A 461373-nucleotide genomic window follows, 5' to 3' on the forward strand; every position below is an offset into this window, starting at 1 on the left:
TAAGCTCTACGTATTGAGGTAGCTCAACACTCAAAATAGTTTCTGTTTCTGCATGAACTAAAACCGATACATTTTGACCATCTTTTAATAAATCGGCTTGAGGAACTAATTTTTCATCTAAATTAAACTGCTCAAAAGTTTCTGTTTCCATGAAGTTGAACCCATCTTCATCTTTATAAAGAAATTGGAATTCTCTTTTTTCAATACGAGCGGTTGTAATAGTCACACCGGAGGTAAAAGTATTATCAATTACTCTTCCACTTTTGATATTTCTCAACTTTGTTCTCACGAAAGCAGGGCCTTTGCCGGGCTTTACGTGTTGAAATTCTACAATTGTATAAAGGTCATTGTTAAATTCTAAACAAAGACCATTTCTAAAATCTGCGGTTGTTGCCATTACTAAATATATCTTTTTTTATTGATAATGTATTATTGATAAAAAATAATGTATAATTGAGAATGCTTTATTAAAAATACTTCTATCTTGAAGTCACATTAATTATTCATTTTCCATTATTAATTATCCATTAATTAATACGCCCATTTTACATAAGCAGCTCCCCAAGTAAATCCACCTCCAAAGGCTGCTAAAATTAAATTATCGCCCTTTTTGATTTGTTTTTCATAGTCAAATAAACAAAGTGGAATTGTTGCGGCAGTAGTATTGCCATAATTTTGAATATTAAGCATAACCTTTTCATCACCAATACCCATACGACGAGCAGTTGCATCAATGATTCGTTTATTGGCTTGATGGGGAACTAACCATGCGACATCATCACCAACTAAGTTATTTTTTTCCATTATTTCGGCCGAAACGTCTGCCATGTTGGTCACCGCAAATTTGAATACCGATGGACCTTCTTGGTGAATATTGTGCCATTTCTTATCAACAGTTTCATGACTGGCTGGAAAACGGCTTCCGCCACCTTTCATAATCAAATGATTCTCACCTGTTCCGTCAGAACGAAGAATGAAATCCATCAAGCCACAATCTTCTGTAGTTGGTTCGAGTAAAACGGCAGCTGCACCATCGCCAAAAAGTACACAGGTCGTACGGTCAGTATAGTCAACAATTGCCGACATTTTATCTGCACCAATTACAATTACTTTTTTGTATCTGCCCGACTCAATGAATTGAGAACCAACAGATAAGGCATATAAAAAACCAGAACAAGCTGCTAAAATATCAAAACTTCCGATGGTAGGAATGCCACATTGGGTACAAACTAAGTTGGCAGTAGAAGGAAACATGTAGTCAGGAGTCACTGTTGCACAAATGACTAATTCGATGTCTTTTGGGTCAGTACCTGTTTTTTCGAGCAAACCCTTCACAGCCTCAGATGCCATGTGAGAAGTAGCTAAACCATCGCCTCTCTGAATGTGGCGTTCTTTGATACCTGTTCGAGTAACAATCCACTCGTCGTTGGTTTCTACCAATTTTGCTAAATCTTCATTGGTCAAAATATCTTCAGGCACATAGCCATGAACGCCTGTGATGGCAGCTTTTAGTTTCATTTATTATGTATGGTCTATCCCGAAGGCAACGCACCTTTGGATTTGACCGTTTAGTTTAGGATAATGGTAAAATTCTAAAATAAACAGCAACAAGAATAAGTACCTGTGAAAATCAAATAAGTGATTAATAATCAATGATTTACACAGATGAAGGTAAAAAATCAATCTTCGTAAGCCGCAATTATTTGCTCAGTTACTCTTGATTCTACTTGTCTTTTTGCCAAGTAAATCATGTTTTTAATAGCTTCAGGAGAAGAAATTCCGTGAGCTACAATTACATTTCCCTTAATACCAATAATTGGACTACCACCACTAACTTCATAATTCATGCGGTCAATCAAAGGGTCTTTGATACCTTTAGAAGCAGCATAGTCATAAAAAGATTCACCCATTTTAAAAATCACATTTCCAGTAAATCCTTCGGTGATGATTACGTCGGCTTTGCCATCAAACAAATCACGACCTTCAACATTTCCGATAAAGTTTAACTTTTTATTGATTTTTAATAATTGGTGAGCAGCTTGTACTACAGTAGAACCTTTTTGTTCTTCTTCTCCAATATTTAGTAATGCAACGGTAGGGCGTTCGAGACCAAATGAGAATTTGGAATAAAGCGAACCCAGTTCAGCAAATTCAGCTAAAACTTCTGGTTTACAGTCGGCATTAGCACCAATGTCAAGCATAAGGCTATAACCACCGTTTTTCAAGGGAAGAAAACCAGCAATGGGTGGGCGTTGAATATTGCCAACGGTTTTGACTGTGAAAAGTGAGCCGACCATCATCGCACCAGTATTTCCAGCACTACAGAAAGCATCGACTTGCTTTTCTTTTAAAAGTTTAAACCCAACTCCAATGCTGGAATTGGGTTTTTGAGAAAATGCTCGTGTAGGATGTTCACCCATCTCGATGACATCATCAGCATTAACCATTTCAATAGCATGAGCAGGATACTTCAGCGTACGCAGAATATCTAGCATTATACTTTGTTTACCAATTAGTACCAGTTTAACTCCTTCGGGTAACTGATTGGCGGCTATGACAGCACCTTCGACGATGGCTTTGGGAGCAAAATCACCCCCCATAACATCAACGGCAATTTTCATAAAGCAATCTCTTTGGTGAGTAAATATTTGTTTTTGGGTATTAGCTACTGGTGTCTATTAATTGGTTTTAAACCAAAAGTACATAAAATTAAAGTAACCAGTATCCAATCGCAAGCATTAAACTTTAAACCTTTTGGTAGCCTTCTGCAACTAATTTGCCTTTGTAGAACAAATTGCCTTCAAATACGTGAGCACGGTGACGAACGTGAATTTCACCTGTTGTTGCATCTACCGATAATGCTTTGGTTGATAAAGAATCGTGCGTTCTACGCTTATCTCTTCGTGTTGTCGAATGTCTTCTTTTAGGATGTGCCATTTTACTATTTTAAAATAACTATGTAACAAATTTTATATATCTAAATTAATAAAAAACGAAGAAACTAAAAAGCCGTTTTGGCTGCTTTTGATTCTCTATTCTTAATTATTCATTCTTAATTTATTTAGAGCTGCCCAACGGGGGTCAATCTCTTGCTCTTTTTCTTCGACTGTTTCTTTATCTGTTGAATAAAGTAATAAGCCTTCTTCATCAATTTCTTCATCCCTAAATCTTGGATGAAGTCTTTTCATTGGTATCGAAACAGCAATAAAATCATAAATATGTTGAGCAATATTTATTGTTGGCGTTCCATAAGGAATCATTTCGATTTCGTCAGTGATTTCTTCATGACGATCGCCATATTTATAAATAAACCTCTCAAAAATATGAATTGGTTCATCAAATAACTCAAGACTACGGTCGCAAGTTAGCTCAACGCTACCCGTGATTTCAAAATCCAACTGAACAAGCGATGAATTTTTATTGAGTTTAACAATAGCATTGAAACTTCCCTTCGTAATAAGGGTCTGTTCAAAGGCCTCGAAAAAGGTATTCCCGCCCTCGAATTCAAAGGTATAACGCTTATCTTCGAGTCCGTGAATGTGAATGTCATATTTTGATAGTATCTTGCCCACGTTTTCACAGAAAGGTTGCAAATTTACGGCTAATTTTGGAATTACGAAAGTTTCTTAGAGAAAATGCTTAAAATACTTATAAATAACCGCTCATTTTTTTTTGTTTTTTTGCTTTGGCTCATTGTTGGGGCATTATTACAGCTTATTTATACCCCAACGGAGTTGATGTTTTGGGTCAATGCTCACAATAATGAGCTACTTGATATTTTTTTTAAATACCTAACAATTTTAGGAGAGGATTTAGTTTGGTTAGGACTTTTGATAGGCCTTTTGTTTTCAAAGTATGCTTTAAAAACAGAACAGACAGATAAAATAAAGTTTCTTTTGATCGCATGGTTGGCTAAGGTTTTTGTTTCTGTTTCATTGAAAAATATATTTAGTTTGCCTCGCCCGATGGAGGTTTACCAGAATATGGGACGAGAGATACATGTAGTCAAAGGAGTAGAGATACATTATTTTCAAAGTTTTCCATCAGGACATACAATGACTGCTTTTGCCTTTGCGTGTTTCGTTACACTTTTTTTAAAGCAACCAAAATGGGGCGTTTTTAGTCTTTTGATAGCAATCTTGGTCGGATATTCTCGAATGTATCTCTTTCAACATTTCCCAAGAGATGTTTTTGCAGGGGGCATTTTGGGCGTAGCGGTTGTGACCATTACTTGGATTGTGAATAAAAACTTAAAGACCTAAACAAATTTTCTTCTTTTTCAAAACAAGCATTTGTTTTCATCAAAATAATCATTCTTTCAAAGTGCAAGTCTAATGAAAGTCGGCAATGGCGTACAAGTTTGGTGATGTTTTATTGGCGAAAGACCTTCAACAAAATAAAAATTCAACCTATAAGATTATGTTTTATTCAAAAAGAGATTTAAGTTTTCAATTGTTTGAAATGCTTGATAGTGAATCACTGACACAGTATTCTTATTTTCAAGACCATAACCGTGAATCATTCGAGATGGTACTTGACGCTGCCGAGCAGATTGCCGAAAAAATGCTTCGTCCACTCTTAACCGAAATGGATAGAAATGAACCCCAACTGGTTGACGGTAGAATTAAAGTTCATGCTGGAATGAAGCCAATTGTTAAGAAATTTGGTGAAGATGGTTGGGTAAATGCTTCATTTAGCTACGAAGAAGGGGGACAACAAATTCCTGCTACGGTACTCAATGCTGCTGCATTTATTTTTCAGACCGCTAATTATTCGGCAAGTGTTTATCCTTTTCTTACTACGGGAGCGGCCAATTTAATTCGTACATTCGGTTCGCCTGCTTTGATTGAAACATTCACGCCAAAAATGTATTCAGGTGAATGGCAAGGAACTATGGCATTGACCGAACCTGATGCAGGAAGTTCTCTTTCAGACATCACAACTTCGGCCGAACCGACTGAAAAAGAAGGCGTTTTTAAGATAAGAGGTCAAAAAATTTATATTTCTTGTGGAGACCACGATGTATGCGACAATGTAGTGCATTTGATGTTGGCAAAAATCAAAGGTGGACCCATTGGCGTAAAAGGAATTTCGTTGTTTGTTGTTCCTCAAAAACGCATTGAAAATTCAAAATTGATTGATAATGATGTGCTTACAGCAGGTGTTTACCATAAAATGGGTTATAAAGGGGCTCCAATTGCTCATTTGATGGTTGGTTCAAATGATGATTGTTTGGGATATTTGGTGGGAGAGCCACATAAAGGGTTAAGCTATATGTTTCAAATGATGAACGAGGCTCGTATAGGTGTAGGAATGAATGCCGCAGCTATTGGGACAGCCGCTTATTATGCTTCATTGGCTTATGCAAAAGAGCGTCCACAAGGCAGAAAAATTTCAGAAAAAGACCCAACAAAACCGCAAACGAGTATCATTAATCATGCTGATGTAAAACGAATGTTATTGTTTCAGAAATCAGTTGTAGAGGGCTCGCTGGCTTTGCTTTTATATTGCAGTAAATTGTCAGATTTGATTCATGTGGAGGAAGGCGAAGCCAAAGAAAGAGCCAGTTTGCTTTTAGATTTGCTTACACCAATTGCAAAGTCGTATCCTTCCGAAATGTGTTGTCTTTCAACAAGTGCAGCCGTTCAAATTTTAGGAGGAGCGGGCTATACAACTGATTTTCCTGTTGAACAGTATTACCGTGAAGCAAGAATTCACCCGATTCATGAAGGAACAACGGGCATTCATGGGCTTGATTTATTGGGTCGAAAAATCACCATTCATAATGGAAAAGCAACTCGAATTTTCTTTGAAGAAGTTTCAAAAACACTTTCTAATGCCTCAAAAACAGTTGATTTACAACCGTTTGGTGAAAAGTTGCAAAAGTATTTAGGTAAAGCCCAGCAAGCAACTGGCTTTCTATTAGGCTTAGCAGGCAAGGGCGAGACAGAGAAGTTTTTGGCTGATGCAACACTTTATTTAGAAATGTTTGGCATCGTTACAATTGCGTGGCAATGGCTGAGTCAAGGAATTGTTTCCCATGAAAAATTAGGCAATGCACACGAAACCGACCAAAACTTTTATCATGGAAAACTCGCTACGATGCGGTATTTCTATGAGTACGAATTAGTGAAAGTAGATTCTTTGGTAAAACGTCTGCAAAGCGAAGATAGTGTAACGATAGAGATGCGAAGTGAGTGGTTTTGATAATTTTCGGTGGTTGAGCGAAGCCAAAACCACCGAAACAATAACCTACTTGGTTGCCTGAGCGAATCGGACTGTCGAAGGCAACGAAGTTGCATATCATTACGCCAAGCCAAGCCGCTTCAATAGTTGCTCGGTGCGTGGGTCTTTGGCCAAACCCATCTGAGGAAAAGTTAAGTAATACTTGCAAAATAAAACCTCTGCCTCTTTTTTATCTATGGCTTGCTCAAAATAACGATAGGCAGTATCATATTCACCCAACCCTAAATAAATTTGGGCAAAATTAGTATCACTTGCCCATTGGGTTTTTCTCAGATTTTCCATGTTTTCCGACATTTCCATTGCTTTGTTTTTTTCGCCCATCAAGCCATGTATTAGACCCAGAGAACCCAAAATCGTTGCAATATTTAGTAGTTTAGCGGCTAATTCCATCTGAACAAGGGCTTCTTCCAATCTATTTATGCTCACATACACCAACCCAAGAATATGGTAACCGCCATAAAAATTAGGTTCAAGTTCAATCAATTTTTTACCTTGTTCTATCGCTTTTTCATGAAACCCTGCCATCCAATAAATTGAACCAACCTGTAAATTGATAATTAATGAGAATGGTTCGAGCCTTTGTGCTATCATAGCATGAGCAAAGGAATCCGTAATTTTATCCATAATAACAAGGCATTGAGCGTAATATATATGTCCGTCGGCATAATTAGGATTCAATTCAATGGCTGTTTCGAATTCTAAGATTGCCGCCTTGACATCCTTCTCATAATAAATTTTTGCATTTGCTACTACTGTATGACTTTCTGCACTGCCTTTGTCCAAATGAAGAGAATGTTTACCCGCTTCAATCATTTGAGGTAAGCACTGTTCGGGGGGTAAAATATTAAAGTGCCATAACCACCCATAACACTTCGCAATTCCAGCATAAGCAATAGCATAGTCAGGCTCTATGGCAATGGCTGCCTGATAAGATTCAATGGCTTTGTCCAACGCCATTTTATTAACATGAAAAAGCCCTTGCAGGTATAATTGATAGGCTTCGATGTTGTCGGTGTATTTTTTCAACACGGCTTTCTTTGCTTCGCTCAATAGTTTTATTTTGATAACCTCCAAAATAGCTAAAGCGATTTCGTCTTGAATATCAAAAATGTCTTCCAGTTCTCGGTCATATTTCTCCGACCACAGATGATAACCGTCAGAAACCTTAATCAACTGTGCCGTAATGCGTAGTTTATTACCCGATTTCCTGACACTTCCTTCCAAAATATGATTGACATTGAGTTGTGTACCAACGCTGCGAAGGTCTTGGTTTTTGCCTTTAAAGCTAAATGCAGAAGTACGCCCAGCCACTTTCAAATTCGGCACTTGTGCCAACATATTGATAATTTCCTCCGAAATCCCATCGCTGAAAAACTCCTGTTCAGGGTCGCTGCTCATATTGGCAAATGGCAAGACTGCAATGCTATTTTCTTCTTGAATAATGGTTTGTTCTTTTATTTCGGTAAAAGTTTCGGCATCCGTCGCTGTATTTACTTCATAAATTCTGACAGGTTCTTTTACATTTTTGAGAGTTTCTTCTTTTACAAAACTGCTCTGGATGTCTTTTTTGTTAGTAATATTATGATGCACCGACTCCGAAACATAAATACAACCTGGCTTTGCGGCAGCCTGAATTCGAGCAGCAATATTGACGGCATCGCCAAAAATATCTTCATTTTCAAACACCACTTCGCCCTGATGAATACCGATGCGTAATTGATAATCTTTGGCAGCATTGCAACCTTCCTGAATCTTGATAGCAGCATTGACAGCATCAGAAACCGTATTGAAACTCGCCATGACACCGTCGCCTAATTCTTTTATCCAACGCCCGTTGAACTCTTCGATAATAGGTTTGTGTAATGCCCTATTTTTTACCAAAAATTCAAAGGCTTTTTGTTCGTCTTTACCCATTAAGGCAGTATAACTAACAATATCCGTAAACATAATTGCAGCTAATTGGCGAGTTTGAAGCATATTTTTTTAATTTAAATAGGATTATAAACCTTCATTAAATATAAATAGAGTAAAGAATAACTATCAGAAGAGTTTTACCCCACCAAAGCAAACACATAAAGCCCAAAAGCCAGCAACAAAAAGTAGCCAACCAACGAAGCCGCTCCAGCATAATCTTTGGCGATGCGTTGGCCTGTAAAAAGGCAAAGAATAGAAATAAGAGAAAGCTCTAAGCCTAAAATAGCAAAGTCAGCTTGTCCTTCAAAAAAGTAGAAAATTCCACCAAAAAAGGCAAAAATACCTGCCAAAACTTCCAAAATGGTAATAATGATGAATAAAACTCCTGAAAAAGAATGGAAGATAGTTTTGGCAAAAACACTTTGAATGTAGCCTTTATTGCCTTTAAAATCTATCACTTTATCAAAGCCAGATTGTAAGAAAAGTACGCCAGCAAAAAGCGAAATAATTACCTGAAGGATTTTGAGTAGGGTATGGTCGAAAATGTGCATAGTTTTTAAGGTTTAGTTTTCGACAAAGATAAGAAATCAGTTAATAATTATCAGTTATCAATTAATAAAACAAGAGCCTTGCATAATAGACAGAATAATGTTTTGAAATTTTCGATACTTTTACTTTTTTTGCCTAAACAACAGAATATAATTTGTTTTATGGACTATTTCATTGCATCTACTCAACCGGAGTTTGACCATATTATTAATGGCTTTCGAGCAAAAACATTACCAGTAAAAGAATGGACGCATGAAGCCCATTTGATTACTGGACTATGGCATGTTGCTAATTATAGTTTTGAAGAAGCTCTTGATAGAATGAGAGAAAATATAAAAACCTATAATGTAGCTACAGGTGGACAAAATACAGACTCAAGTGGATATCACGAAAGTATTACTGTTTTTTGGGTATGGCTTTTAGATGAGTTTTGGAAAGCTAATTCGATTGATAATCAAGACTTTGAACGTATTTGTAATGTGTATTTGAAAAGTAAATATTGCGATAGAAACCTTGCTTTTAATTTCTATTCTCGTGAGAAACTGTTTTCTACTGAAGCAAGACTTGCATTTGTAGCACCTGATATTCAAGCTTTTGAATTTAATATTTTGTAGAGAATATGAAATTAAATGTGCCACACCTGTTTAAAGGTGTGGCACATTTTGGTTTAGCAATTTTACAAACGGATTCCAAAAGAAATGCTATTACCGTTGATAGGATTGTTATCTTGGAACATCGGTGTTTTTTCGTAGCGAGCAAAGAAGGCAAAGTTGTTTCGACCTAATTCTGCTGCAAGTCCATAGTGGAATTTATTCAAATTATAAGCACCGTGCGTGCGTTTTTTACCATTTTCACCCACAGTTTTCATGTAGCTATCAATTCTTGCACCACCATAAGCTCCCAAGCCTAATTTCCAGCGACTTTCTTTAAATCCAAATTGTAGCATCAGCGGGATATTAAAGTTTGTTACAACTAATTTCGATTTACTTAAACTTTCTTTTGCATCTATAAAGGTTGCTCCATTGGGTTGGTTTTTCAAAACAATATTATCTTTTAGCATAAAATTATTCCATGCAAATTCAAAGCCTGTCCCAAGGGCAACATCCACATTATTACCTGTGATTAAACGATGATTTTTTCTCCAGTTCAAAGCCACGTATCTTGAATTGATATTGTCTAATTCGGGTAGTGTTTTTGACTCATAGTTGTTTAAGCCTAAGTACAAACCAAAATCTTTTCGAGAAAACATGTTATGTCTTTTTGACGAAACGTGTGTATAGTCATTGTTTTCATGGTCTTCATCTTGTGCAGCAGCACCAAAATTTACAGTAATTGCCAAAGCTAAAGCAGCGATTGTTTTTACAAGCGTTTTCATAATTTATAAAATTTTAATGTGAGTGATTGATTTTTTCTTGATAGAAATCTGGTTTCTATCGAGCTATATTTGAAAAACTGCTGCAGCGTTTTTGAAAATTTGCTTTACGTAATGAAGATGCAAAAAGTAGTAAAAAAGGTTGCTTTATTATAGAATAAATATTTTATAAAACTTGCAAAATGGTCGTAAGTTTCTTATAGTAAGTATTTTATGAATTTAAAATAGTTTGATTTTTGTACGAAGTATTTCCTAATCCGTCCTTGCGTCGAACATAAAAAAGGCGGAACGGTTTGCTGTAGCTTTAGGAAATCAGTCGTGAGGCATCAAACAAAATTTACTTCTGCTGAAAGTTGAATACCAAATTTTTCTTGAACTGAAGCTTGAATTTTTTGAGATAGAGCTTTAATATCTTCTCCTCTTCCTCCTCCGTAATTAACCAATACCAAGGCTTGTTTGGCATGTACACCCACGTTCCCAAAACGTTGCCCTTTCCAACCAGCTTGTTCGATAAGCCATCCTGCTGGAACTTTCGTTGTTGTTTCACTTACTGGATAGGAAGGAATCGTTGGAAATTGAGCTTTTAGAGCTTCAAATTGTGTTTTTGGAATTTCAGGGTTTTTGAAAAAACTTCCAGCATTACCAATTTCGGCAGGATTTGGAAGTTTACTTTGGCGAATATGAATCACAGCATCACTGATGGCTTTGATATTCAATTCGGAAATACCCATTTCGGTAAGGGTATCTTTTATTGCTCCGTACTCTACATGGAATGTTGGTTTTTTGTTCAGTTTAAAAGTTACATTCAAAATAATGAACTTTCCTTTGGCTTCATGTTTGAAAATACTTTCTCGATAACCAAAATTACATGTTTGTTTATCAAATATTTTAATTTGGCCTGTTGCTATCTCAATTGCTTCCAATTCTTCAAAAACTTCTTTTATTTCGATGCCATACGCACCAATGTTTTGCATGGGAGCGGCTCCGACAGTACCTGGAATGAGCGAAAGGTTTTCCATTCCTGCATAATTTTGATTGACGCAGTGCATCACCAAATCATGCCATACAACCCCAGCCCCAGATTTTATCCAAATATTTTCATCATCTTCCCTGACTACTTCAAAGCCTTTGAGATTGATTTTTATTACCAAACCATCAAAATCTTTCGTCAGAAGCAGATTACTGCCTCCACCCAAAATTAAACGTTCGATATTTTGATAGTCAGGGTTTTGTAAGATGCTTTTTATTTCTTCGATAGTGAAAACTTCTACAAAATATTTAGCCTTTGCTTCGATGCTAAAAGTATTAAATGGTTTTAACTGCACATTCGTTTGAACTGTCATTGGAGAATGGTTTTGTTAGAAATAACGCCCAAAGTTAATGATTTTTATAAAACATGTTAAGTGATTTCAGTATTACAAATAACGATTTAGTGATTTGTATGAATTTATTTAATTTTATAAAAGCCTGATATTAAGCAGTGTTAATAATTTTTTTTAAAATTACTTCATAGTATTATATTTTTTCCAAGAAATGTACTATATTTGCAGTACCATATTCAACCTATACCATTTTTTCGCTTCGGCGTATATTCAACCCTTCCTATTTACATGGTTGCAAACTAAAAGCAAACATTAAAGAATTTTATATAGTTAAGTAGCAGCCTTTACACTGCTACTTTTTTATTACCCCTCTTTGAAAAATCGGTCTTAAAATTAGCTTCTAGAGTAATCTTTTTTTTTCTAAATCTGGAATATAAAAAAAGACTTTTAACGTACTCGTACACTTTTTTTTGATTTTTTGTTTCTTAACTTAAAGAGAAAATTGAATGATATTTTCTTGTTCGTAAATGGCTGATTATAAGGTTTTTATGCATTTGTTTTGTTTGTTTTTTTATTTATTTGCATAAAATATTTGGCATTTAGTAAAAAAATATTTTCCTTTATTTATTGAAACACATTCAATTGGCACGAAAAATGTGGAGGGGGTTGATAAAAGTCCCTAATAATGAATGGAAAAACGCTACTTATACGATGCAAAAATTAAGTCTTAACCAATCACTACAGCAGCGGCTGTCCCCTCAGCAGATTCAGTTTATAAAACTGTTACAAATTCCATCTGCCGAGCTTGACCAGAGAATCGAGGAAGAACTCGAAGTAAATCCTGCTTTGGAAGAAGGCATGGATATGGATGAGCGTGTGAAGGATGAGTATGACGATGATTATGACGGAGATAGCGACCATGATGAATATGGCGAGTATGGCGAATACGAAACCTACGAAGGGCTTGATGTGAAACAATACCTCAACCAAGACGACTATGCAGGGTATAAAATGCAAGGCGATGGCTGGGGTGATGACGACCGAGATGTAATGCCAGTGATTGCTACCAGCACTTTAGCAGAGTCCTTGGTACAACAATTAGGTTTTTTACGTCTGGATGCTCGCCAAGAAGCAATAGGTATGCAACTCATAGGGAGCATAGAAGAAGATGGTTATATTCGCCGTCCGCTTCGCTCTATTTGCAATGATTTAGCTTTTACACAAAATATTTATACCAATGAAGACGAATTGATTGGTCTTCTCAAAAAAGTACAAACATTTGAACCAGCGGGTATTGGAGCAAGAGATTTGAGAGAATGTCTATTGTTACAACTCGAAAGAAAAGACCAAGAGGATGTGGCTGTGGAAATGGCTGTTAAGATTCTTGAAAACTTCTTTGATGAGTTTACTAAAAAACATTATGACAAAATTCAACGTCGTTTAGATATTGATGATGAAGGCATAAAACAAGCTATCAAAGCAATTACCCGACTAAATCCAAAACCAGGTAATATTGGCAACGGCGATAGCACGGCGGCCTATTTAATGGCGGATTTTATCGTAACCAACAATAATGGCAAGTTGGATGTTATTCTAAATTCCAAAAACGCTCCTGAACTTCGAGTAAGTCGCTCTTTTGCTGAAATGCTTGATACGTATGACAAAACAGATAAAAATGGTTCAGCTCAACATAAAAGTATCAAAGAAACGGTAACGTTTGTAAAACAAAAGTTGGATGCAGCTAAATGGTTTATTGATGCCATTAAACAACGCCAGCAGACGCTTTTGAAAACAATGAAGTCGATTGTTGAGTATCAACATGAATTCTTCTTGGATGGAGATGAGTCGAGGTTACGTCCAATGATTTTGAAAGATATTGCCAATCGCATCGAAATGGATATTTCTACGGTTTCTCGTGTGGCCAATAGCAAGTCTGTTCAAGCTGATTTTGGTATTTATCCATTAAAATACTTCTTCTCAGAGGGAATTGCGACTGATTCGGGAGAAGATGCATCGAGTCGTGAAGTGAAAAATATTTTGAAAGAATTGATAGAAAATGAGCCTAAAAACTCACCCCTATCTGATGATAAATTAGAAAAAATGTTGAATAAACGTGGGTATAATATTGCTCGCCGCACTGTTGCTAAATACCGTGAGCAACTCAATATTCCTGTGGCTCGTTTAAGAAAGCAGTTGTAAGATCTTTCTTAATAGGAAATATAAAACCTGTAAGGTCTTTTTCAGACCTTGCAGGTTTTTTTATGGATGAATTATTCCAATTTTAAATCATCAGGAAAAATCCAGTCTTTTTTATGAAAATCAACGAATGCTTCAACTTCACCGAACAGATTTAAAACAGCATTTCTTTCAATCTTTGTATCGTTTTGGCTTAATATTGTAGCATAAGAAGAAAAATTCCAATCATTTATATTTTTACAAAACCTATGATGAATTGGGTTTTTATGAATATATGCAATCAAAGTGCTAAGATATTGCTCATCATACACCAACTTTCGTCGAACTTTATCTACAAATAGAGACCCTTTTCTATCAAAAACAGTATTGTACGCCTTAGCATAAGCATTAAAGAAATTGCTGAATTGTTGCATATTCAAATCAGCTACATTAAAACCAACCTTTTCATTCTCTTTCTTACCTTTTAAGGTTTTATAATGTTCAATAATTTCATCTATCGACCTAATTTTTATGAGAAAATGAAAATGATTTGGCATCAAACAATAAGCAAAGGTTTGAGCAATAGGATGAATATATTGAGTATATTTTTGAAGAAAATAAGTGTAGTTATCTTTCTTACGAAAAAGATTTTCATTACCTACTGCGTGATTATAGATGTGGTAATAATGATTTGGTAAAAGTGGGGCGTAGAAATCCATATAAAAGATGTGTTTTTCAAATGTAATAAAAAACAAATTTTTTACAAAAATCTTCTACAAAAAAACCTGCAAGGTCTGAAAAAGACCTTACAGGTTTTAGCGACCCCGTCTGAAAAAGACCTTGCAGGTTTATACTCTCGGCGGAAGTAATTTATACATCACAGGAGTAACAATCCTTGTTAAAATTAATGACGAAATCAAGCCACCTACAATGACCAAAGCCAATGGTGAGTAAAGAGGCGAATGCTCCATAATTAAAGGAATCATACCACCGATAGCTGTCATCGTTGTCAAAACGATTGGAATAAATCTTGTTTCGCCTGCCTCTTCGATGGCCTCATCAATACTCAGTCCATTCTCTTTGCGTAAGAAATTGGTATAATCGACTAATAATATGGAGTTTTTGACTTCAATTCCTGCCAAAGCAATGATTCCAACGATAGCAGTAAATGAAAGAGAATTTCCTGTGAAAAGTAAAATCAAAATTGCACCAATCATTCCTAAAGGTATAACCGAAAGTACAATAAACATACTTTTGAAAGTCTTGAATTCAAGAATCAAAATGGCAACAATTCCAAATATGGTAATGATAATGATTGTGCCAAGTCCACCAAAAGTTTCAGCCGAACGTTCTACTTCTCCTGCCATTTTAAATTCGTAGCCTTTCGGTAATTTGATTTTGGCTAATTTTTGGGTAGCTTCTTTTGTTACATTTGGCGTAAGGAATCCGCTTTGAATAAAAGCTGAAACAGTTGAATAGCGGTCTCTGTCATAATGATTGATTCGATTAGGTGAAGTTTCAAATCCAACAGTTGCTAATTGGCTCAGTGGAACAAGGTTTCCCATTTGATTGGCTATAAATATTTTTGAAAAAACATCCATAGTTGGGCGTTGATTGCGAGGCAAATTCACGTTAAGATTCATCTCCTCACCATCTTTTTCTTTATAAATACCCATATTTACACCAGAAATTCCCATCCTAATTGTTCGGTCAACATCAACTGTAGGAATACCCAACATTCCTGCTTTATCTTTATTGATATTTACACGTAAGTCCACATTTTGAGCAGCGAGGGCATTGTTTACATAAATTGTACCTTTGGTTTCTTTGAATGCCTGCTCGACACGTGCCGAAATGGAACGTAGTGAATCAAGATTTTCTCCCATAATTCGGACCGCCAAAGGTGCTTCAAATGGAGCTCCTTGCTCGAACTGAATCACACGGATTTTTGCTCCAGGATAGGAATCAAAAATTGAACGCAATTCGTCAATAAATTTTTCTCTCTCAGGAACTTCAACTTTGTCTTGCAATTGCACAAAAAGCTGTGAATAATTAGATATTGTTCCACCTATTGGCAAAGTATTGTAATAAATACGAGGATTTGTTTTCCCTACGTTTGTGGCATAATTCTTTACAATTTCATGCTTTGAAAGTTCTTTTTCAACAAATCGTGCAGCTTTATCAGTTTCATTTAAACTTGTTCCTAAAGGGGTTTCGATATTGATTAAAAATTGCGGTTTTTCAGAACGTGGAAATACACTTGTACCAACTACTGGTATCAAAGCCAAACTTCCACCAAAAATCAAAATAGCAATTAAAAGAGACGTTTTTGGATATGACAAAGCTTTGTGAAGCACTTTTCTGTATGAACCTTCGATTCCTTTTTTCATCAAGCGTAGTACAATGTTTTCTCCATGTTCGGTACGAGGCATGAGTTGGCTTGCCAGAAAAGGAACGATAGTCAACGATACAAAAAGTGAGGCAATAATGGTCATAATAACCGCCATTGGTAAACTTCTGATAAAATCTCCTGCCGATTCGGGAAGAAAGCATAAAGGTAAAAACGCAAAAATCAACGTTGCTGTACAGCCCACCACAGCCAAACTGATTTGCTTAGTTGCTTCGATGGCGGCTTCTCGACGAGGCATTCCTGTACGCAAGAATCGGGCGATGTTTTCAACCACTACAATCGAATCATCAACCAAAAGACCGAGTGCAATGACTAAACCCACCACACTTAACTGATTAATCCCAAATCCTGCTAAGTCGAGCATTGTCAAACCCATTGCTAAAGATAAAGGAATGGAAATCATAACAATTATAGCTGGACGAATACCCAAAGGAATCAACGTAATCAAAACTAATAAAATAGCAATGCCAAAATCACGAGCCAAACCAAACAAACGAGTAGAAACACTTTTTACTTGGTCGAAACTTTGTTCAAATTTGATATCTGGTGGTAAATTTTTAGCAAAATCATCAATTATTGGGCGAATTTGTTCACCAGTTTTGAAAATATTGCTACCGTCTTTCATTGTGGCAGTTATGAAAACAGCTCTTCTTCCGTTCAATCTTCCTAAATAATTTTCTTCTTCATAGTCAAATTTAACATCTGCTATATCTCGTAAATAGGTAACTGTTGTTCCAGAAGAACTTACAATTGTATTTTTGATTTCTTCTAAATTTTCGTAACTACCAGAAGTTTTTACACTGAATTTTCGACTACCAATTTCGATGTTTCCAGCAGGAATATTGGCATTTTCAGATTGGACTGCTCCTAAAACTCGATTCAAAGGAATACGAAATTGAGCCATTTTATCTAAATTAATAGAAATCGTCACTTGTTGCTTTGGAAATGCCCAAATCTCAGCAGTTTTTATTGATTTTACTTTCAATAATTTATCTTTCAAGTTATCTGCCTCTTTCTGCAAATCTTTGTAAGGTGTCGTTTCCGACATCAAAGCACACTGAATGATATTTACACCTTCGGGTGTGAAACGAAGAATATCTAAACTATAAATATCCGAAGGTAATTTGCTACGAATAGAGTTTAACTCTCGTACAACTTCGTTGTATTTATCATCGGGATTGATTGAATGTTGAAACTCAATACGAATATTGGCTACTCCCTCATCAGCAGTAGAAATAACTTTTTTGATATCGCTGATTTCAGCCATTTTGTCCTCGATAGGATCAACGATAAGTTTTTCCATATCGGCTGGCGATGTACCTGGATATACAACAACAATACTATTGAATGTTGCTTTCAAAGCTGGGTCTTCAGCTTTGGGCATATTGAGCAATGAATTGACACCAATGGCCATAATCATCACAAAAATGATGATGGTAAACTGGTAGTTTTTGACGGAAAATTCGACAAGACGCATAGCTTTTTTAATGTATAATGAAGAATGTAAAATGGATAATGTGGTATCTGATTTTACTCTCCTCTTGATGATTTTAAGATTGCTGTGATTATTTTTTGTAGTTCTTCAACATCATTTTTGAGTGAAATGAACATGTTTTCATCTAAATATTCAGAAGCATAAAGCAAGCGAATCCAATATTTAGTTTCCTTTGCTTCTTTCAAACATATTCCAAATTTTGCAGAAAAATCTTTTTTCGAGTATGCTCCATCTGCTTCTTCGGCATTAGCACCGATAGAAGTCCCACTTCTTAATAATTGCTTTGCAATTGGCAACACTTCCGAATGATTTTTGTAAAATCATTTGTACAGTTTAACAATACGGACAGAAAAAGTAAAAGATTTTTCTAAGATTATATTAGGCTTATTTTCTTGAATCATTTTACATTATCCATTTTGCATTATTCATTAGAAATTACTTTCACTTTTGCTTTATCACTCAAAAAGTTAGCCCCTTTTGTAACAATCTGTGTTCCTTCATCTATACCTGAAATGATGGCAACACTACTTCCAAAAATTTGCCCAATATTTACATTTTTTTTACTAACTGTCTGATTATCAGTATTTAAAACATAAACAAATGCAGTGTTTTTGTCAGCTTCAATTAGTGACTCAATTGGTATTGAGAGTGTAGAAGCTCCTTTACCCGTTGAAATCTCAGCTTTGGCCACAAAACCAGAAATCAGTTTTCTACCATTAGGATGAATTTGCAATTCAGCTTCAAATGTACCGGTTGCTGGATTTACGGTTTGAGCAATTTGTGTAATTCTTGCTTGAAATGGTTCGTTAGGATAAGCATCTAAATAGACAGTTGCAATATCTCCTATTTTTACTTTTACAACATCTCGGTCAGCTAAACCAACATTGACGATATATGCACTTTCCCCAGTTCCGAGAATAAATGCAGGAGCAAATGGCGTAATTAACTCGCCTTGTTCGGAAATTTTTCTTAGAATTCGTCCGCTAACTGGAGCATAAATTCTTGATAGTTTTTGGTTGAATTCGGCAACTTGTACGCTTTGTTTGGCTACATCGAAGCCCGTTGTTGCATCTTGTACATTGGTAAGCGTCGTGGCTTCGTCGGCATAAAGTTTTTTGACTCTTTCTAAATCTCTTTCTGATTTTTCTAAGCCTAATTTTGCCTGACGAACTTGTGCATCAATTTCGGATAAATCTAATTCGGCTAATAATTGTCCTTCTTTTACAGATTGTCCTTCTTGCACATAAATTCTACGAATCATGCCCCCAGTTTTGAATGCCAATTTCATTTCTGATTTTGAGGAAAGTACACCGCTCGCAACAATTGGTTCGCTCAAAGATTTACGTGTAACAGGTTGCACTTCTACAGCTAAAACTTCTTCTGTTTCTGTTTTTTTGTCTGCTTGTTTTTTGCCACAACTGGCTACTATTAAAGCTGTTATGAGAATGATGTAAGTATGACTTTTCATATATTGTTATTTATTTTTGTTCAAAACCTAATTTTTCAATTTTTTTGAGCCAATTGGCTCGAAATGATTCTTTTGATAATCTAATCGGTCCGATTGTGGTTGTGCGGACTGGTTTAATTCCTACAAAATTAAGTGTCATTCGTTTCATTGCATGATAACTTGGACGTCCATAATTCAGCCAATAATACCAAGCTGGTTGGTCGAGTGTGCTGATGATATGTCCTGTTCGGCCAGTTAATAATTTATCCCACCAAACTGAATTTTCACGCTTTTGAAAAACAATTCCTGGCAAAAAAACTCTATCAATAAACCCTTTAAAAATAGCGGGAATAGAACCCCACCATACTGGATAAAATAAGACTAAATGTTCTGCCCATTTGATTTTTTCGATAGAATCAAGCAAGTCAGGCTCTAATTCAGTACGTTTTCTATATCCATATTGTAAGTTTGGATTAAATACCAAATCTCTTACAATAATTTCTTTGATGTCAGCACCTGAGGCAATTGCTCCTTTTTTATATGCTTCATACAGAGCAAAATTGAAACTTTCATCATCTGGATGCCCTTGAATAAGTAATATTTTTTTCATAAATAAAAGGCTGTCATAAAAGCATTAAAACTTAATACTATACACAATGGGGAATAATATTTTGTGTCTAAAATGGCGAAAGTTGTACCTTTAATTTTCTTGAAAAAACCAACATATCGAAACTCGCCGATAGCACGAATCAAAAAGATTCCAGCAATCATTTTTAATCCAAGATTGGCAACCCAATTTGGCAAAGACAGTTGTATTATTTGTACTTTTTCAAGATGAAGCAATGCCATAGTAAGCAATCCAAAAGCTACAACAAGCGTAGCAAAAACACTCGGAAAATTGCCTGCCGAATTAAGCATCATTTTTCCTTCTTGATTGGTAGGAATGGCTGCACTCGCACCCCAACGTCCACCAAAAGCCCAAAAGAAATGCAAACCAGAAATAGCGAGCAAAATAAGTGAGTTTATGATTGGAAATGTGTTCATGATATATTAATTATCAGTGATTCAAGTTTTTGCTGTTGGCAGTTTGTAACTGCCAACTCAGAAAAATTTCAAGTTTATAACTTGAATACTTAGATGAATTCGATGTTTATCAAGCCCTTTCCTCCAGCATAATCAATAGCACTACTCCAATAATAATGTTGTGATTCTGCAACAATTCTTGCTTTTACTGGATTTTGATGAATATAGTCTAATTTTTGCTGAATAACATCTACTGACCAAAGTTCAATCGGATGTAATGTTTGTTGCCATAATTGAATAATTTCATTATTTCTGTTCTCTTCTCCTGCCTTTTTGAAAATCCATTTCATCCAACTTTTTCTACTTTCTTGAGGATTTTCTTCAATAGCTTTAAAGATTTTCTTAGCTGTAAACTTTTTAAAATCTCTCATTGTACCAGATAAATCTCCAGTTTCTGACCTTACTAATAAATGTAAATGATTACTCATCAAGCACCACCCATAAATTATTAATCCTTTTTCTTTTACGCAATGATTTAGACTATCAACAACAATATCGCAGTAATCAGCACGAGTAAAGACATCAACCCATTGTACTGTTGCGAAAGTCAAAAAATGCAGACAAGTTTGGTCTTTTATAGTATATGTGGACATTTTATGCTTTTTTTTAAGTTAAAAACTTAACTTCATTCTGCGTGTCGAGTTGCAAACTCGACACGGCTACTTACAAACTCAACAGGGCTATTTCACCGCTCCAACTTTATCTAAAGCTGCTTGCTTCACCAAAATATCATATTTAGCTACCGATTCTTGCAAACGTGCTGTGATAATGTCGTCTGAAGCTCGAAGATATTCAATCATAATTGCTTGACCATTTCGATAGCGACTTTCTACAATTTTGAAATATTTTTCTGCTTTTTTTGTGCCATCTTGTGCCGTAACCAATGATTTTTTTGCCGCTTCCAATTCAAAATATGCTTGTGAAACTTGCAATTGAATCTGTTGTTTTACTTCTTCAAGTTTGGTGTCAAGGATGTTTTTTTGAATTTTTGCTTGCTGAATCTTCGATTTTTTCTCGTAACCATGATACAAATCCCAACTTAGTCCAAGTTGACCAATGACATAAGCTTGATTCTTGAAAGTATAACCATAACCTTGAAAACCCATATTTCCACCGACAAAAACTTGTGGACGAATAGCATTCATTTGTTGTAATTTGATGGCTGTTTCTGATACTTTAATATTGGTATTAATCTGCGAAATTTCTTGTCGGTTTTTCAAAGCATCTTCTTTTGCTTGACTCAAACTTGTAGGAAAACCGATATAGCCATTGACCAAATTTGTATCAGCAATGATTTCTGTTGAAAAATCACGATTCATTAAATAGTTAAGGAAAACTTGAACCGATTGTCGATTTTTGTCTAAAGTCGCTACTTGTTGGTCGAGTTTACTGACCTCATATTCAGCAGAATAAATGACATCTTTGGTTGCTACATTATTGCTGACCAATTTTTCATTCAATTTGACAAAATCAGTCAGTAAGTTCCTTGAAACTTGATAGATTTTTTTAGCTTCTAAAGTTTGTAAATATTGTAGATAAGCTGTGGTGATACTATAGCGAATTTCATTTTCTAAAACCCTCTTTTTGGCTTCTTGAGCAGAGAGTAAATCTCTTTGTATCAGTAAGTTATAGCGAATATCAGTGTTGAAAATCGGATACTGAAAACTTAATTTTGTGTCATGAAAATTATTGGGAGCCAGCAATTGATTGACATTTTCAACTTGTGGAAAATTGTTGGTTTTTGTCAATTGATTCAAAGTAGAATAAACAGGATTTAATAAATCTCCAATAGGAAATGCTAATTTTCGTCCACCTGCTGCAAGAGAGTATGTTGGACTAAAGGTAACTTTAGGCATAAAGTTCGCCTTTGCTTGATTGATATTCTCAACTGATTTTTCAGTTTCAAGGCGTTCTTGTTTCAAACCTAAATTTTGCTTCAATCCTTCTTGAATATAACTTTCAAGTATAGTTGAGGACGGAACGCCACCCGCTTGAGAAAAAACCAAAAAAGGAGCAAAAAGTAGCAATAAAGTAATAATCTTTTTCATAAATATAGTTTATGGAATAATATGATATTTTGGTAAATACCTAAGTTTATCAATTGTAAGCTATTGACTAAAAGTTGGGTTGTCAATTCGTAAAATATATAATATCATTGGTTTTTAAATAACCATTTATTAGTTTCTGAACAGTGTTAAGTATTGGTTTAAAATAAAACTCGTTCCTTAAAAACGAGTTTTATTTTTGAGTTAATCAAAATTACATTTTCACACCAGTGGTGACTAAATTTGATGTACATTTAGCAATAATCTTATGTTCTGCATTTCGAGCTTCACATTCCATATTAATGACTGTTTTCCCAGCACGAATAACTTTTGATTTGACAAAAATAATATCACCAGCTTTAGCAGAAAGCAAATAATCGATGCTCAAATTAATAGTTGAATAAAAACTTTCTCGTCCCAATGAAAAAACAGTCATTCCCATTACATCATCAAGCATTGAGGCTGTTGTACCACCGTGAAGAATTTTGCCTGGGTTTGTCATGTCTTCTCTAACCACAAACTCAACCGTGAGTGAACCCTCATCAACGGCAATGAGCTTTCCATTGAGCCAACGACCCAAAGGCGAAGGACTCATTTCAGATGCATATTTGCCTATGTTTGCCGTAAAATATTCTAAAACTTGATTGGTCATATTTTTACTTTTTGTAGTGTTTGATAATATCTGTAAACTTTGCATACGCATCTTCCAAAAGTTGCACTCTGCGTTCTTCTGGAAAAATCATGGTTCTACGTCTTAAATGAAGCGTTGCTAAGCCATGTACCAAACTCCATACCATCACCGAGATCGTTTCGTTGTCATCTCCAGCAAAATATCCTGCTTTCATACAATCATCTACCACATATTTGAGTGTTTCAAAAGCTCGCTCACCATCACACCAGATTTCTTCTCGGCATTCTAATGTTTCCATTGGTGCTGTCATCACAAACATCAAATCGTATAATTCAGGATTTTCAAAAGCATATTTCAAGTAGTGTTTTCCTAAAGAAACGAGCCTTTCAAAGGGGTCAGCTTCACTCATTATGCCAGCCTGCATTGCCTGCATCAATGTTTCAAAAGCCTCAACGTGTAGAGCAAATAAAATTTCGTTTTTATCTTTAAAATATAGATAAATCGTTCCTGCACTATATTCGATAACTTCGGCAATATTACGAATGCTTGTTTTCTCAAATCCCTGCTCTAAAAAAAGCGAACGAGCGGCATCTAAAATCTGTCGCTTCATTTCTACTTTTTCTCTTTCTTTTCTATCAATAACACCCATTGAGTCTTAATTATTTAATTAACGATGCAAATAAAATGAACAGTGTTCATAAAAACAAATATTTTTAGATTTTTTATAAAAAAGTGTGGCACATTTCTAAAATGTGCCACACTTAAGTTAAATATAAATGTTAAATTTCAACAACGTTGAAACGATAGTCTAAAGGGTCAAATTCTGCTAATAGCTTAGAAATGAACGTATGATCATTCAAATAAAAATTCAAGAAGTTTTCTTTACGTTCTTGCAAGCCACCATCAGGGAAGAGTTTTTGCTTTAGAGCTAACAGTTGAGTAACAGCTGTTTCTTGGTTTCGCTCTTCCGCTTTTTTGATGCGTTTTTCGAGATTTTCGAGAGAGGCTATAATTTTTACTTTTTCGGCCTCTACTGGGCCTTTCATGGTTTGGTCAATTGCCAATGATTTTCGTAAAATTCTTTCAAAAACTTCATTCACATCATCAATTTCAAAAGCTAAACTTAGTGAATTATCAGAATTTCGTTCTACAAAACTTCTTCTTAAAGTTACATCATCAGCAAAAAGCTCTTCTGCCGTAATACACAATTTATCCATACGTTTTTTACTTGCTTGATTAATCGCCAAAGCAAAATTACGAGGCATTAAAAGTGGAAATTGTTCGCCATAGTGATCGAAAATTCCTTTGAGTTGCAACCAATAAGGAACTTCAGAAGGGCCACCAATATAGGCTAAATTTGGCAAAATTGTTTCTTGGTAAAGTGGTCGTAAAACCACATTTGGACTGAAGCTATCTGCTTGATTTTCAAGTAATTGCAAAATTTCTGTTTCAGAAAAAGTTAAATCAGAATTCAGAACTTTATAAATATTATTCTCTTTAACTATACGCTCTCGTAGGCCATTTTGCAAATAAAAGAAGTTAATTTCACGAGGTGTGATTTGGGTATGATAACCCATTGCATTCAGCTCATCAGAAGTTTGATGGACAATTTTATTGGCAGTATTGTTCAATAAATCATCTTTAATTACTTCAATGAAAATGCCCTTTAGAGCAGATTCATCGGCATCCAAACAAACCAAACCTTCGTTTCCAAAAAGTTGGTGCATATATTGTCGGACTGCCTCTGAAAGTGTGTTATTTTTTAAATAAGCCTCTTCAAATAAAGCTGGTTTTTCGGGCAATTCATCAAAAATTGCTTGTAATTCAGCAGGATTCATTCGACCAACCGCTCCTTTTTGTTCGGTTTGCCATTGATAAGTTTTTCCGAAAAGATTAAATGAAGCAATTTCTGCAAAATCGTGGTCTTCACTTGCCATCCAATAGACAGGTACAAAATTATGGGCAGGAAATTCAGCTTTTAATTTTTTAGCTAAATTGATAATCGTAACAATTTTGTAAATCACATAAAGCGGCCCAGTAAAAATATTGAGCTGATGCCCAGTCGTAACGGTAAAAGTATTTGACTCCAACAAAATATCGAAATCGGGCTTGTTTTCTAAACTTTGATATTGCTTTTTTAGCACATCAACCAAAGTTTTTCGTTTGGTATCTGAAAAAACTCGTGCATCAATAGCTTTCTTAAAGCCTTGAATATCAGGATATTGATTGTAAAATTTTTTAAGATTTTCGTCTTTGGAAATATAATCTAAAAACAATTTCGGGAATGCACCGACCGAATTTAACGCTATTTTTTGAGAGGGCATATAGTGATTTTTTTCTTTGCTCTAAACAGAACACCAAAAAAAGCTGACAGGTTTCAATAAAATGGTGAATGATGAATGAAGAATGATGAATGGTGAGTGTAATTTGCTTATAGCCAATAAGTTATGTTAAAAACAATAACATTCATAATTCATAATTCTTCATTCTTAATTAATTTTACTCATACATTCTATCAATAATTTCTTTAAATTTTGCATTAATCGCTTTGCGTTTAGGTTTTAGTGTAGGAGTAATCTCCCCACCTTCAACAGACCATGGTGTCGCCAAAAGGGTAAATTTCTTGACTTGTTCATAAGGAGCAAATTCTTTATTAAATCGAGCAATTTCGCCAAAAATCAGTTTTAAAACTTGTTGGTTTTTTATCATTTCAGCATCAGAAGTATATTGGATACCTTGCGATTTACACCAATCACGGATTGATACAAACTCAGGGATAATCAAGGCTGCAGGAAACTTCTGACTTTCGCCCACCACCATCATTTGTTCGATATAAACCGATTCTTTCATTTTGTTTTCAAGCACTTGTGGTGCAACATATTTTCCACCAGAAGTCTTGAAAATTTCTTTTTTACGGTCAGTAATTTTCAAATATTTGCCTTCTTCTAGTTTGCCAATGTCGCCAGTATGTAGCCAGCCTTCATGGTCAATTACTTCTTTGGTAAGTTCTGGCTTATTATAATAGCCCATCATTACATTAGGACCTTTGACTAAAATCTCGCCATCATCTGCAATTTTTACAGTTGTGCCGTCAATAATAGGCCCGACTGTACCAATTCTCAAATCTAATGGCATGATTCGATTGGTTGCAATCACAGGCGAGGTTTCGGTCATGCCATAACCCTCCGAAACGGGAATACCTGCCGCCCAGAAAACTCTTGCTAAACGAGGTTGCAAAGCCGCCGCTCCCGAACAAATCATGCGAATATTACCACCTAATGCCTCTTGCCATTTGCTGAAAACTAACTTTTTTGCCCATTTAAGTTGTGTATTATACCACCAACCAAAGGTCTGGTTTGGGTCATATTTTAGTCCTAAATTCAAAGCCCACAAGAAGATGCGTCGTTTTGTTCCACTCAATTCATAGCCTTTTGCAACGATTTTATCATATACTTTTTCGAGTAAACGAGGGACTGTTGTAAAGATATGTGGTTGAACATCCCTTAAATCTTCGGCAATAGTTGCCATATTTTGAGCATAATAGATGGATAAACCTTTACTCATATACAAATACAAAACCATGCGTTCATAAACATGGTTGAGAGGAAGAAAACTCAAGGCACGACAAGTCTCATCAATCGGAAAATTGTTTTTGCAAGACTCGAAGTTACTAATAAGGTTTTGATGTGAAAGCATCACCCCCTTTGGATTTCCAGTTGTACCTGAGGTATAAATGAGCGTTAATAAATCATCTGGTTTGATAGAAGCTTTAATAGACTCCAATTTGTTAATATCTTCATTATCAGCTCTTTCTGAGATTTCTTTCCAGTGCTTTCCGCCTAAAACTTTATCAAAACAATAAATTTCTTGTACGCTTGGAGCATCTTTTGCTGCTTCTTGTGCTTTGTGCAAAAGCGATTCATCACCTACAAAAATTAATTTTATGTTGGCATCATTGAAAATATAACGATAATCGTCAACTGTAATATTGGGATAAAGAGGTACGCCAATTGCCCCAGATTGTTGTACAGCAAAGTCAACAATATTCCATTCTGGACGGCTTTCAGAAATGATCGCAATTTTATCCCCCTTTTCAATACCAATTTTGAGTAAACCTAAACTCAATTGATTGATTGAATGGATGAAATCATTTGCAGAAATTCGTTTCCATTCGCCTTTGATTTTAGAAGCAAAAACATCAGACTTGTTGTATTTGGCGATGGATTCGCTCAATAAGTCAAAAACTCGTGTGATAGATTGAGACATTTTTATAGTGCGTTGAATAATTATTTTGTTGTATATCTGCTGATTATCAGGCATTTATATATTAACTAACAGCAGATTCTTTTAACTTAATTGTTCCTGCAGTGGCATCAATATCTGCTACGATGCCAATGGGAACCGTAAATTTATCTTTGATATGCCCAATCATTGCCCCTGAAAAAGCAGGAATTTTGAGTGGTTTGATGTGGTCTTCAAAAATATCTTCGAGTGTCAGCGAACCATAGCTTTTTGAAGGTGGACAATCGGTACATTTTCCGAAAATAAAGCCTGAAATTTGATTTAAAATTCCAGCTAATTTTAGTTGTGTAATCATTCGGTCGATGCGATAAGTATCTTCTTGCACATCTTCAATAAACAAAATGGCACCCTTAAAATCTGGCACATACTTCGAGCCTAGAATATGCGAAAGTACAGTTAAATTTCCACCAATGAGTTTACCACTTGCTTTGCCCGCCGTGATGGTATAGATACGGTCATCTACTTGCACCAAACTATCACTTTTTCTAACAGGATTGCTCATAACGGTCGCATTTCCGTCGATTAAAGTATTTTTGAAATAATCAACCGAGAAACTATTCCATGTAGAAGAGCCCACAGGGCCATGGAAAGTAACCAAACCTGTTTGGCTGTAAATGCCTAATAATAAGGCAGTTATATCGCTATATCCAATAAATATTTTAGGGTTTTTCTTGATAAGTTTATAATCTAAGAGAGGTAAAATTCTGGCACAGCCCCAACCTCCGTGCATTGCCATGATGGCATCAATCTTTTTATCAGCAAACATTTCATTGATGTCGGCAGCACGGTCTTCATCTTTTCCTGCCAAATAGCCATAACGGTCGAAAATATGTTTTCCCAGTACGACTTTGAAACCCATTGCTTGTAAGCTTTCGACCGTAATTTGGACTTCTTCTTTGATAAAAGCAGAATAAGCGGGGCAAACCAAACCAATGGTATTTCCACTTTTTAGAGCTGCGGGCTTAATAACTTTTAGTGTATCATCCAAAACATTAAAATTCATGTTTACAAATCCATAAGTGATTAATAGTGAAGTACTTATGAAATTTCTGCGAGAAATGAGCGATTCTGCTGATGACTTATTTGGAAACATTTTTGGAATGGTTAGGATAAAATCATAAAAAACGAATTTACGAGATAATAATCAGAAACAAAATATTTCATTCAATTTTTGGAATAGATTTGCCAGTTTCGATAATTTCCATCATTCGATATTTATCATTCTGTAATATTCTTTATTTTTGTAAAAATCGCCTATTAGATATGAATTCTTTCCGAAAACAAGTCCATCAAACACTCGAAATTTCGTTACGACAGAAAAGTGGTTTTGGTTTTTTTATCAATATCTTTCTGACAGTTATTATTTTTCTGAATACCATCGCCATTATTCTTCATACGGTTCCAATGATTCGGAAAAATTATGACCAATTTTTCCTTGATTTTGAAGTGTTTTCGGTCATTGTTTTTACAATCGAATATATACTGAGGCTTTGGTCTTGTGTTGAAAATGAAACTTTCAAGCATCCTATTTATGGAAGATTACGTTTTATTTTTTCTGCATGGGGCTTGATAGATTTATTAGCAATTTTACCTTTTTTTGTGTCTATTTTTGTTACAGACTGGGGATTCGTTCGTATTCTTCGATTATTACGAATGCTGCGTTTGTTTCGTGTAAGCAAGTATTTTCATGCTTTACGAGTAATTCAACGTGTGATACGAAGCAAGCAAGAAGAATTAGTTCTGTGCATGGTATTTATCATTTTTATCCTTATTATTTCGTCGAGTTTGGTTTATTATGTAGAGCATGAAGCACAGCCTTACGCATTTACAAGCATTCCAGAGTCAATGTGGTGGGGGGTAAATACTATGACAAATGTTGGCTACGGAGATTTACACCCAATAACTGTTACAGGGAAGTTTTTAGGAGGAATCATCGCAATTTTAGGGGTTTCGATTTTCGCATTGCCAACAAGTATTTTGGCATCAGCTTTTGCCGAGCAGATACGTATCCAAAGAGAAAAAAAAGCGATAAAATGTCCTCACTGTGGCAAGGAATTTCAGGAACACTAAGATTAAAAAAATCAAATCTTCTAACAAGAACCAAACCTTTTTGGTATTTTAACGTTTTATTATCTGTATATACATTTAATTTTATTAACTAATGAAAAAAATACTCTCAACCCTTTTATTGGCAAGTATCACAACCTTTAGTTTCTCGCAAAGCTGTTGTGATGTTGCTTTTGCCAGCAATGATGGAAACATGGCAGCTTTTGCCTCTGATAAAGCATTTATTGCTTCTCATTTAGCCCCGATTGTTTATAAACACATCAGCGAAGTGGGTGGTACGATGATTCAGTTTGATACCCCCGATGGAAAAAAGGCGAATGGATATGTAGTAAAAGCCAAAAAGAAATCTGATAAATGGCTATTTGTTTATCAAGAATGGTGGGGACTAAACGACCACATCAAACGTCAAGCCGATGTTTTTTATAATGATTTAGGAGGAAACGTAAATGTTTTGGCTTTAGATATGTACGATGGAAAAGTGGCAGCCGATGCAAGTGAAGCAGGGAAAATGATGCAAGGAGTAGTAGAAGCACGCTTAGAAAACATTGTAAAAGGGGGTTTAGATTATGCTGGTAAAAAAGCGAAGGTTGCTAATGTTGGTTGGTGCTTTGGTGGTGGTTGGTCGCTAAAATCTGCTATTATTGGTGGAAAACAGACTGTTGGCTCGGTAATGTATTATGGAATGCCAGTGAAAGATGTAGAAAAATTGAAAACACTTAATTGTGATGTGTTGGGTCTTTTTGCAACAGAGCAATGGATTTCTAAAGAAGTAATTGAAGAATTTGCGGCAAATATGAAAACAGCGGGCAAAGGAATCAACTATAAAATATTTGATGCAGCTCATGCCTTTGCCAATCCAAGTAATCCAAAATATGATGAAGCAAAAGCCAAAGAAGCCTATGGAATGGCAATTGAGTATTTGAAGAAAAAATTATTGTAAGGTAAAGATTCGTACAGAACTATTTTATAAGAAAAATTAAGCATTAGAAAATAACTAAATAATGGAAAGAAATTTTCATACATTTGGTTAGTTTTTCTAATGCTTTTTTATTTTTCCACCTCTAAAATCAAAAATGAAAACAATTTCTATTTGGGCAAGCAAAAACCAGAAGCTGGCAATTGCTTTTATAATCATTATTGAATTGTTGAAAGGATTGATGGGAGCTGTCATTGGTAATGATCTTTTACCAATACTCTCCAATGCTACTATTGAATTATCGGTTTTGTTCATCGTTTTTTTTATAAGTTTTATTCAAATCAATTATCGACACCACGCAATTAATTTGAGTAAAGAGAGGTTTCGTCAACTACGCCTTAAAAACACAACAATAATTTTTTTAAGTAGTTTTTTATTAGCCATATTATTGGGAAATCACTTTAAAGGCATAGGGTATTCTATTGATAATCAATTCATTAGCTATGCTGGTGTTACTATTAAATCCGATAGTTTACAACAAAAAGAAACAACAACAGTTTTTGAAAAAATTCTTAAACAAAATCAGATAAAAGACCAACTTCTTTCTAATAATAAAGCCGAAAAAAGTTCGAGTGATACAGGCAAACGCATTGGCTATGTTCTTCTTTTTGTGTTGAGCCTTGTCTTAACTTATGTTGGAGTTGCCTTATCTTGTTCGATAGCTTGTAGTGGATATGGCGTACTTGCTATTTTGGCTCTCTTGCTATCACTTGGTATTTTTTCGGGGGGTATTTACTTTTTGATCAAATCTTTTAGAAAAACAATCAATTCCTCAACAGAAATGACACACGAGGAAAAGAGAAAAGAACGAAGAAGATTCTTCGCCATTTGGGGAATAGTAACGGCTCTTCTTGCTCTCTTGATAGTATTTACTAATGTTTAAATAATTATTTCTGTAAAGCATATTTGTAATAGCAAAAGCGAGTTTTCGTTTTTACTGTTAAAACGAATGGATTAACAATGCAACATATAAGTAAGTTTATCACAATTTTATTATTTTCCACTACACTTTTTGCTCAAGAAAAAACCTACCGAAACTTAGTAATGGAAGGTGGAGGAATCAAAGGAATCGCTTATGGAGGAGCTTTGATAGAATTAGAAAATCGAGGTATTTTGCCACAAATACAACGAGTGGGAGGGACTTCGGCAGGGTCTATACAAGCGTGCTTATTGGCGGTGGGATATTCGGCAGAAGAAATTTCCGAAATCATTGCTAATACACCTATTGAGACATTCAACGATGGTGGAACTGTATTTCGTGCGGGAAAACGGTTTTTAAAGAAATTTGGCTGGTATGAAGGTAAAAGTTTCTTGGAAACAATAAAAAAACTCGTGGCTGAGCGAACAAATAAACCTGATTTGACTTTTGCTGAATTGCATGAATTGGCTCAAACAGTCCCTTTTAGAGATTTATATGTTACAGGTGTAAATCTGACTAAGCAAAAATTGGAGATTTTTTCCTATGAAACATATCCCGACATGAAAATTTGCGACGCTGTTCGCATTTCAATGTCAATCCCTTTGTATTATAAGGCAGTTTCAGTAAACCCCAAAGGTATGATTATTGATAATCCTTTAGCAAGTGATAATTGTTGTGTTTTTGTTGATGGAGGTTTATTACTCAATTATCCAATTGATATTTTTGACCAAACAAAATACTTGAGTACTGCCAATGATAGTACTCAAAATAAACCAATTTTTAATATTGAAACAATAGGTTTAAGACTTGAACGGTGCGAACAAATTGACCATGAAACCCGTATGCAAGAAGGCTTTGCTCCATTTGATATTCAAGATTTTAAAACTTTTGTTTCAGCTTTATATAATATTATGACCGAAAGTGTAAGTCGCCCCAAGGCCGAAGATATAAGTCGTACCATTTATATCAACGACCATGAAATAAATCCACGGGTACGCAAAGTTTCAGAAGAAGAAAAACAAATGATGATGCTCAGTGGGCAGCAAGGCGTCATAGAGTTTTTTAATCGTTAGCTAATTATTTACGATTTCGGAGCTTTTTATCATCAACGGTTTTATTTAAAAATTGATTGATTTTTTCAACATCATAGCTCATTTGAATTTCACCAAAAGAATTGATTTTGATGTCAAAGCCACTTAAATCTTTATGTACACGAGGTTTCTCAGTAGATGCTTTATCCTCAATTTTCTTTTTTGACATGATTATTAGTATATTTATACCGTAAATTTATATTATTCCTTTATATTCAGCTCTAAGATATCAATAAAAGTCTAAACTACTATGCTAAAAATTGGATTAGTTATACTCCTATTTGCTATTGAGTTGTATGTTTACTACTCGTTTGGTGGTTTTGCTTCATATCCATTTAGAATATTAGGGTATGGTTTTCTTCTTTTTGGGTATTATTCTAAAAAAAAATACACATTAAACTTTACTGATAGACTTTTTATTGCTGCTTCATTCTTTCCTATTTTTTCGCCATTGCCAGTATATGTTTTAGGTTTTGCTTTAGGGAAAACCTTAGAATTGGCTTTAATAATGATTGGTTATTTATTCATTATACGAATTTTTCAAGTCGAAGGGTCAAAAATTATTTTAGCCGATAAACAAAATACTTTTTTAAATATATTCATTCCATACGTTGTAATGCCTTGTGCATTTTTCATTGCAGTGATACTACCATTGACGAGTGCCACCACCATCATCCTTACAGGTGTTTATCTGCTGTTAATGTTATATATGGTAGTCTTATCTGCTTTTGTTCCTTTTACGGAAAAAAGTAAACTTTATATTTCGCTTGCTATGTTTTTTGTTGTATTAGCAAGTGGGGCAAATGCTTATCGAATGTATATTTCTCATTTCCCATTTGACTATGGAGTTGTGAGGATTGTTACCAATTTATTTCGTATCTTTTTTATGTTAGGAATATTATACCGTGTTGACCAACGAGTAAGTTATTCTGTTTTATCCCAAAAACGCTAAGGCTTTTTCAATTCGTTTGATCACTTCTTCTTTACCCAAAATTTCTAAAGTTAACATCAAATCTGGTCCTTTTCCTACGCCTGTAATCACTAAGCGAAAGGCTTGCATTACTTTTCCCGCCTTGATTCCTGCTGCTTCAAGTGCTGGGAAAATTGTATCGTGAATATTTTGAGAGTTAAAGTTTTCATTATCAATGCTTTGAATACTTTCTTTGATTACACCCATTGCTTTACGGGCATCATCATTCCATTTTGATTTGACTATTTCTTCGTCATAAGCTGTTGGTGCTTCAAAAATGAAAGGTACTTCCGTAATAATTTCTTGTGGGAAAGTTACTCGGTCTTTCATTAGATGAACTAATTTTAGAGCAAAATCATGTCCTTTTTCTTTTATCTCTTGTTTTTTGTCTAATATCACACTTACCAATTCTTCTTCTGATTTTCCTTTCAAGTAATGTTGGTTAAACCATTTGGCTTTATCCACCATGAATCTCGCTCCTGCTTTATGTATTTTATCTAAAGTAAAAGAGTCAATCAAATCTTCCATCGAGAAAATCTCTTGTTCTGTACCAGGATTCCAACCCAAAAATGCCAAAAAGTTAACAACAGCCTCGGGGAAATAGCCATCTTCTCTAAAACCACGAGCAATTTCGTCAGTAAATGGGTCTTTCCATTCTAATGGAAAAATAGGGAAATTGCCTAATAATCCATCACGTTTGCTTAGTTTTCCATTGCCTTCGGGTTTTAATAAAAGTGGTAAGTGAGCAAATTCTGGTGCTTTCCAACCAAATGCTTTGTATAATAAAATATGCAAAGGAGCTGATGGCAACCATTCTTCGCCACGAATGACATGCGTAACTTCCATCAAATGGTCATCAACGATATTGGCCAAATGATAAGTTGGCATTCCATCAGATTTCAACAAAACTTTGTCATCAATCGTTGAAGAATGTACCACAACCCAATCACGAATAATATCTTTGAAGCGAATTTCTTCTTTCAAAGGCACTTTTAAACGAATTACATAAGCATCGCCGTTGGCAATTCGGGCATCGACTTCTTCTTTTGAAAGTGTCAATGAATTTTTCATTTGCAATCTCGTAACCGCATTGTAAGATGTATTATCAACCTTAGCTTCTTCCAATTGCTTACGCATAGCGTCCAACTCTTCGGCTGTATCAAACGCATAATAAGCTTTTCCTTCCGAAACCAATTGCTCGGCGTATTGTCGATACATTGGTTTTCTCTCTGACTGGCGATAAGGTGCGTGAGGGCCACCAACGCCTTGACCTTCGTCGATTTCGATACCAACCCATTTCAAGGCCTCTAAGATATAATCTTCTGCTCCAGGTACGTATCGAGTTTGGTCTGTATCTTCGATACGAAGTAGCATTTTTCCACCCATTTTGCGGGCAAAAAGGTAATTATATAAAGCTGTACGAACACCGCCAATGTGTAGCGGACCTGTTGGACTGGGAGCAAATCTTACACGAACCATATTTTGTAGAACAACTTTCTAAGTTGTTAGAAATCGTAGAATAATGATTAAAAAATGCACAATTTGGAAAATTGTGTTACAATTGAAAGGCAAAATTACCTGTAAATTTTAAAGAAAAGTAGAAAAAGATGAAAATCAAGATAATCAAGGCCTCTTTTTGTAGAGTGGAACCGTGCTACAAGGCTCTCCAAACATGATACTTTGAGCATAAGGTCGTAATCGGCGAGTGACTTCTACATAAGCTGTTGTTGGAACTGCTACTTTGCTGCAACCTTTCACTACGACTTTTGCACCAGCATATTCTTCAAAATTGATTTTTGCAAGTGCTTCATCATAGAGTTTTTGCTCTAAATCTTGTAAATTTCCAAAAACAATTGTTTTGGCAAAAGGTTCGAGTTGAATGGCAAGTAACATATATGCCCATGTAGGAATTACAGCATCTTCGGTGCAAGTAATGGCTATGTTTTTGCCTGAATATTGCGACCAGTCGTGGTTTTTTAAAAAATCTCTGAAATCTTTTTCTTTCAAAATCAAACCCATAAAAAGATTATCTTTCAAATCGTATAAAACCCGTTCGCCTGAATCGTAGAAATCTTCTAAATCTAATGAAATTAAGCCACTTTTGGCTACTCTGTTTACTATTACGTCTTCCATGTTTGTGCTTTTGTCAATTGATTTTTAACAATCGACTTTTTGAAAAAATTAGTCATCCACCTGTGGACTATCGACCATTGACTAACTAACATTTTCTTTACTCAGAAAGTTTATTTTCTTGTTTGCCTTCTTCTGTATTTAATTCATCATTTAATCTTTCTTCAATTGTATCAACAATTTCAGCAATAATTGGAAGTTTTATAGTAAGTGGAATCGGTCTGAGAGAAAGGTAATCGAAAGCATTGCTTAAGTTCCAAATTCTAATGAAAACTCTACTAAAGATAAACATTTGCTGAATCAGAAACATCAGCACAATTGTAAAACCAGAAGTCATTCCTATGCTCGATTCTAACCAAAAATAAAGTAGTAATAATACAAAAGAGAGAAAAATGACAGACCAATAAATTTGCATGGTTTTGAAATTTCGGAAGACATAGTTTGCGGATTTCCAGAATGCTTGCCATGGATTCAGCAACTTGTCACGGTACAACAAAACTTTAGCGTATTCGCTCGTATTTAGTAAATAAGTAATACAAAAAGTCGCAAAAATAATTGGAGGAACCATCCATGCAAAGAATTTTGTCTCTGTATCACCAAAACCAATTGCCCCAAAAACACCAAATACAATGATGATTATTCCAAATGTAATGAGATAGATAGACAATTGAACCAATGAAAGTAAAAAGAATTTTCCAAAATAATGGGTGGAGTTTTTAAAAAAATCGCCTAATCGGAAAGTTCCTCTTATTGTAAATTGGCTTAGGATTCCACCAGAAAAAAAGATATTTGAGAAGATATAAACAAAAGCTAAAATTAAGCTTATTGACAACAAAGGCCTAAGCGATTTGCCACTGTTTCTGAGAAAATCAGCAAAAACAGTAAAATCAAAGTCGGTGAGTAAATTATTGAAAGCTAATGAATTGAGTGATTCCGTTTTTAAAATACTGAATGAAGGAAATACCATAAAAAGTCCCAAACAGAAATTTACTAAGAATAGCAGCAAAACGATTTGCCAGTTTTGAGCAGTTCTACGAAATGCTTGGGTTAAGATGGTAAACATTATAGGGAAGAGGTTAGTTTTTCATTATTTTTATGACGCAATATATCTCTTTTTGTTTTCTTTTCAAGGTTTTTCCGAAGTGATTCGGTTAGGTCAATACCAGTTTGGTTGGCAAGGCAAATCAGTACGAAAAGGACATCCGCCATTTCATCACCCAAATCTTTGTCTTTATCTGATTCTTTTTCTGATTGTTCTCCATAACGGCGTGCCATGATTCTTGCTACCTCGCCCACTTCTTCCATTAGCATTGCCGTGTTTGTCAATTCATTAAAATATCGAACACCGATGGTTTTTATCCAATCATCTACTGTTTTTTGTGCTTCTTCTATGGTCATTTTCTTAGATTTTAGATTCGGGATATGAGATAGGAGATTCGAGATACAGGATTTGAGATTCTAATTTCACATCTTGAATCTTACATCTAAAATCTCCTATCTCGTATCTTCTATGCAAAGCTAATCAAAAAAACGCTTGTTGAAATACTTATATTCAATTCAACGTTAGTAGAAAAGATTCAAAAGTCATAAATTGCCAAAAAATAATTTTTACTCGATATTTAGCATGAATTTTTTAAAAACTACTTCCTATTTGTTTCTTTTGGCTTACTTGACAAACTTTATTTCGTGTAAAGAAAAGCCAAGCTCGGAACAAACAGAAACTTCTGAACAAGTAAAATTGGCTGCTACTCCAACTTTTAATGCTGATTCAGCCTATTTTTTTGTAGAAAAACAAGTAAAATTTGGCCCAAGAATTCCAAATACGGCCGCTCATATTAAATGCGGTGATTATTTGGTAGCTACTTTAAAAAAATATGGTTGTGAAGTAATTGAACAAAAATTTAAACCTGTTACTTACGATGGGAAGGTACTAAATGCCCGAAATATTATCGGAAGCATCAATCCTCAGGCAACTAAGCGAATTTTATTGGCTTCTCATTGGGATACTCGTCCTTTTTCAGATGAAGATTCAACAGCACGCACCAAAACTTTTGATTCTGCCAACGACGGCCCAAGTGGGGTTGGTGTAATTTTTGAAATTTTACGAACAATTCAAGCATCTGGACAAAAACCAACGGTTGGCATTGATGTCGTATTTTTTGATGTAGAAGATTGGGGGCCACCAGATAGCTATAAAGGAGCTGTAAATGATGCCAATGGTGGTTGGCTGATGGGTTCAGAATATTGGTCAAGAAATCTGCATAAGCCTAATTATTCGGCATACTTTGGCATACTATTAGATATGGTTGGTGGAAAAGGAGCAACTTTTACAAAAGATGAAATTTCTCGACAATATGCACCAGCAGTTGTAAATAATGTTTGGGCTATTGCCAGTCAATTGGGCTATAGTCAATATTTCTTGAATCAAGATTTTGGAAATATCACTGACGACCACGTACCTGTCAATGTCAATGCAAAAATTAATATGATTGATATTTGCGATTTAAGACCAAATTCAGGTAGTACATTTGGTGATTATCACCACACTCAAAAAGACAATATGAGCATCATTGATAAAGGCACTTTAAAGGCTGTTGGACAGACACTTTTGCAGGTTTTATACCAAGAATCAACCGTTCAGCAATAAAAAGGTTGTCTTAACAACTATTTTTGCATTTTTCCTTGACAGTATAGTATATTATTTGTTATTTCGCATAGAAAATAGTTATAAGTAATTAGGTTTGAGAAAAGAGCATAAAGCTTTTTAAGCTAAACACTAATTGCAAAAAGCAAAAAACGCCATTCATTTTAATTCAGTTTGTTATGACAGAAACACTTAACTTCGATGTTACGCTGGTTGCTGAGAGTAGAATCCATCAACTTGACCAAAACAATATTGCTTTCGGCACAGTATTTACTGACCACATGTTGGTGGCCGATTATATCAATGGTGAATGGCAAACACCAAAGATTTTGCCTTATGGCGATATTAGCTATAATCCAGCACTGGCAACACTTCATTATGGCCAATCAATTTTTGAAGGAATGAAAGCCTTTAAAAATGATGCGGATGAAGTTTTGATGTTTAGACCATTAGAAAATTTCAAAAGATTTAATATTTCAGCCGAACGTATGTGTATGGCACAAGTTCCAGAAGAAATATTTATTGGAGGTTTAGAAGAATTGCTTAGAATTGATGCTGCATGGGTACCTAAAGGCGAAGATAATTCTCTTTATTTACGTCCATTCATGTTTGCAAGTGATGTGTATCTGGGTGTTCGTCCCTCACAAAACTACCGCTTCATGATTATCATGAGCCCAGCAGGAAAATATTATACAACACCACCAAAGGTAAAAGTAGAAACCGAATTTATTCGTGCTGCTCCTGGTGGCGTTGGTTATGCCAAATGTGCTGGTAACTACGCTGCTTCTTTGTATCCAGCTAAATTAGCTCAAGAGCAAGGCTATACGCAATTATTGTGGACAGATGCCATTGAGCATAAATATTTTGAAGAATCAGGCACAATGAACGTAATGTTTGTAAAAGATGGTAAACTTATAACGCCAAATACAAGCACTACAATCTTGAAAGGAATCACTCGTGATACTTTGCTTCAATTGGCAAAATCAATGGGCATTGAAGTGGAAGAAAGACGAGTGTCGGTTGAAGAAATTATGACAGGTATTGAAAACGGAAGTGTAAGTGAAGTTTTTGGTGCAGGAACAGCCGTAGTAGTTTCGCCATTTGCAGCTATTGGCTATAACGGAAAAGATTATGTTTTGCCTACTATTTCTGAAAATTCATATTCAACTCGTTTGAAAAATGCTTTGAACGATATTCGTACAGGTAAGGTAGAAGATACATTTGGTTGGGTTTGGAATATTCATGCTTAGCCCCTCACCCCTAAAGGGGAGTTTTAACAAAAACGCCATTAAGATTTTTCTTAGTGGCGTTTTTGTTTCCTGACAAAAAATAAAAATATAGATGATTGAAAAAATTAAGGTTAATAAAATCAAACCAAAAGGGTCAATAATAGGTTGATATTCAAAGCTTAGTCGCTTAGTAATCAATACCAAATATAGATTTACTTGGTAGTTTTGCTAAGTTTGGCTTACTTTGGGGTTCAATCTTTATCTATGGTTTTAGCAATTTAAAAAATTGCTCTACAAAATATGTCTTTAGAAGTTTTCTTAAAAGCAATTCAACAAGAAATTGCAAGCACAAAATATGGCGATAGCCCAGCCGAGCTTTACGACCCTATTGAATATTTGATGTCGCTTGGTGGGAAAAAAATGCGTCCATTGTTGACGGTCATGGCAACCAATATTTTTTCTGACAATTGGCAAAAAGCAGTAAAACCTGCCATTGGTGTTGAAGTTTTTCATAATTTCACTCTCATGCACGATGACATTATGGATGCCGCCCCACTACGTAGAGGCAAGCCAACAGTGCATGAAAAATGGAATGAAAATATTGCCATTCTTTCGGGTGATGTAATGCTTGTGTGTGCTTATGAACTAATGACAGCCGTAGATGATAAGATTTTCAAACATGTTATTAGAAGATTTAATCGTACAGCAGCCGAGGTTTGCGAAGGCCAACAATGGGATATGAATTTTGCAACCCGCAATGATGTTACAGAAGAGGAATATATCAATATGATTCGTCTGAAAACTTCGGTTTTACTTGGTTTTTCATTAGAATTAGGTGGCTTGATTGCCGAAGCTGATGAAGAATCGACACAATTATTGTACGAAATTGGAACAAATATAGGTATTGGTTTTCAGTTGAAAGATGATATTTTGGATGTTTACGGCGATCCAGAAAAATTTGGTAAACAAGTCGGGGGCGATATTATTGAAAACAAAAAAACTTGGCTTTTGCTCAAAGCCTTAGAAATTGGCGAAGCAAACGAAGAATTGCAATTTTGGATTGATGCCAAAGAGTTTGATAAAGAAGAAAAAGTAAAAGCAGTAACTGAAATTTATAATTCGTTGAATATAAGAGAGTTAGCTGAACAGAAAATGAATGCTTATTTTGATAAAGGTTTAGTAGGTTTAGCACAACTTAATGCGTCGGCAGAAAGAAAACAACCTTTGATTGAAATTACAAAACAGTTAATAGAAAGAGAATCTTAAATAGTGAGCGGCGTTTCGCTCAATAGTCCACAGACGATAGTCGACAGAAAAAAAGCACAAGAAATGGAAGAAGTAACAGCAAATTTATTAATAATCATCGTAACAATTGGAATGAGTCTGTATGCTTGGAGCAACCAATCGGTATTTTATGGTTGGATGATGAACCCCAAAGCAATTGACCGAAATAGAGAATACCACCGTTTTATTACATCTGGTTTTATTCATGCTGATTATATGCACTTATTTTTCAATATGTACACCCTGTATAATTTTGGTGGTTTTATTGAACAAGTATTTATTCAGAAGTTTGATAATGACCCACGCATTGGTTCAGTAGCTTATGTTATTTTTTATGTTGTTGCCATCGTCGCTTCTGATTTATCAACATTTATCAAGCACCGAAAAGATAGTAACTATAATTCTCTGGGAGCTTCAGGAGCCGTTTCGGCAGTAATTTTTGGTGCGATTTTATTTGTTCCAACAAGTACATTGACCGTATTGGTTTTCCCAATGCCTGCTTTCATTTTTGCTGGACTTTATTTGGCATTTACCTATTATGAAATGCAGCGAGGCAATGGCTATGTCAATCATTCTGCCCACTGGTGGGGAGCGGTTTTTGGTGTGGTGGTAATGATAGTGATGTATCCACAAGTAGTACCAAGCTTTATTGAACAAATATCTAACTGGCGACCTTTTTAGGGACTTGTGGTCAATATATATATGTAGTTTTAGGAAAAAGAAATGTAATCAAATGTATTGAATCTTACAATCTTGTAAATTTTTCTAATCGTGCTAAAAATACTTCGTCAACCCTATCCTTTTCACGAAAAATCACTCTCTCGAATTTTGCTCCAGTGTGTAGGAGAGGGTACTTTTATTGCCTTATTCCTCATTCTGTTTCAACCTTTTGGTATTTTAGGATGGCATGACCCCAATAAAAATTGGTATTTGGTTGGCTATGGTTTGGTTACAATGTTTGGAGGAATGTTACTGCGTTATGGTATTTTCAAATCTTTTACCAAATACCATAACGAGGCCTTATGGAATATCGGTAAAGAGATTTTGTCAATCATGTTACTGATGTTGATAATTACCATTGGGAATTGTATTTATAGCCTATTTATCTTTAACCTTGAGGGAAATTGGAGAAATTTCCTCGGAATGCTATTGGCTGTGATGATAATTGGACTTTTTCCAGCTACTTTTGGTGTAATGCTCAACTACATTTATCAACTAAAAAAATATAATCAAACCATTGTTGTTCATCATTCACAAGTGACTGAAAAACAAGTTATGATTGAACATAAAACATTAAAATTAGTTGCTGAAAATGAAAAAGATTCAATAACATTATCGCCAGAGGCTCTTTTTTATATTGAATCTTCTGATAATTATTCCACAATTTTCTTTGAAAAAGAAGGAAAACTTCAAAAAGAACTAATCCGAAGTAGTCTAACTCGTCTGGAAAGTCAAATCACGAATAAAAATATCGTTCGTTGTCATCGTTCTTTTATCGTTAATCTTGATAAAGTAGAAAAAGTAACAGGCAATGCACAAGGCTATAAATTGCATCTCGAAACACCGGAGTTGTTTGTGCCGGTTGCTCGAAAATACACAGAAATAGTTGAGCGATTGAAATAATACGCTTGCCATTTATCCCAACCGCTTGTCATTCTTCCCTTTGGTTTGTCAAACTCCCCAACTACTTGATAATCAACCCTTTCATTTGCCCATATTTTTCTTACCTGCTACATTTGTGTCATTCAAAAACGCAAAAATTAAAAAGAAATATTATGGAAACGCTCATTTACAAATCATCAATCGCAGTTCATGTATTATGTGGCATCTTGTCTTTGGCTTCGGGCTTGGTCGCTATGATTGCCAATAAAGGTGGTAAGGTTCATAACCGAGCAGGCTTGGTTTTTTACTGGTCAATGTTTATGATTTTTGTTACAACTACAATTTTCTTTACTCTTTATCCAACTAATTTAAAGTATCAGTTTTTCTTAGGAATCGGTATTATAAGTTTTTACCCAAACTGGTCAGGAAAACGAATGTTAAGTATGAAAAAAGGGTTAATTCCAACAATGATTGATAAAATTGCAGCTTATTTGGTTGGAATCTCAGGTATCTGTATGCTGGCTTACGGCATTTATTTAACTCAAAACCCACCTAAAGCATTTGCTGGATTAAATATTTTATTCTTTGTTTTTGGTACTGTGAGTTTGGCAAATGCTTATGGCGATTTGAAAGTATATTTAGGTTTTGTGAAAGCTGAAAAAATGCACTGGTTTTTTGCTCATGCTGGCAAAATGATGGGAGCTTATTCGGCAGCAATTACTGCCTTTTGTGTAAATATTGTACCAAGATTTTTTCCCGAAAACACACCTTTCTTTGTCTTTATCATCATGTGGACTGTCCCAGGTGTGATCATTGGAATCTTATCGGCAAGAATTATCAAAAAATACCAAGCGAAGTTTAAAATTGAAGCAAAACCAAGTGTTTTCTCGAAAATTAAACTAAGTTTTAGTAAAAAAGAGTTGGCTTGATTTTAAGTATTTCAACATCGGCATAGTTCAAAACCATGCCGATGTGAGTGTTGTTAATAGACCAACTCCGCAAAAATCAGATTGTTCACCAGCATAATCTATCGTAATTTTGAGCTGTATTCAAAAATAACGATATGGAAACTATTGACAATCAAGAGATTATAGATTATCGTCGCATTGAAAAAGCGATTCAGTTTATTGAAGAAAATTTTCAGACTCAGCCAAGTTTAAAAGAAATTGCCGACCACGTAGCTCTTTCAGAGTTTCATTTCAATCGCCTTTTTAGTAAATGGGCAGGTACAAGTCCACAACGATTTATGCGATTTCTGACTAAAGAATTTGCCAAAGAAAAATTGTCTGAAAGTAGTAATTTATTAGAAGCAACTTTCGAGTCAGGCTTGTCAAGTTCAAGCCGCTTGCATGATTTATTTGTTACTTATGAAGCCATGACTCCCGCCGAATTTAAGTCGAAAGGAGCAGGTTTGACCATTCATTATGGTATTCATGAATCACCTTTTGGTGATTGTCTAATTGCCATTACTGAAAGAGGAATTACAGACTTTCGTTTCTTTGAAAATGAAGATAAAGATTTGATAATCAAAGAATTACAACAAGATTTTGAAAAAGCTAAACTCATTTTTGATAATAATTTTACAAAGCCATTTATCGAACAAATTTTTTATGAAACACAAAATGCAAATCAGCCCATTACACTTTTGATGCGAGGAACAAATTTCCAGATTAAAGTTTGGGAAGCATTACTAAAAATTCCTTTTGGACAAATGGTCAGTTACGAAACAATTGCCAATGCAATAGGAAAACCAACGGCACAGCGGGCAGTTGGTACGGCCATTGGGAGTAATCGTTTGGGGTTCATTATACCGTGTCACCGAGTTTTGCAAAAAGTTGGAGGCATTGGCGGTTATCGCTGGGGAATTACTCGTAAAAAAGCAATTCTTGGCTGGGAAATGGCACATCTGTAACACAATTTTCCAAATTGTGAGTGATACAATTTGGAAAATTGTGTTACTCTAACAAACTCAAAATATCATCTTTAGAAAGTGATTTTACGAAGTTTTCTTCGGTAGTAATAAGGTTGTCGAATAGTTTTCGTTTGTTTCTTTGCAGTGCCAAAATCTTTTCTTCAACCGAATTACGGGTAATAAATTTATAGGTGAAAACTGTATTTTGCTGACCTATTCGGTGGGCTCGGTCGATAGCCTGTGCCTCAATCGCAGGATTCCACCATGGGTCGAGCAAAAATACATATTCGGCAGCGGTGAGATTTAAACCTAAACCACCAGCTTTTAGTGAAATTAAAAATATTTTTACAGACGCATCATTTTGAAAGCGGTCAACTTGCTCTTGGCGATCACTCGTTGAGCCATCCAAATAGCAATAATTGATTTTGTTGTCATCAAGATATTTTCTAAAGATGCTCAAATGTTTTACGAATTGACTGAAAATCAACACTTTATGCCCTTCTTCTACAATTGTTTCGAGTTTTTGTAAAACTTCTTCATTTTTGCCCGAATCGCCCTCATAAGTTTCATCAATCATCAATGGATGATTGGCCAATTGCCTAAGTTTGGTTAATCCTTGCAAAACAACCATTTGAGATTTGCCAAAACCCTTCTCTTCGATTTGCTCTAAAATGATATTTCGGTAATAAGATTTAGCTTCTTCGTAGCATTTTTCTTGCTCTTCGGTCATGTCGCAATAATGAATACTTTCTACTTTTGGAGGCAATTCGGTTGCTACCTGTGATTTATGCCGACGCATCATAAATGGCTTAATCAAACTGTACAAACGCTTGGTTTTCTGCTCATCTTGGTGTTTTTCGATAGGGATTTGGTACTCATTTTTAAAAAAACCTTGTGTACCAAGCAAACCAGGATTGATAAAAGTAAGCTGTGTCCATAAGTCCATCGTACTATTTTCGAGTGGCGTACCAGTCAAAATCAAACGATTGGCAGCATTTAACTGCATGACAGCTTTTGAAATATTCGATGTTGGATTTTTGATGGATTGCGACTCATCCAAAATCACATAATTGAAACGATAATCTTTGATAAAATCAATGTCAATGCGTAGAATTCCATAGGAAGTTAAAATCAAATCATACCCATCAAACTGTTCCGTATTTTTTTCACGATTTGAACCAGTATAAACTAAGGCTTTTAAGTTTGGCGTAAATTTTTCAATTTCTTTCAGCCAATTATAAATCAATGAAGTTGGCATTACCAAAAGACTTGGGTTTTCGGTCAATTTCAGTTCTTTTTGTGATTGCAAAAAAGCTAAAGTTTGAATAGTTTTTCCTAAACCCATATCGTCGGCAAGGCAGCCTCCTAATTTGTATTCTGCCAAGAACCTGAGCCAATCATAGCCAGCTTTTTGGTAAGGACGAAGATTGGCTAAAAGTCCCTTAGGTGTTTCATATTGTTCAATTTTATCAAAATTTCGTAACCTTTCGAGCTTCCGAGTCATGACTGAATGAGCTAAGCCTTCGTCAGTTAAATCTTGCACTAAAACAAGGTGATGTTTTTTTAGAACAAGCTCATCATTGTCTAATTTATCGACATAGCTAAATAACTCGGAATATCTTGTAAACCATTCTTCGGGAATAACAGCGATCTGTCCATTTGGCAAGGTAAATTCTCGTTTATTTGCCATAATTAGACTACGGAGCTTCAAAAAAGGAATTTCAAACTCACCAAAACGAACTTTTGCCTGAATATCAAACCAATCATTTTTTTCTTCGATTCGGACTTCAATTTCTGAATATCCTAAGAAATATTGCTTTTGCTTACTTTCAAGCTGTTTTACTTCAAAATTATTTTGTTCTAAAGTTTGTGCATTGCGTTGCAACCACGAAAATGCTTGTCGTTTTAATACAGCACTTCGTCCTTGACGAACATCCAAACCTAAGTCTTTTAATAAATTAACTTGGGCTTTTTCATAGCGTAAATCACGCTTTACTTTATGAAAAATCCATTGACCATTTTGCTTTTCAACATTCACATAGGCCTCGGCAGAAAAGCTATCAAATCGAAAATTATAGTTGCCATATTGAAAAGATAAATCAAAAACTATTTTGTTTTCTTCGTCATTTTCATCTTCTTCCTCTTGGTTATTTTGTTCAAAAATCGAAGTGGCAATTTTCTTATGATTGATTGTTTCTGAAATTGTCAAGACTGGTTTTGAATCATGCCGTTCAAATTTTATCTCGAAACCTTGGGCAAAAACATCAAATTGAGCTACCAACGGAGCGATGAATTTTTGGTAATAAGTGTCTTCAATGTTTCGTGGAATAATGATATTTTTTTTGTTCAAAAATGGCTTTAGTTTTTTGCCATCAACCTGTTTTTCAAAATGATAAAGTTTATCGTCAATGAGTAACCAAGCAGGCGATTCGCAGAGAATTTGGGCATTTTTAAATTGAAATTGTACACGCTCGCCTCCACATTTAATGGTTGGAAAATATTGTGTGTTTTCATCATTTCTGACGAAATTAAAGTATGCTTTTGCTCCTTCCTGAATATTATTAACAGCTTTCCAAGTTGGGTCGCCGTCATTGCTCATAATATATAATTTCTTTGTGAGAAGCTTTTCCAGAATATCAGAGCGATGTTTTTCCATGTAACCATGAATGGCTTCTTGGAGTAATTTATCGCCTTTTTCTGGGTCGAAAACTTTCAAGAAAAACTCAAGGGGCTGTTGTTTCTTTGTACTGAATTTCTTGACAATAATCTCTTGTTGAATAGCCTCAGTGAGTTTAACCAATTCATAATCGCTTGCATCAATTCGCTCTGAAAACTCATGAATATTTTTTGAAGAAACACTTTGATTTTGGAGTGTAAGTTCACCTTTGCTATTCAATTGCACCACAAATGCTTCGAACAAAAATCCCAAATATTCATGCTCGAAAAGCGAATAAACAATCTGAAATGGTTGCAACGTTGATACCTTCATATTTACAAAATAAGATGCCCTTCCACTTGGGATTTTAGGTGAAACTTTTCTAATCTGTGTCATTAAAATAGTTGATAGTTCACAGACAAAAGTCGATGGAAATAGTCTGCTTTGTATATAAGTTGTTGATAGTCAATGGTATGATTAATTTATAAAAAAATGAAAAAGACGTGTTGAATTATTTTTCATGATTTTTTTAGCAACCAAACAACGAATGTATAAAAATCAAGGAAAGAGACCAAAGAAGGGAGCATATTTTTATTAAAAGGTGTGTTGTTCTACTATATTTTCCATAAAAAAAGCCTCAAATTTTGAGGCTTTTGAGAAAAAATAATTGAGGTATTTTAAAACTCGATTCCAAATCTTACAACCATTCGGCGGTAGTTTCTGATTTCGTTTGATTCTGACCAATAAATAGGGTCAGTTGTTCGCTCTTGCTTATATTCGGCACGTTGGTAACGATAACCAAAATTGATGAGCCATGCCGAACCATTTCTCATAGGTAGTTTATAACCAATGGTTGGACTGACAACTAATCCTCCCGAAGTTTTGTAGCCAGTATTGTCTTCATTGAGCCAAGTGGTGGCATAGCCGACATCAAGGCTACCCAGTAAAATACTTCCACTTTGTTTCTTCTGAACTAAGTTACGACGAATTCCTGCTGAAATTGGCATCAAAACCGTTGGGCCATAGCCATCCACACCAAGCGTTACGCCTGCAGAAGTCTTTTTATTGAGATATATGCCATTGAAGGTTTGTAGAGCAAAATTTACTCGATTTTGTACTTGATATTGAATATTGGGTTGTTGATAATAAATACCATAATAGCCATTTGTTGCAAATTTATTGCGTCCCAGTAAAACACCAAATTCGGTCATATTGACAAATGGGTGTTTATGAAAAAAGCCTTCTTTTTTGTCTTGGGCGAGTGATGGGAGAATACTTAAAACTCCTAAAGCGAATAGTATTTGTATCTTTTTCATGATAATTTCTTGATTGATAGTTATTGGTCGTTGGAAAATATCCATTCAGTTAAGTCTTTTTCATCTGTATCCAAAAGCTTAATCTGAAGCTTTTCCTCCTTTATTAAACCATTTTACGATTATATCAACATCGTTTTGAGATAATTGTCCACCTTGTGGCATACGTTTGTTTCTTGGAGAAACTGGGTCGGCTACTGATGCTTTTATAGATGAGCTTACTTGTGCAATTTCAGTATCAGTGTCCAATGCTGTTGGTCGCCCTTGCCAAGTGCCAGTTTTACTGTGACATGATAAGCAATTTTGTGAAATTATTGCCTTTACTTTTGGAAAATAAACTTCATTTTGGCTGGTAATATCATCTTTTTTGCATGAAATTATTAAAAAGAATAAAATCAATAGCATCGAAAGAACTCGTTTATCAAATTTCATATTGTATTAAATATTTACCAACAATTTATTAGTAATTAGAAACTGTGGATTTGCTCTAATTAATTCTCTCTTTTGACAGGAATAATACTCAACAACTTCAAATTCTTAGGGTTTGATGTATCGTATTGATAAAGCCCATCTTTCCCTACCATTATCAAATGTTTTCCTTCGAGTGGAATTACATCATAAGCATCAATCTTTTCGATTTGTTGTTGTAATTTAATATCACTTGCACTTGTGGCGTCAAAAGATTTTAAGCCATATTGGCCTTCACAGATAAAAAGATTTGGAAAGTCAATACCCAAACCTGCAGGATTTTGCATGTCATAACTTTTGATTAAACTTGGCGATGAAAGATTAGCTACATTTACTACATCAAGACGATTAGGAGCTACTCCACACCAACCCGAGCGAAGTGTAACATAGGCTATATCATTATGTACAACTACTGGGTCGCATGCACGAGCGTGTTGGAAAATTGAAAGTCGCTCTGGTTTTTCAGGATTTTTATTGTCATAGATATACATGCCTGTATTTGAACCTATAAACAATTTATCTTTGTATGGAAATATCGTTTCGATTCCCCAACCGAGATTAATTTTTGCTTGTTGTGTGGGTTTATTGAGCGTTTTTATATTGAAAAGTAGCAAATCTGACTGAGAAACTGTATAGAGATAATCATCATACAATGTAAATCTTGCCATCGAACCGCCCGTGCCAGTGGTGGTGGCAGTACCTCCATTTGCACCCGACGACGCTTGTGGACCAGAGCTATTTTTAAGAGCGTCGGTTGCATAGTAAATCGGATTTATGATATTGCCATTTTGCCCACAATTGGTGCGAACTGTTTCGGTAATTGTTTTTATTTCATAATCTGTAACGGTCTGATTTTGCTCATTATAATACCAATAAATGCCGTCTGTTAGTCCATTCGTAAAAACATTTTTTACTCGACCACTTTCTTTAATAGCCTTTGGATTTGAAATATCGAAAGCCACAATATCAATGTAGTTATCGACATAAAGCGTATTCTCTTTGACGGCCATATCAACTACGCCCAGCACTTTTAAAAATGCTATACTCTGAGGTTTTTCGGGGTTACTATTATCAAAAATATGAATGCCCTTTTTTACTTCATTGATAAACAAATAATTATCTTTTACATAGATTTTCCCTGGATTGACCAAATCTTTTGGTGCTTCGGTAGAGATACCTATACGAATTTGTTCAACACTAAGCGTAACAGGTACTGTCGTACGATAGGTGCGAGTTGTTTCGCAGTTGTCTGTGCAGGCAAAGTTTCCCATTGCCAAACAAGCACAAATGAGTAGTAGTAATTTGTTTTTCATAATTTTGGGTGATTGAGGTCAAAAACGCTTATTTTACTCGTATTTTGGTTAGTTTTAGTGGGATGCCGAGAAGAGATGCCGATATGGATGGTTCTTTTACTTCGCCACTAAATACAATTTTTAGATCGGTTTTGTTTTTCAACTCAGCAGGAAGATTTCCAACGATGTACCTTTCTGAAGGATTAGCAACGCACGACAAGGGGTCGAAGTTATCAGTATCTCCTTCTACAACAATTACAGTCAGATTATTGCCAGCATCCATCAAAAAACCATTTTTATTTTTAATCGTACTGATAGTTTTTAAATCATCAAAGTCGCTAACGGCAGCCACTTCGATCGTTTCTTTTTGGCAAGCCAAGAATACAGAAATACCAATGAGAAGGAATAGCTTTTTCATAGTTTTTTTTGAGATTCGAGATTTTGGATATGGGATTTGAGATTTTGTATTCCTGATTTCTCAAATCCCATATATTGTATCTATAAATTCACAATTTTTCCTGCAAAAAGTATCGTATTTGATTGTTTTTCGCTAATAAAGAAGGCAAATGGGCGGTTACAGATAAATTCAGGCATGATTGGTACTGAAGTTACCTCAATACCTATGGTTGTAACAGCGGCCGCTTCTGTGCCTTTTTCGTCAACAGCAACAAATGTGTTTTGCTTAACAAAACCCACTTTTATTTTGCCCGCTGGTGGCGAAATTTTTGATAAATCTGCTGCATCGCTAAACATCGTTGGCATTCCCATATTACTCAAAACCTTGTTCAGATTTGTTTCATATTCTAAAGTAAATTTTGGTAAACCAACTATTACTTTTTGCTCTTGCAAAGCAGAATTTAAACTTTTCCACTCCGTTGTCGACATGCTATTGATCATATTTGTTACAGGTGTTTTTTCGTCGGGTAGTAAAATTGTCATTACGTAGTTTCCATCACCATAAGCCAATTCAAGTGCTTGATAATCATTGCGTTTGGCATATTTTACCTTTTCTATCATGCTCATCATTTTCACCGACTTCGTGCCAGTTGTACCTGCAAAATTTTCATCACGGGTATTTTCAACTTTAAACGGAATCTTCCAATCTCCTTTGAAATAGAGTGCATTCATCAAAAACATCACTTGGGCTGGCTCGATTTGCTCAAGCACTTTTTTGATTTTGCCATTGGTATTATCACTTGCCCAGCTATTTATCTTGCCAACGGTCGCCACATTATTAAAATCTTCTGCCGAAGCGGTTGCATTGAAGGAAGTTTTCAAAACATCTAAAAATGATTTTTCGACCGTAAAATTATTACGATACCAAACCGAGTTTGCGATGGTATTCGTCACTTTGGGGTCAGCACTTGGTAAGCCACCTATCAAGTTTTTATAAACGCCATTATTAGCTGCTAAATCTGAAGAAATACGCAAGCCTGTCTGAATCTCCTCTTTGGTTTTGCCATCTGCTCCGTTAAGCAACATTCCCAAAGCGATATGCAGGCTTAGTGGCGATACAAAATAATTCTTATCTGCTTTTTCTTCGGCGTTGTGTTTTTTCAAGAAATCGAAAGCAAACTCTCTTGTTTGGTCTGAAAATGTAGCAGGAACGGCCTGCAATTGTTTGTTGGGTGTCACCGAATTACTGTCGTTACAGCTTGCTACCATCAAAAAACAGGCAGCCGCCAATGATAAATTTTTGATTGTTTTCATTTGTGGAATTTTATTGATTGTTGTTTTATTGACTAATATCGACAAGCGATAATGAGGTTGGTTTATTTTGCCAAGAGATATTTAGAACAAGTCAAGCTGTCGACTGTGGACTATTGACCATAGACTAATTATTTTCTTTCAAAATACATTACTTCTTTTGCTGGATTAGATAAATAGAGCAATAAAGTATTGTTGGTCTTTAGTTCATAATGTGCAACATTTCTCAAACGTTCGTAATAAACCATCTCAAATTGATTGGCTTCGGGAGTGCCTGCAATTTTGGTACTACCAATTGTCGATATTGTCATGGTTTTTGTTGCGTCGTTTGTTTCAAATGTTGCAAAATAGAAATTTACTGACGAACGCCCATTGAGCGTATTTTTGCCTTCTTCATCTTTAAACTCAAGCGTTACATCATAAGCGGGTACTTTTCCGTCGGCGTATCCCTTGAATTTCCATTGTCCCAACAAGCCAGAAGTGCTTAATGCACTCAAATTTGGATTAGCGGCTTCTACGCTTTCTTTTCCACATGCCATCATTAATAATGAACTGATTATCAGTGTTATAGTGAGATTTTTCATTGGCTTTACTTTTTAATTCTTTTGTAAGTTTCGCCAAAACCATCGTTAAAATTATCGGCCAACGATAATTCATCCGTTGTAACATTTTGAATAACCGACATCACACCGTCATCGTATTTAATAAAATCAACAAGTTCAGTTTTATAGATAGATTTGGCTTTAACGATTTCAAATGTTCCTGATTTTTCTAATGTGCTATTTTTATAACGAGCATATTTAAAATCAGAAGTCAGCACCAATTTACGTTCATAACCAGCCGAAGTAGGCGTGATAGTTGTACCTGCCAATCCGCCTGTTGACATTGTCCATTGCCATTCACCAGCGAGCGAATTTTGAGTAGAAATCTCTTCTTTGGTACAAGAAAAGACACCAAGAGAGAAAATGATTAACAAAATACTTAGCTTTTTCATTTTTGTTTAAGAATGTGGTTTTTTAATAATTATAAAAATGCATCCCACTGATAGTGGAGAATTGAAAAACTCAGTCAGTCGGGGAGAAGAAAAAAGGTGTGGCCACAACATTAGACTAATTTCTTCTCCCACGACGAAACAAAATGTTTCTGTCTGAGCTAATTACCCTTTTCATCAATAAAGATGCTCGTTTTTTGGAATTGGTTGGAAAGAGTAACAAAAAAGTCTATATTTATGGAAAAATTAACAAACTATATGAAGATAAAATATCTACTAATTGCTTTACTATCAGTATCTTATATTTCAAATGCCCAAGACCGTATGTACGGCAAACCTTGGGCTGGTCGCTCCGAAGTCATTGCTCAAAATGGCATGGTTTGTACTTCGCATCCACTTTCTACGCAAGCTGCTATCGAAATTTTGCGAGCAGGTGGAAGTGCCGTTGATGCTGCCATTGCCGCCAATGCGATGGAAGGAATGGTCGAACCACACGTAAATGGCATAGGTGGAGATATTTTTGCTATCGTTTGGGATGCAAAAACTCAGAAACTCTATGGGTTGAATGGTTCGGGACGCTCTCCGTATACTTTGACTTTGGAAGAGTTTAAAAAGCGTGGATTGACGCATATTCCTGCTACTGGCCCTTTGCCTATCAGCGTGCCAGGTTGTGTAGATGGCTGGTTTGAGTTACATAAGAAATTTGGTAAGTTACCAATGGAAAAAATACTGTCGCATGCTATCAATTATGGGCGAAATGGTTTTCCTGTGCATGACGAATTGGCAATGAGCTTACAAAATGTTCCACGTTTGTATGGCAAGTATCCAAATATTAAAGAACATTATTATCCCAATGGTGAAGTGCCAAAAAAAGGTGATATTTTCAAGAATCCTAATTTAGCAAATACTTTAGAAAAAATAGCCAAAGGTGGCCGTGATGCTTTTTATAAAGGAGAAGTTGCTCAAACAATTGATGCTTTTATGAAGAAAAATGGCGGTTTTTTAAGTGCAAAAGACCTTGCCGATCATACTTCAACTTGGATTGAACCAGTTTCGACCAATTATCGTGGCTATGATGTTTGGGAATTGCCACCCAATGGACAAGGAATTTCTGCTCTGCAGATGTTGAATATTTTGGAAGGCTATGATTTTTCAAAAATCCCTTATGGTAGTACCGAACATGTGCATTTATTTACAGAAGCTAAAAAATTAGCTTTTGAAGATCGTGCAAAATTTTATGCTGACCCTGATTTTGTAAAAATTCCTGTAAAATCATTAATCTCGAAAGAATATGCTGCCGAAAGACGTAAATTAATTGACCCAAATAAAGCCGCCGCTCATTATGATGCAGGAAATCCGTCGTTGCGAGAAGGTGATACTATTTATTTGACTGTTGCTGACAAAGATGGAAACATGGTTTCGTTGATTCAGAGTAATTATCGAGGTTTTGGCTCGGGAATGATGCCCGATGGCTTAGGTTTTATTTTTCAAGATAGAGGCGAATTATATAATTTGAAAGAAGGCGAAAACAATACGTATGCTCCGCATAAACGCCCTTTTCAAACAATTATCCCTGCATTTGTAACCAAAGATGGTAAGCCATTCATGAGTTTTGGCGTAATGGGCGGAGCTTTCCAACCAATGGGACACGTACAGATAATTATGGATGTAGTAGATTTTGGCATGAATCTACAAGAAGCAGGCGATGCCCCAAGACTCAACCACGATGGTTCGTCAGAGCCAACGGGCGAGCCAATGGAGGGCGTTGGCATGATAACGATGGAGTCGGGGATACCTTATGAGACTATCAGGGGTTTGATGCAAAAAGGACATAAAGTTGGCTATACGCTCGGGCAATATGGAGGTTATCAAGCGATTCGCTACGACCCAATCAGAAAAGTATATTTCGGAGCATCAGAATCTCGAAAAGATGGCCATGCGGCTGGATTTTGAAAACTCAGAGAGTACTTTGCATTGAAAATAGAGCGAATGAATTCGCCAACTGAGGGAACAATGGATTCTTAACATTATATTTTTCGACTTAAGTCGAAAAAGCGTGCTTTTTATCACTTGTTCCCAAAGGCACCCATTTCAGTGAGTTTAAAAAATAAGATTTAAAAGTATGGTCAAACACTTCAAACATAAAAAATGAAAAAACAACTAACCCTAATCACCTTACTATCAATCACTTGCTTTGCTGGGTTTTCCCAGAAAAAGAAGAAAGTTACAGCCGAAACAGCCCCAGTAATCGCAGTCGATGCCATTTCTCCAACATCAGCTACTGAGCGAATGGCGGGCTACGAACAACGCAAAAAACTGCAAGAAGCATCGCTTGTCAAAAATTTGAAGTTCAGAAATGTTGGACCAACAATTATGAGTGGACGAATTGTAGATATTGATGCAAATCCTGAAAACCCAACAGAGTTTTATGCAGCTTATGCCTCTGGCGGACTTTGGCATACGGTCAATAATGGGCAATCCTTCTCTCCAATTTTTGATAATGAAGCCGCTATGACAATCGGTGATATTGCCGTTGATTGGAAAACTCGCACGATTTGGATTGGTACGGGCGAAAATAATTCAAGTCGCTCATCATATTCCGGCGTGGGAATGTATAAATCTACCAATAACGGCAAAACATGGGAGTATCTTGGCTTGCCAGAATCTCACCACGTTGGTAGAATCGCTTTGCACCCAACCGACCCAAATATTGCTTGGGTTGCAGTTTTGGGACATTTATATTCGCCAAACAAAGAGCGTGGCATGTACAAAACCACCGATGGCGGTAAAACTTGGAAACAAACACTTTACATCAATGAAAATACTGGTGCGATTGACGTAAGAATTGACCCAAATAATGCGAATACTCTTTACGCTACGATGTGGTACAAAGAGCGTACAGCATGGAATTTTGTAGAAGGTGGCAAAGAATCGGGCATTTATAAAAGTACCGATGCGGGCGAAACTTGGAAATTGATTTCGGGCGAAGGTAGTGGCTTCCCGACGGGTGCGGGCAATGGTCGTATTGGTTTGGCGGTTTACCCAAAAAATCCGAATATCGTTTACGCAATCATTGATAATCAGGCAAATAGACCAAAGAAAGAAGAAAAAGAAGATGCCAGCCGACTGACCACAAAAAGAATGAAAACTATCACCAAAGATGAGTTTTTGGCTTTGAGCGATGCCACTATCAATGAATATTTAGATGGGCAAGGTTTTCCTGAAAAATTTACTGCAAAGGTTTTCAAAGAAGACCTAAAGGCTGACAAAATCAAAATACAAGATATTTATGAATACACCTATAATGGCAATAACGATTTATTCGATACGCAAGTAACAGGTGCTGAGGTGTACCGCAGTGAAGATGCGGGAGCAACGTGGAAACGCACTCATGCTGACTATTTAGACAATATTTACTTTACTTATGGTTATTATTTTGGGCAAATTTGGGTTGATCCAACCGATGACAAGAAAATTGTAATTGTGGGTGTGCCAATCGTACGTTCGGAAGATGGTGGTAAAAGTTTTAAAAGTATCGAACGAGAAAACGTACACTCTGACCATCATGCTTTGTGGTTCGACCCGAAAAATCCGAAACATTATATCAACGGAAACGATGGTGGAATCAACATTACTTATGATGATGGTAAAACTTGGTTCAAGGCAAATTCAATTCCTGTGGGGCAGTTATACCACGTTTCGGTCGATATGGCCAAGCCTTATAATGTGTATGGTGGCTTGCAAGATAATGGCGTTTGGTTTGGTTCATCAACCAATTCATTCGATTATAACTATGGTATCTTCGATAATGGCGATGGCTATAAATTCCTACTCGGTGGTGATGGAATGCAAGTACAAGTCGATTGGCGAGACAATAACATTGTTTATGCAGGTTTTCAATTTGGCAATTATTTCCGAATCAATAAAGCTACTGGTGAAAGAAAAAGATTGGAAGTGCCACGTGAATTAGGTGAAGCACCTTTCCGTTTCAACTGGGAATCTCCACTTACGATTTCTCGCCACAATCAAGATATTATCTATTTTGGTTCAAATAAATTCCACAGAAGTTTCGATAAAGGCGATAATTTCAAAACCCTTTCGGGAGATTTGACTCGTGGTCGTAAAGAAGGTGATGTACCTTTCGGAACACTCACAACCATCGAAGAATCACCAAGCAGATTTGGCTTGATTTACACAGGCTCGGATGATGGTTTGATTTATGTAACGAAAGATGGTGGTTATACTTTCACCAAAATTATGGACAAACCAAATCTTTGGATAAGTGGCATTGCTGTTTCGGCTCATGCAGAGGGAACGGTTTATGCTTCATTAAACGCTTATCGTGGCGACCATTTCAAACCTTATTTGTTTGTTTCGACAGATTACGGTCAAAATTGGCAAGTAATCGGCACTGATTTACCAGCCGAGCCAATCAACGTAGTAAAAGAGGATCCGAAAAATGCTAATATTATTTATGTCGGAACCGACAACGGCTTATACATTTCGATGGATAAAGGTAAAACTTTTATGCGTGGCAATGGCGACGGAATGCCATGTGTATCAATCCACGATTTGGTGATTCACCCAAGAGAAAACGAATTGGTAGTTGGCACGCACGGACGCTCGATTTATATTGCTGATGTGAAGCCTCTACAAGCATTGAGTAGCGAGGTTTTGGCCAAAAATATTCACGTATATGATTTGCCAGTAATCAATTACAATGCTTCGTGGGGAAGAATGTTTGATAAATATGCCGAGCCAGAAGAGCGAAAGTATAATATTACTTACTATGCAAAAACGGCAGGAAAAGCAACGATCAAGATTCAGACTGACAAAGGATTAGTTGTAAAAAATATTATGGATGAAACCGAAGTGGGTATAAATAACGTAAACTTCGACCAAGCAATTGATGTAGCTACTAAAGGTGAATACGAAAAGTATTTGAACGATGTAAAGAAAAAAGACGATAAGGAAATTAAGTTAGAACCTGCCGACGATAAGAAAATTTATTTCCGCCCAGGCAAATATAAACTTATCATCGAACTTAACGGCGATAAAGTAGAAAAAGACCTTGAAATCAAAGCATCGGAGCGTCGTTCTCGTCGAGCCATGAGTCCGAAACCAACAGCTTCACCTGAAGAATTTGAAGAATGGTACGAAGAAATGGGTTTTGAAGAAACGAAGAAGTAACTTTGTAGCACAATTTAGAAAATTGTGCTACAAAGTTAATTTTAAACATATTTTATATTCAACCAATAAACAATCATGAACAAACGTATTGTAAATTTTTTTGGAGCAATCCTCATCAGCAACTCTCTCATGGCACAACTTGCCCCAATCAAAAGCATAGAAGGCCGTTGGGACATTACTATCACCAAAGGCGATAAGAAAGTGCCTTCTTGGTTGGAAGTAAATCATTCAGGTGTGAAATACCTAAATGGTCATTTTGTGGGAGACGGCGGAAGTGCCAGACCGATTTCCCGCATTAATTTCGCTGATGATAAAATGTCATTCTCAATTCCGCCACAATGGGATAGAGCCGAAAAAGACTTGTCAGTAGAAGCTATTTTGAAAGATGACAAACTAACGGGTACAATGAACACGCCAAGTGGCGAAACTTTGAGCTGGGTCGGTGTAAGAGCTCCGAAACTAAATAGTACGATAAACCCTGTTTGGGGAACGCCAATCAAACTTTTCAATGGTAAAAACCTTGATGGCTGGCAAGTTGTAAGTGGTGAAAACCAATGGGTTGTAGAAAACGGTATTCTAAAAAGTCCAAAATCGGGTGCAAATCTTCGCACGGTTAAAACCTTCAAAGATTTTAAGCTACACGTTGAGTTTAAGTATCCAGAAGAAAGTAATAGCGGCGTTTATTTAAGAGGACGCTATGAAGTGCAAGTAACTGATAGTAAAGGTCGTGAGCCACTAAAAGACCAATTAGGTGCAGTTTATGGCTTTATTGCTCCGCTCGAAATGCCAGCAAAAGCTGCAGGCGAATGGCAAAGTTTTGATATCACTTTGGTAGGTAGAGTTGTGACTGTTGTTCTGAATGGTAAAACAATCATCTACAAAAATGAAATTCCAGGAATCACTGGCGGTGCGTTAGATAGCAACGAAGGCGAGCCTGGTCCAATTTTCTTCCAAGGCGACCACGGCCCAATCGAATACAGAAACATTGTTATTACACCAGCGAAGTAAACTTTTTTACATAAAAGGTGTTATTTTTAAGGAAGGCTTCACTTTATGCGAGGCCTTCCTTTTGATTTTATATCACCAAAGAATCCTCTCTTTATGAAAATACCAGTAAATATCATCACGGGTTTTTTGGGTGTGGGTAAAACTACCGCCATCAAACATATTCTTTCTAATAAACCCGCCAATGAGTGTTGGGCAATCATTATCAATGAATTTGGAGCAGTTTCGATTGACCATACAGCCATTGACGAACAAGATGGGCTAACTATCAAAGAAATAGCAGGTGGCTGTATTTGCTGCACTGCTAATGTGCCAATGCAAGTAACCCTTACTTCAATTTTACGTAATCAAAAGCCCGACCGAATCTTAATTGAGCCAACAGGTATGGGGCACCCTGCCAGTATTTTAGATTTATTGCAAAGCAAATATTTGAAAGATATTCTCGAAATTAGAGCAACGATTTGCTTAGTTGACCCACGTCGTTGGGCTGATGCAAATGTGCGTTCGCACGAAACTTTCCAAGACCAAATCAATTTAGCAGATGTGCTGGTGGCTAACAAAGCTGATTTGGTAGAAGAGGAATTGGCCGAAAAATTTAAACTTTGGGCAAATAGCTTATTTCCACCAAAGTTATTGATTGAGTCAGTTGCTACTGGCGAAATAAATGTAGAGTGGCTTGATATTAAGCCATTTGCAGATCGAAAGGCAGAATTCCCGCAAGCTCATTCGCACGAACATCATCACCACCACGCAGAAGAAACGCTCGAAATTCCTGAAGTCGGTAAACCCATAAAAAAACTAAGCAAAGGCTTAGGAATGTATAGTTGTGGCTGGATTTTTTCGCCAGAAGAAGTCTTTAGTTTGCCAAAATTGCGTCAGTTTTTTAGTACACTTCAAGGCATTGATAGGGCCAAAGGTGTTTTCCGAACGGGTAAAGATTGGGTACTAATCAATGCCGTTGACCGAGAGTTTTCGGTACAATATATCGCTTATCGCCGAGATAGTCGCATCGAACTGATTGCCAATTATGATTTAGATTGGTTGGTGTTTGAAGTGAAATTGAAAGAATGTTTGGTCGAGAAGTGATGTATTTTTGATACAAAAATCTTATCTTTCAATTCAAAAACATTAAATTATGAAAAAAGCACTTCTATTACTTTTACTTCCGTTGCATTCGATTTATGCTCAAGTTAAATCAGATACTATTGCTTTTACCTTAAATAAACAAAGCAATATTTGTATCAAAGCACGCATTGATAATTCTGATACGCTGACGTTGATGTTTCATACTTCAGCATCTGATATTACTTTAACCCGTGAGGCTATCAAAAATAAGATTACCATTAAATTAGATAAAACCGACGAAGTACAAACATGGGGTGGAATAGCAAAGTCTGAAAATAGCAAGCATCATACGCTCTTTATCAATCATTTAGTTTGGAATGATATGACCGTTTTTGCTGACGATAATTCAGGAGCCGACACTGATGGGAAGTTTGGCTGCGATATTTTCAAAAACAAAATTGTAATTGTTGATTATGATAAAAAACGCATGATAGTTTCGGGAAATTTGCCCCAAAAACTACATAGATACGCTAAAATGTCGATGAACTTTGATAGAGGGAGTATGTATATCGAAGGAACACTTAATACTGGAAAAATAGCTTATAAAGATAAGTTTATGTTTCATACTGGCTATGGGCGTTCTATTTTACTTGACCCTAAAATTGCTGCGAAATACAAAATGAATGCTCTCAAAACCATCGAAAATTCAGAATTAAGAGATTCGTTCAACAACGTTATTAAGATTGAAACAAAAGAAATACCTGAAGTGGAAATTGGTGGAAAAAAGATAAAAAATGTGCCATTAAGTATTGCAGCACAATCGTCATCAATACCAATGAAAGTTTTTGGCAACGATTTATTGAAACGTTTCAATGTTATTTTCGATTTTCAGAAAAATGAAATCTATTTCAAGCCTAATCGACTTTGGGATATGGCATATTTTCGAAAATCGTAGCCACCAAAAAAACGGAGACTTCCCAAAGCCTCCGTTTTTTATATGCTCATTGTTTATTGAATGATCAATCTTCTCTTTCCAAAATAATATCATCAATTGGACGAAGCAGAAGTGGCACTTTTTCTACTTTAACATTGCTTGTATCTAAACCAAACCATTTATCTTCCGAATTTGTAAAACCTTTAATAAAGAAATAAGCCTCCATCGTCAGGCGTTCCCAGAAAGGAAGTTTGTTTTCGTTAGATAAGTAGCGTTCTAATACAACAAACCTAAAATCGCCAATTACGTTTTGTTTTTGTAATGATTCGTATCTACTTCTAATATCAACCTCTTTTCTTTTTACCATTTCTTCAATAACTTTTTTGAAATAAAGGTTGATTTTTTGTTCAACTCTAAAACCCAGTTTGAAAGTTACCTTTATAACATCATCTGGTTCAATGATGTTGACTTTATATTTCATTGTATAAGGTTCATCGGTAATATCAACATGAATAAACCAATAAATATCAGCACGTTTTGGACGTTTTTCAAAAATAGAATACATCACTTTTGACTCAATTTCTGTTACTCGATGAGCATTGCTCATATAAACCAAGTGCGTAGCATATTTCTGTACTGAATCATCTATGCTCAATCCCTTCAACCCAACCAAATACTTGTCCAGTTTTACAAATTCAGTCAAACGGTTTTTAATGATATTTGACCTGTACCAAATCACCATTACCAATGCAATAATTGAAGCAATAAGCACTGATACCCAGCCGCCATGTGTAAATTTAAGCATATTTGCTGCCAAAAATGCTCCTTCAATAAGTATATAAACCGACAAAAACGCCACAATCCAAAGTTTATTGAAACGGTGTGTATAAAGGTAGTAAGCAGCTAAAATCGTTGTCATTAGCATTGTAAGCGTAATGGCCAAACCATAAGCCGCTTCCATATTAGCTGATTCTTTGAAATACAATACAACACCAATACACCCAGCCCACAAAAGCCAGTTAATACTTCTGATATACAATTGACCTTTATGATCGGAAGGGTATTTCAAGCGAACTTTTGGCCAAAAAGTAAGGCGAATTGCTTCAGAAATGAGTGTATAAGAACCAGTAATCAAGGCTTGGCTGGCAATAATTGTTGCCATTGTTGCAATACCAATACCAATCAATAAAAACCAATCAGGCATTAGTTGGTAAAATGGTTTACGAGTACCCAAATATTGCCCGTGCATCGAAATTGCCCAAACCCCTTGCCCAAAATAATTGAGAAGTAGGCATATTTTTACAAAAACCCAGCTAATTCTGATATTCCCACGCCCACAGTGGCCTAAATCGGAGTATAAAGCCTCAGCTCCAGTTGTACAAAGAAATACTGCTCCTAATAACCAAAAACCGTCATGATGGAAGAATAATAAGCGATAAGCATGGTAAGGATTAATGGCACTAAAAATAGCTGGTTCTTTGATAATTTGACGAATACCCAAAATAGCAAGCATCGAAAACCAAATAAACATGATTGGTCCAAATGCTTTTCCAACCACATTTGTCCCAAAAGCTTGTACCAAAAATAGCGTAGTGATGATTCCAATAATAATAGGAATGGTTTTTATTTCTGGGTAAACCAATTGTAAACCTTCAATGGCAGATGAAACTGAAATTGGTGGTGTAATAATTCCATCGGCAAGTAAGGCACTTCCTCCGATGATGGCTGGAATTACCAACCATTTTGCGTGCCTTCTGACAAGTGCATAGAGAGCGAAAATCCCTCCTTCACCATTATTATCAGCTCTTAAAATTAAGAATACGTATTTTAAAGTTGTTTGAAGCGTAAGAGTCCAGAAAATAAGTGATAGCGAACCAAAAACTATTTCATCATCAATTTTTTCTTTGCCAATGATGGCTTGCATTACATAAAGTGGTGAAGTTCCGATATCTCCGAAAATAATACCGAGTGTAATAAGTAATCCAGCAGCAGTTACTTTGTCAAGATTTTTATGATTTTGACTCATTATTGAACGACATTTAGTAAAAAAGTGTGCAAATGTACTTTTTCGTATCAATCGACAATGCGTTTTTTTAAGAAAAAATAAGTTTTAATATAAAAAATGTGTAAATTATTAAAATAGTAAAAAAATATAACAAAAAAATACTATTCTAACTCATGGCTCAATATTTGCACTTTATCTTTTAAAGTTCTTCTATTAGTACCAAATGATAATCTGACACGTCTCAAATCATCTTCTGCAACGCTCCTTTTTTTATTTTGTTTCAACTTTGTCGCATCAAATCGCACCGAAGCGTTTTGCAAAAACAATACAAAATGAAAAAGCTATTATTAACATCTCTTGCTTTTACTTTATTTTTCACTTCTTGTAAAAGCCTAACTTCAACCACTTACATTAAATCAAAGGAAAGTTTTGTTTTGGGAAACAACACACACGGAGAATTTTCGGTAAGACTTAAAAATGCCTCTACCAGCAATTTGGAAATTTGGAGAACTCCGATAGATGGTGGAAAACATTCACCATTGACAGTAAAACCCAATGAAACTGTAAAAGTAAATGTAGAAAAAAATACAGCTTTAAGAATTGAAAATAAAGCAAATGAGCAAGCAGTGGTTGAGCTTCTTGTGAAAGGTGATACAGGACTTTCGATGGGGTATAAAAACTAATTTTCACATACAAAAAATCATGAAAAAGCAAAAAACAATCATCGCAATTATAATCATTTCATTGACTTCTTTTTCAGTAATCTTTGCTCAAGATAAGCCTAAAAAGCAAGTAACTATCACATTTAAAAATAATAGCATTTTACCACGGAAATACACTTTTGTAACCTATTGGACAAAAGACCGCAGCAATAATGCAACTGAAGGAGTCGTATTAGCTCCATACGCTACAAAAACAATTACTGACGTGGTAGGTACAGAGCTGTTTTTGGCTAATTCAGCTCAAATAAATACTGTAATGAGTGGAAAAAAAATAGAAGATAAAGCGTTTTGGGTTTTTAAAAATGAAGATAATGGTAAAACCATCAATCTAAGAAATGATTAATCATAAGTCTCTCCTGTAATTGACTACAAAATCGAACTAAAATTATCAAAAATATTAAAAAATGACAAAGCTATTACAATCAATTCCAATGCCTCATTGGATACAGGACTTTTTATTAATGATTCCACGTGGAGTCTGTGGATATTTACTAACATCAAATTTCGGTGCAGCTAAATTCGGGCTTCCATGGTCGCCACCCGACAATAATCTTGGATTATTTGAAGTAGCTTTTTGGTTCCCAAATGATGTATCTACTTATGGTGGCATTTTTGCACTATTTCCTGCTTTTTTTGCTTGGATGGGTGCATTTAGTGAGGCTGTTGGAGGATTATTTTTATTATTTGGTTTTCAAACTCGTATCGCCTCTTTCTTGATTCTATGTACAATGCTCGTGGCAGTTTTTATGCAACAATTTAGCAATGGTATGTGGAATATGCTTCCTGCAACGGGTTTTCTTTGGGTAAGCCTTTATACGATGATTTTAGGCTCTGGTCGATTTGGGATTGATTTTATAATTACTAAAAGTTTAAGCAAATGAAAAATAAAGTTTTAATCGGGATATTGCTGTTTTTTACATGGAGTTGTGTACAAAAATCGTATAAAAGAACAGTAGTTTTTACGCTTGATGTGAGCAATTTGAAAAATATAAAGACCGTAGGCTTACGTGGCGAAGGAAAACCACTTACTTGGGATAATGATTTAGCAATGAAACCTATCAAAAAAGATAGTCTTTACGCCATAAGCATTACAGCAATGACGGGCTATAAATTTATTGATGTAAAGTTTGTAGTAAACGGAGAATTTGAACTTCAAAATAAACCAAATAGAAGAGTTATTTTTAATGAAAACGGTGTTACTAACTACGATGCTATTTTCAATATTGAAAAAAAATAAAAATATGAAAAAGTTAATATTAATCATCTCACTTTTGAACGTATTTTGCATAGCAACTTACGCCCAAAAAGGCCCATTAAGAGGCACAGGAAAAATAATATCGAGAAATTTCGACATCAAAGGTTTTGATAAAGTTTCGTTTGAAGATTTTGATGGGAGAATTGAGGTAGAAATCGGTAAGCCGTTTTCTATCAAAGTTGATATTGACGAAAATTTAGAGCCAAGATTAGAAATAAAAAAGCAAGATAACGAAGGACAATTAGTCATTCGTTTGGCGGGAAACTATAATGGAAAATTGTATTTAGAAGATACCCATATCAAAATTAGAGTAACAATGCCCGAAGTATCAGTAATTCAGCACCGAGGCAATACGAATGTAAACATTACTGGAGTTTTGGGACGATATTTTAGGTTAGAAAACGATGGTAATGGTGATGTCTCGTTACAAGGAGTAGTGGATGAACTTGATATAAAAAAAAGTGGAAATGGCGAAGTAAGGGCTAAAAACCTTGTATCAAAAATAGCAAAAGTAAAAAGTTATGGCAATGGTAATGTAGCTGTCAATGTACAAATTTCCCTTTCAGCCAATGGAGCTGGAAATTGTAGTGTCATGCAATTTGGTACAGGAAAAATTGAAGCAATGTCAGGAATAATCGGCAACGGAGAAGTGAGAAAAATGTAAATAACAAAACAAAAGAGATGACAAGTAGTTTAAAAAAAGAACAAGTTCTAAAATATGTCTTTATACACCACTCCGTTACAATTTGGTTATTTTTTAGCATTACTTTTTGCAGTGTTGCTTTGGTATAGAGGTTGGCATGAAGAACGCCTTTCCGATAAATTCTTAGGTTTTGTCATGTTTTTTTTGGCGATGGAAATCCAAGATTATACGTTTGGCTTTTCTGGAATAAATATTTTATGGGAAAAATTTGAAGGCTTTCCTCGCTACTTTACTTTGGCTTTTGCACCAACCATTTACTTTTATTTGAAAGCTCAAATCAATCGAGACTTTCGTTTCAGAGGAATTTATTTTCTGCATTATTTACCATATTTTACCTATTTTCTAATCAATTTTTGTGTTTTCGTTCAAGGAAAAGTAGCTGTAAATCATTTTAGAAGTTCAGAGATTTCTAATTGGTTGGGTTGGCTGGAAACCATAACGATTTGGACATCATATATCTATTATTTTTACCAATCACTTCGTATTTACAAAGAATATCGTAGTTGGACAGAAACACAATTTTCTGATATTGAGACAATTAGCTTCGTTTGGTTGCGAAACTTTATTTATTTAATTATTGCTGGAGAGGTTTTCAAATGGTGCTGGTTTGCTGCTGATTATATCATTGATTTGCCCTTTGAAAAAGATTGGTGGTGGCATTTATTTACGGTTGTCATTATTTGTTATGTGGGTATAAAAGGCTATGCACAGCACCAGCCTTTGCGTTTAACATATAATTCAAAAAGTGTTTTGCAAGAAGAAATAAAAATGCAAAATATGATTGAAACACCAACTGACTTGAAGGAAGAACAACTGGCAATGAAACTCAAAATTGAAAAGATTATGCTGCAAGATAAACTTTATCTTGAGCCAGAACTTTCCTTGAGCGATTTAGCATTAAAACTAAAAACCAATACATCAGTCTTGTCGTCAGCAATTAACTCAAATTTTGGTAAAAATTTCAATGATTTTGTGAATGAATACCGTGTAGAAGAATTCAAAAAGCAAATCAAACTGTCTGAAAATCAGCATTATACACTTTTGGCAATTGCTTTCGATTGTGGATTTAATTCAAAAGCAACATTCAATCGGGCATTTAAAAAATTTACAGGACAAGCACCAAGTAGGTTTGAAAAATAACAAAAAGCAGTTTCTCAATTGAGAAACTGCTTTTTTTGCCCCCTTAAGATAGCTTGGAAGAGGTTAATATTTTCCGTTCAACTCCCAATTATAATCTAAATGCGAAATCTTAGCATCCTTACTGGCTTTTACTTTCGCATATTTATTAACCCATTCGATGATTGGCATTTTGTCTTTAAAATCGCCACCATACCAATTGAAAATATTTGAAAGTTTAGCTTCTTTGGTAGAAACTTGATTTTTATACGAATCATTTATGAAATCTACCCCTTGGTCATCTAATTGTTGGTTTAATTTTGATGCCACATAAGCCTCATTGCGTAATGGTGGACAAGATTTTGCCGCACAAACTAAGGCAAAGTGAATGCGTGGTTCGTTGAAATCTTTGCGAATTATGCCATGTTCGATATTATTCAAATCCATTTTTTTGCCACCAATATTGATGAATTTTACATCCCAAGGAGTATTGACAAATGGAATTTTGATTTTATCTCCAATATCTTTGATACTTTTAATTTTGTATTGTGTATTATCCAAAATCAACTGAATAGTGAAGGCATTATAAGCATTTATCCAATAGGCTAATTTTTCCTCTTTGCTCCATTTGTCGCCAGGAGCATTGTTCTCAATCAAAGTGAGGTATTTTCTCAATTCTGCTTGTTCTTTCTTGAAACCCGCATAGTCAACAGAGCCCTTGGCATCGACATATTTTTTCAATAAACCATTCCATATTTCATGGCTTATTGGTTCGGCCGTTGAAGTGGGAGCATTTACGGCAAAACAACTACTCACCGTAAAAAGAATGATACTTAGCAAACTTGTAATTTTCATGTTTTCGAATTTTTATGATTGGCATAACATTTTATATAAATACGTTTTATATGCCTAAAAAGTTTGTAATCATTCAATAACAAATTTACTAAACTCTTAAAAAGAGTTTATGACGGTACATAAATCTTAAAAACAACCATTTAACCAAAATAACACAGGCGACAATCACAACTTCGTAGTAGTTTTCACCGAAAAGTTGCCCAAGCCAACGGAAAAGCCCCTCTGCTGTATAGTACCAATCTATAAATTTAACAGATAGATAGATTAAGATAGAATTCATACCGATGACGGTAAAGAAAAAAGCCCAACGTTTGTATTCCATCACATCAATAATGAAATAGAAAATAGCTAAAAGTATAAGGCTACATCCACCAGCGTAAAGCATAAATGAACTTGTCCAAAGGTTTTTGTTGATAGGGAAAAACATGTCCCATGTTCCACCAACAATCAAACAAATAATGCCACCAATAGCAATAAAAGCAGCTTTTTGTGTAGGAGTTTTATCTGTATTGTTTTTCAAGAAATTTCCCGCAAAAATGCCTAAAAGTCCTGTACATATTGCAGGAATGGTAGAGCATAGGCCTTCTGGGTCATGAATAACTAAATGTAAACGTCCAGGAAGAACACTACGATCGAACCAAGAAGCAAAATTACCAGCCATCGTCAAATCACCTGCTGGAAAACCAGGGGCAGCATTGAATTTCAAGAGTAACCAATAGCCAATCAAAATTCCAGCAAACCATACATATTGAAAGCGTTGACTCGCATATAGATAGATAATACAAGCAAACATATATGCCAAGCCGATTCTCCCTAATACACTTGGAAAGCGAATATGAGAAAGTTCTTTTAATTGCAGACCATTATTATAAATGATACCTAAAAGCACTAAAATAAGTCCTCTTTTGATGATTCGGAGTAAAATTTTCTTGTTTTCTATGCCTTTATCTACTTCTCTACCAACGGAATAAGGTGTAGAAACACCAGAAATAAATAAGAAAAGAGGGAAAATTAGGTCGTAAAATCGGAATCCATTCCAAGCAACATGAGAGAGTTGAGCTGCCATCCAAATGGCTGCTGGATGCTGGCTCGCTTTCATGAGTTCATGAATGAAATCTTCACCGCCCATAATCCAAAACATATCAAAGCCACGAAGGGCATCAAGCGAATAAAGCCTTTGCGAAGGGGTTGAGTTACTCATTTTTAATGTAAGATTAGATTTTAATGTAAGATTAGTTTGTGTTAGGGTAATATTTCAAAGATAGAGAAAATTACAGCATGATTAAAAAGATTTGTGAGATTTATAAGATTGGACTTTAGCGAACTTTCAATTTCTTGTTTTATTTCTAATAAGTTTTCATTTGTTTTACAACTTGTAAAGAAAATATTTTTTTAACACATGAATTTTCAATTTAGATTAGCCAAATTTGAAGATGCGGCTGCGATAAGACAACTTTCCGAAAAAACATTTCGTGATACATATACAATTTATAATACTCCTGAAAACATGGAGCAACATGTTGCTAAAAATTTTGCATTGCAACAAATTGAAAAAGAATTACAAGATGCTGATAGCCAATATTTTATAATTGAATCCGAACAAGAAATAGTGGCTTTTGCAAAGCTTGTAAAAAATCACACGACCAAAGGTTTAGAAGGTGAAAATGTGGTTGAAATAGAAAGATTTTATGTTGATAAAACATTGCAAGGGCAGCAACTTGGCAGAAAGTTAATGCACTTTTGTATAGATTGGTCAATCAAAAATAATTTTGAAATCATTTGGCTGGGTGTTTGGGAAAACAATGCCAATGCCATTAAATTTTACCAAAAAATGGGTTTTGAGTTTTTGGACAAACATACGTTTGTATTGGGAACAGAAGTACAGACAGATTTTACGATGAAAAAGAACTTGAAATGACCTTAGAAATTCAATCAATCACACTTGCCGACCTCGAAACTTTAGTCGAAGTAGCTACCCAAGCATATTTTGACCATTACAAGCATCTTTGGTATGATGAAGGGGCTTGGTATGCTCATAAATGTTTTAATATTCAACAACTATCAGAAGAAATTATTGATAAAAGAAATCTCTTTTTCATGGCAATCTTTCATGAAAAACCAGTAGGTTTTTTGAAACTTCGCCCCGAAAATCAATTAGCCGAACAAGAAGGAAATGGTTTTGAAATTGAACGAATTTATCTTACCAAAGAAGTGACAGGCAAGGGTATTGGAAGAAAATTAATGGAATTTGCTATTGAAATGGCTGTTCAGCAAAGTAAAGATTATGCGTGGCTCAAAGCAATGGATAGTAGTCACGATGCAATCAAATTTTATCAAAGTCTCGGTTTTCAAATCTGTGGAACTGCTCGCTTAGATTTTGAACAAATGAAATCTGAGTTTTTAGGGATGGTAGCGATGAGGAAAAATTTATGAATGACGAGTTAGGAATATTTTAAATACCAATTGCTTAATTATCAGTCAATTACATTCGTTATTCGTAACTCGTCATTCTCAATTCGTCATTTGCTCTTATGCCAACAATGCCTTCACCATAGCAGAAATTGCTTTTCCGTCGGCAAGACCTGCTAATTCTTTTGAAGCTACACCCATTACTTTTCCCATATCAGAAGGGGCAGAAGCACCTACACGAGCGATTATTTCTTGTAATTTTGCTTTTAAATCGTCTTCTGATAATTGTTTTGGCAAAAACTCCTCAATAACAGCCAACTCAGCCAGCTCTTTTTCTAAAAGGTCAGGACGATTTTGTTGACGATAAATATCTGCCGAATCTTTTCTTTGTTTAGCTGCTTTTGTAAGCAATTTCATCTCTTCATCCGAAGTCAATTCACCTGCTTTTCCTTCTTTGGTTTCTTCCAACAAAATGAATTTTTTGATGTCTCGCAAAGCCATTAATCTTACTTGTTCACGGGCAAGCATGGCTGCTTTAATTTGAGCATCAATCTCTGTTTTTAATGACATAATTTTAATTATTTATTGTACTATTTTTATAATATTTGCGATTTCAACTTTTTTATATCCGCTTGATAATTTTTGGAACAGCATTTGATAAGCCTATGATAAAACATAACCAACCCATACGAACATGCGTGTCTTTAGTCAAACAGCTATCAGTATTTTACTGCTATTTTCAACTGCTTTTGCCACACCTCAAAAAAGTGGCTCATTTCACTTGATTCAAAAGCGTTATGCCGAAATTCAACAAAAGCTTAAAAATCAACAGTACACCATCCGACAAATTTCAGACAAACGTTTTGATGATGTTGTAATCGCCTACTTTCAGAACAACCGAATCGAGTTAATCGTTTCGGAAACTTTCGGAGAAGTGGGCAAAATTAGGCACGAATATTATTTTGGTAAAAACGGGGAACTCATTTTAGCTTCAAATCAGTTATTTCAGTACCAAAGCGATGCTAATGCAAATGCCGACAAAAATTTGGTAAAAGTAAGCGAAAATAGCTATTATTACCAACAAAAGAGACTTGTAAAGTGTGTAAACCATAATTTAAAGGTTGTGCAGGCCGATGCAGTTTCTCGAAGTCGTTATTTACTTGGTAAAAGTTTGATACTTACCAAACAGATTAAAGAGCAAAATGATGACAAAATTATCGGTCAATATCAACAAAATAGCGACCTTACGCAATTCACGAGGAGGAAATCAGCCGAATGTAGTTCAGGTTGCGATTGATTGTGAAAAATTCGGGGCAGAGGGCATTACTGTTCATCCTCGCCCCGATGAACGCCATATACGTTACCGTGATGTATATGATTTGAAAGAAATAGTTACGACCGAATTTAATATTGAAGGCAATCCGACCGAAAAAAAATTCGTTGAGTTGGTTCTTGCCAACAAACCTACACAAGTTACCCTTGTCCCCGACGCACTTAATGCTATTACTTCCAATGCTGGCTGGGATACTATCAAGCACCGAGAACAACTCAAAGATTTAGTAGCAACTTTCAAAAGCGTAGGTTGTCGAGTGTCGATTTTCGTTGACCCTATCGAAGAAATGGTCGAAGGTGCTGTCGAAACAGGTACTGATAGAATCGAACTTTATACTGAAAGTTATGCCCATGATTACCTTACAAATAAAGCAGAAGCCATCAAAAATTACGCCCATGCTGCCAAAATTGCCCAGAAGGTTGGACTTGGTGTAAATGCAGGACATGATTTGAGTTTAGATAATTTGCGTTATTTCAAAGAAAATATTCCTAATCTTCTCGAAGTCTCTATCGGACACGCACTTATTTGCGATGCACTTTATTTAGGTTTAGAAAATACAATTCAGCTATATTTGCGAGAGTTAGAGTGAAAAAGCTTATTAGCTGTTAGCGTTTAGCTCTTGGCTATAAGAGCTTTTTATACCTCTCGAAGTTGAATAATTTATTTAACAAAAATGCTAATTGCTAACAGCTAATCGCCAAAAGCTAAAAAGATGATAAAACCACTTCCTGTTGAGCAGTTTCTTGAAAAGGCTAAAACGCAGCCTATTATTGACGTTCGTTCGCCAGGTGAATATGAGCGTGGGCATATCGTTGGTGCGGTTAATATTCCTTTATTTGAAAACCATGAACGAGCCGAAGTTGGCACTCGCTACAAAAAAGTAGGAAAAGAATCAGCTTTTTTGATGGGATTAGATATTGTAGGACCAAAGCTTTCAGGATTTGTTAAAAAAGCTAATAAAGTTGCTCCTAATAAAGAAGTTTTGGTGCATTGCTGGCGTGGGGGCATGAGAAGTGGAAGCTTTGCAACCTTGCTCAATTCGGCAGGAATGAAAGTATCCACCATGATAGGAGGGTACAAAGCATATCGAAATTATATTTTAGATGAATTTCGCAAGCCGTTGAATATCATTGTTTTAGGTGGAAAAACAGGTAGCGGAAAAACGGAGGTTTTGTACGAATTAGAAAAGCAAGGTGAACAAATTTTAGATTTAGAGGGCTTGGCAAATCACAAAGGCTCTTCATTTGGAATGTTGGGACAAGCTCCACAACCTATGACCGAACATTTTGAGAATATGCTTTATGAAAAATTTTCAAAGCTTGATACAAATCGTCGTATTTGGGTCGAAGATGAAAGCCGAAATATTGGTTGCTGCAATATTCCAGATGGACTTTGGCAGCAAATGCGAGTAGCAAATGTTGCTTTTATTGATGTGCAGAAAGAAATCCGAATCAAGCGTTTGGTGAATGAATATGCACAATTTTCGTTTGAAGAATTAAAAACAGCTACTGATAGAATCTTAAAACGCCTCGGTGGCCAACACCACAAAGCTGCTCTTGAAGCTCTCGCTCAAGGCGATTTTTCAATAGGAACAGACATCGCCCTCACTTACTACGACAAGGCCTATCTACACGGACTTTCTAAAAGAGAACCTTCTAAAGTAAAGACTTTTGAAATAAATGAAAATAATCCTATCGCAACTGCAAAGAGGATTCTCGAAGCGACTAATTGAGGAATTTTAACATATTTTAAGACTTTTTAACGCTCTATATGCTACCACTTCGCTAAGTTTGTGCAACGTTTTGTTTGTGCAACCGTCATTTTAGTAAATTTTCAATAAAAACAACAAAAATTATGAGAGCTACTTTAAGTAAATGCTTGAAAGTCAGTGTTTTGGGGCTTTTGGCAATGGTGCCTTTTATGTCTTTTTCTCAGGGTAAAAAAGATAAGGTTCGTATCAGAATAGAGCAAGAAATTAATGGAAAAACTAAAGTTGATGAAAAAATTATTGATACTTCTGGCATGTCTGATGGACAAAAAGAAGATGCGATTCAGAAATTCCAAGATTCGGTTTTAGCAGAAAATAAAGGTAAAGTGCAAGGCATGAAAATCGAAGTGGAAGATGAATCGGACAATAAAAAAGGTGAAAAAAGAATTGAACGTAACTATAATTACAATAATGATAATGGTGATGAAGAAATTGTCATTAGAGACAAACCACGCGTGAAAGTTTATCGCAGAAATGGCAGAGACGGAGGTGAGTTTTTTGATAGTGAAGATTTTTCACGTGAATTGAATGGAAACATGGAAAGTCTAAAAGATAACCTCAAAAATATTGGTAAAGATTTAAAGTTTGAATACCGAACAATTCCTGATGGATTTTTCTTTAATGATAATGGAGGCTCGTCTGCTAAAACTGTTCGTGGAGTAGAGGTTTTCCCAAATAATCCTAAAACCGAAATTTTGAATGTGAGATTCAATGCTCCACAAAAGGGCGATGTAAGCATAAAAGTATTAGATGTAAAAGGAAGTGTAGTAGCTAAAGAAGAAATCAAAGACTTTTCGGGCGAATACGTAGGACAAATCAATATTGGCAAACAAAAAGGTACAATCTTCGTAATGATTACGCAAGGCGAAGACGGAACAGTGAAAAGAGTAGTTTTGCCTACGAATTGATAATATTAGTCGATGGTCAATAGACGATATACCATAGTTTTTTTAGAAGTAATAAGTTGATAATCAAACAGTTAATCTAAAAAATTAAAATAACTATCGACTACGGACTATTGACCATCGACTAATATTAATTCTCAAAATTGGCATCTCTCTTTTGCATCTTAGCTGTAAATGCTTCTTGCAAATCATTGGAAAGCAACATGGCTGCATTCCAAGTTGCCATATAATTGAGTCCGTCGGCTACCGAATGGTCACGAGTATGAAGTAAAATATGTTTTGTTCCACGAATTGATAAGGGCGATTTTGAAGCAATCATTGTTGCTATTTTCATTATCTCTTCCATCATATTTGCTTTATTTTCAAAAGAACGATTCACGATTCCTATCTTTTCTGCTTCTTTTCCTTCTACATTTCGGCCTGTATAAGCCATTTCTCGCACCAATCCATCCCCGATAAGTTTTGGTAAACGTTGCAACGTTCCTAAATCGGCCACCATTCCCATATCAATTTCTTTAATGGTAAAATAGGCATCATCGGTGCAGTAACGTATATCGCAAGCACAAACTAAGTCGATTCCACCACCAATGCAACCGCCATGAATAGCAGCTAAAACTGGTTTTGAGCAATTTTCAATGGCATTAATTGGAGCTTGTAGGCGAAAAACATCTTTTCGCACTCGCTCACGGCGACGTGCGTCGCAAGTAATATTTGTTTGAGAAACCGACATCAGCAAGCTCAAATCAATTCCTGCACAGAAGTGTTTGCTTTCACCACCTTCTAAAACTACCACTCGCACTTCTGGGTTTTCATCAAGGTATTCAAAAACTTCAGTTATTTCGTCCCAAGCAGTTTGGTTCAAAGCATTGGCTTTTTCTGGGCGATTGATAGTTACATGAGAAATATGGTTTTCGATAGATAGTTTTAGGGTTTGCATGATGGTTTTTGATTTGTTGTACAAAAAACGGTGAAGTCGTTTGAATGACTTCACCGTTAAAATTAAGAATTTTTACTGAATTTTTCTTATTTCTTATCTCCACTCGTCTGCGTACCAGCTGGTTTGTTTTTCAATGCTTCTTGCATTGGGTTTAAACCACCACCGCCACGACCAAAGCCCGTTTGCTTAAATGCTTGGAAACGAGTTGGTTGCTCTGGTTCTTTCGGAAACGCATTATCAGAAGTATCAATATCAGGAATTTCGTGATAAGGGTCGAGTTTGAATTTGACTACTTTTTTAGTAGTAATCAATGTTTTCTTCACATCTTTGTCATTCAAACGCCATATTTCGGCTGGAATTCTTACATCTTCGCTTGTGCCATCTTCAAATACCATTTTAATAATGATAGGCATTATCAGACCGCCTTTGTTTTTCAAACTTACTACATAAAAGTTTTTGCCTTCTTCCAACATTTTTCTATCACTTTCTTCTAAACTCGCCAAATATTGCTCATATTTTTTCTTATCAGCATCAGTTACGGCATATTTATCATAAGTATTGTAAAAATCCTTCATCGTTGGGTCAGCTTCTACAACTGTTTCCTTGATGTCGGTTTTGTTTCTGATATTGCTTAAAGTTTGAGCTTTTGCTTCGGCATCAGCTTTGGCTGTGGCTTTTTGTTTGGTTGGGTCTTGGCTATCAATTCCGTACCATTCTACATTAGCAATCGCTTGGTCGGCAGGTTCAACACCATAAAACCAACCTTTCCAAAACCAATCTAAATCAACACCCGAAGCGTCTTCCATTGTACGGAAAAAGTCGGCAGGTGTTGGTGATTTGAAAGCCCAACGGCGTGAATATTCTTTGAAAGCATAATCGAAAAGCTCACGCCCCATGACACTTTCACGCAAAATATTTAATCCAGTAGCTGGTTTTGAGTAAGCATTTGGACCAAATGTTCCAGGTAAAATATTATCTGAGCTACTCATGATAGGGTTTTGCTTTGCCGCATCGATTTTCATATAGCCAGTAATTGATTGTGGTTCGATGCCACCCACAGGGAAGTTTCTGTCCCATTCTTGCGAAGCCAAACATTCTAAGAAAGTATTCAAACCTTCATCCATCCACGACCATTGACGTTCGTCAGAATTGACAATCATCGGGAAGAAATTGTGTCCAACTTCATGAATTACTACCGAAATCAAGAAGTTTTTTGTACCTTCTGAATAAGTACCATCTGGCTCAGGTCTTGCACCGTTGAAACTCATCATTGGGTATTCCATGCCACCTACCGAACCATGCACCGAATAAGCAACAGGATAAGGATAAGCTACGCTACGTTTTGAATAACTTGTCAAAGTATGTGCCACCAAGCGAGTTGAATATTGTCCCCAAAGTGGATTTGCTTCTTTTGGATACAACGACATTGCCCATACTTTTTTGCCTTCTACGTCAACTTGCATAGCATCCCAAATAAATTTGCGAGAAGCTGCGAATGCAAAATCACGGACATTTTTTGCTGCATAAATCCAAGTTTTTTTGCCAGTTGGTTTGCCTTTTTCAGCAGCTTCAGCTTCTTCTTGTGTTACAATCGCAATTGGATTTTTGGTATTTTTTGCTTGTTCCCAACGCTTGATTTGTGTTGCTGTCAATACTTCTTTGGCATTTTGTAGTTCGCCTGTTGCTCCAACAACCATGTCGTTTGGTACGGTTAGAGCTAATTTATAATCACCAAAAACCAAAGTAAATTCACCTTGACCTAAAAATTGCTTGTGTTGCCAGCCATTTACATCATCATAAACAGCCATACGTGGAAACCACTGAGCAATTTCATACAATATATTTCCGTCTTTCGGGAAAAGTTCGTACCCACTTCTTCCACCTGTTGTTTTGAGGTCGATAATATTAAATTTCCAATCAACTTGAAGTGTGAAAGACATACCTTTTGCCAAAGGAGTTGGCAAATCGACACGCATCATTGTTTCGTTTATCGTATATTTCAAATCTTTGCCTAAAGCATCTTTTACTGCTGAAATTTTGTAGCCGTAATCTTTGTCGTTAGCACCAGCCATTGTGCCAAGAGCATTGAAACTTGCTCCAGAGTTTGGATTAAGTGCTGATTGACGAGAGTTATTACTCAACGAATTTTTAGCAAAAAGATTTTGGTCGAGTTGCAGCCACAAATAGCGTAATTCTTCGGGAGCATTATTGGTATAAGTGATTTTTTCTGATGCAGTAATTGATTGTTTTGCATCATCCAACTCAGCTTTGATGTCATAATCGGCTTTTTGCTGCCAATAATCTTTTCCAGGGCTACCTGCCGCTGTACGATAGGTGTTTGGTGTTGGCAAAGCTGCTCCCATTTGCTCAAAACGAGTATTGGCATTATACTCAGTCGTTGCAGCAGGACGCTGTGCAATCGCAAATAAGGTAAAATGTAGAATAATTACTGTAATAATAGACTTTTTTCTCATGTTTTGATGAAGGTTTGTTTTTGCGAAGTTAGGAAAAAAATATTTGATGCTTATCACGCTATTTGGGTGATTGTAAAACAATTTTAAAAATACCATTTTTCGGTCATTAATTTAAACGCTACGCCCGCTACAAATGCCGAAAGGACAAGGTTCCAAGTATGTTTTTTTACTTTAAAACCGTCTAAAAGTAAGAAAGATAGACCAATTGACATACTTACGATTACTAATTGCCCAAATTCCAGTCCAATATTAAAAGCCAATAATTGTGGAATAATATTTTCGTCTTTACCCAATAAACTGCGTAAATAATTTGAAAAACCCAAACCGTGAATTAAACCGAAACTCAAGGCTAAAAAATAACGAGAAGGAGAGAATTGCTCTGGGTCGAGTACACTTTCGGTACTTCTATGAAAAAAATTAGAGATGCACGTAACAACAATAGTGATAGGGATCAAAAATTCGACAAAATCGGTGCTATAATTAATCATTTTTAAAGCAGCCAAAGCGAGTGTAACCGAATGCCCAATCGTAAATGCAGTAACAAGGTACAAGATTCTTTGCCAGTCGGTTATTCGATAAATGGCACATAATGCCACTACAAAAAGAATATGGTCGTAGCCGTTAAAATCAGTAATGTGTTTATAACCAAGTTGAAGATAAATAAAAAATTCATTCATAGTTTTTGATAATTCAACAGAGAGATATGCTGTTATAAGTAACTGATTATCAGTATAATAATTTAGAGTTTTTTGGATATTTAAAACAAATTTACAAGATTTGTGTTGGATAATTTACAAGTATTTTGAATAAATTACGAAACAATGAACATTAGAAAAAAAATAGGCTTTGCGTGGGGCTATTCATTTATTGCCTTCTTTCTCTTGGGATATTATTATATCAGCCATAATTGGACTTTTTTTGTGTTTCTGTATGCCTATTTATTCATACCAATACTTGATGAATTAGTTAGTAGAGACTCACAAAACGCAAGTGCCGAAGAATACGAAAAACTTATCAAAGATCGCTATTTTGATTTTTTAGTTTATTCGCATGTTTATATACAATATTTTATGTTGGCGTGGTCTTGTTATATTCTTACGCAAGATAATCTTAGGTGGTGGCAAGTTGTTGGGCTAATGCTCAGTCAGGGTGTTTATGCTTCGACTATTATTAATGTTGCACATGAATTGGGGCATCGAGCAAGTCCAATAGCACAGTTTCATGCTCGTATGGCTTTAATATCAGTATGTTATATGCACTTTTTTATAGAGCATAATCGTGGACATCATGTGCATGTAGCAACGCCACTCGACCCTGCAACTGCCAAAAAGAACCAAACTATCTTTTCTTTTTGGAAACAATCTTTAGTTGGGGGGTTCAAGAGTGCTTGGATTATAGAGAAAAAATTAATCGAAAAGAAAGGGAGAGAAATTTGGAGTTGGCAAAATGAGATGATTTGGGTGGTGGTTTTACCAATTATCCTTTGTGGTGTTTTAACGGTGATTTATAGTGAAGTTTCTGGAAAAATAGAATGGATTGTGCCAATTTTCTTTATTATTCAGAGCATCATAGCCATTCTTTCTTTAGAATGTGTCAATTATGTTGAGCATTATGGGATTGTACGCCGAGAAATTGCTGAAGGAAAATACGAAAGAGTGAATCCACTTCATTCTTGGAATGCCAATCATTTTTATAGTAATCTGATGCTTTTTCAATTGCAACGCCATTCTGACCATCATGCTTATGCTTCTCGACCGTATCAGGTTTTGCGTCATTTTGATGAAAGTCCACAATTACCTTATGGTTATACAATGATGATATTGATGTCGCTCGTGCCACCGATTTGGTTTAAAGTAATGAACAAACGGCTGGAAAAATGGCAAGAAAATAGTGTTGATACCGAGCAAATAATGAAGATTGTGAAGCAATTTGCTTAAACCAAAAAGCCTTCTTGATTTATCAAGAAGGCTTTTTAAATATCTTTTTTGCAAAATTATGCTTTCAAAGCATTTTGCAATTCTTCCATTGGAACCATTTCCTCTTTGAAAGAATAAGCACCAGTCTTAGGAGATTTCACGGCTTTAATAACCTTTGCGAAACTCTTACCTGCTGTTTTATCACGAAGCGTAGCGACTACTTTCTTTGCCATTGTATTGTTAGATTTTAGATATGAGACAAGAGATAAGAGACGATTCTCTCATCCATTTCTTCAAAATTATTTAATTTCTTTGTGAATAGTATGAGCTTTCAAAAATGGGTTATATTTTTTCAACTCCATACGACCTGTTGTATTTTTACGGTTTTTTGTAGTTACGTAACGAGACATTCCTGCTACACCGCTTGTTTTTTGTACAGTACACTCTAATATAACTTGTACACGATTGCCTTTCTTAGCCATTGTTTTGTATATTTATTATCTTCTTATTTCTTTTTCGGGTTGCAAAGGTACAAAATTGAAATTTGTTTTTCAAAAATCTTTGACTATTTTTTTGCTAATTCCCCGATTTATCTTCATGTAATACTAAACAGGCCGTTTCAGTAGTTTTTGGGTCTAATTTGAAACCCATTTTTTGAATGCTTTCTTGCACTTTTGATACTTCTTTTGGAAAATCAGTTATCCAAACAATACTCGTATCAGCAGTATTACTTTCATTAATGATAGGCAAATCAACCACTTTTGTACTCCAAAGGAGCTTTAAAAAATCTTTTAGAGGCATATCCATGCCAGTTCGGCTTAACGAAGTTTGTGATAAAGTATCTTGACTTGTTGTCAAAGCATACACTTTTCGAGTGCGAACTTCATTTTTTGCCTTTACTGCAAAAATTTCTTCTAAATGCTTCATGCCAATTTCACCCAAACGATGTTTCATTTGCTCAGGTACTTTTATTGTCATGCTATATTGCTGTTTTTCGTCCAATAGATATTTTGTTTGTTCCGAAACTTCCAAACAAGCTCGGTCGTTTGGATTTGGGCGAGTCGTTTGATAAAGTACTTGATACATCAACGGCACAGTACAGTTGATAAATTCATATTCAAAATCTGATTTTTTGTTGATTTGAGATTGAATGCCTTCTTTATAAGCAGAAACAGCAACTTTATAAAAACTTTTATCTTCAACCTGAATTGGAGTCATGGCTGTGGCAGTTTCGCTCTTTACTGCAAATTCGGCTTTCGTTTTTACCGCTAAAATTGCTCCGCTTTTGGCTAAATAAATTATTTCTTCGCTTACTTCTTCTGGGGAGGTGATCGCTTTAATATAGCCCTGAGGGTCGATAATAATTGTATGTGGCATCAACTGATGATAAAACAATTGATTAATCGATTTGTCGGTATCAATTCCAATGGCTAAAGAAGTAGGACGTTTTTTAAGAAAACCAACTACTTTCCAACGCTCTTCATCAGTAATATTGATAACTTCTAAATCTTTAGGAAATTTGGATTGTAATTTGGCCAAATGATCCATTGCAGGCAGGCAAGGACCACAGTAAGTTGCCCAAAACTCTAAAATGACGACTTTCCCTCTATAATCGCTAATGCTTTTTTTTGCGATTCCTTCTTTTGTTAGAATATTGATATTAAAATCAGGTACTAAAGCACCAATTTGAATTGACTCAGAAACTGCTCCTTCTTGGGCATAAATTTTACCACAAAAAAGGTAAGTAATGCTTAATATGGTTAGAATATTTTTCATTTCTTTTCTTTGCAATTTGAGAATCATGCAAATTTAATCTTTTATTTGACGTAGTTGCAAGAATTTGTGCTTGGTTTGATGAATAAATCTATCTTTTTTAATAGATTTCGTCTAATGCTTTGTTATCAAACTTTCTTGAAATTATATTTTACAAAGTTGACTATAAACCCAAATCTTGTAAATCATTTTATCAAGACATATTTTTATGCACGCATACTATTTTTCAAGAAATTTGACTTAATTTCGCCTTAATGTAAAAACAAATGCTATTTGTTAAAACTATCAACAAAACCAAACATGAAAAATACACAAGTAAATTTGATTGCTCGCCCTGTGGGAATTCCAACGGCAGAATGTTGGCAATTTGTAGAATCAGAAACACCAGAGTTAGGAGAAAATCAGGTGCTTATACAAACACAATATTTATCAATTGACCCTGCCATGAGGGGTTGGATGAATGAGGGCAAATCATATATTCGTCCTGTGAGAATTGGTGAAGTGATGCGTGCCTTGGGTGCAGGGGTAATTGTTGAATCGAAACACCCTGATTTTAAGCCAGGTGATTTTGTGACCGCCAGCACAGGTGTACAAGAATATGTAGTTTTAGATGGAAAAGAGGCCGTTAAAGTAGATACTAATTTTATTCCATTGCCAGCTTATTTAGGCACTTTAGGAATGTCGGGCTTGACAGCTTATTTTGGTATTTTAGATACTGGGCAACCAAAAGAAGGTGAAACAGTCGTAGTTTCGGGAGCGGCAGGGGCTGTGGGAAGTGTGGTTGGACAAATAGCTAAAATCAAAGGGTGTCGAGTGGTTGGCATTGCTGGTGGAGCAGATAAATGTAAGTATGTAGTAGAAGAATTAGGCTTTGATGCTTGTGTAGATTATAAAGAAGGAGATTTGAGAAAACAACTCAAAGAAGCTTGCCCTGACGGTGTAGATGTTTATTTTGATAATGTGGGTGGTGAAATTTTAGATACAGTTTTAGGACTAATCAATCTTCGTGCAAGAATTGTGATTTGTGGAGCGATTTCTCAATATAATGCTACTACAAAACCCGTAGGGCCAAGTAATTATTTAGCTCTTTTGGTGAATCGTGCAAGAATGGAAGGGATTGTGGTTTTTGATAATGCTGCCAATTATGGAAAAGCCGTGAAAGAAATGGCTGGTTGGATTGCACAAGGGAAACTCAATGCTAAAGTTTATATTACCGAAGGTGGCGTAAAAGCATTTCCTGATACTTTGATGAAACTTTTTAAAGGAGAAAATACAGGAAAATTAGTTTTGAAAGTTTCTTAGTCGATGAATTATTCTTCATTTACATCAATAATTAACAGCGAATAAATTCGCCGTCTAAGGGAACAAAGGATAGGTTTTTCAAATACATTTTGCGATTTCAATAGCAAAATCATATAAAGAATTCATTCTGTTGTTTCATTAGCCACCTATTTTAATGGGTGTTAAAGTCATATATTTGAATGTCCAACCATATTGATATTTTAATCGAACGCATCGCCTCGTGTCAGTCACGAGGCGATAAATTCTTTCCAGAAGGAATTTTTCCATCATATCGACAAAATAAATTTTTGTTCTACAAACGTCCAGATACTAATATTTTCTACACAGCAACGATTGTTTTTATTTTAAATCAAATCAAGCATAAAGTTTCTGAAAAATCACAAGTGATTATTGAGGAAATTACAAAAAGAGCCGTTAAAAACTACCCTGATTTTCAAAATAAAGATGGCTTGAAAACGTATAATTTTTGGCAAACAAAGCCTTCAAATCATTTTCCTAATGGCTTTATTTTCAGATATTTAGACCATTTCAGAATTCCCGACGATATTGATGATACTGCTTTGGTTTACTTGACCTTGCCTCATGCGAAAGAAGATGTGATTTGGCTGAAAGAAAAGTTGAAGTATCATAGTCCAATAAGCCCCGACGGGGAAATAAAAATGGTTAGAAATACATTTAAACATTATAAAAACTTAAAGGTGTACTCTACTTGGTTTGGTAAAAATATGCCGATTGAGTTTGATGTATGTGCTTTGTGTAATTTGATGTATTTGTTTGAAAAACACCAATTGCCTTATAATGAATATGATGAAGCTGTTTTTATTTTTTTGAGAGAAGTGATTTTGCAGGAAGAATATATCTCTGATGCTTTTAAGGTAGCTCATAATTATGCCACTACGCCTCTAATCATTTATCATTATGCCCGACTTTTGGGAGATTTTGATATAAAACAATTAGAAATTTGTAGAGAAAAATTGATTCAAAAAACGAGAGAACTACTTGATAATGAGAAAGTTGTAATGAACAAGGTGATTTTAGAAATTGCTTTATTGAAACTTGTTACAACTCAAAATCACATGACGAAAAATTCAGAACTCATAACTCATAACTCAGAACTCAATACTTACTTCATCGCAGGGCTTTTGAGTTCGTATGAAAATCCAATTTTACACTTTTTCGCACCCATGAAAATTACTCAGATGGAATGGAAATGTGAAGCACATGATTTAGCTTTGCTTCTGGAAAATTATGTAGAGCAAATCTCCAGATTTGCTCATAACTAAATTCGCATCGGAATACCTTTATTTTTCAAATAAGTTTTTAATTCAGGAATACCAATTTCTTTGAAGTGGAAAATACTTGCTGCTAAACCTGCATCGGCTTTTCCAGTAGTAAAAACATCGAAAAAATGCTCCATTGTACCAGCACCGCCCGAAGCAATGATGGGGATATTTGAATTATCAGAAATTTCTGCTGTCAGTTCAATGGCAAAGCCTGCTTTTGTTCCATCGGTATCCATCGAAGTGAGTAATATTTCACCTGCTCCACGATCTTCTACTTCTTTTGCCCATTCGATTGTTTTTAACTCGGTTGGTTTACGTCCACCATGCGTATGAACAATGTGCTGAAAGCCATTTCCATATTCAATATATCTTGTATCGATGGCAACAACAATACATTGCGAACCAAATTCGAGAGCTAATTCATTGATTAACTGAGGGTTACGGACAGCAGATGAATTGATAGAAACTTTATCAGCACCTGCATTGAGTAGTTTTGACACATCAGCAACTGAGCCGATTCCACCACCTACACAAAAGGGAATATTGATTGTATGAGCTACTCGTCTGACTAAATCAAGCAAAGTTTTACGTTCTTCAACAGTAGCTGTTATATCCAGAAATACCAACTCATCGGCACCTTGGCGAGCGTATTCTGCTCCCAATTCTACGGGGTCGCCTGCATCACGGAGATTGACAAAATTGGTGCCTTTGACGGTGCGTCCGTCTTTAATATCTAAACAAGGAATGATTCTTTTTGTAAGCATTTTTTCAGTTATCAATTATCAGTAAACAGTTATCAAATAAACAGATAATTACATTTCGTTCGGTTGGCGTTCCGTATAAATATTGGGTCGAGCAATCTGCATCATTACTGCTGGATTGTCTAAAGGTGTAAAACCAAATTGTGCATATAAACCATGAGCGTCACGAGTAGCAAGCATCCAACGTCTAAGTCCTTGTAAATCAGGTACTTGTATGATACATTCCATTAACCATTTTGATAAACCTTTGCCTCTTTCGCTTTCCAAAACAAACACATCGGCCAAATAAGCAAAGGTGGCATAGTCAGAAATAATGCGTGCATAGCCTACTTGAATTTTATCTTTATAAATACCAAAAGCAAGACTATTTTGGGCAGCACTTTTTACAATTTCCATCGGAATATTGGGCGACCAATAACTGGTTGATAAAAAGCCATGAATTACATCAAATTGCAATTTAGCTTTATCTGTGCTAATAGTATATTCGTTTTTTTGAAATTCGTAAATCATAAAAATCTTTTTTCAATTTCTTTCAAAGTAACTCGACCTTCATAAATGGCTTTGCCAACAATTACACCAAAAATATTGAGTTCAGCTAAATCTTCAAGGTCTTGCATTGAACTTACTCCACCACTTGCAATCACCTGTAAATCAGGGAATTGTGCGTGCATATTTTTGTATAAATCTACCGAAGCACCTTGCAAAAGTCCGTCTTTGGCAACATCTGTGCTAATTGTATATTTTACACCTTTCTGAATCCAATCGCCTACAAAATCATACACCCAAATACCCGAATCTTCCTCCCAACCACTTACAGCGATTTTTTCATTGCGGGCATCCGCTCCCAAAATTATAGCTTCACACCCAAATCTTTTCAACCAATCTTCAAATAACTCAGGATTTTTGATAGCAATACTTCCGCCTGTAATTTGCTTTGCTCCGCAATCAAAAGCTAATCGAATATCATCATCAGATTGTACGCCACCGCCAAAATCAATGTGCAAATTAGTTTTCGAGGCAATGGTTTCTAAAACTTTTGCATTTGTGATTTTCTTGTTTTTTGCCCCATCTAAATCAACTAAATGAAGTCGCTTGATACCTGCGTCTTCAAACATCTTGGCTACTTCGAGCGGATTTTCGTTGTAAGTTTTTTTCTGAGAATAATCACCTTGCGTGAGTCTTACGCATTTTCCTTCGATGATGTCAATAGCTGGAATGATTTGAAACATAATTTTACGAAACGATTTTTGTAATCGTGGATTATGAAAAATAGAACTGCAACAAAGATAAGGGTTTTCTGATAAACGCTATCTTGCATAAGTAAATAAAAAACGTAACTACTTGCTAATGAAATAGTTACGTTTGTGTTTTTAATTATTATGCTTACCTCAAGGTTTCAAAATCAAAGTTTTTTCAGCAACATCTACTATTTTAGCCTTTGTAAAATAGACAGGGAAATAGCCACCAGTTCCCCAAAGATTAAATAAATCGCCATAATGTTCGGAGCGTGGGTCGCCCGATTGTCCAGGATTATTGATGCCCAAAGTTCTGTCCCAATTTTCAGTATCTACAATTATTTTGAAAGAAGCTCCGTGTGTTTGATTCAAATTATTACTGGTACTGTTGACTGTTTCTCCATAACCGCCACGAGGAATTGGACCAAGATTAATTTTTGCTTTTAAAGCGGGGTCATTTACCCAATCAGAAAGTGCATGAGTAAGCTTGATATGCTTATTATTAGCCTGTCCATATTGCCATTTGCTATCGTCTTTGCCCAATCGAAAGTTTAAACTATCAATAGCTAGTTTGAAACAACTCACAAGCATAGAATCACGAGCAACCAAAGGATTGGCTCCAAAAAAAGGTGGAGGAGTAATGAGCCAATCGGTCAAACGCTTTGTTGGAATTATCTTCATATATTTTCTGGCTTTTTCAGGAACAGCCAATAGATGCACATTTTTTTGTAGTTGCTTTTCCCATTCAACATAAATGCTCGCAAGAGTTGATGTTGGACTCAGTTCAAATGAATCCCAATTTTCGAGTTTGTTTTTGTAAGTAGCATATTTACTTTCAATTTGTACACGTTGCAGCAGTGGAACCAAATTACGAGCTGTAAGCGAGACATAATCGCTTTGTAGCAAAGCAAATTCTTCCAAAGTATGTTTTTTGCCCGAGCTCAATACTTCTTCAATACGATTGGCCCGCACAGGATTTGCCCATTTCCAGCCGATGGCATTTCTATTGGGGAAATCTGCGGGAGTCAAATTATTATTTGCTGTAACTACAAAACCTTCATTTGGGTCAATTTTATGAGGTAATAATTCTATTGGTAAGTAACCTCCCCATTCATAACGCCCATCGCCCGGCACAGGAACTAAACCTGACCAATTTTTACGAATCGGTGAAAGACCAACAGCCTGCCAACCAATATGTCCTTTTTTATCTGCCCAAATCATGTTTTCACCGGGAATGCGACTGAATGTGCAAGCTCTGCGAAATTCGTCCCAGTTTTGAGCTTGATTCATGCGTAAACTTGCTAAATAAGGAGCAGAACCTACTTCTTGCCAACCTGCTCGAACAGCATATAAATGATTGTTTTTTTCATCTTCAAAAACCACAGGCCCATGCCGAGTATATTTGAGTTGAACAATTTTTGGTGTTTGACCTTTTATTTGAATCGTGTCGGCGATGGTTTTTATATTTTCCCAAACCCCTTTGTATTTATATTGATTAGGGTTTTTAGGATTGGTTTCATAAACATATAAATCTTCATTATCAGTGTCAAAAATTGTCAATCCCCAAGCTCCATATTCGTTATGACCAATCGAAACGCCTGGTAAAGTTGGTTCGCCGCCACCCACCACATTCCAACCGGGAGCATTGAGATGTACCCAATAACGCAACGAAGGAGTAGATTGAGCTCGATGAGGGTCATTGGCCAACATTGGATAACCGCTTTCGGTCAATTTTCCTGAAACAATCCAATTATTTGAACCAACATTGTCTTTTTCATCTTTGTACCAATCATCAAAACCATCTAATAAACCAACTTTATTATCAGGTTTAGGGAATTTCAACGGAGCTCTAAAAGCCTGATAATATTCAAGGATATTACTAAACAAAACATCATTATCAAGGATTTTATCCAGCTCTAAATTAGGTTCATTGTCTGAATTTTTTGGGTGAAACCAAGATAATTCTCGCACTTTATCTGCCCCTAAAAGTTTGACTAAACGAGCATTATTAATTTCTTCTTCGATATTTCCCAAAAGCCCTTGGTGGCGACTAATGACAACTTCGGGAGTCCAAAATTCGGGGAGCGTATGAAGTAGTTTAAATTCAAAAGGCAGTTCATCTGGTTTTTGTCGTGCTTCGGCAATATAGGCATTGATTCCTTCTACAAAAGCTTCAATGATTTGTTTGCTACGTGGGTGATAATGTTGTAATTCGGCTGTTAGATTTCCTCGAAATTTGAATAACCTTGTGCCAATATCACGTTTCAATTCTCGCTCACCGAGCAGTTCGGACATAGTTCCTGTGGCTTGTCTTCGCCACATTTCAAGTTGAAACAATCGGTCGGAAGCAGCCACATAACCTTGTGTTACAAATAAATCATGTTCATTTTGTGCATAAATATGCGAAATACCCCATTTATCTTTAAAAACCTCGACAGGTTGTTTCAGAGTTTTGAGATGAATCGTTTGTGCAGAGCAAGCAGAAGTGAATAAGAAAAGAACTAAAATTTTGATGAAGTTTGTCATTTTTAGGGTTTAGTTTGAGTAAGTCAAATATATTGATGAATTGATGAAATTCAAAATGTTTTAAATGTATCGTAGTCATTTTAAAAAGCTTTTCGGTAATACATTAAATTTGATTTAAACATTACTTAATATCAACATAAGAAAGAGATGACTTTGATTGTTTATTTTTGAAAAACATTTATTATATACGTTAGTCATGAGAAAAAATAATATTTACTTATTCATACTTTTATCTTTTGCTTTGCTCAATTTTTGGAGTTGCAAATCTTTCAAGAAAGATAATACTTATGCCTCGGTCAATCAATCGTCATTGAGGTATGATGATACTACACTTTTTGCTGAAAAATCTCCCTATTTGATGCCTTATAATAGAATTATTGATGGTGCAGGAGAATCAGTAAATTTTGGAAATCCAGATATGGAAAACCATAGTTTAGATTTAACAATGATTCCAAATTCACCATTTGTAGTGGTAGAAGATAGATACGGAGTGGCAGTTTTTAATACAGAAACACATATTTTGGTAAGTAGGTGGAGTTATGACCAAGTGCCAGCTTACAGAAGATACATGAGTTCGTTTTCAGGAATAAAAGTGGTGACATTTAAAGAATCAACTTATATTTTTTGGGGAGCGGCTGGACGAGAAACACCGAATTCGTATGTAATGCAGGCTTCTTGGGACGGAAAAGAAATCAAGTTGATGAAGGCCTTTACTTTCAAAGCCGAAGCTCCTGCAACGGTTGCTTTGCCCAATGAAGTAGCGGTTCATGGAGAAAATGGCGAACTTTTTCTTTATACGGTTTTAAATGGGAATAATCAATTGGTAAAAGTAAGGGTAAGTAATGAAGAACAGATTTGGTCGAAACCAACAGGTGTTGCACCGTATGGTTTGAAACTTGTTGATAATCAGGCGTATGTAACAAACTGGGCTGGGCCAATTACCAATGCTGCTGATGGACTCGAAACAGCAGGCGTGCCGTGGGGAAGTGCCTATATAAATCCACAAACTGGAGCAATTTCACGAGGTACAGTTTCGGTTTTTGATATAAAAACAGGTCAGTTTCAAAAAGAAATCAATGTTGGTTTGCATCCAAACGCAATTGTGGCAAGTGCCGATAAAAAGTTTGTTTATGTGGCCAATGGAAACAGCGACCATATTTCTGTGATTGATGCTCAAAAATTGACAGTTATTGACTCAATTTTTGTTGGACTTTTCAAAGAAAATGAAACGCTCATTGGAAGTACACCCAATGCCTTAGCTTTAGATAATACTGGCACAATTTTGTATGTAGCCAACGGCATGGATAATGCCATAGCGGTTGTTTCACTTGGAAAAAATGCCAGTAGCACGGGTACTGGACAAAGTTATGTGAAAGGCTATATTCCTACACAAGCCTATCCTTCAGGAATTGTGTTGAATAAGGAAGAATTGTACATAACTAATTTGGAAGCTATCGGAGCGAGGGTGGCACATAAAGTGAATGAAGCAGCCAAAGCCGAAAAAGCGTATAATTCTCATAAGCAATTGGCATCAATATCGTTTATTCCACTGCCAAATGAAGCACAATTGAAGGTTTTTACTGAAAAAGTTAGAAACCAAAGTTTATACAAAAGAGCTAAATTGGCAGATTTACTACCTCGAAAAAACATTGCTCCCAAGCCTGTTCCCGAGCGAATCGGTGAACCATCGGTTTTTAAACATGTATTGTATATCATCAAAGAAAATCGCACGTATGACCAAGTTTTAGGCGATATGAAAGAAGGAGATGGTATGCCATCACTTTGTATTTTTGGTGATAGTATTACGCCTAATCAGCACAGCATTGCCAGAGAATATTTATTAATGGATAATTATTATGTGTCAGGAAAAGCTTCGGCCGAAGGACATCATTGGGCAAGTGCTGGAATGGTAACGGATTATACCGAAAAAAGTGTGCGTGCGTGGTTTCGTAGTTATCCACATGTATTGTATGATGCTTTGGTTTATAATAAAAAAGGCTTGATTTGGAACAATGCCCTTGATCATGGAAAAACAGTAAAAATCTACGGAGAAGCGTGTAGCTGTGAATTTGATCAAGAAAAATATAATTGGAGTACTTTATATGAATTACAACAAAAAGGAGAAACTTTTCCATTCAAAAATACCAGTACGATTTCAAGGGTAAGACCAATATTAGCCATGGATTTTCCTGGATGCGATGATGAAATCATTTCTGACCAAATGCGAGCCGATGCTTTTTTGAAAGAATTGAAAGCGACCGAAGCCGACCCCAATGGTGTTTTGCCAAACCTCATGATTATGTCATTGCCCAATGATCATACAACAGGCATGAATCCAAAATTTCCAACGCCAAGAGCAATGGTTGCTGATAACGACTTAGCAGTTGGACGTATCGTTGAGGCCGTCATGCACAGCCGTTTTGCCGATTCGACAGTTATTTTGATAAGTGAAGATGACTCGCAAGCTGGTTGGGACCATGTAAGTGCTTATCGCACAACGGGTTATGTGATAAGTAATTATTCTCGCCTTCAAAAAACAGTACATACCAATTACAATCAAACATCCTTGCTGCGTACTATCGAACAAATCTTGGGAATTCCGCCAATGAATATTATTGATGCAACCGCTTCGCCTATGTTTGATTGTTTTACTGATAAAATAGCTACAAACTATCAATTTACACACAAGAGAAACTTAATTCCACTCAATGAAATGAATAAACCAGCCAATGCTCAAAGAGGTGCAGCATTGAAATTCACGAATCAATCAATTAAATATGCGTTTAATAAAATTGACCGAGGCAATGATAATATGTTGAATCGAATTTTGTGGTTTTCAAGAAAAGGCTCAAAGCCTTATCCAGCAAAAATGGCGGGTAGCGAAGAAGATGAGGACGAAGAATAAAATGTAACACAATTCTCCGAATTGTGCTGTGTTGGAACAATTCGGAGAATTGTGTTACAAAATCAATTTAAATGCAACCCTAAAACCAAGACCCACATGAGTATAAAACTAATGAGCAATGAAATATTAATAAGCGTTCCTGCGATGCGAGTGTCGTAGTTTAATTCGTCACAAAAAGGCAAAATGGTTAAGCCAGAAGGTAAAATCACGCAAATAATCAAGACAGCGTAAAGCAGTGAATCATGCGATAAACCAAAATATAAAGCAACCACAAGCAGTAAGCCAACACTATAGCGAATAACCAATACTTTTGAGATAGCCATCATTTGTTTTTTGTTTAGTTCAAAACTCAAATAAATGCCCATCAAGAGCAGCACTAAAGATTTATTGGCTTTGGCTAAAGTATCTAAAAAATCAAAAAACAAAGTTGGCATTTCGACCGCTGAAACATTAATTAATAATCCTATAACCATTCCCATAACGGGAGGTAAACTAAAGATTTTTTTAATCAATTGCTTGAACTCGGGTAAACCTTTGTGGTTGGCAGAAAAATAACTTCCAATTGGATAAACAAGTCCGAAAATGACAATGGTATTGCCAATATCAAACATGACAGCATAAACCAATGCTTCTTTCCCAAATAAACCTTCAATAATAGGAAAACCGAAAAGACCAACGTTCAATCCGCCAGCTCCCATGGTCAATACTCCACGCAAATCATTGGGATATTTTGCAAACCAAAACCACGCAATGCCTATCATGATGATACAAAAACCGATACAAAAGAGCGGAATCAACAATAAAGAAGCATCTAATTTTACTCGTGCCGTAGAAATAATCATCAAGGCAGGAAAGGTGGTGTGCATCAAAAACTTTGAAATGATTTTGCCTTCTTTCTCAGTAATATAATTGTATTTTTTTAATAAAAACCCTAAAAGAATAATGGCAAGGGTAAGTATAAAAACGTTATTGGTTTGAGTCATTATTTTGAAATATTTACTACAATTTTACTTTCGTTTCCTGTTGCAGCGAGTGCTAAAGCTGCTTGAAGTGTGTTTAAAGTGGCGTAATTGGATATAATAAAATGCGGTTGAATGACCTTTGAACGAATCAATTGCAGGGTTCGGGCAAAATCAAAAGGATGGTCATAAATGATGGAAGGAACAATATGAATGCCTTCCCGTGCAATTTTCAAAGGCGTGAAAGTTGCCAAATTTCCCGAAAGTCCAACCAAAATAATTTCAGAACCACGAGGAGCTGCCGCCGTTGCCAAAGAAGCCGTTTGTGCCGAACCTGCACATTCAAAAACTGCCGAAACCCTATTTTCTGTCCAAATTTTTGATAATTCATCGGCTTGGTTTTCCAAATCACCTTTTGGAAAAATGGCAAATGCTCCCATATCAGTTGCCATTTTTACTTTTGATGGGTTAAGCTCGCTCACAAAAACCTGATAACCTAAAGAAAGTGCTAAATGACTAACCAACAAGCCAATCGCTCCTAATCCAATGACAGCAATGGCATCGCCAGGTTTGGCTTTTGATGAAAAAAGAGCGTGAACAGCAACGGCAGTTGGTTCAACTACAACGGCATCTTCGTCTGAGATTTCATCAGGAATTTTCCATGCAAATTCGGCAGGAATAGTAATATATTCAGCAAAACAACCTGCTTCGGTTAAACCAATTACTCGTTTATTGGTGCAAATATTTCCTCGTCCGCTCATACAATAGTGACATTTCCGACAAGGAATATTAGGTTCGATGATTACTCTTTCTCCAAGATGTCGTCCAACAACTCCTTCACCAATTTTATCAATAAAGCCCAAGCCTTCATGACCAATAATGGTCGGGTTTTCTAATAAGCGATGCCCTAAAAATAAATGTACATCCGACCCACAAATACCCACTTTCGATAAATGTACTCGTACTTCTCCAAAATTAGGTTCAGGAGTTGCGATGTCTTTTATCAAAATTTCATTGGGTTTATTTAAAAAAGCTCCAAGCATACAAAGGTTTTTGATTTTCAGGATGTAAAGAAAATATATTTTGCTCAGAAAATAGCTTATTTATTTTAAATGAAGCAATTTGCAACTTTTTAGTAATTCAAGCTTATGACCTATTCAAACCTACAAAACCACTTTAAAAATCTCATCGATAATAGTCCGATGAGTACCTTTCAAATCATCATTGTGGCAATCTGTTTTATCCTTAACATGAACGATGGCATTGATGTGCTGGTCGTATCATTTTCAGGTTCCGACATTACCAAAGAATGGAGCTTATCAAAAACCGAATTGGGCTATGTATTTAGTGCAGGTTTGGCTGGCATGATGGCAGGGGCTTTCTTAATAGCTCCATTAGGCGATAAAATTGGTCGCAGAAAAGTATTTCTCATTTCTTTGTTTTTGATAACAAGCGGAATGTTATTGGTTTTTGTTTGTACAAGCTATACACAATTATTGCTCTTACGTTTGCTCACAGGCTTGGGTATCGGTGGTATTTTGCCAACAATGGCTGCTACTGCTTCGGAGTTTTCTAATAATAAAAACCGAGATTTCAATGTGGGTTTGGTGCAAGCGGGCTGGCCAGTTGGGGCAATTTTTACGGGTTTTTTCTGTGCTTATGCCATTCCAGAGTTTGGTTGGCGATTTGCTTTTCTTTTTGCAGGATGTATTTCTTTGTTGATGCTCATTGGTGTATTTATTTATATGACTGATTCTTTGGAGTTTTTGGCAAAACAACAACCCGAAAATGCTCATCAAAGGATGAATGTTTTGCTCGAAAAAATGGGACATAAAGGCATTGAATCATTGCCGCAAAAACCCAATGAACAAGCAAGTACGCCCATCAAAGCTTTGTTTGAACCAGCCTATCAAAACTCTACCTTCAAAGTTTGGACTGCGATATTCTTTGGTTTTTTGACACTTTATACGTTGATGAGTTGGGTACCAAACATTGCCAAAGAAGCAGGTTTGCCCTTCGAAATGGCGACTTATGTAGGCATTGCACTCAATGCAGGGGCAGCCATCGGCACGACCTCTATGGGTTTTATTGCAGGAAAATTAGGCTTGAAAAAAACAGTTTTGAGCTTTATGCTTTTGGCGTTTGCTGTGATGCTGATTTACGGCAACTTTGGCTTAAATACCTTGATGATTTTTGTGATGATATTTTTCATTGGCATATTTGTGCAAGGTGGTTTTAATGGCATGTACCCAACTATTTCGAGGGTTTACCCTACCGAAATGCGTACAACGGGTGTGGGCTTTGCCATAGGAGTAGGGCGATTAGGTGCGATTATAGGGCCAACCTTATTTGGAGCTTTATCAGATGCAGGTCTGAGTATTCAGATGCTTTTTAGCCTTTTTTCTTTGCCACTATTGGTGACGGGGCTTTGTGTATATAGTTTGAAATCGGAGCATTTGAGTTGAGGGATTGGGCTTAATGTGATGGAATAGTCTCTTATAGTGGTGGAATGCTCTCTTTCAGTTGTAGAATAGTCTCTGTCACTCGTGGAATAGCCTCTGTCACTCGTGGAATGCTCTCTTTCAGTTGTGGAATAGTCTCTGTCACTCGTGGAATAGCCTCTGTCACTCGTGGAATCGCTTCTGTCATTCGTGGAATAGCCTCTGTCACTCGTGGAATTGCGTCTGTCACTCGTGGAATTGCGTCTGTCACTCGTGGAATAGCCTCTGTCACTCGTGGAATAGTCTCTGTCACTCGTGGAATAGCTTCTGTCACTCGTGGAATTGCTTCAGTCACTCGTGGAATGAATAATTCAGATGCTTTTTTGCTTTTTGTAACAGAGGTTTGTTTGTATAGTTTGAGAATTGAGACTTTGATTTGAAGAGATTAGAATATAATTCAAAAATACTTATTCTTTTTAAGAGCCATAGGCTCGGTTTATTTTGTAGCGTTGGATTTCAATCCAACGGTGAATGTCATAAAAAAGTGATTTTAAGAGCTGTAGGCTCGGTGCATTTTATATGTTTCATTCCTACTTGAATTCAAAAATGGAATATCTATAAATTGACGGATTAAAATCCGTCGCTACAAAATTGGTCAAGCCTACGGCTTTTAAAGTTCAAATTATTTGATTAGCTTAGTATTATAGATGCGAACTAACGAGATGATTTACTTTCAACAATTTCTTTATTATTTAAAAAAGGAGTTAACATTTCTGTTGAGAAATTTTGAAGTTTTTGAATTATTTTAAAGAACTCAATACACATTTTTGCAACCCCTGTTCGGCTAAATGTTTTACATTTAGTCGTTGTGAAATGCGTTCTTAGAACGCAATTATAAAAATAAGTTTGTAAGATGCCGTTCTAAGAACGGCTAACACATCGACTGAATGAAAATTCAGCCGAACGGGGGAAGTCGTACATTAAACGTACTACTTTTATGCAAAATTATTTAGTAATGATTTTATCTCTGTAATGCTCTGGTAATCAAATTTTTGTAAATAATAATCCTTCTCAAATGTTAGCAGGCTACTTTTGAATCTATAAATATTGTTTTTCTCTATTTCCGAAATATCTATTTGATTTAATAAATTTAAAACTAATTTAAAAGATTCATCAGAACTGAGAGAAATAGGTTTTAAAAGCCCCATTAACATACCAATCGGGTCTGTGAACATCTCATTACTTTTTGGAGTAGCGAGTGAAAATTTAAGTAAGTCGAATATAATTGAAATAGTATTATCTGATGGCAAATGGCTAACATTATTTATTTGATTATTTATATCTGGAATAGTTGGCCTTGATTTATACCATTTAGAATACCATTCCAAACCCTCAATAAAACCAGCATCAATTAATGTAAAAGATGCTTTGAATAGATTGTTATCAATATTATCATGGTTTATTTTACTTATAAGTAGTCTTCCTATCCTTTTTTTAATAGTATTGATTTTGACCATTTTATCTATCAAATACCAATGAAATTCATTATCAATATCGAATGAATTGAAAATAAAACCAAATTCTGTAATATTGCCTTCTAACGCAATGAAAGAATCTAATATTGAATTTAAACGATACCCTTTTTTATGTTGGTTTTCTTCAATGATTCCTTTTATAAAAGGAAGTGCCTCAATAATATTTAACTTTTCGCACCAAGAAATTTGTTTTTCAAGTGCCAGTAAAGGGAGGGTGTTAATTTCCAAATTTTGTAAAAACCTAACCTTAGCTTTTTCTATGCCCACTAATAAGATTATTTTATCAATTAATGAAATCCTTTTTCCGTCAGTATCTTTAGTGTCTAACAAAAAAGTATCAAAGCATATCATATCTAACAATATATTTTCTGGAACATGGGTATCTAATCTTAGAAAGAAATTAGCGTAATAAATTTCTAACCATCGAGTTGTCCAGCTATTATTATTATTTTCTGTGATTGCAGTTGAGAATTTTAGTTTTTCCACATTTTCATCACACCATTTTTGAATATAGTCAATACAATCGTTGGGGAAATCTGCTTTATCGTTTAGTAGCCTATAAAATTCACTCAAAATATACTTTTGCCAAGGTTTTTCTTTAGTAAACCACTTTTCTAAATCGCTTTTTTTTATTTTTTGCTCATTTTTATCGGAAGCACTTCCATTAAAACAGTTATTTAAAAACCATATAGTAACATTATTATCACTTTCGTCTTCATGTATTTTATAGCTTACAACTTCATCTTGATTAAGTTCGTCTTTTCCGTAATACTCGAAAATATGCAGTGTCTTTTCGATGAATAGTTTTTTATTAACTAATAATTCAAAGTCTTTTTGTTTCTTATCTTTTCGAATTTTGTCCCAATCAATGATTTCTTCAAAAACAAAATGGTTATCTGAAATAACATTTAATTTATGTCTAAGATTCTCTGTTAAATTCATTTCATTTACCCAGCCAATATTTTTAATTATAAACCACATCTGGTTATTATCAAATTCTCTATTTTGATATTTAATAAAACATTCATCTAATATTTTTTCATTAACGAACTCTCCTAATCGAATACGCCATAGGCTATCATCAACCATTTTATGTTGCAGAATATCCCAAAATGCTCGTTCATTAGTTTCGGTCTTTATGAAAAAAGAAGTCAAGTGCTTTGTTAAATTATCATCGTGATAATGTTTACAGTTTAAGAACAGTTTTAATGTTTTTTCATAAATCAATGAATCCTCTTGATAGGCATGAATAAGATTGTTTGACAAAGAAGTGAAAAAATTGTCCTTGATGTAAAAATGCTTACGGAAGATAGACTTGTGTTCATCAATTAGTGTTGCATTTTGAATAAGATAATCTAAGAGTGAGTGAAGGTTTTGTAAACTTTTAATCTGTTTTAAACCTTGGTTTATAGAAAACCCTAAATCTATATAATTTGATTTTTCATTTTTCTGGAAGCTATTATACTTTTCAATGGAGTCAAGATATAACTGAAAATAATCTTCCGCCTTACCACACATATTTAGATAACCTAAAATATCATCTATCAACTTATAATTTTGTGTTTTTTGAGCCAAATCAACTAAAAAGTTAATCATTCTTTGGTCTACTATTTCAAGTATAGTCAAAGTTGTTACCAAAAACTCAGTGGTATTATCATCTAATTTACTAAAGACCCCGAAACAAGTATCAATGATTTCTATTGCTTCATAATCCAAAAAAGGCTTTTCTTTAAGTCTCAAATTATAAATAGCTTCGTCTCGTACAAATCCATCTTTGGTTTTTATTAATTCTAACAAAAAATCAATTACATCAGGGTTTTCATTTATCCCAGCAAATTGGGTAAGTTTACTATTGTACATTTCATCTCTTTTATAAGCTCTATTTGGGTCTAATATTATTCTTTTGAATGCCTCAAACCTAAGTTCAATAGGTAGGAATTTGAATTCAATATTTCCTAAAATTGAAGGTTCTTTTTCACTTATGAAAAAAATAAGTTGATTGATTAAAGTACCACTTATGGGTAAGATCTCAAGTAAAATTCCAATTGTATTAAACCATTTAGGCTTTATTTTCTGCAAATCAGGTAGAAATGCGATGAAATCTAAAACTCCTTTGAAGTTTAGAGAGGATAGTATTTGTGCAGATAAAAATTCTTGAATGATGTTGTGTTCAAAGTAAATAGATTTATCAATGATTGAAACCACAGACATTTTTCTAATTTTCTCAAATTCTTCTTGAGTAAATATTTCGTTTAATTCCGTAAGTTCTAAAGAATTTCTTCCTAATAAGTTCATTGCAAAAGCTAATTTCTGCAATAATTTTCGATACAAATCTTTTTCTATTTCTTGAATAATATATCGTTCAAAATCTTTGTTAAGTTTTAAATCTAAAATTCTTTCAATTAATTGTACTCTTGTTTGGGGAATTTTATTGACATCAATTTTATAAAACTCAATAAAGTGATATAAACAAAAGGGACTTTTTAGCCAATGTTTAATATTGTTAGCTGAAATAAGTTTCAAAAAGTTTTCAACTTGTTCAGCAGTTAAAAGTTTGCGAGAATAAGATTCAATATCATTTTCATTAAATTCATGTAGATAAAATACCTCAAAGTCTTTTAATTGTGTTGATTCTGTGATAAAATTTGTTCGAGATGAGAGAATAATATTAATGTTTGGATGTGCTTCTATAAATTGTCCAAGTCTCCTAATAAAGTTCTCACGTTCTTCGGTTTTAACTTCATCTAAGCCATCTAAAAGCAACAAAACCTCTTTTTCAGAAATATGATGCCAGTTTTTCTCATATCTCAAAAGTAATTCTTGTATGGTTTCATTTACATAATTTTTAAGAGAAATCAGAATTGGGAAAAATAACTCTTTTTCGCAAACCGAATAATGGTGGGCTATGTATTTTAGTTCGGTAGTTTTACCAATGGTCGCCTCGCTTTTTAATAAAATTAGATTTGGTATTTTGTCAAATTTTGATGTGAAAATCTCAAGTAAAGTAGTTTGAATACTTAGTTTTGCGTCTTTATCCAACCAAGATAAAATTCGTGGTTGATAGTATTTAGGTGATTCGTGTTCTTTTCTCTTGGGTCTGTGAATTAAATTATTTGCAGCAAATTCTCCATTAAATGCTCTCACGCAATCTGGGGTATTTCCTCCATCAAATAAATCAAAAACTATTTGTGGGTAATTTTTGAGTAAAACATTGAGCCTTTTTTCATCCCATATTTCAAATTTGATTTTTCTTTCATTAAGTCTATTCTCTATTTCACTCAAAGTATCTTCATATTTTTCATTGATTTTTGCTCTCACACAAAGTATAAAAGTTTTGGCAGTGCCAATGAATTTCCCTTGTTCAAACAATGAAACAGCTTCTGATATATCTTTTGCCGAAAACTTTTTGACTTGTTTACATTGGACATAAATATATTTACCGTCTTGTGGGTCAAAACCTCTAATATCAATTCCATATTGTCTATGTCCTTGACTTAAATATAATCTTGGGTTGAGTAATGATGGATATTCACTTTCAAGCAAATCTCTACACATACGTTCAAAGTTTTGCCATGAAAGTTCATTAATTCTTAATTCTTCTTTTGTAGAAATAGTAGGTTTACTCATAAAAAACTGACAAAATTAGATTTGAGTGATTATTCAAATATACAAAAAGAAAGAGTAAATGTGAGTGATAAGTTTTTAATTCTTTAGCAACTCATAATTAGTACTTCTCCCCCCAGCTGAGTCTTTTTGTAAGATAGCCTTTTGAACTAAATCTTGTATATCTCTCAGAGCAGTATCTGTCGAGCATTTGGTAATTTTTGCCCATTTAGAAGAGCTTAGTTTACCTTCAAAATTATCAAATAACTTATTGATTATCATTCTTTGTCGGTCGTTGAGAGGTGTATTTTGGTGTGTATCCCAAAACCTTGCTTTTGATAAAACCTTTTCAAGAACAGCATCGGTGTTGAGCAAGGCTTCGGTCAAACAATCCAAAAACCAAAGCAACCAAACCGTTATATTTGATGTCCCTTTTTGTGTTTTTTCGAGGATTTCATAATAGTCGTTTCGTTGTTTCCGTATTTGTGCCGACATACTAAAAAAACGTTGCGAACTCCCATCAGCTTTCGATAATTGCATATCAGTGATGGCTCTCGCAATTCTACCATTGCCATCGTCAAAAGGATGAATCGTCAAAAACCACAGGTGGGCAATACCTGCTTTTATCACAGGGTCAAGACTTTGCTCGTTATTGAACCAGTCGATAAATTGTTTCATTTCTTGCGGTAATAATGTTGCACTTGGAGCTTGAAAATGTATTCTTTCTCTGCCCAATGCACCCGAAACTACTTGCATTTCACCCTTCCGCCATGTAGCAACTTCAATCGAATACATGCCACTCCTACCAGTCGGAAAAAGTGCTGCATGCCAATCAAACAAACGTTCATCACTTAGTTGACTTTGATTGTTTTGTGTGGCATCGAGCATCATTTCTACCATTCCATCTACGTTTCTATCAGAAGGCACTAAGCCCGCAATATCCATTCCGAGTTTTCTTGCCAAAGACGAACGCACTTGTTCAGGATTAAGAAATTCCCCCTCAATTTCGGACGATTTCAGTACATCTAAAGAGAGCGTTTCTAAAAGAGCCTCTTGGCGTAAAGGAAAACCAAGCATTTCCATTTTGCCCATCAGTTTCCCTTGTAGATTTCTGACTTTACCAAGCGGTAGTGCCAAAGCCCTATCATCCCAAGTAAAATGAGTCCAGTTTTCTCGTTGATGTATATAAAATCCCATAATAAAATCAATTATGCGGTGAATATAAGCATTAATCTCCGCATAATGTGCGGTGAATAGCTGTTTTTTTCTCCGCATAATTATTATTCATGCCTCTCAAAATGAAGCCAAATAAACTATCACTCAAAAAAATAAATAAATTGACATGTGCTTACGTTAATGCAACAATCATTCGTGGTTATTAACATTCACCATTAAATTTATTTGAAGCCTTAACCGAACCTTAAGCTGTTACTTATGAAATACATCCTGCCACTAACCATCAATAATCGTAGAACAAATTACCTTGATTTAAAAGGAAGATTTTCTGAAAGCAATGAATCTTTTATTGTTGAATTACCCTTAGAAAACAACACATTTACGCTCTTTTCGATTGATAAAAGCAAGTTGATGCAAACCCTCGTCCATGACGAAAGTGATGTGTTGCTCGCCAATGTACAATTCAGCGTTTCGTTCGATGAAACCATTCCTCAATTACTCATTCAATTGTCTTCTTCTGCAAAGCCCAATGTTGCTCCTCAAAGCTCTGACGAAGAAGAAGATTGGAAAAATCCATCACCCAAAATAAAGCCTACCGCTTTCCAAACAGCATTTCAACAAAATGCTTTTACGCTGGGCGATATTGAATTTTCGGTGATTGATAATGCAAACGAGTTTAAAATCATTGGTCATTATATTGACCAAATTCCCGAAGAAGCAATTGAAAAAGATTATATCAATTGTCAAATTGTGTATGAAAATAAAGGCAAATCTTATCAAAATAGATTGCATTTTCATTTAGCTCATGCGAGTTGTTTCCACCATTTTGGACTTGATTTTGGTTCGGAGGCTTCGCAATTGAAAGTCAGTAATTACCAGTATATCAATCGCCGTTATGAGAAAAAGAATAAATCTAAAAATCTCTTTGAATTGGTCAAAGATTTTAAAGGTTTGACCGAAGAAAATAGAAACTTCATTCAATTCGAGAAAAATACCGATTTCATTAAATCTATTTTCTTTTTGAAGAAAAAACTATTGAATTTCAATGAAAGAAAAGATAAATTCATCAAAAATGAAGATGAATTGAAGTTTTTGGTACAGAAAAATGAGTTAAATTCTAACCTTACCAATAATTTTCATCAGCTCTCAAACCTCAAATTGGCCCACAAGCACGGCGATATTTTGAAGTTCATGGATTTTCAATCTATCCTCAATGACAAAGTGCGTTCGTTGAGCTTAGACGACCTAAAAAACCAAGCATATTCTACCATTCTTAAATCTTTTATTGAGGCAACGCTCCATAACGTGCTGGATGAAGAAAGTGGAAATAACTATATTCGTTTCACGGTTTTAGTACCCAATATTTATAGTATCCATGAGGTAGCCAACACTAAGGAAGTCATTGATGAGATTTTTAAGGAACTACAAAACCATGCTTACGCTCAAAAAATAAAGGCTTGGGAAATAGTGACGATTTCGGAAAGTGATGCTGCTTTTTTAGGCTATTTCAACAAAGGACTCAACCATATCAATGCCAATAAATACTACATTATTATTGATTGTGGCAAAGGAACGACCGATTTTTCGATTATTCAGACAGGTTCAAACAATTCTCGTAAAATCAAATCTTTGTATCGCAATGGCTTTGCAGGGGCAGGAAATCTGATTAGCTATGCTTTTTTTGAATCTATCTTGCATTTTATTCTTAAAAATTCATCCAATCCTGCGGCTACAAAAGCTTTTTTCATGGAATCTTTAGAGAAAGCTGAAAAAGGACAAATGAATCAACTTTTTGAGAAAATAGAATACCTCAAGTTTCAGTATAGTAAACAAGCTCCTGAAAATCAAGCAGCCGTTGAAACCGCTTGGAACACTGCCGCCCAAAGTGGTGATATTAATCTGAGAACATTTGCTAACAATGAACTCACAGCTACCATTGCCAATTTAAATCTGCTCTTACAAAAAGTAGAGGGTTTTTATGATTGGGGTGGCTATGTCGAAAATGCGTGCCAAGTGATAAGCTCCAATATTGTTGAAAATATCAAGGGAGTTGTCACGAATATTGATAAAGCTATCGAATGTGAAGGTATTTTATTGACAGGTAGAGGATTTTTATTTGCACCACTTTTGACAAAATTGAAAGAAAAAATGACGGCAGATTTAGGATTTTCGAGTGACTTAATCAAAATGCCGACGGAGGCAAGTCAATTGAAAGCCATTTGTTTGGATGGCATTTTTGCCAGTGGATATATCATACATCCCGAATTAGTAGGCTTTCCGATTCAGATTTCAACCAAAAAGCAAGAAAAAACTACGCCACAAGCCAAACCAAAAATGCCTGCGTTTTTTGATTTTCTATTGAAACTCAGTAATATGCACGACAATTATGATGAATCGAACAACTCCTATCGCATCAATGATTTAGATTCATTGAAATTTTTGATTGGTAATACACTTTATACCGTAGCTGATACTAATTTTCATGATAAAAAATGGCTTGAAACACCACCGGATTTGATTTTTACAAAAGAAGGCTTTTATGTGAGAAATATTTCAAAAAACAACCAAATAAAGGGCTATTCTGGACTCGAACAAAACTCTGAAATGGATACGGTCACTTTGCAATATTTGATACCGTCATTGTTTCCAGCTAAAATTGATACCGAATATATTCAGTCATTAAAGGCCAACCAACCGCAAGTGGATGAAAACTTAATGACCTTAATGAGTCTTTTACCAGATTAATTATCAAATACTAACACCGAAGGTGTTAAACATGAATAGCCCCGAGTGAAACTCGGGGAATAAATAAATAAGAAATAACCCTGAAAGGGTTAAACAATGTAGAATAAGAAGTTAAACCCCTTTCGGGGTTTTTGTATCTCTTTTAATTATTTTTCTCCGAGTTTCACTCGGAGCTATTCAAATTTAATCCCTTCGGGATTGAGCGTGTATAATAAAATGGTATTGAACCTTTAAAATATTCAATCCATTGATTAGCAAAATATTAACGATTTTAAAATACTTCAAAATATGCACAAATACATAGTCATTGTTTTACTTTTGGTTTTGCCAAAAGTAGCTTGGAGTTTTACAGATACACTCAAAATTGCGAATACTGGCAATATCTCTGAGAGTACCATTGCTTTCCGACTAAAACCTAATCAAAAAGAAGGAGGCACATTTAATATCTCAACGCAAGAAGATAGCATCGCTATTTCGCTGAAAAGCAAAGTTGTGAAAAACGATACGCTTTTTTTGATGCAAGATTCGAGCGAAAATGCTCTCAATCGGATTTATGGTTTGCTGGGGTGTCAGGAAGCTGATTTAAAGACAAAATATTTTACAGGCGACCCACGCTTTGGCAATAATGTGATTAATCATTTAATCAATCAAATTTTTCGTTTGCCCAATCATCAATCTTTTTTAGTTATTTCGCCAATCGCAGTGACTGAAGAGTCGCAAGCATCGTCTAATGTTTTTTTTACCAAAGACCTCCTTTGGGGCATTATCGGAATCTTAGTTTTGACAATCGGTATTTTAATTTATTTATATCTCATGGGAAAAAAAGCCAAAACAACACAGACCAGTGACGACCCTCTGAAAGACAAGATTAATGAAATAAAAGGCGAACTGGGCATGAAAGGAAATTACTCAGATTTGAAGGTTTTAGAAACAATCTTGAATAAATATTATGAATCGATAAAGCTGAGCAGAGACTATGAGGATTTAAGTAGAGAATTGGAAAGTACGAAACAAAATCATCAAAAGTCATTGCATGAAATAGATACACAGAATAGCCAAGAAAAAGAATACTTGACTGCTGTGCTCAATGAATACATTAAGCCTTTTATCGTGCATTTCAAGGACGATACCGATTATCCAGCCAACAGCGAAACCCAACAAAAACTCATCGAAAACTTGCTTCCTTTGGCGTTTCATTTTATGAGTTTTGTGAAGCATAAAAATGGCATCAGCAACGAACAAGATATTTTGAATTTGCAACAATTCAGAAGCTCACAGAATCATTCGCTGCTCAAAACCATTGATTTTTCTGCAAATACTACGAATACCGACAATAAGTTGGTGCTTCATATCATTGATTTGCTCAAACAATACGATGTGAAAGAGTTGAAAAATGTTAATATCAATGGTTATATCATTAAAAACGATTCTTCAAAATGAGCAAACCCAAAATAGTAATTTTGTCTTTGTTGTTGATTAGTTTGGTGGTATTTCTTTATTTTTTTATGAATCTATTCTCGTTATTTTTATGTAGCGTGATTATATTTTCATTGGTGTTTTTTCTCGGAATTATCAGTTCTGAAAGAATCATTGATGGAGCAGCATTTCAGAAATATTTACCACATTTAGATAAGGCTGCACTCAATGCCAAACGCCGTCAAAGCTATGGATTTATCACCACCTTTTTAGGTTTGACCTTACTAACCTTGACTTTTCTTGGCTCGGTTTATGTCTTAAAAAAATACCAACAACCCAGTGAATCAAAGCCCTATTTCAATAATGCCGATTATCATGCATTATCAAATATTGGGGTTGCTTTCGATCAATCTTTGACACTTTCTACTAATGCCAATCAAATTTCAGTAGATGGACTTTGGAGCAACGAAAACGGCACTTTTAAAGCAAAACAAACAAGTGACGGGCATTTTGAGCTGAATTTCGACCATTATTTTGAGCCAGTTTTTAGTAAAAAAACAGCCGATGGTGATTTTTCCCCCGCCAATAATATTTTCCGAAAACCCATCAAAGACAATTTTTCTATTAGCAATGATAGTATCAGCATTCATTGCACTAATATTAAAACTATTGATGAAGCTCCATTTTGGAAAAGGTTGATTGGAAAACACCAACTAAGAAATATTTATAGCATCACGATTGGTTGTGAGGCAAAGAGTATTTTGAGACAATTGAACCTACATTCATCATTCCAAGATGAAATAGAGGTAAGTGATGTACCACTTGAAAAGGGTAAGAAACTATACACTATTTTGATTGAAAATGAAGGATTTGTGTCAAAAAAAGCACAATCAAAGCAAGTTTTAGAGCGAATTTTGCAAAATATTGGTGATGCTTATCTTCTGACAAACCACAATTTGGAAGGCGAAAATACCCAAACCTTTTTCCCAACCAAAGAGTTTTTCGATAATGATTATACGCTAAAAATAGACGGTTCGAACGTTGCACCCATGCTCCAATCAAAAGCAACGGTAGAAGCCAATAGTAAGTTTTTTATTGGTTTTTATAATATTCGAAAGCAATATTTTTTTACTACAATTGATAAAAACAAATATCCAAATAGTCGCAAAAGTGCCGTTTTGATGTTTGATTTTCCACAGTTTTTTGCCTTATCGACTCAAAAAGATGCAGTTGAAATTGGTACAAAACAAGTACGGTTTCTTAATAATCATTATACGCAACTGCTCAATTCATCATTGAAAGAAGGCTTTTTGTTTCATGAAAATCTTCGAAATGCTCGTTCTAATCTTTTTTCAGGAACGCTGATTTATACAATCAACCAAGCAGGGGTAGATTTTTCGGGAGAACTGACCGATAATTTTGAAAATGACGAAAGAGAATTAGCTTTCAAGAAAGATTTTATCCTTAATTCACGAGATAAAAACTACGAATGGCTTTTTCATGTGCGTGATTTTTCAGAAAATGGTTTTTCGCTTAACAAAAACTTACTTTATTTGTCGATTTTGTATCTACTTTTAGTATTTACATTACTCTTTAATGCAGGTGAAAATCTCGACCGAATCGAACCGATTATTTTTACGGTTATCTATGCTCTGCTAACTTATCGTTTTGTTTTGTTGTGGCGAGTTGCTACTTTTCCACCGCTCGAAAATATCAATAAATACGAATTAGAAAATACCCTTATTCAATTTGACTTTACAATTGGAAGCATTACACTTCCTGTACCATTGACATTTTTAGTGCCTGCTATTTTTATTGTTTTATTGAACCTTTATCGTTCACAAAAGTCTGCCATTAGTCGATTATTGAACCGACTCAATACTTTGCCATCGAAGCAATATTTGTTTATTCATATTGGACTATTGCTTGTTTGTGGAGCTTTCATATTCACTAAAATAGATATTGTCGTCCGAATTTTTGGTATTTTTATTCCGCTTGTTTCTTATTTGTTTTTCTCTCTAAAAATCAACCAACAAAGTGTTTTTCAGACAACTTTTGTATCGCATTTTAGCAATAAATTCTTGCGTTTTATTCATAAGTTTCTACATTACTTAGTAGAGAATCATGAGTTTTACTTGACTTTTGCTACGTTTTTGTTTTTTGCGATTTTTGACAGAGGTTTTGGCGTCTTGTTTTTATTGTTTCTTTTGCTTAAAAACATTTTCGTTAGTTTCTTGCGAAAGCCTTACTCTGCTCAGTCGGGTAGTCGTTGGTCAATGTTTTGGCAGCCCAATAATTATTGGATTTATGGCATTCTTTCATTGTTCATTTATTTGTTGTTTATTGGTTACAAACCACTTTTTCATAAGCTTCTCATTCATCGCAATGCACTTCTGATTGTAGTCATTGCTTTTACTGCAATTTACCTGTATTTAACCAAACCTAAAAAACATCAATTCAAGATTTTGGGTGTTGGTTTGGCTCTGATTTTAGTTTTAGTAATTCCGTTTTCCAGAAATATTGTTGATAAATTAATTGATGACCAAATCAAAAGTGTGGCTCAACGAGCATCACTTATTTATCAACCAATTGATGATTTAATTGCGGAAAATAATTATAATTCATTTAAAGAGCGAAAAATAATTGAAACTGCCGAAGGACAATGGTTTATCAATAGTTATCTAAACAAGACCCAAAATGAATCAAAAAGAATTGATTTCAAGCCACATTTCAACCGTGGAGTCAATTACTCAACCCAAACCCGTGATGTTGTTTTACCTCGTTTTGTGATTGCCGAATTTGGTTCTTTGATAGTCTATTTGCTGTTGATGCTTTTGGCAATTCCGATGCTCATTCATTTGATGGGTTATCAATTATATCAACAAAGTTCAAACAACGATGTTAAACTTGCTCCACAATCTTATAGCGGTAGTATCGCTTTGATATTTGTCTTTACACTTGGTTTTTTTGTTTGGTTGGCTTCTACCAATCGCTTTGTGTTTTTTGGTCAAGATTTTCCTTTTTTAAGCCTGACCAGTAAGCTCAGCTTGCTACTTCCGTTGACTTTGTTCTTTATTCCTTTGCTCAATAAACCTATCGAACGTAGAATCAGAACCATTGCTCCAAAGTATGATTTTACCCGTTATGGCATATTTTTCGGAACAGTGGCAGTCTTTCTTTTGGTGAGTGGGCGGTCAAATAATTTGAGAGAAGAGAATTTTCAAATTACGCTCAATAAGACCGAAAAAGCTATCAATAATGACCTCAATAGTTTGTTTAATAATATTCAAGATACGCTGAAAACAAGCAATAGAACGGCATTCAATAAAGAGAACATGATTCCACAGGATTTATCAAAAATATTGGCAGTTTTGGTGAAGTCTGAAGAATACAAAGAGTTATATGACAAATCGGATTCTTATTCGCAAAGTATTTTTGATATTTTGAGTAAAAACCCAGCCCTTGCTTTCAAACAAGATAGCCCAATTTATATTCGATATGATAATGACCGCTATCAATCAGTTTACAACAGACATTTGTACCTTGAATTGCCTCCTTACCAAGACAAAACAGCTTGGAAAGGCAATCTTTATCAAGAAAGTTCAGACTCGACAGCTTATCCAATTCTCAGAATTCATAATCGAACAATTACAGGCAATCAATTTCCTTTTTTTGCAGGTTCGGAGGGTGGAACGTTGAAGGTCGCAGTTTTGCCACCTACTTGGTTTGTTGGTATTTCTGAGCCAATTGTATTACTCAATGTGCAAAATGAAGTAAAGCGAAAAAATACAACAATTGATATCATTTCGAGTCAAAAAGAAGAAGTTTTGAGTCAAGACATTAGTGGATTTGTCAATAAATTTGACATTGACGAACTCGCCCAAGTAAGCGAAGAAAAGAAACATTTTTTAGTTTCGTTTTCAAAAAACAATAATTATGCTTTTATGGGGAATTATTGGGTTAATGGCAAACAACGCATGGTTTATCCGATGGCTGAAAAATTATTTTGGGCATATAATTACACCAATGCCTTGAAAGCTGCTTATACGGCTGATACTTTGCTAAAAGCAAATGCCACAATTTCGTTGGATTATGTGCTGAATAAACAAGTAAATGATACGATTTTGTATAGTTTCAAGAATAAATTCAAGAACATATCTAATTTTAAATTTGCGGTGATGGCAGCAGATGGCGATGGGAAAATTAGGTTGATGCAAGATTATGTAAAAAATAGAAAGATAATTGACCCAAACAATGCTCTTGCCATTGAAGAAATGAATCAGAAGTATTTCTTTTTTAGCAATAATAAAAACGAAAGAGACCAATGGGGAAATACCAATCTACTTCATTTGGCTTATGGCCCAGGTTCGTCGATTAAACCTTTGGTTTTTGCATCAATTGCCTCTCAACTCAATGCTGGTTGGGAAAATTTGGTTTTGCAATCATCCGATCAATTTGCTGTGCAACAAGGAGATACAAAAGAGTCAGTAAACCAATATGGCGGTTATGTGCTTCCAAAAAGAAAAGGTTGGATTGATGAACATGGCGAACATTGGGGGAGTATCAATCCAGTGCAATATCTTCAAACATCGAGTAATTTTTATCATTCAGCATTGTTATTTTTAGGGTCTTATCATCGAGAAGATTTCAAGAGAAACAATCAATATAAAATCGAAAATGTGCTTTCAAGCAAGTTAAACGACCCAATCAATCAATTTCCTGCTTTGGAAGTTTCGGGCGTATCTTATCGTTTGAGACCTTTTAATGAAAAAGCGTGGCCTCGAAGTTCGAAAGATGAAAGCACTTATTTTGGCAATGAAAAGTCACTTTTGGCGGTAGGAATTGATAAAAATTTGGGTTTAATTGTAGAGGATATTGATAAAACAGATAAAAATATCAAAGACAAGGGAAGGGTAAATTATGCCGATACGATTGTATTTGAAAAACTTCGTCAGCAGCAAGTGGGAGGGTTTTTATGGAGTTTTCCTGAGCAATCATATTTTATTCAAGCTGAGCGAAAGCATCCAAATAAATTGACAAACTTCTTTAATGGCTTGAAAAATCCAACTTTGGGTGGTACTCCCTATAATGTCACGCCTTTGAAAATGACTGAAATGTTTGGCAAAATGATTAGTCAAAACAAAGATTATAGTTTGCATCTGACCAATCATGATTTTAGTCAATCGACTTGGAAAATTGATAGCACTTGGAATAATGGGTTTGCAGATTTCATGCGAAATAATGTCCTTAAAGGAATGCAACACGTTTTGTTGGGTGGTGGCACAGCAGCAGGAATGTTTGGCGGAACAAATGTTTATAGAAACTATTATTGTTATGCAAAAACAGGGACAATCAAAGAAGGAAAACAGAATGATTCTAAGCGTTTGGCACTAATAATTTCAAAAAATGATTTGTTACAGGATTCAGACCAACCGAATAAATTTTATGTAGTTTATTTTACGGCAAATGAGGCCGATAATCAAGAATGGGCAGTTTATCGAGCCATTGTCAATCAAATCATGGAATCAGAATCCTTTAAAAATTATATGAGGTAATGAAAAACACACAAAAAACCTATTTTTTCTTAGGCATAACTATTCTTGTGGTGGGAATTTATGCTTGGATTGTGACGATAAAACCAAGTCCTTTTCAGTTGAGAAAACCAGAGAAAACTGATGAATTATCGGAACGAAATATCATGAAAATTCGAGTGGATAGCTTGACCAAAATCATAGGTTTGGCTTACGAAAATGATGTGACTATTTCACAGCCTGATTCAAAGAATTATCATGTGAAACTACGGAATCAAGGTAATAATCTTAGTAATTTTTATAATGATAACCCAAGATTATTGGAGGCTAATGATGATAGGTTTTCAATAAAACATGAGAAAAATACGATTGAAGCAAACTTTAAAATCGAATCATCGGGTCAAATAAAATATGCCTTTGTACCGACCGATGTAGTTTATAAATTATCAGAATTAGCATACAACAAATAAGTAATTTTATGTCGAATATTGATCAAAATAATTTTATAGCATATCTTAAATTTCTGGAGAGTAAATATCCACAAATTAAATTTTCGGTTGAAAAATTAGAAGCATTGAAAAAGATTGATAATCAGCAGATTAGTCAATACCTTCAACTGGTTTACGAGAAATTTTCTTTAGATAAAATCATGGAGGAAAATGCTTTTATGAAACTTAAAAGTGATGAAGAACTCCAAAAAAACTTACCTGTTATAACCCCTGAAATTGTAGAGGAAGTACCGAAAATATTGCCTGTTATTCCTGTTTATGAAACTAATTCAGAGCGAAGTTTACAGACTTTTACACCTAAGCCCAATATCAATGTAGAACCAAAGCCATCTATTTCTATACCTAAACCTTCGGTTAAGAATGTGGCTCCTCCTAATAGAACAGTGTCGATAGACGTTGCTCCTAAAAATAATACCTTTAGAAACATATTCATTATTTTATTTTTAGGTGTGGCATCGTATGTGATATATGAATATTATGAATACCAAAAATTAGGCTCGGCTTATGCTCTGAGCAATGAGTTACTTATTAGAGATTCTTCAAAAAAAGATGGAAATGTATTAGGTAGTGCTGATCTTTTTGGTAAAAATATTGATAATAATAACGTAGAAATACCAACAACTTCGGAGCTAAAATTGTATTCAAATGAAAGACAAGGAGGTTACTATAAAGTAATTGTGGGTGACACACCTTTTATTAGTTATCTTTTTAATGCCAATGCAGGTTATGTCTATTCAAAGTTTTTTACTACTGATAAAAAAGAGCAGGATTTATATAAAGCGATTTTTGAACCTATCAAAGATGATTACTATGAATTGAAGCATCTCGAATTTGCGTATCGAGCAATGATTGTCAATGCCATCAAAAATACCCCTACGATGAAAGGTTTGGTATTGAAGGAATCATGTGATGTGCAGCCTGCAATGGCAAAGAAAATGCCTTTACGCATCGGGCAAAATCAAAACAAAGACCGAACGGCCTTTCATGCTCTTGTCCAGTTATCAGATGATAATTATTATGCGATCATCGCCAATGGTTTTTACAATGTCTCACAAATCAATCAGATTTATTTAGATGGCGAGCCTTTGACACAGCAAGGAAAATTTACGAATAAAGGTAAATATTTTATCTGGGAAAGTTGCGATAAAAGTATTACAGCCAATAGTAACGGACAACCTTTCGATGTTTTTAGCACAGCCGTCAGTGTGGAAGAGACTCCTGCAAATTTTTAAGAATTTAGGTTTATTAAAGCAAAAAAGCACCCTTTTGAGGTGCTTTTTACGTTTTTTTGAGGTCCCGAGCGGATTCGAGAATGTGTTGATAATCAGCGTTTTAGCTTAGAAAAATGATTTGGGTATCATAGTGGGTAGCAAAAAAGTTATTATTGCCTCCCAATAATAAGGTAAAATTAGAATGTGCCGAAAAATAAAAATGAATATTGGAATTAAAGAGAATCAAATATATTTGGGCATTAATTAATTACAGACCTCTATGAAAAAATTAACTCGCACCCTTGGGACCTTTTTGGTATTTTTATTTCCATTCAATCTTGCTGCTCAAGACCTAAGCTCTTTAAAATCATATTTGAATAGTCTGGCAAATCCCACAATAGTACAAGTAAAAAAACAAACCATTAAAAGTTGTAATGTTACAATACTATCAAATCCGTCTTTAGATAAACTATTTGCACAAAAAATGGCATATTATCTTTCAGGAGGTACAGATGTGAGTCTTTTTAGAAATTACGCTAAATATGACGCTGTCGACGGAAAAACAACCATAGGATTCAATTTTATGCGTCCTAAAAATGATAATAATTACATAAAAAGAATCTATAATGTCGGATTAGTGAGTGATAAAGTAGGTCAATTATTTACAGATAGTAAGGTGTCAAATAACGTTGGACTATCATTCAATTTAACTTTTTTAGGGAGAGGAACGATTAAAACTGGAAGAACATGTGATGATAATACTGTGGTAGCTCAAATGGAGAAAACACGAGAGTTTTTAAAAGAATCCATTACAAAGCTTGCAGAAAATGAGACTAATGAATTTAAAAATTTACAATCATCAAATATTAATTTTCAAACTTTTACTGATGCAGAGTTGAAAGATTTTGAAAAAAAACTTTATAAAAAATATAGAGATAAGTTTACTGATGACGAGCTTGAATATGCAAAGGATAAAATTAAAACCATTTATAAGGGTTTTTTCTCAATTGGGGGCTATGTCCCGATAATGGGAAATGATTATAAGTTTGTAAATAAACAAAATGACACAACTACCAATAATTTCAAGCCTTGGGATTTTTACGCTAAATACAATTGGTTTATTGAACAACAAAATGTAAATATGTTGTTCATACCTACGCTTGGTATAAAAGCCTACAATGCCGCAACTTTATATACTCTCTATGTTGACCTTGATAAAACCACGGGAAAGGAATCCTTATATAGTACTTTAGATGTAAGATATGATAAGTCCAAAGAGACTTATACTGGTTCTGAGGACTATATTTGGTTAAAATACTGGGGAATAAAAACCCTTTTTACGCCTAAATTTATTAAAGGAAATTGGTTGTCGAGTTTCGCAGTGGCTCCATCTTATAATCAGACATTTGGAAAGCATTCCATCAAAGATGTGGGTTTAGATTTTATTTTTGGGTTGCCTTCACAGGATGAAAAGGGAATATCTATTGATTTGTCGCTTAAATGGACTGATATTGGAGATAATATTGTTTCAAAGGAAAATAAAAACAACTATTTTTTAATAAATGTTGGATTGGCTGTTCCACTTAGTAAACTTGCTTATTAATACTTAATATGTATTTTTTTCTATTAAATATTTAACAATCTAAATCCATGTCATGGGAAGAACAACGGATACTGATATTTTCTTCTTAGAAAGTGTTAGCATCCGTTGTAAGATTTCAAATCAAATATTATTATATAAGAGTATTTAATTGCTGCTTCAATCTATTTTCTAAATCTTTGAAACTCTCATCAGATGAAAGCGTTTTCAAAGTCTCCTTCTGATGAAAATATTCTGGTGTTTAGATTTTTTAAAGTAGCGTAACGTCGAGAGCAATTCTACTGTGGATTTTAAACTTCACCGATTTTTTTAATTTATTTCTATTTTTCTCTCTCTTTCTAATACCAAATTCAAATACTCATCTGCTAACAATTGGTTTAAAAAACTCTCATGAATCAACTTCTTCATGCTTTCCGTTTTGTTTGCAAATTTCTGATAAACCCTTTCCATTGCTTTTGTACTAATTCCCAACGATTCGCCCAATTTATCAAAGTCCATTTTTTTTAGGCGATTTTTCTTTCCGTTAATCGTTAATGCCATTTCTTCCAAATCTTCGGGCATTGCCAATTTGGTTGATACTAAATCATAAGCGGGAGTTAGCTGAATTTCTCCCATTGGCGTTTTCATCAGTGAAAAATTTTTGAGGTGCATATCTGCATTGCCCGTCAGGAAACAAAAGATAGTAAGTTCAAAAAACGATAGGGCATCTAAACCCGTATTGGCACTAAATGTTTTAATTGCTTTTCCTACTTTTTCCATCGAACCACGGTATTTATGCTCGGTTAAAGTGCCTGTTAATTGACATAGGTCTTCTACATGGATTTTTTGTCCGTTTTGTCTATCAAATCGTTTGGTAAGATACGCCAATTCACCAGAAGTCAAACGAATGAGTGAATGCTCTGCCGTGCGAATACCGCATAAGGCTGCCAATTTCATGGTTAAATCTTCGTTTTCGGGCAATTGTGGGAACTGTTCGGTAGGAGGTTTTAAAATATAATCTCCCCATAATCCTACAATGGTGAGTCTGTTATGAGTAGCATCGACTTTTTCTAAGGAAAGTGATAATTTGGGTTGAACGCCCGTAACTGTCATACGTTGAGCTACGGCTTTCTGAGCCATCAATTTCAACTCTTCTACGCCAAAATTGAGTACAGGAGCTTGATTTACCCCAAAAAAACGTTTGGAGCATTTTTTATGAAAATCTATTTCTTGATTTTCTAAGGGTTGATAGCAATATAAGCATCTATTCATGGTTTTCGTCGATTATAGGTTTGATGCTTACTGCTCCGATACAATCGCCACAAACGGCTAAAAGTAAGCCCATGCGGTCACGCAAATTGATTTTCCATTTGTCGGACGCAATCGCTAAAAGCCAACCTTCGGGAATTAGTCCATCGAAAAACGGAAACAATGTATTACTGCTAAACGCTTGTTTTTGTAAAGGCATGATGAAAGATATTGCCTGAGCGTTGGGTAGCTCTAAATAACGTTCATCGTACTGAAAAAAATAGCCGTCCTCATTTTCGATAATGATGCCTGCCAAATTATCTTGATAAAAAACTTGACCCGACCTACTCATGGCTCACCTCCTTTCTGATTACGCCCACTTCGCTCCCAAATAAATCTAAAACTTGATTTACTTTATCGAGCCGAAGGCTGGGTTTGCCTTGCTCTAAATCACGGACAAAACGAAGACCAACGCCCGCTTTTTCGGCAATGTCGGTTTGGGTTAAGCCTAAATACTTTCTTTTTTCTTTGATAAATGAAGCTATTTTCATAAAAATATATACCCGAAAAGGTATAATTTGATTTTAATAATCAAAACTATACCTTTTCGGGTATAAAAACAAATAAAACTAAATTTTAAACAAACATCTTCTCCAACAAGGCCTTTTTATTACTTTGATATGAATGGAAATATTAAAAAAAGCATTCTCAACGGTCAAAATTTTACTTGTAATCAAAAGGTCTTCATAAGGCTGTAATATATTTTTGCGTGCTTGTTGGAAAGCACAAAAGATGGTGTGAACATCTCCTGAATTGTAAAAATCAATAAATTTGGGTATTTTTTAAAAATTAGGGTGAAGTCTATCTAACAAGAAATTATCTCCCTCATTATTATTATCGAAAATATCCATTTCTGCCCATTTTTCATAATGAATGTTCATGGGGATAGTTCTTAAATCAGAGCCTCCATTAATATGTAATAAACGTGGAATAAAATCACCAATTTCTTCTAAAGTAAATTTCTTATCTTTTAATTGTAAATCTATTAAGTACAGATTTTGCTGATGAGATTTAATAATTTCGAGTTCTGTACGATAAATTATACACAGCAGATTTGTTTGTCACTAATAAATCAAAAATAACTATTGAAGTTTATTATGAAGAATAACACAGAACATATTTATTATACGGTACTTGATGCCTCTTTGAACATAAAAATATTATGAAATGTGGTAATTTTATAACTGTAATATTTACACTATTCTATCATTATTTTTATCATCTGTAATAAGCCAAGTTCAAGCTATTAGTTTTATCAATGAAGTTAAATTAGGATTTTATATAAATCAAGTATTATTTATAAGAGTATTCAATTGCTGTATCAATACCATCTCCAAATCTCTCAAACTTTCATCTGAATATATTTCTACATCAATTGCAGAAATGTTTATGATAGGATTTTTCCCTAATGAATCACTAATTGAGAAGTGGTTAATATTTTCGTCTCTTGTGGTAAAATACATTAATTAGGACGTTTCGTATGCCACACTTTTTATCATCTTGCGAAATGGTTAATCGTTTTACGTGATTTGGTCTGTTGTTCAATAACCATTGATTTATTTATACTTTGTTTCTAAAAACAATAATATTTTTTTCTAAATCTATAAATAAAAATAATTGTTAAGTTCATGATTATCAGGAGTTTACTGGTTTTTTATTTGTACTTTCTTTCTAAAATTATTTCTAATTTATTTGTAATATGCTTAGTGTAATAGTTTGAGGTGCAAAATCATAAAAAAAGCCGAAATCAAGAAATTGACTTCGGCTCTCATTACAAAATCTATGATTTTCAATAATTTGAAACCTCTAAAACGTAAGGATTAGTAATTGTACGCTTACCAAACATTTCAAGCATTTTTACGGTATCAAATGATTCTTCCGAGTGCTTTCGTAGTGCTTCTTGAACCATTGGTTGATTTTTTGTTGGAATTCGGCTTGAAAAAAACGGCCAAAGTTCCGATTGTTGATATTGCTTGTCCAAGTCTGGGAAGTCAGTGATAGGGCGAAGTCTATGCTGATTTTTAAAATCATTAGAGTATTCAAAAATCCATGTTGAGTTATCAAATTGGAGATTGCCAATCAAAAGGTTTTTGTATGATAAAGCAAATAAAGCCTCTTTTGTAGAGACTTCTTTAGCTTCTAATTCTTTGCTGCCATCTGACTTCAACAAAGAAAATAGATTAAATAGGTTTTTCATTTGATTATCTTTAGGATAGTATTGAAACGTAATATTAGGCATTCTATTATAATATCAACTCTTGCCTGACTTATTAAAGGTCTAAAGTTTTTGTCGATTAAAGAAATTGCTGCATCTAATTTATCAACACTGTAAAAGGTTTTTATGTTCTGTGATGAGATTCCCATTTGGTTTGATTTTATAAATTGCACCATTTGAAAATGTGTAATGTCTTGATTGCCATGCCAGCCAATTTTAGGCATTGAATTTTCAAGATAGTCTTTTAGAAATTTCTCTCGCCTCGTTTTATCTCTCTGCAAAGATATAATTTTTTCTTCGGATGTATTCCAAAATAATCCACGAGCGGTGTCATACACTGGTGAGAATCTTGGTGTGCTGTCCCCAGTAATATCCTCAATTATGCCGTAATTATAAAAATGTCTGTCGTTATTTCCAACTAAAGCATCAAATAAAATCATTTTGATAAAACTTGAAAATATTTCATCAGAATGCTGTTCATAAACCATGCTGACACAATTTTTGAACAATTGTATATTATTTATACCTTTTTCTAACTTTTGCTCATCTATTCTTTTTATAAATTCTGAACCATTAAAACACTTTGCATAAAGGTTGGCACAGTGAACCAACTGTTCGTCTTTTTTGAGGAAATATTTGCTTAAAAAACGCACTTGACCGTTGCAAAATACTAACTTCGATTCTGCCATATTTAAACCCCAAACAACGCCTAACTGATTCAGGAGGAATTCCATCACCGATTCGTTTGGATACCATTTTCGTGCCGTTTTTGCAATATATAAGCTCCAAGTTTTTTTATTATCTCTTTTGCTTTCTCCGTATCGGTAAACTTTTATAAATTCTTTGGGGGCATCACCAGTGATTGAGTAGTTGTTTTGAACTTCGTAGTCTTTTTCACGTAGAATTTCCAACTTATTTTGCAATAAACGTTCATTCCCCGAAATTTTTTCAGGCGTTATCCTTGATAGTTTTAGCTTCGTGTTTTTCTTCATTATTGCAAAATTCTTTTCTTTACTCTTTAATATCAAAACTGAAGATGCTCATTAAATTGATGGTTAAATATTATTTTCAAAGATAAATGAAAACTTAGAGTAAGGTTTTGTTTTAAATTTTGTTATTCTCCTCACTATTATTTCCAGCCTTTGGTTGATAGTTTTCATCCCACATATCTCTATAAAAATAGACATAGTTAACAGTTACTTGCGGATTGATAGGGTAGTAGTAGCGACAAACTTTTTTGAATAATAACAAGAAATCATCATCAAAACAGAAATCAAGTAAACCATCAAGCAGATGTTGTATTTCCTCATTGTTTTTCGTTTGAGAATTAATAAGTTCAGAAACTTGGACACTATAAATACCTAAAGCACGCTTTACCAATTGTTGATGCTCTTTCACCACCTCACTAAGAGAGTTCATAAGTTCATTGTCTTCCATGATTAGGTTCGTTTTCTCAAAAACGATTGAATTTATTTGTACTTTCTTTCTAAAAATGATATTATTTCTTTCTAAATTCACAAATAAAATACTTGCAAAGTTATTGATTATCAATTGTTTAGGTGGCGTTTGTTTGTAATTTATTTGTAGTTTATTTGTAAAATTGTTTCTAAATTACTGCTTAATACTCCCAATCAGCATGACTAACAGGCAGTGTATTAAGTTCAGTCTTTAGCTGTTTCCAGTTGGGTAGATAAGTGTTTATATAGTGTAAAAATCTGTCGTTATGGTGGCGTTCGAGCAGATGCACCATTTCATGCACGATGATATATTCTAAGCAATGAATAGGCTTTTTGGCCAGTTCAAGATTTAGCCAGATACGTTTTTTCTCTATGTTACAAGTACCCCATTTGGTTTTCATTTGCTTTACTTGCCATGCGTTTACTTGCACTTGCATTATTGTTTGCCACTTTTCGATAATTGGCTGAATCAACTTTTTTAGTTCACTTCTGTACCATTCATTCAAAATGCTTTGTCGTTGTGCAATACTTGTATCTGGCCGCACAAATAAGTCAATGTATGTTTTAGTTTTTAGTAAAACCTTAGCTGGAGCATCATGCTCGGTTACTCGCAATAAATATCTACGACCTTGAAAATAATGACTTTCTCTGGTCTCAAATATCCTTGGTGATTGGCGTTCTTGATTAGCAAAATTGCGTTGGTGTCGCTTTATCCAAGATAGTTTTGATATGGCAAAAAGCCTAACGGTATCATCATCAGTATTGAGGGGTGCGGCAATTCGGACTCTGCCCGTAGGTGGATATACGGACAAGTGTATATTCTTGATACTTTTTCGTATCACATCAATCGTAAAATTACTTATTTCAATTTGCTGCATTTCAATAATCCTTTTGGTTTGAAGCCAAGTCAAAAATACGGAAAACTTCGGCTTCGTCAGTTATTCCAAAGTTGTTTAAAACTTGTCGGATGATAATCTCTACTTTTCTTCTTTTTATGTGTGTACCACGCCAATCATCATCTTTAGTTACTCTTATTTTGTGGTCTAATTCAATGGCCAAATCTTCATTTTGAAACAAGTTATCGAATAGAGCTTGTTTGGACTTAGTATCAATAGCGGATGGATATGACTTTTTAGTATCTGGCAAAATATCATGGGCTAAATCTTCATACCTTTTCAATAACTCTTCATAACTGATTGCCCCTTCTTTTCGTAGCCTGACCAATTCTAAAAGCAATACACTCATTTTTTCATAGTAGGCCGAGTTTGCTGGCATTTCTTGAATAATTGTTCGACGCATATTGTTCTCAATAGTCTCGCTCATGGCATTTCTATTGCTTTTTATGCCCGTGGGCAAGGTATCAGTTGCTTCGGTGATGCCGTTTTCAACAATTAGTTGCAAAAGCGTGGCTTCTCCTAAATTTGATAATACTCGGCTTGGGTCGGCTGTCAGATACATATCCAGCATTTGACGCATATCAGGCTCGTATTTTTTTAAATCAATGTAATCGCTGCTGTAATGCTTGATGCTATTGCGTAGCTCGGCATAATAGTTTACCTTTTCCTTTATTTTATCGGCTTCTGCTTGTGTATAACCTGCCTCAATGATTTCAGCCGCAATATTATTATAGGCTCTAATGAGTGCCACTACCAATTTATATAATGTCAAACGTTTTTCTTCTCTGGCTTTTAAATCATCTTTATTTGATGGGTCGCCACAGAAATAGTGGTAATACTGCTCTAACTGTTTGGGCATTGGTACATCCAAACATAATTGATGGAGTGCTTCAATAGCATCTTCTAATCGTTCTTTGGCTTTGGTTAATCGGTCAGTCAATAAACCCTTAATATCTTCTGGTTCAAATCCATCAAAAGCATCGGATGTATAATCGGAGATAGATTTATTGAGGTTTTCTATTAGATTTTTGTAGTCAACTATGTAACCAAATTCTTTGTAGTAAGGGTCGCTTTCTTCTTCTTTTCCTAAGCGATTGGTTCGGCAAATAGCTTGAAAAAGCCCGTGGTCTTGCATTTGTTTGTCGATATACAAATAGGTGCAATGCACAGCATCAAAACCTGTCAAAAGCTTATCTACTACAATTAGCAATTGCATATTGGCAGGTTCTTTCTTGAATTTATCTTTGGCATAAGCCTCAAAACTCTCTGCATCTTTGAAATTATAATCTCGGAGCATACGCTGATAAATCTCAAACTGCTCTTTTTTCTGGGTTTCTCCGTTGCCTGTTTCTTCTATTTTTATAGTGCTTTCATTAGGTTCGTAGCTTGTAATGATAGCACATTTTTTTACACCAAAATTCTGAAATATTTCATAATATCGGCAAGCTTCATAGATACTTCTGGCTACCAGCATAGCATTACCCCTGCCATCTTTCAATCGGGGTTTACTGATAAAATCTTTTTTAATATCAAACACAATTCGCTCTAAGCGGCTTTTTGTGCTTAAAACCTTTTGCATTGTTCCCCACTGCTGCTTGAGTTCGGCTTTGGGTAGGTCGTTCATGCCCTTGGTTACGAGTTCAAACCATTCATCTATGCCTTTTTGGTCTAAAACGTGCTGGTCAACGTCACGTGCTTCGTAGAGTAAATCTAATACAACACCATCTTTTACGGCTTCATCAAATTTGTAGGTGTGAATGTAGCTGCCAAATACCTCCAAACTTTTCTTTTTGTCTTTTTTGAGTAAGGGAGTACCCGTAAAACCAATAAAAACGGTGCTTTCGGGCAGTATTTTCTTCATAGCATCGTGTAGCTCGCCACTTTGTGTGCGATGGCACTCATCAATGAAAACCACAAACTGACCTTTGGGTTGAAAATCCTTTGAGTTTTGAAGGTCTTTTACAAATTGACTGGTGGTGTATTCATCTTTACTACCAAATTTATGCACCAAACTACAAAGCAACCGAGGCGAAGTAACATTTAGTTTAGAAAGTAAATCGGCACTGCTTTTGGTGCGAACGATGGTTTCGCCTACGCCCAGAAACACACCTTCTATTTGTTCGTCGAGTTCGGTGCGGTCGGTTACTATGAGCAACCGCTGGTCGGTACCCATTGGTTTGTTTTCCAAAATCCATTTGGCGAGCCACACCATAGTAAGGCTTTTACCGCTACCTTGTGTGTGCCAAATAATTCCACCTTCTCGCTTGGCAATATACTTTTGTGCTTCTTTGATACCAAAATATTGGTTTGGGCGACAAAGTTTCTTGGTGCCAAAATCAAAGATGATGAAGTTATGAATGATTTCGATTAGACGATTTTTATTGCAAAACTGGCAGATATGCTTATCGAGCAAAATCTCTTCAGGGTCATATACATCGTTGTCTTCTTTCCACTTCAGAAAAAACTTCTCTTCAGTCTTGGTTGTGCCATAGTATAGACCGTTGCTGTCGTTTCCCGCTAATACCACTTGTATTGTTGGGAAAAACTGCATATTGAAAAACTTTGTTTGATTGCTCAGGTTTTGCCTGATTCCTTCACTGGCCGATACACTCGCACGCTTGAGTTCGAGTACGCCAATGGCTATGCCGTTGATGTACATAACTATATCTGGCCGACGTTCTTTTTTGCCTTTGATGGTTACTTCTTCTGCAATGGCAAAGTTATTATTCGTAGGATTTTCCCAGTCTATGAAATGAACGGTTTCGGGCTTGCTCATGGCTTCAACCTTTTTGGCTGTGCCATAGCGGAGCATCGAATATACTTCTTTATTGATGGTGTAAAGGTCGTCGTTGGTGTTGATGCTGGCTTCTTTCTTGAAAGCAAAAATAGCTTTATTGATTAGCTCGTTGCTGTACTTACCATGTAGGTAGCGACGGAGTTCGGCTTCTTCTATATTGCTGTTGTTTTCACGCTCTTCCCAATTACCAAGATATTGGTAACCGAGTTTTTCTTGAAATAATCTAACGATACGATTCTGACCGCTGCGTTCGCTTTCGCCTACTTTGCTCATGGCTGTTTGGATTTAACTATTGAATAGTGATAAATAATCATTAAAGACATATAATTTATTACGTTGTGAGCCTGTAATTTCTTTTAGAATGTCTAATTTTTCTAAATCATCAATTAGTTTATAGTTCGTTGCTTTTGATTTATGTGTTATCAATTCCATCTTTGACGCATCTATTACGGGCTGACTGTAAAGAAATTCAATAACCTTTCGTGCTTCATTGGTTCTACTCCCAAACGAACGAAGCTTTATTTCTAAAGTTTTTTGTAATTGCAAAATACCGTCAAATGTTTCTACCCCTTTTTTTGATATTTCGATAACTCCTGTCAGAAAGAATTTCAACCATTGATTGATGTCGTTGTGTGTACGCACTCGCATTAGATTATCATAATAAAGTGTTCTATTGCGTTCAAAAAAATCAGAAAGGTATAATATTGGCTGTTTTAGTATGCCTTTATGTACCAAATATAAAGTAATCAATAATCGCCCAACTCTTCCATTTCCATCTAAAAAAGGGTGAATTGTTTCAAACTGATAGTGTATTATAGCAATTTTTAATAAGTCAGGAAGTGGATTTAGTTCATCATTGGCAAAAAATTCAATGTCTGATATAAGGTCAGCGATAGATGTATGCACAGGAGGAATAAAAACAGCATCATTGATTGATGCTCCTCCAATCCAGTTTTGGCTCGTGCGATATTCTCCTGGCAATTTGTGTTTGCCTCGCACTCCCTGTAATAAAATTTTATGGGTTTGTTTGATAAGGCGTGATGAAAAAGGAAGGTTATGTAATTGTTTCACCGCATCATTCATCGCACCGATATAATTTTGTACTTCTTCCCAGTCGTCTCGCTTTTCTGTTGCAATATCTTTTTTGTCTAAGAAAGCTTCTTCCATGTTTGTTTGCGTTCCTTCGATTTTTGAAGATTGGGTTGCTTCTTTCGCTATGTGCATTCTGATATAAAGCTCAATATTTACATACTCTGAGTACATATCAAGCCTACCCAGTGAGCGGTCGGCTTTGCTCAATAATTGAAGCAATTGCATATCATCCAATTGCCAATTGCGGTTAATTGGGTTGGGTTGAAAACTTTTAAAGTATCCTTGGTTGACGTAATTACCAGAACGAAAAGATTTCATATTATCGAAATTTAAAATTATCGACAAATATAATAATAAGAATTCCGTTAGTTTAGTTTTTTGGTTAAAATCTAAACTAACAATTTTTTTATTTTAGTTTTATTCGATATTCTATAATAAGGAAACTTTTTATTCTTAATTTTCTTGAAATAATCGAACGATACGATTCTGACCGCTGCGTTCGCTTTCGCCTACTTTGCTCATTTATAAAGTTGATTGATTAGGTAGCTCTATTCCGATTTTATAAAAATTGACGTAGTTTTTATCTTCTTCAGACTTAAAATTACTGTTTATAAAATCTTTTCTATTTGCACCTTGATTTGAATATATCACAAGACAGTCAATGACTTTATCTTTCTCAAGTTCTAAGAACTCATACACTTTTTTTAGTCTGGCATAACCACTAATTTGCCTAATATCTTCTGTACTGATATTCCCATCTTGATATTGTGGCTTGTATTTGGCATCTACTACCATTTTACACGTCCCATCTTGGGTTTTTATAATAAAATCGGGTTCTAAATAATTGAAAGTTTTGTGATACGTCACTTCGTGGTGAAGAGTAAACTTTTCTTTTAATTTAGAAAATACATAAAGTTCAAAAAGTTTACTCATATCAACCCAAAATGGCGGAACACTAACCGTGGTTGAGTTAGCTGCTGAAATATTATAACCATAACGTTTAAGAATATGCTTTGCAAACTTTAGTGCTTGTCCGTACTCTTTGTATAGCTTGTTTGTTTTGATGGTTTTGAGTTCATCAATATTTACATCATTATCTACATTTGCAAATGCAGGTTGTATATAGTTGAGCAATCCACTTATTTGGCTTGTTTCAACTCCTTTCAAGTTTTGTATAGCAGCTATCGAAAAAGTCAATGCTTTTTTCAATACCTTATTCTCCATGCTATTAATGCCGAACTCAGTGTATTGGCAATAATTATAAAGCATTTTATTATTGAAATGATTCTTCTTGATTGTTTCATTGACCAAGATTTTGCCTTTTACTCTCGAATTTAGATTTTTAGTAACTGAATAATAAGATTTCTTTAGACCTTTCTGAACAATTTTCTTTAGAATATGAATATATTGAACCAAAAGCAAAGGTGTTAACAAATCTTGTTTTTGCTTAATGGCTATTGTCGGCTTTTCAAAATTGATTTCGCAGAGTTGGTCTAAGTGATTGTAGTTTTCTGGCTCCTTTAAAATATCAAAAAGCATTTTCACATAGTCAACTTCTGATTTACCATTATTTAATTTTGGCTCTATATAAATGGATAATTCGTTTTCTACAATCCAGTCAACTCCTACAAAGTACGTTGTTTCAATGTGATATGGATTTACTTCGTTTTCGTTATGTGTAATGTTAAAACAGTATGCTTTGTTTTCTCCTCGTTGAATAGATTTATTGTAATTCTGTTTCTTTAAGATTGCAGTATATTTTTCAATATCAGCTATTGGCTTTGGTTTTTTATACCCATGTTGTTCGCTTAAAGTAATCATAAATTACAGGTTTTTAATAATTTCTTTAGCCGATTGCCTTAATATTCCATCGTTTACGTATTCTTTTAAAATCGGAATAATCTCATACTTCTTTCTTAAATCAAAATCACTTCCATTTTTTATAAAATAACTATGACCAAGCCATACGTCTTCGGGTCTGAACTCTTCGGATAAATGTTCCGACGGCTTTAATTCGATGGTATTATCAACTACATATTCATCAAAGTTTTTGATAAAGAGAGCCGATACTTTCTTAAATAAATCAAGCTCAAAGTTTTCTCCTTCAATTATTTTGGGCAGAATATCAATAAATGCAAAGCGGCGACGAATGGCGTAATCAATATGCCCCACGCTTCTATCTGAGGTGTTCATTGTGCCAATAATATACAAATTAGGAGGGATAACCAAAGAGTTATCATCATCAATGGCATACATACTTTCGACTTTTTCTCCCCGATATTCCAACGCATAAATCAACTCGCCCAAAACCGAAGGCAAGTTGGCTCTATTTATTTCATCAATGATTAGAACATATTTTTCTTCTGCGATAGTTGCAATTTCATTATCTGGTTTTAGATTTTTATCCGCTATGTATTTTCTGAACAACTCAAGTATTTTAAACCAATATGTGGCAAGGCTATTGGTAGATTTTGTAAGTTCTTTGTTGTCAATTATTTGTTGTCGGGTGGTTATATTGGCTAAATACATTTTTATTATGTCTGAATTTGGCACACCACCATCAACATCCCAAGCATCTGAAATATAACGAATACTATTTTCAGTAATTCGATTGATATATGCTTTCGAGGTAATCATTAATTTGTCAACGCTATTTTCCAGTTCTTCAGAAAGGTGACTTTTGAAATTGTCTAATGTTTTTTGTACCCAAGTCTCTATCGCTACTTTTTCCTTTGGCTCTGTTGATGCTTTCCAATTCTTATACGCCTCTTTTGCGAATGCTGCAAAAACTTTATCCTTAGTAAGATATTCTATCTGATTATTCTTGTTTTCGGCAACAATTCCCCTCACAAAATCTTCGTAAGAATAAGCTGGGTGAAACTGAATGAGTTTAAACTGGTCGGTACTTTCAAGTCGCTCTTTTTGTGTCTTCTTATCCTTTGTAACAATCGAAAGAATCATCTGCTCGGCAATATCTTTTGCTGTGTAGGTTTTACCAGTGCCAGGAGGGCCTTGTAATATTACTTGTTGCTTCTGATTTAGTACATTTAAGTAGTTTTGAATATCCATACTTACTTTTTTATAAGTGTTTTTGTGTTCAAAAATAATTTGGTAGGCTTCAAATTGCTTTTTTAAGTCTTGTATAATTTCATCGAAAATCTTGTCTTCAATAAAATATGAATCGCTTTTTTGCACTACTGATTGACTTTTTCCGAATAGTACATAGTTGTTATCAATGGGATTCTTTAGCTGCTCAACATTTCCATAAATGAAGCTGTATTCTGGTAGTATTTCTCTTATTTTTGCTTCTTGTTCAAGAAAACTATTCATAAATGGCTGCATATATGCAATCGTAGTCATTTGATTTGCAAATGGCACATATTGAGTATTAAATCCTAAACCGTATCGAATGAAATTATCAACGAAGCCAATGTGATATTGAACTTCAATTCCACCACCCTCATTTATTGCCCAGTCCTTACCTTTGTCTGTGTCATAAGTAAATAGAATACCCCTTTTAGGGCTTCTGCCCAACTTAGCAAGTTCCTTTCTTTTACTCCCAAATTCATTACAAAAACTTCCTAAAGTAATATTGATATGATTAACTAATTCATTAAAATTTATAAAGTTCATAATTTTGTCTGTTTTACACCAACCTCGTTTTACCAGTCAATAACTCTTGCATCATACCCAATTTTATGGCTCGGTATTTCTCCAATTTTGCTTCTAAACCCTCTATCTCGGCATCCATGTCTGATAATATCGTGGCGATGTGAGTTTGTTCTTCTTTTGATTTTGGATAGTGTAAAACTAAATTCTTCAAAGAGTCTTGATTTATGTTAGTATTTGCACTAACAGAACTACTGGCTATGACTCTATTTCTAAAATAAGAAGTACTAAAACAATATTCTTTAAATTCATTACTCAAAGTTCCATAATCTCTATATCTAATAATAAACCCACTAAAAACTGTGTTTTCAATATCCCTTTCTATCAAACAGGTTAAGCCAACACCTTCTGGCTTAACAGATGAGCGAATAAAAAGGACATCCCCTTGCTTTAAGTCATAAACTTTTCGGTCTATTTCTGTGGAGTTAATTAAGTCTAAATGTAGATTATTTGATATTTTTCTTATACCAAATACATCCATTAGATTTACAAATGGATAGCCATATCCAAAATCTTCTGCTCCTTTATTAATACCATTTTTAAATTCCCCAATCTCCCCCAACTTCTTCACTTCCCAACCTTCTTTTGGTTGTAGGAGTTTTTGCATTGCTCCTTGTTTGATATTGCGTTTTTTTTCAATGAGTTTTTCTAAACTACTTATCAAAGCATCGGCATCACTGAGGGCATTGGCTATGGAGGTTTGCTCGGCTTTCGTTGGAATTGGGATTGGCATTGTTTTTAATGTTCCCGCATTTACATTTTTTTGCCCACCACCAATTTGATTAGTTTCAAAAAAAGCTTGCCCTTTTTCAGAATTCATGTAAAAACATAAATAATCACTTTCAATCGCTTTAGTGTTAGGACGTGTAATTAAAGTTGTGAAACTTTGAGCATTTTCATATTTTTCTGGAATAATACAAGTTGTACCTGGATAACCCGTTCTTGCAGTTAATAAATCACCTGATTTTAATCTTTTACCTTTAAATATCTGCTCGTATTCCTCTGAGATGTGAAGAATGTCATTGTCATCCAAATGATTACTTTTAATATTTTGATTTCTAAACATAACAATACCTCTTTCACGATATGCGTGAGTAGCGGCACTTGCTATGCCAACCATTATTTTTTCAGATAAGTCTTTTAATATTCTTACTTCCCAATCCTGTGGGATAATACCGATTTCTGAGTTTTTGTAGTTTTGTGGTGGGTTGTTATTGGTCATGGTTGTTGTTGAGTAAAGTTTTAATTTCTGCAAACAAACTTGCAAACAAGAGTTAGGTAAATGCCTGATTATCAGTGTATTTTCGTTTGCAAGTTTGCTGTTAAAGTTTTTGTTTCTGCAAACGAAAATGGTTAGTTTCTATAATTCTCTTATCTTTTCTATATTGTTCTATTTCGGTTTTTTCTGCTGTGATTAGCGTTTAAATCAAGATTTCTAACTAAAAATTCACTTTTCTATTTCGTTTCTATTTTTTTTTGCCATCCAATATTTTGGGTATTCACTTGCTATTTTTGGTAGTTGTATTTGTAAGAACTATTTCCAAATAAATCCCATTTTTTCGAGGTGTGCAGTTACTTTTGCTTCCAATTCGGCTACTGCTGTGGTTTGTTGTGGCATTGGTGTTTCGTAGCGTTCGGCTAATTCCTTGATACGTTGGGTTAGGCGTTGGCTAATGCGTTCCATTTCGGTCTTCACACTTCGCTCAATGGTTGCCATCCATTTATCATCAACTACCAATTGCTTGATGTCAGTTTCGGTTAGGCTTTTGTATTGGTTGAGAGCCTTTAAGTCAAGGTCAATTTCGGCTTCTTTTATTTTTTTACTAAGCTCGGCTTGGTCATCAATGAGTTTGAGGTATGTTTTCAAAACCGCTACTTCGACCGTGTTGTCTTTTCTAAACATAGGCGTATCAATTGCCTTTAAGCGTTTTTGAGCATTTGCCTTGTTAATCTTATCGAAATCGGCAAAAAAGCCATCTTCGCCACCGTGTTCTTCTTCCAGCTCAGTTTGCTGCAAAGCAAGCGATTCTTTGTTGGCAGAAAGTTGCTCAATAGCCGTTTTTTCTGCCATAAAATAGCGGTCAATTACTAAGCTTTTCGGTACGAGGTCGCACTCCCAGCCCTTATCTACATCATTGCCAGCTTTATTTTTGACCAAAATTCTATACGGTTCTGCTTTCCAACCATCAACAGCTATCAAGTAGCAATCATCTTGCATAGTTTCGTTCCAATAGTTCATCAAGTGCTGATAAACATCGTATTTATCCATCAATTTTAGATTGCTATAACTCTGCAAAACATCTTCCGAGATATCATTAATGGTTTGTTTGGGCTTAATGCCAATCGTCAGAGCTTTTAGATAAGAGGTGCTTCTTGCTTTCCAGCTATCAAACACGGCATCCATTTCGGCACTAAAAGTCACAAATTCAGGGTGCGAAAAAATACTTTGTTTGATGGCTGTTTTACCGATATTCAGTTGGCTATAATTTGGCCTTATACTATCAGAAAACAATTGGTTTTTGAGGGTCGGATAAACCTCCCAGTATTCGCTTAGAGCTTCAATATCGGCATCGGGAATGCCGCCCAACAAATGAGCTTCGATATCCTGAATGTCTTCAATCTCTTGGCTATCAATGTATCGTGGAATATTGAGGTTAAAATCGTTTTTAGGGTCAGCAATTTCAGCAATCTTAACAAATCGACTAAACTTTGGTAGTTCGATTTGTTTATTGAAAACATCAACAATTTTATGAATATCTTGCTCTCGCAAACGATTCTTGTTGCCATCTTTCAGGAATCCTTTGCTGGCATCAATCATAAAAATGCCTTTTTCTTCAGGGTTTAGGTCTTTGGTTCGTTCTGCATATTCCATATCAATCACTATAACACAGGCAGGAATACCTGTACCATAAAATAAATTGGCAGGTAAGCCAATGATGCCCTTGATATAGCCTTTTTCGATGAGACTTTTACGAATTGCAGCTTCTACATTGCCACGAAACAATACACCGTGTGGTAAAATACAAGCCGCTTTACCCGTACTTTTCAATGATTTGATGATATGTAACAAAAAGGCATAATCTCCATTTTTATCGGGTGGAATTTTGCCTTCTTCAAATCGGCTATGTAAATCATTGGCAGGGTCGAAGCCATCAGTCCAGTTTTTAGAAGAGAAAGGAGGGTTGGCAACTACAAAGTCAAAGGTTTTTAGTCCACCAAGTTCATTTTTGTGCAAAGGGTCTGATAGTGTACTTTGTCCTTTTTTGATTTCAGCTTCAGGATTATTATGCAAAATCATGTTCATACGAGCCAAAGCAGCCGTTACGACTGTTTTCTCTTGGCCATAAATAGTTGCATGATTATCTGCTTCTTCGGCAACTTTGAGGAGTAACGAACCAGAGCCGCAAGTAGGGTCGTAGATGGTTTGTTTATCGGTGGTGTTTTTCTTTACACCAATAACCTTTGCCAATACACGACTGACTTCGCTCGGTGTGTAAAATTCTCCTTTGCTTTTACCACTTTCGGAGGCAAAATGTCGCATGAGATACTCGTAGGCATCGCCCAAAATATCATCACCTTCGGCACGGTTTTTACTAAAATCTAAAGCAGGATTTTCAAAGATAGTAATCAAGTCGGTGAGTTTATCCACCATTTCCTTGCCCTTACCTAATTTTTCTTCATCCTGAAAGCTAATAACATCAATGACGTTCTCTAAATCATTTTCTTTGGCTAATGCAGTAATAGCCATGTCAATTTTTTCGCCAATGTCTTTTTGCCCTTTTAAGGCTTGCATATCTCTAAAACTTCCGCCTTGAGGTATGTAAATTAAAGCGTTTGGGTCATTAGCGTATTTATCAGATACATACTTTACGAATAATAAAACTAACACATAGTCTTTGTACTGACTCGGCTCCATTGAGCCTCTCAACTTATCACAACTTGCCCATAAAGAGCTGTACAACTCAGATTTTTTAATTGCCATTAGAATGTGGGAAAATAATAAGAACTTTCTACAACTCAGTAGTTTGTTTTTTCTGTAAAAGTACAATTCTAAGCAGGAATTGTAACAGAAACAAGATGGATTTATTTAGTGGTTGATTTTTGTAATAATCAAAAAGCCTTATAATGAAGAAACTACTTCATTATAAGGCTTTCAGGAATAAAGAAACTTCTAAACTTTTTTAAGCGGATTATTAACTGTCTTTGCTGTTTTCGTAGAATTAAGCGTTTTATTTGGCTTGACTTCACTAAAAGCAGCGAATAACAAAAAAGCAATGAGTATCAGTAAGAGAAGAACCCAACGATTATGATTTTTTGGCCTTGAAAATTTCAAGACACCGATTTGTTGAAATTCGTGCATGATTAAATAAATTTATTGGTTTTGAGAAGAGCATTCAAAATATCAATTGGCTTTTCAATCGCAAATTCTTTCACGATGCCATCAATTGATTTAAAAGAGAGATAGGAACCTTTTACTTTTTCAAACATAGGTCGAAGAAGAGCTTCGTATTGATTGGCTTCAACCTGACTCATTTTGATGTCGGGAGTGGCTAATTGTGAAGTTTTATGCCTTGCAACTATCATACTTCGCAGATAATCGGCAAATGTTGGGAAAGAATCATTGTTACTTTGCCACTCACTTTGTAAAACTTCAAATAATTCTGGGGTTACTTTGCATCCAATTTGTACCATGATTTCGATTTAGTAAATATAAAACTTGATTTCCTTCTCGATTTCGTGTTGGATTTCAACCGATTTCGAGCGAAAATCTATATTTTATATTAAATATTTGAGTATTCTTTTGTGAAATCGGATGATAGGTGAGAAAAGAAACGAAATCCTGTGAAATCACTTGATTTCACAGGATTTCGTGCGTTTGCAGTAGAATTCGTTGAAATCCTTGAAATCAGAATAAATTACTGACCTGTCAAATACATTTAAGTCTGCTTCTTTACATTTATGAAATGCTTTTTTTCCAGCTTCATCATTATCAAAAAAACAGTTTACACGCTGAAATACTGATAGAGTAGTAATAGCTTTTGGCAATAAACTTAAAGTATTAAGAATGATAGTCGAATAATTAGGTTTTGATAATTGAAAATAGGAGAGAGCGGAAAGAAAATCGAAGAAACCTTCAAATACATTGACACTTTTTGAACCTGAAATTTCAATTGTCCGTATAGTTTTAGGTTTTGTAGAAGTCTTAATATCAATACCGTTGATAGAATTACGAATTTCGTAACCCCCTGAGTCATTCATAAATCCAATACCAAACCATCGCTTTCCTTTGACTTCATAAATTACTTCTTTTAGATATAGTCTGCCTAAGGACACGTCTATCGACCGAGATTGCAAATAATTTAGTAAAGCGTTATGCTGTAAAGGTTTCTCTTCGATTATTTCAACTATGCTGTGAGAGATAGACTTAGTTTGCCCAGCAAAAGAAAAGGCAGGGGTAATACCTAAATTCATGTTTTCAAGTTCTGTGATGGCTTTTGTGAAACTACCATTGTTAAACTTTGTCGCTAATTGAATTATATCCCCACCGCTTTCACCAGAGCCGAAATCGTGGTACTTATTGTCATTAAGATAGACATAAAAAGAAGGTGTAGAATCATCACGAAAAGGTGAAGAAAAAAGCAAAGTATTGCCACGCTTACTATGATACGTAATGCACTTAGTCTCTAAATATGCAACGATTGAAATCTGCTTGAGAGCCTGTATTTTATCCTGATTGACCATTTCTTTTTCTTTGTTGGGCTGAATGGAAAAAAATATTGTTTTATTATTTGCTACATTATTTACATTATCTACATCCAACTTTATTGAATAAGGCTGTAATTCCTGTAAATAATGTAGATAATTATCTTAAATATTATTTTTATTTTCACCTGCGGACTTTTAGTTTTTTTTTCTAAATAGACACAGTTACCTTGCTCTTTTCTTTCAATGTTGAATTTTAAGTTTTGTAGTCTGGCTCTAAAGTTATTCCGGTTAACATTGTTATGTCCAGATTGTGAGCAGTATAAGCGATAGCTTTGGAAAAGGTTTGAAAGTAAAATAAAATTTTCGTGATGTGCTTTATATCCTTCTTCATCAATAAATAAAGCAATGCTATCAGACTCTTTTTTGTAAGCCTCAATATAATTATCAACAATAGGACTATGTGAAAACTTTTTTTGTTCCAATATTCGTTCTAATCCTTCCATTATCCAATTGAATACTCCTGAAAGCTCCTTTTCAATTATTTTTTTTGGTAAATCAACATCTCGCTCTTCATTAGGGATTGTTACTTCAAAAGGAATGATTATAAACCTTCTAAAGTAAGCTTCATTGTGTTCTACATCTTTAGGTAGTTCATTGCAGTTAAATAGTAGTTTTGCGTAATCAGACATTATGAATGGGTCTTTATACAATGCTTTAGCTTCTACCTTTTCTCCTGAAGCTATTTGTTTGAAAATGTTACTTTCTAAGCATCCTTTTATCTCACTACCATAATTGAGTAATTTAGTAGCTATTTTAGCTCTATATGCTGGGTCATTTAAGCTTTGTAGAGAAAAGTTTGAGATATTCTGTTCTCCGAGAATAGCATTAATGATGTCAAAGAAAACAGATTTACCGTTTGCACCTGAACCGTAAAGTAGTAGCACTTTTTCAAGTTTCAAATTCTTTACAAATACATATCCAATGTATTCTGCAAGTATATTTTGAAGAGTAACATCAGGTAGGACTCTGTCTAAATAGCTTTTGAAGATGGGAGCTGTTGCATAAGGTTGATATTCAAAAGGTAATTGGTAAGTAAGAAAGTCTTCTTCTTTGAAATTTCGTAATTCCCTTTTTCCTTTTGTTATTTCAAATGTGCCGTTTTGTAAATTTATCAAAACAGCATTTGTTTTTCTATTTGAGTTGGAAAGTGTACATGAACTTAGGAATTGCTTAAATAAATTTTCCTGAAATCTAAAAAAGCGAGCATCAAACATTGACACTCCCATCTTTTCAGATGCTTTTCCTAAAAATGTTTGGAAATGGTCTTCTTCAACTAAACTCCAATATGCTCCATTATTCAAATATATGTTACCATAATGTTTGCAAAGAGCATACCCCCTATTTTTTGCAACGCTTTGAATTTCTTCAACTACACAGATAAGGTAGTGTTTTTCAAAGAGCTTTTTATTTTCATCATCGATGAACGCCTTTCCAGCTTTTTCTCTAAAATTGATTTTTTTGACATCTTCTAAAATAACATTTAGAATATCACTATTTTCCATATCTTTGCCTCGTATTTATGAAATAATAAGTCATAAAAAAAGCCGTCCGACCTGCAAGTTGACGGCTTTTTTTGTACGAAAATTATTAGTGAAGATTAGAAGTTTGTTTTTGGAGTAGAGAAGAACTTTTCTAGGTCGCTACGAAGTACAACAACGTCACGGCCAATTTTTTTAAATGGAAAGATTCCGCTACGCTTTAGGGTGTCAAATTTTGTTCTGGAGATACCGAACATGGAGCATACTTCTTTCGGGCGAAGAAACTCATTATTAGCTTTTAGATAGCCTTTAGTAGTATTGATGTTAGAATACTCTAATAATGTTTTAATTTCTGATAATTCTTTGAGAATTATTTGATTAAAATCAGGTTGGTTTTTGGGAGAAATTTGATTTGAATACATATTATTGAATGATATTAATGATTAACAATATGCAAATCTAATAATGTTTGAATACAAATCAAACATTATTAGATTTTATTATTTTCTCATGCAAATTATTCCAAAAGGGATGATAATCTCTAATACCATAAGCTGGTTTTTTTTTAATAAGTTTCATTATATCACTAACTAATAACTCGAAGTTATATTTAGACTTGAAGTGTTTTTTAAACTCATTTTTAAAGCCGTTATAACATAAATCCATTATAGTTGGACTTAAAAAATAAAACAGATTTGGCTCAACTTTAAAATTAGAATTATTAGCTTGAACTATATTTATTAGAACATCAAGATGCCAAATATGAGATGAAAAAATTTCTGATTTAAACTTATTAATAACTGGGTATTCTTCTTTTAATAAGTCAAAAATTACAAGTGCGTTTGAATGATAAGGAAAACTATCACTTAATATTTCAATGTCATTATCATCGAGATAAGATAATAATGCTGTTGTTAATTCTACATTGCATAATGTTGCTAAATCAAGAAATTTATCATGATAAAAGTATGAAATTAGTTTTAAATCAAAATTTTCTCCTTTCCATTGGGGTATTGATGTTATTACCAATTTTAAATTGTTTTTTTCCATTTCAAATAAGGCTTCATAGTAATCTTTATCATGATTTAGAATTTCATCATTAAGTACTTTTGTAATTCGGCTTGGAATATAGGTAGTTTTTCTATGGGTAGTTACTTGAATATATATAGGGAAACGATTAGTGAGTCCAGTATTAATCTTTTTATTAATAAAGTGCTTTATTAGGATTTTCTTTTCTCTTTTATTGATTTTCAAGGTATTTTCCATAGTCTAATCTATTTTTTCCAATCAGTACTTTTTAATTGTTCAAACATTTCTTTTAAATCAACATGTAGGTATCCACTTGTGGTTTTTATATCTCCGTGCTGTAATAAACTTTGAGCATACAATAATCCTACTTTATGCACCATGTGTGTAGCAAATGTATGTCTGGAAGTGTGAAATGTTAAGTATTTATTGATTTTTGCAAGCTTGGCAATTTCTTTAATCAGCTTATTCGCTTTAGGATTTGTAATCCCATGAAATAATCTATCCTTATTTCTCTTTAGGTACTTGTTTGCGATTTCTTGTGGTTTCCCATCAAATAGATGAGAAAGAGGTAATCTAAAAGGTTTATTAGTTTTCATAGCTGTAATTACTAATTCTAAACCTTCTTCTGTATTTTGAAAACTCTCTTTTTTCAAATTATGAACATCCGAATATCTCAAGCCTGTATATGTCGAAAACAAAAACATATCTTTTACTAACTCTATAAGTGGCGTTGACTGACTATCAAATGTTAAATTTTCTAATCTTTCCCACTCTTGGTTTGAAAGCCAAGCTTTATTTACACTTTCCTTTTTTGATTTAAACTTCAAATAGGGATTTTGGTCATAAGGTAAATGTCCGTGATTGATAGCTAATGCGATATATTTCTTCATTTGTCGATGGCGTTTATCCACCGAATTTAGCTTCATACCATTGCCATCTCGCCCTTTTCTACTTTTTAAAAATTGGTCATATCCTTCTATTAATGCATAAGTTAGGTCTTCAAATGCTATGACTGGGCAATATTCCTTTAATAAATCAAGATTTGTTTTTTGCTGCCGCAATGTTACAGGCAGAATATTTTTCTTTTCGATTTCAAGTTGTTGGGCATAGAACTCAGTAAATGTTAATACGATTGGCTTTACAGGCTTTGGCTGGCTCAAAATATCAAATTCTGATAATAAAAACTTACCATTATTATTAAACCGACATTTTTGCTCAAAATTCATTAATTCCTGAATCTTATCTAAAATTAACTTATTTTTATAAGCGTCAGTAATGTATTTGGCTTTTAAAGGAGATGGTTTCCATTCTTGAGGTGTAACATAAATATCTGTGCTAAAGTATTTACGATTACCTTCTAAGTACACTTCAATCTGGACGAGTGCTTTTCCTTTGCTGTTTAGTTTCTTTTTTCTATTGAAAACTACTTTGTATTCTGCTTGCATAACTTGTTTGTGTTTTTTGCACAAACATACCCTAAGTAGTCAGAATAAAAAGCGGTATCAAACTGGTATCACAAACAGTGTTAAAACTAATGATTAAATGTTAAATGAAATGCACTTTTTATGGCATTTTCACACAAAAAGCACCCTTTTGAGGTGCTTTTTACGTTTTTTTGAGGTCCCGAGCGGATTCGAACCGCTGTAGAAGCTTTTGCAGAGCTCTGCCTAGCCACTCGGCCACAGGACCTTTTTATTTACGATTTTAGATTTACGAATTACGATTGTTTAATTCGCTTATCTTTATTTCGGATTGCAAAAGTACAAGTCTCGTGCCAAAGTGCCAAAGTTTTTCAGAAAAAAAATAAAATCTTATCATAAAAATAAAATTTTCTAAAAATCAAATATTCGTAAGTAATTGATAATTAGTAATTTATGTTCTAATTCATCATTCATAACTCAGAATTCATAATTGATATGCAACCCTCTTGCTTATTTTTTGCATCTTGCTATTGAACACAATAATTTATGGCAAAAATTTTATCCTTATTTAGCAACGAGTACGACTTGGCAAAAGCCGTACAAAGACAAGACCCCAAAGCACAAACTCGACTGTATGAAAAATTCTCGTCGAAAATGCTTGCGGTTTGTACTCGCTATGTGGGTGATAAAATGGAAGCTGAAGATGTAATGATTGACGGTTTTATGCGAGTTTTTGATAAAATCGACCAATTTACATTTCAAGGAAGTTTTGAGGGCTGGATACGCAAAATCATGGTAAACGAAGCCTTGATGTATGTCAGAAGTAAAAAAATGATTGTTGTTGATTTAGAGTATGCTGTTGAAGAACCCAATGAATCATCATTTACTACCGACCTCGAAGCAGCCGATTTGATGAAAATGATTGAAGAATTACCTATTGGTTATCGTACTGTATTTAACCTTTATGCCATTGAGGGATATAATCACCAAGAAATTGGCGAAATGCTCGGAATTTCGGAAGGAACCTCAAAATCGCAATTGAGTAGAGCAAGAGTAATGTTGCAAGCAAAGTTAGTTAAATTAGAAAATAAAGCTTTTGGATAATTTGGTTACTCGTTGATTGGCTACTTCTTATTGGCAATAGAACTAATAACCAGTAACCAATTACCAAGAACTAAATTTGACAAGAAATGAACACAATAATAAAAATGAAAAAACATCCGATTGACGACCTTTTTGCTAAAAAATTGGCAGAACATCGACAAGAGCCTTCTCAAAAAGCTTTTGAGAAATTTCAGGCACGATTGGCTGAAAAACAACATAAACGAAGAGGGGGCTTTTTATTGACTAATCGAAACTGGGGCTATTATGCTGCCGCAGCGGGGGTTGTTGTTGCTCTAACAATAGGTGTTTTATCGCAAAGCAATACTCCTGACCAAACCATTTTGGCGAGTACAAATTTGCCTAAGCAAAGAGATAATAAAAAGATAGATGTTACAAAAGGTATTGATAATCAATCGCTTGCGGTGCAAGAGGTTGTGAAAAATTCAAATGAAACTCATTTGAATCAGCCTGAGAAAGCAATGTTGAAGGTTGCAAAATCATTGCCAATCATAAGCAATGAAACAAGTATAGCAAAAACGGAAATTCAAGCAAAAGATAATAACATCGTTGATGATACGCCTCAAGAGCAAACTTCAGTAGCTATTAATACAATTTTTGAAACAACTGCCGTCGAAAAGCTTGAATCAAAAGCAACCGAATCTTTCAAAAGTACAATAGATGAATCAATAGTGTTTGTGCTAGAACCAGAGGAAGTTGAAAAAGAGATAATTCCAGCAATTAATGAAGATTCTCCAACTTCTTTGGCAGATGCCCAACGTTTGGGTGCAGAAAAAGAAGAAAATGCAAAATCGTTCATTGCAAAATTGTATGGTGAATACAAACATTTCAAATACGGTGAAAAAGTTGATTTGAAAAAAATCGGCGTAAAAGATGTTTTGGCAAGAGTTGATGAGAATTTATTCAAAGAAGACAGAGAAGATGTAATAGGTTTTGTTCAAAGAAAAGTAGGAAGACTTCAAAAAAGAGATTAAAATATTAGACGAAAATATAAACACAAGGAAACAATGAAAAAACTTCAACTAATGCTGCTATTGATGATTAGTAGTGTAGCAGTAAAGGCAAATATCAAGTCAGACACAACGATTGTAGAGTTTACTGACAAAGGTGTAAAAAAACGAGTAACGGTCTATTCTTCAAGTAAACGAGATTTTGATTTACCCAAAACACTTGACCTTGACAATGTGCTAAAAAGCATCGGTGTTGACTCATTAGAAAGAAAAAAAGCCATTATTTTGGCTGGCAATGATGGTGAAAAACAAGATACTATTTTGGTTATAGCTCGTGACGGCCGAAGCATTAAAATTGTAGCTAAAGCACCTAAAGATGTTATCATGAAACGTGATACATTAAGGAATGATGCTGGAGACCACTGGAGTCGTGAAGGGCATGATGACGACAATGATGATGATAAACATCAAGAAATAAAGAAAAAAACTAAAAGTTCAGGACGTTTTTTCTCTCGAAGTGATTTTGGTATATACCTTGGACTAAATAATTGGTCTAAGGGCAATACAAGTGGCTCATCGCTTGATACATGGGGATCAAGGTATTTTGCCCTTTCATTGCAAAAGAATGCGACGCTGATCAACGGTAAACAAGTAGATTTGGCATTTACTTATGGCCCTGAAATCGCTTGGAATAATTTTATGTTTGAAGGCAATACTGTTGCCGAAATGTCAGGTAAGCAAGTTACTTTTAAAGATTTTGGTAAAAACCTTGATAAAACGAAGTTGGTTGTACCAACCTTAAATTTTCCTATGATGCTCAATTTGGGTTTTGAAGAATCTAAATTCAAAATCGGCCTGGGAGGATATGTTGGTTATCGAGTAGGGGGGTATCGAAAGATAAAAGCCGAAGATGGAAAAAAAGAAAAACAAAAAGGTAGTTATGGGTTAAATGATTTTCGTTATGGTTTAACTGCCGAGCTTGGTAAAAGAAAAGGGCTAACGTTCTTTTGCCGTTATGATTTAAGTGAAATGTTCAAATCAGACCAAGTAAACGCAAAAGGCTTGCAAGCATGGAGTGTTGGTATAAGGTTATAGTATTTGAAAAAAGTAAATTATATAAAAGGGAATTGCTTCATCAGAAACAACTCCCTTTTTCATTGTTACCAAATAGTGAAGAAACAATTCTAAGGATAAAATTTGAGCTTAGGCAGTTGAGGTTAATCGTAAGTTTTTAAATAATTACTAACCTCAGATTTTTGAGAATTGAAGTAGTTTTTTCAAGTCAATAGTAAAAAAAAAATTTTTTTTTCTTCTGTGAGAAATAAAATTTTAAGTGTGTAGATAAAAAAATAAATTTTATTTTGCTGAAAAAGCACTTCAGAAATACAAAAAACAATAAAGCGTTTTTAGAAGTAAATTTGTTGTTTTTTGGTGCAAATAATAGTAAAAAACAACAAATTGCGATATAATCTAAGGTGTAAATGCCGATCAGTGGCTTGTTGAAATGCGAGAAAAATGAGCCATTTTAAGCTTGAAAAAGTTGAAAGAAATATAGTTGAAAAAATATTTTTTTGGTCAAGTGTTTGACAAACCAAAAAAAGAGTATAATTTTGCAACTCTTTTTAGAAACAGGGCAATTAAAAAGTCAGGTTAATAAAAAGAAAATGAAGAAAAAAGGGGGTGTACCAGAGTGGCCAAATGGGGCAGACTGTAAATCTGCTAGCTTACGCTTACGGTGGTTCGAATCCATCCGCCCCCACTTTTAATTTGTCATAGTAAAGTAGTAACACAAGCGAAAGTAGCTCATTTGGTAGAGCGGTAGCCTTCCAAGCTTCAGGTGGCGGGTTCGAGCCCCGTCTTTCGCTCTCATTGGACAGTAGAGCAGTTATTTAGTAATTGTTTATTGATAGCTGCTCACTGAATTGCCTTCATAGCTCAGTGGTAGAGCACTTCCTTGGTAAGGAAGAGGTCGGCAGTCCGATTCTGCTTGAAGGCTCATTTTATAAGGGTTTTCTTAAACCAAAACTTCTTATCTTTAAAGCATAGCATTAGTTTAAATAAGTATATAAGAACAACAATAATAGACTTTATCAATCATGGCAAAAGAGAATTTTGACCGTAGTAAGCCTCACGTAAACATCGGAACTATTGGTCACGTTGACCACGGTAAGACAACCTTGACGGCTGCCATCACAAAGGTACTTTCAGAAAAAGGTTTGGCAGAGAAAAGAGATTTCTCGTCAATTGACAATGCTCCAGAAGAAAAAGAGCGTGGTATCACTATCAATACAGCTCACGTAGAATATGCAACAGCCAACCGTCACTACGCTCACGTAGATTGCCCGGGTCACGCTGACTACGTTAAGAACATGGTTACTGGTGCTGCTCAGATGGACGGTGCTATCCTTGTAGTAGCTGCTACTGACGGTCCAATGCCACAAACACGTGAACATATCCTTTTAGCTCGCCAAGTAGGTGTGCCTCAATTGGTTGTGTTTATGAATAAAGTGGATATGGTTGATGATCCAGAGTTGTTAGAACTTGTTGAAATGGAAATTCGTGAGTTATTATCATTCTACAAATATGATGGTGACAATATCCCTGTAATTCAAGGTTCTGCTCTTGGTGGTTTGAACGGAGAGCCAGCTTGGGTTGCTAAAATCGAAGAATTAATGGAAGCTGTGGATACATTTATTCCACTTCCTCCACGTGCAACTGACAAACCATTCTTGATGCCAGTTGAAGACGTGTTCTCAATCACAGGTCGTGGTACTGTTGCTACTGGTCGTATTGAAACAGGTGTTATTAACTCAGGTGAAGCAGTTGAGATCTTAGGTATGGGTGCAGAAAACTTGAAATCAGTTGTAACTGGTGTTGAGATGTTCCGTAAAATCCTTGACCGTGGTGAGGCTGGTGATAACGTAGGTTTATTATTACGTGGTATTGAGAAAGAATCAATCAAGCGTGGTATGGTAATCTGTAAGCCAGGTTCGGTTAAACCACACGCTCACTTCAAAGCTGAGGTTTATGTATTGAGCAAAGAAGAAGGTGGTCGTCATACACCATTCTTTAACAAATATCGTCCTCAATTCTATTTCCGTACAACTGACGTAACAGGAGAAATCTCGTTGCCAGCAGGAGTAGAAATGGTAATGCCAGGTGATAACATCACTATCGAAGTGAAATTAATCAGTGCAATTGCTATGGACAAAGGTCTTCGTTTTGCGATTCGTGAAGGTGGACGTACTGTAGGTGCTGGTCAAGTAACAGAAATCATCGCTTAATTTATTTTAAGCTAAGAAATATAAAGAGCGTTCTTGAAAGGGAACGCTCTTTTGTTTTATACTCTTTTTCTCAAACTACTCAACTTTAATGATATTTTTATAATATGTTCTAATGTTTAAATTGTGTTCTTTAAAAATGCAAGTTATTGATAGTAAGTTATTTACAGTAAATTTTTCAAATAAATAGTACTAAAATCGGATAATTCAGTAGCTTAGCCCCTTTACTCAATTCAAAACTCTTTGAGCATATTGATTTAATTCATAAATTTGCATTTATTCTAAGCGATTTACATTCACCATAAAAGATTCAAGAAGTCAAAATGGCATCTACTAAAGAAAAAGCTCCAAAGGTTAAATACAGTAAAGAAACTTATATGTATTGGTACGAATCAATGTACCTTCAGAGAAAATTTGAGGAAAAAGCTGGACAGTTATACGGTCAGCAAAAGATTCGTGGATTTTGTCATTTATATATCGGACAAGAAGCTTGTTCGTCAGGTGCTGTTTCGGCATTAACAAAAGACGATAAATGGATTACGGCATACCGTGACCATGGACATCCATTGGCATTAGGTACTGACCCAAACAGAATCATGGCTGAGCTTTTTGGAAAAGTAACAGGAACAACCAAAGGAAAAGGTGGTTCGATGCACATTTTTGATAAAGAAGTTAATTTTATTGGTGGACATGGTATTGTTGGAGCTCAAATTCCTTTGGGTGCTGGTATTGCTTTTGCCGAGAAATATAAAGGAACAAAAAACCTTTGTATGTGCTATTTTGGTGATGGAGCTGTTCGTCAAGGTGCTTTGCATGAAGCCTTTAATATGGCTATGACTTGGAAATTACCAGTGATTTTTGTGGTTGAAAACAATGGTTATGCTATGGGAACTTCAGTAGAGCGTACGTCAAATGTTCGTGAACTTTATACCTTAGGCGAAGGCTACGATATGCCAGCCGAACCAGTTGATGCAATGGATGTAGAAATGGTACACGAGGCTGTTAAACGTGCCGCTGACCGTGCAAGAGCTGGCGAAGGCCCAACATTCTTGGAATTTAAAACGTATCGTTATCGTGGACACTCAATGTCTGATCCACAGAAATATCGTACAAAAGAAGAAGTAGAGCAATGGAAAATGCGTGACCCATTGGAAATGTGTCGTCATAGAATCTTGACAAATGGTATTGCAACAGAAGAAGAATTAGATGTGATTGATGCACGTGTAAAAGAGAAAGTAGAAGCTTCAGTAAAATTTGCTGAAGAATCTCCTTATCCTGCACCTGAAGAGGCCTTCCAAGATGTTTATATGGATGCTGAATACCCATTTGTAATGGAATAAAGAATTAGATAGTATTATCAAAAAAGCCAGTTTTGACGATTCAGAACTGGCTTTTTTGATGGTTTAATTAAAAAATGATTTTCTCTAAACATAAATCGAAATAGAGAGTTATAATAATATAGTCTATTTATTGTAGAAAGCTGTAAGAATGCTTTTATATGCCAAAACTTTAGAATACTATTGCACCAATTTTATTTGGTAAAAAATAATGATTTAAATTATCATAAAAGTTCAGCAAATGAGTAATTATTCGATAAAAGATTTAGAACAACTGTCAGGTATTAAAGCTCATACGCTCAGAATATGGGAGCAGCGATATAATATTATTAATCCTAAAAGGACTGATACGAATATTCGTACTTACGATGATAAAGACCTAAAATTAGTCCTAAATATTGCTTTGCTGAAAGACCATGATTATAAAATCTCAGAAATTGCCAAATTAAGCCTTGAAGAACTCTCTAAAGAAGTTTTATCAATTTCTGAAAAACAGCTTAATTATCCTGACCAGATTCATGCCCTCACGATTGCGATGCTTGATATTGATGAAGACCGTTTTGAGAAGATCATGGCGACAAGTATTCTTCAATTTGGCTTTGAAAATACGATGATAAATATCATTTATCCTTTCTTGAGTCGGATAGGCATCTTGTGGGTTACAGGTTCGATTGGGCCAGCACAAGAACATTTTATTACCAATTTGATACGTCAGAAAATTATTGTGGCAATTGATGGGCAAGTGATTAGATTAGATTCTGAAGCTAAAAAGTATATTTTATTTACCCCAGAAGGCGAATTACACGAAATTCCTCTGCTTTTTGCTAATTATGTGCTTCGGGCAAGAAGCAATAAAGTGATTTATTTAGGGCAAAGTTTACCTTTTAGTGAACTTCAATTTGTGTGTGAATTGCACAAGCCAGATTATTTATTTTCAGTGATTACTTCAACGCCTGGGCAAGACGAAATACAGCAATATGTTAATCGTCTCGGTGTGAGTTTTCCAACAATTAAGGTTTTATTGACGGGGTACCAAGTAGTAGCCCAAGGTATTGATTTACCACCTAATACCGATATTATTATGAATGTTAAACAATTAATGGAAATTGCCGAGAGCTAAGAAACACTTAGAATTTCTTTAGCTACTCTTTCTCCCGAGCGAATAGCTCCATCAATATAGCCGTTCCAAATTTCGGAAGTTTCTGTTCCTGCCCAATGAATATTACCGACAGGTTCTCGAAGAGCTTTTCCTACCGACGTCCATGCACCAGTTGGCATAATGCCTGCGTAACATCCACGAGTAAACTCTTCTTCAGCCCAACTGTGGTCAAGATACATGATTGGATTTCGGGCTTTTTCGCCATAAAACTTCACAAATGAATCTAAAATTGATGCTTTTCGCTCTTCTGCCGAAAGATTGGCAAATGCTTTTGCTTGGTTTCCCAATACAAATCCCATCATTACACCTTGACTTCCATCTTTTGGAGAATTATCGAAAGTAACAGTAGTATAGCCTTCATTGGTTGCAGAAAGACCATTTAACCCATCTTCTCGCCAAAAAGGTTTGTCATAAATGGCATACGTTTTCCAAACTACACCCATTGGCATTCGCTGTGTGAGTTGCTCTCGATTGGCTGGCATCATGGGCGAATACCTGATTCTACCTGCCAAAGTTGGGGGTAAGGCAACAACGACTTTTTTTGCCGTAAATTCAAAACTATCTCCTTTTACAATTACTTGATTATTTTCCTGTGAAATTTCTCTTACAACCGAATTTAATCGAATATTCTCTTTAAAAGTTTCGGCTAAACGTAAGGCAGGCTGTGAAGCTCCACCTACAAGGCGTTCTTCTTGAGCTCCATTTTTTACATTCATCAAAGTATCTAAATCTCTACCTGATTTTGTATAAAACAAAGCATGAAGCATCGAAATCTCATTCGGATCTGCTGCCCAAATCGCCTCAGCAGCGAGTTTGAACATTATTTTGGCAGTTTTGAAACGCATTTGCTTATCCATCCAAGTTGCCAAAGTCATGGAGTCATAATAAGCTGCATTGGGTGTTTTCCAAGGAGATGCTAAATCAACGGTTTTGGATAATTTATTCATTCGCTTGATAGCGAAATCTAAGCTCAGAAGAGAGCCAATTGGGAGGGGAGGTATCAAACCTTTGTAACGTTTTACTTTGCCATTGAATAAAAGTGTACTTTTACCCTCATCATAAGTTGGGAAAGTTTGCACGCCAAATTCTTTTGCCAGAGCATAAATTTTATCTTGTGTGGGGCCAACCCATGCTCCTCCTAAATCGACATAACTACCATCATCGAAGTATTTTGTATAAACTCGCCCGCCAACTCTATCACGAGCTTCGAGCAATAATACATTTTTTCCTGCTTTGATTAATTCACGAGTAGCAGTCAAGCCAGCATAGCCAGCTCCGATAACGATGGTGTCGTAGGTTTGCATTTTGATAGGGTAGGTGTTAAAATAAAAAAAACCTGCAAGGTCTATTCAGACCTTACAGGTTTTGTCCGAAATCGCCTATCAAATATACTGATTAATAATCATTTCAAACAACTCTTGTTTGCCACTTATTTGTTTTGGTTCGCCAATGCTAAGGGCAATGCGATGCAAATCTTCTAATCCTAATTTTCCAGCATCATATAAAGCACCATCACCAGCATCAAATGAGGCATAACGATTGGCACGCAATTTCTTGTATTCTGATTTTTCGAGAATGTCATTTGCTACCAACAAAGCACGAGCAAAAGCGTCCATACCTGCAATGTGAGCAATGAAAATATCTTCTAAATCCGTTGAATTTCTACGAGTTTTTGCATCAAAGTTTACACCACCTGTGGTCAAGCCACCTGCTTCTAAGATAACCAACATTGCTTCAGTCAATTCAAACAAATCAACTGGGAATTGGTCAGTATCCCAACCATTTTGGTAATCACCACGATTGGCATCAATACTGCCCAACATTCCTGCATCAGCAGCCATTTGAAGTTCGTGAGCAAAAGTATGCCCTGCCAAAGTAGCATGGTTTACTTCAACATTCAATTGGAAATCTTTGTCCAAACCGTAATTACGCAAGAAACCAATCACTGTTTGAGCATCATAATCGTATTGGTGTTTCGATGGCTCACAAGGTTTTGGTTCGATGTAGAATTTACCTGTAAAACCATTTTTACGAGCATAATCACGAGAAATAGTAAGGAATTGAGCTAAATGGTCAATTTCTTTTTTTGTATTTGTATTCAACAAAGACATATAACCTTCACGTCCTCCCCAGAAAACGTATCCTTCACCGCCCAATTCGATGGTTGCATCAATGGCATTTTTTACTTGAAAACCACCGTGAGCAACAACTGAAAAATCAGGGTTTGTTGAAGCACCATTCATGTAACGTTTGTGAGAAAACAAATTGGCTGTTCCCCAAAGTAATTTCACGCCACTTTCTTTTTGCTTTAATTTTGCTAAAGCCGCAATTTCTTGTAAATTTTTCTCAAATTCTGCTTGAGAATTTCCTTCTGGAGCAATATCAATATCATGGAAACAATAAAAAGGTGTTCCTAATTTTGTCATAAATTCAAATGCTGCATCCAATTTATCTTTGGCAGCATCCATAGGTGTTTTTGCTAAATCCCAAGGGAAAATTTTAGTTCCTGGACCAAATGGGTCGCCACCATTGCCACAGAACGTGTGCCAATAAGCTGTTGCAAAACGTAGATGTTCGGCCATTGTTTTGCCAGCTACGATGCGATTTGCATCATAATATTTGAAAGCTAAGTAATTATTAGATTCACGGCCTTCGTAAGCAATGGCATTTTTTATGAAAGGAAAATACTCTTTTTGTCCAAGAGTGATGTTTAATTTTGACATGATTGATTCGTGTTTGAGGAGTTCAAAAGATTGAATATGGTGCGAAATAAATTATTAAGTGTCAAAAATACAATTATTTTTCAAGATTTATTTCTAAATATGAAAAACTACTTCCAAACTAATACTATTAAACCTATCAGAATCAAACCCCCACCGATGATAATTTTGGGTGTAACTGGTTCTTTTAGTAAAATAAATGAAAGTAAAAGTGTAATCAAAATACTTCCTTTATCAATCGAAGCAACATAGGAAACTTCGCCGATTTGGATAGCCTTATAGTAGAAAATCCAAGAAAGAGTAGTTGTCAGACCAGAAACTACCAAAAAAAGTATTGATTTTGTTGTTAGATTATGAATTTCTTTGGTTTCCTGAAAAATGAAAAAATTAAGTAAAACAAAGCCAAAAACTACTGTTGTACGCACAGCAAGCCCAAGATCGGAACTGATATTTTTTAAACCAAATTTTGCAATAACAGAAGTCAAACCTGCAAAAAACATCGAAATAACACTATAAAGAATCCAGTTTTTCATAAGTTTTACATAAAAAAAGTTGCTTGACATGAACGCCAAGCAACTTTACGAATAATAAACAAAAAACCCTATTTTTTACTTGTTTTTCTGCATTATGCAGCTTTTTTAGCTTTATGAGCATGATGTTTTTTAAAGATTCTACCAGTTTTTGATTCTGATTTTGCTTCTTTTTTCTCAGTATTTGCAGCAACTTTTTCTTGCTTTTTCTGAGCTTTTGCTTCTTGTTTTGGCGTTTGTTTTTTTACACCACCTTTAGCAAAAGTAGCTGGGGCAGCCAAAGTGATAAGAGCAATGGCAGCTAACAAAAATGACTTTTTCATGTGCTTAATTTAGTTTGAAATTGATGTTTGTTCACTCGTTTGGCGAACTTTCTGAAACAAATTTCAGCTAAAAAGATTAAAACCATTATAAGCTAAAATTAAATGAAAATTAAATAAAAAATGGGTGTTTTTAGGGAGTTTGAGCTTGATAATAGTTAGGGTGTCCATATTAAACGCACATTAAATTTTCATTGAAATTAAAATATTATGATGCTTTTTACGTCTAATAAAAACAACAATAAAGGTATTAACAATGAAAGCATTCAAAGCACTTATTTTATTGGTTACGATGGCGAGTTCTCAAGTATTACTTGCTCAACAACCAGCACCCGTTCCAGAAAAATACTCGAAAAGACCCGATGGTCCTCCGCCACAAAGACCAATGGCTGATGCTCCTACTCGTGCGAAAAAAATGACTGAACACATGACCAAAGATTTAGGCTTAAATGAAGCTACATCCAAGAAAGTCTATGAGATCACTTTGGCAAGAGCAAGCAAAGTGGACCAAATTCAGTCAAGTAATGCTGATGGGAAAGCAAAAAATGATGCTTTAAAAGCCAATGCGGATGATTTCAAAGCAAAGCTAAAGTCGATTCTTACGGCAGAACAATTTGCTAAATTTGAAGCAATGAAAAAAGATGAGAGAGGTCCACGTGGGCCAAGAGGTGAAGATGGCCCACCACCGCCACCACCACACAAAGGTAAAAAACCTCTTGGAAATAATTGATAATTAAATAGTATTTTTGGAAGTGAAAGTTCTGATTAGTATATTCGATAGATGACTAATCAGAACTTTAGTTTTTTTATTTTATCAATTGTTTATGAAACATATCATTTTATTAGTTTTTCTATTTTTGAGTATTCTAAGTGTTGATGCACAAACGAGCAAAGCAGACCAAATATTAGGTGATTGGATTAGCTCGGAAAAGGATGTAATCGTGCATATATATAAAGAAAAAGAGTATTATTTTGGTAAAGTTATATGGTTTAAAAACTATGACAATGACCCTAAAATAGATGCGATTGATGATTCGAAGGGACTTCCTGAAGAGCAATGGTTGAATACGATTGTCATGCGAAATTTTGTTTTTTCGGAGAATAAATGGATAAATGGCAAAATATTTATGCTCAAAACAGGAAAAACATACGATGCCTCCGTGAAGATGAAAGATATGAATACGCTACAATTGAATGGATATGTTTTCTTGCCAATTTTTAGAGAATCGGCTATTTTTACAAGATGTCACGACGTGGAAAAAAATATGTTACTTGAGGGTGTAAAAAAATAAAACCATAACTTATGCTTCGTGTTCCTTCTTCTATAAATACTAAAGAATTTGAATCTCTGAAGATTCAGGATATGACTTTTGTAGCTTATCGTAATAACATATATCCATCAAGAAATGAGATTTTTTTTGAAGAACATGCGATTATTTATGTACTCGAAGGAGAAAAAAGATTTGTTTCACCCACACAAGACGTTCATGTAAAAAAAGGACAAATTTTATTTTTTCAGCGAGGTTGCTATTCCATGAATGAGTCGATTGATGTAAATTATCGTAGCCTTGTTTTTTTCTTTCCTGAAAAACTATTGAAAGAGTTTGTTGCACAAAACCTGTCACTTTTTGAAGATTATACGCAAAGTTCTTTTGAACAAATATTGAGTTTAGAAAGCAATGATAATTTTGATAAATTTGTTGATTCGCTGATTCCATTTTTTAGTGCCAGAACCAATCTTTTAAATCAATTTTTGAAATTAAAATTTGATGAATTGATGTTGCATCTCCTCGACCTCGACCGTAGCAATCAATTTCGAATAACGCTTTTTAATATTTATCAAGGTCAAAAAGTTGATTTATCATTTTTTCTTGAAAATTACTATCTCAAACCGCTGTCTATCAACGAATTAGCACGTATTTCTGGTCGGAGTCTTTCGGCCTTCAAGCGTGATTTTGAATTACAATTCAATACTTCTCCTGCTGTTTGGATAAAAAACAAACGCCTCGAATATGCTTTCTTTCTTTTACAAAACTCCCCAAAAAATGTCTCCGAAATTAGCCTCGAAATAGGTTATGAAAGTGTCTCGCATTTCATCAAAGCCTTCAAAGAAAAATACGGTTTTACGCCCAATAAAATTATTTAAACCAAAAACGCTATTTTTTGGTCGTATTTCGTTAATCATTATTAGGTTATTATACTCAATTTTGCATCGCCTATTCCACAAACTTCAATGGCGGACAAATACCAAAACAAATATCGCATTCCTACGGCTCGACATCCTCATTGGGATTATGGCACAAATGGAGCATATTTTATTACGATTTGTACAGAAAACCGACAATGTTTTTTAGGTAAATGTGAAAATGGTAAGATGAAATTGTCAACCGTTGGTGCAATTGCACAAGGTTTTTGGTATGAAATTCCAAAACATTTTCCATTTGTTGAATTGGGTGAATTTGTAGTAATGCCTAACCATATTCATGGTGTTTTGATTTTGAATAAAAATGGTTTTGATGAAAATATTATTGATTCCATTGACAATATCATTGACCCCGTAGAGACAAGGCAATGCCTTGTCTCTACCACCGAACATGTTTCTACCAATAATGATGATAAAACCATTGGTCAAAAACGATTTCGGAATCAAGGAAAAAATACGGTTTCGTCAATTATTGGTTCATATAAATCAATTTGCACCAAACACATTCATGCGACTTTTCCGTCAATGAATTTTGAATGGCAAACACGCTTTTGGGATAATATTATTCGTGATGACGAGGCATTTAATACAATTAGCCAATACATTATCAACAATCCTTTGAATTGGGAAGGCGATAAATTTTTTGGAGAAGAAATTAAACCCGAATAGATACCGTTGGTAGAGACGTTGCATTGCAACGTCTCTACGGTGCGTAACAAATTTATATTTACCGTTACTAAATATTATATTATACAATGGCAAACAGAAATCGCAAATTACAGGTCTTTGTCTCTTCAACTTTTATTGATTTACAAGAAGAAAGACAAGCGGCTGTGCAGGCGATTTTAAAAGTGGGAGATATTCCTGCGGGTATGGAGTTGTTTAAAGCAGGGGATGAGGAACAGTGGGAAATTATAAAAAGTTGGATTGAAGAATCTGATGTTTATATGTTGATTTTGGGTGGACGCTATGGTTCAATTGAACCCAAATCTGGTAACAGCTATACTCAGTTAGAATATGAATATGCTTTGAAATTAGGTAAGCCATTTTTTGCAATAGTTATAAATGATTCTTGGACAGATAAAAAAGCAAAAAAGAGAGGAGTAAAAATTGAAGATTTTAAAGAAGTAAATAATCTTCAAAAGCTAAATGATTTTAGAGCAACTGTAAAAACTAAAATGGTAAGTTTTGCAGATGATTTAAAAGATATTAAGTTGGCAGTTAGTGATAGTTTACATGAAATTAATAAAAGAGAAAATTTGCAAGGTTGGGTGAAAGCAGATGACACAGATTTTAGCTCTATTTCAGAAGAATTAGCTCGATTGAGTAAAGAAAATAGTGAATTAAAAGAGAAAATAGCTAATTTGAATGTAGAAGAGAAAATAAATGGAATTCCTATAAGTCAGTTTGTGATTTTTCTAAAGAGTCAAAAAATATCTGATGAAACAAAAATGTTACCACTTACCTTTGAAAATGATGAAGGTGGTAAATTATATGATATTTATAATTTGTTAGATATTTTTTGGATATGTTGTACAGACCATAAAGCACTTAAAAATCTCTATTTTGACTCAGGTAATTCGTTTGATTATCATGATTTAGAAAAATTAAAGAACCAAGCAATAAGTGATTTAGTAAAATTTGAATTGTTAGATGAAAATGGTAGAACTACAATACTGAATTCATCGGGTTCTAAATTGTTTATTTATTTAAAAATGAATCCACATTTGCTTACTACAAATGAAAACTATTAAAAGGCTTCCAGCCTAAAAACAAAACGCATTAAAACAATTAAATTAATATGTCAGCACCAAAATCATTATTTGACAAAGTATGGGATGCACACGTTGTTCGTAAAATCGAAGACGGCCCCGACGTTTTTCTCATTGACCGCCACTTCATTCATGAAGTAACGAGTCCAGTTGCCTTTTTAGGTCTCGAAAGTCGTGGTCTCGGTGTACTTTTCCCAAATCGTACATTTGCAACTGCCGACCATAATACGCCAACAATTAATCAGCATTTACCAGTGCAAGATCCACTTTCAGCTAATCAGTTGAAAGCTTTGGAAACTAATTCTGCTAAATATGGCATTTCTCACTGGGGATTAGGTCACGCAAAAAATGGTATCGTTCACGTAGTTGGGCCAGAAAATGGTATTACGCTTCCAGGAATGACTATCGTTTGTGGTGATTCGCATACATCTACGCACGGAGCTTTCGGAGCAATTGCGTTCGGAATTGGTACTTCTGAAGTCGAGATGGTACTTTCTTCGCAATGTATCATGCAGCCAAAACCAAAGAAAATGCGTGTAACAATCAATGGTAAATTGGGCAAAGGCGTATTACCAAAAGACGTGACACTCTTTATTATTTCAAAACTTTCAGCGGCAGGTGCAACAGGTTATTTCTGTGAATATGCAGGCGAAGTTTTTGAAAACATGAGTATGGAAGGTCGCATGACAGTTTGTAATATGTCAATCGAAATGGGTGCGAGAGGTGGCATGATAGCTCCTGACGAAACTACTTTCGCTTATTTGAAAGGAAGAGAACAAGCTCCAAAAGGTGAAGCTTGGGACAGAGCATTGGCTTATTGGAAAACCCTCAAAACTGATGAAGGAACAGTTTTCGACATAGAATATTCGTTCGATGCTTCTGAAATCGAGCCACAAATTACTTATGGTACGAATCCAGGTTTAGGTACAGGTATTTCTAAAAATATTCCACAAGCTGCCAATGTATTGGATGGTGCTGCTTCTTATGCAAAATCTTTGAATTATATGGGCTTTGCCGAAGATGAACAAATCATTGGTAAACCAATTGATTATGTTTTCTTGGGAAGTTGTACAAACGGTCGTATCGAAGATTTCCGTGCTTTTGCTTCAATCGTGAAAGGACGTAAGAAAGCTGATAACGTAACCGCTTGGTTGGTTCCAGGTTCGCATATCGTTGAATCTCAAATCAAGGAAGAAGGTATTTTGGATATTTTGACTGAAGCAGGTTTTGCTTTGCGTCAGCCAGGTTGTTCGGCGTGTTTGGCAATGAATGATGATAAAATTCCTGCTGGAAAATACGCAGTTTCGACATCAAATAGAAACTTTGAAGGTCGTCAAGGACCAGGTGCAAGAACACTTTTGGCTTCGCCATTGGTTGCAGCAGCTGCAGCGGTGACTGGGAAAGTTACAGATCCAAGAGAATTTTTATAATCAATTTTATAATTCACCACTAAGAACACATAAAAGCGGTTCGCCGCCCACACCAAGTTTCACTCATTAAATAATCTGTGATACTCTGTGTCCTCAATGCCTCAGTGGTAAAAAAATATTCTAAAAAAATGGCTTACGATAAGTTCACTATATTACAAAGCACCGCAGTTCCGATGCCAATCGAAAATGTGGATACTGACCAAATCATTCCTGCACGCTTCTTGAAAGCAACCAGCAGAGTAGATTTCGACAAAAACTTATTCAGAGACTGGCGTTATAACAACGACGATTCTCCGAAAGCAGACTTTGTTTTAAATAACCCAATCTATTCAGGAAAAATTCTTGTGGGTGGACGTAATTTCGGTAGCGGTTCGAGTCGTGAACACGCTGCTTGGGCAATCTATGACTACGGTTTTCGTTGTGTAGTTTCGAGTTTTTTTGCTGATATTTTCAAAGGAAATGCTTTAAACATTGGCATTCTACCAGTTCAAGTGAGTGAAGGATTTTTGCACAAAATTTTTAGTGCTATCGAAGCTGATTCTAAAACTGAACTTGAAATAGACTTACCTGCTCAAACGATTACGATTTTGGCAACTGGCGAACAAGAAAGTTTCGCTATCAATGGCTATAAAAAGAACAATATGATTAATGGCTATGATGACATTGATTATTTGCAATCGATGAAAGCTGAAATTGCTGCTTTTGCCGATAAGAGTCTTTATTAATTTTGAAGCGGTACGCCGCCCGTTCTGAATGATAGAATGATAAAATGTTGAATGGTTAATAAACCTTCATCCTTCATTTATTCTATCATTCGCTCATTTACTCATTCAAAATTGAATATGCGACACATAGAAATAATGGATACAACACTCCGTGATGGTGAACAAACCAGCGGAGTATCTTTTTCTGCAACCGAAAAGTTGGCGATTGCTCAAATGCTACTCACCGAAGTGAAAGTGGATAGAATTGAGGTGGCTTCCGCTCGTGTTTCGGAAGGAGAATTATTGGCAGTACAAAAAATTACAAATTGGGCAAAAGAACATAATTTACTTGAAAAAGTAGAGGTTTTGACTTTTGTAGATGGCGAAGCTTCGATTAATTGGATGCTTCAAGCAGGTGCTAAAGTAATGAATTTATTGACTAAAGGCTCGATGAATCATCTTACGCACCAGCTAAAGAAAACACCCGAACAACATTTTAGCGAAATCTCGAATGTGATATCTTTGGCCCAGTCGAAAGGAATAAAAACCAATGTTTATTTAGAAGATTGGAGTAACGGAATGCGAAATTCACAAGATTATGTGTTTCGTTTTCTAGATTTTCTTGAAACTCAACCGATTGAAAGGGTTTTATTGCCTGATACTTTAGGGGTACTCACGCCCCAAGAAACCTATAAGTTTTTGCATTCGATAGTAGGGAGATATCCTAATCAACACTTTGATTTTCATGCTCATAATGATTATGATTTAAGTGTAGCCAATGTTATGGAAGCTATTCGAGCAGGCGTTCAAGGTTTGCACTTAACTGTAAATGGTATGGGCGAACGTACAGGTAATGCTCCTCTATCAAGTACGATTGCGGTTATCAATGATTTCATGCCTGACGTAACAACTTCGGTTGTGGAGCAATCTCTTTATACAGTTAGCAAGATTGTAGAATCGTTTTCAGGTTTTAGTATTCCTGTAAATAAACCTGTTATTGGTGAAAATGTGTTTACACAAACAGCAGGAATTCATGCCGATGGAGATAACAAAAACAATCTCTATTTCAATGATTTAATGCCCGAACGTTTTGGAAGAACTCGCAAATATGCTCTTGGGAAAACTTCTGGAAAAGCTAATATTGAGAAGAATCTACATGAAATCGGTATTACACTTTCGCAGGAAGAAATCAAGAAAGTAACGCAAAGAATCATTGAACTTGGCGACCGTAAGGAGGTTGTTACAAAGGAAGATTTACCTTATATTATCTCTGATGTGCTTGATAGCGAGGCAATCGTGGAGCGTGTACAAGTAATTAACTATGTAATGACTCATTCAAAAAATCTTCGCCCGTCGGTTACTTTGATGGTAAAAATTGATGAAGATGTTTTTGAAGAAAATGCCCAAGGCGATGGCCAGTATGATGCTTTCATGAATGCTTTAAAGAAGATTTATGAAAAGAAAAAAATCAAACTTCCAACACTGACAGATTATGCTGTAAGGATTCCTCCTGGAGGAAAAACAGATGCTCTTTGTGAAACGATTATTAGTTGGGAATCTCCAACGAAAAGTTTCAAAACTCGTGGATTAGATTGCGATCAAACTGTTTCAGCTTTGAAAGCTACTCAGAAGATGTTGAATTTGATTTAGATTTAGATTATATTTTTTAACCACGGAGATTTACTGAGTTATGGCACTGAGTTACACAGAGAATAGTTAACAGGTATGATATTGAAAGAAGCGTATGCTGTTCATACTGCTTTAGGGGCTGGTTTACTCGAAAGTGCATACAAAGAATGTCTGTTTTACAAACTTCAAAAGGCGGGGTTATTAGTTGAAAAAGAAAAAGCAATGCCATTAGTTTTTGAAGATGTAAAGCTTGAATGTGGTTATAGAATTGATTTATTAGTTGAGAATAAAATAGTTTTAGAATTAAAATCAGTTGAGGCTGTGAATGATGTTCATTCCGCACAAGTACTGACTTATATGAGGCTTGGAAAGTTTAAAATTGGTTATTTAATGAATTTTAATGTAACAAGTCTCAAAAATGGTATAAAAAGATTCGTAATATAAACCCCGTGAAACTCTGTGTTTTTTTACTCAGTGCAACTCCGTGGTTAAAAAACAAAAAAATGAAAAAACATATCTTAATAGTGCCAGGTGATGGCATAGGGCAAGAAGTTACCCAAGTTGGTAAAAAAGTAGTCGAGAAAATCGCTGCGAAATTTGGTCATGAGTTTACTTATGATGAAGCACTAATCGGTCATGCTGCTATCGAAGCAACAGGCGACCCGCTTCCAGAAGAAACACTCATAAAAATGAAAGCTTCTGATGCTGTTTTATTCGGTGCAGTTGGTCATCCAAAATATGATAACGATCCTTCTGCTAAAGTTCGCCCAGAGCAAGGTTTATTGAAAATGCGTAAAGAATTAGGCCTTTATGCCAACCTTCGCCCAATCAAACTTTTTGATGAACTTTTAGAAGCATCAAGTATCAAACCAGAGCTTTTGAAAGGTGCAGATATTTTGTTCTTCCGTGAATTAACAGGTGACGTTTATTTCGGAAAACGTGAACGTATCGACGAAGGAAATACAGCCTACGACACAATGATTTATTCAAAATACGAGGTTGAGCGTATCGCACGTAAGGCTTTTGATGCAGCAATGACCCGTGGCAAAAAATTGATGTCAGTTGATAAAGCAAACGTACTTGAAAGTAGCCGTTTGTGGCGTGAAGTAGTGCTTGAAGTAGCTAAAGACTACCCAGAAGTAGAACTTTCACACCAATTTGTTGATGCCGCAGCCATGCTCCTTATCAAAGATCCACGTAAATTTGATGTTGTTGTAACAGGAAACCTTTTCGGTGATATTTTAACTGATGAAGCTTCCCAAATCGCAGGTTCGATGGGAATGTTGGCCTCTGCTTCAATCGGTGACAGCACGGGTGTTTATGAGCCAATTCATGGTTCTGCTCACGATATTACTGGCAAAGGTGTAGCTAATCCATTGGCTTCGATTTTATCGGCAGCCTTGATGCTTGACATTTCATTTGGCTTGAAAGCAGAATCAGAAGCAATTATTGCGGCTGTTGATGCGACCTTGAAAGCTGGCTACCGTACAGGTGACATTGCAGATGCCAATACACCAAAAGATATGATTTTGGGAACAGATGCAATGGGCGAGCAAATCTTATCAAGAATATAAGCAATTAATAGAACAAATGTGGGATACCTTCAAGGAATCCTACATTTTGTTTCAAGAGTATAAAGCAATTGTGGCATACCTCGAAGGTGTGCCACAATTTGTCTCGATAGTTTACAAAGAAAAGACGGGTTTTTACTCGTCTTTTTTGTTTTCAGAAAAAAATAATGTGTATTTTTGATTAAAAAATCACCAAAACCATTCTAATGAAAAAGTTAATTTTTATCGCTATTATATTATTAATCAGCCAATTAGGCTTTTCACAAGCACCCAAAGCAGCGACTCCAAGTCTGAAACTTGCTTATGTTTATGAAGATTATATCTTACAAAACCTCAATGATATAAAAAATTTGCAAGCTGAGGTGGCTTCTAAAAAAGTTAATCTTGAAACAAAATTAGAGCAAAAAGCTAAAAATTATCAGGAACAATATGCTGAGTATCAAGCAATGATGAAAGATATTACAGGCCTAACAACCGATTCTTTGAATGCAAAATTGAAGAGAGTTCAAAATATAAAAAAGGATGCTGATGATTTCCAAACAAAGTCAGAAGCAGATTTGCAGACATTTATTCAAGAAAAATTTACTGCCATTCGTGAAAAAGTGAATGCAAGTATTAATTCTGTTGCTGCTGAAAAAGGTTATAAATTTGTATTTAGAAGGAATGCAGACGCTGCTAACAACGAATCAAATACCGTCATGCTTTATTCAGCAGACAATGGAAAAGATGATCTTTCTGATGCGGTTTTAATCAAAATGGGTACAACCCCGCCCAAAAAACAATAAGCCATTTTTTTAAAGAAAATCCTCGTTTGCTTAAAAGTATTCGAGGATTTTTTTGTGCCTTTTTCTTGATAAATATAAATTTCAAATATTTTATCTATATTTGATTATAAACACAAACCTAATCTTCATCAATGAAAAAAACATTTACCTTTCATTTAAAATACTCACTTATCACAGCAAGTATCCTTGGATTATTTTCTTTGGCATTAGCTGTTGGAGCTTCAGGAGGAAAAATTAGCTTTTACGGAGCAATTCTCAGCGATTCTCTAAAAAAAGATACAACCCGATACGTTCGCTATAAAGATTTACCTCTAAAAGCTACTCGAAAATTTAAACTAAATACTTCAGAAGGCACTTGGCTTTCGTTGGATGTAAGTCCCGATGCAAAAAATATTGCTTTCGACTTGATAGGAGATATTTACACTATCCCTTTCGGTGGTGGAAAAGCCTCAACCATTACCCAAGGCTTGGCATTCGATACTCACCCAAGATACAGCCCAGATGGCAAAAAGTTGCTATTCATTTCCGATCGAAGCGGTTCTGATAATATTTGGTATATTGATTTTGAAAAAAAAGATACTGTACAAGTAACCAAAGACCGTGACCAAAATTATGCTTCTGCTGACTGGACTCCCGATGGGAATTACATAGTTTTTTCAAAAGGTCGCATGAATGTACAACTTTGGATGGTACATCAAGATGGTGGTGGTGGTGTCCAGCTCATAGATCAACCTGAAAGACTAAAAACGATTGATCCCGCTGTCAGTCATGATGGTCGTTATATATATTTTTCACAGCGAACAGGAGCATGGAATTATAATGCCATGATGCCACAATACCAAATTGGTATTTATGACCGTGAAAATGCCAAACGTACAACAATTACATCAAGGTATGGTTCTGCATTTACGCCTACGCTTTCAAGTGATGGAAAATGGCTTGTTTATGGCTCTCGTTTTGAAGATAAAACAGGATTGGTACTAAGAAATCTACAATCAGGTGATGAAAAATGGCTGGCATATCCAGTACAAAGAGACGAGCAAGAGTCAATAGCAACAATGGGTGTTTTACCAGCAATGACTTTCACGCCTGATAACCAATATCTTATTGTTTCTTATGGTGGCAAAATTTATAAAATTGCCATTAATGGCAGTAGTCCTACCGAGATTCCATTTGATGTAAATATGGAACTTGAAATGGGCCCTCAACTCGAATTTAAGTACTCTATTTCGGACACAACTCACGCACTTGTTACCCAAATTCGTGATGCTGTTCCTTCGCCTGATGGTAGTAAATTAGCTTTTACGGCACTCAATCGTGTTTATCTAATGGATTTTCCCAATGGCACGCCTCGACGTATTAGCAATAATGATTTTACAGAAGCTAATCTCGCTTGGTCGCCAAATGGTAGTCAGTTGGTCTTTACCACTTGGACACCCGAAGGAGGGAATCTCTACAAAGCCAATACTGTAGGAGCAGCTAATTTACAAAAACTAACTTCAGTTCCTGCCTTATACAGTCAACCCGTTTGGACATTAAAGGGTGACAGAATAGTTTTTATTCGCAGCAAATTACAAACTTATCGTGAATCAATTGGCCCAGTAGCTAATACTTCCGAGGACGAAATCTGCTGGATTGATGCCAATGGTGGAAATATTACCGTCATTGACAAAGCCCGTGATCGCAGTAATCCACATTTTGTAAAAAATGAAGACCGTATTTATTTAAGTGGTAGCGAAGGTGCTATTCAGTCTATCAAATGGGATGGAACTGATGAAAAAATACATGCTAAAATTACGGGTATCACCACATTTGGGATGAGTATCGAAGGAGAGGAGTTTGTGCATAATTGTATGCTTTCGGAAAAAACTGCTGAAGCTATGGAAGTTAATAAACCTTCACCAGCTACGCAAACATTGATGTCACCAGATGGTGAAAAAGCTTTGGCTCAAATCAATAATGAGATTTATGTCGTGAATATTCCTAAAACTGGTAAAACCGTCAATATTTCAGTTTCTGAACCTACTGCTTCACAATTTCCTGCTAAAAAATTGACCGAATTGGGTGGAGAATTTCCTTCGTGGTCGAGCAATGCTCAGAAAGTACATTGGTCTTTAGGTCGTTTTCATTTTGTGTATGACTTAGAGAAATCAAAAGCATTTGATGATAGCTTGAAAATTGTTAAAAAATTACAAGAAAAGCAAAAAGCCGATTCACTCAATAAAGCAAAAACAGACACAGTTAAGGTGAAAACCGATAGCTCAAGTGTAAGTAAAAAAGCGACGCCAAAGAAAGAAGATCCAAAATACAAAATTCAAGAAGTGGAGATTAAAGTTTTCTATGCAAAAGATGCTCCGACTGGTAATATTTTATTGAAAGGAGCAAGAATTATTACTATGAAAGGCGATGAAATCATAGAAAATGGCGATATTTTGATAGAAAATAACCGCATCAAAAGCTATGGTAAAAGCGGAACACTAAAAAATACTGCTGGAGCAAAAGTAATCGACACAAAGGGAAAAACAGTCATTCCAGGTTTTGTTGATACGCACGCCCACATGTGGCCACAATGGGGCATCCAAAAAAATCAGGCTTGGGTTTATGCCGCCAATCTTGCTTACGGCGTTACAACCACCCGTGACCCTCAAACTGCTACTACCGATGTACTTACCTACTCCGATATGGTTGAATCTGGTAAAATGGTTGGGCCAAGAGTTTATTCAACAGGGCCAGGCGTTGGTTATTGGTCATATAATATCAAAGATTCTACGCAAGCAATCAATGCTTTGCGTCAATACAGCAAATATTACAACACCAAATACATTAAAATGTATCTGACTGGTAATCGCCAAATTCGCCAGTGGATTATTAAAGCTGCCAAAGGTCAACAATTAATGCCAACAACGGAAGGTGGTTTAAATTACAAACTAAACATGACCAATATGCTTGATGGCTATCCAGGTCATGAACATGCCATTCCTGTTTACCCGCTTTATAATGATGTTGTAAAAGCCATTTCTTTTTCAAGAATGTGTGTTACTCCTACGCTTTTAGTGGCTTATGGTGGACCTTTTGCTGAAATTTATTATTTTGAAACAGAAGACCCTTATCACGACAAAAAGATGCAAAATTTCATGCCTTATGAAGAATTAGCCGAAAAAACTCGTCGTGTAACAGGTTGGTTTATGCCCGAAGAACACGTTTTTCAAAAGCATGCCAAATCAATGAAATCAATGGTTGAAAATGGTGCATTAGCAGGAATTGGTAGTCATGGTGAATTCCAAGGTTTGGGTTATCATTGGGAGTTATGGTCGATGCAAAGTGGAGGAATGAAAAACCATGATGCTCTTCGTACTGCTACAATTTTAGGTGCAACTGCTCTTGGACTTGACAAAGATTTGGGCAGTATTGAAAATGGCAAACTTGCCGATTTATTGATTTTGGATAAAAATCCTTTAGAAAATATTCGTAATTCTAATTCAGTCAAAATGGTTATTAAAAATGGCCGCATTTATGATGCAAATACCCTCGATGAAGTTTATCCAATACAAAGAAAGCTCGAACGCAACGAATGGAGTTTTGAAAAACCAGCCCTTAATACTGGTTTGAAGGAGTAAGAAGTAATCAAAAATATGAGATAATTTCGAAAAAAAAACTAAGTTTTATAAAGTTACAGCTTTAGTAATAACTCACACTTATGAGTTTATCAATATAAATCAAAACGCCCATTTATTGAGAAATAAATGGGCGTTTTTGATTTTAAACTCTATCGACTATTGTCCATGAACTATCGACTCTTAGTAACGATACATTTCAGACTTAAATGGTCCTTCTGTTGAAACACCGATATAAGCAGCTTGTTCTGGATCTAAAGTATCTAATTTAGCACCAACATGAGCCAAATGGAAAGCAGCTACTTTCTCATCTAATTGCTTAGGAAGAACGTAAACTTTTTTCTCATATTTCTCTGTGTTATTCCACAATTCTAATTGAGCCAAAGTTTGGTTCGAGAATGAACATGACATCACGAATGATGGGTGTCCCATAGCACAACCTAAGTTTACCAAACGTCCTTCAGCTAAGATAATGATTTCTTTGCCATCAATTTCATACATATCAACTTGTGGTTTGATAGTAGATTTTGTGTGACCATAGTTTTTGTTCAACCAAGCCATGTCGATTTCGTTATCGAAGTGACCGATGTTACAAACGATAGCTTTATCACGCATTGCTTTGAAGTGACGGTCACGAATGATATTTACATTACCAGTAGCTGTAACGAAGATATTTGCACGAGTGACAGCTTCGTTCATTGTTACTACTTCGTAGCCATCCATTGCTGCTTGTAAAGCACAAATTGGGTCGATTTCAGTAACCAATACACGACAACCAGCTCCACGAAGTGATTCTGCCGAACCTTTACCTACATCACCGTAACCAGCAACAGCAGCAACTTTTCCGGCCATCATGATATCAGTAGCACGACGAATGGCATCTACTAATGATTCTTTACAACCATATTTATTATCAAATTTCGATTTTGTAACCGAATCGTTTACGTTGATAGCTGGCAAGAATAAAGTGCCATTTTTCATACGCTCATACAAACGGTGAACACCCGTAGTAGTTTCTTCCGACAAGCCTTTGATGCCAGCGATAAGCTCTGGATAAACATCAAAAACCATGTTTGTCAAGTCACCACCATCATCCAAAATCATGTTTAATGGTTTTTGCTCTTCACCAAAAAATAACGTTTGTTCAATACACCAGTCAAATTCTTCAGCAGTTTGACCTTTCCAAGCATATACTTGAATGCCAGCAGCAGCAATAGCAGCAGCAGCGTGGTCTTGTGTTGAGAAGATATTACAAGATGACCAAGTTACTTCAGCACCTAATTCCACAAGGGTTTCAATCAAAACAGCCGTTTGGATTGTCATGTGTAAACAACCTGCTACTCTTGCACCTGCCAATGGTTTTGACGGGCCATATTCAGCACGAATAGCCATCAAACCTGGCATTTCGGCTTCAGCTAATTTAATTTCTTTGCGACCCCAGTCGGCAAGTGTGATGTCTTTTACCTTGTAAGGAAGATACGTTTTTGTTGCTGTTGACATTATTGATATAAGTTAAATTATCCTTTTAAAATTCTTTATTTAGTTGCTTTTTCTAAATATAAGACAAAATTAAGATAATTTATTTGCTGAATCAACTTTTTTTGGATAATTTTTATTTAGCGGAAGCAATGGTAATAAACTTTTTGAGTTGATTACTTAAAAATCTTTCATTGCTGCTATACCTTGTCGTTTTTATCACGTAATTTATGAGAACGCAATAGTTGAGAATCAAAACTTTTGCTTAATCAATTTTTCTTTAATTTCATTTTTCCATCTTTTAGTACAATCGTATCTTTATTATCTTGCTTTTTGTACCCATTGCCTTCGGGGTCAATGTCAGAATCGAAACCTGTGGTTGAAGTAATCACTTTACTTTCTATTTTATCTTTGATTCTACCTAAACCACCAAAAACTGTTGCTGATACTTTTTCTTTCCAATAAGAACCTACCAAAGTTCCGCTAAATGTGACTTCAATAAAACCATCTGTTCCTGCTTTCACTTCTAAAGTTTCATTATTGTTCTGTGATTCGCCAACATGATACTCCATACGTGGTTCTTTGGTTTCTTCTACGTACTTGATAGCTGCAATGCCTTTGTATTTGCCCAAATCTTGAGCTTTTTTGATATTTTCCTTTGTATCAGGGTGGTCGGCATTCACAATTAGATAAGTACCTGATTCCACCGCCGAACGGCCATAAAAATCGCCGAGCCAAATCCTTAGCATCTTATCTGGCTTGGTAGAATTTCCTGTAAAATAGGCATAATTGCCAATTTTGATTTGGCGAGGTTGAGTTTTATATTCTTTTCCATCCAGCATCACGCTCATAGAGTTTTCGTTGGAAAGTTGCCCAAAAGAGTTGACTGAGATTAGTAAAAAAAATAATAATTTTATTGTTTTCATGTTTTTGATATTTAAGAGGTTAATTATATATAAAGTTAAAAATGTTTTACGAACTGTTATATGATAATTGGTAGTTTCTTGTAAAATAAAAAGCGTTCTCTTTATAACCAAGAGAACGCTTTTTATAGACTTTCTAAGTAAGTTTCTTACAAAGCTTTTATTAATTTTTCATTCAAAGCTACATAATCAGGATTTCCACCTGCTTTTGCCAATTCAATTCCTTTCAAAGCTGTGGCTTTAGCACCGGCCTTATCACCCATTTTTGCTTGAATTTTCGCTTTTAAATGAACCATCCAATAAGCACTTGGTTGAGCATCAATGGCTTTAGTTACCCACTCCAATGCTTTTGACATATCTTTTCCAGCGTCAAAATAATAACTTGCAGCAGCAAAATAAGGGCGATTATCAACATTCATTGCTTCATTAATCGAACTCATGATTTTACTATCAATATCTGCTTCTACTGGAATGCTTACTGCTGTGTTTTCCCACAAGATTTGGATATTTGCTGAGGCAGACATTACATCACCAATCATAATCGTAAATGACTCGATAGCGAATGGTAAAGCAAAGGTTCTTACTTTAAAACGAGCTACATCTTCTTCGACTTTATAGCCATTTAAGCCACCGTTATTTACACCTTTGTTCAAGATAATCTCCCATTCGTCTGCATTTGGAATAGAATAAAGTGCATAAGAGCCAGCTTTTACGGCAACACCACCCACTTTTACATCTTCACCAAAAGTTACTTTAGAAGCACCATTGGCACCTGTTCTCCACATTTTACCAAAAGGCACTAAATCACCAAAGATTTTGCGACCTTTAGCAAGTGGGCGAGAATAATTAATTTCGATTGAAGAAAGTGCAAAATCTTGCTTGATGGTTTGGGTTGGACTTGGAGCGGGTGTTTTGATACCTTGTGCCATTGCTCCCATTGATACAAAAAGAGAGAATAGTAAAACGATTTTTTTCATTTGTGTTTAAATTGATTTTGTTGAAAAATGATAACGTTGAAAATTTGGAAATGGTTTGTTTGTAGATAGGAGATACTGGATATTAGATACGAGATTCGTGAAACAAGATTCGAGAAATATTTTTCAAAGCAAATTTCATTTTTTTCAAATCCCGTATCTTAAATCTCGTATCTATTTTATACCAAACTAATTCTTTTCCCAGTTTGAGCGGCTTCATAAATCGCCATTAAAATTTTCATATCTCTCAAGCCTTCTTCGCCGTCGATATGTTTTGGAAACTTCTTTGTTGCAAGAAATTCTTTACAAACTTCTTCCAACATGACAGTTTGATGATGTACAACTGGCATTTTCATATCGCCTTCCTGCGTTTTTCCTTTTATTGGTCCATAAGAATAAGCTGGACTGAGTTGCAAGAAACCTTTTTCTGCCGAAACATACAATTGCTCGATATTTGACCTATATGAGCTAAAGCCATTGACCATTGCACCACTCGGAAACTGCATTTGCCATGAAACGGTCTCTTCGACATCTTTAAATTTTACTTTATCAATCGTTTCGCCATATTGAGCAGTTACCCAAAGTGGTTCTTCGCCTGTTACATAGCGAGATGCTTGCACGCAATAAATGCCCACATCCATCAAAGGTCCTCCGCCAGCCATTGCTTTTTTCAAACGCCATTGTGTTGGGTCACCTATGGTGAAGCCAAAATTTGTTTGCATAAATCGCACATCGCCAAATACTTTTTTCTGCCCAATACGCACCACTTCTTGTGTAAACGGCTCAAAATGAAGACGATAGCCAATTCCTAATTGCACGCCTGCCTCTTGGCAAGCCTTGATCATTGCTATGCTATCTTCTACTGAAGTTGCCATTGGCTTTTCACACATCACATGTTTTCCAGCTTTTGCTGCACGCACCACAAACTCACGGTGTAGTGAATTTGGTGTAACCACATAAACAATATCAATGTCTTTGTTATTAGCTATTTCATCAAAATTCTGATAATTATAGACATTTTTTGCAGGAATATTATACTTTTTAGACCATTCTTCAGCCTTGGCTGGCGTACCTGTTACGATTCCTGCTAAGTAACAATTTTTAGCATTTTCTAAACCAACGGCTAATTGATTTTTTGCGTAACTACCTAAACCAAGTAGAGCAACACCTAATTTTTTTTCATCTTTTTGAGGCTTTCCTTCAGGAATCGCCATGACCGAAGGCACAGCAAAAGCTGCGGCAGTAGTGCCAAGTCCGACACCAAGATTTTGTAAAAAAGACCGACGAGATTGATTTTCAGACATTTTTGTAGTAAATTGGGTTGAAAAAAAGAATATTTTTAATCTTGTGTAATTTATTGAGTCAAGAAACTGTTTCTAAAAGTACGAACTAATATTAAATCAAAGGTATAAAAGTGGAAGAAAATAAAATAGAAAATAGTAAAACAACTATCCGCACACCAATAATCGTTGGTACAACTCTTGTTGTGGGGATTTTGATTGGGGCGACATTCTTTGGTGGTCGTCGAGCTGGGAGTGATGTTTCTCGTAGCTCAACCAAATTTAAGGAGATTTTGACATATATCAATCGAAGCTATGTTGATAGTGTTGACACGGATTCTTTGGTTGATTATTCGATTACGAAAATGCTCGAAAAACTCGACCCCCATACTTATTATTTCCCACCAGAAGAAGCAAGTATTGCTCGCTCACAGCTCGAAAGTGGTTTTGATGGTATTGGCATTGAGTTTAATGTCTTTAATGATACTGTTTATGTTGTTACACCGCTGGCGGGTGGCCCGTCAGAGAGTGTCGGCATTCAAAGCGGCGATGCCATTATTAAAGCAAATAATAAGAGCTTAACAGGAAAAGAATCCAATAGTACCAATATTTTTGCCAATTTACGTGGGAAACGTGGTTCGGAAGCCAAACTTGAAATCAAACGGAGAGGTTTTAAAGATTTATTGAAATTTACTGTTGTGCGAGATAAAATTCCGCAATATTCGATTGATGCAGCCTATTTAATGGAAGATAAAAAAACTGCCTACATCAAAATCAATCGTTTTACAGAAACAACTTATGTGGAATTCAAACAGCATCTTTCAGCGTTACAAACGCAAGGGATGAAACAATTGATGCTCGATTTGCGGGGAAATCCAGGTGGTTATATGGATAGAGCAACTGATATTGTTGATGAGCTTGTGGGAGGAAATGATGTGATTGTTTATACCGATGGGAAGGATTCCAGAAATAATAGAAAAACATTTGCAGGAAAAGATGGCATGTTTGAGAAAGGCTCAGTCATCGTTTTAGTTGATGAAGGAAGTGCCTCGGCTTCTGAGATTGTTTCGGGAGCTTTACAAGACTATGACAGAGCCTTAATAGTGGGTCGTCGAACTTTTGGTAAAGGCTTGGTTCAACAACCCATTCAACTTTCTGATGGCTCAGAGTTACGTCTGACGATTTCTCGTTATTATATACCAAGTGGTAGAAGTATCCAAAAACCATATACAAAAGGGCATTTAGACAATTATGAGCATGAATTAGAAGACCGAAGTAAATCGGGCGAATATTTTATTGCTGATAGTATAAAAAATAACCCAAAGATGCGATTCAAAACAAAGGGTGGGAGAGTTGTTTATGGCGGCGGAGGTGTTACACCTGATGTATTTGTGCCAAGAGATACGAGCCATATTACCAAATACTTATTGGAATTATATGGCAAAAACGTAATAAGAGAATATGCCTTAAATTACGCTAATGACAATAGAAAAACACTTGAAAAGCAAACATTTAATAGCTTTTTAAAGAATTTTGAAGTTAGTGAGCCAATGCTCGAAAAAGTAAAACAACTGGCTAATAGTGCCGAAATCATGTTTAATGCGACCGATTACAACCTTTCAAAAGCATTTATCAAATTGCAGATAAAAGCATCAATTGCTCGTCATATTTGGCAAAGAAATGTGAAAAATGGATTGAATAATGAGTTTTATCAAATTATTTACGAGCAAGACCCAATCGTTGCAACAGCGATGAAACAATTTGGTAAAGCTGAAAAATTGAGATAAAATTTTTAAAGGTACAACGGATTTTCTAATACATTCTTACTCAGAAAAGAAAACGGATTAGGAAATCCGTTGTACGATATTTTCATTCAATAGTATAATTTTTCACGACATCACTCATGCCAATGTCTTGGTAAACCCCTCCATTCAAAAACTGAATTCTTCGTACTGTAATTTGGTATTTATCACTTAGATTTGCCAATTTTGCCAATGGAGCGAAAGAACCTTTCCCTTCGGGAAGTACTATTCCTGCAATTTTTTTGTCATTGCGAAAGAGCGAAAGCTCTACTTCAGTGATGAAAAATGTCACATCGGGCATCTTCTTTTTTTGCTCACCTTGTAAAATAGCTTTTACCTCAATAAGTGTATCAGATTTTGATAGTGCCTTTTGAGCATCGGCAGATTTTCCGTTGAAGAAAAACGAAATCGCTGGACGAGGAATAAAAGCTGCTTTTTGTTGAGAGAAAACAGAAAAACTCAGAAGTGTAATTGTTATGGTAGCAAAAGTTCTCATTGTGAGGGTAATTCGTTCACTGAAAACTTAAAAACGCTTCCGAAAACTATTTATTGCTCTTCTTTCCTAAAACGTAAGCCAAGCCCAAATTTGCTCGAAAAACACCCAAATCGAAATTCTTATTAGCATAAGGCGAGAGTTCAAATACAACTTGAAATCTTGGAAGTTTTTCAATCGGAGAAGCTCGCACGCCAGCATTGAGTGCATAGCCTTCTAAAGGTGATTGTTTACTGGGATCAGTGTTTAAATAGTTTAAAAAATTTACTTTTACCCCTGCACCAAGGTAAAATTTTACTCTTTCCGCTTTATTAAGATTAAACATTGGTGAAATTTCCGTACTTAACGAAGAGAAATAAGTATTTGTCTGAAAACGAAAATCAACCCAAATATTTTTGTTTGGATTAGTCGCAATTGAAAAGATAGAATTAAATGGGTAGTAGGTAAATGCTTGAGCGTAGGAAGATTTAGTAAAAATGACAAGCACCAATACGGTAAATAGTTTTTTGAGCATAATGTTGGGAGGTTTCTTGCTACAAAATTACAAGAAATGAATACTTTATCAGTAATTAAGAGATATTTTTGGATATTGAGTAAATCCTAAAAATCACAAATAATATATTATAATATCACATTTTCCAGTGCTAAATTTTCACGAGCTTTACTATTTTGCTCATCAACAATGCGATTGATTTCTTTGATTACTTCAAAAAAAGTGGCTAATTTGTCAGCAGGAATTTGTTCCTGAATCATTTTATTGAAAATAATCACTCCTTCACGAGAGAAACTTCTCTTTTTCTTTCCTTCTTCGGTTAAAAAAACTCTCACGAAACGTTTATCATCTGCATCAATTTCTCGGTAAATCCAGCCTTTTTCTTCCAATGTTTTCAACATCCTCGTTAGACTTCTGGGTTCCATACCAATTGAAGGGCCGATTTTTGTTGCAGGAGTTCCTTTTTCTGAATCAATGTTAAGCAAAACATAGCCAATTGCCATTGTCATCTCATTGGGATTGGCATACGCATTATACATACGTGAAATAGAATGCCACGCCCATTTGATATAAAAATCAATAGTTTTCTCTTTTTTCATGCTTAATTTTGCTACAGAACAATACAAAAGTAACAAAAAAACAGTATGCAGGCATACTGTTGATATTTTTTTTTGCAGAAAGTATCAAAGGTCTATCTCTGCCGATTTTGTTTTGGCATTGAATAAATAAGTTTTTTTATTACCTAAATAAAGGAAATTGACCAAATTGGTTTGGTCGTCAAACATCTCTTGCATGAGGTTATTGTAAATAGAATGACCTTTAAAGTCTTGACTATTAGGTATTTCAACGTAAACCCAAGTTGCATCCCCTTCTAATTCTTTGCCAATAAAGTTGAGCGGTTTCTTTTGTTTTTGGGGTGAAATAATAGCAAAATGTTGCTGAATATATTTGTTTAAAACAGCATCACTGTTATCGTTTTTTCCGCCCACCATTATTTTCTGACCGTTATTAAATTTTGTCAGCGTTGTTTCCAAATCATCAGTAAAAAGTCTAATGCTAATTTCTAACGATTTTTCTTTGGGATTATACTGAATCTCAGTCAAGGATGTGTGAAAGGCGTGAACCCCACCCCCGACCCCTCCCTGATAGGGAGGGGAATAGTTCTGTATCACTCCCTCCCTATCGGGGAGGGCTGGGGTGAGGTTCAACACCGTCAATGCTAAAAAAGCAACTAAAATCTTTATCATTTTCAAAAAAATCTATCGACTGTGGTCTATGGACAATCGACTAAATTACTTAAATATCGCCTTGAAAGTATCATTAAAAAGTACAAGTACCATCAATGTCAACAGTATGAATGTGCCTACTTGTTGGGTACGTTCCATGAATTTTTCAGATGGCTTGCGACGGGTAATCATTTCATATAATAAAACAATCACATGACCGCCATCTAAAGCTGGAATTGGCAACGCATTCATAAAAGCTAAACCCATTGACAATAAGCCTGTTAAATTCCAAAATCTTTCCCAATCCCATGCTTTTCCAAACATTTGTGCTAATCCAACAGGACCACTCACGGCATTTCCAGCCGAAATATGTCCTTTGAAAATTCGTCCAAAACCTTGGATTTGGTTAGGAATTACCCCTAACGCATCCTTTGCACCTGTAACAAATGCTTCACTGAACGACAAAGTACGTTTGCTTGAAACCAAAGTTGGGTCTAATTTAAAACCAATTGTTCCTTCTTTTGTAACGGTTGGAGTCAATTTTATAGTTTGATTTCCTCGCTCAACTAATAATTCAATTTTCTTTCCTGCTGATTTTTTGAGTGTTTCTTGGAAGGCTTGGAAATAGGCTATCGGTATACTATCAGCTTTTATAATTTTGTCACCTTCTTTCAACCCTGCTGCTTCAGCTGCCATTCCTTTGGTTACTTCTCCTACCTTAAAAGGCATGATTGGCTCCATAAAAGGCACTTTACTGGCAATGCTATCAATTAAGCCATTGGGTACTGGAATTTCTTTTGTTTCACCGTTACGATCAATAGTAAAATAGGTATTTTCTTGCATCAAAGAAGCTCTTATATCGCCAAAACCTTCATAATCTTCATTGTTTACTTTGATGATTTTATCACCAGTTTTTAAACCAATTCCTTGGGCAAGCGGGTGGGCATAAATTCCCATTTTATTGATTTCAGCTTTTGAATAATATTCTTCGCCCCAATAATATTTAACTCCCCAGAAAATCAAAATCCCAAGAATAATATTAACGATAATGCCACCAAGCATTACAAAAAGACGTTGCCAAGCTGGTTTTGAGCGAAATTCGTAAGGCTCAGGCGTAGATGAAAGTTGCGAAGCATCTTTGGTTTCATCAATCATACCTGCAATATCCACGTAACCACCCAATGGAAACCAACCTAAACCATATTCAGTATCACCCTTTTTCTTTTTCCACAAGGCAAAGTTTAAAACGTTGGGTAAAGGGAAAAGAAAATCGAAGAAAATATAAAACTTATTTACTCTAATTCCGAAGATACGAGCAAAAATAAAATGTCCAAATTCGTGTAATCCGACTAAAATAGTCAATGCCAGCAAAAGCTGACCAATCATTGTTAAAATTGCCATGAGTAAGCTGATTTGTTTGATTTAATGTTTTGCCTTATGCTTTATGCAATAGGCTTTAAGCTATAAAAATATATTTTACTTGAAATTTTAAATGGGTAAAAGCATACAGCGTATTGCTTAAAGCCTATTCTAAATGTTACTCCAAAACTACTGTTCCTGATAAATAATCGGAGGCAATATTGGGGTCATTTACCGACCACATGCCAACGTACGAACGATAAGGGAATAAAAAACGATTATCATTGAGTGCAAACAAAATCTTTTTTCGGTAATCACTCAAAGTTTCCATCCCATTCTGCAAACGCAATTCATTGATTCTTTGTTCATCTACTTGCTCGATTTGCCTAAAAACCCACTTATTAAGCTTCGATACAAATGGTTTACCTTCCATAGCGAGCGATTCCTCGGTCAAGATTTTAAAAACATGTCGGGCAAAAAAAACATCATTTCCGTTAATCGTTGCCATGATATGTGCTGCAGTATGTGGTAATATTTTCCCATTTCTTGCGGCATCCATCAGAGGGTTTGAAAAATTAATAGTTTGATTATCAGGTGTTTGACGGCGAAAAATTGCGTAAAATGGATACTGAATCACTGGCATTCCTCCTTCGCCACAACCAATGACATCTTCGCTTGGAAAACCATAACGTGCTATCAAATAATCCAATTCTGTGGCATTCTGACGGTCAATTTTAATAATCGTATCGGCATAAGCCTGCGTATCTCTTACCCTAAAGAATTGGTCACGCTCAGTTATTTTTGCTAATTTATCTTTTAAACTTTTATTAATTTTTAAATCAAACTCTCGTTTTTTTGCTAAATATTCTTTTTCAAAATTTCTCCAATTAGGGTCTTGCTGGATTCCTATAAAAGCGGTTTCATCTTTAATAAAATCAAGGCTAATACCTTTTCCTGCCACTTCTAATAAATATTGATAGGTGTTTGTGGCATCGCCCAAATAAGTTGCACACACCGCCGCATTGAAATAATCCTTCATAAAACCACGTGGCACTGAAGCAAAAGCCTTTTGATATTGGTCAAGTGCTTCTGTATATTTGCCATTGATTACCAATAATTCAGCAGCATTGATTTTTGGGTGATACGTTTTAAGATAATTTATTTCTTGTGCAAAAGTCATTTGAGCAATAAAACTTAGCAACAAGACAGTAAAAATCTTCATAAAATTGATAATTGATTTTAAATCCTGACCGAATATATTTTTTACTAACGAAAATACCATCAAAATTAACATACTTTTAGCGAAAAGAACGAATTTTGGGTAAAACTTTGTTGCTTAAATGAAGATGCGTGATTCTGGATAGGAGATTCAAGAAATCATTATCCAATTTTGTAAACTTTAAAATCGTATAACTAAATATGGGATTTAAGAAATCAATACTCAATCCGGTACATCTTTAAATCTTATCAATCGTGTCATATTTTTTGTTTTATGAATTCTACTAAGTTCGATATAATTATTATTGGTGGCGGCCCGATTGGGCTTGCTTGCGGTATTGAGGCTCAAAAAGCAGGGCTAAACTATTTAATTTTAGAAAAGGGATGTTTGGTAAACTCACTTTATAATTATCCTGCAAACATGACTTTTTTCAGTACCTCCGAGCGTTTGGAAATTGGAGATGTACCTTTTGTTTCAAATAATGCTAAACCAACTCGCAATGAAGCATTGGAATATTACCGCCGTGTAACAGCTCATAAACATTTGAATATCAGGCTTTTTGAGGAGGTTTTGGAAGTAGTTTCACCTCACCCCAGCCCTCTCCTTGAAGGAGATGGGGTTAAAAAAGACAACTCGGAATTATATAAAATCAAAACTAAGAAGGGTGAATATTTGACGACAAACATTGTAATTGCGTCGGGATTCTATGATATTCCACAAAAATTAGGTGTTAATGGTGAAGAATTGCCAAAGGTTACGCATTATTACAAAGACCCACATTTTTATGCTTTTCAGAAAGTTTTGGTGGTTGGAGCCAATAATTCAGCAGTAGATGCTGCTCTTGAAACTTGGCGAAAAGGAGCTGATGTGACGATGGTTATTAGGGGAGGAGAAGTGGGAACTAGAGTAAAATATTGGGCAAAACCCGATATTGAAAATCGAATAAAAGAAGGTTCTATCAAAGCATATTTTAATTCTGAAATTGCAGAAATAACGGATAGGCAGGTGATTATTAAAACTCCCGAAGGTTTAGAGGCGGTCGATAATGATTGGGTGATTTCGATGACTGGTTATCAACCAAACTTGAATTTTTTGAGAAAAGTGGGTATCAATCTTTCGCAAGATGAAATCATGAAACCACAATATGACGAAAATAGCATGGAAACCAATTTGAAAAATGTCTATTTGGCAGGTGTGATTTGTGGAGGAATGAATACACACAGTTTGTTTATAGAAAACTCAAGAGTTCATGCCGAGCGTATTATTCAGAAGATAAAATCTAATGTGTAACATATTGAAAGTCTAAAAAATGCTATCGACTGTCTTCCGTTGACCATCGACTAAACTCATAAATCATGATACTAAAAACTAAGGAGTATTCTAAAAAAACCAACCAAAGATTCTCTTGATAAAGGCTGGTTTGGTAGGCAGCATAACTCAGGAAAATGAGGTATGACCAAAAAATTGGATAACGAAATCTTGTAAAAATCGTGACTGCTACTAAAGTACTGGCGTACCAAGGATGAACAGTGGTGGCCATTGCAAAATACAATGTGAGTATGCCTAAAGCTCCAACAAAGAGGTTTTTGTTTTTCCAAGAAATCAAACAAATACCTGAAAAAGTCAAAAAAGCCAAGACTTTTCCAGCTGTTCCGATGATATTATACCCATAGATTTGGAAGCCAATTTCTCGTACTAAATAATAAATACTGGCATTGAATTCAAATTTTTGAAAGTAAAGGTTAACGCTCGAAAAAAGTTTTTCAACAAGCATTTTATCAATAAAAGGTGCAAAGAATAACAATGTAAAAATGCTAACAATTGAGGCATAAATTACTCCTTTTTTAATTCCTAAATGTTTGATAATCAAAGGTATAATAATAAGAGGGAGCATTTTTGTACTTACTGCACAAGCGAAGAAAAATGCACTGAGTAATAAGGTTTTCTTATGAACTTTATATGCCAAGAAAAGAAATAATATGACAACTGCTTCAAAATGGAGATTTCCAGTTAGTTCTAAAATAATTAGAGGATTGAAGGCGTATAACATTACCGACGCTTCGGTGTTTTTTTTACTCATGCACATTAATGTCCCAATCTCAGCCAATAAGATAAAAACTCTCAAACCAATCACATTTCCAAATAAACTTCCGCTTGAAAACCAAGCTGCAACTGCAAATGTAAATTGATTGAAAGGCGGATAAACAGTATAATAATTGGGAGAATTCAGGTATTGAAAGATATTTTTATCGCCTATAATTCGCTGATAATCAATGTCTTTAATAAATTCAGAAGGGAGAATAGTATAAGGATTTAAGCCATTGATTAAAAGCCGTCCGTCCCAAATAAAACGATAAAAATCATCGGATAAAGCTGGAATTGAAAATAATAAAAGTAGTCGAAAGAAAATCCCCATAAAAATTATTTCATGGGGATTTTTAATGATTTTTACCAAGAAAAAATAAACAACAAAAAGTGCTGAATATAAACTAAATAGCTGTCCAAATGATTGACGTGGGGTGAAATACCCAAGCCAAATTAATAGACAGGAGAAAATTAAAGTTAAGGTTGTTTTCTTTATCACTGAATATGGACACAATGACAATCTGGAAAATTGTCGTACAAATTATTTCAAAACCAAAGCTACAACTTTTGGCTGAACAATTGCAAAATCGGACACTTTTCCTAAGCCAGAATACCTTACTCGAAAACCCTTATTTTCAAGAATGTGCATGGCATCACGCAATGTCATGCCAGCTAAATTGGGTAAATCTTTATCATAAGCGTCTACTTTTCGCCATGTTACCGACCTGCCATTTTTTGTGGCTTTTACCCAACCAGCAGTATTTGGAGCATTTTGTAGACCTAATTCCTCGCTTACTGTTCGGAAGTCTTCAGCATAACCTGTTTGTTCTTGACTTTCTATTTTTTGAATGTTTGAAGGTCTGTTTTTGGCAGGATGTAATGCTACATCATAAGCAAAAATCTTATCAGCGATTGTTCTAAAAACAGGTGCAGCCACATCACGTGCATAAAGATTGACTCCTTGAGGCTCATCAATAATAACAGCACAGCTATATTTTGGATTGTCGGCAGGGAAAAAACCTATGAATGCAGTGTAATATTGATTTTTCACATAGCCATTTTCGTATTTTCTTGAAGTTCCTGTTTTTCCTGCAACTTTACAAAAACCTGTATTAATATTCATGGCGGTTCCACGCTCTACTACTCCTTTCATCATTTCTTGAGCTAATCTTGCTGTACGCTCTGAACAAATAGGATTAGGGTCTTTATTTGCTTCAAATTTTTCAATCACTTTGTCAGCTTCTTTGATTTCTTTCACAATAAAAGGCTGTACCCAATGGCCATTATTGGCAATGGCATTGTAAAAAGTGAGCATTTGCAATGGTGTCAAACGAGTTTCATAGCCAATCGACATCCAAGGAATGGTTGTATTACTAAATGTTGAACTTTTACGACCTTTAATAATTGGCTCAGTTTCTCCTTTCAATTGAAATCCTACGGGTTGGTCAAGTTTGAAGCGATTCAAATACGCTACAAAGTTATCGGCATTTGAGAATCCAAAATTATTTTTAACCAAATGATAAATACCAATATTGCATGAATGTTCAAACACTTGTCGAACAGTTTGATTGCCATGACTTTCAGAACAAGTCATCTCGGTTTTGTTGTGCATGATGCTTCCACCACAAAAACCTGCATCATCATTTAAATTTAAGTTTGCCTTTTCTAGCAAAGCCACCATTGTGGCTAATTTAAAAGTAGAGCCTGGGTCGGTCCCTCCACGTACAGCATAATTAAAATCTTCGAGATAAAATGTATGAGTAGAATCACTTCTACGAGAAAGGTTTGTCATGGCCTTTACTTCACCGGTTGCAATTTCCATAACGATTGCCGACCCATATTTGGCATTTGAACTAACAACTTGATTGCGTAAGGCACTTTCAGCAATATCTTGGAAATTAACATCTATGGTCGTAACTACATCTAAGCCAGCTTCAGGACGAACCTCTGGGCTATCTTCCAAAGGTTTCCAAACTCCTCCTGCCAAACGCTGAAAAAAGCCAATGCCATCTCGTCCTGCCAAATAATTATTGAAACTAAATTCGATCCCAAAATCTCCTCTTGTTTGTGTATCACGGTCAAGTTTTCCAATAGAACGCAAGGCCATATCATCAAAAGGCATCACTCGGCGGTTCAATTGTTCAAATTTTCCACCACCTTTCATCGGTCCTTCTCTAAAGAATGGAAATTTTTTTATTATTTGTCGTTCTTGGTAATCTACTAAATGGTTACCCAAAGCAACAAATTGTAATTTTCCACCTTTTCGAGCATTTAAAATCAGTTCTCGATATTCATTTGCCGAACGATCTTGAAAAAAATTAGCTAATAAATTAGTTAAAGAATCTAATTTTTCATCTAAATATTTTTGTTTGGCTCGTGTCACATCAATGCCCACACGGTAGCGAGGAACAGAGGTAGCCAATAAACTTCTACCATCAGCTGCATAGATATTGCCTCTAGTAGCCCTAATTTTCATAGGTTTACGTTGCATTTTTTCTACTTTGTTCAACCATTTTTTCTTTTGAACTGTTTGAACAACGAATATTTGTGCAGCAACGAGCGAGCCAATCAAGAAGACCAAACCAAAAGTCACTTTGGCTCGGAACTGGATTTCTTCACGGATGGAGGGTCTTGGGGACATTGTTTTGTAATTTACGATTTACGATTTACGATTTACGAGTAATTTAAATTCAAGACTGTCCTTATGGGGAAACCTAAATCGTAATTCGTAAATCTAAAATCGTAAATCTGATTTCTTATTTTACCACAATCTTAGTAGGTGGTGTAATGTTTTCTTCTAAACCATCATCGGTTAGTTTTTTGGCTATTTCAGATTGCTTACTTGCAAACATGTAGCGAGATTTTTGAGAAATGTAGGCAGCACGCTTTTCCTCCATTTCATTGCGAGCCTTTTCAATTTTTTTGATAAGCCCTTCGTAGCTATGCTGCAAGTAAATATAGAAGATACCCAAAAAGCATATCCAAACTATTTTTCGAAGGGTTTCGGTAGGAAGTTCATTACCAAGTTCTAAGCGATTTGTCAGCCAAGAATTAAGGCGATCGAAGATGCCAGCTTTGCGTGGAGCCTTAGGCACAACGAATTCAGGACGGGCCCGAAAAGTATTCATTGCCATTCCAATTAGGTTTATAGGTTTATTATTAAAGCACGTATATTAGGCGGTCAGCCAAATAACAAGACAAATTTATAAATTACGTTGAAATAAAATTGACATTTCTGTAAAATTTATTTTACGGGTACAGCAATCCTCAATTTTGCACTTCTGGCACGTGGATTTTGCTCAATTTCTTCGGGTGATGCTTCAATGGCTTTTCGTATGACTGATTCCAAAGGTTTTAAATCATTGCCAAAAAGATCTTTTTCAACTTCACCACTAAATTTACCACTACGGATAAAGTTTTTTACCAAACGGTCTTCTAATGAATGATAAGCCATTACCACCAAACGACCTTCGGGAGCAAGTACTTCGGGAGTTTGTTGTAAAAATTCTTCTAAGGCACTCATTTCTTCGTTGACTACAATTCGCAATGCTTGAAAAACTTGAGCAAAATATTTGTTTTCTTTGCCACGAGGAGCCAATTTTTGCAGAATTCCTTTCAAATCATTGATAGTTTCAATCTGTTTATTGAGCCTTGCCGTATAAATTGTTTGTGCAGTAGTTTTGGCATTTTTTATTTCGCCATACATACCCAAAATCTTGTGCAATTCATCAACCGAAGATTCATTAAGTATATTTTTAGCAGAAATTGAGGCATTTTGATTCATTCTCATATCTAATTCTGCATCGAAACGTGTCGAAAAACCTCGTTCGGGTGTATCAATTTGGTGCGAAGAAATACCTAAATCTGCCAAAATTCCATCTACTTTTTTTACACCAAATAGGCGTAAATACTGCTTTAAACTTCTGAAGTTGGCATCAATAAATGTAAAGTTTTTATTTTCTATCAGTTTAGATTGTGCTTTTGCATCAGCATCTTGGTCAAAAGCATAGAGTTTTCCTGTGGTGAGTTGTTCCAAAATAGCTTTTGAATGTCCGCCACCGCCAAAAGTAACATCTACATAAATGCCATCGGGTTTGATATTCAAACCTTCCAAACATTCTTTGAGCATAACGGGCGTGTGATAAACTGACATAAACTTTTTATATATTTACAATGTTGAATTGCAAAAGTACAAAAAATTAACGTTGGCGTGGTTCAAAACCCTGCTAACGTTTATCTAACCAAAGAAAACTTTATGAAAACATTATCAAATTTACTTTTTGCCTCAATTTTTATTTTGTTTCTAAATGCTTGTAAAACTCACAGCGAACCCAAAACTGGCATTTGGCGAGCAGTCATTCCAACGAATGGTGGAGAACTACCTTTTAATTTTGATATTCAAAAAGAAAGCGATGCCTATTCAGTTTTTATTTTGAATGGGGAGGAGAAATTAAAAATGGACAAATCTTTCATTAAAGACGATTCGCTACATATTCCGATGGAAATTTTTGATGCCGAAATCGTGGCTAAAATTGATGATGAAAAGCTTACTGGTTATTGGAAAAAAATGCGTTCAAATTTCACTTTTTTGAAAGGTGATTTTACAGCAGAATTTGGTAAAACTTACCGTTTTACAGAAAAAAAAGAGAGTGTAAATACTTCATTAGCAAACAAATATAATGTTTTGTTTCTTTCTGAAGATAAAAAAGATTCTACTGTTTCAGTAGGTTTATTCAAGTCAAAAGGAAACGAAGTAACTGGTACTTTCTTGACGACTACGGGCGATTATCGCTATTTATCAGGCAATATTATTGAAGATTCGCTCAAACTTTCATGCTTCGATGGCACACATTTGTTTTTATTTAAAGCCAAAATCGAAGGTGATAAACTCACAGGTGGTAGCTTTTGGTCAGGTTTGAGCAGCCTTGAAACTTGGGAAGGTATAAAAGATGATAACGCAAAATTGCCTGACGAAAAAACGTTGACTTATTTGAAAGATGGTTATAAAACAATAGCATTTTCTTTTCCTAACCAAGAAGGAAAGAAAATATCACTGACTGATGAACGCTACAAAGGTAAGGTCGTAGTAGCACAAATCATGGGTTCATGGTGTCCAAACTGCATGGATGAAAGTAAGTTTTTAGCCCCTTGGTATGCTAAAAACAAGCAAAGAGGAGTAGAAGTGATAGGTTTGGCCTATGAAAAAAGCATTGACCCAGCTTTTGCTTTTCCCAAAATAAAACGATTGAAAGAACGTTTCGGAATTGATTACGAAGTGCTTTTGTCGGGAACAAATGATAAAGCAGAAGCCTCTAAAACTTTGCCAATGTTGAATCATGTATTAGGTTTTCCAACCACTATTTTTATTGACAAAAAAGGGCAAGTGCGAGAAATTCATACAGGCTTTTCTGGACCAGGAACTGGCAAATATTATGATGATTTTGTAAGTGATTTTAACCGTTTGGTCGATAAATTATTGGCAGAGTAAAACAATTTACCACATTAAGAGGTTTTTTGAAAAGAAAGAGTATTTACTAAGCAATTAAAACTCCTCTTTAGGGGATGGGAGTGTATGACTGACATAATATTAATAAATGAACAAGACGAGGAAATTGGTACGGGCGAAAAACTCATGGTACACCAACGAGGATTGCTACATCGTGCTTTTTCTATTTTGGTTTTTAATAGCAATAATGAATTATTGATTCATCAACGAACTTCTCATAAATATCATTCGGGTGATCTTTGGACAAATACTTGTTGCGGTCACCCAAATGCCAATGAAGAAATTAGCGAAGCAGCTCATCGCCGTTTGGGTGAAGAAATGGGCTTTGACACTTCTTTGGAATTCCTTTATAAATTTCAGTATCGTACCGACTTTGCTAATGGTTTGATTGAAAATGAAATCGACCATGTTTTTGTGGGAAATTATAATGAAAGTTTTATTGTAAACCCAGAGGAAGTAGCAAATTTTCAATGGATTACAGTTGATGATTTATTGGAACAAGTAGCTCTGAACCCTGAAAAATATACCTTTTGGTTTAAAAAAATATTAAAAAGCGACGAGTTTTTGACCTATGTTGCTTCTAACACTATTTTAGTTTAGTAGATTTGACAACTTTCGCAAAGATGTCAAATCTAACTTCAAATATTTATTGTATTTTTGTGCTTTATCATCGCCTAAAATTGCATGAAAAAGTACAAACTTCTCTTTATTGTATTGCTAATCAGTAATTTATCTTTCGCTCAGAAGAAATCAAAGAAAGACTACTTAATTACTTTAAAGACCAATTTTGGAACAATGCACCTTGTATTGTTTGATGATACACCTTTACATAAAGCCAATTTTATTAAACTGGTCAATCAAAAATTCTATGATAGTTTGATGTTTCACCGCATCATTGATGGTTTTATGATTCAAGGAGGTGACCCAACTTCTAAAAATGCAAAACCCAATGAAAGACTTGGGGGTGGTGGCGGAGATTTAGAACGAATTCCTTTTGAGTTTAAACCAAATCATGTACATAAAAAAGGTGCATTGGCTGCTGCTCGTGATGGCAATCCAGAAAAAAAATCAAGTGCTTGTCAGTTTTATATTGTGCAAGGGAAAAAGCTTACCGATGAAGAAATAACCGCTGTTGCTCAACGTAATTCGATGAATTATACTACCCAACAACGTGCAGAATACATGATTCTGGGGGGAACACCAAGATTAGACAATGCTTATACAGTTTTTGGCGAGATAATTGATAATTTAGATTTGATTGATACAATTGCTAAGCAGCCACGTGATTCGGCTGATCGCCCTAAAGTGGATATAAAAATGAGTATGACAGTAAAAAAAATGCGAAAAAAGAAAATTACTAAGAAGTATAATTATAAGTATCTGTAAGAACAAAACCTATTATTTTTTTAGCTAAAAACAAACATCTTTTCTGTAAACTAAAGAATGAAAAAAATTCTCATCACAGGATCAAATGGCCTTCTTGGTCAAAAATTAGTTGAATTACTCACGCAGACAACTACTCACCAAGTTTTTGCAACAGCACGTGGAGAAAATCGTTTACCATTCACCAATGGTTATGAGTATCAGTCGATGGATATTACCAATCGTGAGCAAGTTCAAGAAGTAGTAGAAAAGATAAAGCCAAATGTCATTATTCATACGGCCGCTATGACGAATGTTGACCAATGCGAAACAGAAAAGTCTGCTTGTTGGGCTCAAAATGTAAGCTCGGTGGAGTATTTGGTTGATGCCTGTGAAAAAATTGATTGTTTTTTAGTCCATGTTTCGACAGATTTTATTTTTGATGGAAAATCAGGGCCATACAAAGAAGAGGCAGAGGCAAATCCGATAAGTTTTTATGGATGGAGCAAATATGCTGCTGAAAAAATTGTAATCAATAGCAATATCCGTTGGGCAATTGCCCGCACAGTTTTGGTTTATGGCATTGCTCATGATATGAGTCGAACCAATATTATTTTGTGGGTGAAAAAGTCTTTGGAAGATGGTAAAAATATAAAAGTTGTAACCGACCAATGGCGTACTCCAACGCTTGCAGAAGACTTAGCAAAAGGCTGTACTTTGATGGCTGAAAAAGAAGCAGAAGGTATTTTTAATATCTCAGGAAAGGATTTTTTAACACCTTATGAAATGGCAATCATGACTGCCGATTATTTCAAATTAGATAAGTCTTTGATTTCGCAAGCTGATTCTACCACATTTTCGCAACCAGCCAAACGCCCGCCAAGAACAGGCTTTGATTTATCTAAATCTCAACAAGTACTTGATTACCAACCTGTTAGTTTTATGGAAGGAATTGGTATTTTGGCAGAGCAGATAAGTAAATAGTCCACAGTCTACAGTCCACAGAGAAAAACACACTATTTTACTGTGGACTGCTGACTGTTGACCATGGACTACAAATAAAACTTCTGCCAACGAATATATTCTTCCACTACATCAGACACCATATAGCGAATCGATTTTCCTTCTTTGATAGAATTTCTAATAAAAGTAGCTGAAATATCAAGCAAAGGGGCTTCGATAAACTTTACTTTTGGATGATTTTTGAAATTATGCTCGGCAGTATTGGGGCGAGGATAAACATATAACTCGTAGTATTCTAAAATCTTGTCGTAGTTTTTCCAATTTTCAAATTGCACCAAATTGTCTTCGCCCATAATGAGCTTAAATTCATGATTTGGGTGGCGTTCTACCAATTTTGTAAGCGTATCAATGGTATAACTTGGTTTTGGCATTGAAAATTCTACATTGGAAGCTTTCAAACGATAATTGTCTGAAATAGCTTTTTCAACCATTGTCAAACGGTCGAATTCGTGTAGTAAACTTTTATTCTTTTTAAAAGGATTTTGTGGCGAAACAACAAACCAAACTTGCTCTAAGTCGGTACAATACGCCATTCGATTAGCGATTATTAGATGCCCGACATGAATAGGGTTGAAAGAGCCAAAAAATAAACCAATTTTCACACTTCTAAAGGTTTTTTGGTGATTTCTAAAGTATTTTCAGTAAATTTTTCATACAATTCTTCTGCTTTTTGCCAAGAATGCTCAATGTCATCATTAAGCAAAATAACATCAAATCTATTTTGAAATTCCATTTCAAACTTCATTTTATAGATGCGTCGAGAGATACTATCTTCGCTATCAGTTCCTCTGGCACGTAAACGTCTTTCCAATTCTTCCATCGAAGGGACTTTTACATAAATAGCCAAAGCTGCATCACCGAAATACTTTTTAAGATTCATTCCACCTTGTACATCTACATCAAAAATGACATTTTTACCAGCATCCCAGAGCCTTTCTATTTCGGTTTTCAATGTACCATAATATGCTCCTGGATAAACCTCTTGCCATTCAATAAACTCCTCTTTATCAATTCTTTCTTTGAAATCATGGATGTCTAAGAAATAATAATCTTTGCCATTTTCTTCATTGCGACCTCGTTTGTCACGTGTACAAGCCGAAATCGAAAATCCGAGGTTAGAATATTTGTCAAGAAGATGTTTGACAATGGTAGTTTTGCCCGAACCAGATGGGGCACAAAAAATGATTGCTTTACCTTTCATGGGAAGTGTACGCTTCTCTTTAGTAAACGTGGCACATCTTCAAGATGTGCCACATTTGATTTTATAAAAAAGCCACCAAATTTAAAATTTGATGGCTAAATATTTTTACAAAGATAATAATTTTATTGCTGTTCGTTATAAATCTTTTGCCTTTAGTCTGGCGTCAAACAAAATTAGCAACTAAATAATATATGATAGAGTTTTACTTCAATAGCGATAAATCCCAAAAGTAAGAAAGCCAAACCAATTTTTGCTCGAATATCAACAATGGTTGATTGTGGGCAACATTTTTTCTCTACTTTGTCTTGCATGGCAGCCTTAACACTTTTCTCCAATTTGTATGTTTCGATGCAGGGCATACACTGGTCCATGTTCTGTTTGAAGTGTTCTACTTCCTCAGGTGATGCAGAACCGTCAAGGACAGCCTGTATCATTTTCATACATTTCTGATGATTTTCACACTGATACTTCATTGATTCAATTATTATAGGAACAGTTATTTTATTTGTTCACTTTAAAGGTTTAAAGCATTTGTCTTCTAAAACTTCAAATATTCAATACAAATTATTTGTATAAACAATTTGCAAATCATACGTTTGAACAAATTGACAACAGTAATCTTTGAAAATTTGTTCATTATGCTACTTAGTCTTCTTATAAATCTTCTTCTTCTGCCTCTATGTCATCAATTTTATAGCCCATTGATGTGGCATAAGATTTTAGTTTTTCTTTCAATAAATTTCTGGCTCGGTGCAATCTTGAGCGAACTGTTCCGATTGGAATATCTAAAATCTTGGCCATTTCTTCATACGTAAATCCTTCGATGTCACATAAAATAATGACAGTTCTGAAATCAACAGGCAAACTATTCAGGGCATTGGCAACTTCATCGCCAATCATATCTTGTACAGTTTCAGTTCTCAAGTCGGTTGTAGCGTCCATTTCGGCATCTTCTGTCGAATTATAGGTCGTTTCAACGTCTTGGTAATCTACCTTTGAAGGTTCTTTACTTTTCTTACGATAATCGTTAATAAAACTGTTTTTCAGAATTCTAAACAACCACGCTTTTGCATTAGTTCCTCTTTCAAATGAATTGATAAATCGAAACGCTTTTAAATACGTATCTTGTACCAAATCATTGGCATCATCTTCATCATTTGTTAAACGAAAGGCAAAGTTATACATCGAGTCTATGTGTGGCATAAACTCTTTATCAAAAACTGCGTATTTTTCTTTTTCGGAGTACCGTGCTTCTACTTCTACAATTTCTTCTTCTTCCATAGACTTTTAATTATAGTCGGGCAAAATTACGATTTTTAACAAAAGAACAAGAATAAATATTTCTCAAAAATGATATTTGTTTAAAATAAAGTATTTTGATGATAAAAGGCAGGTTTTAGTCAACAGTCAACAAGTCCACTGTCCACAGATTTTTTAATTTAATAGATTTGATTTTCTTTCTGTGGACTATTGACCGAAAAAGGTGGACTTATACGCTATTTTCTATTATCACCACCCTCCATCATACTCAAATAACTAAAATAACGACTTTGGGCAATGCTGCCATCCATTACAGCTTCCTTGATTGCACAATTTGGTTCGTCAAGATGCATACAATTATGAAAACGGCATTCGCTCATTAGTGCTAATATTTCTGGGAAGTAATGCCCAATTTCTTCTTTCTCAATATCTGCTAAGCCCAGCTCTTTAATTCCTGGTGAATCAATAATGAAGGTTTCATCATCAATTTCAAACATTTCTGCAAAAGTAGTAGTATGCACACCTTTATTTGCAAATGTTGACACTTTGGATGTACGTAAATCTAAATCAGGAGCAATAGCATTGACCAAAGTAGATTTTCCTACACCCGAATGACCTGCAATTAATGATACTTTTCCTTTTAAAATATCGTAGAACTCAGTGATCCCATTCCCATTGATTGCCGAAGTGAACAAGCATGGGTAATTCAGGCTTTCGTATAATTCGGTTAATTCTTTTTGATAAACAATTTGTTCATTATCTAATAAGTCCAACTTATTGAAAATCAATACAGTAGGGATTCTAAAAGACTCAGCGGCTACTAAAAATCGGTCAATAAAACCCAGAGATGTTCTTGGAAAAGTTAAAGTGGCAATCAAGACTGCTTGGTCAATATTTGTGGCTAATAAATGCCCATGAGCAGATTTATGGACCGATTGTCGAATGATATAATTTTCACGGGGTAAAATATCGCTTATGATGCCTGTATTGTGGGTTTCATCTTCAATTTCATAAACCACTTTATCACCAACGGCAATCGGGTTGGTTACTTTCAAACCTTTAATCTTAAACTTCCCTTTTAGCCGACATTGCAAAATATGTCCTTCTTTGGTACGAACTTCGTACCAAGAACCCGTCGAACGCATGACTAAACCTATGGTTTGGCTCAAAATTTGATAGTATTAAAATGTAAGACTTTATTTAAACTTAAAATAGACTTAAATATATGTTTTATTGTTAAAAAAACACCGCTTAATCAACTTATTAAAAAAATTATATTTAATGATGTAATATTAACACTTTGGCACGAATTTTACTACTAATTTAGATGTATCTATGGAATTGATAGACTAATAGTAAAAAAAATACCGTAAAATAAATTTTTAAGTAATTTTTAAGTGTTTGTTGCAACAAATTTTTAAACTATTGCGTTACTTTGTTATCTAATAGAAACAAAAGACACAATTTAAACAAAATTACGCCAATGAAAAAGGGAGTTTTAGTCGGTTTAGCCGCTGTGGCTGTAGGAGTGGTGGTTTATTCTTTAAGTAAAAAAAATAAGCCAGCAATGCCTTACAGACCTTCAATCAAATAATTAGCCCAATGGATTATAGCCAAAATAGCCATCAATGTTTTGCAAATATTCAAGGTTTTTAGCACCGCAATTTTCTAAAAGGAAAATATATGGTGCTTTTTTTTTAGAAATATTTTTGATATTCATTGATAAGTTTACCTTTTTCAATAGGTACTACACCAACATATTCACAAACTAAACCTCCTCCTAAGTTAGATATTTCAGCAATCATTTTGGGTGATAATTTTAAAGCTAAACACATTGCCGCAATGCTTACTACTGTATCTCCAGCACCCGAAACATCTGTAATGTTCCTTAAATGAGCTGGAATATGATGTATTTCTCCTTGAAAATCAATAAAGACGCCATTTTCTGATAATGTTAGAAAAACACCATTGACTCCCAAAATGTTTTTTGCCGATGCAACTGCAGCCTTTACTTCTTCCAAGTTTTTGGCATCAAAATCTATTTTTAGCCCTTCTTTCAATTCTTTCAAATTAGGCTTAAAAATATCAGTACCTTGATAATGCAAGAAATTTCGTTTTTTAGGGTCAACAATGGTCGGGATTCCTTTTGATTTAGCAAAAGCAACGATTTGCTGAATACTTTCAGCATCCAAAACACCTTTGTCGTAATCTTCAAAAATAATAACATCACATGACACAGCTAAGGCTTTGGCTTTCTCTATTAAAAGGGCTTGTTCATCTGCATTAATGAGTGAATCCATTTCAGAATCTATTCTAACGACATGTTGGGAACCCGCTAAAATTCGCTGCTTCACAGTTGTCATTCTTGTTGTACTTTGTATGATTCCTTCGCTTGGTAAGTTATTGTCTTTCAATAAGTTAAGTAAATCTTTGGCTTCTGAGTCGGCACCTACAACAGTACATAAAATAGGTGTTGCTCCAAGTGATTTAATATTCATAGCCACATTACCAGCTCCACCTAAACGAATTTCTTTACGTTTTACATTTACAACTGGTATAGGAGCTTCGGGTGAAATACGTTCAACTTTTCCAAAGACATAAGAGTCAAGCATCACATCGCCTACTATTAGTACACGGAGGTTATCAAAGGAATCAAAAATTGGATTTACTGGCATTATAGAATTAAAGATGAGCCGCCCATACAAATGATGATTGACTGATTGTGCGGCACTACGCTTTTAGAATTTTGATTAACTCAATTTATATCAACCTTGCAAAATTAAGGATTTTTTACTAATTTCATACATTTTGAAGCTGATAATACGTTAATTTGCAAGACGATTTGACCAATCGACCTTAAAAACTAAAAACACATTATGCGTAAGACTATCCTATTATTGGCTTCTTTTGTTACAACTTTTTCATTTGCACAAACGCTCGAACAATTAGGTTCGGCAATTAATACTGAATTTCACGAAGCCAGCCCTGTCATTTCTCCGGATGGCAAAACGTTATATTTTTGCCGAGTAAGTCACCCTTCTAATAATTATGGAGCAAAGGGAAGCCAAGATGTATGGTATTCAGAATTGAGAGATGGTAATTGGACAATTGCCAGACGAATGCCCAATACGATAAACAAAGACCAATACAATGATCTTTTTAGCATTACACCTGACGGAAATACGATTCTGATTTCTGGAGTTTATAATGCAGGACGTAGAGAAAATGAAGCAGGAATATCGATGTGTAAAAAGACCAAAACTGGTTGGTCGGAGCCACAAAAAGTAGTAATTCCTAAATTTGATGACCTTTGCAAAGGACAATTCCTAACGGCCTGTTTATCAAATGATGGAAAAACCTTGATTTTAGCGTTTAGTGAAAAGAAAAATGGTAAAGAAGATGATCTTTATGTATGTTTTCTGGGAAAAGATGGTAAATGGACAAAACCTGAAGGCTTAGGTGCGGACATTAATACTGGGGATACTGAAACTACACCTTTTTTAGCTTCTGATAATTACACCTTATATTTTGCAAGTAATCGTAAAGGAGGCTTGGGAGGAACTGATATTTGGGTGTCAAAACGCATGGATAGAAGTTGGAGAAAATGGTCGAAGCCTATCAATATGGGAGAAAAAGTAAATAGTGATGCTAATGAATATTTTTATACAATTGCCGCTTCGGGCGAGTATGCCTATATGACTACTAAGAAAAATTCGATAGGGAAAGGTGATTTGGTACGTTTTAAGTTAAAAGAAGAAAAGAAAACTGTCCCAGTTGTTGCAGGTGTACAGACATCTAATAGTAGAATTGAAGAGCAAAAAAGCTTATCAGATGGTAAAAGTCCTGTGGATATTAATAAAACGACACCAACACCTGTTGTAATGATTAGCGGTCGAGTTTTAGATCAAAAAACTGGTCGCCCTATTGAAGCAAAAATTATTTATCAAACACTTCCTGATGGTGAGGAGGCTGGAGAGGCATATACCAATCCAGCGACTGGTGAATATAAAATTGTGCTACCTTATGGAGCTAAATATTCTTACCGAGCAGTGGCAAAAGATTTTATAGCCATTGGTAAAAATATCGATTTAACAGAAATAAAAGAATACAAGGAAATTGATGGTGATGAACTAAAACTTGTACCTATCAAAGCAGGTGAAAAAGTGCTTTTGAACAATATTTTCTTTGAATATGCGAAAGCTACACTTCGCTCAGAATCTTTCCCTGAATTAGATAGGATCGCTGAAACATTGAAAGAAAACGTAAATCTGACAATCGAGATACAAGGGCATACCGATAATGTTGGTTCGAATGAAAGTAACTTGAGACTTTCACAAGACCGTGCCGAATCTGTACGAACATATTTGCTTTCAAAGAAACTTGCTGCCAATCGAGTGACGAGTGTTGGTTTTGGTGAAACTCGCCCAATTGCAAGCAATGATACCGAAGAGGGAAAAGCCCAAAATCGTCGTGTGGAATTTGTGATTGTGAAGAATTAGTTTTTAAGCCCACGGTCGGTAGTCAATAGTCCACAGTAAAAAAACTTCTAAATGAAATACTGTTGACTGTGGACTATAGACCGTGGACTATTTTAAGTTTTATAATTCTTTTAGCCACTCTTCGGCTATTTTCCTAAATTCTGTCGTGGCGGGTTTGCCTATGCGGAAAGACTGTTTCCATATTTTTGATTTATCACGGTATTCCATATTGGCAAAATCTTGTGCAGTACCACTACCAACTTTTACCAATTTTGCATTAAAATCTACATCAGCCGATTCCTCTAAAAATTGTTGAAGTTGAGTTTTGATATTGGCTTTATAGTCTTTTTTTTCTTCAAATTGCTCTAAAATACTGGCATTATTCTCTTTGGCAGACCTAAGATTTTCTTTAATTTCTATATTAGTCAAAATCTTGGCGTATTGCTTACAAAACTCAGCAGAATTAGATTTTAGCAATGGTTTTAGCTTCAAAGTTGCTTCTGCATTGGAAACACCATCTCTAAACATCTCTTTCATTGTTGATAAGACTTTTTTCTCTTCTTCTGATGCACCTTCAGCAGATTTTTCCATTTGTTGTAATCCTTCTTTACTCGACGTTAGAGTCATTTCTTGCATCAAAAAAAGTTGTTCAACAAAAGCAGCATTTTTAATATCTTCCTGTACACTTTCCAATTTACCTTGATAAGTGTTTGAATATCTCTCTTTCCATTCGGCTGAATTTGGGTCAGTATTTTGCATATTTTCTTTTAAGTCCTGCTCATATTCTTTGCTAAAATTGGCAGAATTAATGAAGTTTTTAGCAAAAAGTCCTACGGCTTTTGCCATAGCGGCTTGCTCGTCAGCAGGAAGTTTAAAGCCCAATTGTTTTAGCTCAGGAGTAAAATAGAACTTAAATCCAGGAAACTGTTTATAAGAAGAGAGATTTAAAATTCGTTTTTTGAACTCCGTGGTATTTACTTTATACTTGGTGAGGTCGTCGGCAATAAATGCAATTGAAACTACGGAAACAAAAAAAGTTAAATACAGAAATGTCTTTTTCATGGTTATAAATGTTATAGTTTAGTAAATTCTACTCTACGATTTTCGGTTTTTCCTTCAAATGTTTTGTTATCGCCAATAGGTTTTGTTTCGCCGTAGCCTTTGGTGCTAAGTCTTGTGGCATCAATACCAAGTTCTACTAATTTAGTTTTGACTGCATCAGCACGAAGTTGCGAAAGTTTGAGATTAGTGGCATCATCGCCATCAGCATCGGTATGACCCCCAATTTCCAGTTTTAGCGTAACATTTTCTTTTAAAATTTGCACAATGCCATTGATTTCGCCCATTGATTCAGCCTTGATAATAGCTTTATTGACATCGAAACGAATACCATGTGAGATGTATTTTCCATCGGTAAATGCCTTACCAATCAAGTTCATACCGCCACCGTTAGCAATTTTAACATTTTTGAAAATGATTGGTAAATTTTCGGTACAAGGTCCATCGAAGGCAAGGCGATAGGGCTTAAAATCAATACTTGGATTGACACAAACCCTGAATTGGTCTATATAAGTTTTCATTTGTCCTTGCTTGAATACGATGGCAGCGTGATGCCATTTATCATAAAAATTATCAAGCAATTCATCAGGGTAGTTTTTTTGTAGGTCATTCACTATTACATTGCCTTTATCGAAGGTAACTCTAAAAGAGGTTTCATAATTATCCATATAATAAAACTCCAACCCTATCGGGCCACTATAAGTGCCATATCCTTCATCTTTGAATGTTTTGTAAATAAAATCAAACTCAACCGTAAATTCATCGCTTAAGTATTTCTCTTGTTTGATTCGTGGAGTTACTACGGCATAATTTCCTTCTGTCAGAAAAAAAGCTAAGTTATCGTTTACTTTATTAAGAACGCCCTGCCCTGTAACTAATTTCCAATGTGCAGGAAACTCGCCATTTTGGTCGTCTCGAAAGTCATCTTCAAAGATTATTTTATTACCTGACACAAAATCGTAGTTGGCATAAACTTTATCTGGGTTTTGAGCTAAGAGTAGTTTGCAAATAATTTGTAGTAGGCAGATTAAATATAATTTTTTCATAATTTGCTGGAGATGCTAATTTCTTTTTAAATATTTTCTATAACAAAACTACCTGATTATCAATAGTTTGTCAATGGCACAATTGTGCCATATAGTTTTGAAAAAAGAAATTCTTGACTCATATTTGTAAGTAAACCATAAAACTATGAAAACTAAGCTGCAAAATGAGATTCTTTCTATCTATCGAAAACTCAAAGGTTTTTATGAATATTTGCCAAGAGACCCTGATTTGGAGAGTTATCTCAATAACTTTTCATTCATCGAAACCATTGAGCGTATCTATGCTGTAGGAACATACTGTTGGTTTATTTCGGACATGAAAAATGCCAAGTGGATGAAAGTTGGCGGAGCGTTAGAGCAAATGACGGGCTACACGATTGAAGAAATGACCAATGCACCGTTTATTCAGGCGGCTCGGTTTACTGATGCTGAAAACCTCTTGGCTACCGTACAATCGGCTGAGTTGTTTTGGTATTATTTCTATTCGCAACCAATCGAAAATCGCAAAAATATTAAGTCGTCGCATACTTATCCATTCATAAGAAAAGATGGAAGCACGTTTCATGCTTTGCAGCAAAGTTCGACTTTATTTTTTGATAAAATGGGCAATGGAGTCTTTCAGTTTGATTTAATTACAGATATTTCGCACCTTGACCCCGAGCCAAAACTTCGTTTTTTTCTGTTAGATACAACAAATTCGGCTGATATGAAAAATATTCCGATTCACGAAGGAATCATTCGTCAGACAAACCCTTTACCTGTAAGTATTGCCGAGAAAAAGGTTTTGGAGTTGATAGCCAAAGGAAAAAGCATAAAAATGATTGCTGCCGAATTGGGCATCAGCGAAAACACAGTGAAGCATCACCGAACAAGTATGTTTAATAAATGTGAGGTAAAAAACATGGCAGAACTCACCGCCAAAGCATTAATAAATGGCTGGTTTACGCCATGAAATTTATCTAAGTAGTCGAAAGTATTTTATTGGTATTTGCAAGACTACTGTGGTCTATTGACGCTATTATAGCACCACCGTCCGATTGCCATAAATAAAAACCCGATCGTTGAAGACTAATTTTAGGGCGTGTGTTAGTACCGATTTTTCTACTTCTTTTCCCTCACGAGCCATGTCACTGGCAGTATAGCGGTGGTCAATATCTTTTACATTTTGAGCAATTATTGGCCCTTCATCCAAATTATTATTGACAAAATGTGCCGTAGCTCCAATGATTTTTACACCTCGTTCGTAAGCTTGTCGATAAGGATTTGCTCCTATAAAAGCAGGTAAAAATGAATGATGAATATTCACAGTTTTATTAGGATAATGCGAAACAAATTCGGGTGAAAGAATACGCATATATTTTGCCAAAACTAAATATTCTGGCTGGTAAATCTTCAAAGTTCGGAGAATCGCCTCTTCATGCTCTTCACGAGTTTTGTGTTCGTGCGTGATATAATGAAATGGAATTCCGAACTTACTAACAAAAGGCTGGAGCGTATTATAATTGCTCACTACCGCCAGAATATTGGCATCCAATTCATCAAAATTATAGCGAATAAGCAAATCTGATAGGCAGTGATGCTCTTTTGTTGCTAAAATTACTATGTCTTTTTTCTTTTTGGGATTAATCCGTAGGTTAATATCAGGCGTGGCAATAGCTTCTCGTAAATCTTTCAAAACCTTTTGTGGGTCGAGTTTATCAGGCGATTCAAATTCTGTTCGCATGAAAAATTGACCGTCAGGACTGACATATTCGTCTTGTGAAATAATATTACACTCGTTTTTATACAGTACGCTTGTTACGTGGAAAATCAGACCTTTGGCATCTGGTCCGTCCATTAATAGGATGTGTTTTGTCATTTTTAAGCACTTTTTGCTCTCATCCCAATGAGAGAGGAGAGGAATCAGGGGTGAGGTTGTTTACTTCTTAGACTTCAACATTACCCATTTACCAATTTCTTTACCAGTTTTTAAACCTTCATCACAGGCCGAGCGGAAGTGAATTCCACCATAAACACGACTAATAGATGCTTGAGCAGCAGCTTCATGGAAAGATTTGAATTGTCCTACACCATGACCAAATTTGGCTTCAGTAGAGTCGGTGAAGGCAACATTATCACCAAAAAGTTGTGTCAAAACTTCGGCAGATGCCCCTGAAATGGTGCTATGACCACTTGTATATTCAGGAAAAGGAGGTGTTTGCAAAAAAGGAATCCATTTCGTGTCCACGCTTGCATTAATGACAGTTTCAGGACGAATTTTATGATTGCGATATTTCACTTCCCAACAATTAATGAAAGCATCTCTTAAAGCCATTGAAACCAACAAATAGGCTTGTGCTGATTTCATCAAATCAACTTTTTTATCTTTACAAACTGTTTTCACGATAGCCAACCAGTGTCCGCCTGGGGTCATTTTTTTATCTGCAAACATCACATGCCCTTGTACATTCATTACAAAAGCATTATCGTCCCAAAACCATGCAATTCGCTTTTGTTCTTCAGTCAAATTTTTGCCCATTTCATATACCTCCATTACTTCTTTCATAAATGGACTTGTTTTGGCCAAATCATATGGGAAGGGTGCAGGTGGCATAAATTGAGTTGAAGAATCAATTGCCATTGTGCGAATTGTTCCCCAATTTGGTTCTATCGCATCAGCATAAGAAGGAGGTGTTGGTTGCCATGAGCCTGGCTTATTTTGTAAGGTATAACGCAAGCCACGAGTTTGTGGATATTTATCTTTTTTTGCATAAGCTAAAACAGCTTTTCCAACAGAGTCGCCATAAGCTACCGAACGTTCAATAACATCGCTTGGTACTCCTGCATCTACAAATTTTTTATCTAAGCCTTTTTCAAAATCATCGTATTTTTCAACTGAAAAAGTTAATCCACGAGCAACCGTCATAAAGGCCTTGATGCCTGATAATGGGTAGCAATACTCTTTACCTGATTCTGGTTGGGGTAATTTTTTTAAATCTTTTACTTTTCCAACCATAGAAGGGTAGTTTTTATCACCCGAAACCATTGCTTCATAGCCAGCTAATGTAGCATAAGAATAAATTCTACTTGCTACGGGTGGTGAAAAAATATCATGCACAATGACGTCAGTTAATTGATTAACACAACCATGATAAAAATCAGCATTGTTTACTTGCTGGCTATATTCAGCCGCAGATTTCTGTTTACAACTATTTGATAATAAGATAATTAACGAAAAGAAGAGGAATCCTTTTAGTAGTTTCATTTTTTTTATAGCGAGTATTTTGATGAATTTACATCAAAAGTGATTAAAAGATTGTTGCAAAAATAAGTCTTTTTAAAGATTTAATTGCAAAAAATGTATTTTAACCATAGATTAAATATGATTTTAGACATAATACAAAGAAAACGGCTTCGCTTTGAGCCAAATATTGCCCAGCAAAGCCGTTCTTTAAAAAGTATTATTTCAATAATTAACTTTCAAATAAACTACCTAAACCACCTAAAACAGAACCACTTTCCTTAGTTGCATTTCCACCATAAGGAGTTAAGCGTTGAATTAATTTTGAGATTGGCAATGATTGAATCCAAACTTTTCCTGTGCCACGTAAAGTTGCTAAAAAGATACCTTCACCACCAAAAACCATAGATTTTAGACTTCCTGAACGTTCGATATCAAATTGTAATTGTGGCTCAAAACCTACTACACAACCTGTATCAATGCGAAGTGTTTCATTGTTGAGTTGTCGTTCAATGACCACGCCACCTGAGTGGATGAAAGCCATACCATCACCTTGTATTTTTTCTAAAATAAAGCCTTCACCACCAAAGAAACCCGCACCGAGTTTTTGATTGAAATGAATCGAAATACTTGTTCCCATCGCCGCACACAAGAAAGCATCTTTCTGTACAATGAGGGTATTGCCCATAATTTTGGCTAAATCAACGGCTTTAATTGTACCTGGATAAGGGGCTGCAAAAGCAACTTTTCTTTTAATATTAGAACGATTGGTAAAATGTGTCATAAAAATTGACTCGCCCATCAACACTCGGCTACCTGCTTGTAAGAGTTTACCAAATAAGCTTTGTTGAGGTTGAGAGCCATCTCCCATTTTTGTTTCAAACTGAATACCATCTTCCATAAAAAGCATAGTACCCGCTTCAGCAATAACGGTTTCATTGGGGTCAAGTTCGATTTCGACGATTTGAATATCTTCGCCAAAAATTTTGTAATCAATTTCGTGAGAACGCATGGCATTAATGGGGGTTTAAAATTTTCATGGCGAAGATATGATTTTCCCTAATAATCTCTCAAAGAAATCTACATAAATGGAGTTTTCTGTTTGTGGAATGGTAGATTTTTGAATGTTTTGATTTCTTATTGCAACCATATTTATGTAAAATGAATCATAAGAATAATAGAGAGGTTGGTAGTTCAATTCTCATTAAATTTACTAAAACATACAAATCAGAATAAAAGATGAAAAAGTTATTAATTGTTTTAATGCTTTCGTGGGCTTGTACAAAAGAGGATACAACATTACCAACGGCTTCATTAGGGAGTAAAATAGAAATAAAGTATGAGAATGAAGTGATTTTTAAGGAAGGCATTCAAGCGAAAATTACAAAAATTGAGGATAGCCGTTGTCCTAAAAGTGTTACTTGTGTATGGCAGGGGAGTGTAAGGGTTTATTTAACTTTGTCGGATTCTAATGTTTCAAAAGAGGCTGTTTTGGAGTTTTTAGCTGATAATTCTAAACCTGCTATTACAACAGTCGAATTGGGGAGTCAAAAATATTCAGTAGAGATTTTAGATGTATTACCTTATCCCGAAAATACTGGAGAAATAAAATTAGCAGATTATAAGGTTAGTATGACAGTGAAGAAGGTATAAAAAATGGAGGTCGTTCTAAAACGACCTCCATTTAGGTTTATAACGGCGAACTGGAAGCGACCGAGCGTCGGCGGCCGACGCTCGGTTCGCTCCACAACTTTATGCTTTTGGTTCGTCAGCTACAGTTGCTGATGGCGTATTTTTGCCAAGTAAATCATTTAAAAATGCCTCGATTCCTGGGAAATTTTCTTTCAATGCTGCTGCACCTTCGGTTTTTAATTTCTCAAAATATTCTGGAGCTTTATCAACTGCTTGTTCGGCATCGTCTTTTAGTTGTGATGCCTTTATTTTTAAATCCGCTAAAGCCTTTTCGCCTTCTTCAGTTTGTAAATATTTATTAAGTGCTACACCCGCCGCTGCTCCGAGAACGAATGTTGCTAAATGTTTTGCATTAATCATTTTATTGTTAATTTGGTTTTGTTAAAAAACGATCTTCTGACGAAAATCTGAAATAAAAGTATCATTAATTTTCGGTCATTATTATATAATTTTGCCCATAGGTAAAAAACATTGATAAATGGACGAAAATAATGCGGAGTGCCGCCCAATTGACTATTACGCACAACAACTTTTTGATTATCACTTTCTGAAACAAGAGCTTAAAAAAGCTGATTGTATTTTTGTTTTGGGAAGCCACGACCCAAGTGTGGCTGATTATGCATCACAGCTCTATCATGAGGGCTTTGCTCCATATATTATTTTTTCGGGAGGTGTTATTAGACCCGTAGGTGAATTAAGGAACACAACGCCAAAGTCTGAAGCAGAGGCTTTTTTTGATATTGCAGTAGAAAAGGGTGTTCCTGCCGAGGCTATTATATTAGAAAATAATGCAACAAATACAGGTGAAAACTTTATTTTTACTCGAAAGCTTTTGAAGGAAAAAGAACTTGATTTTAAAAGTTTTATTCTCGTACAAAAACCCTATATGATACGTCGTACTTATGCAACTGCGAAGGTTCAGTTTGCTGATTTTGATTTCACTGTAAGTGCATTGCCTGATACTTATGATTCATATATTACTCGCTGTATAGAAAATAATATAAGTAAAGAAAGGGTGATTAGCAACATGACAGGAGATTTGCAACGCCTTAAAATATATCCAGAAAAAGGTTTCTTGATAGCGATGCAAATACCTGCCGAAGTATGGAATGCTTATGAAAAACTCATAGAAATGGGCTTTGAAGGCAGAATGGCCAATTAATATTGTCCCGTAGAAAGCAGCACGAGCGTACAGGCTTCTATGGGTTCGATATTGTTTTCGGTCAAAAGTTCTTCAAATTCTGCATTTTCAGCACCTGGATTAAATATGACTCGGCGAGGTTTTAATCCAAGTATATAGTCATAATATTCGGCTTGGTGTTTTGGATTTACATACATGGTTACAGTGTCAATATCCTCCAACGCAGGTTTGCCCATTTTGATTTCATTCTCGCCGATTTTGCCTTCAGTTCGGCCTAAAAGTTCGATTTTATGCTGATATTTTAATAAGCGATTGGCAGCTAAAAATGCATATCTACTTGGGTCGGTAGATGCTCCTATTACTAATGTTTTCTTGTTCATTTTTTATATGTGTAGCACAATTTTTCAAATTGTGTATATTTTTTCTTTGGCACAATTCGGAGAATTGTGTTACAAATGCCTACCCTAACAACGAATGCCAAAAATAAAAAGTTGCATACCCTTTCCAACCTGCCCATTTTTCAGCCATTGAGTGTAAATCCTTAATGCGGGGCTTTTCTTCCAAGCCATATTGGTTTTTTACGGCATTGTGTAAGCCTACATCTTCCACAGGAAAAGCGTCATAATTCTTTAAACTTTTCATCATTGAATAATTGGCTGTCCAGTTGCCAATGCCTTTTATTTTTACTAATTTTTCTCGAATTTCATCAAAAGGTAATTGTTCTAAATCTTTTTGAGCTAAATCACCTTCGGCAAAAGCCTTTGAAATATTCAAAATATATTGTGCTTTGCTTCTGCTAAATTGGTGAGGTAAGAAATCTTCAAGACTTAAACTTGCCAAACGTTCGGGCGTAGGCAAGGCAAAAAATTCTTTACCATCATAAACCAGACTTTTACCAAAATTTTTCACCAAGCGTTCTTTGAGCGAATAAGCAAAATTTAGATTGATTTGTTGACCAATAATTGACCAAACAAGCGATTCAAATAAATCGGGCATTCCGACCATGCGAAGTCCGTAAAACCTTTGACACAAATTTGCCAAAACTTCATCTTTTTGTGCAGTTTTGTAAAAATCACTCAGATTCGCTTCTAAATCGAACCAATGTTGGACATATTTTTTTATACAAATGACAACTTCATCAGAGAAATTTGGCGTATGAATGATTATTTGTAAAGAAGTATTTATGAAATTGATTGAAAAAAGGACTAATTCGCCATCAATCTCTAAGACTTTGAGAACAGTTTCACCTTTGACTGTGTGCAAACATTCTTTCTCGTTTCGAGTTAAAAATCGTAATGTTTCTGTAAAGCTAAACTCCTTTGGAATTGGTAAATAGATCATTCAAATTTGTTGAAATAAAAATGCAAGTTTAAGAAAAATGGTCATTTTGGAAATCCGAATCTTGCTAAATACTTACTTTTTGGTAGTTTCAAGCAACCAATCTCCCATGATTTGTAGAGCTTCGGGAGCAAAATCTTCTTTTATTTTGGCATATTCATTTACTAAACCAGTTTCAGCATGTTGAAAAAGATGGTTCAACCCTTCTAATTTTACTATTTTATAATGTTTATTTTTGCCTTTTTTAAGAGCATTTTCAATGGCTGGCAAATGCAAATTTGCATCTACTTGTGTGTCTTTTGTGCCATTCAATGCTAAAACAGGACATTTTACTTTCTGCCAATCTTCGGCAGGGTCATGTCCCATGAAAAACTTCACCCACGGAATATTACTATTTAATGCTGATTTTATAACTGCTTGGTCTTGGCCAATTATTTTGTTTTTGATTTTAAAATCATCCGTATATGTTCCCAATAATGTTTTTACTTTTGCTTCTATTACTTTTGGGTCGTCTTCATTAATAATAATGTCAAGTACTTTATCATTAAAACCAACAAATTCTCTTGCTGTAAGTGTGTCAAAACCTGCTTTTATCCGCATAATTTCTATCTGACTTCCAGCAACTATTTTACCGTTTACTCCCGTGCCGGCCAATGAAACAATATAAGCAACATCTTTTGTTTGTGATGCCACCATTGGAGCAATCATTCCTCCTTCGCTGTGTCCAATCAAACCAATTTTTTTAGAATTTATCTCGCTACGAGTTTTCAAGTAATCAATGCCAGATTTAACATCTTTGGCAAAGTTTTCACTGGTGATTGCTTTCGGATTTTTACCTAAAGTGGTTTTTCCTGCTCCACGATCATCTACTCGTAGTACTGTAAAACCTCTCCCTGTCAAATACTCAGCAATAACTTTGAAGGGTTTATGCCCCAAAATCGTTTCATCTCTGTCTTGTGTACCTGAGCCTGTGATAAGCAAAACAGCAGGGAATTTTGAGCCATTTTCAGGCATAGTGAGTGTGCCGAAAATATGAGCAGAATCTGCAGTATTCCAATAATTTACTTCTTCTGATTTAAAAGGAGCTTGAGCAAAAGAAACTTGAATGGCTAAAATATATAGAAAAAAGATCTTTTTCATGGGTGAGTATTTTATGGTTTGTGCGTAAATGTCTTTCAAAATATTGAATAAAAAAAGGGCTTTATACGAATAAAGCCCCTGTGATTATAAACGGTAAAATTATGCTTTTTAAAAATTATCACTCCATTGATAAGCCTCAATGAGTTTGGCTTCACCCTCTTTCCCTTTATAAAAATTACCATGTTCCATTCCCATGATAAATTCTTGGTTACTGGCTTTTGATTTTTCGTAAATATGCTTAAAAATCGCCTTATAATTTACCTCTCCAGTAGTTGGTTCTTTTCTACCTGGCTCATCTCCAATTTGAAAATAAGCAATTTCGTCCCAACACCAATCCATATTTTGCACAATACGTCCTTGATTGCGTTGCATGTGCCACATATCATATAAAATTTTACAAGAAGGACTATTAACCGCCTTACAAATCATAAAAGTTTGGTCAGAAAAACGTAAAAATAAGTCAGGATTATCGCTCAAAGGCTCTAAAACCATGGTGAGATTATGTGGCTCAAAAATATCACATGCACGGCGTAAAGCATCAATAACATTAGAAGTTTGAATACCCATTGGCAAATTTCTTTCAAAATACCCAGGTACTACCGTCATAAATTTGGCATTGCAACGCTTGGCCGTTTCTACCGAAGCTCGACAAGTTTTTAAGAAATTTTCGAGAAATTCTTTTTTTCCAGTTGCTAAAGAAGTTTTCCAGTTATCACCACCATCAACTACAAAAACGCCCATTTTCATACCCAGCTTTGTGAGTGTTTCTCCAATTTTTGTTTGTGTTTCAGTAGTACGATTGAGCATTCCGTTGTCTTCCAAAGCCATAAAGCCATTATCGGCCATGAATTTGAGTTGGTCGAATAAATCTTTTCCTGCCGAGTTTTCAAACATTCCAAAATGTGGAGCATAGAGAAGTTTATATTTTGGGGCGGCCGAACTAATCGGCATTTCAGAAGCAAAAGCTGATGTTCCTAAAGTTGATGCACCTGCTGCCAAGACACTTTTTGAAAGAAAATTTCTACGATTCATTAGTTTTTATAAATTGAAGGTTGATTTGATGAAAGTTGGAAAATTGCTTTGAATAGATTGATTAGCTAAAGTATAAATTTATTTCTTAGTTATAAGCATTTGACCACAACTTTTTATTAGTTTAGCAAAGTAAAAATGAAGTACAAAAAGAAACATAAGTACTTATAAAATCTTACATTATTCAATCCTAAAAAATAAAGTTTAAAAAATGAAAGAGAAATCAAATGAGTCTCGGAGAGAATTTATAAAAAAGGGAGCGATTGCATCCTCTTTTTTTATTGTTCCGAGAAATGTTCTTGGCGGATTGGGGTTTATTTCCCCAAGTGACCAGCTCAACATTGCTGCTATCGGTGCAGGAGGTAAAGGCAGAAGCGATATTAAAAATGCCTCTGTCAATGGCCGTGAACGAATCGTTGCACTTTGCGATGTTGACTTTTCGGGTTCAGCAAAAGAAACCGTTGGGCTATTTCCTAATGCCAAACGCTATGCCGATTACCGAGAAATGTTGGATAAAGAAAAAGACATTGATGCCGTCACCATTTCAACACCTGACCATGTTCATGGCCCTGCTGCTGCATTTGCCATGGAGCGAGGCAAACATGTGTATGTGCAGAAGCCAATGACTCATAATATTCGTGAAGCCAGATTACTTACAGAAATGGCAAGAAAATATAAAATTGTGAGCCAAATGGGTAATCAAGGAGCTTCAAATCCTCTTTTGATTACTGTTCAAAAATGGGTTGATTCTGGTCAATTAGGGAAAATTTCAAAAGTGCAAATTTGGACAAATCGCCCAGTTTGGCCACAAGGCTTTGCTATGCCAAAACCAGATGATAGTTTAAAACCAAAAGATTTAGATTGGAACTTATGGCTCGGCCCCAATGAATATAAACCTTATATACCAAATATGCACCCATTCAATTGGCGAGGTTGGTGGGATTATGGCACAGGAGCATTGGGTGATGTTGGTTGTCACTTGATAGATATTCCATTCAGAACATTAGGATTAAAGTACCCAACTGATGCCGAGTGTAGCGTAGCATCGGTTTATACAAAAATGTGGACGGCCGATTATAATCCAGAAGGCTGCCCTGCCTCTTCGTTTATTACACTTCATTTTGGAGCAACTGCCAAAAGTAAGTCACCAATAGAAATGAGCTGGAGCGATGGTGGTATCAGACCTGCACACCCAGATATTATTCCTGCAAATGAAGACATTGGCGGAACAAATAGCAGCAATGGTGTATTAATTATTGGTGAAAAAGGTATTATTTCAACCAATATCAATGATAGCTCACCAATGATGCCAAAATTGTATCTGAATGATGGAACGAAAGAATTAGGCCCAGATTTACCTAAAGATATTGAACCAGAATATGGTCATCAGCGTAAATGGGTAGATGCTTGTAAAGCAGGCTTTAAAAGCAAAGAACATTTAGCCTTGACCTCTTCATTTGATTATGCTGGGCCAATGACCGAAACGGTATTGATGGGTAATTTGGCCATCAGAAGTTATATGCTAAGAAAAGAAAATAGTAAAGGTCAGATGGAGTTTTTTGCTCGTAAAAAACTACTTTGGGATGGAGAAAATACAAGAATAACTAACTTAGAAGAAGCCAATCAATTTGTGGGTAGAAGTAGCTACCGAGATGGTTGGAAAGTGTAGTTATTTAAAAAGCGTTTTATTAGATTAACCCCACTTAAAGTCCTCCCCGTTGGGGAGGATTTAGGTAGGGTTATAATTAATATAAAAAGTCTAAATTCTCAGTTTTTACATCCTCTGGTTCGAGTTCTAAGAATTCTTCCCAGAATGGATTTTCGGGTAATGCCGCTTTGCAAATGATTGGCTCTTTTTTCACAGGATGCACAAAATACAAGCGACGAGCGTGCAAATTGATATTGCCTTCAAGGTTTGGTCTTGGATAACCATATTTGACATCTCCTCTAATCGGACAACCCATTTTGGCTAATTGCACACGAATCTGGTGCGGACGACCCGTAATTGGATTGATTTCGAGTAAATGATAATGGTTGATTTCGCCTAAATAACGATAAGTTAATTCAGCTTTTTGTGAACCAACAACCTCTTCGTCATAAGCTTTTACAGTATTTCTATTTTCGTCTTTTACCAACCAATTGGTCAGTTTTCCTGTTTTTTTCTCAGGTTTATTCCCTACTACTGCCCAGTAAGTTTTCTGAATTTCTCTTTTACGGAAAAGTTCGTTCATTCGCTCAAGAGCTTTTGATGTTCGTGCAAAAATCACCAAGCCACTTACGGGGCGGTCGAGGCGATGTACAGTTCCCAAAAATACATCCCCAGGCTTATTATATTTGTGTTTAATATACTCTTTTACGTAATCCGACAATGTTTTATCGCCAGTGCTATCACCTTGCACCAAAATGCCTTGGGCTTTATTGACAATAATAATATGATTGTCTTCGTAAATTACTTGAAATGGTTTCTTTGCCATATTTTTAGAATGTAGAATGAAGAATGTAGAATGAAGAATGATTGCTCCTGCAATTATATTCTAAGCCCTAATTCTGTAATAATCTTTTCTCGAGTCTTATGTCTCGAATCTCACGTCTATCTAAATTAAACAAACGCCAAGGCCATCTTTCTCGTTTCTTCATCAGTTTTGATATAATCTTCGAGACTTGGTGTTTGTATGAAACTTACTTTTTGCATGCAGTCTTCAATCAAATCAGACATTTCTAAGAAACCGATTTCGTCACGAAGGAAGGCCGCAACTGCTATTTCGTTGGCGGCATTTACAATACATGCCATATTTCCACCAACTTTGAGTGCTTCAAAAGCAAAACTTAGATTTCTAAATGTCTGATAATCAGGTTTTTCAAAAGTCAATGATGGAAATTGCGAAAAATCCATTCTTGGAAAATTAGATTTCAAACGATTAGGATAACCAATGGCAAATTGAATAGGTACTCGCATATCGGGCAAACCCATTTGAGCTTTCATGCTACCATCTTCAAATTGTACCATCGAATGAATGATACTTTGTGGATGCACCACTACTTCAATCTGCTCGGGCGTAAGTCCAAAAAGCCATTTTGCTTCAATTACCTCCAAGCCTTTATTCATTAATGATGCCGAATCAATCGTAATCTTTGCTCCCATGCTCCAATTTGGGTGCTTTAATGCTTGGGCTTTCGTAACGGTTTTCAAGAATTCTCGGTCTTTTCCTCTGAAAGGTCCGCCTGAAGCAGTCAAAATTATCTTTTCAATTGGATTATGGAATTCACCAACCAAACACTGAAAAATTGCCGAATGTTCGGAATCAACAGGCAAAATATCAACTTTATGTTTTAGAGCTAAATCAGTGACTAATTCTCCTGCCACTACCAAAGTTTCTTTATTTGCCAAAGCTATGTGTTTTCCTGCTTTGATGGCTGCCACTGTTGGAATTAAACCTGCATAACCAACCAAGGCTGTTAGAACCATATTCACCGACGCCATTTCTACAACTGATACTAATGATTTTTCGCCAGTGTAAACTTTTATATCAAGAGGGTCGAGGGCAGCAAATACTTTGTCGTAAAGATTTTCGTTGGAAATAACAACAACATTTGGACGAAATTTGGCAGCCTGTTCTATTAATAAATCAGCATTATTTTGGGCGGTTAGAACTTCAATTTCAAAAATATCGGGATTTGCCTCAACAACTTCCAAAGCCTGTGTTCCTATCGAACCTGTTGAGCCAAGTATGGCGAGATGACGTTTTTGCATGAAAAAAAATCGACTATTTATAAATATTACTTAAATTTTAGTACAAAGTTCGGAAAATTTAATGATAAAGTTTTTATTTTGCTGTTGTAATCAGCTTGATTTATAATTCATCAATTATAAATCAAGCTGATTATTGGTATAAGTTGTTGATTATAAGTAAATTAAGTTTTATTTTGATTGTTTTGTCAAAAAAACTTAGTTTGCAAAGAATACATTTTTTTGTCAATTTTAGCACCCCTTTAGGGGCTGGGGGTATGCAAACGGCTGAAGACCAATTTCAATTTTTTGAGGGCGTTTTTTTTGAAATGCTTGGACGTGATGTGCAAGTAAGCCAATATCGCTTATTGCAAGGAGGCAGCATCAATGTAACGGTGCAAGTTGTCACCAATGAGGGAAAATATTTTATTAAATATAACACCCGTAATCACGAAGGGATGTTTGAAACCGAAGCCAAAGGCTTGGAGTTATTGCGTGAAGCTGATGTGATTCGAGTGCCAGAAGTAATGAATTGGGGGCGGAGAGATGGCCAAGATTATTTGATTTTAGAAAATATAGAATATACAAAGCCTAATTTTGATTATTGGGAAAGTTTGGGTGAAAAAATTGCTGCCTTGCATCGACATACTGACGAAAAATTTGGCTTGAATTTCAACAATTATATTGGTTCGCTTCGCCAAAGTAATGAACAAAAAGAGGATTGGCTTACTTTTTTTATTGAGAAAAGAATCAATCTTCAAGCTGGTTTGGCTTATTACAATGAGTTGATTAGCAAGGAATTATATGATAAGTTTCAGCAATTTTACAAAGTTTTGCCCGACCTTCTTCCAGATGAAAAACCTTCCTTGCTTCATGGTGATTTATGGACTGGAAACGTAATTACTGATAATGAAGGAAAGCCTTGTTTGATTGACCCCGCTGTTTATTATGGAAATCGTGAAATGGAAATAGCTTTTACCACTCTTTTTGGGGGCTTTGATAAACGTTTTTATGATACTTACCACGAAGCATTTCCGCTTCAACCTCGCTTCGACCAGCGAGTGCCGATCTATAATATCTATCCTTTATTGGTTCATGTAAATCTTTTTGGTACAAGCTATTTACCGCCCGTAATCCGAACTTTGAATAAGTATTTGTAGAATAAGTTAGTCTTGTTACAGATTGTTGGGATTGTTGCAAGTTGTTTTAAATATTTTAACAATTAAACAAAACTAAACAACCATCAAATTACAACCCCTTATATCTGAATTATCAAACCTTCCGATGATGCTAAATGATTGATTGTCAGTATTATAAGCTCCTAAATCTTGTGTTTCAATAAAGCTACAAGAATCAATATTAGCTAAATCAACCACGTTGATTCCTCCACGAATAATACTTCGATCGGTCATAGATGGCATTGAAAATGTAGGTATAATTTTAAATGGGTCGTTAATTTCTCGTAACAAAACTTTCATGGTTCTTGGCAAATCAAAAATGCCATCTCCTTTAGAGTATCCTTGAGAAAGTAGTTCGGTCATCCCATATTCTGAATGAATTTTTTCGATACCAAAAGCATTCGTCAAAATTTCATGTACTTCTTCTCGCAATAATTCTTTTCTACGACCTTTCATGCCGCCAGTTTCCATTATTACGAGTCTATCTTTGAGCTTGTGTATAAAAGCCAAATTTTCACTTGACTCTGCCAAATCAAGTAAAGCGAATGTAACACCAATAATTAAAACTTTTCGATTAGATTGTTGGTTATCAGATAGTTGTCGGAGTTTTTCGAGAAGTTCGGTGATATTATTCAAATAAAAACCCGACTCACGAGAATAAGTTCGATAAATAAAATTTTGAACCATATACACCAACGACGAATTATTTCGTTCAAGATAAGAAGGAAGCAGAGCTATAATATGATAATCGGTCAGTGGGCCATAAAATTGCTCAAAAATTTTCTGACTTATATATTCATAAAAAGGTAAATCGCTTACGAAATGCTTACTTGTGGTATCGCCCGTAGTGCCACTACTTTCAAAAATCATTTGTGTCGAGGCATTATCAGCCACTACTCGATGGTGTTTGAAAAACTGAATAGGTAAGAAAGGGATTTTGTCTAAACGATTGATTGTCAAAGGGTTGATATGTAGATAATTCAAATATTTATTGTAAACAGGGTTTTGCATTGCTTGAAAGCGAAAAACTTCCAAAGCCAATTCTTCAAAATAATTTGGTCTTAGAAAATTATCGTTTAGTTGTAAAACCGCAGATTTTAGTTCATCACGAATACCCATTGCAAAGTTTAAAGTTTTTACTAAATTAGCAGAAAAATAGTCAACAGTCAATTGCCCAGAGTCCACAGATAGTATAAACTATTGACCGCCGACTATCGACTGTGGACTAATTAAAATGACATATTAACAATGAAAAAGGTTTCAGCATTTATTATTTTTGGTACAATATTCTCATTAGTAGGGTGTTATAAAGAAACAACTTTTGATAACAAACCTGCCATTGAGTTTAAAGACTTACGCAAAGAAATCAGGATTGACCAATTCACAGGGTCAAAAAAAGATTCGCTAATTTTGACTATTAAATTTCAAGATGGAGATGGTGATTTAGGTTTGAACGAAAAAGAAAAAGCTACTGCTGAAGCCAAAAGTGACTATAATTACATGATTCGTTTGTTCCGTAAAAAGAAAGGTGTTTTCCAAGAATTTATACCTGCAGTACCTTACTCTGGTTTTTTCCCACGTCTGAAAACTGATGGAAAAACTGGCCCAATTGAAGGAACAATTGATTATTCAGTAGATTTTCCTCATCCATTCACTCCTGTGAAAGATTCATTGAAGTTTCAGGTAACAATCAAAGACCGAGCAGGGAATGTCAGCAATACAGTTGAATCAAAATTGATAGTTTTGCACGAGTTTTGAACAGCCCACAGTCGATAGAGTCCATAATTGGACTCTATCGACTATAAAAGTTTCGCTCCAGTACCATTTGTTTTCGGGAAAATAGGTTTTCCCTTATCTAAATACACGCCTTCGGCTGGGTCATTTGAAATTAATATTGAGCCATCCATATCTACATAATCGAGTAGGGGGGCAATTTGGCCAATAGCTGATATACCAATGCTTGTTTCGGTCATACAGCCACACATGACTTGTAAACCCAAACTACGAGCTTCGGCGATCATGCGTAAGGCTGGAGTAATTCCGCCACACTTGGCTAATTTAATATTGACACCATCGAATTTTCCAACACACTTTTTAACATCTTCTTCTACGATACAACTTTCATCGGCAATTAGAGGCAGGACAGAGCCAGCCATCACTTCTATCATTGGCTCATAATCATCTTTTTTCATCGGTTGTTCAATAAACTCAACACCCAATTCGGCAAATGCTTTGGAGTTTTCAATCGTTTCTTCCACGCCCCATGCACAATTAGCATCCACTCTAAAAAGTGCATCGGTATGTTTACGAAGCTCATGAACAATTTCTACATCGTGGTCAGTACCTAATTTTATTTTATAGATTGGAAAATCAAACTCTTGCATTTTTTCTACCATTTTTTCGATGGTATCAATGCCAATAGTATAATTTGAATATGGAACTTTGGTAATATCTAATCCCCAGATTTCATACAAGGGTTTTCCTTGCTTTTTGCCCCATAAATCCCAAGCAGCCATATCTAATGCACAATGAGCAAAAGAATCATCTTTTAAAAAAGGATACATTACTGACCAAAACTCTTCGGGGCTTTGCAAATCATAATTCTCAATAAGTTCTTGATATTCAGTGAGTTTATCTCTCATTCCTTCGGCCGTTACACCATAATATGGAATGGGTGTAGCCTCACCATAACCGCTGTGTTCGCCATCTTGTAGTTCAACAATAAAGGCATCAATATCATCACGAGAGCCATGAGCTATGGTAAAAGTATGCCGCATTTGCAGCGTAAGAATATGAAGTTTTAGTTTCATTTTTGATGAAGAGAGAAAATAATTTTATTTAATATTATTTTCCCCTCCTTTTCAAGGAGGGGTGTCCTGACGAAGTCGGACGGGGTGGTTGTTTACGTACGAAAATGAGCCTTAATCTTATTCAAAACCCAATCAATATTTTCAAAAATTTGTTTATTTTCAAAACATAAAATCCTAATATTCAGTGACTTTAAAAATTCGTCACGTTTTTCATCTTGCACAAGTCCAAACCCTTCAAAGTGTTCTTGTCCATCTAATTCAATATTTAATTTTTCTGACGGACAGTAGAAATCAAGAATATAAAAATCAATGCTATGTTGTCTTCTGAATTTTCTACCCTCTAATTGAATGTTTTTTAAATAGATCCACAGTGTAGCTTCGGCAGATGTGGAATGATTACGTAAGTGTTTTCTTTGTGGTTTTAGTGTTTTTAGGTTGTTGAGCTGCATGGTATTTTGCTGAAAATTTAGTCCATTGTTTAACCACCCCCGCCGACTTCGTCAGGCGACCCCTCCTTGAAAAGAAGGGGAAATTTATTCTCACTCAATTTATATCTCGCTCAATTTTTTATCGCTTGAAAAATCATTACATATTCACCAACTCATTTCCTCTAAGTACAGGAACAACGTCGTATAAATCTTTTTGTAAGCAATAGCTGATATCTTTATTGATACCCAAGCGTTGTAAACGGCGAATATGTGATGAGTTGGCAACATAGCCTAACATATCATCTTTGGCTTGTTGATATAATCGCATGGCCATAATAGCACTATCTTCAGCTACGAAATATTCATTTTGTACAGCATCAACCAATGCCCCTGCAAACAAGGAGTCTTCTAAATTTATTTTTCCTTTCCAACCCGCACAAAGCACTAATACATCGTAAGGTTGAGTTTTCAAATAATTAACAATGGCATTTAGATTTAAAAATGCCCCAACCAAAACTTTTACCGCCGATTTTTTTGCCATTGTAATCGAATAAGTACCATTGGTGGTAGTCATAGCGATTTTTTCGCCAATCAATTTTTCGTTCATGAAGCTAAATGGCGAGTTATCAAGGTCGAAACCTTCCACTTTTTGAGCATTTCGCTCGGCAGCAGCAATGTAGCCTTTTTCTTGTAACTGTTTACATTCTTCAACAGTTTCGACAGGAATAATGGCTTGTACGCCATAGGCAAAGCCTGTAACCATGCAGGAAGTTGCTCTAAAAATATCTGTAACAATTACAATGGTGTTGTCAATGTTGTGGAGATGTAATAAATCTGGAGTTAAGCAAACGTCAATATTTTTCATCCTAAAAAGTCAAAAATTAATTTTTGGCAAAGATGCCAAAAAAGTCTTTTAAAAACTAAATTAAAGCCTTAGATTTACCCAAAATAGTACAGAAATTAGTCACTTCAGCCATAAATTTTCTCATCCACCACCAACATTTTCGAAAATTCTAAAAATAATCCTACATTTTTAACCTTTTTTTAATCAATATATCGGAATTGTGAAAATACTGTCGTAATTTTGCACCCGAAAAAGCAAAGGTATTGTCTTTGTTTTTTCAAATTTATATTCAAAACTCATCAAAAAAATTATATGGCATCAGTTAGACCAGATGAAGTTTCGGCAATCTTGCGTGAGCAATTAGCAGGTTCAAGAACCGAAGCCGAACTCGAAGAAGTTGGTACAGTGCTACAAATCGGCGACGGTGTAGCACGTATATATGGTTTATCAAAAGTTCAAGCCGGTGAATTGCTGGCATTTGAAAATGGCTTAAAAGCCCTTGCACTTAACCTCGAAGAAGACAACGTAGGAGCGGTATTATTGGGTGATTCGGCAGGTATCAAAGAAGGAGCAACCGTAAAACGTACAGGTGAAATTGCCTCTGTAAAAGTAGGCGAAGGCATTGTAGGACGTGTTGTAAATACTTTGGCAGAACCTATCGATGGAAATGGCCCGATTCAAGGTGAAACTTTTGAAATGCCTTTGGAGCGTAAAGCACCAGGGGTTATCTACCGTCAGCCTGTAACTGAGCCTCTACAAACAGGTATCAAGTCAATTGACGCCATGATTCCAATTGGCCGTGGACAACGTGAGTTGGTAATCGGTGACCGTCAGACTGGAAAAACTGCCGTTTGTATTGATACGATCATCAATCAAAAAGAATTCTACGACAAAGGCGAGCCTGTATATTGTATTTATGTTGCTTGTGGTCAAAAAGCATCTACTGTGAAGGCTGTTGAACAAACACTTCGTAAATACGGTGCAATGGACTATACCGTTATCGTAAATGCTGGTGCTTCTGACCCTTCTCCGATGCAATTCTTTGCTCCATTTACTGGTGCTGCTATCGGTGAGTACTTCCGTGATACTGGTCGTCCTGCATTGGTTATTTATGATGACTTGTCAAAACAAGCCGTAGCTTACCGTGAGGTGTCATTGTTGCTTCGTCGTCCTCCAGGTCGTGAGGCTTATCCAGGAGACGTTTTCTATCTTCACAGTCGTTTGTTGGAGCGTGCCGCAAAAATCACTTCTGATGATTCGATTGCAAAAGATATGAACGATTTGCCTCCTTCATTAAAAGATAAAGTAAAAGGTGGTGGTTCATTAACAGCCCTTCCAATTATTGAAACGCAAGCAGGTGACGTTTCAGCATATATCCCAACCAACGTAATTTCGATTACTGATGGTCAAATCTTCTTGGAATCAAACTTGTTTAATGCAGGTATTCGTCCAGCGATCAACGTAGGTATCTCGGTATCACGCGTGGGTGGTAATGCACAAATCAAGTCAATGAAAAAAGTAGCAGGTACATTGAAACTTGACCAAGCACAATTCCGTGAATTGGAAGCGTTTGCTAAGTTTGGTTCAGACCTTGATGCTTCTACAAAATTGACAATTGACCGTGGTCGTAAAAACCAAGAGATTTTGAAACAAGCACAATTCTCTCCAGTACAAGTTGGTGACCAAGTAGCAATCATTTATGCTTCTATCAACGGTGTGATGGACAAAGTGCCAGTAGAAAAAGTAAAAGAATTTGAAAAAGAATTTATCTTGTTGTTGAATGCTCAATACTCAGAAGTAATCAGCAAACTTGCCGCAGGTAAATTAGAGGATTCTTCAACTGATCTTATCAAAAAAGTTGGTAAAGAATTAGCAGAGAAATACGCTTAAAATAATTAAGAATTGAGAATTAAGAATTAGGAATGTTTTTACGGCATACATTAATTCTTAATTCTACATTCTACATTCTTAATTTGATAAAAAGATGCCTTCATTAAAAGAAGTAAGAAATAGAATTGTTTCGGTAAATTCAACAACACAAATTACCAAAGCAATGAAAATGGTATCTGCGGCGAAACTTCGTCGTGCCCAAGATGCCATCATTCAAATGCGTCCGTACGCAACTAAGTTGAATGAATTGATTGCTACTGTTTCGGCAAATACCGAAGTAGGAGCATCAAGCCCTTACACAAAGGTACGTGCAGTAGAAAAAGTTTTGGTCATTGTTGTTACTTCAGACCGTGGACTTTGCGGAGCATTTAACTCAAATGTTGTGAAAGCCGCTCTTGCTCATATCAACGAAAAATATGCTTCTCAAGCAGCAAAAGGTAATGTTGAAATCATGGCCTTGGGTAAAAAAGGCGGTGAAACATTACAAAAACGTGGCTTCAAAACAAACACAGCGTATATGGATATTTTCCAACGCTTGAGTTTTGCCAATGCTCGCCAAGCTGCTGAGGAAGTAATGGAAGCTTTTGCTGAAGCGAAATATGATGTAGTTGAACTTGTTTTCAACGAATTCAAAAATGTTGCCACGCAAATTATCCGAGTTGAGCAAATGTTGCCTTTGGTTGAAAAGAAAGATGATTCGTCAAAAACTGGTAAAATTGATTACCTTTTTGAACCATCGGAAGAGGAGATTGTACTGGAATTGATGCCAAAAGCAATTAAAATGCAGTTGTTCAAATCTGTTTTGGAATCGAATGCTTCTGAACACGGAGCCAGAATGACCGCAATGGATAAAGCAACCGACAATGCCAACGAATTGTTACGCTCATTGAAAATTGAGTATAACCGTAGTCGTCAAGCAGCAATTACAAAAGAAATTTTGGAGATTGTAGGTGGTGCCGAGGCTTTGAAAGGACAATAAAAATATTGGTTCTTATATAAAAACGGCGATGTATCGAAAGAAACATCGCCGTTTTTTTGTAACACAATTCTCTGAATTGCATTACTTGTTCACAATTCGGAGAATTGTGTTACAACTCTTGCACACTCATCACCCCCAAATTCTCAAATAGTTTTGACCAATAATGCGTAATCGTTGGGTTATTTTCTTTGATTGAACTTGTGGGTTCAAAAGGTAAAATCATCGAAATATCGGGACTATTTAAAGCATAGTTTTTAAATTTTTCAGCATCTATTTCTGCCCATGCTTCTGCTTCTGTCTCATTTTTAGGTGGTTTTTGTTGAAAATCTCTGCCATTTTTTACACTTTCAACCATATCACTTAGGTAATATACTTTCACTATCGATTGCGTAGCTGCTGCTTTTGCAATCACAGGAATACTTGAAAGAATATTAGTTTCGAGATTTGAAGCATTATTATTTTGTGCATTTAGCCTTGTAAATGCTTGTTTTGTGACAAAGTTCCGTTCTTTTCTGATTGATAAATCATACGATGTTTTGATTGATTCTATATCAGTTGCGTTCATACCCTCGGTATTTTCCATTTCGGTACGGCAAACTAAAGATAAACAACGTCCTTTTGAAGTATTTTCATGGATGTAATAAATCTCAAATTTATCACCTGCTTTATTGAAGTTTTGTTCAATGACCGAAGTCAAAGCCTGTTGATATTTTTGAGCAATGAAAGGCTTTGCCACATCAACACTTGCGGTTTTATCAATAAAAATTAAAGTATAAATTGAAGGACTATTTGCTTGATTTTCAGTTGATTGTTGTTTTTTGTCGCCACAAGCAACTACAAATAGTAAGAAAGAAAACGAAATGACTGTATAAAAGAAATTGGGCTTTTTCATCAATTTTAATTAAGAGGTCTGACCACTTTTAAAGTGTTATCATGTCATAAAACGCAAAATAACTGGTTTCAATATTTTATCTTCAATAATTTTCTATAAACGGTATCTTTTGCCATATTTTTCTCCCAATAAGGATTTTGAATGGTGACCTTTAATACTGCTTTTGAAGTCAACATTGTTTTTTTAGTCTCATAAGTTTCAGCCCAACCTACAATTAGGTGGGGGAACTCTTTCTCAAAGTAAATACTCAAATCTCGTTTGCTTTCTGGGTAATGAATTTTATAATGAATTAAACTTTTACCTTTAAAAATTGAATCACCAGCATAAGGTTCTAAACTGATTCTTGCCATTTCAGCCTGTATATTTCTATGTCTTAGACGCAAAGAGGTCATACTTGGAATCATAAACATATTACCCGTTGGCAGTTGGTCAATTGATAATAATCGAATTTTAGTCCATAATTCATCTTCTAAAATTGCATGTTCGAGGTGAGATTCTTCATCAACTTCATTTTCAAAATATGATTTTCCAAGCAGTTGATAGCCATTCTGTCGGTAATTTAATTGTAAAAAACTCTGCCCACACCATTCCTGATTAGTATTGGTTACTTTCAGCGTTGCTGGAAATGTATTAGTTTTTACGGGTGTAAAAACAGAAGTGTACATCGAATAATCGTAGATTCCAGTAATAAATTTTTTGATGAAATTTAATTTTAAAACAGGTGTTGCTTTTTCTTTGTCATTCGATTCCAATTTGACTTGTTTGTCTAATCGAAAATCTTCGGTTACAAATATCATAATTGCCTCACCTTTATTTAACTTTCCATACTGGGCTTGTTGCAAATCATAACTACTAATTTCAGCTTTTCCTTTGTACCAATAATCTATAAATTCTTGACTATCACATATTTGTTTTCTTTTCTGGGCGTTCTTATCATCGCATGAAATTAATGTTAAAAGGATGATGATGATACTATAATATTTCATAATTGTTTTGTTGCCAAATGTCCCTCAAATTTACGAAAATACTTTGGTATCGGTAGGGAAGATGCCAAATAAAAAAGCTAAAAAGTTTCGTATTTAATGAAAAAATCAAGTGCTTTTTTCTACATCTAAAAAATAGTATGACTATTCTGAATCTTACTTAAAGATAAAAATTGGTAGATATTTGCTAAACAAATCAATGAATATCATAGCTTTGCTACAAGAAAATTAATCAAAAAATAAAACAAATCTTAAAAATCTTTTAATTGCGTATATTTTGTTTGAAAAATTAAATTTTTTATTGCTATTATTAAATTTTTTGCTCTAATTCACTTCTCAGTTATCACTAATTTTGAACCATCATGGCAACCACCCCAAAACTTAAAAAAGAATCAGAAGAAACCGTCAGTATCAAGCCACGTGAACAGAAAAAGCCAATTTTGATGGAAATTGCTTGGGAAGTATGTAACCAAGTTGGTGGAATTTACACCGTTATTCGCTCAAAAGTACCTTCAATGGTAGAGGAGTGGGGCGATAATTATTGCTTGGTTGGTCCTTATTTCGCGAATACAGCATTAATTGAGTTTGAACCTATTGAAGACCTTGACGAATCTCCGTTTGGCAAAGTAGTTAAGAAAATGAAGGAAATGGGCTATGAAGCTCATTATGGACGCTGGCTCGTTACAGGCAAACCTAAAATTGTTTTGTTTGATTTCAAGAATTTACTTAAAAGTAGTAATGATTTTAAACATAAACTTTGGGAAAAACACCAAATTTCTACCTTAAATGCCGAACCACTGGTTGATCAAGTAGTGGTCTTAGGTGAAATGATTCGGGTTTTCTTGACCGAGTTTGGCGAAACATTTGGCTATAAAAATGATGTTATTGCTCATTTTCATGAATGGATGGTAGCAAGTGCACTGATAGATATTCGGACTGATAAAGTGCCAATTTCAACTGTATTTACTACCCATGCAACCATGCTTGGGCGTTATATTGCAGGAAATGAAGCTGATTTTTATGAAAAACTACCAACTTATAATTGGGAAGTTGAAGCCCGTAATTATGGTATTGAGGCTCAAGCAAAAATTGAACGTTTGGCTGCTCAAAAATCACATGTATTGACTACTGTCAGTGATGTAACAGCCAAAGAGTGTGAGGTCTTTTTTGGACGAACTTGTGATTTGATTTTGCCAAATGGCTTGAATGTTACTCGTTTTGCCGCAACCCATGAATTCCAAAATTTACACTTGAAATACAAAGAAAAAATCCATCAGTTTGTGATGGGACATTTTTTCCAAAGCTACTCGTGGGATTTAGATAAAACATTGTACTTTTTCACATCAGGACGTTACGAATTTAGAAATAAAGGTTATGATTTAACACTTGAAGCTTTGAAACGCCTCAATTTCAAACTTGTTCAAGCAGGAGTTGATATGACTGTGGTGATGTTTATCATTACCAAAAATCCAGTTCATTCGATTGACCCTGAAGTGCTGCAATCAAGGGCGGTAATGGAAGAAATTCGCCAAACTTGTGAGTCAATTGAAAAACAAGTTGGTGAACATTTGTTTCATGCTTCGGCTTCTAATGAAAATCCAAATCTACCTGATTTGAATAACTTTGTGGATGAATATTGGCGTCTGCGATTACGCCGTACAATTCAGACTTGGAAAACTAAAAAATTGCCTCATACAGTCACCCACCTCTTGAAACAACCTGATGATATTACGGAATATTTGAAAGAAACCAATTTATTGAACCATCAGCAAGACCGTGTTAAATTTGTTTATCACCCAGACTTTATTTCACCAACCAATCCACTTTTTGGTATGGAATATAGTCAGTTTGTGAGAGGTTGTCACTTGGGTGTTTTTCCAAGTTATTATGAGCCTTGGGGATATACTCCTTTAGAGTGTGTAGTTCGTGGAATTCCAACCGTAACGAGTGATTTGTCGGGCTTTGGTGATTTTATGATTCAATTGATGAAAGATTATGATAGCGTAGGTGTTTATGTGGTGAATAGAAAGAAGAAAAGTTACGATAAAGCAGCCGATCAATTGGCCGATATCTTGTTTAAATTCGTAACTATGAATCGTCGTGATCGTATCACCCAAAGAAACAGAGTAGAGAATATTTCGGAAGTATTCGACTGGACTAATTTGAGATCATATTATGATACAGCACACGATTTAGCCTTAAAACGCAAAGGTGTTACAAGGATATAGTACTAAATATACAATTTATTAAATATTTTGTGGTGCATAAACAACTAATAATCAGTTGTTTATGCACTTTTTGTTAGAATGAAGACTTGAAATATCACAATTTTTTTTAATTTTGTATTTTTAGTAATCTTGTTCATCAACATTCACAAATGACTTTAATTGTAGGGAGTGCTATTTTTGCATATTTATTGGGGTCTATTCCCTCAGCCGTTTGGTATGGTAAAATATTTCATGGTATCGATATTCGCCAGCATGGAAGTGGTAATGCAGGAGCAACCAATTCTCTCCGTATTTTTGGTAAAAAAGCAGGAATCATTGTCTTGATTTTTGATTTTCTCAAAGGTTTTTTAGCAGTTTTCCTAACTCGACATTTTTTGAAAAGTGATGATGAACTCATTCCTTTAATTATGGGAGTTATGGTAATTTTAGGGCATATCTACCCTGTTTTTGCTCAATTCCGTGGCGGAAAAGGTGTGGCTACTGCCATCGGTGTGGTGGTTGCAGTACTTCCGATGGCTGCTTTGGTTTGTGTTGTAGTTTTTCTACTCACCGTTTTTCTGACTAAATATGTTTCGTTAGGCTCGCTTTTGGGAGCTTTGGCTTTTCCAATGCAAGTTTCTTTGAAACTTTGGAATGATGTTACCGACCCTTATTATGTTGGTTTGGCTTGGTTATTTTTCTTTATTTTGGCATATACTCACCGAGAGAATATTCAGCGATTAGTCAAAGGGACGGAAAGCAAATTTGGTGTGAAGAAATAATTTTTGGCAATAAAAATCCTGCGAAATCTTATAATCATAGCTTAAATAAAATGAAGAAAGCAGTTGAAGAAATATGGTTAGACTTGCACCAAGAGTTGAAAAACTTTATTAAAAATAAAGTAAAAGACAATGATGATAGCAACGATATTCTTCAAGAAGTTTTCTTGAAAATTCATTTGAATATTCACCTACTTAACGATTGTACTAAACTTACTTCTTGGATATATCAAATAACAAGAAATGCGATATCTGACCATTTTCGTAAAAATAAATCCAATTTTCAAATTGAAGAATTTGATTTTCCTGAGCAAGCACACGAAGAACCTCTCTATCAGGCATTAAGCAACTGTATCAACAGTAAAATTAATATTTTGCCTGAAAAATATAAGCAAGCAATCTTACTCACTTCTTTTCAAAACTTTTCTCAAATAGAGTTGGCAGAAAAATTGGATATTTCTCATTCTGGGGCAAAATCAAGGGTGCAAAGAGCAAAAGCTCAACTAAAAGACCTTATTTTGGACTGCAAAAATGTTGAAACTGACAACAACGGCAATCTCATCGACTACCAAGTTAAGTAGTCCACAGTCAATAGTCGGCAGTCCACAGAGCCATATAATGCTGTCTATCTGTTTTTTATGAAAATTAAATAGATTGATTAAATATCTCTCAATTCTTATTTGAATTTTTGCGTCTTTTTTGCATGCTAATCGTCTATTGATTGTAAATATTTTTTAACAATCAAATCAATTTTCAAGATGAATAATTTTCAAAAAGTAGATGTTCAGATTTTGAATGCCTTCGTTGATGGCGATGAAGGGGGAAATCCAGCAGGAGTAGTATTAGATGCTGATGATTTGTCAAATGAACAAAAATTAAAAATTGCTACCAAAGTTGGTCTATCTGAGACTGCGTTTGTTTCAAAATCACAAATAGCAGATTTTAAACTTGATTTCTTCACGCCTAACAAACAAATTGCCCATTGCGGACATGCAACAATTGCAACTTTTTCGTATTTATCAAAATTAGGAAAGATAAAAAGTCAACATTCTTCAAAAGAAACCATTGATGGAATAAGAGAAATTTTATTACAAGACGATTGGGCTTTTATGGAACAGAAAGCCCCAACGTACATTGATGTTCAAGGACGAGAGGAAGTAATATTAAAATCTTTGCATTTGACCAAAAACGATTTATTCGGAAATGCTCCAATTTCAATAATTAATACTGGAAATTCTTTTGCTCTTATTCCAGTGGCAAATCCAGAAATATTAAAAAATATCAAACCCGATTTCGATAGTATCAATCAAATAAGTGAAGAATTTGACTTAATCGGCTACTATGTTTTCTGCACACAAACAGATAATGGAGAAAGAGATGCAGACACAAGAATGTTTGGGCCAAGATATGGAATTGAAGAGGAAGCGGGTACAGGAATGGCAGCAGGTCCGTTGGCATTCTATCTTTATGATAAACTTAATTTGAAGAAAGAAAGAATTTTAATTCAACAAGGACGGTTTATGAAAACCCCTTCGCCAAGTTTAATTATAGTAGATTTGATAATAGAAAATGGTAGGGTTGAAAAAATTATGGCAGGAGGAAAAGGTGTATTAAGCAAAACAATGATTATTGAAATATAAAAAGACTTTCCATAATCTGAACTTTGAAATGAAATAAGATTTACTTTTGAGGTAGATTTTATAAATAATGGCATATTTAAGCTTTTCTTAGAGAAAATGAACACTTACATCGAACAAAATAAAGACCGTTTTTTAAGCGAACTTTTTGATTTTTTACGCATTCCATCAGTTAGTGCTGATTCAAAATTTCAGCCAGATATGCTTCATGCGGCTGAATATATCAAAGAAAAATTATTGGCAGCAGGATTGGATAAAGCTGAGATTTGTCCAACAGCAGGACATCCAATTGTTTATGCTGAGAAAATTGTAAATGCTTCATTACCAACTATTTTGGTTTATGGACATTATGATGTTCAGCCCGCTGACCCCTACGAATTGTGGGACTCTCCACCATTTGAACCAACCATTAAAGTAACAAAAAACCATCCCGATGGAGCAATTTTTGCTCGTGGCTCATGCGACGACAAAGGGCAGATTTATATGCACGTAAAAGCCATTGAAATGATGTTGGCTGATGGAGGTTTGCCATGTAATGTAAAAATAATGTTTGAAGGCGAGGAAGAAGTTGGCTCTGAAAATTTGGGTGTATTTGTAAAAGCAAATAAAGAAAAACTCGCAGCTGATTTGATTTTAATTTCTGACACTTCAATCATTGCTAATGATATTCCATCAGTTGAAACAGGCCTACGTGGTTTGACTTATATGGAAGTTGCGGTAACTGGTCCAAACCGTGATTTGCACTCTGGTGTTTATGGGGGTGCTGTTGCAAATCCAGTTAATGTGCTTTGTCAAATGATAGCTTCTTTGCATGATGCTGATGGAAAAGTAACAGTGAAAGGTTTTTATGACAAAGTTGATGAACTTTCGCAAGAAGAAAGAAATGCTTTAGAGTCAGCTCCTTTTGATTTGGAAGCATATAAACTCGACCTTGATATTGCCGATGTTTCGGGTGAAAAAGGTTATACTACTCGTGAGCGAGCATCTATTCGTCCAACACTTGATGTAAATGGCATTTGGGGCGGTTATACAGGCGAAGGCTCGAAAACTGTTTTACCTTCAAAAGCCTTTGCAAAAATCTCTATGAGATTGGTTCCACACCAAGATTGGGAAGAAATTGCCGACCTTTTTGAAACACATTTCAAAGCGATTGCTCCAAATACGGTTAAAATAAAAGTAAGTCGTCACCACGGGGGACAACCTTATGTAACCCCAATAGACTCGCCAGGTTATAATGCGGCAATGCTTGCTATGGAAGAGGCTTGGGGACAAAAACCTGTGCCTACACGAGGTGGTGGAAGTATTCCAATTGTGGCTTTGTTTGAGCAAGAATTAGGCTTGAAATCAATTCTCTTTGGTTTTGGCTTAGATTCTGACGCTCTTCACTCACCAAATGAGCATTACGGACTTTTCAATTTCTTCAAAGGTATCGAAACAATTCCTTTGTTTTATAAGCATTATGCTGAGTTGATGAAGTAAAAATCATAAATTTGTAGCAAAATATTAGAAATCATGAAAACAAGCACGATTTTAATTGACCCAGAAACGATGAGTGGGGAACCCGTTTTTCGAGGTACTCGTGTAACTATTCAAACACTTTTTGATTATTTAGAAGACGGAGATATAGGGGATTTCCTAAGAAACTTTCCTTATATTTCTCGGGAAATGGTTACAGAGGTTTTAAGAGAAGTTTCGCATAGAGGAATTCCAAAACATAAAAAACATGCTAAAATTGCTGCTTGATGAAAATATAGGTTTGGATATTCAGCAAGAGTTGTCAAGTTTTGAAACTCATAGCCTAAAGGATATGGGATGGCTTGGTAAAAAGAATGGGGAATTAATGAAACTTATCAGTTTGGAAAGGTTTGATATTTTTATCACAACAGATAAAAATTTACCTTTCCAACAAAATCTTTCAAATTTGACCTATGCCTTGTGGGTCTTAGATAGCCCATCAAATAAAGTTTCTATGTTGAGATTATTTGTTCCTCTGATTATTCAAGAAATTGAATCATTGAATGGGCAAAAGCCTGAAAAGGCATTAAAATATATCACTGTTGAAGGTTTTAGCACTGGCAAAAAGAAACAAATGATATAGAGAAGTTAAATTTATGAAAAAGTAACATGACATTTAACTTCTCAAACCATCTTCCCCTTTTCCACCGACAAAGCCCCTTTTTTTGAAAGGGCTTTTACGCCAAAAATCAAGTCGGCAAAGCGTGGGTCGGTGGTTAAACCTTTTTTGTAGCGACTATAAATTTGCTGAATCACAACTGAGTTTTTGAATAAACCAAAAACATAGAAATACAAAATATTTGATACATCTCGTCCACTTTTTTGGGCATAGCGGTCAGCAAATTCTTGACGATTAAGGTTTCCTGATACCCACGAAAGATTGAAGTTTTTCTCAAATGCTCCATCATTTGCTTCTGCCCAATAAGATAGCGAAGTACCTAAATCCATCATTGGGTCGCCTACGGTTGTCATTTCCCAATCTAAAACTGCTACTATTTCTGATAAATTATTGGCGTTTAACACTACATTATCATACTTGTAATCGTTATGAATGAGTGTTGGTTTTCCTTCTGTGGGTAAGTTAGATTTTAACCAATTGGCCAAATTATCCATGTTGACTATCTCGTCAGTTTGTGAAGCCAAATAACGTTTATGCCAACCCTCTACTTGTCGTTGAATATATCCTTCAGGTTTTCCGATATTTATCAAACCAGTACTTTCAATATCAATGGCATGTAAATCTGCTAAATTATCACAAAGAGCTTCTGATAATTTTCGCATTTCCTCAGGGGCAACCGAAGCCATTAACTTAGGAGCATCTTTCGCTCGCAAAATAATGCCCTGTACCCGCTCCATGATATAAAATGGACAACCCATCACAGATTCATCCTCAGTAAAAATAATCGGATTTGGCACTTTTTCGTAACCAACCGACCTGACAGCACTTAAAATTTTATACTCTCTACCCATGTCATGTCCACCTTTGATGTCTTTTGCACCAAAAGGAGGACGACGCAACACATATTCCTTATTTGCCGTTTTTAAGAAATACGTCAGATTTGAATATCCCCCCGGGAATTGAGAAACTTCTGTAATAGGTTCAAAATCAGGTAGTTGCGATTGAATAAAATCATTCAATCGCAACAAATCTAATTCTTCACCCTGCCTAACAGCGGTAGGAGTATCTATTTTTAAGGATGTCATCTTTGAGTCGACGGTCAACAGACCACAGTCAATAGTTTTAATGTGAACTTGGATTAATTCGTCATTCTACATTCTTCATTAATTACTGGTGTTCAGGTCTCAACAAATCATTCACTGTTTTTACAGGATTGAAAGTAATTAAAGGTACTTCTACAAATAAAGTATTCCAATTTGCCATTGCACCATTCCAAAGCCCTGGTAATTCTTGTGCTTTTAGGTCTTTCCCACTTTGTGATTTTTGTGTATTGAAACCAGTTTTTGGGTCACGGAAGTCTAAAAGGTTGAACTTTTGACCTTTGTAATCTTTCAAAGCACAAATCAAATCAACAGGGTTGAAGTGCGTAGCTTTATCAAAAATCTCTTTTTGTTGTGGATTTTTCAAGTCAATTTGTGCCGATTCTACTACTTGCAATGAAGTTGAGCCATCAGCATTTTTTGCCCAAAATGGTCCACCACCAGGCTCGCCTACATTTTGTACCATGCCACAAATTCTTAATGGACGGTTGAGTTTTGTTCGACAATACTCAATTTGTTCTTCCAAAGAAAGGTCATCAAAACCGTCAGGAGGCAAGATACAAAGCTCGTTTTCCAAGAAAGCAGCCATTTCTTCTACATCGACTTCTTTCATTTTCACCCCATCAATCATTTTCAAGAAAGCAAAAATAGCTTCTTGATAACTGACTAATAAACTCGCTAAGGCTTTTTTATAAATAACTGTTTGTGCTTTCAAGCTATCAGGCACAACATTATCAATGTTTTTAATGAAAACGATGTCAGCATCTTGGTCATTGAGATTTTCGAGTAAAGCTCCATGCCCCGCTGGGCGGAAAAGTAAATCGCCATTGGCATTACGGAAAGGTGTGTTATCCAAATTGACGGCAATCGTATCAGTCGAAGGTTTTTGTTCTGAAAAACTGATGCTGTATTTAACACCATATTCAGCTTCATAGCTCGCTAAAACACTTTCTATCAAAGCATTAAACTTGCTTCTGTGCTCCGGAGAAACCGTAAAGTGAAGATTTACTTTGCCCTTTGAATTGGCATATTTTGCTCCTTCTACCAAATGTTCTTCGGCAGGGGTGCGAGTTTTTGAGCCATATTTATGGAATTCGAGCAAACCTTTTGGCAAACTTCCGTAATCAAGACCAGCATCAGTTAAAAGATATTTTAGTATGGTTTTATAATCGGCGGTTTCCGAACCTATGAGTTTCGATAAACTATTATAGAAAGCAAATTCTTGTAAACGTTCCAAAAACTCATTGACTGATTTATCAATTTTATCTTCTTCTAAAGCAGCAAAAAGCGACTTAAACATGCGTGAAGCAGCCCCTGAAGCTGGCACAAATTTCAATAATTTAAGGTTAAATGCTTGGTCATCGAAATCGGTTGCCAATTTGGCTGCTTTGTCATCGCCCAGGCGAATCATACCATCGTCGATGGTAGCAGCTTTAATCACATTGAGGTATGGAAACCCATTTTTGAAGTTTTCGATTTGTTCTTGAATCGTCTCAAGATTTGCCCCACGAGCTTGTATTAGGTCAAGGTCTTTTTCGTTAAACATAATAAGTCAGAGTTTATTCTTTTTGATTGTAGCTTATTGCGGTGTAATTTTACGAAAAATTAACTTTAGGGCAATGAAAGTAAGTCGGTTTTTATAATTGATTTTTGTTATCTACTGTTATTTTCCCCTCCTTTTTTCAAGGAGGGGTGCCTGACGACAGTCGGCGGGGTGGTTTTAAGCGTAGAATTTGTTTTTAAAGTACCTCAACGACTTTTAACCACCCCGTCAAAATTCGACTACGTCAGAATTTTGCCACCCCTCCTTTTTTAAGGAGGGGAAATTAACGTCTAAATATTATGACCTCCATTCTTCCTCTTTTACAAAAAACACAACAAGCGGCTGCCACAGTTCGTAGGCTTTCTGATGCTCAGAAAAGTCAATTACTTAATTATTTAGCTGAAATTGTAGAGCAATCGAAAGCTTTGATAATGTCTGAAAATCAAAAAGATTTAGACTTAATGGATAAAGCCGATGCAAAATATGACCGTTTACTTTTGAATGAAAATCGTATTCAAGGTCTGGCGGATTCTTTAAGAGAGGTAGCACTTCTACCCGACCCAACGGGTGAAATTTTGGTTGAAAGAAATCTTACTAATGGCTTGATTATCAAGAAGATAGCCGTGCCGATGGGTGTTGTAGGCGTTATTTATGAATCTCGTCCAAATGTTACGATTGATGTAGCTTCGCTGTGTTTGCGTTCGGGCAATGCTTGTGTGCTAAAAGGTGGAAAAGAAGCTCATTTTTCAAATCAATGTTTGGTTTCGCTTATTCATCAAGCATTAAATCAATTTGGTATTCCCAATGAAGCGGTTTTGCTTTTACCAACTGATCGAAAATTTACAGAAGAATTATTGAAAGCAACTCGCTTTGTAGATATTATTATACCACGTGGCTCAGATGCCTTGATTCAGTTTGTGCGTAAAAACTCACTCATTCCGACTATCGAAACTGGGGCTGGCGTAGTGCATACTTATGTTGAATCAAGTGCTGATTTGGAGAAAGCCAAAGAGATTATTGTCAATGCACGTGTTTCACGTCCGTCGGTTTGTAATTCTCTCGATTGTGCGATTGTCGATGAAGCAATTATTGAGCAATTTTTGCCGCTGTTAGTTGAAGATTTCAATAAATGGAATGTAGAAGTTTATGCTGATGATTCATCTTATGCTGTTTTTGAAAAAATTGGCTACGAAAAACTTCATAAAGCTCAAGAAGAAGATTTTGGCAAAGAATGGTTAGATTATAAAATTTCTATCAAAACCGTCAAAAATATTGGTGAAGCACTGGCACATATTCAAGCATTTTCTTCCAGACATTCAGAAGCAATTTTGACTAAAAATCAAGTTTTTGCGGAAAGATTCCTTTCAGAAGTTGATGCCGCTGCAGTTTATCACAATGCATCTACAAGATTTACCGATGGTGGACAATTTGGTTTAGGAGCAGAAATAGGTATTTCTACACAAAAATTGCACGCACGTGGCCCTTTTGCTCTCGAAAAATTAGTTACTGAAAAATGGGTTGTTTTGGGTGATGGACAGGTGAGATGGTGAGGCGAATTACGAATGACGATTTACGAATGACGAATTGGAGGCTGAACGAATCGGACTGCAGAAGCTGCTAATGTATAAATTGTTGATAATCAGCTACTTGCACTCTTTCTATTCGTAAATCGTCATTCGTAAATCGTAATTCCAGTTTTTTTTCTACTTTTGTCATAGAAAATAAACCTATGAAAAATGAAAAATCTTCCTGAGCAGTTTGCTCATCCTTATGCTTTTGCCCCAAAGTTCAAAAAATCCGCTGTTTATTTCTCAATGGAATTTGCCATTGACCAAGCTCTCAAGACCTATTCGGGTGGTTTAGGCTTTTTGGCTGGCTCGCACATGCGAAGTGCTTACCAGACCAAACAAAACCTCGTAGGCATAGGTATTCTTTGGAAATTTGGCTATTATGACCAAGTTCGCAATACTGATAATAGCATGGCGGTACAATTTCGTGAGAAAATGTATAGTTTTTTGAAAGATACAGGCGTGCGTTTCCAAATGAATATTCAAAACAGAGCAGTTTGGGTTGCGACATATTTTCTTCCGCCGACCACTTTTGGTACTGTACCAATGTTTTTCATGACAACCGATACCGATGGCAATGATACTTGGGCGAGGTCACTCTCTTACCATCTTTATGATGCTGATGCCTCTACAAAAGTAGCTCAGTGCATGATTTTAGGTATTGGCGGAATGACTTTTTTAGATAAAATCAACTACGAACCAGACGTTTATCATTTTAATGAGGCTCATGCACTTTCAGGAGCATTTCATTTATACAAAAAATTTGGAAAAGTTGCTGATGTAAAAAAACGTTTAGTTTTCACAACGCATACACCCGAAGAAGCTGGAAATGAAAAGCATGACATAAAAATGCTTGAAAATATGAATTTCTTTGATGGTGTACCAATGAATGAGGTAAGTAAAATTTCAGGAATCAAAGATAGTGTGTTTAATCATTCTTTGGTTGCTTTGCGTTTGAGTAGGAAAGCCAATGCCGTTTCAAAACTTCATGGGGATGTTTCTCGTAAAATGTGGGGCGGTTATGATGGTATTTGTGAAATTACGCACGTAACCAATGCCCAAAATAACCTTTATTGGGCTGATGAAATCTTAGAAAAAGCACGTAAAAAAGGAGATATAAAAACCATTACTGCCCGCAAAAAAGAACTAAAATCAGTACTTTTTAAAACGGTTGCCGATCAAGCAGGTAAAATTTTCGATCCAAATGTATTGACAATTATTTGGGCAAGACGTTTTGCTGCCTATAAACGCCCCGAATTATTGACCAGAGACAGAGAGCGTTTTGCACGTTTGATGAATAATTCAAAATACCCGATTCAGTTTATTTGGGCAGGGAAACCTTATCCTTTTGATGGGGGGGCAATTAATACGTTCAATCAACTGTATTATTTAAGTCACTTATACCCAAATATGGCGGTGTTGACTGGGCATGAGTTAAGTCTTTCAAAACTCATCAAAGATGGCTCGGATGTTTGGCTCAATACGCCTATCGTTACTCGTGAAGCGTCAGGAACGAGTGGAATGACTGCAGCAATGAATGCTTCGCTTAACTTTTCGACATTTGATGGTTGGGTTTGTGAATTTGCTAATGAAAGTAACTCATTTATTGTGCCAGAAGCACCACATTCGCCTGAGTGGGAGCGAGACAATACCGACATCAGCAATATGCTCGATATGCTCGAAAACAAGATTTTACCGACATATTATGACAAACCAGCCGATTGGCAAAAAATGGTTTTACAAAGCATGAATGATGTAAATGCCTTCTTCGATTCTGATCGCATGGCAGCGGAGTATTATGAAAAGGTTTATTGATGAATGCTGTTGTCTGTGAGGACACAGACAATGGCAAATATATAAAAAGCCTCATTTGAAATTCTCAAATGAGGCTTTTAAGTATTTGATAGTCAAGGAATTAAATTAAGAAATTAAAAAATAACGCTTGAAAAAACGTTTTAAATGATTTTTGCTTAAATTTGAATATAAATATTATTGATATGGTCAAAAATAATGAAGTAATATTACCACGCACCTTAGCTGAGTTTCAGGATTGGGAACCAAATGATGGTTTCAAATATGAATGGAATGATGGCGAATTGATTCAATTTACTGGAATGAACAACCGACAACTTAAAATTTACGACGCACTTCTTAGACTATTTATTGAGAAAGGCTATATTCAATTAGGCACATTTGTAGCAGAGTATGATGTAATGCTCACAGGAATACAAATGAGAAGACCAGATATAGCTTATCTTTCAAAAGCTCAAGTATTAGAGGCTGATAAGGGTGAAGACCCTATTCCTGAATTTACTATTGAAATTATCTCAGGTAATGATAATATCAATAAAGTTGAAGCTAAAATTAAGGAATATTTTAAGGCTGGAGTAAAGGTCGTTTGGTTGATTTTTCCAGAAGAAAAATCAGTTCATGTTTATACTTCTCGTCGTGATGTGAAAATTTGTATTGAAAATGATATTTGCTCGGCAGCACCCGTTTTGCCAGAATTTGAAATTGGTGTTGATGCGTTGTTGGGGTGAGTTTAATAAGGCTTTGTTTTAAACAAAGCCTTATTAAATCAAAAAATCGTATCAAAAAGCAAATAACTATTCAAAGCAATGATAATGAAAGTTACAACCCAAGCCGTATATTTTACATAAGCAGGGTTGGCAAATTCTCCCATTTTGAGCTTATCAGAGGTAAACATTACCAAAGGTACAACCGCAAAACTTAATTGCAAAGACAAAATCACTTGGCTTAAAACCAATAAGTCAGAAGTACCTTTTTCTCCATAAATTATCGCTACAATCAAAGCAGGAATAATTGCTAAAAGCCTGGTAATCAGTCTTCTCAGCCACGGTTTTAGTTGAATGTTCAAGAAGCCTTCCATGATTATTTGTCCTGCAAGTGTACCTGTAAGCGTAGAATTTTGTCCTGCTGCTAATAAAGCGACTGCAAAAAATAATCCTGCTAATTTTACTCCCAAAATTGGGTCGAGCAGATGGTAAGCAACTGTAATATCTGCTACTTCTTTATTGCCAGTAAAGTGAAAAGTGGCAGCCGCCATTATCAAAATAGCAGCATTGATAAAGAAAGCGATAAACAAAGAAGCCGTCGAATCAATTGTAGCAAATTTAATGGCACTCTTTTTAGCAGCGTGTGTATTTTCAATTTTTCGGGTTTGAATAATACTTGAATGCAAATAAAGGTTGTGTGGCATCACGGTTGCACCCAAAATCCCGATGGCGATATAAAGCATTTCGGGGTTAGTAACAATCTGACTGCTCGGAATTAAACCTTTTGACAGAGCAACAATATTTGGTTGAGAAGCTAATATTTCATAGCCAAAACACAAGGTAATGATCAAAATCAAGCCACCAACAATGACTTCAATGATACGAAAACCTTTGTTTTGTAGAAATAAAATAAAAATCACATCAATTGCAGTTATCACAACTCCATAAGTAAGCGGAATATTGAATAGTAAATTTAAGGCAACTGCTGCCCCGATAACTTCTGCCAAATCACAAGCGGCAATGGCAATTTCTGCCAAAACCCATAGCATCAAAGATACAGGTCTTGAATAAGCATCTCGGCAGGCCTGTGCCAAATCTCTTCCTGTGGCAATGCCTAATTTGAGCGATAAATGTTGCAAAAGCATGGCAAAAAGGTTAGAAATCAGAATGACTGAAAGCAAAGTATAACCAAATTTTGCACCACCCGCAATATCAGTTGCCCAGTTACCAGGGTCCATATAACCTACGGCAACCATCAAACCTGGCCCAGTGAATGCTGCTAACTTTTTCCAAAAACTCCCATGTTTTGGCACATTTATCGTACCATGAACTTCGGGTAAGGAAAGATTACTTGTGGTTGATTTCCAAACCTTGTTTTCGTTTATATTGACTACATTTTCCATTTTTCGATAATACTTTATATATTTTGATACAAACATAAAACAAAAAGTTTGTTTATCAAAATATATTTTTAGGTTTGTCTAAATTTTGTTTGATTAGACTAAAAATGTAAATTGCAAAAACTTTGGCAGTCGCTTATCGACAGTCAGCAATCGACTATTTTTTAACCATCTACTCATGGTCTATTGACTGTGGACTAAAACATGATTTCCTTCACCGAAGAAAACTACTTAAAAATCATTTATTTGCTAACCGAGCGGAACGGTGGTAATGAAGTGAGTACCAATGAGTTAGCCGAGCATACGCAAACCAAAGCGGCATCGGTGTCGGATATGCTACGCAAGTTGGCAGAGAAAAGCTATATCAATTATCGTAAATATCAAGGTGTAACACTTACGGTTGAAGGGCAACAAATTGCTTTGGCGGTAATTCGTAAGCACCGACTTTGGGAGGTTTTTTTGGTAGAAAAGTTAGGCTTTGGTTGGGACGAAATACATGATATTGCCGAGCAATTGGAGCATATTGATTCAAAAGAATTGACTGAAAGTTTAGATAAATTTCTGGGAAGCCCCAAATTCGACCCACATGGCGATCCTATTCCCGATGCTAAAGGAAAAATGCCATCGGTTAGTTATCAAAAATTATCAGAAGTGCCATTGAATCAATCGGTGGTGATGATGGGTGTTTCAGTACACTCACCTGCTTTTTTACAGCATCTTGATAAACATCAAATTACACTCGGGTGCAGTCTTAAAGTGTTGGAAATCAGCGAGTTTGACAAATCATTTGGCATTTTATTGAATGAAAACACTTCTCTTTTTGTGAGTAATGAAGTAGCAAGGAATTTATTGGTGAAAGCTCAAAATGCGTAAACTAAGCTAAAAATCTATGAATTTTGACTACCTTATTCAGAACATCACAACAACTGATAAAGTTTTACACACCGAAGCTGCAAAAGCTATCAATAAAGCCTTAACTGCCCGCAATTGGCTCATTGGTTTATATATCGTGGAGTTTGAGCAAAATGGTGAAGACAGAGCAAAATATGGCAAAAAGCTACTTGAAAATCTTGCTAAAAAACTTAATTCAAAAGGCTTATCTTTTAGAAATTTGAAGTTGTTTAGACAGTTTTATTTGGAGTTCCCTCAATTATCAGAGCCAATTAAATTGTATCTAGTTTCTCAATCAAGTACACTAAAATTGAGTAACTCAATTGGGCAATCATTGATTGCCCAATTACAAGTAGTTGATAGTCAATTAAATACATTAAAACCTCAACAAATATTTGATGGACTTTCTTATACTCATTTAACAGAACTCCTTCATATAAAAGAGCCTTTGAAACGTACATTTTATGAAATGGAATGTATCAAAGGTGTTTGGACACATCGTGAACTGCAAAGGCAAATCCACTCACTTTATTTTGAACGAATGGGCTTATCTGCACAACCCGAAAAGTTGGCAACATTAGTACAAAATAAAAATATTCCTGCAACACCCATTGACCTAATTAAAGACGAACATATTTTTGAGTTTTTGGGTCTATCACATCAATTATTAGAAGAATCAACGCTTGAAAATGCTTTGCTCGACCATCTCCAAGAATTTATGCTTGAGTTAGGAAATGGCTTTTGTTTGGAGGCTCGCCAAAAACGAATCCTGATAGGTGAAGAATATTACTATCTTGATTTACTATTTTACCATAAAATTTTGAAGTGCCAAATTCTAATAGATTTAAAAGTAGAAAAATTTAACCACGCTCATGCTGGACAAATGACTACTTATTTGAATTACTTCAAAGAAACGCAAATGACCGAGGGTGATAACCCACCGATTGGCATTTTGCTTGTTACAGAAAAAGATAAAGCCTTAGTACACTTTGCAACTGCTGGAAACGATAATCTTCTCGTAAGTAATTATCAACTTTATTTACCTACTAAAGAGCAGTTAGAAGAGTTTATAGAAAAAGAAATGAAATTATTGGAGTAATCTTTCTTTAATTTCTATGTTTTGATTTTAGCATAATAATACGTTAATACTTCTTAATAAAGTAAATAGGCAAAATGCAATGTTTATCTTTGCAAATAAAATATAAATCTCCCATCAGGAGCTGGGGGTGGTTGGACTTATGAAAATTCTTGATAAATATTTAATCAAACGCTTTCTCAAAACATATTTTTTTGCAGTTTTAGTTATCGTGCTTATCATCATGGTGATTGATTTTGTAGAAAAAAATGATGATTTTATTCAGAAAAAAGCTCCCATGCGAGCAATTTTGCTGTCTTATTATGCCAATCTTGCTCCTTATTGGGCCAATTATATCAGTCCGTTGATGATTTTTATCTCGACGGTTTTCTTTACTGCACAAATGGCTGCTCACTCCGAAATCGTGGCGATTTTGAGTAGTGGGACGAGTTTCAGAAGATTAATGGTTCCTTACATAATGGGAGCATCGGTCATTGCGGTATTATCTTTTGCAATGGTTGGTTGGATTTTGCCCCGAGCCAATAAGGTCAGGCTTGCTTTTGAAAGCGTATATATCAATGATAAGTTTTACTTCTCCGATCGAGATTTTCATACTGCTGTTGCTCCCAATACTTATGCCTACATGTCGAGTTACAATAATGAAACCAAGACTGGCTATGATTTTACGCTCGAAAAAATTGTTAATAATAAATTGATTGAAAAACTTTCTGCCAAACGAATCGAATGGAATGATAGTACAAAACGCTGGAAAATTTCAGATTATAAAATTCGTACTTTGGGGATTATGAAAGATAAAATGGTTTATAACATTGCATCAAAAGATACCGTAATCAATTTATCTCCAAGTGATTTTGAAAGTGATCGAAATGTCTATGAAACATTCACTATTCCTGAGTTACAAGATAAGATAGCACTAATTAGAAGCAGAGGAGCAGAAGGAATTGAGACTTTTCAGATTGAGTTTTATCAACGTATAGCTACTCCTTTTGCAGTAATTATTCTGTCATTGATGGGCTTAATCGTTTCAGCTCGGAAGGCACGTGGGGGCGTTGGCTTTCAGATTGCCATTGGCTTTGTGTTGGCGTTTGTTTATATTCTCTTCTATATCATGTCAAAAGGTATTGCTGAATCAGGGAATATGCCACCCATCTTAGCCGTCTGGCTGCCAAATATAGTCTTCGGCACTATCGGAACGATCATGTATTTTACTGTTCCAAGATAGGTCAATTGGTGAATGAGTAATTTAGTGAATGTGTGATTAATTAAGTTCCATACCATGCCTTTTGTTCACAATAATAATACATGAAACGAAAACACAATAATGTGTGATTTGTAAAGGTAAAATCACACATTCACTAAATCACACATTCACTCATTGTATTTACCCTCAATAAGTCCTATTTTTGTGGGAAATTTTGTTGAATTCTAAAAATATGCTCATTTTAGAGCAAATTCTGGCTTATGAAAGTTGTTTTGGCATACAGTGGAGGTTTGGATACTTCTTTTTGTGTAAAATATTTGACCGAGGATTTGGGTCATGAAGTTCATTCTGTATTGGTTGATACAGGTGGATTTACGGAAGACGAAATAAAAGATGTTGAGAAAAAAGCTTATGAATTGGGTGTAAAAAACCATTTTACAGCTCGCATGGTAGATGAATATTACCAAAAATGTATTCGTTACTTGGTTTATGGCAATATCTTGAAAAATAATACTTACCCACTTTCAGTAAGTGCTGAGCGTATGTTTCAGGCAGTGGCGGTAGCAGAATATGCCAAACAAATAGGAGCAGAAGCCGTAGCTCACGGAAGTACAGGTGCAGGAAATGACCAAGTGCGTTTTGATATGGTTTTCAGAATCGTATTACCAAATGCAGAGGTAATTACCCCAATTAGAGATTTGAAACTATCTCGTGAAGCAGAAATAGAATACTTAAAATCGAAAGGTGTGGTGCGTGAATGGCACAAAGCTGCTTATTCAATCAATAAAGGTTTGTGGGGAACATCGGTTGGCGGTCGTGAAACATTAAATTCGTATGAATTTTTGCCAGAAAGTGCGTTTCCTACTCAAGTAAGCAAAACAGACACAGAAGAAATTGCCTTAAAATTTGTAAATGGAGAGTTGAAAGGTGTAGCTGGCGAAAGTTTCGAAAATCCTGTTCAGGCTATCCGTCGTTTGTCGGAATTGGCTTCTCCTTATGGTATTGGCCGTGATATTCACGTGGGAGATACCATCATCGGAATCAAAGGACGCGTAGGGTTTGAGGCCGCAGCTCCATTGATCATCATCAAAGCTCACCACTTATTAGAAAAACACGTTTTGTCGAAATGGCAACAATATTGGAAGCAAAACTTGGCCGAATGGTACGGAATGATGCTCCATGAAGGACAATTCTTAGAGCCTTTGATGCGTGACATTGAGAAGTTCTTGGAAAGTATGCAATCGCACGTAACTGGCGAAGTACGTGTACATTTAGCTCCATATAATTTCCAATTATTAGGCATAAAATCAGATTACGATTTGATGTCACCAGTATTTGGTAGCTATGGCGAAATGAACAATGCTTGGAGTGGAGATGATGTAAGAGGCTTCTCAAAAATCATGTCGAACCAAGTAATGATTCATCAAAAGATTGCAGAACTGGCTGAGAAGAAATAGTTGATAGTCAATTGACGACTGAGTACAAAAACTCAAACAGTTTTAATATTTTAGGCATACGTTTCAGCGTGTGCCTATTTTTTTAATATTTCCACCACCGCTTTACATTTCTCAAAATCAGCTTCATAAATCTCATATTCATTTGTGAGGGCAGCACTTGCCATACTCACATCTGGTTTTCGGAAAATCATTTTACTTTCTTGAATTCCCTTACCTGTCATGTGTAAAGCATGTACACCGACCGACAAAAACTGTTGAGCATTTTGTGAACTTACGCCACTTCCTGCCATTATTTCGATGCGATTATTTGACTTTTCGACCAAAGTTTTGAGCAAATCAAGGCCTTCAAGTGCTATATTTTTTTGTCCAGAAGTCAAAATTCTTTTGCAACCACAAGCAATAATATCTTCTAAAGCCAAGATGGGGTCTTTTGCAACATCAAATGCTCGGTGAAAGGTAACTTTTAGTGGAGCTGCCAAGTTTACTAACTCGGTATTTCGGGCAATATCAACACTTCCATCAGGATTTAAAATTCCGAAAACTACGCCATCTGCACCTAAACTTTTTGCTGTTAAAATATCTTGTTTCATTACTTCAAATTCGGTATCTGAATAGCAAAAATCCCCTCCACGTGGGCGAATCATGACAAATAATTGAATGCTTAGATGTTTGCGAGCCAAGCTAATCAGACCAGCCGAAGGCGTTGTGCCACCTTCAAACATTCCACCACATAATTCAACACGTCCAGCCCCTGCTTTTTGAGCTGTTAGGCAAGATTCTAAAGAAAAACTACAAATTTCGAGCATTCGACAGGATTAAAAAGATTTGTAAGATTAAAGGATTTAGATTATAAAAGTTACTTTTATGTAAAAAAGACATTCGTCATTCGATTAATTCGTCATTCCATTTTTCATGCTGTTAATTCACGGAAAACATCTTCAATGCCTTTTCCATCTTTTTTTAGTTCAGAAAGTGTGCCATTAGCAACAATTTTTCCACGATTAATAATAATCACTCGGTCGCAAATCGCTTCTACTTCTTGCATGATGTGTGTACTGAAAATCACGGTTTTATCTTTCCCCACCGACTTTATCAAATCTCTGATTTCAACCAATTGATTAGGGTCAAGACCCGTTGTTGGTTCGTCCAAAATTAAGACATCAGGATTATGAATCAATGCTTGTGCAAGTCCTACACGCTGGCGATATCCTTTTGATAATTGACTAATTTTCTTATGCTTTTCTAAGCCTAAACCCACCATTTCGATAGTTTCGGCTACTTTTATTTGAAGTGTTTTTCCTTTTAATCCATAGAGCGAACCTGCAAATTCCAAGAACTCACGCACATACATATCCAAATACAGAGGATTATGCTCGGGCAAATAACCAATACTACTTTTGACTTGTAAGGGTGAGGTTTTTACATCAAATCCATTCACTTCGGCCGAACCTTCTGTAGCTGGTAAATAGCCTGTTAAGATTTTCATGGTAGTCGATTTTCCCGCACCATTGGGGCCAAGAAAACCAACAATTTCACCTTTGGAAACTTCAAAAGAAATATTATTAACAGCTCGCTGTGTGCCGTAAGTTTTGCTCAAATTTTGAATTTTGATTGACATTTTTTAGTCGATAGTCCACTGACAACAGTCAATAGTATTAAAAGTTTTCTTTTATAACGCAAAAATAGACTTTCTAATGAAAACTTTTCTCAAAAAATAGACTTGATACTACTTTTTAGTTAAATTTGATATATTCAACCTTAAAATTACTATGAAAAACTTCCTTTTTTTATTCCTCTTTTTAATTATTAGCCTTTCATATGCCCAAGATAAGCCTGTAAGAATGGGCATTGCGGGCATGACACACGACCATGTTTATCAAATTTTGAATAAACCCAATCGTACGGGTGTCGAAATAATAGGTTTTTCCGAACCTAATAAAGAATTGGCTTTGAGATTATTGAAAAAATATAATCTACCCGAATCGCTTTGGTATGCCAGTCTGGACGAAATGCTGGAAAAAGCAAAACCCGAAGCTGTTTGTGATTTTAGAAGCATCATCGAGCATCTTGAAACTGTGCAAAAATGTGCTCCAAAAGGCGTACACGTAATGGTTGAAAAACCTTTGGCAGTAAATTTTGCTCATGCTATTCAAATGGAGGCTTTGGCAAAAAAACACAACATTCAGCTTTTGACCAATTATGAAACTACATGGTATGCAAGCAATCACCAAGCGTATGAAATGATTCACGAACAAAATGCCATCGGTGACATTAGAAAAGTTGTTATTCATGATGGACATAGTGGGCCAAAAGAAATTGGTGTGAGCAAAGAGTTTTTTAGTTGGCTGACCGACCCAGTAAAAAATGGCGGTGGAGCAATCATTGATTTTGGTTGCTACGGAGCAGATATTATGGCGTGGCTTATGAAAGGTGAAAGACCAACTTCGGTGACGGCCGTTACACAGACAAACAAGCCAGATATTTACCCAAATGTGGATGATGAAGCGACGATAATTGTAACATACCCAAAAGCACAAGGTATTTTTCAAGGCTCATGGAACTGGCCATTTGATAGAAAAGATGTGGAAATTTATGGTAAAACTGGCTATATTTTTGCTGACAGAACTGCCGAAATGACTGTCAGAAAAGGTGATAGAAATGCTCCACCAGCCGCAAAAATGCCTGTAAAACCTTTAGAAACACCAATGAATGATGCTTTTACCTATTTTGCAGCGGTTGCACGTGGCAAAGTAAAATCAGAAAATGATTTGGGTTCTTTAAAAATCAATATGGTGGCTATGGAAATCTTAGACGCTGCCGTGAAATCTTCAAAAACTGGGAAAACAATTCAATTGAAATAGTTTCATGTCAACACTTTTTAGAAAAGTATCAAGTGAAAGAATTAGAAATATTTATCAATAGCATTTCGCCTATCAGTCAACATACATGGGAACAAGTAATGCCTCTTTTTTCAGCATTTGAACTGAAAAAGGGGCATTATTTTATAGAACAAGGTCAAATGGCTACTAAAATTGGTTTTCTACAAAGCGGTATCGTTAGAGCTTTTTATCGCAATGATGAAGGTGTAGAATATAACAAGCATTTTTTTGTCCCTAACTCATTTGTAGGAGGATACGCTTCATTTATTACAGGTAAACCCAACCAAATTATTCAACAAGCTTTAACCAATTGCCATATTTTGGTTGCTGATTATGCAAAATTTTCAAAATTATTCGACAATCATTCTGATTTGGAAAGAACGGCAAGAAAATTAGCCGAAATCTTTTTTGTAAACAAAGAAGGAAGAGAAATCGAAATAGTTTTATTGGATGCCGAAACAAGGTATGGCATTTTTCAAAAACAGTTCCCCGATTTAGAGCAAATCATTCCACAATATCATATCGCTTCATATTTAGGAATCACTCCTACGCAGTTGAGCCGAATCAGAAGAAAATTAACTAAACGCTGATTTTCTTTACCTATGTAAATGCCTTCAAGTATTGAGCTTCATAATTTTGTAAGAAAAACTAAATGAAAAATCTATTTTTAACATTTTTATTTCTTGCTATAATCACTCCATTGCTTGCTCAAAAAAATATGAAAACTCCCAAACCTTATACCATTTTGGTATTAATGAATGCTTCGTCTAAATGGCTATCACTTACAAGAGATGAGAGAAACAAATATTTTGAAAAAAAAGTAATCCCGATTTTCGAGAAAGTAAGTAAATCTGTCAATGTTCGCTTATTTGATAGCGAATATTTTCATGCGAAAGTTTCAGATTTTATGATTGTTTCAACGAGCAATTTGGATGATTATAAACTCTTTATTGAACTTTTGCGAGATACAAAAATTTATGGCGAACCGTATTTTGATATAGTCGATATAATTGTTGGGCAAGAGGATGCTTTCTTGGATTTTAATGAATTATTGAAAAAAGAAAACGATGAGAAATAATCAAAATACCATACTAATTACTGGTGGAACATCAGGAATTGGACTTGAATTAGTAAAACAATTTTATGAATTAGGTAATAAAATGATAGTTACTTCGAGTAATTTATCAAACTTAGAAGCCTTAAAACTACAATTTCCAGCGATAGAAATTGTAGTTTGTAACTTGGCAGACCAAAATTCAGTTCAGCAACTTATCCAAAAATGTTTGGCAGAATTCCAAGAAATTAATGTTTTGCTTAATAATGCAGGTATTCAGTATAATTATTATTGGATAGATGAAAAAGATGGATTGAACAAAATTAATGAAGAAGTAGCAGTAAACTTTACTAGTCCAATGCAACTTATTTATGGACTTTTACCAATTCTGAAAAATCAATCAGAGGCTGTAATAATCAATGTTTCATCAGGTTTGGCATATACTCCCAAGAAATCAGCCCCAATTTATTGTGCTACAAAAGCAGCCATTCATAACGTAACAAAGGCTTTACGTTATCAGCTTGAAAATACAAATATTAAAGTTTTTGAGATTATCCCACCTTTAGTTGAAACTAAAATGACCGAAGGTCGTGGTAAAGGGAAAATTACACCTAAACAATTGGTTGATGAATTTATGACTAATTTTACAAATAATCGATTAGAGAGTAATATTGGTAAAACTAAAGTTTTGCGTCTAATTCAACGCATATCACCAGCCTTAGCCGATAAAATAATGAAAGGTTGATAGTTAAATAACTATGGAAATGAGAAGCTTCCCATTTCCATAGAATGTTATCTCGCCCCAATCACTTCACTTACTTTTGAAACCCCATTTTCATTGAAAGCTTCGATAGCGAAATAATATTTTTGACCAACTGTCAAGGCTCTTAATTCGAGTGTTGAAGGAGCATCGCCCCAAACTTGGTAAGTTTGGTAAAGTTTGTCGGGAGCAATTCCCCACAAAATATTATAACCAACGGCATTAGGTACTTTTTGCCAAGAAATATCAGCATTACGTTCATCTTTTTGACGTGTGACATTCAAACTTTGTGGCATTTCTGGTGATTTTTCAAAACTATTGCCAAAAACACGAATATCACTGATAGCCAAATTTGGCATCGGAACATGAATATTTTCAAACTTTATATAACGAGCCTTCACTGGTTTTGCTAATTCTTCATACGCATTTGGGCGGTCACGTTTTTCATTGGTATTGTCGGCAGCAAGCGTCCAAGCTTTGTTGTCGAGTGAAGTATAAACTTTGTATTGAATATAAACTTTCGGCAAAGCACTGTCATAAATATCAGATTTGTAATCAGTATAATTGATTTGAAAAGATTTTACCAAAGCCTCTTTTTCTAAATCAATCGTAAGTGTTTCACCTTTTTTGTTGGTTTTTGCTACCCAAAATGTGCGAGGATTTTCATCAGTAACCAAATTTGCTTCTAATTTTGCTTCTTTAACCGAAGATGCAACGCAAGGTTTTTTATAAGAAAGTAGCATCCATCCTGCAAAGAGCTCATCGCTTTTTTGCCATTTCTTCGTTGGTAATTTTTGTGGGAAATCGGCAAAGCGAGTATTAGCAAACATTAATCCATCTTTATCAAAACCCGCAGGAACCATCTCGATACGACGTTCAAAATTCCAGTTGACAGCAATCCACGGCGTGCCAGTATTCCAATAATTTCCATATACATCTTGGAATGTATTTCCATGCCCCATACCTGTCATAAATCCACCAGGTTTGTATGAAACTGGATTGTTGGGAGCATAAGTAAAAGGACCCATTGGGTCATTACCTACGTAAGTTCCATTGGCATAAACATTAAATTCCGTTCCTGGAGCTCCATATTGCAAGTAATATTTACCATTGTTTTTGGTCATCCAAGCACCTTCGGTAAATGGTTTGATGGTATCTCGGTGATCACGCCCGAAACGCTCCCAACCATGTAGTTCGGGGTGTAAATAAATCAAGCCTTTATAATTATCTTTTTCTTTATAAGTCAGATTCTTAGATTTATCCAATTCTGCTCCAAAAATTGGGTAAACGTTTGACGAACCCCAATACATAAACCAACGATCAGTAGCATCATCATGAAATAAAGCTGGATCCCACGGGCCAATATCTTTCGGTAATTGTGGCAACCAACGGTTATAGAAATGTAGTTTTCCGTTTTCAGGTGTTGTTGTATAGAAAATAGGTCTTTGTTGAAAAGTTGACTGAAATAGATACAAAGTATCTCGCACCGAAATAGCTGCTGGGGCACACATATCTTCCATGGGCCAGCGACTTGGCACAATGTAATGCCAATTCAATAAATCCTTTGATTTCCAATAACCGCCTTGAATGGTATGAAATAAATAATACTCATTTTTGTGCGTAATAATCACAGGGTCAGCACCTGAACGGTAGGAAATTTTTTCGTTGGTTTGTTCCCAATTGTATTGATAATTAATATCCATTGGGTTACAAAAAGTTTGCTGTTTAAAAGGCTTTGGTTTTTCTAGATTGAGTTGTGGAAGTTGTGCAAAAGCAAGGTTTGTACAGCACAAAATCGTAAAGAGTAACGTAGTTTTTTTCATAGGTTTGAATTTTATGTATCGCAAAGATAAAATTTATCCTCGAAAACAGCACAAGTTGGGAATCTTGTTCTATAAAAAAAGCCTATCATCGCTGACAGGCTTTCATAAGTATCTTTTGTTTCAATTACGCTTTTGCTTCAACCACTTCTTCTTTAGCAGTTTCCACTGTGGCAGCTTCCACTGTGGCAGCTTCTGGAACAAAAATCTCTGGCATATATTGCGACAAAATATTGTACCAACCAATAATCTTTTTAATATCAGAAGGATAAACTTTTTGACGGTCAAACTCAGGCATGATTTCTGCAAAAAGGTCAAAAATTCGATTATTTGTGGCATTTTTGAAATCAAATTCTACTTTTTCGCCATATAATTCACGGGTTTTTAACAAAATATCACCTAAAGGTGTTGACTTGTTTTGGTCTTCAGTATAAATCGAAATGTCTTTCAAAACCGATACACGGGCATTTGAACTAACCATTTCTTTTTGTTTTTTTTCGTCGAGTGTTTCAACGATTACGCCACCACGTCCAGGCTTTAAAATTTTATACAAACCACTCTTCCCAGAAATATGGGCAATGTCTCTTAATAATTCCATTTGAAAAATATAATGTTTTTAGTCCACTTTCAATAGACGATAGTTTTTAATAATTTTACTTCATAATATTTGGCACTCAGAAATAACGCTACAAAAGTACGAATTATTTCCCAAAAGACAGATTTAGCTCTTCGATTGCTTTCAATAATTCATCACGTCCCGTTCTTCGTTCGGCTGAAGTAATGAAATATTGAGGAACTTCTGTCCAACTTAAAAGCATAGATTTTTTGAACGATTCAACATTTTGTGAGGCAGTAACACTCCCAACTTTATCAGCTTTCGTGAAAACTAAGTAAAAAGGTACATCTTTTTCTCCCAAAAACTCTAAAAATTCTAAATCGACTTTTTGTGGTTCGTGTCTAATATCAATTAACACAAATACACACATTAAGTTTTCTCGATTTACTAAATATTCTCCAATCATTTCGCCCCATTTATCACGTTCGGCTTTGGGAGCTTTGGCAAAACCATACCCTGGTAAATCGACTAAATACCATTTTTTATTTATTTCAAAATGATTGATTAACTGCGTTTTTCCTGGCGTTTGCGAAGTTTTTGCCAAATTTTTATTGGCTACCAACATATTTATCAATGACGATTTGCCTACATTTGAGCGACCAATAAAAGCATATTCGGGCTTTTCTGGTGGCGGACATTTTCGATAATCGGCGGCACTTGTTACAAATTTTGCTTCTATTAATTTCATAAATCAAATAATATTGATTGTACCACAATTCTCCGAATTGTTTGTCGCTAAATAAACAAGTTGGAAACTTATTCTACATGGGACACAAAAATGGAGAAAGAATTTCGTACAAAGGTACTAATTTTTCTTTCTCCACCGCTGATGTATTGTGAGGGAAGCTCAATATGACTCCTTTTCGTTAGGAAAATCAGAAGATTTTACGTCTTTGGTATAGTTCATAACAGCTTCGGTCATGATAGAATGAATATCGGCATACCGACGTAAGAAACGTGGTGAAAAATCTTTGTTAATACCCAACATATCGTGTACAACTAAAATTTGCCCATCACAACCATTTCCAGCTCCGATACCAATGGTTGGGATATTAACTGTTTCAGTGACTTTTTTAGCTAATCCAGAAGGGATTTTTTCCAAAACCATTCCAAAACAACCCACTTCATCAAGCATTTTGGCATTTTCTATCAATTGTTCGGCTTCTTCTTCTTCTTTCGCTCGAACAGCATAAGTGCCAAATTTATAGATTGATTGTGGCGTAAGTCCCAAATGCCCCATGACAGGAATTCCTGCACTCAAAATTCTGATGATAGATTCTTTTACTTCTATGCCACCTTCTAATTTTACAGCGTGACCGCCAGATTCTTTCATAATACGAATCGCAGAACGAAGTGCCTCTTCAGAATTCCCTTGATAAGAACCGAAAGGCAAATCGACCACTACTAAAGCTCTTTTCACACCTTTAACCACCGCTTGGGCATGATAAATCATGTTATCAAGGGTAATAGGAAGGGTTGTCTCATAACCCGCCATAACATTGGAGGCTGAATCGCCTACTAAAATTAGTTCAACTCCTGCTGCATCAACGATTTTTGCCATTGAATAATCGTAAGAAGTTAAACAGGCAATTTTTTCGCCTTTACGCTTCATTTCTTGAAGTGTATGCGTGGTAATACGTTTTATTTCGCTGTGAATAGACATTTTTTGGGCGATTAGCTATTAGCTCTTGGCTTTTAGCTGTTCTAAAAATATTTTGTGAATGAAAATTAATCTAATGTCATTATTTAAGCTAAAAGCTAATCGCTAACTGCTAAGAGCTATTTACCTATCTCGGAATTAGCCAACCTTCTGGGTTTAGATGCTCGCTGTTGTGCCAAATTTGGAAATTTATTTCGGTTGCACCGCCCGATTCTCCTGCGGTACCGATGGTTTCCTTTGCCCCTATTTTTTGCCCAACAACTGGAAAAATCTGTTGGAGATTGGCATAAACAGTATAATATTCTCCATGTTGAATTAAAACAACATTTCCAAGACCAGGGATTTCTGTTACGTCTTTGACAATACCTTCATAAACTGACCGAACTGTGGCGTTTCGTGGCGTTTGAATATCAATACCATTATTATTGATTAACACACCATTCAAAACGGGGTGTTCTTTGATACCAAATCTATCTGAAATAAAACCACGTTGCACAGGCCAAGGCAAGCGTGCTTTGGATGCTCCAAAGGATTTGCCAAGAGCAGTTTCTTTATCGTCTAATTCTTGGTTTTTTACCTTAGTAGATGGTTTTTTACTTTTATTTTTTGCCAGTTTTGCCTCTTGGTCTTGTTTTAATTCACGTTCTTTATTTTTTCGAGCAATTTCACGTGCAACAACATTGGCTATCAAAGTTTCTAAGCGATTGACTGATTTCTTTGTAGCTTCAATTTCTTTTCTTAAATCTTTTTCCTTTTTGGATAATTCGCCAACCATTTCTGTTTGACGACTTTTGAGCAATTCAAGATTTTGTGCTTCGGTCAATTTCGCTGAAATGATTCGCTTTTTATCTGATTTTTTTCCTTCCAAATTACCTTGTCTTTCACGCAACAAAGCAACAACTTTGGTCATTTGTGCTACTTGCGATTTACGATTATCAGTATATTGTTGCAAATACTTATATCGCATGATTAAATCATTGAAAGAAGAGGCCGAAAACAAAAAACTCAATTTATTGATTTTTCCACTTGTTTTGGAGGCAGTATAAAGCATTGCTGCATACTCTTTTTGAAGTGTGTCTAATTTTTGTTCAAGATTCATCTTGGCATAAACAATATCTTGCATTTCCATGTCAATCAGCTCCATGTCTTGTTCCATCAGGCCAATTTGTTCTTCTTGCGACGAAATTTGTTCTTTTATTGCCTTTATTTTTCCAACTGTTACTTCTTTTTTTTCTTGTGTATTTTCTAAAGCTCGCTTGGTTTCGGCAATTTTTTCTAAATTTCTTCTTTTTTCGCTTTCGAGTTGCTTACGTGATTTTTTCTTTTGTTGAGCAAAACCATCGTGGTTTAGACAAATGCTAAGAAGAAAAATACTGATGAATAAATATGTGAGTTTTTTTAGGAGCATTTATTAGGACTTTCGGCAATTAGCTTTCGAGAATTGGCTTTTTGAAATATCTCTACCTCTTGAGATTACATTGCACCAAATTAGCTATGAGTGTCGATGCAATTGTAACTACTTCGGTAGATAAGATTTTGGAATACTAAACACAAAACCAGGGCTTTGGTCTAAAATTTCAATTTTATTGTGTTGCAAATTTACCAAAGTTTGTAATACTTTCCCATTTTGTTGGGCATCAATCTGTGCCTTTATTTCTTGTGGAAACAGTAACTCGCTGATAGTCAAAAAGTTAGAGTAGTCAATTTGCATTTTACTACTGCCAGTCGAATCGCTTGCATTGAGCTTTTGGAGTTTCAATGATGGCTCTGCGATAAAGTTTTCAACTTGTAAATTCAGTTCTTGTTGTTTGATTATAAAACCACCTTCTTGTTTTGATACTTCATCAATCTCACGTTTTTTAATAGGCATATTTCCAATCAAAATAGCTTGTACCAAATCGTAATTGAGTGGATAATTGAATTGTTTACTCAAACTTGCAAAGTCATATTTATAATATGTGCGGTGCAATCGGTCTAAAAAAATAACCGAATCTTGTGTAATAATACCTCTCGCCCCTTCTAAACCTACAACTATTGATAGCCAAATGATACTATCTTTTTTGATATGAATATTGACAGGAAATGATTGACTTTCACCTGCGGCTGTGAAATTAACTTTCGATTTGATATTCAAATATTTGAAGTCTATTTCAGCAGGATTTACATCAATCTTAGCAACAATGGGTGTTTCTACTTTTGGTGCCTCTGGTGTGATTTCAACTTTTGCTGTTTCGATTTTGGTACTATCTGCCTGAACCAACTCTTTCTTGTGCATTCGCTGGCGTTTACAAGAACTGGCTGTAAATAAAATAAAAGCACTAATAATAAGAAAAGAATATCGAGTTATCATTTTTTATGGGAAATTGATTCGTATGTACAACGGATTTTCTAATCCGTTTGCCTCAACATTGTCAAAAACGGGTTGAAAAACCCGTTGTACTTTACTCTATCAAAGCTCCAGATTGTATTTTTTTATCAATACTTGGACTATTTTCGCCCATCTGACGGGCTTTTTTCCATTGTTCAATTGCTTTGTCTTTTTCTCCAAGTTGAAATAATACGTCGCCATAATGCTCAACGATTGTTCCACTTACGCCTGTACTTTGTTTGATGGCACGCTCCAAAAACTCACGAGACTTTTGGTATTCTTTCATCGTATAAAGTACCCAAGCATGTGTATCTAAATAAGTGGCATTTTCTCCAAATTTATCCGTCAATCTACTTGATAATTGTACAGCTCGGCTTAGTTTGTCTTTACGAAGCGAAAGGTAATAGCTATAATTATTCAATACATGCTCGTAGTTTGGGTCAGTTTTTAAGACTGCTTCGTAAGCATCATCTGACTTTGAATATTGCTTCAATTCATTATAAGCATCACCTAAAAGTGCATTGACGTGTTTTCCTAATTCAGGATTATCAACTGCCAAATTTCTTGCTTCTTCAAGTGAAGAAATCGCTTTTTCGTAGTTTTTCTTGGCAAAATTGGCAAATCCATTGTGATACCAAAAAAATGATTGATTTGGGAAATACTCAATCGCTTCTTCGGAATGTTTCGACAAACTATCTATGTGATTTAATTTTGAGTCTAATTCAACAATCGTGAGCCAAACTTCAAAAATAGATTTATCATAAAGTGTTGATTTTACATAGCTATCACGGGCGGCAGCCATTTCACCTTTTTTCATTAATAAATCACCTAAAACCACATGACCTTTGGCTTCTTTAGGCGACTGTTTAACCAGTTCTTGTGTTAAAGACAAGAGATTTTCTAAGGTTTTGTCGCTATTGTCTTCTTTCATCATGAGCATATAACTGCCCAAAATTTTGAATTTTATTTCAACAGGAAGGTTTTTATTGGCAAAAGCTACTTGTAATTCCTCATTGCATTTCTCTAACTCATTTTGTTTGCGATAAATTTCTGCCAATAAAACATGAGCTTCTGCAAAATCTTGATTCTTTTTAAGTGAATTTTGCAACATTTTAATGGCTTGATCGTAACGTTCATTTGAAATCAGAATTTGTGCTTGTTGCACCACATATTCTGGCTCAGTAGGTTCTGAAGCAATGAGTTTATCGCCTTCTTCGATGGCTTTTTCTACTTTATTTTGCTTCAAATAAATCAATTGCTTTTGACGAGTGATTTCCTCACTTACACCAATGGTTCGCTCAATTTTATTATAGACTTCAATAGCATCTGAGAATTTTTCTTGCAAAATATAGATATTCGATAAATCAAGATAATTATCTACATCGCTTGGGAATTTGTCGGCAAGCTTTTCATACATCGTTGCTGCTTCCTTATATCGCTTTTGTTTGGTATAGATTTCGCCTAAAAACTTTCGATAAAACTTATTGTTTTCATCCATTTTCAAGGCTTTTTCGCTATAAACGCTTGCATTCGCAAGGTCATTGCTTGCCAAGAAAGATTTTGCGAGCATATAATTTGTACCCGAACTGGTAGGATTATCTTCGGCAGCTTTTTTGAAAAGAGGAATGGCTTTATCGAATGTTTCGGCAATGTAATATTTCATTCCTTCAACAAAATACGCCTCTGCCTTTAATTCTTTTTCCGAAATGCCTTCTTCCTCAGTTTTTTTATTTTTCTGAGCAATTGTACATATCGGTAAAGCGATTAATGCAATAAATATGATTTTTGAAAACTTCATTTCTAAGAGTTAAATAGTAGCTACTTTAACGCCAAAATAGCATGAATATTGTAGTACAAAGCCTCACAACATTCTTGCCAAAGAACAATCAAAGTTCTTAATTTTTCTTGACAAATTTGCTATATTTTAATCATTCTTTTGATGTTTTGTTAATTTTAATAATCGCTTTTATCACTTGAAACCCATTTTTGGGTTTAATCATAAATCATAAACCTACGCATTTGACTACGAAATCGTTTGTTTTGGCAAGATAATTGAAATATTTTTGTGTAACCTAATGACCCAATTTAACAATGGCAAAGCAAAAACCTCAACCAAAACAAAAGAACATTAACATCACGCCTAATAACGTCCAGCCAGCCACCACACGTGTGGTATCTGGTAGGCAAGAAGAGCGTATAAACTTTAGCTTTGATGAACGATTTGTTCCTGCAATTTTAGCTCTTTTGATTTTTGCAAGTTATATTCCTGTTTGGCAAAATGAATTCGTTTGGGACGATAAACCATATATTATTTTAAGTGATATGGTGAAAAATTTTGACCTAAAAAGGATTTTTACTGATTATGCTGTTGGAAATTATCACCCACTGACGATGCTTTCCTTAGCCATCGAATATGCTTTGGTAAAAGACCAAACATGGCTTTATCACCTTGATAATTTAATTCTTCATACCATTAATAGCTGGATGGTTTTTAAGTTATTACAGAAACTTAATGGCAATTTCTTGACTTCAATTTTTACGGCGGTTTTGTTTGCTATTCACCCATTGCACGTAGAGTCGGTAGCATGGGCAGCCGAGCGAAAAGATGTACTTTATACCTTATTTTTGTTTTTATCGCTTTGGTTTTACATAAAATTTGACGAAAAACAAGATTATAAATTTTATGGCATTTCGATACTCCTATTTGTAGCTTCTTGTATGTCGAAAGGGATGGCGGTCGTTTTGCCTGCGATTCTCATTATTACCGACTATTGTTTTTTGAAAAAACCTTTGAGTTTAAAGCTTTTTTATAATAAAATTCCTTATTTCATTATCACGCTTGTTTTTGCGTATATGGCTACTCACGCTCAAAAAGATGCAGGAGCAGATGCTTCTTCTGTGATGTCAAGGGCATATACGCTTGGCGAACGCATGATGATGTCGTGTTATGCGTTTTGTTTTTATTGGGTAAAAACAGTGATTCCTTTTAAACTTTTCCCATTTTATCCTTATCCTGGAAAACCTAACGGCAATCTTCCTGCTATCTATTCTATGGCTTTTCTTGGAGTGATAATTCTTTTAGGAACATTGTTTTGGTTAGGTAGAAAAGACAAACGAATTTGGTGGGCTGGAGCATTTTTCTTGATTGCGATTTCTACGGTACTTCAATTTCCATTTCCTGTGGGTAGTGCGATTGTTGCCGACCGTTATTATTATTTGTCTTCTGTTGGCCCATTGTTTCTTTTAGGCCTGATATTCAATCGGTTTGCACAAAAATCAAAACTTGCCTTACCTATTTTTGGCGTCATTGTTTTAGGACTTTGTGGACTAAGTTTTAAACAAACCAGTACTTGGAAAAATGGACTGGCACTCTTTAGTGCTGCCGACAAAGAGTTTCCAAACGATGCCATGATTTTGAGTAATTTAGGTTGGTATTATTTGGAAGCAAAAGAGTTTCCAACATCAAAGCAATACTTGATGCGTGCCGATGATGGAGGCTTTAAAAATGCAGATGTTTGCCGTACAATCGGTTCAATGTTTTTGGATGAAGGTGACCAAAAAACTGCTATCAAATACTTTGAACGTGCAACTCAATATTTGCCCAAAACCAATCGAACCAACTGGCTTTTTGCTACTGCTTATTATAAAATGGGCGATATGGCCAATGCTGAAAGATACTACCGAGAGGCTGTGACAAATGAACCTAAAAATGCCGAATATTGGAATTCATTTGGCTTAGCTCTTACGGGAACAGGTAAATATGAAGAAGCTCGAAAGGCTTTTGATGAGTCAATCAAGTTAAAACCAGATTTGTGGGACGCTTATCTGAATCATTCATTTACTTACCGAAAAGAATCCAAATTTGAGGAAGAAATCAAGGAATTAGCTGCTTTGATTTCAAAAAATCCAGATTATTTGATTGCTTATCGTAATATCGGTGTCACTTATGTTGATTTAAAACAAGATGCAAAAGCAGTTGAATATTGGCAAAAAGCCGCTGCAAAAGAGTCAACTGGCGAATACGAATATAATATAGGTATCAATTATGTTGCTCGTGGCGATATAAAGACGGCTACCGAATGGTATATCAAATCAGCCAAAGAAGGCAATGCCAATGCGAAAGGCATTTTAGAAAAAAATGGCGTGAAGTATTGAGTGAGAATTACGAATGATGAATTACGAATGATGAGTTACGAATGTTTGGATGAGATTTTTTTTAATAGCTGATTATCAGAAGTTTACTAATTATTCGCAAATCGTCATTCGTAACTCGTCATTAAGTATTAGTCAACTTTCCAAGACCCATTTTTATAGAAATCTAAGATTTTATTTTGTAACAAAAACTCATATTTGGCTTGTACCAAGTTTGATTTCGCTCGGTCGAAATTAGTTTTTGCCAATACATATTCAATAAAATTCACTGTTCCTGCATTAATTCTACTTTCTACAGCTTTGATATTTTGGTCTAAAATATTGACTTGATTGGTGGCTACTTTGTATCGGTCATTCGCAGCAGAAAGCAATTGATATGACTGCTCGATGGCTTGTCGGATTTGAAGTTTTGTAATATTCAATTGATTTTGCGTCAATTGTTGCTGAATTTTAACAGCCGACATACGTGGAGAGTTTTGTAGTCGTCCCAAAATCGGAATACTTATATCCAAACTCAATGAGCCACTTCGAGTGCCATTGATTTGCTTGAAATAATTTTCAGACTTATTAGATGAAGAATAAAAAGTGCCATAATTGGCTGAAAGACTCACTTGAGGCATAACATTGGCCTGTGTAGCTTTGAGTTGGCTATCAAAACTTTTCATACGTAATTCACCCGCTTTTACTTCTGGGAAATTATTGACGGCTTGCGAAAAAATAGCTTCAACTGACTGACTACTAATATCATAGAGCAAAATTTCTTCTTTCAAGGGTTCAAAAGTTAAATCATTATTGGGTGATTGATTCATTAATTGAAACAAAGCCAGACGTGCAGCTTTATGGGTATTTTGCGAAGTTACTAAAGAGAACTCATCATTCACTAATTGCGATTGTACCTGAAAAAGCTCCGACTGTCCTTGCCCCACCACACCAGCAGCTATTTGCTTATTGATTCGCTCCACTTGCGATTTTGAAGTTTCTACTTGTTGTTTGCTTACTTCCAACAATTCTTGTGTAGCCAAAACTTGCAAATATGCTTGTAAAACACCAATAATGGTTCTGTTTTTAACTGCTTCAATGTTTTTTCCTCCTGCATCACGTAAAAACTCATTTTGGCGAACTTGGTTTTTTATCTGAAAACCATTGAAAAGTGTCATATTTGCCTGCAAACCAAAGTAATTAGTGGTATAAACCTCTTCAATAAATGAGTTAGTAAAACGGTCAATGCTTCGACCTACACGAATGTCTTGCCCTGTACCAAACCCAATACGAGGATAAATTAAAGATTTAGCTCTTGATAATTCTACATTAGCACTTTCTCCCATAATCTGACTTTCTCGATAAGTCAAGTTATTTTTAATAGCAATATCCACACATTCTTTTAATGTAATTTTTTGTGCAAACGAGGGTGAAATGGCTAAAAATGATAGAACAAAATAAATTTTATGTATATTTTTCATCGTTAATGAAATAGTCGATAAATGTTATAAACTTTGATTGTCAATAGACGGTATAGATTTTAAATATTATTCTGCCCAACCATCTTTTAGTCTGATAATTCGATTACCATATTCGGCATTTGCTTCTGAGTGTGTCACCTGCACAATAGTTACGCCATCTTTTTGATTCAATTCTTTGAATAGCTCCATGATTTGTTTGGCGTGTTCCGAATGAAGATTTCCTGTAGGTTCATCAGCAAAGATGATTTTTGGTTGAGCCACAATGGCTCTTGCGATACCCACCAATTGTTGCTGTCCACCCGAAAGTTGTGAAGGGAAAAGGTCTTTTTTGCCAACAATATTAAATCTATCTAAAATATCAGCAACCCTACTTTTTCGCTCTGATGATGACTGACCTTTGTATAAAAGTGGCGTTTCGATATTTTCATAAACGGTCAATTCATCAATCAAATGATAAGCTTGAAATACAAAACCAATGCTGGTTCGGTGCAATTCGGTGCGTCTTTTCTCTGAAAGTTTTTGCACAGGTGTTTCTTCAAATAAATATTCTCCTTCCGATGCTTCTTCTAAAAGTCCTAAAATATGAAGTAGTGTGGATTTTCCAGAGCCAGAAGGCCCCATGATAGAAATAAATTCTCCCTCATTGATTTCAAGATTAATGTTTCGCAGGACATACGTTTTTCCAAAACCTGCTGGATAATATTTCGAGATGTTTTTTAATTGTATCATTAGGTCTATTTTTTGTCAGATAAAAGAAGTTTAGCAAATGTAGGTTCAAGATAATACTTTAATCAAAATTACCTATTACTAAAGATTAAACAATTAAATTTCAAATGCTATGCCATCTTTTCAAGTGTTTGATTATCAAGTATTTATAGATTTGTAGGGTAAAAATAATGTCCGAAATCGGACGTTTATTTGTACGATGACGGACATAAAGAGTAAGCTAAAATAAACAGAAAGAATACACAGAAATGAGGTTGAATAGAATGTTTTTCACAGGAAAGTTTCGGTGTCTGAGCGAAGTAGAAGACACCGAAACTAAAAATCTATCGTAGTTTTTTCAAAGTCAAATAATCTAAAAAGTAAATAACTTTTAAAGAAATATTGTTATTTTGGTCAGATTGAAGGGTATTTTGTAAGTTATCAAAATACGTGTCTTTTACAATGTCAGAATTATGGACTGTAGCATTTTTCCAAACAACATTCAAGAAACTACCAGGACCAAACTGCCAAGTATATACCATATCAATATTGAAATAATTGACATTTTTATTAAGATTTTCAGTAACTCTATTGGTCGAAATCAACGTTCCGTTGTCATTCAAGGATAAATATTGTTGGTTATTCACCACACTTGCATAATGTCTTGCTCTGAAAGTTAGTCCCATTTTATTGGTAAAATTATACTTCAAATTGATAATATTATCAAAGGTTTTTACTTTTCTTAAAGCAAAAATAGTCGTTTTATCGTCTAATGTTGTTGTATAACCTAAGCCTTTTGGACGTGGTTCAAAACCAATGCTATGTCGGATAGAGAATTTACTATTGAAACGGTAGGTTTGACTGATATACAAATCTAAACCATTGATATTATAAAAATTCAAGAAAATACGTTCGAAGGCTTCCATATTAACCGAATATTTTTTTGCATAATTGGTTTCAACCCAACCTCCAAAACCAACACTATTTCCTCTTCTAAATACTTTTCCAAGCTGACGAGGTTCATAAAAATCATTATTGGCAGGTCTAAAGTCAGTGAAAAGTCCAAACCATATCAGTTTTTTCGTTTGAGCATTGATATTTACCTGTACACGAGAGTTTTGATATTTACTTTTAATATCGCCAATTGGAGAATATAAATTGCTGATACTGGCATTTAAGTTAAGAAAAAGACGATTATACCAACCTTTTGGCTCGGTATAACGATAACCCACATAAGCACGGTGATTAATAAAGTTATTATTGGTAAAATAACCTAAATCGTTGCTCGTAAATTTGGTATCAGTTAAATCTTGTGCAATGCTATAGGTAAATCGTCCGCTTGTTTTACCAAAACTTAAAGTATGACTATAACCAAGCGAATTTTCTTGCGATGCCACCTTATATTTCAAACGACTGACGGAAGCACTACCAGCCAAATTATAGGTGTTTTTCTTATCAAAAAAGCTAAAAAGTCCTGCACTCACATTGGCATTGTAATCAGTTCCACCTCTAATTACACTTGTATTGACAAAACTTACGCTCGAATTATGTTTAAAAGTTTGGTCAAGTACTAATATATTGTAGTTAGTTGATGGGTCAGTTTCAAATTTGCGAATTTCACCTGTTTCTTCGTTCTGAATAGTTGCATATTGTGTTTTGGTAATGGCATTTAAGATGCCAATACCAAGACCATTTTTGGTTCGTCCCGATATTTTTGAGGCATTGATGAGTTTAGATTCTGTTGGGTTTTTCAGAATTTTCTCATTCGATTTTACATCATCATAAGCATCGTACAAATGAATGGGAGCCCCCCCAATTCTTCTTGAATAAAACAAATTGCCTTTGTTGAAAAGCTCAGTTCCTTCTGTAAAGAAACTTCGATTTTCATTATATTTTACTTCAAAAGGTGTAAGATTTAGCACTTTATTATCGCTTTGTACTTGCCCAAAATCTGGAATCAAAGTAGCATCTAAGGTAAAAGCTTGGCTAAGACCTAACTTTAAATCCAAACCACCCGAAACTTGATTTGTCCAGTTTTTTTGGTCGGGAGTATTGGCAGGAAAATGATTTTGATAAACAGAAAAATAGGGGTAAAGTTGCAAGCGAAGCGGCGGTTTTATGTCAGTAATGCCCTTCCAAGTTCCTTCTTGAGTCAGGAAACCATTAATGTTGGGGTTAATGGCCGACCAAGTATATTGTTGTTCGGTTTTTCTTCGTCTTCGGGTAATATTTAGACCCCAGTTTTGAACTTTGTCTTTGCTAAATCTGATGGCAGCATAAGGCAAAAACATTTCAAAAGACCAGCCTTTGTCGTGCATGACTACGGCACTTTTCCAGACGGCATTCCAACTAAAATCTTCGCCTCCATTATTACTATTTTGGTTGGAAGTCATTTTTGCGTCCCATTGTTCGCCAAGGGGAGTTACAAAATACTCAAAGCCATTCAGCTTATCATTATACGTATCAAAAATGATACCTATATAATCATTTGCTCCGAAGCCATCTCGGCCGACCAATTCTTTTGAAACGCTGTCAATGTTTCGTTCGTAGCATGTGCCACCAAAATAAATACCAGCGTCATCATACATCAAAAAGGTTTCGGTATGATTACCTTTTTCCTCTTTTCGACCAGCTTTTGGGCGAAATTCGGTGTAGTCGTCAATTATTGCGGCATCTTGCCAAGCAATGTCGTTTAGCTTTCCATCAATGATTACGGTCTTATTTGTTCTTTTCGCTTCGAGATTTTTTGGAATAATTTGAGCAAATAAATTGTAAGTGTTGAGAGCTGTAACTGAAATTAAAAGTAAAATAGTCTTTTTCATAAAATGTGTTAATTGTACCAAGCATTGAATAATAGCGGTAATTCGCAATAAAAATTCAAAACTATCTTATTGTGCTTTTCATAAGTTATTAAAAATTGTTAATGGGTTATTATTTAACAACTATTAATAAATGTGGATACTCACTAATTCATAAAAGGTTACAAAAAGTGATTATGAAAACGACAATTTATTTTTATAAATGTTGCATGGATTCAGTAATATTTTTTTACTCAGATTTTAAACTTTTCACAGGATTCATCAAGGCGGCCTTAACTGACTGATAACCAACTGTTAAGAAAGCAATCAATAAAGCCAAAACTCCTGCTAAGGCAAATATCCACCAACTAATGTCGATTCTATAAGCAAAACTTTGTAACCATTTGTGCATAGCATACCAAGCTATCGGAAATGCAAAAAAACAGGCAACTAATACTAATTTCAAGAAATCCTTTGATAATAAACCAATGATTTGACCAATGCTTGCTCCCAAAACTTTCCTAACGCCAATCTCCTTTATGCGTTGTTCGGCTGTAAAAGTAGCCAATCCAAACAATCCTAAACAAGCAATAAAAACGGTCAAAATGCCAAAAATACTCAAAACAACGCCTATTTTTTGTTCTGCTTGATAGGTTTTATTCACGAGGTCATCCATAAAAGCATAAGTAAAAGGCTCTTCTACACCAAAAGATTTCCATTGGGTTTTCATACTTGCCAAAAGTCCCGAAATATCTTGTGTTTTTACTTTTACGATTAGTCCCCAGTTATTTTCATAAACCATCAACAAAGGCGTGATCGTTTCGTGAAGTGATTTGAAATGAAAATCTTTTACGATGCCAATCACTTGATAAACTTTCTTTGTACCATCATTTCCTACTATACGAGTGATGTTGTGCCCGACAGCATTTGTATTCCACCCAAAAGCTTTTGCGGCGGTTTCGTTGATAATAATTCCTGATGAATCTGAACTAAATGTTCTCGAAAAATTTCGCCCAGCTGCCATTTTCATGCCCATCGTTGGAATATATTGGTCGTCAACACCATATTGTAGCGTTCGCATCATTTGAGAATCATCGGCTTCAGGATATGCCAACGAATTGTTTGAATTGGTAGGCCCTGCTGGTTTGTATGGTGAAGTAGTAACATTTACAACTCTACTATCTTTCAATAATTGTTCTTTAAAAATAGACTCGTTTTTATTCAAAGCCCACGAGTTTTCCAAAACCAATAATTGCTCTTGGTCGTAGCCCAATTTTTTGTTCTGTATATAAGAAAGTTGTATGTAAACGATCGCAGTACCAATGATTAGACAAATCGAAATGCAAAACTGGAAAACTACCAATCCTTGTCGTAGTCCAATACTTTTTTTAGTGCCAGAAAATCTGCCTTTTAAGACAGTAATTGGTTTAAAAGATGAGAGAAAAAACGCTGGATAACTTCCCGCAATTAAACCTATAAACAAACCGAATAATAATAAGAAAAGTATGATTTGTGGATTTGCAGTAAAATCAAGACTTAGAGTTTTACCCGAAATGTCATTAAATGCTGGCAAGAAAATTTGCACCAAGATTAAAGCTAAAATCAATGCAAAAGCCGTCAGAATGATGGATTCTAAGAGAAATTGACCTACTAATTCAAGTTTTGCTGAACCCATCACTTTTCTAACACCAACTTCTTTGGCTCTTTTGGAAGCTCCTGCCGTAGAAAGATTCATGAAGTTGATGCAGGCAATGAGCAGCATAAACAAAGCAATAATACCAAAAATATACACATACATTTTATCGCCACCAGGTTCTATTTCACCCGTTGATGAAGAGTTGAAGTGAATATCTGTTAATTTTTGTAAGGCAAACCCAAGTTGATTTCCTTTTGCTCTAAATTGCTGGATACTCATTCCCATGGCTTGCAATATTTCTGGCCCCATGTGTTTTTCGACCATCTGTGGCAGCTTTGCTTCTAATTTTTTATAATCATAGCCATCAGGAAGTACCAAATAGGTAAAGTAATTGGAACTCATCCAAGAAGAACTTTTGGCTTCACTATCTGAAGCCATTGAACCAAACATATCAAAATGAAAATGCGAATTATGTGGAATATCATCAAAAACACCTGTTATTTTAAACGGAACGTTTTCGCCTTTTTTGAAATAGATTGTTTTTCCTATGGGGTCGGCATTGCCAAAAAAACGTTCGGCAGTTTTCTTTGAAAGCACCAAGAAGTTTGGTTGATTAAGTGCCGTTTTAGGGTTTCCTTTCAAAAAAGGAATAGAAAAAACATTAAAAAAGTTGGAGTCGGCATAAGCCAAAGTCGCATCGTTAATAATCTTCTCACCCAAAATTACTCTTGGCTTACCAAAAGTACGTAGGCGAGTCGCATCTTGTACTTCTGGATAATCGTTTTTCAAAGTTTGTGCTGTTGGTGGCATCACATTTGCCTCATTTATTTTTCCACCATTGATATTTGCTTTAAAAATAATTCGGACAATACGGTCTGCTTTTTCATTGAATCGGTCATAGCTTAGTTCGTCTTGCACAAAAAGCAGGATTATCAAGCAAGTAGCAATACCAATAGCCAAACCAAAGATATTGATTGCGGTGAAAGCCTTGTTTTTCAACAGGTTTCGGAAGGCGATTTTTATGTAATTGCGTAGCATCTTGATATTTGTTTAATTATTTATTTTATATTTGTTTTAAAAAAAATCTTTTAATCATGGATTTACTATTAGAAAATTGGGCAGAACGTGAAATGACCGCCTACGAAATCGAAAGAGGAAAGCCTATGCCAAGTTTTAACCATTCCTATATTCAGAATAATCTTATTATTGAGATTAATATAAGTTTCCGAAAAAAATTTACCACAATGCCAGAGCTTACTTTGGAAATGCCAGAAAAGCCAAATTGTGTACCCGATATTTCGATTTTTCCAAAGATGATTGCCAATTTTCTGCATGATAAAATTACTTTTGCCGAAATGCCAATTACAGTTATTGAAATTGTATCCCCAACTCAATCAATTGATGAAATTCTTCTAAAATTTGAAAGATATTTCTTTGCAGGTGTACAATCTTGTTGGCTGGTTCAACCAAGCCTTAAAGCAATTAACGTCTATTCTCAAATAGGAAAATATCGATATTTTAATGACGAAATGATACTTATTGACCCTACAACTGGTATTGAGTTAAACTTGTCAGAAATATTTCAATAATGCCATTATGCTATGCCGTTGTCAGTATCCTTACTGACAACTTTTTATTACTCCGTTTTCAAACTTTCTACAGGATTATGTCTTGCTATTCTAAAGGTTTGAGGTATGATGGTGAGAAGCCCCAAAATCAATAAAATAATCGAACCAAATAGCACAGTTCCAATGGTAATGTTTTCTTTTACTACCATAAAATTCAGCCACATATTATTCAAGAAAAACGAAAGTGGTGCAGCAATAAGAATGGCTAATGCCAACATTTTTAAAAATTCTTTCGATAACATAAAGTTCAAACTCAACTCGCTCGCTCCCAATACTTTTCTGATGCCAATTTCTTTGGTACGGCGTTCAGTAGTATAAATGGCCATTCCAAGTAAGCCAAGGCAGGCAATGGTGATAGCTAAAAATGCCAATAGCCCAATGACCGAAACCAAATCGAAGATACCTTGATTGGTATTGGCTAAAGTTTCTTCATAGTATTCATATTTAATTGGGTGAATAGGGTCAATCACTTTCCACGAATTGGTAATATCAGCCATGACAGATTTTACATCGTTTGATGCAATTTTTACCGATACATATTTTAAAGCTGTTGGATTGGCGTGTAATACAATTGGCCCAGTTTCTCGAGCAGAAAACAACAAAAAGAAAGTAAAATCTTTGAATACGCCAGCTACTTGTACGTTTTTGCCATCTAAAAGATAGCTTTGTCCAATCATTTCACTTGGGTGCTTAAAGCCAAATTTTCGGGTGGCTTCTTCATTTACCAAAATCGTATTAGACTTGCCTTCATTGTTGGTTTCAATGTTTTTGCCGTAAAGCATCGGGATTTCCATTACTTTTGTAAAATCTTGGTCAATCGCTAAGTTGATGGCATTGTAAGCAGTTTCTTTTCCAGGCACTTTTAACTCAAGTCCATCGTTTCGTCCTGTTGATGGAAGATAGGCACAAGCAGCTATGTCTTTTACACCTTTTACATTTCTCAAAGTATTCTTAACCAATTGATAATCATTGCTTTGCAAGCTGATATTAACAACGTTTTTAGGGTTGAAACCATAGTCGAATTGCATATAATGTTTGAACTGGTCATAAATCACGATAGAAGTAACAATAAATATAAGCGAAATAGCAAACTGACTCACTGTCAGAACTCTACGAAAACCCCATTTACCCAATCGGGTATTACTCACTTTTTTAATCATTTCGATTGGGCTTGATTTCGATAATTTCATGGCTGGATAAATACCAGAAATAAAACAGATAATTAGGCTGAAAATGAAAAAGGCGAGGTAAACATAAACATTAAACTTCAAGTCAAACTTCAAGTATTGATTAATCCAAAGGCTTAGAAAGGCATTTTTAAGGAAAAACAAAAAGAAATTGGCTACGATTAAGGCTAACAAAACGGTAAGAAAAGTTTCACTTAAAAACTGCACAATGAGGTCTTTTCTATTTGCTCCGATTACTTTTCGGAGACCGATTTCGCCCGAACGAGTGAAGCTACGGGCAATAGAAAGGCTCATATAATTTAAGCAAGAAGCCAATAAAATGACCAAAACGAGTCCACCTAAAATATAATAAACAAACATCGGCAAAGTTTCTACATCTGAATTATTGACTACTGGGCCAGGGTTTATTTCGGTCAATCGCTGGAAATATAAGCGAGATTCTTTTACTTGTGGATTGGTACTTTCCTTGAATTTTTGTTGAGAAATTTGATCTAAGGCAAGACTAAGGTCTTTTTCAGTAGCATTTTTACTCAAAAGAGCATAAACAAAAGCCAAGTGGTCGGTGCTCCAATTATTAGAAAGATTTTCTATTTTGCTTGCGATAGTCGAGTCGGAAGGTGTTTTACTTTCTTTATATAAAATGTCCAAAGATGATGCCGACACGATGGCATCAAATTCGAGGTGTGATTTGAAATCAGTTTCAGCAAAAACACCTGTAATGGTATAAATTCCCCAATCTACAGGAGACTTGCTTTCATCACTTCTATCGCTATATCGAATCGTTTTGCCTAATGGATTTTCATGCCCAAACAATTCTATGGCTTTTTGATGGCTTATTACCAAAGAATTCGGTTTTTCTAATGCTGTATTTGCATCGCCTGATGCTAAAGGATAAGAAAAAACTTTAAAAAATGAAGGTGTAGAAAAATAACCTTTCAATGCTGAGTAATGCAGATTATGAACAGCATCGCCATTAATGCCTTTTCTCAAAAGAACAGTTTCTTCGATGGTAGGATAATCAGTTTTTAATTTATTAGCTACTGGAAAAGGAATGGTAGCTCTGAGATTCGTACGATTCAAGGGCGTTGAGACCAAACGATAGATTCTGTCTTTATTTACATGAAATTGGTCATAGCTCAATTGGTCGCTATACATGAGTATCATAAGCATAGATACCGACATCGCCACCGCCAGTCCAAAGATGTTAATTAAAGAAAAAGCCTTGTACTTGACAAGGTTTCTCCAAGCGATTTTGATGTAATTTTTTAGCATAGCTTTTTCATAATTTACTATATATTAGCTAATGTTATGCCAAAAGTATAAATACTTGATTGTCAATTATTTATAAATAAAAAAATGCCAAAAAATGTCCGAAAACGGACAAGTTTAGTACGCCTTCGGACATTGGGTTCTATTGAAAATCAGGGCGGAAAAATATTTTTTAAAATTATAAAATGCACTGACATAGGGTTGTCAGTAGGACCTATTTTCTTTGTGTTATTAATCAAAAAAACAGCAAGAATTATGTCAATGATTGAAATGTACCTCAAAGAATTGGAGCAAGAATCGCTTACTACTCGCAAAATGTTGTCTATCGTACCAAACGATAAATATGACTGGCAACCACATCCCAAAAGTATGACTATTCGTAGTTTGGCTACTCATATTGCCGAATTGCCCACTTGGATAACTTTGGCATTAACGACTGACGAGTTGGATTTTGCTTCTGCTCCTTATAACCCTGTAATGATTAATAATACCAATGAGTTAATGGATTTATTTGAAAAATCATTGGTTGATGGTAGAACACATTTAGTAGCTGAAAATGAAGAAAAATTATCAGAACCTTGGACTTTGAGAAGTGGAGATGAAATTTTTATGAAACAGACCAAAGCCGAAACTGTTCACCACTCTCTGTGTCAGATTATTCATCATAGAGCTCAATTAGGCGTATTTTTGAGATTATTAGACATACCAATTCCAGGAAGTTATGGCCCAAGTGCCGACGAAATGGGTCTCTAAATAGTGCTAAAGCACGATGTAGAATTAAGAATGTAGAATGCTGATTATCAGTATTCTACATTCCAAGTGAAATTGATGATACAAAATTAAACTAATAAATTTTAGCTCATTAAATCCCGTAGGAATTTAATGGGAAGGTTGTTTATTATATAAATTAACCTTAGCACTTAGTATAATTAAGAATGCGGTAACTGAGCGAAGCCGAAGTTCGATATTCTTTTATTCTTTTGCTTTTAAACTATCCATTTTTGCATCAGCTGCCACAGCAGCAGCAGTGGATGAATCTTTTTCAAAATAAGCCTTTCTCTCGCTATCCTTCACGACTGGAATCTTGTTGCCGAAAGTAATAAAACCTGCTATATAGGCAATTACCATCAAGGCAACAAGAAGTCCTATTCCCCATGCCCAAAACTTCTTGTAGTTTAATTTTTTTTCCTCTTTTATTTGGCTACTCCCTTCTATGTATGCTCTGTCTTTTTTATTCATGGCTGTGTGTTTTAAATGATTAGTAAATCCAATAAATATTTTAATGAGTCGAAAGATAGAACTTTAACGAACGCTCACCTTACAAATGGATGGTAATGTGTGAATTATGTAACATATTTTTTGAATTATATAAACTTTCTTGTTTTAATATGCTCACCTTTACAAATGCCTAATAGCTATAAAGAAAAGGATTAATATAAGTATGAAATTATATATCAAATATATGGTGAGTAATCGCTGCAAGATGATGGTGAAAAAATCTTTGAAGGAGCTTGGATTACACTTTATTGTAGTTGAATTAGGTGTAGTTGAGGTGATGGAGAATATTTCCACTGAGCAACGAGAGCAACTAAAAATAGCTTTGCTTGATGTAGGACTTGAATTGATGGATGATAAAAGAGCTATGCTAATCGAAAAAATCAAAAATGTCATTGTCGAAATGGTGCATCATTCCGATGAATTACCCAAAACAAACTTTTCTGACTTTATAAGTACAAAACTGAACCATGATTATACATATTTGGCAAATCTATTTTCGGAAGTACAAGGAACTACCATTGAACAATTTATTATTTCACATAAAATCGAACGGATAAAAGAGTTGATTATTTATGGTGAATTGAACATCACTGAAATTGCCAATAAAATGAATTATAGTAGTGTAGCACATTTATCTGGGCAATTTAAAAAAATGACGGGACTTTCGCCATCCCATTTTAAGCAATTGAAAGATAAGCGGAGAAGCCCCATAGAAGAGATTTAAAAGCAATAAAAACCATTATTTTACAAGACAATAAATTGATATGATAGGGAACGGCAAGGGAATGGAGTCAAACCAACTAATTATTGCTAATAAAAAACTTGCTTTTCAGAATGGTGAGAAAGTGAAGCGTGCGGCTGAATTAAGAATTGCAAATAAGGAACTTGCTTTTCAGAATAGAGAGAAAGAAAAAAGAGCACTTGAGTTAATTATCGCTAATAAAGAACTTGCTTTTCAGAATGATGAAAAAGAAAAACGGGCTGATGAATTAATTATCGCCAACAAAGAGCTTGTCTTTCAGAATAATGAAAAAGAGAAACGGGCAGCCGAATTAAAAATTGCAAATAAAGAACTTGCCTTTCAGAATGATGAAAAAGAAAAACGAGCAACTGAACTAAGAATTGCGAATTATGCCCGCAGTCTTATTGAAGCCAGCCTTGACCCATTGTTTACCATTAGTCCCGCAGGGAAAATTACTGATTTGAATAACGCATCGGTGAATATCACTGGAGTCTCACGTGAAAAATTAATAGGAACTGATTTTTTTGATTATTTTACTGAGCCTGATAAAGCACGAGAAGGTTATCAGGAGGTTTTTGCCAAAGGTTTTGTTGCTGACTATCCTTTAACAATCAGAGATCATAAGCAAACAGATGTATTGTTCAATGGCTCAGTTTATAAAGATGAGCAAGGAAATGTGCTTGGAGTGGTGGTGGTGGCAAGAGACATTACCGAACAAAAAAGAATTGAAAACGAACTGATAGAAGCAAGAGTATTTGCCGAATTGGCAACGGTCATTGCAGAAGAAGCCCAAAATAAAGCCGAAAATGCTGTGAAATCAAAACAACAGTTTTTGTCAAATATGAGTCATGAGATTCGTACACCGATGAATGCAATTATTGGATTTACGAAGGTGGTACTAAAAACAGATTTAACAGCAAAGCAAAAAGAGTATTTGACTGCCATCAAAATAAGTGGCGATGCTTTAATCGTACTGATCAATGATATTCTTGATTTGGCAAAAGTAGATGCAGGTAAGATGTCATTTGAGCAAGTGCCTTTTAAAATGGCACTTTCAATTTCGGCAATGTTGCATTTGTTTGAAACAAAAATTCAAGAAAAAAACTTAAAATTAGTCATTGAATATGATAAAAAGATTCCAGAAGTTTTGCTTGGCGACCCTGTGCGTTTGCATCAAATTATCTTGAATTTGGTGAGCAATGCTGTAAAATTCACATCAAAAGGCAAAATCACCGTAAGTGTTCGTTTACTCAATGAAGACAAAGAAAAAGTAAGTATAGAATTTGCTGTGAAAGATACAGGTATTGGCATATCAGATAGTAAAATAAGTACGATATTTGAGAATTTTCAACAAGCTTCCAGTGAAACTTCAAGAATTTACGGAGGAACAGGCTTAGGACTTGCCATTGTCAAGCAATTGGTTGAGCCGCAAGGAGGTTGCATTCGAGTAGAAAGTATAGTAGATGAGGGTTCTATTTTTAGTTTTACATTAAGTTTTCAAAAAACCAAAGCTGACGCAGAATTAGTGTCAGAAATGATGGAAATGGATGCAGAAAATAAGCACATAAAAATACTAGTTGTAGAAGATATTGCTCTCAATCAATTACTAATGCGTACATTATTAGATGATTTTGGATTCGACTGTGATATTACGGCCAATGGAAAAATTGCCATTGAAAAGTTAATTTCAATTTCGCAAACCAACAGCGATTTGGATTTGATTGGTGAGCAAAATCGAACCACAGCTACCAAACCTTATGATATTATTTTGATGGATTTGCAAATGCCAGAAATGAATGGCTTTGAGGCAACAGAATACATTAGAAATGTATTAAAATCTGATATTCCCATTATGGCCTTGACAGCAGACGTAACAACCGTTGATTTGGAAAAATGTAAAGCTGTGGGAATGAATGACTATATAGCCAAACCTCTTGACGAACGATTATTATACACTAAAATAGTGAGTTTAGTAAAAAAGTCAACACCTGTGAAGGCAAGCAAAATTAAAGAAAACGAAGAAAGTGAAAAAGTGAAATGTATAGATCTTAGTTACTTGATTCATCGAACAAAGGCAAATCCACAGTTGATGCTGCAAATGATTTCGCTTTATTTAGAGCAAACACCGCCATTAATCAAAGCCATGAAGCAAAGTTTAAAAGATGAAAATTGGGATTTACTTCATTCGGCAGTACACAAAATGATCCCTTCATTCTCAATTATGGGAATCAGTACAGATTATGAAAATATAGCAAAAAAAGTGCAAGAATACGCAAGTATCCAACACCAAACTGATGGAATTTTAGATTTGGTTTTGAAACTCGAAAATGTTTGTATGCAAGCTTGTGAAGAATTAGAAGCAGAATGGAACAAGATAAAAAATACCAAATGATGGAAACCCAAAATAAAATAAAACTTTTTCTGGTAGATGATGATGCTGTATTTTTGAAATCATTAGAAATTGATTTCTTACAACACGCCGACTTTGAGATTGAAACTTATGCAACAGGTGAACTTTGCATTGAAAACTTAGCAAATAAACCAGATGTAATCATATTAGATTACCACCTTGATGGCATTGATAAAAATGCGATGAATGGGCTTGAAACTTTAGATAGAATAAAAAAATCAGATACAAGTATTCCAGTGGTGATGCTATCATCACAAGACAAAATAGATGTAGCAATCAACTGTATGCACCATAAAGCAACCGATTATGTAGTAAAAAGCGAAACCGCTTTTATGCGTTTACAGCAAATTATTACGAAGGTATTTCACTATCAAAAAATAGAAAAGCAATTGAATTGGTACATGGATAGAATGTAAAAATACTCGAATAGAACAATATTTCAGGAAAGCACTTTCATAGTAATAGGAAAGTGCTTTCCTATTTTTTTATCAGAAATGTGTGAAAGATATAAACTTTTACGAAAGTTATGTAACACTTCCCAGCTCAATACTATTGACCTTTGCATAGTGGAAATCAATTCACAATGTCCCGTCATTTACGGGGAATAATTACTAATCAAAATGAAAAAAATAACACTATCTATAGTGACATTATTTATGTTAATGTCTTTTATTCCAACAGAATTGAGAGCTGAATCAAATGCAGCTCCAATGGAAAAATCTAAAAATGTTGAATCAGCCGAAGCAAAAGTTTTACTTAATCGTTTGAGCGAAATCAAAGCAATGGATAAGTCAAAAATGACTTCAAGCGAAAAGAAACAATTACGCAAAGAAGTTCGCACTTTAAAAACAAATCTTGCAAGCCTTAATGGTGGAGTATATCTTTCTGTTGGTGCAATCATTGTTATTATATTATTACTCATTCTTTTACTTTAAAGTATAAAAATTTCAATGTATTGATTTGATTATTAAGTACTTATAATTGAATCAATATTTTATTTCTACACTATAAAACAAATAAAAATGATGAATAAAGTAGTTTTTTCTTGGATAATCTTTTGTGTGATGTTTGCAGGATGCAAAACCACACAAAGTCAGACAAAAAAGAAGATGAATAAGACCGAAAAAGGAGCCGTTATTGGTGGTTCTTCGGGAGCTGTAATCGGTGGTATTATTGGCAATAAAAAAAATAATACTGCACTTGGTGCCATTTTGGGTGCAGCAGTTGGTGGTACAATAGGTGTCATTATCGGCAATAAAATGGATAAACAAGCCAAAAAAATACAAGATGATTTAGGAAAAGCGGCAACAGTTGAACGTGTAGGCGAAGGTATCAAAGTAACTTTTGATAGTCAATTACTGTTTGATTTTGGCAAAACCGACGTAAAAGAAGCAAACAGAGAAGATCTACGAAAACTTGCTGAAACACTTACGCAAAATCCTAATACCAATCTGCTTATCGTTGGCCATACAGACGATGTTGGTTCAGCATCTTTCAATCAGACCTTGTCTAAAAATCGTGCAAGGGCTGTTTCATATCAACTTACTTCTGCGGGTGTTAGTAGTCGCCGCCTTAAAGTAGAAGGAAAAGGTGAAAGCCAACCAACGGCATCAAATGAAACAGATTTTGGTCGTTCACAAAATCGTCGGGTCGAAATTGCTATTTATGCCAACGACAAAATGAAGACTGAAGCACAGAAAGAAGTAATGTAATGAAAGAATGAAAAAATAATTTGTGACAACTCGTTTGTCAACTACATTACCTATATCGTTCAACCGATTTAAAAATAAAATAATATGAAGAATAAACATATCATTGTTGCTGTTTTGATGCTTATCGCGTCAACTTCAGTATCTCAGGCACAAATCAAGTTTGGTATTCGGGCGGGTCTCAATGCCAGCAATGTTTCATTTCCGAATTTGCCAGATAGAAAAGAACGCTTTGGCTTCCATGTTGGTGCTTTCGCCGATGTGCCTGTCTCGCCCAATTTCATGTCGATACAACCTGAATTGAGTTATTCAGTAAAAGGTGCTGGCTTCAAGTTCTTGAATGAACGCCAAACCGTAGATCTGAATTACATAGATTTTCTTGTACCAGTAGCGTTTAAATTAGATGCTTTCGACTTACAAGTGGGACCTTTTGTATCCTATTTAATTTCTTCCCCAAATTATAAATTTTATAATGATAACACCGTGATGGTTAATGCTTTTAAGAAGGTTGATGCTGGGTTGACGGCTGGTTTGAGTTATAACTTTAGTAAAATAATCGTTGGGGTTCGATATAATCAAGGCTTTATTGATGTAACACAAGATAATTCACGTCCTTTTTTAGGAAGTGGAAAAAATGCAGTAGGGCAAGTTTCATTAGGTTACAAGTTTTAGTGTTTTGTGGTGATAATATGAATCGCTTTTACGAGTATTTATGTAAAAGCGATTTTTTTATTTTTAACAAAAAAATACTATGAAAACAGAAAAAGAACTCAATGCCGATATTCTCAAAATCACGATGTTGATTCAAGATAAATTCCCTGAATTATCGAAATATATCGCCGAAATGCCTGTGACGATTCCAAACGAAGCTACTCCTGAGATTACAATTAAAATTTTAAAAGATTACTACGAATCATTGGCTATCCTGCTAAAAGACTATGATGCAAATCATAGTTCCAATCTTAAATAAAACATAATATTGTCATGACAAAAGTAAAATATTTAGGTATTTGGATGGATCATTCAACTGCTTATTTAATGGGGTTTTCGACAAATCCGATTGAAACAAAAATTATCAAATCTAACTTTTCGCATGAAGAAAAAGAACTTAGTATGACTAAGGGTGAAAACCGAATGCACAACAAAGAACAACAGCAACAAGCGGCCTATTATAAAGAGTTGGGAGAGGCTATCATCAATTATGAAGAAGTGGTGCTTTTTGGCCCAACTGATGCAAAAGTTGAGTTATTGAATATTTTAAAAGCAAACCATCACTTCGATAAAATCAAAATTGAAGTAAAGCAGACTGATAAAATGACTGAAAACCAGCAGCATGCTTTTGTTAGAGAATATTTTTCAAAACACTAATTTCTACTTAATCCTCGTCGAACTTAATTCAAGCGATTATGAAAAAGAAAACCGAACCCCAATTGTTGGAAAAACAATTGGAGAAAGATGAAATAATTAATTTTCCAGGTTATCCACTTTATCCTGCCAGTGAAGATATTTATAGTAAATTCCGCAAAGATTTATTGATTGACCCCGAAGATGCCTCCAAAATGAAGGAGTCAATGGATAGTGCAAAAGTGCATACCCGCAATGAAAAAGATTTTGATGATGACAAATCAGGAGATGATTTAGATGTTCCTGGCTCAGAATTAGATGATGAACAAGAAAGTATTGGTAGCGAAGATGAAGAAAATAATTACTACAGTTTAGGTGGTGATGACCATAATGATTTAGAAGAAAACAGAGGTGAATGATATTTTATTCATTATTTAGAGTTTTGATTATCAGAGATTTATCATCCATATCTTAACCCTTACTACCATGGATAATAAAGATTATTATAAAATATTAGGCATTGATAAAAAAGCAACACCAGAAGAAATAAAAAAGGCTTATAGAGCTTTGGCAGTAAAGTATCATCCCGATAAAAATCCAGATAACAAAGAAGCTGAAGCAAAATTCAAACTTGTCAATGAAGCAAATAGCGTTTTAAGCGACCCTGAAAAGCGGAAAAAGTATGATGAGTTTGGTGAAAATTGGCAACAATACGAGCAATCAGGAAACCAAAAAGATGGAAACCCATTCGGAGGAGGAGCGGGCGGTCAGCAATACAATGGTCGAGCTGAAGGATTTGGCGGGCAATCAGATTTTTCGGATTTATTCGAACAATTTTTTTCGGGAAAAACAAGAGGCGGTGGTTCCAAACAAAAAAGAGGTGGTGATTATGAAACAGAAATGTTAATCAGTTTGGAAGAGGCCTATCAAGGTACAAGTAGAATTATTGAAGTTGAGAACGAAAAACTACGTATTACTACGAAACCGGGAGCTTATACCGACCAACAATTACGCATAAAAAGCAAAGGTGCAAAAGGAAGTAACGAAGCAAATCGAGGAGATTTATTTGTAAGAGTTCGTGTAAAACCACATCCACAATTTACTCGCAAAGGCGATGATTTGTACTATACACAAGTCATTGATTTATATACGGCTGTTTTGGGTGGTGAAATCCTAGTCAATACCTTGTCAGGCCAAGTAAAGATAAAAATTACTGAGGGAACTCAAAATGGTAAAATGATTAGATTAAAAGGAAAAGGAATGCCCGTTTATGAGAAAATAGGCTCATTTGGTGATTTTTATATTCAATTGCAAGTACAAATTCCAGAGAAATTGAGTGATAAGCAAAGAAAACTGTTTGAAGAATTAAAAATAACATTATAATTTTTTATTCCAATGAAAACCGAATACATCACCCTTTATTCTTCTAATGAAGAGCAAGCTGCTTTAGGCGAATTTGAAGATGCCTTTTACAATTCTTTGCGTCGATATTCGCTTCGACATTTGCCGTTTGTTGAAGAGGTTTCGCAAGAAAAAATATTGGAAGCATTACAAAAATCATTGCAGGTATGTCAATTGGCTGGAATTAATAGTAAACAGCATTTTAAGCAAATCTACATTTATGATGACAACATTAAAACGATTCATATAGATTGGAAAATGAGTAAAAGAGCAGTAAATTTGATGGCAACACAAATTGCTACGCTCAACGAGAAAACCGCTCGTTGGCTGTGGGAATTGTCAGAATATTAATTGACAAATTTTATCGGAATACCTCATTATGCTTACGAATGCTCCAAACAAATTTCGGCATAACACAAAAATTATACTTTGCCTAGATGGTCGTTTTTGGAGTTCATGGTTCTTATAACCTTCTTGATACTATTGTATGGTTTTAAATTAAAAGAATCATCATTTCAAACAGGTTGGTTTATCGAGTCAGTACTTTCGGAGTTATTTATTCTATTTATTATACGAACACACAAAAACTTTTTAAAAACAAACCAACTAATTCTTTATTTATTTTGAGCATTATTGGCTTAATTCTTACAATTTCTCTACCATATTTGCCCTTCGCTGATGATATTGGCTTAGTACCTTTACCATTCATTTACTTAGTTTCTATGTTGTTGATAGTTGTCGTATATATTGTTACGGCAGATATATTAAAAGTTTGGTTCTTTAAAAAATATGGAAATTCGTAGTTTTTTAAATAGACAAGAAGATGAAAAATATAAGGCAACTATTAGATTTACTCGGTGATGACAAAGAAAATTTGTTAAATCACGTTTGTAAAACCATTCCAAAAGAACAAATCAATTTACCAAGCTCCAACCATGTTGATGATTTTTTCTTGCCAAGTAATCGAAATGGACAAACACTCAGAAGTTTGGCTCAACTTTATCAACATGGCCGACTTGGAGGTACGGGCTATCTTTCCATCTTACCTGTTGACCAGGGTGTTGAGCATACCGCAGGGAGTTCTTTTTCGCCCAATCCTATCTATTTTGACCCTGAAAACATTGTAAAACTTGCCATTGAAGCAGATTGTAATGCTGTGGCTTCAACAATGGGTGGCTTGGCGATGCTTTCGAGAAAATATGCACATAAAATACCGTTTGTGGTAAAGCTCAATCATAATGAATTAATGACCTATCCCAATAAATTTGACCAAATTATGTTTGGTAGTGTGCGTGATGCTTGGAATATGGGAGCTGTGGCCGTTGGTGCAACTGTTTATTTTGGTTCAGCCGAATCTGATAGACAAATGATAGAAGTTGCCAAGGCTTTTGAAGAAGCTCATAGCTTAGGTATGGCAACTATTTTGTGGTGTTATACTCGAAATGACGCTTTCGTGAAAGATGGTGTTGATTATCATACTGCTGCCGACCTCACAGGACAAGCAAATCATTTGGGCGTAACTATTCAAGCCGATATTATTAAGCAAAAAATGGCAATCAATAATGGAGGATTTACAACAATAAAATTTGGTAAGGCAAATGCTCTTATGTATGACAAGCTATGTAGCGACCATCCAATAGATTTATGTAGATATCAGGTTTTAAATTGTTATTCGGGAAGAATTAGCATGATAAATTCTGGTGGAGAATCGAAAGGAGCATCGGATTTGACGGAAGCAGTACGAACGGCAATAATCAACAAGCGTGCAGGTGGTGCGGGCGTGATTATGGGTAGAAAAGCCTTCCAACGGCCATTTTTTGAAGGTGTTGAGCTGATACATGCTGTACAGGAAGTGTATCTAACTAAAGAAATAAAGATTGCTTAGTATCAATCGCCAAGCAGTTACCTGACGATTCTCTATTGCATTAAACTATTTTTACTTATTCCGTTTTTTTCAAGCAATTGATTATTTTGCTGTAAAGCAATTTTTCGTCAATCGGTTTTGAAATATAATCGTTCATACCCACAGTGGCACATTTGTCAATATCAACAGTGGTGACATCGGCAGTGAGAGCAATGATAGGGATTTGAGAATTCATTTGATTGCGAATGAACGCCGTTGCTTCAAAACCATTCATTTCGGGCATTTGCAAATCCATCAAAATAATATCGTATGGTGCTGTGGTTCGGCTTCGCTGACCAACCGAATCATGGTCACTGAGCGAAAGCGAACCAAGCATTTCAATGGCAATTTTGCCATTTTCTGCAATATCGACCTCAAAGTTGAAATCAGCTAATATAATTTTTATTAAAAGTTGGTTTAGTGCCATGTCTTCAGCCACTAAAACTTTTATGTTTTTTAGGTTAGTTTCGATAAAATTAGTATTTTGATGTAAATTTGAATCATTCTCTGTCTCTTGTTTTGCTTGAGATTTATCAAAATCTAAGACAAAACTGAAAGTCGAACCTTTACCCAGTTCACTATTAACACTAATTTTTCCTCCCTGTAATTCGACTAATTGCTTGGCTATGGCGAGCCCCAAGCCTGTTCCTCCATAAGAACTACTGGTTTCTGTTGATGCTTGTTCAAAATTATTAAAAATATTGCCCAGTTTGTTTGTTGAGATACCAATCCCAGTATCTGTTATAGTAAATTCAATACTTATTTTGTCTGCATTTTCATTCAATTTTCTAATACCAATTGTAATCTTTCCTGCTGAAGTAAACTTTACGGCATTACTCAATAAATTGAGAATAATCTGTCGTAAACGCATCGGGTCACCTATAAGAATTGATGGAATTGTTTCATCAAATTCTTTACTAAACGCTAAGTTTTTCTCATTGATTTTTGCTTCAAATAATTGAATCATGGTATCAATCGAAAGCGATAAATTGAACGGTATTTGCTCGAATGTCATTTTACCAGCATCCACTTTAGCAAGGTCTAAAATATCATTAATTAGAATAACCAAAGCATCTCCCGATACTTTAATTGCATTGAGGTATTCTTTTTGCGAGTCATTTATAGGCGTTTTCAAGATAACATTCGTAAATCCAAGAATGGCATTCATTGGCGTACGAATCTCATGGCTCATGTTCGATAAAAATTGCTGCTTAGCTTTTACGGCATTTTCGGCAATTTGGGTTTTTACATCAGCATTGTTTTTGGCTTCTATCAGTTCGTTTTTTGTAATGATATGAGTAGTTACTTCATCAGCAATAATTACAATGCCAGAAATCGTTGCGTCAGATTCATAATAGGGCTGATAAACAAAATTGAAATATACGTCTTCTAATTGATCATTGCGTTTCAATTGAACAAGCGACTCATAGTCTTGATAAGGAATCCCAGTTTTAAGAACGTCACCCAGTAAATCAATAAAAGGTTTATCTTTGATTTCGGGTAATATTTCTATCAAGGTTTTTCCTTCAATATCTGAACCCTTTCCCCACATTCTTTTTATACTATCATTGGCAAGCGTAACCACCAGTTCTTTGCCTTGTAAGATGGCAAAAGCAAAAGGCGACTGCATTAGCAAAATATTGTATCGTTTATTACTATCTTCAACCACTTTCAAGGCTGCTTTCTCAGCTTCTAATTTTATTTCTAAAACTTTCTTTTTTTTAACTTCAAGCTCAATGGCTAATCTTTTTACTTCTGTAATATCGGCAATAGTTAGCACGATTAACTCTTCATTTTTACTTTCCTGCACAATTCGGTGAGCATTGAGCAACATTGTTTTTTGACCTATGGCAGGAAATGTTTGTTCAACTTCAAAATCATGGAAATGGACATTTTTAGGTACAATGTCTTCTAAAAGTTCACGTAATCGAGGAATATTCCATTGATTATCTCCTAATTTATAGAGTGAAACTCCTGTAATATCATCTTCATTTACTTGAAACATTTTGCAGAATGATTTATTAGCTGATTTTATTCGTATGTTTCTATCAAGAATCAGTACAGGCTCATGAACAGTGGCAATGATTCCTTCATAATAATTATAAAGTTCTTCAATTTGCTGAATCCTGGCGTGCAATTCTTGGTTGCTGGTGGTTAACTCTTCGTTGGTTGATTCAATTTCTTCTTTTGAAGTTTCCAACTCTTCATTCAAGCTCTGTAATTCTTCATTACTTGAAATGATTTCTTCATTGGCACTTTGTAATTCTTCGTTGGCAGCTTCTTGATCATGCGTAATCGAACTCATATCGGCACGGGCAGCAGCCAATTCTTCTTCTAATTTTTTTATTCTACGGTCTTTAGCAATAGAATTATTTTTTGTTCCTGTCAGGGGATATGCAGGTAGTTCCATTGGTTGTCCAGTAAAGACAACAAGCAATAATGGTTCTTCGCCTTCAATCTTGAGTGGAGAAACTTCTATATTTACAATTTGAAATATATTTTTTTCTGCATCACGGTTCATCTCAATGCCTGATTTACGAACAATTTGTTTGGTTTTTATGGCGTGATGAATGGCATTTCGTAGCTCAAAAGTGATTTCGAGGTGAGCCATTTTCAAAATATTGAAACTTGCTTTACCCGAAGAATTTCGGAGATATAGAGATGTTTGTCCTTTAAATTGCAAAATTTCTAAATCGTAATTGATGATAACGCTGGCAGGAACATATTGGGCGAGGAGGATGGCATCAAAAGCGTTTCCCAGATTACTATTAGAAGATAAAGGTGATTTCTTGGGAATTACGTTCAAAGAAAGATTGACAGTTGGTAAGTTTATTTTTGCAATACGGGTTGAAATTTCAGGAATTTTAGTTGAACCCGAATTCTTTTTACGAGTATAGAACTTAAATTTTTTGTTGATAACATTAAAAAACAATGTCGATGTACCGATGGTTTCTGATTTACCGAGCATCAAGTATCCTCCCTCATTTAAGGCATAATGAAAAGTAGCAATGGCTTTTTTCTGAGCGGGGGTATCCAAATAAATCAAAAAATTACGACAACTGATAAAATCCATGCGAGAAAAGGGTGGATCATTCAAAATATTATGATGAGCAAATACACATACATCACGTAGCGACTTGGCGATACGGTATTTATCTTTAGATTTGATGAAAAAATGCTGAAGGCGTTTAGGGGAAACATTTTTAAGCTGATTAAGAGAATATTCACCATTACGAGCAACGCTTATGGCTTCGGCACTAAGGTCGGAAGCAAAAATTTGGAAAGGAATATTGATTGCTTTATTTTGCTGTATTTCGAGCAAAGTCATGGCAATCGAATATACTTCTTCGCCTGTGGCACAAGCAGCTATCCAAATACGTAGTGTTTCGCCTTCTGCTTTAGTTTTGAGCAAACGAGGGAAAATAGTCTTTTTTAAAAGCAAAAAAGCTTCTGTATCTCTAAAAAACTCAGTGACATTGATTAACAAATCCTGATAAAGAACATCAACTTCACTATTCTTTTGGACGAGCAATTCAGCATATTGATCAATTGTTTTTATTTTATGAATCAACATCCGACGAAGAATTCGTCGCTTAATGGTATTCATTTTATAATCACTAAAATCAACATTTTTACGTTTGTGCAATAACTCTAAAATGATTCTCAAATCAGGGTTATTATTTTCTATTTCATCTTCAGGAGTAGTTTTGACAATATTTCGCCTTATCAAGGGATGTTTACTCATCCATGTCAATTCAATGGCAATTTCCATGGGCGATAGAATAAAATCAACGACACCTTCAGCGATGGCTGAGTGCGGCATACTTGTAAACTTAGCAGAATCATCTTGTGCAAAAGTAATTCCACCAGCCAATTTTATTTCTTTTAGACCTTGAGTGCCATCATTGGCACTACCTGAAAGCACAATGCCAATAACATTTTCTTTGTGGGTTTCGGCTAAAGATGAAAATAGCACATCTATTGAAATCGCCACACCTCCTTTCGAGCGAGGGATTAATTTGATATGTCCATCGGTTACCTCAATGCCTTGATTGTATGGTATCACATATACATTATCGGGGTGTATTTTTTCCATGTCATCAATATCATGGACTTTCATGGCAGTTACTTTCGCTAAAAGTGGCGTAAGCATACTTTTATGGTCGGGACTAAGATGCTGAACAACGATATACGCCATGCCTGTGTTGGGCGAAAGGTTTTGTAAAAGCTGTGTGATGGCCTCTAACCCACCTGCCGAAGCTCCAATGGCAACTACCGTAAAGGCGTTTGCATCTTTTTTAGGCGTTGTTTTTTTTATTTTATTGGATTTTATGTTTTCTTCTTCATTTTCATTGGATTTAGGTATGACTTTTTTTGGAGAAAGAACCTTTGTTTTACTTGGAGGGGAAGAAGTTTTCATATTTACCTACGGTTTGTAACGAAGGTAGTGTTAAATAAATGGTAAAAGAGGTATTTAGGCTTAAACTTTTGACTTAATGAGTAAGGTCATCAATAATTTATGCTTAAAATTTTCAAATTTTCGTCAAAAATATACACGCGTGATAGATTAATTGGTGTATTTACTTTTACTAATAATACCTTTTGAGGCTCTTAAACTATTGCCATGAACATAAGCAAAATGTTTTGCCAGCCTTTAATTTAGGCTCAATTTCTTGTTGATAATAAGGCACGGTTCTATTATACGTATCGTGTAAACTTTCGCCGTTAGGGGTCATTATAACGAAGTTACTGGCTTATTCTGCAAAAAACGTGTGAATGATATAACTCTTTTAAAAAATTGTATAACAATAAATTTTCGAAATAACTCACCTTTGTAAAGAAGTAAATAATCTCATTTTATATACAAAAATACACCTCAAAATAGCAAACACATGAAATCAAAAGTAATAGGAATTGTGCTTATCATCATAGGAATAGTGATGATTGCCTTCAATAGTTTCAATTTTAAAACAACTGAAAAAGTGGTTGATATAGGAGCAATACAAATAACGAAAGAAAAAGACAATCCTGTTGCATGGTCGCCAATTGTTGGCGTTGTGCTTCTTATTGGAGGTATCGTTGTTATTGTTAGTAGTAGAAAAAGTGATTCTTAGAAATTATTTAGATATGCCCAAATGTGTGAATAATGTAACTCTTTTTCCAAATTGTGTAACATATCTTTTAGCTAAGTAGCCTACCTTTGATACACAAATTTAAACAATCTAATCATGACCCTATTTAATGTTTTAGTCGTATTAATTATTGCAGGAATCCTTTTGTGGCTCGTCAATAATTATATCCCGATGGATAGAAAAATTAAGCAAATTCTTAATATTGTAGTAGTAGTAGTTATCATTATTTGGCTACTCAGGGTATTTGGTATCTTTAGCTCTATGATGAATATTCGCGTATAAGTATAAAGTGAACACACTTTAAAAGCAATTTTCATCAGAATACAATCTTTAAATAAAAAGAGAATGAATATCAAAAGAATCTTTGGAGCATTACTTACCGTACTCGGCATAGTTGGACTTATTTATGCCGCTACATTATTTGTAGGTACATCAGGCGGAACACATAATGTTAAATCATTGATTACGTATGGCATTATTGGGCTTATATTTTTTGTTTCAGGCATTGGGCTTGTACGCACAACTAAGGATGAATCGTAAAAATTAAGTCCATGAAAAAGTTTTATTTTTTAATGAGCTTAATTACATTCGGACTATTTGTAAATAGCTGTAAACCAGCTTATGTTTCGGTAAGACCTACTTACTTTGAAGTTTCCAGACCTAATCGCCCAAGCAATAAGCATATTTGGATAAATGGCGATTGGGTTTGGAATAACCAAACAAAAACATACATTCGGCAAGATAGTTACTGGACAATTCCCAGCCGAAATCGTGATTATACGCAAGGAGAATGGAAATCAACACAAAGAGGCTACTACTGGAAACACAGTCGATGGCGATAATTTATTTTAAATTAAAAAAACATGAATAATATATTTAGAGGACTCATTGCAGGCTATGGAGCCAAAAAATTGGGCGGAGGTTGCTTTGGAACAATCATTGTGTTTGTAATCATTTGGGTCATTTTAGGGCAATGTAGCTAAATCTTGAACTTAAAATAAACAGATAAAGACGATGCTGAAATTTCCTTTTTATGCAAAAATGGCATTAATCATCATTGGCTTATTTGCCTTTGTTTCAATGCTATTTATTACTCAGAGGATAATCGTACCCATTATTTATTCAACCATCATAGCCATTGTACTAAGCCCCATTGTGAATTTTTTTGTCAGGAAAAAAATCAATCGAGTGATAGCTATTGCGGTTACACTTATCGTTTTTATTGCTATTGCTTCTCTGATTATCACCTTGCTTACTGTACAAATGATGCAGTTTAGTGACTCTTTTCCTCAGTTTTTGACAAAATTTCATCAATTAGCTGATTTATCACTAATATGGACTTCCCAGCATTTCGGTATTAGTAAAGATAAAATCAATCTATTGATTAATCAAAAAACAGCTGAGATTCTGAATAGCAGTAGCTCTTTGATAGGTCAAACAATTCTTAATACAGGAAGCGGACTTGTGGTACTTTTATTGATTCCTGTCTATGTTTTTATGATACTTGTGTACCAGTCTCATTTAATTACATTTATTCATAAACTTTTCAGTGCTGATAAATCGGAAGAAGTAAGCGAAGTATTGACTGCTACTAAAAAAATCATACAAAGCTACCTTGTGGGCCTTTTATTAGAAGCCCTCATTATTGCAGTATTAGATTCAACGGCATTGTTGATACTAGGTATTGATTATGCTATTTTGTTTGGAGTGATGGGAGCGATAATCAATGTAATACCATTTATCGGCGGTATTCTGGCTGTAGCATTTCCATTGCTTATAGCATTGGTAACAAAATCACCTAACTATGCTTTGCTTGTGGTTGCATCATATATGTTGATTCAGTTTGTCGATAATCATTTTATTGTGCCAAAAGTAGTGGCATCAAAAGTAAAAATAAATGCCTTAATCTCCATTATTGTTGTCTTGGCAGGAAGTGCTTTGTGGGGTTTTCCAGGAATGTTTGTTTCGATTCCCTTGATAGCTATTATCAAAGTCATTTTCGATCATATCGAACCTTTAAAACCTTGGGGATTCCTTTTAGGAAATCCAGAAGATTACAATTTTTCATTTATTAAAAAACGAAATAGCCATCAATCATGAAACCATCAATCGGCATAACTCAAGAACGTTTAGATAGTAGCGTTAGCTTACTTTCAGTCATTTTATCAGACGAAGTAACTTTATATACCAAAACAAGAAAGTTTCATTGGAACGTATCGGGAGAAAGTTTTATGGAACTCCATAAATTATTTCAAGCTCAATATTCCGAATTGGAAGAAACCATTGACGAAATAGCCGAACGCATCGGAAAACTCGGTAGCAAAACCATCGGTACAATGAAAGAATTTGGCGAACGCACCAGATTAAAAGAATCGCCGAATGTTTATCCTTCGCAAAAACAAATGTTGAAAGAGTTATTGGATGACCACGAATCATTGATTGTCGAATTAAGAAAAGACATTGAAACCTGCGACGAAATAAATAACGATGCTGGTACAACCGATTTTCTGACTGGCGTAATGGAACAACACGAAACAGCGGCGTGGGTCTTGAGAAGGTATTTGAATTAAATAGCCTCTCGAAATAGAAAAATCTTATAAATAATATTATTCATCTAAATCAATATAACTTAATATGAAAACTTCTTTTAAACTTTTATCAGTTTTAGTAATAGGGCTATCACTGACTTCTTGCGTTGCCAAGAAGAAATTAACCGAATTGCAAACACGTTATGAAAAATCAGAAAATGATTTAGTAAAATGTGGTGATACTGTGCAAGACTACAAAGACAAATTGGAGCGTATGTCGAGAATGCAGCAAGAAGCTGAAAACCAAAAAAATGTAACACTTGGTACTGTTCAGCAACGTGATATGCAAATCAATGAACTGAAAATGCAAATCGCAGACTTTAAGGGTTTGCGTGACAAACAATTAGATGCCGTAGGTAATTTAACTGTTTTATCGAAAGAAGCCAATGCTAATATTGACAAAACATTATCGCAATTAGCCACCAAAGACAAATACATTTATTTGCTTCAAGCTGCTCGCACGAAAGCTGATTCGATTAATTTAGCTTTAGCTGTCAATCTTACAAGTGTATTGAAAAATGGCATTGAAGACAAAGACGTAGAAATAAAAGTTGATAAAACAGTAGTTTTTATTAATATTTCTGACAAAATGTTGTTTAGCACAGGAAGTACTAAAATATCTCCTAAGGCAAATGCTGTTTTAGAAAAGATTGCTTTAATCATCAAATCAAGACCTGAACTTGAAGTAATGGTAGAAGGCTATACTGATGATGTGTCAATCAATACCGATTGTATTGTCGATAACTGGGATTTGAGTGCCAAACGTGCTACTTCGGTGGTGAGAATGATGCAACAAAATTTTAATATCGACCCCAATAAATTGATTGCTGCTGGTCGTGGTCAATATAATACTTTAGCAAGTAATAATACTTCCGATGGTCGTACAAAAAACCGTCGTACACGTATCATTTTAATGCCGAAACTTGACCAATTTTATGATTTGTTGAGTGCTGACAAGAAATAATAATAGTTGCACTTGGAAGATAATTAGTCATAATGGCAATGATTTAGTCGATAATGTTGTTAATAATAAAACAATATTCATGAAATCGACAAAATTATGCTGATTAGCTTCCAAGTAGTTTCTTTATTGCTTAATATTTTTTTTGCAAAATCTCCCATATCAGATGTCAAAGCTGTTATTAAAGCTGACGAAATACAATGCCTTTACGCCGATTGCCAACTCGCAGGAGTAGTCAATTATGATGCCTTTAAAGAGTCTTTAGCTGGTTTTGAAAAATTTCACCCTGCCAAACCAATTGTTACCATTGTTGACTTTGCATTACCCTCGAATGTAAAAAGGTTTTTTGTCATTGATATTGCCAAGAAAAAGTTGTTATTTTCATCTTTGGTAGCACATGGTAAGCAATCAGGTGAAAATATTGCTCATTCGTTTTCTAATAAAATGGAATCTCACCAAAGTAGTTTGGGGTTTTATTTGGTTGGAAACGAAATCCAAAGTCCAAAACATGGTTCAGCATTGTTATTATTTGGCTTAGAAAAAGGTCTCAACGATAATGCTCGCCGCCGAGAAATTATTATTCATGGTGCTACTTATGTGAGTACATCGTTTATTCAACAACATGGTCGGCTTGGTCGCAGCTTTGGTTGTCCAGCTTTACCACAAGAACTTATTCCGCAGGTAGTTCCTGTATTAGCCAATGGTAGCTTACTATATATACATAGTTAAAAACTTTTTTTCTAAGGAAAATCTTTCACAAAGTGGGGTTTTCCTTAGAAATTTTACCTTTCTAAGTTGTTTGTTTATTGTGCTAACAATGACAGGATGCAACAAGAAAAAAAACAAAAAGAAGGTAGTTTTGGCTGATGAAAGTGTGTATTCATCTCAAAACTTTACTGATTTATTGATTGATAGTGTAGCTATCAACACTTTCTTCAAAACTTCCGCTGCTTCCGATTCGATCCAAAACGAAGTACATCAATTTTATACCAGACGTAATTATCAATTTGCGTGGCTCAATAAAGGTGGTTTAACTCACGCCGTTCCTAATTTTTATAGCCAGCTACAAAATTATAGCCGTGATTTTGCAGATAGTAGCCTAAAAAACAATCTTTTAGATTCTTTGATTATGGCTGCCCAAACAGATGAAAAGAAGTTTCTTTTGCAAGAAAACAGTATCCGACAATTAGAATTATTGCTCACAACTACCTTCTTTAAATATACCGAAAAAGCATATAGTGGCACAACAAAAGATCCAATCGACCTTGAATGGTTTATTCCACGAAAAAAGAAAAATTACCAAGTTTTACTTGATTCGCTGGTTTCGTTAACTAAAGGCGAAAATGTTCAAGAGCCTGTCAATCAATATTACATCCTTTTAAAAGAAAAGCTAAGACAGTATCGTGCTATTCAGAAAAAGGGTGGACTACCGACGGTCATTACCGACAAAAAACTCTTGGTAGTAGGCGATAGCAATACTTGTTTAGTAAATGTGAAACAGCATTTGCTTTTGACGGGTGATTTTAAAATAAATGATACCACGATATATTTTACAGACTCTTTGGTAAGAGCTGTGCAACGTTTTCAACACCGAATGGGCTTGTTAGAAAATGGAAAGATAAACCTTGCGACAATTGCTGAATTGAATAAACCGATTGACGTCAGGATTAAACAAATGATGGTCAATATGGAACGCCTACGTTGGATTCCTGTTGAAATGGAAAATGAGTATTTGCTGGTCAATATTCCAGAATTTAGGCTGCATATTTTTGAAAACAAAAAGCAAGTTTGGCAAATGAATGTAGTAGTTGGGAAAGCAGCTACAAAAACAAGTATTTTTAAAGGAAACCTGTCACAAATTGTACTAAATCCTTACTGGAACGTGCCTACAAGCATTGTCAAGAATGAAATTTTGCCTAAAATAAGTCAAAATCCTAATTATTTGGCAAGAAATAATATGGAAATTGTGGATGGTGTTTATCGACAAAAACCTGGGAAAAACAATTCTCTCGGCAAAATCAAGTTTTTGTTCCCGAATAGTTTCAGTATTTATTTACATGATACACCCTCAAAGGGGCTTTTTGGAGAATCAAAACGAGCTTTCAGTCATGGCTGTATCAGGGTTTCTGAACCACGAAAATTAGCACTCTATTTACTCCGAAAAGATGCCAGTTGGAACGAAGAAAAAGTAGATAATATTCTGAAAACCGACAATATGACTAATATCATGGTGCGGCCAACTGTACCCGTTTACATTGCTTATTTTACAGCATGGGTTGATATTTCAGGGCAGCTTAATTTCCGGAATGATATATATGATCTGGATAAAAAGCTCGCTAAAGAGATTTTTGGAGAGTAAATTAAAGGTTTAAAGATTAAACTTCAAAACTAAAAACCATGACAAGGAAAGACCATAATACAGTTGATATAGAAGGGACTACCATTAGTTTTGATGATTTTGGTAAGGGCGAAGTTCCAATCATTTTCATTCATGGATTCCCATTCGACAAATCTTCATGGCAACCACAGATAGATTTTCTAAAGAAAAGGCATCGAGTTATTGCTTATGATATTAGAGGTTTTGGAGCATCAATTACCAATGATGAGCAAGAAAGCATAGACTTATTTAGCAATGATTTAGTGAAGTTTATGGACACTTTGTCCATAAAAAAGGCAATTGTTTGTGGTTTGTCGATGGGCGGATATATTTTGCTAAATGCTGTACATCGTTTTTCAGATAGATTTGAAGCCATCATTTTGAGTGATACACAATGTATTGCCGACTCCGAAGCAGCAAAAGAAAAACGTGGTAAGTCTATCAAGCAAATAGAAGCCGAAGGATTGAAAGATTTTGCCGATGGATTTATTAAAAATGTCTTTTGTCAAAATTCATTGGATAACAAAAAGGAATTAGTCGAAACCATAAAAAATGTTATTCTCAAAACATCGCAAAGAACAGTTGTAGGAACATTGGCAGCCTTGGCACAACGCTCTGAAATGTGTGCTTCGCTCAATCAGATTTCAGTACCTACGCTCATCATTTGTGGCAAAGAAGACAGTGTTACACCACCTATTCAAGCCGAATTTATGTATGGGAAAATTCTGAATTCAAGATTACAAATCATTGAAAATGCAGGACATTTATCAAATCTTGAACAACCCGATGAATTTAATAAAATTCTTATCGATTTTATCTCCAGTATCGAAAACTAATAGTAAATGAAGCCAAATTCAGAAAAACCAGACATTTTACCGAAAAAAAAGTATCTTATCTCCAAAGGTGTGGATGCCTTTTTCTTGGAAATAAATGATGTTTTTAAATTTATTGGTTTGTTTTTCAAAGAAGCTTTTTCTGCCCCTTTCGAGTGGCGTGAAATCATCAATCAATGCTATAATGTTGGCTATCGGTCTTTGTCATTAATTTCTTTAACTGGTTTTATTATTGGTATCGTTTTCACCAAGCAATCTCGCCCTTCTCTCTCAACATTTGGAGCAAGTTCTTGGTTGCCTTCATTGGTTTCTATTGCCATCATTCGGGCATTAGCTCCCTTAGTTACAGCCTTGATTGCGGCAGGAAAAGTTGGCTCTAACATCGGTGCAGAATTAGGTTCGATGAAAGTAACCGAGCAAATTGATGCGATGGAAGTTTCTGCGACTAATCCTTTTAAATTTTTGGTTGTTAGTCGTGTCATTGCTACCACTTTTATGCTACCAGTTCTAACATTATACTCTGGCTTGGTTGGAATGCTTGGTTCATACATAAATGTTCACCAGAATGAGCAAACCAGCTTTGCTGCTTTCGTGAAAAGTGCTTTTAGTACCATTTCCTTTTTAGATATAAATTCCTCTATTTTTAAAGCTATTTGTTATGGCTTTACCATTGGCGTAGCGGGATGTTATCAAGGGTATTTCGCCCAGAATGGCACACAAGGCGTAGGAAGAGCAGCCAATGCTGCGGTAGTTGTGTCAATGTTTTTAATTTTTGTAGAAGAAATGATTATTGTTCAATTTGTTAATGCGATAAGGTGAGTTTTAATGATAAATTTTAAATGATTAATTGTGCTGATAATCAATAGATATTCAATTAATAATGAATAATAAAGCAAGCAATATCAATAACCAAGAAACAGTTATTTCCATCAAAGATTTAAAGAAATCTTTTGGTAGTTTGACCGTACTTAATGGAGTTAATATTGAAATATTCAAAGGTGAAAATTTGGCAGTATTGGGGCGTTCGGGTACTGGAAAGTCGGTTTTGATTAAAATTATTTCAGGTTTGCTAAAGCCCGATAGTGGTGTTGTAAAAGTATTTGGTGAAGAAGTAGATAAACTTGACCCTAAAGCATTGCGAGAGTTGAGATTAAAAATAGGGTTTTCTTTTCAAAACAGTGCTTTGTATGATAGCATGACTGTTCGAGAGAATTTGGCATTTCCACTCACAAGAAATAAGCGTGAATTAAACAAAAATGAAGTTAATCGTGCCATCGAAGAGGTACTGAATGAAGTGGGTTTACCACAAACCATTAACCAAATGCCCTCGGAATTATCGGGCGGACAGCGGAAACGCATTGGCATTGCTCGCACCTTAATTATGAAGCCTGAAATTATGCTTTATGATGAGCCAACCTCAGGCCTTGACCCTATCACAAGTATTGAAATTAATAACCTGATTATCAAAGTACAGAAGCAATACAATACAAGTTCTATCATTATCACTCATGATTTAACTTGTGCTAAAAATACAGCAGACAGAGTAGCTATTTTGATGGAAGGTGAATTTTTAACCACAGGTAGTTTTAATGAAGTTTTTAGTTCACAAGATTCCAGTGTAAAAACTTTTTATGACTATAATTTTATCAACGACAAATGACATCATTAAAAAATAATCGCCCCGTAATCGTCGGAATATTTATATTTCTGGGTTTAGCTATTTTGGTTATTACCATTTTTACTTTGGGTGGACAGAAAAAAACTTTTGTAAGAACTTTCACCATTAATGCCATTTTCAATGATGTTGGAGGATTGCTAACGGGCGGAAATGTTTGGTTTTCGGGCGTAAAAGTAGGTACTGTAAAGAAAATTAGCTTTTATGGCGACTCACAAGTGCAAGTTACGATGAATATTGAACGAGATGCCGAAGCACATATTCATAAAGATGCCAAAGCCAAAATAGGTTCGGATGGCTTAATTGGAAACAAAATTGTCATTATTTATGGCGGTGACCCCAAGAAACCACAAGTCGAAAAAGATGATTTCCTAAGTGTAGAAAAAGCCACCAGTACCGATGATATGTTGGCAACTTTACAAGAAAACAATAAAAATTTGCTTGAAATAACCAAAGATTTCAAGAGTATCACAAAAAAAATTGATAGTGGAGAAGGTACTTTAGCGACCTTAATAAACGACCCGACGATTGCAAAAAAACTAAGCTCTGCGGCCGATAACCTGCAAGAAACACTTGCCAATTTGAAAACAGTTTCGGAAGGAAGTAAAAATGTCTTGGCCAATTTGCAAGATTTTTCGGGCAAACTAACCAAAAAAGGCAATTCGATCAATGACCTTGCCAGTGATACTGTTGTTTATAAAAGTGTAAAAGCAACTTTGGCACAACTCAATGAAGCATCTAATTCTGTAACAAAGTTTACCGCAAATCTAAAAACCGTCAGCGATAAACTCAACCAAAAAGATAATGCCGTAGGCGTACTATTGAATGATTCGGAAACGGCAGCTTCTATGAAAATAACGCTAAAAAACTTGGAAGCAAGCAGTAAAAAACTCGATGAAGACCTTGAAGCTCTGCAACATAATTTTCTATTGAGACGCTTTTTTAAGAAAAAAGAAAAAGCAGCGTTGTAAAACAATTTTCAAAATTGTTTTAGCTGGAAGTGATTTGAATAATTGAATTAGCAGAAATAAAATCACACATGAAAATTAAATATTTAGCCAATGATGCCCATACGCTTTCAGTTGCCGAAGTTTTAGATATTTTTCAAACAAATGCCGATACTGGATTAAGTAAAGTGGAAGCAGCAAAACGCTTGAAAGAATTTGGACTAAATGTTTATACAAGCCAAAAACAAAAAAGTATGTGGCTGATTCTCCTTGAACAGTTCAAAAGCCCGATTGTGTATTTGTTGATATTTGGTGCAGCTGTATCATTATATTTTCAAGATTATATTGAGGCTGTTGCTATTTTGGTAGTTATTTTGGTCAATGCTTTGATTGGCTTTTTGATGGAAATGCAAGCCCGCAGCTCCATGAATGCCTTGAAAGAAATGGATATAATAAAATCCAAAGTGATCCGAGAGGGAAAAGTAGAAGAGATTCCTTCTGAAAATTTGACATTGGGCGATATTATTGTCTTAGAAGCTGGTGATTTGATTCCTGGCGACGGTCGCTTGATAGTGGTAAACCAACTCAAATGTGATGAATCTTCATTAACTGGTGAGTCGCTTCCTACCGAAAAAAATATAGAGCAATTGCAGAAAGATACCGAACTCGGCGACCAATTCAATATGGTTTTTAAAGGTTCATCGGTAATGAATGGCAATGGTAAAGCTATCATTACAGGAATTGCCGAACACACGCAATTAGGTACAATTACATCTTTGGTCGAAAATTCGACAGAAACAGCTACGCCTCTTGATAAAAAACTCAACGTTTTAAGCAAAAAACTCATTTGGCTAACTTTGATTTTAACCTCCATATTTGCTATTACGGGTATTGTTCAAGGAAAAGATTGGGTAATTATTATCAAAACTTCGATAGTTTTGGCAATTGCTGCATTTCCCGAAGGCTTGCCCATTGTGGCAACGGTGGCGTTAGCTTATGGAATGTTGTTGATGGCAAAGCGAAATGCCATCGTCAAAAAACTTTCTTCGGTAGAAACTTTGGGTAGTACAAGTGTTATTTTGACTGATAAAACAGGGACATTAACAGAAAATAAGATTTATGTAGAAACTTTTTCTTTTCCAGAAGAAAATCGAAAAGTAAGTATTGATAATAATACCTTAAAATTTGAAAACGGGGCAATCGAAAAAAGTCAAGCAAACTTTGAAAAACTGAGATTAGTCGGAGCATTATGCAACGATGCCATTATTAAAAATGAAGCAAAAAAGAAACCACAAGGCGACCCCATCGAAATCGCATTGCTTCAATTAGCCGACTCATCGGGGCAATCTTCAGAAGAATTTAAAAAACAATATGAACGGATTGCCGAAGTGCCTTTTAGTGCTGATACCAAAATAATGGGTACTTTGCATAGAAGCTCTGAAGGAAATTTTGTAGCAGCAAAAGGTTCGGTAGAACACTTATTGGAAAAATGTAACAAAATACAATTTGGTACAAACATCAAAGATTTAGACGAAAAAGAAAAAAACACGATTTTAGAAGCATCCGAAAAAATGGCTGCCGATGGCTTACGGGTTTTGGCATTTTCGTACAAAGATGGCAAAGATATTGATAAAGATGATTTCTTGAAGGAGTTGATTTATGTTGGAATGATTGGTTTTCTTGACCCACCTCGTTTAGACATCAAAGGAACGATTATTTCCTGCCGAAATGCAGGTATAAAAGTAGTGATGATTACGGGAGACCACCCATTAACGGCTCTCAATATTGCCAAAAAAGTAGGTTTAGTGGAAGAAACTGAACAAAAGGTAATTGTAGGAAAAGATTTGCCAGAAATGAAATCTTTGACAACTGAATGGAAGAAAAAGATACTTTCTACGGCGGTTTTTGCCCGAACAACACCCAAACAAAAATTGGATATTGCCGATATCTATCAAAAAGCAGGAAATATTGTAGCCATGACTGGCGATGGTGTAAATGATGCCCCCGCCTTGAAAAAAGCCGATGTCGGCATCGCAATGGGGCTTCGAGGGACGCAAGTTGCCAAAGAAACGGCAAGTATTGTATTAAAAGATGATAAATTTAAATCCATTGTAGAAGCAATTTCGCATGGGAGAGCTATTTTTCAAAACATTAAAAAATTTGTTATTTACCTTGTTTCTTGCAATCTAAGTGAAATTTTTATCGTAACCTTATTAGGATTTCTTGCTCCAGCGGCTATTTTACTTCCTTTACAAATTCTGTTTCTGAACATGGTAACGGACGTATTTCCGGCATTGGCTCTTGGTTTGGGCAAAGGCGATAGGACCAATATGAAAAAACCACCAAGAAGTCCTAAGAAAGATATTATTGAAAATAAAGACTGGATTGCCATTATGATTTACGCCATTACGATAACATTATCGGTGGCATTTGCCGTCATTTATTGCCAAAAAATCATCACACCTGACAATAAAGTAGCAAACAATGTGGCTTTTATAACTTTGGCATTTGCTCAACTTTTTCATGTATTTAATATGTCTTCGTTAAGCTCAAAATTATGGATGAACGATATTACTAAGAATAAATTTGTATGGTTGGCGGTGCTAATTTGTACAGGATTTATGGTGCTAGTTTATATTTCTCCCCAAATGCGTTTGGTTTTGAGTTTAGTTGAACTTCCTACGAAGGTTTGGTTTGTGTCGATTTTAGCCAGTTTAATTCCTTTAGTAGTGGTACAACTTTACAAAATTATTTTTTCGAAAAACCATTAAAATTGTATCTTTAAAAATATAAAAAGTACAAACATGACCACAAGTATTTCATCAGTTATAAAGAAGCTACTATTGCTATTTCTCATTTTTGCGGGTTTATACTTTGCCAAAGACTTTTTGATGCCATTGTCTATTGGAGGGATTTTAGCAACCCTTTTTTTACCTTTTTCTAATTGGTTAGAAAAAAACAAATTACCCAGAGGATTGGCCGCATTTATTTGTCTTTTAGTCTTAGTCGTTATTTTTGCCTCACTTGTATCCATTCTTACATGGAAAATTTCAGAACTACTCAATGATGTTGCTCTTATCAAAGAAAAGACCATCACAACAGGCACTCGTATGCAGGAATATATATTCAATCACTTGGGTATTTCGGTCGAAAAACAATCTCAAATCTTAAAAGCTGAACAGCCATCACTGACCAATATCATGCAATCAACTTTAGGGTCGGTTTCTTATATTGTTACGAATCTTATTTTGATTTTAGCCTATGTTTTTTTCCTGCTATATTCTCGTGTACATATCAAAACTTTCTTTTTAAAACTCACGGTGTCGGCTCAAATTGGTGAAATGGAAAAAGTTCTCCGTAGTGCCACCAATGTTTCGCAACAATATTTGGTGGGACTTTCCAAAATGATAGTTTGTCTTTGGGTGATGTATGGCATAGGTTTTAGTTTTTTAGGGGTAAAAAATCCAGTCTTTTTTGCTGTTTTATGCGGTATGTTAGAGATTGTGCCATTTGTTGGCAATATTACAGGTACAACCCTCACAGTTTTAATCGCTGCTTTGCATGGGGGAGAATTTTCGATGTTGGGCGGTATTGTGATTACTTACGGCATCGTACAATTTATTCAAGGTTGGGTATTAGAACCGCTTATTTTAGGACCACAAGTAAAAATCAATCCTTTGTTTACCATCATTGCTTTGGTTTTGGGCGACCTCGTTTGGGGGATTCCAGGTATCATTCTTGCCATTCCGCTAACAGCTATTTTAAAAATTATTTTTGACCATATTGAACCACTAAAACCTTATGGCTTTTTGATTGGTGAACTTGAAACTGAGAAAAACGAGACAAGTTTTATGAAGAAAATCAAAAACATTTTAAAGATAAATGTGTAAATGATGTAACTCTTTTCTGCAATTATATAACACTTTTATTTTCAATAATATAGACCTTTGGTTAATGGAGTTTATCTAAAAAAAACAAATATAATGAAACATAAAAGAGTAGATAATCAAATAAAAGAACCAATTGGGTTTCCAATTCCTGAAAAACCTTCAGAAATAGAGCCACTTCTCGACCCGATTGCTCCTAAAATATATCCAGAGGAAAACCCAATTGAAAATCCGCAACAGGAACCTACTGAAAATCCACCTTACCAATTGCCAAAACCTACCGAATTTCCATAAAAATCATATAATTGAGCCATGAAAAAGAAAAAACAAACGCCATCTGAAAAAAAGATTGCCGAAGTAATGCATGAATTTAAAGAAGGCGAATTGCATTCGGGCAAAACAGATATAATTGTAACCGACCGAAAACAAGCCATTGCCATTGCTTTGAGCGAAGCAGATGAGTTAGAAAAAACTAAAAATGAATAGACTTTTGTAAACCACACAATCATGCTAAAACCCATTTTTATTTTCATCACCTTCTTTCATGGGTTTAGGGTTTTGTTTAAGCCTTTGGCTATAGAAACATCATATAATTGACCAAAGAAATCTCCCAACTAAGTTGCATTTTTTGATTTATTGCAGGCGTTTTTTTATCAATAGAACTGTTTTATAGAAGATTTTATTCATACCTCTTTTACTTTGAAGAATATTGGATATGATTTGAAAAAATAAAAAAATTGGGAGCGAGTAAGTAGAATATAATTGGATTTTGAGTTTTGTACCGTCATGCTAAAATTTTGAATCAAATAACTAATATTCTTCAGATACAAATAAATAAAATTTTACTGAATTTAAATCTAAGAAAAATGAGAATGAAGAAAAAAGACCCGAAGGAACATGGTATCATTTCTATTGTACAATCGCCCAATAAAGACGAAAATCATACTGTTGATAAAAATAAATTAGTTACAGAAAATGAACCCGACCATGGTATTATTTCGATTGTACAATCGCCTGATGAAGTTAAAAATAAGAAAAATGTATAAGAAGGTATCATATGTTTAGCTCTTTTGAATAACATTTTAAACTATCAATCCGATAGCTTTTGCATGTAGAATTGCTTCATCAGTATGTTGAAATTGACAAGTGTAGATTTCTTTCTTTTGAATAGAATTCAGCATTTTTGATGTAAAGTTTTCTTTTTCCAAACTAATATTTCTAATATAAATGGCTACTATTCTCTCAGGATATTTATTGGCAATGGAAACATAAATTTCGGGGTCGCTTTGCGAATTATCGCCCAGCAAAATAAACCTTTGCTTCGGGAAAGCTTCCAAAATCCTTGTCACTCGCATCAACTTTCCTTGATGCTTGGTTTTACCAGTTTTTAGCAGTTGATACCATTTTTTTATCTGATTGAGAAGAAAAACGCCTTTTGGCAAGCCATTATGCTTGAAAAACTCATTCAAATCATCATATAGATTCCATTCGCTGCTCGAAACATAGAAAAAAGGATTGAGTAAGTCAGGTTTTGTATGAGCAAGTGAAAGTAATTGATAGAATTTGACAACATCGGCAAAAGTCTTTCGACTACGTGGATTTTTGGTAAACATCACACGTAGTTTTTTGCCAGTATTGGCCGAATGTGAGACCAAAACGGTATCATCAATATCAGATATAAAACCATATTGGGTGGAGTGTGGAACGAAAATTTTCCCTTCTCCCGATGACACGATTAGATTTTGTTCATTGAGTAAATTGACGGTTATTTTATGCCAGCCAGCACTTACTTCGGTGTCGGATTTCCATTCAAACTTAAAAAAACCATCAAACTCAGTAGTGCTATAAAATTTCTGTTTTTCCCATTGTAAACTCACTTGAACATGAGGTATTGTCTTAACTAAAAAAAGCTTAGTTAAATGAATAATATTTAAAATTGGATTATTGGTGTACTGGCTCGGGCCGACCGATTTTCCTGCCAAAACATGACCATATACCACCAAATTATGGGTGTGTCCGTAGCCATGATACACTTTTACGGTAGCAGCAGTATAATTGATTTCTTTTTCCATATTTAAGCAATTTACTGAATTTTGACAACTTTTTAGCAATTAAGTAGAATGATGAATTTAGATTTACGAATGACGAATAAAAAAAGCTTATTATCAGGTATTTACAAGCTTTTAAATTTAAAACAGATTAGTTCTTTTACTATTTAGACAATTATTCAAGAAGATATGCTCAGGTTACTTTTTATAATTAATGCAGGCTCAGGTAGTAATTCAACCGATTGGGCTTTGGTTATAACAAATTATTTTGTTTCACTCAATCATACAATCGAATTGTATCACCTTACGAAAGACTACAATCAAGCAACAATCAAAGAAAAGATACAATTGTTTTTGCCGCAACAAGTAGTTGCGGTAGGAGGCGATGGTACGATAAAATTAGTGGCCGAGTGTTTGTTAGAAACAGATATTGCTCTCGGAATCTTGCCCGCAGGTTCGGCCAATGGTTTGGCAAAAGAACTGGGTATTAGTACTGAGCCTATAAAAGCATTAGATGTACTTTTGAGTGGAAATTCAAAGAAAATTCATTTAACTAATATTAACGGTGAAATATGTATTCATTTAAGTGATATTGGTTTGAATGCCTATGCAATGAAGCGATTCAAAAGCCAGAAAGTACGTGGAATGTGGGGCTATTTTGTGGCATCTTTGAATGTATTATTGCAAAATCCAAGGATGGAGATAAGTATGAAAATTGATGAAAAAGACATCAAAATAAATGCTGAAATGATAGTAATTGCCAATGCCACCAAATATGGAACTGGGGCGGTTATTAATCCTATTGGCAAACTTGATGATGAACTCTTTGAAGTGATTGTAGTGAAAGAAATATCATTTTGGGAGGTAGTTAAAATGTTTTTCTCGAATCTTTCTTATGATTTGAATAAAATTGAAGTTTTCCAAACAGACACATTATCCATGCGTGCTACAAAAAAAGTACATTTTCAAGTAGATGGCGAATATCTTGGCAAGATAAAAACCTTGAATGCTACATTAATGCCCAATGCCCTCCAAATTGTTGTTCCAAATATGTGAATGATGTAAGTATTCCTAAAAGTTATGTAACACTTTTTGCCTCAAAGATGCGGAACTTTATACTGCCGTGAAAATCTATTTCACAGGGAAACAATAGCTAACAACTCGTCCTTTTTAAACGAGATTTGATAGACTTTTTTTTAATTAAACTATCACAACTATGAAAACGATTCTTTTTCCAACCGATTTTAGCAATAATGCTCTTCACGCCTCTCAATATGCAGGAATGTTGGCAAGGCGATATGATGCAAAGGTAATCTTGCTCAATATTTATGAAATGACCGTTCCAGTTGTTTCTGAATTCCAAATGACTTATGACACTGACAATATGATTGTGCAGAGAGGGAAAGATGCCGAACAAAATTTACAGTTTTTTACTGATAAATTTATCATCAATACCAATCTTCCCCCTGAGCAAATCTCTCAAATGGTCGAGTATGGCTTAGTGTCAGATGTAATTATTGACATATCAAAAAAAATGAATGTTGATTTAATTGTCATGGGAACAAAAGGTGCATCGAACACCATTGATAGATGGCTCGGTACGAATGCTGAAAATGTGATGGAAGCAGCCCAATGCCCTGTGTGGATTGTTCCCGAAAATACGTTACTTACTTTGCCTCAAACAATTATGTATGCGGCTGATTTTAAAGAAGATGAAGTTACTGCTACCTATAAAGTGTTGTCAATGGCTCAACCTTTAGGTGCTACTTGTAAGGTCATTCATATCCATGATTATTTTGAACTCAATGTGGAACAAACTGTCGAGCAAACAGTTGCCGAATTAAAAGATGAATTTCAGAATTTTGATATATCGTTTAAAAACCTCAATCGGGAAGAAATAGTGAAAGGTTTGGAAACCTATATCGAAAAACACAAACCAGATGTCTTGGCATTGGCAGTTTATGAAAAATCATTTTTTAGTAAACTTTTCAATAGCCACATCACTCAACATTTTATTCAAGAAGCAAAATTACCGATGCTTTTTTTCAAAAAGTAAATAGTTTTTTTATTGTCTAATTGACCATTTATGAAAAAAATACATAGAAAATTGGAAGTGATTTTTGAAAAAATTACTTCCACTGTTACGTCTATACTGGGCAATTCCATCACTTTTATCATTGCTTTAGTTTTAGTGATATTTTGGCTCAGTAATAGAGATTTTGCAAAACAAGATGTAAATGACAGCATCAGAGACGTCATTCATGGAGTTGCTTTTTTAAGTTTATTCGTTATTCAAAAAGAATTTAATCGTTTTGCAGGCTCGCTTCACGTAAAAGTAAATGAACTGGTAGCTTCACATGATACAGCCAACAATGCAGTAATCAATATTGAAAATAAAACAGAATTAGAAATACACGAACTTCAAAAAGAATATATCGAACTAGCAGAGCAGATAAAAGAAGTAGAAGAAAATCCGAATAGTTTGAAAAAGAAATAGTTTATCACTCCAATGTGTGAATCATATAACACATTCCGAATATTATGTAACACTTCTCAGTGTAAGAGTCCCCACCTTTGTCCTACTAATTATTTAGTACTTAATTAAAACAAAACACATAGAAAATGTTAAAAAAAATCACATTGCTTTTCGCATTATTATTATTTAATGCAAAGCTAATTTCGGCTCAAACTTTATCAATCGGCCCAATGGCGGGTATTAATGTATCAACACTTACAGCAGCTCCAAACACAAAAGCATTATTAGGTGCATCCATTGGAGGTTTCCTAAATTATAGCATTGATGACCATTTTGGACTTGGTGCAAAATTGCTGTTCACACAATTAGGTTCATCTTATACTTATAATGAAGACATTAACCGATTGAATTATGTACAGATGCCGTTAACGGCAATTTACTATTTTGGTGATGCAGGAAATCAATTCCGTCCTAAAGTTTTTATTGGACCTTATGTTGGAGCTTTGTTAAGAGCAAACCATAAAAGTGGTGATGAAGTTTTGGGTACAGATGGCAAGCCATATTATAATAAAACCGATATTGGCGGTCTTGTTGGTGCTGGTTTCAATTATCGTATCAAATCTCGCACATGGTTAAATGTGGATGCTGGTTTAGGTAAAAGTTTTACCGATGTTTCAAAAGCAAGCTTAGGGTATCATAATTTAGCATTCAGCTTAAATGTTGGTGTAAGTTTTCCTGTAGGAAACGATTAATATTTGCTTGAATGCTATCATAAGGCTTTAGTTCATAAGGACTAAAGCCTTTTTTGAAAAATCAAAAAAACGATACACAATGGTCATTTATTTGAAGAATATTTTTAATGATGTAGGTAATGTAATACTATTTGCTGCAAGGTTTTTTAAGGAGGTATTTCGACCGCCCTTTGAAACAAGAGAATTTATTAGACAATGCTACGTCATTGGCTATAAATCTTTGCCGCTGGTAGCTATCACAGGATTCATTATGGGGTTGGTACTTACGCTTCAGTCACGCCCAACATTGGCCGACTTTGGTGCTGAATCTTGGTTGCCAGGTATGGTCGCACTTTCTTTGATAAGAGAAATCGCTCCAGTAGTTACGGCATTGATTTGTGCAGGAAAGATTTCGTCAGGTATTGGTGCTGAATTAGGTTCGATGAAAGTAACTGAACAAATAGATGCGATGGAGGTTTCGGCTATTAATCCTTTTAAATATCTGGTCGTTACTCGAATTATGGCTGCAACACTCATGGTTCCGCTTTTAGTAGTTTTTGCCGATGGCATAGGTATTTTAGGAGGTTATTTTGGCGTCAATATTCATAGTGATGTAAACATAGTTCGATATTTTACACAAGTGCTTGAATCGCTTGACTTTATAGATATTTTACCCGCTACTTTCAAAACATTTTTCTTTGGATTTTTTATTGGTATGATTGGTTGTTACAAGGGCTTTACCGCTGCCAATGGCACTGAAAGTGTCGGGAAAGCTGCCAATTCTGCCGTAGTTCTTGCTTCATTGTCCATATTTATTATTGATATGTTAGCGGTGCAGATAACTGATATTTTTTTCTAAAAATAAACAATGACATCCAATAAAATAAATATTACTGTCGATATGGCTACGCCAGTTATTGAAATCAAAGGTTTGTATAAATCTTTTGGTAAAAGCAATCATGTATTAAAAGGAGTCAATATTGAGGTAAAAAAAGGTGAGAATTTAGTTGTGCTAGGAAGGTCAGGCTCGGGAAAATCAATTGCCATCAAATGCTTGGTTGGACTGGTACAAGCTGATAGAGGAGAAATAAAAGTTTTTGGAAAAGATATAACCAAGTTTGATGAACATCAGCTCAACGAAATCAGATTAAGAATTGGTTTTCTTTTCCAGAATGGGGCTTTATATGATTCGATGACAGTACGAGAGAACTTAGCTTTTCCACTCAGAAGACACTCAAAGGAATTGTCTTCAAAAGAAGTCGATGATGCCATTAAAGAAACATTGGAAAGCGTAGGTTTGGCAGAAGCTATTGATAAAATGCCTTCCGAATTGTCGGGAGGGATGCGTAAAAGAATTGGACTTGCTCGTACACTTATTTTAAAACCTGAAATCATACTTTATGATGAGCCAACCACAGGTTTAGATACCATTACTTCAAGAGAAATCAGCGATTTAATATTATCAATTCAGAAAAAGTACAAAACCACATCAATCATTATTACTCACGACATGGCTTGTGCCAAACTGACTGCCGATAGACTCGTGATTTTGAAAGATGGGGTAATCAATACCGAAGGTACGTATGAAACATTAGAAAAAAGTAGTGACCAATGGGTACGTTCTTTTTTTGTATAGGTTTTAGGAGTTAGGTTTTAGGCTTAGGTATTAGGGCGGGGTTTCCGTGCGATTAGTTTTTTATACTCACTTTCACTTTTTAAGATAATGGAAAAAGAATCAGGCTTCACATGGAAATTGGGAATGTTTGTAACAATAGGAATCGTGTTATTTGTTGTAACGATTTACCTTATTGGAAAACAAAAAAATCTATTTGGTTCAACATTTCATTTGAAATCACATTTCAAGACCGTAAGTGGTTTAAAAGTAGGTAATAACGTGCGTTTTTCAGGTATTAATGTTGGTACTGTTGATGCAATAGAATTGATTACTGATACTTTAGTAGTGGTTGATTTAGTATTAGAGAAAGAAGTGCAGCCATTTATCAAAACCAATGCTCAAGTAAGCATTAGTTCTGATGGCTTAATGGGTGATAAGGTTTTGATGATTTCACCTGGAACGCCTAATCATAAGTCTGTAAAAGATAATGATATATTGGTTTCAAAAAAAGCCATCGAAATGGAAGATATTATGATAAGCATGAAAAAGAGTTTAGACAATGTTGGATTGATTTCTGATGATCTTGCTCAATTTAGTCATAAAGTAAATAATGGCAATGGTGCTTTATCGAAAATGATTAGTGATGAGGAGTTTTCAAGTAGCCTCAAAAATACACTTACTAATCTACAAACTAGCTCAAACGAATTTGCCAAGTTTACAACCAAAATGAACAACGGCAAAGGTGCTTTGTCGAAAATGATGAATGATGAAAAGTTTGGAAGAAATCTTGATTCTACCATGTCTAATATTCAAGCAGGTACAAAAGGTTTGAGCGAAACTGTGGAAGCTGCCAAAAGTAGTTTTTTATTGAAAGGCTATTTTAATAAAAAGGAAAAAGCGGCGAATTTAAAGAGAAAGAAAGATTCAACTTCAAGGGTAAATAAGAGCCAAATTTTGCCAAAACAGTAGGAAGTGTGAATTATATAAAAATTTTTTAGAATAATGTAACATAGTTGAATAGATAACTTCTCACCTTTATTCCTTGTAAAATTTGATAATATCACATATTTATTACTTCAATGGCTCTACCAAAATACCAAAATTGTATTGATGCCTGTGCCGATAGTATTGTGGCTTGTAAAAATTGTGCTAATGAAGACTTAAATGAGAAAGATGTCGAAGTATTAGCTCGTTGCATAAGGTTAAACCATGATAGTGCTGCTGTCTGTATTTTGGCTATGCAAGCGATGTCATCAGACAGCGAATTTGTCAAGCAAATATGTAAGCTATGTGCCGAAATTTGTAATGTCTGTGCTGATGAATGTGATAAACATGAACATATAGAACATTGTAAATCCTGTGCAGAAGCGTGCCGAAGATGTACCTTAGAATGTATCAAATTCAGTTAATAAATAAAACCAAGAAATATAAATTTAACTCATAAATATTAATCAAAATGTCGAACGATAAAGATATTAAAGAGAAATCTGGCAAAAAAACAGCATTAAAAAGCCTAAAAGAGAAACGCTCTGACAAAGCTGCCAAACGCAATGAAAAAGGAAAAACAAGTGACGTATAATTACTGGCGTTTCTGGTATAGCACTTATAAAAGTTGATAAAATATGCTATTCATATTGAAGGATTTTAATAAACTTATGAAGCTCACTTTTCGAGAATGGAGTGATAAAGATCCATTTCGACAAAGTGCAGTGATAGCCTATTACGCTATTTTTAGTATTCCAGGACTATTGGTTTTGGTAATTACTATTGCTGGCTACTTCTTTGGGAAAGACGCAGTAAATGCAAACATTTTGACTCAAGTTTCCAGCACGATGGGAGCTGATACTGCTACTCAAATTGCAGAAATGCTTAAAAATGCAAGCCAATCTAAATCTACTATTTGGGGGTCGATTGTTGGTATTATTACCATACTGATTGGTGCAACTGGTGTATTTGTTGAGCTGCAAATAACATTAAACGCAATATGGCGGGTTAAAGTAGTTACACAAAAAGGGATTTTACCTATTTTAAAAGCAAGACTATTTTCCTTTGGGCTCATTTTAGCCATTGCATTTTTAATGATCATTTCGCTTGTTATTTCTACAGCTCTTGCAGCGGCAAGTGATTTAGTAAAAAATTATGCCTCAGATTTTACCATCATCTTTTTTAATATTCTTAATTTTATTTTTTCTTTGGCAGTAATATCCATGCTTTTTGCTATGATGTTTAAAATCTTGCCCGATGCTAAAGTAGAATGGAAACACGTTTGGTTGGGTTCGGTGCTGACAGGCTTGTTATTTACGATTGGTAAAACAGGCCTTGCCTACTATTTCAGTAAAGCTCAGCCAGCCTCTGTCTATGGAGCAGCAGGCTCTATTATTTTACTACTTTTATGGGTTTCATATTCTTCTATGATTTTGTTTTTTGGTGCAGAGTTTACTGCAGCATTTGCAAAAAAATATACTGGAAATGTACCACCTACCGAAATAGCTAAAGTTGTAACTCCCGAAAAAGCTATTGAAAACTTATAGAAAGCTCAACTAATTACATTTCAGCATGTGTGAAATATGTAATTTTTCTCTAAAGTTATGTAATACTTTTTGTAATAAAATCATTGACCTTTACATCACCTAACGTTGCTTCAATTAAGCTATGTATTGGATGATTTTTCCAATCAAGTAATGATGGGAAAAATTATGATACAAGTAAAAAAAGAAGGAATTATACTGGAAAAAACAACGCTTGGCTTTGAAAATGAAGGCGTCCTCAACCCTGCTGTTATGAAAGAAGATACTTTCATACATATTTTTTATAGGGCAGTAAGTAAAGGAAATTATTCAAGTATTGGTTATTGTAAATTCAATCACAATCATACTTTAGAAGAAAGATTCGATTCGCCTATACTTTTCCCACAATTTGACTATGAATCTAAAGGCATTGAAGACCCTCGTATTGTAAAAATTGATGATTTGTATTATCTCACTTATACGGCTTATGATGGTATCAATGCTCTTGGGGCATTAGCTACCTCAACTGATTTAAAACATTGGGAGAAGCAAGGAGTAATAGTACCACAGATTTGTTATGACGAATTTAGTCGCCTTGCTGGTTCAAAAGGTTCAGTCAATGAAAAATATCTTCGTTATAATGAACATGAACAAATTCATGAAAAGCAAGGGAAAAAAGTATTAATTTGGGACAAAAACCTAATATTCTTTCCAAGAAAAATAAATGGAAAACTGTGTTTTTTGCATCGCATCAAACCTGATATTCAAATCGTTTCAATAAATAATTTAGAAGAACTTACTACCCATTTTTGGCAAAACTATTTTCTTCATTTGGATGAAAATATTGCTATTGCACCAAAATATGCCCATGAAGTAAGCTATATTGGTGGAGGTTGCCCTCCAATTGAAACGGCCGAGGGTTGGCTAATCATTTATCATGGAGTGCAAGATAGCCTCAAAGGGTATGTCTATTCAGCTTGTGCTGCATTACTTGATTTAGAAAATCCACAGATAGAAATAGCTCGTTTGCCTTATCCATTGTTTGAACCAGAAAAGGGTTGGGAATTGAAAGGTGAAGTAAATAATGTATGTTTCCCAACTGGTACAGCTTTATTTGATGATACACTTTTTATTTATTACGGAGCCGCCGATGAGCGGATTGCATACGCTTCGGTGAGTATATCTGCACTTTTGAAAGAATTACTACTAAATCCCAAAGAAAATGAGAAATGACGTTGTGTTTAATGATAGCAATCGCTTATTAATGAGCGAAAGACAAAAAAATACACCAAGCAATCGCTTACGTAAGTCTGATGTCAACCAGCACTTGCCCGAAATTCTATTTATTACGTCTTACCCTCCTCGTGAATGTGGCATCGCTACCTACTCACAAGATTTGATTAAGGCATTAAACAATAAATTTAATCATTCATTCAAGATTAGTATTTGTTCGTTAGAGTCAGATAATGAAAAGCATGTTTATACAGATGATGTGAAGTATATTCTAAATACTGATAATGCAAGGGCATACATGAAATTAGCCGAACTCATCAACGATAACGATGCTATTCAAATGGTCATGGTTCAACATGAATTTGGTTTTTTCGATAAAAAAGAAGCTGATTTTAAGCAATTTTTAGATATTCTTGCAAAACCAGTTGTTCTTGTTTTCCATACTGTTTTGCCTAATCCAAATGAATTATTACGGATAAATGTGCAACTCATCGCCAATTTATGTGAATCGGTTGTTGTAATGACCAATTCATCGGCCGAAATTCTGACTAAGGATTATAGAATTGCACATGAAAAAATCACTGTCATTCCGCATGGAACTCATTTAGTCCCTCATTCAGATAAAGCACTTTTAAAAGAAAAATATCATGTTTCAGGCAGGAAAGTGCTTTCTACATTTGGATTATTAAGTTCGGGAAAAAGCATTGAAACTACTTTGGATGCCCTTCCTGCAATAATTAAAAAGAATCCAGATGTGTTGTTTTTAATCATTGGCAAAACTCACCCTGGTGTTTTAAAGCAAGAAGGTGAAAGGTATCGCCGTATGCTTGAATCAAAAGTTGAAGCCTTGCAATTGCAACAATATGTGAGATTTATTAATCATTACATAACCCTGCCTGACTTACTGGAATATTTGCAATTGACTGATATTTATTTATTCACCTCAAAAGACCCAAATCAGGCGGTAAGTGGAACATTCTCTTATGCAATGAGTTGTGGATGTGCCATTATTTCTACGCCAATTCCTCATGCTCGTGAAGTATTGAAAAATGATGGAGGAATCATTATTGATTTTGAAAGCCCAAAACAACTTAGCAAAGCTGTCATCAAATTATTAGGAGATGAAATTTTAAGAAAAAACATTAGTTCGAATGGCTTGCATAGAATCGTTTCTACGGCTTGGGAGAATGCAGCCATTGCTCATGCGATTTTGTTTGAAAAAATTACTGATGGTAAAGTTTCATTGCATTATAAAATCCCCGTTGTCAATCTCAACCATGTAAAACGAATGACAACTAAAGTTGGAATGATTCAGTTTGCGATCATCAATCAACCTGATATTGATTCAGGTTATACTTTAGACGATAATGCAAGGGCAATGGTAGCTATGTGTCAGCATTATGAATTAACCAAAGATAAAGCCGATATAGCATACATTGCTATCTATCTCAATTTTATAAAATATTGTTTGCAACCAAATGGTAGTTTCCTAAACTACGTGAACGAAGATGGTATTTTTACTGAACAAAATTATGAGACCAATCTCAATGATTCAAATGGAAGAGCCATTTGGGCTTTAGGCTATTTGATTGCTGTTGGTGATTTATTACCATTAGAATTGACCATTGATGCAGATTCAATTCTGCAATGTGCCTTGGCAAACGTTCATCAGATTCACTCTACAAGAGCGATGGCCTTTATTATTAAGGGCTTGTATTACAGAAACATAAAAAATAGATTAGTACAAGATATGCTCTTGATTACCCGTCTTGCTAACCGATTGGTACAAATGTATCGCCATGAAGCCGATGAAGAGTGGGTTTGGTTTGAAAGTTATCTTACTTATGGTAATAGTATTTTGCCTGAAGCCATGCTATGTGCATGGATGGCAACAGGAGAACCAATTTATAAAGAAATTGCCAAATTTTCTTTCGATTTTCTTTTATCGAAAATTTTCACTGAAAATAGAATAAAGGTGATTTCTAACAAAGGTTGGTCGCATAGAGGCGATGAATCGGTTCAAGAAATAGTAGGAGGAGAGCAACCGATTGATATTGCTTATACTATTCTTGCACTGAGTAAGTTCTATGAAATTTTTAGAGATACAAGCTATAAGTCTAAAATGGAGATAGCCTTTAATTGGTTTTTGGGTAATAATCATTTACACCAAATCATTTATAACCCCTGTACAGGTGGATGTTATGATGGCCTTGAAGATAGTTATATCAACCTCAATCAAGGTGCTGAGTCAACGGTAAGTTATTTAATGGCAAGGTTAACAATAGAAAAATCTTTTCAAGGCAGAGTCAATGCCGAACGACCAAGTGACTATTATTTGAAGTTTAATAGGCAAAATCATTTGGTTTAAGATACCAAAAAACAAAGTTTTTTCATTCATAAAAGCGATACATAAGCAAAGCCTTATAAAATATTATTTTACGCTATAATAGCACTTAACAGCGTGTGAAAATTAATTTTTCACGCTGTTGAGCGTTGTTGTAGCGTAAAATTTCGTGCATTTAAGTTTTTTGTGCTATATTTGGTGAAAAAGATGAAACTTTATATCAAATATGACATAAACGTAATCTGTAAAAAGATACTACAAGAGCAGTTAGATAAATTAGACTTATCTTATGCTTTGGTGGCTTTTGGTGAAGTTGAAATAAAAGAAGCAGTTGCGGGCGAAACACTAAAAGAACTTTATTCAAACTTGAGTGAATATGGTATTGAAATTGTAGAAAGTAGTAAAAGTATTCTTATTCAAAAAATAAAAGATGCCATTATAGAGATGGTTTATATGGAAGAAAAACTTCCTACTTCAAAAATATCTGCTTATTTAGCTGATAAATTAGGGTATAGCTATGGCTATATTTCCAATATTTTTGCAGATGTTACTTATACATCAATCGAAAATTTTATTATTCTTCAAAGAATAGAATTTGCAAAACAATTAATAACAATTGATGAATTAAGTTTTACCGAAATCGCCCATAGACTCAATTACAGTAGTCTTGCTCATTTTTGTACACAATTTAAAAATACAACTGGGCTTACACCTTCGGTTTTCAAAAGAATAATTATCCAAAGACGAAGTTTAGTAAAGAATATATAGTTTAACCTTAAAAAAATAGCATGCAAAACGAACCAGTCCATGTATTACTTGCTGATGATGACGAAGATGATCGAAATTTCTTTATTGACGCACTCAATGAATTAAAAATAAATACAGTGATTAGCGTAGTAAAAGATGGAAAAGAATTAATCAATCATCTTAGCCAAACTGATATTTCGTTGCCTCATGTGCTTTTTCTTGATATAAATATGCCCTATAAATCGGGTATTGATTGCTTAAATGAAATCAAGAAAAATGACCGATTAAAAGATATTGCCATTGCCATCTATTCAACCTCTGGTTCTGAGAAAGATATTGAAGAAACGTTTATTAAAGGGGCAAATGTTTATATTAAAAAACCAGACAGTTTTCCATTACTTAAAAAAGTATTATCACAAGTCATTACACTCAATTGGCAATACCACACATCAGGCTTAAATAGAGATACTTTTCTACTTAGTCTCTAATACATTGCCGATTTTGGTTCTTTAGTTTTTTCGAGTTACAGTAGTGATTCGAAAAAACAATATTTCAAACAATATATTCATCTCATATTGACATGAACTTTAAAGCCATTCTTACTTCTAACGTTTTCATCAAAAGTATTTTTGTGGTTTTTTTGTTCATATTAATTTTTATTTCGGCGATCAATTATAGACATACCATTGCCCTCACCGATTCTACCGAATCATTGATGCGTTCGCATAAGGTCTATTTGGAGTTGGAGCAGCTCATTTCCTACATTAAAGATGCTGAAACAGGACAACGAGGATTCCTTATTACTCGTGATACTGTCTTTCTTCAACCGTTTGGCATTGCTCGCAAAAAAGCCAATCGTTCATTCAAATTATTGAAACAATTAACCGCAGATAGTTGGCAACAGCAGAAAAACTTAGATACGCTGTCGCATTTAATCAATATGCACTTCGCTTTTTTAGAGATTTCGTTAAAATTAGACTCCGAAACAAGTGTTGATAAGTATTTGCTTGATAGAAATTTGCTCAAAGGCAAGAAAGTAATGGATGATATTCGAATTCAAATCAAAAAAATGATTGATTTGGAAATGGGATATTTGAAAGAACGAGAAGTGAAATATGAAGATGATACTTTTTTCTCGCCAATTTTTATCTTATTATTATTGTTCTTTTCTTTGATTGTTTTTGCTTTCTCCTATTTCAAAATAAATCAAGATTTAGAAGTACTTAAAATGTCTAATCAAGAATTACGCATTAAAACTGAATCTTTTCAACATGCAGAAGTAATAGGAGATTTTGGTATTTCTGAATGGGATTTAGATGCTAAAACACTAACTTATTCAGATAATTTATATAAACTCTTAGGTTGTGAACCGCAATCATTTGAAGCAAATATTGAAAATTATTTGACGTTCGTTCATCCAGATGATAGGCATATTGTTGCTACTGGTGCTGAAAAAGTAATGGAAAATGTTGAAACGTATTCTCGCTCCTATAGAATCATTCGAAAAGATGGAAAACTTCGGTATTTTAAATCTTTAGGGAAGTTTATTTCAGATGGCGAACATCATAAAACACATATTGGAATTATCAGAGATGTTACCGAAGCGTATTTGAGTAATATTGCATTAGAAGAAAAAAATATTGAATTAGAGCGAAACAATGCAGAATTAGCTTCATTCAACCACATTGCGAGCCATGATTTGCAAGAACCGCTTCGCAAAATACAGCTATTTATTTCTCGTATCAATGAAAAAGAACTGGGAGCGGTCTCACAAGCAAATGTCGAATATTTAGCTAAAATCCAGACTGCCGCCCAACGAATGCGAGCATTGATTGATGATTTGTTGGTTTTTTCACGAGCCAATAAATCTGAAAAAGTTTTCGAATTAAGTGATTTAAACCTACTTCTTGAAAATGCAAAGCAAGAGTTAGTTGAAATTATTGAAGAAAAAAAGGCTGAAATTCAGTATTCACAATTACCCACTTTATTAGTAATCCCATTTCAGATTCAACAATTATTTATCAATTTAATAGGTAATTCGTTGAAATATAGCAAACCAGACATTGCTCCAATAATCAAAATCACATGTCAAAAAATTGCAGCTAAGGACGAACCAATCTTAAAAACAGATAATGAAAAGATGTTTTACAAGATAGCTATTAGCGATAATGGTTTAGGGTTTGATCAACAATATGCCGAAAATATTTTTGTGCTATTTCATAGGCTACATCACTCAACACAGTATTCAGGCACTGGTATTGGCCTTGCTATTTGTAAAAAAATTGTTGAGAATCATGCAGGTTATATTTTCGCCGAAGGCAAACTTGACCTTGGCTCTACTTTTATTATGTTTCTTCCTGAGTGAAATTCTTCTTTAAAACCATTTATTTCATGAATGTGTGAATCATGTAACTTATTCCAAAAGTTATGTAACACATTTTATTCTTCCAGTGCTGACCTTTGTAGCATAAATCTTTGCATATCCAAAAGTTTAAATTATCCGTCAAAAATCATGAAAAAACTACTCCTTGAAAACTTTGATAGTCTAATCATCATTGGAGTGTTTGTGGTGATAATTATGATAAATATTTATAAATCTTAGTAATAAATGCTGCATATTTCAAGATACATATGTGCTTTTAGCAATCTTTTTTTCAATAAAAATTAATTTTAAATAGAACTATGAAATCCACACAATTTAAAAATATTGCATTCAGACTTTTGACAATCATTACGCTATTTTCATTGATCTCATGTAGTAAAAAGATTAATTTTTTGAATTCTTCCGTCGTTCCTGCGGCACGAGGTTATGTTGAAGTGAAGAATGACAAAAATAAAAATTATGTGATTCAGATACATCTAATAAATTTGGCTGAGGTGCAAAGATTGCAACCATCAAGACAAACATATATCGTTTGGATGGCCACAGAATCTGATGGAACAAAAAATGTTGGACAAATAAAAAGTGCAACAAGCATGATGTCAAAACAACTAAAGGCATCATTTGAAACAGTCTCGGCATTCAAACCTACCAAAATATTTATTACAGCCGAAGATGATGCAAATATTCAATATCCAGGTACACAAGTAGTTTTATCAACTGACTCATTTTTTTAAACAAACTGTAGGGAAAAATCAACGAAATTGATTAAAGTTAAGATAGATTGAATAAAAGAATATACGTTTAAAATCACAGCAAATTAATATAAATCACAATCAAAAACACTCACATATTATGGGCAATTTACTATATCTCATTGCAGTTATTCTTATCATTTTTTGGGCAATTGGTTTTTTTGCCTATAGTGCAGGTGCAGTCGTTCATATCCTGCTTGTAATCGCAGTTATTGCAGTTTTGTTAAGGATCATTCAAGGTAGAAAAGTTATCAAATAAGTAAGTATTATTCACAATAAAAGGAAAACAAACATGAACTCAGGTAAAGTATTATTAGGTGTATTGGCAGGTGTTGCTGCTGGTGCAGTAGTGGGCATTTTGTTTGCTCCAGAAAAAGGTTCTCGCACAAGAAAACAAATTGTAAACAAAGGCGAAGACTATGCTGATGGCTTAAAAGGTAAGTTCGATGACTTCGTAGATTCTCTCAATAAAAAATACCTATCGGCTATGAACGATGTAGAAGGTATGGTATCAAAAGGAAAGTCTAAATATGAGACTGCAAAAAATGAAGTTGATACCATTGTTGCTCAGGGAAAATCGAAATATGATGGTGCAAAAAATGAAATAGCCTGAATATTTATTTAATCATTGTTATTCATGGCATGAATTTAAACAGTTGCGAATAATTAATCGACGAACTTATTGCAGACAATGACATTGTATTGCTGTGGCGTGTCGAGTATTTACTGTTGACTATTTAACCCTTCATGCCATGAATAAATTAAAACCAACCAAATAATGAACAGCCATGAAACATCAATAGAAATGCTTTTTGAAAAGGCAGAAGAATATACTAAAACAACATTGGAGTTGATGAAACTAAAAGCAATCGATAAGTCTGCTGATGTTGCCTCTTCTTTTATGATGCAATTGACATTGTTTATGTTTGTAGCAATGTTTTTTATCATAATCAACATCGGACTTGCCTTATGGGTTGGAGAGATGTTGGGCAAATCATATTATGGTTTTTTTGTGATTGGAGGGTTTTACGCCCTTTTGGTTCTTTTGCTTCGCCCTTACTTGCATCAATGGGTCAAGGTACCTGTAAATAATTTTATCATTAGTCAAATGCTAAAACAAGAGACAGCATGAAAAACGAAACAGCTATTTTAATGGAAAGAATTAGCTTGCTGGAAATCCGACAAGCTCAAGAGCTAAGTTTACTTAGAGAACAATTTCATTCAACCTATGAAAACTTAAAACCATTAAACCTCATTAAAAGTACCTTCCATGAAGTTGCCTCTTCGCCTGATTTGAAAGACAACCTATTGAATAATGTGATAGGCTTAACTACAGGCTATTTGTCAAAAAAAGTTTTAGTAGGAGCAACGCACAATCCAATCAAAAAAGTTGCAGGTGCAATCTTACAATTTGCTGTTGCCAATGTTGTTGCCAAACACTCAGATACAATAAAAGCATTAGGCGAGGTTTTTTTGAGACGAATTTTTGAAAATAGGGGTAAAAAAAAACATGAACTTATTGAAGAAGAAATTAATTTATCAATCGTTAATCAAGTAAAAAAGCTTGATTTTTGATGAAAAATATACAAAAAATAACCCTGCCAGTTGCTTTCGTGACTGGTTTTTTTGTATTTGATAGAATGCTCCCAAAAATGATATTAGTCATTTAATTATAGAATACTAATCCTAAGAAATAAAAATTTACTTGCGTATATTTGAATACTAGTATACCTAAAAACTCTTCAATATGCCAACAAATAATTTCGACATTCAAGGTTTAACAACCAAGCAAGTGCTTGAAGCAAGAGAAAAATATGGTTATAATACTTTAGATTATAAAAAAGAAAATGGACTTTTGGACGCTATCAAAAGTTTAGCAAAAGAGCCAATGGTTATTCTGTTATTGGTAGCATCTGCTATTTATTTTATCAGCGGACAGGTAGGCGATGGTATTTTTCTCGCTTCAGCAATTGTATTGGTGTCGGCTATTTCTTTGTACCAAGATTCCCGCAGCCGCAATGCTTTAGAAAAATTAAAAGATTTTACTCAACCTAACTGTAAAGTTATCAGAAATGGGAAGGTTGAAGAAATAAAAAGTGATGATTTGGTGGTTGGAGATAGTTTAATGGTGGAAGAAGGCACATCCATAACTGCTGATGGAGTCATTGTGCATTCTAATGATTTTTCTGTCAATGAGTCGATTCTTACAGGAGAGTCTTTATCGGTCTATAAAGATGCTGAAAAAGAAGACAATCTTATTTTTAAAGGTACAACAGTAGCCAGTGGGTTAGCTATTGCCACTATCACCGCTATTGGGAATGAAACCAAATTAGGTAAAATTGGTAAAAGTTTAGAAGGAATAAAAGAAGAAAAAACACCATTAGAAGTACAAATCAATAGTTTTGTAAAAAAAATGGTGATTGCTGGAGCAATCGTTTTCATTGTTGTTTGGGTCATCAATTATAGCCATTCACGCAATTTATTAGATAGTTTACTGAAGGCACTTACCCTTGCCATGAGTATTTTGCCTGAAGAGATACCTGTTGCTTTTACTACTTTTATGGCATTAGGAGCGTGGCGTTTGATGAAAATGGGCATCGTAGTAAAACAAATGAAAACCGTTGAAACATTAGGTAGTGCCACCATTATTTGCACTGATAAAACAGGAACGATTACCGAAAACAGGATGAGTTTAGCAAAGATTTTTGTATTGAAATCGCTAAAAACTACTGACGCAGAAAATATATCAACGGATGATGAAAAAGAATTACTCACAATGGCGATGTGGGCAAGCGAACCTATTCCATTTGACCCAATGGAAGTTGCTTTGCATAATGTTTATGAAAAAACAATTGCAGAGGATGTAAGAAACCAATTTAAACTAATCCATGAATATCCATTGGATGGAAAACCTCCAATGATGACCCATATATTTGAAAATGTTGCAGGCAAACGAATCATAGCAGCCAAAGGAGCTCCAGAAGCTTTGATCAATGTATCTAATCTTTCATCCGATGAAAAACAACAAATTGAGGATGTTATTAAAACGCTCGCTATTGATGGCTACCGAGTATTAGGTGTGGGAGAAGCTAATTTTGAAGGCAACAATTATCCCGCAACTCAACAAGAATTTCATTTTACATTCAAAGGAATTGTTGCCTTTTATGACCCTCCAAAGAAAAATATACATACGGTATTAGATAAGTTTAACAAAGCGGGGATTACTGTAAAGATTGTTACAGGAGATAATGCTGCCACAACTACCGCCATTGCCAAACAGATTGGATTTAGAGATTATCAAGCATCTATTACTGGAGATGAATTGATGCAATTGAATGATGCTGAATTACAAAAAAAGGTTTTAGATACAAATATATTTACTCGAATGTTTCCTGATGCTAAATTAAAAATCATCAATGCACTGAAAGTAAAACATGAGATTGTTGCAATGACAGGAGATGGCGTAAACGACGGCCCCGCTCTTAAAGCTGCACATATTGGTATCGCAATGGGTAAGAAAGGAACAGAAATTGCGAAAGAAGCTGCTTCTTTGATTTTATTGAAAGATGATTTATCGAAAATGGTTGATGCAATAGCAATGGGTCGTAGAATTTATTCTAATCTCAAAAAAGCGATTCAGTATATCATATCTATCCATATTCCGATTATCTTAACGGTATTTATACCTTTGGCGTTGGGTTGGATTTACCCCAATATTTTCTCACCCGTACATATTATCTTTTTAGAGTTGATCATGAGCCCAACGTGTTCGATTATCTATGAAAACGAACCGATGGAAAAAAATACCATGAGCCAAAAACCTCGACCATTTACCGATGCTTTTTTTAGTTTTAAAGAACTCACCACAAGCATCGTCCAAGGTCTGATGATTACCGTAGGAAATTTGGCCGCCTACCAATATTCAATAAGCCAAGGCTATGATGAGTCACTTACTCGAACTTTCGTATTTACTACTTTGATAGTAGCCAATATCGTCTTAACATTGGTCAATCGCTCATTTTATTATTCGATATTTACTACTTTACGTTATAAAAACAACTTGGTATTGTTGATTATAAGTATAACTATTGCCATTTTGAGTTTGCTGCTTTTTGTAAAACCACTCACAAAATTCTTTGATTTTGAGGCATTAAATTTATCTCAATTATTGATTTGTATTGGCATTGGATTCATCAGTGTGATTTGGTATGAAGCTGTAAAATGGTGGAAAAGAAGCCATAAAGATAGCGTAAATTAAAAAATGCTAAATTGACATCAAGACAACAAATTCTCAAACAGGTCAATTGAACATGAAGATATACCATATTCTCCTATTTTCTACACATTGGATAGAGAAACTACTTCTTGTATGCTATTAAACTGAGAAGAATCTGTGAATCATGTAAATTTTTCAAAATATTTCGTAACATATTTAACTTATAAAATTATGACCTTTGTCATATATTAAAAGATTCTTTAATTAAAAACAGTAATACTTATTGAAAATTTAAAAAAATTAGATTGAAGTTGCTCAAAACACACCTGAAATCTTCTAATTAAAGTTTTTTCAAGTTTTATAAATCTAATTAAATCTTTTTATCGTAAGTCCAATAGTAAATTATTAAATATTTGTATAAATATTTAATTTATCTTTTAAACCAACTTTATTATTATGCACAAGTCACAACTTAACACGTCAGTAGCCGAACGCTCTACTGTCGAAGTAGTACCATCGAATAATCGACGCAACTTTTTACGACATGCAGGTTTGACCACCGTAGCCGGTGTGGCTTTTTTAGCAGTTGGATGTAAGAAAGATGATGGACCTATTGCAGCAGGCACTGTTGACTTGGGTTCGGGAGATGTTGGGATTTTAAATTATGCTTACGCCCTTGAGCAATTAGAAGCTGCTTTTTATACGCAAGTCATCGCAACACCTTATTCAAGCATTTCAGCCTCTGAATTGGCGTTACTGACAGATATTAGGGACCATGAAATTATACATAGAGAGTTTTTTAAGACTGCTTTAGGTGCAAATGCAATACAAGGATTGGAAGTGAATTTTACAGCCATTGATTTTACAAGTCGTGCCAGTGTTTTGGCAACCGCAAAAGTATTTGAAGATACAGGTGTGGCAGCTTATAATGGAGCAGGGAAATTAATAAAAGATGGTGGTTATTTGCTTTTAGCAGGTAAAATTGTTTCGGTGGAAGCTCGTCATGCTGCAGCTATTCGTGATTTACTCAATCCTTTGACCGCTTCTTTCGCTGGAGATGATATTGTTGACAACAACGGCTTAGATGCAGCAAAAAAACCTGCGGATATTCTCGTAGCTGTTCAACCTTTCTTGAAAACACCTTTGAGCGGAGCCAATCTTCCAACAAGCTAAGTCAAGCATTTAATCAAATAAATAAGGAAACTTATTTTCAATTTTTCTAAAACAATAAAAAAAACAGATTATCATGAATATTTTCAAGATATTAACAGATATAGAAAAAATAGATGGCGAAGTCTTTGAAAGACTTGAGCATGTATCACGCCGAAGTATGTTTGGTACATTTAGCAAAAAGTTGGCGGCTGTGGCAGTACCAACAGTTGTAGCAAGTATGCTCAACAAAGCTTATGCTACTACGCCAGGTGCCGTTGCTGTATTGAATTTTGCATTGACGCTCGAATACCTCGAAGATGAGTTCTATAAAAAAGGTGTTTCGACTTCAGGTTTAATTCCAGCAACCGACCAAGCGATTTTTGCTCAAATCAGTAAGCACGAAACGCAACACGTCAATTTCTTAAAAACAGCTTTAGGAGCAAGTGCTGTTGCTAAACCAAATTTTGATTTTACCGCTAAAGGTGCTTTTGCTGACGTTTTCTCTAATTATAAAACTTTTGCCATTGTTTCTCATGCTTTAGAAGATACAGGTGTACGTGCCTACAAAGGTCAAGCGGGTAATCTAATGGCAGCGGAAGATAAACCTTTGTTAGAATATGCTCTTCAAATTCATTCAATTGAGGCTCGTCACGCATCTGTCGTACGTCGTTTGTTGAATACAAGGGGATTTGTTGTTGGAGCAAAAGGATGGATTACTTTGGCTCAAGGAAGTCCAGCTGCTGTATATGCTGGCGATGATAATTTGATACAAGGAGGAGTTAATTTAACTGGATTAGCTGGTAAAACCAATGAAGCTATCAGCGAAGCCTTTGATGAACCTTTGACAAAAGAAGCGGTACTTGCCATTGCAGGGCCATTCATTGCATAAATATAAGTTACTATAATACAGAAGGCTGATGTTATCAAAACATCAGCCTTTTTATTTATAAATGCTTGATGCTTAAACTTTTATTTGGCTTCTGTTTAAAATGTGTGAATGATATAACTTTTTTCAAATATTGTGTAACACATCTGATTTATGGAATATTGACCTTTGTCATGTAATTAATGGTAATCAATCAAACAAAGAATCATGGCAAATTTGACAGAATTAAAAGGGAACTGGAACGAGACAAAAGGTAAGTTAAAACAGCAATACGCTATGCTCACCGACGATGACTTATTGTTAGTTGAAGGCAAGCAAGATGAAATGTTAGGCCGTCTTCAAACCAAACTTGGCAAAACAAAGGAGCAAATCCACCAACTTATTTCTGGATTATAAAAATCCAGAATTATAAATCAATTAAATATTAAATTTTTCAATCAAAACAAAATGAAAAAATCAATTTTAGCATTAGCAGTATTTACATTTATCGCAAGTACGGCTATTTTAAGCTGTAATTCTCCTGCCGAAAAGGTGGAAAATGCACAAACCGATGTAGTAGATGCCAATAAAGATTTAGAAAAAGCCAACGAAGATTATTTGGTTGAAGTTGAAGCTTATAAAAAAGAAACAGCGGATAAAATTGCAGCCAACGAGCAAAGTATCAAAGAGTTTAATGCAAGAGTAGCAACTGAGAAAAAAGAAGCCAGAGTTGCTTACCAACAAAAAATTGCTGAATTGGAACAAAAAAACACTGACATGAAGAAAAAATTAGATGATTATAAACAAGATGGAAAAGAAAATTGGGAAAAATTCAAAACAGAATTTAACCATGATATGGACGAACTTGGTAAAGCATTTAAAGACTTGACAGTAAAAAATGTTAAATAATTAATAATCCAAAAAGTAAATACTTTTTTAAGTTTATCAAGGCTTATTTCCTATAAGTATTTTACAAAAGAAAACGAAGCGTTTGGAGGTCAATAGCCAAACAAATCGGAAGTGCTACTTAACACACAACTTTTATTTTAAAACTATAAAAATCATGAAAAAAACATTTTTAGCCATAACCATAATCTTATTCATTGCCCAAAATAGTAAAGGACAAGAAAATAACTCCGATTTCCGAAAGAAATTTCAAGCTGGATTGAAAGTAGGTTCAAACTACTCAAGCATTTATGATTCTCAAGGGAATGAATTTAATGCCGATAATAAATTTGGTTTAGCTGGAGGCGTTTTCTTAGCAATTCCTATAGGAAAATTTTTGGGTATTCAACCTGAAGTCTTGTATTCACAAAAAGGGTATAAGCAAACAGGGGCATTTCTTGGTAGCAATTACGAGCTTAAACGCACGACTGATTACATTGATATTCCATTATTGTTATCTATCAAACCTGTTGAGTTCTTAACCTTACAAGTAGGGCCGCAATATTCATTTTTAATGAAACAAAAAGATGTTTTTACCAATGCATTAGCAACGGTTGAACAACAAAATGAGTTTAAAAATGATAATATCCGTAAAAATACCTTGTGTTTTATCGGAGGCATCGACATCAATATTAAACGTGTAGTAATTGGTACTAGAGCAGGGTGGGATATTCAGAACAATAATGGTGATGGTACCTCAACGAACCCACGTTACAAAAATGCTTGGGTACAAGCTACTTTAGGATTTAGAATTTTATAATGAGCATCATTTTTAAAATTTCAAAAAAATGAAATCAAGCATCAAACAAGTCAGTGAAGATATTTCAGAAGCATTATTTGAAGTTATTTCAATAGCAAAGGTTGGTAAAAAACTAAAAAAAGCCGTTAAAAAAGCATCAATAACGATTGCTAAGAAAGTCATAAAGCTCAAGAAGAAAGAGGCTAAAAAGCAAGAAAAAGCTGAACAATTAGCGATCAAAGCAACAAGAATACTTGTTCCAAGACTTGCAAAAACCAGTACTAAAAAAGTGGTTACTGTACCTAAAACAAGGCCAGTAAAGCTCAAAATAACATCATAAAACAGTTTGATTCTTCAAACAAATCTAAATAAATAACGCCATGTATTATCCAATCCATTTATTTCTAATATCTACCCTATTGATACTCGGAATATACGAATTATTCCAGTTAACCAAATTAGGTATTTTTGTAGCAAATGTGATGAGATTCACGATGAAATGGTTCTATAATATGGTTTTTGCAAAGAAATTAAAGAAAAACGTATATAAATATCAACATAATTAAGACTTTATAAATATATCATAGTGGTTAGGGTTGTACTCAAAAAGCCGTCTTATTTAAGGCGGCATTTTTGTTTAATCAAGATTCGTTGTACATATTTGTTGTAAATAAAAAAAGTATGACAGAAATCGAACTACTAAAAAAAGCCCTGCAATCATTTACGGGTATGAGCGAAGAAACTTTTTTGCTATCTGAGCAATATTGGCAGGTAAAAACATATAAAAAAGGAGAGTTTTATAATGACTATCAGCAAGTTTGTAAACACTTGGGTTTTGTCATCGAAGGTGTTTTTAGAACTTACTATTTAGATGAGAAATCGGCTGATGAAAAAAACGTTTTTTTCTATACCAATAATCAGATAGTAGTTTCTTATGCCAGTTTTATCAATCAAGTGCCGTGTCATTATTATACACAGTCGATGCTTCATTCAAAAGTAATATATATTCATTATGACAAACTAAAGGCTCTTTATCGCCAGTCACATGAATGGGAGCATTTTGGAAGACTGATTGCTGAACAAGCTTCAAATATCGCCCTTAATCGTACCGAAAGTTTACTTTTTCAAACACCAGAGCAACGATACTTAGATTTGGTTTCGCAGCATCCTGATATTATGAATACCATTCCACTTTATCATATTTCTTCTTATTTGGGTATTCAAGGGCCTTCATTAAGCCGAATTAGAAAAAGAATTTCTGAAAAATAATCGCTCGTTTTGTCGATTTTAACTTAGGTTAAAGTTTTTGTGATTTCGCATGCCGACCTTTGTTGCGTAATCATTCAATAAACATTTAAAAAAATAAAGACAATGAAATTTACAAGACAAGCATCGGCCAATTGGAAAGGTACAGGAATGGAAGGAGTAGGAACAGTTTCTACACAAAGTACAACTTTAGACAAAGCTCAATTATCATTCAAAACTCGCTTCGCTGATGGCGTTGGAACAAATCCTGAAGAGTTGATTGGAGCGGCACACGCTGGTTGTTTTTCGATGCAATTTAGCTTTATTTTAAACGAGTCAGGCTTTACTGCTGAAAATATAGATACCAATGCTAAAGTTGTTTTTGAAGATGGTACCATTACAAATATCCATTTAGATTTAACAGCAACTATTCCAAATATCACAGATGAGCAATTCCAAACTGCTGCTTTAGCCGCTAAAGCTAAATGTCCAATTTCACGCTTATTCAACGCTGAAATTACTTTGACAGCTACTTTGGTATAAAATATTCAAAGAATTATAAGAAATCGCAAAGTTGCTTTTCAGAAGCGGCTTTGTGATTTTTTGTTAATATGAAGAAAAATATTTCATTCTTTTCTTTTAAAAGAATGAACATTCATTTATATTTACACTCAATATGAGAATACGAGACGAAAATAAAGAACAGATAGTCAAACAAAAAGCCCTCGAATTGCTTGTTAGCCAAGGTTTTGAGGGTTTTAGTATGCAAAAATTGGCACGAGCAGCCAATGTTTCACCAGCAACACTTTATATTTATTACAAAGACAAAGAAGACTTGGTGGTCAGCATAGGGAGAGAAATTAGCGAAAATCTAAACCGTGAAATATTCAAAGGTTTCGACCCAAATTTGTCATTTGCAGAAGGTTTGCGGGTGCAGTGGCGAAATAGGGCTAATTTTATGTTGAGCCACCAACTCGAAATGGTGTTTTATGAACAAATCAAAAATTCTACTTTTCGGGAAGCTATTGCTGAAAACATTGTTTCAGAATTTAAAGAAAAAATGAGCATTTTCGCAAGAAATGCTATTCAAAGAGGCGAATTAAATCCTATGCCAGTGGAAGTTTTTTGGTCGGTGGCATTTGCTCCATTATATAACCTGATTCGTTTTCATAGTGATGGTAAAAGCATCGGAGGAAATCCGTTCTCATTGAGTGAGGAAATCATGTGGCAGACCTTTGATTTAGTACTAAAAGCATTAAAACCTTAAAAAATTTCTTTTATAAATAAACGAACATTTATTTAATTATGGAAAAGCAGTTAAATTTTAAGAAATCAGATGGACTTATTTTTGGAATTTATCCTGGTAGCGGCGTAGGAATTGAAATGGAAGGAGGTTCGGGTTTAATAAAAGGCAAAACAGACGACCCCAATCAAATTCATAAAGGCCTACATTATTTGAGTGGAAGCAAACCTTTTTTGGTACGTGCTTATACGCAATATGTAGGCTTTGGAATAGGAAAATACCTAACTCCATCAAATGTAGAGCAATACTGTAATGATAATCGGAAATTAGATTTGGCTATATGCTATCGAACAAACGATAGCAATATGGATGATTGGAAGAGTTTTATCAGAAAAATAATTACTGAATATAAGGATGTTCTTGAAAAACTACAAATTACCGAAGAACCTAACAATCCTGATGGTGCATCAGGTGGAGATGGGGGTTCTTTGTATGTCAAACAAGCAATTATTGAAGGGATTCTTGCTGCAAAAGAAGAGATTCAGCATTTGGGTTTAGATATACAACTTGGTTTTAATGCCGTGATTTCATTTGACCCAAATGATACATTTTGGAAAGATATGGCAAATTTAAGTAGCCCAGCTTTTGTGAATGCATTAGATTATATAGGTTTGGATTTTTATCCTGGCGTTTTTCGACCATTGCCACCTAACGTTAGTTTGAAAGAAGCGGTAAAAATGGTGCTTAGTCATTTTAGAAATCAAAACTTGGTTGAAGCAGGAATACCGCAGCATATTCCTTTACATATTACCGAAAATGGTTGGCCAACTAATGAACTTCGCACGGAAGCTCAGCAAGCAGAAGCTATCGAACAAATTATTAAAACGGTTTTTGAAGTGCGAAAAGCATTAAATATTACGCATTATGAATTTTTTGATCTACGTGATTGTGATATTCTAAATAATGGCTTGCAATTTGGACTTATGCGAGAAGATTATACACCAAAACCTGCTTTTAATGTATTTGCTCGCACGATTAATGAGCTTGGATAATAAATTTAGAGAAAACTTTATACAAAACAATAATTTTATGAATACAACAACAGCAAACACAACATTTACCAAATACCAAATTTTTATCATTGCCATACTGGCTATTTTACAATTTACCCTGATATTAGACTTCATGGTATTGTCGCCTTTAGGAGCAATTTTGTTAAAAGAATTAAGTATAAAACCCGCTCAATTTGGCTTGGTTGTTTCGGCTTATGCTTTTAGTGCTGGAGCATCTGGTTTATTGGCTGCTGGTTTTGCCGATAAATACGACCGTAAAAAACTACTACTTTTCTTTTATGTAGGTTTTGTTTTCGGTACACTTTTGTGTGCATTGGCTACTACATTTCAGTTTTTATTAATTGCCCGCATTGTAACAGGAATCTTCGGGGGCGTGATTGGCTCAATTAGTTTTGCTATCATTTCTGATTTATTTAAAATGGAGCTTCGTGGTCGAGTAATGGGTTTTGTACAAATGGCTTTTGCAGCAAGTCAGATATTAGGTTTACCTATTGGTTTATTTTTAGCCAATAAGTTTGGCTGGCATTCGCCTTTTTGGATGATTGCAGGTTTTGCTGTCATCATAGGCTTTGTAATTGTTGTTTATATGAAACCTGTGACAGAACATTTGAAATTTAAAACTGACCGAAATCCTTTTGAACATTTATGGAAGACACTTTCATACCCTGAATATTTAAGGGCATTTGTGGCAACTATTTTATTGGCAACGGCGGGTTTTATGTTGATGCCATTTGGTAGTGCTTTTGGTATCAATAATTTGAAAATTTCGATGCATGATTTACCGATTTTATATGGAATAACAGGTGCATTTTCGATTGTGTTTGGTCCACTAGCGGGCAAACTCAGTGATAAATTTGGTAAATACAAGGTATTTGTGATAGGTTCTATCATCACCATCATAATGGTAGTGATTTACACACATTTGAGCGAAACGCCACTTTGGGTAGTAATCGTGATTAATGTCATCTTGTTTGCAGGCATTACAGCACGTATGATTTCAGCTTCAACATTGATGACCGCCATTCCACAACCACAAGACAGGGGGGCATTTATGAGTATCAATTCTTCAATTCAACAAATTTCGGGAGGTGCTGCTGCTGCTTTAGCTGGTGTAATTGTTTCGCAAGCAAGCGATGGTAAAATGCTTCATTATGATTTATTAGGTTATACAGTAGCCGCTTCGATGTTGATCACGATAGTGATGATGTATGTGCTGAATAAACATATACAAAAAAAGTTAAAAAATAGTTAGAAAAGCGTACTACTACTGACATAGGGTTGTCAGTAGTAGTGCTTTTTTTTGTAAAAATTATTGAAAAGCTATGGTTTGGGTGTTTAAGACAACAGTAAAAAACAAAACGCAAGTAAAAAAAGTAGCCCCATTACTCAATGGGCTACTTTCACCTTGTGCCAAATGGAATTTCGATTTAAGTGACTGCGATAAAGTTTTAAGAATCGAAAGTTTGCACCAAACAATTGATGAAAAAGTAATTATTCAAGAGTTTCAAAATTATGGACAAACAATTGAAGTAATGCCAGATTGAATATTAACTTCGATAAAATATTTAATGTAAGCAAAACAACATTAATTTTGCAGAAAATTTATCTGTCAAATATGTCAATTGCCGAACTCTACCAAAAATTTAAAACCTGCTCAGGATTTTCAACCGATACTCGCAAAATCGGAGAAAATGTAATGTTTTTTGCCTTGAAAGGTGATAAATTCAATGCCAATTCATTCGCCCAAGAAGCTCTTGGCAAAGGAGCAAAGTATGTAGTCATTGACGAGGCAGCTTATGCCACCGATGATCGTTGTATTTTGGTAGGTGATGTGCTTTATACCTTGCAAAAATTAGCCAATTTTCATCGCCAGCACCTCAATATTCCATTTGTAGGAATGACTGGCTCAAACGGGAAAACCACATCAAAAGAGTTGGTAGCAGCAGTTTTATCAAAGAAATTCAAGACTTATTATACCAAAGGCAATCTCAATAATCATATTGGTGTGCCGCTCACTTTGCTCGGGATTGATGAAAGTTACGAAATTGCTGTCATAGAAATGGGAGCAAATCATCAAGGTGAAATACGTGATTTATGTACTATTTGTGAGCCTACTCATGGTTTTATAACTAATATAGGTAAAGCTCACTTGGAAGGTTTTGGTGGAGTAGAAGGGGTAAAAAAAGGCAAAGGCGAACTATTCGATTTCTTAGAAAAATCAGGGGGAACTGTTTTTGTGAATAATAAAAGTGACGTTCTACTCACAATGGCTTCAGCTCGAAATTTTAAAGAAAGAAAAGATTATTTAATGGCGAGCAATGAACAAGTGACAATGTTGCAGGACTCTCCATTTGTAGTTTTTTCTGTGAATGGGAAATCTTATGAGACGAATCTTCCTGGCTCTTATAATTTTGAAAATATTGCTGCTGCTTTGGCAATAGGCGAATTTTTTGACGTACCAGCTGATTTAGCCAATGAGGCTGTTTCCGAATATAATCCTGATAATAACCGTTCTCAAATTATAGAAAAAGGTACAAATAAAATCCTACTTGATGCCTATAATGCCAATCCATCATCGATGTCGGCATCGATTCAGAATTTTATCAACTTAAAAACTGACAAACAAAAAGTTGTGATTTTGGGCGATATGTTTGAATTAGGAGAGGAAGCTCCTGCCGAACACCGAGCTATTGGCGAATTAATTGCCAAAGGAAATTTTCCATTGGTTATATTATTTGGAGAATTGATGGCTTCGGCACTTGTTTCTTTACCCAATGCTTTTTATTTTACTGATAAATTTTCATTGCATAATTGGTTGATAGATAAGCAATTACAAGACTCATATATTCTGATAAAAGGTTCAAGAGGTGTGAGTTTAGAAACAACTTTGCAGTTTTTGTAAATCAATTTTCTAAATTGTTTGTAATCAGTGGCACAATTTGAAAAATTGTGTTACATCATGAAAATCGTCCATTCATCATATTTTGACTCTATATCGAAATTTAAATATATTTTACTCGTTATAGACTGGATTGATTTTTGTCAAGTATTTTAACATTTGGTATTTTCAATTGTTTTAAATCTAAAATTAACACCCGTATTTAAATATGAAAAAGTTTAGCCTGTTTTTTAAAGCATTTTTAGGCCTAACTACCGCTGTTATTTTCATTTCAGCAAAGCCTCTCAATGAAGACCCGCCCACTAAAAACGAAACGATCCTTCGTACCGTAGGGATGATGCTCGAACAAGGGCATTATAGCCCCAAAAAGATTGATGATAATTTTTCAAAAGAAATTTTTGCAGAATATCTCAAACGCCTTGACCCAAGTAAAAGAATTTTATTAGAAAAAGATATTTCAAAACTTCGTAAGCACGAAACCATGATTGATGACGAAATTCATGGAGCATCGTTGGAGTTTTTTAATTCTTCTGAAGAAATTTATAAAAATCGTATAACAGAAGCAGAGGAAATCTATAAGCAATATATTGATAAACCTTTCGAGTTTACCAAAGATGAATCATTTGAATTAGACCCTGATAAAGTTGGTTTTGCTTCAAACGAATCAGAAAGGAAAGACCGTTGGAGAAAATACTTGAAATTGCAAACCCTCGAAAGATATAATGATTTGCAAGAGCAACAAGAAAAAAACAAAGAAAAGAAAGATTTTGTAGCAAAGTCTGACCAAGAGTTGGAAAAAGAGGCTCGTGCAAAAGTTAAAAAAGCAATGGACAGGTATTTTGACCGATTGAGAAATCAATTTGATGAAAATCAACGATTTGCGATGTTTGTTGGGGCAATTACTAATGAAATGGATCCACATACTGACTTTTTCCCACCAGTAGAAAAACGCTCTTTTGATGAAAAATTGAGTGGTCGTTTCTTTGGAATTGGAGCTTTATTGCAACAAGATGATGATAAAATAAAAATTAAAAGTGTCACAACTGGTGGTCCAGCATGGAAATCCGGAGAGATTCAAGCAAATGATTACATCATAAAAGTAACGCAGGCCAATGGCGAAACTGAGGAACTTACAGGTTTGACAACAACCGATGCAGTAAAATTTATTAGAGGAGCAGAAGGTTCAGAAGTAAAGGTGACAGTACAGAAGCCTGATGGCTCACTAAAAACTGTTTCGATGATTCGTGCAGAATTGAAATTAGATGAAACTTTTGCTCGCAGTGTTATCATTAATAGTGGCAAATACAAAATTGGCTTAATAGATTTACCAGCATTCTATGCAGATTTTCAACGCCCACAAGCAGCACGTTGCTCTCAAGACGTTGCAAAAGAGGTAACAAGATTGAAAGCAGAAGGCGTGGATGGAATTATTCTTGACATCAGAGATAATGGCGGTGGAAGTTTGCAAGAAGTTGTCAATATGGTAGGTTTGTTTATCAAAACAGGGCCAGTTGTACAAATTCGTGACCGTGCAGGTCGTCCTTCTCAAATGGGTGACAATGACCCTTCCGTACTTTATGATGGCCCATTGGTAGTAATGGTAAATGAGCGTAGTGCTTCGGCTTCGGAAATTTTTGCCTCTGCGATTCAAGATTATAAACGTGGAATTGTGGTTGGATCCTCATCAACTTTTGGAAAAGGTACAGTACAAAGAGCTTTTCCTTTAGGTGGTAATGGTACAGGAAGTGGTGCAGGTGATTTAGGAGCGGTACATTTGACTTTACAAAAATATTATAGAGTCAATGGTGGAGCTACTCAATTGAAAGGCGTGGAGTCGGACATTGTTTTAACGGGCGTTTATGAAGCATATAAAATTCGTGAAAAAGACGATAAGAATGCTTTGGTTTGGGACGAAATGCCTAAAGCAACTTATCAAACATGGACAAATGCACCAGATTTGACAGCTTTACAACAAAAAAGCAAAGAACGCTTAGGAACAAATGATGTTTTTACCCAAATCAAAGACAATACAAATATTTTGGCAGATAACCGCAAGACAGCTCGTTCGCTGGAATTAAAAAATTATAAAGTTCAATTGAAAGAAATAAAAGATATTTCGGCAAAAGTACGTGAACTAACACAAACGAAAGACGACTTATCAGTTGCCAATTTATCAAGCGATTTAGAAGGAATCAATTCAGATTCTTTGAAAAAAGATAGAAATGATTTTTGGTTAAAATATCTAAAGAAAGATGTTTATTTGAACGAAACGATAAATGTTATGAACGATGCGATTCAACAAAAAGGAATGGCATTGAAGAATTGATTAGTCGATAATTTAAAATAAACCCTCGCAGAAGTAAAATTTTGCGAGGGTTTATTTTTATTGTCAATAGAGAAGATTATTGACTATTGACCATCAACTCTTTTAAAACTTTTAAACCAACTCCAAATTTTCATAATGATTACACCTAAAACCGCCTCACGGAAAATCTTGGTGGACATTTTTGACACGCCTTTTGTGCGGTCGGTGAAAATGATTGGTACTTCAGTAATATTAAATTTGTAGAGAACGGCATTGAATTTCATTTCAATCTGAAAAGCATAACCTACAAAAGCAATTTTATCTAAAGGAATTGTTTGCAATACTTCTTTTCGGTAACAAATAAAACCAGCCGTTGGGTCCATTATTTTCATGCCAGTAATAAATCTTACATATACTCCAGCAAAATAAGACATCAAAACTCGACCAATGGGCCAATTCACAACATTTACACCCTTGATGTATCTGGAACCTACTGCTACATCGAAGCCATCCACTTTACAGGCTTTAAAAAGACGTACCAAATCTTCGGGGTTATGAGAGAAATCAGCATCCATTTCATAAATAAACTGATAGCCACGCTCCAAAGCCCATTTAAAACCATGAATATAGGCTGTGCCTAAACCCAATTTTCCAGCCCTTTCATTAATATGTAATGTAACAGGATATTCATACTGTAATTCCTTGATTTTCTGGGCAGTTCCATCAGGCGAGCCATCATCAATTACCAATACATCAAAGTCTTCATCAAGGCTCATTACTTTTCTGATAATGGCTTCAATGTTCTCTATTTCATTGTAGGTCGGTATTATAACGAGATTTTCTTTCAAAAGTTCTTTATTTTAGAAATTGCACTATATTTTTATCTATTTTTTTTATTTTCTTCTTTTTTCTTCTCTTCCATTTCCTTCAAAATTTTTAGGGTTTCGTCGTATATCCTAACCATATTTTCAGGATTTGTCATATAAAATTTGTAACTTGCTTTATAACGTGTCGTATCAATTTTATATTTTATCATGATACGGTGTTCCATTTCGTTATAAGCAACTTTAGTAGAGTCATAAGCTTGAAAAGATAATCGACTTGCTTTTGATTCTAATATATGAATATCGGCTAAAATTTTTGCCATTGTTTGTTCATCAATGATGTCGGCAGGAACGTCTGAACCATCGCCACAAGCGATTAACCCAAAAATCATGCTTAAAATTAAGAATATTTTTTTTGTCAGTATTTTCACTTTATCTTCGTTTTCAGATTAAAGAACAAATTACGTAAAAAACTGACAAATTTGATACGTTAAAGTTTGTTAATCATTTAGATGTTGGCTTTTAGCGGTTAGCTATTAGCCTTTTTATGATTAAAATTATTAGTTTTTTAATAGCTACAAGCTAAAGGCTAACTGCTAATAGCTAATAGCCAAATCGCTAAAATAGTGGTCGAAGATATTCTTGCTAAGCTTAATAAGTACGAAATTAAAATCCGAAAAGCTGTAAATGGGCAAATGCAAGGCAATTTCCGTTCGGTTTTTAAAGGCTCTGGCTTGGAGTTTAGTGATTTGCGTACTTATCAATACGGAGATGATGTAAGGACGATTGACTGGATAACGACCGCCAAAGGACATGGAGCTTATGTAAAGATTTTTAAGGAAGAAAAAGAACAAACTGTCTTTTTCATGCTTGATGTGAGTGGTTCGCAGGAAGTCGGAAACAATGGACGATTGAAGTTAGATACAGCCAAAGAAATTTGTGGCGTTTTATCACTTTCCGCAATAAAAGAGGCTGGACACGTTGGCCTTTATTGTTTTTCTGACCAAAAAGAGCTTTATTTCAAACCAACCAGCGGAATGAAGCATGGTTATGAATTGATTTTAAGTTTGTTTAAAATGAAACCCGTTTCTCAGAAAACGGATATTCCTGCGGCTATTGGTTTTGCTTTAAATATGCTCAGGCGTAAAAGTGTTGTTATTTTGATTTCGGATTTTTTGGATAAAGATTATGACCATAATCTCAAGGCATTGGCTCGGAAACATGATTTAGTGGTGATTCATGTGTATGACCAAAGAGAAATAAAATTACCAAGTTTAGGAATTATTCCAGTATTGGACAAAGAAAGTAAACGAACAGTTTGGCTGAATACTTCTTCTCCAACTTTCAAACGCGAAATGCGAGAAGTTTTTGAAGATAACCAACAACGTTTAGAGACATTATGTAAACAACATAATGCCAATTATTTAGCGATTGACTCAAGAGAAGATTATGTGTCGAGACTTATACAATTGTTTAGAATCAGAAAGTAGGCCAATGAAAAATCGGGTGACTTTCCACTATCAATTAGCAATTTGCAAAAGCTTAGACTCTTTTAGTCAATCAATAAGCTCTACAAATATGTATCAATTTTTGGCTGTTTTAATTGTTAATTGTCTATTGATAATCGGAACACCAACGGTTGCCAATTGTCAAACGCCAAAAGTACTTCCAAAAGGTAAGTTTCTGACTGATAGCGTCGAACTTGGACGACCATTTAATTATGCTCTCAGTTATCACCACAATCCATCTGCCGAAGTTTTTTTCCCAGATACAACCTATAATTTTTATCCTTTTGAAATAGTTGAGCGTGAATTTTACCCAACTTTAACTGTTAATGGAAGTAGTGTTGACAGCGTCATTTATACATTAGTTACTTTTGATATTGATAAAACTCAAAAACTCAATTTACCTGTATTTATACTTTCTAAGCGAGATTGTACAGCGATATATGCTTCTTCTGATTCTGTTTTTTTAAAAGAAATGATAAAAACAAAAGTTGATTCTTTAGCACTACGAACAGATACCAGACTTCTACCATTGCGACAACAATTAGATTATCCCCAAATTTTGGCTTATTTATCAGGGGTTTTAGGAGTCGTTGCTTTGATCTATATATTTTTTGGCAGATTTATCCGTAAGGAGTATCGATTGTTTTTGTTTGGAAGAAGACACAAAGATTTTGTGGCAAGCTATAAAAAATATACTCGCTCAACATTAGATGATATTACGATTGGGAAAGCATTAGTCTTATGGAAAAAACATTTAGAATGGCTCGAAAAACGACCATATTCTTCTTATACAAGTAAAGAAATAATTTCTCGTTTACCAAGTGAACGATTAGAAGAAGCTTTGAGAGAAGTTGATACAGCTATTTATGGAAGAATTCTTTCGACACAAATGCCTTTAGCGATGAATATTTTACTTGAAAAGGCTATTGAATTATATAAGAAACGAAGAGCAGAATTGGCAGCAAGTTTATAATATGGAAAACATTGAAATTATATTATCAGATAAAAATTTAAGTGAGCAAAATTGTCTTGATTTTGTCAAAACTGATGATTCGGGTGGTATTGTTGTTTTTGTTGGTACAGTTCGTAACCAAACCAAAGGCAAACGAGTGCTTAGACTTGATTTTGAAGCTTATGAGCCAATGGCTATTTCAGAAATGAAAAAGATAGCTATTCAGGCTATTGAAAAGTTTTCATTGAAGAAAATAGCCGTTCATCACCGAGTTGGTATGTTAGAAATTGGGGAAATTCCAGTTATTATTGCGGTTTCGGCAGCCCACCGAGGAGCAGCTTTTGATGCTTGTGAGTTTGCTATTGATATGCTAAAAGAAACAGTGCCGATTTGGAAAAAAGAGATTTTTGAAGATGGTGAAGTTTGGGTTTCGGCTACGCCCTGATTAATGAGTGAATGTTAGAATGAGTAAAAAATGTAAATGGAATATATATTTATCTCAATAACAAAACCTTCCCCAATACTTCAATTTCGTTATTTTTAGCATCTTTAGCTTTCAATTTATAAGGATAAATCCCCGATAAATAGCTTTCTCCATTCCATGTATCATTCGGATTGGTCAGAACGGTTATTAATTTCCCCAAATGGTCAAATATGGTTAAACTTATGAATTTATCATGCTCGCCAATGATGCCAAAAGTATCATTGATGCCATCATTGTTTGGACTAAATGCTAATGGTAGATAGAGTGAAACATTGACAAAGCATTTAATTAGAGAGTTTTGTACACAAATTTTCTCGGAAATAAACAATGATTCATTAGAGTGAAAGCTTATCTGATAACAATTTTGCTGATTACATTTGATAGCTGTATCGGCATAAGCTATACCATTCGGAGAAAGCTTTTGTCCATTATTTTTTATCAAAACAAAATCTTTGATTACATCAGGTTTTGGTTTTTTCCATTCCACCTCATTGGAGTTTTCAGTAGGTATTACCTCCAAATCTATGTCGCAAACTTCTTTTGAGATATTATTTGCAAAACAGGCACTTTCTAATTGAATGGCATAACAAACATTTTTTGCGGTATTTGTAAAACTAATTTTTTGTAGGCCAACTTCTCCAGTTTTTGAAGTAATAGCTACATTATTTGCTAAAACTTTAATGTTTTCACCAGAATAATTATTAAAACTTACATTAAAATTATCTTTCCCTGTTTTTTCTAATACCGTAATTTGTGGTTGTGTAGCCTTTGGGAAAGTTATTAAAACAGTATTACTGGATGGGCAAAAATCAACTTCATAACGGCCTGTTACTGTTATTTTTTTATCGGTTTGGTTGGCATAATTGTGCGAAACAGCGGTAGAGGGGAGATTTACTTTTTCAATGGCTGAGGCATCTCCCCAATCAATTAAACAGTAATCATAAGGTAATAGACCAGCTTTTTTGCCATCAGTGATTTCTAAACTAACTTTATTTCCACAGATTTTGGGTTTTAAAATTAATTTATTTGTATCTAAAACAGTCACAATGCCACATACTCGCAATTCTTGCCCATTGTCTTTTCTAAACGAGCTTTGTAGTACTTTGTAAGCTCCAGGAGCGGTATAAGAATGGCTTTTCTCTTCTACTAAATTGGCAGGAATTCCCCCTTTGTAATCATAAATAAATTTATGTCCAGTTGATTGTGTATCTGTTTTAATGATACGAAGCGTGAATGGTACACAGCCGATCATTTTTTCGGCATACAAACTACCAGAACCAATATTGGGACCATTACATTGGTCGTTCAATACTTGACAAAACGAAGCAATTGTTGATAAACCTATCAGAAGAATAATATGTAACGTTTTTTTCAAATTAGTTTTTACTTGTAAATACGAAGATTTTGAGGAAGTCGTCTATTGACGTTTCAATTTATCAAACTCTTCTTTTGTATTTATGTTTTTTAAGAAGTCAATATTTTCTAATTGTATGAGTTGAATATCAGCATTTTGTAAAAATAGTTTTGGACTTTTATTGCCCAATTTTACATAAGCTATAAGCAAATCAGCTGCTTTTGGCTCGTAGATAGTAAATAGTGGGTCAGGAGCATTGTTTTCATTATTAAAGAAAGTAGTTGCTACTTTATCTGGATTACGATTGTTGATTAGTATCTCAAATGATTCTTCATTGATCAAGGGCATATCGCAAGCAACTACGAGCCAAGCCACATTTTTGTTATACATAAAGGCTGATAAAATACCATTCATCGGTCCTAATTCGGGATAACTATCAATGATTGTTTCTTCAGAAAACTTTTGTTCTTCTCGGCAGGAAAAATAAACTTCTGAACAAAATTGCTGAGCCAAGTCAAATAAATATTCACGCTGAGGCTTGCCATGATAGTCTAGCATACTTTTGTCAGTTCCCATGCGAGAACTTTTCCCTCCAATCAAAATCAGGCAATTCATGATAATAACATTTACGACGGGGTCGCCCGTGCGATTACTAATATTTCGATACAACTATATTACCTTATAATCGACATTTTATAGCTCCAATTTGAAGTCTTTTTTGCCACCAGTTTTTTCAATTAAACGAGTTTCTTTGATGATAATATTTTGCGAAAATGCTTTGCACATATCATAAATAGTTAAGGCTGCCACGCTCGCTCCTGTCAGAGCCTCCATTTCGATGCCAGTTTTACCCGTAAGAGATGCGGTACATTCGACAACAACTTCTTGTTTGTCATTCAAAAATATATTGATTTGACAGTTTTCCAAACCTAAAGGATGGCAAAGAGGAATCAAATCACCTGTGCGTTTGGCTGCCATTACACCTGCAATGATTGCTGTTTGAAAAACAGGGCCTTTTTTTGTATGAATTTCATCATTTTTGAGGCGTTCTAAAATAATTTCATCCAAAATTATAATACTTCTTGCCTTAGCAGTTCGGCGAGTGATTGCTTTTTCACCTACATCAACCATTGATGGGTTTCCTGCAGTGTCGATATGTGTAAAGTTTGTCATTGATAAAATTGCTGTTTTCTCTATTTCTTTCAAGGCTGAATGTGCTGACGAAAGTTGAATGTGGTTAAATATATATGTTTTTTTCTATTCTCCTATGACGAACTACAAGCAACCGTCGCTTGGTTCGCCACACAAAATTATTTTTTTTGTAAAATGCCTAATTCGCTGTACCAAAGTTCCTCGTTTTCAATCATTCGACGAATAACCTCGGTTGCATAAGATTTATTGTTGAAATACTGATAATCTACTATTTGACTAATGTTTGCAGGAACGATTTCTAAAATTTTTTGGCGATATTTTGTATAAATTTCAATCGGAACATCTGCCTCAGTTTCTTTCTTTTTTTGCTTCAAACAATTATCACAAATGCCACAAGTAGCGTTGGTATATTCATCAAAATACTCTTGCAAAAACTGCATTCTACAACGCCTATCTTCTTGGGCATATTTAACCACGTTTATTGCTTTTTCTATGTCTTTTTTCTTCCGTCTATTCATCTCTATTATGTTGATAGACAGATTGTTGGCATCTTGTCGGGCTGTAAGGAAAGTAAGTTGTGGCTTGTTTTTTTGCTTTTGATAGGTCACAACTCCTACTTGTTGTAGGTAGTCGAGCATATTTTCTATTTCTGAAACTTGAGCAAAGAAGTTTTTTGCAATAGCACTTTCTGAAATAGTAGTATAACTCGTAAATAAATCACCACCATACATGCGTAGTAAAACTTTAGTAAATTTATCGTAGCTGGGTGTTTTGATTTGGAATTTATATAACTCATGATTATCCATCTTAAAAATCAATTTTGATGGACTATAATAGGAATCACTTAATTGAATTAAGCCTTCGTCTTCGAGTTTTTTGAGAGCATTATGGGTTTCATGGGCAACAAGCCCAAAAGTGCTTATAAACTCTTGAAAATCAAAGTCATAACTTTCGAAATTTTCGCCACCGACGGCTAATTTATAATAATTTGCTAAGGCCTGATAAACTCGCCTAAGGTTTTCGATGGGTGGATATTTTTGTTCAATTTGCTTAGAAATATCCTCTAAATCGCCCTTGAAATATAGTATTACAGCATAAGATTTTTTCCCATCACGACCTGCTCGACCAGCTTCTTGGTAGTAAGCCTCCAAATTTTCGGGTAAATCAAGATGTATAACAACTCTTACATCAGGCTTATCAATACCCATACCAAAAGCGTTTGTAGCAACAATTACTCTATTTTGATTTTTTATCCAAGCATCTTGTTTTTTAAAACGCTCTTGATTTGTTAGTCCTGCATGATAAAAGTCTGAACTAATTCGACTTCTATTCAACCAATCTGCTATTTCTTTTGTTCGTTTACGGCTACGAGCATAAACAATAGCCGAACCTTGTACTTTTTGAAGAATATCAAATAGCTTCCGTTCTTTACTTTCTTCACAAAAGGCTGAGTATGAAATATTTGGTCGAGCAAAACTTTGTTGAAAAACTTGTACATTTTTCAGTTCAAGCTTCTGAACAATATCCTGTTGTGCTTCTTTAGTAGCCGTTGCTGTTAATGCAATAACAGGAGCATTAGGTATGAATTTTCTGAATTCTGGAATTTTTAGATAAGGTGGACGGAAGTCATAGCCCCACTGCGAAATGCAATGAGCTTCATCAATGACAAGCAAACAAACCCTCATTAATTTGGTTCTTACTTGCATGATTTCAGTAAGTAAACGTTCGGGAGAAACATAGAGAAATTTATAATCTCCATACACAAAATTGTCAAAAGTATAGTCAATTTCATTGCGGTGCATGCCCGAGTAAATGGCTGCTGCTTTGATTCCTCTTCGTTTTAGCTGTTCAACTTGGTCTTTCATCAAAGCTACCAATGGTGTGATGACAATACATACCCCATCCATCGCCATAGCAGGGACTTGAAAACAAATAGATTTTCCACCGCCTGTTGGCATTAAAGCAAGAGTATCTTTTCCAGCCAAGACAGTATTAATAATTTCTTCTTGTAAAGGACGAAAAGAATCGTAATGCCAAAATTCTTGTAATATTTCTAAAGGTGCTTGCATCGTTACTGAAAGAATCTTCGTCTTTGATACAAAGATAGGGGAGTGAATTTGTGAAATAGAGAAATAATAATATTTTTGTTTAGACTATTGGCAGACAGAAACCATGCTTTTATCTTTATTTTCTGATATTCATTCAACAAAAGTATTAGATTTTTCGTTAGATTTGATACCTTGTAAAAAATTTGGATTGCAACCCTATCACAACAATTTACGTATATTTAAAATACCCTGACATACAGGCAATTGATGCTAAAAATTATGAGAAAAATCTACCTTTCTGGCTTGCTATTTTTGATGGTAATGTCAGTATTTGCTCAAAAAGTGGCAAAACCAAGCCATGAACAACTTGCCAAAGTAAACCCAGATAAAATTGAGTTTATGAAAGGACAAATGATTGTTTGCCCAGGGAATTTTGAAGATGCCAATACCTATGTGCCAATGGCAAAAGAAGTAGAAGATGCTTTGAAAGGTCAAAAAGCCAGAGGAACTGCAGCTAAAGCTACATTTATTGTTACATATAATGGTTTTTCACCTGCGGCACAGAAATCTTTTCAAGCAGCAGTTGATATTTGGGCAAATCTCATCAGTTCGCCAGTGCCAATTCGTATTACAGCTACTTGGAAGGTAATAGATAGTGGTAATGCAAGTGGAACAATTTTAGGGCAAGCTTCACCTGCCGATTTTACACGTAACTTCCCTGGTCAATTACGTTCCAATACATGGTATCCGATGGCTTTAGCAGAAAAATTAGCAGGCCAAGAACTGAATTCGGTGAATGACCCAGATATTACAGCCGAGTTTAATAGTTCTGCACCTTGGTATTTAGGAGTTGCTGCACCAGGAAATAATCAATTTGATTTTACATCGGTTGTTTTACACGAATTATGTCATGGTTTAGGATTTACTTCATCTATGCGTATTCCAGTAAGTGCCACTGGTGTGGTTGGTAATACTGGCTCTTGGGGTTATGGCACAGGTTCTCCCTTTGCATTTGACCCTTTTCTTGAGAATGGTTCATCTCAACAATTAATTAATACTACTAATTTTGCTAATACTTCTACGGCTTTAAAAAATCAATTAATTAGTGATAATTTATTTTTTAATAGCCCAACAGCCATTAGTCTGGGAGAAAAGCCAAGAATCTATGCTCCAACAGAATATCAATTAGGCTCAAGCACTTCTCATGTTAATGATGCGACTTACCCTTCTGGAAATCCTAATTCATTAATGACTGCAGGGGCAAGTATTCGTGAGGTTATTCGTGATCCAGGCCCACTTGTCAAAGGAATGTTTGCTGACATGGGCTGGAAAGCCACTTCGCTTACACATACACGTGTAAAAAATATTGAGACAGCGGTTAGTAAAGTGACAATCAAGGCAACTATTATCAGCGATACAACCTTGATTGCTGGAAGTGCAAAAGTTTATTATACTGAAAATGATACAATTATTAATGCAAAAGCCATTGAACTGAAACGAATCGGCACTACAAATGAGTATTCGGCAGATATTCCAGTGACTAAAAGCCCGTCAATTATTCGTTATTATTTAGGTGTAGAAGATAACTTCAAGCGTAAAAATACCGCTCCTGCCGAAGCCCCTACACAAGGGTATTATGGTTTTAGTGTTGGTTCGGCTGATACTTCTCCGCCGTTTGTAACGACCGACCCATTAACGATTATACCTACAACGGCTGTACCAGATATCTTTGCAAATATCGAAGACAATTTTGAACATGGAGTTGACACAGCATACGTTGAATATCAGTTGAATGGTGTAGTCCAAAAACCATTTGGTTTGAAACGATACAATGTTGCGACCGATGATAAAAATTATTCACAAGGTAGAAATGATATATATGCTTTCTTGGCAAAAAGCCCTTTTGGCACTTTAAAGCAAAATGACCGTGTATTATATCGAATTGTTGCGATTGATAGATCAAAAAATAAAAATAAAACAGTTCTGCCTGCTTATCTTAATACACCAGGAACAAACGTGACGGTTTCTCCTGACTATTATGAGTTTGTGGTGAGTGATTTAAAAACACAGACTCCCGCATCTCAATATGCTAATACATTTGATGCAGCTACCGATGACTTTGCAACAATTGGTGGTTGGGGTATAACGCAACCTACTGGTTTTTCAAATGGAGCATTACATTCAGCTCACCCATATAAAAATGGTGGAAACGAAGATTTGCAGTCAAATACATTGGCTTTATTGCGTATTCCTATTCAATTGAAAGATAATGCAGATTCGGCTACAATTTCTTTTGATGAAGTTGCATTAGTTGAGCCAGGCGAATCAGGCTCTGTTTTTGGTGATTCAGATTTTTATGACTACGTGGTTGTAGAAGGTTCGTATGATGGAGGAGCTTCATGGGTTCCATTTGAAGATGGTTATGATGCCAGTGCCGATGCTACTTGGTTGAAAGCATTTAATAGTGCTGGTGCAAATGGTACATTTATTGGTTCGGATGGTAAGTCTTATCAATCGTCAGATTCAAAAGGAGTAGGCTTGGCGACGATGTATAAAAAGCGTACAATAAAAATGCTTAATAGCGGCGATTTCGTAGCAGGAGATGTAGTTTTGATACGTTTTAGATTATTTGCTGATGAACTGACTTATGGTTGGGGTTGGGCAATTGATAATCTTCAAGTACAAGTACCACCACCACCACCTATTTTAGCAACAGAACAAACATCTGAAAAAATAGCAACAATTTTCCCAAATCCATCACCTGATGAAGTGAAAATAACAGCCGGTCTATCAAAACCAGGTCGAGTACAAATGGAGGTAATCAATTCAAATGGTGTGAGAATAATGCAGAGCGAATATTTAACTGATATTAGTACTTTCAATCAAAAAATTGATGTAAGCAACTTCACCAATGGTAATTACTTGGTAAGATTACACACCGAAAATGGTGTTATTGTGAAAAGATTTGCAGTAAATAGATAAAAATATAAAGTTTAAAGTGTTTAAAAAGCACTTCATCCAAAAGGGTGAAGTGCTTTTTAATTTGTCCAAATTTGTGTAAATTCGTGCAAAAAACAAATAAAGATGCATAAAATAGTAATAATCAGCTTATTAGCTTTTATTGGAATTTCTTGTAAAACAACCCAAAATATATATAATCGCTCGCCTTATGCCAAGATGATTGATACCTCTGCGGTTCTTTCGCAAAGTATTACAGGAATGGCCTTGTATGATTTGGGAGCTAACAAAATGATTTTTGAAAGAAATGCTGAACGATATTTTACACCAGCTTCTAATACAAAATTATTTACATTTTATGCTTGTCTCAAAACGCTTGGTGATTCTATTCCTTCCTTACGGTATGAAATTAAAAGTGACTCTTTAATTTTTTGGGGAACAGGTGATCCAACTTTCTTTCATCCAGATTTGACAAGTACGAAAACTTTTGATTTTTTGAAATCATTTAAACGGACCAAACTTTTCTTTTTTTCCGATGGAAATTTTACTAATCAATATTTTGGCGATGGGTGGTCTTGGAATGATTATAATGATTACTATGCGGTCGAACTTTCGCCTTTACCGATGTATGGAAATATTGTGCGTGTAAAAGTTGAAAATGGAGCATTAAAGCCGCAGCCAATTATTTTTGAAAATAGTTTTTATAAAAAAGACGAAGGGAAATATATCACACGAACGGTAGCAGATAACCAATTTTTATACCCAAAAACACTTCTTCAAAAAAATGATTATCAACAAGATATACCTTATAAAACTTCAAGTGGCTTAACACAGCAATTGCTCATTGATACCCTTCGGAGAAATGTGAATATGCTTAAAATCCCAGTCTCGACAAATGCTAAAACACTTTATGGTATGTCTTCTGAGGCGGTTTATCGTAAAATGATGCAAGAAAGTGATAATATGCTTGCCGAGCAGTTGCTTTTGTTATGCGGAACAATTTTGAAGGATTCAATCAATTCATCATTTGCAATCAAATCTATTACTGAAAAACATTTACAAGATTTGCCTGATGCCCCTAAATGGGTAGATGGCTCGGGTCTTTCTCGTTATAATCTTTTTACACCTCGTTCAATTATTAAATTGCTTGAAAAAATTCATAGCGAAATACCCGAAGAAAAACTATTTTCGATCATGGCAGTAGGTGGTAAATCGGGAACTGTAAGAAACATGTTTAAGAATGAAGAAACACCATACGTTTTTGCTAAATCGGGCTCGTTGGGAGGGGTTTATAACTTGAGTGGTTATATAATCACCAAAAAAGGGAAGACACTCTTATTTAGCATAATGAACAATAATTTCACCAAATCAAGCTCTCAAGTTAGGAAAGAAGTAGAGAAAATTTTAATAAATGTTAGGGAAAGAGAGTAGCTTTCCCTAACATTTACTTGTTTATGCTTTTTTAATTGACTTCAAATAATCGTTTCTTAATGTACTTGCTGTATGATACTCACCTGTATGACTCCAGCCTGGAGGCATAAAAATATATAGTATTTTGTTTTTCAATCCAGGTGCAGCAACTACATCTTTCCATAAGCTTAAAAGTTCTCCAAAATAGACATCTGTAAAGCTATTAGCGTTCATTTCACGTGTAATACCGAAATCAACGGGTACGTTTTTGTCTTCTTCTTGATAAGTTCTGAATATAATATCCCAAATATTGATGATTGAACAGAAATTAGTATCCATATATAGATGGTTTCTTCCATGATGAACTCGATGGTGAGAAGGTGTTAATATGAATTTTTCTAAAAAACCAAGCCTTCCATTTTTTAAAGAATCTTCGCTGATATGTACAAATGCTCCCCAAATACTATCGAGTATCATTATAGTAAAAAGCATGATTGGTTGTAAACCCAGTAACATGCAAAAAGTAGCAGCAAAAATCTCGGTGTAGATGTTTTCTACAAAAAAAGTTGTCAGTGTGATAGAAGAATTAAGGTCTTCAGATGAATGATGAACTGCGTGAAAACACCATAAGAATCGAATTTTATGCGTTAGATAATGCCTAATGAAGTTATTTAACTCATAAACTAAATAGCCATAGATAAACCAGTACCACGTGAAGCTTGTTTGAATGATGGCATATTTTTGAAAAATACCAATACAAACAACCAATACGGAAATACCAATAAGCCTGCTTAATATTCTATTGACAAGAATGATTAGAAAAGGAACTTTATAACTGTCTTTTTTAAAACGATTTTGAGCCAAAGCCCAGATTACTTCAAAAAAAATAATAAATGGAGTGATAGGTGATAAAACAGCTAAGAAACCATCAATTGTTAGTAAAACTCTGTAATTTCCAGCGTGTACGATGTCTAATAATCCGCCAATTCTAAAAAAGATAATAAGTTCATTGATAATATCATTGAAAAAAGACATAATAAAGTGAAGTTTATAGTTAGTTTTTGTTGTACTATTTTCTCAGTAACATCATGAATGACTGATTTTTTAATAAACGGTTGCAAATGTAAACATTAAAGACAGATGATTTTATGCGTAAAATCATTTTTAATCTACTTTTTCAACTCATCTTTCAAGAAAAAGCCTGTATAACTACCATTTACCTTAGCCACTTGTTCTGGTGTGCCTTCGGCAATGATATTTCCTCCTTTATTTCCGCCTTCTGGTCCAATATCAATAACATGGTCAGAGACTTTTATTACATCAAGATTATGCTCAATAATAAGAACAGTATTGCCTTTATCAGCTAATTTTTGTAAGACTTCAAGGAGTTTTTGAATGTCTTTGAAATGAAGCCCCGTTGTTGGTTCATCTAAAATATAGATAGTTTTACCAGTATCTTTTTTCGATAATTCTTCTGCAAGTTTTACACGTTGAGCCTCTCCACCTGAAAGTGTAGTAGCATGTTGGCCTAGCGTAATATATCCCAAACCTACTTCAAACAAAGTCACCACTTTTCGATTGATTTTTGGAATGCTTTCAAAAAACTCCAATGCTTGCTCAACAGTCATATCCAGTACATCAGCAATAGATTTTCCTTTGTAGCGAACTTCTAATGTTTCACGGTTGAAGCGTTTCCCTTTACACGTTTCACATGCCACATGTACATCAGGCAAAAACTCCATTTCTATTTTTTTCATTCCTGCACCTTCGCAATCTTCGCAGCGACCACCTTTCACATTGAATGAAAAACGACCTGGTTTATAACCTCTAATTTTGGCTTCGGGCAATTCAGCAAAAAGTGTACGTATTTCCGAAAACATACCAGTATAAGTAGCAGGGTTACTTCTTGGTGTACGTCCAATTGGGCTTTGATCAACCTCAATAACTTTATCCAAATGTTCTAAACCTTCCACTGATTTAAAGGCTAAAGGTTCACGTTTGGAATGATAAAAATGCTTATTTAAGATCGGAAATAATGTCTCATGAATCAATGAAGATTTTCCACTACCACTCACACCTGTAATACAAAGCATTTTACCTAAAGGTAATTTTAGGGTTACATTTTTCAGGTTATGTCCCGTTGCTCCTTTGATTATCAGTGCTTTATCATTTCCTTTACGTCTTTCTTTTGGTACTTCAATATTGATTCTTCCACTTAAATAGTCAGACGTAATGCTATTATTTTCGAGAAAAGCTTGTGGTGTTCCATGTCCTACGATGTGTCCGCCGTGTCGCCCAGCACCAGGCCCAACATCCAAAATATAGTCTGATTCAAGCATCATGTCTTTGTCGTGTTCGACAACCAAAACAGTATTTCCCAAATCTCGCAAGTCTTTTAAAGCTTGAATCAATTTTACATTATCTCGTTGGTGCAAACCAATACTTGGTTCGTCCATGATATACAAAACACCCACCAATTGCGTACCAATTTGCGTTGCCAAACGAATCCGTTGAGATTCGCCACCAGAAAGTGTTCTAAGCGGGCGATTCAAGGTTAAATAATCCAAACCGATACCCATTAAAAATCCAATTCGTTTGCGAATTTCTTTCAAAATCTCACGAGCAATCATATTCTGACGGTCGCTTAGACGACTTTCTAAATCAACAAACCATTCGTCAATTTCTCGAATGTCCATTTCTGCCAATTCGGCGATATTTCGGTCGGCAATTTTGAAATGTAAGGATTCTTTTTTTAGCCTAAAACCATTGCAATCTGGACAAGTTTTTATTACCAAAAAATCTCGTACCCAATCTTGAATTTTATCATTATCAGAATCTTGCTGACGTTTCAAGAAAGTGATTACACCTTCAAAAGTTGTGTTCCATTCGGTGCCAGGGTACTTTTTTGATGGAACCGGAAGCGGGTCTTCACTGCCGTATAAGATTGTTTTTAAAGCTTCTTCTGGAATTTTATCTATTGGCGTGGAAATATTTGATTTATATGCCTTTAGAATCACTTCGATTTGTTTAAAAATCCATAAATCACGGTATTCTCCCAATGGGGCAATTCCACCACGACTAATACTCAATGTTTTGTCAGGAATAATCGATTCTTCTGTAATTTCTTCAACAACTCCTAAGCCATTGCAAGTCGGACAAGCTCCGTAAGGAGAATTAAATGAAAAACTATTGGGCGATGGGTCTTCGTAAGAAATACCTGATTCCGGGTCTGTGAGGTTTTGAGAAAAATATTGGGTATTATTTTTAGCATCCAAAAGCATCATTGATCCTTTGCCTTGTTTCAAAGATGTACCAACCGATTGGCTTAAACGATAGCGGTCATCATTTGTAGGAATTACTCGATCAATGACAATCTCAATATCATGAATTTTATAACGATCAAGTTGCATTTTTGGATTAATTTCCAAAACTTCTCCATCGACTCTAACTTTATTATAGCCCAATTTAGCAATCTGTACAAAAAGCTCACGATAGTGGCCTTTACGCCCTTTTACGACAGGTGCAAGTAGTGTAACTTTCTGATTATTAAATTGTTGTAAGATTTGGTCGATAATTTGGTCTTGCGTTTGTTTGACCATTTTATTACCTGTAATATAACTAAACGCTTCACCTGCACGGGCAAAAAATAAGCGTAAAAAGTCGTAAATTTCGGTAGTTGTACCAACCGTAGAGCGAGGGTTTTTAGAGGTGGTTTTTTGTTCGATAGAAATGACCGGCGAAAGTCCATTGATTTTGTCAACATCTGGACGCTCCATGTTCCCGATAAAGCTACGAGCATAAGCCGAGAAACTTTCCATGTAGCGGCGTTGCCCTTCAGCATAAATTGTATCAAATGCCAATGATGACTTTCCGCTTCCCGAAATTCCAGTAATAACAACGAGTTTATTTCGAGGAATAATTACATCAATATTTTTAAGATTGTGTTCTCTTGCACCCAGTACTTCGATTTGCTCAAAGCCTGTTAGTTCAATATCATTTAGTTTTTTATTGCTCACTATCTACTGAAGGTTTTTTCTACAAAGATAACGAAAAAAACAAGGTGCTGGTTCAGAAAAATATTATCCCTTGCCCTTGTAGAACTGAGGTTCCACTCCGTCACTGCGTAGAATAAAAAAAACGGAGTAGGAACTCCGTTCTATATTCAATATCTAAATAATCAGATTCATTAATTTAAAAGACAAAAACTTCTGTACTTTTTAATTGTCTGACTGCTTCAGCAATTCCTTCTGGGTCGAAGCCACATTCATGTTGTAATTCTATTTGTTCGCCATGCTCTACAATTCGGTCAGGAATACCCAGACGTTTAAGTTTCGCAGCATATCCATTATCTGACATAAATTCCAAAACTGCACTTCCCATACCGCCTTGCACACAACCGTCTTCTACCGTAATTACTTTATTGAACTTTTGAAAAACTTCGTGTAATAGTTCTTCATCCAAAGGTTTTACGAAACGCAAATCGTAATGTGCAGCATTAATGCCTTCTTTTTCAAGCATTTCACAAGCTTTTACAGCATAATTGCCAATATGCCCGATGGTTAAAATGGCTACATCTTCACCATCTTTTATTTTTTGCCCTTTCCCTATTTCAAGTTTTTGTAAAGGTCTTTTCCAATCAGGCATCACACCTTCACCACGTGGATAACGTATAGTAAATGCTGTTTTCAACTTTTGTGATTCATCTAATTGAAAGGTAAACATCATATTTCGTAGCTCTTCCTCATTCATAGGTGAAGCAATGACCATATTAGGGATGCATCTCATGTAAGCAATATCATACGCTCCATGATGCGTGGGGCCGTCAGCTCCAGCAAAACCTGCACGGTCGAGACAGAATATAACAGGCAGTTGTTGTAAACATACATCATGAATCACTTGGTCATAAGCTCTTTGCATGAAACTTGAGTAAATATTGCAATAAACAACCGAACCTTGCGTAGCCATTCCTGCCGAAAATGTAACGGCGTGTTGTTCGGCAATACCCACATCAAAAGCACGATCGGGCATGGCTTTCATCATGATATTCAATGATGAACCCGAAGGCATAGCGGGCGTTATGCCTACTATTTTGTCATTTTTTTCTGCTAATTCAACAATTGTATTACCAAAAACATCTTGGTATTTTGGAGGCATAGGTTTATCATAAACCTTCTTTTGAATAACACCCGTAACTTTATCAAAAAGTCCAGGGGCATGCCATTTTGTTTGGTCTTTTTCGGCAGGAGCGTAGCCTTTGCCCTTTACAGTCAAACAATGCAAGATTTTTGGGCCAGGAATATGTTTTAAATCTTCCAAAACACTTACCAAATGGTCGATGTCATGTCCATCAATTGGGCCAAAATAACGGAGATTCAAAGCTTCAAAGAAATTACTTTGGCTCAATAAAGCTCCTTTCATGGCATTTTCTACTTTGGCAACTATTTTTCTGGCACTTTTGCCAAAATGACTCATTTTTCCTAGCAATTGCCACACATCATCCTTTACAATATTATATGTTTTTGAGGTAGTAATGTCAGTCAAATATTCTTTCAAAGCTCCCACATTTGGGTCGATCGCCATGCAATTATCATTCAGGATAATCAAAATATTGGCGTCTTTTAATGAGCCAGCATGATTCATTCCTTCAAAAGCCATTCCTGCCGTCATTGAGCCATCGCCAATGACAGCAATATGTTGGCGTTGGGTTTCCCCGTTTATATTTGAGGCAACAGCCATTCCCAAAGCGGCTGAAATGGAAGTAGATGAGTGTCCTACGCCAAAAGTATCATATTCACTTTCTTTTCTTTTTGGAAAACCAGAAATGCCACCATAAACTCGATTGGTATGAAAATCTGCTCGTCTGCCTGTCAAAAGTTTATGTCCGTATGCTTGGTGTCCTACGTCCCAGACCAATTGGTCATCGGGGGTATTAAAAACATAATGAAGTGCTACTGTCAATTCGACTACACCCAAGCTCGAACTAAAGTGTCCACCATAAACCGATACCATATCAATGATATACTGACGTAATTCATCGGCTACTTGTGGAAGTTTAGTACGGTCAATTTTGCGTAAATCGGCAGGATAGTTGATGTTTTTCAGTATTTCACCAGGAGTTATGAGCATATCTTTAGACCAATAAAGGTTAGAATGTCTTTTTAAAACTGAACAAAGCTAAAATTGTTTTGTTTTGGTAGTTTTTACGTGCAAATTAAATAAAATTTCTGATTTTTTATACTTGCTTGAAAAGCTTTTTTACTTAATTTGGTGGGCAAAGTTAAGCATTATTAATTACTTGATTCTTTCCATTTAGTAGAAATTGTGTTTTTCTATGAAATTTAACTTTATTTCAGAAATATTCACCTTTGTTTGGCAGGAATTATTGCAATTTTAAGTTGGTTAGCAAGTGATATGAGTTATAATGAAATTGTAGAAGATTTTCCGTTGCTAACACGTAATGATATTTTGGTATTATTGGCATTTGCTGCTCATAGAGGAGAAAATACTAAAGTTTTGATTAGTATGGTATGAAAATTCTGTGGACTTGAGTCTATCATCCATTGACTTTCTCAGTCTTTCTTTTGGCTTGCTCGGTAGAGTTTTTGCTTTTCTTCTTTGGTTAGACTTTCGTAGCCCGACTTGCCTATTTTATCTAAAATAGCGTCAACTTCATCTTGGTCGGGGAAATAATTAGGGTCGAGATTCGCATTTCCATTTCCACCTTTACTGGCAACGGTAGATTCACTATACTTCCTTTGAGGGATTTTTGCTTGTGGTTTGGCAACCCAAAAATTACTCCACCAATCACTTATGGCTTCTATTGGACTACCTAAATCGATACCTTTTCTTAATAAAGAAATATATGAATAGCCAGCTAATGCTCCACCTAAATGCGAAACGCCACTACTTGGAACAATGAATGATAATAAAAGAAAAAACCAAGCTATGTATTTGATTTTGATAAGTACGATGCCAAAGAGATAAAATTCATATTCAGGCAACAATGCCACGGCCGCAAACATCACGGCATAAACTGCTGCCGAGGCTCCTAAAATAGTTGGGCTAATATTATTGAGATGTATGCCACCTGACTGAACAGCAAGAGCTAATAAATTATAAATGGCTATATAAATAAGCCCACTTACCAAACCACCAATGATATAAATATTTAATAATTTTCTACTACCAATAAATTCTTGTACCAAAGTTCCGAACCAAAAGAGCGTAAGCATATTGAAAAGCAAATGCAAAAAACCATAGTGGGTAAAACAATAAGTAATCAGTGTCCACGGTTTTTGGATAAATTGAATGATGGGAGCTACCAATTCAAAATTATCGGTAATAGTTTTATTAATTGCTGCTCCTTGTGGAGAGAAGGAAAAAATAAAACTTAACAAAATTAAAGATAAAAAAACACCCGCATTGATGAGCATTAATTGCACCAATGTGTTTCCTTTTTTAAATGGACTCTTTATGTCGTCTATAAAACTTGCCACTTTCAATAAAATCTATCTTTCTTTTTATTCCAATAATTGATTAATAAAACACCAAAAATTAAACCTCCAATGTGAGCAAAATGTGCTACACCAGGCATGATATTATATACTCCAGAGAAGATTTCAAATAGAGCATATAAAGATACTAAATATTTTGCTTTTATAGGTATTGGTAATGGAAAAATTATCATTTCTGTATTTGGGAATAATCTTGCAAATGCTCCGAGCATTCCAAAAATTGCTCCTGACGCACCAACCATCGGTGTACTCATCATGATTGCATACTCAGCAGAATCAACAGAATACTTTGATATTTCGTAAAGATTGATACTTCCATAAAGTAAGCAAGCTCCAATTCCAGAAACAATATATAAAATCAAAAATCGCTTACTTCCCAAAAACCTTTCGAGCATTGGCCCAAACATAAATAAACCAAACATATTACTAAATATATGTCCAGAACCACCGTGCAAAAACATATACGTAAAAATCTGCAAAGGGTTGAACAGACCCATTTCGTGCATCGAAAAATTATGGTAGCCAAAAGTAGTGGATAAGTCTATTCGGAGGGTATTTTGAATCATATAAATAGCAATATTGACTATCAATAGATTTCGGACTATAGGTGTAATTTGGAACATATTTTTTTGTCTTGCTTTTAGCTATTGGCTTTTTGTTTTTTTAACTAATGATTATCAGAATTTCTCTTTCTAATGTGTTTGTCAAAAAGAGCTAATAGCTAACGGCTAAAAGCAAATAACTATTATTTCTTGATGAGCAACTCTGCTAAACGATTTAACGACAAAATTGTCATAATTGGTTCACCATTTGGTGTATAGTTAGGTACTGCTGTCTCAAAAAGTTGATGAATGAGCAAATTTATCTCAATTTTTGATAATTCTCCCATATATTTTGATGAGGAACGCTTAGAAAACGAACGAGCAACGTTTTCTAATCTATCCAATTGCAAATTTGTTTGGTTGGTTTTGAATTGCTGCACCAAACCTTCAAAAATCTCCTTTTCGTTTTCCTCTTGTACTTCAGGCGGAACACCATTGATTTTGATGGTATTTTGACCAAATTCCTCAAACGAAAAACCTAATGCTCGAATCTCATCTTGGATTTCCATCACCAATTGAAAATCAGCCGCATGTAGATCCAAAGTTTTTGGAAAAAGTAATTGTTGAGTAAACGACTTTTTATTTTTTAAATTATTGAAATATTTTTCATACAAGATTCGCTCATAAGCTGCACGTTGGTCGATAAGCATTAAACCACTTTTTGCTTGTGCAACAATAAAACGATTTTGTATCTGAATCGCACTGATTTCTTGCGTTTCGAGAATTTTCCTGTCTTCGTCCGAAATATCATTGGCTTTGCTGCCCATTGTCATAGGCTCAGCCTCAAATTCAAGATTTGCTTGATTATTAGGTTTAAAACCTTCTAAACCATCAAAGAGTTTTCGCCAATTTTCAGTATTAGATTGAGCGAAGGCATCACGCTTTTCTCGATAATCATCTTTTGGTACTGAAGGTAACGAAGATTGTTGACGAGATTTTTCAAAGTCAGAAATGCCTGAAAATGAAGGAGTTATAGGATTTGGACTATCGCTAAAACGATTGGTAGAGGTAAGATTACTAAAATTAATATCTGACTCAAAATCAATCGTTGGCGTAAGGTTATAAACACCAATAGCTCTCCGAACGGCCGAACGGATGATGGCATAAACAGCACGCTCATCATCAAATTTTATTTCCGTCTTAGTCGGATGAATATTAATATCGACATGAGATGGGTCAATCTCAATAAAAAGAACATAAAATGGGCTACTTCCTTCAGGGATCGTTGCCTCAAAAGCACTCAATACAGCGTGATGTAAATAACTATGCTTGATAAATCGCTTATTAACAAAGAAGAATTGCTCGCCACGCCCTTTTTTGGCAGATTCTGGCTTTCCAACGTAGCCTGTGATATTTACAAAAGGTGTTTCTTCTTCACAATTTGCCAATTGTTCACGGTAAGTTTTTCCAAAAATATCAACTATTCGTTTGCTCAATTTTCCTGCGGGAAGATTATAGACTTCTACATCATTATGATAAAGTGTAAAGGCAATTTCTGGGTGAGCCAATGACACACGTTGGAACTCATCCAGTACGTGTTTCATTTCAACTGGATTTGATTTTAGAAAATTTCGGCGAGCAGGAACATTGAAAAAAAGGTTTTTTACTTGAAAATTTGTGCCTTTAGGGCAAGAAACAGATTCTTGAATTTTCAATTCAGAGCCTTCAATTCGAATCATTGTTCCTACTTCATCAATCATTCTCTTGCTACGTACCTCGACCTGAGCAATAGCAGCGATAGAAGCCAAAGCCTCACCACGAAAACCCATTGTCAGAATCGAAAAAAGGTCATCGGCTGTGCGAATTTTAGATGTTGCGTGTCGCTCAAAGCTCATGCGAGCATCAGTTGCCGACATTCCCATGCCATCATCAATCACTTGAATGAGTGTTCGGCCAGCGTCTTTTACTATAAGTTGAATGTTATTTGCTCTGGCATCAATAGAATTTTCTAAAAGCTCTTTCACCACCGAAGCTGGTCGCTGCACAACCTCACCTGCCGCAATCTGGTTTGCTATCGAATCGGGTAGTAAATGGATAATATCAAGCATTGGTATAGATATGAAAAAACGAAGCCTTTTGTTTTTTATTAAACACCATAAAATTGAAAACTGTTCGCTAACAAGTAGGAATGGAATAATTTGTGCAAAATTCGTGAAATTTATTAGCAAATTAAACTACTATCTGTTCCTTTGTGCAAATTTGCCGTTTTTCGAGGGGAATTCATTGAATAATTTACACTTTTTTTGTTTTAGAGCGATTAAATGCCTGATTTTGTGCCTTTGAACTTTTTTGATAGACTAAAATGTTTCTGACTGGAGTATTAACCATTAATAACCTTTGATTAAAAATGAACAAAACTGTAAAAATTATCCTGATTGTTGTGGCCGTTCTTGTAGCTGCATTCTTTGGCTTTAAAGCTTTCACAAAGAGTAAAAGTCCAGCCGAAAGTGCAAAATTTGACCAAAATGGTCTTTCAGTACAAGTGGATTATTGCCGACCTTATAAAAAAGGGCGTGAGATTTTTGGAAAACTTTTGCCTTATGGACAAGTTTGGCGAACAGGTGCAAACGAAGCTACGATTTTTGATGTAAAGCAAGATATAAAAATTGGAGATAAAACCTTAAAAGCAGGAAAATATACACTTTGGACAATTCCAAACGCTGATAAATGGACTGTTATTTTAAATAGTGAGACTGGTCAGTGGGGTACAAATTATGATGAAAAAAAGGATGTTTTAAGAGTAGATGTTCCTTCAGAAAAAACGGCTGAAATGGTAGAACAATTTAAACTTGAATTTGCAGCAGCTGAAGGTGGAGCAGATATGATTTTAAGTTGGGAAAATACAGCAGTGAAAGTGCCAATTAGATTGTAAAAGACAAGGTTTTGTTTAGAAAACGCTCAAAATTTAGATATTTTGAGCGTTTTTTTATTTTCGAAACTTCGCATAAATATGTTCATCTAACAGTTGTCCTTCTTTCACAAGTGATTTTTTTAATATTGCTTCTTGATGAAATCCTGCTTTTTCCAATACTCGCATGGAGGCAAGATTATATTCAAAAACGCCAGCATAAATGCGATTAATATCATACTTATTGAATGTATAGCTAACAATTTCATCAATTGCTGATGAAATAATTCCTTTTCCCCAATATGATTCGCCGAGCCAATAGCCTATTTCAGCATTCTTTTTATAAATATCATCTTTTAATAAAATACCGATTCCACCGACAGCTTTTCCTTTTACTTCAATAGCAAAATTTGTGTGCGAATCAGCGGCTATTTTTATCCATTCGTAGGCATCGGAGAGTGTGTAAGGGTAGGGGAAAATGTCTTTCAAATTTCTCCAAACTTTATAATTATTGGCATTTTCTGAAAGCGATTTTTCATCGCCAATTTGCCATTGGCGGAGTATGTAGTTTTGATTCATAGATTTTGCGTACTTATTTATTTTCCAAATGTCTATTTGCAATATATTGGAAAATATATTTAACTTGTATTGAAAATATTAAAAATATAGAATAAAAATGTAAAATATATGGATTTTGACGAATATGGTAATTTGTTTCCTTATCAAATTATAGAAACAGATATCCAAACATTCAGAGAAATGTTTGTGACAAATTTCGTCGCATCAAATAGTAGATTTCAGCTTTTTCAGAAGTTTAATCTGTATATAGAAGAATTAAAACAACTTTTATACGACTCATTTTATTTATGGATTGATGGTAGCTTTATTACACTAAAGGCTCACCCAAAAGACATTGATATGCTGATTTTTGTAGAAAGTAGTATTTTAATTCAAAAAGAGAAAGAATTAAACTTTTTAAGAAATAAATTCAAACCTGAATATTGATTGTTATTTCATTGAAAATTTGCCTGAAAATCATCCAAGATATTTGTTATTTGAAATCAATAGAAAAGAATGGTTTTTTACATTTTCAACAGCTCGAAATTTTAAAAATAAAGGGATCATACAAATAAATTATTAAAAAATGGACATTATTGACGACCTTGTGCATTCAGGTGAAGAACGGGCATTGAGGATAGCGAAATTGTTACAACTCATAAGTATGCACCAAAATTCGATTGAGCAACACCAAAAAGCAGGTAGCCCCAATTTAATTATTGAACAATACCAAGAGTTATTGACTGAACGTATTGATGAATTACAACAAATAATGCAAGAAATAGGTATTCAAATACGCTTGAATAGTTTGAATAATGCTGCATAAATATAATTACTTTTTTTCATAGCTAATCTCTTGATTATCAAGTAATTTGACGATTCTATCGCTTGGTGAAAACGCAATGATTAACTCTTTTTTAGGCAAATCATCATCTTCATCGACCCACTCCCAATCTTCACAAGTGGCATCTAATAAGTCGAGCAAAGTAGGAAGTTTATCAGGATTTCGCTCTTTTTCTACAAAACTTTCAGAATTGGAAATATAAATAGCGATTTTATCATGCTCGAACCATGATAAATCATTGAGCATTTCATCAAATGAATCAAGATTAAAACCAAAGTATTCAGGAAAATCTAAACCTTTGGCCATTTCCTCGTAGAAGCCTCGCAAGGTGTGTGCTTTAAGACCATCAATTTCAACAATGTGATAGCCTTTTAATGTTTCTAAGTTGTTGATTATGAAGAAGTTAGGCATGATTCAATGAGTGAATTTTGAATGAGTGAATGAGCGACCGACGCTCGGTGAATGCCCAAGCATTATGGATTATTTATTTCTACAAAACTTTTGTAATGATTATTGGTAAAATAGGCCTTTCCATCAGAGCCAGTGATGAGTCTTTCAGCACCACGATTTTTGCCTTGTTTTTTTGGATTTACGTCCCATTCCTGATAATTGATTCTCCGACCATTTGGCTCTTTTTTAGGTAAAAGATTTTCGTAATTACCGAATTTTCTTCCACCAACATAGCCATTCGGTGCTGACCCATTTTCACGGATATATTTTAAAACCTCATAAACTTTGTTTGGAATAACCGACTGATCTCCAACTTGTTTTTCTTGAATGTCAATTTTAGCTTCAGAAGTTGTATTCAACTCAGGAGCTTTGTATGATTGTTCAGCTTTTTGATTTTGTCGGCAACCAAATAATATTTGGCTAATAAACAGAAAAATATAAAGACTTTTTAAAACGAAGGCTTTCACAAAATCTATGATTTTAATTCAGAGAAAAAGACGGGACTCGCATCACGACCGCATTATTAAACATCAATTCAGTGATTTTTGGTCGCATAAAGTCGATTAAAGGGAATTCACCAATGATTCTTATTACTTCCAATTCATCTTCTGCATTTACCACACACCAAAGTCGATCTCTCTCTATTGAGAGAGCATAAGACTGAATCTTTCCGTCTTCCAATAATTGATTAACAACCAATCTTTGGCTTGGAATTTTAATAACTAATTTTTCTGGAAATGGGTTTGGTAACTCAAACTCTACCATAAATTGGCTCATATCTATAAATTGGGCTTTTTGTAAAATACAATAAAATTAAACATAAATCATTTATTATCAAATGTTTATGTAAAAAATAACTTATTTTTAATCTAAATTTATTCACTAATATAAACAAGTTTTCTAAAAAAAACGTTTACTTTGCAAAACTTATCTCAAAAGGGGTGCCTTAATATAACGGGCTGAGATTATACCCATCGAACCTGTCCACGGATAATGCCGCAGCAGGGAAAGAGAGCCTTTCTGTCAGAAAACTCATGATTTTCTGATAAGATGCTTCAAACATTCAATTAAAATTTTGTCAACCAAAAGACGGTTTGCCGTCCGACAGGATTTTACTCCTTTTTCCTGTTGTTAAAACTTTTCAAAACAATGAAAAAATTAACAACAATTCAATTATCAGTTATCAGTTATCAATTACCAGTTATCAGTTTACGGCGGGTGGCGTTCCGTTCTAATCTCTCAACAGTATTTTTATCGAAAACTACCTATTGTTTACTATTCAGTGTTTACTGTTCACTGTTCACTGCAACCGCTCAGGACTCAACGAAGATTCGTGAACTCAATGAGGTCGTCGTTAGTTCGACCCGTGCTAATCAAAAAATGGGAATGGCTTTTACAAATGTCTATCAAAAAGAGTTGAAAAAGCAAAATTTGGGTCAAGATATGCCATTTTTGCTGAATCAATTACCTTCGGTGGTAGTTAGTTCGGATGCTGGTGCTGGCGTGGGCTATACTGGTATTCGTATTCGTGGAACAGACCCAACTCGTATTAATGTGACACTCAATGGTGTGCCTTATAATGACTCAGAGTCGCAAGGAACATATTGGGTTAATATGCCAGACTTTGCTTCTTCGGCACAAAGTATTCAAGTTCAGCGTGGCGTAGGAACTTCTACCAATGGTGCTGGAGCATTTGGTGCGAGTATCAACATCAATACCTTGAGTTATCAGCAAGAGGCTTATGGTGAAACTAATTTTACAGTTGGTTCATTTAATACTTTGAAAACCAATGTCTTAGCAAGCACAGGTTTATTAAATGACCATTTTGTAGTAGATGCTCGTTTATCAAAATTAAGTTCTGATGGATATATCGACCGAGCTTCTTCAGATTTAAAATCTTTTTATGTTTCGGCAGGGTATTATGGAAAGAATAGTTTTGCAAGATTGAATGTTTTTTCAGGAAAGGAAAAGACTTACCAAGCTTGGGAGGGTGTTCCTGAAAGCTTATTGAAAACCAATCGCACTTTTAATCCTTATACTTATGATAATCAAGTTGATGATTATCAGCAAGACCATTATCAGTTGATTTCTTCTTTCAAGTTGAATAAAAATTGGACATTTAATCCAACTTTGCATTATACCAAAGGACGTGGATTTTATGAACAATATAAGGAACAAGACAAATTTTCAAATTATGGTTTGCCAAATGTAGTTATTGGAACCGAAACAATTAAGAAAACAGATTTAGTGCGTCGTAAATGGTTGGATAATGATTTTTATGGAATTACGTATTCGCTTGATTATCAATCAAATAAGAAGTTTTTAGCTAATATTGGCGGTGCTTGGAATAAGTACGATGGTGATCATTTTGGTGAAATTATTTGGGCAAAGAATGCTTCTACTGCTGATATTCGCTACCGTTGGTATCAAAGTAATGCTTTGAAAACAGACTTTAATATCTTTGGAAAAGCGTATTATCAAGTAAATGATGCGTTGAATTTTTATGGTGATTTACAATACCGAACAGTAAGTTATGATATAAAAGGAACAGCAGATAAACGCCAAGATATTACACAAAAAACTGATTACAAGTTTTTTAACCCAAAATTTGGTGTTAATTATCAAGTCAACAAAGCATCTTCGATTTATGCTTCTTATGCTGTGGGGAATAAAGAGCCAAGTCGTCAAGATTTTATTGATAATGCACCTAAAGCTCCAAAAGCAGAGAATCTAAAAGATTTAGAAGCTGGATATCGTTTAGCAGGACAAAAATTTAATTTTGATGCCAATTTTTATTACATGAATTATAAAAACCAATTGGTTTTAACGGGTCAAGTAAATGGTGTTGGTGAGGCGATTCGTGTGAATGTTGCGGAGAGTTACCGTGCAGGTTTAGAGTTATCAGCGAACTGGAAGTTCGCCCCACGTTGGATTTTAGCAGCAAATACTACTTTCAGTCAAAACAAAATCAAGAATTTTACTGAGACAGTCGTAAATTATGATGGTGATGCTGATAAAATCAATAAATTTTCAAAAACGGATATTTCGTTTTCACCAAACCTAATTGCTGGTGGACAACTTTCTTATACACCTACCAAAAATCTTGAATTTACTTGGCTTACAAAATATGTAAGTAAGCAATTCATGGATAATACTTCTGACGATAATCGTAGTTTGAATGCTTTTTTTGTGAATGATATAAGAGCGAGCTATTCGATAAAACCTAAGATTGTAAAAGAGTTGACTTTCAGCTTATTAGTCAATAATTTATTCAATCATTTATATGAATCGAATGGCTATACTTATAGCTATATTTCTGAAAAACAAACTGTAACTGAAAATTTCTATTATCCACAAGCAGGAACAAACTTCTTGTTGGCAGTGAAAGTGAGACTTTGAAAGAATTCTGAATGCTGAGTAGCGTAAACGTGGCACATCTCGAAGATGTGCCACGTTTGTTTTTTCGACGATATGACACATCCTTTTTTTAATCCATTGACTTTAAACAATCTCCACACCCAACTTCTGGAAATCTTTCAGAGCATGATCCGTTGGTTTTAAATTGGTAATCATCATATCGAGTTGCTGAAAATTGCAAACTTTATAAGCTTCTTGCACATTTATTTTTTCTTCGATAATACAGCAAACTGTTTTTTTTGCTGCTTGCATCATTTGTTGTTTAATCAAAGACTCTTCATAATGCCTTATACTCAATCCTTTATTAATATGTACACCATTGACACCCATAAAGTAATAGTCGGCATTGATATGTGCCAATTGGCTTGAAACTTCGCTGCCAAGTGTAATTTGGTAACGTTTATAATAACTTCCACCGAGTAAAATTACTTCGATTTTTGGATGCTCGTTTAAGGCCATTGCTAAAGGAGGACTGTTAGTAACAATAGTTAGTTCAAGAGTTTTGGATAATTGTTCAGCCATGAAAAAATTAGTTGTTCCACCGTCCATGATGATAGTTTGGCGATTTTCAAATAGTTTTTGAGCTTTTTTTGATAAAATTGTCAACTCTTCACTACTATTTGTTCCAATTTTTTTAGTTCCTAAAACAGAAAGGTATGAATTCGCCACAGCTCCACCATGGACTTTTTTCAAAAAACCTTTGTCCTCTAATTCGATGATGTCACGGCGAATACTATCATAAGAAACATCTAAAAATGTCCCTAATTCGACAAAATTTATTTTCTTGTCTGTATTTAGTTTTTCTAAGATTAAGCGTTGGCGTTCTTCTTTAAGCATAATGTTGCAAAATTTTATACAAATATTGCAAAAAAATGCAAATATTTCTTGGTAGTGACAAAAAACTTTGCATATATTTGCATTATTATTTTAGAATTGATAACCTATGATGAATTATATGCTTCTGATAGGTCGCTGGTTCGGCTGGTGGCCTTTAGAAGATTTACTAACCTTTTATTTTGTACAACACTTACTCCCTAAAATATTATTGTCGTAGTTTTGTTTCATAAAGGTTAAGCCGAAACACCTTGTTTCAATCTTAATTAAGAAATGGTCGGTCGAAAAGCTGACCATTTTTGTTTTATATACATGATATCAACTCTTCCATCAATAAATTTCCTATAATAGATTTTTTTTGTTAGTATTTTATCTTTTTATTATAAAATATTGATAGTCAATGTTTTATATAAATATAAACTGCAAAAATCTTAATACATTTCATATTCTACATTTTAGATTCTCTAAAAATTACTATCTTCGTTTCAAAACTAAGAAAAACTTTTTATTTATGAATCAAAATACCCAAACTGAAGATTCAAATAAACTTCTAAAATTGCTTGGTGTTGGCTTTGGTATTGCTGTAACTATTGGAGGCACAATAGGTACAGGAATTCTACGTAAGCCAGGGCCTATTGCTGCAAATTTGGGAAGCCCATCACTCATTATGTTGGTTTGGGTTTTGGTAAGTATTTATGCTTTTTTGGGTGTTCTTTGTACGATTGAGTTGGGTGTTTCTGTGCCCCGTGCAGGTGCATGGTACGTGTACGCTCGTCGGGCTTTTGGCGATTATATAGGTTTTGTTACAGGAATTACAAGTTGGTTTGGCACAGTGGCGGCTTTAGGTTTTGGAGCTTATACAATGTGTGAGTACATTGCTCTTTTATTACCTGAAACAGAGCCGTTTATAAGATATATGGCTATTGGCATTTTATTTATATTGATGGGTTTTCATTGGCTGGGAACGAAATCAGCAGGAAAATCGCAGGAAATTATGTCATTTCTGAAAGCGGTTGGTTTATTTGCTTTTGTATTTATGTGTTTTGTATATGGTGGTGATGTAAAAACTCAAGATTTGGTTTTAACTACGCAAAAAGTTGCTCAACCCGCTTTGTTTACAGGACTTATTATTGCCTTACAACAGGTTTTTTATACATTTGACGGCTGGCACACTGCTTCATATTTCACCGAAGAAAACACTGATCCTGCTAAAAATTTACCAAAATCTATGATAACAGGAGTTTTGGTTGTGATTGCCATTTATTTGTTAGTTAATTTAGCTATTCTTTATATCATGCCAATGGATGCTTTGGCTAATTCAAAATTGGCCGCAGCAGATGCAATTAAATTGATTTTTGGCGAAAAATCAGGCAAAATTGTCACCTTTTTCTTGATGATTTCAATTCTTGGAATGCTCAATGCTCAAATTATGTTTTCACCAAGAGTTATTTATTCGATGAGTAAAGATGGACTTTTCTTTAAAATAGCTCAAAAAGTAAACAAGGGTGGCACGCCCGCAATAGCGATGCCTTTTACCGCAATTTGTTCAATATTATTAATAATTAGTGGAAAAGATACTTGCGAACGCTTATCAGATATTGCTACTTTCTTTTTTGTAATGGGTTATATGGCTGGATTTGCTTCGCTTATTATGTTACGAAAAAAAGAGCCTAATTTGCCTCGGCCTTATAAAGTAATAGCTTATCCATTCATACCTTATTTACTTATTATTGTATCGGCTTTATTTTTGATTGGAGCGGTTTTTCAAGACTTTAAAAGTGGTGTTTATGCCCTTGGCTTTTTGGTTTTTAGTTATCCTTTATTTTGGATTACCAAGAAAAATATAATGTAGAATTTTATTATTGCTGAAAATACTTCAACCTTACCTTATAATGACACATAAATATGCACTTTTAGCTGTTGGCGAGTTGCTGGCAGATTTTATTGGAATAGAAATAGCAGATGATATTTCTACAACCGAACGTTTTCAAAGATTTCAAGGTGGTAGCCCGTCAAATTTGGCAGCAAATATGGCTCGTTTGGGTAATGCCACAGCGATTGTTTCATGCGTGGGAGATGATAATTTAGGCAAATATTTAGTCGAAAAAGTAAGAGAAACAGGCGTTGATATTGGCCATATTGCAATTGATAAACAAGAACCGTCGAGTATTGTAGTGGTAGCTCGCTCACGGGCAACACCTGATTTTATTGCTTATCGAACAGCCGACCGCATGATTCGACCAAAACATATTTCGGACGAATTATTGAGCCAAAGTGCCATTTTTCATACCACTTGTTTTGCTTTGAGCCAAAACCCTGCTCAAAAAACAATTGTTGATGCAGCCGAACGAGCGGCAAAATTGGGGTGCCAATTGAGTATTGACTTGAATTACGCTCCAACTATTTGGCCTGACCGAGCGGAAGCATGGCAAACAATTGAGGCGTATATCAAGCATAGTGCATTAACAAAAATGAGTGAAGACGACGCCGAAAGACTTTATGGCAGAGTTGTTGAGCCAGAGGAAGCAATAGCTGATTTGCATCGTATGGGAGCGTCGGTTGTATGCTTTACTTTAGGCGGAAGAGGCAGTATCATTTCGTATGAAAACGGTACAAAAAAGTTTGAAATGGCAGCAAGGAAAATTGAAGTTGTTGATGCCACAGGAGCAGGCGACTCTTACTGGTCAGGCTTTTTGACAGCATTTTTAGAAGGAAAAGACATCGAAACTTGTGCAAAAGCAGGCGTAAATATTGCAGTATTGAAACTTACAACGCTTGGCCCATTACCTGCAAAAGTAAGTAGAGCGATTTTGTATGAATGAGAAAATGCTTTAGGATTTTAATGAAAAATAAATTTTATATAAGTATATTGCTTTATCGGGAAAAACAAACGTACAGCAAAAAATTAAGAATAATTTCCAAAGAAAAATGAAAAATTTTATCTCTTTGCACGACGTCGAAAATGTGCAAGAATTAGTGCAAGAAGGTTTAAAACAAAAGAAAAGCCCTTTTGTCGACCAAGAATTAGGTAAAAATAAAACTATTGGATTGTTATTTTTCAATCCAAGTCTACGCACACGATTGAGTACACAAAAAGCTGCTCAAAATTTGGGCATGAACGTGATGATTATGAACGTTGGACAAGATAGTTGGCAGCTTGAAATGGAAGATGGCGTAATTATGAATGGAGATAAAGCCGAACATGTCAAAGAAGCCGCTGCGGTTATTGGAAGTTATTGTGATATTGTTGCGGTACGTGCATTTGCAGGCTTGCAGGACCGTGAGGCCGATTATAAAGAAATTGTCATGGAAAAATTTCGCCAATATGCGGGTGTTCCGATTGTAAATCTTGAATCAGCTACTCGCCACCCATGCCAGTCTTTAGCCGATTTGATAACTATTGAAGAATTCAAAAAAACTGCTCGGCCGAAAGTTGTGCTTACTTGGCTTCCACATTTTAAACCTTTGCCTCAAGCAGTAGCCAATTCTTTTGCTGAATGGGTAAATATGACTGATTACGAATTTGTTATTACGCATCCCGAAGGCTATGACCTCGCTCCACAAATGGTGGGTAACGCAAAAGTAATTTATAACCAAGATGAAGCACTCAAAGGGGCAGATTTTGTTTATGGCAAAAACTGGTCGTCTTATAATGATTATGGAAAAGTGATTACGCAAGACCCTTCTTGGATGATTACCCAACAAAAAATGGATTTGACCAACAATGGACTTTTTATGCACTGTCTTCCAGTACGTCGGAATCTCAAAGTTACGGATGAAGTACTTGATAATCAGTCTGTTGTGATTCAGCAAGCTGCCAATCGTGAATGGTCAGCACAAGCAGTTTTGAAAACTATTTTAGCAGGATTATAAGCATTATCTTGCCCAAGAGTCATTAGATAATTTTTCCTGTTGAAAAATAACAGTATGCTTGCATACTAATTTGATTCTTTCTATTTTTGTTTCTACTTCATACAAGCATTCTAAAAATTAAGTAAACTATGGCAGCAACAACAATAGAAGGAATCAATTTTAACTTAACCGAAGAGCATTTGGCGGTAAAAGAAGCCGCCCGTGATTTCGCTCAAAATGAATTACTTCCTACGGCAATTGAGCGAGATACCCATTCAAAATTCCCTTATGAGCAAGTTAAAAAAATGGGTGAATTGGGTTTTATGGGAATGATGGTTTCACCCGAATATGGGGGTGGGGGTATGGATACAATTTCGTATGTATTAGCCATGGAGGAAATCTCGAAAGTTGATGCTTCGGCGTCAGTCGTGATGTCGGTTAATAACTCTTTGGTTTGTTGGGGTTTAGAAGCATACGGGTCAGAAGAGCAAAAACAAAAATATTTAAAACCTTTAGCATCGGGCGAAATTATCGGTGCTTTTTGTTTGTCCGAACCAGAGGCTGGTTCAGATGCAACTTCTCAACATACGACTGCCGAAGACAGAGGAGACTACTATTTACTAAACGGCACTAAAAACTGGATTACAAATGGCGGTACATCTTCGGTGTGCTTGGTGATGGCACAGACCCATCCTGAACTAAAACATAAGGGTATCAATTGTTTTATTGTTGAGAAAGAAAGAGAAGGTTTTGTTGTTGGGAAAAAAGAAGACAAAATGGGTATTCGCTCGTCAGATACACATTCTTTGATGTTTACTGATGTAAAAGTGCCAAAAGAAAATAGAATTGGTGCTGATGGATTTGGGTTTAAATTTGCCATGAGTACGCTCAATGGGGGTAGAATTGGCATCGCTGCCCAAGCCTTAGGTATTGCCGCAGGAGCTTATGAATTAGCCGTAAAATATTCAAAAGAAAGAAAAGCATTTGGTAAATCTATTAGCGAGCATCAAGCCATTCAATTCAAATTAGCTGAAATGGCGACAAAAATCGAAGCAGCTCGTTTGTTAGTTTATAAAGCGGCTCGCCAAAAAGACGAGGGCAAAGATTATGTTGAATCAGCGGCAATGGCAAAGCTATTTGCTTCAGACGTTGCCATGTGGGCAACAACCGAAGCGGTGCAGATTCATGGCGGATATGGCTATGTAAAAGAATTCCACGTCGAGCGATTGATGCGTGATGCAAAAATCACACAGATTTATGAAGGAACTTCTGAAATTCAGAAATTAGTGATTGCAAGAGAGATTTTGAAGTAGTCTTTTACTACCTTTGTATAGAAATTTATAAACCATGAAAATCTATACTTATGCGTAATCTACTTACCATCATTATTGCATTGATTTGTTTCAATGTTTTTTCACAAGAAACAATCACAGCAGCTCAAGCCAAAGACTTTATAGGAAAAGAAGTTATTCTTCAAGGAAAAGTAGCAGGAACAAGACAATTTAATAACCAATCAGGGGAATTACTCTTGATAAATATTGATAAAGCTTTTCCTGACAATGATGTAACAGTTGTTGTTCGTGGTGAAATTCTCAAAAAAGTGAAATTTACAGAAGCCGATTTGAAAGATAAATCGATAAAAGTAAAAGGAAAAGTGAGCATTTTCAGAGATAAACCTCAAATTGAGCTTCAAAACGAAGCAGATTTAACGATCTTGTAACCCAATTTTCCAAATGGTGTTAATATAAAAAAAGGCTCTAAAGAGCCTTTTTTTATACCCAAACTTTCCAAATTAAAATATTTTAAAAATAAATATCTCTCGTATAGCATCAATTAAAAATAAAAGTATTTATTTTAGTATTTTGAAATCAACAAAATTTATTCATCCCTGATAAAATGAACTTATTCGAGATTAAAGAGCAACCCCAAGTCTTTGATGTAATCATTGTTGGCTCGGGTGCTGGTGGTGGAATGGCAGCCCATGAACTAACCAAAGCAGGAGCAAAAGTATGTTTGCTAGAAGCTGGTGGCTACTTCGACCCTGCCGACCCAAAATATATCAACCAACTAAAAGCACCTTGGGAGTCGCCAAGAAGAGGTGCAGGCACCACTCGTCCATTTGGCGATTTTGATGCTGCTTGGGGAGGTTGGCAGATAGAAGGTGAACCATATACAACTGCTCCTGGTACAGAATTTAAGTGGTTTCGCTCAAGAATGTTGGGTGGTCGTACTAACCACTGGGGCCGTATTTCTTTGCGTTTCGGTCCAGATGATTTCCGTCGTGGAACTTTATCAGGAGTGGGTGATGATTGGCCTATTACTTATGATGATATTAGTCCTTATTATGATAGAGTTGATAAATTGATTGGTGTTTTTGGTGCTGTTGCAAACTATCCAAATAACCCAGATAGTATTTATTTACCTGCACCGATGCCTCGCTTACACGAGATGATGATAAAAAAAGCAGGAAAAGGATTAAATATTCCTGTTTTACCTTCTCGTATGTCGATGCTTACTAAAAAAATCAACGACCATCGTCAAGCTTGTTTTTATTGTGGACAATGCGGACGTGCTTGTATGGTTTATGGTGATTTCTCGGCGTCTTCTGTTTTGGTTATTCCTGCCATGAAAACGGGTAATTTAACCTTGATAAATAATGCTATGGCTCGTGAGGTTTTGACCGATCCTAATACTGGTCTTTCTACTGGTGTATCTTACGTTGATAAGATTACAATGGAAGAAAAGGTTGTGCGAGGAAAAGTAGTTATTTTAGCTGCTTCGGCTGGAGAAACTGCTCGTTTGTTGCTCAATTCAAAATCTTCACGTTTTGAGAATGGTTTAGCCAATTCAAGTGGTGTAGTTGGAAAATATATCAATGATTCAACTGGAGCAAGTCGTTCAGCATTTGTTCCTGCTTTGATGGATAGAAAACGCTACAACGAAGATGGTGTGGGTGGTATGCACGTTTATACACCTTGGTGGTTGGATAACAAAAAATTAGATTTTTCACGTGGTTATCATATTGAATATGGTGGAGGAATGGGAATGCCATCATTTGGTTTTGGAATGGGTATTGAAGGTTTGAATGGAAAAATACCAGGTCGTGATGGAAACAAGAAAGATGCAGGTGGATATGGCTCAGGTTTGAAAGATGATATTCGTCGTTTTTACGGTGCTTATATAAGTATGGCTGGTCGTGGCGAATCTGTGCCGTTGGCAAGTAATTATTGTGAAATCGACCCAACTACGGTTGATAAATATGGTATTCCTGTGCTTCGATTTAATTATAAATGGACACAAGATGAAGTCAACCAGGCAAAGCACATGCAAGAAACGTTCGAGCGGATTATTCATGAAATGGGCGGAATTCCATTAGGTCCAAAACCAGGCCCAGAAACTAATTATGGCTTGGCTGCTCCAGGTTTGATTATTCACGAAGTAGGTACTGTTCGTATGGGAAATGATCCTAAAAAGTCTGCTCTCAATGCTTATCAACAAGCTCATGATGTGAAAAACTTATTTGTAGTTGATGCGGCACCTTTTGTTTCGCAAGGAGATAAAAATGTAACTTGGACGATTTTAGCATCATCAATGCGAACTTCGGAATACATTACTGAACAAGTAAAAAGAAAAAATCTTTAATAGAGTCCACGGTCGACAGTCGATAGCGGGCGGCGTTCCGTTCAACGGGAAAAGGTTTACTTAAAAAAATAAAATTACCGTTGACAGTGGTCTATCGACTGTAGACTAAAATTCACTCATTCATCAATTCATTCATTCAAAATTGACATGAAACGTAGAGAAATTCTTAAAAATATATCACTCGGAAGTCTTGGACTTGCTGCAACTCCTTCGGGAGAATTGGCTGCATCTTACATAGATGGCAACCTAACTATTGCTCCCGAAAAACCAATTGTTGTACCCAATGGTAGATTAAAAGAAGAAGCCATTCGTGATGCAAAATTAAAAGCTGAAACTTTTTTTACTCCTCACGAGCTAAAAACAGTAGCAGTTTTAAGCGATATTATCATTCCGGCTGATTCTCATTCTGGCAGTGCAACCCAATCGGGTGTACCAGCTTTTATTGAATTCATGATGAAAGACCAACCGCAACACCAAGATAAAATGCGTGGTGGTTTGATGTGGCTTGACATTGAATCAAAGAAAAGGTTTGGTAAAAAGTTTATACTTTGTAGCAAAACGCAGCAAATCGAAATTGTTGACGACATTGCATACCCAGAAAAAGTTAAACCAGCGTTTAAGCACGGAGCTTCATTCTTTTCGCATATTCGCAATTTTGTTGTTACAGGCTTTTACACTTCACCAATAGGATTTAAAGATTTGGGCTACATGGGAAATGTCCCTAATCAATGGGAAGGTGTACCAGAAGATGTAGTTGCCAAATATAGCTTACATGAATTTAACAAAAATACTGTGTAAGAAAAACTAATTTGTTCGATAAATCCTGTAAGGTTTTTTTTAAACCTTGCAGGATTATTTTTTTTAACTTTATTCTAAAAGCATCATTTTTAAGCCCTCTCCATATTTTTTCCTTAGATTTGTACCCTGAAACAACCAAAGGAAAAAATGAATTACATTCTTTTTGATGACCAACAAATCAGAAATCAGTTAAAACCATTTACGTTTATTCGCCCGATTGCTGAAATCCGCTGCGGTACACTGACGATTCGTGAAAAATGGGAGAAGGTTCTTTCGACTGAAATCTCAGATTTGACTGAAGAATATTTACAAAGAAATACGCCTCAAACAACTGAAATAAAAACTTTCATTAGTGGGGCAGTTTGTCCAAATGAGGCACTTTTAAGTGAGATTCGAGAACTTCAAGACGGTGAATTGTTAATTTCAAAAGAAACCGTTTTAGCCATAAAAACCAAAAAAAATCTTACGTATAATTTTGATTATCAGACTTTTATAAAAAAAGAGTTTTCAGGAAAGGTAACAATAATTAAAAATTTACCTGATATATTTCTCAATAATGGAGAACAAATAAAAGCTGATTTCAAACTTATTACTAATGGTAGAAGATCACAAGAAATAACAGACCCCTTTACTCGAGTATATGCTCCTGAAAATGTTTTTGTAGAAGAGGGGGCAAGCATCAAAGCTGTTATCTTGAATGCAGAACAAGGCCCAATTTATATTGGCAAAAATGCGATTATTCAAGAAGGAGCAGTAGTGATAGGACCATTTTCAGCAGGAGAAAGTAGTATTGTGGCTTGGGGAAGCAAGATGCGTCCAAATACCACGCTCGGGCCTTTTTGTCGTGCGGGTGGTGAAGTAGGTAGTTCGGTATTTTTTGGTTATTCAAATAAAGCACACGATGGTTTTTTAGGTGGTTCGGTGATTGGAGAATGGTGTAATTTAGGTGCAAACTGTAATAATTCTAACCTAAAAAATGATTATACTGAAGTAAAATTGTATAATTATGCCACCAAACAGCTCGAAAAAACTGGAGAACTATTTTGTGGACTTTTCATGGGTGATTATACCAAAGCGGGCATCAGTACAATGTTTAATACTGGTACAGTCGTGGGAGTGAGTTCTAATGTTTATGGGGCTGGATTTCAAGATAAATATATTCCATCGTTCACTTGGGGTGGAGTAGATACTGAATATGTGGATTATCGTTTCGATAAAGCAATTCAAGTAATCAATGCTACGATGCAAAGAAGAGATAAGCAATTGACCGAGGCAGAGGTTCAAATTCTTAAACATATTTGTTTTAATGACAAATGATGAATCTATTCGTAAATCGTCATTCGTAAATCGTAAATACTCTTCGTTACATGCTTTTTCGTGAAATTACAGGTCTTAATGATGTAAAACAATCGCTCATCCGAGCGGTCAATAATAATCATGTTGCCCATGCCCAGTTGTTTCATGGGGGCGAAGGTAGTGCTAATTTAGCAATGGCTTTGGCATATGCAACTTATATCAATTGTGAAGATAAACAAGCTGATGACGCGTGTGGACGCTGCCCAAATTGTACAAAAATGAGTAAATTGGCTCATCCTGATGTCAATTATATATTTCCAACAGCGGGTGGAAAATCAGTGCTTTCTGAGAATTTTATGGTGCAATGGCGTGCTTTTGTAAAGGAAACGCCTTATGGGAATTTATCAGATTGGCTTGAAAAAATTGCAATCAAACAAGGGAATATTCCTGCTGAAGAATCTCGTCAGTTGATTCAAAAATTATCTTTGAAATCGTATGAAGGTGGTTATAAAATTGTTATTATTTGGCAAGCAGAAATATTAAATATCGCCGCAGGAAACGCATTATTGAAAATTTTAGAAGAGCCACCTGAGCAAACATTGTTTTTACTCGTAGTCAATAGCATGGACAAACTCTTGACAACGATTATTTCACGAACGCAGCGAGTGGCAATACGCAATTTTTCGGATGAAGAAATAGCAGCATATTTAATTAATAATCAACAAGTTACGAGTGAAAGAGCAAAGCAAATTGCTTATTTGTCGGATGGAAATTTGAATCGGTCTTTAGAAATTGCTAATAAAACTGAAGATGATGAACATAGCTGGTTTGCAACTTGGATGCGGATGTGCTACGCTTTAAATATTCAGAAATTGGTGCCAATGGCCGACGAATTTGATACCAAAGGTAAAGAATACCAAAAAGCAATGTTGGAATATGGTTTGAAGATTTTTCGAGAAATATTCTTGTATCGTCATGGTGGCGAAAGTCTCATTAAACTTGAAGGAGATGAATTGATATTTGTTCAGAAATTTTCTAATGTATTGAATATCAATAATTTGGAGCAAATAACAACACTTTTGAGTGAATCACATTACCACATTGAGCGGAATGCTCGGGCTAAAATTGTATTTTTGGATATTTCGCTTGCTATTGCAAGATTGATGAGATAAACTTACCAAGTATACAAAAATTTCGTAAGTATTCGTAAAATTTATAATAAAGAAATTTAATACGTTTTTATGGACGAACTTCCAGTTCGTCCCACAGAATATGAAAATAAAAATTGGTACTCGTGGCAGCAAATTAGCTCTTTGGCAAGCCTATTATGTGCAAGAAAAATTAGAGTTACAAAACATTGATACTGAGATAGTTATCATTGATACAAAGGGTGATAAAATCCTTGACCGTGCTTTGTCAAAGATTGGTAGCAAAGGCGTTTTTACGGAAGAATTGGAAGACCAACTTCGCTCTGGAGAAATTGATATTGCTGTCCATTCTGCTAAAGATTTACAATCAGAACTCGCGGATGATTTAGAAATTATTGCTTTTACAGAGCGTGAAAAAATAAATGATGTATTGGTGAGTTTCAATAAAGAACTTTCGCTTAATAATGGACAAAAATTTGTGGTTGGTACATCTTCGACAAGGAGAGTAGCGATGTTAAAACATTATTTTCCACATATTGAAATTGTAGATATGAGAGGCAATCTTCAAACCCGTTTACGCAAACTTGAAGAGGGGCAATGCGATGCGATTTTGCTTGCTTATGCAGGTGTACATCGCATGGGTTATCACGATCTCATCGTTGAACAATTATCGACTGAAGAATTTACTCCTCCAGTTGGACAAGGTTGTGTAGCCATAGAAGCAGCAAAGAGTCTTTCGGAAGATAAGAAATTGGCTATCAGAGAGCTAATAAACAATAATATTACTGAAAATTGTCTAATTGCCGAGCGTGCCTATTTACGTAAATTACAAGGAGGCTGTTCGATTCCATCTTTTGGTTGGTGCATTTCTGACGAAAAAAATGGGCATATAGAACTTGAAATGACGGCGGGAATTATCAGTTTAGACGGACAAATAATTGTAAGAAAATATAGCAAAAGACCTGCCGACCAAGCGGAAAAATTAGGTGAAGAATTGGCAAAAGAAGTTTTAGAAAGTGGCGGTGCAGAGATTTTAAAGGAAATTAGATTTATATAATATGTATGTAGAGACAAGGCATGCCTTGTCTCTACATTGCGTAAAATATATTTTATCTATTCAACAATATGTCCGCAAAACTGAGCAGTATTATCCAATATTTTTCCACCTCTACGAAAACCTAATCCACAAGCCTCTCCTGCAAAAAAAACACCTGCTTGGTAAGAATGCCCTGCCGAATCTTGTAAAAATTCAGTGTATTCTTGAAAAATAGTTTTTTGTTCAAAATACTCTCCATCGGTTTTCTCTAAAGCTGTTCCCGAAGGTGAAATCATTTTCACATTGGCTCCTTCACGCCCAAAAAGCACCTTTTCTACACAATATTTGCCCAAAATTGATTGATTTTCGGTTTGTAATAAAAGTGGGTGATTAGGGAATAATTCCCATAAAACCTTCAAAATTGCCTTTGACTGGAAAAGCAAAGTGTAAGCAGGATTTAAAATAATTGCTTTTTTATTGACGGCTATTTGTGTTAAAATTCCTGATAATTCGGGTTCGTCCCAGCCAACATATTCCCAAGGAACAAGTTTAAACCAATAATCGTATTTGATGAAATTGCCACCATTTGGATTTTGCTTGAAAATCCCTTCAATGGGCGAAAATTCCACATTTTCAATATACTCAAAAGCTACTTCAAAACCTGCTTCTTTGGCTGCTTCGCCCAAAACCTGCATATTGGTATCATCTTCCGGAAAATCCTTCATTGTTGAAATCAATAAAGTGGGTTCGAAGTAAGGATTTTGTCTTTGTAATTCTTTGAAATTTTCAACCAAAGCTTCATAAAGTGTATTGAATTGTTTACTTTCATCCAAGCCATTTGCTTTCAAGGAAGCCCATTGTACCACCGAAGTTTCGGGAATACAAGTAGCAGTATCGGCATTGAATTCAATTAATTTTATTGGTTTTCCATCCAAACCTCCGCTCAAATCAAAACGCCCATAAAGATGCCAATGAGCATCATTTTCCCAAGAATATTTTACCAATTCAACCAAGTTCTCTGGAATTCCTAATTCTATAAAACGTTGATTATCAATCACATTTTGTGCTGCTTCGATATACATTTCGTATAATTCGTTGGCTGCATCATAATATTTTTCTGCTTCAGTTTCTGAAACAATCACCATTTCGTTGGTGATATAGGGCAATGTATTTTCTCCCAGCATCCAATCCCAGCCAGCATTTCTAAGTGATGTTTCTGGCGGAATTGATAAGTTTTTTAATTTCATTTTTTGTATGTAGAACAATTTTCCAAATTGTTCAATGTAGTATTAGACAATAGTGAACAATTTGGAAAATTGCTCTACAAAAGGATAATTGTTTTATGAATGATGACTTCCATGACTTGAACTATGGAAGAATCCACTTCTACCGCCTACAGGTCGAGAAATGGTTGTACGAGAATTTCCAATGTTTTGATGAATCGAATTTGAGTTACTAAAAGCTCTCGATGTTAAATAATATGCCATCAACATATTACCACCTCCAAAATGACTACGATGATAATGTCTTCTTTGCGTAGAATCTGATTTTGAAGTAGCATTATTTGCTTGCAATTGACTAACATCTGGGCGATAAGTGGCATAATTTGGACTTACAGTTTTTGCTAATAAATAACCCATTCCACCAAAAAGTAGGGCATTTGGGAGATTACTCTTTTCACCAATGGAAGCAGAATCGGTTTTTATTTCATTGTCTATCAGGCTTTTAACTAATGGTGGCGAAAGTTTTTCTTGTCGACCATCCAAATAAGTTACAATTGCCATCGAACTGTCAGCAGGGACTTCTTTTTCTTCTGAAATCTTAAAAACTCCCTTTGAGGTTTCAGAAATATAAGTTTTTACCCCTTTAGTATAAACTTCTACATCTTCATATTCGTATTCATCGTCAGAGTCACTGCCACAACTTTGTAGGGTCATTCCTCCGCTCAAAATTGCTAAGGCAAGCGTACTACTGATGGTAATATCTTTTACTTTTCTAATGAATGATTTTGTACGTAATGGTGTCATATCGGTTTAGTTTTTGGTTGGTAAAGGTTTCTTAAAAATGATTACCAAAAAAGTATCTTTGTAAGAATGGTAATTTACAAGCGTGTTTTGGCTGAAAATGTAGATGATTTTTGTAAATATAGCTTGTTTTCGATTGAAAATTTTGGAATTATTTACGAAAATGCTTTGTTGAAAGACATAATACCTACACTTTATTTTATCCCGAGGAGGAATATTAAATGAAACTTCTTTTACATTACCTTAGCCGCTATCGCTGGCAAGTAGTTTTAGCTTTATTTTTGGCAGCTATCAATCAAACTTTTTCATTGCTTGATCCGCTAATTTTTGGAAAAATAGTGGACGAATATGCTGGAAAAGCAAAAACATTTACACAAGCCGATTATACCGCAGGCGTTTTATTGATGCTTGCTGCTGTTGTAGGCGTGGCAATGGTAAGTCGCATTGCCAAAACACTCCAAGATTATGTGATGAATATGGTTATTCAGAAATTCGGAGCTTCCATTTTTACCGATGGCTTGAAGCATACACTGAAACTTCCATACCAACAATTTGAAGACCAACGAAGTGGAGAAACATTGTCAGTTCTACAGAAAGTACGTACCGATACTGAGAAATTCATCACACTTTTTGTCAATGTTGGTTTTACTTCTTTGATTGGTATCATTGTGCTGAATGTCTATATTTTTCATTTTGGTATTAGTCCTTGGTTATTCTTTGTGTATTTGGGCGGAGCCGCCGCTTTGGCAGCATTGACAAGGGTTTTGAGTAGAAAAATCAAAGAAATTCAACGCACAATTACCAAAGAAACAACTTCGTTGGCAGGTACAACAACCGAATCACTCAGAAACATCGAATTAATTAAAAGTTTGGGTTTGACCGACCAAGAAATCAAACGTTTGAACTTAAATACTTTGAAAATCTTACAATTAGAATTGAAGAAAGTTCGCAGTATTCGTAGTATTGGTTTTATTCAAGGAACATTCGTAAACTTTCTTCGCCAAGCAATTTTATTTCTTTTATTATTGTTGATTTTCAAAGATCAAATGACTGTTGGTCAGCTACTTACATTGCAATTTTGTTCGTTTTTTGTTTTTGGACCTATGCAAGAAATGGGTAATGTAATCATTGCTTACCGTGAAGCAGAAGCATCTTTGAACAATTTTCAAAAATTATTGAATAATCCAATTGAAGTTACTCCCGACCACCCAACAAAATTAGGTGCTGTGAATCATTTGAAATTTGCGGATGTAAGTTTTAGTCACCTGACCGCTCAAGGAAAAGCATTGGATGATGTAAGTTTTGAAGTACATAAAGGTCAAACAGTTGCTTTTGTGGGGCCATCAGGTTCGGGAAAAACTACGCTGGTGAAACTTTTAGTTGGACTTTATAATCCATCAGAAGGAACTGTTTTCTATAATAATTTGCCTTCAAATGAAATAAATATTGAAGAATTACGCTCGCAAATTGGCTTTGTAACACAAGATACGCAATTGTTTTCAGGAACAATCAAAGAAAACTTGCTTTTTGCACAACCACGTGCGACTGATGCCGAAATAATGGATGCTTTAAATAAAGCAGCTTGTCAAAATCTATTGGCAAGAGCTGAAAATGGCGTTGATACTGTCATTGGAGAAGGAGGAATCAAGATTTCGGGTGGAGAAAAACAACGCTTATCAATTGCAAGAGCTTTATTGAGAAATCCTAAAATCTTTGTTTTTGATGAAGCTACTTCTGCTTTAGATTCATTGACTGAAGAAGAAATAACAAACACCGTAAAAGACGTAACCGCCCAAGGCGATTATATTACGGTGATGATTGCTCACCGACTAAGCACGGTAATGCACGCCGATAGGATTTTTGTTTTAGAACAAGGAAAAATCATTGAAGTAGGCAAGCATGAAGAACTTTTGGTAGAAAAAGGACTTTATTATGCCATGTGGCGTCAACAGATCGGTGAACGTAAGAATAAACTGGTAGTTGCCTAAATTTTAGTTTTTTATATAAAATATGATAAATTTGTTTATAAATTCATAAAAAATGAGTCAATATATCATAAACACGAAAAACGATAGTCAATCTAATGCATTGATTAAATACTTAAAGTCATTAGATTTTATTGAGGTGAAAGCATTAAAAAAGCCAACTAAAAAATCGGAGGCTGTTGAGAGTGCAAAGGCGTTTTTAGGTGGATTACCAAAGCATACACACACTCAATCAGAAGTGAACAAGGCAGTAAAAACCATTCGTAAAAAATATGACTACCAATAAAATAAGAGTAGTTATTGACCCTAATATTATTGCAAGTGTGTTGCTTGGTGGAATAACACAAAAACGTTATTTATGGCTATTAGATAATCTTAAATACTTCGATATTTGTTATTCAGATAAAATTTTGGAAGAAATAAGACATTTTCCAGAAGTTAATTATTTTAAGAAGAAAGGAATCACAACTGAAATCATAGAAGCATTTCTTTCTTCTTTTCAAGCATATTCTTTGAAAATTATTGTTAGTTCAAAGGTAAAATTAGGTAGAGATGCCAACGATTACTTTTTGTTAAGTCTATGTCGTGATGCAAAAGCAAAGTTTTTGACTACAGGTGACCCTGATTTATTAGAATTGGAGAAATATGCATCAACTCGAATATTATCAATGAAGGATTTTGTTGAAGTTTTTCAAAAAAGTTAGCTTACTCTTGCATAACCTTCGTAATTTCATTCAATTTTTGCACTTTACTCTGAAAATCTCCTTTGAGTTTATTTCTAATAGCCTGTAAGTTATTCAAAGTTTCTTGTAAATTTTCAGGAATGATTTCTTCTAAAATTTCACGGAAACGCTTCGCAAAAGTTGGCGACTTCCCGTTGGTTGAAATAGCAATTTTCAAATCGTCTTTCACTACTACCGAACTCAAATAAAAATCACATAAATCGGGTGTATCAGCTATATTGACTAATATACGTTTGGTTTTACAGTCATCTCGTACTTGTCGGTTTACTTCTTTGCTATCAGTTCCTGCTGTAACAATATCCATTCCTTCGAGATGAGAAATATGGTATTTTTCTTGAATCAAAGTAAGATTATGGTGTGGTACTAAAGCCTTGATTTCGTCACGAATTTCGGGGGCAACGAGTGTCACTGTTGCTTTTGGGGAATTTCTGAAAATAGCTTCAAGTTTCTCTAAACCCACATTTCCTCCGCCTACCACAAGTGTATGCAGTTCTTCGAGTTTCAAAAATACTGGAAATAATGTGTTCATTTTTAATGGAGAATGTAAAATGGATAATGAAAAATGCTTTTAGAATTAAGTAATTTCTCTCAAAAAGTTTTTTCTAAAATCTTTACCAACTGCTCTAACCCTTCTTTATCAACTTCCGAAAAATCATCTAATTTATCGCTATCAACATCTAAAACCATCAAAACTTCACCATTTTTATCAAAAACAGGTAAAACTATTTCAGATTTTGAAGCTGAACTGCAAGCAATATGCCCAGGAAATTCATCAACGTTCGGAACGATGACTGTTTCTTTTGTGCGATAAGTAAATCCGCAAACACCTTTATCAAAGTTAATACGAGTACAAGCAATCGGCCCTTGGAATGGCCCTAAAACTAATTGATTTTCACGCTTGATATAAAATCCTACCCAAAAGAAATCAAAAGCTTCCTTCAAAGCGGCAACAAAGTTTGATAAATTAGCGATTTCATCAGTTTCTCCACTCAAAAGTCCTTCGATTTGAGGAATAATACTATCATAAACCTCTTTACGAGAGGCATTCTCTGGAATATATAATGTTTCAGCCATATATGTGGGATGATGTTAGAACATCATCCATCGTAGAATTAAACTAAATCTTTTGCAAAAAATCTTTTCAAAGTTGGGGCTTCAAAAGCCTTGATTTGCCATTTATTAGCCAAATCTCCCAAAATGGATAAATTAACATTATTGAAAATAAGTGTATCAGGTGAAATAAGGCCACTTTCAACTGCCTTTTTTGATTGAAAAACTGAGAAAGTTTTGATTTCAATACCATCCAAATAGGCTTGTGAACGGTCAAAAAAATCTATGTTTAGAGCATCTCCCAATTCTTTAAACCAACGAGTAGAAGCATCAATTGAGCATCCACTGGCCTCATTGAAGCTTTGGTCGAGGGCAATAATGACAAAACGATTATGCAAAACTTTCGCTGAAGCCAACAAAGATGCTCCATGAGCAGCCCATTGATTGACGACTGGTTTTAAATAGTTCTCAATCGTACTCGCCTCATTATCAGTTAATTGACGATTGGTTTGATATACCCAAATGCGGGCATTTTGCGGAATTTTATCGAAATCTACGTACATAAAAATATGGTTAAAAAATTGTGGCACACTTCAAAAGTGTGCCACAATTAATCTGTAAACAATATTTTTATGAAAATAGTCTCCGAAAAAGTCAATTAAAATTTTTGTAGAATAAGTTTCCAACTTGTTCTACATTGCTTGCTCCAATAATTCGGCCAAGTCATAAACTTTTACATCATGTTCTCGCTCTTTGTTTTTTACTCCGTCCGACATCATTACCATACAGAAAGGACAAGCAACGGCAATGGTTTTTGCACCAGTAGCCAAAGCGTCTTCAATTCGCTCAATATTGACATCTTTTGTGCCTTTTTCTGGTTCTTTAAACATTTGTCCACCGCCCGCACCACAACAAAGTCCGTTGGTTTTACAACGCTTCATTTCTACCAGTTCGGCATCTAAATTTTCTAATAATTGGCGTGGAGCTTCATAAATATCATTGGCACGACCTAAATAACATGAATCATGGTAAGTGATTTTTTGCCCTTTGAAACTTCCTCCACCTGCTATTTTTACACGTCCTTCGTTGATTAATTGTTGTAAATAGGTAGAATGATGAATCACTTCGTAGTTTCCACCTAATTCTGGGTATTCGTTTTTGAGTGTATTGAAACAATGCGGACAAGCCGTTACAATTTTCTTGACACCATAACCATTCAATACCTGAATATTTTGTTGAGCAAGCATTTGAAAAGTAAATTCATTTCCTGCTCTACGTGCTGGGTCGCCTGTACAGGCTTCTTCTGTACCCAAAACGGCAAATTTTACGCCGATTTTATTCAAAATCTTTACAAAAGAAATGGTTACTTTTTTATATCGGTCATCGAACGAACCTGCACAACCCACCCAAAACAATACTTCAGGTTCTTGACCATTGGCTGCCATTTCTGCCATTGTTGGCACTTTATATTCGATAGTTTCTACCATTTTTTTAATTAAGAATGATGAATAATTTCTATTGTAACTCAATACCAACAAAAATAGTATGCGTGCATAATATTTGCAAGCGAGTAGCCGAAAATTATTTAGACTCATTTAGTGTTATGATATTTGTAAGGTACTTTTTCCCAAGCAACGATTGAATTTAGTACCTTTGAAGTATTCTTCAGGATGTATTTAATAGACGATTTTTATAGCGTTTTCATTCTACATTCTTCATTTTACATTATTCATTATAAATGGAAGGTCTTTTTTCTGTTGAAACAACTTATTTTGCCGATGTGATTTTGCCCGTGCCGATTCCACGAATGTTTACTTATCGTGTGCCGAGAAATTTTGTCGATGAAATAAAAATTGGAGCAAGAGTGATTGTACAATTTGGCAAAAATCGTGTGGTAACGGCAGTAGTTGGGCGTATTCATAACACACCCCCTGAAAAATATCAGGCAAAATATATTTTAGAATTACTTGATACTGAGCCACTTATCACCAAACAACAGCTTTGGTTGTTTGATTGGATTGCCGATTATTATATGTGTTGTGTAGGAGAGGTGATGAATGTTGCTGTACCCTCAGGTTTGAAAGTGACGAGTCAATCAAGGATTCAAATTAATCCAGAATTTGACCACTCAGAGCTTTTAGAAGAAAATGAAATTGATTTTTTAGACATTCTAAAAAATCATACTTCTTTGACTTATGATGATGCAATCAAATTTGTGGGTGATGCCAATATCAACACCATGATAAAATCGTTGATTGGCAAGCATGCCATTATCATGTATGAAGAAGTTAAAGAAAAATACAAACCAAAAATTGCTAAGAAAGTTCGGCTAAAAAGGGTTTATGAAGGAAGCGAAGAAGCGGCAAATTTGATTGATTCTTTGGCAAAAAATGCTAAACAGCAAACGGTTATTTTAGAGTATTTAAGACAAATACCAATGCACCAATTGCGTGAACGCAATCAATTGGGTGTAGATAAATCATTTTTTACACAAGGCGAAACTTCTGATTCTTCGCTTAATAAATTAATTGAGAAAGGTATTTTAGAACAATTTGAAGTAGTGGTTTCTCGCTTTGGTGATGATATGCCTACTGAGCCCGTGAAAATTGAACTGACAACTGCCCAACAGCAAGCAAGCAACGAAGTATTATCGAGCTTTCAAGAGAAAGATGTGGTTTTGTTGCATGGCATTACTGGAAGTGGAAAAACTGAGATTTATATTGATTTGATTCAACAGGTGTTGGAAGGTGGCTCTCAAGTATTGTTTCTTTTACCAGAAATTGCCCTTACTACTCAAATTGTAGTACGTATGAAGCGAGTTTTTGGAGATAAAATGGGCGTTTATCATTCCAAATTTTCAGACAATGAGCGGGTAGAAGTTTGGCGAGGAGTTTTGGAAGGAAGATACCAATTTGTGGTGGGTGTGCGTTCGGCAGTTTTTTTACCAATGGATAATTTGGGTTTGGTCATTGTTGATGAAGAACACGAAGGTTCGTACAAGCAATATGACCCTGCTCCTCGCTATCATGCACGTGATGTAGCCATTATGTTGGGACTGAAACAAGGAGCAAAAATCTTGTTAGGTTCGGCCACACCATCACTCGAAAGTTATTACCAAGCCACCACAGGAAAATATGGTTTGGTGACGCTTAACCAACGCTACGGAAATGCCCAACTACCCGATATTCATTTGATTGATCTGAAGGCCGAACGCAAGGCAAAAACCATGAAAAATGACTTTTCTGGAACATTGTGTCATCATATTGAGCATAATTTAGCCATTTGTGAGCAAACGATTATTTTTCAAAATCGACGTGGGTATTCGCCTTATTTGAATTGTCAAGAATGTAATTGGATTGGTGAATGTGAGCAATGTGCTGTGAGTTTGACTTATCATTTAGATTCTAAAGAGTTGCGTTGCCATTATTGTGGACATAAAGAAGAGATTCCAAGGGCTTGTCCTGTTTGTGGTTCGGGAAAAATAAAAACGGTGGGTTTCGGTACAGAAAAATTGGAAGATGATTTGCGAATCATGTACCCAACGGCTCGTGTACAACGTATGGATTTGGACACTACCCGCACAAAAAATGCGTACCAAAATATTCTTGGAGAATTTGAGCAAGGAAATACCGATATTTTGGTTGGCACGCAGATGATTAGCAAAGGACTTGATTTTGACCGAGTGAGTTTGGTTGGAATTTTTGATGCTGACCGCATGATTCATTTCCCTGATTTTCGGGCGGCAGAGCGAGCTTTTCAAATGCTTACGCAAGTGAGTGGGAGGGCAGGCCGACGTGAGAAAAAAGGCTTGGTATTGATTCAGACCAATAATACCCAACAAAGCTTGTTACATAAAGTAGTCAATAATGACTATATGGGTTATTATAATGACGAAATCAAGGAGCGAGAAGGGTATTTTTATCCGCCTTTTACTCGTGTGATTTCGATAACGGTGAAACATGAAGAGCAAGACAAAGCTGAAAAAGCTGCTCATTGGTTGGCTAATAAATTATTAGAAAAACTTGGCAAAGCTCGTGTGCTTGGCCCCGAAAAAGCCATGGTTGAGCGAGTAAGAAATAAGTTTTTGTTTGATATTTTACTAAAACTTGAAAAAGACAAACTCAATATAAAAGCTGCAAAGGTTTTCTTGCAAGAAAAAATTGATGAAGTGATGACCCTGCGTGAGTTTAGAGGAGTTTTTGTGGTGGTTGATGTGGATGCGGTGTAATTTTTGAAATTTACTTGTTACTTATTGTAATTTCATTTAAATCGGTGTCTATGCAAAACTTCGTTCCTTCCAAAAAATCAAGCCCTAATAAACCATCATAATTTGAGAAGATTCCATGAGATAAAAAGTCATAGACTTGTATTTGAAATCTATTTTTTGTAATTCCCATTGATTTTATTTGGTGAACTTCAAAAACTTCGGATTCTACAATTCCATTTGCAGTTTCTATTTCAACCAACTCAATGGCATCTTTTAGTTCATATCCTGCTAAATACAAAGCATTGCTATCAATAGTTGTATTTGAGCAGCCAGTATCAAGAACCATTCTAAGTTTACTCTTTTTATCTAACGTAATGCTGACAATTATTAATCCACCATCAGCCATTCTTTCAAAACTGTAGGTCATTTTTTATTACTATTAAAAATCCCAGTTAATGCCCTTACAGGCTTGAAAGTACCTGTATAAATAACAGTAATAGTTTTAAAATCACTTGTTTTGTTTTTGCCAAGATAACAAACTTCTTTTTTGTCTTTGCTATGTAAAATGGGTATGCCCGACAAGACATTTAGTTCTGAATTATCCATTTTTGGATTTCCAATTAAAACCCATTCATTGGGATATAAACTTTTTATTTCATCAATATTTTTATTTAATTCGCTCATACCGTTTGAATTATTTTAATTTTTAAACAAATTTACTGCAAATATCATTCATTTTTTATTCTTTTCTTGATAAATGATGTTGCAATAGAGTTTAGAAGAAAATATGTAGTGATTAATGTGGTTTAGTTTTTTGCTGTTCAGAGAATGACTGAAACACCAACTAAATGTAGAACAAATAGGCGAACTGAGAATGATCTCTTGTAGTGGTGGAACATTTAGTCAAACAGGGATTAAAGGCGTGACCGCAGGATTAGAAATCGGTAAAACCTTTTTTCTAAACATGGCTTTGTCAGAGAAATGTCGAGCTATTTCTTGTGTTTTAACGAAAAAATCATTGATTGCTTTCCCCTCGTTATTTATATATTGATAATACTTTATAATTATATTTTGACAGTTAGGATGCTCGAATATTGTTTTTAGCATAACACCATCAGACATACCACAAGAATGCCCCATAATGACTACATCAAAATTGTCAGAATCTATAAATCTCAAAAAATTGTGATAATTGTTGGTTTGAAGATAAGCATAAGATTTTAAGAACTTTAAATAATCTTTATTTCCAGAATCTTCTATTTGTTTATATTTTGGATGAGCTTCGTCTCCATACCCAAAAATTATTGGATTTTGTTCATCAAATAATTTCCCATGTATGTAATTCACCTCTACTCTGTTTTCGTATTGTGTTAAATAAAGTTCGGGGGTTGATGTATAATTGAAATTTAGTATTTGGACATTTCCTATATCAGTATACTGCTGAATAATTTCATCAAAATGAGCTTGAATTTCCGCTTTTGGTTTGCATTCTTTTTTTATATTAATTTCTATATCCTGTAAATGTTTCTTCAAACCTTCAATTATTAGACTAAACTCTTCATTAAATTTAAAAATATCTCCCCCTGTTTCAAATAGAAAAGTGAGTAAGTCAAAATATTCACACTCAATATCAACCCACCCTTTCAATTTTTGTATATTCATTAAATGTCCAAAAAAACTATTGAGTATCTTATATTCTTTATTATTTAGATTTGCTCCAGATCTCAACAAACTATACATATCCGTTGATATTACTTTTTTATCACCTTTAGGGTTATCAAATTTTAAGTAACGAGGGTATGAGGCTAAATTTGTATCGTCTAAATTTTGGTAGATAAAATCTTTCAAAATCTGAGATATTATAAAATCTCTATAACTTGTTGATAATTTTTCATCATAAAACTTATAAATTGGCATTTCATGAGCTAAATCAAATCCATTTCCAATAAGAATTAATGTGTTATGGCGATTACTCTCAGTATTTTCTTTTGTCATAATTTGTGTTTTAATATTACTAAATATACAAAATTTTTATGAGAAAGTCAAGTCTTCCTGATATGCAAAGAATTACTCTTCGTAGAGGCATTTTGGCATCTTCTGATGTCAGTTTGAGAATAGCGTTATGGAGAATAATTACACTCGTGTGAAGTTCCAAACTTTACCCATGAATAGTTTCTGATTTTCCATAGCGTGCTATTACAGAATCTTCAAATGCTATCCATTCTCGCCAACGTTTTTCTACGTCGATACCTACGCCATATTTTCGGGCATACGTTATAAAAGTGGTATAATGTCCCGCTTCACTCTCCATAAGTTGTCTATAAAATACAGCTAATTCGGCATCACGAATATTTTCTGAAAGTAACTTGAAACGTTCACAACTTCGAGCCTCTATCATGGCTGAAAAAAGGAGTCGTTCTACTAAAGCTGATACACGACTGCCACTGTGACTTCGCTTCATATAATCGGCTAACTCTATTACATATTTATCTTTTTGCTCTCTTTTGAAAGTTAATCCTCGTTTTCTGATAATGGCATGTACCATCTGAAAATGCTCTAATTCTTCTTTGGCTAATGCCAATAAATCAGTTACCAGGTCTGGGTATTCAGGATTGTTTGTGACAATTGTGATGGCATTGGTAGCAGCTTTTTGTTCACACCAAGCATGGTCTGAAAGAATCTCTTCAATGTTTTTCTCAACAATATTAACCCATCTTGGGTCGGTAGGTAATTTTAATCTTAAAACAGACATTTTTCTCTAATTATAAATACTGCGATAAAAATAATCAAATTCCTGCTCTGCGAAGAATATTTCTTTGCAGAGGTGTTTTGACATCTCCTGAAGTAAATTTGAAAATTGCGAAGGCACTCATACGAAGTTTGTAACTTCGCACAAGACCATTAAGGTTAGGGTAATCGTTGACACATTGACTAAATTTGGAATATTTAGCCATACAAGTCTATTTCTTACTACTATTGTAAATACAATAATTTCTTGTATATTGGCTTAATTTTTAATTTTAATAATTTTTATAATGGCAAAAGGAAAAGTAAAGTTTTACAATGAATCGAAAGGCTTCGGATTTATCATCGCAAATGACAATGGAGAAGAAATTTTTGTACACGTGACAGGCTTAAAAGAGGATATCAGTGATAATGATGAGGTAGAATATGATGTTGCACAAGGCAGAAAAGGGCCTAATGCTGTAAATGTAAGAAAAGCCTAAATTTCTCAGCCAAACCGCATCGCCATCAGGGTTTTGCGGTTTGGTGAGCTTCAGTGCTTATTGCCTCTACAAGTACATCAACATTTATATCCTTTAATGATTTGAACTTAATACAATACCCGCTAATGCTTGCCTTTCCGAGTTTCTGCCCGTAAGTTTGAGCTATGTATTTTTTGTCCTCGATACCAAGAATATAAACTGAGATGCCAGTAGTATTGGCACTTATTCCAATCTTAAACCATTCATTTGTTTTTCCATTCGCATACTTGATTGTATGCATTCCGTACCCAATATTTGGGTTGGACACAGTCTTATTTTCGCTGTTTTTACCATCAAAAAACCAAAGTTTACATGCTGGAAAGGCTTGCAGTATAAGTTGATGCAATGCTTGCATTTCACCCTGCTTCGGCTCTGGTTGGCTATCAATATAGGCTTTGATTTGTTCTTGAATTTCCATTGTCAATCTAATTCTTCGCAATAAAAATGATGGATATTTAACAATTTTCGAATTTCACAAACGACATTTTCTTCACTCTCAACTCGCAAAATGTTGTCGCAGTCTTCGAGGTCAAAATTCCATTTGGCTTTTGGCAAAATGTTGTCGATATGTGGCTTAAATGCTTTTATCTGTTTTTTAGTTTTTACCGATGTTTTGAAAACAAAAATCATTTTTGTGATGAAGCAGCTAATAGACTTTCTAAGTTTTGTAAAGATGCAGTAAAGCCAAGTCGGAAGCCTTCGAGTATGCTTTCCATACGCTCGAATGATTCATTATAAACAGTAATGCTCACTTTTGTTATGCCGTTTTCTTCGCTGAAATTATAGTCCCAATCAGAGCCGTATAAGTCAGGATTTTCATTTTCGTCGGCAAAAACATTAAACATTTTGAAATTGGTCTTCGGAGTAATTGATGTGTATTTTTGAATTGCCCAACGAGCTTGTCCTTCTGGACTTATCATTGCATAAAATCTTTTGCCACCCACCTCAAAATTCATATATTTCGTTTTTGAGATAAACGGCTTGGGAGCTACCCATTGGTCGAGTAATTCTTGAGTAGTAAAAGCCTCCCACACTAAGGATAGTTCGGCAGCAAATTCTCTGGTGATGAATACCGTTTTGGCTACTTTGTCAACGGTAAAATCAAAAAATAAGTCATTTTTCATTTTTTTGTGTTTTAATTGTTGCTAATAAATTATCAAGTTGATTGAATCGAGTTTCCCAAATCTTGCGGTATTGCTCCAACCATTTGTCTATTTCTTTCATTTTTTCGATTTCAAGGGAGTAATAAATTTCTCGGCCATGATGCTCTTGTTTTACAAGTTCACATTCTGTGAGAATACGTAAATGCTTCGACACCGCTTGGCGTGTTGTGTTGAAGTTTTCGGCAATGGCATTAGGTGTCATTGACTGTAATGCAATCAAGGCAATGATGCCTCGTCTGGTTGGGTCTGCAATTGCTTGAAAAATATCTCGCCTCATTTGTTTTTTTATTTATGAAACTAATTGGTTGCAAATATATGTGCAACTTTTTGGTTTCGCAATTTTATTTTAATTTTTTTTCTGATTATTTAAATTGAATGAGGGAAGTATTATCTCGATAGACAGAATTCTATGCAAATCTTAATGTTAGTTCTACTGAGCGAAGTTGTAAACTCAGCATAGCAAAAGTTTACAACTTCGCATGCGTGAAATTTATTTCTCATTTAAACACTCAAAAACCATTCTATAAAAATCAGGGTGAGATTGCCAGGTTTGTCCAGAAACGTATTTTCCATCTCTTACCGCTTCATCTTTGCCTACAAAATTACCACCACAGGCTTCTACTTCAAATCGTACATTTTCATAGCAAGTAACGGTTTTGTCTTTGACCAAACCTGCCGCTGTCAGAATCTGAATTCCGTGGCAAATAGAAAAAACAAATTTATCAGCTTTGTCAAATTCTCTTACAATTGTGATTACTTTTTCGTTGTGTCGTAAAAATTCGGGAGCTCTTCCACCTAAAATCAGAACGGCAATATATTCCTCAGTTTTTACATCATCAAAAGCAATATTTGACTCAACAATATAACCTGGTTTTTCGATGTAGGTATCCCAGCCTGGTTCAAAGTCGTGAATAACCAAATTAAGTCTTTTTACACTTGGTGCAGCAATAACTGCTTCATAACCAGCCTCTTCAAAGCGGTGTTTGCCGTACAAACATTCGTAACCTTCACCAGCATCGCCAGTGATTATGAGTATTTTTTCTTTCTTTGACATTGTATAGTATATGGTTGAATAAAAAACAAATATAAAAATTTTCTACCACAAGCATATCATTCTTTGTTGAGGTATTTTGAAATCTATAGATGATATATTGGAGAGTGGTATTTTATATACTTCAATGAATTTTATAAAGTGAGTTTAAATGGAAGCATGTATTTGTGGCAAATATCCAGCCCTAAAAGTTTCTACATAACTATAGGGTGTCAAAACATTTACTTCTTGGTTTGGGTCAAATGCTAAAACTTTCTTATAGCCGCTAAATGACCATTCGAAAAGATTTTGTTGAAACCATAAATAAGCTTTTGAATCATCAATCAAACGAATAAAAGTGCCATCGGGCAAGGTAGATAAACTTGCTCTGAAAGTTTTTTGATGCCCGTTTTCGTCTAACCTTTCTTGATGAATAAGGGCATCAATGATGTCGATTTTAGTATTTTTTTCTAAAGCATATTGCTGAGCATTTGCCTCTAACCATAGATTTTTGAATTGTTTAAAGTCTGCATTTCGACAAAACCCACATGGACGATGACCTGCCGAAAAAGCAGTAGCTTCATCTAAGAAAAATAACTCTGTCCAGCGATTGGGGGTCATTACTTTTCTTTGAAAGTTTTTGTATGCCAATGCACAGGTTATCCAATATTTTACAGCATGATTTCTAACGATTTCCTTCTTATCGTTATGAATCACACCTCTGTTACCTGTCAATGTTCCACGCTCAGGCGTGGCAGCAAGTGTGCTAAAAGGGCTTACTCTGTTTTGTAGAGGCATAGTAGATGATTAAACTTGAACAACTTCGGTTTTTTTTACCTAAATTTTTAGCAATTCAAGAGAGTATAATAATTGTAAGAGTAAATCACTTTGAAAATCAATTCAACCTTAACAAACTATAAAAGACAAGTAGATTGAATTTAGGTAATAATTTAGAAATATTAAATAAGCAGTAATTAGAATATAAAGTAAAAATTCAGTGCTGACTTTTTTAAAGTCAGCACTGAATTAATTATTATATATCATCGCTCTATTACGATATATTTTTTTTTATGATGGGTCTATTGTTCCAAAACTATTGCTTTTTAGGGCTACTTAATTCATTCTGTTTATTAAATATACGCTCACTCGGTAAAGTTGTCTTATCCGATGGAGGGCTGCTTTTTTTTGCTTTTGAATTACTTTGATTAATTGTTGGAGTATCAGAGGCTAATACTTTCGCCGAATCTTGTTTAGAAGTTACGAAAGTCTTATTCACAACTGGAGCTGGTGTATCACTTGCTAATTGAGCATCAGCATTTTCAAAACAAAAAACAAAAGCGGTTAAAAATAAACTTTTCAATAGTATTGAATTTTTCATATCTTTTTTATTTACTAATTATTATCTAACATTAACTAAAACCTTGATTTTACCAACTCCTTCGTTATTATAGTCCTGTAAAGCTTTACCAATAAGCTGTCCAACTTTTATTTTTGATAAATCACCTTTCATTGCTACACCACTTTGTGAAGAAGTTACTAAAAAATCACCTCTTTTAATTTCACCTCCTTCCAAACATACTTTTGTAGGAATGACCCCAACTACGCCTAACGGAATTTGATCAGACTCCAAATTATCAATACTTTCTTCTGTTAATAAAACACCTGGCTTAGTAGCATAAACACCAACCACTAAATTAGAATATGCACCATCTGATTTGGCAAGGGTACGGTCATTATTTATGGAAATTATCATTACATCTCCTGCTTCATAATTTTTGCGATTTCCTTCCACTTCGAAAGCCTCAGCAATATCTGCACCACTGCTTTGTGTACCCCCATTAAAAAAGCCTTTGCCTGTTGCATCTATTCTGGCAACATTTGCTCCAGATTTTTTAAGAACTACCAAATTACTTGTCGAATTACTTAAAACTTGCAGTACATCGCTTGTATTTGCTGCATTGACATTTTCAAATCGACCAGCTATATTGACCCCTCCACTAATGCCTGCTTGACCTAATACACCAATTGCACCTGATCTAGTTACAAATCCTCGTACTCCATACCCATTCATCATATCATTTCTACCAACCACAGCTCCTACGCCACCCCCATCTCTGTTTGGATCACTATGAGAAGCACGTCCAACCACAGCTTCACCACCACCACCATTATCTCCAATCACACCTGCTGCACTTATAGAACTTGTAATCCCCCAAACCCCATTTCCACCAGAAGATGTAGCAAACACACCTGGACCTACTCCGCTATGTGTAACATCTACACCTCTACCTCCATTTGATGCATTGGTAAGTTTTACAGTCAGCCCACTTCCAATTCCATTAGTGGCAGCTTGGAGTACATCGCTTGTATTTGCTGCATTGACATTTTCAAATCTTCCACCTACGCCTGTGCCACCACTAATACCGGCCTGACCAAGCACGCCAATGCCAGTTTTTGTATTAAATCCCCTTACGCCATAACCTGCACCATCATTTCGACCAACAACAGCACCAACACCAACACCCCCTTGATTTCTTCCTACTACTGCTTCACCAAATGTATTGTCTCCAATCACACCTGCAGCACTTATAGAACTTGTAATCCCCCATACTCCATTACCACCAGTAGATGTAGCAAATACCCCTGGTCCTACACCGCTTTGTGTAACATCTACACCTCTTGCTCCATTTGAGGCATTGGTAAGTTGTATAGAAAGACCACTCCCAATACCACTATGTGCAACATTTATACCACTGGAGGTATTTGATGTATTAGTAAGTGCTAAAATAAGACCCTTTCCAGTACCAGCTGAGCTGATGCCAACAGCATTGCTGGTATTTGCAGCATTGGTAATTGAAAAATCTGCAACCATACCAGTATTGCTTACGCCAGAAATCGCTGTGCCGTTGGCACTATTGCCATAAAGCCCAAAGCCACTTGTTGAGTTACCATATACGCCAATTCCTGAAGGGGTTATCCCATATACGCCCCAACCACTTCCAGCCTGAGAACCATAAACCCCAATTCCTAAGCCACTTGTTCCGTTATTTTGTCCTCTCACACCAGCAGAAAATCCACCAGGAGCAGTTGATAAGATTGTGCCTTTAATTGCGTAATCATTTGCATTTGTACTTGGGTTTATTCCCTCAATAATACTTTGGGCAAAAATATTGTAGCTTGTAGCAAATAGAATAAAAGTTGTAAATAGTCTTTTCATTGTCTATAGTTTTTAAATTATGTTCGATAGCAAAATATATTTTATGATAAACTTAGTTTGGATAAAAGTCAAAAACAAAATAATGTAAAGCAAAATGCCGAATATTTTACTAAACGGTTTGCAAGTAATGTTTTTTTCGATATTTCAATTAAAAAAAAACTGAATGTTATTAGTTGTTTATAATGGCATCGAGTGATTGATTCTTAAATTAATAGGCAATCAATTTTTAACCCAATCCAACAAAAAAAAGCTAAAAACCACCACATTTATCAAAATATTTTGGAAATTGAAGCCAATTCAACCTTAACAAACAATATAAAGATAAACAGATGGAAATAATTGAGTTTTTGTATAACGAACTTATTGGCTTTTTAGGCTTACGTGGTACTTTAGAAATCTTAAAATCAGGCGATTTTAGTGCATTTTTGACTTTTGATGGTATGAAAACTGCTATTGGACCAATCTTGCCACTACTGCTTGTACTCGAATTAATCAATGGCCTGATTCTCAAAAATCCTCATACTAAAGTGTATAAAATTACCTTCCTGATTTATATACTCAATCGTTTTATTGGCCGATTTATTTCTATTGGAGCAATTTCGTTTTTGATTGCTACGCTACAACCTTACGCTCCTTTTCAAACTACTTTTACTTGGTATTGGCTTATTTATGGTTATATCGTTTGGGAATTTTCGCATTTTGTGTATCATTTTTTGGGGCACAAAGTTCGTTTGTTTTGGTGTTTGCATTCAACACATCACACACCTGAAAACATGAATTTGTCAGTTTCTCATGCACATTTTTTCCTTGAAGGGCCTTATGCTGATGTCATTCGTGGCTCGATTTGTATCATTTTGGGTATTCATCCTGCACTTTTATTCTTTATTATGTTTATTGATGGTACTTATGGAATGTTTATTCATGTGGGTGAAAATTTGATGAAAAATGGCAAAATGGGCTTCTTGAATAATATCATTCTTACCCCTTCGCACCACCGTGTGCATCATGCCCGAAATCCGCTTTATATGGATACCAATTTTTGTAATCTTTTGAATATTTGGGACAAGGTTTTTGGTACTTATCAACTTGAAAAAGACGAAGTGAAAATCGAATATGGCATTACAAGACCAATGGATTCGGGAAATCTTTGGGATGCCTATTTTGGTGAATTCATCGCTTTATTCAAAGATATTTGGGCAGCTCCAACACTAAAAGATAAAATTTTATATATTTTTATGCCACCAGGTTGGCATCACTCGGGACAACACAAAACAGCCTCTGTTGTTAGAAATGAATATTTGGCTAATAATAAATTTTAATCAGTAAATTACACAAAATCAACACTCAAATGTTAATGAAAAAGCTCCTTTTTTCTGCGTTACTGTTTGTCTGCTTCTCGATACAAGCACAAATGAAAGCAGAAGACGTAAAAACTTTCACCCTCAAAAATGGAATGAAATTTCTGGTGGTAGAAGACAGTTCTATTCCTAATGCCAATATGTATTTATTTTACAAAGTTGGTAGCCGAAATGAATACCAAGGCATTACGGGACTTTCGCACTTTTTTGAACACATGATGTTCAACGGAGCGAAAAAATACGGCCCAAAAATGTTTGACCGAACAATGGAATTCAATGGTGGAGCAAATAATGCCTATACTACTGAAAACGTAACAGTTTACACCAACTGGTTTCCATCGTCAGCCACCGAAGTGATTTTTGACTTAGAAGGCGACCGAATTGCCACCCTAAGCATCGACCCAAAAATGGTTGAAAGCGAAAGAGGCGTAGTATTGAGCGAACGTAGCACAGGCTTAGAAAACTCCAAGTGGGAATTATTGTCGCAGTCAGTTCAAGCAACTGCTTTTCAAGAACATCCTTACCATTGGCCAGTCATTGGTTATGAAGACGACATGAAAAACTGGAAACAGTCCGATTTGGAGCGTTATTTCAAGACTTATTACGCCCCAAATAATTGTGTAACTGTAATTTCGGGAAATGTAAAATTTGATGAGGTAAAAAGATTGGCTGAGAAATACATTGAGCCAATTGCTGCTCAACCTGAGCCTCCAAAAGTAATGATTGTTGAGCCTCCACAAACGGGTGAAAGACGAATTTTGGTTCAAAAAGATGTTTCTACACCTTCGGTGATGATTGCCTATAAAATTCCAGCAACCAAAGACGAATCGTACTATGCTTTAACGATTTTGAGTGATGTTTTGAGCAGTGGAAAATCATCTCGTTTATACAGTTCATTGGTAGATAAAAAGCAAATGGCTACCCAAGTTTTTACCAATTTTGGCGAAAGTTTCGACCCAACTTTATTTGGTGTTTATGCCATTGCGGCAGCAAAAGTAAATGAAAATGACTTAGAAAAGGCCATTTATGAAGAAATTGAGAAAATAAAGAAAGACGGTATTACGGAAAATGAATTGCAAAAAATCAAGAACCAAAAACTCATGGAGTTTTATGGACAGATAGAAACAATCAACGGAAAATCGAATAATATTGGCACGTATGAAGTTTTCTTTGGTGACTACAAAAAGATGTTTGATGCTCCCGTAGCTTTCAACAATGTGACAGTTGAAGACATCAAAAATGTCGCTAAAAAATATTTTACCAAAAGTAACCGTACGGTGGGTATTTTGAAAGCTAATACTGAAGAATAATTTTTAACCAATCATTTTACAGATAAAGTTTTATCACTTATCTCGAATCTCTTGTCTTAACATGAACAAATACATAAAACAAGTGTTTACAGCGGCAGTTCTATGCCTGAGTAGCACATATATTTTAGCACAAGGCTATCAATTGCCTAAGTATGAAAAATTTAAATTACCCAATGGACTTACGGTTTATTTAATGGAACAAAAAGAAGTTCCTGTAATGAATGTCTCCATTGTTATTCCAGCAGGGGCAATTTATGATGGAACTAAAGCTGGTCTTGCTTCTTTGACCGCAACGGCATTAAAGCATGGCACAAAAAACTATCCAAAAGCAAAATTAGATGAAGAATTAGATTTCATCGGGGCGAGTGTCAATACTTTTGCCTCGAAAGAATCGGCAGGAATCTCGGCTAAATTTGCAGCCAAAGACAAAGATAAAGTCTTGGGAATTGTCAAAGAAGTATTGCTCGATCCCATTTTTGATGGTATGGAGTTTGAAAAAGAAAAGAAACGCTTGTTGACTAATTTAGACCAGCAAAAAGAAAGTCCACGTTCAGTTTTGCCTGCGTATTTCGATAAATTTATGTACGGCAGCCATGTGTATGGAAATGTGATTCAAGGCAAAAAGTCAACAGTTGGTCCGTTGGCAGTTGAAGACATAAAAACGTTCTATAAAGACAATTATTTGCCCGAATCATCGGCAATTGCTGTGGTAGGCGATTTTAATAGTGTAGAAATGAAAGCTACACTTACAAAATTGTTTTCAGAATGGAAAAAAAGTACAAAACCACAAGTAAATCTTGCTTCAAAACCAATCACAAAACCTACCGCTAATAATGTTTTGTTGATAAATAAAGATGATGCCCGTGAAACAACTTTTAATATCGGAGCAATGGGTATTAGTCGAAATAACCCTGATTTTGTGGCAATAGATGTCGTAAATACGCTTTTTGGTGGAAGATTCACTTCTATGCTCAATGATGAACTTCGTGTAAATACTGGTCTGACTTATGGTGCAAGTAGCCGTTTTTCACCTCTGAAAAATGGTGGTACATTTGCTATTTCAACATTTACTGCCAATAAAACCACAGAAGCGGCTATTGACAAAGCTTTAGAAGTATTGAATAATTTGCACAAAAATGGCATTGACGAAAACTCATTAGCTTCAGCAAAAAACTATGTAAAAGGTCAATTTCCTCCTCGTTACGAAACTGCTGGACAATTGGCAGGATTACTTACGCAGATGTTTTGGTATAATTTCGATGAGTCTTTTATCAATAATTTTGAGAAAAATGTGGACGGTTTGACAGTAGAAAAAGCTAAATCTATCATTGCAACGTATTTCCCGAAAGATAAATTACAGTTTGTGATAGTCGGAAAATCGGCAGAAATAAAGAAGATTGTAGAGAAATATGGCACAGTTACAGAAGTGCAGATAAAAGATGAAATAAAAGATTAGTTTGGATATGTCATGAAGAAAATTCTAATCATTGGCTCGACGGGTTTGCTTGGCAAACCCGTTACCAAAGCCCTCATCGAAGCAAATTTTGACATTACACTTTTGGTGAGAGACAAAACTTTGGCTGAAAAGCTTTTTCCAAAAGCTCGAATCATCAAAGGTGATGTACAAAATCGTGCTGATATTGAAGCTGCCATGCAAGGACAAGAAGCCTTATTTTTGAGTCTTTCGGTAAAACAAACCGAAAAAGAATCAGATTTTCATACTGAAGGAGAGGGGATTGATTTGATTATTGATGTTGCTAAACAATTGAAAATCAAAAGAATAGCTTATCTTTCTTCTCTGGTTCATTTGTATCAAGGCATGAATGGTTTTGATTGGTGGATTTTTAGAATCAAGCAAGAAGCTGTACGGAAAATCAAAGAATCAGGCATTGCTTATACGATTTTTTATCCTTCTACTTTTATGGAAAGTATTTTTTACCAATCAAAACAAGGCAGTATGATTGCTCTGGGAGGGAAATCTGAATATCCATTATACTATATTGCTTCCGAAGATTATGCTCGCCAAGTCGTAAATTCTTTCAAAATTTTGACACATGAAAGCCGAGATTATGTGGTACAAGGTTTAGAGGCTTTTAAACAAGATGAAGCGGCTAAAATTTTCATTCAATTTTACAAAAAAGAAAAACTTCGCACCATGACCGCTCCTATGTTTATCATGAAATTGATGGGTTTGTTTAGCCAAAAATTTGATTATGGTTATCATATCGTAGAGGCTCTGAATAAATATCCTGAGAAATTTGAAGCACAAAAAACTTGGGATGAATTGGGCAAGCCAAGCATTACTTTAAAGGAATTTGCTAAAAAACTATGACTTTTTCTTACAAAATCTTGTTATTTGTTAGATTATGAGGAAAAGTAGGCTTTGGTGGTGGTGAAACGCTAAGTCCTTTTCTACGTAAAATTTCTAACTTGAGACTCTCCTCTCCCTTTCTCATCGCCCATTCATGGTTTGCTGAAAAAGCAGGTTTCATCAACCAAGAAAGTTTTTTCAAAAGTGGTTTTTTAGCTTCGATTCGCCAATCATAAGTAACATTGCATGTTTGATTTTCGGTAGATTCAAAAGTCCATTTTCCATGACCGATAAAATCTCCAAGAGCTTCAATTTCAATGGTTTGTGGTTTTTGAACATTGACGACACGAAATTTCCAACGAAGCGTATAAGGCAACCAACCTTTGGTATAAAGTTCGATAAGTTTATTAAGCCCGGCTTCATTGCCTTTGTCCAAAATCTTAATATCTAAATAAACGGCTGGCCACCAATCAACGAGTTTCGCTGAATCGCTGATAATCGCATAAACTTCTTCGGGTGTGGCATCAATTTGCCAGTTTGATATGAAATGATAAGAGGAGGCTGACATGATATTTGGCTGGTTTTAACAAAATTTAGACATATATACGTAGTGATTTTTATTTTAGTTTTTCAGAAAATAAAAAATCACTAACAAATATTTTAATGTCTTTTTTGTGTAAAGCTTTTTTTAAGTATGCGATGTATCATCTCCAAACAAATTATCTATTTTATTACCATTAATTTTTGTACATTCTCTTTTCTAAGGTCAATTTGCTTGAAATCTTTGGTTTTGATGGCAAGTTCTCGGTCAACAAATCCTAAGCACGAAAAAGCACTATTTTGATTAATTTCTGCCCTCACATTGCCAAAAACACAATTATCATCCATCACATAATTGCATGAATTATTGGTATAAAGTTCGACTTTATCAATATGACAAGAATAAAATCGAATATAGCTACTTTTACTATCAACCTTGAGCTGCTCGATATTGAAATAAGAGAAAAATGTTTGACTGGCTTCGCCACTATAATATTTTATATCAGGAGCATACACATAAATTTGTTTATAAACAGGGTTTTCTTTAGTTGATTTTGGTGTTTTATTGGCATGAATAATTAAAGTATCGCCTCTGTAAGTCATGTCAACATATTTCATATAAGATTGATGAAACTTGATGGCGTATTTTTCGCTGGGTTCAAAATAAATCTTCACTGGCCCTAAATCACTTTCTAAAACAACATTTTTGAATGGTTGTGAAGGAATGGTTTTATAGTGTGTTGGCTGAACAAGGGTATCGTACTCAGCTTGAACTTTGGTTTTTGAGTTCGGGCTTGTATAAGAAGAATTTTCAAAGAAATACCAACCTAAGCCGCCAATCGCTCCCCAACCTATAATTGATATGATAATCAGTATTATTCTGTGTTTTTTGTCCATTCTATTTTTGATCAAAGGAAATATAAACATAATCAAAAATAATTGATATGCACAAAAAAAGTTGATTAACACCAGACAAAAAGATTAATTTCTCAATCTATTTTTATTCTATATTTGCAAAAACCTTTTGCATAGCTCAACTAATTTTTCTCAAAGAATGAAAAAAAGTGTCATTTTAATAGTCATTTCTTTTATTTTCTTCACCACAAAAGCCCAAAAATGGGAACGAATTTCGAGCGAAGATGGTACGATCCCACTTTCTTGGAAAACTACCCAACAAACTGCATCATTGGCTGTTGATATTGACAATGATGGCATCGAAGAATTTGTAATTTGCGGACGTGGACAAACGTCTGCGATTATTTATTTCAAATTCGACCGTGCCATTGGTTGGCGTGAATTTGCTGTCGAAAAAGAATTGCTATCTGTCGAAGCAGGGGGCACTTATTATGATATTGACAATGACGGAGACAAAGATTTAGTTTTTGGAGGAGATTATCAAAGTAATAAAATTTGGTGGTGGGAAAATCCAGCTCCTTTTTTCAATCCAAATGTGCCGTGGCATCGCTACGAAATCAAAACAGATGGAGCACTGCAGCACCATGATATGGTTTTTGGAGATTTCAAGCAAATCGGTAAAGCTCAATTAGCTTTTTGGAATCAAGGAGCAAAAACACTTTTTATTGCGAATATTCCTACGGAAGTTCGTAAAGATAAATGGGTTTTTGAACCAGTTTTTTATGCTGAAGGAAATATTAAAAATACGGAAGGTTGTGCAGCTGCTGATATTGACGGCGATGGTAATAAAGATTTGATTGCGGGAAATTATTGGTTCAAATATATTGATGGAAAATTTAAAGCAACCAAAGTAGGAGAGGAAGGTGGAAGAGTAGTCGCTGCAAAATTTAGAGCAGGCAAGAAAATGCAACTACTATTTTCATCGGGTGATAAAAATGGAAAATTAATGCTTTATGAATGTACAGGAAATGCTGAAGTTTCTGCTAACTGGAAAGGTAGAGATTTGATAGGCAGAGAATTGAGTCACGCTCATACGCTTGAAGCTACGGATATTAATGACGATGGGAATCTCGATATTTTCTGTGCCGAAATGGTAAAATGGGACGAGAAATCTGCAACTGACAATAACCCAAATGCCGAAGCCTTTATATTATATGGTGATGGTAAAGGCGGATTTACAAAAATAACTTTCCAACAAGGAATTGATTTTCACGAAGGAAGAGTAGTTGACATAGATGGTGACGGCGATTTAGATATCATTTCAAAACCATATAATTGGAAAACTCCAAGGTTGGAAATGTGGCTGCAAAATGGCACAGGAGAAAAACAACCGAATATTAGTAAAGTTCTGAACGACCGTATCGGACTTGAATTGTATAGCTTACGTGATTATTTTAAAAACGATGTGCCAGGAACATTGGCTTATGTGAAAAGTTTAGGCATAAACGAGGTCGAAGTTGCTGGTACTTACGGCATGATAACTGAAGACTTTAAAGCTGAATTAGATAAAGCAGGACTAAAACCTTACAGTACATTATTGGATTTTAACCTTTTTCGAGATAGCCTTGATAAAGTTGTGGCTATATGTAAGGCTTTGGGTGTCAAATATGCTGGCACAGCATGGATTCCGCATGTAGGCAATAAATTTGAGCGTGAAGATGCCGATAAAGCTATCAAGGTTTTCAATAAAGCAGGCGAAACTTTGGCAAAAGCAGGTATTCATTTTTATTATCATTGTCATGGCTTTGAATTCAAACCAAGCGAAGAAGGTACACTTTTCGATTATATGGTTCAGAAAACTAATCCTGAAAATGTCAGTTATGAATGTGATGTTTATTGGGCTTTTCATGGCGGACAAGACCCAGCCTTATTATTAAAAAAGCACAAAGGTCGTTTCATTGCTTTGCACATCAAAGATATGAAAATTGGCCAAGAAACGGGCGAATTGACAGGGGGAACTCCATTAACATCAGATGTAGCAGTAGGGACAGGTCAGTTAGATTTTAAGAAAATCTTGCGAGCCGCCATTCAAACTGGCGTAAAATTCTATTATATTGAAGATGAAAATGATGAAGTAAAACAGCATTTACCAGTTACATTACGATATTTGAGAAATTTGAAATAGGATAGTTTTTATTGAATGTGAGGAATTCATGCTGTTAATTATCTATTCTATATTATCCATTAATTATAATGCCCTATACATTTTATCTTCCTATAAAAGTTGTTCCCGAAGATATTGACGAGCTAAATCACGTCAATAACATAGTTTATTTGCGGTATGTGCAAGATGCGGCGAGTGGACATTGGAGAACTGTACCCCAAGAAATCGCTTCACAGATAATCTGGGTAGCTCGCCGACATGAGATAGATTACCTAAAACCAGCATTTGTGGGAGATGATTTAGTTGTAAAAACTTGGGTCGATAGTTTTGTTGGTGTAAAAAGTATTCGCCACTGTGAAATTATGAGAGGAGATGAAGTTTTGGCTCGCTCACTTACTCATTGGATTGCATTAGATGCCCAAACTTTTCGACCCAAACGTATCACCGAAGAAATCGTTAAACAGTTTTTTCCTGAGTAAAAATAAAGTTTATTCAATAAATCTCCGATTTTCTAATAAAATAGCCCTATTTTTGCCAATAAAGTTTGAAAATTGAAGTAATGGATACTAAATATTTAGATTTGTAGCTTGGAGCGAAGGAATGAAACTTAAATCAGATTAATTAACTTATAATTTATATAAGAGCTTAGATTGAGCTTTGAAAATAGAATGATTATTTAACATTCATTCTATCATTCACTCATTCGCTCATTGATACATTCTTAAAAGTATAATAATGGGACTTTTTGACTTTTTTAGCAAGGAAAAAAAAGAAACGCTCGACAAAGGCTTAGAAAAAACAAAAACCAGTATTTTTGATAAAATCTCACGGGTAATTGTTGGTAAATCGAAGGTTGATGAAGAAGTTTTAGACGAATTAGAAGAAATTTTGATTAGTTCAGATGTGGGCGTTGAAACCACAGTTAAAATCATTCGTCGAATCGAAGCAAGAGTAGAGCGTGATAAATATACAAATATTGATGAATTAGACCGTATTTTACGAGAAGAAGCGGCGGCATTATTAGCTGAAAATAATTCTCAAGATGTAAAGGATAGTTATGAAACTGAACATCTGCCCAAACCTTATGTATTATTAGTCGTTGGAGTCAATGGTGTTGGGAAAACTACCACAATTGGAAAATTAGCTCATCAATTTCACAAACGTGGCAAGAAAGTTGTATTAGGTGCAGCAGATACATTTAGAGCGGCAGCCGTTGACCAACTTAAATTATGGGGACAAAGAGTAGGAGTGACAGTAGTTGATCATGGAATGAACACTGACCCTTCATCCGTTGCTTTTGATGCTGTAAAAAAAGGAATGGAAATGGGAGCTGATATTATCATCATTGATACAGCAGGACGCTTGCACACCAAAGTAAATTTGATGAATGAGTTAGGCAAAATTAAGCGAGTAGTACAGAAATTCCTGCCAGATGCTCCGCACGAAGTAATGTTGGTTTTGGATGGTAGTACTGGACAAAACGCTGTGATGCAAGCGAGAGAATTTACAAAGGTTACTGAAATCAATTCATTGGCGATTACAAAACTTGATGGAACAGCCAAAGGAGGAGTTGTTATCGGAATTTCTGATGAATTCAAAATTCCAGTCAAATATATTGGTGTCGGAGAAAAAATGGATGATTTGCAAGTTTTCAACAAAATGGAATTTGTTGATTCTTTATTTAAGAAATGAAAAGTCTAATTTTTGTACAATAAAGTAGTTAGATTGAAGTAAAAATCACTTTTTTTTGCTTAAAAAAACAAGTTTATTCTTTTCTCCTTGCATAAAATTGGTTTCCAAACTATATTTGTGCCATTGTTGATAATTAAGAAAGTTTTAACACTACATATTGAATATCCGTTCCCTACTTACGTATATTCTTGCTAAAATACCATTTCATTATCACCACTATACGTTGATTGTGAGGTGGTTTTTTATTTTAAATAGTTGACTATCAGTGTTTTATGTAATTATTTAAAATTGTTCTAAATTACATTTATTTATAAAAAAAATTACAAAACCTATTTGATGGAAAACAAACGTACCGTAGTTTTGCAGTCTGAAAAAGTAGGCGTACTACATTATATATATATTAAGTATGATTCGTAAATTTTATAAATCAGTTTTAGCAATTGCCTTTGTTGCAAGCATTTCTTTTAGCAATGCAATAGCACAAGACAAACCCGCAGACGCAGCAGCAGCAGCGACTACTGCCGCACCAGCCGCCGCTGATGGCGATGTAGCCAAAGGTGAAGGCTTATTTAAAAACAACTGTGCTCAGTGTCATGCTGTAACAGATGAAGTGGTAGTAGGCCCAGGTTTGAAAGGCATTGAAGACCGCCGTGATTATGCTTGGCTTAAAAAATGGATAAACAATCCAATGGGTGTTATTGGTAGTGGTGATAAATATGCCAACGACCTTTACAATAAGTTCAACAAAACGCAGATGACAGCATTTGGTGCTTTTGGTGATCCAGAAGTAAAAGCAGTTTTGGCTTATATCAAATCAGCAGGAACACCTGCAGCTGCAGTAGCTGGTGCTCCAGTAGCTACTGCAGCTACAACTGAAACAGGTGGTGGAAAGTTTATTAATACAATCTTGGTTGCTCTTTTAGTAATCATGGGTTTGGTTTTAGTAGCTTTACTCGGAATTTTACAATTACTAAACAGATTGTCAGGTGGTGAAGGTGCTGCATCTGAGGCTTCATTTGGTCAAAATCTTCAAGCAACCTTTAAAAATATTGCTGCAAACAAAACAGTTCGCTCAGCAATTGTCTGGGTTTTCATTCTTTTAGCAACGAAAGCTACATTTGATGGTATGTATGGCATTGGTGTTCACCAAGGTTATGCCCCAAAACAACCAATTGCATTCTCGCACAAGTTACACGCTGGCGAAATGAAAATTAATTGTGCTTATTGCCACACAGGTGTTTACAAAGGAAAACAATCTGGTATTCCTTCAGCAAATATCTGTATGAACTGTCACAATGCAATCAAACGTGAGTCACCAGAAATCCAAAAGATTTATACAGCAATCGAAACTAATAAGCCGATTGAGTGGGTACGTGTACACAATTTGCCAGATTTGGCTTATTTCAATCACGCACAACATACCAATGTAGGTGGATTAGATTGCAAAAACTGTCATGGCGAAATTGATAAAATGGAAGTTGTTCAACAACGTTCAACTTTAACAATGGGTTGGTGTATTGACTGTCACCGTAAGTCAGAAGTAAATGGCAAAGATAATGGCTATTATACTAAATTGATGGAGGCTCACAGTGCAGTAAGCAAAGGTGCTATGAAAGTACAAGACAATGGTGGTTTAGAATGTGCTAAATGTCACTATTAATAACTACCTTTATCAAGTAGTTTAGAAAAAAAGAACTTAATCGTATAAAATATTAAAAAGTCCTCTCAAGGATTTAGGGTACTATGGAGAATACTACTAAAAAGTATTGGAAAGGGGTTGAGGAGTTGAAAAACGACATTGGATTTGTGAAAAATGCCAATCGTGAATTTAATTTAGACGAAATCGAAAATGATGAGTCTGTTCAACGCCGTGATTTCTTAAAGGTATTGGGCTTTGGATTGGCAGCAGTTTCTTTAGCGGCTTGCGATGCTCCCGTTCGTAAAGCAATTCCATATCTTAACAAACCTGAAAGTGTTGAGCCAGGTATTCCTAACTGGTATGCCTCAACTTACTCAGAAGGTGGCGATTATTGCAGTATTTTGGTAAAAACTCGTGAGGGTCGTCCAATCAAAATCGAAGGTAATAAATTATCAAGTATCACTAAAGGTGGTGTAAGTGCAAGAGTTCACGCTTCTGTGCTAAGCCTTTATGATAATGAGAAATTGAAAGCTCCTCATAAAGGAAGTTCAGAGATTAAGTGGGAAGAATTGGACAAAGAAGTAATTGCAGGATTAGCCAAAGGTGGTAATATCCGTATTGTTTCAAATACAATACTTTCTCCAACTACCAAAAAAGTAATTGCAGATTTCACTACAAAATATCCAACTGCTAAATTAGTAACTTATGATGCCAACTCTGCATCAGGTCTGATTCAAGCAAACGCCGAATCTTTCGGTCAAGCAGTAGTGCCTTCATACGATTTTAGTAAAGCAAGTGTAATAGTAGGTATCAATGCCGACTTCTTAGGTACTTGGATTGCTCCTGTGACTTTCTCGAAGCAATGGGCGGAAACTCGTAAACTAAGCAGTGGTAAAAATGGTAAACGTGTGATGTCACGTCACTACCAATATGAAACAGGAATGACCATCACTGGTGCATCTGCCGATTATCGTGGTATGATGAAACCTTCTCAAGAAGGTGCAGTGGTAGTAGCACTATATAATAAAGTTGCAGCAGCATTAGGTGGAAAAACCATTGCTGGTTCAGCAGTAGAAACACAGCATTTAGATAAATGTGCTAAAGACCTCGTAGCAGCAAAAGGAGCAGCTTTAGTTGTATCTGGTTCAAATGACCCATCAGTTCAAACAGTTGTTAATGCTTTAAATAGCCTTCTTGGAAGCTATGGCTCGACAATAGATTTAGGTACTCCAGTAAATTACCGTCAAGGTAGTGATGCTGAGATGACAGCCTTCATCAATGAAGCAAAAGCAGGGCAAGTAAGTTCAGTTATTTTCTTGTCAAACCCAGTTTATGACCACGCAAGAGGGGCAGAATTAGCTGAGGCTATTAGCAAAATAGCGTTATCAGTTTCATTTGCCGATCGTGCAGACGAAACAGCTTCAAAATGTAAATATATCGCTCCTGCTCCTCATTACTTAGAGTCTTGGAACGACGCAGAGCCAAAGAAAGGTTTCTACTCTTTGACTCAACCAACTATTTCATTGATTTTCAATACTCGTCAAGCACAGTCAAGTCTTTTGACTTGGGCTGGTATCAATAGCGACTATCACGCATATTTGAAATCAAACTGGACGAAAAATATACTTAACGGCAAATCTTGGGTACAAGCATTGCACGATGGTGTTTATGAGCCAAGCGAAAGTGCTGTTGCTTCGGGTGCAACATTTAATGGTAATGTAGATGCCGCTGCTGCTGCTATCGCAAAAACAAAAGGTGCAGGTATCGAGGTTGGTATTTATGAATCAGTTGCTATTGGAACTGGTATTCAGGCAAATAATCCTTGGTTGCAAGAAATGCCAGACCCAATCTCAAAAGTTACTTGGGAAAATGTGATTGCTGTTTCTCAAAAAACAGCTACTGAGCAAGGCATTGCACAAGGAGATTGGGCAAAAGTAACCGTAGGTGGAAAATCAATCGAATTGCCAGTGTTGATTCAACCAGGGCAAGCGATTGGTACAATTTCAATAGCTTTAGGTTATGGACGTACAGCCGCTGGGAAATCAGGAAATACAGGAGAAAGTGTTTATCCATGGATTTCTAATGGTCAATTCTGGGCGAGCGATGCTAAAATAGAAAAAACAAAAGATAATTATACTTTAGCTCAAACACAAACACATAGCACTATCATGGGTCGTACGGCAGTCGTACAAGAATCTGTTTTAGCTGAATATGTGAAAGATGTAAAAGCAGGACGTTACGAGCCAAAAATCGAAACGTCAGAAGGTGAAAAATCTCCTTACCAAATTACACTTTGGAATGGACATGAGAAGAAAAACCACAGTTGGGGAATGATTATTGACCTCAATAGCTGTACAGGTTGTGGATCATGTCTGGTGAGTTGTCAAGCTGAAAATAACGTTTCGGTAGTCGGAAAAGCGGAAGTGGCTCGTGCCAGAGAGATGCACTGGATTCGTATTGACCGTTACTATAGCTCAGAAGCTGATCATGATGAGGTATTAAAAGAAAAAGGTCCAATCGCTGGTTTCAAAGCATTAGAAATTGCTGCTGAAAATCCAGAAGTTGTATTCCAACCGATGATGTGCCAACACTGTTCAAATGCTCCTTGTGAGACTGTTTGTCCAGTTTTAGCAACTACTCATAGTTCGGAAGGCTTAAATCAAATGACTTATAACCGTTGTATCGGTACTCGTTATTGTGCCAACAACTGTCCATATAAAGTTCGTCGTTTCAACTGGTTTAAATATTTTGAAAACGATAATTTTGATTATCACATGAATAACGACTTGGGTCGTATGGTGTTAAACCCAGACGTAACCGTTCGTTCTCGTGGAGTAATCGAAAAATGTTCAATGTGTGTGCAACGTATCCAAGCTGGTAAATTGACTGCTAAAAAAGAGCGTCGTCGTCCAATTGATGGAGAAATCGTTACTGCGTGTTCACAATCTTGTCCAACAAACGCTATTACTTTTGGAGATATGCTTGATCCTGAATCAGCTATTTCTAAAATGTTAGAAGATGAAAAAGAAGGTCGTGCATTCAACGTCTTAGAAGAAATTAACGTAAGACCACAGTTGAGCTATTTGACGAAAATTCGTAACAAAGATGGTGTTGTGAAAAAAGCAGCCGCTAAAGCAGAACACGAACATAAAGAGCATTCATAATTTTGAAAGTAATTTGGTGTAAAGCCAAAAATTATAGAATATAATAAATCTAAAAAAACTATGCACGTAGTTTCACCAATAAGAGAAACGTTAGTAATGGGAGGGAAATCCTACCATGACGTAACAGAGGACATTTGCAGACACGTTGAAAGCAAACCAACGAAAGAGTGGAAAATTGTGTTTGGAATATCAGTGCTTGTACTACTTTACGGTGCAGCCTGGGTATTTTGGACATGGTGGGAAGGTCTTGGCGTATGGGGTTTGAACAAAACAGTTGGTTGGGCATGGGATATTACTAACTTCGTATGGTGGGTTGGTATTGGTCACGCAGGTACACTTATTTCTGCCGTTTTGTTATTATTCCGTCAGAAATGGAGAACTTCAATCAACCGTGCAGCAGAAGCGATGACAATTTTCGCCGTAATTTGTGCAGCCTCATTTATTGTAATGCACATGGGTCGTCCTTGGTTAGCTTATTTTGCATTACCTTTACCAAATACATTTGGTTCATTGTGGGTAAACTTTAACTCACCATTGGTTTGGGACGTTTTTGCCATCTCGACTTATTTCTCAGTATCATGTTTATTTTGGTACATTGGTTTAATTCCTGACTTAGCAACTATTCGTGACCGTGCAACAGGTATGCGTAAGAAAGTTTATGGAGCTTTAGCTCTTGGATGGACTGGCGGAGCAAGAGCTTGGGCAAGATACGAAGATGTTTCTTTGATTTTGGCTGGTCTTTCTACACCTCTTGTACTTTCTGTACATACAATCGTATCATTTGACTTTGCTACTTCGGTTATACCAGGCTGGCACACAACAATCTTTCCGCCATATTTCGTAGCGGGTGCTATCTTCTCAGGTTTTGCAATGGTTCAAAACTTGATGTTGGTAACGAGAGTTGTGTATAAATTAGAAGACTACGTAACATTGGAGCATATCTCGTTGATGAACAAAATCATCACACTTACAGGATCTGTAGTAGGTATCGCTTATATCACTGAGTTTTTCATTGCAGCTTATTCTGGTGTTGAATACGAACAATATGCGTTCATTAATCGTATGGCTGGTCCACTTTGGTGGTCTTACGCTGCCATGATGACTTGTAACGTTCTTTCTCCACAATTATTCTGGTTCCAAAAAATTCGTGAAAATATACTTGTTTCATTTGTTATGGCGGTAATTGTGAATATTGGTATGTGGTTTGAGCGTTTTGTAATCATTGTAACTTCTCTTCACCGTGATTACTTGCCATCAAGCTGGACATACTTTACACCACGTTTGGGTGATATTTCAGATTATATATTCTCATTTGGATTTTTCTTTACTGCTTTCTTCTTGTTTTCAAAATTCTTGCCAGTAATTAATATGGCAGAGGTGAAATCGGTATTAAAATCATCTTCTGAAAAATACCCAGAAAAGAAAAAAGTAACAGCATAATTAAGGATTTTATAACCATTATTTAGAAATGGCAGATAGCAAATATTTAGTAGGTGTTTTTGACGATAGTGATGAAATACTCCATGCTGTTGAAGACGTAAGACATCAAGGTGTCAAAATTCATGAAGTTTATACCCCTTTTGCCATTCATGGATTGGATAAAGCATTGGGATACGCTTTCCCAAGAATGGGGGTTGCAGCCTTTTTGTTCGGTATAACAGGTACTTGTTGTGCATTGTTACTTACATTTTGGACAATGGGTGTTGACTGGCCTATTAACGTGGGTGGTAAAAACTTTTTCCCATTCCCAACCAACGTACCAATTGTGTTTGAGTTAACAGTTCTTTTAGCATCATTTGGTATGGCGTTTACTTTCTTCTTTATGGAAGATATGGGGCCAACAGCAAAACCAATTATTTTTGATGTAAGAAGCACAGATGATAAGTTTGTGATGGCTATCGATTTAGCTCAAAACAAACTTTCTGAAGCAGAAATTTCAAAAATATTGAAAGGCTCAGGTGCTTTAGAAGTAAACGTGAAAGAAGCATAATTCAGTTATCAATTGATCGACTGTAAAAGATAAAAAATCAAATAAAACATGGAAGATTGATAAAGTAATTCACTCATTCAATCGACACTAATTTGTTTTCAAATGAAGTTTTCATTCAAAAATATCACACTTGCGGTAGCAGCAGCAACATTTTCAATGGCTGCATTGACTTCATGTAATGATAATAACAGCACAGGTTGGGAGTTTGCTCCGAATATGTATAATTCTCGTGCATACGAACCATTGTCACAATGGAGAGAAAATGTTATTAATCCTGATGGAAAGAATATGCGTTCACCAGTGCCAGGAACTGTTGCACGTGCCAATTACCAAACTTCTTTTTTGCAAGACGATAGTACCACTATCAATGATTTGATGGTGTATAATCTGCCAAAAGATAGTATTGCAGTAGCAGAAGTAACATTGAAAAACCCAATTCCGTGGTCAGAAAAGGCTGAAGAAGAAGGTAAAGTACTTTACGAAAGAAATTGCCAACACTGTCATGGAGAAACCGGAGCAGGTGATGGTCCCGTTGGTAAAGTTTATAAAGGTGTACCTAATTATGCTTCTGACGCATATAAGAATATGAATGATGGTCATATTTTCCATGTAATTACTTTTGGTAAAAATCGTATGTGGGCTCACGCTTCACAAGTGAATCCAGAAGAACGTTGGAAAATTGTTCATTATGTACACAGATTACAATTAGGCAAGTAATTTAAAATTGGTTGTTTTGTTACAGGTAATTACAAATTGTGATAAAATGTAGCTATTCTAACCTTTCTTAAAAAATATTTTATTATTAACTCCCCTTCAATCGGGGGTTCAAATTCAAAAAAAATGGCTCATAATACTCACGAAATTCCTTCAACAGAAGAAAGATTTGAGTTTACATCTGAAACTAAACGTAAACTACTCATTGCATCCTTAATTGGTGTAGTAATGGTTGCAATAGGGGCGTTTCTATTGTCAAAAGGTTGGTCAATTGGTGTCTGGGAATCACATGGTGCTGAACACGCAGCAGCGGGTGGACACGAGGCAGCAGGACATGCAGAACATGGTGGCGAACATGGTGCTACTTTGTTTAGCCGAATCATTGCAAATCTTTGGATGAACAGTGTTTACTTTCTTGGAATTTCGGTTGTAGGTGCATTTTTCATGTCTTATAACTATGTAGCAAAAGCTGGCTGGCAAGTTGCTATTAAACGTGTAGCCGAAGCATTCCCTTCTTTCATTATTATCCCAGGTGCGGTTTTGATCATTTTAATGGTGATTCCTTCAACACGTCACATTGTGATGCACTGGACACATGATGGAATAATGGATCCAGCGAGTGAGCATTATGATAAAATAATTGCTGGTAAGGCATGGTATCTGAATTTGCCATTCTACTTTGTTCGTTTGATTGCTTATGTAGCAGTATGGTATTTTGGTTGGAAGACAATGCGTAAATATTCATTAGCTGAAGATCAAGAAGTAGGTACAGAGAATTATTACAAAAGCCGTAATACATCAAAACTTTTCTTATTGTTTTTTGCAGTAACAGCGTCAACATCAGCTTGGGATTTATCAATGGTAATTGATACACACTGGTTCTCAACGATGTTTGGTTGGTATCACTTGGCAAGCTGGCACGTAGCTGGTTTAGCTGCAATGATGTTGGCTATTCTATTATTAAAAGACCAAGGCTATTTAAAAGTAGTTAACGAAAGCCACTTGCATGATTTAGGTAAACTAATATTTGGGTTCTCTGTATTTTGGACTTATGTGTGGTTTTCACAGTATTTGTTGATTTTCTATGCTAATCTTCCTGAAGAAACGATTTATTTCCGTGAGCGTTTTACAGGCTTTGAAGGAAGATATTGGTGGCCATTCCATATAAATTTCGTTTTGAACTTCTTCTTCCCATTGTTAATTTTGATGGCAAGAAATTCAAAAAGAAGACCAGTATTATTAAAATTAGCTTGTTCTGCTATCTTGATTGGACACTGGTTTGATTTTTATCAAATGCACATGCCAGGTATTGCCAAAAGTCAAGGTGGTATTGGTATCATTGAGTGGGGAACAACTTTAACATTTGCTTCATTATTTATCTATTTTGTAGCAAATGAATTATCAAAAGCAAATATGTACCCTAAGAATCACCCATTCTTAGAAGAAAGTTTGCATCACGATATTTAATTTCCTAAAACATTTTTATTAAACATTGTTTTATAGCATACAAGAGGTAGGATATAAACTTGTAAATTTTCAGAAAATGACTTTATTAATTGTTGCTTTAGCAATTGTGTTTCTTGTTCTAACTATCATGGTTATTTCAAAAACACAAACTCTCTTAAAAGGCGTAAAGGGAGAATCAGAACAAAATGATGAGGTGGCGGATAGTGCCAACGATATAAACGGTATTGGGCTAACCATCTTTTGGATTCTAAGTGTAATAGGGGTTGTTTGGTCGTTTATGTATGCGAAAAAAGACTTCTTAATGGCTTTTGGAGATATTCCTTCTGCTTCATCAGTGCATGGAAAAGAAACGGATTATTGGTTTTGGTTTGGTATGGCAGTAATTACAGTTGCATTTATTGTAGTAAACTCTATACTTTTCTATTTCCCTTTTAAATACAGATATAATAAGAACCGTAAAGCGTATTTTTATGCACATAACAATACTATTGAAGTTGTTTGGACTTTAATTCCAGCAATTGTAATGGCAGGTTTGGTATTTAGTGGTTTGAGAGTTTGGAATAAAGTAATGTCTGATGCTCCAAAAGATGCAGAAGTTATCGAAATTATGGGTAAGCAATTTGGATGGCAGGTAAGATATGGCGGTGTTGAAAATGGAAAACTAGGTAATTACAATTATAGATTAATTGATGATGCTGCTGGAAATGAATTTGGTCTTGACTTTACAGATGAAAATTCATTTGATGATTTTACAAGTAGCACTGAAATGCACATCCCTAAAGGAAAACCAGTCCTATTAAAAATCAGAGCGAGAGATGTTTTGCACAGTGTTTTTATTCCTCACATGAGGGTTAAAATGGATGCAGTACCTGGTATGCCAACTAAATTTTGGTTTATTCCAGATAAAAGCACTGCTGATATGCGTGCTGAATTAGGTAATCCTGATTTCAAATATGAAATTGCATGTACTGAAGTTTGTGGCCGTAGTCACTTTGCAATGAAATTAGTTTTAGTTGTAGATGAGCCTGCCGAATATGAAAAATGGAAGAAAGAACAAAAATCACTATTGGCTTCAAAGCCTGAGTTTTTGGAAAAGGTTCCTGCAAGTTTAAAGGCAAAAGCAATGAAATATTTCCCTACTGAAACAGCTGCTCCAGATAGCACAACAGCTTCAGCAGGAAGTACACCAATAGTTGCAAAATTAAGATAATATTTAATATAAAAATTCTTTAACTAAATCATAACATGGCAGCAGTAGCACACGCAGATACTCATGTTCACGAACATGAAGACGCACACGAGCATCACGAGCTGAGTTTTATCAGAAAATATATTTTTTCGGAAGACCATAAAGTAATCGCTAAACAATACTTGATTTCAGGTATCGTTTGGGCATTGATTGGTGGATTCTTATCATTGGTATTTCGCTTGCAATTAGGATTTCCAGGTATTGACTTAGGTTGGTTAAAACCTATTTTGGGCGAAAGATGGTTTGATGATGCTGGTAAATTAGATCCTAACTACTATATTGCCCTTGTAACAATGCACGGAACTATCATGGTATTCTTTGTATTGACAGCGGGTTTAAGTGGTACTTTTTCAAATTTCCTTATTCCACTACAAGTAGGAGCAAGAGATATGGCATCTGGGTTTATCAATATGTTATCGTATTGGTTCTTCTTCCTTTCAAGTGTTGTAATGTTCTGTTCGCTATTTGTACAAGATGGTCCTGCTGGTGGTGGTTGGGTTGTTTATCCACCATTGAGTGCTTTGCCAGATGCTGCACCAGGCTCTGGTACAGGTATGACAATGTGGTTAGTGAGTATGGCGATATTTATCGTATCAAGTTTATTAGGAAGTATCAATTATGTTACAACTGTAATCAACTTGCGTACAAGAGGTATGACATTTGATAAAATGCCTTTAACAATTTGGGCATTTACCTTCACAGCTATCTTGGGTATTCTTTCATTCCCAGTATTGTTCTCAGCAGCATTGTTATTGATTTTTGACCGTAGTTTTGGTACAAGCTTCTATCTATCAGATATTTACATCAATGGACAAGCATTACCAAATCAAGGTGGTAGTCCAATTTTGTTCCAACACTTATTCTGGTTCTTAGGACACCCTGAGGTTTATATCGTAATTCTTCCAGCATTAGGTATGACTTCAGAAATCATAGCAACAAATTCACGTAAACCAATCTTTGGTTATAAAGCGATGATTTTCTCAATGTTGGGTATTATGTTCTTAGCATTTATTGTTTGGGCTCACCACATGTTTATGACAGGTATGAATCCATTCTTAGGCTCGGTATTTATGCTTTTGACATTGATCATTGCAGTTCCTTCAGCAGTAAAAGCATTTAACTATATCACAACAATGTGGCGTGGAAATATCATCTTTACGCCAGCAATGTTATTCTCAATTGGTTTAGTATCATTCTTTGTTTCAGGAGGTGTAACAGGTATTATTCTTGGAAATAGTGCATTAGATATTCAATTACACGATACATATTTTGTAGTTGCTCACTTCCACTTGGTAATGGGATCGGCTGCATTCTTTGGAATGGTAGCTGGTGTTTACCATTGGTTCCCTAAGATGTTTGGTCGCATGATGAACCCAACATTAGGTTATATTCATTTCTGGACTACATTTGCTGGTGCATATTTAGTATTCTTCCCTCAGCATTACCTAGGTATTGCTGGTTTCCCAAGAAGATATTATGCTTACACAGGATTTGACTTTACCAATAAATACCAGGATTTGGCTGAACTTAGCACAATTGCTGCAATCATAGTGTTCTTAGCAAACTTAGTATTTTTGTATAATTTCTTTTACTCAATTTTCTGGGGTAAGAAAGCAACACAAAATCCTTGGAAATCGAATACACTTGAATGGACAACACCAGTTAATGTTGGTCATGGTAACTGGGTTGGAGAAATTCCAGCAGTATATCGTTGGCCGTATGACTATAGCAAGCCAGGTGCAGCAGACGATTTCATTCCACAAAATGTTCCTTTCTCTGCAACGCCAGAGTCAAACTTCCCTTATGAAACAGAATTGATTAAGGAAGAAAATGAAATTGAAAATATCAAGTATAATTATAATATTCCAGATTAATTAGATGTTCGAGATTCGATGTTAGGTGAACCCTTTTTTAACAGTCCCAAACATCAAGCATCGAATCTCAAATATCAACAATTATGATTCTTTTTAGAAAATTAGGTCTTTGGACTATAGGAGCAGTTTACCTTTTGATTTTAGTAGGTGGAGTTGTTCGAGCAACAGGTTCAGGAATGGGTTGCCCAGATTGGCCTAAATGCTTTGGAAGTTGGGTTCCACCAACGGACATTTCTCAATTACCAGCTAATTACAAAGAAATATTTGGAGAAAAACTCAAAGGTGAGATAGAATTTAATGCTCTTAAAACTTGGATTGAATATGTAAATAGATTACTTGGAGTATTAATTGGTTTTCTCATTTTTGGTACATTTTTATCTTCGTTCTTTGCTTTTTGGAAAAAAGACAAAACTATTGTTTTATTAAGCTTTTTCGCTTTCATTTTGGTTGGAATAGAAGGTTGGCTTGGTTCAAAAGTTGTGTCGAGTGAGTTACATCCTGTAATGATTACACTCCACATGATACTTTCAATGGTTATTGTTTTCATATTATTATATGCAGTTGCAAGATCCTACAACACAGTGGTAGTAATAGAAAATGTACATGAATCAAGGCAATTAAGCTTCTTGGTAATATTGACAATATTACTTACGCTTGGTCAGATTTTACTTGGAACACAAGTAAGAGAAATGATTGATACAGTGTCAGGCTCAATGGGAAATGAACTAAGAAGTCAATGGGTCGAAAATATAGGAGGTAAATTTCAAATACATGGTTTATTTTCAATTGTAGTATTAAGTTTAAATTTATTCTTGTTTTATCGGATTAGAAAAAATATTTCTGTAAAAGGAATCATTTATAAATTGAGTGTTTGGCTCTTGATTTTAATTTTAGTTGAAATGTTGTCTGGAATAACATTAGCTTATTATAGTTTTCCAGCACTGATGCAGCCAATTCACCTGACATTTGCTACTGTAGCATTAGGTATTCAATTTATAATTTATTTGTTTTTAAATAAAGACAGCGTTTTTAGGAGCATTGCTTCACCACAATAAATGAGTACAACAGTTTCGCAAAATATTTTTGCATACAAAGCCAAAGCTTTTTTTGACATAACAAAATTCCGTTTATCTTCAACGGTTGTTTTTTCAGGAGCATTTGGATTTATTATAGCATCCGATAAAATTGATTGGATAAAAGTAGTTCTTTTCTGTATTGCAGCATTTTCAACAACAGCAGCAGCTAATATCATCAATCAAATTATTGAAAAAGATTTGGATAAATTGATGAAACGAACAGAAGAAAGACCACTACCAAGTGGAAGACTTTCAGTGCGTGAAGCAGCAATTTTCGGTTGGTTTTTAGCAATGATTGCTATGTACATTTTGTTTTATGAATTCAATGTACGTGCAGGGTTATTAGCATTGCTATCAATGGTTCTTTATGGGTTTGTTTATACACCTCTCAAAAGAGTTGGACCTATTGCAGTGGCAGTTGGAGCTTTGCCAGGTGCATTTCCTCCAATGATTGGATGGGTAGCAGCGGCTAATCATTTTGGCTTAGAACCTGGAATTTTATTTGCTATTCAATTTTTTTGGCAATTTCCCCATTTCTGGGCAATTGCTTGGGTTTTAGATGAAGATTATGCGAAGGCAGGCTTCAAGTTATTGCCATCGAGTGGTGGTCAAAATTTGAATTCAGCTATTCAAATAATGATATATACAGTATTTTTATTACCCCTATGTTGGATTCCTCATTATTTAGTAATGACGGGTATTAATTCAGGTGTGATTGCAACGATTTGTGGCGTGTTGTTTTTAGCTCAAACATTTCATTTGATGCGTAAAGTTGATCGAAAAGCAGCTCTACAATTAATGTTTGGCTCATTTATTTATCTGCCAGTGGTGCAGATAGCGTACTTGTTGGATAAAGTGTAGCATAACTTATTCTTGTAAAAGATAAGTTTTCAAAATCAAAAATCATGAGTAATAAAAATATTAAGGGGCGTTCGATAACACCAATTGGCGTGCAAGAACCCGCACAAGTATTGTCAGTTAATAAGTGGAAGTTCATTATTTGGTTATTTATAATTACTATTGTCATGTTGTTTGCATCGCAGACAAGTGCTTATTTGGTAAGAAGAGCGGAAGGAAACTGGGCTGAATTTGAAATTCCAACAATATTTTGGTTTAGTACATTGATTTTGTTAATTAGTAGTGGTTCAATGCACTGGGCTTTATTATCAGCTAAACAAAATAGTCAAACAAATTTAAAAATTGCGGTAGGTTTGACATTTGCTTTCGGAATTGTATTTTTAGCAATGCAGTATCTTGGGTGGCAAGACCTACAACAACAAGGTGTATTTTTGAAAGGTAATCCATCTGGTTCGTTCTTTTATATATTTACAGGTTTGCATATGGCACACCTTTTACTCGGATTAGGGATTTTAATAGCCACTTTAATAATGGCTTTTAAATTAGAGATTAATGCTGGGAATACACTTTTAGTTGAAATTTGTGCAACTGCATGGCATTTCTTAGATATTCTTTGGATATATTTGTTTGTGTTTTTATTGTATTTTAGATAAGTTTTACGTTTTTGGCTGAAAGGTCAAAATAATTGAAAATTGTTAACCAAAACGGAACACCGTTAATAATTGTTTTTATGGCAAGTGCAAATACCTCTACAACCGCAGACCATTTAATTTGGAAAGGTGGCGTTCAACCAATGAAAGTTGGCTACGGAAAATTGATGATGTGGATTTTTCTACTATCAGACACCTTTACGTTTTCAGCTTTATTGATTGCCTACGCTTTAGTTCGATTCAGTTTTCCAGTTTTCGAGGGAGCAAGAAAAGCGTTTGAATTTTCAACAGCTTGGTGGCCAATACCTGAGCGTGTATTTGAATCTGTACCGTTTCTTCATGGTGTTTCGGCTCCGCTTGTATTCGTAGGTATAATGACTTTTATTTTGATCATGAGTTCTGTAACGATGGTATTGGCTGTTGAAGCTGGTCATCGCCGTGACAAAGCTGATGTAGAAAAATATATGCTTTGGACTATCTTAGGTGGTATAGCTTTTTTAAGTTCTCAAGCTTGGGAGTGGACACACTTTATTCATGGTTCGGCAGAAGGTTTGAAATTGGCTTCTGGCGAAATAGTAAATGGAGCTAATTTGGTTCGTAATGAATACGGCCCACCTGCATTTGCAGATTTCTTTTTCTTTATCACAGGTTTTCACGGAACACACGTACTTTCAGGTGTTGTATTGAACGTATTAATTTTCTATAACACAGCAAACGGTGTTTATGAGAAACGTGGACACTATGATATGATTGAAAAAGTAGGTTTATACTGGCACTTTGTAGATTTAGTTTGGGTGTTTGTATTTACTTTCTTCTATCTTGTATAGTATTGATAGTTTGAATTTCTAATTTGATAAGACCTCTTTAAAAGATAATAAAATGGCTGAACACACTGAACACGGCGAAAATGCTCCTTCTGCTACAAAAGAGATTTGGAGAACTTTTTGGATACTTTTAGCAATTACCTCACTTGAATTCGTAATTGCCTTTACAATAGATGCTGACCATTACAAATGGACAAAGGTTGGAATATTCATTATTTTAACACTTGTAAAAGCGTATTATATTGTAGGAAATTTCATGCACTTACGTCATGAGGTAAAATCATTGATTTGGACTATTATATTACCATGTATGTTTGTATTGTGGTTGGTTGTGGCGTTGATGGTTGAAGGTGGATATATTGGACTTGAGAGACTTTTCTTTAAATAAATAATGCGTAAAAATACTGCCAAAGTCGGAATACTAATAGTTATATTAGCTGTTCCGGCTTTTATTTTTGTTTTCCTGAAAATGTTCGGGCATAATTATTTTAAACTCCCTTACCTGATGCCAGAAGTTGATGCAACTGGGCAAGTAGTGATGAAGGGGGTTGACACAGTTTTTCATCAAATTCCAAAATTTGAGTTGGTTGACCAAAACGGCCAAAAGTTTTCTTCTGAGCAAACGAAAGGTAAAATTTACGTTGCAGATTTCTTTTTTACTCGTTGCGGTACAACTTGCCCTAAACTGACAACCAATCTTTCTCGTATCCAAAGCCTTTTTGCAAACGACCCCAATATCTTAATTGTATCACATTCGGTTGACCCAAAGCATGATTCTTCAGCCGTATTGCAAAAATTTGCTCAAAAATATGATGCAAAAAATGGTAAATGGTTTTTCTTGACAGGTGATAAAAAGACAATATACGATTTAGCGATTAAAGGATATAAGCTACCTGCTGCCGATGCTTCGGAGTATGATAAAAATATTAAGTCAATAGATGAAACATTTATACATTCAGAAAAGTTATTATTGATAGACAAAGAGGGCTATGTTAGAGGCATTTATGATGGAACATTTGCTCCAGATGTTGAACGCTTAATAGCAGAAATAAAAGTTTTATCTGAAATTTATAAAAGTAAAAATTAGTAGAAGGGCAGGCAATGGCAACAATCGAATTAAAACAAGAGCAAAAATCAATGACGTTAATCAACGTCTTGTCGGTGGCGATTCCAGTAGTAGTAGCAATATTATTAGGAATTAGACAAAAAGTCGAAATTGGTGCGTGGACAAAGGTTTTACCACACGTGATAGGTGCAATTAATACATTGACATCAGTATTATTATTATATGGAGTTTATTTGATCAAACAAAAGCAAATTGAACGCCATCGCAAAGTAATGACAGGAGCTTTTGCTTTAGGAGCCTTGTTTTTGGTTTGTTATGTACTTTATCATTTAACAAATCCATCGACAAGTTTTGGAGGAGAAGGATTCATTAGATATATTTATTACTTTATATTAATCAGCCATATTAGCTTATCACTGGTTGTGCTACCGTTGGTACTTCGTGCCTACTTTTTTGCTTGGACAAAGCAATTTGAGCGTCATAAAAAATTGACACGCTATGCTTTCCCTATTTGGTTATATGTTTCAGTAACAGGTGTAATTGCATATTTGATGATAAAACCATATTATTTGTAGTAAATAATCTTTAACATTGATACAGATGAAAAAGTTATTGTTAGTTGTTGTATTATTTTTATTTAATTGCTCCTTTACTATGGCACAGTGTGCAATGTGTAGAGCAACAGTTGGAAGTAACCTAAGTGAAGGAAGAGGGGTTATCGGAACGGGTATCAATGATGGTATCTTACTAATGCTGGCCTTTACATATTTATCTATCCCAACGCTTATCTATGTATGGTTTCGCACAGCTAGAAAGGAAATGCGTTTAAAAATGGGGAAAGTAGGGTAGTGGAAATACTAAACTTTTTTTGGTATCAATCACTGATACAGATAAAGAAAAAATATAATAGATGAGTGTTAAATATGAAGCCCTCGTAGATGTCAATAACATCTACGAGGGTTTCCTTTAAAAGCTACTCTGAAGGAACAAAAGATTTTATTGATAAAAATGTTTTTCGATACGTTTATCAGGTATAACCCACAGCAAGGCAACTATTAAGTAAATTACTACGCTTAAATAAGGCATAATAAATGATAAACAAGTAGCAAAGCCATAAATAAAAATTGAAGTTTTTATCTTATTATCCTTTTGAAAAGCCTTATAAATTATTGAATCTTTACCCGCTTCTGATTTTACAAAATAGACCAAAATATACCAGGCAATACTTGTTATTAGCAATATAAGACCATAAAATGCAACAGAAATGGGTCTAAAATGGCTTGCTCCCATCCAACTCGTAGCAACAGGCAACATGGAAAGCCAAAACAATAAATGTAAATTTGCCCAAAGAACTTTTCCAGTAACTTTTTCTGCTGCTTGCCACAAATGATGATGATTAGCCCAGTATATTCCTACGTAAAAAAAACTTAAAGCATAAGTTAAAAAATTAGAAAACAAAGGCAATAATGCGATGAGTGTTTCTCCTTTTGGAACACTAAAACCTAAAACCATGATGGTAATAATGATAGCAATTACCCCATCACTAAATGCTTCTACACGACTTTTATTCATTATTTTAAAATTTGATATTTCTTTAACACTACTATTTACTAAGCAAAGGTTTTAGTCTTTGATTTTTATGTTTAAAGCTTAAAATAAAACAGCTCAATTGTAATTTTAAATCTGATTAAAACTTTAACTGAGTTGTTTGCCCGATTAATACTATGTCATTGATGGCATTGACTTCTTTTAGATAACTTCCTGTGTGAAACCAAGTACATTCGACTGACATAGTTAAAAACCTTATTGGTTGATATGCTATTGATATTCCTAATTGATTACCAATATGTTTTTTGTTACTTTTATTTGCTGCAATTATCTGCATTGGGCTATTATAAAGAGCATCGTTTATGGAGTGTCTCCAAAAAGAATCGTAATCAACAGAAAAAGATGCTTTGGGGGATAATTCAAATTCAGAATATGGATGAAAATCAATTAAGTTGGCTGGTCCAATGAGTGCCGCTAAGCCAAAATAAGCCCCACGAGGAAATAACGGATTGAATGTATTGAATGTATTGTCGTTTATACTTTTATCACCACTAATAATTTCTGCTTTAAAACCTATTTTTGGCTTTAACTTCGTTTGAGCTAATTGATGGTAGGCATCTAATGAAACAGTATAAGCTGAAATTTTTTGATTGTTGATACTGCCAAATTGATACACTGTTTCAAAATCATAATTGATTATTTTATTTTTTCCCCATGAACGAATACCTACTGAGTGCCTAATTTCAGCTCCAGTAATGTTTGCATATTTTTTTGTTTGATAATGATTGCCTAAGTAATAAATATCTAAGTTCGAGGATTTAAAAATATTTTTAAATTGATGATAAACTCCCCAAATGTTGATATGCTGATTAGTTTTATCATCAAATACTTTCTTATTTAATAATACTGGATTGCCATAGAAAGCACTTCCCTCAGATTTATCATTTTTATAGATGAATCTTACTATATCGAAGCTCAATCTATTATTTAGTCCTTCTCTTGTTGAATATAAACGTTGCCCTCCTAATGGCATTTCTTGTCTTCCTATACGTAGTTTTATATCTCTAAATGCAACATCTACAAATAATTGACTCAAATCAAACTGGTTTTCATCAAGAGTTCTATTAGGTTCTAAACGATTTTGTGCATTGGTGCTGACAATTTGTGAAAAAAAACGAACAGATTTACCAATTTTCAAATCTGAATGCAACAAAAATCGTTGATAAAACTCGGTATGGTTTCCATTATCTTCCCAATTTTGATTGGTAAAATTCAAGGTTTGAAGTCGTACTTCTCCACCGATAGAGTTGGATATTTTATTTGAAAAAGAATGAAATTTTAACGATTTATAAAACGAAGAAAGTGTATCGTCTTTTAAATAAGAATAATCTTCGTTGAATCGCAAACTTAAAAACTCTTTCTGTTGAGCAAAAAGAGATAAAGGAAAAAAAAGTAAATAAAGATAGTTGCAAATTTTCATCTTCTTAAGATATAAAGGCAAGTGTTGCCACTTGCCCCATTATTATTTTTTATCAATCTGATAGCCACCATAATAATTTACTGGTGACCAATTGGGTAGTGCATTTAATCTATGTGCTAATTCGGGTGAAAGCGAGCCATCAGAATAAACTACTTTTCCATCAACAACCGTTAGAGTGGCTTTTAATTGAAGTATATCCTCATCAGCAACTTTAAAATAATCTTTATTCAATAGAGCAAAATCGGCCAAATATCCTTCTTTTAATATTCCTCTATCTTGGTGTAAATTAATTAGTTCAGCACTCCACTTGGTATAAAGTTGCAGTGCGGTTTTTCTATCTAAAATATTATCGGCGTTATACATTTTTGTTTTTCCTATTGTTCTACCAGTAGTAAGCCAATACATACCTATCCAAGGATTATAGGAACTTACACGAGTACCATCAGAACCCATTCCAACTTTTATTCCTAATTCTAACATTCTCTTCACGGGTGGCGTATGTTTTACGGCATCAATACCATAACGTTTTATAAAACTTTCCCCCTGAAATGCCATTCTAAATTGAATGGCAATGCCGCCATTTAGTTTTTTGATGCGTTGCAAGTTTTCTTCTGAAATAGTTTCTGCATGATCAAAAAACCATAGTAATCCATTAAGCGGAAAATCTTTATCTATTTCTTCAATCACATTCAAAAAACGGGTAATACTTTCATTATAAGTAGCATGAATTCTAAAAGGCCAACGATTTTTTATCAATAAAGCAAGAACATCTTTTAATTGATTTTCCATTTGTGGACTTAAATCAGGTCGAGGTTGGTCAAAGTTTTCAAAATCAGCAGCACTGGCCACTAAATTTTCTCCGCCACCTTGTACATAATATTCTGTTTTGTGTTGACCGTCATCATCGTGTTCGCTAATATGAACTTCATTAACCCATGTAGAATAGTCTTGAAGTTCACTGCCTGCTTTTTGAGCAAATAGATAAAACGGCAAACGAACGGTAAGTTCATTGCTCTTCGAGAGCATATCGGTAATACCATAATCATTAGGGAAATTTTGAAAACCACCACCTGCATCCATTACTGATGTGATGCCAAATCGGTTTAAATCTGACATAAAATTCTTTGTAGAATTAATTTTTTCTTGCTCGTTGAGTTCAGGAAGTTTAGCTAATGTAGCATAAAGAATATAGGCATTAGGTTCAGCAATTAACAAACCTGTAGGATTTCCTTGCTCATCTTTTTGTATCAATCCTCCTTTAGGGCTTGGCGTTTTGGCATCAATTTTTAATGCTTCTAATCCTGCTTTGTTTAAATAGGCGTGTCCATACAAGTGTAATAAAAAAGCGGGGGTATTGCCTGTTGCTTCATTGATTTCTTTTAATGTTGGGAGTCTTTTTTCATCAAATTGATAAGCATTCCAACCTCCAACAACTCTTACCCACTGCCCTTTAGGCGTTCGTAATGCTTGCTCTTTAAGCATTTGTAATGCTTTTTTTAAAGAATGAACTCCATCCCAACGTAATTCGGTATTGAAAAAACGACCTCCTCTTATGACATGCAAATGACTATCAAATAAGCCTGGTATAATTGATTTACCTTGTGCATCAATTATTTTGGTCATATTTGTTTTGGTTTTTAGTACTTCATCTTCGTTACCTATTTTCAATATTTTACCCTCTTTTACAGCAATAGCCTCAGCTATTTTATCATTATCCATTGTATAGATTTTTGCATGATGAATAATTAAATCTGCTTGCGGAAAAGAATAAAAAGAAATAAGACAGAAAACTACTATGAACATATTTTTCAACATAATAATCGAATTTATAGTTAGTAATAAAAAAGACTGCTGACAACCAGCAGCCCTTTTTTGCATAATGTTAAAACAATTAGTGTTTTAACATACCTTTTGCATACTGAATACCAATACCATAAGAACCACCGAATTGAATTGCCGCATCAGTTACTGGTTTATAAGTAGCTTGTCTTGCCCAATCTCTTTGCAACTCTAACATGTATTGCAAAGAAGTCATTGGCTGAGCACCTGCTTGAATCATTCTTTGTACTGCCATATTGTGTGCTTCGTGGCTTACATCACCACAAGCATCAGTAATGATATAGACTTCATAACCATCAGCTAAAGCAGATAAAGCTGGTCCAACGATACAAACACTTGTCCAAAGCCCAGCTAATACGATTTTCTTGTTGCCAGTTTTTACAATTGCATCGTGCGTTGGTTTGTCTTCCCAAGTATTCATCGTAGTTCTGTCGTAGTATTTAGTAGAAGCTTGCGGATAAACAGCTTCAATTTCTGGAAATACTGGGCCAGAAAAAGACGCTTCTGCAACAGTGGTAACGATAGTAGACACATTGAAAACTTTGGAAGCCTTTGCAATTAAACCCGTATTGTTCCTCAACTCAACCATAGGAATGCTTGTGGTTGCAAATCCCATTTGACCTTCGTGGTCAATTAATACTAAAGTATGATTAGTAGGATTTAATAATTTTGGTGATGGACTTTGAGCAAAAGCGGTTACGCTTGCTATTGAGCATAAAGCTCCAAAGAGAATTGATTTGAACTGTTTCATTTTCATAAAAAATTTTGATTGTTTAACGATGCAAAGGTATGTTTGCACGAAACCGTAAAACATTGATCTAGTTCAAGAAATGAGCTGAGAGCTTATTTTTTTGATTTTCTCTTTCGTATTCTGCTTAAAAATTCGGCAGAAATACCCAAATAACTGGCAATGAGGTGTTGTGGAATACGTTGAGGAAGATTTGGATATTTATGCAGAAACAATTCATATCTTTCTTCTGCCGACAATGCGATGTTACCAAATAATCTATCTTGGTAACTGGCTAAATGGCGTTGAACCATCAAGCGAAACATTCTTTCTAAGGAGGGGATTTCGTTCAAAATAGCTGCTTTAGCTATGGGAGTAAGTATAAGCAATTCGCTATCCTCTATGAGTTCGATATACATTTTACTGGGCTTCTGTTCATGAAAGCTAATGATATCACTCACCCACCAATTTTCACACGCAAAGGTTAATATAACTTCAAATCCATTATGATCAATAAAATAGGTTTTTACTAATCCCTTTAGAATAAAGGCTTCAAACTTACAAACTTCACCCTGTTGTAAGAGAAACGTTTTTTTCTTGAATATTTTTTTTTGAAAATAGCCATTAAGAAAAATTAGTTGTTCATCGGTTAAAGGAACACAAGTAGTTATATACTGATTGAGTTCTTTATTCATGTTACGATAAAATGTATGGTAATAATATCCCAATAAAAGATGAAAAGAACAGAGATATTTCGCACTATCATGTACCCTAAAATTTAGACAGGCAAAACAGTTCTTTGTTTTGCCACGACCATTTCTCTAAGAGCCTCCCTACATGTATTCGGGAGACTCCCGAAAGAACGAAATTATACTTCTGTCACTCGTGGAAATGCTTCTGTCATTTGTGGAAATGCTTCTGTCACTCGTGGAAATGCTTCTGTCACTCGTGGAAATGCCTCTGTCACTCGTGGAAATGCTTCTATCACTCGTGGAAATGCCTTTGACACTCGTGGAAATGCTTCTGTCACTCGTGGAATCGCTTATGTCACTCGTGGAATCGCTTCTGTCACTCGTGGAAATGCTTCTGTCACTCGTGGAAATGCTTCTGTCACTCGTGTAATTGCCTCTGTCACTCGTGTAATTGCCTCTGTCACTCGTGTAATTGCCTCTGTCACTCGTGGAAATGCTTCTGTCACTCATGTAATTGCCTCTGTCACTCGTGGAAATGCTTCCGTCACTCGTGGAAACGCTTCTGTCACTCGTGGGATGACTTTTGATGATGAATGCCCGTTTTGATGATTTGTTTGGCTAAAGCCAATTCATTGACTAATGTTGGGTTGCTATCACCAAAATGACTTTGTACCAAATCGTACATATTATCAATTGCTTTGAAGGCAGTAGTAAAACTCATTGGCAAAGGTCTGGTGCCTGTGGCTTTCTTTTCTTGTTGATTGATGGTCGGTTTATCTTTAATCCTATTATAAGCTGCAATGGCATTTTCGATTTCGGTAATGTTTTCAGGAGTAAGATTGGTAAGCACAGCAAGGTTATCGTTGAGGTGTTGTTTGATATTAGTAGCTCTGTGGACAGATAATGTTTTGGTTGCCTTTGAAATATATCTTATGCTATGATCCAGATGATTGACTAAAACTAACTCACCGATTTGTTTGGCTTTTACCATGCCTCGCAAAGCATATTTTATGGTAATATTTGCCATATTCTCCTTGGCAATTTGCACCACATTGCTTGCTGTTGCAGGTGTTTCTGATTGAACTTGGGCTGCTTTATTTATCATCATCAAAGCATCATTAAAGGCTGCTGTTTCAACAGCATATTCTGCAATACTTGATAAAATACCAGCATGTTTGGTATTGAATTCTTTGACACGATTGCAGGTGTCCAATTTTGCTCGTTGTTTGTTATCCATAATTGTGTTTATTTAGGTTTAATAAAATTGATTGTATGGTACTTTTCAAAGTAGTTTGGCAAACTCTTTTTAGATAGTAGCACAACAAGATAAAAAAACTTGTTTTTGCATAAAAGCCTGTAGTGGATAAACGACAGGCGTTGTATGCAAACGACTTTTTTCAAAGCTATTCAAGCTAATTTTTAATTAGATCTTTAATCAAATAAGCGTTTTCTTAAAACACAAAAGCCACATTCTTTTGATCAGAATGTGGCTTTTTGTTAAATACAATTTAAGGTTTACTCGTAGTAAGTAATTTTAAACTGTTTATAGGTTTGCCAAATACCACTTTTACTAATAAGTATTTTATATCCAATAATCATGTTCGATTGGTTATACTCATATTCATACTTAAATCTTGAACCCTCAAAAAGTCTGACACTTGAGGCAGGTAGATTCTGACTGATGATTTCGAGTGACAAATTATTTATCTTTAGTTCTTCTTTATAGAATTTTGCTAAAACATTCTCGCCAGCATTGTACTGAAAATCTTCTTCTTCATATCCTCCTGATAGACTTCTATCAGCTCTATTGACGATATTACCTCCTTTCCATGTATAATTGATTATTTGTAAAGTAGAACGCATCCCTCGGTTGGTGGAAGAACGAGTATATTTGATGAGCTTACCCTCAGAATCATAGCCATATTCATCAATGAGCTGTTCTGAATTCAAGTTTTCTGTGATGGATATTAATTTACTACCTTCATATTGATATACTTTTTCAGACTGTGTTTTAGTACCATCAGCCGCTTTTCTTTCTATAGCTATTGAAAGCATTTTACCATCAGTATCTCTTTTGAATGTCTCATTATTAATGTTTTTTGCTAATGAATCTGTAATTTTTGAGCCAATAATTTGTTTGGTAGTAGCATCATAGACCCACTCAGTTGTAATTTTATTGCCAGCAGCATCTGATACAATTATAGCTTGTGTTTTGCCTTTAAGTGGATTTTCTTTTGTTTTTTGGGTAAGCAAATCTATTTCTGTTTGGCTTTTGCAAGCCAACAACATACTCAAAACAGATATATATAAATACATATTTTTATTCATAACTTTAATAATAAACTTATTTTAAGACTCAGTTCCCTCAGATTCTCCTGCAAGGGACTCTGAGGCATTGGTCTATGCTTAGGGCTTGATTTTTGAGTTTTTTTTCAGTTCCCTCAGAGTCTCCCGAAGGCACGTAGGGGACTCTGAGGGCATTGGTCTATCCAACTCAGACATCTTGATAATGGGTTAAATCTACGAGTTCATTTGCTTCACTCAAATCATAAAATCTTGCTGATGAATGGATATATTGCAAATAATCAGTTGCCAAATTCCATCTCCCACTTACTGGATTTTTGTGCATATAATCTAATTTTTGCTTAATAAATGGCTCATTAAAGCACTCTTTGGCATCATACGATTCTCTAAAAACTTGGTGCAACTTCCCCTTTTTACCTTCTTTGACTTTTACTCCTTCTTCAAGTTTTTCTAATAAACTCACTTTGCTATTTGCTTTCAATCTCTTCACAATTTCATAAGCCATGAATCTTTTTGCATTACTTATAATTTTGAAAAGTTCTGGTGATTCTTTTGGCAAATAAAGCATACAATGCAAGTGGTTTGGCATCAAAACATAAGCAACTGTTTTGATGCCTTGTTCTTTCAATATTTTCAACCAACCATAAATATTGCCATATAACTGTGTCTCCTCAAATAAAGGTAGCCAACGATGGCACGTAAATGTTACAAAATATATCGCTTCTCGTTGGTCTTGCCTTAATTTAACAGCCATTTGTTCTTCATTTTTTTTCTTCTATCTAACCCTTTTTCAGTTCCCTCAGAGTCTCCTGCAAGGGACTCTGAGGCATTGGTCTATGCTTAGGGCTTGATTTTTGAGTTTTTTACCCGTATTTATTTCTTTGGTTTGCCACAACCCTTGCCCTCAGAGTCCCCTACGTGCCTTCGGGAGACTCTGAGGCATTGGTCTATGCTTTGGGCTTGATTTTTGAGTTTTTTACCCGTATTTATTTCTTTGGTTTGCCACGACCCTTTTTCAGTTCCCTCAGAGTCTCCTGCAAGGGACTCTGAGGCATTGGTCTATGCTTAGGGCTTGATTTTTGAGTTTTTTTACCCATATTTATTTTTTTGGTTTGCCACGACCCTTGCCCTCAGAGTCCCCTACGTGCCTTCGGGAGACTCTGAGGGAACTAAGGTATTAAACCCACCTGTAATTCTTTCAACTCCTGTGTATGATTCCCTAAAATAATAAAAATTGCTACTTCTATCTTTCTTTTCAGAAAACCCATGTTCAAACAGAAATGGATTTAGAAATTTTTGCATGACTGTTTTTGCTACCTGTACACTCATACATATAGCTTTGGTTCAGTTTTTAAAATCTCTAATAAGTTAATAAGAATTTTATAGGCTTCCTCAAAGTCTTCTGCATATTCACCTTTGATTTGCTCGTCAAAATACGCTCGTTGAAATGCTACAATTTCATCAAACCTTGGGTTGTTTACCAAATGAGCAATAATAATTCTATTTATGAAAAAACCACCACCACCGTTCACTCTAATAGATTTGTCCCAATCATTTCAGTTCCCTCAGAGTCTCCTGCAAGGGACTCTGAGGCATTGGTCTATGCTTAGGGCTTGATTTTTGAGTTTTTTACCCGTATTTATTTCTTTGGTTTGCCACGACCCTTGCCCTCAGAGTCTCCCGAAGGCACGTAGGGGACTCTGAGGGAACTAATTTTTTACTTCATCTTCTATTTTTTCAACGCATTCATCTGAGGGAACTAAAATAGGTTACTCGGCATCATTTAACAACATTATAGCGAACCGCTATTATTAAATAATATAATAAACCAAATATTACACCATTAATTACCAAAGATAGCGGCATGTAAGGGGTTGTTTTTGAAAAAAAGTAATTTAAAGAGTTACAAATTACGCCTATCAAAAGAAAAACTATCAAGTTGTTTGTCAAGTGTTTTAATTCTAATATGTTTAGACATAATTTAAATAATAATAATAATGGTAAAAAAGACATCCAGCCATAAAATATTTTTATTAAAATCATTGGAATTATAATTTTAGTTTCATAAAGTCTTCCTTCAAAAAAAATCTCAATAAATAAATTGACAATCAATTCAAGGATATTAAATATTATGTACAGCATAAAATATTTTATGACATTTTTCATCACTTCATTTACATTTAGGTTTTATATTCGTCCTACCAGATAAATAATCTTTAACTGTTTCAAAATCAGGTCTTTCTATTGTAGGTGTTAACACGGTAGAAATTCCACCATTCAAATTGGTAAAGTCCTTAATTTTTGTTTGAAAACTTGTCCATAAAGGTTCTGCTAAAGAAAAAGTTGAAGCGTTTACTTTATTAGCAAACCACTATCAGTTCCCTCAGAGTCTCCTGCAAGGGACTCTGAGGCATTGGTCTATGCTTAGGGCTTGATTTTTGAGTTTTTTTACCCGTATTTATTTCTTTGGTTTGCCACGACCCTTGCCCTCAGAGTCCCCTACGTGCCTTCGGGAGACTCTGAGGGAACTAGGGAACTAATGAAACAATTTTTAATCTTGGACTTTCTTTTTTAACATTACAATCTTTCAGTTCCCTCAGAGTCTCCTGCAAGGGACTCTGAGGCATTGGTCTATGCTTAGGGCTTGATTTTTGAGTTTTTTACCCGTATTTATTTCTTTGGTTTGCCACGACCCTTGCCCTCAGAGTCCCCTACGTGCCTTCGGGAGACTCTGAGGGAACTAAAATAATTTAACGTTTTTTGCTTGCTTTTATCTTAGTTATCTGAGGGAACGAAGAAACGAAAAAAAACTACTCATAAATTTCATCAATAGCTCTTTTGTTTACATAATCATATAATATTTTTTCATCTTCAACATATACGAAATAGGATAAACTTCCTTCCCTAAAAACGGCCATACCTGTACATTGGGTTTTATCAACGTACATTCTCAAATCATGTAAATTATATTTTGTATTATATTTTATGTTTCCTCCTAATTTATAGAAATAGATAGAATATATGGAGTATATATTTTTGTAAGTATTGCCTAATTGAATAACAACGCTATCAATTTTTCCATCAAAACTACTATCTCTTTCATTGAATCCATCCACTATGTAATAATCAATGCGGCTCTTTTTCTTATTATAAGTAGAGTCATCTGAAATATATTCTTCAAATGGAGGATTTAGTGGCTTAAACATAATTTCTCCGTTTTTTTTGTTGCATGACATAAAACCTATAAGACAGATAAAGTATATAAAAGATTTCATTGACTAAAATTTTATTTGGATTGGATATGATATTTTGATTTCTGTTACAAATGGCTTAGCATTTCGGTAATGTTGCAATATATACCATGCTTTAAATCCATCTCCAAGATATTCAGTTCCCTCAGAGTCTCCTGCAAGGGACTCTGAGGCATTGGTCTATGCTTAGGGCTTGATTTTTGAGTTTTTTACCCGTATTTATTTCTTTGGTTTGCCACGACCCTTGCCCTCAGAGTCCCCTACGTGCCTTCGGGAGACTCTGAGGGAACTAATGAAACAATTTTTAATCTTGGACTTTCTTTTTTAACATTACAATCTAACTTGGATGACCATGTGGCATAGCCATTCTAAAACAAAATCTAATATCTGGAATCTCTTGTTCCAAAAGATTTTCCATAACATAGGGGTAAAAGCTTATCTTTTTACCATTTATACTAACAAATGGTATATAGATATTAAATTTCTCGTTATAATCTACTTGCCAAGTACCCCCATAATTTTGAATGAAGACTTCACCCAAATATGCTTCAATTCTCATTAAATTTGAGTTTATAAAATCTTCATCAATCAAATTTTGTTTATGATATAAAGCAATATCCAAAAGTTTTAAACTATCAATTGATTTATCAAGTTTATTAATCTCAATATCAAGTATTTCACTCAATTCTAATATTAAGGAACGTACCTTCATTGGAAAAGAAACTCCAAAGGTTTCTTTTCCATTAAGTAAATGTAAAGGGTTCATAAATTAGTTTATTTAGTATTAAAACAATCAATAGTAGCTGTCCCACCAAAAGTATAACCATTATCAGTTAATGTTCTATTATTCAGTTCCCTCAGAGTCTCCTGCAAGGGACTCTGAGGCAATGGTCTATACTTTGGGCTTGATTTTTGAGCTTTTTACCCGTATTTATTTCTTCGGTTTGCCACGCCCCTCGCCCTTAGAGTCCCCTACGTGCCTTCGGGAGACTCTGAGGGAACGAAATAGCTTTAAACTGGTTGCCGTTACTTTTATTTTGTCTTTTGCATTACCACATAAATCATCAATTTTATTTCTTACGGCATCTGCATAACTAAGCACTTTATCAGTATAACCTTTTGCAATAGTTTTTATACCTTGCAAATAACTCAAAGATACTGTATTACTGCCTTTTTTAATCAACCAATCTTTCAGTTAGGAACACAAATCTTACGCCCAATAATAAAACTTACCATCTCCTGCTGGTGTTGTAAAACCTTCTATTTCTCTATCAAGTATCCATACTACACCTGCAGGGCAATCATCCAAAAACCACCAGTAAGTCTCAACTTCTTTCATTCGTTCTTCATTGGGAAAAGCATTTTTGAATAATGCTAATTGTTCGTCTATTGTCCCTTGTAAAAATTCTCCCTTTTTAGCCAAGCGAAGTTTTTTTTCTTCTATTAAACGACCTAATACAATAAAAAATAGTTCTATCCTTCCTTGATAAGTTTCTGAATATTTTTTTGGAAAATCATAAAAAATAGAATCAGCAGTAGCGAGCCAAAGATTTGTTAAAGCCATTTGCTCCAACCCGTCAATTATCTTGAGGTATGAATTATTACTTATCATGATTTACTTGAATTTAATTTCGATTCCATTTTGACCAACTAAGGGTTTAATTTTTGTCTCATTGATTACATCTATTGTCCATTTTGCTCCAGTATTTGAACTTGACACATTTCTTAAATTGACTTTTGTTCCATTTAATTCTCCGTTCCATACTCCTTGTGCTGTTGGATGAGCTGTTAAAGGTTTACCTAATATGCCTTCGGCATATTGTCTAATTTCTGCATCAGTTGCTCCTTCAAACATTTTCGTAGTTTTACCATTCCCTCCAACTACTTCACCCAATATTTTACCATTAATGTTAATTGTTTTTGTAGGGTTTGTTTTATCAAATAACTTCACTACATCATCAATATTATCAAATAGCTTTAAACTGGTTGCCGTTACTTTTATTTTGTCTTTTGCATTACCACATAAATCATCAATTTTATTTCGTATGGCATCTGCATAATCAATAAGTATCTTGACAAACTATATATTCTATTTCATCTTGAGAAATGATTTTATATATTTCTTTTAAATATATTGTAAAATCTGTAAATTTTGTGTTACTTATTTTAATTCTATTATAGGTCAATAAAATCATTATTTTATTTGTTTGAGGAAAATAATGGAACAAAAAGCCTGATTTTATATCTAAATGATACATACTTACTCCAATCGTTTCCTTTTTAGTTAATTTTATTTTAATTGTATTTAAAACTAAATCATAATCTTCTTTTTTTACACTATTCCAATTAAAATCTATATCATTTTTTGGTAAATACAATATAGAATCGTCATGAATTAAAGACCATTGGTGTAATGACAAGCTTTCTATAAACTGTATTAAACCAAAATTATTTATTAATTTAATATCTATTGAAGATTGAAGTCCCATATACAATCAATTTAATGTTTCGTATGTTATATGAACCATCGAAGTACTAAATCAAATCTTTAGGATAATATTGATTATCACCAAATTCAGAATCATTAAGGTTCATAATTTTTACAATAGCCGCAGTTTCAAAACTCCAATAGCCAAAATAGCTATCATGTTTACTTTTGTGGCTATTATACCACCCAGAATCTTTGTGTTTTTTATACCAATCTTTTGTGATAAAATCTTTAGCTAATTTTTCTGCATTTTTCTTATTACTTTCATTTATTGCTTGCCTTAACTTTTCAAAAACATTAGGTATGCCAAAAAAAACTTGATAACTTTCTTCTACAATTATCTCCCTATCTTTTAGTTTAGCTCTTATGATAAATTCAAATAAAAAATCTTTTACATTATCTCTATCAATTACATCAACCAGCTTTTTAAAATCTTTTTCATCAATGTTAAGTAAATAGCCTAAAGATAACATCCAAAGCATTTCATCATAGTTTTCTGCATACTGATTGTAAATCTTACCTTGATTATTAAGTAAAACAATTTCCGAACTCCAACTATCTTTTAAGTAATCAATTGCATTTAAAAGATTTCTTTTAATCGTTTCTTTATCATGACCAATTGAATAACTACAAATTAATATAAAGAAGTAGTTATCAAATATCCCTTTTTTAAACCTTGGAATTTGAGTTTCTACAACTTTACCCCCTTTAAGCAAATTCAATCCTCTCTGTATTAAATTTGAATGTAATTCGATATTACAGTTAAAATAATCTTTGTTTTTTATTTTATCCCTCATGTGATTTAAATTTATGGTGTGAAAGAACCAATTATATTTGCTAATGAATCAAGTTCTGAATATGTTACACTTCCATCTGGTGCAACATTTGCCAAAAGTCTTTTATAACCTCGTGCATTTATATCTTGTGTAACAGTTGCTCCTACTGCATCTAACAATCTACTATTTATCCATGTATCACTCATTTGTTTTGTCCCATTTGTTAAGGTACTTAATCCTGCTGTACCACGATATTTTGCTTCAACAATATAGTAATCATTACCTTTCTTAAAAACACCATCAATCCCTTGTCGAGTTGGAGCATCAATATTGTCTAATCTTGTATGCAAGGGTAAAAAACCTTTTTCGGTTAGAAGAGCATCACTCGCCATTTCTCCAAAATTCCCTTTTCTTAAATTACTTGCCGTTGAAATATTATTTCTCCAAGTTAGAACAAGATTTTTTTGACTGTTATATATATTATCAAATAAATTGTTTCTAACAAACACTTTCAACTTATCTATCGTACTCGCACACAAATCATCAATTTTTTGCCAAGCGTTTTTTGTAGAATTAACCACTTTATCAGTAAACGGTTTTGCAATAGTCTTGATGTTTTGTAGATAACTCAAAGATACGGTATTAGTACCTTTTTTAATCAACCAATCTTTGAGTACATTGAATGTTTTAATAGGTATTTGAAACTTTTTACCTACTAATGCGGGTATTTTTTCAATCAATTTATCAGTAAAAATACCATCAACAGTTTCTTTGCTTAGTGTGACAGGATTAATATTACCATCTGTGGCTAATGAAAGCATTGTATTAATAATTACCTCTTCCATTACACCTTGTAAGGTAATCGTACTTGCAGATTGTATAAGAGCTGGCACAACAGTACCGACAATTACAGGAGCAGAAACAATTACACCCAATGTACCCGCAAATGCTAAGGCAGTATTTTGTGAGAATTTTGCTCCTGCCGTAACTTCTTCCCCAAAATCAGGTTCCCAAGATGTCCATTGTAAATTATCATTATTATTGATAGTTGGGTCTGCATCATAAGCATAGCGATAGTTTGTTGTTCCCATTTCTCTGGCTATCCAGTAATTATTTCCGTCACTGTTTTTAAAGAGCCAATAGGTATTTTCGCCCCAATCACCTTTATTGGTCAGTGTACAAGTATTGCAGCCAACTATACCCATACCTTGCATTGTTTCACCTCTCTGAGTCAAAGTATTTAGAAATGATTCCTTTACGAATGGGTAAATAGGATTCAAATCTATTCTTCCATTATTAGGTATTACTGCCATACAATCATTCATTGGTGGCGGCACAGTCGCATCCATCATCGAAATTGTATTATTACAATTTCTAATATCTAACTGGTTGGTGGTGGCATTATAAGTAAAGTCAATATTTGCAAAAGGACCACTCAAAGGTAATAAGCGTTGAATATTTGGATTTGAAGGGTCAGGAATAGATATATCACCGCTTGCAGCGAGTAAATCGTTAAACAAATTCTTAATATCCCCTGCTTCCATTCCCAATCTATCTCCGAAATCTGACCATTGAAAGCCATTCAAGACAGCACCTTTACGGCTTTTCATACTTGCCATTATCGTATTCATCACTGCTACTGCTTGTGGTTTTGGAGCAGCACAATTTTGACTACTGCTACATGGATTTAATAGCTTAGTTAAGGCATTATAAACTACTTTTACATCATTAGAGGCATTGGCGAGTGCTGTACTCATTACATCCTCTACATCAGGAGTAATGGGATGGGCTGCATCTGCCTGAAAATTTTGTGTTAAAGCACACCCTACTGCGTTTAATGCTGCCGCATCATTGCCATACAAAGCAGATTCATTATAAGCTGCATTTATTTGTGCATCAGTAGCAGGAGTCATTTTATTAATATATGGCTGCAGAGTAGGGTTTTTAGCAAATTCTTTTTTTACAGACTCATCTATCAATTTGGCATATATCGAGAAACGAGTAGCAGCAGCTAAATCAGACGCACAATCTTTATTAAGAATTTGAGTTTTTGGTACAGCATTGTCTGCTTCGCCCAAAAGAGTGGTATATTGTGGACAAATTTTCTTTGCAATGTCAGAAGATTGTGGATCGAGCCCTCCACCACCACTACCAAACGGAGGCACTGCCGAAGGATTATTTGGTCCACAGCCTGCTGGTGCGATTAGACAACAATCGATGTTTAATACATTTCGAACTATTGTAAAGACTTCTTCTGGGGAAGTAGCTGTATATGTTCCATCAGTACCCCCTCCATTAATTTGAGGAGTCCTATTTTCTACAGTTACGCTTGCAGTACCTGTTGTCCAGGTAGCGTATTGTTTTATTACACAATCATCATTTGGGTTTTGAAGTCTTGCTTGATGTATATTAGTAGTTGTAATGGTTTGATTTACAACACCATTATTAAACCTCCAACCTTTTTTAAATGTTTTTCCATCTTTTTCTGTAAAAACTATCAAACCGCTAAAATCAGCATCATTTACTACACTATGCGTTCGGTTATAATCATAAGTAGGTATTACTTGCATCATATCTACTTTTTTCACACCAGCAGATGTGTAGAAAAGCAGGTAGTTTTCGGCAATGTCTATTTTTTCTTCTACACCATTTCGGGTAAGTGTATAATACATTTCCTTATATTGAAGAGGTACAACCTTAACGGGAGTGCCATCAGGAAATATTTTACTCTTCATTTTAGAAAAAAGCATCTTATAGGCATTACTTTCTGAAATAGTGATAAATGCCTTACACACGATACTTGGGTTGCCGATTGGACTAACACTTAGGCTATATCTACCTGATTTATTAGTAATTATATAAGCTGTACTAATAGTTGTGCCATCTGGTTTTGTCCAAGTATAGGTCATTCCTTGTGGGTCTGTCCCATCATAGCGTTCTGCCGATAGAGTCAAATCTTTAAATGTAGAAATCGATCCATCAACAAAAGGCAATACGTATGTTTCCACACCCGTATTCGGGTCGCTTGCTTTTATTCTAATATCACAGCCACTGACGGTGAGTTTAGTAGTAGCCGTAGTGCTACAAGCCCAAGATTCTGTTGTTCCTCTTTTGAGGGTAACAGTATAAATACCAGACTTTGCCTCGGTTGGGTTTTGTATGATGGGGCTGCGTGCTGCACTCACAAACGCATTAGGGCCTCTCCAAGCATAACTTGCATTGGGTACTTCCGTCACAGCCAAACTCACAGATGCTGCACCTGTAAGTGCTGGTCCATTATTACTCACTCTTAAATCAGTAGGAAAGGCTGGATTAATAATAACAGATTTATCTCTAAAATCGCCCATCCAACCGCCGTCAGGGCTGATACAACGGGCATAATAAATGTTTGGCCCATTGGTATTGATAGTGCCACCACCAAAACCAAAAACATCAAAATACCCTTCCCCAAAATCATCCACTTGTTGGCGGTGGGTCAGCCAATAATCTAATTGTCCAGGTTTTACCCATTGAGTCTGATACCACCAACCATTTGGGCAGCCAGTAGCTGTAATGGTTACAGGTTCATTAGGGCAAGCCTCAGTAACGGATGCAGTCAAGTATGGAGTAATTTCACCATCATTTCTTGTAAATGCCATCGCCCAATCGCCATTATTACTATAATCACCCACACACTTGGCTTTTCTTAAACCAGGACCAAGAACTGTAATGCGTGTGCCTGTGGCAGTTTGGTTGCCATTAGACCACTGCACTGTTCCATTCGGACAGCCATAAGCAGTCAACACCACCTGTTCATCAGGTTTTGCAACGGTTTTGCTTGCCTTAATCACCAATGCATCGGTTGGGGCAGGGTGAATCACCAAAGGTATATATTCCGTATAATTCCCAATGGCACAATGATAATAGTAAATACCTGGCTCACGGATAACCTGTGTTTTATTAGAAGTATATTGATAAGTAATATTGCCATTGGCATCTTTGACAGGTATTTTCCAACCCACCCAATTGTTGGGGCAATTGGTAATAGATAGCTCTGCCAATTCATTGACATTAATTGAAGCATTAGTACCAACAATAGCAGGTTCGTCTGCATTTCTTGGAGTAATATTGATACTGGCAGGAGGGTCACTTGTGAAGCCAAATCTCACACATTTGGCTTTATATATTCCAGGTCCGTAGTTCATCAATAGAGCAGTACCTTGCACTTCTATTCCGTTGGGAAGTGTCCAATTTACTTCTTTATCACAACCTACGGCACGAAGTGTTACTACCTCGTTACTTCTTACCCTTGGTTTGTCAGCAATGATACTAACCGCACCCGGTTTTGGCGTATTGATAGTATAATATTGGAGTTCACTTTTTTGGTATCCAGATTCACAACGAGCAGAGTAAGTACCAGGGCCAGTTGCCTGAAATGTTTGACCCACCCATGTCCAATAATTCATGCCGTTGATAAACCATCTAATCCCCGCACCATTGGGGCAGTTGCCAGTAGCAGTAAATATGACAGTCTCTCCTGGGTTTACTTCGGTTTTGTTGGGTGTGATGGTGATATTAATATCATAGATACTAAGTGGGGTAATGTTTATACTTTCAAAAGGCCCATCAGGATTTCCTTGAAGCACACATTGCACTTTATAAGTCTCAGGCCCTTTGACTGTTTGAGGATTCCCCACCCACCTTTGTACAGTTACAGCATTGGTTACAGGGTCATGGACAGGTATTTGCCAAGCATAAAACCAACCCGAAGGGCAACCCGATGCAGTCAGCACCACATTATCACTTGGGTAAGCTTGTGTTTTGGAGGCAGTAACTCTCGGCGAATTAGTCGTCTTTTGGCTGATATAGACAGTAACCCAATCAGAAGATGGACCATTGAAACTGGTACATTGGGCTTGATAAGTTCCTGGGCCATAAGCTGTAAGGGGATTATCTGTGTTGGGTATTGCTGTACCGTTGACTTTCCACGAGATAAAGCCATTATTACAGCCAAAGGCAGATATTTGGGCAGTTTCATTGGCATACATTTCATATTTATCAGCTTGCAAACGGAGCGGTAATAATGTGATGTTTATATTACCTGAGGGGTCACTGAAATAGGTATTATTACTACATGCAGCCCTACAAATGGCATAGTAAGTGCCTGGTTTGTTGGTACTGATTTGGTCGTCAGAATCTTCGAAGTTATTGGGGCCATGCCAAATTACTGTACCTTGACAATTGGTGGCACTCAAAGTGGCAAATTCTCCTGGTGTAATGGCATATTTATTGGTCGAAAGCTGAGGTACAGAAGGATTGGTAGTCGATACAATACTAATAGAATTAGAAGTTAAAACAGGATTAGAACAAGTAGCCGTATAAGTGCCTGATTCTATGGTACTAAATGAATTTGAACCCGCTGTTCCATAGCTTGTCCCATTTCTTTGCCATGAAATATTGGCTGCTGGGCAATTACCAGTTGCAGCCAATGTGGACGAATTTCCAGGGCATATAGTGGTTTCGTTAGCGGTGATAGAAAGGATATTGTTTGTGGCTGTTGGGCAGGGTGTATCTTTGTCAAAAATGATTGTTTGAGTTGTAGTGCCTTCAATAAAACCAGTAGAATTTTTAAAATTATAAACATAAACATACTTTAAAAAAGAATTCGATACAACAGGGTAATCATATGTGTAGTCAAGCACGAATTCCTGAGCTGAAGATGCAATTGTTGAATTTGGGAATTGATAAAAATAGATAGTTCCTGTTATGCTTCCTCCTTTTGCTTTTAATTCTGCAATACCTTCAATATTAATTTGATTTCTAAGAGTTGTATTCCAATCTAAACCCAAACATTTCATGTACAAAGTACCATTACTAATACCAAAATTATAGACTTCTACATTTGAAGAGTTTCTAATTGCGGTTGTAAACAATTTTATCTTAGTTAAATCAAGATTTTCTAAAACTATCCTCCCAGCATTGGTGTTTTTAGCAACAACACTCACCACATCAATATCATTCACATCCATGCAAGTAGTATTCTTCAAAATAAACACCTCATTGTTGAGTTTACGAAGCACTTTGAAACAATCATCGACGGCAGGTTTATCCAAAAATCTACCTTTGAGGGTATATTGTTTCTTAGGGTTGGCAGGGTCTAATGTTCCCGAAACAAAATCGTAGTAGGTTCCGCCCGTCAAGATAAAATCTTTAGGCAAAATAACCTTCATGGTATAGTCACGGAGTTCATCAAACGTAAATAGTAATTGCGGTGAAACATCCATCAACTCAGCCGTTAGTGTCAGTTCGATTTCTTCACCCAATTGTGCCGTAGTTTTATTGGGCGTGAGTGTGAATTTGATAGGGTCGCCGCCTATTGCTTTTAATTCTTTGCCATTTAGAATGGGCATCATGCCCACAATATTATCAAAAGCCAAGGCTTTTGGGTTGAACTCATACAGCTCAACATTGGGTAAGAATGTTTTGAAAGGAAGTGGCTTGAATGGCAAAGCCTTGATAGGCTTAGGGTTTGAGAGCGGAAGAATCTCTTTTTTGGGTGTGTCTTTAGCAAAAGTTAGATGTTGCTCTGTGGCGAAATTTAATAAAGTTATAACAGCAAAGTACACGAATACATGTGAGTAGCGTTTTTTCATTGATGGATTAATTTGTGTGTGATGTGGATTTACTTGTGAAGGTAAAAATGTTAATATATTATAAAGTCAGCAAATAAAAAATATGAAACTTATTGAGCGGTAGCATCAATGGGGACGAACAACATTTATGGTATGTAAACAGTTTTTGTTGTTTTAAACTTTCATCTGTAAAAGTAAAACCATATACTGCACTAACACAAGATATAAAAAGCAAAGCCCCAAACTTATCGAAAGAATGGGGCTTTGTTAGTACTATTAATTCTAAGCTTTTTTAATTAGGCTATAATGGTAAGTTTACTAAGATTTATGCAGACTCGCTGTCTTTGCAACGCTAATTGTCAATTCAATATAAACTCGGAAATAGCAAAGGTTTTGCTTCGTGCATGATTTCATAAGCAGCGTCGAAGATAGTTTCGGCATTTGGCTTTGAGAAATAATCTCCATCAGAGGCATAAGCAGGGCGATGGGCTTGAGAAGAGACTGTTTTTGGAGCAGAATCTAACCAGCGATAAGCATTTTGATGATCAAGTACTTGTTGCATCATAAAGGCCGAACCGCCTCCTGGCACATCTTCATCAGCAAAAATCACTCGATTCGTCTTTTTAATTGACTCAACAATCTGATGGTTAATATCAAATGGCAACAATGATTGAACATCAATAACTTCAGCACTGATACCCACTTCTTCTAATTGTGCCGCCGCTTCCATCACAATTCTACACATCGAACCATAAGTAACAATCGTTAAATCTTTTCCTTCTTTCAATGTTTCAGGAACACCCAAAGGCAAACAGATTTCAGAAAGATTTGTAGGCATTTTTTCTTTGATTCGATAACCGTTCAGGCACTCAATGATTAGAGCGGGGTCATCTCCTTTTAGAATTGTATTATAAAAACCTGCCGCTTGAACAAAATTTCGAGGAACTAAAACATGAATACCACGCAATGAACCAAGCATGGCCGACATCGGCGAGCCTGAGTGCCAAATACCTTCTAAACGATGCCCTCGCGTACGAACAATCAATGGAGCTAATTGCTTACCAACTGTACGATAACGCAATGATGCTAAATCATCTGTAAGGGTCGCCAGAGCGTAATAAATATAATCGAAGTATTGAATCTCAACAATGGGACGCAAACCACGCATAGCAGCTCCAATTCCTTGCCCAATGATGGTTGTTTCACGAATACCAGTATCAGTTACTCGAAGTTCACCATGCTTTTCTTGTAAACCTGCAAAACCTTGATTGACATCTCCAATCTTGCCAACGTCTTCACCCAAAGCAAAAATCCTTGGGTCATTTTCAAGCAATTTATCAAAAAAAGTATTAATAATTTCTCGACCATCAACGATTTGACTTGCCTCATTATACTCAGGAGCAACACTCTTGACATTCATCGGTGAACTTGGATACTCACTTAGCAGATGAGAATTAAATCTCGTATAGTTATCGGGTGCAATATCTTTAAACCAAGCATTAATCAATTGTTTTGATGAAATGTCTTCAAAACGTAATAAACGAACTGCTTTTTTCATGGCTGAAACAACATCACGACGAACAGCGTTTTCTGTTTTTTCTAAAACATCTCTAATTTCAGCAATGAATTTGGTATTTTTACTTTCAGACGCTGCTTTCTTTAGTAAATGAATAGCAGCGTCGTATTCAGGCTTTAATGAATCACGGTAGGCTGTCCAAGCAGCATTGCGTGATTTTTTTGCTTTATCTTTGGCATTTGCCTCAATCTCCTTCAAATCCGCGTCAGTACAATAATCGTTTGCTAAAATCCATTGACGAAAATGTACATTACAGTCAAATTCATGTTCGAAAGTGAGTCTTTCTTTAGACTTGTAACGTTCATGCGAACCTGAAGTTGAATGACCTTGGGGTTGTGTAACTTCGATTACATGAACCAAAACAGGTACATGTTGGTCACGTGCATAACGAGCAGCTCTTTGATAAGCTTCTACCAACTCCACATAATTCCAGCCTCTTGCTACAATAATTTCTAAACCATTTGAACCATCTTTTCGCTGAAACCCGGCTAAAGCCTCTGAAATACTTGATTTAGTTGTTTGATATTCAATAGGTACAGAAATACCATAACCATCATCCCAAACTGAAAAAATAATTGGAATTTGTAGTACTCCAGCAGCATTAATAGCTTCAAAAAACATCCCTTGTGAAGTAGAAGCATCACCAATGGGGGCAAAACAAACTTCATTTCCATTATTAGAAAACTTTGTAAGTGCTTGTAAAGAAGGATTTTGGCGATAAAGTTTGGAAGCATAAGCTAAACCAATGGCACGTGGCATTTGCCCAGCAGTTGAAGAAACATCACAAACAGTATTATACATTTCTGTTTGGTTGAGCCATTCACCATTTTCATCAACCCAATGATTACCATAGTGAGCGTTCATCGAACGACCACCGGTAAATGGGTCGTGAGCAATATCAGTATGGGCATATAATTGAGCAAAAAACTGTTGCCAGGTAAGTCCACCGACAGCAGCCAAAAATGTTTGATCACGATAATAACCAGAGCGAAAATCACCTTTTCGAAAAACTTTCGACATGGCCAATTGAGCCAATTCTTTTCCATCTCCAAAAACACCAAACTTGGCTCGACCTCTAAAAACATCTTGTCGTCCGATGTAACTAACTTCACGGCTTTCGCAAGCAATGCGGTAATCGTTTAGCACTTCTTCGTGTGTCAGAAGTACGTCAGTCGAGGTGATTGGGTCAAGGAGTTCAGTCATACAATGATGAAGAAAAAAGAATTCTTTTTATTTGAAAAAATTAGTTGTCATACTAATTAATTATGACGTAAAGTTAGGATAAAATAAATTATTTTCAAAAAAATCATTAAGTGGTTAATTTTGTTAATGACTTGTTAAAAATTTGGTAATTATATATTAAATGATGTTTATTTGTGTTACAAATAGGCTTTACTAATAAAAAAACATTTTTTAAACTTTAAAATTTATTAAATCTAATGAAAAAATTATTTTCAACAATCGCTGTAGTTATTGCATTTGTAGCTTCAGTTCAAGCACAAGGAGTATTAAAATTCAACAAAGAAGTACACGATTTTGGTAAAATTACTGAAGGACCGTTGGCTACTTATAACTTTGAAGTAACAAATACAGGTACAGCACCAGTAGTTATTTCAAATGCAATGGCTTCATGTGGTTGCACAACTCCAGAATGGTCAAAAGATGCGATCATGCCAGGAGGTAAAAGCACTATCAAAGTAGGATATAATACATCTGGTCGCCCAGGTTCATTTACAAAAACAATCACTGTAACAAGTAATGCAGAAAATGCAACTGTTATTTTGACAATCAAAGGAGAAGTAACGGGTGCAGCAGCTCCTGCTCCAGCAGCCCCTGCAGCAGCATCTCCAAATGCTAAGAAAAAAACAAAATAAGACATAGATAGATTTAGGTCGTAGGTTTTAGGCATACGACAATAAATTTTTTCTTTGAAAAGCTCTCTGTTCAAAAAACGGAGAGCTTTTTGTTTTTAATGATGCGATTGAAATATTTATTATTTTAGCATTACGAGTGCCAAATATCTAAAATCTAACATCGAACATTCGATAAAATTTGCCAAAGTCAAAAAAAATATCGAATATCGAATAAATTATTGACCCGAACACAAACGAAACTTTAAACTATGACTTTTCTCTGCATTTGTACTTACTTCAAAGGCGTTGAATTTCTGAAATCATGCAAAGCCGAAGGAAACACCGTTTATTTATTGACCAATAAAAAATTAGAGCATAAGCCTTGGCCACATGAATCGGTAGATGAGTTTTTTTATTTGGATAATGTTGAAAATACATTCGATACTTATCAAAAAATATTAACAGGCTTGTCGAATTTGATGCGTAGTAAAAAAATCGACCGTGTGGTAGCTTTGGATGATTTTGATGTAGAAAAAGCAGCATTGGTTCGTGAACATTTCCGCATTCCTGGCATGGGTCAAACAACAGCTCGATATTTTCGAGATAAATTAGCCATGCGAGTTCAAGCACAAGATTCAGGTATTGCTGTGCCACCTTTTAGCTCGCTTTTCCATGATATTGATATTACCGAATATTTACAAAAAACTTCCCCGCCTTGGGTAATCAAACCTCGTTCGGAAGCTTCAGCAGCAGGGATCAAGAAAGTACATAGTTTTCAAGAAGCATGGGATACAGTTCATTCGTTAGGCGATGAAAGACATAATTTTTTGATTGAGCAATTTAAGCCAGGGGATGTTTATCATGTCGATGCTTTGACAGTAGGAGGAAAGGTGATTTTTTCGAGAAGTAACCAATACCTCAATACACCATTTGAAGTGGCTCACGGTGGCGGAATCTTCCGTTCAGTCACAGTTGAGCATAACTCAGAAGATGATGTAGCTTTAAAGAAAATGAATGAGCAGGTAATGAAGGCATTTGGCTTGAAATTCAGTGCTTCTCACACCGAAATGATTAAATGCTATGAGGATGGTAAGTTTTATTTTTTAGAAACAGCCTCTCGTGTAGGTGGAGCCAATTTAGCGGAAATGGTTGAGTTTTCATCGGGAATTAATCTGTGGAGAGAATGGGCAAAAATAGAAACAGCTGTAGCTACTGGCGGTAGCTATGAATTGCCAAATGTTGAGGAAGATTATTCAGGAATTGTTATTTCACTTTCATCGCACCAATACCCAGATTATGCTCCTTTCAATGACCCAGAAATTGTTTGGAAAATGAATGATGAATACCACATAGGTTTAATCGTTCGCTCAAAAAGTCGGGAAAAAGTAATGGAATTGATGGAAAAGTATGCCTCAATGATTCGAGATTTAGGATACCACGCTTCTGCTCCTGCTCCTGACAAACCAGTACATTGAAATTTACGATTTATGAATGACGATTTACGAATTATTTGTAATTAAAAACAAACAGCTTATCATTCGTAACTCGAAATTCGTAAATCGTCATTCGTAAATAAAAAACATGAATCATCAACAAATAATAGAATACGTAAATGCTCATCCTTCGGGAAAGGTAAAATTAGCCATTGCCGATATTGATGGTGTTTTGCGGGGTAAATATATTAGTAAACAAAAATTTATGTCAGTCATCGAAGGCGAATTAGGCTTTTGTGACGTGGTTTTTGGCTGGGACATGGCAGATGTTTGCTACGATAATACAAACTTTACAGGTTGGCATTCGGGCTATCCTGATGCTAAAGCAAAACTTGATTTAAGTACTTTTCGTAAAATCCCTTGGGAAAATGATGTACCTTTTTTCTTAGGAGAATTTATTGAAGATGCTGCTGAAGTTTGCCCCCGAACTTTGTTAAAAAAAATCATTCAAGATGCTGAAAACGACGGTTTTAAACCTTTTTTTTCGCAAGAGTTTGAATGGTTTAATTTTGAAGAAACGCCTGCTACTATTCATCAGAAAGGCTTTCAAAATCTCACGCCACTAACACCGGGAATGTTCGGTTATTCACTTTTGAGAAGTAGTTTGCGAAATGATTTTATGACAAATCTTTTTGAGCAACTTACAAAATTTGATATTCCAGTAGAAGGCTTACACACAGAAACTGGACCAGGTGTGTATGAAGCAGCCATTGCCTATTCAGATATTTTACAAGCAGCCGATAGAGCAATTTTATTTAAAACTTCGGTGAAGGAAATTGCCAGTAAATTAGGAATTATGGCAACTTTCATGGCAAAAATCAATGAAAATTTACCAGGTTGTAGCGGCCATGTGCATCAAAGTCTTTGGGATACAGAACTAAAAAAGAATCTTTTTTATGATGAAAAATCAACCACTCATATAAGTAAACTGATGGAAAGTTATATGGCTGGACAGTTGTTTTGTTTGCCTTATATTTTACCTATGATTGCCCCGACAATCAATAGTTACAAACGCTTGGTCGAAGGTGCTTGGGCTCCTACAACACTTACATGGGGGGTAGATAATCGCACGGTTGCATTGCGAGCTCTGCCTTTAGGCAAGAAATCTTGCCGTCTTGAAACACGTGTAGTTGGTTCAGATACTAATCCTTATTTGGCTTTAGCTGCTTGCTTGGCAGCGGGATTATATGGCATTCGCAAAAATTTGAAACTTACTCAACCAGCCACTGTTGGGAATGGTTATCGAGATATAAGTAATGGCATTTTACCAAGAAACCTTGATGAAGCTACTAAAGCTATGCAAAACTCAGATGTTGCCAAAGAGTTATTTGGAGAAAAATTTGTTGAACATTTTACCCAAACCCGTGATTGGGAGTGGAGGCAACACGCTAAAGCTGTTACAGATTGGGAATTAAAACGTTATTTTGAGATTGTTTAAAAAATTAATGAGTGAATGAGTGATTGATAGAATGAGTGAATATGTAAATATTTGATTATCAATATTATATAGTAATCACTCATTCACCAATCACCCAATCACAAATAACCACTATCTATGATAATCCTCGTTGTTATTCTTGCTATTGTTTTTATTATTATCTCCTCTACTTGGCTGAAACTTCATCCTTTGGTTGGTTTGTTGGTGGCGGCTTTGGGCGTTGGGATTTTCTCAGGTCTGCCAGTTGATAAATTAGCTGAGACAATCGGTAAAGGCTTTGGTGAATTGATGTCAAAGATTGGCTTGATGGTAATTTTGGGTTGTGTCATTGGAGCAATTTTAGATAAATCTGGTGCTGCTATCAAGGTAGCTGATATTATTTTAAATTTTTTTGGAAAAAAATACCCTGCTTTTGCCATGTCGGTAATTGGAGCTGTGGTTGGAATTCCAGTTTTTTGTGATTCGGGATTCATAATATTATCAAAACTAAATAAAATTGTTGCAAAAAAAACTAATCGCCCATTAGGCACCATTGCTATTGCTTTGTCGGGTGGACTTTTTGCTACGCACACGCTTGTACCGCCAACACCTGGCCCACTTTCGGCAGCAGGAAATTTGAATATTTCAGATTCGGTTGGATTGGTTATTTTGGTAGGGTTGGTTGTATCTATTCCGAGTTTGTTTCTATCTACTTGGTTTGCTCAAAAGTTTGCTAAAAACTTGGATATTATCGAGGATGATGAATTAAAAATCAATGACACAGAAGAAAAAACTTTGATACCCGCATGGAAAGCTTTTATGCCCATTTTATTGCCAATTCTGTTGATAACAATAGCTTCTTTTGCCAAGATACTTCAATCGGGTGGCTTTCCGCTTCCGGAGCAACTTACAAAATGGCTAAGTTTTTTGGGTAGCCCGCTGATTTCATTTTTATTAGCGATATTTTTTTCTTATTCCTTATTTCCAGAAAAACCTGCTGAGAAAATGTTGGCTTGTTTTAAAAGTGGCATTGAGCATTGTGGAACAACCTTGGTTTTGGTAGGGGCAGGAGGGGCTTTTGGAGCAGTTTTGAAAGAAACACCCTTGAAAGATATGGTAAGTACTTGGCTTATCACTAACCAAACTTCGGGTATAGTTTTCTTGTTGATTGCATTTTTGGTGGCGGCATTTTTCAAAACAGCACAAGGTTCAACGACAAGCTCAATGGTGCTAACTTCAGGCATTTTAGCTCCGCTGACAACTTCGATGGGTTTTACCGAGCCATTAGACCTCACGCTTTTAGTGATGGCAGTTGGTAGCGGAGCAATGACCGTATCTCATGCCAATGATGCGTGGTTTTGGGTGGTTTCACAGTTTACAGGGCTCAACCAAAAAGATGCTTATCGCACCCACACATTGCTCACAGGTTTGCAAGGTATAGTGAGTTTGATAGTTACTTGCTTGATTTATTTGATTTTTTGATAGTAAAACGGAGTTCCTACTCCGTTCTACAATTATCTTCTTTTTCTACCCTGCTTTTTCTCAGAGTTTCGACCTCTTCCAGAACTGCTACCACGACGAGCAGTTTCTTTAGGTTTTTTGCCACCTCTGGTAGTTGAGGTAACCATTTTATCACCAATACCCACTAATTCTAAATCCATGCTTCTACGCTCCAAGTCTGTGCCTTTTACAACTACTTTTACTGCATCACCAAAGTTGATAACTTTGCCTGTACGCTTACCCACTACTCGGTAATTGGCCTTGTCCCATTCGTAGAAGTCATCATTCAAATCTGCTAAACGTACCATTCCTTCGCAACTGGTTGAGGTGATTTCTACAAAAATACCAAAATCCGTTACTCCTGTGACAATGCCATTGAAAACTGTTCGGCGATCTTGCAAGCTCATAAATTCAACTTGCTTGTATTTGATTGAAGCTCTTTCAGCTTCGGCAGCTAATTTTTCACGGTCAGATGAGTGTTTGGATTTTTTCTCAAAATCTTCCCCCGAAATCGTGCTTTTTTGCTTAGGCGAAAGCGTAAGATAATATTGCAAAAGTCGATGAGCCATCATATCAGGATAGCGGCGAATGGGCGAAGTAAAATGACTATAATGGTCGAATGCCAATCCAAAATGCCCTAAAGGTTCGGTGGTATAGCGAGCTTTAGACATCGTACGAACCGCCAATTGTTCCAAAACATTCTGAACGGGTGTTCCTTCTACTTCTGCCATCATTTTATTCATCGAATTAGAAAGCACTTTTTCTGAGTCAGTTTTTATTGAAAAACCAAAACGAGCAGCAAAATTGGCAAAGTTTTGTAATCTTTCAGGATTTGGTGGTTCATGGACTCGATAAACCATTGTATTGCTTTCTGAGCCATCATGTTTTCTTTTAAAAACATATTCAGCAACCTTTTTATTGGCCAAAAGCATAAACTCTTCGATGAGCTTGTGAGCATCTTTTCTGATTTTCAACACAACACCCAAAGGTTTTCCTTCGGCATCTAATTGAAATTTGACTTCATTGGTTTCAAAATTGATTGCTCCATTTCTAAAACGCTCTTTTTTTAATATCTTAGCAATATGATTGAGCGTATGTAGCGGTAGTTGATATTTTTCTAAAATTTCATTGGTAGTTGGATTCAAAACATCACCTTCCGTACTTTCCAAAATCTCTTGTGCTTCTTCATAAGTAAATCTCTTGTCAGAATGAATAATCGTTCTGCCAAACCACTCAGAAACGACTCGACCATCATGTGTCATTTCAAAAACTGCCGAGAAAGTCAATTTATCTTCATGCGGGCGAAGCGAACAAAGATTATTGGATAGTTTTTCTGGAAGCATCGAAATCGTTCGATCAACCAAATATACCGATGTTGCTCGATAGAGAGCCTCTTCTTCTAATCTTGTGCCTTCTTGCACATAATGGGTAACATCAGCAATGTGTACACCGACTTCGTAATTGCCATTATCTAATTTCAAGAAACTCAGGGCATCATCAAAATCTTTTGCATCAAATGGGTCAATTGTAAAAGTCAGTATATTTCTAAAATCTCGTCTTTTCTTGATTTCTTCTTCAGTAATTACTTCCGAAATCGCTGCTGCTTCGTCTTCAACTTCTTTGGTAAATTTATTTGGTAAGCCAAATTCAGCCAAAATTGCGTGCATTTCAGCATTGTTGTCGCCAGCTTTTCCTAAAATTTCGATTATTTCACCAATTCCTTGTTGAATATTGGTTGGATATTCTTTAATCTTGACAATCACCAAATCATCTTTGGTAGCACCATTGATTTTGTCTTTTGGAATAAAAATATCATCGTGGAGGTTTTTATGGTCGGGTTTTACGAGAGCATAATTACCAAATACTTGTACTTTTCCAACAATTTCGGTTCTGCCACGTTCAACAATTTCAATAATTCTTCCTTCTGGATTATCTCCCTTTTTGTAAAATTCACCATAAGTTGCAACTTTTACTAAATCGCCATCCATCGCTCCTTTTAGTTCATCACCACTGACCCAAATATCAGGTTTTGAATCATCGTATCTTACAAAGCCAAAGCGTTGATTTACATGGTCGAGGCGACCAACGACAGCGTTTGCATTTACATCAACGGTGTATTTTCCTTTATCTACTTGCTGTACTTTGCCTTCTTCTACCAAGTCTTCCACAATCATTCCATAAACTGCTTTTTCTTGTTTATTGAAGACATCATAATGCGTAAATAGGTCTTGAAGTGTGTATGGACGTTCGGTATTGACCGAAAGAAAAGCTAAAATTTCAGCTTTTAGTTGGTCATAATATGATTTTTGTTTGTTTTTTGCCATTTGTTTATTAATTCTGCTCTACTCCTTGCCAATCGTACATTGGATTTTGAGTTGGGTCCCAGTTAGGGTAAATCAAGAAATGTTTTTCTTGTATTTTGTGCATCAATATATTTCTCAATTCGCTGAGATTCTCTTTGTATTCTGCCGAAATAAAGACTACGTTTTCGGTGTTTTTTGTTAAATAACTATTTTTTAGTTTTTCAAGATTTCTCTGTAAATCCACTTCTGTAATGGTTTCGAGATGCTCGTCGAGGTTTTCTTCAGATTCAGGTTTAAAAAGGTCTAATTTATTGAAAACCAATACCATAGATTTATCAGAAGCACCAATACTTGCTAAAGTTACATTCACCACTTCGATTTGCTCTTCAAACGAAGGATGCGAAATATCAACCACATGCACCAAAATATCTGCTTCTCTGATTTCGTCCAAAGTTGATTTAAAAGATTCGATGAGGGGAGTTGGGAGTTTTCTAATAAAACCAACGGTGTCGGTTAGTAAGAACGGAATATTTCCCAAAACCACCTTTCTGACAGTAGAGTCGATAGTGGCAAACAATTTATTTTCGGCAAATACATCAGTTTTTGCCAAGCGTCGCATCAAAGTGGATTTGCCAACGTTGGTATAACCCACCAAAGCCACACGCACCAACTGGCTGCGTTCTTTTCGACGAGTAACACTTTGTTTATCAATCAACTCTAATTTATCTTTCAAAAAAGATATTCTATCTTTTACGATACGTTTATCAGTTTCCAATTCTTTTTCACCAGGCCCACGCATACCTATCCCACCTTTCTGACGGCTAAGGTGCGACCACATACGAGTCAGACGAGGCAACAAATATTGGTATTGAGCCAACTCAACTTGTCGTTTCGATTGGTCTGTTCTGGCACGTTGCGAAAATATATTCAAAATCAACAAACTACGGTCAAGAATCTTAATATCTTGAAATGTAGCTTCGAGGTTTCTTACTTGTGGAGCAGTGAGGTCATCGTCAAAAATGATGCTATCAACGGGATTATCAATGAGCCATGTTTTGATTTCTTCTAATTTACCTTTTCCTACAAAGGTTTTGTTATCGGCACGTTCGAGGCGTTGCGTAAAAACTCTTTTAGTGATTACGCCTGCGGTGGTTGCCAAAAAATTTAATTCATCAAGATACTCTTTGGTTCGTTCGGCATTTTGCTTTTGCGTAATGAGACCAACCAAAATTGCGGTTTCTTGCTGTTTTGCTGTTGAAAAAATGGGTGAGTTTAACAATTTACTAAAATATTTATTACTTTGAAATAACTAATAGCTGTTAGGAAAAGTTTCTTTCCTATAAAATACAAGATTCACTAAATATAAGAAAAAAAAATGATAAAAACAAGTTTTTAAAGATTTTAATCACCTTATATAATATCTTCACAAAAAAAATATTGAACGGTAGTATGTTAAAAAACTTTTTTTTGATTTAATTTGTTGATTACAAATGATTTAGAGGAAAATAGCCTCTTTTGATAATATTTTATAAAGAGTTTGGCACGCTTTTGGTAAACATAAAACAAGTGTTACGAAAAAACTATTTAGCGGTAACAAACGTTTAAAATATTAGTAAAGTAAGCATTAAAGTAAAGTTTATAGGAATAAATTGCTGATTAAAATTAGGTTTTAAAAGCAATTTTTCTACCAAATGCAAGTTAAAATTGGGGCAAAAAAAAATGCCATTAGATAAGAAAATCGAAACAATATTTTTTTTATTCTAAAATTATTTAACTTTGCTTCGGAAAGATACCCGAAATGGGATTTTCCGAGGAAAATTCAGCAATGAAGTTTCCATTTTTGATTCGAATCCAATTATAGAGCTTATACATGGATTATTAGGAAAGCACGTAAGTCGGAATCCCTGCCACTATTTTTGAGGTAGGGATTTTTTTTATGCGTAACTTTGCTGAGGATTAGCTTTTAGCGGTGAGCTATTGGCTTTTAGCGAGGGAAAACCTCAACATTTAGAATAAATTTTCATTAATTGAGAGTAAGAAAGCTAAAAGCTAACTGCTAATAGCAAAAAGCTAAAAAAAATGGGAGAGAAAATAGCAAAAAAAGTTGATGTAACGAATAAAAAAGCAGGGTTTGAATTCTTCTTTTTAGAAAAATTTTCAGCAGGAATGGTTTTGACTGGCACAGAAATCAAGTCTATTCGTTTAAATAAATTTAGTATGGTTGATGCGTATTGTTATTTTGATAGAGATGAACTTTATGTCAAGAATCTTAATATTTCAAAATATGAACAAGGTACGCATTATAACCATGACCCTTTGCGTGATAGAAAGTTATTGTTGAAGAAAAAAGAGCTCAAAAAACTTTCCAATAAGTTGACAGATAAAGGTTTAACGGTTATTCCAACAAGGCTTTTTATCAACGATGGAGGTTTAGCCAAGTTGGATATTGCTTTGGCAAAAGGTAAAAAGCTCTACGATAAACGAGATAGCATCAAAGAAAGAGATGTATCTCGTGAACGAATGCGAGATGAGTAGTGCTTTTCACCGAAGCAGTTCATCTAATTTTGATTGATACTCCTTAAAGTTTTCTAAGCCTTTGTGGTGTCCACCTTGCAAAGTGGTGAGTGTTTTCTCAGGGTTTTTCTTGGCAGACTCTAATAATTTGATGCTTTGACTATATGGAATAACCTCGTCAGCAGTGCCATGAAAAACATGAACATCACAATGCACTTTTGGTAGCCATTCGTGGGCAGGAACTTTAAATTCGGATACATACTGAAATGGAAATATCGGTAAGCGACTAAAGGCCACATCAGGTAAACTATAGTATGGTGTTTCAAGAATTAATTTTTTTACAGGATTTTCTGAGGCAACTTTGATAGCTGCTCCGCAACCCAACGAGCGTCCGTAGAGTACAATTTTATCTGGATTGTAACGACGGCTCAAATCATCAAAAATATATTGAGCATCGAACAAAAAGTTTTTTTCATCTAATCTTCCATTGGTTTTACCAAAGCCCCGATAGTCATACATCACTACATCGTAGCCACGTTCTGTAAACTGTGTGGCGTGTTCGCCCCAACGTGCCAAGTTATCTGCATTACCATGAAAATATAGCACTACACCTTTTGAAACGCTATCTTTAGTAGCAAAACGTAAGGCATTTATTCTAATTTCAGGTGCTACTACCACGTAAAATTCTTCACTGCGTGGAAAATCAAAATGATAATCTTTTGCTAATTTCTTGGGATGAAGCAAAATAAATCGTTGGAAAAGAATCAATGCCAAAATGGTGATGACATAGATAGTTAGTGCAATTTGTAGGTATTTTAATTTAAACACGAATGTAATGGATACGGGATCGCCCGTGCGATGAATAATTGAAAATATTTAGAAATTTACGATTGATAAATGCCGATTTACGAATGAATTGCAGAAATTTTATGGCTACGGCGAACCATTCGTAAATCGGCATTCGCAATTGGTCAATGCAATAAGTGTTTATCAAAAATTAAATCGAATCTGTCAAGTAATATTTCTTCGAGATGCTTATGATATTCAGGAAATGAGGGTAAATTATTATGTCCACCACCATAAATAGGTACTAATCGAGTTTTTTGTGGGGCTAATTTTGCCAAATGAACACTTGAGCGAAATGGAATCAACAGATCTTTTGTACCATGAATGATATAAATAGGACATTTGACAAACTTAATATATTGATCGGTTCTTATCGAAAATCGTAGAATCATACCTACTGGTAGAAATGGTAAAAATCGATTCATTAATTGCGAAAAACTATAATAGGGTGCGTCAAGAATAAGCGTTTTGGGATGATTCTTGGAAGCTAATTTACAAGCAAAACCTGAGCCAAGCGAACGTCCATAAATGACAATGTTCTTTTCATCATATCCTTTCGACTGCATTTTGTGGTAAACCGCTTGAGAGTCTTCATACATTCGTTCTTCATGCCGTTTACCTGTACTTTTGCCAAAGCCTCGGTAATCTATCATCAAAACATCGTAATCGTGTGAGATGAAATCTTTCGCATATTTTGCCCAACCCTTGATACTACGAGTGTTTCCATGAAAATAAATAACTAAACCTCTTGTATCTTCACCAACATCATAAAACAACAAGCCGTTGATTCTTGCACCGTCGGGCATATCAAAAAATAATTCCTCAAAATGGTCATCGTAACGAAACTCAAAATCTTGCGAGAGCTTTTCGGGCTTAAAAATGAAATACTCCTGCACTTTATATGCTATTATGCAAATAACAACGTATAAAACAATTACCAAAAGGATAATTTGTGTAACAGACATCTGGGTTATCAATTAAAACTTCTGCGAATTTATCATTTTTAAAAGGATTTCCCAAAAATCTATATTTGACTATTTCTCTCTGATGTTTTATTTTACAGCCATCCAATTGGCTTGCATCATTGGGTGATTCAAATAATTGCGAGATGATGTAAGATATTTGTTTTCATAATCATTCACCAGCTCAACCATAATATCTTTAAAAAGGTCTAATTTATCTTCGCCTAAAATCTCCGCAAATTTTTGATTAATATGTTGGGTACATTTCTTCCAATCAATCATTGCTTGAAACCCTTTTTCGGTAAGTTTTACAATCAAAGCACGAGCATCTGTTTGGTCTTTTACAACATCTACAAAGCCTTCGATTTGTAATTCTTTTATCAACTTACTCATACCTTGCTTCGTCATTCCCGCCCCTGCCGCCAATTTATTGATGTTTGTACCTTCTGAACCGATATGCACTAAAGCCACTATATGACCCACACGAAAGTTTTCATAGCCAACGCCTTTCAAATAATCTCCCGCTAAATCACTCATATAACGGTATGTCCTATTTAAAAGTCGTCCTAATAGCCTTTCTTTATTGGCCTTGAATGCAGAAACTTCCTGCAATAACTCATCGTTCATGTTTTCTAACTATTTGATTTTCATAAGCAAAGATACTACAAAAAAAATAATTGTCAATATACTTGACTAATTTAGTAAACTTAGTTTACCTTTGTGTCGTCAATATAGTTTACTAAATTAGAAAAATCCATATAGATTAGAATTTTATAGATTCCTGAAGCAAAAAAACAGAAAAAGAAAAATGGCAACTCCACAAAAAAAATCATTCAAAAACTACATTCCTCGTATTATTTTATTACTCATAGTGATTGCATCAGCTATTTATGCTTATAATAAATATAAGTACAATCAAATGTATGAGACTACCGAAAATGCTCAGATAGAAACTTATACTGTGCCTGTTGTACCAAGAGTAGGCGGTTATGTAACAGCCGTTAATATGAAAGACTTTGAGGAAGTTAAAAAAGGACAACTACTGGTTGATATTGATGACAGCGAACAAAAATTAGCTTTGGTAGAAATGGAAGCAATGTATCAACAAATGCTTACCGATGTTGAAAATGCCAAAGCAAGTATCAGAAATGCAGATTTGACCATCAATGCCGCCGAAGCTAACTTAAAAACGACGGCTTTACGCAAAGAAAAAGCATTGAAAGACGCCGAACGTGATGCAAAATTATTTTCAGATAATGCTATTACGAAGCGTCAGGCTGATGATAGTAAGTCAAATCTGGATGTATTGAATGCTCAGTATGATAGTCAAAAACAAGATTGGACAGCTTCGAAATCTCGTATAGAGGTATTAACATCAAATCTTCACAAAGCAGAAGCAGCTTTAGCGGTACAAAGAGCTAAAATTGATCAACAAAAATTGCGTTTGACATATTCGAAAATTTATGCCACAGAAGGTGGTAAAATTGGTAGAAAAAGTGTTGAACCAGGGCAGTTTATTCAACTAGGACAAACTTTGGCAACTATTGTTCAAGATTCACTTTATTGGGTTGTTGCCAATTTCAAAGAAACACAAATCAGACGTTTGGCTGTTGGGCAAGAAGTGAAAATTGTCTTAGATGCTTATCCAGAATTAGAATTGAAAGGTAAAATTGCAGACTTTTCGGATGCAACAGGTGCTAAATACGCTTTACTTCCACCTGATAATGCAAGTGGTAACTTTGTGAAAGTTACGCAAAAAATTCCTGTAAAAATTACCATTGAAGGTGTTGAAAAATTACGTGATAAGTTGCGTGCTGGTATGAGCTTAGAAGCTGAAGTGAAAGTTAAATAAGCAACAGTTAGCAGTTGGTGGCGAACGACGTTCTGCTCCACAGTTTAAACTTAACATAGATAATTTTCATGGGAAATATAGAAAATACAAAAAATCCAGTGGGAGCTGCACGATTTATCATCGTTTTGACGACCGTAACAGCCGCTGTGATGGAGTTGCTTGATACGACAATTGTCAATGTAGCTTTGAATCAAATTTCTGGTTCGCTTGGAGCAACAATTGAAGACATTGCTTGGGTAATTACGTCGTATGCAATTGCAAACGTAATTATTATTCCGATGACAGGCTTTTTAGGCGAATATTTTGGTCGAAAAAACTATTATTTAGCTTCAATGATTTTGTTTGGCATTGCCTCATATCTGTGCGGAACTTCAGATAGTTTGTGGGAATTGGTTTTATGGCGATTTGTACAAGGAATAGGAGGAGGAGCATTACTTTCTACATCACAAGCCATTTTATTTGATGCTTTTCCTGGAAAAGAGCGAGGTACAGCTTCTGGCCTTTTTGGAATGGGAATCGTACTTGGACCGACACTTGGGCCAACGCTTGGTGGTTATATTGTTGATAATTTCTCTTGGGGAGATATTTTCTTTATCAATGTGCCAATATGTATCGTTGCTACGGTGTTGACAATCTTGTATGTGCCGAAAAAAGAAGGCGAGGGTAAAAATAAAGCAAATATTACGATTGATTATTTTGGAATTATCTTACTTATTGTGGGAATTGGCTCTTTGCAATATATCCTCGAAAAAGGTGAATCAAAAGATTGGTTTCAGTCAAGAGAAATTTCCGTAATGGCTCTTTTGGCAATACTTGGAATTGTTGGATTTATTAGTCGAGAATTAAATACCGACCATCCTGTGGTGAATTTAAGGGTATTTGCTAATCGAAATTTTGCCTTTTCATCAATTTTTGTACTTGTTTCTGGAGTTGGTTTATTTACATCGGTCTTTATTTATCCTGTAATGGTTCAAAGAATCAATGGGTTTACGCCTTATGAAACTGGACTTTCCTTGTTTTTTCCGACTCTGACGATTTTACCATTATTTCCGATTTTGGGTAAACGAATGTCAGCAGGAGCTTCTCCAATTCCATTTGTTATTGCAGGGATACTTATTTTTGCGTTCTTTGGGTTTTATAGCGGAACAGCCACCGCAGATATGGGGCGTTGGGATTTTTATCCAATACAATTACTCCGTGGATTAGGAACTGTCATGCTACAATTACCCCTGATTAATGCCTCAGTGGCAGGTTTGAAACCTAATGAATTTGGGGCAGGAATTTCACTCACTAATATGATTCGTCAGCTCGGTGGGGCATTTGGTATTGCTTTGGCAAATAACTATGTTACGCTTCAATATGCTCAACATCGCTCAGATTTAGTGGCAAATTATACCCCTAATAATCCACTGTTTGCCGAAAAATTTAATGCGATAAAAATGGGTTTCTTAGCTCGCTCAGGCGACATAGCTCAGGCAAGTACTCAGGCATACCGACAGTTAGAATTATTGCTTGATAGACAATCATATTATTTGGCGTATTTAGATACATTCAGAATCGTATCAGTGTTTTTTCTTTGTGTGCTACCTTTAGTGGCCTTATTAAGAACCAAGAAAAAAAGTGCAGCCGAAATTGCAGAAGCAGCCAAAGCGGCAGCTGAAGCACATTGATTAATCTTATTTCTCAATAAGTAATCTTTCAGATGTAATTATTAAAAATTTTGTATCTCGAATCAAAAATCTCGAATCTCAATGAAAATCAATAAAATATTAGTGCTTTTTGGCTTGTTTTCGAGCCAATTGACCATCGCACAAAATAATGAGGCATTACCGCAACTTATCAAACAAGCTTTAGAATATTCACCAAGAATCAAAGAACAACAACAATTATTGGGCGTTGGTGATTACCGAATTAAGGTTCAAGAAACAGGGCTGAAACCTCAAGTAAGTGGAGAAGTAAGTTATTCACGCGTTGACCCAATTGCTAAAGCTACATTGCCCGTTAATGGTGAGCCACGTGAAATTCAATTTCAACCTCATAATAATTACAATGCAGGTGTTGGAGCATCTTATGTGATTTATGATTGGGGTAGATTTAAGGCCGGTGTTCAAAAAACACTACTCGAAATTCAACAGCAAAAAGGTGGAATTGAAGCCTTAAAACACATGTTGGCTTATCAAGTTGCTCAATTGTATTATGGTATTATTTATTTACAAAAAGCAATTGTTGTACAGGAAGACCAGCTTAAGTTAATTCAAGAAAATGGTAAAATTATTTCTGATAGAATTAAAAGTGGTGATGCTTTGGATTATGATGCAGTACAAGTTCAGGTTCGTTATAAAAATGCTGAAATTCGTATCGTTGATTTACAAGGACAATTGGAAAAACAATATATTTTTCTGAACTCTTTGATTGGATCTGATGCTCGGAAATTAATTTCAATTAATAGCGAACTTCAATTTAATAATACCAAAACAGATTTTCAAAGTGCTTATAATGAGGCAATTACTAATAATTATGATTTAGGGTTATTAAAAAGCAAAGAAGAAGTGTTAGCTCAAGAAATCAAGATTTCATCAATGAGTAGTTTACCTCAATTGGCTGCTAATGCAGCATTGGGTATTCGCAATGGTTATCTGCCAAATATTGCTACATTAAGACCAAATTCATTGTTGGGAGTAAAATTAACGATTCCAATTTATACAGGAAAACGTGGATTTTATAATACTCAAATAGCAAAAATAAACTTAGACGCAGCAAAGCAAAGTACTGAATATCAGAAGACCCAAATCAGTCGAGATATTGAGAATGCTTTCAATGAAATAAAAGTAGCAAATCAGAAAAAAGAGTTGGCAGCTCAGAATATTTTTCAAGCAGAGTACACCCTGAAATTAGCAAAGATTCGCTTGACTAATGGCGTAAGTACACCAGTGGAAATTCAAGCAGCAGAAACAGGCTTAGAAGATGCCAAGTTTAGTTTGTTACAATATGATTATCAAGCACTTTTGGCGAAGTTAGAAATTGGAAGATTGTCTGGGTTGAAGTTTTGGTAAAGAAAGTAGCACAATTTTCTAAATTGTTTATCTATAAACAATTTAGAAAATTGTGCTACAAAAATATCAATACAACATTCTAAATCTGATTGTCTCTTCAATATCCTTGATTTCTTGAACAAATTCGTCAGTGTAGCCTTTGCTAATATCCATAATTACATAGCCAATTTTCTCATTAGTTTTCAAGTATTGTCCAATAATATTGATGTGATGTTTAGCAAAAATATTGTTGATTTTGGCCAAAATTCCTGGGACATTTTTGTGAATATGCAATAAACGATGTGAATCAACCAATAATGGAAGTTGTACCTCAGGGAAATTTACACTACCTGTTGTGCTACCATTATTCATATATTCGAGTAAACGCTCTGGTACATAATGACCAATGCCTTCTTGAGCTTCTTCGGTGCTGCCACCAATGTGCGGGGTTAAGATAACATTTGGCAAGCCACGCAATTCGTTTTCAAATGGTTCGCTATTGGTTTTTGGTTCGTAAGGAAATACATCCACACCAGCACCGCCAACTTTACCTGACTTAATAGCTTCTACCAAAGCAGGTACTTCAACTACGTGTCCACGAGCAAGATTCATGAAAATTACACCATCTTTCATCATCTCAAACTCACGTTTACCAAAAACATTGGTGTTTTCTTTACGGCCATCAATGTGCATACTTACCACATCCGACACTCGCAATACTTCTTCTAAAGAACGGCATTTCTTGGCATTTCCAATTGGCATTTTATCCACAATATCATAGAAATAAACTTCCATTCCAAGTGCTTCGCCGATTACAGAAAGTTGTGTCCCGATATGTCCATAGCCAATTAAGCCTAATTTTTTGCCACGTACTTCAAAGCTATTATTGGCTGATTTGTCCCATTTACCAGCGTGCATTTGATTGCTTTTGGTCACTACATTACGAATCAGTAAAATCATTTCCCCAATCGCCAATTCTACAACTGAGCGAGTATTACTATATGGAGCATTGAAAACCGCAATTCCTTTTTCAGTAGATGTTTTAAGATCAATCTGATTTGTACCAATACAAAAAGCACCAATTGTAATGAGTTTATCGGCATTTTCAAGTACCTTTTTAGTAACGTTGGTTTTTGAACGAAGCCCCAAAATCGAAACACCTTTTATTTTTTCGATTAATTCTTCTTCGTCCATTGCTCCTTTGTGAGTTTCCACATCAAAACCTTCTCGCTTAAATGCTTCAATGGCTACTGAATGCACATTTTCAAGCAATAAAACTTTGATTCGACTTTTAGGATATGATTGACTACGAGGCAATTTATTTAAATATAAAAACTCATCCAATGAGGGTACAACATGGTCGGCTTTTGAGGTAACTTTTTCACGTTCTACATTTTCGGTGAAAGCATAGAAACGATTAGCCAAACCTGATGAACGAAGTTCATAATCAGTATAGCCATCGCCAATGGCATAAATATCTCCGTCTAAGTTCAACGAACCTAATAATTTAACTTTTCCTTTTTCATGGGCAAGTACATTATTTTGGTCAACGCCAATGATATTATCTTCTGCATCAAATACAAAAGTATTGGCATATACATTTGCTTCTTTGATACCCATTGAAGTAACAATTGGTACAATAAATTCTTTGAAACCACCAGAAATGATTAAAATATTATCGGCATATTCTCGCAAAAACTTCTCATTTCGCTGAAATGACTCTGATACTTGCGTGTGGAGAAAATCAACTAATTTTTCGATATGAGAACGATTAGCTTTTAATAACTCAATTCGGCGGCTAAGAGCCTCCGAGAAAGTAATTTCGCCATTCATTCCTTGCTCTGTCAAACTTCTGATTTGACTGACTATTTTTTCTTGAGTTGCACTGCCTGCAAGGGCAATATTTGCCAATTCGTCGAGACCTTCTACTTTGGTAAAAGTACTATCGAAATCTATAATATAATAGGTATTGTTCATTAAACTATATCCTCTAAAAAGGAACTTTGTTTTGGTTGGAAATAATGTTTATTTGGTCGGTCGATAGAGACGCAATGCATTGCGTCTCTACGCCGTGTACGTGTCCTGTTTGACATGATAGAGACGCCATGCATGGCGTTTCTATGTGCGATGATTAATATTGTAATGCAATTTGAATATGCTCAAAATGATGTTTTGTATGCCATGCCGCCATACTTAGTGCTTGTGCCAATGTTAAGTTTATTTGACGAAGTGCATGATAAAATGTTTTGTCAAAATCATTTGCTGACATGGTCTTCATCAAATGAACCCAACGTTTGTGTGTGGCTTCGAGAAGCAATAAAGCATCGGCTGGTGGCGTACTGGATATTTCAGGAGTAGCATTCCATGCGTTGATGTTTGCTACAAAACCCACAGGGTTTTCGTCAGAAAGTGCTTGCTTGAAACGAGCATAGTGCATGATGTGCATATCAGAGATGTGAGTCAATAACTGACGTACATTCCATGCCCCATCACGATACTGCTTTGCTAAATCTTCTTCCGAAAGCTTTTTGGTGAGTCGTTTGTATTTTGCTGGATATTTTTCAATCACAGCAATATTTCGTTCGATTTCTTTAATCGAATAACTTTTTTTTACTTTCCATTTTCCGATAGGATATTGGCGTTGTTCGAGTGTCATTGCCGAGGTCATTGACGAAAAAGGTTTTGTTGTCAAACCAAATTTACGGACTATTTTATAAGAACAAATCAGAAAAACATTTGATTTTAAATAAATAAGAAAATAATGAAGAAAATTCTTCAAATAGTTATATAAATGTATGAAGTATCAGGATTTAAGTATATAGGATTTGGGTATTAGGATTTAGGTATTGGGATTTAGATTGTAAGAGTTTTTGTTTGAATGGCGTTGGTTATTATATTGCATATAACCAATAACCAAATACCCATCTTTGTATACGGTATATGAAAAATTTGCCGTTAACTAATATTACAACCTAATACCTAAGTCCTAAAACCTCTCAAGGTACAGGGTCATATCCGTGCGTATGACTAAAAGGATGACAACGAGAAATGCGTTTTGCAGTTAGCCAAAAACCTTTAAAAAAACCATGTTTTTGAAAAGCTTCAACCGAGTATTGTGAGCAAGTAGGTGTAAAACGGCATGAAGGTGGAAACCAAGGCGAAATACCCGCTTGGTACAATCGGATAAGAAAGATAGCAATGTATTTCATTTTGAGAAGTGAGATACGAGAAGTGAGATACGAGGAGGGAAATTAGAGATTTATATCATAAAACATCTCATATTCCGAATCTCAATCTCACATCAAATTTATTCAAATAATAAAAACAAGGTAACAGTATGCGTAGTCAATCTATCAATGCCTTGAATGGCTGTGCCACGAGAATTGACTGGGTCAACTAAGTTTTGGATTCCATGAGAAAAATGTAATTCAGGAGCAAATTTGAAATATTCACGAAAAATCTCAATTCCAGTACCATACTCAATGCTGAAATCACTGGTTTTGGTCGAAAATTGTTGGCGTTTTTTTCGATTTACGGCATTGGTTTCTACCCCATATCGCATTCCTCCAAAAACATACATTCGTACATTTCCACGCCTTTCCGATTTGTACTTAAACATGACTGGCAATTCAAACCAAGCTGTTTCACGAAGTTCTTCTCGTTGTCCAAATTTGTTGACATCATTGTCAGGGAGAGCAGTATTAATAAAACGGTATTCTAATCTTCGTCCATAAATTGCTACCGTTGGCAAAACCCGAAAATCAAAATAATCATTCAATCGAAAATTAGCCAAACCACCCATTTTTAAACCATAAGTTGGAGGAGAAGTGATGGCATAATAATTATCTTTATTGACAAAATAATTATTAAATTTAACATTGAAATAAGTATTTGTTAGACCCAAAAAATAACCAAATCTCATAGCTTTGGCATCGTAATCGGCTTGAAAATGCCGACGAGTTTGCTGGGCAAAAAGGCTCGAAGTAAGCATCAATAAAATCAATATTTTGAAGCTAACTCGAACAAACGGGACGTTTTTCATAAATAATATTAAAAGATGGCCAAACTTTTATGGCTTTTTGCCAAGATATATTGAACAAGTACCGAAAGTAAGAGGAATACATTTTGTTTGATGAAATCCTGCTTTTTCAAATACTTGTAAAAAATCATTTCCTTCGGGGAATGCTTTTACAGATTCGGGTAAATAACTATAAGCCGAGCTATCAGGCGAGATTAATCTTCCTATTAATGGCAATATTTTTGAACTGTAAAAACCATATAACTGCTTGATAACAGGTGTTTTAGGATTTGAAAATTCCATGACCATGCATGTGCCACCTGATTTGGTTACTCGACACATATCTGTTAGGCCTTTCTCCAAATTTTCAAAGTTACGTACTCCAAAAGAAACGATAACTGCATCGAAAGTATTGTTATCGAATAGCAATTTCTCCGAATCGCCCATTTGTAGCTCAATTTTTTTCTCCAAACCAAGCTTCTTCATTTTCTCACGACCAAAAGAAAGCATTCCTTCTGAAATATCAACACCAATTACTTTTTCTGGATTTAATTGCTTTACAGCTTCAACAGCCAAATCGCCTGTACCTGTGGCAATGTCCAGAATCAATTTTGGTTTTTCGTTACGAAGCATCGAAATTGCTTTTTTTCTCCACCAAAAATCAATTCCTCCACTGAGCAGGTGATTCAAAAAATCATATTTAGGCGAAACGTTGTCAAACATCTCAGCGATTTGCTCACGTTTGCTGCTATCTTTTTCTTTATAAGGTACTACCATATATGTGTACAACAACTTTCCAAGTTGTTAAAGGAAATTTAATTAAAACAAGTCCGCAAAATTACGAAACTACTATTTGATAACTGATTGATTATCAGAAAAGTTTTTCACGAATACTTTTTTGTATATTTGAAAGCTAAAGAGAAAAGCTATTATGCAATACATCAAACATTACTCATCTCCAATTGGGGTTTTGGAACTTGTGGCAAGTGATCTGCATTTGACACATGTTTTGTTTCGTGAAGCCCAGAAAAAACCAAGCCGACAGTTAGATGAAACCACTGAAAATTCGTTGATAGTAGAAGAATGTATCAAACAATTTGATGCTTATTTTGCAGGAAAGCTGAAGGATTTTGATTTACCATTACTTCCACAAGGAACTGATTTTCAGCGAAATGTGTGGGAATATCTCAAAACGATTCCTTATGGGAAAACTATTTCTTATCTTGAGTTTTCTCGAAGAATAGGCAATGAAAAAGCCATTAGGGCGGTAGGTACAGCCAATGGACGTAATCCATTGACAATTATACTGCCTTGTCATCGGGTTATTGGCTCGGATGGAAGTTTGGTTGGATATGGTGGTGACTTATGGCGGAAGGAATGGCTGCTTCGCCATGAAGGTAGTTTGCCGAGGCAAGGGCAATTGGGCTTATTTTGAAAAATTTCTCAATTATTGATGAATAAGTATTTTTGAATTATAATGTATTTTCTTCTAAATTAGGGGTAAAATTCAACTCAAATGTCATCTATACAAACTATCAAAACTTATTATGGAAACAGCTATTAATCAGACATTTACAGATCAAAAAACGCACACTTCCACAAATAAACTTCTATTAGAAATCCCTCTTTATGTTTATGTGAGTGTAATTGCTTCAATGTGTGTTATTTTGGGTATTTTGTGGGACATTGCTTGGCACATGAGCATCGGGCGTGATGGACTTTTTTCAGCTCCACACGTGGTGGTTTATGTAGGTGCTGCTTTTGCAGGAATTTTTTCTGGTTATCAGGTTTTAAAGACTTCTTTTTGGGGAAGTAAACTTGAAAAAGGTAAAATGGTTAACTTTTGGGGCATTTTTTACAGCTCTTTGGGCGGACTTTTCTGTATTTGGGGTGGAATTGCCTCACTAACGTCTGCTCCATTTGATGATTGGTGGCATAATACTTACGGTCTTGATGTGCAAATCCTTTCTCCACCACACGCAGTTTTGCTATTGGGTTTGATGAGTGTTCAAATGGGGGCAATGATTGGAACGCTCGCTTTTTTGAATAGAAATGATAAAGTTGCTTCTCTTTCAACAGAAGAAAATGATAGACGTAACAATCGACTTCAATGGATGTTTATGCTAACAGCCGCTTTTTTCATTACTTCAATTTTTACTTTTTTGTCAGAATCGTTGGGGCGTTGGGCAATGCACCGACCATCATTCTATCAAGTGGCAAGTGCAGCGTTCCCTTTTATCATGCTTGCTGCTGGGCGTGCATCTGGTAAAAAATGGGGAACAACCTATATTTGTCTTGTTTTCTTAGTTTTTCATTGGGCTGTCAATGCTACATTGAGATTGTTACCTGCCGAGCCTTTACTTGGGCCAATTCATAACAAAATTACTACTTATCAAACACTGGGTTTTCCTTTGTTACTATTCATTCCTGCATTTGCCATTGATTGGTTGAGAGATAAGTTTGCAGCAAAAAATGACTTAGTTCTAACTTTAATCTTAGGTTTTACATTTACAGCAATTCTATTTATTACAAATTACCCATTTGGAACATTCCTGCATGAATCGCCATTGACTCGAAACTGGTTTTGGGGTAGTAGTTCATGGTCTTTTCAGAATGATGCCGACTGGGAATATCGTTATAAATTTAGCACTCGCAATGCTATTGATTTAATTTCTTGGGCAAAAGGACTTGGCTTAGCTTTACTTTTTAGCCTTATCTCTTCCAGAATCGGTCTTGCTTGGGGAAATTGGATGAAACAAATTCAGAGATAAATATAATGAGTGAATGAGCGAGTGATAGAATGAGTGAATGGGAAAACTACAAGAATGAATTGCTCAATATTACACGCTAAAATTTTCTAAAACAGGTCTTAAATTTAACAAAAATGATATTTCAGAAAATAAAAAATACCTTTTTAAAATTTATCTTAATACTTATCCTTTGTTCCCCTTTAGGGGTTAGGGGTCATATTGGCAGTGCAGGTGTTGTGCAAGAAGGGAAAGCAGGAAATTACCAAGTACAAGTATATGTCGAGCCACCTGATGTGATTCCAGGCACAGCCAAAGTTTCGGTGATGCTTGATGGAAAAGATATCACAAGCGTTAGAATGAGTCCGATTTATTTCTTTACTGGAGATGAAGGTTCACCTCGCTCAGATGAAGGAGTTTTATCAGCATCGGGCAGCTATGATGGACAAATATGGCTCATGGAAAGTGGTGCTGCCAGTGTGAAAATAACCATTGAAGGGGCAAGAGGTAAAGGCGAAGTATTGATACCGATTGCTGCACTTTCAACGGCTCAACGGAAACTTCCAAGCTCATTGGGCTGGATTTTAGCTGGCTTGGCTTTGCTTTTAGTTGGAATTATGACCACTATTATTGGTGCAAGTACGGGTGATAGTTTACTCAAAGCAGGACAATCACTTGATAAAAATACGCAAAAACGTCGTTTGATTGGCTCAACTATTGGGGCATCTTTTTGCGGACTACTCTTGTTTGGTGGAAATATTTGGTGGAATGCCGAATCGTCTGATTACCAAAGGTTTATGTATCAGCCATACACTGCTACATCAACAATAAAGATTGAAAATGGTGAACGTGTTTTGAGCTTTAAAATAGATTCTGCTTCGGTTAGAGGACGTTTGACGAGTTTTATTATACCCGACCACGGTAAACTAATGCACATGTTCTTGGTAAAAGAAGGAACCATGGATGTTTTTGCTCACTTACACCCTTCTCGCAAAGATACAGTTACTTTTGAAGCACCTTTGGGTAGCTTGCCAGCAGGGAAATATTTGATTTTTGCAGATGTCTTGCGTTATCATGGTTTACAAAATACTATTGCTGACACAGTCGAGATTCCACAAACACCAAAAGTGAATGTTGCCCCTGTTTTTTCTGGAGATTCGGATGATACTTTCGTTGTTACAAATGCTCTCAATAAACAAGCTACTTCGACACAAGATGCTACAATAACGATATGTGGAACTCCTGGAGTAAAGACTAAACTTCAAGATGGTTCGAGTATTGTTTGGGAAGAAAAACCAAATCAGAAATTACAATCAGGGAAAGTGTATGATTTGAAATTTTCGGTGCTTGCTCCTGATGGTAAAGCTGCTGAGTTACAGACCTATTTGGGTATGATGGGGCATGCGGCTGTCATCAAAGACGATGCTTCGGTATATATTCATTTACACCCAAATGGTACATTTTCATCAACAGCCGTACAGGTAATGCAAAAAAGAATAGACGAAAAAACCAACGCTCGTCCAAATCTGAATAATCCAAAGCGATTTAGAGATAGTGTTGATAATGTGTTGGCAAAGCTTCAAACCATGACTGAAGACGAGCGAGATAAATTTCTAATGGGCGATATGAAACACGAAGCCAACGGGCATCATGGTGGTGAAGTTGTTTTCCCTTATGTTTTTCCGAAGGCTGGTAATTATCGTATTTGGTTACAAGTGAAACGTGAAGGTAAGATTCTTACGGGTGTTTTTGATGCTCAAGTGATATAAAAGCAATAGATATTTAAAGGTTTTTTGCATAAATTTGATAATTGGTGATAGGTATATGGTCACCATAAAATTAAAATCTTCTATAAATTTTCAAAAAATATGAATAAAACACCATTTTCTAAGATTATTGCTGGCACAATGACATGGGGCGTTTGGGGAAAAGATTGCAATACTAAGCAGATGATTGAATTGATGAATTGTTGTTTAGAAAATAGCATTACCACATTTGACCATGCAGATATTTATGGAGACTATACCACTGAAACGGCTTTTGGAAATGCTTTTAGTGAAAGTAAAATCGACAGAAATGAAATACAACTGATTTCGAAGTGTGGTATTCAAATGGAATCAGAAAAAAGAAAAAATGCAATAAAACACTATGATTACTCCACTTCTTATATAATCTGGTCTGTTGAACAATCATTGAGAAACTTACAAACCGATTATTTAGACTTGCTATTGTTGCATCGTCCCAGCCCATTGATGAAAGCTGATGAAATTGCAGAAGCAATTGAAAAACTTAAACAAGATGGAAAAATTATAGATTTTGGCGTTTCAAATTTTACGCCGCTACAAACAGATTTAATGGAGACGAAAATCAAAATTAACTATAACCAAATCAGGTTTTCCGTCACTCATTTTGAAGCAATGCTCAATGGAAGTTTAGACCACATGCAAACACATCATATTATACCCATGTCTTGGTCTCCATTGGGAAGTGTTTTCAAAAAAGATGATGAACAAGCTCAACGTGTAAATAAAATCGCTACAAATTTTTCGTTAAAATACAACGTTCCTGTTGATGTCATACTTCTTGCATGGATTTTGAAACATCCTTCAGGGATTTTACCTGTTTGTGGCACAGCAGACCAATCAAGAATCGCCAACCTAATGAAAGCAACGACTGTAGAGATGGAATTGCAGGATTGGTTTACTCTTTGGTCTGAAAGTTCGGGTGTTCCAGTCCCATAATTTTTTTGCTTATCGTACATAATATTTTTTATTACATATTGTCAATTTATGTTCAATGAATATTGAGCTTTTGGTTTAGGTAGCACACTTGCAAATTTCCAAACAGGGCAATATATATACGATGTAAGTAAACAAAACTCCGTTCAAATCTTAACAGATGAGCGGAGTTTTTTTATTGTCAATTCATCTGTCAGACAAATAAGTAAAAATACTCAAATATTAGAATATTACAACAAATTACGTATAATGATAAAATTTTATTTAAACTTGTTTTTGTTGTTTTTTAATATTTAAAACCAATATTTGTATTTTTCAATACATACTTTTGTATGTTTTTTAATTTTTCTTGAAAAAATATCAAAAAATTAAACATGATATTTTTTAGTATATTAGAACAGTAGAGTTATAATTTAATCAAAAATGTACT

The 461373-nt window shown here is 35.2% G+C and carries 429 protein-coding genes and 4 tRNA genes (1 of these 433 running past the window's edge); 227 read left to right on the forward strand and 206 right to left on the reverse strand.

Annotated features, from left to right (window positions below; all coding sequences use genetic code 11):
- The 5 genes from efp to ACQUQZ_RS00965 form a co-directional block, all read right to left on the reverse strand.
- A protein-coding gene (gene efp / locus ACQUQZ_RS00945) for an elongation factor P (protein WP_435352725.1) crosses the window boundary here: on the reverse strand, positions 1-397 show its 5' portion. 176 nt of this gene lie to the left of the window's left edge; the window shows 397 of its 573 coding nt (coding positions 1-397); the start codon lies at positions 395-397; its stop codon lies beyond the left edge, outside the window.
- A 134-nt stretch (positions 398-531) separates the two neighbouring features.
- A complete protein-coding gene (locus ACQUQZ_RS00950) occupies positions 532-1518 on the reverse strand; it encodes a beta-ketoacyl-ACP synthase III (protein WP_435352726.1) in 987 nt (328 codons plus the stop codon).
- Positions 1519-1679: 161 nt separating this feature from the next.
- Entirely contained in the window at positions 1680-2621 is a 942-nt protein-coding gene (gene plsX / locus ACQUQZ_RS00955; protein WP_435352727.1) for a phosphate acyltransferase PlsX, read from the reverse strand.
- Positions 2622-2745: 124 nt separating this feature from the next.
- Positions 2746-2937, reverse strand: a complete 192-nt coding sequence (gene rpmF, locus ACQUQZ_RS00960) for a 50S ribosomal protein L32 (RefSeq protein ID WP_435352729.1) — start codon at positions 2935-2937, stop codon at positions 2746-2748.
- Positions 2938-3038: 101 nt separating this feature from the next.
- Complete coding sequence (locus ACQUQZ_RS00965) at positions 3039-3572, reverse strand: YceD family protein (RefSeq protein ID WP_435352731.1); 534 nt, start codon at positions 3570-3572, stop codon at positions 3039-3041.
- A gap of 63 nt (positions 3573-3635) precedes the next feature.
- On the opposite strand from ACQUQZ_RS00965, the gene ACQUQZ_RS00970 reads away from it, so the two are divergent.
- Together ACQUQZ_RS00970 and ACQUQZ_RS00975 are read left to right on the forward strand one after the other, a co-directional pair.
- Positions 3636-4262 (forward strand): phosphatase PAP2 family protein, encoded by a 627-nt coding sequence (locus tag ACQUQZ_RS00970; RefSeq protein WP_435352732.1) that lies wholly within the window; start codon positions 3636-3638, stop codon positions 4260-4262.
- Between the two features lie 157 nt (positions 4263-4419).
- Entirely contained in the window at positions 4420-6207 is a 1788-nt protein-coding gene (locus tag ACQUQZ_RS00975; protein WP_435357627.1) for an acyl-CoA dehydrogenase, read from the forward strand.
- 99 nt (positions 6208-6306) lie between these two features.
- Here ACQUQZ_RS00975 and ACQUQZ_RS00980 read toward each other — a convergent pair whose 3' ends face one another.
- On the reverse strand, positions 6307-8223 hold the full coding sequence (locus ACQUQZ_RS00980; RefSeq protein ID WP_435352733.1) for an adenylate/guanylate cyclase domain-containing protein: 1917 nt from the start codon (positions 8221-8223) through the stop codon (positions 6307-6309).
- A 74-nt stretch (positions 8224-8297) separates the two neighbouring features.
- Complete coding sequence (locus ACQUQZ_RS00985; protein ID WP_435352734.1) at positions 8298-8711, reverse strand: DoxX family protein; 414 nt, start codon at positions 8709-8711, stop codon at positions 8298-8300.
- 159 nt (positions 8712-8870) lie between these two features.
- Between ACQUQZ_RS00985 and ACQUQZ_RS00990 the strand changes: the two genes are divergently transcribed.
- On the forward strand, positions 8871-9323 hold the full coding sequence (locus ACQUQZ_RS00990; protein WP_435352735.1) for a hypothetical protein: 453 nt from the start codon (positions 8871-8873) through the stop codon (positions 9321-9323).
- Positions 9324-9385: 62 nt separating this feature from the next.
- Here the strand turns inward: ACQUQZ_RS00990 and ACQUQZ_RS00995 are convergent, their stop codons facing one another.
- Both ACQUQZ_RS00995 and murB read right to left on the reverse strand, forming a co-directional pair.
- Complete coding sequence (locus ACQUQZ_RS00995) at positions 9386-10084, reverse strand: hypothetical protein (RefSeq protein ID WP_435352737.1); 699 nt, start codon at positions 10082-10084, stop codon at positions 9386-9388.
- 323 nt (positions 10085-10407) lie between these two features.
- Positions 10408-11424: a UDP-N-acetylmuramate dehydrogenase gene (murB, locus tag ACQUQZ_RS01000; protein ID WP_435352739.1), complete on the reverse strand. Its 1017-nt coding sequence runs from the start codon at positions 11422-11424 to the stop codon at positions 10408-10410.
- Positions 11425-12114: 690 nt separating this feature from the next.
- Here murB and rpoN point away from each other — a divergent pair.
- A complete protein-coding gene (gene rpoN, locus ACQUQZ_RS01005) occupies positions 12115-13602 on the forward strand; it encodes an RNA polymerase factor sigma-54 (protein WP_435352741.1) in 1488 nt (495 codons plus the stop codon).
- A 71-nt stretch (positions 13603-13673) separates the two neighbouring features.
- Here the strand turns inward: rpoN and ACQUQZ_RS01010 are convergent, their stop codons facing one another.
- From ACQUQZ_RS01010 to ACQUQZ_RS01070, 13 genes are all read right to left on the reverse strand, one after another.
- Positions 13674-14297 (reverse strand): transposase, encoded by a 624-nt coding sequence (locus ACQUQZ_RS01010; protein WP_435352742.1) that lies wholly within the window; start codon positions 14295-14297, stop codon positions 13674-13676.
- 129 nt (positions 14298-14426) lie between these two features.
- Positions 14427-17465: an efflux RND transporter permease subunit gene (locus tag ACQUQZ_RS01015; RefSeq protein ID WP_435352743.1), complete on the reverse strand. Its 3039-nt coding sequence runs from the start codon at positions 17463-17465 to the stop codon at positions 14427-14429.
- Positions 17466-17518: 53 nt separating this feature from the next.
- Positions 17519-17782, reverse strand: coding sequence for a four helix bundle protein (locus ACQUQZ_RS01020; protein ID WP_435352744.1), 264 nt, complete (start codon positions 17780-17782; stop codon positions 17519-17521).
- A 122-nt stretch (positions 17783-17904) separates the two neighbouring features.
- On the reverse strand, positions 17905-18951 hold the full coding sequence (locus tag ACQUQZ_RS01025; RefSeq protein ID WP_435352745.1) for an efflux RND transporter periplasmic adaptor subunit: 1047 nt from the start codon (positions 18949-18951) through the stop codon (positions 17905-17907).
- A gap of 10 nt (positions 18952-18961) precedes the next feature.
- On the reverse strand, positions 18962-19540 hold the full coding sequence (locus tag ACQUQZ_RS01030; protein WP_435352746.1) for an NAD(P)H-dependent oxidoreductase: 579 nt from the start codon (positions 19538-19540) through the stop codon (positions 18962-18964).
- Positions 19537-19974, reverse strand: a complete 438-nt coding sequence (locus ACQUQZ_RS01035; protein WP_435352747.1) for a DUF3995 domain-containing protein — start codon at positions 19972-19974, stop codon at positions 19537-19539. Before ACQUQZ_RS01035 ends, ACQUQZ_RS01030 begins: the two co-directional genes overlap by 4 nt.
- A gap of 89 nt (positions 19975-20063) precedes the next feature.
- Positions 20064-20606, reverse strand: coding sequence for an REP-associated tyrosine transposase (locus ACQUQZ_RS01040; RefSeq protein ID WP_435352749.1), 543 nt, complete (start codon positions 20604-20606; stop codon positions 20064-20066).
- Between the two features lie 87 nt (positions 20607-20693).
- The gene (locus ACQUQZ_RS01045) at positions 20694-22061 is read right to left on the reverse strand and encodes a TolC family protein (protein ID WP_435352750.1); all 1368 of its coding nucleotides are present in this window, start codon (positions 22059-22061) and stop codon (positions 20694-20696) included.
- Positions 22062-22272: 211 nt separating this feature from the next.
- Positions 22273-22710: a PaaI family thioesterase gene (locus ACQUQZ_RS01050; protein ID WP_435352751.1), complete on the reverse strand. Its 438-nt coding sequence runs from the start codon at positions 22708-22710 to the stop codon at positions 22273-22275.
- A gap of 4 nt (positions 22711-22714) precedes the next feature.
- The gene (locus ACQUQZ_RS01055; RefSeq protein WP_435352752.1) at positions 22715-23338 is read right to left on the reverse strand and encodes a TetR/AcrR family transcriptional regulator; all 624 of its coding nucleotides are present in this window, start codon (positions 23336-23338) and stop codon (positions 22715-22717) included.
- Positions 23339-23468: 130 nt separating this feature from the next.
- Positions 23469-25013, reverse strand: coding sequence for a bacillithiol biosynthesis cysteine-adding enzyme BshC (bshC, locus tag ACQUQZ_RS01060; protein ID WP_435352753.1), 1545 nt, complete (start codon positions 25011-25013; stop codon positions 23469-23471).
- Positions 25014-25188: 175 nt separating this feature from the next.
- Positions 25189-26955 (reverse strand): AMP-dependent synthetase/ligase, encoded by a 1767-nt coding sequence (locus ACQUQZ_RS01065; protein ID WP_435352754.1) that lies wholly within the window; start codon positions 26953-26955, stop codon positions 25189-25191.
- Positions 26956-27016: 61 nt separating this feature from the next.
- A complete protein-coding gene (locus tag ACQUQZ_RS01070; RefSeq protein ID WP_435352756.1) occupies positions 27017-28084 on the reverse strand; it encodes a S66 peptidase family protein in 1068 nt (355 codons plus the stop codon).
- Between the two features lie 170 nt (positions 28085-28254).
- Between ACQUQZ_RS01070 and ACQUQZ_RS01075 the strand changes: the two genes are divergently transcribed.
- The 4 genes from ACQUQZ_RS01075 to ACQUQZ_RS01090 all read left to right on the forward strand — a co-directional run bounded on the left by ACQUQZ_RS01075 (position 28255) and on the right by ACQUQZ_RS01090 (position 32026).
- A complete protein-coding gene (locus ACQUQZ_RS01075) occupies positions 28255-29061 on the forward strand; it encodes an ion transporter (RefSeq protein WP_435352757.1) in 807 nt (268 codons plus the stop codon).
- A gap of 91 nt (positions 29062-29152) precedes the next feature.
- Positions 29153-29998 (forward strand): dienelactone hydrolase family protein, encoded by an 846-nt coding sequence (locus ACQUQZ_RS01080; RefSeq protein WP_435352758.1) that lies wholly within the window; start codon positions 29153-29155, stop codon positions 29996-29998.
- 133 nt (positions 29999-30131) lie between these two features.
- Positions 30132-30917, forward strand: a complete 786-nt coding sequence (locus ACQUQZ_RS01085; RefSeq protein WP_435352759.1) for a hypothetical protein — start codon at positions 30132-30134, stop codon at positions 30915-30917.
- A 77-nt stretch (positions 30918-30994) separates the two neighbouring features.
- On the forward strand, positions 30995-32026 hold the full coding sequence (locus ACQUQZ_RS01090; protein ID WP_435352761.1) for a patatin-like phospholipase family protein: 1032 nt from the start codon (positions 30995-30997) through the stop codon (positions 32024-32026).
- Positions 32027-32030: 4 nt separating this feature from the next.
- On the opposite strand, the gene ACQUQZ_RS01095 is transcribed toward ACQUQZ_RS01090, so the two are convergent.
- The gene (locus tag ACQUQZ_RS01095) at positions 32031-32213 is read right to left on the reverse strand and encodes a hypothetical protein (RefSeq protein WP_435352762.1); all 183 of its coding nucleotides are present in this window, start codon (positions 32211-32213) and stop codon (positions 32031-32033) included.
- Positions 32214-32294: 81 nt separating this feature from the next.
- Here ACQUQZ_RS01095 and ACQUQZ_RS01100 point away from each other — a divergent pair, with 81 nt between their 5' ends.
- Positions 32295-32996 (forward strand): hypothetical protein, encoded by a 702-nt coding sequence (locus tag ACQUQZ_RS01100; protein ID WP_435352763.1) that lies wholly within the window; start codon positions 32295-32297, stop codon positions 32994-32996.
- Here ACQUQZ_RS01100 and gltX read toward each other — a convergent pair.
- The 4 genes from gltX to ACQUQZ_RS01120 all read right to left on the reverse strand — a co-directional run bounded on the left by gltX (position 32979) and on the right by ACQUQZ_RS01120 (position 36542).
- Positions 32979-34493 carry a glutamate--tRNA ligase gene (gltX, locus tag ACQUQZ_RS01105; protein ID WP_435352765.1) on the reverse strand — a complete coding sequence of 505 codons (1515 nt, stop codon included), beginning with the start codon at positions 34491-34493 and terminating at the stop codon, positions 32979-32981. The two genes, ACQUQZ_RS01100 and gltX, sit on opposite strands and share 18 nt — an antisense overlap.
- A gap of 144 nt (positions 34494-34637) precedes the next feature.
- Positions 34638-35147 (reverse strand): DUF2480 family protein, encoded by a 510-nt coding sequence (locus ACQUQZ_RS01110; RefSeq protein WP_435352766.1) that lies wholly within the window; start codon positions 35145-35147, stop codon positions 34638-34640.
- A 97-nt stretch (positions 35148-35244) separates the two neighbouring features.
- Complete coding sequence (locus ACQUQZ_RS01115; protein WP_435352767.1) at positions 35245-36207, reverse strand: hypothetical protein; 963 nt, start codon at positions 36205-36207, stop codon at positions 35245-35247.
- On the reverse strand, positions 36207-36542 hold the full coding sequence (locus ACQUQZ_RS01120; RefSeq protein ID WP_435352768.1) for a nucleotide pyrophosphohydrolase: 336 nt from the start codon (positions 36540-36542) through the stop codon (positions 36207-36209). The genes ACQUQZ_RS01115 and ACQUQZ_RS01120 overlap by 1 nt, the downstream gene beginning before the upstream one ends.
- 226 nt (positions 36543-36768) lie before the next feature.
- Here ACQUQZ_RS01120 and ACQUQZ_RS01125 point away from each other — a divergent pair, with 226 nt between their 5' ends.
- The 7 genes from ACQUQZ_RS01125 to ACQUQZ_RS01155 all read left to right on the forward strand — a co-directional run bounded on the left by ACQUQZ_RS01125 (position 36769) and on the right by ACQUQZ_RS01155 (position 43815).
- On the forward strand, positions 36769-37791 hold the full coding sequence (locus ACQUQZ_RS01125) for a M28 family peptidase (protein WP_435352769.1): 1023 nt from the start codon (positions 36769-36771) through the stop codon (positions 37789-37791).
- A 176-nt stretch (positions 37792-37967) separates the two neighbouring features.
- On the forward strand, positions 37968-39038 hold the full coding sequence (locus ACQUQZ_RS01130) for a branched-chain amino acid aminotransferase (RefSeq protein ID WP_435352771.1): 1071 nt from the start codon (positions 37968-37970) through the stop codon (positions 39036-39038).
- 279 nt (positions 39039-39317) lie between these two features.
- Entirely contained in the window at positions 39318-40283 is a 966-nt protein-coding gene (locus tag ACQUQZ_RS01135; protein ID WP_435352772.1) for a polyprenyl synthetase family protein, read from the forward strand.
- A gap of 63 nt (positions 40284-40346) precedes the next feature.
- Positions 40347-40982 (forward strand): rhomboid family intramembrane serine protease, encoded by a 636-nt coding sequence (locus ACQUQZ_RS01140; RefSeq protein ID WP_435352773.1) that lies wholly within the window; start codon positions 40347-40349, stop codon positions 40980-40982.
- Between the two features lie 90 nt (positions 40983-41072).
- Positions 41073-41924: a LytR/AlgR family response regulator transcription factor gene (locus tag ACQUQZ_RS01145; protein WP_435352774.1), complete on the forward strand. Its 852-nt coding sequence runs from the start codon at positions 41073-41075 to the stop codon at positions 41922-41924.
- A 152-nt stretch (positions 41925-42076) separates the two neighbouring features.
- Positions 42077-42832, forward strand: a complete 756-nt coding sequence (locus ACQUQZ_RS01150) for a hypothetical protein (RefSeq protein ID WP_435352776.1) — start codon at positions 42077-42079, stop codon at positions 42830-42832.
- 134 nt (positions 42833-42966) lie between these two features.
- Positions 42967-43815, forward strand: a complete 849-nt coding sequence (locus ACQUQZ_RS01155; RefSeq protein WP_435352777.1) for a methylated-DNA--[protein]-cysteine S-methyltransferase — start codon at positions 42967-42969, stop codon at positions 43813-43815.
- Between the two features lie 43 nt (positions 43816-43858).
- Here ACQUQZ_RS01155 and ACQUQZ_RS01160 read toward each other — a convergent pair whose 3' ends face one another.
- The 8 genes from ACQUQZ_RS01160 to ACQUQZ_RS01195 all read right to left on the reverse strand — a co-directional run bounded on the left by ACQUQZ_RS01160 (position 43859) and on the right by ACQUQZ_RS01195 (position 52245).
- A complete protein-coding gene (locus ACQUQZ_RS01160) occupies positions 43859-46804 on the reverse strand; it encodes a DEAD/DEAH box helicase (RefSeq protein ID WP_435357628.1) in 2946 nt (981 codons plus the stop codon).
- Between the two features lie 344 nt (positions 46805-47148).
- Entirely contained in the window at positions 47149-47787 is a 639-nt protein-coding gene (locus ACQUQZ_RS01165; protein WP_435352778.1) for a hypothetical protein, read from the reverse strand.
- A 78-nt stretch (positions 47788-47865) separates the two neighbouring features.
- Complete coding sequence (locus tag ACQUQZ_RS01170; protein ID WP_435352779.1) at positions 47866-48216, reverse strand: hypothetical protein; 351 nt, start codon at positions 48214-48216, stop codon at positions 47866-47868.
- A 59-nt stretch (positions 48217-48275) separates the two neighbouring features.
- Positions 48276-49565 (reverse strand): LVIVD repeat-containing protein, encoded by a 1290-nt coding sequence (locus tag ACQUQZ_RS01175; protein WP_435352780.1) that lies wholly within the window; start codon positions 49563-49565, stop codon positions 48276-48278.
- Between the two features lie 28 nt (positions 49566-49593).
- On the reverse strand, positions 49594-49962 hold the full coding sequence (locus ACQUQZ_RS01180) for a hypothetical protein (RefSeq protein ID WP_435352781.1): 369 nt from the start codon (positions 49960-49962) through the stop codon (positions 49594-49596).
- Positions 49963-50042: 80 nt separating this feature from the next.
- Positions 50043-51254 carry a serpin family protein gene (locus ACQUQZ_RS01185; RefSeq protein ID WP_435352782.1) on the reverse strand — a complete coding sequence of 404 codons (1212 nt, stop codon included), beginning with the start codon at positions 51252-51254 and terminating at the stop codon, positions 50043-50045.
- Positions 51255-51382: 128 nt separating this feature from the next.
- A complete protein-coding gene (locus tag ACQUQZ_RS01190; RefSeq protein WP_435352783.1) occupies positions 51383-51835 on the reverse strand; it encodes an META domain-containing protein in 453 nt (150 codons plus the stop codon).
- A 5-nt stretch (positions 51836-51840) separates the two neighbouring features.
- Entirely contained in the window at positions 51841-52245 is a 405-nt protein-coding gene (locus tag ACQUQZ_RS01195; RefSeq protein ID WP_435352785.1) for a hypothetical protein, read from the reverse strand.
- Positions 52246-52500: 255 nt separating this feature from the next.
- On the opposite strand from ACQUQZ_RS01195, the gene ggt reads away from it, so the two are divergent.
- The 5 genes from ggt to ACQUQZ_RS01220 all read left to right on the forward strand — a co-directional run bounded on the left by ggt (position 52501) and on the right by ACQUQZ_RS01220 (position 60457).
- A complete protein-coding gene (gene ggt, locus ACQUQZ_RS01200; protein ID WP_435357629.1) occupies positions 52501-54195 on the forward strand; it encodes a gamma-glutamyltransferase in 1695 nt (564 codons plus the stop codon).
- Between the two features lie 195 nt (positions 54196-54390).
- Positions 54391-57432 (forward strand): WD40/YVTN/BNR-like repeat-containing protein, encoded by a 3042-nt coding sequence (locus tag ACQUQZ_RS01205; RefSeq protein ID WP_435352787.1) that lies wholly within the window; start codon positions 54391-54393, stop codon positions 57430-57432.
- A gap of 75 nt (positions 57433-57507) precedes the next feature.
- Positions 57508-58440, forward strand: coding sequence for a 3-keto-disaccharide hydrolase (locus ACQUQZ_RS01210; protein ID WP_435352788.1), 933 nt, complete (start codon positions 57508-57510; stop codon positions 58438-58440).
- A gap of 93 nt (positions 58441-58533) precedes the next feature.
- Positions 58534-59523, forward strand: a complete 990-nt coding sequence (locus ACQUQZ_RS01215; protein WP_435352789.1) for a CobW family GTP-binding protein — start codon at positions 58534-58536, stop codon at positions 59521-59523.
- Positions 59524-59572: 49 nt separating this feature from the next.
- A complete protein-coding gene (locus ACQUQZ_RS01220) occupies positions 59573-60457 on the forward strand; it encodes a hypothetical protein (protein WP_435352791.1) in 885 nt (294 codons plus the stop codon).
- Positions 60458-60521: 64 nt separating this feature from the next.
- On the opposite strand, the gene ACQUQZ_RS01225 is transcribed toward ACQUQZ_RS01220, so the two are convergent.
- A complete protein-coding gene (locus tag ACQUQZ_RS01225) occupies positions 60522-62462 on the reverse strand; it encodes a KUP/HAK/KT family potassium transporter (protein WP_435352793.1) in 1941 nt (646 codons plus the stop codon).
- A gap of 311 nt (positions 62463-62773) precedes the next feature.
- On the opposite strand from ACQUQZ_RS01225, the gene ACQUQZ_RS01230 reads away from it, so the two are divergent.
- The 6 genes from ACQUQZ_RS01230 to ACQUQZ_RS01255 all read left to right on the forward strand — a co-directional run bounded on the left by ACQUQZ_RS01230 (position 62774) and on the right by ACQUQZ_RS01255 (position 66261).
- Positions 62774-63124: a hypothetical protein gene (locus tag ACQUQZ_RS01230; protein ID WP_435352794.1), complete on the forward strand. Its 351-nt coding sequence runs from the start codon at positions 62774-62776 to the stop codon at positions 63122-63124.
- A 19-nt stretch (positions 63125-63143) separates the two neighbouring features.
- Positions 63144-63506 carry a hypothetical protein gene (locus ACQUQZ_RS01235; RefSeq protein WP_435352795.1) on the forward strand — a complete coding sequence of 121 codons (363 nt, stop codon included), beginning with the start codon at positions 63144-63146 and terminating at the stop codon, positions 63504-63506.
- Between the two features lie 61 nt (positions 63507-63567).
- The gene (locus ACQUQZ_RS01240) at positions 63568-64044 is read left to right on the forward strand and encodes a DoxX family protein (RefSeq protein ID WP_435352796.1); all 477 of its coding nucleotides are present in this window, start codon (positions 63568-63570) and stop codon (positions 64042-64044) included.
- Positions 64041-64400, forward strand: coding sequence for a hypothetical protein (locus tag ACQUQZ_RS01245; RefSeq protein ID WP_435352798.1), 360 nt, complete (start codon positions 64041-64043; stop codon positions 64398-64400). Before ACQUQZ_RS01240 ends, ACQUQZ_RS01245 begins: the two co-directional genes overlap by 4 nt.
- Before the next feature lie 4 nt (positions 64401-64404).
- Positions 64405-65082: a GIN domain-containing protein gene (locus ACQUQZ_RS01250; protein ID WP_435352799.1), complete on the forward strand. Its 678-nt coding sequence runs from the start codon at positions 64405-64407 to the stop codon at positions 65080-65082.
- Between the two features lie 54 nt (positions 65083-65136).
- Positions 65137-66261 (forward strand): helix-turn-helix domain-containing protein, encoded by a 1125-nt coding sequence (locus ACQUQZ_RS01255; protein WP_435352800.1) that lies wholly within the window; start codon positions 65137-65139, stop codon positions 66259-66261.
- A gap of 63 nt (positions 66262-66324) precedes the next feature.
- Here ACQUQZ_RS01255 and ACQUQZ_RS01260 read toward each other — a convergent pair whose 3' ends face one another.
- Positions 66325-67092 (reverse strand): DUF547 domain-containing protein, encoded by a 768-nt coding sequence (locus ACQUQZ_RS01260; RefSeq protein ID WP_435352801.1) that lies wholly within the window; start codon positions 67090-67092, stop codon positions 66325-66327.
- A gap of 88 nt (positions 67093-67180) precedes the next feature.
- Positions 67181-68293, reverse strand: coding sequence for an acyltransferase family protein (locus ACQUQZ_RS01265; RefSeq protein WP_435352803.1), 1113 nt, complete (start codon positions 68291-68293; stop codon positions 67181-67183).
- Positions 68294-68491: 198 nt separating this feature from the next.
- Here ACQUQZ_RS01265 and ACQUQZ_RS01270 point away from each other — a divergent pair, with 198 nt between their 5' ends.
- Both ACQUQZ_RS01270 and ACQUQZ_RS01275 read left to right on the forward strand, forming a co-directional pair.
- Positions 68492-69010: a GNAT family N-acetyltransferase gene (locus ACQUQZ_RS01270; RefSeq protein WP_435352804.1), complete on the forward strand. Its 519-nt coding sequence runs from the start codon at positions 68492-68494 to the stop codon at positions 69008-69010.
- Positions 69007-69525 (forward strand): GNAT family N-acetyltransferase, encoded by a 519-nt coding sequence (locus ACQUQZ_RS01275; RefSeq protein WP_435352805.1) that lies wholly within the window; start codon positions 69007-69009, stop codon positions 69523-69525. The genes ACQUQZ_RS01270 and ACQUQZ_RS01275 overlap by 4 nt, the downstream gene beginning before the upstream one ends.
- Before the next feature lie 96 nt (positions 69526-69621).
- On the opposite strand, the gene ACQUQZ_RS01280 is transcribed toward ACQUQZ_RS01275, so the two are convergent.
- Entirely contained in the window at positions 69622-70071 is a 450-nt protein-coding gene (locus ACQUQZ_RS01280) for a GatB/YqeY domain-containing protein (protein ID WP_435352807.1), read from the reverse strand.
- A 124-nt stretch (positions 70072-70195) separates the two neighbouring features.
- On the opposite strand from ACQUQZ_RS01280, the gene ACQUQZ_RS01285 reads away from it, so the two are divergent.
- The 4 genes from ACQUQZ_RS01285 (at position 70196) to ACQUQZ_RS01300 (ending at position 73510) form a co-directional block, all read left to right on the forward strand.
- Complete coding sequence (locus ACQUQZ_RS01285) at positions 70196-70798, forward strand: hypothetical protein (RefSeq protein WP_435352808.1); 603 nt, start codon at positions 70196-70198, stop codon at positions 70796-70798.
- Positions 70707-71423 carry a pyridoxine 5'-phosphate synthase gene (locus ACQUQZ_RS01290; RefSeq protein WP_435352809.1) on the forward strand — a complete coding sequence of 239 codons (717 nt, stop codon included), beginning with the start codon at positions 70707-70709 and terminating at the stop codon, positions 71421-71423. Before ACQUQZ_RS01285 ends, ACQUQZ_RS01290 begins: the two co-directional genes overlap by 92 nt.
- Before the next feature lie 123 nt (positions 71424-71546).
- Positions 71547-72566 (forward strand): tRNA 2-selenouridine(34) synthase MnmH, encoded by a 1020-nt coding sequence (gene mnmH / locus ACQUQZ_RS01295; RefSeq protein WP_435352810.1) that lies wholly within the window; start codon positions 71547-71549, stop codon positions 72564-72566.
- Between the two features lie 122 nt (positions 72567-72688).
- Complete coding sequence (locus ACQUQZ_RS01300; RefSeq protein ID WP_435352812.1) at positions 72689-73510, forward strand: T9SS type A sorting domain-containing protein; 822 nt, start codon at positions 72689-72691, stop codon at positions 73508-73510.
- 127 nt (positions 73511-73637) lie between these two features.
- Here the strand turns inward: ACQUQZ_RS01300 and ACQUQZ_RS01305 are convergent, their stop codons facing one another.
- The 3 genes from ACQUQZ_RS01305 to ACQUQZ_RS01315 form a co-directional block, all read right to left on the reverse strand.
- Positions 73638-74444, reverse strand: coding sequence for a crotonase/enoyl-CoA hydratase family protein (locus ACQUQZ_RS01305; protein WP_435352814.1), 807 nt, complete (start codon positions 74442-74444; stop codon positions 73638-73640).
- An 86-nt stretch (positions 74445-74530) separates the two neighbouring features.
- The gene (locus ACQUQZ_RS01310) at positions 74531-76918 is read right to left on the reverse strand and encodes a M1 family metallopeptidase (RefSeq protein ID WP_435352815.1); all 2388 of its coding nucleotides are present in this window, start codon (positions 76916-76918) and stop codon (positions 74531-74533) included.
- Between the two features lie 83 nt (positions 76919-77001).
- Positions 77002-77595, reverse strand: coding sequence for a HupE/UreJ family protein (locus ACQUQZ_RS01315; protein WP_435352816.1), 594 nt, complete (start codon positions 77593-77595; stop codon positions 77002-77004).
- Positions 77596-77739: 144 nt separating this feature from the next.
- Between ACQUQZ_RS01315 and ACQUQZ_RS01320 the strand changes: the two genes are divergently transcribed.
- On the forward strand, positions 77740-78855 hold the full coding sequence (locus ACQUQZ_RS01320; protein ID WP_435352818.1) for an alkane 1-monooxygenase: 1116 nt from the start codon (positions 77740-77742) through the stop codon (positions 78853-78855).
- A gap of 56 nt (positions 78856-78911) precedes the next feature.
- Here the strand turns inward: ACQUQZ_RS01320 and ACQUQZ_RS01325 are convergent, their stop codons facing one another.
- The 3 genes from ACQUQZ_RS01325 to ACQUQZ_RS01335 form a co-directional block, all read right to left on the reverse strand.
- Positions 78912-79067 (reverse strand): DUF4295 domain-containing protein, encoded by a 156-nt coding sequence (locus tag ACQUQZ_RS01325; RefSeq protein ID WP_238807953.1) that lies wholly within the window; start codon positions 79065-79067, stop codon positions 78912-78914.
- 66 nt (positions 79068-79133) lie between these two features.
- Positions 79134-79316 (reverse strand): 50S ribosomal protein L33, encoded by a 183-nt coding sequence (gene rpmG / locus ACQUQZ_RS01330; RefSeq protein WP_435352819.1) that lies wholly within the window; start codon positions 79314-79316, stop codon positions 79134-79136.
- Between the two features lie 94 nt (positions 79317-79410).
- Entirely contained in the window at positions 79411-80610 is a 1200-nt protein-coding gene (locus ACQUQZ_RS01335) for a TlpA disulfide reductase family protein (protein ID WP_435352821.1), read from the reverse strand.
- A 297-nt stretch (positions 80611-80907) separates the two neighbouring features.
- On the opposite strand from ACQUQZ_RS01335, the gene ACQUQZ_RS01340 reads away from it, so the two are divergent.
- Together ACQUQZ_RS01340 and ACQUQZ_RS01345 are read left to right on the forward strand one after the other, a co-directional pair.
- Positions 80908-81909: an NADP-dependent oxidoreductase gene (locus ACQUQZ_RS01340; RefSeq protein ID WP_435352822.1), complete on the forward strand. Its 1002-nt coding sequence runs from the start codon at positions 80908-80910 to the stop codon at positions 81907-81909.
- 179 nt (positions 81910-82088) lie between these two features.
- Positions 82089-83192 carry a hypothetical protein gene (locus ACQUQZ_RS01345; protein WP_435352823.1) on the forward strand — a complete coding sequence of 368 codons (1104 nt, stop codon included), beginning with the start codon at positions 82089-82091 and terminating at the stop codon, positions 83190-83192.
- Here the strand turns inward: ACQUQZ_RS01345 and hisF are convergent.
- From hisF to ACQUQZ_RS01365, 4 genes are all read right to left on the reverse strand, one after another.
- Positions 83189-83956 carry an imidazole glycerol phosphate synthase subunit HisF gene (gene hisF / locus ACQUQZ_RS01350; protein WP_435352825.1) on the reverse strand — a complete coding sequence of 256 codons (768 nt, stop codon included), beginning with the start codon at positions 83954-83956 and terminating at the stop codon, positions 83189-83191. The two genes, ACQUQZ_RS01345 and hisF, sit on opposite strands and share 4 nt — an antisense overlap.
- 48 nt (positions 83957-84004) lie before the next feature.
- Complete coding sequence (locus ACQUQZ_RS01355; protein WP_435352826.1) at positions 84005-84463, reverse strand: GNAT family N-acetyltransferase; 459 nt, start codon at positions 84461-84463, stop codon at positions 84005-84007.
- Positions 84460-85182, reverse strand: coding sequence for a 1-(5-phosphoribosyl)-5-[(5-phosphoribosylamino)methylideneamino]imidazole-4-carboxamide isomerase (hisA, locus tag ACQUQZ_RS01360; RefSeq protein ID WP_435352827.1), 723 nt, complete (start codon positions 85180-85182; stop codon positions 84460-84462). The genes ACQUQZ_RS01355 and hisA overlap by 4 nt, the downstream gene beginning before the upstream one ends.
- A 159-nt stretch (positions 85183-85341) precedes the next feature.
- Positions 85342-87714, reverse strand: coding sequence for a penicillin acylase family protein (locus ACQUQZ_RS01365; RefSeq protein ID WP_435352828.1), 2373 nt, complete (start codon positions 87712-87714; stop codon positions 85342-85344).
- A 196-nt stretch (positions 87715-87910) separates the two neighbouring features.
- Here ACQUQZ_RS01365 and ACQUQZ_RS01370 point away from each other — a divergent pair, with 196 nt between their 5' ends.
- Complete coding sequence (locus ACQUQZ_RS01370; protein WP_435352829.1) at positions 87911-90619, forward strand: alkaline phosphatase family protein; 2709 nt, start codon at positions 87911-87913, stop codon at positions 90617-90619.
- 62 nt (positions 90620-90681) lie between these two features.
- Here ACQUQZ_RS01370 and ACQUQZ_RS01375 read toward each other — a convergent pair whose 3' ends face one another.
- Both ACQUQZ_RS01375 and ACQUQZ_RS01380 read right to left on the reverse strand, forming a co-directional pair.
- Entirely contained in the window at positions 90682-91602 is a 921-nt protein-coding gene (locus tag ACQUQZ_RS01375; RefSeq protein WP_435352831.1) for an AEC family transporter, read from the reverse strand.
- Positions 91602-92621: a zinc-dependent alcohol dehydrogenase gene (locus ACQUQZ_RS01380; RefSeq protein ID WP_435352832.1), complete on the reverse strand. Its 1020-nt coding sequence runs from the start codon at positions 92619-92621 to the stop codon at positions 91602-91604. The genes ACQUQZ_RS01375 and ACQUQZ_RS01380 overlap by 1 nt, the downstream gene beginning before the upstream one ends.
- A 159-nt stretch (positions 92622-92780) precedes the next feature.
- Between ACQUQZ_RS01380 and ACQUQZ_RS01385 the strand changes: the two genes are divergently transcribed.
- Positions 92781-94043 (forward strand): MFS transporter, encoded by a 1263-nt coding sequence (locus ACQUQZ_RS01385; RefSeq protein ID WP_435352833.1) that lies wholly within the window; start codon positions 92781-92783, stop codon positions 94041-94043.
- A gap of 44 nt (positions 94044-94087) precedes the next feature.
- Complete coding sequence (locus ACQUQZ_RS01390; RefSeq protein ID WP_435352835.1) at positions 94088-94459, forward strand: hypothetical protein; 372 nt, start codon at positions 94088-94090, stop codon at positions 94457-94459.
- Between the two features lie 555 nt (positions 94460-95014).
- On the opposite strand, the gene ACQUQZ_RS01395 is transcribed toward ACQUQZ_RS01390, so the two are convergent.
- Together ACQUQZ_RS01395 and ACQUQZ_RS01400 are read right to left on the reverse strand one after the other, a co-directional pair.
- Entirely contained in the window at positions 95015-99181 is a 4167-nt protein-coding gene (locus tag ACQUQZ_RS01395) for a restriction endonuclease (protein ID WP_435352837.1), read from the reverse strand.
- Positions 99182-99256: 75 nt separating this feature from the next.
- The gene (locus ACQUQZ_RS01400; protein ID WP_435357630.1) at positions 99257-100354 is read right to left on the reverse strand and encodes a Fic family protein; all 1098 of its coding nucleotides are present in this window, start codon (positions 100352-100354) and stop codon (positions 99257-99259) included.
- 237 nt (positions 100355-100591) lie between these two features.
- Here ACQUQZ_RS01400 and ACQUQZ_RS01405 point away from each other — a divergent pair, with 237 nt between their 5' ends.
- From ACQUQZ_RS01405 to ACQUQZ_RS01430, 6 genes are all read left to right on the forward strand, one after another.
- Positions 100592-103078, forward strand: a complete 2487-nt coding sequence (locus tag ACQUQZ_RS01405) for a hypothetical protein (protein WP_435352838.1) — start codon at positions 100592-100594, stop codon at positions 103076-103078.
- A gap of 288 nt (positions 103079-103366) precedes the next feature.
- The gene (locus tag ACQUQZ_RS01410) at positions 103367-104518 is read left to right on the forward strand and encodes a hypothetical protein (protein ID WP_435352840.1); all 1152 of its coding nucleotides are present in this window, start codon (positions 103367-103369) and stop codon (positions 104516-104518) included.
- Positions 104519-104583: 65 nt separating this feature from the next.
- The gene (locus tag ACQUQZ_RS01415) at positions 104584-110049 is read left to right on the forward strand and encodes a hypothetical protein (protein ID WP_435352841.1); all 5466 of its coding nucleotides are present in this window, start codon (positions 104584-104586) and stop codon (positions 110047-110049) included.
- A complete protein-coding gene (locus ACQUQZ_RS01420; protein WP_435352842.1) occupies positions 110049-110495 on the forward strand; it encodes a hypothetical protein in 447 nt (148 codons plus the stop codon). Before ACQUQZ_RS01415 ends, ACQUQZ_RS01420 begins: the two co-directional genes overlap by 1 nt.
- Before the next feature lie 8 nt (positions 110496-110503).
- Positions 110504-111766: a hypothetical protein gene (locus ACQUQZ_RS01425; protein ID WP_435352844.1), complete on the forward strand. Its 1263-nt coding sequence runs from the start codon at positions 110504-110506 to the stop codon at positions 111764-111766.
- Positions 111767-112025: 259 nt separating this feature from the next.
- Positions 112026-113348 (forward strand): hypothetical protein, encoded by a 1323-nt coding sequence (locus ACQUQZ_RS01430; RefSeq protein ID WP_435352846.1) that lies wholly within the window; start codon positions 112026-112028, stop codon positions 113346-113348.
- Positions 113349-113654: 306 nt separating this feature from the next.
- Here ACQUQZ_RS01430 and ACQUQZ_RS01435 read toward each other — a convergent pair whose 3' ends face one another.
- From ACQUQZ_RS01435 to ACQUQZ_RS01530, 20 genes are all read right to left on the reverse strand, one after another.
- Positions 113655-114596: a HipA domain-containing protein gene (locus tag ACQUQZ_RS01435; RefSeq protein WP_435352847.1), complete on the reverse strand. Its 942-nt coding sequence runs from the start codon at positions 114594-114596 to the stop codon at positions 113655-113657.
- Positions 114589-114924, reverse strand: a complete 336-nt coding sequence (locus tag ACQUQZ_RS01440) for a HipA N-terminal domain-containing protein (protein WP_435352848.1) — start codon at positions 114922-114924, stop codon at positions 114589-114591. The genes ACQUQZ_RS01435 and ACQUQZ_RS01440 overlap by 8 nt, the downstream gene beginning before the upstream one ends.
- The gene (locus tag ACQUQZ_RS01445; protein WP_435352849.1) at positions 114917-115123 is read right to left on the reverse strand and encodes a helix-turn-helix transcriptional regulator; all 207 of its coding nucleotides are present in this window, start codon (positions 115121-115123) and stop codon (positions 114917-114919) included. Before ACQUQZ_RS01445 ends, ACQUQZ_RS01440 begins: the two co-directional genes overlap by 8 nt.
- Positions 115124-116421: 1298 nt before the next feature.
- The gene (locus tag ACQUQZ_RS01450) at positions 116422-116829 is read right to left on the reverse strand and encodes a HipA N-terminal domain-containing protein (RefSeq protein WP_435352850.1); all 408 of its coding nucleotides are present in this window, start codon (positions 116827-116829) and stop codon (positions 116422-116424) included.
- The gene (locus ACQUQZ_RS01455; RefSeq protein ID WP_435352851.1) at positions 116826-117839 is read right to left on the reverse strand and encodes a HipA domain-containing protein; all 1014 of its coding nucleotides are present in this window, start codon (positions 117837-117839) and stop codon (positions 116826-116828) included. The genes ACQUQZ_RS01450 and ACQUQZ_RS01455 overlap by 4 nt, the downstream gene beginning before the upstream one ends.
- 112 nt (positions 117840-117951) lie before the next feature.
- Positions 117952-118284 carry a hypothetical protein gene (locus ACQUQZ_RS01460; protein ID WP_435352852.1) on the reverse strand — a complete coding sequence of 111 codons (333 nt, stop codon included), beginning with the start codon at positions 118282-118284 and terminating at the stop codon, positions 117952-117954.
- Positions 118285-118465: 181 nt separating this feature from the next.
- Complete coding sequence (locus ACQUQZ_RS01465) at positions 118466-119182, reverse strand: M48 family metallopeptidase (protein ID WP_435352854.1); 717 nt, start codon at positions 119180-119182, stop codon at positions 118466-118468.
- 1 nt (position 119183) lies between these two features.
- Positions 119184-122270, reverse strand: coding sequence for a type I restriction endonuclease subunit R (locus tag ACQUQZ_RS01470; protein WP_435352856.1), 3087 nt, complete (start codon positions 122268-122270; stop codon positions 119184-119186).
- Positions 122271-122282: 12 nt separating this feature from the next.
- Positions 122283-123407, reverse strand: a complete 1125-nt coding sequence (locus tag ACQUQZ_RS01475; protein ID WP_435352857.1) for a Fic family protein — start codon at positions 123405-123407, stop codon at positions 122283-122285.
- Positions 123408-123611: 204 nt separating this feature from the next.
- Positions 123612-124910, reverse strand: a complete 1299-nt coding sequence (locus tag ACQUQZ_RS01480) for a 5-methylcytosine restriction system specificity protein McrC (protein WP_435352858.1) — start codon at positions 124908-124910, stop codon at positions 123612-123614.
- Positions 124911-124913: 3 nt separating this feature from the next.
- On the reverse strand, positions 124914-126722 hold the full coding sequence (locus ACQUQZ_RS01485; protein WP_435352860.1) for an AAA family ATPase: 1809 nt from the start codon (positions 126720-126722) through the stop codon (positions 124914-124916).
- A 13-nt stretch (positions 126723-126735) separates the two neighbouring features.
- Complete coding sequence (locus tag ACQUQZ_RS01490) at positions 126736-127980, reverse strand: restriction endonuclease subunit S (RefSeq protein ID WP_435352862.1); 1245 nt, start codon at positions 127978-127980, stop codon at positions 126736-126738.
- A gap of 312 nt (positions 127981-128292) precedes the next feature.
- Positions 128293-130740, reverse strand: a complete 2448-nt coding sequence (locus ACQUQZ_RS01495) for a type I restriction-modification system subunit M (RefSeq protein ID WP_435352864.1) — start codon at positions 130738-130740, stop codon at positions 128293-128295.
- 380 nt (positions 130741-131120) lie between these two features.
- Positions 131121-131450: a hypothetical protein gene (locus tag ACQUQZ_RS01500; RefSeq protein WP_435352865.1), complete on the reverse strand. Its 330-nt coding sequence runs from the start codon at positions 131448-131450 to the stop codon at positions 131121-131123.
- 156 nt (positions 131451-131606) lie between these two features.
- A complete protein-coding gene (locus ACQUQZ_RS01505; protein ID WP_435352867.1) occupies positions 131607-132578 on the reverse strand; it encodes a toprim domain-containing protein in 972 nt (323 codons plus the stop codon).
- A gap of 2 nt (positions 132579-132580) precedes the next feature.
- Entirely contained in the window at positions 132581-134026 is a 1446-nt protein-coding gene (locus ACQUQZ_RS01510; protein ID WP_435352869.1) for a DNA primase family protein, read from the reverse strand.
- A gap of 95 nt (positions 134027-134121) precedes the next feature.
- Positions 134122-134424, reverse strand: a complete 303-nt coding sequence (locus tag ACQUQZ_RS01515; RefSeq protein ID WP_435352870.1) for a helix-turn-helix transcriptional regulator — start codon at positions 134422-134424, stop codon at positions 134122-134124.
- Positions 134425-134482: 58 nt separating this feature from the next.
- Positions 134483-135268 carry a hypothetical protein gene (locus ACQUQZ_RS01520; RefSeq protein ID WP_435352872.1) on the reverse strand — a complete coding sequence of 262 codons (786 nt, stop codon included), beginning with the start codon at positions 135266-135268 and terminating at the stop codon, positions 134483-134485.
- An 8-nt stretch (positions 135269-135276) separates the two neighbouring features.
- A complete protein-coding gene (locus tag ACQUQZ_RS01525; RefSeq protein ID WP_435352873.1) occupies positions 135277-136476 on the reverse strand; it encodes a site-specific integrase in 1200 nt (399 codons plus the stop codon).
- A gap of 173 nt (positions 136477-136649) precedes the next feature.
- Positions 136650-136720 (reverse strand) — tRNA-Cys (locus ACQUQZ_RS01530).
- A gap of 278 nt (positions 136721-136998) precedes the next feature.
- On the opposite strand from ACQUQZ_RS01530, the gene ACQUQZ_RS01535 reads away from it, so the two are divergent.
- The 9 genes from ACQUQZ_RS01535 to ACQUQZ_RS01575 all read left to right on the forward strand — a co-directional run bounded on the left by ACQUQZ_RS01535 (position 136999) and on the right by ACQUQZ_RS01575 (position 144262).
- The gene (locus tag ACQUQZ_RS01535) at positions 136999-137556 is read left to right on the forward strand and encodes an RNA polymerase sigma factor (RefSeq protein ID WP_435352875.1); all 558 of its coding nucleotides are present in this window, start codon (positions 136999-137001) and stop codon (positions 137554-137556) included.
- A gap of 86 nt (positions 137557-137642) precedes the next feature.
- A complete protein-coding gene (locus tag ACQUQZ_RS01540; RefSeq protein ID WP_435352877.1) occupies positions 137643-138548 on the forward strand; it encodes a hypothetical protein in 906 nt (301 codons plus the stop codon).
- 33 nt (positions 138549-138581) lie between these two features.
- On the forward strand, positions 138582-139619 hold the full coding sequence (locus ACQUQZ_RS01545) for a hypothetical protein (protein ID WP_435352878.1): 1038 nt from the start codon (positions 138582-138584) through the stop codon (positions 139617-139619).
- 581 nt (positions 139620-140200) lie between these two features.
- Positions 140201-140283 (forward strand) — tRNA-Tyr (locus ACQUQZ_RS01550).
- 33 nt (positions 140284-140316) lie between these two features.
- Positions 140317-140389: transfer RNA gene (locus ACQUQZ_RS01555), tRNA-Gly, on the forward strand.
- 59 nt (positions 140390-140448) lie between these two features.
- Positions 140449-140520 (forward strand) — tRNA-Thr (locus ACQUQZ_RS01560).
- Positions 140521-140620: 100 nt separating this feature from the next.
- A complete protein-coding gene (gene tuf / locus ACQUQZ_RS01565; RefSeq protein WP_435352880.1) occupies positions 140621-141808 on the forward strand; it encodes an elongation factor Tu in 1188 nt (395 codons plus the stop codon).
- 320 nt (positions 141809-142128) lie between these two features.
- Positions 142129-143145, forward strand: coding sequence for a pyruvate dehydrogenase (acetyl-transferring) E1 component subunit alpha (gene pdhA / locus ACQUQZ_RS01570; RefSeq protein ID WP_435352882.1), 1017 nt, complete (start codon positions 142129-142131; stop codon positions 143143-143145).
- 238 nt (positions 143146-143383) lie between these two features.
- Positions 143384-144262, forward strand: a complete 879-nt coding sequence (locus ACQUQZ_RS01575; protein ID WP_435352884.1) for a MerR family transcriptional regulator — start codon at positions 143384-143386, stop codon at positions 144260-144262.
- On the opposite strand, the gene ACQUQZ_RS01580 is transcribed toward ACQUQZ_RS01575, so the two are convergent.
- The 4 genes from ACQUQZ_RS01580 to ACQUQZ_RS01595 all read right to left on the reverse strand — a co-directional run bounded on the left by ACQUQZ_RS01580 (position 144259) and on the right by ACQUQZ_RS01595 (position 147874).
- Entirely contained in the window at positions 144259-145605 is a 1347-nt protein-coding gene (locus ACQUQZ_RS01580; protein WP_435352885.1) for a flavin monoamine oxidase family protein, read from the reverse strand. The genes ACQUQZ_RS01575 and ACQUQZ_RS01580 overlap by 4 nt on opposite strands.
- 78 nt (positions 145606-145683) lie before the next feature.
- Positions 145684-147024, reverse strand: coding sequence for a xylose isomerase (xylA, locus tag ACQUQZ_RS01585; RefSeq protein WP_435352886.1), 1341 nt, complete (start codon positions 147022-147024; stop codon positions 145684-145686).
- Between the two features lie 107 nt (positions 147025-147131).
- On the reverse strand, positions 147132-147554 hold the full coding sequence (locus ACQUQZ_RS01590) for an EamA family transporter (protein ID WP_435352888.1): 423 nt from the start codon (positions 147552-147554) through the stop codon (positions 147132-147134).
- Between the two features lie 92 nt (positions 147555-147646).
- On the reverse strand, positions 147647-147874 hold the full coding sequence (locus ACQUQZ_RS01595; RefSeq protein ID WP_435352890.1) for a hypothetical protein: 228 nt from the start codon (positions 147872-147874) through the stop codon (positions 147647-147649).
- A 253-nt stretch (positions 147875-148127) separates the two neighbouring features.
- Between ACQUQZ_RS01595 and ACQUQZ_RS01600 the strand changes: the two genes are divergently transcribed.
- From ACQUQZ_RS01600 to ACQUQZ_RS01655, 12 genes are all read left to right on the forward strand, one after another.
- Entirely contained in the window at positions 148128-148601 is a 474-nt protein-coding gene (locus ACQUQZ_RS01600) for a DUF4890 domain-containing protein (RefSeq protein ID WP_435352892.1), read from the forward strand.
- A 94-nt stretch (positions 148602-148695) separates the two neighbouring features.
- Positions 148696-149163, forward strand: coding sequence for a DUF2147 domain-containing protein (locus ACQUQZ_RS01605; protein WP_435352893.1), 468 nt, complete (start codon positions 148696-148698; stop codon positions 149161-149163).
- A gap of 11 nt (positions 149164-149174) precedes the next feature.
- Positions 149175-150017 (forward strand): helix-turn-helix transcriptional regulator, encoded by an 843-nt coding sequence (locus ACQUQZ_RS01610; RefSeq protein ID WP_435352895.1) that lies wholly within the window; start codon positions 149175-149177, stop codon positions 150015-150017.
- A gap of 87 nt (positions 150018-150104) precedes the next feature.
- On the forward strand, positions 150105-150743 hold the full coding sequence (locus ACQUQZ_RS01615) for a transposase (protein WP_435352896.1): 639 nt from the start codon (positions 150105-150107) through the stop codon (positions 150741-150743).
- Positions 150744-150829: 86 nt separating this feature from the next.
- Entirely contained in the window at positions 150830-151828 is a 999-nt protein-coding gene (locus ACQUQZ_RS01620; RefSeq protein WP_435352897.1) for a DUF4062 domain-containing protein, read from the forward strand.
- A 47-nt stretch (positions 151829-151875) separates the two neighbouring features.
- Complete coding sequence (leuC, locus tag ACQUQZ_RS01625) at positions 151876-153276, forward strand: 3-isopropylmalate dehydratase large subunit (protein ID WP_435352898.1); 1401 nt, start codon at positions 151876-151878, stop codon at positions 153274-153276.
- A gap of 128 nt (positions 153277-153404) precedes the next feature.
- Positions 153405-154001 (forward strand): 3-isopropylmalate dehydratase small subunit, encoded by a 597-nt coding sequence (leuD, locus tag ACQUQZ_RS01630; RefSeq protein ID WP_435352900.1) that lies wholly within the window; start codon positions 153405-153407, stop codon positions 153999-154001.
- Between the two features lie 117 nt (positions 154002-154118).
- Positions 154119-155630, forward strand: a complete 1512-nt coding sequence (locus ACQUQZ_RS01635) for an alpha-isopropylmalate synthase regulatory domain-containing protein (protein ID WP_435352901.1) — start codon at positions 154119-154121, stop codon at positions 155628-155630.
- A 75-nt stretch (positions 155631-155705) separates the two neighbouring features.
- Positions 155706-156053: a GxxExxY protein gene (locus ACQUQZ_RS01640; protein ID WP_435352902.1), complete on the forward strand. Its 348-nt coding sequence runs from the start codon at positions 155706-155708 to the stop codon at positions 156051-156053.
- Between the two features lie 59 nt (positions 156054-156112).
- Positions 156113-157183, forward strand: a complete 1071-nt coding sequence (gene leuB, locus ACQUQZ_RS01645) for a 3-isopropylmalate dehydrogenase (protein ID WP_435352903.1) — start codon at positions 156113-156115, stop codon at positions 157181-157183.
- Positions 157184-157386: 203 nt separating this feature from the next.
- Entirely contained in the window at positions 157387-157965 is a 579-nt protein-coding gene (locus ACQUQZ_RS01650) for an OmpH family outer membrane protein (RefSeq protein WP_435352904.1), read from the forward strand.
- A gap of 131 nt (positions 157966-158096) precedes the next feature.
- On the forward strand, positions 158097-161582 hold the full coding sequence (locus tag ACQUQZ_RS01655) for an amidohydrolase family protein (RefSeq protein ID WP_435352906.1): 3486 nt from the start codon (positions 158097-158099) through the stop codon (positions 161580-161582).
- Positions 161583-161762: 180 nt separating this feature from the next.
- Here the strand turns inward: ACQUQZ_RS01655 and ahcY are convergent, their stop codons facing one another.
- The 4 genes from ahcY to ACQUQZ_RS01675 all read right to left on the reverse strand — a co-directional run bounded on the left by ahcY (position 161763) and on the right by ACQUQZ_RS01675 (position 166256).
- Entirely contained in the window at positions 161763-163079 is a 1317-nt protein-coding gene (gene ahcY / locus ACQUQZ_RS01660) for an adenosylhomocysteinase (RefSeq protein ID WP_435352907.1), read from the reverse strand.
- Positions 163080-163324: 245 nt separating this feature from the next.
- Positions 163325-163981, reverse strand: coding sequence for a hypothetical protein (locus tag ACQUQZ_RS01665; RefSeq protein WP_435352908.1), 657 nt, complete (start codon positions 163979-163981; stop codon positions 163325-163327).
- A 146-nt stretch (positions 163982-164127) separates the two neighbouring features.
- A complete protein-coding gene (locus ACQUQZ_RS01670) occupies positions 164128-164955 on the reverse strand; it encodes a DUF2911 domain-containing protein (RefSeq protein ID WP_435352909.1) in 828 nt (275 codons plus the stop codon).
- A 176-nt stretch (positions 164956-165131) separates the two neighbouring features.
- Positions 165132-166256 (reverse strand): Gfo/Idh/MocA family protein, encoded by a 1125-nt coding sequence (locus tag ACQUQZ_RS01675; protein WP_435352910.1) that lies wholly within the window; start codon positions 166254-166256, stop codon positions 165132-165134.
- A 110-nt stretch (positions 166257-166366) separates the two neighbouring features.
- On the opposite strand from ACQUQZ_RS01675, the gene ACQUQZ_RS01680 reads away from it, so the two are divergent.
- Positions 166367-168019, forward strand: coding sequence for a S41 family peptidase (locus tag ACQUQZ_RS01680; RefSeq protein WP_435352911.1), 1653 nt, complete (start codon positions 166367-166369; stop codon positions 168017-168019).
- An 82-nt stretch (positions 168020-168101) separates the two neighbouring features.
- Here the strand turns inward: ACQUQZ_RS01680 and ACQUQZ_RS01685 are convergent, their stop codons facing one another.
- The 6 genes from ACQUQZ_RS01685 to ACQUQZ_RS01710 form a co-directional block, all read right to left on the reverse strand.
- Complete coding sequence (locus tag ACQUQZ_RS01685; protein WP_435352912.1) at positions 168102-168530, reverse strand: hypothetical protein; 429 nt, start codon at positions 168528-168530, stop codon at positions 168102-168104.
- A 46-nt stretch (positions 168531-168576) separates the two neighbouring features.
- Positions 168577-169041 carry a hypothetical protein gene (locus ACQUQZ_RS01690; RefSeq protein ID WP_435352914.1) on the reverse strand — a complete coding sequence of 155 codons (465 nt, stop codon included), beginning with the start codon at positions 169039-169041 and terminating at the stop codon, positions 168577-168579.
- Between the two features lie 107 nt (positions 169042-169148).
- Positions 169149-169619, reverse strand: coding sequence for a MarR family winged helix-turn-helix transcriptional regulator (locus ACQUQZ_RS01695; RefSeq protein ID WP_435352915.1), 471 nt, complete (start codon positions 169617-169619; stop codon positions 169149-169151).
- An 84-nt stretch (positions 169620-169703) separates the two neighbouring features.
- Positions 169704-170267, reverse strand: coding sequence for a DUF6702 family protein (locus ACQUQZ_RS01700; RefSeq protein ID WP_435352917.1), 564 nt, complete (start codon positions 170265-170267; stop codon positions 169704-169706).
- A 45-nt stretch (positions 170268-170312) separates the two neighbouring features.
- Positions 170313-171647 (reverse strand): RIP metalloprotease RseP, encoded by a 1335-nt coding sequence (rseP, locus tag ACQUQZ_RS01705; RefSeq protein ID WP_435352918.1) that lies wholly within the window; start codon positions 171645-171647, stop codon positions 170313-170315.
- A 136-nt stretch (positions 171648-171783) separates the two neighbouring features.
- Positions 171784-172827, reverse strand: coding sequence for a hypothetical protein (locus tag ACQUQZ_RS01710; RefSeq protein WP_435352919.1), 1044 nt, complete (start codon positions 172825-172827; stop codon positions 171784-171786).
- Between the two features lie 270 nt (positions 172828-173097).
- On the opposite strand from ACQUQZ_RS01710, the gene ACQUQZ_RS01715 reads away from it, so the two are divergent.
- The gene (locus tag ACQUQZ_RS01715) at positions 173098-174114 is read left to right on the forward strand and encodes a YpdA family putative bacillithiol disulfide reductase (RefSeq protein ID WP_435352921.1); all 1017 of its coding nucleotides are present in this window, start codon (positions 173098-173100) and stop codon (positions 174112-174114) included.
- 22 nt (positions 174115-174136) lie between these two features.
- On the opposite strand, the gene ACQUQZ_RS01720 is transcribed toward ACQUQZ_RS01715, so the two are convergent.
- The 4 genes from ACQUQZ_RS01720 to rsmH all read right to left on the reverse strand — a co-directional run bounded on the left by ACQUQZ_RS01720 (position 174137) and on the right by rsmH (position 179062).
- Entirely contained in the window at positions 174137-175240 is a 1104-nt protein-coding gene (locus tag ACQUQZ_RS01720; protein ID WP_435352922.1) for a hypothetical protein, read from the reverse strand.
- Positions 175241-175450: 210 nt separating this feature from the next.
- The gene (locus ACQUQZ_RS01725) at positions 175451-177550 is read right to left on the reverse strand and encodes a penicillin-binding transpeptidase domain-containing protein (protein ID WP_435352923.1); all 2100 of its coding nucleotides are present in this window, start codon (positions 177548-177550) and stop codon (positions 175451-175453) included.
- A gap of 115 nt (positions 177551-177665) precedes the next feature.
- Positions 177666-178043 carry an FtsL-like putative cell division protein gene (locus tag ACQUQZ_RS01730; protein WP_435352925.1) on the reverse strand — a complete coding sequence of 126 codons (378 nt, stop codon included), beginning with the start codon at positions 178041-178043 and terminating at the stop codon, positions 177666-177668.
- 110 nt (positions 178044-178153) lie between these two features.
- On the reverse strand, positions 178154-179062 hold the full coding sequence (gene rsmH, locus ACQUQZ_RS01735) for a 16S rRNA (cytosine(1402)-N(4))-methyltransferase RsmH (RefSeq protein ID WP_435352927.1): 909 nt from the start codon (positions 179060-179062) through the stop codon (positions 178154-178156).
- Positions 179063-179164: 102 nt separating this feature from the next.
- Between rsmH and ACQUQZ_RS01740 the strand changes: the two genes are divergently transcribed.
- The 4 genes from ACQUQZ_RS01740 to ACQUQZ_RS01755 all read left to right on the forward strand — a co-directional run bounded on the left by ACQUQZ_RS01740 (position 179165) and on the right by ACQUQZ_RS01755 (position 182761).
- On the forward strand, positions 179165-180397 hold the full coding sequence (locus ACQUQZ_RS01740; protein WP_435352929.1) for a TlpA disulfide reductase family protein: 1233 nt from the start codon (positions 179165-179167) through the stop codon (positions 180395-180397).
- A gap of 84 nt (positions 180398-180481) precedes the next feature.
- Positions 180482-181015: an isopentenyl-diphosphate Delta-isomerase gene (gene idi, locus ACQUQZ_RS01745; protein WP_435352931.1), complete on the forward strand. Its 534-nt coding sequence runs from the start codon at positions 180482-180484 to the stop codon at positions 181013-181015.
- A gap of 84 nt (positions 181016-181099) precedes the next feature.
- Positions 181100-181801: a peptidylprolyl isomerase gene (locus ACQUQZ_RS01750; protein ID WP_435352933.1), complete on the forward strand. Its 702-nt coding sequence runs from the start codon at positions 181100-181102 to the stop codon at positions 181799-181801.
- Positions 181802-181858: 57 nt separating this feature from the next.
- The gene (locus tag ACQUQZ_RS01755) at positions 181859-182761 is read left to right on the forward strand and encodes an SDR family oxidoreductase (RefSeq protein ID WP_435352935.1); all 903 of its coding nucleotides are present in this window, start codon (positions 181859-181861) and stop codon (positions 182759-182761) included.
- A 68-nt stretch (positions 182762-182829) separates the two neighbouring features.
- Here the strand turns inward: ACQUQZ_RS01755 and nadD are convergent, their stop codons facing one another.
- The 7 genes from nadD to ACQUQZ_RS01790 form a co-directional block, all read right to left on the reverse strand.
- The gene (gene nadD / locus ACQUQZ_RS01760) at positions 182830-183402 is read right to left on the reverse strand and encodes a nicotinate (nicotinamide) nucleotide adenylyltransferase (RefSeq protein ID WP_435352937.1); all 573 of its coding nucleotides are present in this window, start codon (positions 183400-183402) and stop codon (positions 182830-182832) included.
- On the reverse strand, positions 183399-184001 hold the full coding sequence (gene gmk / locus ACQUQZ_RS01765; RefSeq protein WP_435352939.1) for a guanylate kinase: 603 nt from the start codon (positions 183999-184001) through the stop codon (positions 183399-183401). The genes nadD and gmk overlap by 4 nt, the downstream gene beginning before the upstream one ends.
- 173 nt (positions 184002-184174) lie before the next feature.
- Positions 184175-184441, reverse strand: coding sequence for a hypothetical protein (locus ACQUQZ_RS01770; RefSeq protein WP_435352941.1), 267 nt, complete (start codon positions 184439-184441; stop codon positions 184175-184177).
- 214 nt (positions 184442-184655) lie between these two features.
- Positions 184656-185282, reverse strand: a complete 627-nt coding sequence (locus ACQUQZ_RS01775; protein WP_435352943.1) for a sigma-70 family RNA polymerase sigma factor — start codon at positions 185280-185282, stop codon at positions 184656-184658.
- A 215-nt stretch (positions 185283-185497) separates the two neighbouring features.
- Positions 185498-186406 (reverse strand): ribosome small subunit-dependent GTPase A, encoded by a 909-nt coding sequence (rsgA, locus tag ACQUQZ_RS01780; protein WP_435357631.1) that lies wholly within the window; start codon positions 186404-186406, stop codon positions 185498-185500.
- Between the two features lie 449 nt (positions 186407-186855).
- On the reverse strand, positions 186856-186981 hold the full coding sequence (locus tag ACQUQZ_RS01785; RefSeq protein WP_435352945.1) for a hypothetical protein: 126 nt from the start codon (positions 186979-186981) through the stop codon (positions 186856-186858).
- Positions 186959-187936: a bifunctional heptose 7-phosphate kinase/heptose 1-phosphate adenyltransferase gene (locus ACQUQZ_RS01790; protein ID WP_435352946.1), complete on the reverse strand. Its 978-nt coding sequence runs from the start codon at positions 187934-187936 to the stop codon at positions 186959-186961. Before ACQUQZ_RS01790 ends, ACQUQZ_RS01785 begins: the two co-directional genes overlap by 23 nt.
- Positions 187937-188137: 201 nt before the next feature.
- Between ACQUQZ_RS01790 and ACQUQZ_RS01795 the strand changes: the two genes are divergently transcribed.
- A complete protein-coding gene (locus tag ACQUQZ_RS01795; RefSeq protein WP_435352948.1) occupies positions 188138-189760 on the forward strand; it encodes an OmpA family protein in 1623 nt (540 codons plus the stop codon).
- 99 nt (positions 189761-189859) lie between these two features.
- Here ACQUQZ_RS01795 and ACQUQZ_RS01800 read toward each other — a convergent pair whose 3' ends face one another.
- The gene (locus tag ACQUQZ_RS01800) at positions 189860-190801 is read right to left on the reverse strand and encodes a hypothetical protein (protein ID WP_435352950.1); all 942 of its coding nucleotides are present in this window, start codon (positions 190799-190801) and stop codon (positions 189860-189862) included.
- Positions 190802-190812: 11 nt separating this feature from the next.
- A complete protein-coding gene (locus ACQUQZ_RS01805) occupies positions 190813-191844 on the reverse strand; it encodes an OmpA family protein (protein ID WP_435352952.1) in 1032 nt (343 codons plus the stop codon).
- A 145-nt stretch (positions 191845-191989) separates the two neighbouring features.
- Between ACQUQZ_RS01805 and ACQUQZ_RS01810 the strand changes: the two genes are divergently transcribed.
- The gene (locus ACQUQZ_RS01810; protein ID WP_435352953.1) at positions 191990-192796 is read left to right on the forward strand and encodes a response regulator transcription factor; all 807 of its coding nucleotides are present in this window, start codon (positions 191990-191992) and stop codon (positions 192794-192796) included.
- A 66-nt stretch (positions 192797-192862) separates the two neighbouring features.
- Here ACQUQZ_RS01810 and purU read toward each other — a convergent pair whose 3' ends face one another.
- The 3 genes from purU to ACQUQZ_RS01825 form a co-directional block, all read right to left on the reverse strand.
- Positions 192863-193702: a formyltetrahydrofolate deformylase gene (gene purU, locus ACQUQZ_RS01815; RefSeq protein WP_435352955.1), complete on the reverse strand. Its 840-nt coding sequence runs from the start codon at positions 193700-193702 to the stop codon at positions 192863-192865.
- Between the two features lie 60 nt (positions 193703-193762).
- On the reverse strand, positions 193763-195088 hold the full coding sequence (locus ACQUQZ_RS01820) for a vanadium-dependent haloperoxidase (protein WP_435352956.1): 1326 nt from the start codon (positions 195086-195088) through the stop codon (positions 193763-193765).
- Positions 195089-195296: 208 nt separating this feature from the next.
- A complete protein-coding gene (locus tag ACQUQZ_RS01825) occupies positions 195297-196076 on the reverse strand; it encodes a TIGR00266 family protein (RefSeq protein WP_435352958.1) in 780 nt (259 codons plus the stop codon).
- A 227-nt stretch (positions 196077-196303) separates the two neighbouring features.
- Between ACQUQZ_RS01825 and ACQUQZ_RS01830 the strand changes: the two genes are divergently transcribed.
- Positions 196304-196717 (forward strand): hypothetical protein, encoded by a 414-nt coding sequence (locus ACQUQZ_RS01830; RefSeq protein ID WP_435352960.1) that lies wholly within the window; start codon positions 196304-196306, stop codon positions 196715-196717.
- A gap of 99 nt (positions 196718-196816) precedes the next feature.
- Here the strand turns inward: ACQUQZ_RS01830 and ACQUQZ_RS01835 are convergent, their stop codons facing one another.
- Positions 196817-197116, reverse strand: a complete 300-nt coding sequence (locus tag ACQUQZ_RS01835) for a YtxH domain-containing protein (protein WP_435352962.1) — start codon at positions 197114-197116, stop codon at positions 196817-196819.
- A gap of 118 nt (positions 197117-197234) precedes the next feature.
- Here ACQUQZ_RS01835 and ACQUQZ_RS01840 point away from each other — a divergent pair, with 118 nt between their 5' ends.
- On the forward strand, positions 197235-197918 hold the full coding sequence (locus ACQUQZ_RS01840; protein ID WP_435352964.1) for a YdcF family protein: 684 nt from the start codon (positions 197235-197237) through the stop codon (positions 197916-197918).
- Here the strand turns inward: ACQUQZ_RS01840 and ACQUQZ_RS01845 are convergent.
- From ACQUQZ_RS01845 to ACQUQZ_RS01860, 4 genes are all read right to left on the reverse strand, one after another.
- Positions 197915-198277: a CoA-binding protein gene (locus tag ACQUQZ_RS01845; protein ID WP_435352966.1), complete on the reverse strand. Its 363-nt coding sequence runs from the start codon at positions 198275-198277 to the stop codon at positions 197915-197917. The two genes, ACQUQZ_RS01840 and ACQUQZ_RS01845, sit on opposite strands and share 4 nt — an antisense overlap.
- 79 nt (positions 198278-198356) lie before the next feature.
- The gene (locus tag ACQUQZ_RS01850; protein ID WP_435352968.1) at positions 198357-199238 is read right to left on the reverse strand and encodes a DNA-3-methyladenine glycosylase family protein; all 882 of its coding nucleotides are present in this window, start codon (positions 199236-199238) and stop codon (positions 198357-198359) included.
- A gap of 72 nt (positions 199239-199310) precedes the next feature.
- A complete protein-coding gene (locus tag ACQUQZ_RS01855; RefSeq protein WP_435352970.1) occupies positions 199311-200375 on the reverse strand; it encodes an alpha/beta hydrolase family protein in 1065 nt (354 codons plus the stop codon).
- Positions 200376-200483: 108 nt separating this feature from the next.
- On the reverse strand, positions 200484-201407 hold the full coding sequence (locus tag ACQUQZ_RS01860) for a hydroxypyruvate isomerase family protein (protein WP_435352972.1): 924 nt from the start codon (positions 201405-201407) through the stop codon (positions 200484-200486).
- A gap of 208 nt (positions 201408-201615) precedes the next feature.
- Here ACQUQZ_RS01860 and ACQUQZ_RS01865 point away from each other — a divergent pair, with 208 nt between their 5' ends.
- Positions 201616-203073: a Gfo/Idh/MocA family protein gene (locus tag ACQUQZ_RS01865; RefSeq protein ID WP_435352974.1), complete on the forward strand. Its 1458-nt coding sequence runs from the start codon at positions 201616-201618 to the stop codon at positions 203071-203073.
- A gap of 76 nt (positions 203074-203149) precedes the next feature.
- On the opposite strand, the gene ACQUQZ_RS01870 is transcribed toward ACQUQZ_RS01865, so the two are convergent.
- Together ACQUQZ_RS01870 and ACQUQZ_RS01875 are read right to left on the reverse strand one after the other, a co-directional pair.
- Positions 203150-203878: an RluA family pseudouridine synthase gene (locus ACQUQZ_RS01870; protein WP_435352976.1), complete on the reverse strand. Its 729-nt coding sequence runs from the start codon at positions 203876-203878 to the stop codon at positions 203150-203152.
- A 125-nt stretch (positions 203879-204003) separates the two neighbouring features.
- A complete protein-coding gene (locus tag ACQUQZ_RS01875; protein WP_435352978.1) occupies positions 204004-205155 on the reverse strand; it encodes a 1-deoxy-D-xylulose-5-phosphate reductoisomerase in 1152 nt (383 codons plus the stop codon).
- 200 nt (positions 205156-205355) lie between these two features.
- Between ACQUQZ_RS01875 and ACQUQZ_RS01880 the strand changes: the two genes are divergently transcribed.
- Positions 205356-206291: a fructosamine kinase family protein gene (locus ACQUQZ_RS01880; RefSeq protein ID WP_435352980.1), complete on the forward strand. Its 936-nt coding sequence runs from the start codon at positions 205356-205358 to the stop codon at positions 206289-206291.
- Positions 206292-206363: 72 nt separating this feature from the next.
- On the opposite strand, the gene ACQUQZ_RS01885 is transcribed toward ACQUQZ_RS01880, so the two are convergent.
- Positions 206364-207428, reverse strand: coding sequence for an acyl transferase (locus ACQUQZ_RS01885; RefSeq protein ID WP_435357632.1), 1065 nt, complete (start codon positions 207426-207428; stop codon positions 206364-206366).
- A gap of 129 nt (positions 207429-207557) precedes the next feature.
- Between ACQUQZ_RS01885 and ACQUQZ_RS01890 the strand changes: the two genes are divergently transcribed.
- Positions 207558-208067, forward strand: a complete 510-nt coding sequence (locus ACQUQZ_RS01890; protein ID WP_435352982.1) for a hypothetical protein — start codon at positions 207558-207560, stop codon at positions 208065-208067.
- Between the two features lie 41 nt (positions 208068-208108).
- Here ACQUQZ_RS01890 and ACQUQZ_RS01895 read toward each other — a convergent pair whose 3' ends face one another.
- The 3 genes from ACQUQZ_RS01895 to ACQUQZ_RS01905 form a co-directional block, all read right to left on the reverse strand.
- Positions 208109-209119 (reverse strand): dipeptide epimerase, encoded by a 1011-nt coding sequence (locus ACQUQZ_RS01895; protein WP_435352984.1) that lies wholly within the window; start codon positions 209117-209119, stop codon positions 208109-208111.
- Between the two features lie 92 nt (positions 209120-209211).
- The gene (locus ACQUQZ_RS01900; protein WP_435352986.1) at positions 209212-209568 is read right to left on the reverse strand and encodes an endonuclease domain-containing protein; all 357 of its coding nucleotides are present in this window, start codon (positions 209566-209568) and stop codon (positions 209212-209214) included.
- A 136-nt stretch (positions 209569-209704) separates the two neighbouring features.
- On the reverse strand, positions 209705-210412 hold the full coding sequence (locus tag ACQUQZ_RS01905; protein WP_435352988.1) for a 2-phosphosulfolactate phosphatase: 708 nt from the start codon (positions 210410-210412) through the stop codon (positions 209705-209707).
- A gap of 291 nt (positions 210413-210703) precedes the next feature.
- Here ACQUQZ_RS01905 and atpA point away from each other — a divergent pair, with 291 nt between their 5' ends.
- Both atpA and atpG read left to right on the forward strand, forming a co-directional pair.
- Positions 210704-212281: a F0F1 ATP synthase subunit alpha gene (gene atpA, locus ACQUQZ_RS01910; protein ID WP_435352990.1), complete on the forward strand. Its 1578-nt coding sequence runs from the start codon at positions 210704-210706 to the stop codon at positions 212279-212281.
- A gap of 94 nt (positions 212282-212375) precedes the next feature.
- Complete coding sequence (gene atpG / locus ACQUQZ_RS01915) at positions 212376-213260, forward strand: ATP synthase F1 subunit gamma (RefSeq protein ID WP_435352992.1); 885 nt, start codon at positions 212376-212378, stop codon at positions 213258-213260.
- A 109-nt stretch (positions 213261-213369) separates the two neighbouring features.
- On the opposite strand, the gene ACQUQZ_RS01920 is transcribed toward atpG, so the two are convergent.
- Together ACQUQZ_RS01920 and ACQUQZ_RS01925 are read right to left on the reverse strand one after the other, a co-directional pair.
- Positions 213370-214152, reverse strand: coding sequence for a hypothetical protein (locus ACQUQZ_RS01920; protein ID WP_435352994.1), 783 nt, complete (start codon positions 214150-214152; stop codon positions 213370-213372).
- Positions 214153-214220: 68 nt separating this feature from the next.
- Complete coding sequence (locus ACQUQZ_RS01925) at positions 214221-215138, reverse strand: hypothetical protein (RefSeq protein ID WP_435352996.1); 918 nt, start codon at positions 215136-215138, stop codon at positions 214221-214223.
- Positions 215139-215497: 359 nt separating this feature from the next.
- Here ACQUQZ_RS01925 and ACQUQZ_RS01930 point away from each other — a divergent pair, with 359 nt between their 5' ends.
- The 7 genes from ACQUQZ_RS01930 to ACQUQZ_RS01960 all read left to right on the forward strand — a co-directional run bounded on the left by ACQUQZ_RS01930 (position 215498) and on the right by ACQUQZ_RS01960 (position 221856).
- Entirely contained in the window at positions 215498-217363 is a 1866-nt protein-coding gene (locus tag ACQUQZ_RS01930; protein ID WP_435352998.1) for a glycogen synthase, read from the forward strand.
- A gap of 149 nt (positions 217364-217512) precedes the next feature.
- On the forward strand, positions 217513-218124 hold the full coding sequence (gene plsY / locus ACQUQZ_RS01935) for a glycerol-3-phosphate 1-O-acyltransferase PlsY (RefSeq protein WP_435353000.1): 612 nt from the start codon (positions 217513-217515) through the stop codon (positions 218122-218124).
- A 50-nt stretch (positions 218125-218174) separates the two neighbouring features.
- Positions 218175-218702: an RNA polymerase sigma factor SigZ gene (gene sigZ, locus ACQUQZ_RS01940; protein WP_435353001.1), complete on the forward strand. Its 528-nt coding sequence runs from the start codon at positions 218175-218177 to the stop codon at positions 218700-218702.
- A 177-nt stretch (positions 218703-218879) separates the two neighbouring features.
- Positions 218880-219761, forward strand: a complete 882-nt coding sequence (locus ACQUQZ_RS01945) for a PhzF family phenazine biosynthesis protein (RefSeq protein ID WP_435353003.1) — start codon at positions 218880-218882, stop codon at positions 219759-219761.
- Between the two features lie 96 nt (positions 219762-219857).
- Positions 219858-221237 (forward strand): dipeptidase, encoded by a 1380-nt coding sequence (locus tag ACQUQZ_RS01950; RefSeq protein WP_435353005.1) that lies wholly within the window; start codon positions 219858-219860, stop codon positions 221235-221237.
- Between the two features lie 33 nt (positions 221238-221270).
- Entirely contained in the window at positions 221271-221501 is a 231-nt protein-coding gene (locus ACQUQZ_RS01955; protein WP_435353007.1) for a DUF433 domain-containing protein, read from the forward strand.
- Positions 221482-221856: a DUF5615 family PIN-like protein gene (locus ACQUQZ_RS01960; RefSeq protein ID WP_435353009.1), complete on the forward strand. Its 375-nt coding sequence runs from the start codon at positions 221482-221484 to the stop codon at positions 221854-221856. The genes ACQUQZ_RS01955 and ACQUQZ_RS01960 overlap by 20 nt, the downstream gene beginning before the upstream one ends.
- A 41-nt stretch (positions 221857-221897) precedes the next feature.
- Here ACQUQZ_RS01960 and ACQUQZ_RS01965 read toward each other — a convergent pair whose 3' ends face one another.
- Both ACQUQZ_RS01965 and ACQUQZ_RS01970 read right to left on the reverse strand, forming a co-directional pair.
- Positions 221898-222977 (reverse strand): phosphotransferase family protein, encoded by a 1080-nt coding sequence (locus ACQUQZ_RS01965; RefSeq protein WP_435353011.1) that lies wholly within the window; start codon positions 222975-222977, stop codon positions 221898-221900.
- An 82-nt stretch (positions 222978-223059) separates the two neighbouring features.
- On the reverse strand, positions 223060-224538 hold the full coding sequence (locus ACQUQZ_RS01970) for a DUF4301 family protein (protein WP_435353013.1): 1479 nt from the start codon (positions 224536-224538) through the stop codon (positions 223060-223062).
- A 296-nt stretch (positions 224539-224834) separates the two neighbouring features.
- On the opposite strand from ACQUQZ_RS01970, the gene ACQUQZ_RS01975 reads away from it, so the two are divergent.
- The 3 genes from ACQUQZ_RS01975 (at position 224835) to ACQUQZ_RS01985 (ending at position 228643) form a co-directional block, all read left to right on the forward strand.
- Positions 224835-226085, forward strand: coding sequence for a glutamate-5-semialdehyde dehydrogenase (locus ACQUQZ_RS01975; protein WP_435353015.1), 1251 nt, complete (start codon positions 224835-224837; stop codon positions 226083-226085).
- Positions 226086-226271: 186 nt separating this feature from the next.
- Positions 226272-227918 carry an alpha-glucan family phosphorylase gene (gene glgP, locus ACQUQZ_RS01980; protein WP_435353016.1) on the forward strand — a complete coding sequence of 549 codons (1647 nt, stop codon included), beginning with the start codon at positions 226272-226274 and terminating at the stop codon, positions 227916-227918.
- 182 nt (positions 227919-228100) lie between these two features.
- Positions 228101-228643 (forward strand): Uma2 family endonuclease, encoded by a 543-nt coding sequence (locus ACQUQZ_RS01985; protein WP_435353017.1) that lies wholly within the window; start codon positions 228101-228103, stop codon positions 228641-228643.
- A gap of 38 nt (positions 228644-228681) precedes the next feature.
- Here ACQUQZ_RS01985 and ACQUQZ_RS01990 read toward each other — a convergent pair whose 3' ends face one another.
- On the reverse strand, positions 228682-230022 hold the full coding sequence (locus ACQUQZ_RS01990; protein ID WP_435353018.1) for an Nramp family divalent metal transporter: 1341 nt from the start codon (positions 230020-230022) through the stop codon (positions 228682-228684).
- A gap of 201 nt (positions 230023-230223) precedes the next feature.
- Between ACQUQZ_RS01990 and ACQUQZ_RS01995 the strand changes: the two genes are divergently transcribed.
- The 4 genes from ACQUQZ_RS01995 (at position 230224) to ACQUQZ_RS02010 (ending at position 234664) form a co-directional block, all read left to right on the forward strand.
- Positions 230224-230892, forward strand: a complete 669-nt coding sequence (locus ACQUQZ_RS01995; RefSeq protein WP_435353019.1) for a metal-dependent transcriptional regulator — start codon at positions 230224-230226, stop codon at positions 230890-230892.
- A gap of 16 nt (positions 230893-230908) precedes the next feature.
- Positions 230909-232009, forward strand: a complete 1101-nt coding sequence (locus ACQUQZ_RS02000; RefSeq protein ID WP_435353021.1) for a PDDEXK nuclease domain-containing protein — start codon at positions 230909-230911, stop codon at positions 232007-232009.
- Between the two features lie 139 nt (positions 232010-232148).
- A complete protein-coding gene (locus ACQUQZ_RS02005; RefSeq protein ID WP_435353023.1) occupies positions 232149-233228 on the forward strand; it encodes an LptF/LptG family permease in 1080 nt (359 codons plus the stop codon).
- A 239-nt stretch (positions 233229-233467) separates the two neighbouring features.
- Positions 233468-234664 carry an argininosuccinate synthase gene (locus ACQUQZ_RS02010; protein WP_435353025.1) on the forward strand — a complete coding sequence of 399 codons (1197 nt, stop codon included), beginning with the start codon at positions 233468-233470 and terminating at the stop codon, positions 234662-234664.
- Between the two features lie 74 nt (positions 234665-234738).
- Here ACQUQZ_RS02010 and ACQUQZ_RS02015 read toward each other — a convergent pair whose 3' ends face one another.
- Complete coding sequence (locus ACQUQZ_RS02015) at positions 234739-235470, reverse strand: copper homeostasis protein CutC (RefSeq protein WP_435353027.1); 732 nt, start codon at positions 235468-235470, stop codon at positions 234739-234741.
- A 104-nt stretch (positions 235471-235574) separates the two neighbouring features.
- On the reverse strand, positions 235575-236282 hold the full coding sequence (gene gldA, locus ACQUQZ_RS02020) for a gliding motility-associated ABC transporter ATP-binding subunit GldA (protein WP_435353028.1): 708 nt from the start codon (positions 236280-236282) through the stop codon (positions 235575-235577).
- A 151-nt stretch (positions 236283-236433) separates the two neighbouring features.
- Between gldA and ACQUQZ_RS02025 the strand changes: the two genes are divergently transcribed.
- The 4 genes from ACQUQZ_RS02025 to ACQUQZ_RS02040 all read left to right on the forward strand — a co-directional run bounded on the left by ACQUQZ_RS02025 (position 236434) and on the right by ACQUQZ_RS02040 (position 239342).
- Complete coding sequence (locus ACQUQZ_RS02025) at positions 236434-237525, forward strand: Gfo/Idh/MocA family protein (RefSeq protein WP_435353030.1); 1092 nt, start codon at positions 236434-236436, stop codon at positions 237523-237525.
- A gap of 32 nt (positions 237526-237557) precedes the next feature.
- Complete coding sequence (locus ACQUQZ_RS02030; protein ID WP_435353031.1) at positions 237558-238133, forward strand: Crp/Fnr family transcriptional regulator; 576 nt, start codon at positions 237558-237560, stop codon at positions 238131-238133.
- Between the two features lie 62 nt (positions 238134-238195).
- Entirely contained in the window at positions 238196-238621 is a 426-nt protein-coding gene (locus ACQUQZ_RS02035; protein ID WP_435353032.1) for a darcynin family protein, read from the forward strand.
- Positions 238611-239342 (forward strand): SDR family oxidoreductase, encoded by a 732-nt coding sequence (locus tag ACQUQZ_RS02040; RefSeq protein ID WP_435353033.1) that lies wholly within the window; start codon positions 238611-238613, stop codon positions 239340-239342. Before ACQUQZ_RS02035 ends, ACQUQZ_RS02040 begins: the two co-directional genes overlap by 11 nt.
- A 47-nt stretch (positions 239343-239389) precedes the next feature.
- Here ACQUQZ_RS02040 and ACQUQZ_RS02045 read toward each other — a convergent pair whose 3' ends face one another.
- The 7 genes from ACQUQZ_RS02045 to ACQUQZ_RS02075 all read right to left on the reverse strand — a co-directional run bounded on the left by ACQUQZ_RS02045 (position 239390) and on the right by ACQUQZ_RS02075 (position 247619).
- Positions 239390-241180, reverse strand: a complete 1791-nt coding sequence (locus tag ACQUQZ_RS02045; RefSeq protein WP_435353034.1) for a family 43 glycosylhydrolase — start codon at positions 241178-241180, stop codon at positions 239390-239392.
- 124 nt (positions 241181-241304) lie between these two features.
- Complete coding sequence (locus tag ACQUQZ_RS02050; protein WP_435353035.1) at positions 241305-241775, reverse strand: DUF5606 family protein; 471 nt, start codon at positions 241773-241775, stop codon at positions 241305-241307.
- A 103-nt stretch (positions 241776-241878) separates the two neighbouring features.
- A complete protein-coding gene (gene yihA, locus ACQUQZ_RS02055; RefSeq protein WP_435353036.1) occupies positions 241879-242481 on the reverse strand; it encodes a ribosome biogenesis GTP-binding protein YihA/YsxC in 603 nt (200 codons plus the stop codon).
- 159 nt (positions 242482-242640) lie between these two features.
- Positions 242641-243456: a 3-methyl-2-oxobutanoate hydroxymethyltransferase gene (gene panB / locus ACQUQZ_RS02060; protein ID WP_435353038.1), complete on the reverse strand. Its 816-nt coding sequence runs from the start codon at positions 243454-243456 to the stop codon at positions 242641-242643.
- 124 nt (positions 243457-243580) lie between these two features.
- Positions 243581-244861 (reverse strand): murein hydrolase activator EnvC family protein, encoded by a 1281-nt coding sequence (locus ACQUQZ_RS02065; protein WP_435353039.1) that lies wholly within the window; start codon positions 244859-244861, stop codon positions 243581-243583.
- A gap of 108 nt (positions 244862-244969) precedes the next feature.
- Entirely contained in the window at positions 244970-245803 is an 834-nt protein-coding gene (locus ACQUQZ_RS02070) for a DUF4292 domain-containing protein (RefSeq protein WP_435353040.1), read from the reverse strand.
- Between the two features lie 91 nt (positions 245804-245894).
- The gene (locus ACQUQZ_RS02075) at positions 245895-247619 is read right to left on the reverse strand and encodes a tetratricopeptide repeat protein (protein WP_435353041.1); all 1725 of its coding nucleotides are present in this window, start codon (positions 247617-247619) and stop codon (positions 245895-245897) included.
- 293 nt (positions 247620-247912) lie between these two features.
- On the opposite strand from ACQUQZ_RS02075, the gene ACQUQZ_RS02080 reads away from it, so the two are divergent.
- On the forward strand, positions 247913-249976 hold the full coding sequence (locus ACQUQZ_RS02080) for a tetratricopeptide repeat protein (protein WP_435353042.1): 2064 nt from the start codon (positions 247913-247915) through the stop codon (positions 249974-249976).
- Positions 249977-250104: 128 nt separating this feature from the next.
- On the opposite strand, the gene ACQUQZ_RS02085 is transcribed toward ACQUQZ_RS02080, so the two are convergent.
- The 4 genes from ACQUQZ_RS02085 to ACQUQZ_RS02100 form a co-directional block, all read right to left on the reverse strand.
- Positions 250105-251433 (reverse strand): TolC family protein, encoded by a 1329-nt coding sequence (locus ACQUQZ_RS02085; RefSeq protein WP_435353043.1) that lies wholly within the window; start codon positions 251431-251433, stop codon positions 250105-250107.
- Positions 251434-251499: 66 nt separating this feature from the next.
- The gene (locus tag ACQUQZ_RS02090) at positions 251500-252162 is read right to left on the reverse strand and encodes an ABC transporter ATP-binding protein (protein ID WP_435353044.1); all 663 of its coding nucleotides are present in this window, start codon (positions 252160-252162) and stop codon (positions 251500-251502) included.
- A gap of 320 nt (positions 252163-252482) precedes the next feature.
- The gene (locus ACQUQZ_RS02095; protein WP_435353045.1) at positions 252483-254960 is read right to left on the reverse strand and encodes a DUF5916 domain-containing protein; all 2478 of its coding nucleotides are present in this window, start codon (positions 254958-254960) and stop codon (positions 252483-252485) included.
- 226 nt (positions 254961-255186) lie between these two features.
- Entirely contained in the window at positions 255187-257610 is a 2424-nt protein-coding gene (locus tag ACQUQZ_RS02100; protein WP_435353046.1) for an ABC transporter permease, read from the reverse strand.
- A 56-nt stretch (positions 257611-257666) separates the two neighbouring features.
- Here ACQUQZ_RS02100 and ACQUQZ_RS02105 point away from each other — a divergent pair, with 56 nt between their 5' ends.
- Positions 257667-258161, forward strand: coding sequence for a Uma2 family endonuclease (locus ACQUQZ_RS02105; RefSeq protein WP_435353047.1), 495 nt, complete (start codon positions 257667-257669; stop codon positions 258159-258161).
- Positions 258162-258208: 47 nt separating this feature from the next.
- On the opposite strand, the gene ACQUQZ_RS02110 is transcribed toward ACQUQZ_RS02105, so the two are convergent.
- On the reverse strand, positions 258209-260659 hold the full coding sequence (locus tag ACQUQZ_RS02110) for an ABC transporter permease (protein ID WP_435353048.1): 2451 nt from the start codon (positions 260657-260659) through the stop codon (positions 258209-258211).
- Between the two features lie 84 nt (positions 260660-260743).
- Here ACQUQZ_RS02110 and ACQUQZ_RS02115 point away from each other — a divergent pair, with 84 nt between their 5' ends.
- Positions 260744-261409 (forward strand): DinB family protein, encoded by a 666-nt coding sequence (locus ACQUQZ_RS02115; RefSeq protein WP_435353049.1) that lies wholly within the window; start codon positions 260744-260746, stop codon positions 261407-261409.
- 219 nt (positions 261410-261628) lie between these two features.
- On the opposite strand, the gene ACQUQZ_RS02120 is transcribed toward ACQUQZ_RS02115, so the two are convergent.
- Positions 261629-261895, reverse strand: coding sequence for a hypothetical protein (locus ACQUQZ_RS02120; RefSeq protein WP_435353050.1), 267 nt, complete (start codon positions 261893-261895; stop codon positions 261629-261631).
- Between the two features lie 202 nt (positions 261896-262097).
- On the opposite strand from ACQUQZ_RS02120, the gene ACQUQZ_RS02125 reads away from it, so the two are divergent.
- The 12 genes from ACQUQZ_RS02125 (at position 262098) to ACQUQZ_RS02180 (ending at position 271425) form a co-directional block, all read left to right on the forward strand.
- Positions 262098-262658, forward strand: a complete 561-nt coding sequence (locus ACQUQZ_RS02125; RefSeq protein WP_435353051.1) for a helix-turn-helix domain-containing protein — start codon at positions 262098-262100, stop codon at positions 262656-262658.
- A 40-nt stretch (positions 262659-262698) separates the two neighbouring features.
- Positions 262699-265068 (forward strand): ATP-binding protein, encoded by a 2370-nt coding sequence (locus tag ACQUQZ_RS02130; protein WP_435353052.1) that lies wholly within the window; start codon positions 262699-262701, stop codon positions 265066-265068.
- On the forward strand, positions 265041-265502 hold the full coding sequence (locus ACQUQZ_RS02135) for a response regulator (RefSeq protein WP_435353054.1): 462 nt from the start codon (positions 265041-265043) through the stop codon (positions 265500-265502). Before ACQUQZ_RS02130 ends, ACQUQZ_RS02135 begins: the two co-directional genes overlap by 28 nt.
- Before the next feature lie 204 nt (positions 265503-265706).
- Positions 265707-266021 (forward strand): hypothetical protein, encoded by a 315-nt coding sequence (locus tag ACQUQZ_RS02140; protein WP_435353055.1) that lies wholly within the window; start codon positions 265707-265709, stop codon positions 266019-266021.
- An 87-nt stretch (positions 266022-266108) separates the two neighbouring features.
- Positions 266109-266798, forward strand: coding sequence for an OmpA family protein (locus tag ACQUQZ_RS02145; RefSeq protein WP_435353056.1), 690 nt, complete (start codon positions 266109-266111; stop codon positions 266796-266798).
- An 84-nt stretch (positions 266799-266882) separates the two neighbouring features.
- On the forward strand, positions 266883-267467 hold the full coding sequence (locus ACQUQZ_RS02150; protein WP_435353057.1) for a porin family protein: 585 nt from the start codon (positions 266883-266885) through the stop codon (positions 267465-267467).
- A 79-nt stretch (positions 267468-267546) separates the two neighbouring features.
- Positions 267547-267765, forward strand: coding sequence for a hypothetical protein (locus ACQUQZ_RS02155; RefSeq protein ID WP_435353058.1), 219 nt, complete (start codon positions 267547-267549; stop codon positions 267763-267765).
- Between the two features lie 14 nt (positions 267766-267779).
- Positions 267780-268163, forward strand: a complete 384-nt coding sequence (locus ACQUQZ_RS02160) for a hypothetical protein (RefSeq protein ID WP_435353059.1) — start codon at positions 267780-267782, stop codon at positions 268161-268163.
- Between the two features lie 38 nt (positions 268164-268201).
- Positions 268202-268558 (forward strand): hypothetical protein, encoded by a 357-nt coding sequence (locus tag ACQUQZ_RS02165; RefSeq protein WP_435353060.1) that lies wholly within the window; start codon positions 268202-268204, stop codon positions 268556-268558.
- A 67-nt stretch (positions 268559-268625) separates the two neighbouring features.
- On the forward strand, positions 268626-269522 hold the full coding sequence (locus ACQUQZ_RS02170) for a DnaJ C-terminal domain-containing protein (protein WP_435353061.1): 897 nt from the start codon (positions 268626-268628) through the stop codon (positions 269520-269522).
- Positions 269523-269534: 12 nt separating this feature from the next.
- Positions 269535-269891, forward strand: coding sequence for a hypothetical protein (locus ACQUQZ_RS02175; protein ID WP_435353063.1), 357 nt, complete (start codon positions 269535-269537; stop codon positions 269889-269891).
- 472 nt (positions 269892-270363) lie between these two features.
- Entirely contained in the window at positions 270364-271425 is a 1062-nt protein-coding gene (locus tag ACQUQZ_RS02180; RefSeq protein ID WP_435353064.1) for a class I fructose-bisphosphate aldolase, read from the forward strand.
- A gap of 55 nt (positions 271426-271480) precedes the next feature.
- Here the strand turns inward: ACQUQZ_RS02180 and ACQUQZ_RS02185 are convergent, their stop codons facing one another.
- A complete protein-coding gene (locus ACQUQZ_RS02185; RefSeq protein WP_435353066.1) occupies positions 271481-275863 on the reverse strand; it encodes a CheR family methyltransferase in 4383 nt (1460 codons plus the stop codon).
- Positions 275864-276335: 472 nt separating this feature from the next.
- Between ACQUQZ_RS02185 and ACQUQZ_RS02190 the strand changes: the two genes are divergently transcribed.
- From ACQUQZ_RS02190 to ACQUQZ_RS02275, 18 genes are all read left to right on the forward strand, one after another.
- Positions 276336-276557 (forward strand): hypothetical protein, encoded by a 222-nt coding sequence (locus tag ACQUQZ_RS02190; RefSeq protein ID WP_435353067.1) that lies wholly within the window; start codon positions 276336-276338, stop codon positions 276555-276557.
- Between the two features lie 114 nt (positions 276558-276671).
- Positions 276672-276857, forward strand: a complete 186-nt coding sequence (locus ACQUQZ_RS02195; protein WP_435353069.1) for a Thivi_2564 family membrane protein — start codon at positions 276672-276674, stop codon at positions 276855-276857.
- Positions 276858-276920: 63 nt separating this feature from the next.
- Complete coding sequence (locus ACQUQZ_RS02200) at positions 276921-277115, forward strand: hypothetical protein (protein ID WP_435353071.1); 195 nt, start codon at positions 276921-276923, stop codon at positions 277113-277115.
- 11 nt (positions 277116-277126) lie between these two features.
- The gene (locus ACQUQZ_RS02205; RefSeq protein WP_435353072.1) at positions 277127-277417 is read left to right on the forward strand and encodes a hypothetical protein; all 291 of its coding nucleotides are present in this window, start codon (positions 277127-277129) and stop codon (positions 277415-277417) included.
- A gap of 172 nt (positions 277418-277589) precedes the next feature.
- A complete protein-coding gene (locus ACQUQZ_RS02210) occupies positions 277590-278675 on the forward strand; it encodes an AI-2E family transporter (RefSeq protein ID WP_435353074.1) in 1086 nt (361 codons plus the stop codon).
- A complete protein-coding gene (locus ACQUQZ_RS02215) occupies positions 278672-279145 on the forward strand; it encodes a Dps family protein (protein WP_435353075.1) in 474 nt (157 codons plus the stop codon). Before ACQUQZ_RS02210 ends, ACQUQZ_RS02215 begins: the two co-directional genes overlap by 4 nt.
- Before the next feature lie 64 nt (positions 279146-279209).
- On the forward strand, positions 279210-280127 hold the full coding sequence (locus tag ACQUQZ_RS02220) for an OmpA/MotB family protein (protein WP_435353076.1): 918 nt from the start codon (positions 279210-279212) through the stop codon (positions 280125-280127).
- A gap of 96 nt (positions 280128-280223) precedes the next feature.
- Positions 280224-280853, forward strand: a complete 630-nt coding sequence (locus ACQUQZ_RS02225) for a murein L,D-transpeptidase catalytic domain family protein (RefSeq protein ID WP_435353077.1) — start codon at positions 280224-280226, stop codon at positions 280851-280853.
- An 88-nt stretch (positions 280854-280941) separates the two neighbouring features.
- Complete coding sequence (locus tag ACQUQZ_RS02230) at positions 280942-282483, forward strand: L,D-transpeptidase family protein (protein WP_435353079.1); 1542 nt, start codon at positions 280942-280944, stop codon at positions 282481-282483.
- A 38-nt stretch (positions 282484-282521) separates the two neighbouring features.
- Complete coding sequence (locus ACQUQZ_RS02235; protein ID WP_435353080.1) at positions 282522-283337, forward strand: alpha/beta fold hydrolase; 816 nt, start codon at positions 282522-282524, stop codon at positions 283335-283337.
- Between the two features lie 6 nt (positions 283338-283343).
- Positions 283344-284153: an MlaE family ABC transporter permease gene (locus tag ACQUQZ_RS02240; RefSeq protein ID WP_435353082.1), complete on the forward strand. Its 810-nt coding sequence runs from the start codon at positions 283344-283346 to the stop codon at positions 284151-284153.
- Between the two features lie 61 nt (positions 284154-284214).
- The gene (locus tag ACQUQZ_RS02245; RefSeq protein ID WP_435353083.1) at positions 284215-284994 is read left to right on the forward strand and encodes an ABC transporter ATP-binding protein; all 780 of its coding nucleotides are present in this window, start codon (positions 284215-284217) and stop codon (positions 284992-284994) included.
- Positions 284991-285980, forward strand: a complete 990-nt coding sequence (locus ACQUQZ_RS02250; protein ID WP_435353084.1) for an MlaD family protein — start codon at positions 284991-284993, stop codon at positions 285978-285980. Before ACQUQZ_RS02245 ends, ACQUQZ_RS02250 begins: the two co-directional genes overlap by 4 nt.
- 68 nt (positions 285981-286048) lie before the next feature.
- Positions 286049-288727, forward strand: coding sequence for a cation-translocating P-type ATPase (locus ACQUQZ_RS02255; protein ID WP_435353085.1), 2679 nt, complete (start codon positions 286049-286051; stop codon positions 288725-288727).
- 33 nt (positions 288728-288760) lie between these two features.
- Positions 288761-289846, forward strand: a complete 1086-nt coding sequence (locus tag ACQUQZ_RS02260) for an AI-2E family transporter (protein ID WP_435353087.1) — start codon at positions 288761-288763, stop codon at positions 289844-289846.
- A gap of 93 nt (positions 289847-289939) precedes the next feature.
- On the forward strand, positions 289940-290137 hold the full coding sequence (locus ACQUQZ_RS02265; protein WP_435353089.1) for a hypothetical protein: 198 nt from the start codon (positions 289940-289942) through the stop codon (positions 290135-290137).
- Positions 290138-290155: 18 nt separating this feature from the next.
- Positions 290156-290329 (forward strand): DUF6496 domain-containing protein, encoded by a 174-nt coding sequence (locus tag ACQUQZ_RS02270; protein WP_435353090.1) that lies wholly within the window; start codon positions 290156-290158, stop codon positions 290327-290329.
- Between the two features lie 380 nt (positions 290330-290709).
- A complete protein-coding gene (locus ACQUQZ_RS02275; RefSeq protein ID WP_435353092.1) occupies positions 290710-290889 on the forward strand; it encodes a hypothetical protein in 180 nt (59 codons plus the stop codon).
- 36 nt (positions 290890-290925) lie between these two features.
- Here the strand turns inward: ACQUQZ_RS02275 and ACQUQZ_RS02280 are convergent, their stop codons facing one another.
- The gene (locus ACQUQZ_RS02280; RefSeq protein WP_435353093.1) at positions 290926-291915 is read right to left on the reverse strand and encodes an App1 family protein; all 990 of its coding nucleotides are present in this window, start codon (positions 291913-291915) and stop codon (positions 290926-290928) included.
- Between the two features lie 165 nt (positions 291916-292080).
- Between ACQUQZ_RS02280 and ACQUQZ_RS02285 the strand changes: the two genes are divergently transcribed.
- From ACQUQZ_RS02285 to ACQUQZ_RS02455, 35 genes are all read left to right on the forward strand, one after another.
- Positions 292081-292947, forward strand: a complete 867-nt coding sequence (locus tag ACQUQZ_RS02285) for a diacylglycerol/lipid kinase family protein (protein ID WP_435353094.1) — start codon at positions 292081-292083, stop codon at positions 292945-292947.
- 160 nt (positions 292948-293107) lie between these two features.
- Positions 293108-293947, forward strand: coding sequence for a universal stress protein (locus ACQUQZ_RS02290; RefSeq protein WP_435353096.1), 840 nt, complete (start codon positions 293108-293110; stop codon positions 293945-293947).
- A 30-nt stretch (positions 293948-293977) separates the two neighbouring features.
- Complete coding sequence (locus tag ACQUQZ_RS02295; RefSeq protein ID WP_435353097.1) at positions 293978-294388, forward strand: low affinity iron permease family protein; 411 nt, start codon at positions 293978-293980, stop codon at positions 294386-294388.
- Between the two features lie 125 nt (positions 294389-294513).
- Positions 294514-295119, forward strand: coding sequence for a porin family protein (locus tag ACQUQZ_RS02300; RefSeq protein ID WP_435353098.1), 606 nt, complete (start codon positions 294514-294516; stop codon positions 295117-295119).
- Positions 295120-295198: 79 nt separating this feature from the next.
- Entirely contained in the window at positions 295199-295957 is a 759-nt protein-coding gene (locus tag ACQUQZ_RS02305; protein WP_435353099.1) for an MlaE family ABC transporter permease, read from the forward strand.
- 9 nt (positions 295958-295966) lie between these two features.
- On the forward strand, positions 295967-296734 hold the full coding sequence (locus tag ACQUQZ_RS02310; protein WP_435353101.1) for an ABC transporter ATP-binding protein: 768 nt from the start codon (positions 295967-295969) through the stop codon (positions 296732-296734).
- Between the two features lie 87 nt (positions 296735-296821).
- The gene (locus ACQUQZ_RS02315) at positions 296822-297682 is read left to right on the forward strand and encodes an MlaD family protein (RefSeq protein WP_435353103.1); all 861 of its coding nucleotides are present in this window, start codon (positions 296822-296824) and stop codon (positions 297680-297682) included.
- 110 nt (positions 297683-297792) lie between these two features.
- The gene (locus ACQUQZ_RS02320) at positions 297793-298122 is read left to right on the forward strand and encodes a four-helix bundle copper-binding protein (protein ID WP_435353105.1); all 330 of its coding nucleotides are present in this window, start codon (positions 297793-297795) and stop codon (positions 298120-298122) included.
- A gap of 47 nt (positions 298123-298169) precedes the next feature.
- A complete protein-coding gene (locus ACQUQZ_RS02325; RefSeq protein WP_435353107.1) occupies positions 298170-298292 on the forward strand; it encodes a hypothetical protein in 123 nt (40 codons plus the stop codon).
- Between the two features lie 76 nt (positions 298293-298368).
- Entirely contained in the window at positions 298369-299244 is an 876-nt protein-coding gene (locus ACQUQZ_RS02330) for a YihY/virulence factor BrkB family protein (RefSeq protein WP_435353109.1), read from the forward strand.
- Positions 299245-299349: 105 nt separating this feature from the next.
- Positions 299350-300453, forward strand: a complete 1104-nt coding sequence (locus tag ACQUQZ_RS02335) for a hypothetical protein (protein WP_435353111.1) — start codon at positions 299350-299352, stop codon at positions 300451-300453.
- Complete coding sequence (locus ACQUQZ_RS02340; RefSeq protein WP_435353113.1) at positions 300443-302821, forward strand: glycosyltransferase; 2379 nt, start codon at positions 300443-300445, stop codon at positions 302819-302821. Before ACQUQZ_RS02335 ends, ACQUQZ_RS02340 begins: the two co-directional genes overlap by 11 nt.
- A 183-nt stretch (positions 302822-303004) precedes the next feature.
- A complete protein-coding gene (locus ACQUQZ_RS02345; RefSeq protein WP_435353115.1) occupies positions 303005-303565 on the forward strand; it encodes a helix-turn-helix domain-containing protein in 561 nt (186 codons plus the stop codon).
- Between the two features lie 20 nt (positions 303566-303585).
- Positions 303586-304032 (forward strand): response regulator, encoded by a 447-nt coding sequence (locus ACQUQZ_RS02350; RefSeq protein ID WP_435353117.1) that lies wholly within the window; start codon positions 303586-303588, stop codon positions 304030-304032.
- A 92-nt stretch (positions 304033-304124) separates the two neighbouring features.
- Positions 304125-305909 carry a sensor histidine kinase gene (locus ACQUQZ_RS02355; RefSeq protein WP_435353119.1) on the forward strand — a complete coding sequence of 595 codons (1785 nt, stop codon included), beginning with the start codon at positions 304125-304127 and terminating at the stop codon, positions 305907-305909.
- Positions 305910-306226: 317 nt separating this feature from the next.
- Positions 306227-306661, forward strand: coding sequence for a hypothetical protein (locus ACQUQZ_RS02360; RefSeq protein ID WP_435353120.1), 435 nt, complete (start codon positions 306227-306229; stop codon positions 306659-306661).
- 118 nt (positions 306662-306779) lie between these two features.
- A complete protein-coding gene (locus ACQUQZ_RS02365; RefSeq protein WP_435353121.1) occupies positions 306780-306938 on the forward strand; it encodes a lmo0937 family membrane protein in 159 nt (52 codons plus the stop codon).
- Between the two features lie 33 nt (positions 306939-306971).
- A complete protein-coding gene (locus ACQUQZ_RS02370) occupies positions 306972-307292 on the forward strand; it encodes a YtxH domain-containing protein (RefSeq protein ID WP_435353122.1) in 321 nt (106 codons plus the stop codon).
- Between the two features lie 165 nt (positions 307293-307457).
- Positions 307458-307811, forward strand: coding sequence for a hypothetical protein (locus ACQUQZ_RS02375; protein WP_435353123.1), 354 nt, complete (start codon positions 307458-307460; stop codon positions 307809-307811).
- On the forward strand, positions 307808-308254 hold the full coding sequence (locus tag ACQUQZ_RS02380) for a hypothetical protein (RefSeq protein ID WP_435353125.1): 447 nt from the start codon (positions 307808-307810) through the stop codon (positions 308252-308254). The genes ACQUQZ_RS02375 and ACQUQZ_RS02380 overlap by 4 nt, the downstream gene beginning before the upstream one ends.
- 172 nt (positions 308255-308426) lie before the next feature.
- Complete coding sequence (locus ACQUQZ_RS02385) at positions 308427-310937, forward strand: cation-translocating P-type ATPase (RefSeq protein WP_435353126.1); 2511 nt, start codon at positions 308427-308429, stop codon at positions 310935-310937.
- A 414-nt stretch (positions 310938-311351) separates the two neighbouring features.
- Positions 311352-312068, forward strand: coding sequence for a ferritin-like domain-containing protein (locus tag ACQUQZ_RS02390; RefSeq protein WP_435353128.1), 717 nt, complete (start codon positions 311352-311354; stop codon positions 312066-312068).
- 73 nt (positions 312069-312141) lie between these two features.
- The gene (locus ACQUQZ_RS02395; protein ID WP_435353129.1) at positions 312142-312936 is read left to right on the forward strand and encodes a ferritin-like domain-containing protein; all 795 of its coding nucleotides are present in this window, start codon (positions 312142-312144) and stop codon (positions 312934-312936) included.
- 204 nt (positions 312937-313140) lie between these two features.
- Positions 313141-313329, forward strand: a complete 189-nt coding sequence (locus tag ACQUQZ_RS02400; RefSeq protein WP_435353131.1) for a CsbD family protein — start codon at positions 313141-313143, stop codon at positions 313327-313329.
- Positions 313330-313380: 51 nt separating this feature from the next.
- Positions 313381-313821 (forward strand): hypothetical protein, encoded by a 441-nt coding sequence (locus ACQUQZ_RS02405; RefSeq protein ID WP_435353133.1) that lies wholly within the window; start codon positions 313381-313383, stop codon positions 313819-313821.
- Positions 313822-313975: 154 nt separating this feature from the next.
- Positions 313976-314617 (forward strand): porin family protein, encoded by a 642-nt coding sequence (locus tag ACQUQZ_RS02410; protein WP_435353134.1) that lies wholly within the window; start codon positions 313976-313978, stop codon positions 314615-314617.
- 28 nt (positions 314618-314645) lie between these two features.
- Positions 314646-314936, forward strand: a complete 291-nt coding sequence (locus ACQUQZ_RS02415) for a hypothetical protein (protein WP_435353136.1) — start codon at positions 314646-314648, stop codon at positions 314934-314936.
- Positions 314937-315277: 341 nt separating this feature from the next.
- Positions 315278-315865: a Crp/Fnr family transcriptional regulator gene (locus tag ACQUQZ_RS02420; protein WP_435353137.1), complete on the forward strand. Its 588-nt coding sequence runs from the start codon at positions 315278-315280 to the stop codon at positions 315863-315865.
- 102 nt (positions 315866-315967) lie between these two features.
- Complete coding sequence (locus ACQUQZ_RS02425; protein ID WP_435353138.1) at positions 315968-316384, forward strand: OsmC family protein; 417 nt, start codon at positions 315968-315970, stop codon at positions 316382-316384.
- A 133-nt stretch (positions 316385-316517) separates the two neighbouring features.
- A complete protein-coding gene (locus ACQUQZ_RS02430; protein ID WP_435353139.1) occupies positions 316518-317108 on the forward strand; it encodes a TetR/AcrR family transcriptional regulator in 591 nt (196 codons plus the stop codon).
- A 38-nt stretch (positions 317109-317146) separates the two neighbouring features.
- Positions 317147-318136 (forward strand): hypothetical protein, encoded by a 990-nt coding sequence (locus ACQUQZ_RS02435; protein WP_435353140.1) that lies wholly within the window; start codon positions 317147-317149, stop codon positions 318134-318136.
- Positions 318137-318173: 37 nt separating this feature from the next.
- Complete coding sequence (locus ACQUQZ_RS02440; protein ID WP_435353141.1) at positions 318174-319409, forward strand: MFS transporter; 1236 nt, start codon at positions 318174-318176, stop codon at positions 319407-319409.
- 79 nt (positions 319410-319488) lie between these two features.
- Positions 319489-319701, forward strand: coding sequence for a hypothetical protein (locus ACQUQZ_RS02445; RefSeq protein ID WP_435353142.1), 213 nt, complete (start codon positions 319489-319491; stop codon positions 319699-319701).
- A 71-nt stretch (positions 319702-319772) separates the two neighbouring features.
- Positions 319773-321059 (forward strand): UDP-N-acetylmuramoyl-tripeptide--D-alanyl-D-alanine ligase, encoded by a 1287-nt coding sequence (locus ACQUQZ_RS02450; RefSeq protein WP_435353144.1) that lies wholly within the window; start codon positions 319773-319775, stop codon positions 321057-321059.
- 205 nt (positions 321060-321264) lie between these two features.
- Positions 321265-323382, forward strand: a complete 2118-nt coding sequence (locus ACQUQZ_RS02455) for a carboxy terminal-processing peptidase (protein WP_435353146.1) — start codon at positions 321265-321267, stop codon at positions 323380-323382.
- Between the two features lie 83 nt (positions 323383-323465).
- On the opposite strand, the gene ACQUQZ_RS02460 is transcribed toward ACQUQZ_RS02455, so the two are convergent.
- Both ACQUQZ_RS02460 and ACQUQZ_RS02465 read right to left on the reverse strand, forming a co-directional pair.
- Positions 323466-324209 (reverse strand): polyprenol monophosphomannose synthase, encoded by a 744-nt coding sequence (locus ACQUQZ_RS02460; RefSeq protein ID WP_435353148.1) that lies wholly within the window; start codon positions 324207-324209, stop codon positions 323466-323468.
- A 32-nt stretch (positions 324210-324241) separates the two neighbouring features.
- Entirely contained in the window at positions 324242-324616 is a 375-nt protein-coding gene (locus ACQUQZ_RS02465) for a DUF4296 domain-containing protein (protein WP_435353150.1), read from the reverse strand.
- Positions 324617-324811: 195 nt separating this feature from the next.
- Between ACQUQZ_RS02465 and ACQUQZ_RS02470 the strand changes: the two genes are divergently transcribed.
- The 3 genes from ACQUQZ_RS02470 (at position 324812) to ACQUQZ_RS02480 (ending at position 327090) form a co-directional block, all read left to right on the forward strand.
- A complete protein-coding gene (locus tag ACQUQZ_RS02470) occupies positions 324812-325675 on the forward strand; it encodes a DUF58 domain-containing protein (protein WP_435353152.1) in 864 nt (287 codons plus the stop codon).
- A gap of 88 nt (positions 325676-325763) precedes the next feature.
- The gene (locus ACQUQZ_RS02475; RefSeq protein ID WP_435353153.1) at positions 325764-326666 is read left to right on the forward strand and encodes a hypothetical protein; all 903 of its coding nucleotides are present in this window, start codon (positions 325764-325766) and stop codon (positions 326664-326666) included.
- 1 nt (position 326667) lies between these two features.
- A complete protein-coding gene (locus ACQUQZ_RS02480; RefSeq protein ID WP_435353154.1) occupies positions 326668-327090 on the forward strand; it encodes a molybdenum cofactor biosynthesis protein MoaE in 423 nt (140 codons plus the stop codon).
- Between the two features lie 49 nt (positions 327091-327139).
- Here ACQUQZ_RS02480 and ACQUQZ_RS02485 read toward each other — a convergent pair whose 3' ends face one another.
- The 4 genes from ACQUQZ_RS02485 to ACQUQZ_RS02500 all read right to left on the reverse strand — a co-directional run bounded on the left by ACQUQZ_RS02485 (position 327140) and on the right by ACQUQZ_RS02500 (position 331704).
- Entirely contained in the window at positions 327140-328504 is a 1365-nt protein-coding gene (locus ACQUQZ_RS02485) for a gliding motility-associated C-terminal domain-containing protein (RefSeq protein WP_435353155.1), read from the reverse strand.
- 42 nt (positions 328505-328546) lie between these two features.
- Complete coding sequence (locus tag ACQUQZ_RS02490; RefSeq protein WP_435353157.1) at positions 328547-329098, reverse strand: NTP transferase domain-containing protein; 552 nt, start codon at positions 329096-329098, stop codon at positions 328547-328549.
- Positions 329099-329176: 78 nt separating this feature from the next.
- Positions 329177-329656, reverse strand: a complete 480-nt coding sequence (gene moaC / locus ACQUQZ_RS02495) for a cyclic pyranopterin monophosphate synthase MoaC (protein WP_435353159.1) — start codon at positions 329654-329656, stop codon at positions 329177-329179.
- Positions 329657-329793: 137 nt separating this feature from the next.
- On the reverse strand, positions 329794-331704 hold the full coding sequence (locus tag ACQUQZ_RS02500) for a RecQ family ATP-dependent DNA helicase (protein WP_435353161.1): 1911 nt from the start codon (positions 331702-331704) through the stop codon (positions 329794-329796).
- Between the two features lie 258 nt (positions 331705-331962).
- Between ACQUQZ_RS02500 and ACQUQZ_RS02505 the strand changes: the two genes are divergently transcribed.
- A complete protein-coding gene (locus ACQUQZ_RS02505) occupies positions 331963-334665 on the forward strand; it encodes a T9SS type A sorting domain-containing protein (RefSeq protein WP_435353163.1) in 2703 nt (900 codons plus the stop codon).
- A 102-nt stretch (positions 334666-334767) separates the two neighbouring features.
- A complete protein-coding gene (locus ACQUQZ_RS02510; RefSeq protein WP_435353164.1) occupies positions 334768-336072 on the forward strand; it encodes a D-alanyl-D-alanine carboxypeptidase/D-alanyl-D-alanine-endopeptidase in 1305 nt (434 codons plus the stop codon).
- Positions 336073-336093: 21 nt separating this feature from the next.
- Here the strand turns inward: ACQUQZ_RS02510 and ACQUQZ_RS02515 are convergent, their stop codons facing one another.
- The 3 genes from ACQUQZ_RS02515 to dxs all read right to left on the reverse strand — a co-directional run bounded on the left by ACQUQZ_RS02515 (position 336094) and on the right by dxs (position 342177).
- Entirely contained in the window at positions 336094-337086 is a 993-nt protein-coding gene (locus ACQUQZ_RS02515) for a sterol desaturase family protein (RefSeq protein ID WP_435353165.1), read from the reverse strand.
- A 134-nt stretch (positions 337087-337220) separates the two neighbouring features.
- Positions 337221-340067 (reverse strand): excinuclease ABC subunit UvrA, encoded by a 2847-nt coding sequence (gene uvrA, locus ACQUQZ_RS02520; RefSeq protein ID WP_435353167.1) that lies wholly within the window; start codon positions 340065-340067, stop codon positions 337221-337223.
- Positions 340068-340242: 175 nt separating this feature from the next.
- The gene (gene dxs / locus ACQUQZ_RS02525) at positions 340243-342177 is read right to left on the reverse strand and encodes a 1-deoxy-D-xylulose-5-phosphate synthase (RefSeq protein ID WP_435353168.1); all 1935 of its coding nucleotides are present in this window, start codon (positions 342175-342177) and stop codon (positions 340243-340245) included.
- Between the two features lie 243 nt (positions 342178-342420).
- Between dxs and ACQUQZ_RS02530 the strand changes: the two genes are divergently transcribed.
- Positions 342421-342582 carry a DUF433 domain-containing protein gene (locus ACQUQZ_RS02530; protein ID WP_435353170.1) on the forward strand — a complete coding sequence of 54 codons (162 nt, stop codon included), beginning with the start codon at positions 342421-342423 and terminating at the stop codon, positions 342580-342582.
- A gap of 38 nt (positions 342583-342620) precedes the next feature.
- Here ACQUQZ_RS02530 and ACQUQZ_RS02535 read toward each other — a convergent pair whose 3' ends face one another.
- The 3 genes from ACQUQZ_RS02535 to mutL form a co-directional block, all read right to left on the reverse strand.
- Positions 342621-343547, reverse strand: coding sequence for a rhomboid family intramembrane serine protease (locus tag ACQUQZ_RS02535; protein WP_435353171.1), 927 nt, complete (start codon positions 343545-343547; stop codon positions 342621-342623).
- A gap of 2 nt (positions 343548-343549) precedes the next feature.
- On the reverse strand, positions 343550-344188 hold the full coding sequence (locus ACQUQZ_RS02540) for a rhomboid family intramembrane serine protease (protein WP_435353172.1): 639 nt from the start codon (positions 344186-344188) through the stop codon (positions 343550-343552).
- Between the two features lie 122 nt (positions 344189-344310).
- Positions 344311-346215, reverse strand: a complete 1905-nt coding sequence (gene mutL, locus ACQUQZ_RS02545) for a DNA mismatch repair endonuclease MutL (protein ID WP_435353173.1) — start codon at positions 346213-346215, stop codon at positions 344311-344313.
- Positions 346216-346514: 299 nt separating this feature from the next.
- Between mutL and ACQUQZ_RS02550 the strand changes: the two genes are divergently transcribed.
- Positions 346515-347039 carry a DUF2911 domain-containing protein gene (locus tag ACQUQZ_RS02550; protein WP_435353174.1) on the forward strand — a complete coding sequence of 175 codons (525 nt, stop codon included), beginning with the start codon at positions 346515-346517 and terminating at the stop codon, positions 347037-347039.
- A 54-nt stretch (positions 347040-347093) separates the two neighbouring features.
- On the opposite strand, the gene ACQUQZ_RS02555 is transcribed toward ACQUQZ_RS02550, so the two are convergent.
- Entirely contained in the window at positions 347094-347594 is a 501-nt protein-coding gene (locus tag ACQUQZ_RS02555) for a GNAT family N-acetyltransferase (protein WP_435353175.1), read from the reverse strand.
- Between the two features lie 108 nt (positions 347595-347702).
- On the opposite strand from ACQUQZ_RS02555, the gene ACQUQZ_RS02560 reads away from it, so the two are divergent.
- Positions 347703-348020, forward strand: coding sequence for a DUF6932 family protein (locus tag ACQUQZ_RS02560; RefSeq protein WP_435353176.1), 318 nt, complete (start codon positions 347703-347705; stop codon positions 348018-348020).
- A gap of 139 nt (positions 348021-348159) precedes the next feature.
- Positions 348160-348399, forward strand: a complete 240-nt coding sequence (locus ACQUQZ_RS02565; RefSeq protein ID WP_435353177.1) for a hypothetical protein — start codon at positions 348160-348162, stop codon at positions 348397-348399.
- A gap of 6 nt (positions 348400-348405) precedes the next feature.
- Here ACQUQZ_RS02565 and ACQUQZ_RS02570 read toward each other — a convergent pair whose 3' ends face one another.
- The 3 genes from ACQUQZ_RS02570 to ACQUQZ_RS02580 form a co-directional block, all read right to left on the reverse strand.
- Positions 348406-348828: a barstar family protein gene (locus ACQUQZ_RS02570; RefSeq protein ID WP_435353178.1), complete on the reverse strand. Its 423-nt coding sequence runs from the start codon at positions 348826-348828 to the stop codon at positions 348406-348408.
- A 62-nt stretch (positions 348829-348890) separates the two neighbouring features.
- Positions 348891-349334, reverse strand: coding sequence for a ribonuclease domain-containing protein (locus ACQUQZ_RS02575; RefSeq protein WP_435353179.1), 444 nt, complete (start codon positions 349332-349334; stop codon positions 348891-348893).
- Positions 349335-349347: 13 nt separating this feature from the next.
- Positions 349348-349644: a hypothetical protein gene (locus tag ACQUQZ_RS02580; protein WP_435353180.1), complete on the reverse strand. Its 297-nt coding sequence runs from the start codon at positions 349642-349644 to the stop codon at positions 349348-349350.
- 372 nt (positions 349645-350016) lie between these two features.
- On the opposite strand from ACQUQZ_RS02580, the gene ACQUQZ_RS02585 reads away from it, so the two are divergent.
- A complete protein-coding gene (locus ACQUQZ_RS02585) occupies positions 350017-352266 on the forward strand; it encodes a TonB-dependent receptor (protein ID WP_435353181.1) in 2250 nt (749 codons plus the stop codon).
- 102 nt (positions 352267-352368) lie between these two features.
- Here the strand turns inward: ACQUQZ_RS02585 and ACQUQZ_RS02590 are convergent, their stop codons facing one another.
- Positions 352369-353121 (reverse strand): DeoR/GlpR family DNA-binding transcription regulator, encoded by a 753-nt coding sequence (locus ACQUQZ_RS02590; protein ID WP_435353182.1) that lies wholly within the window; start codon positions 353119-353121, stop codon positions 352369-352371.
- 508 nt (positions 353122-353629) lie between these two features.
- On the opposite strand from ACQUQZ_RS02590, the gene ACQUQZ_RS02595 reads away from it, so the two are divergent.
- From ACQUQZ_RS02595 to hemC, 10 genes are all read left to right on the forward strand, one after another.
- Positions 353630-354970, forward strand: coding sequence for an APC family permease (locus ACQUQZ_RS02595; protein WP_435353183.1), 1341 nt, complete (start codon positions 353630-353632; stop codon positions 354968-354970).
- A 40-nt stretch (positions 354971-355010) separates the two neighbouring features.
- On the forward strand, positions 355011-355940 hold the full coding sequence (locus tag ACQUQZ_RS02600; RefSeq protein WP_435353184.1) for a carbohydrate kinase family protein: 930 nt from the start codon (positions 355011-355013) through the stop codon (positions 355938-355940).
- A gap of 106 nt (positions 355941-356046) precedes the next feature.
- On the forward strand, positions 356047-356991 hold the full coding sequence (locus ACQUQZ_RS02605; RefSeq protein ID WP_435353185.1) for an N-acetylornithine carbamoyltransferase: 945 nt from the start codon (positions 356047-356049) through the stop codon (positions 356989-356991).
- A 128-nt stretch (positions 356992-357119) separates the two neighbouring features.
- Complete coding sequence (locus tag ACQUQZ_RS02610) at positions 357120-358283, forward strand: acyl-CoA dehydrogenase (RefSeq protein ID WP_435353186.1); 1164 nt, start codon at positions 357120-357122, stop codon at positions 358281-358283.
- Positions 358284-358333: 50 nt separating this feature from the next.
- Positions 358334-358690 carry a hypothetical protein gene (locus ACQUQZ_RS02615; RefSeq protein WP_435353187.1) on the forward strand — a complete coding sequence of 119 codons (357 nt, stop codon included), beginning with the start codon at positions 358334-358336 and terminating at the stop codon, positions 358688-358690.
- A 176-nt stretch (positions 358691-358866) separates the two neighbouring features.
- Positions 358867-360612 carry a GMC oxidoreductase gene (locus ACQUQZ_RS02620; protein ID WP_435353188.1) on the forward strand — a complete coding sequence of 582 codons (1746 nt, stop codon included), beginning with the start codon at positions 358867-358869 and terminating at the stop codon, positions 360610-360612.
- Between the two features lie 147 nt (positions 360613-360759).
- Positions 360760-361410: a gluconate 2-dehydrogenase subunit 3 family protein gene (locus ACQUQZ_RS02625; RefSeq protein ID WP_435353189.1), complete on the forward strand. Its 651-nt coding sequence runs from the start codon at positions 360760-360762 to the stop codon at positions 361408-361410.
- Positions 361411-361557: 147 nt separating this feature from the next.
- On the forward strand, positions 361558-362727 hold the full coding sequence (locus tag ACQUQZ_RS02630) for a putative sugar nucleotidyl transferase (protein WP_435353190.1): 1170 nt from the start codon (positions 361558-361560) through the stop codon (positions 362725-362727).
- Between the two features lie 50 nt (positions 362728-362777).
- Positions 362778-363878 carry a DNA polymerase III subunit delta' gene (holB, locus tag ACQUQZ_RS02635; RefSeq protein WP_435353191.1) on the forward strand — a complete coding sequence of 367 codons (1101 nt, stop codon included), beginning with the start codon at positions 362778-362780 and terminating at the stop codon, positions 363876-363878.
- 100 nt (positions 363879-363978) lie between these two features.
- The gene (hemC, locus tag ACQUQZ_RS02640; protein WP_435353192.1) at positions 363979-364911 is read left to right on the forward strand and encodes a hydroxymethylbilane synthase; all 933 of its coding nucleotides are present in this window, start codon (positions 363979-363981) and stop codon (positions 364909-364911) included.
- A 56-nt stretch (positions 364912-364967) separates the two neighbouring features.
- Here the strand turns inward: hemC and ACQUQZ_RS02645 are convergent, their stop codons facing one another.
- Positions 364968-366137 carry a glutathionylspermidine synthase family protein gene (locus ACQUQZ_RS02645; protein WP_435353193.1) on the reverse strand — a complete coding sequence of 390 codons (1170 nt, stop codon included), beginning with the start codon at positions 366135-366137 and terminating at the stop codon, positions 364968-364970.
- A gap of 93 nt (positions 366138-366230) precedes the next feature.
- Positions 366231-366917: a hypothetical protein gene (locus ACQUQZ_RS02650; protein WP_435353194.1), complete on the reverse strand. Its 687-nt coding sequence runs from the start codon at positions 366915-366917 to the stop codon at positions 366231-366233.
- A 218-nt stretch (positions 366918-367135) separates the two neighbouring features.
- Between ACQUQZ_RS02650 and ACQUQZ_RS02655 the strand changes: the two genes are divergently transcribed.
- The 3 genes from ACQUQZ_RS02655 to ACQUQZ_RS02665 are packed head-to-tail and all read left to right on the forward strand — an operon-like array spanning position 367136 to position 369603.
- Positions 367136-368902: an ABC transporter ATP-binding protein gene (locus ACQUQZ_RS02655; RefSeq protein WP_435353195.1), complete on the forward strand. Its 1767-nt coding sequence runs from the start codon at positions 367136-367138 to the stop codon at positions 368900-368902.
- A 52-nt stretch (positions 368903-368954) separates the two neighbouring features.
- Positions 368955-369185 (forward strand): hypothetical protein, encoded by a 231-nt coding sequence (locus ACQUQZ_RS02660; protein WP_435353196.1) that lies wholly within the window; start codon positions 368955-368957, stop codon positions 369183-369185.
- The gene (locus ACQUQZ_RS02665; RefSeq protein ID WP_435353197.1) at positions 369172-369603 is read left to right on the forward strand and encodes a putative toxin-antitoxin system toxin component, PIN family; all 432 of its coding nucleotides are present in this window, start codon (positions 369172-369174) and stop codon (positions 369601-369603) included. Before ACQUQZ_RS02660 ends, ACQUQZ_RS02665 begins: the two co-directional genes overlap by 14 nt.
- Before the next feature lies 1 nt (position 369604).
- Here the strand turns inward: ACQUQZ_RS02665 and ACQUQZ_RS02670 are convergent, their stop codons facing one another.
- From ACQUQZ_RS02670 to ACQUQZ_RS02685, 4 genes are all read right to left on the reverse strand, one after another.
- The gene (locus ACQUQZ_RS02670) at positions 369605-370171 is read right to left on the reverse strand and encodes a precorrin-2 dehydrogenase/sirohydrochlorin ferrochelatase family protein (protein WP_435353198.1); all 567 of its coding nucleotides are present in this window, start codon (positions 370169-370171) and stop codon (positions 369605-369607) included.
- A 59-nt stretch (positions 370172-370230) separates the two neighbouring features.
- Complete coding sequence (locus ACQUQZ_RS02675) at positions 370231-370716, reverse strand: GAF domain-containing protein (protein ID WP_435353199.1); 486 nt, start codon at positions 370714-370716, stop codon at positions 370231-370233.
- A gap of 38 nt (positions 370717-370754) precedes the next feature.
- A complete protein-coding gene (locus ACQUQZ_RS02680; protein WP_435353200.1) occupies positions 370755-371255 on the reverse strand; it encodes a hypothetical protein in 501 nt (166 codons plus the stop codon).
- A 129-nt stretch (positions 371256-371384) separates the two neighbouring features.
- Complete coding sequence (locus ACQUQZ_RS02685; protein ID WP_435353201.1) at positions 371385-372179, reverse strand: (Fe-S)-binding protein; 795 nt, start codon at positions 372177-372179, stop codon at positions 371385-371387.
- Between the two features lie 251 nt (positions 372180-372430).
- On the opposite strand from ACQUQZ_RS02685, the gene priA reads away from it, so the two are divergent.
- On the forward strand, positions 372431-374920 hold the full coding sequence (gene priA, locus ACQUQZ_RS02690) for a replication restart helicase PriA (protein ID WP_435353202.1): 2490 nt from the start codon (positions 372431-372433) through the stop codon (positions 374918-374920).
- Positions 374921-374930: 10 nt separating this feature from the next.
- On the opposite strand, the gene ACQUQZ_RS02695 is transcribed toward priA, so the two are convergent.
- The 5 genes from ACQUQZ_RS02695 to ACQUQZ_RS02715 all read right to left on the reverse strand — a co-directional run bounded on the left by ACQUQZ_RS02695 (position 374931) and on the right by ACQUQZ_RS02715 (position 377853).
- The gene (locus ACQUQZ_RS02695; RefSeq protein WP_435353203.1) at positions 374931-375326 is read right to left on the reverse strand and encodes an aspartyl protease family protein; all 396 of its coding nucleotides are present in this window, start codon (positions 375324-375326) and stop codon (positions 374931-374933) included.
- On the reverse strand, positions 375323-375583 hold the full coding sequence (locus ACQUQZ_RS02700; protein ID WP_435353204.1) for a hypothetical protein: 261 nt from the start codon (positions 375581-375583) through the stop codon (positions 375323-375325). Before ACQUQZ_RS02700 ends, ACQUQZ_RS02695 begins: the two co-directional genes overlap by 4 nt.
- A 219-nt stretch (positions 375584-375802) precedes the next feature.
- A complete protein-coding gene (locus tag ACQUQZ_RS02705; protein WP_435353205.1) occupies positions 375803-376894 on the reverse strand; it encodes an AbiH family protein in 1092 nt (363 codons plus the stop codon).
- A 163-nt stretch (positions 376895-377057) separates the two neighbouring features.
- Complete coding sequence (locus tag ACQUQZ_RS02710) at positions 377058-377651, reverse strand: tRNA-(ms[2]io[6]A)-hydroxylase (protein ID WP_435353206.1); 594 nt, start codon at positions 377649-377651, stop codon at positions 377058-377060.
- A 34-nt stretch (positions 377652-377685) separates the two neighbouring features.
- Entirely contained in the window at positions 377686-377853 is a 168-nt protein-coding gene (locus ACQUQZ_RS02715) for a hypothetical protein (protein WP_435353207.1), read from the reverse strand.
- An 81-nt stretch (positions 377854-377934) separates the two neighbouring features.
- Between ACQUQZ_RS02715 and ACQUQZ_RS02720 the strand changes: the two genes are divergently transcribed.
- Entirely contained in the window at positions 377935-378126 is a 192-nt protein-coding gene (locus tag ACQUQZ_RS02720; RefSeq protein WP_435353208.1) for a cold-shock protein, read from the forward strand.
- Between the two features lie 25 nt (positions 378127-378151).
- On the opposite strand, the gene ACQUQZ_RS02725 is transcribed toward ACQUQZ_RS02720, so the two are convergent.
- The 8 genes from ACQUQZ_RS02725 to ACQUQZ_RS02760 form a co-directional block, all read right to left on the reverse strand.
- On the reverse strand, positions 378152-378583 hold the full coding sequence (locus tag ACQUQZ_RS02725) for a DUF1801 domain-containing protein (protein WP_435353209.1): 432 nt from the start codon (positions 378581-378583) through the stop codon (positions 378152-378154).
- A 2-nt stretch (positions 378584-378585) separates the two neighbouring features.
- Entirely contained in the window at positions 378586-378795 is a 210-nt protein-coding gene (locus ACQUQZ_RS02730) for a hypothetical protein (RefSeq protein WP_435353210.1), read from the reverse strand.
- Positions 378792-379289 carry an SRPBCC family protein gene (locus ACQUQZ_RS02735; RefSeq protein WP_435353211.1) on the reverse strand — a complete coding sequence of 166 codons (498 nt, stop codon included), beginning with the start codon at positions 379287-379289 and terminating at the stop codon, positions 378792-378794. The genes ACQUQZ_RS02730 and ACQUQZ_RS02735 overlap by 4 nt, the downstream gene beginning before the upstream one ends.
- Entirely contained in the window at positions 379279-379605 is a 327-nt protein-coding gene (locus ACQUQZ_RS02740; RefSeq protein ID WP_435353212.1) for an ArsR/SmtB family transcription factor, read from the reverse strand. The genes ACQUQZ_RS02735 and ACQUQZ_RS02740 overlap by 11 nt, the downstream gene beginning before the upstream one ends.
- A gap of 213 nt (positions 379606-379818) precedes the next feature.
- Positions 379819-380382: a DJ-1/PfpI family protein gene (locus ACQUQZ_RS02745; RefSeq protein WP_435353213.1), complete on the reverse strand. Its 564-nt coding sequence runs from the start codon at positions 380380-380382 to the stop codon at positions 379819-379821.
- A gap of 144 nt (positions 380383-380526) precedes the next feature.
- On the reverse strand, positions 380527-381156 hold the full coding sequence (locus tag ACQUQZ_RS02750; RefSeq protein WP_435353214.1) for a hypothetical protein: 630 nt from the start codon (positions 381154-381156) through the stop codon (positions 380527-380529).
- Between the two features lie 295 nt (positions 381157-381451).
- A complete protein-coding gene (locus tag ACQUQZ_RS02755; RefSeq protein WP_435353215.1) occupies positions 381452-381736 on the reverse strand; it encodes a hypothetical protein in 285 nt (94 codons plus the stop codon).
- A 21-nt stretch (positions 381737-381757) separates the two neighbouring features.
- On the reverse strand, positions 381758-383575 hold the full coding sequence (locus ACQUQZ_RS02760) for a beta strand repeat-containing protein (protein WP_435353216.1): 1818 nt from the start codon (positions 383573-383575) through the stop codon (positions 381758-381760).
- A gap of 329 nt (positions 383576-383904) precedes the next feature.
- Here ACQUQZ_RS02760 and ACQUQZ_RS02765 point away from each other — a divergent pair, with 329 nt between their 5' ends.
- From ACQUQZ_RS02765 to ACQUQZ_RS02780, 4 genes are all read left to right on the forward strand, one after another.
- Positions 383905-384894, forward strand: coding sequence for a sterol desaturase family protein (locus ACQUQZ_RS02765; protein WP_435353217.1), 990 nt, complete (start codon positions 383905-383907; stop codon positions 384892-384894).
- Between the two features lie 35 nt (positions 384895-384929).
- Positions 384930-386243 (forward strand): M16 family metallopeptidase, encoded by a 1314-nt coding sequence (locus ACQUQZ_RS02770; protein ID WP_435353218.1) that lies wholly within the window; start codon positions 384930-384932, stop codon positions 386241-386243.
- Positions 386244-386304: 61 nt separating this feature from the next.
- Positions 386305-387699: a M16 family metallopeptidase gene (locus ACQUQZ_RS02775; protein ID WP_435353219.1), complete on the forward strand. Its 1395-nt coding sequence runs from the start codon at positions 386305-386307 to the stop codon at positions 387697-387699.
- 12 nt (positions 387700-387711) lie between these two features.
- Positions 387712-388575 (forward strand): SDR family oxidoreductase, encoded by an 864-nt coding sequence (locus ACQUQZ_RS02780; protein ID WP_435353220.1) that lies wholly within the window; start codon positions 387712-387714, stop codon positions 388573-388575.
- A gap of 7 nt (positions 388576-388582) precedes the next feature.
- On the opposite strand, the gene ACQUQZ_RS02785 is transcribed toward ACQUQZ_RS02780, so the two are convergent.
- Both ACQUQZ_RS02785 and ACQUQZ_RS02790 read right to left on the reverse strand, forming a co-directional pair.
- Positions 388583-389122, reverse strand: coding sequence for an SRPBCC family protein (locus tag ACQUQZ_RS02785; RefSeq protein WP_435353221.1), 540 nt, complete (start codon positions 389120-389122; stop codon positions 388583-388585).
- Positions 389123-389277: 155 nt separating this feature from the next.
- Positions 389278-389991 (reverse strand): hypothetical protein, encoded by a 714-nt coding sequence (locus ACQUQZ_RS02790; RefSeq protein ID WP_435353222.1) that lies wholly within the window; start codon positions 389989-389991, stop codon positions 389278-389280.
- Between the two features lie 157 nt (positions 389992-390148).
- On the opposite strand from ACQUQZ_RS02790, the gene ACQUQZ_RS02795 reads away from it, so the two are divergent.
- The 15 genes from ACQUQZ_RS02795 (at position 390149) to ACQUQZ_RS02865 (ending at position 409313) form a co-directional block, all read left to right on the forward strand.
- Positions 390149-392134 carry an FG-GAP-like repeat-containing protein gene (locus tag ACQUQZ_RS02795; protein ID WP_435353223.1) on the forward strand — a complete coding sequence of 662 codons (1986 nt, stop codon included), beginning with the start codon at positions 390149-390151 and terminating at the stop codon, positions 392132-392134.
- Positions 392135-392202: 68 nt separating this feature from the next.
- The gene (locus ACQUQZ_RS02800) at positions 392203-392592 is read left to right on the forward strand and encodes an acyl-CoA thioesterase (protein WP_435353224.1); all 390 of its coding nucleotides are present in this window, start codon (positions 392203-392205) and stop codon (positions 392590-392592) included.
- A 256-nt stretch (positions 392593-392848) separates the two neighbouring features.
- Positions 392849-393805 carry a signal recognition particle-docking protein FtsY gene (ftsY, locus tag ACQUQZ_RS02805; RefSeq protein WP_435353225.1) on the forward strand — a complete coding sequence of 319 codons (957 nt, stop codon included), beginning with the start codon at positions 392849-392851 and terminating at the stop codon, positions 393803-393805.
- 406 nt (positions 393806-394211) lie between these two features.
- On the forward strand, positions 394212-395465 hold the full coding sequence (locus ACQUQZ_RS02810) for a c-type cytochrome (protein ID WP_435353226.1): 1254 nt from the start codon (positions 394212-394214) through the stop codon (positions 395463-395465).
- 83 nt (positions 395466-395548) lie between these two features.
- Positions 395549-398608: a TAT-variant-translocated molybdopterin oxidoreductase gene (locus ACQUQZ_RS02815; RefSeq protein ID WP_435353227.1), complete on the forward strand. Its 3060-nt coding sequence runs from the start codon at positions 395549-395551 to the stop codon at positions 398606-398608.
- 60 nt (positions 398609-398668) lie between these two features.
- A complete protein-coding gene (gene nrfD, locus ACQUQZ_RS02820; RefSeq protein ID WP_435353228.1) occupies positions 398669-400048 on the forward strand; it encodes an NrfD/PsrC family molybdoenzyme membrane anchor subunit in 1380 nt (459 codons plus the stop codon).
- A gap of 28 nt (positions 400049-400076) precedes the next feature.
- On the forward strand, positions 400077-400598 hold the full coding sequence (locus ACQUQZ_RS02825) for a DUF3341 domain-containing protein (protein WP_435353229.1): 522 nt from the start codon (positions 400077-400079) through the stop codon (positions 400596-400598).
- 102 nt (positions 400599-400700) lie between these two features.
- Positions 400701-401315, forward strand: coding sequence for a c-type cytochrome (locus ACQUQZ_RS02830; RefSeq protein ID WP_435353230.1), 615 nt, complete (start codon positions 400701-400703; stop codon positions 401313-401315).
- 123 nt (positions 401316-401438) lie between these two features.
- On the forward strand, positions 401439-402779 hold the full coding sequence (locus ACQUQZ_RS02835) for a quinol:cytochrome C oxidoreductase (RefSeq protein ID WP_435353231.1): 1341 nt from the start codon (positions 401439-401441) through the stop codon (positions 402777-402779).
- Positions 402780-402855: 76 nt separating this feature from the next.
- On the forward strand, positions 402856-403989 hold the full coding sequence (locus tag ACQUQZ_RS02840) for a cytochrome c oxidase subunit II (protein ID WP_435353232.1): 1134 nt from the start codon (positions 402856-402858) through the stop codon (positions 403987-403989).
- 35 nt (positions 403990-404024) lie between these two features.
- Complete coding sequence (locus ACQUQZ_RS02845) at positions 404025-405902, forward strand: cytochrome c oxidase subunit I (protein ID WP_435353233.1); 1878 nt, start codon at positions 404025-404027, stop codon at positions 405900-405902.
- 83 nt (positions 405903-405985) lie between these two features.
- Positions 405986-406957, forward strand: a complete 972-nt coding sequence (locus ACQUQZ_RS02850) for a COX15/CtaA family protein (protein WP_435353234.1) — start codon at positions 405986-405988, stop codon at positions 406955-406957.
- Positions 406958-407839 (forward strand): heme o synthase, encoded by an 882-nt coding sequence (gene cyoE, locus ACQUQZ_RS02855; RefSeq protein WP_435353235.1) that lies wholly within the window; start codon positions 406958-406960, stop codon positions 407837-407839.
- Between the two features lie 44 nt (positions 407840-407883).
- Complete coding sequence (locus ACQUQZ_RS02860) at positions 407884-408489, forward strand: cytochrome c oxidase subunit 3 (protein WP_435353236.1); 606 nt, start codon at positions 407884-407886, stop codon at positions 408487-408489.
- Positions 408490-408566: 77 nt separating this feature from the next.
- The gene (locus tag ACQUQZ_RS02865) at positions 408567-409313 is read left to right on the forward strand and encodes a cytochrome c oxidase subunit 3 (protein WP_435357633.1); all 747 of its coding nucleotides are present in this window, start codon (positions 408567-408569) and stop codon (positions 409311-409313) included.
- Between the two features lie 18 nt (positions 409314-409331).
- Here ACQUQZ_RS02865 and ACQUQZ_RS02870 read toward each other — a convergent pair whose 3' ends face one another.
- On the reverse strand, positions 409332-409481 hold the full coding sequence (locus tag ACQUQZ_RS02870) for a hypothetical protein (RefSeq protein WP_435357634.1): 150 nt from the start codon (positions 409479-409481) through the stop codon (positions 409332-409334).
- Here ACQUQZ_RS02870 and ACQUQZ_RS02875 point away from each other — a divergent pair.
- From ACQUQZ_RS02875 to ACQUQZ_RS02890, 4 genes are all read left to right on the forward strand, one after another.
- The gene (locus tag ACQUQZ_RS02875; protein WP_435357635.1) at positions 409417-409698 is read left to right on the forward strand and encodes a cytochrome C oxidase subunit IV family protein; all 282 of its coding nucleotides are present in this window, start codon (positions 409417-409419) and stop codon (positions 409696-409698) included. The two genes, ACQUQZ_RS02870 and ACQUQZ_RS02875, sit on opposite strands and share 65 nt — an antisense overlap.
- A gap of 3 nt (positions 409699-409701) precedes the next feature.
- Positions 409702-410397 carry an SCO family protein gene (locus ACQUQZ_RS02880; RefSeq protein ID WP_435353237.1) on the forward strand — a complete coding sequence of 232 codons (696 nt, stop codon included), beginning with the start codon at positions 409702-409704 and terminating at the stop codon, positions 410395-410397.
- 14 nt (positions 410398-410411) lie between these two features.
- Positions 410412-410951, forward strand: coding sequence for a DUF420 domain-containing protein (locus tag ACQUQZ_RS02885; protein WP_435353238.1), 540 nt, complete (start codon positions 410412-410414; stop codon positions 410949-410951).
- 79 nt (positions 410952-411030) lie between these two features.
- Entirely contained in the window at positions 411031-411225 is a 195-nt protein-coding gene (locus ACQUQZ_RS02890) for a hypothetical protein (RefSeq protein WP_435353239.1), read from the forward strand.
- A gap of 147 nt (positions 411226-411372) precedes the next feature.
- Here ACQUQZ_RS02890 and ACQUQZ_RS02895 read toward each other — a convergent pair whose 3' ends face one another.
- The 21 genes from ACQUQZ_RS02895 to ACQUQZ_RS02995 form a co-directional block, all read right to left on the reverse strand.
- Positions 411373-411948 (reverse strand): TMEM175 family protein, encoded by a 576-nt coding sequence (locus tag ACQUQZ_RS02895; RefSeq protein WP_435353240.1) that lies wholly within the window; start codon positions 411946-411948, stop codon positions 411373-411375.
- 115 nt (positions 411949-412063) lie between these two features.
- Positions 412064-413404, reverse strand: coding sequence for an alginate export family protein (locus ACQUQZ_RS02900; protein ID WP_435353241.1), 1341 nt, complete (start codon positions 413402-413404; stop codon positions 412064-412066).
- 42 nt (positions 413405-413446) lie between these two features.
- Positions 413447-415207: an amidohydrolase gene (locus tag ACQUQZ_RS02905; protein WP_435353242.1), complete on the reverse strand. Its 1761-nt coding sequence runs from the start codon at positions 415205-415207 to the stop codon at positions 413447-413449.
- A gap of 88 nt (positions 415208-415295) precedes the next feature.
- Positions 415296-415994: a hydrolase gene (locus tag ACQUQZ_RS02910; protein ID WP_435353243.1), complete on the reverse strand. Its 699-nt coding sequence runs from the start codon at positions 415992-415994 to the stop codon at positions 415296-415298.
- Between the two features lie 92 nt (positions 415995-416086).
- Positions 416087-416665 (reverse strand): Crp/Fnr family transcriptional regulator, encoded by a 579-nt coding sequence (locus tag ACQUQZ_RS02915; protein ID WP_435353244.1) that lies wholly within the window; start codon positions 416663-416665, stop codon positions 416087-416089.
- 173 nt (positions 416666-416838) lie between these two features.
- The gene (locus ACQUQZ_RS02920; protein ID WP_435353245.1) at positions 416839-417000 is read right to left on the reverse strand and encodes a hypothetical protein; all 162 of its coding nucleotides are present in this window, start codon (positions 416998-417000) and stop codon (positions 416839-416841) included.
- A gap of 12 nt (positions 417001-417012) precedes the next feature.
- Entirely contained in the window at positions 417013-417168 is a 156-nt protein-coding gene (locus tag ACQUQZ_RS02925; RefSeq protein ID WP_435353246.1) for a hypothetical protein, read from the reverse strand.
- A gap of 59 nt (positions 417169-417227) precedes the next feature.
- Positions 417228-417899 carry a hypothetical protein gene (locus ACQUQZ_RS02930; protein WP_435353247.1) on the reverse strand — a complete coding sequence of 224 codons (672 nt, stop codon included), beginning with the start codon at positions 417897-417899 and terminating at the stop codon, positions 417228-417230.
- Between the two features lie 278 nt (positions 417900-418177).
- Positions 418178-418978, reverse strand: a complete 801-nt coding sequence (locus ACQUQZ_RS02935; protein WP_435353248.1) for a hypothetical protein — start codon at positions 418976-418978, stop codon at positions 418178-418180.
- Between the two features lie 178 nt (positions 418979-419156).
- On the reverse strand, positions 419157-419720 hold the full coding sequence (locus tag ACQUQZ_RS02940) for a transposase (RefSeq protein ID WP_435353249.1): 564 nt from the start codon (positions 419718-419720) through the stop codon (positions 419157-419159).
- A 386-nt stretch (positions 419721-420106) separates the two neighbouring features.
- On the reverse strand, positions 420107-420268 hold the full coding sequence (locus ACQUQZ_RS02945) for a hypothetical protein (RefSeq protein ID WP_435353250.1): 162 nt from the start codon (positions 420266-420268) through the stop codon (positions 420107-420109).
- Positions 420269-420291: 23 nt separating this feature from the next.
- Positions 420292-420498 (reverse strand): hypothetical protein, encoded by a 207-nt coding sequence (locus ACQUQZ_RS02950; protein WP_435353251.1) that lies wholly within the window; start codon positions 420496-420498, stop codon positions 420292-420294.
- A gap of 1278 nt (positions 420499-421776) precedes the next feature.
- Positions 421777-422172: a hypothetical protein gene (locus tag ACQUQZ_RS02955; RefSeq protein WP_435353252.1), complete on the reverse strand. Its 396-nt coding sequence runs from the start codon at positions 422170-422172 to the stop codon at positions 421777-421779.
- Positions 422173-422554: 382 nt separating this feature from the next.
- A complete protein-coding gene (locus tag ACQUQZ_RS02960) occupies positions 422555-422983 on the reverse strand; it encodes a hypothetical protein (RefSeq protein ID WP_435353253.1) in 429 nt (142 codons plus the stop codon).
- Between the two features lie 165 nt (positions 422984-423148).
- Entirely contained in the window at positions 423149-423400 is a 252-nt protein-coding gene (locus ACQUQZ_RS02965) for a hypothetical protein (protein ID WP_435353254.1), read from the reverse strand.
- 27 nt (positions 423401-423427) lie between these two features.
- The gene (locus tag ACQUQZ_RS02970) at positions 423428-423829 is read right to left on the reverse strand and encodes a DUF596 domain-containing protein (RefSeq protein ID WP_435353255.1); all 402 of its coding nucleotides are present in this window, start codon (positions 423827-423829) and stop codon (positions 423428-423430) included.
- A 3-nt stretch (positions 423830-423832) separates the two neighbouring features.
- Positions 423833-424168 carry a hypothetical protein gene (locus tag ACQUQZ_RS02975; RefSeq protein WP_435353256.1) on the reverse strand — a complete coding sequence of 112 codons (336 nt, stop codon included), beginning with the start codon at positions 424166-424168 and terminating at the stop codon, positions 423833-423835.
- Positions 424169-424277: 109 nt separating this feature from the next.
- The gene (locus ACQUQZ_RS02980) at positions 424278-424706 is read right to left on the reverse strand and encodes a hypothetical protein (protein ID WP_435353257.1); all 429 of its coding nucleotides are present in this window, start codon (positions 424704-424706) and stop codon (positions 424278-424280) included.
- A 46-nt stretch (positions 424707-424752) separates the two neighbouring features.
- Positions 424753-425502: a PoNe immunity protein domain-containing protein gene (locus ACQUQZ_RS02985; RefSeq protein WP_435353258.1), complete on the reverse strand. Its 750-nt coding sequence runs from the start codon at positions 425500-425502 to the stop codon at positions 424753-424755.
- 11 nt (positions 425503-425513) lie between these two features.
- Positions 425514-432113: a hypothetical protein gene (locus tag ACQUQZ_RS02990; RefSeq protein WP_435353259.1), complete on the reverse strand. Its 6600-nt coding sequence runs from the start codon at positions 432111-432113 to the stop codon at positions 425514-425516.
- Positions 432114-432456: 343 nt separating this feature from the next.
- The gene (locus ACQUQZ_RS02995) at positions 432457-434871 is read right to left on the reverse strand and encodes an alpha-ketoacid dehydrogenase subunit alpha/beta (protein WP_435353260.1); all 2415 of its coding nucleotides are present in this window, start codon (positions 434869-434871) and stop codon (positions 432457-432459) included.
- A 236-nt stretch (positions 434872-435107) separates the two neighbouring features.
- Between ACQUQZ_RS02995 and ACQUQZ_RS03000 the strand changes: the two genes are divergently transcribed.
- The 4 genes from ACQUQZ_RS03000 to ACQUQZ_RS03015 all read left to right on the forward strand — a co-directional run bounded on the left by ACQUQZ_RS03000 (position 435108) and on the right by ACQUQZ_RS03015 (position 439913).
- A complete protein-coding gene (locus ACQUQZ_RS03000; protein WP_435353261.1) occupies positions 435108-435542 on the forward strand; it encodes a DUF1573 domain-containing protein in 435 nt (144 codons plus the stop codon).
- A gap of 248 nt (positions 435543-435790) precedes the next feature.
- Positions 435791-436996 (forward strand): ATP-grasp domain-containing protein, encoded by a 1206-nt coding sequence (locus ACQUQZ_RS03005; RefSeq protein ID WP_435353262.1) that lies wholly within the window; start codon positions 435791-435793, stop codon positions 436994-436996.
- Positions 436997-437102: 106 nt separating this feature from the next.
- Complete coding sequence (locus ACQUQZ_RS03010; protein WP_435353263.1) at positions 437103-438452, forward strand: glutamine synthetase family protein; 1350 nt, start codon at positions 437103-437105, stop codon at positions 438450-438452.
- A 117-nt stretch (positions 438453-438569) separates the two neighbouring features.
- Entirely contained in the window at positions 438570-439913 is a 1344-nt protein-coding gene (locus ACQUQZ_RS03015) for a GntP family permease (protein WP_435353264.1), read from the forward strand.
- A 32-nt stretch (positions 439914-439945) separates the two neighbouring features.
- Here ACQUQZ_RS03015 and rnr read toward each other — a convergent pair whose 3' ends face one another.
- Both rnr and hflX read right to left on the reverse strand, forming a co-directional pair.
- Positions 439946-442255, reverse strand: coding sequence for a ribonuclease R (gene rnr, locus ACQUQZ_RS03020; protein WP_435353265.1), 2310 nt, complete (start codon positions 442253-442255; stop codon positions 439946-439948).
- Positions 442256-442262: 7 nt separating this feature from the next.
- Positions 442263-443513, reverse strand: a complete 1251-nt coding sequence (gene hflX, locus ACQUQZ_RS03025; protein WP_435353266.1) for a GTPase HflX — start codon at positions 443511-443513, stop codon at positions 442263-442265.
- 800 nt (positions 443514-444313) lie between these two features.
- Between hflX and smpB the strand changes: the two genes are divergently transcribed.
- Positions 444314-444769 (forward strand): SsrA-binding protein SmpB, encoded by a 456-nt coding sequence (gene smpB / locus ACQUQZ_RS03030; protein ID WP_435353267.1) that lies wholly within the window; start codon positions 444314-444316, stop codon positions 444767-444769.
- A gap of 6 nt (positions 444770-444775) precedes the next feature.
- On the opposite strand, the gene ACQUQZ_RS03035 is transcribed toward smpB, so the two are convergent.
- The 3 genes from ACQUQZ_RS03035 to ACQUQZ_RS03045 form a co-directional block, all read right to left on the reverse strand.
- Positions 444776-445576 (reverse strand): alpha/beta hydrolase, encoded by an 801-nt coding sequence (locus ACQUQZ_RS03035; protein WP_435353268.1) that lies wholly within the window; start codon positions 445574-445576, stop codon positions 444776-444778.
- Positions 445577-445719: 143 nt separating this feature from the next.
- Positions 445720-446559, reverse strand: a complete 840-nt coding sequence (locus tag ACQUQZ_RS03040) for an alpha/beta hydrolase (RefSeq protein WP_435353269.1) — start codon at positions 446557-446559, stop codon at positions 445720-445722.
- Positions 446560-446646: 87 nt separating this feature from the next.
- Positions 446647-447183: a MarR family winged helix-turn-helix transcriptional regulator gene (locus ACQUQZ_RS03045; protein WP_435353270.1), complete on the reverse strand. Its 537-nt coding sequence runs from the start codon at positions 447181-447183 to the stop codon at positions 446647-446649.
- Positions 447184-447364: 181 nt separating this feature from the next.
- Between ACQUQZ_RS03045 and ACQUQZ_RS03050 the strand changes: the two genes are divergently transcribed.
- From ACQUQZ_RS03050 to ACQUQZ_RS03060, 3 genes are all read left to right on the forward strand, one after another.
- Positions 447365-448408 (forward strand): HlyD family secretion protein, encoded by a 1044-nt coding sequence (locus ACQUQZ_RS03050; RefSeq protein WP_435353271.1) that lies wholly within the window; start codon positions 447365-447367, stop codon positions 448406-448408.
- A gap of 68 nt (positions 448409-448476) precedes the next feature.
- Entirely contained in the window at positions 448477-450078 is a 1602-nt protein-coding gene (locus ACQUQZ_RS03055) for a DHA2 family efflux MFS transporter permease subunit (RefSeq protein ID WP_435353272.1), read from the forward strand.
- Between the two features lie 81 nt (positions 450079-450159).
- Positions 450160-451461 (forward strand): TolC family protein, encoded by a 1302-nt coding sequence (locus tag ACQUQZ_RS03060; RefSeq protein WP_435353273.1) that lies wholly within the window; start codon positions 450160-450162, stop codon positions 451459-451461.
- 66 nt (positions 451462-451527) lie between these two features.
- On the opposite strand, the gene serA is transcribed toward ACQUQZ_RS03060, so the two are convergent.
- The 5 genes from serA to ubiE form a co-directional block, all read right to left on the reverse strand.
- On the reverse strand, positions 451528-453417 hold the full coding sequence (gene serA / locus ACQUQZ_RS03065) for a phosphoglycerate dehydrogenase (protein ID WP_435353274.1): 1890 nt from the start codon (positions 453415-453417) through the stop codon (positions 451528-451530).
- Positions 453418-453571: 154 nt separating this feature from the next.
- Complete coding sequence (locus ACQUQZ_RS03070) at positions 453572-454108, reverse strand: YfiT family bacillithiol transferase (protein WP_435353275.1); 537 nt, start codon at positions 454106-454108, stop codon at positions 453572-453574.
- A 328-nt stretch (positions 454109-454436) separates the two neighbouring features.
- Complete coding sequence (gene yidD / locus ACQUQZ_RS03075) at positions 454437-454649, reverse strand: membrane protein insertion efficiency factor YidD (protein WP_435353276.1); 213 nt, start codon at positions 454647-454649, stop codon at positions 454437-454439.
- 98 nt (positions 454650-454747) lie between these two features.
- The gene (locus tag ACQUQZ_RS03080; protein ID WP_435353277.1) at positions 454748-455482 is read right to left on the reverse strand and encodes a porin family protein; all 735 of its coding nucleotides are present in this window, start codon (positions 455480-455482) and stop codon (positions 454748-454750) included.
- 27 nt (positions 455483-455509) lie between these two features.
- Entirely contained in the window at positions 455510-456235 is a 726-nt protein-coding gene (gene ubiE, locus ACQUQZ_RS03085) for a bifunctional demethylmenaquinone methyltransferase/2-methoxy-6-polyprenyl-1,4-benzoquinol methylase UbiE (protein ID WP_435357636.1), read from the reverse strand.
- 154 nt (positions 456236-456389) lie between these two features.
- Between ubiE and ACQUQZ_RS03090 the strand changes: the two genes are divergently transcribed.
- The 4 genes from ACQUQZ_RS03090 (at position 456390) to ACQUQZ_RS03105 (ending at position 460946) form a co-directional block, all read left to right on the forward strand.
- Entirely contained in the window at positions 456390-456893 is a 504-nt protein-coding gene (locus tag ACQUQZ_RS03090) for a methylated-DNA--[protein]-cysteine S-methyltransferase (protein WP_435353278.1), read from the forward strand.
- A 112-nt stretch (positions 456894-457005) separates the two neighbouring features.
- Positions 457006-458229 (forward strand): hypothetical protein, encoded by a 1224-nt coding sequence (locus ACQUQZ_RS03095; protein WP_435353279.1) that lies wholly within the window; start codon positions 457006-457008, stop codon positions 458227-458229.
- Positions 458230-458342: 113 nt separating this feature from the next.
- The gene (locus ACQUQZ_RS03100; protein ID WP_435353280.1) at positions 458343-459974 is read left to right on the forward strand and encodes a hypothetical protein; all 1632 of its coding nucleotides are present in this window, start codon (positions 458343-458345) and stop codon (positions 459972-459974) included.
- Between the two features lie 99 nt (positions 459975-460073).
- Entirely contained in the window at positions 460074-460946 is an 873-nt protein-coding gene (locus ACQUQZ_RS03105) for an aldo/keto reductase (protein WP_435353281.1), read from the forward strand.
- Positions 460947-461373: the final 427 nt, after the last annotated feature.

The sequence above is a fragment of the Emticicia sp. SJ17W-69 genome, from assembly GCF_051209875.1.
In the GTDB taxonomy this organism is placed as follows: Bacteria; Bacteroidota; Bacteroidia; order Cytophagales; family Spirosomataceae; genus Emticicia.

Excerpts from the sequence above, each read along its gene's own strand:
- ACQUQZ_RS02430 (WP_435353139.1), top strand. The coding sequence starts at position 316,518 with ATGAGAATACGAGACGAAAATAAAGAACAGATAGTCAAACAAAAAGCC.
- ACQUQZ_RS01420 (WP_435352842.1), top strand. The coding sequence starts at position 110,049 with ATGAAAAACACACAAAAAACCTATTTTTTCTTAGGCATAACTATTCTT.
- ACQUQZ_RS01395 (WP_435352837.1), bottom strand. The coding sequence starts at position 99,181 with ATGAGTAAACCTACTATTTCTACAAAAGAAGAATTAAGAATTAATGAA.
- ACQUQZ_RS01605 (WP_435352893.1), top strand. The coding sequence starts at position 148,696 with ATGAAACATATCATTTTATTAGTTTTTCTATTTTTGAGTATTCTAAGT.
- ACQUQZ_RS02350 (WP_435353117.1), top strand. The coding sequence starts at position 303,586 with ATGCAAAACGAACCAGTCCATGTATTACTTGCTGATGATGACGAAGAT.
- ACQUQZ_RS02175 (WP_435353063.1), top strand. The coding sequence starts at position 269,535 with ATGAAAACCGAATACATCACCCTTTATTCTTCTAATGAAGAGCAAGCT.
- ACQUQZ_RS02510 (WP_435353164.1), top strand. The coding sequence starts at position 334,768 with ATGCATAAAATAGTAATAATCAGCTTATTAGCTTTTATTGGAATTTCT.
- ACQUQZ_RS01495 (WP_435352864.1), bottom strand. The coding sequence starts at position 130,740 with ATGGCAATTAAAAAATCTGAGTTGTACAGCTCTTTATGGGCAAGTTGT.
- ACQUQZ_RS02290 (WP_435353096.1), top strand. The coding sequence starts at position 293,108 with ATGAAAACGATTCTTTTTCCAACCGATTTTAGCAATAATGCTCTTCAC.
- ACQUQZ_RS01925 (WP_435352996.1), bottom strand. The coding sequence starts at position 215,138 with ATGAAATATTATAGTATCATCATCATCCTTTTAACATTAATTTCATGC.
- ACQUQZ_RS01335 (WP_435352821.1), bottom strand. The coding sequence starts at position 80,610 with ATGAAAAATATTCTAACCATATTAAGCATTACTTACCTTTTTTGTGGT.
- ACQUQZ_RS02540 (WP_435353172.1), bottom strand. The coding sequence starts at position 344,188 with ATGTTCCAAATTACACCTATAGTCCGAAATCTATTGATAGTCAATATT.
- ACQUQZ_RS01575 (WP_435352884.1), top strand. The coding sequence starts at position 143,384 with ATGAGTAATTATTCGATAAAAGATTTAGAACAACTGTCAGGTATTAAA.
- ACQUQZ_RS02270 (WP_435353090.1), top strand. The coding sequence starts at position 290,156 with ATGAAAAAGAAAAAACAAACGCCATCTGAAAAAAAGATTGCCGAAGTA.
- ACQUQZ_RS01410 (WP_435352840.1), top strand. The coding sequence starts at position 103,367 with ATGCACAAATACATAGTCATTGTTTTACTTTTGGTTTTGCCAAAAGTA.
- ACQUQZ_RS01650 (WP_435352904.1), top strand. The coding sequence starts at position 157,387 with ATGAAAAAGTTAATTTTTATCGCTATTATATTATTAATCAGCCAATTA.
- ACQUQZ_RS03055 (WP_435353272.1), top strand. The coding sequence starts at position 448,477 with ATGGGAAATATAGAAAATACAAAAAATCCAGTGGGAGCTGCACGATTT.
- ACQUQZ_RS02005 (WP_435353023.1), top strand. The coding sequence starts at position 232,149 with ATGAAAATTCTTGATAAATATTTAATCAAACGCTTTCTCAAAACATAT.
- atpG (WP_435352992.1), top strand. The coding sequence starts at position 212,376 with ATGCCTTCATTAAAAGAAGTAAGAAATAGAATTGTTTCGGTAAATTCA.
- ACQUQZ_RS01310 (WP_435352815.1), bottom strand. The coding sequence starts at position 76,918 with ATGAGAAAAAAGTCTATTATTACAGTAATTATTCTACATTTTACCTTA.
- ACQUQZ_RS00985 (WP_435352734.1), bottom strand. The coding sequence starts at position 8,711 with ATGCACATTTTCGACCATACCCTACTCAAAATCCTTCAGGTAATTATT.
- ACQUQZ_RS02835 (WP_435353231.1), top strand. The coding sequence starts at position 401,439 with ATGGCTCATAATACTCACGAAATTCCTTCAACAGAAGAAAGATTTGAG.
- ACQUQZ_RS02580 (WP_435353180.1), bottom strand. The coding sequence starts at position 349,644 with ATGAGCCAATTTATGGTAGAGTTTGAGTTACCAAACCCATTTCCAGAA.
- ACQUQZ_RS02755 (WP_435353215.1), bottom strand. The coding sequence starts at position 381,736 with ATGAAAAATTCAATACTATTGAAAAGTTTATTTTTAACCGCTTTTGTT.
- ACQUQZ_RS02905 (WP_435353242.1), bottom strand. The coding sequence starts at position 415,207 with ATGTTCATAGTAGTTTTCTGTCTTATTTCTTTTTATTCTTTTCCGCAA.
- ACQUQZ_RS02730 (WP_435353210.1), bottom strand. The coding sequence starts at position 378,795 with ATGATTTTTGTTTTCAAAACATCGGTAAAAACTAAAAAACAGATAAAA.
- ACQUQZ_RS02605 (WP_435353185.1), top strand. The coding sequence starts at position 356,047 with ATGAAAAATTTTATCTCTTTGCACGACGTCGAAAATGTGCAAGAATTA.
- ACQUQZ_RS01025 (WP_435352745.1), bottom strand. The coding sequence starts at position 18,951 with ATGAAAAGTCATACTTACATCATTCTCATAACAGCTTTAATAGTAGCC.
- ACQUQZ_RS02770 (WP_435353218.1), top strand. The coding sequence starts at position 384,930 with ATGAAAAAGCTCCTTTTTTCTGCGTTACTGTTTGTCTGCTTCTCGATA.
- xylA (WP_435352886.1), bottom strand. The coding sequence starts at position 147,024 with ATGTCAAAATTAAACATCACTCTTGGACAAAAAGAGTATTTTCCTTTC.
- ACQUQZ_RS02945 (WP_435353250.1), bottom strand. The coding sequence starts at position 420,268 with ATGCAAAAATTTCTAAATCCATTTCTGTTTGAACATGGGTTTTCTGAA.
- ACQUQZ_RS02355 (WP_435353119.1), top strand. The coding sequence starts at position 304,125 with ATGAACTTTAAAGCCATTCTTACTTCTAACGTTTTCATCAAAAGTATT.
- ACQUQZ_RS01465 (WP_435352854.1), bottom strand. The coding sequence starts at position 119,182 with ATGCAGCAAATTGAAATAAGTAATTTTACGATTGATGTGATACGAAAA.
- ACQUQZ_RS02255 (WP_435353085.1), top strand. The coding sequence starts at position 286,049 with ATGAAAATTAAATATTTAGCCAATGATGCCCATACGCTTTCAGTTGCC.
- ACQUQZ_RS02310 (WP_435353101.1), top strand. The coding sequence starts at position 295,967 with ATGACATCCAATAAAATAAATATTACTGTCGATATGGCTACGCCAGTT.
- ACQUQZ_RS03045 (WP_435353270.1), bottom strand. The coding sequence starts at position 447,183 with ATGAACGATGAGTTATTGCAGGAAGTTTCTGCATTCAAGGCCAATAAA.
- ACQUQZ_RS02720 (WP_435353208.1), top strand. The coding sequence starts at position 377,935 with ATGGCAAAAGGAAAAGTAAAGTTTTACAATGAATCGAAAGGCTTCGGA.
- ACQUQZ_RS02130 (WP_435353052.1), top strand. The coding sequence starts at position 262,699 with ATGATAGGGAACGGCAAGGGAATGGAGTCAAACCAACTAATTATTGCT.
- ACQUQZ_RS01890 (WP_435352982.1), top strand. The coding sequence starts at position 207,558 with ATGAAAAAGGTTTCAGCATTTATTATTTTTGGTACAATATTCTCATTA.
- ACQUQZ_RS02370 (WP_435353122.1), top strand. The coding sequence starts at position 306,972 with ATGAACTCAGGTAAAGTATTATTAGGTGTATTGGCAGGTGTTGCTGCT.
- ACQUQZ_RS01615 (WP_435352896.1), top strand. The coding sequence starts at position 150,105 with ATGGCGGACAAATACCAAAACAAATATCGCATTCCTACGGCTCGACAT.
- ACQUQZ_RS01970 (WP_435353013.1), bottom strand. The coding sequence starts at position 224,538 with ATGTTTAACGAAAAAGACCTTGACCTAATACAAGCTCGTGGGGCAAAT.
- ACQUQZ_RS01255 (WP_435352800.1), top strand. The coding sequence starts at position 65,137 with ATGTCTTTATACACCACTCCGTTACAATTTGGTTATTTTTTAGCATTA.
- ACQUQZ_RS02150 (WP_435353057.1), top strand. The coding sequence starts at position 266,883 with ATGAAGAATAAACATATCATTGTTGCTGTTTTGATGCTTATCGCGTCA.
- hemC (WP_435353192.1), top strand. The coding sequence starts at position 363,979 with ATGAAAATAAAAATTGGTACTCGTGGCAGCAAATTAGCTCTTTGGCAA.
- plsY (WP_435353000.1), top strand. The coding sequence starts at position 217,513 with ATGACTTTAATTGTAGGGAGTGCTATTTTTGCATATTTATTGGGGTCT.
- ACQUQZ_RS02200 (WP_435353071.1), top strand. The coding sequence starts at position 276,921 with ATGAATATCAAAAGAATCTTTGGAGCATTACTTACCGTACTCGGCATA.
- ACQUQZ_RS02425 (WP_435353138.1), top strand. The coding sequence starts at position 315,968 with ATGAAATTTACAAGACAAGCATCGGCCAATTGGAAAGGTACAGGAATG.
- ACQUQZ_RS01870 (WP_435352976.1), bottom strand. The coding sequence starts at position 203,878 with ATGGCAAAGAAACCATTTCAAGTAATTTACGAAGACAATCATATTATT.
- ACQUQZ_RS02785 (WP_435353221.1), bottom strand. The coding sequence starts at position 389,122 with ATGTCAGCCTCCTCTTATCATTTCATATCAAACTGGCAAATTGATGCC.
- ACQUQZ_RS03105 (WP_435353281.1), top strand. The coding sequence starts at position 460,074 with ATGAATAAAACACCATTTTCTAAGATTATTGCTGGCACAATGACATGG.
- ACQUQZ_RS03040 (WP_435353269.1), bottom strand. The coding sequence starts at position 446,559 with ATGTCTGTTACACAAATTATCCTTTTGGTAATTGTTTTATACGTTGTT.
- ACQUQZ_RS02585 (WP_435353181.1), top strand. The coding sequence starts at position 350,017 with ATGAAAAAATTAACAACAATTCAATTATCAGTTATCAGTTATCAATTA.
- ACQUQZ_RS02990 (WP_435353259.1), bottom strand. The coding sequence starts at position 432,113 with ATGAAAAAACGCTACTCACATGTATTCGTGTACTTTGCTGTTATAACT.
- glgP (WP_435353016.1), top strand. The coding sequence starts at position 226,272 with ATGAAAAATCTTCCTGAGCAGTTTGCTCATCCTTATGCTTTTGCCCCA.
- ACQUQZ_RS02090 (WP_435353044.1), bottom strand. The coding sequence starts at position 252,162 with ATGATACAATTAAAAAACATCTCGAAATATTATCCAGCAGGTTTTGGA.
- ACQUQZ_RS00970 (WP_435352732.1), top strand. The coding sequence starts at position 3,636 with ATGCTTAAAATACTTATAAATAACCGCTCATTTTTTTTTGTTTTTTTG.
- ahcY (WP_435352907.1), bottom strand. The coding sequence starts at position 163,079 with ATGTCAACAGCAACAAAAACGTATCTTCCTTACAAGGTAAAAGACATC.
- ACQUQZ_RS01405 (WP_435352838.1), top strand. The coding sequence starts at position 100,592 with ATGAAATACATCCTGCCACTAACCATCAATAATCGTAGAACAAATTAC.
- ACQUQZ_RS01900 (WP_435352986.1), bottom strand. The coding sequence starts at position 209,568 with ATGCAGCTCAACAACCTAAAAACACTAAAACCACAAAGAAAACACTTA.
- ACQUQZ_RS01800 (WP_435352950.1), bottom strand. The coding sequence starts at position 190,801 with ATGAAAAAGACATTTCTGTATTTAACTTTTTTTGTTTCCGTAGTTTCA.
- ACQUQZ_RS02455 (WP_435353146.1), top strand. The coding sequence starts at position 321,265 with ATGAAAAAGTTTAGCCTGTTTTTTAAAGCATTTTTAGGCCTAACTACC.
- ACQUQZ_RS02700 (WP_435353204.1), bottom strand. The coding sequence starts at position 375,583 with ATGAGCGAATTAAATAAAAATATTGATGAAATAAAAAGTTTATATCCC.
- ggt (WP_435357629.1), top strand. The coding sequence starts at position 52,501 with ATGAAGATAAAATATCTACTAATTGCTTTACTATCAGTATCTTATATT.
- rsmH (WP_435352927.1), bottom strand. The coding sequence starts at position 179,062 with ATGTCAGTTTATCACACGCCCGTTATGCTCAAAGAATGTTTGGAAGGT.
- ACQUQZ_RS02500 (WP_435353161.1), bottom strand. The coding sequence starts at position 331,704 with ATGCAAGCACCTTTAGAAATATTACAAGAATTTTGGCATTACGATTCT.
- ACQUQZ_RS02995 (WP_435353260.1), bottom strand. The coding sequence starts at position 434,871 with ATGACTGAACTCCTTGACCCAATCACCTCGACTGACGTACTTCTGACA.
- nrfD (WP_435353228.1), top strand. The coding sequence starts at position 398,669 with ATGCACGTAGTTTCACCAATAAGAGAAACGTTAGTAATGGGAGGGAAA.
- ACQUQZ_RS02675 (WP_435353199.1), bottom strand. The coding sequence starts at position 370,716 with ATGGCTGAAACATTATATATTCCAGAGAATGCCTCTCGTAAAGAGGTT.
- ACQUQZ_RS01860 (WP_435352972.1), bottom strand. The coding sequence starts at position 201,407 with ATGAATCGTAGAAATTTTCTTTCAAAAAGTGTCTTGGCAGCAGGTGCA.
- rseP (WP_435352918.1), bottom strand. The coding sequence starts at position 171,647 with ATGGCAATTTTAACAATGATTGGTCAGCTTTTGCTGGCATTGACTATT.
- ACQUQZ_RS01415 (WP_435352841.1), top strand. The coding sequence starts at position 104,584 with ATGAATCTATTCTCGTTATTTTTATGTAGCGTGATTATATTTTCATTG.
- mnmH (WP_435352810.1), top strand. The coding sequence starts at position 71,547 with ATGATAAAACCACTTCCTGTTGAGCAGTTTCTTGAAAAGGCTAAAACG.
- ACQUQZ_RS01695 (WP_435352915.1), bottom strand. The coding sequence starts at position 169,619 with ATGAAAAAAGAGAAAACTATTGATTTTTATATCAAATGGGCGTGGCAT.
- ACQUQZ_RS02195 (WP_435353069.1), top strand. The coding sequence starts at position 276,672 with ATGACCCTATTTAATGTTTTAGTCGTATTAATTATTGCAGGAATCCTT.
- rpoN (WP_435352741.1), top strand. The coding sequence starts at position 12,115 with ATGCAAAAATTAAGTCTTAACCAATCACTACAGCAGCGGCTGTCCCCT.
- ACQUQZ_RS01235 (WP_435352795.1), top strand. The coding sequence starts at position 63,144 with ATGAAAAAGCAAAAAACAATCATCGCAATTATAATCATTTCATTGACT.
- ACQUQZ_RS01990 (WP_435353018.1), bottom strand. The coding sequence starts at position 230,022 with ATGGAAAATGTAGTCAATATAAACGAAAACAAGGTTTGGAAATCAACC.
- ACQUQZ_RS01995 (WP_435353019.1), top strand. The coding sequence starts at position 230,224 with ATGATTTCCTTCACCGAAGAAAACTACTTAAAAATCATTTATTTGCTA.
- ACQUQZ_RS01380 (WP_435352832.1), bottom strand. The coding sequence starts at position 92,621 with ATGCTTGGAGCTTTTTTAAATAAACCCAATGAAATTTTGATAAAAGAC.
- holB (WP_435353191.1), top strand. The coding sequence starts at position 362,778 with ATGCTTTTTCGTGAAATTACAGGTCTTAATGATGTAAAACAATCGCTC.
- ACQUQZ_RS02375 (WP_435353123.1), top strand. The coding sequence starts at position 307,458 with ATGAACAGCCATGAAACATCAATAGAAATGCTTTTTGAAAAGGCAGAA.
- ACQUQZ_RS02800 (WP_435353224.1), top strand. The coding sequence starts at position 392,203 with ATGCCCTATACATTTTATCTTCCTATAAAAGTTGTTCCCGAAGATATT.
- ACQUQZ_RS01755 (WP_435352935.1), top strand. The coding sequence starts at position 181,859 with ATGAAAAAAATTCTCATCACAGGATCAAATGGCCTTCTTGGTCAAAAA.
- ACQUQZ_RS01015 (WP_435352743.1), bottom strand. The coding sequence starts at position 17,465 with ATGCGTCTTGTCGAATTTTCCGTCAAAAACTACCAGTTTACCATCATC.
- ACQUQZ_RS00980 (WP_435352733.1), bottom strand. The coding sequence starts at position 8,223 with ATGCTTCAAACTCGCCAATTAGCTGCAATTATGTTTACGGATATTGTT.
- ACQUQZ_RS02710 (WP_435353206.1), bottom strand. The coding sequence starts at position 377,651 with ATGTCTGTTTTAAGATTAAAATTACCTACCGACCCAAGATGGGTTAAT.
- ACQUQZ_RS01480 (WP_435352858.1), bottom strand. The coding sequence starts at position 124,910 with ATGATTACTTTAAGCGAACAACATGGGTATAAAAAACCAAAGCCAATA.
- ACQUQZ_RS01150 (WP_435352776.1), top strand. The coding sequence starts at position 42,077 with ATGGAAACGCTCATTTACAAATCATCAATCGCAGTTCATGTATTATGT.
- ACQUQZ_RS02285 (WP_435353094.1), top strand. The coding sequence starts at position 292,081 with ATGCTCAGGTTACTTTTTATAATTAATGCAGGCTCAGGTAGTAATTCA.
- ACQUQZ_RS02010 (WP_435353025.1), top strand. The coding sequence starts at position 233,468 with ATGAAAGTTGTTTTGGCATACAGTGGAGGTTTGGATACTTCTTTTTGT.
- ACQUQZ_RS02600 (WP_435353184.1), top strand. The coding sequence starts at position 355,011 with ATGACACATAAATATGCACTTTTAGCTGTTGGCGAGTTGCTGGCAGAT.
- ACQUQZ_RS01315 (WP_435352816.1), bottom strand. The coding sequence starts at position 77,595 with ATGAATGAATTTTTTATTTATCTTCAACTTGGTTATAAACACATTACT.
- ACQUQZ_RS02645 (WP_435353193.1), bottom strand. The coding sequence starts at position 366,137 with ATGAAATTAAAAAACTTATCAATTCCGCCAGAAACATCACTTAGAAAT.
- ACQUQZ_RS01810 (WP_435352953.1), top strand. The coding sequence starts at position 191,990 with ATGAAAACTAAGCTGCAAAATGAGATTCTTTCTATCTATCGAAAACTC.
- cyoE (WP_435353235.1), top strand. The coding sequence starts at position 406,958 with ATGAGTACAACAGTTTCGCAAAATATTTTTGCATACAAAGCCAAAGCT.
- ACQUQZ_RS01450 (WP_435352850.1), bottom strand. The coding sequence starts at position 116,829 with ATGAAAAACCTATTTAATCTATTTTCTTTGTTGAAGTCAGATGGCAGC.
- ACQUQZ_RS01355 (WP_435352826.1), bottom strand. The coding sequence starts at position 84,463 with ATGATTTACGAATTTCAAAAAAACGAATATACTATTAGCACAGATAAA.
- ACQUQZ_RS02190 (WP_435353067.1), top strand. The coding sequence starts at position 276,336 with ATGAAATCAAAAGTAATAGGAATTGTGCTTATCATCATAGGAATAGTG.
- ACQUQZ_RS01440 (WP_435352848.1), bottom strand. The coding sequence starts at position 114,924 with ATGAGTAGGTCGGGTCAAGTTTTTTATCAAGATAATTTGGCAGGCATC.
- ACQUQZ_RS02490 (WP_435353157.1), bottom strand. The coding sequence starts at position 329,098 with ATGAATTGCCTGATTTTGATTGGAGGGAAAAGTTCTCGCATGGGAACT.
- ACQUQZ_RS02480 (WP_435353154.1), top strand. The coding sequence starts at position 326,668 with ATGGAAAACATTGAAATTATATTATCAGATAAAAATTTAAGTGAGCAA.
- ACQUQZ_RS02435 (WP_435353140.1), top strand. The coding sequence starts at position 317,147 with ATGGAAAAGCAGTTAAATTTTAAGAAATCAGATGGACTTATTTTTGGA.
- ACQUQZ_RS01110 (WP_435352766.1), bottom strand. The coding sequence starts at position 35,147 with ATGGAAGACGTAATAGTAAACAGAGTAGCCAAAAGTGGCTTAATTTCA.
- ACQUQZ_RS01120 (WP_435352768.1), bottom strand. The coding sequence starts at position 36,542 with ATGACCATAGAAGAAGCACAAAAAACAGTAGATGATTGGATAAAAACC.
- ACQUQZ_RS01320 (WP_435352818.1), top strand. The coding sequence starts at position 77,740 with ATGAACATTAGAAAAAAAATAGGCTTTGCGTGGGGCTATTCATTTATT.
- ACQUQZ_RS03095 (WP_435353279.1), top strand. The coding sequence starts at position 457,006 with ATGGAAACAGCTATTAATCAGACATTTACAGATCAAAAAACGCACACT.
- ACQUQZ_RS02075 (WP_435353041.1), bottom strand. The coding sequence starts at position 247,619 with ATGAAGTTTTCAAAAATCATATTTATTGCATTAATCGCTTTACCGATA.
- ACQUQZ_RS02840 (WP_435353232.1), top strand. The coding sequence starts at position 402,856 with ATGACTTTATTAATTGTTGCTTTAGCAATTGTGTTTCTTGTTCTAACT.
- yihA (WP_435353036.1), bottom strand. The coding sequence starts at position 242,481 with ATGAAATTAATAGAAGCAAAATTTGTAACAAGTGCCGCCGATTATCGA.
- ACQUQZ_RS02340 (WP_435353113.1), top strand. The coding sequence starts at position 300,443 with ATGAGAAATGACGTTGTGTTTAATGATAGCAATCGCTTATTAATGAGC.
- ACQUQZ_RS02035 (WP_435353032.1), top strand. The coding sequence starts at position 238,196 with ATGAAAAATCTATTTTTAACATTTTTATTTCTTGCTATAATCACTCCA.
- ACQUQZ_RS01010 (WP_435352742.1), bottom strand. The coding sequence starts at position 14,297 with ATGGATTTCTACGCCCCACTTTTACCAAATCATTATTACCACATCTAT.
- ACQUQZ_RS02095 (WP_435353045.1), bottom strand. The coding sequence starts at position 254,960 with ATGAAAAAGACTATTTTACTTTTAATTTCAGTTACAGCTCTCAACACT.
- ACQUQZ_RS01210 (WP_435352788.1), top strand. The coding sequence starts at position 57,508 with ATGAACAAACGTATTGTAAATTTTTTTGGAGCAATCCTCATCAGCAAC.
- ACQUQZ_RS02825 (WP_435353229.1), top strand. The coding sequence starts at position 400,077 with ATGGCAGATAGCAAATATTTAGTAGGTGTTTTTGACGATAGTGATGAA.
- ACQUQZ_RS02410 (WP_435353134.1), top strand. The coding sequence starts at position 313,976 with ATGAAAAAAACATTTTTAGCCATAACCATAATCTTATTCATTGCCCAA.
- ACQUQZ_RS02105 (WP_435353047.1), top strand. The coding sequence starts at position 257,667 with ATGGATTTACTATTAGAAAATTGGGCAGAACGTGAAATGACCGCCTAC.
- ACQUQZ_RS01525 (WP_435352873.1), bottom strand. The coding sequence starts at position 136,476 with ATGCAAGCAGAATACAAAGTAGTTTTCAATAGAAAAAAGAAACTAAAC.
- tuf (WP_435352880.1), top strand. The coding sequence starts at position 140,621 with ATGGCAAAAGAGAATTTTGACCGTAGTAAGCCTCACGTAAACATCGGA.
- ACQUQZ_RS01045 (WP_435352750.1), bottom strand. The coding sequence starts at position 22,061 with ATGAAAAAGATTATTACTTTATTGCTACTTTTTGCTCCTTTTTTGGTT.
- ACQUQZ_RS02665 (WP_435353197.1), top strand. The coding sequence starts at position 369,172 with ATGACTACCAATAAAATAAGAGTAGTTATTGACCCTAATATTATTGCA.
- ACQUQZ_RS01820 (WP_435352956.1), bottom strand. The coding sequence starts at position 195,088 with ATGAAACTACTAAAAGGATTCCTCTTCTTTTCGTTAATTATCTTATTA.
- ACQUQZ_RS02680 (WP_435353200.1), bottom strand. The coding sequence starts at position 371,255 with ATGTACGTAGATTTCGATAAAATTCCGCAAAATGCCCGCATTTGGGTA.
- ACQUQZ_RS02280 (WP_435353093.1), bottom strand. The coding sequence starts at position 291,915 with ATGGAAAAAGAAATCAATTATACTGCTGCTACCGTAAAAGTGTATCAT.
- ACQUQZ_RS01670 (WP_435352909.1), bottom strand. The coding sequence starts at position 164,955 with ATGAAAAAAATCGTTTTACTATTCTCTCTTTTTGTATCAATGGGAGCA.
- ACQUQZ_RS01175 (WP_435352780.1), bottom strand. The coding sequence starts at position 49,565 with ATGAAAAACAAATTACTACTACTCATTTGTGCTTGTTTGGCAATGGGA.
- ACQUQZ_RS01130 (WP_435352771.1), top strand. The coding sequence starts at position 37,968 with ATGACAGAAACACTTAACTTCGATGTTACGCTGGTTGCTGAGAGTAGA.
- ACQUQZ_RS03005 (WP_435353262.1), top strand. The coding sequence starts at position 435,791 with ATGACTTTTCTCTGCATTTGTACTTACTTCAAAGGCGTTGAATTTCTG.
- ACQUQZ_RS02695 (WP_435353203.1), bottom strand. The coding sequence starts at position 375,326 with ATGACCTACAGTTTTGAAAGAATGGCTGATGGTGGATTAATAATTGTC.
- ACQUQZ_RS01850 (WP_435352968.1), bottom strand. The coding sequence starts at position 199,238 with ATGATCTATTTACCAATTCCAAAGGAGTTTAGCTTTACAGAAACATTA.
- ACQUQZ_RS01445 (WP_435352849.1), bottom strand. The coding sequence starts at position 115,123 with ATGAAAATAGCTTCATTTATCAAAGAAAAAAGAAAGTATTTAGGCTTA.
- ACQUQZ_RS02070 (WP_435353040.1), bottom strand. The coding sequence starts at position 245,803 with ATGATAACTCGATATTCTTTTCTTATTATTAGTGCTTTTATTTTATTT.
- ACQUQZ_RS01125 (WP_435352769.1), top strand. The coding sequence starts at position 36,769 with ATGAATTTTTTAAAAACTACTTCCTATTTGTTTCTTTTGGCTTACTTG.
- ACQUQZ_RS01725 (WP_435352923.1), bottom strand. The coding sequence starts at position 177,550 with ATGTCCCCAAGACCCTCCATCCGTGAAGAAATCCAGTTCCGAGCCAAA.
- ACQUQZ_RS01715 (WP_435352921.1), top strand. The coding sequence starts at position 173,098 with ATGAATTCTACTAAGTTCGATATAATTATTATTGGTGGCGGCCCGATT.
- ACQUQZ_RS01835 (WP_435352962.1), bottom strand. The coding sequence starts at position 197,116 with ATGATTAATGCAAAACATTTAGCAACATTCGTTCTCGGAGCAGCGGCG.
- ACQUQZ_RS01675 (WP_435352910.1), bottom strand. The coding sequence starts at position 166,256 with ATGTCTGAAAATCAATCTCGTCGGTCTTTTTTACAAAATCTTGGTGTC.
- ACQUQZ_RS02660 (WP_435353196.1), top strand. The coding sequence starts at position 368,955 with ATGAGTCAATATATCATAAACACGAAAAACGATAGTCAATCTAATGCA.
- ACQUQZ_RS02860 (WP_435353236.1), top strand. The coding sequence starts at position 407,884 with ATGAGTAATAAAAATATTAAGGGGCGTTCGATAACACCAATTGGCGTG.
- ACQUQZ_RS02475 (WP_435353153.1), top strand. The coding sequence starts at position 325,764 with ATGTATCAATTTTTGGCTGTTTTAATTGTTAATTGTCTATTGATAATC.
- ACQUQZ_RS02180 (WP_435353064.1), top strand. The coding sequence starts at position 270,364 with ATGAAAAATATAAGGCAACTATTAGATTTACTCGGTGATGACAAAGAA.
- ACQUQZ_RS01740 (WP_435352929.1), top strand. The coding sequence starts at position 179,165 with ATGAAAACATTATCAAATTTACTTTTTGCCTCAATTTTTATTTTGTTT.
- ACQUQZ_RS02900 (WP_435353241.1), bottom strand. The coding sequence starts at position 413,404 with ATGAAAATTTGCAACTATCTTTATTTACTTTTTTTTCCTTTATCTCTT.
- ACQUQZ_RS02555 (WP_435353175.1), bottom strand. The coding sequence starts at position 347,594 with ATGAATCAAAACTACATACTCCGCCAATGGCAAATTGGCGATGAAAAA.
- ACQUQZ_RS03090 (WP_435353278.1), top strand. The coding sequence starts at position 456,390 with ATGCAATACATCAAACATTACTCATCTCCAATTGGGGTTTTGGAACTT.
- ACQUQZ_RS02420 (WP_435353137.1), top strand. The coding sequence starts at position 315,278 with ATGACAGAAATCGAACTACTAAAAAAAGCCCTGCAATCATTTACGGGT.
- ACQUQZ_RS02885 (WP_435353238.1), top strand. The coding sequence starts at position 410,412 with ATGGCAACAATCGAATTAAAACAAGAGCAAAAATCAATGACGTTAATC.
- ACQUQZ_RS01865 (WP_435352974.1), top strand. The coding sequence starts at position 201,616 with ATGAAAGAGAAATCAAATGAGTCTCGGAGAGAATTTATAAAAAAGGGA.
- ACQUQZ_RS01225 (WP_435352793.1), bottom strand. The coding sequence starts at position 62,462 with ATGAGTCAAAATCATAAAAATCTTGACAAAGTAACTGCTGCTGGATTA.
- ACQUQZ_RS01185 (WP_435352782.1), bottom strand. The coding sequence starts at position 51,254 with ATGAAAACAATCAAAAATTTATCATTGGCGGCTGCCTGTTTTTTGATG.
- ACQUQZ_RS02980 (WP_435353257.1), bottom strand. The coding sequence starts at position 424,706 with ATGGGACTTCAATCTTCAATAGATATTAAATTAATAAATAATTTTGGT.
- ACQUQZ_RS02380 (WP_435353125.1), top strand. The coding sequence starts at position 307,808 with ATGAAAAACGAAACAGCTATTTTAATGGAAAGAATTAGCTTGCTGGAA.
- ACQUQZ_RS01475 (WP_435352857.1), bottom strand. The coding sequence starts at position 123,407 with ATGAAATCTTTTCGTTCTGGTAATTACGTCAACCAAGGATACTTTAAA.
- ACQUQZ_RS03070 (WP_435353275.1), bottom strand. The coding sequence starts at position 454,108 with ATGACCTCGGCAATGACACTCGAACAACGCCAATATCCTATCGGAAAA.
- ACQUQZ_RS02910 (WP_435353243.1), bottom strand. The coding sequence starts at position 415,994 with ATGAAACAGTTCAAATCAATTCTCTTTGGAGCTTTATGCTCAATAGCA.
- ACQUQZ_RS02170 (WP_435353061.1), top strand. The coding sequence starts at position 268,626 with ATGGATAATAAAGATTATTATAAAATATTAGGCATTGATAAAAAAGCA.
- ACQUQZ_RS01290 (WP_435352809.1), top strand. The coding sequence starts at position 70,707 with ATGACAAAATTATCGGTCAATATCAACAAAATAGCGACCTTACGCAAT.
- ACQUQZ_RS01230 (WP_435352794.1), top strand. The coding sequence starts at position 62,774 with ATGAAAAAGCTATTATTAACATCTCTTGCTTTTACTTTATTTTTCACT.
- ACQUQZ_RS01285 (WP_435352808.1), top strand. The coding sequence starts at position 70,196 with ATGCGTGTCTTTAGTCAAACAGCTATCAGTATTTTACTGCTATTTTCA.
- ACQUQZ_RS01190 (WP_435352783.1), bottom strand. The coding sequence starts at position 51,835 with ATGAAAAATCTCACTATAACACTGATAATCAGTTCATTATTAATGATG.
- ACQUQZ_RS02400 (WP_435353131.1), top strand. The coding sequence starts at position 313,141 with ATGGCAAATTTGACAGAATTAAAAGGGAACTGGAACGAGACAAAAGGT.
- ACQUQZ_RS01250 (WP_435352799.1), top strand. The coding sequence starts at position 64,405 with ATGAAAAAGTTAATATTAATCATCTCACTTTTGAACGTATTTTGCATA.
- ACQUQZ_RS02100 (WP_435353046.1), bottom strand. The coding sequence starts at position 257,610 with ATGCTACGCAATTACATAAAAATCGCCTTCCGAAACCTGTTGAAAAAC.
- purU (WP_435352955.1), bottom strand. The coding sequence starts at position 193,702 with ATGACAAAACACATCCTATTAATGGACGGACCAGATGCCAAAGGTCTG.
- ACQUQZ_RS02080 (WP_435353042.1), top strand. The coding sequence starts at position 247,913 with ATGGCAAAGCAAAAACCTCAACCAAAACAAAAGAACATTAACATCACG.
- ACQUQZ_RS01245 (WP_435352798.1), top strand. The coding sequence starts at position 64,041 with ATGAAAAATAAAGTTTTAATCGGGATATTGCTGTTTTTTACATGGAGT.
- ACQUQZ_RS02750 (WP_435353214.1), bottom strand. The coding sequence starts at position 381,156 with ATGCCTCTACAAAACAGAGTAAGCCCTTTTAGCACACTTGCTGCCACG.
- ACQUQZ_RS02960 (WP_435353253.1), bottom strand. The coding sequence starts at position 422,983 with ATGAACCCTTTACATTTACTTAATGGAAAAGAAACCTTTGGAGTTTCT.
- ACQUQZ_RS01390 (WP_435352835.1), top strand. The coding sequence starts at position 94,088 with ATGCTCTCTTTCAGTTGTAGAATAGTCTCTGTCACTCGTGGAATAGCC.
- ftsY (WP_435353225.1), top strand. The coding sequence starts at position 392,849 with ATGGGACTTTTTGACTTTTTTAGCAAGGAAAAAAAAGAAACGCTCGAC.
- ACQUQZ_RS02595 (WP_435353183.1), top strand. The coding sequence starts at position 353,630 with ATGAATCAAAATACCCAAACTGAAGATTCAAATAAACTTCTAAAATTG.
- ACQUQZ_RS01540 (WP_435352877.1), top strand. The coding sequence starts at position 137,643 with ATGAACACAATAATAAAAATGAAAAAACATCCGATTGACGACCTTTTT.
- ACQUQZ_RS01635 (WP_435352901.1), top strand. The coding sequence starts at position 154,119 with ATGCGACACATAGAAATAATGGATACAACACTCCGTGATGGTGAACAA.
- ACQUQZ_RS01220 (WP_435352791.1), top strand. The coding sequence starts at position 59,573 with ATGAAAAAAGCACTTCTATTACTTTTACTTCCGTTGCATTCGATTTAT.
- ACQUQZ_RS01325 (WP_238807953.1), bottom strand. The coding sequence starts at position 79,067 with ATGGCAAAGAAAGTAGTCGCTACGCTTCGTGATAAAACAGCAGGTAAG.
- ACQUQZ_RS01730 (WP_435352925.1), bottom strand. The coding sequence starts at position 178,043 with ATGGCAATGAATACTTTTCGGGCCCGTCCTGAATTCGTTGTGCCTAAG.
- ACQUQZ_RS02215 (WP_435353075.1), top strand. The coding sequence starts at position 278,672 with ATGAAACCATCAATCGGCATAACTCAAGAACGTTTAGATAGTAGCGTT.
- ACQUQZ_RS02560 (WP_435353176.1), top strand. The coding sequence starts at position 347,703 with ATGGATTTTGACGAATATGGTAATTTGTTTCCTTATCAAATTATAGAA.
- ACQUQZ_RS01545 (WP_435352878.1), top strand. The coding sequence starts at position 138,582 with ATGAAAAAACTTCAACTAATGCTGCTATTGATGATTAGTAGTGTAGCA.
- ACQUQZ_RS02810 (WP_435353226.1), top strand. The coding sequence starts at position 394,212 with ATGATTCGTAAATTTTATAAATCAGTTTTAGCAATTGCCTTTGTTGCA.
- atpA (WP_435352990.1), top strand. The coding sequence starts at position 210,704 with ATGGCATCAGTTAGACCAGATGAAGTTTCGGCAATCTTGCGTGAGCAA.
- ACQUQZ_RS02760 (WP_435353216.1), bottom strand. The coding sequence starts at position 383,575 with ATGAAAAGACTATTTACAACTTTTATTCTATTTGCTACAAGCTACAAT.
- ACQUQZ_RS02185 (WP_435353066.1), bottom strand. The coding sequence starts at position 275,863 with ATGAAAACTTCTTCCCCTCCAAGTAAAACAAAGGTTCTTTCTCCAAAA.
- ACQUQZ_RS02620 (WP_435353188.1), top strand. The coding sequence starts at position 358,867 with ATGAACTTATTCGAGATTAAAGAGCAACCCCAAGTCTTTGATGTAATC.
- dxs (WP_435353168.1), bottom strand. The coding sequence starts at position 342,177 with ATGCTCATAACTCCTGGTGAAATACTGAAAAACATCAACTATCCTGCC.
- ACQUQZ_RS02295 (WP_435353097.1), top strand. The coding sequence starts at position 293,978 with ATGAAAAAAATACATAGAAAATTGGAAGTGATTTTTGAAAAAATTACT.
- ACQUQZ_RS01260 (WP_435352801.1), bottom strand. The coding sequence starts at position 67,092 with ATGAAAATTACAAGTTTGCTAAGTATCATTCTTTTTACGGTGAGTAGT.
- ACQUQZ_RS01895 (WP_435352984.1), bottom strand. The coding sequence starts at position 209,119 with ATGAAACTAAAACTTCATATTCTTACGCTGCAAATGCGGCATACTTTT.
- ACQUQZ_RS01975 (WP_435353015.1), top strand. The coding sequence starts at position 224,835 with ATGACCTCCATTCTTCCTCTTTTACAAAAAACACAACAAGCGGCTGCC.
- ACQUQZ_RS01665 (WP_435352908.1), bottom strand. The coding sequence starts at position 163,981 with ATGAAAACAATAAAATTATTATTTTTTTTACTAATCTCAGTCAACTCT.
- ACQUQZ_RS02650 (WP_435353194.1), bottom strand. The coding sequence starts at position 366,917 with ATGACACCATTACGTACAAAATCATTCATTAGAAAAGTAAAAGATATT.
- ACQUQZ_RS02315 (WP_435353103.1), top strand. The coding sequence starts at position 296,822 with ATGGAAAAAGAATCAGGCTTCACATGGAAATTGGGAATGTTTGTAACA.
- ACQUQZ_RS01515 (WP_435352870.1), bottom strand. The coding sequence starts at position 134,424 with ATGTATTCAAATCAAATTTCTCCCAAAAACCAACCTGATTTTAATCAA.
- hisF (WP_435352825.1), bottom strand. The coding sequence starts at position 83,956 with ATGCTTACAAAAAGAATCATTCCTTGTTTAGATATTAAAGACGGACGC.
- ACQUQZ_RS03100 (WP_435353280.1), top strand. The coding sequence starts at position 458,343 with ATGATATTTCAGAAAATAAAAAATACCTTTTTAAAATTTATCTTAATA.
- ACQUQZ_RS01205 (WP_435352787.1), top strand. The coding sequence starts at position 54,391 with ATGAAAAAACAACTAACCCTAATCACCTTACTATCAATCACTTGCTTT.
- ACQUQZ_RS01590 (WP_435352888.1), bottom strand. The coding sequence starts at position 147,554 with ATGAAAAACTGGATTCTTTATAGTGTTATTTCGATGTTTTTTGCAGGT.
- ACQUQZ_RS01920 (WP_435352994.1), bottom strand. The coding sequence starts at position 214,152 with ATGAAAAAGCCCAATTTCTTTTATACAGTCATTTCGTTTTCTTTCTTA.
- ACQUQZ_RS02655 (WP_435353195.1), top strand. The coding sequence starts at position 367,136 with ATGAAACTTCTTTTACATTACCTTAGCCGCTATCGCTGGCAAGTAGTT.
- ACQUQZ_RS02345 (WP_435353115.1), top strand. The coding sequence starts at position 303,005 with ATGAAACTTTATATCAAATATGACATAAACGTAATCTGTAAAAAGATA.
- ACQUQZ_RS01655 (WP_435352906.1), top strand. The coding sequence starts at position 158,097 with ATGAAAAAAACATTTACCTTTCATTTAAAATACTCACTTATCACAGCA.
- moaC (WP_435353159.1), bottom strand. The coding sequence starts at position 329,656 with ATGACAAACTTTACACATATCGACACTGCAGGAAACCCATCAATGGTT.
- sigZ (WP_435353001.1), top strand. The coding sequence starts at position 218,175 with ATGAAGAAAGCAGTTGAAGAAATATGGTTAGACTTGCACCAAGAGTTG.
- ACQUQZ_RS00950 (WP_435352726.1), bottom strand. The coding sequence starts at position 1,518 with ATGAAACTAAAAGCTGCCATCACAGGCGTTCATGGCTATGTGCCTGAA.
- ACQUQZ_RS02670 (WP_435353198.1), bottom strand. The coding sequence starts at position 370,171 with ATGAACACATTATTTCCAGTATTTTTGAAACTCGAAGAACTGCATACA.
- ACQUQZ_RS01080 (WP_435352758.1), top strand. The coding sequence starts at position 29,153 with ATGAAAAAAATACTCTCAACCCTTTTATTGGCAAGTATCACAACCTTT.
- ACQUQZ_RS01640 (WP_435352902.1), top strand. The coding sequence starts at position 155,706 with ATGATATTGAAAGAAGCGTATGCTGTTCATACTGCTTTAGGGGCTGGT.
- ACQUQZ_RS01035 (WP_435352747.1), bottom strand. The coding sequence starts at position 19,974 with ATGAACACATTTCCAATCATAAACTCACTTATTTTGCTCGCTATTTCT.
- ACQUQZ_RS00990 (WP_435352735.1), top strand. The coding sequence starts at position 8,871 with ATGGACTATTTCATTGCATCTACTCAACCGGAGTTTGACCATATTATT.
- gltX (WP_435352765.1), bottom strand. The coding sequence starts at position 34,493 with ATGGTTCGTGTAAGATTTGCTCCCAGTCCAACAGGTCCGCTACACATT.
- ACQUQZ_RS02715 (WP_435353207.1), bottom strand. The coding sequence starts at position 377,853 with ATGGCTAAATATTCCAAATTTAGTCAATGTGTCAACGATTACCCTAAC.
- ACQUQZ_RS02240 (WP_435353082.1), top strand. The coding sequence starts at position 283,344 with ATGAAGCCAAATTCAGAAAAACCAGACATTTTACCGAAAAAAAAGTAT.
- ACQUQZ_RS01280 (WP_435352807.1), bottom strand. The coding sequence starts at position 70,071 with ATGTCATTAAAAACAGAGATTGATGCTCAAATTAAAGCAGCCATGCTT.
- ACQUQZ_RS01340 (WP_435352822.1), top strand. The coding sequence starts at position 80,908 with ATGAAAAATACACAAGTAAATTTGATTGCTCGCCCTGTGGGAATTCCA.
- yidD (WP_435353276.1), bottom strand. The coding sequence starts at position 454,649 with ATGAAATACATTGCTATCTTTCTTATCCGATTGTACCAAGCGGGTATT.
- ACQUQZ_RS01240 (WP_435352796.1), top strand. The coding sequence starts at position 63,568 with ATGACAAAGCTATTACAATCAATTCCAATGCCTCATTGGATACAGGAC.
- ACQUQZ_RS01040 (WP_435352749.1), bottom strand. The coding sequence starts at position 20,606 with ATGTCCACATATACTATAAAAGACCAAACTTGTCTGCATTTTTTGACT.
- ACQUQZ_RS02850 (WP_435353234.1), top strand. The coding sequence starts at position 405,986 with ATGATTCTTTTTAGAAAATTAGGTCTTTGGACTATAGGAGCAGTTTAC.
- ACQUQZ_RS01300 (WP_435352812.1), top strand. The coding sequence starts at position 72,689 with ATGAGAGCTACTTTAAGTAAATGCTTGAAAGTCAGTGTTTTGGGGCTT.
- ACQUQZ_RS01700 (WP_435352917.1), bottom strand. The coding sequence starts at position 170,267 with ATGATAAAGATTTTAGTTGCTTTTTTAGCATTGACGGTGTTGAACCTC.
- ACQUQZ_RS01195 (WP_435352785.1), bottom strand. The coding sequence starts at position 52,245 with ATGAAAAAGCTAAGTATTTTGTTAATCATTTTCTCTCTTGGTGTCTTT.
- ACQUQZ_RS02930 (WP_435353247.1), bottom strand. The coding sequence starts at position 417,899 with ATGGATAACAAACAACGAGCAAAATTGGACACCTGCAATCGTGTCAAA.
- ACQUQZ_RS02775 (WP_435353219.1), top strand. The coding sequence starts at position 386,305 with ATGAACAAATACATAAAACAAGTGTTTACAGCGGCAGTTCTATGCCTG.
- ACQUQZ_RS02045 (WP_435353034.1), bottom strand. The coding sequence starts at position 241,180 with ATGAAAAAAACTACGTTACTCTTTACGATTTTGTGCTGTACAAACCTT.
- ACQUQZ_RS02245 (WP_435353083.1), top strand. The coding sequence starts at position 284,215 with ATGAATAATAAAGCAAGCAATATCAATAACCAAGAAACAGTTATTTCC.
- ACQUQZ_RS03080 (WP_435353277.1), bottom strand. The coding sequence starts at position 455,482 with ATGAAAAACGTCCCGTTTGTTCGAGTTAGCTTCAAAATATTGATTTTA.
- ACQUQZ_RS02895 (WP_435353240.1), bottom strand. The coding sequence starts at position 411,948 with ATGAATAAAAGTCGTGTAGAAGCATTTAGTGATGGGGTAATTGCTATC.
- ACQUQZ_RS01685 (WP_435352912.1), bottom strand. The coding sequence starts at position 168,530 with ATGAGAACTTTTGCTACCATAACAATTACACTTCTGAGTTTTTCTGTT.
- ACQUQZ_RS02135 (WP_435353054.1), top strand. The coding sequence starts at position 265,041 with ATGGAACAAGATAAAAAATACCAAATGATGGAAACCCAAAATAAAATA.
- ACQUQZ_RS01825 (WP_435352958.1), bottom strand. The coding sequence starts at position 196,076 with ATGCGTTCTCACGAAATTGATTACAAAATTTTTGGCGAAGATATTCAA.
- ACQUQZ_RS01535 (WP_435352875.1), top strand. The coding sequence starts at position 136,999 with ATGGCAAAAATTTTATCCTTATTTAGCAACGAGTACGACTTGGCAAAA.
- ACQUQZ_RS02260 (WP_435353087.1), top strand. The coding sequence starts at position 288,761 with ATGACCACAAGTATTTCATCAGTTATAAAGAAGCTACTATTGCTATTT.
- ACQUQZ_RS02565 (WP_435353177.1), top strand. The coding sequence starts at position 348,160 with ATGGACATTATTGACGACCTTGTGCATTCAGGTGAAGAACGGGCATTG.
- ACQUQZ_RS02735 (WP_435353211.1), bottom strand. The coding sequence starts at position 379,289 with ATGAAAAATGACTTATTTTTTGATTTTACCGTTGACAAAGTAGCCAAA.
- ACQUQZ_RS02325 (WP_435353107.1), top strand. The coding sequence starts at position 298,170 with ATGTCGAACGATAAAGATATTAAAGAGAAATCTGGCAAAAAAACAGCA.
- ACQUQZ_RS01055 (WP_435352752.1), bottom strand. The coding sequence starts at position 23,338 with ATGGGTGTTATTGATAGAAAAGAAAGAGAAAAAGTAGAAATGAAGCGA.
- plsX (WP_435352727.1), bottom strand. The coding sequence starts at position 2,621 with ATGAAAATTGCCGTTGATGTTATGGGGGGTGATTTTGCTCCCAAAGCC.
- ACQUQZ_RS02015 (WP_435353027.1), bottom strand. The coding sequence starts at position 235,470 with ATGCTCGAAATTTGTAGTTTTTCTTTAGAATCTTGCCTAACAGCTCAA.
- ACQUQZ_RS01500 (WP_435352865.1), bottom strand. The coding sequence starts at position 131,450 with ATGGTACAAATTGGATGCAAAGTAACCCCAGAATTATTTGAAGTTTTA.
- ACQUQZ_RS01460 (WP_435352852.1), bottom strand. The coding sequence starts at position 118,284 with ATGGAAGACAATGAACTTATGAACTCTCTTAGTGAGGTGGTGAAAGAG.
- ACQUQZ_RS01085 (WP_435352759.1), top strand. The coding sequence starts at position 30,132 with ATGAAAACAATTTCTATTTGGGCAAGCAAAAACCAGAAGCTGGCAATT.
- ACQUQZ_RS02305 (WP_435353099.1), top strand. The coding sequence starts at position 295,199 with ATGGTCATTTATTTGAAGAATATTTTTAATGATGTAGGTAATGTAATA.
- ACQUQZ_RS01950 (WP_435353005.1), top strand. The coding sequence starts at position 219,858 with ATGAACACTTACATCGAACAAAATAAAGACCGTTTTTTAAGCGAACTT.
- ACQUQZ_RS02740 (WP_435353212.1), bottom strand. The coding sequence starts at position 379,605 with ATGAGGCGAGATATTTTTCAAGCAATTGCAGACCCAACCAGACGAGGC.
- ACQUQZ_RS01170 (WP_435352779.1), bottom strand. The coding sequence starts at position 48,216 with ATGAAATTTGATAAACGAGTTCTTTCGATGCTATTGATTTTATTCTTT.
- ACQUQZ_RS02300 (WP_435353098.1), top strand. The coding sequence starts at position 294,514 with ATGTTAAAAAAAATCACATTGCTTTTCGCATTATTATTATTTAATGCA.
- priA (WP_435353202.1), top strand. The coding sequence starts at position 372,431 with ATGGAAGGTCTTTTTTCTGTTGAAACAACTTATTTTGCCGATGTGATT.
- bshC (WP_435352753.1), bottom strand. The coding sequence starts at position 25,013 with ATGCCCTCTCAAAAAATAGCGTTAAATTCGGTCGGTGCATTCCCGAAA.
- ACQUQZ_RS01365 (WP_435352828.1), bottom strand. The coding sequence starts at position 87,714 with ATGACAAACTTCATCAAAATTTTAGTTCTTTTCTTATTCACTTCTGCT.
- ACQUQZ_RS01070 (WP_435352756.1), bottom strand. The coding sequence starts at position 28,084 with ATGTTTCCAAATAAGTCATCAGCAGAATCGCTCATTTCTCGCAGAAAT.
- ACQUQZ_RS02625 (WP_435353189.1), top strand. The coding sequence starts at position 360,760 with ATGAAACGTAGAGAAATTCTTAAAAATATATCACTCGGAAGTCTTGGA.
- ACQUQZ_RS02145 (WP_435353056.1), top strand. The coding sequence starts at position 266,109 with ATGATGAATAAAGTAGTTTTTTCTTGGATAATCTTTTGTGTGATGTTT.
- ACQUQZ_RS01095 (WP_435352762.1), bottom strand. The coding sequence starts at position 32,213 with ATGTCAAAAAAGAAAATTGAGGATAAAGCATCTACTGAGAAACCTCGT.
- ACQUQZ_RS02155 (WP_435353058.1), top strand. The coding sequence starts at position 267,547 with ATGAAAACAGAAAAAGAACTCAATGCCGATATTCTCAAAATCACGATG.
- ACQUQZ_RS01985 (WP_435353017.1), top strand. The coding sequence starts at position 228,101 with ATGGTCAAAAATAATGAAGTAATATTACCACGCACCTTAGCTGAGTTT.
- ACQUQZ_RS01165 (WP_435352778.1), bottom strand. The coding sequence starts at position 47,787 with ATGAAAAAGATACAAATACTATTCGCTTTAGGAGTTTTAAGTATTCTC.
- ACQUQZ_RS01775 (WP_435352943.1), bottom strand. The coding sequence starts at position 185,282 with ATGGAAGAAGAAGAAATTGTAGAAGTAGAAGCACGGTACTCCGAAAAA.
- ACQUQZ_RS00975 (WP_435357627.1), top strand. The coding sequence starts at position 4,420 with ATGTTTTATTCAAAAAGAGATTTAAGTTTTCAATTGTTTGAAATGCTT.
- ACQUQZ_RS01580 (WP_435352885.1), bottom strand. The coding sequence starts at position 145,605 with ATGCAAACCTACGACACCATCGTTATCGGAGCTGGCTATGCTGGCTTG.
- ACQUQZ_RS01305 (WP_435352814.1), bottom strand. The coding sequence starts at position 74,444 with ATGCAAACCCTAAAACTATCTATCGAAAACCATATTTCTCATGTAACT.
- ACQUQZ_RS02780 (WP_435353220.1), top strand. The coding sequence starts at position 387,712 with ATGAAGAAAATTCTAATCATTGGCTCGACGGGTTTGCTTGGCAAACCC.
- ACQUQZ_RS01960 (WP_435353009.1), top strand. The coding sequence starts at position 221,482 with ATGCTAAAATTGCTGCTTGATGAAAATATAGGTTTGGATATTCAGCAA.
- ACQUQZ_RS02890 (WP_435353239.1), top strand. The coding sequence starts at position 411,031 with ATGGCACAGTGTGCAATGTGTAGAGCAACAGTTGGAAGTAACCTAAGT.
- ACQUQZ_RS02365 (WP_435353121.1), top strand. The coding sequence starts at position 306,780 with ATGGGCAATTTACTATATCTCATTGCAGTTATTCTTATCATTTTTTGG.
- rpmF (WP_435352729.1), bottom strand. The coding sequence starts at position 2,937 with ATGGCACATCCTAAAAGAAGACATTCGACAACACGAAGAGATAAGCGT.
- ACQUQZ_RS02815 (WP_435353227.1), top strand. The coding sequence starts at position 395,549 with ATGGAGAATACTACTAAAAAGTATTGGAAAGGGGTTGAGGAGTTGAAA.
- ACQUQZ_RS02390 (WP_435353128.1), top strand. The coding sequence starts at position 311,352 with ATGCACAAGTCACAACTTAACACGTCAGTAGCCGAACGCTCTACTGTC.
- ACQUQZ_RS01030 (WP_435352746.1), bottom strand. The coding sequence starts at position 19,540 with ATGAAAAAAATATTACTTATTCAAGGGCATCCAGATGATGAAAGTTTC.
- ACQUQZ_RS01885 (WP_435357632.1), bottom strand. The coding sequence starts at position 207,428 with ATGGGTATTCGTGATGAACTAAAATCTGCGGTTTTACAACTAAACGAT.
- ACQUQZ_RS01075 (WP_435352757.1), top strand. The coding sequence starts at position 28,255 with ATGAATTCTTTCCGAAAACAAGTCCATCAAACACTCGAAATTTCGTTA.
- ACQUQZ_RS01945 (WP_435353003.1), top strand. The coding sequence starts at position 218,880 with ATGAATAATTTTCAAAAAGTAGATGTTCAGATTTTGAATGCCTTCGTT.
- ACQUQZ_RS02000 (WP_435353021.1), top strand. The coding sequence starts at position 230,909 with ATGAATTTTGACTACCTTATTCAGAACATCACAACAACTGATAAAGTT.
- ACQUQZ_RS01770 (WP_435352941.1), bottom strand. The coding sequence starts at position 184,441 with ATGAAAATGATACAGGCTGTCCTTGACGGTTCTGCATCACCTGAGGAA.
- ACQUQZ_RS01470 (WP_435352856.1), bottom strand. The coding sequence starts at position 122,270 with ATGAGCAAAGTAGGCGAAAGCGAACGCAGCGGTCAGAATCGTATCGTT.
- ACQUQZ_RS01100 (WP_435352763.1), top strand. The coding sequence starts at position 32,295 with ATGCTAAAAATTGGATTAGTTATACTCCTATTTGCTATTGAGTTGTAT.
- ACQUQZ_RS01795 (WP_435352948.1), top strand. The coding sequence starts at position 188,138 with ATGCGTAAGACTATCCTATTATTGGCTTCTTTTGTTACAACTTTTTCA.
- ACQUQZ_RS02940 (WP_435353249.1), bottom strand. The coding sequence starts at position 419,720 with ATGGCTGTTAAATTAAGGCAAGACCAACGAGAAGCGATATATTTTGTA.
- ACQUQZ_RS02590 (WP_435353182.1), bottom strand. The coding sequence starts at position 353,121 with ATGCTTAAAGAAGAACGCCAACGCTTAATCTTAGAAAAACTAAATACA.
- ACQUQZ_RS02765 (WP_435353217.1), top strand. The coding sequence starts at position 383,905 with ATGGAAATAATTGAGTTTTTGTATAACGAACTTATTGGCTTTTTAGGC.
- ACQUQZ_RS02235 (WP_435353080.1), top strand. The coding sequence starts at position 282,522 with ATGACAAGGAAAGACCATAATACAGTTGATATAGAAGGGACTACCATT.
- ACQUQZ_RS02515 (WP_435353165.1), bottom strand. The coding sequence starts at position 337,086 with ATGTCTTTTTTCAATGATATTATCAATGAACTTATTATCTTTTTTAGA.
- ACQUQZ_RS03050 (WP_435353271.1), top strand. The coding sequence starts at position 447,365 with ATGGCAACTCCACAAAAAAAATCATTCAAAAACTACATTCCTCGTATT.
- ACQUQZ_RS02405 (WP_435353133.1), top strand. The coding sequence starts at position 313,381 with ATGAAAAAATCAATTTTAGCATTAGCAGTATTTACATTTATCGCAAGT.
- ACQUQZ_RS03060 (WP_435353273.1), top strand. The coding sequence starts at position 450,160 with ATGAAAATCAATAAAATATTAGTGCTTTTTGGCTTGTTTTCGAGCCAA.
- ACQUQZ_RS01090 (WP_435352761.1), top strand. The coding sequence starts at position 30,995 with ATGCAACATATAAGTAAGTTTATCACAATTTTATTATTTTCCACTACA.
- gldA (WP_435353028.1), bottom strand. The coding sequence starts at position 236,282 with ATGTCAATCAAAATTCAAAATTTGAGCAAAACTTACGGCACACAGCGA.
- ACQUQZ_RS01750 (WP_435352933.1), top strand. The coding sequence starts at position 181,100 with ATGAAAAAGTACAAACTTCTCTTTATTGTATTGCTAATCAGTAATTTA.
- ACQUQZ_RS01430 (WP_435352846.1), top strand. The coding sequence starts at position 112,026 with ATGAAAAAATTAACTCGCACCCTTGGGACCTTTTTGGTATTTTTATTT.
- ACQUQZ_RS01855 (WP_435352970.1), bottom strand. The coding sequence starts at position 200,375 with ATGAAAAAGATCTTTTTTCTATATATTTTAGCCATTCAAGTTTCTTTT.
- ACQUQZ_RS02040 (WP_435353033.1), top strand. The coding sequence starts at position 238,611 with ATGAGAAATAATCAAAATACCATACTAATTACTGGTGGAACATCAGGA.
- ACQUQZ_RS02025 (WP_435353030.1), top strand. The coding sequence starts at position 236,434 with ATGAAAAACTTCCTTTTTTTATTCCTCTTTTTAATTATTAGCCTTTCA.
- rnr (WP_435353265.1), bottom strand. The coding sequence starts at position 442,255 with ATGGCAAAAAACAAACAAAAATCATATTATGACCAACTAAAAGCTGAA.
- ACQUQZ_RS01455 (WP_435352851.1), bottom strand. The coding sequence starts at position 117,839 with ATGAAGAAAAACACGAAGCTAAAACTATCAAGGATAACGCCTGAAAAA.
- rpmG (WP_435352819.1), bottom strand. The coding sequence starts at position 79,316 with ATGGCTAAGAAAGGCAATCGTGTACAAGTTATATTAGAGTGTACTGTA.
- ACQUQZ_RS02705 (WP_435353205.1), bottom strand. The coding sequence starts at position 376,894 with ATGACAAAAGAAAATACTGAGAGTAATCGCCATAACACATTAATTCTT.
- ACQUQZ_RS01830 (WP_435352960.1), top strand. The coding sequence starts at position 196,304 with ATGAAAAAGTTATTAATTGTTTTAATGCTTTCGTGGGCTTGTACAAAA.
- ACQUQZ_RS02415 (WP_435353136.1), top strand. The coding sequence starts at position 314,646 with ATGAAATCAAGCATCAAACAAGTCAGTGAAGATATTTCAGAAGCATTA.
- ACQUQZ_RS02725 (WP_435353209.1), bottom strand. The coding sequence starts at position 378,583 with ATGGAAATTCAAGAACAAATCAAAGCCTATATTGATAGCCAACCAGAG.
- panB (WP_435353038.1), bottom strand. The coding sequence starts at position 243,456 with ATGTCTATTCACAGCGAAATAAAACGTATTACCACGCATACACTTCAA.
- ACQUQZ_RS01050 (WP_435352751.1), bottom strand. The coding sequence starts at position 22,710 with ATGACCAATCAAGTTTTAGAATATTTTACGGCAAACATAGGCAAATAT.
- ACQUQZ_RS02865 (WP_435357633.1), top strand. The coding sequence starts at position 408,567 with ATGGCAAGTGCAAATACCTCTACAACCGCAGACCATTTAATTTGGAAA.
- ACQUQZ_RS02830 (WP_435353230.1), top strand. The coding sequence starts at position 400,701 with ATGAAGTTTTCATTCAAAAATATCACACTTGCGGTAGCAGCAGCAACA.
- ACQUQZ_RS01510 (WP_435352869.1), bottom strand. The coding sequence starts at position 134,026 with ATGGAAAATAGTGATATTCTAAATGTTATTTTAGAAGATGTCAAAAAA.
- ACQUQZ_RS01520 (WP_435352872.1), bottom strand. The coding sequence starts at position 135,268 with ATGGAAAATACCTTGAAAATCAATAAAAGAGAAAAGAAAATCCTAATA.
- ACQUQZ_RS02505 (WP_435353163.1), top strand. The coding sequence starts at position 331,963 with ATGAGAAAAATCTACCTTTCTGGCTTGCTATTTTTGATGGTAATGTCA.
- ACQUQZ_RS02275 (WP_435353092.1), top strand. The coding sequence starts at position 290,710 with ATGAGAATGAAGAAAAAAGACCCGAAGGAACATGGTATCATTTCTATT.
- ACQUQZ_RS01065 (WP_435352754.1), bottom strand. The coding sequence starts at position 26,955 with ATGTCTCAATCTATCACACGAGTTTTTGACTTATTGAGCGAATCCATC.
- ACQUQZ_RS02970 (WP_435353255.1), bottom strand. The coding sequence starts at position 423,829 with ATGATAAGTAATAATTCATACCTCAAGATAATTGACGGGTTGGAGCAA.
- ACQUQZ_RS02110 (WP_435353048.1), bottom strand. The coding sequence starts at position 260,659 with ATGCTAAAAAATTACATCAAAATCGCTTGGAGAAACCTTGTCAAGTAC.
- ACQUQZ_RS02385 (WP_435353126.1), top strand. The coding sequence starts at position 308,427 with ATGCCAACAAATAATTTCGACATTCAAGGTTTAACAACCAAGCAAGTG.
- ACQUQZ_RS02085 (WP_435353043.1), bottom strand. The coding sequence starts at position 251,433 with ATGAAAAATATACATAAAATTTATTTTGTTCTATCATTTTTAGCCATT.
- ACQUQZ_RS01595 (WP_435352890.1), bottom strand. The coding sequence starts at position 147,874 with ATGAAAAAGTCATTTTTGTTAGCTGCCATTGCTCTTATCACTTTGGCT.
- ACQUQZ_RS02125 (WP_435353051.1), top strand. The coding sequence starts at position 262,098 with ATGAAATTATATATCAAATATATGGTGAGTAATCGCTGCAAGATGATG.
- ACQUQZ_RS02845 (WP_435353233.1), top strand. The coding sequence starts at position 404,025 with ATGGCAGCAGTAGCACACGCAGATACTCATGTTCACGAACATGAAGAC.
- ACQUQZ_RS01115 (WP_435352767.1), bottom strand. The coding sequence starts at position 36,207 with ATGTTTACCATCTTAACCCAAGCATTTCGTAGAACTGCTCAAAACTGG.
- ACQUQZ_RS01370 (WP_435352829.1), top strand. The coding sequence starts at position 87,911 with ATGAGAAAAAATAATATTTACTTATTCATACTTTTATCTTTTGCTTTG.
- ACQUQZ_RS02935 (WP_435353248.1), bottom strand. The coding sequence starts at position 418,978 with ATGTATTTATATATATCTGTTTTGAGTATGTTGTTGGCTTGCAAAAGC.
- ACQUQZ_RS01710 (WP_435352919.1), bottom strand. The coding sequence starts at position 172,827 with ATGAAGATTTTTACTGTCTTGTTGCTAAGTTTTATTGCTCAAATGACT.
- ACQUQZ_RS01180 (WP_435352781.1), bottom strand. The coding sequence starts at position 49,962 with ATGAAAAAGCTATTCCTTCTCATTGGTATTTCTGTATTCTTGGCTTGC.
- ACQUQZ_RS02265 (WP_435353089.1), top strand. The coding sequence starts at position 289,940 with ATGAAACATAAAAGAGTAGATAATCAAATAAAAGAACCAATTGGGTTT.
- ACQUQZ_RS02880 (WP_435353237.1), top strand. The coding sequence starts at position 409,702 with ATGCGTAAAAATACTGCCAAAGTCGGAATACTAATAGTTATATTAGCT.
- ACQUQZ_RS00995 (WP_435352737.1), bottom strand. The coding sequence starts at position 10,084 with ATGAAAACGCTTGTAAAAACAATCGCTGCTTTAGCTTTGGCAATTACT.
- ACQUQZ_RS01485 (WP_435352860.1), bottom strand. The coding sequence starts at position 126,722 with ATGAACTTTATAAATTTTAATGAATTAGTTAATCATATCAATATTACT.
- gmk (WP_435352939.1), bottom strand. The coding sequence starts at position 184,001 with ATGAAAGGTAAAGCAATCATTTTTTGTGCCCCATCTGGTTCGGGCAAA.
- ACQUQZ_RS01160 (WP_435357628.1), bottom strand. The coding sequence starts at position 46,804 with ATGAAGGTATCAACGTTGCAACCATTTCAGATTGTTTATTCGCTTTTC.
- ACQUQZ_RS01720 (WP_435352922.1), bottom strand. The coding sequence starts at position 175,240 with ATGGGGATTTTCTTTCGACTACTTTTATTATTTTCAATTCCAGCTTTA.
- ACQUQZ_RS01785 (WP_435352945.1), bottom strand. The coding sequence starts at position 186,981 with ATGAATATCAAAAATATTTCTAAAAAAAAAGCACCATATATTTTCCTT.
- ACQUQZ_RS01955 (WP_435353007.1), top strand. The coding sequence starts at position 221,271 with ATGAAAACAAGCACGATTTTAATTGACCCAGAAACGATGAGTGGGGAA.
- ACQUQZ_RS01790 (WP_435352946.1), bottom strand. The coding sequence starts at position 187,936 with ATGCCAGTAAATCCAATTTTTGATTCCTTTGATAACCTCCGTGTACTA.
- ACQUQZ_RS02225 (WP_435353077.1), top strand. The coding sequence starts at position 280,224 with ATGCTGATTAGCTTCCAAGTAGTTTCTTTATTGCTTAATATTTTTTTT.
- ACQUQZ_RS02985 (WP_435353258.1), bottom strand. The coding sequence starts at position 425,502 with ATGAGGGATAAAATAAAAAACAAAGATTATTTTAACTGTAATATCGAA.
- ACQUQZ_RS01265 (WP_435352803.1), bottom strand. The coding sequence starts at position 68,293 with ATGAGTAACTCAACCCCTTCGCAAAGGCTTTATTCGCTTGATGCCCTT.
- ACQUQZ_RS01840 (WP_435352964.1), top strand. The coding sequence starts at position 197,235 with ATGGACGAAAATAATGCGGAGTGCCGCCCAATTGACTATTACGCACAA.
- ACQUQZ_RS02615 (WP_435353187.1), top strand. The coding sequence starts at position 358,334 with ATGCGTAATCTACTTACCATCATTATTGCATTGATTTGTTTCAATGTT.
- ACQUQZ_RS02450 (WP_435353144.1), top strand. The coding sequence starts at position 319,773 with ATGTCAATTGCCGAACTCTACCAAAAATTTAAAACCTGCTCAGGATTT.
- ubiE (WP_435357636.1), bottom strand. The coding sequence starts at position 456,235 with ATGGTAGTACCTTATAAAGAAAAAGATAGCAGCAAACGTGAGCAAATC.
- ACQUQZ_RS02685 (WP_435353201.1), bottom strand. The coding sequence starts at position 372,179 with ATGGTAGAAACTATCGAATATAAAGTGCCAACAATGGCAGAAATGGCA.
- ACQUQZ_RS02570 (WP_435353178.1), bottom strand. The coding sequence starts at position 348,828 with ATGCCTAACTTCTTCATAATCAACAACTTAGAAACATTAAAAGGCTAT.
- ACQUQZ_RS02230 (WP_435353079.1), top strand. The coding sequence starts at position 280,942 with ATGACAGGATGCAACAAGAAAAAAAACAAAAAGAAGGTAGTTTTGGCT.
- ACQUQZ_RS01425 (WP_435352844.1), top strand. The coding sequence starts at position 110,504 with ATGTCGAATATTGATCAAAATAATTTTATAGCATATCTTAAATTTCTG.
- ACQUQZ_RS02160 (WP_435353059.1), top strand. The coding sequence starts at position 267,780 with ATGACAAAAGTAAAATATTTAGGTATTTGGATGGATCATTCAACTGCT.
- pdhA (WP_435352882.1), top strand. The coding sequence starts at position 142,129 with ATGGCATCTACTAAAGAAAAAGCTCCAAAGGTTAAATACAGTAAAGAA.
- ACQUQZ_RS02065 (WP_435353039.1), bottom strand. The coding sequence starts at position 244,861 with ATGCTCCTAAAAAAACTCACATATTTATTCATCAGTATTTTTCTTCTT.
- ACQUQZ_RS02360 (WP_435353120.1), top strand. The coding sequence starts at position 306,227 with ATGAAATCCACACAATTTAAAAATATTGCATTCAGACTTTTGACAATC.
- ACQUQZ_RS01400 (WP_435357630.1), bottom strand. The coding sequence starts at position 100,354 with ATGGGATTTTATATACATCAACGAGAAAACTGGACTCATTTTACTTGG.
- ACQUQZ_RS02050 (WP_435353035.1), bottom strand. The coding sequence starts at position 241,775 with ATGGAATTATTAAGAGACATTGCCCATATTTCTGGGAAGAGTGGTTTG.
- ACQUQZ_RS01490 (WP_435352862.1), bottom strand. The coding sequence starts at position 127,980 with ATGACCAATAACAACCCACCACAAAACTACAAAAACTCAGAAATCGGT.
- leuB (WP_435352903.1), top strand. The coding sequence starts at position 156,113 with ATGAAAAAACATATCTTAATAGTGCCAGGTGATGGCATAGGGCAAGAA.
- ACQUQZ_RS01275 (WP_435352805.1), top strand. The coding sequence starts at position 69,007 with ATGACCTTAGAAATTCAATCAATCACACTTGCCGACCTCGAAACTTTA.
- ACQUQZ_RS01930 (WP_435352998.1), top strand. The coding sequence starts at position 215,498 with ATGGCAACCACCCCAAAACTTAAAAAAGAATCAGAAGAAACCGTCAGT.
- ACQUQZ_RS02955 (WP_435353252.1), bottom strand. The coding sequence starts at position 422,172 with ATGTTTAAGCCACTAAATCCTCCATTTGAAGAATATATTTCAGATGAC.
- ACQUQZ_RS02440 (WP_435353141.1), top strand. The coding sequence starts at position 318,174 with ATGAATACAACAACAGCAAACACAACATTTACCAAATACCAAATTTTT.
- ACQUQZ_RS01620 (WP_435352897.1), top strand. The coding sequence starts at position 150,830 with ATGGCAAACAGAAATCGCAAATTACAGGTCTTTGTCTCTTCAACTTTT.
- ACQUQZ_RS02140 (WP_435353055.1), top strand. The coding sequence starts at position 265,707 with ATGAAAAAAATAACACTATCTATAGTGACATTATTTATGTTAATGTCT.
- ACQUQZ_RS02630 (WP_435353190.1), top strand. The coding sequence starts at position 361,558 with ATGAATTACATTCTTTTTGATGACCAACAAATCAGAAATCAGTTAAAA.
- ACQUQZ_RS02320 (WP_435353105.1), top strand. The coding sequence starts at position 297,793 with ATGGCTCTACCAAAATACCAAAATTGTATTGATGCCTGTGCCGATAGT.
- ACQUQZ_RS02395 (WP_435353129.1), top strand. The coding sequence starts at position 312,142 with ATGAATATTTTCAAGATATTAACAGATATAGAAAAAATAGATGGCGAA.
- ACQUQZ_RS02115 (WP_435353049.1), top strand. The coding sequence starts at position 260,744 with ATGCCAAAAAATGTCCGAAAACGGACAAGTTTAGTACGCCTTCGGACA.
- ACQUQZ_RS01805 (WP_435352952.1), bottom strand. The coding sequence starts at position 191,844 with ATGAAAAAATTATATTTAATCTGCCTACTACAAATTATTTGCAAACTA.
- rsgA (WP_435357631.1), bottom strand. The coding sequence starts at position 186,406 with ATGCGTTCGACGGGTTCTTGGTACGAAGTTCGTACCAAAGAAGGACAT.
- ACQUQZ_RS02795 (WP_435353223.1), top strand. The coding sequence starts at position 390,149 with ATGAAAAAAAGTGTCATTTTAATAGTCATTTCTTTTATTTTCTTCACC.
- ACQUQZ_RS01690 (WP_435352914.1), bottom strand. The coding sequence starts at position 169,041 with ATGCTCAAAAAACTATTTACCGTATTGGTGCTTGTCATTTTTACTAAA.
- ACQUQZ_RS02205 (WP_435353072.1), top strand. The coding sequence starts at position 277,127 with ATGAAAAAGTTTTATTTTTTAATGAGCTTAATTACATTCGGACTATTT.
- ACQUQZ_RS01385 (WP_435352833.1), top strand. The coding sequence starts at position 92,781 with ATGAGTACCTTTCAAATCATCATTGTGGCAATCTGTTTTATCCTTAAC.
- idi (WP_435352931.1), top strand. The coding sequence starts at position 180,482 with ATGACTGACATAATATTAATAAATGAACAAGACGAGGAAATTGGTACG.
- murB (WP_435352739.1), bottom strand. The coding sequence starts at position 11,424 with ATGACAGTTCAAACGAATGTGCAGTTAAAACCATTTAATACTTTTAGC.
- ACQUQZ_RS01905 (WP_435352988.1), bottom strand. The coding sequence starts at position 210,412 with ATGAAAAATATTGACGTTTGCTTAACTCCAGATTTATTACATCTCCAC.
- ACQUQZ_RS02250 (WP_435353084.1), top strand. The coding sequence starts at position 284,991 with ATGACATCATTAAAAAATAATCGCCCCGTAATCGTCGGAATATTTATA.
- ACQUQZ_RS01845 (WP_435352966.1), bottom strand. The coding sequence starts at position 198,277 with ATGAACAAGAAAACATTAGTAATAGGAGCATCTACCGACCCAAGTAGA.
- ACQUQZ_RS02745 (WP_435353213.1), bottom strand. The coding sequence starts at position 380,382 with ATGTCAAAGAAAGAAAAAATACTCATAATCACTGGCGATGCTGGTGAA.
- leuD (WP_435352900.1), top strand. The coding sequence starts at position 153,405 with ATGGCTTACGATAAGTTCACTATATTACAAAGCACCGCAGTTCCGATG.
- ACQUQZ_RS03010 (WP_435353263.1), top strand. The coding sequence starts at position 437,103 with ATGAATCATCAACAAATAATAGAATACGTAAATGCTCATCCTTCGGGA.
- ACQUQZ_RS02120 (WP_435353050.1), bottom strand. The coding sequence starts at position 261,895 with ATGAATAAAAAAGACAGAGCATACATAGAAGGGAGTAGCCAAATAAAA.
- ACQUQZ_RS03000 (WP_435353261.1), top strand. The coding sequence starts at position 435,108 with ATGAAAAAATTATTTTCAACAATCGCTGTAGTTATTGCATTTGTAGCT.
- ACQUQZ_RS03015 (WP_435353264.1), top strand. The coding sequence starts at position 438,570 with ATGATAATCCTCGTTGTTATTCTTGCTATTGTTTTTATTATTATCTCC.
- ACQUQZ_RS02610 (WP_435353186.1), top strand. The coding sequence starts at position 357,120 with ATGGCAGCAACAACAATAGAAGGAATCAATTTTAACTTAACCGAAGAG.
- ACQUQZ_RS02165 (WP_435353060.1), top strand. The coding sequence starts at position 268,202 with ATGAAAAAGAAAACCGAACCCCAATTGTTGGAAAAACAATTGGAGAAA.
- ACQUQZ_RS01155 (WP_435352777.1), top strand. The coding sequence starts at position 42,967 with ATGGAAACTATTGACAATCAAGAGATTATAGATTATCGTCGCATTGAA.
- serA (WP_435353274.1), bottom strand. The coding sequence starts at position 453,417 with ATGAACAATACCTATTATATTATAGATTTCGATAGTACTTTTACCAAA.
- ACQUQZ_RS01875 (WP_435352978.1), bottom strand. The coding sequence starts at position 205,155 with ATGCAAAAACGTCATCTCGCCATACTTGGCTCAACAGGTTCGATAGGA.
- ACQUQZ_RS01435 (WP_435352847.1), bottom strand. The coding sequence starts at position 114,596 with ATGAATAGATGCTTATATTGCTATCAACCCTTAGAAAATCAAGAAATA.
- ACQUQZ_RS01140 (WP_435352773.1), top strand. The coding sequence starts at position 40,347 with ATGGAAGAAGTAACAGCAAATTTATTAATAATCATCGTAACAATTGGA.
- ACQUQZ_RS01135 (WP_435352772.1), top strand. The coding sequence starts at position 39,318 with ATGTCTTTAGAAGTTTTCTTAAAAGCAATTCAACAAGAAATTGCAAGC.
- ACQUQZ_RS02550 (WP_435353174.1), top strand. The coding sequence starts at position 346,515 with ATGAACAAAACTGTAAAAATTATCCTGATTGTTGTGGCCGTTCTTGTA.
- ACQUQZ_RS02915 (WP_435353244.1), bottom strand. The coding sequence starts at position 416,665 with ATGAATAAAGAACTCAATCAGTATATAACTACTTGTGTTCCTTTAACC.
- ACQUQZ_RS01270 (WP_435352804.1), top strand. The coding sequence starts at position 68,492 with ATGAATTTTCAATTTAGATTAGCCAAATTTGAAGATGCGGCTGCGATA.
- ACQUQZ_RS01600 (WP_435352892.1), top strand. The coding sequence starts at position 148,128 with ATGAAAGCATTCAAAGCACTTATTTTATTGGTTACGATGGCGAGTTCT.
- mutL (WP_435353173.1), bottom strand. The coding sequence starts at position 346,215 with ATGCTTGATATTATCCATTTACTACCCGATTCGATAGCAAACCAGATT.
- ACQUQZ_RS02210 (WP_435353074.1), top strand. The coding sequence starts at position 277,590 with ATGCTGAAATTTCCTTTTTATGCAAAAATGGCATTAATCATCATTGGC.
- ACQUQZ_RS02790 (WP_435353222.1), bottom strand. The coding sequence starts at position 389,991 with ATGGACAAAAAACACAGAATAATACTGATTATCATATCAATTATAGGT.
- ACQUQZ_RS01215 (WP_435352789.1), top strand. The coding sequence starts at position 58,534 with ATGAAAATACCAGTAAATATCATCACGGGTTTTTTGGGTGTGGGTAAA.
- leuC (WP_435352898.1), top strand. The coding sequence starts at position 151,876 with ATGTCAGCACCAAAATCATTATTTGACAAAGTATGGGATGCACACGTT.
- ACQUQZ_RS01345 (WP_435352823.1), top strand. The coding sequence starts at position 82,089 with ATGTCCAACCATATTGATATTTTAATCGAACGCATCGCCTCGTGTCAG.
- smpB (WP_435353267.1), top strand. The coding sequence starts at position 444,314 with ATGGGAGAGAAAATAGCAAAAAAAGTTGATGTAACGAATAAAAAAGCA.
- ACQUQZ_RS02330 (WP_435353109.1), top strand. The coding sequence starts at position 298,369 with ATGAAGCTCACTTTTCGAGAATGGAGTGATAAAGATCCATTTCGACAA.
- ACQUQZ_RS01965 (WP_435353011.1), bottom strand. The coding sequence starts at position 222,977 with ATGACATCCTTAAAAATAGATACTCCTACCGCTGTTAGGCAGGGTGAA.
- ACQUQZ_RS01375 (WP_435352831.1), bottom strand. The coding sequence starts at position 91,602 with ATGACTCAAACCAATAACGTTTTTATACTTACCCTTGCCATTATTCTT.
- ACQUQZ_RS02220 (WP_435353076.1), top strand. The coding sequence starts at position 279,210 with ATGAAAACTTCTTTTAAACTTTTATCAGTTTTAGTAATAGGGCTATCA.
- hisA (WP_435352827.1), bottom strand. The coding sequence starts at position 85,182 with ATGTTTCAAATCATTCCAGCTATTGACATCATCGAAGGAAAATGCGTA.
- ACQUQZ_RS01610 (WP_435352895.1), top strand. The coding sequence starts at position 149,175 with ATGCTTCGTGTTCCTTCTTCTATAAATACTAAAGAATTTGAATCTCTG.